General features: G+C 45.3%; 439 protein-coding genes, 3 tRNA genes, 3 rRNA genes, 12 pseudogenes and 4 other annotated features (2 of these 461 cut by a window edge). Of the genes and pseudogenes, 279 read left to right on the top strand and 178 right to left on the bottom strand.

The genetic code is table 11. The annotated features are described in order from the left end of the window. The 18 genes from GKZ87_11805 to GKZ87_11720 form a co-directional block, all read left to right on the top strand. Window positions 1-133: the final stretch of a helix-turn-helix domain-containing protein gene (locus GKZ87_11805; protein ID QSI26121.1), read on the top strand. Its footprint begins 812 nt before the window's first position; only the last 133 of its 945 coding nucleotides appear in the window; its start codon lies off the left edge, out of view; the stop codon is at window positions 131-133. Further along, entirely contained in the window at window positions 102-707 is a 606-nt protein-coding gene (gene pgsA, locus GKZ87_11800) for a CDP-diacylglycerol--glycerol-3-phosphate 3-phosphatidyltransferase (GenBank protein QSI26120.1), read from the top strand. Before GKZ87_11805 ends, pgsA begins: the two co-directional genes overlap by 32 nt. 2 nt (window positions 708-709) lie before the next feature. Further along, entirely contained in the window at window positions 710-1,171 is a 462-nt protein-coding gene (locus GKZ87_11795) for a nicotinamide-nucleotide amidohydrolase family protein (GenBank protein QSI26119.1), read from the top strand. A 34-nt stretch (window positions 1,172-1,205) separates the two neighbouring features. Then, the gene (gene recA / locus GKZ87_11790; protein QSI26118.1) at window positions 1,206-2,258 is read left to right on the top strand and encodes a recombinase RecA; all 1,053 of its coding nucleotides are present in this window, start codon (window positions 1,206-1,208) and stop codon (window positions 2,256-2,258) included. 475 nt (window positions 2,259-2,733) lie between these two features. Then, window positions 2,734-4,287 (top strand): ribonuclease Y, encoded by a 1,554-nt coding sequence (gene rny / locus GKZ87_11785; GenBank protein ID QSI26117.1) that lies wholly within the window; start codon window positions 2,734-2,736, stop codon window positions 4,285-4,287. Between the two features lies 1 nt (window position 4,288). Then, window positions 4,289-5,074, top strand: a complete 786-nt coding sequence (locus GKZ87_11780; protein QSI26116.1) for a TIGR00282 family metallophosphoesterase — start codon at window positions 4,289-4,291, stop codon at window positions 5,072-5,074. Window positions 5,075-5,223: 149 nt separating this feature from the next. Beyond that, window positions 5,224-5,397: a 4Fe-4S dicluster domain-containing protein gene (locus GKZ87_11775; protein QSI26115.1), complete on the top strand. Its 174-nt coding sequence runs from the start codon at window positions 5,224-5,226 to the stop codon at window positions 5,395-5,397. A gap of 87 nt (window positions 5,398-5,484) precedes the next feature. Then, on the top strand, window positions 5,485-6,921 hold the full coding sequence (miaB, locus tag GKZ87_11770; protein ID QSI26114.1) for a tRNA (N6-isopentenyl adenosine(37)-C2)-methylthiotransferase MiaB: 1,437 nt from the start codon (window positions 5,485-5,487) through the stop codon (window positions 6,919-6,921). Between the two features lie 497 nt (window positions 6,922-7,418). Then, entirely contained in the window at window positions 7,419-7,580 is a 162-nt protein-coding gene (locus GKZ87_11765; GenBank protein ID QSI26113.1) for a hypothetical protein, read from the top strand. A 409-nt stretch (window positions 7,581-7,989) separates the two neighbouring features. After that, a complete protein-coding gene (locus GKZ87_11760) occupies window positions 7,990-9,648 on the top strand; it encodes an RNase J family beta-CASP ribonuclease (protein QSI26112.1) in 1,659 nt (552 codons plus the stop codon). Window positions 9,649-9,679: 31 nt separating this feature from the next. Then, the gene (locus GKZ87_11755) at window positions 9,680-12,046 is read left to right on the top strand and encodes a DNA translocase FtsK (protein QSI26111.1); all 2,367 of its coding nucleotides are present in this window, start codon (window positions 9,680-9,682) and stop codon (window positions 12,044-12,046) included. 139 nt (window positions 12,047-12,185) lie between these two features. Beyond that, on the top strand, window positions 12,186-13,289 hold the full coding sequence (locus GKZ87_11750; protein QSI26110.1) for a BMP family ABC transporter substrate-binding protein: 1,104 nt from the start codon (window positions 12,186-12,188) through the stop codon (window positions 13,287-13,289). A 204-nt stretch (window positions 13,290-13,493) separates the two neighbouring features. After that, window positions 13,494-15,035: an ATP-binding cassette domain-containing protein gene (locus GKZ87_11745; protein ID QSI27948.1), complete on the top strand. Its 1,542-nt coding sequence runs from the start codon at window positions 13,494-13,496 to the stop codon at window positions 15,033-15,035. Next, window positions 15,013-16,110: an ABC transporter permease gene (locus GKZ87_11740; protein QSI26109.1), complete on the top strand. Its 1,098-nt coding sequence runs from the start codon at window positions 15,013-15,015 to the stop codon at window positions 16,108-16,110. Before GKZ87_11745 ends, GKZ87_11740 begins: the two co-directional genes overlap by 23 nt. 3 nt (window positions 16,111-16,113) lie before the next feature. Then, on the top strand, window positions 16,114-17,067 hold the full coding sequence (locus GKZ87_11735; GenBank protein ID QSI26108.1) for an ABC transporter permease: 954 nt from the start codon (window positions 16,114-16,116) through the stop codon (window positions 17,065-17,067). Window positions 17,068-17,465: 398 nt separating this feature from the next. Then, a complete protein-coding gene (locus GKZ87_11730) occupies window positions 17,466-18,722 on the top strand; it encodes an insulinase family protein (GenBank protein QSI26107.1) in 1,257 nt (418 codons plus the stop codon). Then, window positions 18,703-19,980 carry an insulinase family protein gene (locus GKZ87_11725; protein QSI26106.1) on the top strand — a complete coding sequence of 426 codons (1,278 nt, stop codon included), beginning with the start codon at window positions 18,703-18,705 and terminating at the stop codon, window positions 19,978-19,980. The genes GKZ87_11730 and GKZ87_11725 overlap by 20 nt, the downstream gene beginning before the upstream one ends. A gap of 211 nt (window positions 19,981-20,191) precedes the next feature. Then, entirely contained in the window at window positions 20,192-20,512 is a 321-nt protein-coding gene (locus GKZ87_11720) for a single-stranded DNA-binding protein (protein ID QSI26105.1), read from the top strand. 88 nt (window positions 20,513-20,600) lie between these two features. Here GKZ87_11720 and rpsD read toward each other — a convergent pair whose 3' ends face one another. Continuing rightward, window positions 20,601-21,203, bottom strand: a complete 603-nt coding sequence (rpsD, locus tag GKZ87_11715; protein ID QSI26104.1) for a 30S ribosomal protein S4 — start codon at window positions 21,201-21,203, stop codon at window positions 20,601-20,603. 511 nt (window positions 21,204-21,714) lie between these two features. Between rpsD and GKZ87_11710 the strand changes: the two are divergent. From GKZ87_11710 to GKZ87_11690, 5 genes and pseudogenes are all read left to right on the top strand, one after another. Then, window positions 21,715-22,668, top strand: a pseudogene (locus GKZ87_11710) (Rpn family recombination-promoting nuclease/putative transposase). 1,320 nt (window positions 22,669-23,988) lie between these two features. Next, window positions 23,989-25,743 carry a septation ring formation regulator EzrA gene (locus GKZ87_11705; GenBank protein ID QSI26103.1) on the top strand — a complete coding sequence of 585 codons (1,755 nt, stop codon included), beginning with the start codon at window positions 23,989-23,991 and terminating at the stop codon, window positions 25,741-25,743. A gap of 1 nt (window position 25,744) precedes the next feature. Next, window positions 25,745-26,875 carry an aminotransferase class V-fold PLP-dependent enzyme gene (locus GKZ87_11700; GenBank protein ID QSI26102.1) on the top strand — a complete coding sequence of 377 codons (1,131 nt, stop codon included), beginning with the start codon at window positions 25,745-25,747 and terminating at the stop codon, window positions 26,873-26,875. Further along, window positions 26,856-28,064, top strand: a complete 1,209-nt coding sequence (gene thiI, locus GKZ87_11695) for a tRNA 4-thiouridine(8) synthase ThiI (protein QSI26101.1) — start codon at window positions 26,856-26,858, stop codon at window positions 28,062-28,064. The genes GKZ87_11700 and thiI overlap by 20 nt, the downstream gene beginning before the upstream one ends. A 47-nt stretch (window positions 28,065-28,111) precedes the next feature. Beyond that, window positions 28,112-28,345 carry a hypothetical protein gene (locus GKZ87_11690; GenBank protein QSI26100.1) on the top strand — a complete coding sequence of 78 codons (234 nt, stop codon included), beginning with the start codon at window positions 28,112-28,114 and terminating at the stop codon, window positions 28,343-28,345. A gap of 68 nt (window positions 28,346-28,413) precedes the next feature. Here the strand turns inward: GKZ87_11690 and GKZ87_11685 are convergent, their stop codons facing one another. Further along, a complete protein-coding gene (locus GKZ87_11685) occupies window positions 28,414-28,950 on the bottom strand; it encodes a nitroreductase (GenBank protein ID QSI26099.1) in 537 nt (178 codons plus the stop codon). A 112-nt stretch (window positions 28,951-29,062) separates the two neighbouring features. On the opposite strand from GKZ87_11685, the gene GKZ87_11680 reads away from it, so the two are divergent. The 32 genes and pseudogenes from GKZ87_11680 to rseP all read left to right on the top strand — a co-directional run bounded on the left by GKZ87_11680 (window position 29,063) and on the right by rseP (window position 56,267). After that, complete coding sequence (locus GKZ87_11680) at window positions 29,063-29,869, top strand: methyltransferase domain-containing protein (protein QSI26098.1); 807 nt, start codon at window positions 29,063-29,065, stop codon at window positions 29,867-29,869. Between the two features lie 48 nt (window positions 29,870-29,917). Next, window positions 29,918-31,333, top strand: a complete 1,416-nt coding sequence (locus tag GKZ87_11675; protein ID QSI26097.1) for a signal recognition particle protein — start codon at window positions 29,918-29,920, stop codon at window positions 31,331-31,333. Window positions 31,334-31,378: 45 nt separating this feature from the next. After that, complete coding sequence (locus tag GKZ87_11670; protein ID QSI26096.1) at window positions 31,379-32,359, top strand: lactate dehydrogenase; 981 nt, start codon at window positions 31,379-31,381, stop codon at window positions 32,357-32,359. An 87-nt stretch (window positions 32,360-32,446) separates the two neighbouring features. Beyond that, complete coding sequence (locus GKZ87_11665; protein ID QSI26095.1) at window positions 32,447-32,932, top strand: sigma-70 family RNA polymerase sigma factor; 486 nt, start codon at window positions 32,447-32,449, stop codon at window positions 32,930-32,932. 130 nt (window positions 32,933-33,062) lie between these two features. After that, window positions 33,063-34,223, top strand: coding sequence for a hypothetical protein (locus GKZ87_11660; protein QSI27947.1), 1,161 nt, complete (start codon window positions 33,063-33,065; stop codon window positions 34,221-34,223). 228 nt (window positions 34,224-34,451) lie between these two features. Beyond that, on the top strand, window positions 34,452-35,321 hold the full coding sequence (locus GKZ87_11655) for a GNAT family N-acetyltransferase (GenBank protein ID QSI26094.1): 870 nt from the start codon (window positions 34,452-34,454) through the stop codon (window positions 35,319-35,321). Window positions 35,322-35,547: 226 nt separating this feature from the next. Further along, window positions 35,548-35,820 (top strand): 30S ribosomal protein S16, encoded by a 273-nt coding sequence (rpsP, locus tag GKZ87_11650; GenBank protein ID QSI26093.1) that lies wholly within the window; start codon window positions 35,548-35,550, stop codon window positions 35,818-35,820. A gap of 6 nt (window positions 35,821-35,826) precedes the next feature. Next, on the top strand, window positions 35,827-36,075 hold the full coding sequence (locus tag GKZ87_11645) for a KH domain-containing protein (protein ID QSI26092.1): 249 nt from the start codon (window positions 35,827-35,829) through the stop codon (window positions 36,073-36,075). Between the two features lie 36 nt (window positions 36,076-36,111). Further along, entirely contained in the window at window positions 36,112-36,615 is a 504-nt protein-coding gene (gene rimM / locus GKZ87_11640; GenBank protein ID QSI26091.1) for a ribosome maturation factor RimM, read from the top strand. Further along, window positions 36,612-37,349: a tRNA (guanosine(37)-N1)-methyltransferase TrmD gene (trmD, locus tag GKZ87_11635; GenBank protein ID QSI26090.1), complete on the top strand. Its 738-nt coding sequence runs from the start codon at window positions 36,612-36,614 to the stop codon at window positions 37,347-37,349. Before rimM ends, trmD begins: the two co-directional genes overlap by 4 nt. Before the next feature lie 295 nt (window positions 37,350-37,644). Then, window positions 37,645-38,227, top strand: a pseudogene (locus GKZ87_11630) (hypothetical protein). A 271-nt stretch (window positions 38,228-38,498) separates the two neighbouring features. After that, window positions 38,499-38,846 carry a 50S ribosomal protein L19 gene (gene rplS, locus GKZ87_11625; GenBank protein QSI26089.1) on the top strand — a complete coding sequence of 116 codons (348 nt, stop codon included), beginning with the start codon at window positions 38,499-38,501 and terminating at the stop codon, window positions 38,844-38,846. A gap of 56 nt (window positions 38,847-38,902) precedes the next feature. Continuing rightward, window positions 38,903-39,505 (top strand): signal peptidase I, encoded by a 603-nt coding sequence (gene lepB / locus GKZ87_11620; GenBank protein ID QSI26088.1) that lies wholly within the window; start codon window positions 38,903-38,905, stop codon window positions 39,503-39,505. A 3-nt stretch (window positions 39,506-39,508) separates the two neighbouring features. After that, window positions 39,509-40,102 carry a signal peptidase I gene (gene lepB, locus GKZ87_11615; GenBank protein QSI26087.1) on the top strand — a complete coding sequence of 198 codons (594 nt, stop codon included), beginning with the start codon at window positions 39,509-39,511 and terminating at the stop codon, window positions 40,100-40,102. Beyond that, complete coding sequence (gene ylqF / locus GKZ87_11610; GenBank protein ID QSI26086.1) at window positions 40,092-40,958, top strand: ribosome biogenesis GTPase YlqF; 867 nt, start codon at window positions 40,092-40,094, stop codon at window positions 40,956-40,958. The genes lepB (GKZ87_11615) and ylqF overlap by 11 nt, the downstream gene beginning before the upstream one ends. After that, window positions 40,942-41,565 carry a ribonuclease HII gene (locus GKZ87_11605; protein ID QSI26085.1) on the top strand — a complete coding sequence of 208 codons (624 nt, stop codon included), beginning with the start codon at window positions 40,942-40,944 and terminating at the stop codon, window positions 41,563-41,565. Before ylqF ends, GKZ87_11605 begins: the two co-directional genes overlap by 17 nt. Window positions 41,566-41,694: 129 nt before the next feature. After that, on the top strand, window positions 41,695-42,072 hold the full coding sequence (locus tag GKZ87_11600) for a hypothetical protein (GenBank protein ID QSI26084.1): 378 nt from the start codon (window positions 41,695-41,697) through the stop codon (window positions 42,070-42,072). Window positions 42,073-42,079: 7 nt separating this feature from the next. Beyond that, window positions 42,080-42,511 carry an NfeD family protein gene (locus GKZ87_11595; protein ID QSI26083.1) on the top strand — a complete coding sequence of 144 codons (432 nt, stop codon included), beginning with the start codon at window positions 42,080-42,082 and terminating at the stop codon, window positions 42,509-42,511. A 22-nt stretch (window positions 42,512-42,533) separates the two neighbouring features. Continuing rightward, window positions 42,534-43,481: a peptidase gene (locus tag GKZ87_11590; GenBank protein ID QSI27946.1), complete on the top strand. Its 948-nt coding sequence runs from the start codon at window positions 42,534-42,536 to the stop codon at window positions 43,479-43,481. Between the two features lie 99 nt (window positions 43,482-43,580). Next, the gene (gene dprA / locus GKZ87_11585; protein ID QSI26082.1) at window positions 43,581-44,312 is read left to right on the top strand and encodes a DNA-protecting protein DprA; all 732 of its coding nucleotides are present in this window, start codon (window positions 43,581-43,583) and stop codon (window positions 44,310-44,312) included. A gap of 70 nt (window positions 44,313-44,382) precedes the next feature. Further along, the gene (topA, locus tag GKZ87_11580; GenBank protein QSI26081.1) at window positions 44,383-46,623 is read left to right on the top strand and encodes a type I DNA topoisomerase; all 2,241 of its coding nucleotides are present in this window, start codon (window positions 44,383-44,385) and stop codon (window positions 46,621-46,623) included. Window positions 46,624-46,625: 2 nt separating this feature from the next. Next, complete coding sequence (locus tag GKZ87_11575; GenBank protein QSI26080.1) at window positions 46,626-47,921, top strand: methylenetetrahydrofolate--tRNA-(uracil(54)-C(5))-methyltransferase (FADH(2)-oxidizing) TrmFO; 1,296 nt, start codon at window positions 46,626-46,628, stop codon at window positions 47,919-47,921. After that, on the top strand, window positions 47,921-48,835 hold the full coding sequence (gene xerC / locus GKZ87_11570; protein QSI26079.1) for a tyrosine recombinase XerC: 915 nt from the start codon (window positions 47,921-47,923) through the stop codon (window positions 48,833-48,835). The genes GKZ87_11575 and xerC overlap by 1 nt, the downstream gene beginning before the upstream one ends. Beyond that, window positions 48,807-49,016: a hypothetical protein gene (locus tag GKZ87_11565; protein ID QSI26078.1), complete on the top strand. Its 210-nt coding sequence runs from the start codon at window positions 48,807-48,809 to the stop codon at window positions 49,014-49,016. Before xerC ends, GKZ87_11565 begins: the two co-directional genes overlap by 29 nt. Then, the gene (gene rpsB / locus GKZ87_11560; protein ID QSI26077.1) at window positions 49,007-49,960 is read left to right on the top strand and encodes a 30S ribosomal protein S2; all 954 of its coding nucleotides are present in this window, start codon (window positions 49,007-49,009) and stop codon (window positions 49,958-49,960) included. The genes GKZ87_11565 and rpsB overlap by 10 nt, the downstream gene beginning before the upstream one ends. A 36-nt stretch (window positions 49,961-49,996) precedes the next feature. Continuing rightward, complete coding sequence (locus GKZ87_11555) at window positions 49,997-50,884, top strand: elongation factor Ts (protein ID QSI26076.1); 888 nt, start codon at window positions 49,997-49,999, stop codon at window positions 50,882-50,884. 261 nt (window positions 50,885-51,145) lie between these two features. Beyond that, a complete protein-coding gene (locus GKZ87_11550; protein QSI26075.1) occupies window positions 51,146-51,859 on the top strand; it encodes a UMP kinase in 714 nt (237 codons plus the stop codon). A 4-nt stretch (window positions 51,860-51,863) separates the two neighbouring features. Further along, on the top strand, window positions 51,864-52,406 hold the full coding sequence (locus tag GKZ87_11545; protein QSI26074.1) for a ribosome recycling factor: 543 nt from the start codon (window positions 51,864-51,866) through the stop codon (window positions 52,404-52,406). 169 nt (window positions 52,407-52,575) lie between these two features. Further along, window positions 52,576-53,280 (top strand): isoprenyl transferase, encoded by a 705-nt coding sequence (locus GKZ87_11540; protein ID QSI26073.1) that lies wholly within the window; start codon window positions 52,576-52,578, stop codon window positions 53,278-53,280. A 1-nt stretch (window position 53,281) separates the two neighbouring features. Then, window positions 53,282-54,055, top strand: coding sequence for a phosphatidate cytidylyltransferase (locus tag GKZ87_11535; protein ID QSI26072.1), 774 nt, complete (start codon window positions 53,282-53,284; stop codon window positions 54,053-54,055). Beyond that, a complete protein-coding gene (locus GKZ87_11530; protein QSI26071.1) occupies window positions 54,052-55,212 on the top strand; it encodes a 1-deoxy-D-xylulose-5-phosphate reductoisomerase in 1,161 nt (386 codons plus the stop codon). The genes GKZ87_11535 and GKZ87_11530 overlap by 4 nt, the downstream gene beginning before the upstream one ends. Continuing rightward, a complete protein-coding gene (rseP, locus tag GKZ87_11525; protein ID QSI26070.1) occupies window positions 55,209-56,267 on the top strand; it encodes an RIP metalloprotease RseP in 1,059 nt (352 codons plus the stop codon). The genes GKZ87_11530 and rseP overlap by 4 nt, the downstream gene beginning before the upstream one ends. Before the next feature lie 60 nt (window positions 56,268-56,327). On the opposite strand, the gene GKZ87_11520 is transcribed toward rseP, so the two are convergent. Together GKZ87_11520 and rpsT are read right to left on the bottom strand one after the other, a co-directional pair. Further along, window positions 56,328-57,455: a transglutaminase gene (locus GKZ87_11520; protein QSI26069.1), complete on the bottom strand. Its 1,128-nt coding sequence runs from the start codon at window positions 57,453-57,455 to the stop codon at window positions 56,328-56,330. 70 nt (window positions 57,456-57,525) lie between these two features. Beyond that, window positions 57,526-57,792 (bottom strand): 30S ribosomal protein S20, encoded by a 267-nt coding sequence (rpsT, locus tag GKZ87_11515; protein ID QSI26068.1) that lies wholly within the window; start codon window positions 57,790-57,792, stop codon window positions 57,526-57,528. A gap of 104 nt (window positions 57,793-57,896) precedes the next feature. On the opposite strand from rpsT, the gene GKZ87_11510 reads away from it, so the two are divergent. The 4 genes from GKZ87_11510 (at window position 57,897) to GKZ87_11495 (ending at window position 61,141) form a co-directional block, all read left to right on the top strand. After that, the gene (locus GKZ87_11510; GenBank protein QSI26067.1) at window positions 57,897-58,772 is read left to right on the top strand and encodes a GPR endopeptidase; all 876 of its coding nucleotides are present in this window, start codon (window positions 57,897-57,899) and stop codon (window positions 58,770-58,772) included. Between the two features lie 80 nt (window positions 58,773-58,852). Further along, entirely contained in the window at window positions 58,853-59,803 is a 951-nt protein-coding gene (locus GKZ87_11505) for a stage II sporulation protein P (GenBank protein ID QSI26066.1), read from the top strand. A 4-nt stretch (window positions 59,804-59,807) separates the two neighbouring features. Beyond that, complete coding sequence (locus GKZ87_11500; protein QSI26065.1) at window positions 59,808-60,104, top strand: hypothetical protein; 297 nt, start codon at window positions 59,808-59,810, stop codon at window positions 60,102-60,104. Between the two features lie 95 nt (window positions 60,105-60,199). Beyond that, a complete protein-coding gene (locus GKZ87_11495) occupies window positions 60,200-61,141 on the top strand; it encodes a methionyl-tRNA formyltransferase (GenBank protein ID QSI26064.1) in 942 nt (313 codons plus the stop codon). Window positions 61,142-61,433: 292 nt separating this feature from the next. Here the strand turns inward: GKZ87_11495 and GKZ87_11490 are convergent, their stop codons facing one another. Then, a complete protein-coding gene (locus GKZ87_11490) occupies window positions 61,434-61,646 on the bottom strand; it encodes a helix-turn-helix domain-containing protein (GenBank protein ID QSI26063.1) in 213 nt (70 codons plus the stop codon). Between the two features lie 628 nt (window positions 61,647-62,274). On the opposite strand from GKZ87_11490, the gene lepA reads away from it, so the two are divergent. The 21 genes and pseudogenes from lepA (at window position 62,275) to GKZ87_11385 (ending at window position 81,630) form a co-directional block, all read left to right on the top strand. Continuing rightward, window positions 62,275-64,083, top strand: a complete 1,809-nt coding sequence (gene lepA / locus GKZ87_11485; GenBank protein ID QSI26062.1) for an elongation factor 4 — start codon at window positions 62,275-62,277, stop codon at window positions 64,081-64,083. Window positions 64,084-64,580: 497 nt separating this feature from the next. Continuing rightward, window positions 64,581-64,700: pseudogene (locus tag GKZ87_11480) on the top strand (LPXTG cell wall anchor domain-containing protein). 276 nt (window positions 64,701-64,976) lie between these two features. Continuing rightward, window positions 64,977-65,819 carry a hypothetical protein gene (locus tag GKZ87_11475; GenBank protein ID QSI26061.1) on the top strand — a complete coding sequence of 281 codons (843 nt, stop codon included), beginning with the start codon at window positions 64,977-64,979 and terminating at the stop codon, window positions 65,817-65,819. A gap of 9 nt (window positions 65,820-65,828) precedes the next feature. Next, window positions 65,829-66,932 carry a radical SAM family heme chaperone HemW gene (gene hemW / locus GKZ87_11470; GenBank protein QSI26060.1) on the top strand — a complete coding sequence of 368 codons (1,104 nt, stop codon included), beginning with the start codon at window positions 65,829-65,831 and terminating at the stop codon, window positions 66,930-66,932. Next, entirely contained in the window at window positions 66,929-67,993 is a 1,065-nt protein-coding gene (locus GKZ87_11465; protein QSI26059.1) for a hypothetical protein, read from the top strand. The genes hemW and GKZ87_11465 overlap by 4 nt, the downstream gene beginning before the upstream one ends. An 87-nt stretch (window positions 67,994-68,080) precedes the next feature. After that, window positions 68,081-68,347 carry a 30S ribosomal protein S15 gene (gene rpsO, locus GKZ87_11460; GenBank protein ID QSI26058.1) on the top strand — a complete coding sequence of 89 codons (267 nt, stop codon included), beginning with the start codon at window positions 68,081-68,083 and terminating at the stop codon, window positions 68,345-68,347. An 88-nt stretch (window positions 68,348-68,435) separates the two neighbouring features. Beyond that, on the top strand, window positions 68,436-70,625 hold the full coding sequence (gene pnp, locus GKZ87_11455; GenBank protein ID QSI26057.1) for a polyribonucleotide nucleotidyltransferase: 2,190 nt from the start codon (window positions 68,436-68,438) through the stop codon (window positions 70,623-70,625). A gap of 183 nt (window positions 70,626-70,808) precedes the next feature. Then, on the top strand, window positions 70,809-72,200 hold the full coding sequence (pepV, locus tag GKZ87_11450; protein ID QSI26056.1) for a dipeptidase PepV: 1,392 nt from the start codon (window positions 70,809-70,811) through the stop codon (window positions 72,198-72,200). A gap of 20 nt (window positions 72,201-72,220) precedes the next feature. Next, complete coding sequence (trmB, locus tag GKZ87_11445; protein QSI26055.1) at window positions 72,221-72,859, top strand: tRNA (guanosine(46)-N7)-methyltransferase TrmB; 639 nt, start codon at window positions 72,221-72,223, stop codon at window positions 72,857-72,859. 67 nt (window positions 72,860-72,926) lie between these two features. Continuing rightward, a complete protein-coding gene (locus GKZ87_11440) occupies window positions 72,927-73,256 on the top strand; it encodes a thioredoxin (protein QSI26054.1) in 330 nt (109 codons plus the stop codon). A 17-nt stretch (window positions 73,257-73,273) separates the two neighbouring features. Next, the gene (locus tag GKZ87_11435) at window positions 73,274-73,993 is read left to right on the top strand and encodes an internalin (GenBank protein QSI26053.1); all 720 of its coding nucleotides are present in this window, start codon (window positions 73,274-73,276) and stop codon (window positions 73,991-73,993) included. 14 nt (window positions 73,994-74,007) lie between these two features. Beyond that, the gene (murC, locus tag GKZ87_11430; GenBank protein QSI26052.1) at window positions 74,008-75,312 is read left to right on the top strand and encodes a UDP-N-acetylmuramate--L-alanine ligase; all 1,305 of its coding nucleotides are present in this window, start codon (window positions 74,008-74,010) and stop codon (window positions 75,310-75,312) included. A 50-nt stretch (window positions 75,313-75,362) separates the two neighbouring features. Further along, complete coding sequence (locus tag GKZ87_11425; protein ID QSI26051.1) at window positions 75,363-75,740, top strand: histidine kinase; 378 nt, start codon at window positions 75,363-75,365, stop codon at window positions 75,738-75,740. A gap of 2 nt (window positions 75,741-75,742) precedes the next feature. After that, the gene (locus tag GKZ87_11420) at window positions 75,743-76,291 is read left to right on the top strand and encodes a hypothetical protein (protein QSI26050.1); all 549 of its coding nucleotides are present in this window, start codon (window positions 75,743-75,745) and stop codon (window positions 76,289-76,291) included. A gap of 6 nt (window positions 76,292-76,297) precedes the next feature. Further along, window positions 76,298-77,293 (top strand): LacI family DNA-binding transcriptional regulator, encoded by a 996-nt coding sequence (locus GKZ87_11415; GenBank protein ID QSI26049.1) that lies wholly within the window; start codon window positions 76,298-76,300, stop codon window positions 77,291-77,293. Between the two features lie 36 nt (window positions 77,294-77,329). Continuing rightward, window positions 77,330-77,525 (top strand) — a binding site (T-box leader). 37 nt (window positions 77,526-77,562) lie between these two features. Beyond that, on the top strand, window positions 77,563-78,795 hold the full coding sequence (locus GKZ87_11410; GenBank protein ID QSI26048.1) for a tyrosine--tRNA ligase: 1,233 nt from the start codon (window positions 77,563-77,565) through the stop codon (window positions 78,793-78,795). A 207-nt stretch (window positions 78,796-79,002) separates the two neighbouring features. After that, window positions 79,003-79,776 carry a hypothetical protein gene (locus tag GKZ87_11405; protein ID QSI26047.1) on the top strand — a complete coding sequence of 258 codons (774 nt, stop codon included), beginning with the start codon at window positions 79,003-79,005 and terminating at the stop codon, window positions 79,774-79,776. Beyond that, window positions 79,766-80,344, top strand: a complete 579-nt coding sequence (locus GKZ87_11400) for a dipicolinate synthase subunit B (GenBank protein ID QSI26046.1) — start codon at window positions 79,766-79,768, stop codon at window positions 80,342-80,344. Before GKZ87_11405 ends, GKZ87_11400 begins: the two co-directional genes overlap by 11 nt. Window positions 80,345-80,348: 4 nt before the next feature. Continuing rightward, on the top strand, window positions 80,349-81,203 hold the full coding sequence (dapA, locus tag GKZ87_11395; protein ID QSI26045.1) for a 4-hydroxy-tetrahydrodipicolinate synthase: 855 nt from the start codon (window positions 80,349-80,351) through the stop codon (window positions 81,201-81,203). Between the two features lie 39 nt (window positions 81,204-81,242). After that, the gene (locus GKZ87_11390; GenBank protein QSI27945.1) at window positions 81,243-81,422 is read left to right on the top strand and encodes a sporulation protein Cse60; all 180 of its coding nucleotides are present in this window, start codon (window positions 81,243-81,245) and stop codon (window positions 81,420-81,422) included. A gap of 43 nt (window positions 81,423-81,465) precedes the next feature. Beyond that, window positions 81,466-81,630: a DUF1540 domain-containing protein gene (locus GKZ87_11385; protein ID QSI26044.1), complete on the top strand. Its 165-nt coding sequence runs from the start codon at window positions 81,466-81,468 to the stop codon at window positions 81,628-81,630. A 120-nt stretch (window positions 81,631-81,750) separates the two neighbouring features. Here GKZ87_11385 and GKZ87_11380 read toward each other — a convergent pair whose 3' ends face one another. Further along, entirely contained in the window at window positions 81,751-82,749 is a 999-nt protein-coding gene (locus GKZ87_11380) for a helix-turn-helix domain-containing protein (protein QSI26043.1), read from the bottom strand. A gap of 169 nt (window positions 82,750-82,918) precedes the next feature. On the opposite strand from GKZ87_11380, the gene GKZ87_11375 reads away from it, so the two are divergent. The 10 genes from GKZ87_11375 to GKZ87_11330 all read left to right on the top strand — a co-directional run bounded on the left by GKZ87_11375 (window position 82,919) and on the right by GKZ87_11330 (window position 91,854). Beyond that, the gene (locus tag GKZ87_11375; GenBank protein QSI26042.1) at window positions 82,919-83,851 is read left to right on the top strand and encodes an ABC transporter substrate-binding protein; all 933 of its coding nucleotides are present in this window, start codon (window positions 82,919-82,921) and stop codon (window positions 83,849-83,851) included. Between the two features lies 1 nt (window position 83,852). Then, window positions 83,853-84,833, top strand: coding sequence for an iron chelate uptake ABC transporter family permease subunit (locus tag GKZ87_11370; protein ID QSI26041.1), 981 nt, complete (start codon window positions 83,853-83,855; stop codon window positions 84,831-84,833). Further along, entirely contained in the window at window positions 84,833-85,846 is a 1,014-nt protein-coding gene (locus GKZ87_11365) for an iron chelate uptake ABC transporter family permease subunit (protein QSI26040.1), read from the top strand. The genes GKZ87_11370 and GKZ87_11365 overlap by 1 nt, the downstream gene beginning before the upstream one ends. 1 nt (window position 85,847) lies before the next feature. Beyond that, entirely contained in the window at window positions 85,848-86,651 is an 804-nt protein-coding gene (locus GKZ87_11360) for an ATP-binding cassette domain-containing protein (GenBank protein ID QSI26039.1), read from the top strand. 138 nt (window positions 86,652-86,789) lie between these two features. Beyond that, window positions 86,790-87,314, top strand: coding sequence for a hypothetical protein (locus GKZ87_11355; GenBank protein ID QSI26038.1), 525 nt, complete (start codon window positions 86,790-86,792; stop codon window positions 87,312-87,314). 24 nt (window positions 87,315-87,338) lie between these two features. Beyond that, a complete protein-coding gene (locus tag GKZ87_11350; protein ID QSI26037.1) occupies window positions 87,339-88,991 on the top strand; it encodes an oligosaccharide flippase family protein in 1,653 nt (550 codons plus the stop codon). Between the two features lie 3 nt (window positions 88,992-88,994). Continuing rightward, complete coding sequence (locus GKZ87_11345; GenBank protein QSI26036.1) at window positions 88,995-89,696, top strand: pseudouridine synthase; 702 nt, start codon at window positions 88,995-88,997, stop codon at window positions 89,694-89,696. Beyond that, window positions 89,693-90,154, top strand: a complete 462-nt coding sequence (locus GKZ87_11340; protein QSI26035.1) for a dihydrofolate reductase — start codon at window positions 89,693-89,695, stop codon at window positions 90,152-90,154. The genes GKZ87_11345 and GKZ87_11340 overlap by 4 nt, the downstream gene beginning before the upstream one ends. A 20-nt stretch (window positions 90,155-90,174) precedes the next feature. Beyond that, a complete protein-coding gene (locus GKZ87_11335) occupies window positions 90,175-91,476 on the top strand; it encodes a pyrimidine-nucleoside phosphorylase (protein QSI26034.1) in 1,302 nt (433 codons plus the stop codon). Between the two features lie 93 nt (window positions 91,477-91,569). Continuing rightward, window positions 91,570-91,854 (top strand): hypothetical protein, encoded by a 285-nt coding sequence (locus GKZ87_11330; GenBank protein ID QSI27944.1) that lies wholly within the window; start codon window positions 91,570-91,572, stop codon window positions 91,852-91,854. 148 nt (window positions 91,855-92,002) lie between these two features. Here GKZ87_11330 and GKZ87_11325 read toward each other — a convergent pair whose 3' ends face one another. The 3 genes from GKZ87_11325 to GKZ87_11315 all read right to left on the bottom strand — a co-directional run bounded on the left by GKZ87_11325 (window position 92,003) and on the right by GKZ87_11315 (window position 93,782). Continuing rightward, window positions 92,003-92,683 (bottom strand): deaminase, encoded by a 681-nt coding sequence (locus GKZ87_11325; GenBank protein ID QSI26033.1) that lies wholly within the window; start codon window positions 92,681-92,683, stop codon window positions 92,003-92,005. 177 nt (window positions 92,684-92,860) lie between these two features. After that, window positions 92,861-93,193 (bottom strand): cupin domain-containing protein, encoded by a 333-nt coding sequence (locus GKZ87_11320; GenBank protein QSI26032.1) that lies wholly within the window; start codon window positions 93,191-93,193, stop codon window positions 92,861-92,863. Then, window positions 93,177-93,782: a TetR family transcriptional regulator gene (locus GKZ87_11315; protein ID QSI26031.1), complete on the bottom strand. Its 606-nt coding sequence runs from the start codon at window positions 93,780-93,782 to the stop codon at window positions 93,177-93,179. The genes GKZ87_11320 and GKZ87_11315 overlap by 17 nt, the downstream gene beginning before the upstream one ends. Before the next feature lie 109 nt (window positions 93,783-93,891). Between GKZ87_11315 and GKZ87_11310 the strand changes: the two genes are divergently transcribed. From GKZ87_11310 to GKZ87_11295, 4 genes are all read left to right on the top strand, one after another. Then, window positions 93,892-95,058, top strand: a complete 1,167-nt coding sequence (locus GKZ87_11310; protein ID QSI27943.1) for an MFS transporter — start codon at window positions 93,892-93,894, stop codon at window positions 95,056-95,058. 301 nt (window positions 95,059-95,359) lie between these two features. Then, window positions 95,360-95,881: a hypothetical protein gene (locus tag GKZ87_11305; protein ID QSI26030.1), complete on the top strand. Its 522-nt coding sequence runs from the start codon at window positions 95,360-95,362 to the stop codon at window positions 95,879-95,881. Further along, on the top strand, window positions 95,859-96,632 hold the full coding sequence (locus GKZ87_11300; GenBank protein ID QSI27942.1) for an HAD-IIA family hydrolase: 774 nt from the start codon (window positions 95,859-95,861) through the stop codon (window positions 96,630-96,632). Before GKZ87_11305 ends, GKZ87_11300 begins: the two co-directional genes overlap by 23 nt. A 38-nt stretch (window positions 96,633-96,670) precedes the next feature. Then, a complete protein-coding gene (locus GKZ87_11295; GenBank protein QSI26029.1) occupies window positions 96,671-97,237 on the top strand; it encodes a DedA family protein in 567 nt (188 codons plus the stop codon). Here GKZ87_11295 and GKZ87_11290 read toward each other — a convergent pair. Together GKZ87_11290 and GKZ87_11285 are read right to left on the bottom strand one after the other, a co-directional pair. Beyond that, a complete protein-coding gene (locus GKZ87_11290; protein ID QSI26028.1) occupies window positions 97,210-97,857 on the bottom strand; it encodes a gamma-glutamyl-gamma-aminobutyrate hydrolase family protein in 648 nt (215 codons plus the stop codon). The genes GKZ87_11295 and GKZ87_11290 overlap by 28 nt on opposite strands. Window positions 97,858-97,902: 45 nt before the next feature. Further along, a complete protein-coding gene (locus tag GKZ87_11285) occupies window positions 97,903-98,847 on the bottom strand; it encodes a TIGR01212 family radical SAM protein (GenBank protein QSI26027.1) in 945 nt (314 codons plus the stop codon). A 185-nt stretch (window positions 98,848-99,032) separates the two neighbouring features. On the opposite strand from GKZ87_11285, the gene GKZ87_11280 reads away from it, so the two are divergent. From GKZ87_11280 to GKZ87_11260, 5 genes are read left to right on the top strand one after another with little or no spacing between them, the layout of a single operon-like run. Continuing rightward, window positions 99,033-99,716 carry a DUF45 domain-containing protein gene (locus GKZ87_11280; GenBank protein QSI26026.1) on the top strand — a complete coding sequence of 228 codons (684 nt, stop codon included), beginning with the start codon at window positions 99,033-99,035 and terminating at the stop codon, window positions 99,714-99,716. Between the two features lie 17 nt (window positions 99,717-99,733). Continuing rightward, window positions 99,734-100,567, top strand: coding sequence for a DegV family EDD domain-containing protein (locus GKZ87_11275; GenBank protein ID QSI26025.1), 834 nt, complete (start codon window positions 99,734-99,736; stop codon window positions 100,565-100,567). A 37-nt stretch (window positions 100,568-100,604) separates the two neighbouring features. Then, window positions 100,605-101,009 carry a DUF2809 domain-containing protein gene (locus GKZ87_11270; GenBank protein QSI26024.1) on the top strand — a complete coding sequence of 135 codons (405 nt, stop codon included), beginning with the start codon at window positions 100,605-100,607 and terminating at the stop codon, window positions 101,007-101,009. Then, window positions 101,002-102,042 (top strand): M42 family peptidase, encoded by a 1,041-nt coding sequence (locus GKZ87_11265; protein ID QSI26023.1) that lies wholly within the window; start codon window positions 101,002-101,004, stop codon window positions 102,040-102,042. The genes GKZ87_11270 and GKZ87_11265 overlap by 8 nt, the downstream gene beginning before the upstream one ends. A 17-nt stretch (window positions 102,043-102,059) precedes the next feature. Then, entirely contained in the window at window positions 102,060-102,833 is a 774-nt protein-coding gene (locus GKZ87_11260) for a Nif3-like dinuclear metal center hexameric protein (GenBank protein ID QSI26022.1), read from the top strand. A gap of 115 nt (window positions 102,834-102,948) precedes the next feature. On the opposite strand, the pseudogene GKZ87_11255 reads toward GKZ87_11260, so the two are convergent. Beyond that, window positions 102,949-103,664, bottom strand: a pseudogene (locus GKZ87_11255) (hypothetical protein). A gap of 303 nt (window positions 103,665-103,967) precedes the next feature. Between GKZ87_11255 and GKZ87_11250 the strand changes: the two are divergent. Beyond that, window positions 103,968-104,963, top strand: coding sequence for a pyruvate kinase (locus GKZ87_11250; protein QSI26021.1), 996 nt, complete (start codon window positions 103,968-103,970; stop codon window positions 104,961-104,963). Window positions 104,964-105,212: 249 nt separating this feature from the next. Here the strand turns inward: GKZ87_11250 and aroF are convergent, their stop codons facing one another. From aroF to GKZ87_11235, 3 genes are all read right to left on the bottom strand, one after another. Next, window positions 105,213-106,229: a 3-deoxy-7-phosphoheptulonate synthase gene (aroF, locus tag GKZ87_11245; GenBank protein QSI26020.1), complete on the bottom strand. Its 1,017-nt coding sequence runs from the start codon at window positions 106,227-106,229 to the stop codon at window positions 105,213-105,215. Between the two features lie 18 nt (window positions 106,230-106,247). Beyond that, window positions 106,248-107,513 carry a shikimate dehydrogenase gene (locus GKZ87_11240; protein ID QSI26019.1) on the bottom strand — a complete coding sequence of 422 codons (1,266 nt, stop codon included), beginning with the start codon at window positions 107,511-107,513 and terminating at the stop codon, window positions 106,248-106,250. Between the two features lie 302 nt (window positions 107,514-107,815). Next, the gene (locus GKZ87_11235; GenBank protein QSI26018.1) at window positions 107,816-108,721 is read right to left on the bottom strand and encodes a LysR family transcriptional regulator; all 906 of its coding nucleotides are present in this window, start codon (window positions 108,719-108,721) and stop codon (window positions 107,816-107,818) included. 161 nt (window positions 108,722-108,882) lie between these two features. Here GKZ87_11235 and GKZ87_11230 point away from each other — a divergent pair, with 161 nt between their 5' ends. From GKZ87_11230 to aspS, 16 genes are all read left to right on the top strand, one after another. Continuing rightward, on the top strand, window positions 108,883-110,877 hold the full coding sequence (locus GKZ87_11230; protein ID QSI26017.1) for an FAD-dependent oxidoreductase: 1,995 nt from the start codon (window positions 108,883-108,885) through the stop codon (window positions 110,875-110,877). Between the two features lie 39 nt (window positions 110,878-110,916). Continuing rightward, on the top strand, window positions 110,917-111,789 hold the full coding sequence (locus GKZ87_11225; protein QSI26016.1) for a shikimate dehydrogenase: 873 nt from the start codon (window positions 110,917-110,919) through the stop codon (window positions 111,787-111,789). Between the two features lie 24 nt (window positions 111,790-111,813). Further along, the gene (locus GKZ87_11220) at window positions 111,814-112,995 is read left to right on the top strand and encodes an MFS transporter (GenBank protein QSI26015.1); all 1,182 of its coding nucleotides are present in this window, start codon (window positions 111,814-111,816) and stop codon (window positions 112,993-112,995) included. Window positions 112,996-113,076: 81 nt separating this feature from the next. After that, complete coding sequence (locus GKZ87_11215; GenBank protein ID QSI26014.1) at window positions 113,077-113,589, top strand: TRAP transporter small permease subunit; 513 nt, start codon at window positions 113,077-113,079, stop codon at window positions 113,587-113,589. A gap of 3 nt (window positions 113,590-113,592) precedes the next feature. Continuing rightward, on the top strand, window positions 113,593-114,885 hold the full coding sequence (locus GKZ87_11210; GenBank protein ID QSI26013.1) for a TRAP transporter large permease subunit: 1,293 nt from the start codon (window positions 113,593-113,595) through the stop codon (window positions 114,883-114,885). Window positions 114,886-114,900: 15 nt separating this feature from the next. Beyond that, on the top strand, window positions 114,901-115,905 hold the full coding sequence (locus GKZ87_11205) for a DctP family TRAP transporter solute-binding subunit (GenBank protein ID QSI26012.1): 1,005 nt from the start codon (window positions 114,901-114,903) through the stop codon (window positions 115,903-115,905). An 8-nt stretch (window positions 115,906-115,913) separates the two neighbouring features. Then, the gene (locus GKZ87_11200; GenBank protein QSI26011.1) at window positions 115,914-116,675 is read left to right on the top strand and encodes a type I 3-dehydroquinate dehydratase; all 762 of its coding nucleotides are present in this window, start codon (window positions 115,914-115,916) and stop codon (window positions 116,673-116,675) included. Between the two features lie 476 nt (window positions 116,676-117,151). Continuing rightward, window positions 117,152-117,994, top strand: a complete 843-nt coding sequence (locus tag GKZ87_11195; GenBank protein QSI26010.1) for a sulfide/dihydroorotate dehydrogenase-like FAD/NAD-binding protein — start codon at window positions 117,152-117,154, stop codon at window positions 117,992-117,994. Between the two features lies 1 nt (window position 117,995). Further along, window positions 117,996-119,381 carry an NADPH-dependent glutamate synthase gene (gltA, locus tag GKZ87_11190; GenBank protein ID QSI26009.1) on the top strand — a complete coding sequence of 462 codons (1,386 nt, stop codon included), beginning with the start codon at window positions 117,996-117,998 and terminating at the stop codon, window positions 119,379-119,381. 461 nt (window positions 119,382-119,842) lie between these two features. Further along, a complete protein-coding gene (locus GKZ87_11185) occupies window positions 119,843-120,085 on the top strand; it encodes a hypothetical protein (GenBank protein ID QSI26008.1) in 243 nt (80 codons plus the stop codon). 55 nt (window positions 120,086-120,140) lie between these two features. Continuing rightward, window positions 120,141-120,338 (top strand) — a binding site (T-box leader). A gap of 43 nt (window positions 120,339-120,381) precedes the next feature. Continuing rightward, window positions 120,382-122,781 carry a leucine--tRNA ligase gene (locus GKZ87_11180; protein ID QSI26007.1) on the top strand — a complete coding sequence of 800 codons (2,400 nt, stop codon included), beginning with the start codon at window positions 120,382-120,384 and terminating at the stop codon, window positions 122,779-122,781. Window positions 122,782-123,177: 396 nt separating this feature from the next. Continuing rightward, on the top strand, window positions 123,178-124,044 hold the full coding sequence (locus GKZ87_11175; protein ID QSI26006.1) for a DUF2179 domain-containing protein: 867 nt from the start codon (window positions 123,178-123,180) through the stop codon (window positions 124,042-124,044). A 147-nt stretch (window positions 124,045-124,191) separates the two neighbouring features. Beyond that, window positions 124,192-125,433 carry an acyltransferase family protein gene (locus tag GKZ87_11170; GenBank protein QSI26005.1) on the top strand — a complete coding sequence of 414 codons (1,242 nt, stop codon included), beginning with the start codon at window positions 124,192-124,194 and terminating at the stop codon, window positions 125,431-125,433. Window positions 125,434-125,856: 423 nt separating this feature from the next. Beyond that, complete coding sequence (locus GKZ87_11165; GenBank protein QSI26004.1) at window positions 125,857-126,594, top strand: YebC/PmpR family DNA-binding transcriptional regulator; 738 nt, start codon at window positions 125,857-125,859, stop codon at window positions 126,592-126,594. 599 nt (window positions 126,595-127,193) lie between these two features. After that, window positions 127,194-128,531 (top strand): histidine--tRNA ligase, encoded by a 1,338-nt coding sequence (locus tag GKZ87_11160; GenBank protein QSI26003.1) that lies wholly within the window; start codon window positions 127,194-127,196, stop codon window positions 128,529-128,531. Between the two features lie 10 nt (window positions 128,532-128,541). Further along, window positions 128,542-130,287, top strand: coding sequence for an aspartate--tRNA ligase (gene aspS / locus GKZ87_11155; protein ID QSI26002.1), 1,746 nt, complete (start codon window positions 128,542-128,544; stop codon window positions 130,285-130,287). A 148-nt stretch (window positions 130,288-130,435) separates the two neighbouring features. Here aspS and GKZ87_11150 read toward each other — a convergent pair whose 3' ends face one another. The 6 genes from GKZ87_11150 to GKZ87_11125 form a co-directional block, all read right to left on the bottom strand. Next, window positions 130,436-130,867: a DUF3021 family protein gene (locus tag GKZ87_11150; protein QSI26001.1), complete on the bottom strand. Its 432-nt coding sequence runs from the start codon at window positions 130,865-130,867 to the stop codon at window positions 130,436-130,438. A gap of 14 nt (window positions 130,868-130,881) precedes the next feature. After that, window positions 130,882-131,322: a LytTR family transcriptional regulator gene (locus GKZ87_11145; GenBank protein QSI26000.1), complete on the bottom strand. Its 441-nt coding sequence runs from the start codon at window positions 131,320-131,322 to the stop codon at window positions 130,882-130,884. A gap of 11 nt (window positions 131,323-131,333) precedes the next feature. Beyond that, the gene (locus GKZ87_11140) at window positions 131,334-132,236 is read right to left on the bottom strand and encodes an ABC transporter permease (protein QSI25999.1); all 903 of its coding nucleotides are present in this window, start codon (window positions 132,234-132,236) and stop codon (window positions 131,334-131,336) included. Continuing rightward, the gene (locus GKZ87_11135) at window positions 132,233-133,156 is read right to left on the bottom strand and encodes an ATP-binding cassette domain-containing protein (protein QSI25998.1); all 924 of its coding nucleotides are present in this window, start codon (window positions 133,154-133,156) and stop codon (window positions 132,233-132,235) included. Before GKZ87_11135 ends, GKZ87_11140 begins: the two co-directional genes overlap by 4 nt. 183 nt (window positions 133,157-133,339) lie before the next feature. Further along, on the bottom strand, window positions 133,340-134,275 hold the full coding sequence (locus GKZ87_11130) for a DNA ligase (protein QSI25997.1): 936 nt from the start codon (window positions 134,273-134,275) through the stop codon (window positions 133,340-133,342). Continuing rightward, complete coding sequence (locus tag GKZ87_11125; GenBank protein ID QSI25996.1) at window positions 134,275-135,069, bottom strand: Ku protein; 795 nt, start codon at window positions 135,067-135,069, stop codon at window positions 134,275-134,277. The genes GKZ87_11130 and GKZ87_11125 overlap by 1 nt, the downstream gene beginning before the upstream one ends. A gap of 463 nt (window positions 135,070-135,532) precedes the next feature. Here GKZ87_11125 and GKZ87_11120 point away from each other — a divergent pair, with 463 nt between their 5' ends. Next, window positions 135,533-136,111: an HD domain-containing protein gene (locus tag GKZ87_11120; GenBank protein QSI25995.1), complete on the top strand. Its 579-nt coding sequence runs from the start codon at window positions 135,533-135,535 to the stop codon at window positions 136,109-136,111. Between the two features lie 218 nt (window positions 136,112-136,329). Here the strand turns inward: GKZ87_11120 and GKZ87_11115 are convergent, their stop codons facing one another. Together GKZ87_11115 and GKZ87_11110 are read right to left on the bottom strand one after the other, a co-directional pair. Continuing rightward, window positions 136,330-136,854 (bottom strand): NUDIX domain-containing protein, encoded by a 525-nt coding sequence (locus GKZ87_11115; GenBank protein QSI25994.1) that lies wholly within the window; start codon window positions 136,852-136,854, stop codon window positions 136,330-136,332. Window positions 136,855-136,900: 46 nt separating this feature from the next. Continuing rightward, window positions 136,901-137,611 carry an N-acetylmuramoyl-L-alanine amidase gene (locus GKZ87_11110; GenBank protein ID QSI25993.1) on the bottom strand — a complete coding sequence of 237 codons (711 nt, stop codon included), beginning with the start codon at window positions 137,609-137,611 and terminating at the stop codon, window positions 136,901-136,903. Between the two features lie 135 nt (window positions 137,612-137,746). Here GKZ87_11110 and GKZ87_11105 point away from each other — a divergent pair, with 135 nt between their 5' ends. The 24 genes from GKZ87_11105 to GKZ87_10990 all read left to right on the top strand — a co-directional run bounded on the left by GKZ87_11105 (window position 137,747) and on the right by GKZ87_10990 (window position 158,510). Further along, window positions 137,747-138,187, top strand: coding sequence for a SpoVA/SpoVAEb family sporulation membrane protein (locus GKZ87_11105; GenBank protein QSI25992.1), 441 nt, complete (start codon window positions 137,747-137,749; stop codon window positions 138,185-138,187). A gap of 2 nt (window positions 138,188-138,189) precedes the next feature. After that, window positions 138,190-139,188: a stage V sporulation protein AD gene (gene spoVAD, locus GKZ87_11100; protein QSI25991.1), complete on the top strand. Its 999-nt coding sequence runs from the start codon at window positions 138,190-138,192 to the stop codon at window positions 139,186-139,188. Further along, a complete protein-coding gene (gene spoVAE, locus GKZ87_11095; protein ID QSI25990.1) occupies window positions 139,185-139,538 on the top strand; it encodes a stage V sporulation protein AE in 354 nt (117 codons plus the stop codon). Before spoVAD ends, spoVAE begins: the two co-directional genes overlap by 4 nt. After that, on the top strand, window positions 139,538-140,926 hold the full coding sequence (locus GKZ87_11090; GenBank protein QSI25989.1) for a spore germination protein: 1,389 nt from the start codon (window positions 139,538-139,540) through the stop codon (window positions 140,924-140,926). Before spoVAE ends, GKZ87_11090 begins: the two co-directional genes overlap by 1 nt. A gap of 367 nt (window positions 140,927-141,293) precedes the next feature. Beyond that, window positions 141,294-141,716 (top strand): GNAT family N-acetyltransferase, encoded by a 423-nt coding sequence (locus GKZ87_11085; protein QSI25988.1) that lies wholly within the window; start codon window positions 141,294-141,296, stop codon window positions 141,714-141,716. 130 nt (window positions 141,717-141,846) lie between these two features. Beyond that, entirely contained in the window at window positions 141,847-142,584 is a 738-nt protein-coding gene (locus tag GKZ87_11080; protein QSI25987.1) for a chromosome segregation protein ScpA, read from the top strand. Next, a complete protein-coding gene (gene scpB / locus GKZ87_11075) occupies window positions 142,577-143,125 on the top strand; it encodes an SMC-Scp complex subunit ScpB (protein ID QSI25986.1) in 549 nt (182 codons plus the stop codon). Before GKZ87_11080 ends, scpB begins: the two co-directional genes overlap by 8 nt. Window positions 143,126-143,774: 649 nt before the next feature. Beyond that, window positions 143,775-144,758 carry a D-alanyl-D-alanine carboxypeptidase gene (locus GKZ87_11070; GenBank protein QSI25985.1) on the top strand — a complete coding sequence of 328 codons (984 nt, stop codon included), beginning with the start codon at window positions 143,775-143,777 and terminating at the stop codon, window positions 144,756-144,758. After that, window positions 144,755-145,327 (top strand): spore maturation protein A, encoded by a 573-nt coding sequence (locus tag GKZ87_11065; protein QSI25984.1) that lies wholly within the window; start codon window positions 144,755-144,757, stop codon window positions 145,325-145,327. The genes GKZ87_11070 and GKZ87_11065 overlap by 4 nt, the downstream gene beginning before the upstream one ends. Beyond that, the gene (locus GKZ87_11060; GenBank protein ID QSI25983.1) at window positions 145,320-145,832 is read left to right on the top strand and encodes a spore maturation protein; all 513 of its coding nucleotides are present in this window, start codon (window positions 145,320-145,322) and stop codon (window positions 145,830-145,832) included. Before GKZ87_11065 ends, GKZ87_11060 begins: the two co-directional genes overlap by 8 nt. A 36-nt stretch (window positions 145,833-145,868) precedes the next feature. Beyond that, window positions 145,869-146,198: a DUF552 domain-containing protein gene (locus tag GKZ87_11055; GenBank protein ID QSI25982.1), complete on the top strand. Its 330-nt coding sequence runs from the start codon at window positions 145,869-145,871 to the stop codon at window positions 146,196-146,198. A gap of 61 nt (window positions 146,199-146,259) precedes the next feature. Next, window positions 146,260-146,997: a pseudouridine synthase gene (locus GKZ87_11050; protein QSI25981.1), complete on the top strand. Its 738-nt coding sequence runs from the start codon at window positions 146,260-146,262 to the stop codon at window positions 146,995-146,997. 562 nt (window positions 146,998-147,559) lie between these two features. After that, window positions 147,560-148,303, top strand: coding sequence for a 16S rRNA (uracil(1498)-N(3))-methyltransferase (locus tag GKZ87_11045; protein QSI25980.1), 744 nt, complete (start codon window positions 147,560-147,562; stop codon window positions 148,301-148,303). Beyond that, the gene (locus GKZ87_11040) at window positions 148,303-149,088 is read left to right on the top strand and encodes an RNA polymerase subunit sigma (protein ID QSI25979.1); all 786 of its coding nucleotides are present in this window, start codon (window positions 148,303-148,305) and stop codon (window positions 149,086-149,088) included. The genes GKZ87_11045 and GKZ87_11040 overlap by 1 nt, the downstream gene beginning before the upstream one ends. Before the next feature lie 4 nt (window positions 149,089-149,092). Then, window positions 149,093-150,385 carry a tRNA (N(6)-L-threonylcarbamoyladenosine(37)-C(2))-methylthiotransferase MtaB gene (gene mtaB, locus GKZ87_11035; GenBank protein QSI25978.1) on the top strand — a complete coding sequence of 431 codons (1,293 nt, stop codon included), beginning with the start codon at window positions 149,093-149,095 and terminating at the stop codon, window positions 150,383-150,385. 12 nt (window positions 150,386-150,397) lie between these two features. Next, window positions 150,398-151,858, top strand: coding sequence for a UDP-N-acetylmuramoyl-L-alanyl-D-glutamate--2,6-diaminopimelate ligase (locus GKZ87_11030; GenBank protein ID QSI25977.1), 1,461 nt, complete (start codon window positions 150,398-150,400; stop codon window positions 151,856-151,858). A gap of 125 nt (window positions 151,859-151,983) precedes the next feature. Next, window positions 151,984-152,163 carry a 30S ribosomal protein S21 gene (locus tag GKZ87_11025; protein ID QSI25976.1) on the top strand — a complete coding sequence of 60 codons (180 nt, stop codon included), beginning with the start codon at window positions 151,984-151,986 and terminating at the stop codon, window positions 152,161-152,163. A 380-nt stretch (window positions 152,164-152,543) separates the two neighbouring features. Further along, a complete protein-coding gene (locus GKZ87_11020) occupies window positions 152,544-153,440 on the top strand; it encodes an ATP-binding cassette domain-containing protein (protein ID QSI25975.1) in 897 nt (298 codons plus the stop codon). Continuing rightward, complete coding sequence (locus GKZ87_11015; protein QSI25974.1) at window positions 153,433-154,230, top strand: ABC transporter permease subunit; 798 nt, start codon at window positions 153,433-153,435, stop codon at window positions 154,228-154,230. Before GKZ87_11020 ends, GKZ87_11015 begins: the two co-directional genes overlap by 8 nt. 296 nt (window positions 154,231-154,526) lie before the next feature. Continuing rightward, window positions 154,527-154,727: a sporulation protein gene (locus tag GKZ87_11010; GenBank protein ID QSI25973.1), complete on the top strand. Its 201-nt coding sequence runs from the start codon at window positions 154,527-154,529 to the stop codon at window positions 154,725-154,727. Next, window positions 154,717-155,643 (top strand): sporulation protein, encoded by a 927-nt coding sequence (locus GKZ87_11005; protein ID QSI25972.1) that lies wholly within the window; start codon window positions 154,717-154,719, stop codon window positions 155,641-155,643. The genes GKZ87_11010 and GKZ87_11005 overlap by 11 nt, the downstream gene beginning before the upstream one ends. A gap of 15 nt (window positions 155,644-155,658) precedes the next feature. After that, window positions 155,659-156,645: an AAA family ATPase gene (locus GKZ87_11000; GenBank protein QSI25971.1), complete on the top strand. Its 987-nt coding sequence runs from the start codon at window positions 155,659-155,661 to the stop codon at window positions 156,643-156,645. After that, a complete protein-coding gene (locus GKZ87_10995; GenBank protein QSI25970.1) occupies window positions 156,623-157,303 on the top strand; it encodes a response regulator in 681 nt (226 codons plus the stop codon). Before GKZ87_11000 ends, GKZ87_10995 begins: the two co-directional genes overlap by 23 nt. Continuing rightward, window positions 157,290-158,510: a GHKL domain-containing protein gene (locus tag GKZ87_10990; protein ID QSI25969.1), complete on the top strand. Its 1,221-nt coding sequence runs from the start codon at window positions 157,290-157,292 to the stop codon at window positions 158,508-158,510. Before GKZ87_10995 ends, GKZ87_10990 begins: the two co-directional genes overlap by 14 nt. Before the next feature lie 162 nt (window positions 158,511-158,672). Here GKZ87_10990 and GKZ87_10985 read toward each other — a convergent pair. Beyond that, window positions 158,673-158,747 (bottom strand) — tRNA-Glu (locus tag GKZ87_10985). 518 nt (window positions 158,748-159,265) lie between these two features. On the opposite strand from GKZ87_10985, the gene GKZ87_10980 reads away from it, so the two are divergent. Further along, complete coding sequence (locus GKZ87_10980; GenBank protein QSI25968.1) at window positions 159,266-159,763, top strand: hypothetical protein; 498 nt, start codon at window positions 159,266-159,268, stop codon at window positions 159,761-159,763. A gap of 54 nt (window positions 159,764-159,817) precedes the next feature. On the opposite strand, the gene GKZ87_10975 is transcribed toward GKZ87_10980, so the two are convergent. Next, window positions 159,818-160,108, bottom strand: coding sequence for a hypothetical protein (locus GKZ87_10975; protein ID QSI25967.1), 291 nt, complete (start codon window positions 160,106-160,108; stop codon window positions 159,818-159,820). A 494-nt stretch (window positions 160,109-160,602) separates the two neighbouring features. Next, window positions 160,603-161,193, bottom strand: a complete 591-nt coding sequence (locus GKZ87_10970; protein ID QSI25966.1) for a hypothetical protein — start codon at window positions 161,191-161,193, stop codon at window positions 160,603-160,605. A 120-nt stretch (window positions 161,194-161,313) separates the two neighbouring features. Between GKZ87_10970 and GKZ87_10965 the strand changes: the two genes are divergently transcribed. The 5 genes from GKZ87_10965 to phoU all read left to right on the top strand — a co-directional run bounded on the left by GKZ87_10965 (window position 161,314) and on the right by phoU (window position 165,952). Beyond that, a complete protein-coding gene (locus GKZ87_10965; protein ID QSI25965.1) occupies window positions 161,314-162,264 on the top strand; it encodes a hypothetical protein in 951 nt (316 codons plus the stop codon). Between the two features lie 74 nt (window positions 162,265-162,338). Beyond that, window positions 162,339-163,280 carry a phosphate ABC transporter permease subunit PstC gene (pstC, locus tag GKZ87_10960; GenBank protein ID QSI25964.1) on the top strand — a complete coding sequence of 314 codons (942 nt, stop codon included), beginning with the start codon at window positions 162,339-162,341 and terminating at the stop codon, window positions 163,278-163,280. Further along, a complete protein-coding gene (pstA, locus tag GKZ87_10955; GenBank protein QSI25963.1) occupies window positions 163,277-164,524 on the top strand; it encodes a phosphate ABC transporter permease PstA in 1,248 nt (415 codons plus the stop codon). Before pstC ends, pstA begins: the two co-directional genes overlap by 4 nt. 15 nt (window positions 164,525-164,539) lie before the next feature. Then, a complete protein-coding gene (pstB, locus tag GKZ87_10950) occupies window positions 164,540-165,301 on the top strand; it encodes a phosphate ABC transporter ATP-binding protein (protein QSI25962.1) in 762 nt (253 codons plus the stop codon). A gap of 12 nt (window positions 165,302-165,313) precedes the next feature. Further along, window positions 165,314-165,952 carry a phosphate signaling complex protein PhoU gene (phoU, locus tag GKZ87_10945; protein QSI25961.1) on the top strand — a complete coding sequence of 213 codons (639 nt, stop codon included), beginning with the start codon at window positions 165,314-165,316 and terminating at the stop codon, window positions 165,950-165,952. Window positions 165,953-166,166: 214 nt separating this feature from the next. On the opposite strand, the gene GKZ87_10940 is transcribed toward phoU, so the two are convergent. Continuing rightward, window positions 166,167-167,855, bottom strand: a complete 1,689-nt coding sequence (locus tag GKZ87_10940) for a Na/Pi cotransporter family protein (GenBank protein QSI25960.1) — start codon at window positions 167,853-167,855, stop codon at window positions 166,167-166,169. A gap of 289 nt (window positions 167,856-168,144) precedes the next feature. Here GKZ87_10940 and ybeY point away from each other — a divergent pair, with 289 nt between their 5' ends. The 10 genes from ybeY to GKZ87_10890 all read left to right on the top strand — a co-directional run bounded on the left by ybeY (window position 168,145) and on the right by GKZ87_10890 (window position 177,439). Further along, the gene (ybeY, locus tag GKZ87_10935) at window positions 168,145-168,612 is read left to right on the top strand and encodes an rRNA maturation RNase YbeY (GenBank protein ID QSI25959.1); all 468 of its coding nucleotides are present in this window, start codon (window positions 168,145-168,147) and stop codon (window positions 168,610-168,612) included. Next, a complete protein-coding gene (locus GKZ87_10930; GenBank protein ID QSI25958.1) occupies window positions 168,581-168,943 on the top strand; it encodes a diacylglycerol kinase in 363 nt (120 codons plus the stop codon). The genes ybeY and GKZ87_10930 overlap by 32 nt, the downstream gene beginning before the upstream one ends. After that, on the top strand, window positions 168,940-169,344 hold the full coding sequence (cdd, locus tag GKZ87_10925; GenBank protein ID QSI25957.1) for a cytidine deaminase: 405 nt from the start codon (window positions 168,940-168,942) through the stop codon (window positions 169,342-169,344). The genes GKZ87_10930 and cdd overlap by 4 nt, the downstream gene beginning before the upstream one ends. After that, on the top strand, window positions 169,341-170,240 hold the full coding sequence (locus GKZ87_10920; GenBank protein ID QSI25956.1) for a GTPase Era: 900 nt from the start codon (window positions 169,341-169,343) through the stop codon (window positions 170,238-170,240). Before cdd ends, GKZ87_10920 begins: the two co-directional genes overlap by 4 nt. Then, window positions 170,240-170,980 (top strand): DNA repair protein RecO, encoded by a 741-nt coding sequence (recO, locus tag GKZ87_10915; GenBank protein QSI25955.1) that lies wholly within the window; start codon window positions 170,240-170,242, stop codon window positions 170,978-170,980. The genes GKZ87_10920 and recO overlap by 1 nt, the downstream gene beginning before the upstream one ends. Window positions 170,981-171,543: 563 nt before the next feature. Next, complete coding sequence (locus GKZ87_10910) at window positions 171,544-172,926, top strand: glycine--tRNA ligase (GenBank protein QSI25954.1); 1,383 nt, start codon at window positions 171,544-171,546, stop codon at window positions 172,924-172,926. Between the two features lie 20 nt (window positions 172,927-172,946). Beyond that, window positions 172,947-174,713 (top strand): DNA primase, encoded by a 1,767-nt coding sequence (dnaG, locus tag GKZ87_10905; GenBank protein ID QSI25953.1) that lies wholly within the window; start codon window positions 172,947-172,949, stop codon window positions 174,711-174,713. 4 nt (window positions 174,714-174,717) lie between these two features. Continuing rightward, the gene (rpoD, locus tag GKZ87_10900) at window positions 174,718-175,911 is read left to right on the top strand and encodes an RNA polymerase sigma factor RpoD (protein QSI25952.1); all 1,194 of its coding nucleotides are present in this window, start codon (window positions 174,718-174,720) and stop codon (window positions 175,909-175,911) included. Further along, window positions 175,911-176,573, top strand: coding sequence for an SAM-dependent methyltransferase (locus GKZ87_10895; protein ID QSI25951.1), 663 nt, complete (start codon window positions 175,911-175,913; stop codon window positions 176,571-176,573). Before rpoD ends, GKZ87_10895 begins: the two co-directional genes overlap by 1 nt. Before the next feature lie 356 nt (window positions 176,574-176,929). Beyond that, the gene (locus GKZ87_10890) at window positions 176,930-177,439 is read left to right on the top strand and encodes an NUDIX domain-containing protein (protein QSI25950.1); all 510 of its coding nucleotides are present in this window, start codon (window positions 176,930-176,932) and stop codon (window positions 177,437-177,439) included. Window positions 177,440-177,509: 70 nt separating this feature from the next. On the opposite strand, the gene GKZ87_10885 is transcribed toward GKZ87_10890, so the two are convergent. Next, window positions 177,510-178,418 (bottom strand): 4-hydroxy-3-methylbut-2-enyl diphosphate reductase, encoded by a 909-nt coding sequence (locus GKZ87_10885; GenBank protein QSI25949.1) that lies wholly within the window; start codon window positions 178,416-178,418, stop codon window positions 177,510-177,512. Window positions 178,419-178,618: 200 nt separating this feature from the next. Here GKZ87_10885 and GKZ87_10880 point away from each other — a divergent pair, with 200 nt between their 5' ends. Genes GKZ87_10880 through GKZ87_10870 form a run of 3 tightly spaced genes read left to right on the top strand, consistent with a single transcriptional unit; the run spans window position 178,619 to window position 181,394 of the window. Beyond that, window positions 178,619-179,983 (top strand): DEAD/DEAH box helicase, encoded by a 1,365-nt coding sequence (locus GKZ87_10880; protein ID QSI25948.1) that lies wholly within the window; start codon window positions 178,619-178,621, stop codon window positions 179,981-179,983. Then, entirely contained in the window at window positions 179,980-180,861 is an 882-nt protein-coding gene (locus tag GKZ87_10875; GenBank protein ID QSI25947.1) for a deoxyribonuclease IV, read from the top strand. Before GKZ87_10880 ends, GKZ87_10875 begins: the two co-directional genes overlap by 4 nt. 2 nt (window positions 180,862-180,863) lie before the next feature. Further along, window positions 180,864-181,394, top strand: coding sequence for a GNAT family N-acetyltransferase (locus GKZ87_10870; GenBank protein QSI25946.1), 531 nt, complete (start codon window positions 180,864-180,866; stop codon window positions 181,392-181,394). A 391-nt stretch (window positions 181,395-181,785) separates the two neighbouring features. Here GKZ87_10870 and ispG read toward each other — a convergent pair whose 3' ends face one another. Further along, window positions 181,786-182,862, bottom strand: coding sequence for a flavodoxin-dependent (E)-4-hydroxy-3-methylbut-2-enyl-diphosphate synthase (gene ispG / locus GKZ87_10865; GenBank protein QSI25945.1), 1,077 nt, complete (start codon window positions 182,860-182,862; stop codon window positions 181,786-181,788). 304 nt (window positions 182,863-183,166) lie between these two features. Here ispG and GKZ87_10860 point away from each other — a divergent pair, with 304 nt between their 5' ends. The 21 genes from GKZ87_10860 to GKZ87_10760 all read left to right on the top strand — a co-directional run bounded on the left by GKZ87_10860 (window position 183,167) and on the right by GKZ87_10760 (window position 200,431). Next, window positions 183,167-185,239: a penicillin-binding protein 2 gene (locus GKZ87_10860; GenBank protein ID QSI25944.1), complete on the top strand. Its 2,073-nt coding sequence runs from the start codon at window positions 183,167-183,169 to the stop codon at window positions 185,237-185,239. Between the two features lie 53 nt (window positions 185,240-185,292). Then, window positions 185,293-185,442, top strand: coding sequence for a 50S ribosomal protein L33 (gene rpmG, locus GKZ87_10855; protein QSI25943.1), 150 nt, complete (start codon window positions 185,293-185,295; stop codon window positions 185,440-185,442). A 38-nt stretch (window positions 185,443-185,480) separates the two neighbouring features. Then, window positions 185,481-186,092 (top strand): MBL fold metallo-hydrolase, encoded by a 612-nt coding sequence (locus GKZ87_10850; GenBank protein QSI25942.1) that lies wholly within the window; start codon window positions 185,481-185,483, stop codon window positions 186,090-186,092. 2 nt (window positions 186,093-186,094) lie between these two features. Then, window positions 186,095-186,559 carry a GNAT family N-acetyltransferase gene (locus GKZ87_10845; GenBank protein QSI25941.1) on the top strand — a complete coding sequence of 155 codons (465 nt, stop codon included), beginning with the start codon at window positions 186,095-186,097 and terminating at the stop codon, window positions 186,557-186,559. A gap of 116 nt (window positions 186,560-186,675) precedes the next feature. After that, window positions 186,676-187,671, top strand: a complete 996-nt coding sequence (locus GKZ87_10840; GenBank protein QSI25940.1) for a competence protein ComG — start codon at window positions 186,676-186,678, stop codon at window positions 187,669-187,671. Continuing rightward, window positions 187,661-188,614: a type II secretion protein F gene (locus tag GKZ87_10835; GenBank protein ID QSI27941.1), complete on the top strand. Its 954-nt coding sequence runs from the start codon at window positions 187,661-187,663 to the stop codon at window positions 188,612-188,614. Before GKZ87_10840 ends, GKZ87_10835 begins: the two co-directional genes overlap by 11 nt. An 11-nt stretch (window positions 188,615-188,625) precedes the next feature. Continuing rightward, on the top strand, window positions 188,626-188,925 hold the full coding sequence (locus GKZ87_10830; GenBank protein QSI25939.1) for a prepilin-type N-terminal cleavage/methylation domain-containing protein: 300 nt from the start codon (window positions 188,626-188,628) through the stop codon (window positions 188,923-188,925). After that, window positions 188,891-189,298, top strand: a complete 408-nt coding sequence (locus GKZ87_10825; GenBank protein QSI27940.1) for a prepilin-type N-terminal cleavage/methylation domain-containing protein — start codon at window positions 188,891-188,893, stop codon at window positions 189,296-189,298. Before GKZ87_10830 ends, GKZ87_10825 begins: the two co-directional genes overlap by 35 nt. Before the next feature lie 116 nt (window positions 189,299-189,414). Continuing rightward, a complete protein-coding gene (locus tag GKZ87_10820) occupies window positions 189,415-189,834 on the top strand; it encodes a type II secretion system protein (GenBank protein QSI25938.1) in 420 nt (139 codons plus the stop codon). Beyond that, window positions 189,821-190,255, top strand: a complete 435-nt coding sequence (locus tag GKZ87_10815) for a hypothetical protein (GenBank protein QSI25937.1) — start codon at window positions 189,821-189,823, stop codon at window positions 190,253-190,255. The genes GKZ87_10820 and GKZ87_10815 overlap by 14 nt, the downstream gene beginning before the upstream one ends. Window positions 190,256-190,272: 17 nt before the next feature. After that, entirely contained in the window at window positions 190,273-190,602 is a 330-nt protein-coding gene (locus tag GKZ87_10810; GenBank protein ID QSI25936.1) for a hypothetical protein, read from the top strand. A gap of 100 nt (window positions 190,603-190,702) precedes the next feature. Next, on the top strand, window positions 190,703-191,266 hold the full coding sequence (gene efp / locus GKZ87_10805) for an elongation factor P (protein ID QSI25935.1): 564 nt from the start codon (window positions 190,703-190,705) through the stop codon (window positions 191,264-191,266). A gap of 121 nt (window positions 191,267-191,387) precedes the next feature. Next, window positions 191,388-192,368, top strand: coding sequence for a hypothetical protein (locus GKZ87_10800; GenBank protein QSI25934.1), 981 nt, complete (start codon window positions 191,388-191,390; stop codon window positions 192,366-192,368). A gap of 1 nt (window position 192,369) precedes the next feature. Next, window positions 192,370-193,026 (top strand): (d)CMP kinase, encoded by a 657-nt coding sequence (locus GKZ87_10795; GenBank protein QSI25933.1) that lies wholly within the window; start codon window positions 192,370-192,372, stop codon window positions 193,024-193,026. Between the two features lie 35 nt (window positions 193,027-193,061). Beyond that, a complete protein-coding gene (locus GKZ87_10790) occupies window positions 193,062-194,372 on the top strand; it encodes a ribosome biogenesis GTPase Der (GenBank protein ID QSI25932.1) in 1,311 nt (436 codons plus the stop codon). 5 nt (window positions 194,373-194,377) lie between these two features. Beyond that, a complete protein-coding gene (locus GKZ87_10785) occupies window positions 194,378-195,379 on the top strand; it encodes an NAD(P)H-dependent glycerol-3-phosphate dehydrogenase (protein QSI25931.1) in 1,002 nt (333 codons plus the stop codon). A gap of 172 nt (window positions 195,380-195,551) precedes the next feature. Then, complete coding sequence (locus GKZ87_10780; GenBank protein ID QSI25930.1) at window positions 195,552-197,144, top strand: peptide chain release factor 3; 1,593 nt, start codon at window positions 195,552-195,554, stop codon at window positions 197,142-197,144. Between the two features lie 256 nt (window positions 197,145-197,400). Then, a complete protein-coding gene (locus tag GKZ87_10775; protein ID QSI25929.1) occupies window positions 197,401-197,583 on the top strand; it encodes a (2Fe-2S)-binding protein in 183 nt (60 codons plus the stop codon). 93 nt (window positions 197,584-197,676) lie between these two features. Then, a complete protein-coding gene (gene spoIVA, locus GKZ87_10770) occupies window positions 197,677-199,155 on the top strand; it encodes a stage IV sporulation protein A (protein QSI25928.1) in 1,479 nt (492 codons plus the stop codon). A 120-nt stretch (window positions 199,156-199,275) separates the two neighbouring features. Next, a complete protein-coding gene (locus GKZ87_10765; GenBank protein ID QSI25927.1) occupies window positions 199,276-199,560 on the top strand; it encodes an HU family DNA-binding protein in 285 nt (94 codons plus the stop codon). Between the two features lie 166 nt (window positions 199,561-199,726). Next, window positions 199,727-200,431 (top strand): peptidase, encoded by a 705-nt coding sequence (locus tag GKZ87_10760; protein QSI25926.1) that lies wholly within the window; start codon window positions 199,727-199,729, stop codon window positions 200,429-200,431. Window positions 200,432-201,103: 672 nt separating this feature from the next. Here the strand turns inward: GKZ87_10760 and GKZ87_10755 are convergent. Then, window positions 201,104-201,844 (bottom strand): glutamine amidotransferase, encoded by a 741-nt coding sequence (locus GKZ87_10755; protein ID QSI25925.1) that lies wholly within the window; start codon window positions 201,842-201,844, stop codon window positions 201,104-201,106. 1 nt (window position 201,845) lies between these two features. Beyond that, complete coding sequence (locus tag GKZ87_10750; protein QSI25924.1) at window positions 201,846-203,180, bottom strand: DUF1727 domain-containing protein; 1,335 nt, start codon at window positions 203,178-203,180, stop codon at window positions 201,846-201,848. A 283-nt stretch (window positions 203,181-203,463) separates the two neighbouring features. Between GKZ87_10750 and GKZ87_10745 the strand changes: the two genes are divergently transcribed. After that, entirely contained in the window at window positions 203,464-204,168 is a 705-nt protein-coding gene (locus GKZ87_10745) for a phosphoribosylaminoimidazolesuccinocarboxamide synthase (protein QSI25923.1), read from the top strand. 39 nt (window positions 204,169-204,207) lie between these two features. After that, window positions 204,208-205,638 (top strand): adenylosuccinate lyase, encoded by a 1,431-nt coding sequence (locus tag GKZ87_10740; GenBank protein ID QSI25922.1) that lies wholly within the window; start codon window positions 204,208-204,210, stop codon window positions 205,636-205,638. 528 nt (window positions 205,639-206,166) lie between these two features. Here GKZ87_10740 and GKZ87_10735 read toward each other — a convergent pair. The 25 genes from GKZ87_10735 to truB form a co-directional block, all read right to left on the bottom strand. Next, window positions 206,167-207,576, bottom strand: coding sequence for an amidophosphoribosyltransferase (locus GKZ87_10735; GenBank protein QSI25921.1), 1,410 nt, complete (start codon window positions 207,574-207,576; stop codon window positions 206,167-206,169). Window positions 207,577-207,719: 143 nt separating this feature from the next. Then, window positions 207,720-209,324: a CTP synthase gene (locus GKZ87_10730; GenBank protein QSI25920.1), complete on the bottom strand. Its 1,605-nt coding sequence runs from the start codon at window positions 209,322-209,324 to the stop codon at window positions 207,720-207,722. A gap of 34 nt (window positions 209,325-209,358) precedes the next feature. After that, on the bottom strand, window positions 209,359-209,934 hold the full coding sequence (locus tag GKZ87_10725; GenBank protein QSI25919.1) for an ANTAR domain-containing protein: 576 nt from the start codon (window positions 209,932-209,934) through the stop codon (window positions 209,359-209,361). A 50-nt stretch (window positions 209,935-209,984) separates the two neighbouring features. Then, the gene (locus GKZ87_10720) at window positions 209,985-211,256 is read right to left on the bottom strand and encodes a type I glutamate--ammonia ligase (protein ID QSI25918.1); all 1,272 of its coding nucleotides are present in this window, start codon (window positions 211,254-211,256) and stop codon (window positions 209,985-209,987) included. Between the two features lie 149 nt (window positions 211,257-211,405). Continuing rightward, window positions 211,406-212,707 (bottom strand): adenylosuccinate synthase, encoded by a 1,302-nt coding sequence (locus GKZ87_10715; protein ID QSI25917.1) that lies wholly within the window; start codon window positions 212,705-212,707, stop codon window positions 211,406-211,408. A 390-nt stretch (window positions 212,708-213,097) separates the two neighbouring features. Next, window positions 213,098-213,934, bottom strand: coding sequence for a P-loop NTPase (locus GKZ87_10710; protein ID QSI25916.1), 837 nt, complete (start codon window positions 213,932-213,934; stop codon window positions 213,098-213,100). Window positions 213,935-214,012: 78 nt separating this feature from the next. Beyond that, window positions 214,013-214,939 (bottom strand): tyrosine recombinase, encoded by a 927-nt coding sequence (locus tag GKZ87_10705; protein QSI25915.1) that lies wholly within the window; start codon window positions 214,937-214,939, stop codon window positions 214,013-214,015. After that, a complete protein-coding gene (locus GKZ87_10700) occupies window positions 214,936-215,598 on the bottom strand; it encodes a methyltransferase domain-containing protein (protein ID QSI25914.1) in 663 nt (220 codons plus the stop codon). Before GKZ87_10700 ends, GKZ87_10705 begins: the two co-directional genes overlap by 4 nt. A 36-nt stretch (window positions 215,599-215,634) precedes the next feature. Continuing rightward, a complete protein-coding gene (locus tag GKZ87_10695; GenBank protein QSI25913.1) occupies window positions 215,635-216,258 on the bottom strand; it encodes a stage II sporulation protein M in 624 nt (207 codons plus the stop codon). A 105-nt stretch (window positions 216,259-216,363) separates the two neighbouring features. Then, on the bottom strand, window positions 216,364-217,545 hold the full coding sequence (gene dinB, locus GKZ87_10690; GenBank protein ID QSI25912.1) for a DNA polymerase IV: 1,182 nt from the start codon (window positions 217,543-217,545) through the stop codon (window positions 216,364-216,366). A gap of 51 nt (window positions 217,546-217,596) precedes the next feature. Continuing rightward, on the bottom strand, window positions 217,597-218,430 hold the full coding sequence (gene spo0A, locus GKZ87_10685) for a sporulation transcription factor Spo0A (GenBank protein QSI25911.1): 834 nt from the start codon (window positions 218,428-218,430) through the stop codon (window positions 217,597-217,599). 182 nt (window positions 218,431-218,612) lie between these two features. After that, entirely contained in the window at window positions 218,613-219,614 is a 1,002-nt protein-coding gene (locus GKZ87_10680; GenBank protein ID QSI25910.1) for a stage IV sporulation protein B, read from the bottom strand. Window positions 219,615-219,665: 51 nt separating this feature from the next. After that, window positions 219,666-221,327: a DNA repair protein RecN gene (gene recN, locus GKZ87_10675; protein QSI25909.1), complete on the bottom strand. Its 1,662-nt coding sequence runs from the start codon at window positions 221,325-221,327 to the stop codon at window positions 219,666-219,668. Between the two features lie 4 nt (window positions 221,328-221,331). Continuing rightward, a complete protein-coding gene (locus GKZ87_10670; protein QSI25908.1) occupies window positions 221,332-222,111 on the bottom strand; it encodes a TlyA family rRNA (cytidine-2'-O)-methyltransferase in 780 nt (259 codons plus the stop codon). Further along, the gene (gene dxs, locus GKZ87_10665; GenBank protein ID QSI25907.1) at window positions 222,108-223,985 is read right to left on the bottom strand and encodes a 1-deoxy-D-xylulose-5-phosphate synthase; all 1,878 of its coding nucleotides are present in this window, start codon (window positions 223,983-223,985) and stop codon (window positions 222,108-222,110) included. The genes GKZ87_10670 and dxs overlap by 4 nt, the downstream gene beginning before the upstream one ends. A 13-nt stretch (window positions 223,986-223,998) precedes the next feature. Next, window positions 223,999-224,841, bottom strand: a complete 843-nt coding sequence (locus GKZ87_10660; protein ID QSI25906.1) for a polyprenyl synthetase family protein — start codon at window positions 224,839-224,841, stop codon at window positions 223,999-224,001. Then, window positions 224,834-225,046, bottom strand: a complete 213-nt coding sequence (xseB, locus tag GKZ87_10655) for an exodeoxyribonuclease VII small subunit (protein QSI25905.1) — start codon at window positions 225,044-225,046, stop codon at window positions 224,834-224,836. The genes GKZ87_10660 and xseB overlap by 8 nt, the downstream gene beginning before the upstream one ends. Next, on the bottom strand, window positions 225,046-226,374 hold the full coding sequence (gene xseA / locus GKZ87_10650) for an exodeoxyribonuclease VII large subunit (GenBank protein ID QSI25904.1): 1,329 nt from the start codon (window positions 226,372-226,374) through the stop codon (window positions 225,046-225,048). Before xseA ends, xseB begins: the two co-directional genes overlap by 1 nt. After that, window positions 226,371-226,748, bottom strand: a complete 378-nt coding sequence (gene nusB, locus GKZ87_10645) for a transcription antitermination factor NusB (protein ID QSI25903.1) — start codon at window positions 226,746-226,748, stop codon at window positions 226,371-226,373. The genes xseA and nusB overlap by 4 nt, the downstream gene beginning before the upstream one ends. An 82-nt stretch (window positions 226,749-226,830) precedes the next feature. Beyond that, a complete protein-coding gene (locus tag GKZ87_10640) occupies window positions 226,831-227,727 on the bottom strand; it encodes a 5'-nucleotidase (protein QSI25902.1) in 897 nt (298 codons plus the stop codon). Window positions 227,728-227,777: 50 nt separating this feature from the next. Continuing rightward, on the bottom strand, window positions 227,778-228,107 hold the full coding sequence (locus GKZ87_10635; GenBank protein QSI25901.1) for an Asp23/Gls24 family envelope stress response protein: 330 nt from the start codon (window positions 228,105-228,107) through the stop codon (window positions 227,778-227,780). 39 nt (window positions 228,108-228,146) lie between these two features. Continuing rightward, window positions 228,147-228,713 (bottom strand): stage III sporulation protein AH, encoded by a 567-nt coding sequence (locus tag GKZ87_10630; GenBank protein QSI25900.1) that lies wholly within the window; start codon window positions 228,711-228,713, stop codon window positions 228,147-228,149. Window positions 228,714-228,774: 61 nt separating this feature from the next. Beyond that, on the bottom strand, window positions 228,775-230,151 hold the full coding sequence (locus GKZ87_10625; protein ID QSI25899.1) for a RelA/spoT family protein: 1,377 nt from the start codon (window positions 230,149-230,151) through the stop codon (window positions 228,775-228,777). Next, complete coding sequence (locus GKZ87_10620) at window positions 230,142-231,086, bottom strand: bifunctional riboflavin kinase/FAD synthetase (protein QSI25898.1); 945 nt, start codon at window positions 231,084-231,086, stop codon at window positions 230,142-230,144. The genes GKZ87_10625 and GKZ87_10620 overlap by 10 nt, the downstream gene beginning before the upstream one ends. An 8-nt stretch (window positions 231,087-231,094) precedes the next feature. Continuing rightward, complete coding sequence (gene truB / locus GKZ87_10615; GenBank protein ID QSI25897.1) at window positions 231,095-231,925, bottom strand: tRNA pseudouridine(55) synthase TruB; 831 nt, start codon at window positions 231,923-231,925, stop codon at window positions 231,095-231,097. Between the two features lie 110 nt (window positions 231,926-232,035). Between truB and GKZ87_10610 the strand changes: the two genes are divergently transcribed. Further along, window positions 232,036-232,989, top strand: a complete 954-nt coding sequence (locus tag GKZ87_10610) for a tRNA 2-thiocytidine(32) synthetase TtcA (GenBank protein QSI25896.1) — start codon at window positions 232,036-232,038, stop codon at window positions 232,987-232,989. Between the two features lie 224 nt (window positions 232,990-233,213). Here GKZ87_10610 and GKZ87_10605 read toward each other — a convergent pair whose 3' ends face one another. From GKZ87_10605 to GKZ87_10580, 6 genes are all read right to left on the bottom strand, one after another. Next, on the bottom strand, window positions 233,214-235,394 hold the full coding sequence (locus tag GKZ87_10605) for a hypothetical protein (GenBank protein ID QSI25895.1): 2,181 nt from the start codon (window positions 235,392-235,394) through the stop codon (window positions 233,214-233,216). Between the two features lie 752 nt (window positions 235,395-236,146). After that, complete coding sequence (locus GKZ87_10600; protein ID QSI25894.1) at window positions 236,147-237,613, bottom strand: hypothetical protein; 1,467 nt, start codon at window positions 237,611-237,613, stop codon at window positions 236,147-236,149. Next, window positions 237,610-238,224 carry a TetR family transcriptional regulator gene (locus tag GKZ87_10595; protein ID QSI25893.1) on the bottom strand — a complete coding sequence of 205 codons (615 nt, stop codon included), beginning with the start codon at window positions 238,222-238,224 and terminating at the stop codon, window positions 237,610-237,612. Before GKZ87_10595 ends, GKZ87_10600 begins: the two co-directional genes overlap by 4 nt. 425 nt (window positions 238,225-238,649) lie before the next feature. Next, window positions 238,650-239,078 carry a VOC family protein gene (locus GKZ87_10590; protein ID QSI25892.1) on the bottom strand — a complete coding sequence of 143 codons (429 nt, stop codon included), beginning with the start codon at window positions 239,076-239,078 and terminating at the stop codon, window positions 238,650-238,652. Window positions 239,079-239,082: 4 nt separating this feature from the next. Then, window positions 239,083-241,263 carry a DNA topoisomerase III gene (gene topB, locus GKZ87_10585; GenBank protein QSI25891.1) on the bottom strand — a complete coding sequence of 727 codons (2,181 nt, stop codon included), beginning with the start codon at window positions 241,261-241,263 and terminating at the stop codon, window positions 239,083-239,085. Beyond that, complete coding sequence (locus tag GKZ87_10580; protein QSI25890.1) at window positions 241,260-243,050, bottom strand: DNA mismatch repair protein; 1,791 nt, start codon at window positions 243,048-243,050, stop codon at window positions 241,260-241,262. The genes topB and GKZ87_10580 overlap by 4 nt, the downstream gene beginning before the upstream one ends. Window positions 243,051-243,170: 120 nt before the next feature. Between GKZ87_10580 and rpoN the strand changes: the two genes are divergently transcribed. After that, window positions 243,171-244,433, top strand: coding sequence for an RNA polymerase factor sigma-54 (gene rpoN, locus GKZ87_10575; GenBank protein QSI25889.1), 1,263 nt, complete (start codon window positions 243,171-243,173; stop codon window positions 244,431-244,433). A 610-nt stretch (window positions 244,434-245,043) separates the two neighbouring features. Here rpoN and parC read toward each other — a convergent pair. Continuing rightward, entirely contained in the window at window positions 245,044-247,542 is a 2,499-nt protein-coding gene (gene parC / locus GKZ87_10570) for a DNA topoisomerase IV subunit A (GenBank protein ID QSI25888.1), read from the bottom strand. Beyond that, window positions 247,539-249,470 carry a DNA topoisomerase IV subunit B gene (gene parE / locus GKZ87_10565; protein ID QSI25887.1) on the bottom strand — a complete coding sequence of 644 codons (1,932 nt, stop codon included), beginning with the start codon at window positions 249,468-249,470 and terminating at the stop codon, window positions 247,539-247,541. The genes parC and parE overlap by 4 nt, the downstream gene beginning before the upstream one ends. Before the next feature lie 222 nt (window positions 249,471-249,692). Here parE and plsY point away from each other — a divergent pair, with 222 nt between their 5' ends. Further along, a complete protein-coding gene (gene plsY / locus GKZ87_10560) occupies window positions 249,693-250,304 on the top strand; it encodes a glycerol-3-phosphate 1-O-acyltransferase PlsY (GenBank protein QSI25886.1) in 612 nt (203 codons plus the stop codon). 133 nt (window positions 250,305-250,437) lie between these two features. Here the strand turns inward: plsY and GKZ87_10555 are convergent, their stop codons facing one another. Together GKZ87_10555 and GKZ87_10550 are read right to left on the bottom strand one after the other, a co-directional pair. After that, the gene (locus GKZ87_10555) at window positions 250,438-251,295 is read right to left on the bottom strand and encodes a DUF4299 family protein (GenBank protein QSI25885.1); all 858 of its coding nucleotides are present in this window, start codon (window positions 251,293-251,295) and stop codon (window positions 250,438-250,440) included. Beyond that, window positions 251,292-251,963, bottom strand: a complete 672-nt coding sequence (locus tag GKZ87_10550) for a cyclic nucleotide-binding domain-containing protein (GenBank protein QSI25884.1) — start codon at window positions 251,961-251,963, stop codon at window positions 251,292-251,294. The genes GKZ87_10555 and GKZ87_10550 overlap by 4 nt, the downstream gene beginning before the upstream one ends. 128 nt (window positions 251,964-252,091) lie before the next feature. Between GKZ87_10550 and GKZ87_10545 the strand changes: the two genes are divergently transcribed. Further along, the gene (locus tag GKZ87_10545; GenBank protein ID QSI25883.1) at window positions 252,092-252,511 is read left to right on the top strand and encodes an EamA-like transporter family protein; all 420 of its coding nucleotides are present in this window, start codon (window positions 252,092-252,094) and stop codon (window positions 252,509-252,511) included. Further along, the gene (locus GKZ87_10540) at window positions 252,508-252,981 is read left to right on the top strand and encodes a hypothetical protein (protein ID QSI25882.1); all 474 of its coding nucleotides are present in this window, start codon (window positions 252,508-252,510) and stop codon (window positions 252,979-252,981) included. Before GKZ87_10545 ends, GKZ87_10540 begins: the two co-directional genes overlap by 4 nt. Window positions 252,982-253,232: 251 nt before the next feature. Here GKZ87_10540 and gltD read toward each other — a convergent pair whose 3' ends face one another. The 3 genes from gltD to GKZ87_10525 form a co-directional block, all read right to left on the bottom strand. Continuing rightward, window positions 253,233-254,696, bottom strand: coding sequence for a glutamate synthase small subunit (gltD, locus tag GKZ87_10535; GenBank protein ID QSI25881.1), 1,464 nt, complete (start codon window positions 254,694-254,696; stop codon window positions 253,233-253,235). An 11-nt stretch (window positions 254,697-254,707) separates the two neighbouring features. Then, window positions 254,708-259,210, bottom strand: a complete 4,503-nt coding sequence (gene gltB, locus GKZ87_10530) for a glutamate synthase large subunit (protein QSI25880.1) — start codon at window positions 259,208-259,210, stop codon at window positions 254,708-254,710. 137 nt (window positions 259,211-259,347) lie between these two features. Next, window positions 259,348-259,524, bottom strand: a complete 177-nt coding sequence (locus GKZ87_10525; GenBank protein ID QSI25879.1) for a hypothetical protein — start codon at window positions 259,522-259,524, stop codon at window positions 259,348-259,350. Window positions 259,525-259,667: 143 nt separating this feature from the next. Here GKZ87_10525 and GKZ87_10520 point away from each other — a divergent pair, with 143 nt between their 5' ends. Continuing rightward, window positions 259,668-261,755: a glutamine synthetase type III gene (locus GKZ87_10520; protein QSI25878.1), complete on the top strand. Its 2,088-nt coding sequence runs from the start codon at window positions 259,668-259,670 to the stop codon at window positions 261,753-261,755. Between the two features lie 150 nt (window positions 261,756-261,905). Here GKZ87_10520 and GKZ87_10515 read toward each other — a convergent pair whose 3' ends face one another. Next, window positions 261,906-263,459: an ATP-binding cassette domain-containing protein gene (locus tag GKZ87_10515; GenBank protein ID QSI25877.1), complete on the bottom strand. Its 1,554-nt coding sequence runs from the start codon at window positions 263,457-263,459 to the stop codon at window positions 261,906-261,908. A 261-nt stretch (window positions 263,460-263,720) separates the two neighbouring features. On the opposite strand from GKZ87_10515, the gene GKZ87_10510 reads away from it, so the two are divergent. Further along, complete coding sequence (locus GKZ87_10510) at window positions 263,721-266,084, top strand: HAD-IC family P-type ATPase (GenBank protein ID QSI25876.1); 2,364 nt, start codon at window positions 263,721-263,723, stop codon at window positions 266,082-266,084. Between the two features lie 282 nt (window positions 266,085-266,366). Here the strand turns inward: GKZ87_10510 and GKZ87_10505 are convergent, their stop codons facing one another. Genes GKZ87_10505 through GKZ87_10495 form a run of 3 tightly spaced genes read right to left on the bottom strand, consistent with a single transcriptional unit; the run spans window position 266,367 to window position 269,643 of the window. Then, window positions 266,367-267,569, bottom strand: coding sequence for an ABC transporter permease (locus GKZ87_10505; protein ID QSI25875.1), 1,203 nt, complete (start codon window positions 267,567-267,569; stop codon window positions 266,367-266,369). Then, on the bottom strand, window positions 267,570-268,697 hold the full coding sequence (locus GKZ87_10500; GenBank protein ID QSI25874.1) for an ABC transporter permease: 1,128 nt from the start codon (window positions 268,695-268,697) through the stop codon (window positions 267,570-267,572). Between the two features lie 13 nt (window positions 268,698-268,710). Next, window positions 268,711-269,643, bottom strand: coding sequence for an ATP-binding cassette domain-containing protein (locus GKZ87_10495; GenBank protein ID QSI25873.1), 933 nt, complete (start codon window positions 269,641-269,643; stop codon window positions 268,711-268,713). A gap of 162 nt (window positions 269,644-269,805) precedes the next feature. Here GKZ87_10495 and GKZ87_10490 point away from each other — a divergent pair, with 162 nt between their 5' ends. After that, a complete protein-coding gene (locus tag GKZ87_10490) occupies window positions 269,806-270,903 on the top strand; it encodes a two-component sensor histidine kinase (GenBank protein ID QSI25872.1) in 1,098 nt (365 codons plus the stop codon). Next, entirely contained in the window at window positions 270,881-271,510 is a 630-nt protein-coding gene (locus GKZ87_10485) for a response regulator (GenBank protein QSI25871.1), read from the top strand. The genes GKZ87_10490 and GKZ87_10485 overlap by 23 nt, the downstream gene beginning before the upstream one ends. A 575-nt stretch (window positions 271,511-272,085) precedes the next feature. Here the strand turns inward: GKZ87_10485 and rbfA are convergent. From rbfA to GKZ87_10440, 9 genes are all read right to left on the bottom strand, one after another. Then, window positions 272,086-272,424, bottom strand: a complete 339-nt coding sequence (gene rbfA, locus GKZ87_10480) for a 30S ribosome-binding factor RbfA (protein QSI25870.1) — start codon at window positions 272,422-272,424, stop codon at window positions 272,086-272,088. A gap of 15 nt (window positions 272,425-272,439) precedes the next feature. Then, window positions 272,440-274,305, bottom strand: coding sequence for a translation initiation factor IF-2 (infB, locus tag GKZ87_10475; protein ID QSI25869.1), 1,866 nt, complete (start codon window positions 274,303-274,305; stop codon window positions 272,440-272,442). An 8-nt stretch (window positions 274,306-274,313) separates the two neighbouring features. Continuing rightward, window positions 274,314-274,607, bottom strand: coding sequence for a 50S ribosomal protein L7 (locus tag GKZ87_10470; protein QSI25868.1), 294 nt, complete (start codon window positions 274,605-274,607; stop codon window positions 274,314-274,316). Continuing rightward, entirely contained in the window at window positions 274,607-274,861 is a 255-nt protein-coding gene (locus GKZ87_10465) for a DUF448 domain-containing protein (GenBank protein QSI25867.1), read from the bottom strand. The genes GKZ87_10470 and GKZ87_10465 overlap by 1 nt, the downstream gene beginning before the upstream one ends. A gap of 23 nt (window positions 274,862-274,884) precedes the next feature. Continuing rightward, window positions 274,885-276,567 carry a transcription termination/antitermination protein NusA gene (gene nusA / locus GKZ87_10460; GenBank protein QSI25866.1) on the bottom strand — a complete coding sequence of 561 codons (1,683 nt, stop codon included), beginning with the start codon at window positions 276,565-276,567 and terminating at the stop codon, window positions 274,885-274,887. Between the two features lie 18 nt (window positions 276,568-276,585). Beyond that, the gene (locus GKZ87_10455; protein ID QSI27939.1) at window positions 276,586-277,146 is read right to left on the bottom strand and encodes a ribosome maturation factor RimP; all 561 of its coding nucleotides are present in this window, start codon (window positions 277,144-277,146) and stop codon (window positions 276,586-276,588) included. Between the two features lie 50 nt (window positions 277,147-277,196). Continuing rightward, window positions 277,197-277,367, bottom strand: a complete 171-nt coding sequence (gene rpmF / locus GKZ87_10450) for a 50S ribosomal protein L32 (GenBank protein ID QSI25865.1) — start codon at window positions 277,365-277,367, stop codon at window positions 277,197-277,199. 15 nt (window positions 277,368-277,382) lie between these two features. Continuing rightward, the gene (locus GKZ87_10445; protein QSI25864.1) at window positions 277,383-277,892 is read right to left on the bottom strand and encodes a hypothetical protein; all 510 of its coding nucleotides are present in this window, start codon (window positions 277,890-277,892) and stop codon (window positions 277,383-277,385) included. Window positions 277,893-278,046: 154 nt separating this feature from the next. Beyond that, entirely contained in the window at window positions 278,047-278,985 is a 939-nt protein-coding gene (locus GKZ87_10440) for an alpha/beta fold hydrolase (protein ID QSI27938.1), read from the bottom strand. Window positions 278,986-279,144: 159 nt separating this feature from the next. Between GKZ87_10440 and GKZ87_10435 the strand changes: the two genes are divergently transcribed. Both GKZ87_10435 and GKZ87_10430 read left to right on the top strand, forming a co-directional pair. Beyond that, the gene (locus tag GKZ87_10435) at window positions 279,145-280,260 is read left to right on the top strand and encodes a hypothetical protein (GenBank protein ID QSI25863.1); all 1,116 of its coding nucleotides are present in this window, start codon (window positions 279,145-279,147) and stop codon (window positions 280,258-280,260) included. Beyond that, window positions 280,248-280,829, top strand: coding sequence for a YdcF family protein (locus tag GKZ87_10430; GenBank protein ID QSI25862.1), 582 nt, complete (start codon window positions 280,248-280,250; stop codon window positions 280,827-280,829). The genes GKZ87_10435 and GKZ87_10430 overlap by 13 nt, the downstream gene beginning before the upstream one ends. A gap of 210 nt (window positions 280,830-281,039) precedes the next feature. Here the strand turns inward: GKZ87_10430 and GKZ87_10425 are convergent, their stop codons facing one another. The 6 genes from GKZ87_10425 to GKZ87_10400 all read right to left on the bottom strand — a co-directional run bounded on the left by GKZ87_10425 (window position 281,040) and on the right by GKZ87_10400 (window position 288,684). Then, a complete protein-coding gene (locus GKZ87_10425; GenBank protein ID QSI25861.1) occupies window positions 281,040-281,540 on the bottom strand; it encodes a GNAT family N-acetyltransferase in 501 nt (166 codons plus the stop codon). Window positions 281,541-281,578: 38 nt separating this feature from the next. Next, the gene (locus GKZ87_10420) at window positions 281,579-283,780 is read right to left on the bottom strand and encodes a RelA/SpoT family protein (GenBank protein ID QSI25860.1); all 2,202 of its coding nucleotides are present in this window, start codon (window positions 283,778-283,780) and stop codon (window positions 281,579-281,581) included. 46 nt (window positions 283,781-283,826) lie between these two features. Beyond that, window positions 283,827-284,342: an adenine phosphoribosyltransferase gene (locus GKZ87_10415; protein QSI25859.1), complete on the bottom strand. Its 516-nt coding sequence runs from the start codon at window positions 284,340-284,342 to the stop codon at window positions 283,827-283,829. Between the two features lie 62 nt (window positions 284,343-284,404). After that, a complete protein-coding gene (locus GKZ87_10410; GenBank protein ID QSI25858.1) occupies window positions 284,405-286,012 on the bottom strand; it encodes a recombinase RecJ in 1,608 nt (535 codons plus the stop codon). A gap of 93 nt (window positions 286,013-286,105) precedes the next feature. Beyond that, window positions 286,106-288,397: a protein translocase subunit SecD gene (gene secD, locus GKZ87_10405; protein ID QSI25857.1), complete on the bottom strand. Its 2,292-nt coding sequence runs from the start codon at window positions 288,395-288,397 to the stop codon at window positions 286,106-286,108. Further along, window positions 288,394-288,684, bottom strand: coding sequence for a hypothetical protein (locus tag GKZ87_10400; protein QSI25856.1), 291 nt, complete (start codon window positions 288,682-288,684; stop codon window positions 288,394-288,396). Before GKZ87_10400 ends, secD begins: the two co-directional genes overlap by 4 nt. A gap of 150 nt (window positions 288,685-288,834) precedes the next feature. Here GKZ87_10400 and GKZ87_10395 point away from each other — a divergent pair, with 150 nt between their 5' ends. Further along, window positions 288,835-290,130 carry an oligosaccharide flippase family protein gene (locus GKZ87_10395; protein ID QSI25855.1) on the top strand — a complete coding sequence of 432 codons (1,296 nt, stop codon included), beginning with the start codon at window positions 288,835-288,837 and terminating at the stop codon, window positions 290,128-290,130. On the opposite strand, the gene GKZ87_10390 is transcribed toward GKZ87_10395, so the two are convergent. Further along, window positions 290,127-290,789, bottom strand: coding sequence for a DUF421 domain-containing protein (locus GKZ87_10390; GenBank protein QSI25854.1), 663 nt, complete (start codon window positions 290,787-290,789; stop codon window positions 290,127-290,129). The two genes, GKZ87_10395 and GKZ87_10390, sit on opposite strands and share 4 nt — an antisense overlap. A 63-nt stretch (window positions 290,790-290,852) precedes the next feature. On the opposite strand from GKZ87_10390, the gene GKZ87_10385 reads away from it, so the two are divergent. After that, window positions 290,853-291,206 (top strand): DUF3792 family protein, encoded by a 354-nt coding sequence (locus tag GKZ87_10385; GenBank protein ID QSI25853.1) that lies wholly within the window; start codon window positions 290,853-290,855, stop codon window positions 291,204-291,206. On the opposite strand, the gene ruvB is transcribed toward GKZ87_10385, so the two are convergent. From ruvB to GKZ87_10345, 8 genes are all read right to left on the bottom strand, one after another. After that, window positions 291,207-292,220 carry a Holliday junction branch migration DNA helicase RuvB gene (ruvB, locus tag GKZ87_10380; GenBank protein QSI25852.1) on the bottom strand — a complete coding sequence of 338 codons (1,014 nt, stop codon included), beginning with the start codon at window positions 292,218-292,220 and terminating at the stop codon, window positions 291,207-291,209. Between the two features lie 3 nt (window positions 292,221-292,223). Further along, entirely contained in the window at window positions 292,224-292,805 is a 582-nt protein-coding gene (gene ruvA, locus GKZ87_10375; GenBank protein ID QSI25851.1) for a Holliday junction branch migration protein RuvA, read from the bottom strand. A 69-nt stretch (window positions 292,806-292,874) separates the two neighbouring features. After that, window positions 292,875-294,251 carry an MATE family efflux transporter gene (locus GKZ87_10370; GenBank protein QSI25850.1) on the bottom strand — a complete coding sequence of 459 codons (1,377 nt, stop codon included), beginning with the start codon at window positions 294,249-294,251 and terminating at the stop codon, window positions 292,875-292,877. A gap of 68 nt (window positions 294,252-294,319) precedes the next feature. After that, window positions 294,320-294,907 (bottom strand): hypothetical protein, encoded by a 588-nt coding sequence (locus GKZ87_10365; protein QSI25849.1) that lies wholly within the window; start codon window positions 294,905-294,907, stop codon window positions 294,320-294,322. Between the two features lie 373 nt (window positions 294,908-295,280). Further along, window positions 295,281-296,045, bottom strand: coding sequence for an exodeoxyribonuclease III (gene xth / locus GKZ87_10360; protein ID QSI25848.1), 765 nt, complete (start codon window positions 296,043-296,045; stop codon window positions 295,281-295,283). 322 nt (window positions 296,046-296,367) lie between these two features. Then, window positions 296,368-296,925, bottom strand: coding sequence for a DUF4352 domain-containing protein (locus GKZ87_10355; protein QSI25847.1), 558 nt, complete (start codon window positions 296,923-296,925; stop codon window positions 296,368-296,370). 55 nt (window positions 296,926-296,980) lie between these two features. After that, window positions 296,981-297,721 carry a protein kinase gene (locus tag GKZ87_10350; protein ID QSI25846.1) on the bottom strand — a complete coding sequence of 247 codons (741 nt, stop codon included), beginning with the start codon at window positions 297,719-297,721 and terminating at the stop codon, window positions 296,981-296,983. A gap of 63 nt (window positions 297,722-297,784) precedes the next feature. Beyond that, window positions 297,785-298,864: a protein kinase gene (locus tag GKZ87_10345; GenBank protein QSI25845.1), complete on the bottom strand. Its 1,080-nt coding sequence runs from the start codon at window positions 298,862-298,864 to the stop codon at window positions 297,785-297,787. A gap of 60 nt (window positions 298,865-298,924) precedes the next feature. On the opposite strand from GKZ87_10345, the gene GKZ87_10340 reads away from it, so the two are divergent. Beyond that, window positions 298,925-299,353 (top strand): hypothetical protein, encoded by a 429-nt coding sequence (locus GKZ87_10340; protein QSI25844.1) that lies wholly within the window; start codon window positions 298,925-298,927, stop codon window positions 299,351-299,353. A 167-nt stretch (window positions 299,354-299,520) separates the two neighbouring features. Here GKZ87_10340 and obgE read toward each other — a convergent pair whose 3' ends face one another. The 13 genes from obgE to GKZ87_10275 all read right to left on the bottom strand — a co-directional run bounded on the left by obgE (window position 299,521) and on the right by GKZ87_10275 (window position 316,050). Further along, window positions 299,521-300,810 carry a GTPase ObgE gene (gene obgE / locus GKZ87_10335; protein ID QSI25843.1) on the bottom strand — a complete coding sequence of 430 codons (1,290 nt, stop codon included), beginning with the start codon at window positions 300,808-300,810 and terminating at the stop codon, window positions 299,521-299,523. Window positions 300,811-300,878: 68 nt separating this feature from the next. After that, window positions 300,879-301,163: a 50S ribosomal protein L27 gene (gene rpmA / locus GKZ87_10330; protein QSI25842.1), complete on the bottom strand. Its 285-nt coding sequence runs from the start codon at window positions 301,161-301,163 to the stop codon at window positions 300,879-300,881. A 2-nt stretch (window positions 301,164-301,165) separates the two neighbouring features. Then, entirely contained in the window at window positions 301,166-301,480 is a 315-nt protein-coding gene (locus tag GKZ87_10325; GenBank protein ID QSI25841.1) for a ribosomal-processing cysteine protease Prp, read from the bottom strand. A gap of 3 nt (window positions 301,481-301,483) precedes the next feature. Then, window positions 301,484-301,795, bottom strand: a complete 312-nt coding sequence (rplU, locus tag GKZ87_10320) for a 50S ribosomal protein L21 (protein ID QSI25840.1) — start codon at window positions 301,793-301,795, stop codon at window positions 301,484-301,486. A 17-nt stretch (window positions 301,796-301,812) separates the two neighbouring features. Further along, window positions 301,813-301,885 (bottom strand) — a sequence feature (ribosomal protein L21 leader region). Window positions 301,886-302,140: 255 nt separating this feature from the next. After that, the gene (locus tag GKZ87_10315) at window positions 302,141-302,629 is read right to left on the bottom strand and encodes a GNAT family N-acetyltransferase (protein ID QSI25839.1); all 489 of its coding nucleotides are present in this window, start codon (window positions 302,627-302,629) and stop codon (window positions 302,141-302,143) included. A gap of 14 nt (window positions 302,630-302,643) precedes the next feature. After that, the gene (gene dnaE, locus GKZ87_10310) at window positions 302,644-305,724 is read right to left on the bottom strand and encodes a DNA polymerase III subunit alpha (GenBank protein ID QSI25838.1); all 3,081 of its coding nucleotides are present in this window, start codon (window positions 305,722-305,724) and stop codon (window positions 302,644-302,646) included. A gap of 203 nt (window positions 305,725-305,927) precedes the next feature. Then, window positions 305,928-307,346: a hypothetical protein gene (locus tag GKZ87_10305; GenBank protein QSI25837.1), complete on the bottom strand. Its 1,419-nt coding sequence runs from the start codon at window positions 307,344-307,346 to the stop codon at window positions 305,928-305,930. Window positions 307,347-307,357: 11 nt separating this feature from the next. Further along, on the bottom strand, window positions 307,358-309,052 hold the full coding sequence (locus GKZ87_10300) for an Hsp70 family protein (GenBank protein ID QSI25836.1): 1,695 nt from the start codon (window positions 309,050-309,052) through the stop codon (window positions 307,358-307,360). 621 nt (window positions 309,053-309,673) lie between these two features. Then, entirely contained in the window at window positions 309,674-310,630 is a 957-nt protein-coding gene (locus GKZ87_10295) for a bifunctional oligoribonuclease/PAP phosphatase NrnA (GenBank protein ID QSI25835.1), read from the bottom strand. A gap of 2 nt (window positions 310,631-310,632) precedes the next feature. Continuing rightward, a complete protein-coding gene (locus GKZ87_10290) occupies window positions 310,633-311,826 on the bottom strand; it encodes an acetate/propionate family kinase (GenBank protein ID QSI25834.1) in 1,194 nt (397 codons plus the stop codon). A 15-nt stretch (window positions 311,827-311,841) separates the two neighbouring features. Next, window positions 311,842-312,156: a winged helix-turn-helix transcriptional regulator gene (locus GKZ87_10285; protein ID QSI25833.1), complete on the bottom strand. Its 315-nt coding sequence runs from the start codon at window positions 312,154-312,156 to the stop codon at window positions 311,842-311,844. Continuing rightward, window positions 312,149-313,120: a signal recognition particle-docking protein FtsY gene (gene ftsY, locus GKZ87_10280; protein ID QSI25832.1), complete on the bottom strand. Its 972-nt coding sequence runs from the start codon at window positions 313,118-313,120 to the stop codon at window positions 312,149-312,151. Before ftsY ends, GKZ87_10285 begins: the two co-directional genes overlap by 8 nt. Next, window positions 313,120-316,050, bottom strand: a complete 2,931-nt coding sequence (locus GKZ87_10275) for an AAA family ATPase (protein ID QSI25831.1) — start codon at window positions 316,048-316,050, stop codon at window positions 313,120-313,122. Before GKZ87_10275 ends, ftsY begins: the two co-directional genes overlap by 1 nt. A 431-nt stretch (window positions 316,051-316,481) precedes the next feature. On the opposite strand from GKZ87_10275, the gene GKZ87_10270 reads away from it, so the two are divergent. Next, a complete protein-coding gene (locus GKZ87_10270) occupies window positions 316,482-317,135 on the top strand; it encodes a hemolysin III family protein (protein ID QSI25830.1) in 654 nt (217 codons plus the stop codon). A gap of 222 nt (window positions 317,136-317,357) precedes the next feature. On the opposite strand, the gene GKZ87_10265 is transcribed toward GKZ87_10270, so the two are convergent. From GKZ87_10265 to GKZ87_10150, 24 genes and pseudogenes are all read right to left on the bottom strand, one after another. After that, window positions 317,358-317,654, bottom strand: coding sequence for a GIY-YIG nuclease family protein (locus tag GKZ87_10265; GenBank protein ID QSI25829.1), 297 nt, complete (start codon window positions 317,652-317,654; stop codon window positions 317,358-317,360). Next, the gene (locus tag GKZ87_10260) at window positions 317,623-318,123 is read right to left on the bottom strand and encodes a flavodoxin (GenBank protein ID QSI25828.1); all 501 of its coding nucleotides are present in this window, start codon (window positions 318,121-318,123) and stop codon (window positions 317,623-317,625) included. Before GKZ87_10260 ends, GKZ87_10265 begins: the two co-directional genes overlap by 32 nt. Before the next feature lie 16 nt (window positions 318,124-318,139). Then, window positions 318,140-319,342 carry an L-serine ammonia-lyase gene (locus GKZ87_10255; GenBank protein QSI25827.1) on the bottom strand — a complete coding sequence of 401 codons (1,203 nt, stop codon included), beginning with the start codon at window positions 319,340-319,342 and terminating at the stop codon, window positions 318,140-318,142. Beyond that, on the bottom strand, window positions 319,339-320,298 hold the full coding sequence (gene holA / locus GKZ87_10250; protein QSI25826.1) for a DNA polymerase III subunit delta: 960 nt from the start codon (window positions 320,296-320,298) through the stop codon (window positions 319,339-319,341). The genes GKZ87_10255 and holA overlap by 4 nt, the downstream gene beginning before the upstream one ends. Window positions 320,299-320,420: 122 nt before the next feature. Further along, window positions 320,421-322,391: an MBL fold metallo-hydrolase gene (locus tag GKZ87_10245; protein ID QSI25825.1), complete on the bottom strand. Its 1,971-nt coding sequence runs from the start codon at window positions 322,389-322,391 to the stop codon at window positions 320,421-320,423. Then, window positions 322,388-322,852 (bottom strand): DUF655 domain-containing protein, encoded by a 465-nt coding sequence (locus tag GKZ87_10240; GenBank protein ID QSI25824.1) that lies wholly within the window; start codon window positions 322,850-322,852, stop codon window positions 322,388-322,390. Before GKZ87_10240 ends, GKZ87_10245 begins: the two co-directional genes overlap by 4 nt. A gap of 82 nt (window positions 322,853-322,934) precedes the next feature. Then, window positions 322,935-323,414 carry a transcription elongation factor GreA gene (greA, locus tag GKZ87_10235; GenBank protein QSI25823.1) on the bottom strand — a complete coding sequence of 160 codons (480 nt, stop codon included), beginning with the start codon at window positions 323,412-323,414 and terminating at the stop codon, window positions 322,935-322,937. A gap of 37 nt (window positions 323,415-323,451) precedes the next feature. Then, window positions 323,452-324,072 (bottom strand): uridine kinase, encoded by a 621-nt coding sequence (locus tag GKZ87_10230; GenBank protein QSI25822.1) that lies wholly within the window; start codon window positions 324,070-324,072, stop codon window positions 323,452-323,454. 8 nt (window positions 324,073-324,080) lie between these two features. Continuing rightward, window positions 324,081-325,148 (bottom strand): endolytic transglycosylase MltG, encoded by a 1,068-nt coding sequence (gene mltG, locus GKZ87_10225; protein QSI25821.1) that lies wholly within the window; start codon window positions 325,146-325,148, stop codon window positions 324,081-324,083. After that, window positions 325,126-325,386: a DUF1292 domain-containing protein gene (locus GKZ87_10220; protein ID QSI25820.1), complete on the bottom strand. Its 261-nt coding sequence runs from the start codon at window positions 325,384-325,386 to the stop codon at window positions 325,126-325,128. Before GKZ87_10220 ends, mltG begins: the two co-directional genes overlap by 23 nt. 36 nt (window positions 325,387-325,422) lie before the next feature. Then, on the bottom strand, window positions 325,423-325,836 hold the full coding sequence (gene ruvX, locus GKZ87_10215; protein ID QSI25819.1) for a Holliday junction resolvase RuvX: 414 nt from the start codon (window positions 325,834-325,836) through the stop codon (window positions 325,423-325,425). Next, on the bottom strand, window positions 325,836-326,093 hold the full coding sequence (locus tag GKZ87_10210) for an IreB family regulatory phosphoprotein (GenBank protein QSI25818.1): 258 nt from the start codon (window positions 326,091-326,093) through the stop codon (window positions 325,836-325,838). The genes ruvX and GKZ87_10210 overlap by 1 nt, the downstream gene beginning before the upstream one ends. A gap of 61 nt (window positions 326,094-326,154) precedes the next feature. Further along, window positions 326,155-328,782: an alanine--tRNA ligase gene (gene alaS / locus GKZ87_10205; GenBank protein QSI25817.1), complete on the bottom strand. Its 2,628-nt coding sequence runs from the start codon at window positions 328,780-328,782 to the stop codon at window positions 326,155-326,157. A gap of 40 nt (window positions 328,783-328,822) precedes the next feature. Further along, window positions 328,823-329,019 (bottom strand) — a binding site (T-box leader). Between the two features lie 44 nt (window positions 329,020-329,063). Beyond that, window positions 329,064-330,161 carry an AI-2E family transporter gene (locus tag GKZ87_10200; GenBank protein ID QSI25816.1) on the bottom strand — a complete coding sequence of 366 codons (1,098 nt, stop codon included), beginning with the start codon at window positions 330,159-330,161 and terminating at the stop codon, window positions 329,064-329,066. Between the two features lie 242 nt (window positions 330,162-330,403). Then, a complete protein-coding gene (locus GKZ87_10195) occupies window positions 330,404-332,575 on the bottom strand; it encodes an ATP-dependent RecD-like DNA helicase (GenBank protein QSI25815.1) in 2,172 nt (723 codons plus the stop codon). 21 nt (window positions 332,576-332,596) lie between these two features. After that, complete coding sequence (locus tag GKZ87_10190) at window positions 332,597-333,298, bottom strand: CPBP family intramembrane metalloprotease (protein ID QSI25814.1); 702 nt, start codon at window positions 333,296-333,298, stop codon at window positions 332,597-332,599. Next, window positions 333,288-334,448: a tRNA 2-thiouridine(34) synthase MnmA gene (gene mnmA, locus GKZ87_10185; GenBank protein ID QSI25813.1), complete on the bottom strand. Its 1,161-nt coding sequence runs from the start codon at window positions 334,446-334,448 to the stop codon at window positions 333,288-333,290. The genes GKZ87_10190 and mnmA overlap by 11 nt, the downstream gene beginning before the upstream one ends. A 330-nt stretch (window positions 334,449-334,778) precedes the next feature. Continuing rightward, a 5S ribosomal RNA gene (rrf, locus tag GKZ87_10180) occupies window positions 334,779-334,892 on the bottom strand. A gap of 49 nt (window positions 334,893-334,941) precedes the next feature. After that, window positions 334,942-337,850 (bottom strand): 23S ribosomal RNA (locus tag GKZ87_10175). A gap of 235 nt (window positions 337,851-338,085) precedes the next feature. After that, window positions 338,086-339,627 (bottom strand): 16S ribosomal RNA (locus GKZ87_10170). Together the 16S, 23S and 5S rRNA genes form the textbook arrangement of a ribosomal RNA operon. Window positions 339,628-340,424: 797 nt before the next feature. Next, window positions 340,425-341,774, bottom strand: a pseudogene (locus GKZ87_10165) (MATE family efflux transporter). Further along, window positions 341,774-342,247, bottom strand: coding sequence for a MarR family transcriptional regulator (locus GKZ87_10160; protein QSI25812.1), 474 nt, complete (start codon window positions 342,245-342,247; stop codon window positions 341,774-341,776). The pseudogene GKZ87_10165 and the gene GKZ87_10160 overlap by 1 nt, the downstream one beginning before the upstream one ends. Before the next feature lie 371 nt (window positions 342,248-342,618). Then, entirely contained in the window at window positions 342,619-344,190 is a 1,572-nt protein-coding gene (locus GKZ87_10155) for an ABC transporter permease subunit (GenBank protein ID QSI25811.1), read from the bottom strand. Continuing rightward, window positions 344,187-345,320 carry a betaine/proline/choline family ABC transporter ATP-binding protein gene (locus GKZ87_10150; protein QSI25810.1) on the bottom strand — a complete coding sequence of 378 codons (1,134 nt, stop codon included), beginning with the start codon at window positions 345,318-345,320 and terminating at the stop codon, window positions 344,187-344,189. Before GKZ87_10150 ends, GKZ87_10155 begins: the two co-directional genes overlap by 4 nt. A gap of 310 nt (window positions 345,321-345,630) precedes the next feature. On the opposite strand from GKZ87_10150, the gene GKZ87_10145 reads away from it, so the two are divergent. Beyond that, window positions 345,631-345,717, top strand: a tRNA-Leu gene (locus tag GKZ87_10145). Between the two features lie 612 nt (window positions 345,718-346,329). Here GKZ87_10145 and GKZ87_10140 read toward each other — a convergent pair. From GKZ87_10140 to GKZ87_10120, 5 genes are all read right to left on the bottom strand, one after another. Further along, window positions 346,330-347,037, bottom strand: a complete 708-nt coding sequence (locus tag GKZ87_10140) for a penicillin-binding protein (protein QSI25809.1) — start codon at window positions 347,035-347,037, stop codon at window positions 346,330-346,332. A gap of 146 nt (window positions 347,038-347,183) precedes the next feature. Continuing rightward, complete coding sequence (locus GKZ87_10135) at window positions 347,184-347,399, bottom strand: LPXTG cell wall anchor domain-containing protein (protein QSI25808.1); 216 nt, start codon at window positions 347,397-347,399, stop codon at window positions 347,184-347,186. Between the two features lie 65 nt (window positions 347,400-347,464). Continuing rightward, complete coding sequence (locus GKZ87_10130) at window positions 347,465-347,800, bottom strand: hypothetical protein (protein ID QSI25807.1); 336 nt, start codon at window positions 347,798-347,800, stop codon at window positions 347,465-347,467. Window positions 347,801-348,032: 232 nt separating this feature from the next. Beyond that, on the bottom strand, window positions 348,033-349,481 hold the full coding sequence (locus GKZ87_10125; GenBank protein ID QSI25806.1) for a 4Fe-4S dicluster domain-containing protein: 1,449 nt from the start codon (window positions 349,479-349,481) through the stop codon (window positions 348,033-348,035). Between the two features lie 133 nt (window positions 349,482-349,614). Continuing rightward, window positions 349,615-350,499, bottom strand: coding sequence for an EamA family transporter (locus tag GKZ87_10120; GenBank protein ID QSI25805.1), 885 nt, complete (start codon window positions 350,497-350,499; stop codon window positions 349,615-349,617). Window positions 350,500-350,722: 223 nt separating this feature from the next. Between GKZ87_10120 and GKZ87_10115 the strand changes: the two genes are divergently transcribed. Further along, a complete protein-coding gene (locus GKZ87_10115) occupies window positions 350,723-351,313 on the top strand; it encodes a xanthine phosphoribosyltransferase (protein ID QSI25804.1) in 591 nt (196 codons plus the stop codon). Between the two features lie 295 nt (window positions 351,314-351,608). Here the strand turns inward: GKZ87_10115 and GKZ87_10110 are convergent, their stop codons facing one another. The 9 genes from GKZ87_10110 to GKZ87_10070 form a co-directional block, all read right to left on the bottom strand. Then, complete coding sequence (locus GKZ87_10110; GenBank protein ID QSI25803.1) at window positions 351,609-352,130, bottom strand: ECF transporter S component; 522 nt, start codon at window positions 352,128-352,130, stop codon at window positions 351,609-351,611. 13 nt (window positions 352,131-352,143) lie between these two features. Continuing rightward, window positions 352,144-352,761 carry a transporter accessory protein gene (locus GKZ87_10105; GenBank protein QSI25802.1) on the bottom strand — a complete coding sequence of 206 codons (618 nt, stop codon included), beginning with the start codon at window positions 352,759-352,761 and terminating at the stop codon, window positions 352,144-352,146. Between the two features lie 127 nt (window positions 352,762-352,888). Then, entirely contained in the window at window positions 352,889-353,797 is a 909-nt protein-coding gene (argF, locus tag GKZ87_10100) for an ornithine carbamoyltransferase (protein QSI25801.1), read from the bottom strand. Window positions 353,798-353,808: 11 nt separating this feature from the next. Then, a complete protein-coding gene (locus GKZ87_10095; GenBank protein ID QSI25800.1) occupies window positions 353,809-354,978 on the bottom strand; it encodes an acetylornithine/succinylornithine family transaminase in 1,170 nt (389 codons plus the stop codon). A 4-nt stretch (window positions 354,979-354,982) separates the two neighbouring features. Then, the gene (gene argB / locus GKZ87_10090) at window positions 354,983-355,855 is read right to left on the bottom strand and encodes an acetylglutamate kinase (GenBank protein ID QSI25799.1); all 873 of its coding nucleotides are present in this window, start codon (window positions 355,853-355,855) and stop codon (window positions 354,983-354,985) included. Between the two features lie 12 nt (window positions 355,856-355,867). After that, on the bottom strand, window positions 355,868-357,085 hold the full coding sequence (argJ, locus tag GKZ87_10085; GenBank protein QSI25798.1) for a bifunctional glutamate N-acetyltransferase/amino-acid acetyltransferase ArgJ: 1,218 nt from the start codon (window positions 357,083-357,085) through the stop codon (window positions 355,868-355,870). Between the two features lie 16 nt (window positions 357,086-357,101). Further along, window positions 357,102-358,142, bottom strand: a complete 1,041-nt coding sequence (locus GKZ87_10080; GenBank protein ID QSI25797.1) for an N-acetyl-gamma-glutamyl-phosphate reductase — start codon at window positions 358,140-358,142, stop codon at window positions 357,102-357,104. Next, a complete protein-coding gene (gene argH, locus GKZ87_10075) occupies window positions 358,129-359,523 on the bottom strand; it encodes an argininosuccinate lyase (protein ID QSI25796.1) in 1,395 nt (464 codons plus the stop codon). Before argH ends, GKZ87_10080 begins: the two co-directional genes overlap by 14 nt. A gap of 19 nt (window positions 359,524-359,542) precedes the next feature. Then, window positions 359,543-360,766, bottom strand: coding sequence for an argininosuccinate synthase (locus GKZ87_10070; protein QSI25795.1), 1,224 nt, complete (start codon window positions 360,764-360,766; stop codon window positions 359,543-359,545). Between the two features lie 538 nt (window positions 360,767-361,304). Here GKZ87_10070 and GKZ87_10065 point away from each other — a divergent pair. Continuing rightward, entirely contained in the window at window positions 361,305-362,483 is a 1,179-nt protein-coding gene (locus tag GKZ87_10065; GenBank protein QSI25794.1) for an ATP-grasp domain-containing protein, read from the top strand. A gap of 162 nt (window positions 362,484-362,645) precedes the next feature. Here the strand turns inward: GKZ87_10065 and GKZ87_10060 are convergent, their stop codons facing one another. Both GKZ87_10060 and GKZ87_10055 read right to left on the bottom strand, forming a co-directional pair. Next, a complete protein-coding gene (locus GKZ87_10060) occupies window positions 362,646-362,903 on the bottom strand; it encodes a thiol reductase thioredoxin (protein QSI25793.1) in 258 nt (85 codons plus the stop codon). Between the two features lie 59 nt (window positions 362,904-362,962). Next, window positions 362,963-363,628 carry a lysoplasmalogenase gene (locus GKZ87_10055; protein QSI25792.1) on the bottom strand — a complete coding sequence of 222 codons (666 nt, stop codon included), beginning with the start codon at window positions 363,626-363,628 and terminating at the stop codon, window positions 362,963-362,965. Between the two features lie 91 nt (window positions 363,629-363,719). Here GKZ87_10055 and GKZ87_10050 point away from each other — a divergent pair, with 91 nt between their 5' ends. Beyond that, window positions 363,720-364,490 carry an alpha/beta hydrolase gene (locus tag GKZ87_10050; GenBank protein ID QSI25791.1) on the top strand — a complete coding sequence of 257 codons (771 nt, stop codon included), beginning with the start codon at window positions 363,720-363,722 and terminating at the stop codon, window positions 364,488-364,490. 756 nt (window positions 364,491-365,246) lie between these two features. On the opposite strand, the gene GKZ87_10045 is transcribed toward GKZ87_10050, so the two are convergent. The 5 genes from GKZ87_10045 to GKZ87_10025 form a co-directional block, all read right to left on the bottom strand. Next, window positions 365,247-365,732, bottom strand: a complete 486-nt coding sequence (locus tag GKZ87_10045) for a GNAT family N-acetyltransferase (protein QSI25790.1) — start codon at window positions 365,730-365,732, stop codon at window positions 365,247-365,249. Further along, on the bottom strand, window positions 365,722-366,318 hold the full coding sequence (locus tag GKZ87_10040) for a nitroreductase (GenBank protein QSI25789.1): 597 nt from the start codon (window positions 366,316-366,318) through the stop codon (window positions 365,722-365,724). Before GKZ87_10040 ends, GKZ87_10045 begins: the two co-directional genes overlap by 11 nt. Window positions 366,319-366,363: 45 nt before the next feature. Continuing rightward, window positions 366,364-367,584: an MFS transporter gene (locus tag GKZ87_10035; GenBank protein QSI25788.1), complete on the bottom strand. Its 1,221-nt coding sequence runs from the start codon at window positions 367,582-367,584 to the stop codon at window positions 366,364-366,366. Window positions 367,585-367,753: 169 nt separating this feature from the next. Next, complete coding sequence (locus tag GKZ87_10030; GenBank protein ID QSI27937.1) at window positions 367,754-367,855, bottom strand: hypothetical protein; 102 nt, start codon at window positions 367,853-367,855, stop codon at window positions 367,754-367,756. A 1,125-nt stretch (window positions 367,856-368,980) separates the two neighbouring features. Further along, window positions 368,981-369,760 (bottom strand): HAD hydrolase family protein, encoded by a 780-nt coding sequence (locus GKZ87_10025; protein QSI25787.1) that lies wholly within the window; start codon window positions 369,758-369,760, stop codon window positions 368,981-368,983. Between the two features lie 113 nt (window positions 369,761-369,873). On the opposite strand from GKZ87_10025, the gene GKZ87_10020 reads away from it, so the two are divergent. Further along, window positions 369,874-370,998, top strand: a complete 1,125-nt coding sequence (locus tag GKZ87_10020) for a serine/threonine protein phosphatase (GenBank protein QSI25786.1) — start codon at window positions 369,874-369,876, stop codon at window positions 370,996-370,998. 76 nt (window positions 370,999-371,074) lie between these two features. On the opposite strand, the gene GKZ87_10015 is transcribed toward GKZ87_10020, so the two are convergent. From GKZ87_10015 to GKZ87_09985, 7 genes are all read right to left on the bottom strand, one after another. After that, window positions 371,075-372,118: an aminotransferase class V-fold PLP-dependent enzyme gene (locus GKZ87_10015; GenBank protein QSI25785.1), complete on the bottom strand. Its 1,044-nt coding sequence runs from the start codon at window positions 372,116-372,118 to the stop codon at window positions 371,075-371,077. 426 nt (window positions 372,119-372,544) lie between these two features. Next, window positions 372,545-374,092, bottom strand: coding sequence for an acyl CoA:acetate/3-ketoacid CoA transferase (locus GKZ87_10010; protein ID QSI25784.1), 1,548 nt, complete (start codon window positions 374,090-374,092; stop codon window positions 372,545-372,547). Between the two features lie 90 nt (window positions 374,093-374,182). Next, the gene (locus GKZ87_10005) at window positions 374,183-374,962 is read right to left on the bottom strand and encodes a short-chain-enoyl-CoA hydratase (protein QSI25783.1); all 780 of its coding nucleotides are present in this window, start codon (window positions 374,960-374,962) and stop codon (window positions 374,183-374,185) included. A 99-nt stretch (window positions 374,963-375,061) separates the two neighbouring features. Further along, window positions 375,062-375,901: a 3-hydroxybutyryl-CoA dehydrogenase gene (locus tag GKZ87_10000; protein QSI25782.1), complete on the bottom strand. Its 840-nt coding sequence runs from the start codon at window positions 375,899-375,901 to the stop codon at window positions 375,062-375,064. Window positions 375,902-375,975: 74 nt separating this feature from the next. Beyond that, window positions 375,976-377,004 (bottom strand): electron transfer flavoprotein subunit alpha/FixB family protein, encoded by a 1,029-nt coding sequence (locus tag GKZ87_09995; GenBank protein QSI25781.1) that lies wholly within the window; start codon window positions 377,002-377,004, stop codon window positions 375,976-375,978. Between the two features lie 14 nt (window positions 377,005-377,018). Then, complete coding sequence (locus GKZ87_09990) at window positions 377,019-377,807, bottom strand: electron transfer flavoprotein subunit beta (GenBank protein ID QSI25780.1); 789 nt, start codon at window positions 377,805-377,807, stop codon at window positions 377,019-377,021. 30 nt (window positions 377,808-377,837) lie between these two features. After that, complete coding sequence (locus tag GKZ87_09985) at window positions 377,838-378,977, bottom strand: acyl-CoA dehydrogenase (GenBank protein QSI25779.1); 1,140 nt, start codon at window positions 378,975-378,977, stop codon at window positions 377,838-377,840. Window positions 378,978-379,319: 342 nt separating this feature from the next. Here GKZ87_09985 and GKZ87_09980 point away from each other — a divergent pair, with 342 nt between their 5' ends. Next, window positions 379,320-380,528, top strand: a complete 1,209-nt coding sequence (locus GKZ87_09980) for an acetyl-CoA C-acyltransferase (protein ID QSI25778.1) — start codon at window positions 379,320-379,322, stop codon at window positions 380,526-380,528. Window positions 380,529-380,868: 340 nt separating this feature from the next. Next, complete coding sequence (locus tag GKZ87_09975; GenBank protein ID QSI25777.1) at window positions 380,869-382,074, top strand: acetyl-CoA C-acyltransferase; 1,206 nt, start codon at window positions 380,869-380,871, stop codon at window positions 382,072-382,074. A 287-nt stretch (window positions 382,075-382,361) separates the two neighbouring features. On the opposite strand, the gene feoB is transcribed toward GKZ87_09975, so the two are convergent. The 6 genes from feoB to GKZ87_09945 form a co-directional block, all read right to left on the bottom strand. Next, complete coding sequence (gene feoB / locus GKZ87_09970) at window positions 382,362-384,476, bottom strand: ferrous iron transport protein B (GenBank protein ID QSI25776.1); 2,115 nt, start codon at window positions 384,474-384,476, stop codon at window positions 382,362-382,364. Beyond that, on the bottom strand, window positions 384,466-384,711 hold the full coding sequence (locus tag GKZ87_09965; GenBank protein QSI25775.1) for a ferrous iron transport protein A: 246 nt from the start codon (window positions 384,709-384,711) through the stop codon (window positions 384,466-384,468). Before GKZ87_09965 ends, feoB begins: the two co-directional genes overlap by 11 nt. A gap of 192 nt (window positions 384,712-384,903) precedes the next feature. Further along, complete coding sequence (locus GKZ87_09960) at window positions 384,904-386,040, bottom strand: aldo/keto reductase (protein QSI25774.1); 1,137 nt, start codon at window positions 386,038-386,040, stop codon at window positions 384,904-384,906. A gap of 645 nt (window positions 386,041-386,685) precedes the next feature. After that, window positions 386,686-387,609 (bottom strand): homoserine O-succinyltransferase, encoded by a 924-nt coding sequence (locus GKZ87_09955; GenBank protein ID QSI25773.1) that lies wholly within the window; start codon window positions 387,607-387,609, stop codon window positions 386,686-386,688. A gap of 13 nt (window positions 387,610-387,622) precedes the next feature. Continuing rightward, window positions 387,623-388,888, bottom strand: a complete 1,266-nt coding sequence (locus GKZ87_09950) for an aminotransferase class V-fold PLP-dependent enzyme (GenBank protein ID QSI25772.1) — start codon at window positions 388,886-388,888, stop codon at window positions 387,623-387,625. A gap of 85 nt (window positions 388,889-388,973) precedes the next feature. Next, window positions 388,974-389,924: a gfo/Idh/MocA family oxidoreductase gene (locus GKZ87_09945; GenBank protein QSI25771.1), complete on the bottom strand. Its 951-nt coding sequence runs from the start codon at window positions 389,922-389,924 to the stop codon at window positions 388,974-388,976. Between the two features lie 109 nt (window positions 389,925-390,033). Between GKZ87_09945 and GKZ87_09940 the strand changes: the two genes are divergently transcribed. The 33 genes and pseudogenes from GKZ87_09940 to GKZ87_09780 all read left to right on the top strand — a co-directional run bounded on the left by GKZ87_09940 (window position 390,034) and on the right by GKZ87_09780 (window position 417,410). Next, window positions 390,034-390,711: a TIGR00266 family protein gene (locus tag GKZ87_09940; protein ID QSI25770.1), complete on the top strand. Its 678-nt coding sequence runs from the start codon at window positions 390,034-390,036 to the stop codon at window positions 390,709-390,711. Window positions 390,712-391,340: 629 nt separating this feature from the next. Next, window positions 391,341-391,414 (top strand) — tRNA-Gly (locus GKZ87_09935). Window positions 391,415-391,987: 573 nt separating this feature from the next. Then, on the top strand, window positions 391,988-392,257 hold the full coding sequence (locus GKZ87_09930) for a cold shock domain-containing protein (protein ID QSI27936.1): 270 nt from the start codon (window positions 391,988-391,990) through the stop codon (window positions 392,255-392,257). 57 nt (window positions 392,258-392,314) lie between these two features. Beyond that, a complete protein-coding gene (locus GKZ87_09925; protein QSI25769.1) occupies window positions 392,315-393,157 on the top strand; it encodes an AAA family ATPase in 843 nt (280 codons plus the stop codon). Then, window positions 393,150-393,848, top strand: a complete 699-nt coding sequence (locus tag GKZ87_09920) for a sporulation protein SpoOM (GenBank protein ID QSI25768.1) — start codon at window positions 393,150-393,152, stop codon at window positions 393,846-393,848. The genes GKZ87_09925 and GKZ87_09920 overlap by 8 nt, the downstream gene beginning before the upstream one ends. Window positions 393,849-393,887: 39 nt before the next feature. Continuing rightward, window positions 393,888-394,166, top strand: coding sequence for a helix-turn-helix domain-containing protein (locus GKZ87_09915; GenBank protein QSI25767.1), 279 nt, complete (start codon window positions 393,888-393,890; stop codon window positions 394,164-394,166). Next, window positions 394,163-395,248 (top strand): peptidoglycan DD-metalloendopeptidase family protein, encoded by a 1,086-nt coding sequence (locus GKZ87_09910; GenBank protein ID QSI25766.1) that lies wholly within the window; start codon window positions 394,163-394,165, stop codon window positions 395,246-395,248. Before GKZ87_09915 ends, GKZ87_09910 begins: the two co-directional genes overlap by 4 nt. A 21-nt stretch (window positions 395,249-395,269) precedes the next feature. Then, on the top strand, window positions 395,270-395,881 hold the full coding sequence (locus tag GKZ87_09905; protein ID QSI25765.1) for a hypothetical protein: 612 nt from the start codon (window positions 395,270-395,272) through the stop codon (window positions 395,879-395,881). A 51-nt stretch (window positions 395,882-395,932) separates the two neighbouring features. Further along, window positions 395,933-396,253, top strand: coding sequence for a hypothetical protein (locus tag GKZ87_09900; protein QSI25764.1), 321 nt, complete (start codon window positions 395,933-395,935; stop codon window positions 396,251-396,253). Window positions 396,254-396,586: 333 nt separating this feature from the next. Further along, entirely contained in the window at window positions 396,587-397,723 is a 1,137-nt protein-coding gene (locus tag GKZ87_09895) for a hypothetical protein (GenBank protein QSI25763.1), read from the top strand. Between the two features lie 19 nt (window positions 397,724-397,742). Further along, window positions 397,743-398,093, top strand: a complete 351-nt coding sequence (locus GKZ87_09890) for a hypothetical protein (GenBank protein QSI25762.1) — start codon at window positions 397,743-397,745, stop codon at window positions 398,091-398,093. A gap of 339 nt (window positions 398,094-398,432) precedes the next feature. Beyond that, window positions 398,433-399,287, top strand: a pseudogene (locus tag GKZ87_09885) (hypothetical protein). A gap of 5 nt (window positions 399,288-399,292) precedes the next feature. After that, complete coding sequence (locus GKZ87_09880; GenBank protein QSI25761.1) at window positions 399,293-399,493, top strand: hypothetical protein; 201 nt, start codon at window positions 399,293-399,295, stop codon at window positions 399,491-399,493. Beyond that, entirely contained in the window at window positions 399,468-399,953 is a 486-nt protein-coding gene (locus GKZ87_09875) for a methyltransferase domain-containing protein (protein QSI25760.1), read from the top strand. Before GKZ87_09880 ends, GKZ87_09875 begins: the two co-directional genes overlap by 26 nt. Continuing rightward, complete coding sequence (locus GKZ87_09870) at window positions 399,937-400,164, top strand: hypothetical protein (protein QSI25759.1); 228 nt, start codon at window positions 399,937-399,939, stop codon at window positions 400,162-400,164. The genes GKZ87_09875 and GKZ87_09870 overlap by 17 nt, the downstream gene beginning before the upstream one ends. A 59-nt stretch (window positions 400,165-400,223) precedes the next feature. Next, window positions 400,224-400,685 carry a single-stranded DNA-binding protein gene (gene ssb / locus GKZ87_09865; GenBank protein QSI25758.1) on the top strand — a complete coding sequence of 154 codons (462 nt, stop codon included), beginning with the start codon at window positions 400,224-400,226 and terminating at the stop codon, window positions 400,683-400,685. Window positions 400,686-400,838: 153 nt separating this feature from the next. Continuing rightward, complete coding sequence (locus tag GKZ87_09860; protein ID QSI25757.1) at window positions 400,839-401,012, top strand: hypothetical protein; 174 nt, start codon at window positions 400,839-400,841, stop codon at window positions 401,010-401,012. Window positions 401,013-401,062: 50 nt separating this feature from the next. After that, on the top strand, window positions 401,063-401,737 hold the full coding sequence (locus GKZ87_09855) for a hypothetical protein (protein QSI25756.1): 675 nt from the start codon (window positions 401,063-401,065) through the stop codon (window positions 401,735-401,737). Window positions 401,738-401,823: 86 nt separating this feature from the next. Beyond that, a complete protein-coding gene (locus GKZ87_09850; protein QSI25755.1) occupies window positions 401,824-402,195 on the top strand; it encodes a hypothetical protein in 372 nt (123 codons plus the stop codon). Between the two features lie 84 nt (window positions 402,196-402,279). Continuing rightward, a complete protein-coding gene (locus GKZ87_09845) occupies window positions 402,280-402,507 on the top strand; it encodes a hypothetical protein (protein ID QSI25754.1) in 228 nt (75 codons plus the stop codon). Window positions 402,508-402,510: 3 nt separating this feature from the next. Further along, window positions 402,511-402,765, top strand: a complete 255-nt coding sequence (locus GKZ87_09840) for a hypothetical protein (protein ID QSI25753.1) — start codon at window positions 402,511-402,513, stop codon at window positions 402,763-402,765. Beyond that, window positions 402,762-403,742 (top strand): hypothetical protein, encoded by a 981-nt coding sequence (locus GKZ87_09835; protein ID QSI25752.1) that lies wholly within the window; start codon window positions 402,762-402,764, stop codon window positions 403,740-403,742. Before GKZ87_09840 ends, GKZ87_09835 begins: the two co-directional genes overlap by 4 nt. 11 nt (window positions 403,743-403,753) lie before the next feature. Continuing rightward, a complete protein-coding gene (locus tag GKZ87_09830) occupies window positions 403,754-403,957 on the top strand; it encodes a hypothetical protein (GenBank protein QSI25751.1) in 204 nt (67 codons plus the stop codon). Window positions 403,958-404,141: 184 nt separating this feature from the next. Further along, the gene (locus GKZ87_09825; protein ID QSI25750.1) at window positions 404,142-404,768 is read left to right on the top strand and encodes a hypothetical protein; all 627 of its coding nucleotides are present in this window, start codon (window positions 404,142-404,144) and stop codon (window positions 404,766-404,768) included. Between the two features lie 374 nt (window positions 404,769-405,142). Next, window positions 405,143-406,129, top strand: coding sequence for a hypothetical protein (locus GKZ87_09820; GenBank protein QSI25749.1), 987 nt, complete (start codon window positions 405,143-405,145; stop codon window positions 406,127-406,129). Beyond that, the gene (locus GKZ87_09815) at window positions 406,119-406,418 is read left to right on the top strand and encodes a hypothetical protein (protein ID QSI25748.1); all 300 of its coding nucleotides are present in this window, start codon (window positions 406,119-406,121) and stop codon (window positions 406,416-406,418) included. Before GKZ87_09820 ends, GKZ87_09815 begins: the two co-directional genes overlap by 11 nt. 100 nt (window positions 406,419-406,518) lie before the next feature. After that, entirely contained in the window at window positions 406,519-407,385 is an 867-nt protein-coding gene (locus GKZ87_09810) for a hypothetical protein (GenBank protein QSI25747.1), read from the top strand. A 20-nt stretch (window positions 407,386-407,405) separates the two neighbouring features. Continuing rightward, on the top strand, window positions 407,406-407,645 hold the full coding sequence (locus tag GKZ87_09805; GenBank protein QSI25746.1) for a hypothetical protein: 240 nt from the start codon (window positions 407,406-407,408) through the stop codon (window positions 407,643-407,645). Window positions 407,646-407,736: 91 nt separating this feature from the next. After that, window positions 407,737-409,449, top strand: a complete 1,713-nt coding sequence (locus tag GKZ87_09800; protein ID QSI25745.1) for an AAA family ATPase — start codon at window positions 407,737-407,739, stop codon at window positions 409,447-409,449. Between the two features lie 201 nt (window positions 409,450-409,650). Beyond that, complete coding sequence (locus GKZ87_09795) at window positions 409,651-410,625, top strand: flagellar biosynthesis protein FlgM (GenBank protein ID QSI25744.1); 975 nt, start codon at window positions 409,651-409,653, stop codon at window positions 410,623-410,625. A 482-nt stretch (window positions 410,626-411,107) separates the two neighbouring features. Beyond that, window positions 411,108-414,488 (top strand): annotated as a pseudogene (locus GKZ87_09790) (head-tail adaptor protein). Between the two features lie 1,987 nt (window positions 414,489-416,475). After that, window positions 416,476-416,808, top strand: coding sequence for a hypothetical protein (locus tag GKZ87_09785; GenBank protein QSI27935.1), 333 nt, complete (start codon window positions 416,476-416,478; stop codon window positions 416,806-416,808). A gap of 173 nt (window positions 416,809-416,981) precedes the next feature. Next, entirely contained in the window at window positions 416,982-417,410 is a 429-nt protein-coding gene (locus GKZ87_09780) for a hypothetical protein (protein ID QSI25743.1), read from the top strand. A gap of 384 nt (window positions 417,411-417,794) precedes the next feature. Here GKZ87_09780 and GKZ87_09775 read toward each other — a convergent pair. After that, window positions 417,795-418,028, bottom strand: a pseudogene (locus GKZ87_09775) (hypothetical protein). A gap of 227 nt (window positions 418,029-418,255) precedes the next feature. On the opposite strand from GKZ87_09775, the gene GKZ87_09770 reads away from it, so the two are divergent. The 27 genes and pseudogenes from GKZ87_09770 to GKZ87_09640 all read left to right on the top strand — a co-directional run bounded on the left by GKZ87_09770 (window position 418,256) and on the right by GKZ87_09640 (window position 439,435). Beyond that, window positions 418,256-418,588, top strand: coding sequence for a hypothetical protein (locus GKZ87_09770; GenBank protein ID QSI25742.1), 333 nt, complete (start codon window positions 418,256-418,258; stop codon window positions 418,586-418,588). A 14-nt stretch (window positions 418,589-418,602) separates the two neighbouring features. Next, window positions 418,603-420,573 carry a hypothetical protein gene (locus GKZ87_09765; GenBank protein QSI25741.1) on the top strand — a complete coding sequence of 657 codons (1,971 nt, stop codon included), beginning with the start codon at window positions 418,603-418,605 and terminating at the stop codon, window positions 420,571-420,573. Next, entirely contained in the window at window positions 420,570-420,890 is a 321-nt protein-coding gene (locus GKZ87_09760) for a hypothetical protein (GenBank protein QSI25740.1), read from the top strand. The genes GKZ87_09765 and GKZ87_09760 overlap by 4 nt, the downstream gene beginning before the upstream one ends. Further along, window positions 420,871-421,599 (top strand): hypothetical protein, encoded by a 729-nt coding sequence (locus tag GKZ87_09755; protein QSI25739.1) that lies wholly within the window; start codon window positions 420,871-420,873, stop codon window positions 421,597-421,599. Before GKZ87_09760 ends, GKZ87_09755 begins: the two co-directional genes overlap by 20 nt. Further along, window positions 421,589-423,418 carry a hypothetical protein gene (locus GKZ87_09750; protein QSI25738.1) on the top strand — a complete coding sequence of 610 codons (1,830 nt, stop codon included), beginning with the start codon at window positions 421,589-421,591 and terminating at the stop codon, window positions 423,416-423,418. The genes GKZ87_09755 and GKZ87_09750 overlap by 11 nt, the downstream gene beginning before the upstream one ends. A gap of 166 nt (window positions 423,419-423,584) precedes the next feature. Then, a complete protein-coding gene (locus GKZ87_09745) occupies window positions 423,585-424,583 on the top strand; it encodes a hypothetical protein (GenBank protein QSI25737.1) in 999 nt (332 codons plus the stop codon). Window positions 424,584-424,828: 245 nt separating this feature from the next. Continuing rightward, on the top strand, window positions 424,829-425,263 hold the full coding sequence (locus tag GKZ87_09740) for a hypothetical protein (GenBank protein ID QSI25736.1): 435 nt from the start codon (window positions 424,829-424,831) through the stop codon (window positions 425,261-425,263). A gap of 29 nt (window positions 425,264-425,292) precedes the next feature. Continuing rightward, window positions 425,293-425,625 (top strand): hypothetical protein, encoded by a 333-nt coding sequence (locus GKZ87_09735; GenBank protein ID QSI25735.1) that lies wholly within the window; start codon window positions 425,293-425,295, stop codon window positions 425,623-425,625. A gap of 60 nt (window positions 425,626-425,685) precedes the next feature. Then, window positions 425,686-426,087, top strand: a complete 402-nt coding sequence (locus tag GKZ87_09730) for a signal peptidase I (GenBank protein QSI25734.1) — start codon at window positions 425,686-425,688, stop codon at window positions 426,085-426,087. 7 nt (window positions 426,088-426,094) lie between these two features. Further along, entirely contained in the window at window positions 426,095-426,820 is a 726-nt protein-coding gene (locus GKZ87_09725; GenBank protein QSI25733.1) for a signal peptide protein, read from the top strand. Further along, window positions 426,817-427,317, top strand: coding sequence for a hypothetical protein (locus tag GKZ87_09720; protein QSI25732.1), 501 nt, complete (start codon window positions 426,817-426,819; stop codon window positions 427,315-427,317). The genes GKZ87_09725 and GKZ87_09720 overlap by 4 nt, the downstream gene beginning before the upstream one ends. A gap of 17 nt (window positions 427,318-427,334) precedes the next feature. Further along, a complete protein-coding gene (locus GKZ87_09715) occupies window positions 427,335-427,895 on the top strand; it encodes a hypothetical protein (GenBank protein QSI25731.1) in 561 nt (186 codons plus the stop codon). Then, the gene (locus GKZ87_09710; protein ID QSI25730.1) at window positions 427,888-428,478 is read left to right on the top strand and encodes a hypothetical protein; all 591 of its coding nucleotides are present in this window, start codon (window positions 427,888-427,890) and stop codon (window positions 428,476-428,478) included. The genes GKZ87_09715 and GKZ87_09710 overlap by 8 nt, the downstream gene beginning before the upstream one ends. Beyond that, window positions 428,462-430,618, top strand: coding sequence for an isopeptide-forming domain-containing fimbrial protein (locus tag GKZ87_09705; protein ID QSI25729.1), 2,157 nt, complete (start codon window positions 428,462-428,464; stop codon window positions 430,616-430,618). The genes GKZ87_09710 and GKZ87_09705 overlap by 17 nt, the downstream gene beginning before the upstream one ends. Window positions 430,619-430,904: 286 nt before the next feature. Next, window positions 430,905-431,282 carry a recombinase family protein gene (locus GKZ87_09700; protein ID QSI25728.1) on the top strand — a complete coding sequence of 126 codons (378 nt, stop codon included), beginning with the start codon at window positions 430,905-430,907 and terminating at the stop codon, window positions 431,280-431,282. Between the two features lie 26 nt (window positions 431,283-431,308). Beyond that, window positions 431,309-431,788: a hypothetical protein gene (locus GKZ87_09695; protein ID QSI25727.1), complete on the top strand. Its 480-nt coding sequence runs from the start codon at window positions 431,309-431,311 to the stop codon at window positions 431,786-431,788. A 396-nt stretch (window positions 431,789-432,184) separates the two neighbouring features. After that, the gene (locus GKZ87_09690) at window positions 432,185-432,652 is read left to right on the top strand and encodes a hypothetical protein (GenBank protein QSI25726.1); all 468 of its coding nucleotides are present in this window, start codon (window positions 432,185-432,187) and stop codon (window positions 432,650-432,652) included. Window positions 432,653-432,917: 265 nt separating this feature from the next. Next, the gene (locus tag GKZ87_09685; protein QSI25725.1) at window positions 432,918-433,277 is read left to right on the top strand and encodes a hypothetical protein; all 360 of its coding nucleotides are present in this window, start codon (window positions 432,918-432,920) and stop codon (window positions 433,275-433,277) included. A gap of 268 nt (window positions 433,278-433,545) precedes the next feature. Continuing rightward, window positions 433,546-433,989, top strand: a complete 444-nt coding sequence (locus tag GKZ87_09680) for a hypothetical protein (protein QSI25724.1) — start codon at window positions 433,546-433,548, stop codon at window positions 433,987-433,989. Between the two features lie 262 nt (window positions 433,990-434,251). After that, a complete protein-coding gene (locus GKZ87_09675; protein ID QSI25723.1) occupies window positions 434,252-435,187 on the top strand; it encodes a hypothetical protein in 936 nt (311 codons plus the stop codon). Next, window positions 435,184-435,456, top strand: a complete 273-nt coding sequence (locus GKZ87_09670) for a single-stranded DNA-binding protein (GenBank protein ID QSI25722.1) — start codon at window positions 435,184-435,186, stop codon at window positions 435,454-435,456. The genes GKZ87_09675 and GKZ87_09670 overlap by 4 nt, the downstream gene beginning before the upstream one ends. Window positions 435,457-435,527: 71 nt before the next feature. After that, complete coding sequence (locus GKZ87_09665) at window positions 435,528-435,779, top strand: hypothetical protein (protein ID QSI25721.1); 252 nt, start codon at window positions 435,528-435,530, stop codon at window positions 435,777-435,779. 201 nt (window positions 435,780-435,980) lie between these two features. After that, window positions 435,981-436,277 carry a hypothetical protein gene (locus GKZ87_09660; protein QSI25720.1) on the top strand — a complete coding sequence of 99 codons (297 nt, stop codon included), beginning with the start codon at window positions 435,981-435,983 and terminating at the stop codon, window positions 436,275-436,277. Beyond that, window positions 436,274-436,786 carry a hypothetical protein gene (locus GKZ87_09655; GenBank protein ID QSI25719.1) on the top strand — a complete coding sequence of 171 codons (513 nt, stop codon included), beginning with the start codon at window positions 436,274-436,276 and terminating at the stop codon, window positions 436,784-436,786. Before GKZ87_09660 ends, GKZ87_09655 begins: the two co-directional genes overlap by 4 nt. 343 nt (window positions 436,787-437,129) lie before the next feature. Continuing rightward, window positions 437,130-438,145 (top strand): annotated as a pseudogene (locus GKZ87_09650) (hypothetical protein). A 347-nt stretch (window positions 438,146-438,492) separates the two neighbouring features. Beyond that, window positions 438,493-439,005 carry a hypothetical protein gene (locus GKZ87_09645; GenBank protein ID QSI25718.1) on the top strand — a complete coding sequence of 171 codons (513 nt, stop codon included), beginning with the start codon at window positions 438,493-438,495 and terminating at the stop codon, window positions 439,003-439,005. A 109-nt stretch (window positions 439,006-439,114) separates the two neighbouring features. Next, on the top strand, window positions 439,115-439,435 hold the full coding sequence (locus GKZ87_09640) for a hypothetical protein (GenBank protein QSI25717.1): 321 nt from the start codon (window positions 439,115-439,117) through the stop codon (window positions 439,433-439,435). A gap of 25 nt (window positions 439,436-439,460) precedes the next feature. On the opposite strand, the gene GKZ87_09635 is transcribed toward GKZ87_09640, so the two are convergent. Next, a complete protein-coding gene (locus tag GKZ87_09635; GenBank protein ID QSI25716.1) occupies window positions 439,461-439,616 on the bottom strand; it encodes a hypothetical protein in 156 nt (51 codons plus the stop codon). A gap of 106 nt (window positions 439,617-439,722) precedes the next feature. Between GKZ87_09635 and GKZ87_09630 the strand changes: the two genes are divergently transcribed. Continuing rightward, a complete protein-coding gene (locus GKZ87_09630) occupies window positions 439,723-440,313 on the top strand; it encodes a hypothetical protein (GenBank protein ID QSI25715.1) in 591 nt (196 codons plus the stop codon). 33 nt (window positions 440,314-440,346) lie between these two features. Here GKZ87_09630 and GKZ87_09625 read toward each other — a convergent pair whose 3' ends face one another. Next, entirely contained in the window at window positions 440,347-440,556 is a 210-nt protein-coding gene (locus GKZ87_09625; GenBank protein QSI25714.1) for a hypothetical protein, read from the bottom strand. 142 nt (window positions 440,557-440,698) lie between these two features. On the opposite strand from GKZ87_09625, the gene GKZ87_09620 reads away from it, so the two are divergent. The 13 genes and pseudogenes from GKZ87_09620 to GKZ87_09560 all read left to right on the top strand — a co-directional run bounded on the left by GKZ87_09620 (window position 440,699) and on the right by GKZ87_09560 (window position 453,621). After that, window positions 440,699-441,190 (top strand): hypothetical protein, encoded by a 492-nt coding sequence (locus GKZ87_09620; GenBank protein QSI25713.1) that lies wholly within the window; start codon window positions 440,699-440,701, stop codon window positions 441,188-441,190. 27 nt (window positions 441,191-441,217) lie between these two features. Beyond that, entirely contained in the window at window positions 441,218-441,409 is a 192-nt protein-coding gene (locus GKZ87_09615; GenBank protein ID QSI25712.1) for a hypothetical protein, read from the top strand. A gap of 84 nt (window positions 441,410-441,493) precedes the next feature. Then, a complete protein-coding gene (locus GKZ87_09610; GenBank protein ID QSI25711.1) occupies window positions 441,494-441,715 on the top strand; it encodes a hypothetical protein in 222 nt (73 codons plus the stop codon). A gap of 179 nt (window positions 441,716-441,894) precedes the next feature. Continuing rightward, a complete protein-coding gene (locus tag GKZ87_09605; GenBank protein ID QSI25710.1) occupies window positions 441,895-442,341 on the top strand; it encodes a hypothetical protein in 447 nt (148 codons plus the stop codon). A gap of 3 nt (window positions 442,342-442,344) precedes the next feature. Continuing rightward, window positions 442,345-443,211 (top strand): hypothetical protein, encoded by an 867-nt coding sequence (locus GKZ87_09600; GenBank protein QSI25709.1) that lies wholly within the window; start codon window positions 442,345-442,347, stop codon window positions 443,209-443,211. Window positions 443,212-443,246: 35 nt separating this feature from the next. Further along, on the top strand, window positions 443,247-444,878 hold the full coding sequence (locus GKZ87_09595) for a hypothetical protein (protein QSI25708.1): 1,632 nt from the start codon (window positions 443,247-443,249) through the stop codon (window positions 444,876-444,878). Continuing rightward, the gene (locus GKZ87_09590; protein ID QSI25707.1) at window positions 444,875-446,896 is read left to right on the top strand and encodes a type IV secretion system DNA-binding domain-containing protein; all 2,022 of its coding nucleotides are present in this window, start codon (window positions 444,875-444,877) and stop codon (window positions 446,894-446,896) included. The genes GKZ87_09595 and GKZ87_09590 overlap by 4 nt, the downstream gene beginning before the upstream one ends. Window positions 446,897-446,979: 83 nt before the next feature. Beyond that, window positions 446,980-448,119, top strand: coding sequence for a hypothetical protein (locus tag GKZ87_09585; protein ID QSI25706.1), 1,140 nt, complete (start codon window positions 446,980-446,982; stop codon window positions 448,117-448,119). Further along, window positions 448,119-449,225: a hypothetical protein gene (locus tag GKZ87_09580; GenBank protein QSI25705.1), complete on the top strand. Its 1,107-nt coding sequence runs from the start codon at window positions 448,119-448,121 to the stop codon at window positions 449,223-449,225. The genes GKZ87_09585 and GKZ87_09580 overlap by 1 nt, the downstream gene beginning before the upstream one ends. A gap of 46 nt (window positions 449,226-449,271) precedes the next feature. Further along, window positions 449,272-450,558, top strand: a complete 1,287-nt coding sequence (locus tag GKZ87_09575; protein ID QSI25704.1) for a DUF3991 domain-containing protein — start codon at window positions 449,272-449,274, stop codon at window positions 450,556-450,558. Between the two features lie 791 nt (window positions 450,559-451,349). After that, window positions 451,350-451,583 carry a hypothetical protein gene (locus GKZ87_09570; protein ID QSI25703.1) on the top strand — a complete coding sequence of 78 codons (234 nt, stop codon included), beginning with the start codon at window positions 451,350-451,352 and terminating at the stop codon, window positions 451,581-451,583. Window positions 451,584-451,859: 276 nt separating this feature from the next. Then, window positions 451,860-452,701 (top strand): annotated as a pseudogene (locus tag GKZ87_09565) (DUF3440 domain-containing protein). 276 nt (window positions 452,702-452,977) lie between these two features. Further along, window positions 452,978-453,621, top strand: a pseudogene (locus GKZ87_09560) (hypothetical protein). A gap of 418 nt (window positions 453,622-454,039) precedes the next feature. On the opposite strand, the gene GKZ87_09555 reads toward GKZ87_09560, so the two are convergent. The 7 genes and pseudogenes from GKZ87_09555 to GKZ87_09525 form a co-directional block, all read right to left on the bottom strand. Beyond that, window positions 454,040-454,498 carry a hypothetical protein gene (locus GKZ87_09555; protein ID QSI25702.1) on the bottom strand — a complete coding sequence of 153 codons (459 nt, stop codon included), beginning with the start codon at window positions 454,496-454,498 and terminating at the stop codon, window positions 454,040-454,042. Between the two features lie 443 nt (window positions 454,499-454,941). Further along, complete coding sequence (gene mscL / locus GKZ87_09550; protein ID QSI25701.1) at window positions 454,942-455,325, bottom strand: large conductance mechanosensitive channel protein MscL; 384 nt, start codon at window positions 455,323-455,325, stop codon at window positions 454,942-454,944. A gap of 111 nt (window positions 455,326-455,436) precedes the next feature. Next, window positions 455,437-455,568: pseudogene (locus GKZ87_09545) on the bottom strand (DNA-binding protein). Window positions 455,569-455,571: 3 nt separating this feature from the next. After that, complete coding sequence (locus GKZ87_09540; GenBank protein QSI25700.1) at window positions 455,572-455,733, bottom strand: hypothetical protein; 162 nt, start codon at window positions 455,731-455,733, stop codon at window positions 455,572-455,574. Between the two features lie 124 nt (window positions 455,734-455,857). Beyond that, a complete protein-coding gene (locus GKZ87_09535; protein QSI25699.1) occupies window positions 455,858-459,754 on the bottom strand; it encodes a YSIRK-type signal peptide-containing protein in 3,897 nt (1,298 codons plus the stop codon). A gap of 71 nt (window positions 459,755-459,825) precedes the next feature. After that, entirely contained in the window at window positions 459,826-460,230 is a 405-nt protein-coding gene (locus GKZ87_09530; GenBank protein QSI25698.1) for an Rrf2 family transcriptional regulator, read from the bottom strand. Between the two features lie 594 nt (window positions 460,231-460,824). Beyond that, window positions 460,825-461,373, bottom strand: partial view of a YSIRK-targeted surface antigen transcriptional regulator gene (locus GKZ87_09525; protein QSI27934.1) — the end only. The gene runs 696 nt beyond the window's last position; 549 of the gene's 1,245 nt are visible here — the last part of the coding sequence; its start codon lies off the right edge, out of view — the gene reads right to left on this strand; the stop codon is at window positions 460,825-460,827.

The following is a 461,373-nucleotide window of genomic DNA, read 5'->3' as shown; positions in this document are numbered from 1 at the left end:
TGGCTATATGTACAATACACAGTTGAAAATCAACGATAAAAATGTGAAGCTGGATGATTCCATTGTGAATTCCAGCGGTGCAATCACACTGGAGTTTACGATTGCAGGTGACAGCGATGAATCTTCCAAATAAGCTGTCATTGTTCCGCATCATTCTGGTACCGGTGATTGCCTGTATCTATCTGTTTACCGATATGCGGGAAGCCTTTGGCGTGGATGTGAACGGTCAGCATATCGCTGTCAGTATGACGGCATTGCTTGTTCTGGTTTTGTTTGCACTTGCCAGCTTTACGGACTATCTGGACGGACATATTGCAAGAAAGTACAATCTGATTACCTCCTTTGGAAAATTTATCGATCCGATTGCGGATAAGCTGCTGGTAAATACGATGTTTATCCTGTTTGCGGTTGATGGTGTGGTACCTGCCTTATTCGTGCTGCTTATGATCTGGCGCGATATGATTGTGGACGGTCTTCGTATGAATGCCAGTGCGAAGGGCAAGGTTGTGGCTGCCGGAATGATGGGAAAGGCCAAGACTGTGCTGCAGATGTTTGCCATTATCTTTCTGCTGTTGAATAATCTGCCATTTGCGCTTGTATCACTTCCGGTTGCGGATCTTCTGTTTTATGCAGCCGTAGCGGTTTCGGTGGCGAGCGGTGTTGATTATTTCCTGAAGCTGAAGGATATCGTTATGGAGACGATGTAGATATGAAAGCGTTAATTGAACGGTTGAAGCGCGACGGACTGACGATAGGAAGCTGTGAAAGTCTGACAGCCGGTCTGTTTGCGAGCACAATAGCAGAAGTCAGTGGTGCTTCTGCTGTTTTAAAAGGCGGCATTATTACCTATTGGACGGAATGCAAGGTCAATGTTGTACATGTCAGTGAGGAAGTTGTACGGCAATACGGTGTTGTGAGTGCTCAATGTGCCAGAGAAATGGCGGAAAAGGCGAGAGTGCTGCTGGATGTGGATGTGTGCGTTTCCTTTACCGGAAATGCCGGCCCGGATACCATGGAGGGAAAACCGGCCGGATTGGTGTATTGCGCGATTGCAGATCATACCCATACAAAGGTATATGAATTCCAGCTCGCACAAAAACGCAACGCACTGCGAAAAGAGTTAGTGGAAGAAATGGGCAGACAGGTCATCCGTTTTCTGGATGATGCGTAAGTAGCCCTTATGACATAAAAATAAGGAGAGACGAATGGAAAAAGAGAAAAAGTCCCAGGATAAGGACACAAAGAAAAAGGATCTGCTGGATGATACGCTGAAGCAGATTGAGAAGCAGTTTGGAAAAGGCTCCATTATGAAGCTGGGAGATCGTGCGGCAGTGGAAATCGATGCGATATCCTCTGGCTCGATCAAGGTGGATGAGGCACTGGGAATCGGCGGATATCCAAAAGGAAGAATCGTGGAAATCTATGGCCCGGAATCAAGCGGTAAGACAACGCTGGCACTGCATGCCATTGCCGAGGTACAGAAAAAGGGCGGCCGTGCTGCATTCATCGATGCTGAGAACGCCATTGATCCGACCTATGCAAAGAATCTGGGAGTCAATATTGATGATTTGATACTTTCTCAGCCGGACAGTGGTGAGCAGGCGCTGGATATTACGGAAATGCTGATCAAAAGCGGTGCGATCGATCTGGTGGTTGTCGATTCCGTGGCGGCTCTGGTTCCGCAGGCAGAGCTGGACGGTGAGATGGGGGATGCCAACGTTGGTCTGCAGGCACGTATGATGTCCAAGGCAATGCGGAAGCTGAGCGGTATCATGAACCGCAGCGAATGTACGGCGATTTTTATTAACCAGCTGCGTGAAAAGGTTGGTATCATGTTTGGTAATCCGGAAACCACACCGGGTGGTCGAGCATTGAAGTTTTATTCCTCTGTGCGTCTGGATATCCGACGCAGTGAGGCAATCAAAAACGGTACCGATATCATCGGAAACAAGGTCAACGTCAAGGTGGTTAAAAATAAGGTGGCCCCTCCATTTAAGGTGGCACAAATCGAAATCATGTACGGTGAGGGTATTTCCTATGTGGCAGAGCTGCTTGATTTATGCGTGGATCATGATATCGTTATGAAAAGCGGCGCATGGTTCTCCTATAATGGTGAAAAAATTGGACAGGGGAAGGAAGCAGCAAAAACCTTTATTAAGAACAACCCTGCATTGATGGCAGAGCTGGGAGAAAAGCTGAAGGAAAAGACGGCCCCGCAGAAGGCTGAGGCTGTTGAGGATAAAAAGGAAGCGGCATAGCAAACAGCACGTATGTGTAAAAAAGCAGAATCCATAGCATGAACGATAGGGATGAACGGATGGAAAAGCTCATGACTCATCCTTTTGATTATGAAATACCCTGCAAGGTAAGAAGCTGGTGTTGTCATACTCCTTTGAAACAGGGGTTCGTAAGTCCGTATGTTCAGTCCTTCGTATATTAAGCGGCTGCTGAACGGAGCGGCAAATCGAAGCTGCGTAAGTCAGAGCTTGCTTGATCAAAGTGCAGGATATCTGCTTTCTTTCTATGAATAAAACGTAGGCGATGGTTAAAATCGCCTACGTTTTCAGCAGTTTCAGATAGAAGCTTCTTTTTTATCCAAATATGGAAACACTTACATAAATTCACGCATTTTTGTGAAAAGTGCGCTTTTTTGTTGAGAAAAGTGTGAAAATTATGTACAATATAATACAGAAGAGAAAACTCTTCAAGAAAGACGAATGGAGGAATTGTGGTATGGATAATCCACTTATCATCTTTTTGTCTGTGTTGACAGGTCTTGTCGTTGGAATTGTAATCATGGTGATTATATCCAAGGCGGGTTTAAATAAAGATCAGCAAAAGGCATCCATGCTGCTGAAGGAAGCGGAATCAAAAGCCGATTCCGTTGTTAAGCAGGCAGTGCTGGATGGTCGTACACAAGCTCATGAACTAAAGATTGCGGCTGAAAAGGAAATTAAGGAACGCAAGCAGGAAGTTACCGATATGGAAAACAAACTGCTGCGCAGAGAGGATAACCTCAATTTCCGTGATGAGACATTGACCAGCAAGGAAAAGCAGATTGATGTTAAGAGCGCGCAGTTAGCTGACAAAATGGCAATGCTAGATAAAAAAGATAAAGAATTACAGGAAAAAATCGATGTGCAGGTGGAGGAGCTGGAGCGTGTGGCTTCCCTGACAACTGCCGAGGCGAGAGAAGAACTGATGGCCATCACAGAGAAGCGTATGGAAAAAGAAACGATGGCGTATATTAAAGAAAAAGAAGAAGAAGCAAAATCCATTGCGGATGAAAAGGCACGCAATATCGTTGCCCTCAGTATTCAGCGGATTTCCTCTGATGAGGCAGTGGATCGCACGGTTTCCGTTGTTTCCCTGCCAAGTGAGGAAATGAAGGGCAGAATCATCGGACGTGAGGGTAGAAACATCAAGGCGATTGAACAGGCGACTGGTGTTGATCTGATTATTGATGATACGCCGGAAACGATTACTGTTTCCTGCTTTGATCCTATCCGCAGAGAGGTGGCACGACTTGCTCTGGAGCATCTGATTAAGGATGGACGTATCCAGCCGGGACGTATTGAAGAAGTTGTGCACAAAATCAAGAAGGAAATGGATACCAGCATCATGAAGACCGGAGAGGATACGGTATTCAAGCTGGGAATTGGTAGAATCGACCGCGAAATCATCCGTTTGATTGGACGCTTGAAATATCGCTTCTCCTATGGGCAGAATGCATTGCAGCACAGTATGGAGGTTGCGCATCTGGCTGGGATGATGGCAGCGGAGCTGGGATTAAACCAGCAGCTGGCAAAGCGTGCAGGACTACTGCATGATATTGGAAAGGCTCTGGACTTTGAAGTGGAAGGAAGCCATATTGAGCTCGGCTACAAGTTTTGTAAAAAGCATGGCGAGCGCGAGGTAGTGCTGAACGCCATCCAGTCTCACCATGGTGAAGTGGAACCGCAGTTTTTGATTTCCAATCTGGTAATCGCAGCGGATACGATTTCCGCAGCACGTCCGGGTGCCCGCTATGAAGCACTGCAGAACTATATTAACCGTCTGGAGGAGCTTGAGAAAATCACGAAATCCTTTGACGGTGTAGACAGTGCCTATGCAATTCAGGCAGGACGTGAGGTTCGTGTCATGGCAGTACCGGAAAAGATGGATGATCTGGGATGTCACAAGCTGGCACGCGATATCAAGGATAAGATCGAAGCAGAGCTTACATATCCGGGACAGATCAAGGTGACAGTCATTCGTGAAACAAGAGCCTGCGAACTGGCGAAGTAATATGAATATACTGTTTCTCGGCGATATCGTCGGCTCTGTAGGAAGAGAGAGTGTGAAGGAGCATCTGCCGCAGCTGAAGGAACGCTACAATATTGATCTTGTTGTTGCCAATGCTGAAAATTCGGCACATGGCAAGGGAATTACCAGAAAAATCTATCATCAGCTCCTTGCTATGGGGGTTGATGTATGCACGATGGGAAATCATACATTTTCCAAGAATGATATTTACCAGTTTATCGAAGAGGCGGACCGTATGGTGCGCCCTGCCAATATGGAGCCGCTGGAATATGGCCAGCATACCGTGGTGGTCAAGGTCAACGGCATGCGGGTTTCCATTTCCAATCTGTGCGGAGAGGTCTGGATGAACAATGTTGTTGATTCACCATTCTTCTGTATGGAGGATATCCTGAATGATATCGATGCTGATGTTTATCTGGTAGATTTGCATGCGGAAACGACAAGTGAAAAAATCGCCTTCACATATCATTTTGCCGGCAGGGTACAGGCTGTTGTGGGAACACATACGCATGTACAAACCGCAGATGAGCGCCTGGTATATGGAACAGCGGCGATTACCGATTTGGGTATGTGCGGTGCCTATACGAGTGTGCTGGGGCGTGATGTAAATGAGATACTGACACGCTTTACAACCGAAGAAAAAACGAAGTTTAAAATTGCAGAGGGCCCTGGAATTCTGTGCGGTGCTGTGGTACAAATTGATGAAGCCACAAGAAAAGCAGTGCATATTGAGCGTATCCAGATTCGCCCTGCGGATGTAGAATGCTGAAAGCCGTGAATACACGGCTTTTTCTTACCCCAAACAGCAGTATTTCACTGTGAAGAATGTAGAAAAATTCACATCTTTTTCATAGTGAAATGCTTGCACTGCGTCGGGTATATGGTATAATAGAAGAGGTTGTAAAGGAGGAATAAACAATGGCAGTTAAAGTAGATGTAGATACTTGCATCGGTTGTGGTGCATGTGTAGGTGTTTGCCCAGTTGGTGCTCTGAGCATGAATGATGAGGGTAAATCCGTATGTGATGAAGGAACTTGTATTGACTGTGGTTCATGCGTAAGCGCATGTCCAGTTTCTGCAATCTCTCAGTAAACCAAGCCAATCAGCTTGGTTTTTTTAGGTATATCCGCCATCAAGGAATGGCGTTTTATAAATAGAAGAAAGATAGGAGCAGTAGTTATGAAAAAACAACCGGGATGGGCACTTCCCAATCTGAAGGATGCTCAGGTGAGAACAACAAAAGAGGCTGTCATTGAGAAATCGCTGTTTCAGATGCCGGAACAAATTCGCATGCTGGGACAGGGGAAAAAATATTATTTGCGTACATATGGCTGTCAGGCGAATGAACGTGACAGTGAAACCCTGGCAGGAATTTTGGAGGAAATGAATTTTACTGCTGTGGAGCATCCGCAGGATGCCGATCTGATACTGATGAACACCTGTGCAATCCGTAAAAATGCAGAGGATAAGGTGCTTGGAGAAATCGGCTCCTTAAAGCGGTTAAAAAGAAATAAGCCGGATTTACTATTTGGCTTATGTGGCTGCATGGCACAGGAAGAGGATGTCGTGGCTACATTGCTGGAGAAATACCGCCATGTAAATCTGATTTTCGGCACACACAACATTCATCGTCTGCCGGAGCTTCTCTATGATGTTATGGTTCATGGAAAGCGCAGTGTTGAGGTATTGTCCAAGGAAGGTGATGTCATAGAAAATCTTCCGGTACGCCGCTTTGGCAGGCATAAGGCATGGGTAAATATCATGTACGGCTGCGATAAATTCTGTACCTACTGTATCGTTCCATATACCAGAGGAAAAGAGCGTTCCCGTCTGATGGAGGATATTTTGGAAGAGGTTCGTGTTTTGAAGCAGGACGGCTTCAAGGAGATTACATTGCTGGGGCAAAATGTCAATTCCTATGGTAAGGATCTGCATATGGAAGGCGGTTTTGCGAAGCTTCTGGAGGAGACGGCAAAAACAGGAATCGAACGAATTCGCTTTACAACGAGTCATCCTTGGGATTTTAGTGATGAAATGATTGATGTGATTGCCCGTTATGACAACATCATGCCGTTTATCCATCTCCCTGTACAAAGCGGTGACAGTGATATTTTAAAGATTATGGGCAGGCGCTATACAAGGGAACAGTACCTGACGCTCTTTCATAAGATCAAGGAGCGTGTTGCGGGCTGTGCAATTTCCACTGATATTATCGTGGGCTTTCCCAATGAGACGGAGGAGCAGTTCCAGAATACGCTATCGCTGGTGGATGAATGCCAGTTTGACAATGCATTTACCTTTATTTATTCACCTAGAGAGGGAACACCGGCAGCTGCAATGGAAGACAATATCCCGCTTGCTGTCAAACAGCGCCGCCTGCAGGAGCTGAATGAACGCTGGAATCTGTATGCCCATGAAAAAAACGAGGCCTACCTTGGAAGCATCGTAAAGGTGCTGGTGGATGGTGCAAGCAAAAAGAATAAAGAGGTTTACAGCGGCTATACGGAAACAAACAAGCTGGTAAACTTTCAGCGTACCGACGCAAAACCGGGTGATATCGTTTCTGTGAAAATTACAGCGTGTAAGACATTTTCACTGGACGGAGAACAAATATAAAACGTAACTAGCACGCTAGTGAAAACGAAGTTAAAGTAATAGAACAAGGAGTTGGGAAATCGGTGGTAAAGATACCACAATCGATTTTTCAACTTTTTTTATGGAAAGTATAGGAGTGGTGAAATCAGAGGACTCCTTAACTAGGAAGTAAATTAAGAAACGCAACATAATCATATCGATATATGTGAGGGAATACCTGTACGTGCTATATGCGAACAGAGAAATGCAGTCACATAGTTTGCATACAATATACAGTGAAATACAGTGAAAGAATGCTTGTAACTGCCTACAGATTTTTTCGTAGCGTATGAGCTTTGCCAATTCTACGCTTTCCCCTGATGCTCATTCTCATTCACTGCTTCTCCTTGTACTGAAAAACGCCAGGAAAGCATTGACAGATCGCTATGAATAAAATACAATTTAATTAGATATAGCAGACAGTAAGTATTCCTATCTATATGTGATTCATAATCGATTGTGAAAGAAAGGAGAAACTTATGGAACAGGATAAAAAAAAGAAGGATATGAAAAAGAATGTAGACGCCTATAATCGTATGTATGGAAGCTTTCTGGAATCGATGGATTCTGTACAGAAATTCTTTTTGGGCTTTTCTATCATCGTTATCATACTTCTAGTACTCTATTTTATTTTTAGATAATGAAAGGTGTCCTATGCTTGCTATCCAGTAAATGTAGGAGGCTGCTCACCGCTATGTTTGATCATATGAGCTTTTCAATCGAAAACAGATAGCTTGTGCTTGGTTAAAAGTTTTCTATCCCCTATATAATGGGGTCGTATAGGGGGATTGTATTCGTCTGTATGTTCTAATGCATGGGTTCAGCGATTTACTTTGCTGCTGAAAAAGTGAGAAATCACTTTTTTTCTTGCGAAAATATGATAAAATAGGTCGTATGGGCGTAAATTTCTTAACAGAAGGGCATATTTTTGTTTTTTTTCCAGGAACTGATGGTATAATAGGATTAGTTTATCATGGGGTTCTATATATTCCTTATTGAATAGAAATACGATCATCATAATAACAATAGAAAAACGGAGGTATTTAGATTATGGATCAAGTACGCATTTTTGCGCTTGGCGGACTTGACGAAAACGGAAAGAATATGTACGTTGTCGAAGTCAATGAAGCCATATTTATTATTGAAGCCGGATTGAAGTATCCGGAATCCGATCAGCTGGGAGTGGAATTCATCATACCGGATTTTTCCTATCTGATCCAAAACAAGGAACGTGTTAAGGGTATTTTCATCACGCATGCGCATGATGATGTTGTAGCGGCCCTGCCATATCTGTTGAAGCAGATCAACGTTCCTGTGTATACCGGAAACCTGACAGCAAATATCATTCACGATATGCTGAAAAAGGAAGGTATCAAGAATGTGAAAATTCACCGTATGAAACGTGCCAGCAAGCAGACCATCGGTGGTGTAAAGGTAAGAACCTTCCCGATGACGCATGCCTTCCCGGATAATTTCGGTCTGGCGATTGCAACGGATCAGGGCTATATCGTCTATACAGGTGAATTTATCATTGATTACGATATGCTGCAGCAGGAGTATCTGTGCGATCTGAATGAGCTGAGCGATATCGGGAAACGCGGCGTTTTGTGTCTGCTGAGTGAATCGCAGTCCGCAGACCGTGTCGGGCATACGGCGCCAAAGCATCGCATCACCAATCTGATTGAGCCGATTTTTGAAGCGAGTCACAGCCGCATTCTGATTTCATCCTATTCCCAGAGTCTGTTTCGCATCATAGAAATCATTGAGCTGGCTAAGAAATACAACCGGAAGATTTTCTTCCATGATAAGGGAATGCGTGAGCTGCTGCATCAGCTGGAGCTTGTGAAATACTATCAGGTTCCAAGAGAGATGGAGGTCAAGGAAAAGGATTTTCGTGACGATATGGAGGATGTTGTCGTACTGATCACCGGAAACGGTAAAAATTTGTTCCGAACGATGTCCAATATCGCCAACCATGAGGATAAGTTTGTCAGCTTTCGAACGACAGATACAATTATCGTTGCATCCCCGATTGTCAGTGGTACAGAGCTGGATGCCAACAGCATGGAGAATGAAATCTATAAGGAAGGCGGAAGAATTTTTACGCTGGATTCCAAAACAGTTCTGTCCATGCATCCAAGCAGTGAGGACCTAAAAATGATGCTGTATCTGTTCCAGCCGAAATATTATATTCCAGTCAAGGGAGAATACCGCCATCTATTTGTAAATGCCAATCTGGCAAGTAAGATGGGCTACTCACCGGACCGCATCCTGATTCTGGAAAACGGACAGGTTGCCCAGTTCGAGGATAAAATTTTAAAAAGTGTCGCAGAGCATCTGGAGCTTGAGGATACGCTGATTGACGGAAAAGAAAACTGGGATGTTACCGGTGTCGTTTTGAAGGATCGTGAGGTGCTGTCAACGGATGGCGTCATGATCATCGGTGTCGGTGTCAGTCATAAGACGAAGGAAGTTATTAACGGTCCAGATGTACAGACACGCGGTCTGATCTATTTGAAGGATGCGGACTACATTATCAAGGAAGTAGGAAACATCATGGAAAAATGCATTGAAACGGCAGTTAAGGAAAAACGCTATGACAATCTGACTGTGCGTGGAGAGGCTCGTGAGAAAATAAGCAAGTATCTTTCCAAGGAAACCGGAAAGCGTCCGATGGTGCTGCCGGTCATTCTGGAAATCAATATGTAGAAAGGATAAAAGAAAGGGATAGGAGGCGCTTATGGCGAAATCGAAAACAAGAAAATCGCAGAAACAGAAGCAGATGGTAGAAAATGAAGTTCTGGTCTACATATATTCTCTTGTCCTGATTACCTTGTCGATTATCGGAGGTTTACAGATTGGATTTATCGGAGAGCTGACGACGAGTATGATCAAATATGTGTTTGGGAATCTGTATGGTGTGATTTACGGTGTGATTATTGTACTGTGTATTATGATGATGCTGAAAAAATCCATACGGGATGTTCCAATGAAGTATTTGATCGGCATCGGTGTCCTGCTGTGTGCGTGGATCATCGCTGCCAGTATACCCCAAAATGAAACATTGAAGGGAATGGATATTCTCTCCCGGTATCTGCAGGATTCCATGCTTGTATTCCGGGGAGAAATTGCAGCCAAGGGAGGCCTGATCGGTGCCTTCCTGGTTTCTTTATGTACGTTTCTTTTTGATTACAAGGGAACCTGGATCATTGTCATTGCATTGCTTGTTTTAGCACTGATATTACTGCTGAGCGGTTCCGGCTTTGCCCGGCTGAAAACTGCGGCAGCTTCTATTGTGACGCCATTTGCTTCGATGCGGAAATCACGCGCCGCGAAGGGTGCACAGCGAAGAGAGCAAAGGCAGCAGGCAAAGCAGACAAGAAAAGAGCAGGAGGCACAGCAGCAGGAAAGCAGGAGTATGCTTGGTAAAATCAATATTGAGGAGCGGATAAAGCCCGGGCAGGTGTCCTTTCTGGATATCGATGATGATTTTGATATACAAAGCGATAAGAGAAGTACAGGATTTCTTGCGGATAAGGAGCACGTGCAGGAAGACGATGTGATTGGGGATGCGCTGGATAAGAACGCTCAGAAGGCAGCGGAAAATAAGCGTATCATTGAGGATACCATCGGTGGTGAGGATACCTTTGTATCCAGCTTTCAGGAGGACTGGAGCAGATATAAGCTGCCACGGCTGACTCTGTTAAAGGAAGTCGGAAAGAAAAGCCGTTCCACGGCCAATGTCAGTGCTGCAAATGATGCAGGACGCCAGCTCATTGAAATTCTGGATCAGTTCGGTGTCAAGGCTACGCTTGTCGCGACGCATATCGGCCCGGCGGTTACTAAGTTTGAGGTGAAGCCGGATCTCGGGGTACGGGTGAATAAAATTAGTAATTTACAATACGATATCAAGATGGCATTGGCGGCCAAGGATATCCGCATTGAAGCTCCGATTCCGGGTAAGTCTGCCGTCGGTATCGAAATTCCGAATGTAGAAAAGACGAGTGTCAGTATGAAGGAGCTCATGAAGAATATACCTGACAAGCTTGCGGAGAGCAGGATGCTGTTCGCGCTTGGTAAGGATCTGATGGGGAATTGTGTTTACGGTGAGCTGAACCGGATGCCGCATCTTCTGATTGCAGGTGCAACCGGAAGCGGAAAGTCTGTGTGTGTCAATTCCATCATAACCTCCATTTTAATGCGTGCAAAGCCGGATGAGGTAAAGCTGCTGCTGGTGGATCCGAAAAAGGTGGAGTTTACTCCGTATAAGGAAATACCACATCTATTGGGGCCTGTTATCACGGATGGTGAGGAGGCCAACCGGGCGTTAAAGGTCATCGTCACGATGATGGATAATCGTTATGAGCTGTTTTCTATGGCCGGTGTCCGCAATATTGCAGGCTATAATTCCTACATAGAGGCGCATCCTGAGGAGGGACTGTCTCCGCTTCCGTGGATCGTCGTAATCATTGATGAGCTTGCGGATCTGATGCTGGTTGCTGCTAAGGAAGTAGAGGGCAGCATTCAGCGCATTACACAGCTTGCCCGTGCAGCCGGTATTCATTTGATCGTTGCGACACAGCGTCCAAGTGTGGATGTAATCACCGGTGTTATCAAGGCGAACATTCCCTCACGGATTGCCTTTGCCGTCAGCAGTGCCGTTGACTCTCGGACGATACTGGATCAGATGGGGGCGGAAAAGCTGCTTGGAAACGGCGATATGCTGTATGTCCCGGTAGGGGAAACGGTGGCAACCCGTGTACAGGGCGTCTTTGTCAGTGATGATGAGGTCGCAGATATTTGCGAGTTTGTATCCCGGCAGGGAAAACCAAAATTCGATGATGCCTTTTTACGCCTGGAGCTGCTGGATGGCGGTGTGGGGCCGACAACGAGTGAAACAGGGGATCCGCTTTATGATGAGGTAAAGGAGTTTATCATATCCACCCGCAAAGCGAGTACCTCCTTGATTCAGCGAAAATTCAGCATCGGCTATGCCCGTGCTGCCCGTTTGATCGACACACTGGAGGATAACGGTGTGATTGGTCCAGCAAGAGGCAGCAAGCCGCGTGAGGTGTATGCAAAGAGTGAACAGACAGAGGAAGAATAAGGATGGTTACATTATGTAACCGTTTTTATTTTTGTGAATTTCGTTCAAAATTGTGATAATTCCATTTACAAACGCAGGGAAAAACGCTAAAATAAATATGTAATGAAGAAGCTTCATTCAATAAGGAGGAAATGCAAAAATGAAAAAGTTTTTATGCGTTGCCGCTTCGTTCATGATGGCAGTATCTCTGACTGCCTGCGGAAGCAAGGACGAAGGGAAGAAGGACGATGGGAAAGGTTCTGATTCCAAGGCTGAAGTTGTTATGATTACCGATGTTGGTACCATTGATGACAAATCATTCAATCAGGGTACATGGGAAGGTGTCAAAGCGTACGGCGAAGAAACAGGTAAGAAGGTTGAATATATCAAACCGACAGAAAAATCTGACAATGCGTACAAGGAGGCAATCGATCAGGCTGTCAACAAATATGGCGCAAAGGTCATCGTAACTCCTGGTTATCTGTTTGAACCATCTATTTATGAAAAACAGGATACATATCCGGATGTTAAATTTATTCTGATTGACGGTTATCCAAATGACGGTGCTCAGGAAAATGCAAAATTCAAAACTGCAAAGAATACCGTAGGTATCAAGTATTCTGAGAACGAAGCAGGCTATATGGCTGGTTATGCAATCGTTAAGGAAGGTAAGACTAAGCTTGGCTTCATGGGTGGAATCGCAGTTCCTGCAGTTGTAAACTTCGGTTACGGCTTCATTCAGGGTGCAAACGATGCTGCTAAGGAAATGGATGTAAAAATCGAAATGAAATACAAATATACCGGAACCTTTAATCCAAGTGCTGAAATTCAGTCAGAAGCAGCTTCCTGGTATAAGAATGATACTGAGGTTATCTTCTCCTGCGGTGGAGGTATCGGAAACTCTGTTATGGCTGCTGCAGAAGCAAACAAGGGACTTGTAATCGGTGTCGATGTTGACCAGTCCAATGAAAGCAGTACAGTTATTACATCTGCATACAAGCAGCTGGCTGTATCTGTAACAAAGGAACTGAAAGCAATTGATGATGGAACCTTCCCAGGTGGAGAAAACATCGTTCTTGGCGCAAAGGATGACTCTGTAGGTCTGCCAATGAAGACCAGCAAGTTTGAAAAATTCACACAGAAGGAATACGATGCTCTGTATGCAAAGATCAAAGAAGGCGAAATCACAATCAAAAAGAATGAAGACTTCAAGGATCCTACACAGATCAAGGCTCCTCAGGTAAAACTGGATTATATCAAATAATACGAGAAACAGGCTGTCTGCATACTGTGGACAGCTTTTCTGATTTTTTACAACTTCCTGTTTACGAACGGGTAGAAAAAAAGGTATAATAATATAGAACAAAAGCTTGAAAAGAGTATCGTGAAATAATTCTACGCATAGATGCGGTATCCGTACAGATACTATTTTCACAATGCTCTGCAGGCATATGATTGGAGTGAAACCATGGAATACATCATTGAAATGTGTAATATCACAAAAGAGTTTCCGGGCATTATTGCCAATGACGATATTACACTGCAGTTGAAAAAAGGAGAAATCCATGCATTGCTGGGAGAGAACGGTGCCGGCAAATCCACCCTCATGAGCGTTCTGTTCGGTATGTATCAGCCGGAAAAGGGATGCATTAAAATGAATGGGGAAATCGTCAGCATCAACAATCCCAATGACGCCAACCGACTTGGCATCGGTATGGTGCATCAGCATTTTAAGCTGGTTCACAATTTTACCGTACTGGAGAATATCATCCTCGGAGCAGAGGATGTAAAAAACGGTCTGCTGACGATGAGTGAGGCAAGAAAAAAGGTTATGGGCCTGAGCGAAAAGTATCATTTGAATGTGGATGTGGATGCCATTACCAGCGAGATCACAGTCGGTATGCAGCAGCGTGTGGAAATTCTGAAAATGCTGTACCGTGACAACGAAATTCTGATCTTTGATGAGCCTACGGCAGTGCTGACACCACAGGAAATCGATGAGCTGATGGGCATAATGAAGGATTTGACAAAAGAGGGAAAATCCATTCTCTTTATCACGCACAAGCTGAATGAAATCAAGGCAGTAGCCGATCGCTGCAGCGTTTTGCGCAAGGGGAAATATATCGGAACCATCGATGTGAAGGATACCAGCAAGGAAGAAATGTCGGAAATGATGGTCGGCCGCAAGGTAAATTTCAATGTGGATAAAAAGCCCGCACAGCCAAAGGGTGTCATGCTGGATGTCCAAAATCTGAGTGTTGCCAAAAAGGGTCATCAGGATGTTGTGAAGAAGGTCAGCTTTCAGGTGCATGAGGGTGAAATTGTCTGTGTTGCCGGGATTGACGGTAACGGACAGTCTGAGCTAGTATATGCGCTCAGCGGCCTGCTGGATGTTAAGGAAGGCAGTATCCGTCTTGGAGATAAGGATATTACAAAGGCCAGCATCCGTAAACGGAATCTGGACGGACTGGGACACATACCGGAGGATCGTCATAAGTATGGTCTCGTTCTGGATTATCCACTGTCCTTTAATATGGTTTTAAAGTCTTATTTCACAAAGAAATTCAGCAATCGCGGGTTTCTGAAATTTGCGGATATTACCACGTATTCTGATCAGCTGATTGAAAAATACGACGTCCGCAGCGGACAGGGAAGTCGGACACCGGCCAGAAGCATGAGCGGTGGAAATCAGCAGAAGGCGATCATCGCACGGGAAATCGAAAATGATCCAAAGCTGCTGCTGGCGGTACAGCCAACCCGTGGTCTGGATGTCGGGGCCATTGAATACATACATTCCCAGCTGGTCAAGGAACGGGATGAAGGCCGTGCCATCCTTTTGATATCCCTGGAGCTGGATGAGGTCATGAACCTTGCGGATCGCATCCTTGTCATGTATGAGGGTGAAATCGTTGCGGAGCTGGATCCGCAGCAGACAACGATCCAGGAGCTTGGATTATATATGGCAGGATCAAAGAGAGGGGCAGAATATGAAAAAGCTGATACAGAGTGATGCATTTAAAAACTTCGGCTCTTCCGTCATTGCGATCCTGATCGGATTGTTGATTGGAGCTGTCGTTATCTTTATATCGAATTCCGGAGAGGCACTGAACGGGCTTCGTACTCTGCTTGCCGGCCCAATTGAGGATGGTATGCTGGGAATCGGACGTGTCCTGTACTATGCAGTGCCGATTATCATGACCGGATTATCGGTAGGGTTTGCTTTTAAAACCGGATTATTCAATATTGGAACACCGGGACAATTCATCGTAGGAGCATTTGCGGCTGTCTATATCGGTGTGAAGTGGACCTTCCTGCCTGGCAGTATTCACTGGCTAGTTGCCATTCTCGGTGCTTTTGTGGCAGGTGGTCTGTGGGCTGTTATTCCGGGTGTTATGAAGGCGTATCTGAATGTGAATGAGGTTATTTCCTCTATTATGATGAATTATATCGGTATGTACCTGGTTAACTACTCTGTTAGTCTTGTGCTGTTTGATGCTTTGCGAAATCAGTCACTGCCGGTAGCTTCCACGGCGGTCATACCGAAGATGGGCTTTGATAAGCTTTTTACCGGTTCTCCGGCAAATGGCGGCTTCATTATTGCAATTCTCTTTGTGATATTGATCTATATCGTATTGAACAAGACGACGTTCGGTTATGAAATGAAGGCATGCGGCTTCAATAAGGATGCCAGTAGATATGCGGGTATCAATGAAAAGCGCAACATAATCCTTTCCATGGTAATTGCCGGTGCACTGGCCGGTGTCGGCGGCGGTCTGCTGTATTTAAGCGGGTCCGGAAAATTCATTGAGGTTGTGGATGTGCTTCCGGCAGAGGGCTTCAATGGTATCCCGGTTGCCCTGCTTGGTCTTTCCAATCCAATCGGTGTTCTGTTTGCGGGACTATTTATCGCCTATCTGAATGTCGGCGGTAATTCTATGCAGCAATTCGGCTTTATTCCGCAGATTGTTGATATTATCATTTCCTGCATTATTTACTGCTCTGCGTTATCCCTGATGATTAAGGTATGGCTGTCAAAGCGCAGGAAAACAAAAGAGCTGGGCGCAGTAAAAAAGGAAGGGGAGTAAGCGATGGATACAATATTCTTTCTGGTTCAGCAGACCTGGTTTTTCGCCATTCCACTACTTGTTGTAGCACTTGGCGGTCTGTTCTCTGAGCGAAGCGGTGTTATCAATATCGCGCTTGAGGGTATCATGCTGATCGGGGCATTGTGCGGTATCGGTTTCATTCATATCTTTAACCATTCCATGCCGCCGCAGCTGCTGCTTCTCTGTGCAGTTCTGGTTGCGGGTGCGGCAGGTATCGTGTTTTCCCTGTTCCATGCCTTTGCGGCAATACATATGAAGGCAGATCAGGTAATCAGTGGTACTGCACTGAATACCTTTGCCCCTGCATTCTGTATTTTTATCGCAAGAACCTTCCAGCAGACACAACAGATTCAGTTTGAAAATGTATTCCGTATTGAATCTGTACCGGTACTAGGCTCCATTCCAATCATAGGTGATTTACTGTTTAAAAACACATATATCACTACCTATATTGGCTTGCTGTTTCTTGTGCTTGCCTGGGTGATCATTTACAAAACGCGCTTTGGTCTGCGTCTTCGTGCCTGTGGTGAGCTTCCTCAGGCGGCGGATTCCGCAGGTATCAGCGTATACAAAATGCGCTATGCGGGTACGCTAATTTCCGGCTTTCTGGCTGGTATTGGCGGATTGATCTTTGTTGTTCCGACAAGCAACGTGTTTAATGCTGATGTTGCAGGCTATGGATTTTTGGCGTTGGCTGTTCTGATTTTCGGTCAGTGGAAGCCATTCCGTATCTTCTTTGCGGCGCTGTTCTTCGGCTTTATGAAAACCGTCGCAGCAACCTCCAGCGGTATACCATTTCTGGCAGGACTCAACATTCCTCCATACATCTATAAAATGGTACCATATATCGCAACGCTGATCGTGCTTGCCTTTGTATCCAAAAATTCGGCGGCACCTGCTGCGGAAGGAGAGCCGTTTGACAAAGGAAAACGGTAAGGCTTACGATCGGTAAGCTGCTGGACAGATCATGCAAAAGGCAGACGTTATCTGAAAAAAGTATAAGGGCATCGTGCTTTTCTGGCAGGATGTCCTTTTTCCATACTAAAAAGCTCCTTTATATAGAAGAAAAGAATAACAAAATGTTGCCATGAGAATCCTTTGCTTATTGATTACTAGGCTTTCCATGCGAAAGAAAAAGAGATAAATACTTTGATTACTAAGGAATGCTTTTGGAAAAAGAGAAGGACAAGCTATCATAGGAAGTGAAACAGCTCTGTACGAATCAAGCACAATGCGTTCTTTTTCATCATCAGATGTGGTACAATTAGAATCATGATGCACATATGCATGGTAAATGATTGAAATATGCGCATACTAACACTGGAGGTATGAAAATGCAGATAACAAAAGGAGTACAGCTCCATTTTATGAAAACTGAAAAGTTTAAAGATATCGGTATCAGTATCCGTTTCCGCAGTGAGCTGGAGCCAAAGCTTGCGGCATCGAGATCATTGCTCGCATTGATGCTGTGCGATCGCTGTGAAACATATGATACGAAAAAGAAAATGAGTGATTATCTCGACCTGCTTTACGGCGCAACCCTGAATGCACAGACAGCGGGCTACGGCAGTGCACAGATCGTGGAAATTCGCAGTAAGGTGATTAACCCGCGCTATGTGAAGGGAGAGGAAGGGCTTTTAAAATCCTTGTTTTCCTTTTTACATGAGGTGCTGTTTCAGCCGCTGTTAAAGGAACATGTACTCGAGGAATCACGCAGTATATTAAAGGCAAAAATTGAACGCATGGAGGATGATCCTGCGCAATATGCCATCTCTCAGGGGCTGAAGCTGGCTGGAGAAGGTGACTATCTGGGAATTTCTGCTCTTGGTGATGTCGAAACGCTGATGCAGCTGACACTGGACGACATAAAGCAGGCTTATGAGCGAATGCTGAAAAAGGATATAGTGGATGTTCTTGTATGCGGGGATTTTGATGATGCACAGATGGAACAGCTGGTTAAGCAGTATCTGCCTTTTGTATCCCGTGATGGACAGGTAAAAACCTTTTATACCGTGCAAAATGATTTGCATGATGAGACAAAAACAGAATACCGTAACATTACGCAGAGCAGCATCATGGTGGTATGGTTCACAAATACCGCGATAACGGATGCGGACTATTATCCGCTGCGTGTCGCAAATGCGATGTTTGGTCAGTACTCCACATCTCTGCTGTTTCAGGAGGTGCGTGAGAAGAACAGTCTCTGCTATTCCATCTATTCCAATCTGATATCTTATGATGCAGCCCTTGGTGTAACCACTGGTGTGGAAAAGGAAAATATTGAAAAGACGGTCGCCTTGATCCGCAAGCAGTTTCAACGCGTATGCGAAGGGGATTTTGAAGATGATCTGCTGCAGGTTTCCAAGCAGATGATTATCAATTCCCTGAAGGCAAGCAAGGATTCCATGAATTCACTCATCGCTTTGCAATATCAGAATGTATTGCTGGATCGCGAGTGGGATACAGAGGATATCATAGAAAAAATCACACAGGTAGAGCGTGCGGATATCCTGCGTGCAATGAAGGCCTGTGAATTGAAAATGACATTTATACTCACAAAGGAGGATGCGGATGAAAACAATCACGAATAAGCGCTATGGTGAAAGCTATGTAGAGGAAACCCTGGAAAATGGTCTGCATGTTGTTTTATGGCAGAAGCCGGAGTACGAAAAGTCCTTGTTCATGATGGCTACTCCATTGGGGGCAATGGATATGAAGCAGGTGAATGAGCAGGGGAAAGAGCTTCATTTCCCTGCGGGAATCGCGCATTTTCTGGAGCATAAAATGTTTGAAATGGGCGATACCGATGTCATGGATCTGTTTTCGCGCATGGGGGCAAGTGTGAATGCCTTCACCTCCTATACGGAGACAGCTTATTATTTTTCTACTACATCCGATGTGGCAGAGCCCTTGAATCTGCTGCTGGATTTTGTACAGGAGCTGGATATCAGTGAGGAATCCGTTGAAAAGGAAAAGGGTATCATCATTCAGGAGCTGCACATGTATAAGGAAATGAGTGATTCCAGATTGCTGATGGAAACCTTCTCCTCCTTGTATCAGCAGCATCCTCTGCGCTATGATATCGGCGGGGATGATGAAAGTGTGAACAGCATCACCCTGCAGCAGCTGCAGGACTGCTATCAGCTGAACTATCATCCAGGCTCTATGATTTTGGTCGGGGTCAGTAAAGAAGATCCAAAGAAGTTGTTAGAGCTGATCAAAGAAAATCAGCGAAAAAAGAGCTTTGCTCCGATTTCCAGTGTAAAACGTCTGGCATATACAGAGCCTGAAGAGCCTGCCAGAGAATCCTTTTCCTTCACGATGGATGTCAGTGTACCAAAGCTTTCCTATGCCTGCAAGCTGCAGGGAGTGGAGGATGTGTATGAGCGTACCAAAGCGGAATGGTGTATTAAGATTATGCTGGATGCTGTATTCAGCTCTTTAAATCCAAAATTTCAGCATTGGCTGGATAAAGGTATTATCAATGACTACGTTGGCAGTGAGGTTGATCTTGGTAAGGACTATGGCATGGTGATGTTCTATGCGGAAACAAAGAAAAAAGAGGAATTTCTTGCCATTGTTAAAGAATCGCTGCATCGTATCGCTGCGGCAGATATTTCACAGGAGCTGCTGGATCAGTTGAAAAACCGGTATTTTGGTCAGTCTGTCCGCAGCTTGAATAGCTTTGATGATATTGCTATTACCTATGTCCGCAGCTATTTTGATCATGCAGATTTCTTCCGTATTCTGGATACACTCTATGAGATCACCCTGGAGGATATCCAAACGGTATGCGCAGCCTTGAAGGATGCACATACGACACTGGTGGAGCTTCTGCCGGAAAAATGAGTGTAAAAAATACTCTATTTGTCAGAAAAAGCGATGAATACTCCCGAGAAGGAGCTGTCATCGCTTTTTTTATAATTTCAGTAAGGGAAAAAGCAAATAGTGCGGTTTGCGCAAAATGATAGAAGCGGCGATAATAGAGAGGTCTTAGGAGGGATGTCCATGCGGTGATAAATAAACAAGGTACATAAATAGAAAGGACAGGTAAGCAAATATGAACGTGATAGCTTTTGTAGGCGAATTAAGCGAATTATCCGATATTCGTACATCTGCTGCAGGAAATCGTTTTGCGACGATGACAATTCGTGTTCAACGCCCCTTTGCAAACAGTGAGGGTGTGTATGAATATGATCATCTGAGTATCATGCTTTGGAAGGGGATTGCGGAAACGGCGATGGCCGCTGCACAGATCGGTGACCATGTATCCGTGAAGGGCCGTCTGCAGTCTCATACCTTTGAGGGGCAGGACGGCAAACTGCATCGCAGCTATGATTTGATTGCAGAGCATGTTTCTTTTATCAAAAAGGAACGCTAAAAAGGGAAGGGGGATCATTCCCTCTTCACTGCAATAGCTGTCATGACAATATTATAAAAAAAATCCGGATAACCGGATTTTTTTAACATTATCTGTTGTAGAATTCTACTACCAGCAGCTCGTTGAATTCAGCGTTCAGCTCACTGCGCTCTGGCAGACGAAGGTAAGTACCCTTCTTAGCATCCTTGTCAACATCAACGAATGCTACAGTGTTCAGTGTTGCTTCCTGAGCCTCGTTAATTGCTTTCATGCTTTTAGATTTTTCTTTTACTTCCACAACCATACCAGGCTTTGCGATAAAGCTTGGGATATCAACCTTCTTACCGTTTACCAGAATGTGTCCGTGGTTAACCAGCTGGCGAGCAGCACGGCGGGTACGGGCAAATCCCATACGATAAACCAGGTTATCCAGACGGGATTCCAGCAGACCTAAGAAGTTGTCGCCGGTAACACCCTTCATTTTACTTGCTTTCATAAAGGTGTTGTAGAACTGACGCTCGTTCAGTCCGTACATGAAACGGATTTTCTGCTTTTCACGCAGCTGCTGTCCGTAGTTTGTTAATTTTACACGTTTCGTAGGCCCGTGCTGACCTGGTGCATAAGCACGCTTCTGAAGCTCTTCTCCGGTTTCCAGAATTGAGAAACCAAGACGGCGGGATGTTTTCCAAACCGGTCCATTGATTCTTGACATGAAATATCCTCCTTATTGTTTTATGGCTATAAAACAATAACAGGTACAAACCATTTCTACATGGTGTTCATACTCACGGTATCTTCGCTCAGCAGTAAGTTACACAATACCCCGCAGCAAGCTGCGTCATGAACGCTGTATGTAAAGCATTTGCATTCTGCTATCCATTTTACGCCACTTTACTATAACAGAACGTGTTTCGGATGTCAAATAGAAAATTTCTTTTCTTGTACAATTCATGTTATTGTTCACCGATGCATAAGAAACAGCTTTAATTTCATAATACATAAATGAATGACTTGGTTAACAGTCTGGTAAAAGAATCGAGCAGATGTATTTTTAATGGCCAATAACATCACTTGAAAATATAAATTATGAAATATATAAAGAATTTTTCTAATTTTTTAGGAGTTTTATATTTTCTTTACGTATGTAGTAGTGTAAAGCATAAGACTGTATACGAAAGGATGTGAAGAATATGCTTACAAAAGATGTAATAGAGAATAAAGAAATGAAGGTAGAGGTGCAGGAACGACTGAAATATGATAACGATATTTTTTTTAAGTTCGCTCTTGGCACAGAGGATGAAGATGCTGCGTTTATCCGTAACACCATTATTGAACGAGTGACAGGAATCCATCCTAAGGAAAGCACCGTATTAAATCCAAATCTGGATCCTGCCATCCTCAAAAAGAAAAAAATGGTGTTGGATATCCGTGTGAAGGACAGTGAAGGAAGAGAATACGGTATTGAGATGCAGACTACCTATCCAAAGCAATCAGAGTTGAAACGCTTTGAACTGTATGGAGCCAGAATGTTATCGAATCAGCTTGATAATGGAGAAAGGTATTATGATCTTCTTCCTGTTTATCAAATCATCTTTCTTGATTCCTATGCGGAACACACGAAGAAGTTAATTGATGCCTATCAGATGAGAAATGAGGAAGGCGAAGTAGAAAGTAAGCGCAGTTTAATGAAGAGGATTTACATCTATCTGCCGGAGATAAATGCAATCGTCAAGCGCAAAGGATTTGAGAAGCTGAATGACTTTGAACAACTGTGCTTCCTGTTTAAAAATAATGATGAAGATGGTATACTAAAAACAGAGGAAAGGCTGGTGAAGAAGGTAATGGAAAAGTACAGAAAATTTCAAGATGCAGAAGACCTCTGGTCGATAGCGATGGCAACGCAGATACAGGAACAGCGCGAAAAAAATGCCATTTTGGATAGTTTCAAGGATGGTGTTGAACAAGGGATCGAGCAGGGAATTGAATAGGGTATTAAACAGGGGCAAAAAGAGGGTGAAAGAATGCTGTTAAATAGACAAATGGTAAAGAAATATCATGAAGACTGCTCAACATGGCTATGTTCTTTGACAACAGAACAGATCGATCTTGTATCCAATTTGTTATTCACCTGTGATACCTTACAGGAACTAAAGAATCAGCTTACGGGCAACAAATAATACATATAAAGCTACATAAAAAAACTGTTTTATGTGAACGAAAACAGTTTTTTTAATGCGGATTTTATACGAGATGTTTATGAAACAGAGCCTCAGAATATGCAGATTTTATCAGGGAATACAGTATAGTATAAATAAGAGCAGGTAATCATGCTCTTTAGATTCATTTGTTATCCATTCTATATAGGTGATTCATAACATTAAGATAAGATAATGTAACTATTCACCGAAAAACCTGGCTAGTGTTAACGAAGTATCAGAATCCGTGAAAAGGAGCATAGAAATACTACAGCAGGTCTTTCTCTAAGGCGCTTTTCATAACGCTCTTTCTAAATTCTATCTTTTATGAGTGAATAGCAACCAATTTATAAGACCACTGTGCAATGACATGAAACGGCAGGTACAAATCGATACAAAGATATTACTAGAGATACCGGCTTTAAGTATTACAGGGTTTTGTAATTATGAAGCGCTTTGTTTTTTTTGGTAATGGTAACGCACTTTAATCACAATATCACTGTCGATCGCGAGCGCATATGAAAAGTTCACTGGCTCTTTATTATTTCTCAAATCCTTATAAAAAGCTGTGAAAGCCTGCAGGAATACGTGTTGTGCTAAATAATACTTTGATATGGTTAGGGAGGAAAGCAAGGTAAGAAAGGTATATCTTATAAAGCGGCACACTGCTTTTAATAATAAAGATGGATTGCAATACAAGGCTGATAAAAAGCAGACTACCTGCTATTGTACATCTGCAGCTATGAACATGCTTTCTTTTCCTTTATTATATTATAATCTAGATTATAAGTTTGCCTGCTTATGAGCTGTTGAGCGTAGGATACCATAATTGTAAAAAATGCTGTAAATCACATAACTGCTTCCGGCACACTTTATAAAAGGATACAGCATTATGAAAGCTTCAACCTATTACCGGTATCTAACTGCGGTTCACTTAAATGTAGCACTTCTATGTCCATATGATGGCATAGAGCAATTATACATCACTATGCAGCCCAGATCATCGTATAAATTGCAGAAGCAAAGAGGAAGGATATGAAAGTCGTACGGTATACACAGGGAATATAAAAATCATACAAATCACCTACGGCAGGAAAAGTCCTTGCGTAAGCGGAGAAGAAAACCGGAAGCAGTCCTTTTACCTCTGTGAAATAGCAAGGTGATGATTCTGTGATTTCCGTATTCCTGAAAGAAAAAACACATCCACATCATTTCTTGCAGAATAAGCATAATTTCTGATTTCTTAATCGTATAAATTATGATACAATATAGCTAGTGAATTTGAATGGAAGAGGTGTCTGTATGGAGAATTTTATCAACAATGTCAAAAATGTAGTTTCCCTTGATGTTTTGATCTATATAGTGATTGCACTGGTTGCCATCGTCATACTTACAATCATCATGATGGTGCTGCGTCAGAAGCAGGCAAGAAAGCAATTGGATGAACTGGAACTGAGCTACAACTCGTTGAAGGGGATTCCACTTGCTTTTAAATTGAATAAGGCTGTCGCACTATCAAGGGTCAATGAGGAAATGAGTCAGCGTGTGGAAAGCTGCCGCACGGATTTTGACAATATTCAGGAACAGTTAAAGGAATGCAGCGTCTCGCTGGCAGAGGTCGATGACCTGATCTATGTTCACAAGGCAAAGGCTGCCAAGCGCCGTATGGAAAAGCTGAGAGATCAGATGACTGCGCTGGAGGGCATCGCCGGGGAAGTTAATCAGGCACTGGACAGCATACTGGAACAGGAAAATGAGCAGCGTGTACATATCAATAAGCTGAAGGATGATTTCCGTATCATCAAGCGCAGTATAAATGAAAACCGTGCTTCCTTTTCACAGAGCTATGAATATCTGGAAATGGAAATCGCAGGGATTGAAAAAATGTTCTCTGCCTTTGAGGAATGGATGTTTGCTTCCGAATTTAACAAGGCAGCTGATCAGCAAAAGGAAATCCGTGAATCTGTTGCCCATTTGAAAGAGCTGGTGGAGGTTCTGCCATCCATGTACGAGCGTGCAAGGGGTGTTCTGCCAAGAGCCATCGACGAGGTGGGCTATCAGTATGCACAGGCGAAGAATAAAGGCGTGTATACAGAGCATTTAGAGGTACGTAAGAATCTGGATATCATCAGCGATATGCTGAAAAATGATTTGAATAAGCTGCGTAACGGCAATCCTAAGGATGTGCATGAGGATCTTAATGATTGTGAGAAACGCATCGCACAGCTGGCGGAACAACTGAATCGTGAAGAACATGCATTTGATGAGGTCAGTGATAACGTAGATATCCTCTTTGATACGATTCGCAGCATCAATGCGGATGTCGAAGCAATCGAGGAGCTGTATAATCGTGTATATGAGCGCTTCGGCTTTGAAAACTGGACACAGCGTCTGATGGAGGTGCATGACAGGCTTTCTGTATTGAATGATATGCAGCGTAAGCTGGAAGCAGTCATCGCACAAAACAGGGTGCCGTATTCCACAATTTTAATTGCTTATAAAGAGCTGGAGCAGAGCGCTGCGGTATTTACGAATGAAGTCAGTGAGATGAAGCAGAAGCTGGACAATGCCTGCAGTGATGAAGAACGGGCTAAAAAGCAGCTGATCAAGCTGCAGCTCATCGTAAATGAAATCCGGGTGAAGATGTCCAAGCACAGACTGCCAAGTGTTTCCCAGAAGTATGAGGATGATTTACATAAGGGGGAAATCATGATTAAGGATATTCAGGTGATTCTGGATAATTCACCACTTGATGTCAAACGCCTGAATGCGGAGCTGCGCAGTGCTATTGATTATATTTATACCCTGTATAACAGCGTGAACAATCTGGTGGGAATGGCAATCATGGTGGAAAATACGATTGTATTTGGAAACCGGTATCGTTCCTCCTTTCCGGATATTGACAGTGAGCTGACAAGAGCAGAGCTGTGCTTCCGGAACGGACAGTATACAAAGGCTTTGAAAATCGGTATTCAATGTATTGAAAAGATGCATCCGGGAGCCTATGAAAAGCTCATTAACAAAAAGGATCCAAGCATCCTGAATACGGGGGAGTAGTATGATTTATCTGGATTATGCATCTACCACCCCTATTCGTCCGGAGATTTTAAAAACATATTATAAGCTGCTGCAGGACTATTACGGCAACAGCGATTCTCTGCATGATTTGGGCAGAGAATCAGGAAAGCTTATGGAACAAAGCCGTGCACAGATTGCACAGCTTTTGCATGTTTACAGGGAGGAGATTTTATTTACCTCCTGTGCCAGTGAATCAAACAATGCAGCAATCAAGGGAGCTGCATGGCAGTATGCAGGGCGTGGTAAGCATCTGATTACCACCTGTGTTGAGCATTCCAGCATTCACAATGCGATGGAGCAGCTAAAGGAATATTTCGGCTATGAGGTAACCTATCTGCCAGTAAATGCATCAGGTAGTGTGGATGTGGAAGCACTGAAGCAGGCTTTGCGAAAGGATACGATTCTGGTATCCATGATGCTCGTAAACAATGAGACAGGCGCAATCAATCCGATTCGTGCCTGTGCAGACTACGTGCATGCCAATTCCAGAGCCCTTTTTCATGTGGATGGCGTACAGGCCCTGGGTAAGGTGGAGGTTGATTTATCCTGTGTCGATCTGGCAACCTTTTCGGCGCATAAAATCTATGGCCTGAAGGGAAGCGCCATCTTGTATAAAAAGAAGCATGTGGAGCTGGTACCTCTCATCAGTGGCGGACAGCAGGAAAACGGCATGCGTGCGGGCACCAGCAATACTCCTGTCAATATCGTTTTTGCCAAAACGCTGCGTCTTGCGCTGGAACAGCAGAAGGAAGCCTATGCGCATGTGAAAGCGTTGAATGCGCATTTGCGGAAAGAAGTATCTGTCATGGAGGATATCGTAATCAATTCTCCACAGGATGGCAGTCCGTTCATACTCAATATATCAAATCTGCGCATTGGCAGTGAAATCATGCTGAATGCATTGAATGCAAAAGGCTTTGCGGTATCTGCACAGAGCACCTGTTCCTCACACAGCAAGGCTGTCTCAGCAGTGCTTCTGGCAATGGGCCTGGGGGAACAAAGAGCTACCCATGCCATACGTATATCCCTGTCGCATCTGACAACCAGACAGGAGGTCGATGCCTTTTTACAGGCTTTAAAGGAGATCAATCATGACTATCGAACAAAATAAGATTGTATATAACCATATTCTTGTGCGCTTTGGGGAGCTGTCCACCAAGGGAAAGAATAAAAAAGATTTTATCAAACGGCTGTTAACAAATGTAAAGAATGCGCTGCGTGATTATGACAAACTGAGCTATGAGCGTACGCATGACCGTTTGTATATCCTGCTGAACGGCGAGGATCCTCACGCTATCAGTGAGCATTTGCAGAAGGTATTTGGTATTTCCTCCTTTTCCTTTGCGATTCGTGTGGATACCGATATTGAGGCAATGAAGCAGACGGCGCTGCAGGTGGCGAAGGAAAGTGATGCATCCACCTTTAAAATTGAATCCCGCAGAAGTCATAAGCTGTTTCCTATGATTTCTGATGAAATCAACCGTGCGGTTGCCGGCGAAATTTTGCGCAACACCGAGCTGAAGGTCAATGTCAGAGAGCCGCAGCTGCGTATTCAGATTGAGGTGCATCAGGACGATACATATATCATGACCGGACGGATTCAGGGAGCCGGCGGATATCCGGTTGGTGTGGGCGGAAAGGCGATGGTTATGCTGTCTGGTGGAATTGATTCCCCGGTTGCCTCCTATCTGACCATGAAGCGTGGTGTCGCTATTGAATGTGTACACTATGCATCCCCTCCCTATACGAGTCAGGCAGCACAGGATAAGGTGCTGGAGCTGGCGCGCCAGATTGCCCCATATCAGGGACATATCCGAGTTCATGTGGTTCCATTTACGGATTTGCAGCTTGCCATATACAAAAATTGTGATGAAAGCTATGCCATTACGATCATGCGCCGTATGATGTACCGTATTGCACAGCGTCTTTGTGAACAGCAGCACTGCCTTGCGATCGTGAACGGGGAAAGCATTGGGCAGGTTGCGAGCCAGACATTGGAAAGTATGCAGACGATCAACTGTGTTACAACCCTGCCGGTTATCCGTCCGGTTGCCTGCATGGATAAGGTGGAAATCATCGATGTTGCCAGAAATATTGATACCTATGATATTTCCATACAGCCTTTCGAGGACTGCTGTACAATATTCACACCGAAGAATCCCGTCACGAAACCGACGATTCAGCGAGCGGAGCGTCTGGAAAGCCGCTTTGATTATGAAGCCCTGCTGCAGGAATGCATAGCAAAGACGGAGCATGTGGATGTGTATCCAAAAGCGAAGCTTGACGAAGAAATTTTTTAGTATAGATTAGAAAAACTCACGCATACTAACAGTGTGAGGTGAGAAAAATGGAAAGAAGAAAACAGTACAACGAAAAACAGGTTGAACAGGACTTATATCAATACGAAATGGGTATTGAATTAGGTGCTGACGTTGAGGCTGAAAAAAGAAATCATCAGAGCGAATACGATAAAGAGCATTCTTCTCAGGATTTCAAAAACAGCTACAACAACAACCAGAGCAACTCCCAGAGAAACAACCAGAATCAGCGTAACCAGAACAACCAGAATCAGTATCGTTAAGGATATGCTGAAAAAAACGCTCCTCTTCCGATTGGAAAACAGGAGCGTTTTTTTATAGCTCTTTTATTCTAATAATAGGTGACAATTTCCTCCAGAGCTTTACGCTTTGGCTTTTCAGGCTGTATTGCCCGGTAACCCACACTGATAACACTAACGATGATTTCCTGCTCTGGTATATGGAGCATACTGCGTATAGCGTCTGCATCCCGAATTCCCATCACAAGTGTATCCAGGCCGAGATCACGCGCCTTTAACAGCAGGTTTTCATTATGCAGTCCCAGATCGTAGGCACCCCATAAATTTCCCAGCTCATTGCTTGGTGTGCCGTCCTTATCGTAGCCGGAGCGATCCCTGACAAATGTCGTGATAATCAAAACAGGCGCATCCTTCGAGTTCTCTGCATTGAAAGGGGCAAGCCCCTCCGTCTTCATTTTGTTCAGCATATCGCTGGATGTAATAATATGATAGCGTGCTGTCTGTGAGTTTTTCCAGCTAGGAGCCTCCATAGCACATTGAATCATCGCCTCGATATCCTCCTGTGCAACCGGCCTTGCTTCATACCTTCGTATGCTTCTTCTTGTTGTGACAACCTCATTAAATTCCATTCCAATCACCTCTTTGTCTTTATTCTACAACAATTTTCCTGAAATTTCCGCAATTAGGCAAACTTTTCCTATTTTGGCTGTGGTATACTTAGATAGGAAATGAGGTAGGTATATGCTGTTATGTCCAAAATGTGGAAGTGAATTGGTCAAACAAGAGCGCGTTTGGCGCTGTAAAAATAATCACTCATACGATATCTCCAAACGGGGATACGTTCATCTGGCTCTGCATCATCCTTCAGGCAGCGGGGATGATAAGGAAATGGTGAAAGCACGTACGCGCTTTCTGACACATGGATATTATGAGCCGCTGCAGCAGGCCCTGGTACAAATTGTTCAGCGCTATCAGCCGAAAACAATCGTGGATGCAGGATGTGGGGAAGGCTATTATACAAACCGGCTAAAGCAGGAAGCAACAAACGTCATCGGCTTTGATTTATCCAAGCATGCCGTAGATGAGGCCTGCAAGGCAAAAAGCGGGGCAGTGTATGCGGTGGCAAGCGTATTTCATATGCCGCTTAATGATGCCTGTGCCGATATGGTGCTGTCAGTGTTTGCACCGTTTCAGGCAGAGGAATTTTTACGGGTATTAAAGCCAGGAGGCAGATTTGTGAAGGTAGGCCCCGGTGCGCAGCATCTTATGGGTCTGAAGCAGGTGCTCTATGATGAGCCGTATGAAAACCATAGTGAGCCGGAAAGCTATGCCGGCTTTACGCTTGAGGAAACCGGCTGTGTAGAGGCGGATCTATGCATACAGGATGCGATGGATATTCAGGCTCTGTTTCATATGACGCCTTATTACTGGAAAACACCAAGGGATGCGGCAAAGCGGCTGGCATCATGTACAAAGCTGCATACTAAGATACAGTTTCAGATTGAAATCTATCGCAAAGATGAAAACGTGCTTAACAAAAGCAATTAGGCTATGCTATAATGGGGTACAGGAATATGAGAAAGGCGGTAAACAGGTATGGCATTTGAATCACTAAGCGAACGTCTGGGGAAGGCGTTTAAAAATATAACCGGGAAGGGAAAGTTAAGCGAAAAAAATATGAACGACATGCTGCGCGAGGTGCGTATGTCGCTGCTGGAGGCCGATGTAAATTACGGCGTCGTTAAGGATTTCATCGCCCGTGTAAAGGAGCAGGCACTGGGTACAGAGGTTATGAATTCTCTGAATCCCGGACAGATGGTCGTTAAAATTGTACATGATGAAATCGTGGCATTACTGGGAAGCGAGGATGCCCCGGTAAACTATAAGAGCAACGGAATAACAACCGTCATGATGGTGGGTCTACAGGGTACCGGTAAAACAACGGCATCCGCAAAAATCGCCAATGTGATGAAAAAGAAGCAGAATCGCAAGCCGCTGCTGGTTGCCTGTGACGTCATTCGTCCGGCTGCTATCGAACAGCTGAAAACGCTGGGAGAGAGCATCGGTGTTGAGGTTTTTTCTCTCGGTGTTGAAACAAAGGCGCTGGAAACGGCAAAGCAGGCAATGGAGTATGCCAAGGAAAACGGCTATGATACGGTACTGTTTGATACGGCCGGGCGTCTGCACATCGATGAAGAGCTGATGCAGGAGCTGTCTGATATCAAGGCTTATGTTCATCCGGATGATATTCTGCTGACCGTGGATGCAATGACCGGACAGGATATCGTCAATGTCGCAAGCAGCTTCCATGAGCAGCTGGATGTCACTGGTCTTGTTCTGACCAAGCTGGACGGCGATTCCCGCGGCGGTGGTATTCTTTCTGTGCGTTCTATTACACAGGTACCGGTAAAATTTGTCGGTCTCGGTGAAAAAATCGATGATCTGGATGTGTTCCATCCGGATCGTATGGCTGATCGTATCCTGGGTATGGGGGATATCATGTCCCTGGTAGAGCAGGCACAGGAAAAAATGGATATAGAAGCAAGCACAAAATCCGCAAACCGTATGATGAGCGGACAGTTTACGCTGACGGATATGCTGGTGCAGTTTCAGCAGCTGGAAAAGATGGGCTCTCTGGGCGGCATGATGAAGCTGATTCCGGGTATGAACCAGCTGGCCGGACAGATTGATGAAGCCAAAGCCGGAAATAAAATGAAAAAAAGTACGGCAATCATTCAGAGTATGACGATGGAGGAACGTGAGAATCCGAATATCTTACGTGCATCCAGAAAAAACCGTATTGCCAAGGGAAGCGGGACTACAGTCGCAGATGTGAACCGTCTGTTGAATGAATACGAAAAAATGAAGCAGGTTATGAAGCAGATGGGCTCCATGACAAAATCCGGTAAAATGCCGAACATGGGCGGTATGGGAGCTATGGGGGCCATGAAAAACATGCGCAATATGAATAAAGCGATGCGTCAGGGCGGCAAGCGCGGAAGAAAATTCTAAACAAGGCATACACTGCCTTGTTTTTATTAAAGAAGGAGGAGGCTTATGAAAGTATTTGTATATGGATACCGGCCGGAAGAAGCGGCATATTTTGATGCCTGCGCGAAAGCGATGGAGCTGGACATTGAGACGTGTGCGCAGCGTCCGACTCTGGAAAACGCGCAGCTGTGCCAGGGCTGTGAATGTATCAGTGTCTTATCAACACCGATCGATGCCGCTTTGCTGCAGAAGCTGCAGGAGGTAGGCGTGCGCTTTTTATCTACCCGCACCATCGGCTACGATCATATCGATTTGGAATACGCAAGGAACATCGGCATCCATGTCGGGAATGCAACCTATGCCAGTGAAAGTGTGGCTGATTATACAATCATGCTGATCCTGATGGCGCTTCGTAAAATGAAGCTGGTGCTGCAGAGTGCTGTAAGCCAGGATTATTCCTTCGATGCGGTGCTAGGCAGTAACCTGAAGGGGAAAACGCTGGGGGTTATTGGAACCGGAGCTATCGGGCAAACACTGATTCGTCATATCGCAGGCTTTGGCTGCAAGATCATCGCCTATAATGCACATCCCAAGAAAGAGATGGAAGCATATGTAACCTATGTGGATCTGCAGACGCTGTATCAAAACAGCGATATCATCACACTCCATGTACCCCTGAATGAGGACACCCAACACCTTATAAATGCGGACGCCTTTTCTATGATGAAGGAGGGGGTCATTCTTGTGAATACAGCAAGAGGAGGATTGATTGACAACAAGGCGCTGATTGACGCAATCGAAGCCGGAACGATAGGGGCTGCTGCGCTGGATGTCGTGGAAGGGGAAACCGGGATCTATTACAACCGCCGAAAGGGAAAGATACTTAAACAGCGGGACATGGCAGTTTTAAATTCCTTTCCCAATGTGCTTTTAACGCCGCATCTGGCATTTCTTACCGATGATTCCTATCGGGATATGGTGACAAATTCCATGAGAAGCTGTTACCTGTTTATGCATGGGGAAGAAAATCCATGGCTGATACAATAACGATTAAAATATCGTTATTTTTCTTTTTGTGCAACCTTTTGATCAGCTGAAACGTGTTTATAATAGAAGAGGAGAGGGGATAGCGTCATGAGAATGTATGCGGATATGACATTTGAAGATGTAATGTGTACCTATGCGGATACCGTCACACGGCTTGCGCTGCTGCGCATGGGCAATAGACAGGATGCACAGGATATTTTTCAGAATGTCTTTTTAAAGCTGTACACGCAGAAGATGGAATTTCGGGATGCACAGCATATCAAGGCGTGGCTGATTCAGACCACGATACATACCTGCATTGATGAACAGCGAAAATTCTGGAGACGGCATCGGACACGTCTGGATGAAGCATTTTGCCAGGTGGAGAATCCTGTGGAACGAAACGAGCTGTACGAGCTGATGGAGCTTCCCGCAAACCATCGCAATGCGCTGTATCTGTATTATTATGAAGGCTTTTCCATACGGGAAATCAGTGTATGTATGAAGGTGCGGGAAAACACGGTGAAGTCCTGGATGAGACGCGGCAGGGAAGAGCTTCGCCAGCTGCTGGGAGGTGAACAGTATGGAGAATAAAAAATTCAGAGGCTTCGACGATATCCATTGTCCGGATGCTTGGATTAAGCAACTGCTGCAGGAGACAAAGGTCAGTAAACGAAAAAAAGCTGCGCTCGTGTGGAAGCTGGCTGCCCTGCTGCTATTTGCAATGCTCTCTTTTGCGACGGCAGCTGCATGCAGTGATACCGTGCGTGACTGGCTGACCTCCTTATTTTCAAATGGTGAACAGGTGCAGGTACAGGAAGATCCCATACGTGTTCAAAACCTCGGGGACATCACATATCTGGATGCAGACTATCGGTATTATGTGAAGCAGAAGGAGGAACAGGTTTATCAAACAGATACATTTACAATATATGAAAAGGGACGCATAATTGCCAGGGAGCTGCCGCGGAAAAGCAAAGCTCTGCGTCTAAAGACAGAGGCAGGGAGTGTTTCTGTCAAGCTGTTTTATGTCGTTCTTGATCAGCAGGTGCTGCCGCTCTATCTGCAGGGCAGGGAAGCGGATGGAATGCCGAGTCCATCTGTCAAGGTACTGAAAAACGGTAAGCTGGTGATTGAATATGACGAGGAGAATTTCCGAAATGCATATCTGGTGGATTTGAAAACGGAGGAAGTACAGTCCATTGGAGATTTGTCCTATTCATCTGCCGTGCATGCTGAACGGGTGCATGCCTATGCGTATGATGTGCATAACAGTGCATCCGGGCGTTTTCTGCTGTATCGTACCTATGCATTACAGCAGGGATGGGCAAAGGATAAGCAGGAATGCCAATGGGTACTGCTGGATACCGATACGAACCAACGGCGGTACATGGATGCAGAAAGGCTGCCTGGATATCTGCTTGGTAATGAATTGTTTATGGCTGGTGACAGCCGCATCCTGACAACGCAAAGCTATGCGGTTGAGGAAGCTGTATTTGATAGTTATCCACTTGTTTATGACTATCGAATGGATACCTGGACAACATATCGGGAATATTCCTGTGCTACACCTTTTACAGGCAGTCTTTTATACCGTATAACAGATACAAAAGTGGAGCTGCTGGATGTAGCGAACAGGAAAAGGAGCACGGTGGCACTGCCTGAACATGTACAGGCAAAGGATATGAGTCTTCAGCCGTATAACGGCTTCTATATCAGCGAAAGCAATACCTCCGATACTTTGGATATTTACGTAGCTTCTCAAAAGCGCTGGGTACATCTGGATAGTGCAAGGCTGGATGGTGCAGGCATACTCTTTGCATATCCGCTGGATGAGCATACCTTATCAATCAATCAACAATATCTGGTTGAATTTCAAAAATAGCTTTAAAAATTGAGAATTATATGGTATATTTATGTCGTACCCAAAGGGTATACGATAACATAAGAAAGGCAGGTGGTCTGTATGAAAACAGTTCAAAATTACGTACTGAGGAAGGATACAGACTGCCTGGTTTATAACTAGTGCATGTTCTGGGCATCCCTTGGGATGCCTTTTTCTTTCCCGATAACACAGATTTACAGTAGCAATATAAGGAAAGGACGAAACAACATGAAAACAGAAATTTGTAAAGAGAAGTATGCAGCCTCCATGTGCTCCATGGCTGCCAGCAGCGAGGAACAAAACCGCTCACTGCAAAGAGATTTAAAAAATCAGATGCTGTCATTGAAGCAGTGCTATGTGATGCTTCATGATGAACAGGTGATAGCCAGAGCTGTTATTGATACCGAAAGATCTTATATCGCCTATCTTACACTGGAGGCGATGTCGCAAAAGGAAGCGGATGCCTTTGTGGAGGATATTGTCGATCGTCTGGATCGCAGCAGGGAGTGGAGAGTGGATCTGTATACCGATAAGCAGCATCATGCACTTGTCTATCATGCTTTAAAACGATGGTTTCCATTGGAATTTAAACGGGAGAGCTATACCGTAAAAACAAGGGAACAAGCACAAGCATATCGCTTTATACCGGCAAAGCAGCTTGCGCACAGGGACTTGCTGGAGCTGATGGCAAAAGCGAGTGCGACAACGCTGGACGCCAATCTGCAAAGAGAGCAGAAATCGCTGGGGCTGTATCCGGCAGTGGAGCAGCAGGCAGAGGAGCTGCTGGAGGATGCAGAAAGTGATATACTGTTTCAGGTGCTGCTGATTGCGGGAAAGGCGGCAGGCTTTATCAGCGTTACCAGATTGCTGGATGAAGTAGGCGGTATCGGATATATCGGTGTTCATCCGGATGTACAGGGCAGGCAGTATGGGACAGTTCTGCTGAAAAAAGCGATGGATATGGCATGGCGTCATAATATACATAAGCTGATTGGGGATATTGATGTTCATAATTTTGCGATTCGGGAAAACCTGCTGCGTGCCGGCTTCTTGCTGGATTGCGGACAGAGCATCTTCCTGCTGGAAAAGCAAATATGAAAATTACGTTCGTAAATGAAATAACGACAGGAATGAAAGGGTGAGTATCCGTTTCAATATCAACGGATGTTGGAAGCATACTGGATTTTCTGTATAAGGGATTACAGAAAAATACTGGGGCGCAAAAAAATCGCAGGGTGTAAAGTAAAAAACCTTGACAGGTGGAAAAACTGTGATATACTTATCAAGGTAATGAAAAAGAAAATAACCAATAGGAGGAAATTATATGGCTGTAAAATTAAGATTAAAGAGAATGGGCTCCAAGAGAAAGCCTTTCTACAGAATTGTCGCTGCGGATTCCCGCGCACCTAGAGATGGACGTTTTATCGAGATTATCGGTACCTATAACCCAACAACAAATCCTGCAAGTGTCGTGCTGAACGAAGAACTGGCTACTAAGTGGCTGAAGGAAGGAGCACAGCCTTCTGATACTGTTCGCAACATTCTTTCTAAAGAAGGAATCATGAAACGTCTGCACGAAGAAAAAAACGCTAAGTAAAAGAGTATGATCGATTACGAAAAAGTATTGTTGGATCTTGTAACACCGATGGTTGAAGATAAGACCAATGTTTCTGTCAAAATGATGCCGACACTGGAGGATAACGAAATTCTGCTGTATGTGTATGCAAACAGTGATGATGTTGCCCGCCTGATCGGTCGTCGCGGAATGATGGCTTCTTCTATTCGTCAGATGATGTCTGTAGCATCAAGAAAAGAAGATAAGAGAGTTACCATCAAGTTTGAATCATATTAGGATGCCTTTCGCATCCTTTTTTTGGAGGTACGCTATATGAAAAATATCAATATCGGTATGCTTGTTAATACACACGGTCTGCGTGGTGAAGTAAAAATCAAGGTTTTAACGGATTTTCCCCAGCTGCGTTTTCACAAGGGGGCCACTGTGCATCTGCAGCTGCCAACAGGTGAACTGGATTTGTGCGTCACTGGCGTTCGGGAAAGCAAGGGACAGCTGCTTGTAAAGTTTGAGGGCTACGACGATATCAATCAGGTAGAAGCCTGGAAGGGCAGTATGCTGACAATTCGGGAGGACGAGCTGCAGGAGCTGGATGCATATGAGGCATACTATTATGAGCTGCAGGATGCTGCTGTATATACGATGGATGGAGCACTCCTGGGCACTGTTACGGAAATCATTGAAACCGGGGCAAATGCAGTGCTGCGTGTAAAGACTGCGGATAAGGATATCCTGATTCCCTTTGTCAGAGCCTTTGTAAAGGAATTTGACCGTAAGGCCAAGGTGATGAAGGTGGAGCTGTTGGAGGGACTGCTATGAAAATAACAGTGCTGACACTGTTTCCTGAATTTTTTGACAGCTTTCGCACAACATCTATTATCAAGCGTGCACTGGAACAGCAGCTGGTGGATTTTGAAACGATTGATTTTCGTTCCTTTACTACAGATAAACATAATCATGTGGATGATACACCATGCGGTGGCGGGCAGGGGATGGTTTTATCGTGTCAGCCAATCGTGGACTGTCTGAAAACTGTGCGCAGTGAGGATTCCTTTGTTATCATGATGACACCGCAGGGAAAACGCTTTGATCAGCAGCTCGCTCACCAATTCGCTTCTGAAATCAAGCATCTGATTATTCTTTGCGGACATTATGAGGGCTTCGATGAGAGAATCCGTTCCTTTGTGGATATGGAGGTATCCCTCGGGGATTTCGTGCTGACAGGAGGGGAAGGTGCTGCTCTGGTTATTTCCGATGCCGTCATACGATTGCTGGATCATGTGATTAAGGAAGAAAGTCACAGTGATGATTCCTTTGAAAACGGTTTGCTGGAATATCCGCAGTATACACGTCCGATTGAATACGAAGGCATGAGAGTGCCGGATGTACTCCTGAGCGGACATCATGCGAATATTCGTAAATGGCGGCTGAAGGAATCATTAAAACGCACGATGGAAAAGCGTCCAGATCTGCTGGAAAATCGTGTATATACAAAAGAGGAAGTAAAGCTTATGGAGGAAATCAGGCTGGAAAAAACCGGACAGGATAAATAAATATGGAAAGTCCTACTGGGCTTTTATGAGGATGCTTTTTGCATGTGAAATAAGGACATCATCGTGTGAATGCGCAGCTGTTACATACCAGATTTCTGTTCCATTAAATTAGTATGTGGAATAAGCGGATATAGCGCTTATGAGAAGCAGCCGGATACAAATGCTGCACCTGTTTATGATAAGACCAATCGTATATATGGATCATACAGGCAGTGAAATCGCATTGTAAGCTGTAATATGACAATACGGTGTCCAAATGGTGTGGTATGCTGTTTTCAAAAAGGAGAGATATACCATGCATATAAAAGCATATCTGGAGCAGCACTGTCATACATCCCTGTATATGGACACAGTTGAGGTGAATCCGGACAGCATTCAGGTGGTCATGATCAACGAATGTGCCCCACATGGGGTAACGGACAATTTCTATGGTGACATGGATGGGGAATATGCTGTTGCATTGTCACTGCTGTTTCCTGGTACTACCCCTGTCCAGCTGCTTGAGCAGGGCATTTATATCACCAATGCCTGCAAGCTGCCAAAGCCGGATACAGGCTTTACCAGCTTGCAGCTGCAGGACATCTGTTGTTTTGGAGGAGGAGCTGAAGCTGTTTAAAAAGCTGCGTGTAATCATGCTGATGGGGGATGTTGCCATACATCTGCATACGATGATAGCAAAGCGCAAGCATACGGCACGCATTCCTGCCGGCTCCACCTACAAGCTGCGAAAAAGCATCTGGATGGATGGGGAAATCCGTCTGTTTCCTTCCTATATCATGACGGGCAGAAACCTGCAGATCGAACGCAGTAAGCGGACGATGATTGAAGAGGATATTTCGCAAATGCTCACCTATTTGGAAACACAAAAGAACGGTTAATAGGAAAGCGGAAGAAGTGTCGGGATTTTCTTTGTAAAATTCGGCATTCTTCTTTTTTTTAGTTGATGAAAATGGTATGATAATAACAGAAAGGGCCCGACCTTTCAAAAAACGACTTCTTCTTTATTACTGTAAAAAAATGGATGAAAAAGTATTTACAAATATCCCTGATCTGTGATATCATATATAAGCCTTTATGGCACGCGGTTCCGCTGAACAGTATGATTCAAGAGCCTCTACGTTATATGAATAGAAAAGGAGCGCCATGATTATGAACATGCAGTTAGTAAATGAAGTAACAAAATCACAATTGAAGAAAGATGTTCCATTCTTTAAATCCGGAAGTACCGTTCGTGTACACGTTAAGATCAAAGAGGGTGACAAATCCCGTATCCAGGTATTCGAGGGATTGGTTATCGCAAAGCAGGGTGGAGGAATCAACGAAGTTTTCACTGTTCGTAAAATCTCAAACCAGATCGGTGTAGAAAGAACATTCCCGATTCATTCTCCAATTGTTGAAAAAATCGAAGTTGTACGTAACGGTAAGGTTAGAAGAAATAAATTATTCTACTTACGCGGACGTTCTGGTAAGGCTTCTCGTATCAAAGAAGTTCGTTAAGCTGGAAAAAAGTCGGGTCTTGCTCGACTTTTTATTTTTAGGCTGGAGGGTATACGATGCGGAAGCTGGAGAAGGACAGACACAGAGCGGACGAAAAAGAATCACTGTCAGGTGTGATTTTTTCCAATCTGTTTTCTCTGCTGAAAATATTTCTTGTCTGTTTCATTCTCGTATATCTGACAGCCAATTATCTTGTACGGCCCATGCGCGTGCAGGGAGGCAGCATGTATCCTACGCTGAAGACTGGTGAATTTGGGTTTGGCAATGCGTTTTCCGGTCATTTTCAGGAGATCAAGCGTGGAGATATCGTTATTGTATATGAGAAAGAAAAAACGCATACGTATTGGATCAAGCGTGTCATCGGTCTGCCGGGGGAACGAATCCGTGCCAGTGGAGATACGATTTATATCAATGATAATGCATTGAAGGAGCCCTATCTGGAAAATGATTATGCTGAAAGCATCCGGCTGACGGAAAATTATAAATTCACAGATGATTTTGATGAAGTGCAGTTGGGTGATGATGAATATTTTCTGATGGGCGATAATCGCTATGCAAGCAAGGATTCCCGTGTCATGGGCCCTTTTCAGCGAAGCGATATTAAGGCAGTGGACTTTTTTATCGTACTGCCGTTTACGAAAATGAGAGTGGCGGAATAATATATGAACAAACGTAAAAGAACCAGAAGCAGGCTGGATATCGTTTATACCATCCTTGACTTTCTCCGGTTGATTCTGATTACCGTGGTAGCGGCCGTCGTCATTCTAGTCTTTGTGGCGCGCAAGGAGGAGGTAAAGGGAACCTCCATGTATCCGACCCTGCAGGAAGGGGAATCGGTCATAATCAATATGGCAGCCAATTATGTCGGTGATATCAAACGCTTTGATGTGGTGGTGGCCAGAGAGTATCGAAGTGATGATCTGTGGGTCAAGCGTGTCATCGGCTTACCGGGAGAGACGATCAGCTACCGTGAGGGTGTGCTGTATGTCGATGGAAATAAGGTAGCGGAGCCGTTTCTGGATAAAAGCTATGTAGAGCAGGTAAAAAGCAGGACGAATACAAAGTATTTTACACAGGATTATACATCGGAAAAGCTGGGCAGGGATGAATATCTGTTAGTTGGCGATAATCGCAATGAATCACTGGATTCGAGAAATGAAGCTGTCGGGCCGTTTAAACGGGAACAGATCATTGCCAGAGGTGTATTCGTGTATAAGCCGTTTTCGAAAGCGAGGTATGTAGGCAATGGCGGATGATAAAATACGCATTCAGTGGTTTCCCGGTCATATGACCAAGGCGAAGCGGGAAATGCAGGAAAAGCTGAGCATGGTGGATATGGTGATTGAGCTGCGGGATGCCCGGATACCCAACGCCAGTAAAAACCCGATGATTGAAGAGCTTTGCCAAAACAAGCCGAGGCTGATCGTGCTGTCGAAAAAGGATAAGGCAGATGCAGCGGCAACGGCTTTGTGGTGCAAACAGCTGCGCAATGAAACTACGCGGGTGGTGGCTCTTGATATACTGAAAGAAAACATCATACCGAAAATTGTTGAACAAAGCCAGCTGCTTATGCAGGCGAAGATTGAGCGTATGAAGCGCAGAGGCATTCGTCCGCGCGCCATTCGCGCCATGGTTGTCGGAGTGCCGAATGTGGGGAAATCCACCTTTATCAACCGGATTTCCAAAAAGAAGGTGGCAGTGACGGGAGATCGTCCGGGCGTAACCAGAGCCCTGCAGTGGTCAAAGGTGAATCAAAGCCTGGAGCTGCTGGATACTCCGGGTGTCCTGTGGCCGAAGTTCGAGGATGAAACCGTTGGTGTGCTGCTGGCAATCACCGGAGCGATACGGGATGAAATCCTGCCGCTGGAGGAGATTGCGGCATGGGCGATGCGGTATTTGATTGCACAGCATCCGGACGCATTGCAGAAACGCTATGAGCTTGCAGTTTGTGATGATCCGTATGAAATGCTGGAGCGGATTGCGAGAAAGCGCGGCTTTATGCGTAAGGATGAAATGGATGAGAAGCGGACGATTGAAACCTTCCTGCGGGAATTGCGGGATGATAAGCTCGGCGCGATTACATGGGAGATGCCGGATGCAGACAGCGAATGAGTATGAGCAGGCCTGGTGGCAGCAGGGAAAAACGTGTATCGTCGGAATCGATGAAGCAGGCAGAGGGCCTATTGCCGGGCCGCTGGTCGTTGCGGCAGTTGCCTTTCCACCCGGCTATTTCCATGAGGAAATCTACGACTCCAAGAAGCTGAGTGATAAGAAGCGAAGAGCTCTTTTTCAGGATGTGATTCATCAGGCACAGGAATACCATATTGCCATCATTGAGCCGGCTATCATAGATGAGCTGAATATTTACCGTGCCACGCAGAATGCGATGCAAACGCTGAGTGAGCAGTTTTCCATGGCAGATGGGGTATTAACCGATGCCATGCCACTGCCTGGCAATACAAAGGATGTGATTTCACTTGTCAAGGGGGATCAGAAAAGCGTCAGTATTGCGGCGGCCAGCATTCTGGCCAAGGTGACAAGGGACTGTATCATGGAGGCGTATGATAAGCAGTATCCCCAATACGGCTTTGCTCGGCATAAGGGGTATCCGACAAAGGCGCATATCGAGGCGCTGCATACGTATGGTGTGGTTAAGGGCTTGTACCGTGAAAGCTATGGCCCGGTGGCAGCGATGCGGCAGCTGGTACTGGATATTTAAGCAGTGAAGACTGCTTTTTTTAAAGCTTTGTTAAAATAATAAGAAAAATAAGAATTGTATAAAATTATATTGCAAAATAAGAAAAACCGTACTATACTATGGATAAGGAACAGGAAAGGCGGTGGCAGGATGTTTACGTGGGTAAAGGGCAATGTATATACGCTTGTATTGACGCTGTATCCGAATAACATTACCTTGAACAGCAGTGCTGCCTCTTATTTTGAGGATGTGCGCTGGGCCATGATCGGACTGGATAAGGATCATCTCAAATTGGGAATCCGTCCCGTGTCGAAGCGGGAAATCGATCTTCATCTGGTGTCTATGGATCAGCTGCATAAGGTGTCTGTTGGAAAAGGGTATGCCAGAATCAGCAATAAAATGATCATCGAGGAGATTTCCGGAATGATCCAGCAGCCCATCAACGGGCTGAAAATCAACGCGGCTTATGATGACAAGGAGAATATGCTGATTGCAGATCTCCACGAACTGGCTGCAGATAAGGGGTGAATGGACTATGGTACTGATCTGGATTGCCATTTGCGTAGGTGCGGTTCTTGTAGAGCTGCTGACACCTACTGCATTGATTTCCATATGGTTTGCCGTGGGTGGTGTGATTGGAGCCCTGACAGCTTTGATCAATCTTCCGCTATGGGTGCAGATCGTATGCTTTGTTGTTGTATCACTTGTCAGTATGCTGATTGTGCGTCCAATCGCCTCGCGTTATCTCAGAGGTAATACGATACCTACCAACGCCGATCGTTTCATCGGTGAAATTGCACAGGTAACCAAGGCTGTGACGAAGGATGAATGGGGCGAGGTAAAGGTCAATGGCACGATGTGGCATGCGGTTCCGGTGGAGGATGAACCCATACAGGAAGGCGCAAAGGTCAAGGTTGTCGCTATTGAAGGCGCCAAGCTGCTTGTAAAAAGAGTAAGCGAAAGATAGAAAAAGAAAGAAGGTAATGATGATGAGTGTATTTCAGATTATACTGCTTGTAGTTGTTGTACTGATTCTGGTCGGGCTGTTTGCCTACCTCATCCGTATCGTGCCGCAGGCAAAGGCATATGTTGTGGAGCGGCTGGGTGCCTATCATACGACATGGAATACCGGAATTCATATTCTGGTTCCGTTTGTGGATCGTGTTTCCAATAAGGTAACACTGAAAGAGGTTGTGAAGGATTTTGCCCCGCAGCCGGTTATCACTAAGGATAATGTAACGATGCAGATTGACACGGTTGTGTATTTTCAGATAACCGATCCAAAGCTGTATACGTATGGAGTTGTCGGGCCAATTACAGCAATTGAAAATCTGACAGCTACTACACTGCGTAATATTATCGGTGATCTGGAGCTGGATGAAACGCTGACCTCCCGTGATATTATCAATACGAAGATGCGTGCGATTCTGGATGAGGCAACAGATCCATGGGGTATTAAGGTAAACCGTGTAGAGGTGAAAAACATCATTCCGCCACGCGATATCCAGGAAGCCATGGAAAAGCAGATGCGTGCAGAGCGTGAACGCCGTGAATCCATCCTGCGTGCAGAGGGTGAAAAACGAAGCAACATTCTGACTGCTGAGGGTGAAAAAGAGGCGATGGTTCTTCGTGCTAACGCAAAGAAGGAAGCGATGATTGCGGAAGCAGAAGGGCAGGCACGTGCTATGGAGCGTATTTATGAAGCACAGGCCCGTGGTATTGAAATGATTAAGGATGCCAATCCGACGAAGGAATATCTGAGCTTGAAGAGTCTGGAAACCTATGAGAAAATGGCAGATGGCAGAGCTACAAAGATTGTAGTACCAAGCGAAATGCAGAATATGGCCTCCTTCCTGACAAGTGCCAGAGAGATTCTGGTGGATGATGCAGCGAAGGATGCACTGGATGAGGTTATAAACCCGAAAAAAGGAAAATAACATATTCCATCATAGAGGATTTTATAAAAAACAGGAAAATCTCCTGTTTTTTTTAGGAGTTTTCCCAGTTCATTTCGTATATACATATGAGGTGATATTATGAGAGAACAGCTATTATGCTATGCCGTTCGTTATAACGGTGACTGGAACAAAATGAAACAGGCCTTGAACAGGCAGGAGGCATGGGAGTGTCTGCCCTATGCGGGAAGCTATGTGACGATTGCGGATGCGGAGTATCCACAGAAGCTGCGCAGACTTGCCTGTCCGCCATGGATACTATTTTATGAGGGGGATATCGGACTGCTGAACAAAGCGGGCTGCGGTATCGTGGGAAGCCGTGAGGCAAGTGCTGCAGGCTTGCGCAACTGTGCACAGATTACAACTATTTTAAAGGAACGCTTCGTCATTATTTCCGGGCTGGCGAAGGGAATCGATGGACAGGCGCATCGCAGTGCGCTGGATCGTGCAACCATCGGTGTGATCGGCTGCGGTCTGGATGTGGTGTATCCAAGGGAGCATGCCCAGCTTTACGCCGTGATGAAAAAAAAGCAGCTCGTGATCAGTGAGTACCCGAAGGGCTCTCGACCCTATGCGTATCATTTCCCCTGGCGCAACCGTCTGATTGCGGCGCTGAGCGATGCTGTCATCGTTGTGGAGGCACGAAAGCGCAGCGGCTCTCTGCTTACTGTCAATGAGGCTTTAGAGCTGGATATTCCTGTGTACTGTGTCCCGCATGCCTATCAGGATGAAGCAGGAGTTGGCTGTAATCTATTGATATCCCAGGGGGCAAATATCCTTGTGGATGAGGAGGACGTGCGGCTTATTTTTTAAAAAATGTTTGACAAAATGGAAATTTATGCGAATAATAGGAGACGTATATTTAATTGCTAGGAGGCATAACATGAAAAATCTGGTTATTGTGGAATCCCCTTCCAAATCCAAAACCATAGAAAAATACCTGGGTGGCGACTATCATGTTGTTTCATCCAAAGGACATATACGTGATCTTGCGACAAGCGGAAAAGGCGGTCTGGGCATCGATGTCGATCATGACTTTGAACCGACCTATAAGATCAGCAGCGACAAACGAGCAGTCGTTAAGGAGCTGAAGGATCTCGCAAAGAAAAGCGATCATGTGTATCTGGCAAGTGACCCCGACCGTGAGGGAGAGGCGATTGCCTGGCATCTGGCAAATGTGCTGGATCTGAATATGGAAGAAGAAAACCGTATTATCTTCAATGAAATTACAAAAAACGCAGTCATTGCGGCCTTTGAGCATCCGCGTACGATTGATCAGGATCTGGTGAAGTCTCAGGAAGCCAGAAGAATGCTGGATCGTATTATCGGCTTCAAGCTGTCCAAGCTTTTACAGAGCAAAATAAAAAGCAAGTCCGCAGGACGCGTGCAGTCTGTGGCACTGCGCTTGATCGTGGAACGTGAAAATGAGATACGCGCGTTTAAGAGTGAAGAATACTGGACACTGGCAGCCAACATTGAAAAGGATGGCAAGACGTTCAGTGCTTCGTTAAATAAGATTGATGGCAAAAAAGCAGAATTGAAAACGCAGGAAGAAGTAAATGCAATTATCGAACGCTGCTGCAAAGAGTTTGTAGTCAGCAGCATCGAAAAGAAGGTACGTAAGAAAGAGGCGAGGATGCCATTTATCACCTCCACGCTGCAGCAGGAGGCAAGCACTAAGCTGGGCTTTGGGGCAAAAAAGACGATGCAGATCGCACAGAAGCTGTATGAAGGACTTCCTCTTGCAGGAGGCGTCAGCGAGGGTCTGATTTCCTATATGCGTACCGATTCCACACGTCTGAGCGAGCAGTTCGTAAAGGATGCGGAAAGCTATATAGAGGATACCTATGGGAAGGACTATCGCGGACGTGCCCGTCAGAAAAACAGTGAAAATGCACAGGATGCGCATGAGGCAATCCGTCCGACCAGCATTTTGAATACACCTCAGCGTGTAAAGGAATATCTTACAAATGATCAGTACAAGCTGTACAAGCTGATTTATGCCAGAACCCTTGCTTCCCTGATGGCGCCAAGCAAAAGCAATGTCGTGAATGTACAGATCGTATCCGATGGCTGTGAGTTCAGCGCCAACGGTTCCATTCTGACCTTTGACGGATATTTGAAAATCTACAGTGATTATGAAACTGTTAAGGATGAAATGCTGCCGGTGATGGAAGAACAGGAAGTCTTAAAGGATGTTGAGTTGGAAGGAAAGCAGCACTTTACAGAGCCGCCGTTACGCTACAGTGAGGCGCGTTTGATCAAGGATCTGGAGGAAAAAGGCATTGGCCGTCCTTCCACGTATGCAATTATCATCGATACACTGCAGGCCCGTGGCTATGTTTCTTTGGAGCGTCCAAGTGAAGGCAGCAAGACCAAGGTGTTCATACCGAGTGAGCAGGGGGAATTGACCGATACCAAGCTGCAGGAGTTTTTCAGCGGCATTATCAACGTATCCTATACTGCTAACATGGAGCATCATCTGGATGAGATTGCGGCAGGTGAACGAAACAATATTGAGGAGGTTCGTACCTTCTACAATGAATTTGAACCGCTGCTGCAAAATGCCTATGAAAATATGGAAAAGAAGGAGCTGGAGCGTACCGGTGATAAATGTCCGGATTGCGGAAACGACCTCGTATATCGTATCGGACGTTTCGGTAAATTTATTTCCTGTATCAACTTCCCGGAATGCCGTTATACCAAGGGAGAGGATGAGGATGAAAACGCTGTAGAGGAGGTCTGCCCGAAATGCGGAAGCAAGATGGTGACAAAGAAAGGGCGTTACGGTTCCTTTCTGGCCTGCAGCAATTATCCTGAGTGTAAATATATCAAGAGCAACAAAACCAAAGAAGAACCGGAGCCTACCGGAGAGCTGTGTCCAGAGTGCGGACATGAGCTGGTGAGAAGAAAATCCCGTTTTGGTACGACCTTTGTGGGCTGCAGCAATTATCCGAAGTGCCGCTATATTAAAAAAGAGCCGAAAAAGGAAAAGGCGGAGCAGGAGGATGGAAGCACTGCAAAGAAGACAACCGCAAAAAAGACAACCAAGAAGGTTGTGAAAAAGGCAGTGAAGAAAACCGTAAAAAAAGAAGCAGCTGATGAAGAAAAGGATAATGGATAAGTATGGAGAGGGTTAGCATTGTAGGAGCCGGACTGGCGGGCTGTGAGGCAGCCTGGCAGCTGGTGAAGCGTAATATTCCGGTGCGGCTGATAGAAATGCGTCCGCAAAAAGCATCCCCTGCGCATCACAGTAAAGATTTTGCGGAGCTGGTGTGCTCCAATTCACTGCGCTCGGATTCCTTGCAAAATGCTGTCGGTATCCTGAAGGAGGAAATGCGGCATCTGGATTCACTCATCATGGCATGTGCCGATGCGACGCGTGTTCCGGCAGGAAGTGCATTGGCAGTCGATCGTCAGGCGTTTTCGCGGCTGGTGAGCGATACGCTGCAGCAGCATCCTCTTGTTGAAGTCGTACGGGAAGAGGTCACTCACATTCCCCAGGGGCCTGTGATTATTGCCAGCGGGCCGCTGACCAGTGATGCGCTAAGCAAGGCGATTCAGGAGTATACGCATGCGGACTATTTTCATTTCTATGATGCGGCGGCTCCAATCATTGAAAGAGACAGTATTGATTTTACCAAGGCGTATATCAAATCCCGCTATGACAAGGGGGAGGCTGCTTATATCAACTGTCCGATGAGCAAAGAGGAATTCGATGCGTTTTATGAGGAGCTGATTCATGCGGAAACAGCCCAACTGCATGACTTTGAGGATGAAACCTATTTTGAAGGCTGTATGCCGTTTGAAGAAATGGCACGCCGCGGCCGGCAGACATTGCTGTTTGGCCCGATGAAGCCGGTGGGTCTGGAACGTCCGGATGGAACTCTGCCATATGCGGTGGTTCAGCTTCGTCAGGATAATGCTGTGGCAAGTTTGTACAATATCGTCGGCTTTCAAACCCATTTGAAGTGGGGGGAACAAAAGCGTTTATTGTCTATGATTCCGGGACTGGAGAAGGTGTCCATCGTGCGTTACGGTGTCATGCACCGCAATTCTTATCTGTGTGCACCCAAGGTGCTGCGTGCCACCTACCAGCATATCGAGCGGGATGATCTGTTTTTTGCCGGGCAGCTGTGCGGCGTTGAGGGCTATGTCGAAAGTGCTGCCAGCGGCTTGCTTGCCGGCTTGAATATGGCTAATCTCATGCGTGAAAAACGCTGTATCGAGCTGCCGGATACGTGTGTCATCGGCTCTATGGCACACTATATCACACATGCCAGTGAGCGTTATTTCCAGCCGATGAATGCCAATTTCGGCATCATGCGTCTTTTGGAAAAGGTAAAGAAAAAGGAGCGCAAGGAGGCCTTTGCACGACAGGCTCTTTCTGTGATCGATACATACAAAGGGGAATTTGACTGATGGAGGAGCTGCTTGCACGCTTTCTGCAGTATATGGATTCCCTCAACAGCGGCAGTGTGCATACACGGGATGCCTATCAAAGAGATATTCGAGAGTTTATCTCTTTTTTGCAGGCAGAGGGTGTTGAGGAGCTGCAGGATGCAGACCGCATTCTGGTTATGAATTACATCGCCTCGCTGCGGGAAAAAAGCGGCGTCAGCGGAGAAATGAAAAATTCCACGATTGCCCGCAAGCTTTCCTCACTGCGTTCCTTTTACCGCTATCTCAATGAATATGTCGGAATTTCACAAAATCCGTTTCTGTATTTTAAGACACCGAAGCGCTCCAAGCGGATTCCAGAATTTCTGTTTTACGATGAAATGGATACCTTTCTGTCCTCCTTTGTGCTGGATACACCGGATGGTCTGCGGGATCGTGCCATGTTTGAGCTGATGTATGCATGCGGCCTGCGTGTGAGCGAGGCGGCATCCCTTCGTCTGCGCGATATCGATTTACAGGAGCGTATCCTCACCATAACAGGAAAGGGAAACAAGCAGCGAATCGTTCCCTTTTATACACTGGCGGGAGAGCTTGTGGAGCGCTATCTGCAGCAGGTTCGCCCGCTGTGGATGCAGCCGTCGCAGGAGCATGATATCGTATTCATCAATCAGCGGGGAAAGGGACTGACTACGCGGGGGATACAGTATCGTATGCAGGTTGCGGCAGCCGGCTGTAAGCTGCAGGTGCATGTCCATCCGCATATGTTTCGGCACAGCTTTGCGACCCATCTGCTGGATAACGGCGCCGATCTGCGTGTCGTACAGGAGCTGCTCGGGCATTCCTCCCTATCCACCACGCAGGTTTATGTCCATGTGACACAGGAGCGGCTGAAAAAAGCCTATACCCATGCACACCCGCGTGCACAAGAAAAGTAAAAAAACTGTTGAAAAGAACAACAGATGTGATATAATAAACAACGGTGCGAACACGCACACTACACACATCATGGATTCGGCAGCCCGTGCTTTGAGGCACAGTGAATGCGCCGGTGATAAGTTGCTGCCGCGCAGAAGTGATGGAGGCGTAACGGAAAGTGAGGATATATCATGTCAGTAGTAACAATGAGAAAATTATTGGAATCTGGTGTACATTTCGGTCATCAGACACGCAGATGGAACCCAAAAATGAAACCAAACATCTATGCAAGCAGAAACGGTGTTTACATTATCAATCTGGAGAAAACTCTGGAACAGCTGGACACTGCATATGCTGCAATGAAAGATATCGCTGAAAAGGGCGGAAAGGTACTGTTCGTCGGTACAAAGAAACAGGCACAGGCTGTTGTTGTTGAGGAAGCGCTTCGTTCCGGAAGCTTCTTCGTTAACCAGAGATGGCTGGGTGGTCTGTTGACAAACTACCGTACCATTCAGAAACGTGTAAAGCGTCTTGTTGAAATCGAAGAGATGGAAGCAAACGGAACACTGGATCTGTACCCTAAGAAGGAAATCGCACAGGTTAAGAAGCAGAAGGCTCGTCTGGAAAACTTCCTGGGCGGAATCAAGGAAATGAAGAAGCTGCCAAACGCTATCTTCGTTATCGATCCAAAAGAAGAACACAATGCAGTTGCAGAGGCTAAAAAGCTGGGAATCCCTGTATTTGCAATGGTAGATACAAACTGTGACCCGGAAACAGTTGATTACCCAATCGCTTCCAACGATGATGCAATCCGTTCCGTTAAGCTGATTACAACACTGATGGCAGATGCAATCGTAGAGGCTAAGGGCGGACTGTTAAGTGTTGCTCACAACATCGATGAGAACGAAAACGATGTAACGATGAAGGATGTTATCATCAACGTTGAGGAACAGATCGCTGAAAACGAAAGACGTCGCCGTCAGAGAAATGAGGAACGTCGTAACCGCCGTCCTTATGACCGCAACCGTGGCGGACGCAATGCAAAGGCTCCTTACCAGAGACGTGAAAATGTCCGTCCTGCTGCAGAAAACAGAACGGCTAACAGCGAGGCTGCAAAGAGCGAAGCACCTAAAGCTGCTGAATAATCAGATAGAACTACTTAGATAAATGGAGGAAAGATCATGATCACTGCTGCATTAGTAAAAGAATTACGTGAAAAAACAGGCGCAGGAATGATGGACTGCAAAAAGGCTCTGACCGAGTGTGACGGAGACATTGCAAAGTCTATCGACTGGCTGCGTGAAAAAGGTATCGCAAAGGCTGCCAAGAAAAATGACCGTATCGCTGCAGAAGGTCTGACACGCGTTGGTGTGGAAGGCAATACCGGAGTTATTTTCGAGGTTAACTCTGAAACTGACTTCGTTGCAAAGAACGAGCAGTTCCTGGAGCTGCTGGAAACAATCAAAAACGCTCTAATCGCTAACAAGCCTGCTGATTTAGATGCTGCACTGGCTTGCACGGTAAACGGAGAAACCATTGCGGATCTGGTAACAACTGCAACTGCTACGATCGGAGAAAAAATCTCTCTGCGTCGTATGGCTGTCGTTGAGAAGGCAGACGATGAAGTATTCGCTTCCTACATGCACATGGGCGGAAAGATTTCTGCACTTGCTGTACTGAAGGGTGCGGATGAAAAAGTCGCAAAGGATATGGCTATGCAGATTGCCAGCATGAATCCGCAGTATGTATCTCGTGACGATATGCCTGCAGAGGTTGTTGAGCACGAGCGCAAGGTACAGACAGAAATCGTGAAAAACGATGAAAAGCTGGCAAGCAAACCGGAGAAGGTACTGGCTGGTATCATCGAAGGAAAGGTTTCCAAGAATCTGAAAGACGCTTGTCTGGTTGAACAGGAATTCTTCCTGAACCCTGACCAGAAGGTTGGACAGTATCTGAAGGAGCATGCTTCCACTGTCGCAAGCTTTATTCGTTACGCAGTAGGTGAGGGTATCGAAAAACGTGAAGATAACTTTGCTGAAGAAGTAATGAGCCAGGCATTTGGTAAATAGGACACTCTTTGTGTCCTTTTTTTAAGGCATGTAGACTGCCTGAACGCGGGAAAGAAAAGCAACGGGAGCCCTTGTGCAGGGAAGGAGTCTTACTGTATAACAATCCCTTCTGCCCTATGGTTCTGCAGTCTGCATGCAGGAAGAGGAAAATGGAAAAAACAACAGAATCCTCTTCCTTTTTGAAAGCTTTTTCTTTATAATAAGAACGGAAGGATTTTATAAATCCGTACATACGAAAAAATGATAAAGGTGGACGTAATTATGTACAAACGAGTATTGCTGAAATTAAGCGGAGAAGCATTGTCCTCTCCCGGAAATTCCTTTGATCCCAAAATTCTTGCTTCTCTGGCAAAGGAACTGAAACAGGTGCATGAGCTGGGAGTTGATCTGGCTATCGTTGTGGGCGGAGGAAACTTCATTCGTGGCAAGATGGCGGAAACGATGGGAATTGAGCGTGTACAGGCAGACTATATGGGGATGCTGGCAACCGTGATCAATGCCCTGGCAGTGCAGAGTGCGCTGGAGCAGGAGGGTGTGCCGACACGTGTGCAGACCGCAATCGAAATGCAGAAGGTAGCGGAGCCGTTTATCGTACGGCGTGCAAACCGTCATCTGGAAAAGAGCCGTGTGGTCATCTTTGGTGCAGGAACCGGAAACCCGTACTTCTCCACGGATACCACGGCAGCATTACGTGCGAGTGAAATCGGCGCAGATGTGATTCTGATGGCGAAAAACGGCGTGGACGGCGTATACAATGCAGACCCGAAAACCAATCCGGATGCTGTGAAATACGACACGCTTACCTATATGGATCTGATTCAGGAGGGACTGGCTGTCATGGATACGACAGCAACCAGCATGTGCATGGACAATGACATTGATCTGGTCGTGTTTAATATGAACGAGCAGGGCAACATCCTGAAGGCAGTACAGGGAGATATTACAGGAACCGTTATCACAAAGGAAAGGAAGTAATACTATGGAAATCTTAAATCATGCAGAAGAAAAAATGAAAAAGGCAGTCACTGTACTGGAGGAGGATTTAAAAACGATCCGTACCGGTATCGCACATGCATCCCTGCTTGATCATGTTCAGTTTGAGTACTATGGAAGTCCTACACCAATCAATCAGGTGGCATCTGTAAAGGTGGTAGAAGGTCGTCAGCTTGTCATCAAGCCGTATGACCGCGGTACGCTGAAGGATATCGAACGTGCTATTCAGACCAGTGATACCGGTCTGGTACCGCAGAGCGATGGCGAAGTGATTCGTCTAAATGTTCCTTCCTTAACGGAAGAACGCCGTAAGGAGCTGGCAAAAGCTGCACACAAAATGGGAGAGGATGCGAAAATTGCCATCCGTAACATCCGCCGTGATGCAAATGATGCAGTCAAAAAGGATAAGGAGCTGACTGAGGATCTGAAAAAGGATGCACAGGAAAAAATCCAGAAGCTGACTGATAAAATCGGTAAGACCATTGATCAGGCTGTAGAAAACAAAGCAAAGGAAATCATGAAGGTATAAGCATAAGGGGAGGTGTCGCAGTACGGCATCTCTTTTCTTATGGAATGCTGTAAAAAAGCATTGTAAATTCATCTGTATGCTCGTAAAAGTATGGTAGTTCATGGAAAGTATGGTATAATAATTCTGTTCTGATGAACAAGCGATAATGATTGTAGGAGGATGGATCCTTATGGATACAAGAATCATACCGCAGCACATTGCCATCATCATGGATGGAAATGGACGCTGGGCAAAGAAACGAGGACTGCCGAGAACTGCCGGTCATAAGCAGGGAGCGGAAAATATACGAAGGATTGCCATAGCATGTAATGATCTCGGGGTGAAAGCATTGACCTGCTATGCGTTTTCCACGGAAAACTGGAAACGTCCGCAGGATGAGGTTGACTATCTGTGCAAGCTTCCAAAGCTTTTTTTTAATCGCTACCTGGCAGAGCTGAAGAAAAATAATATCCGTGTTACCTTCCTTGGAGAAATTGAACGGTTTCCGGAAGAAACACGCAAGGTGATAACGAGTGCGGTAGCGGAAACTAAACAGAATACCGGGCTGATTCTCTGTCTGGCAGTAAATTACGGTGCCCGCAGGGAAATCACACTGGCGGCTCAAAAATACGCACAGGACGTGCTGGAGGGGAAGGCGTCTGCCACGATTGACGAGGAAGCCTTTGGCAGCTATATGATGACTGCCGATATGCCGGAGCTGGATCTGATGATTCGCACAAGCGGCGAGCTGCGTATCAGTAATTTTCTGCTCTGGCAGCTGGCCTATGCAGAGCTGATCTTCACACCGGTAGCCTGGCCGGAATTTACAAAAGAAGAATTGAACCGGGCGATTGATGAATTCAATCACAGAAACCGCAGATTTGGAGGGTTGTAGGATGAAAACCAGAATTATCACAGCACTTCTGATCATTGTCTGCGTGATCCCGCCGCTGGTATATGGCGGCTGGCTGATCGATCTGCTGATTGCTTTTATCATTGTCGCAGGCGGTATAGAGCTGTTGAATCTGAAGGAACAGGATACAGCGTGGCCTATAATCATCAAGCCGCTGGCAATCGCTGCTGTATTCGTACTGGTGCTGAGTGATGAACGGCTGCATACGGCTCTTTTGGGCATCTGTGCGCTTGTATTTCTATCCATTCCGGTGTTTACTGAGCGCTTTCATGCGAAGGACGGCTTTCTATGCATTGCCTACATCACTTTCTTTTTTGCCATTGCACGCTGCTTCCTCCATATATATGAAACCAATCGCATGTATGTGTGGTTCATCATTATTGCCACCTATGCATGTGATACCGCTGCCTATTTCTGTGGGCGGTTTCTCGGCAGACACAAGCTCAATGTGCGGATTTCTCCCAAAAAGACTTGGGAGGGCTCTATCGGGGGCTGGTTCTTCGGTGCTGTACTTTCCTTTGTTTTTGCGTGGTTTATGGTGGATACGATGACACCGGCACAGATGGTACTGGCAGCTGCGGTTTTGACTGTTACTGGACAAATCGGCGATCTTGCCTTCAGCGCCATTAAGCGCAATTTTGGTATTAAGGATTTTTCCGATCTGCTGCCGGGACATGGCGGTGTACTGGATCGGGTGGATTCTCTTGTTTTTAACTTTATTTGTTTTGATTTGATACTGGTGGTGTTGATGTTATGAAAAAAATAATGCTGCTTGGTGCCAGCGGAAGTATCGGCACCCAGACGCTGGATGTGGTAAAGCATCATAGTTCTGAATTTGAAATCATAGGATTAAGTGTTGGCTATAATAAGGAAAAGCTAATAGAAATACTCGATAGCTTTTCTTCTGTCCGCATGGTCTGCATGGCAAAAGAGGAAGATATGGAAGAAATGCAGAAGCGCTATCCTACGCTTCACTTCTGCTTTGGAGATGCCGGGCTAAAGCAGCTGGCAGCTATGGATGGATACGATGTACTGGTCAATGCGGTTGTTGGCTTTCGCGGTCTGGTGCCGACGCTGACTGCCATTGAGCATGATAAAATGGTGGCGCTAGCGAATAAGGAGAGCCTTGTCGCAGGCGGCCCTCTAATAAAGCGTGCCCTAAAGGAGCACCGCGTTTCTCTGTATCCGATTGATTCTGAGCATTCCGCTATTTTTCAGTGCCTGCAGGGCAATGCGATGCGTGAGGTGGACAAGCTGATCATTACGGCCAGCGGGGGAAGTTTTCGTGACCGCAGCCGTGAGGAGCTTGTAAATGTTACTGTCAGGGAGGCTTTGCATCATCCCAACTGGAATATGGGCGGGCGCATTACGATTGATTCCGCAACCATGATGAACAAGGGCTTTGAGGTAATCGAAGCACACTACCTGTTTGATATGCCATATGATGATATCGAGGTTGTAATTCACCGGGAAAGCATTATTCATTCCATGGTACAGTATCGTGATCATGCCATAATTGCACAGCTGGGAACGGCTGATATGCGGCTGCCAATTCAGTACGCGCTTTCCTATCCCTCCCGTTTGGAAATGAAAAATGCAGAACCGTTTGATTTTCAGCGCAGTTTTGCTTTGCATTTTGAACCGGCAAGCGAACAGCGCTATCCGCTCTTGAAGCTGGCATTTACAGTTGGCCGAAGGGAAGGGAACCTCGGTGCAATCATGAATGGTGCGGATGAGGAAGCAGTCGATTTGTTCCTGCATGAGAAGATCGGTTTTCTGGATATCGAACGTTATATTATGATGGCAGTGGAACAGGCTGCATATATTACAGAGCCGACACTGGATGAAATTATAGAGAGTGATGCCTGGGCACGGGAATTCGTGCGCAAGGCATGGAAAGGAGGCGTGGAATGAGTAATATATTGAATATTATTTATTTTATACTAATACTCAGTGTCATCATCATTGTCCATGAGCTGGGACATCTGATTGCCGCTAAGCGCTTTGGTGTGTATTGCAAGGAATTTTCCATCGGCATGGGTCCAGTCGTTTATCAAAAGCAGGTCGGAGAAACCGCATGGTCGCTTCGTGCGCTTCCCATCGGCGGCTTTGTAGCGATGGCAGGGGAAGAGGATGACGATGAAGCGGATGAGCTGAATATCCCATATGAACGAACCTTGAACGGCATCCGTCCATGGAAGCAGATCGTTGTCATGGCTGCCGGCGCAATCATGAATGTATTGCTGGCATGGGTGCTGTTTATCGGAATAACAGCCTACCAGGGAGCAGTCAGTATTCCCGGAAAGGCGCTGGTTGCTTCCGTACAGGAAAACTCCGCTGCGCAAAAAGGCGGGATGAAGGCCGGTGATGAAATTATCCGTGTACAAAACGGAAAAGAGGTTGTGGAGCCAAAGACCTTTAATGATGTTGTTGAGTTTATCCAGTATTATAACGGAGATACCACCTTTACCGTACTGCGTGACGGCAAAGAGGTTACTCTGCATTTTACTCCAACCTATGTGAAGGATGAAAGCAAGTATGTCATGGGTGTCCTGCAGCAAAATGAGATCAAAAAGATCACACTGCTGGAATCTATTCCGTATGGAACGCAGAAGATGGTAGACTCCGTTACAACCATATTCGACTCCTTAGGCAAGCTCGTACAGGGGGTTGGTCTGAACAACCTGAGCGGCCCGGTAGGAATCTATCAGGTGACGGCGCAGATTACACAGACAGGTCTGTTATCAACGATTGCCTTGATTGGCCTGCTGTCTGTCAATGTCGGTATCTTTAATCTATTGCCGATTCCGATACTGGATGGTGGAAGAATCTTTATCGTCCTGATTGAAACACTGATCGGTCGGAAGCTGAATGAGCGGATGCAGAGTGCAATCATGATGGCAGGACTTCTGATGATCGTCGGTATTATGGTGCTGGCGACCTGGAACGATATAACGCGTCTGTTTTAATCCTGTAGTAAAAAAAGGAACATGTTCAGCCATACGGCAATTCATGTTCCTTTTCTTATCTTACCAGTAATTCAGAAAGAAGCAGTAATTTTCATCCAGACTGTAATATTCAAACTCCTGCGGATTGTAGCCGGCATTCTCGAAAAGATCGAAGATATGCTGAGAGCGAAGCAGCTGCTTGACATGCTCATATGTCTGTCTGCTATTACACTTGATTGCCAGACAGGGATTGGGATTGTTGATATTCGAAGCGATAATGGCTGTGATCTGATCTTCATCATAGCCCTTGAGATACGCTCCCTCATGATAGAAGAAGCTGTCCTTTACAGCTGTTGTTTTTTTGATTTCCTGCTGTGGTGTATAGATGTTTTCCATTTCCTCACTGGTCATTCCAAAATAAGCATAGCGGTAGTTTGCATAGCTTTTTTCAATTTTGATATCGCCGAAGGTTGGATCAAGATAATACCAGGCTTTATCCATCTGCACCATATTGACGACATGGTATTCATCCGGATTCTCGATAACCTGTACGAGAATAACCGCATTGGGGATATCCAGCTGATCCAGCAGATACTTAAAGCTTTTGGAATAGCCTGCACAGACGGCCTCCTGATCCAGAAGGACACTCAGCATATTCTGATTATTTTCTTCCTTGTTTACATAATCTGTATGATCTATGATCCAGTCATACAGAAACTTGACCTTTTCATAATCTCCCTGCTTTTCGCGTGCCTTTTGCAGGAGGGGACTTGCCACAGCATCCACCTGCTTTTGCAAAGCGGCGCTTTCCTTTTTATCATAGGCATAGGACGGATACAGGGTTACGCTTTTTTTGTCCTCGGATTCCTTGTAATTATATTCATAATTTGACCAGAACAGCTCGGGATGATCAAAGGTAACAGCATCAAAGAGGGTCATCACATAGGGCACACTGCAATCCAGCAGCACAGAGGCTTCATGATGCAGCAGGGCACCATACAGCCGGTCATAATCATCCTGCAGGTTTTCATGCAGCAAAGAACGCTGGTATTTATAGCAGGTATCATCATCAATGGCAGTACTGTTGCGAATCGAGGTCTGCTTCAGCTCCACAGATGGATCCCTTAGGTCTTGCTTTGCTTCCTTCTGTGTAGCACTGCAGCCAAACAAAAGGAGTGAGGTCAGCAATATCCCGACATAGGGTTTCATACGATCCTTCCTTTCCCATCTATACTATCATAGCATGAAACGAAAAAAAACAGAACCTCTGTCCTGTTTCTTATGCAGCAATAGCGTTGATTGCTTTAGCCAAACGTGATTTCTGTCTTGTTGCGTAGTTTTTGTGGTGAATACCCTTCGCAACAGCTTTATCTAATTTAGAACTTGCTTCGTTGTAAGCAGCAGCAGCGGCAGCAGCGTCTTTCGCATCAACAGCAGCCAGAACTTTTTTGATAGAAGTTCTCAATGCAGATTTCTGAGCACTTACAGCCAGGTTTCTTTTGTTGTTGGTTTTTACACGTTTTTTCTGTGATTGGATCTGTGGCATGTTGCACCTCCTAGTTTTCAATTGCCAATAAATTATATCAAAAAGAATATAAAAAAGCAATAATAAGGTGAAAAAAAACCATACTATGGAAGAGGTGTATAAAAATGGCAGAAGTATATCAGATACGCAGTGATTTTGCGGATGAAATCATATCCGCAGATATCCAGTCAAAAACCTATGAGCATATTGAAAAAAAGAATGATTTTATACGCAGCAATTATATCAAGGTTCTATGTGATGAAAATGAGCTAGGAAAAAGCAAGGGCGACTATGTTTCCATAGAATGCCATGATTTGGGGGATCATATCGTACGGGAAAATATGATCGACGCAATACAGGAAAACCTGCAGCATATGAGTGACAATATGCATATACAGCTGCAGAAAATTCTTGTTGTCGGACTGGGAAACCGCTTTATTACATCGGATGCCCTCGGCCCGCAGGCGGCGAATGAAATACTGGTAACCGCGCATCTGTATGCAAATGAAAATCCCAAATACTTAAAAGGAACACGGAATGTTGCAGTGCTGCAGCCGGGTGTTATGGGACAGACCGGATTGGAATCACTATCCATCGTGCAAAGTGTTGCGCAAAGCTATCAGCCCGATCTGGTAATTGCCATTGATGCCCTGGCTACCCGCAATATTGCCCGGATCAACCGCGTTGTCCAAATCAACAATACAGGGATTCAGCCGGGCAGCGGTGTCGGAAACCACCGTATGTCACTCTGTGAAAAAAGTCTGCACATTCCGGTGATTGCAATCGGTGTCGCAACCGTAACAAGCATCGGTGCCATTCTGCAGGAAACCCTGGAGGTCAGCGGTGAGGAAAAGCAGGCCATTCTACAGAAAATCCATGACAGTGATTATCTGAATCTGGTCGTCACACCGAAATCCATGGATGATGAGCTGAAGCATCTGGTTTATATCGTTTCCGAAAGCCTGAATCGCTTCCTGCATCCCGATTATCAACAGCTCTAATGTCGTTTTTTGTCCTGCATTGTTTAACATGAAAGCACGCCCTATCACATATGGTGGTAGAGAAGGGAGTGCTTTTTTCTATGAAATCTACATGCAAGCTTCTCGTTAAGGTCTTCGTACTGATTGCTTTTCTCTATCTGACACCCTTTACCAGCGGATTAAAAAACTGCTTTAACAGTGCGGATGATCTTTTGAATAATTTTGTATACAAGCAGAAAACAATCAACAGCTCCCTCTCCCTGAAGGATTCGCTGAACGTGCTTTCGTATAACTCCAATCTGACCATTCCCAAGGAAGAAATAACAGTAGAAACCACACAGGATAATCCCACCGTTGTTCCCAAAACCACAGAGGAACAAAATACCCCGCAGGATAAGGGGGAGGAAAAGGATAATGGTAAAGAGAATGCCAATACGCAAAAGGAGGATGCGTCCAAGGATAAAAAGGCAGAGAGTACCGGAAAGCGCGTATATATTTATGACACGCATCAGGATGAAAGCTACAAGGGTGGAAAGACCGTTCTGGATGCGGCCGCTATACTTGCGCAGAAGCTGGAGGATCGTGGAATCAAGGTCGTTTTGGAAACCAATGACTTTATACGCTACCGTGATACGCACGGGCTTACCTATAATGAATCCTATGTAGTTTCCTATAAATATCTTAATGAGGCGCTTGTGAATTACGGCGGCTTTGATATGTGTCTGGATCTGCATCGTGACAGTATTCCAAGGGAAGCCAGCTATATCAATATCGATGGAAAGAATTACGCCAAGGGGATGTTTGTCGTCGGCGGACTGGGAAAGAATGCCAAGACGGCAACCAGGCTGTCCACGACATTAACTGACACAATCAATGCGAAAAAGAATGGTATCATGAAGGGGGTCATGACTAGGGAGGCATATTATAATCAGGAGGTTGCCAAGAACATAATACTGATGGAGCTTGGCGGTGATGTGAATACCTTTGAGGAGGTATCGAATTCCCTGGATGTTATCGCAGACGGCATTTATGACGTATTGACAAAGGAGTGATTGTATGAAACGGTTTCTTGCGGACGCTATTCTGATTTGTATTCTTGTATCCATCGGCTCCTATATCAATCAGCAGGGGTCGGATGATACGCGAAATCTGGTGCAGGAGCAGGTGGAGAGCTTTGAATCGGATGTCGCGCAAAATCATGTTGTGAAGGCGCCCAATGACCCGGTCGCATTGAAGGATATTGAGGAGAACCGGGCATCCCAGCTTGCGAAAAGCAGCAGTGAGGCTATCGTATCCACGATGAAGGGCTGCGTACAGATGTTTTCGGATGTGTTTGACGGTCTGTTACATTAGCGTCTATCATAAAATCGCTGAATGACTTGCTGTGCTTCAGGAAATAGATGCAATCGGCTGCACATCATGGTATAATGCCTACTGAGGTGAATAGCATGGATAATAAACAAATACGAATCCTGTTCATGGGCACGCCAGAGATCGCCGTGTCGATGCTAAAACGGCTGTGGAGCGACGGCTATCAAATCATTGGCGTTGTCAGCCAGCCGGATAAAAAGGTGGGAAGAAAGCAGGTGCTGCAGATGCCGCCGGTGAAGCAGGAAGCCTTAAAGCATGAGATACCGGTTTATCAGCCAATTCGTATCCGAGATGATTATGAGGAGCTGATGCAGCTGGATATCGATCTGATTGTCACCTGTGCGTATGGTCAGTTTATTCCGTCAAGACTGCTGGAATATCCAACCTATGGCAGTATCAATGTACATGCCTCCCTGCTGCCAAAGCTGAGAGGCGGCGCACCGATTCATAAAGCCATTATGGAAGGACATGCACAAAGCGGTGTTTCGATTATGCGTATGGTTAAGAAAATGGATGCCGGTGCTGTTATGGCGCAGAGTCATGTGGCGATTTCGGATGAGGATACGATGGGTTCTTTGTATGATAAGCTGGCCGTTTCCGGTGCACAGCTGCTGAGTGAAAGCATTCCGAAGATTATCGACGGAAGTGCTGTCTTTGTGGAACAAAACGAAGCGGAGGCAACGTTTGCCTATACGATTCAAAAGGATGAGGAGCATGTCGATTTCAGCAGGGATGTGAAAAGCGTATACAATCATATCCGCGGTCTGATTCCTGCACCGTGTGCCTATGTATTGGTAGACGGTAAAAAGCTGAAGTTTCATAAGGTGCGCAGAATACCTGAAAAGGGAGCTGCAGCCTGCGGTGAAATCATCGGTATGGTGGATGGCGGTTTTGCGATTGCCTGTGCAGATGGTCTTATTCTTGCGGATGAGCTGCAGCTGGAAGGAAAAGCAAAGATGGCGGCGAAGGTTTTCTTCAATGGCAGTGGAAAGAATCTGATTGGAAAAATTGTAGCATAATAGAATAGAAAAAGAAGGTGTCCGTAAGGATGCCTTCTTTACATATAGCCAGAAAAGTGTAATGCTGTCATACTTGCTCACAACGTATGTACTAGAGTGAGGTCTGCTGTGTATGAAATTTAATACGATTCGAAAAGTAAAGGCAATGATGAAGTGATATAAGCATTTTCAGTAGCTGTGAATATTTTGATTCTGCTTTACTGTTTCGTGGCATTTATAGCAATATCATCATGCTTGGTGTCGTAAGGATATTTCCTTTTAATTCACACAATAGCTTGTCATCAACTAATGATTACTTATCTGCTTTCTTTTCTTCCCATTCCATAATCTGAAAGGGCTGTACTTTCAAAAAGGAGCATACCTTATCGATTGTTTCTGTAGTGACGATTTGATTGTTATTTAATTTACTGATTGTGGCATTGGAAATCCCTGCTCCTTCTTTCAATTCCGATTTATTGATGTCTTTTCTATTACAATAATCCCATAATTTATAAAACGTTATCATATATGCTCCTCCATTTCGGGAATATCATAATATGATATGCTGATAACAGTTGTATTTTCTCTGTTATCACGATAAAATATATGTGAAAGCGAAATGAGGCAAGAGAATGATAAAGCATTGTAAACGGAATATTGAGGAAATAAATCAGGAATATAGGAATAAAATGGAGCTCCTGAATTTCTATGATGGATTAACAAAGGATCAGATTGAAAGCTTTATGCTATTGGTGGATACCTTGAAATGCCTCTCTGATAAACAAGAACACAAGGATGATCCAATTTGTAGGAAGAGATAAGCTGCACGAAATGTTAACATATATGAGAGAGCCTGCATTTTCATTAAGAAGCGCATCTCCATCATGTCTGCGCAGCTTTCAACATTTATTAAATCCATGGAATTTGCAGGAAAACATAACAGTATAAAGAAAGGATCCGCCTCCTACAGCGAATCCTCCTTTGTTAGAATGCTTCTAACGTAAAAAGGCTCTCTCATCCTTTTCCACTAAACTTTAGCACTACTCGCTGAAAAGGTCAAGAGGAATTGCTTTTACACAGGCAAATACCGTCGAAAATTGCTTTTCATACCGCAGGTTTCCTGTTATAATAGTCCTTGCGTTAGGAGTGAGAATATGGATCAGAAATATATAAGAAACTTTTCAATCATCGCCCATATTGATCATGGGAAATCAACTCTGGCCGATCGTATTCTTGAAATTACAGATACTGTTGAACAGCGTGAAATGAAGGAACAGCTGCTGGATACCATGGATCTGGAACGGGAACGTGGCATTACGATCAAGCTGAATGCTGTTCAGTTGAAATATAAAGCAAAGGATGGACAGGATTATATCTTCCATCTGATTGATACACCGGGACATGTCGATTTCACCTACGAGGTATCCCGTTCCCTGGCAGCCTGTGAGGGGGCGGTTCTGGTCGTTGATGCGGCTCAGGGAATTGAGGCACAGACACTGGCCAATGTATATCTGGCTTTGGATAACGATTTGGAAATCATTCCGGTTATCAATAAAATCGATCTTCCCAGTGCACAGCCGGATGTTGTGCGTAAGGAGATTGAGGATGTAATCGGTTTGGATGCCAGTGATGCCCCACTGATATCCGCTAAAAACGGTTTGAATATCCAAGATGTACTGGAAGCAGTCGTTCAGCATGTACCCGCACCATCTGGTGATCCGCAGGCGCCATTACAGGCTCTGGTGTTTGACTCCCTGTATGATGCCTATCGTGGTGTTATTGCCTATGTACGTGTCAAGGAAGGAACCATTCGTGTTGGTGATCATATCCGGTTCATGGCAAGCGGTGCGGAATATGAGGTGCTTGAGGTAGGAATACGGACGCCGAAGGAAATTAAGAAGGATGTACTGGAATGCGGTGAGGTAGGCTGGATCTGCGGTTCTATCAAATCGATTAAGGATGTACGTGTCGGCGATACGATTACGCATGCACAGCGTTCAGCAGCAGAGCCGTTGCACGGATATCGTGAAATGAATCCGATGGTATACTGCGGGCTGTATCCGATTGATTCCAGTAAATACAATGATTTGCGAGATGCGTTGGAAAAGCTGCAGCTAAATGATGCATCCCTGCAGTTTGAGGCGGAAACCTCACAGGCGCTGGGCTTTGGCTTTCGATGTGGGTTTCTTGGACTTCTGCACATGGATGTTGTTCAGGAACGAATCGAGCGGGAATACCGCATTGATCTGATTGCGACAGCACCCTCTGTTGTCTATCATGCATATCTGACAGATGGCTCTGTATTATCCATTGATAATCCATCCCTGCTTCCGGATGTACAGAAAATTGATCATATCGAGGAACCGTTCGTCCGTGCCAGCATCATGACACCGAATGATTATGTCGGGCCGATCATGGAGCTGTGTCAGCATAAGCGTGGAAACTATAAGGATATGGTTTATATTGACGAAGGACGTATGAATGTGATCTATGAGCTTCCCTTAGGAGAAATCGTGTTTGATTTTTTCGATAAGCTGAAATCCTGTACCAAGGGATACGCCTCCCTGGATTATGAGCTGATCGGCTATCAGACCAATAAGCTTGCCAAGATGGATATCCTGCTGAATGGAGAAATCGTTGATGCTTTAAGCAGTATCGTACATAGAGAGTTTGCTTATCCAAGAGGGCGTGCCATCTGTGAAAAGCTGAAAAAGCTGATACCGAAGCAGCAGTTTGAAATACCGATTCAGGCTGCAATCAATGGTAAGATCGTCGCGCGTGCGGATATCAAATCCCTGCGTAAAAACGTATTGGCGAAATGCTACGGAGGGGATATCTCCCGTAAGAAAAAGCTTCTGGAGAAACAGAAGGAAGGAAAGAAGCGTATGAAATCCGTCGGCAGTGTGGAGGTGCCGCAGGAAGCCTTCATGGCTGTGCTTTCCATGGATGACGACGATAAATAAATTTATATATAAGAACCGGCTGTGTCCGGTTTTTTTCTTGCTGTCGTTTTTGTTAAGAATGTCTATTTCACGGTTAAGAATTCAGTTTTGTGTGAAGAAGTAAGGTAATTCATAAGGGGTGGAGAAAAACAGCGGGGATATGGAATCACTGAAATACAGGATGTATTTGCAGAACATAAAGGAGATATGCAAAAGAGATCATAAATAAAACAAAGCAGGTGATTTGTTTTTGCAGGGGATGAAGGAAGCTGCCGGGAAATAACAGATATCCTTTTGATTGAAATCGTATTGAAAAAGACCTTTATAATGGGATACAGAATGCTCGAAGACGAGGTGAGTTTGTAAAAGTAACCTTTCTAAATCACGAATTTTCTATAAAAGTCATTTATGGAAAAAATATGCAAAAATATCGATAAAAAGGGAGTTTTTCAGTTGCGGCAGCTTTAAGAAAACGGTTCTGTTATGGTTATCAGAGTGATACACAAAATGGAACAAGGGTGGATACCGGAGATCACACACAGGCACAGCTCTATGCATTGTGTATGCTGGGGGCAATGGCTGCAGGTGGTATTCTGCTTGTTATGAAAAAGAAAAAGCAGCTTCACAATAAGGGCTAAACAGTCCAAAACAACAGTAGCAAGTATAGTTTTATATAGGAAAAGCAGTGGATATCCGTTTGCAAAATCGGATGCCACTGTTTTTTTATGAGTGTATGAGGTAGGCAGGCAGAAATATTTTGTCAGCTATACTGAAATGCTGGCAGAATAGCTACTAATGCTTATCGTTTGTTAGATGCTGAATCGCCTTGTCATATGGTGTAAGCTTCTGTGTTGTTTTGTCGAATGTGACCAGCTTGCTGCAAAAGCATGCTACACTGATGCTGAGGTGACCTTATGTTTGAGGAGACAAGAAAGTATACAGAAGAAACGTACAGAACAAAGGATGAGCTGGCTGAAGAGCTGGAGCTGGAGGGTGTTGTACTGGAGGCGGTCTGGAAGCAGATTGAGGAGTATCGCTCCTTGTTTCGCCGTGAATTTAACTTTTCCATTTTTTCCGGAAGTCTTGTCCTGACAGCCACCTGCTGCAGAAAGCTGCAACATACAAGTGAGCTGCTGTTTCGCTGTCATAAAGAGCAGGGGACAGCTTCCGCTCTGCAAAAGGTGATGCTGCTTGTACAGGGGCAGAAGCACTGGCTGCAAAGGGCGATGGAATTGTTAAGCCTGTCACCCCTTGCATGCGATGTTACTGCATTTCTTGAGGATGAGGAAGAACCGCTGCTTCTTCGCTGTTTCTTTTTATCTGTTCTGCATGCAGACACACAGATATGCGCCTGCATTCTCTTACATGCCGCATGTCCTGTGAATCCCAAACTTATTTGTGAACAGAAGGTGTATCAAAAGACAGCAAGCGATCTGACTCCGCGCTTTTTGGCTTTTCTGGATGGGATCCGCTTGCAAATTTCAAGATCCATGCTATCATTAACAGAAACGGATATCACAGCCAGTCAGACGATGCAGCTGCAGGAGCTGCAGGAGCGTTTTCCTGAGCTTCGTGAGCAGCAGCTTTTGTTTTATGTCGATCATCGTAAGCCGTATTGCTATTATACGATCCGGCAATTTATGGAATATGCCGGCGTATGCAATGAGACAGCCCGCTGCGCAATGGAACAGCTCGTGCAGCGGCAATGCTATCAGCGCCGCAGGGTTGGAAAAAAATACGTATATTACACCGTTTAGGAGGAAGCTATGAAAGCATGCTATGTTCATGTGCCCTTTTGCAGGGATATTTGTGCCTATTGTGATTTTACCCGCTGCCGCTATCATGCAGGGCTGGCTGAACAATGGCTTATTGCCGTTGAAAAGGAGCTGCATGAGAAGCTTGCGGAGTCAGCTTTGGAAACTATGTATATCGGCGGAGGAACACCAAGCGCATTGCAGCTAGAGCAGCTGAACCGCCTGCTGCAGCTGCTTTCACCATATACTGCCCGGGTGCAGGAGTATACGGTGGAGGCAAACGTGGAATCTCTGGATGAGGAGAAAATGGAGCTGCTGCACAGCTATGGCGTCAATCGCATTTCACTGGGAGTACAGAGCCTGCAGCCACAGCTGTTATCCATCATCAACAGACAGCACAGCAAAGCGGAGGTAGTGCAGCGCATCCACCAGCTGCATGCACACGGTATTCATAATATATCCATCGACCTGATTTACGGGCTACCCCAACAGAGCATGGCTATGTGGAAGCAGGATTTACAGGAAATCGTACAGCAGTTTCCTATTTCGCATATCTCCTTGTATGCCTTAACGATAGAGGAGCATTCCCAGTTTGGACGGGACGGTGTAAAAAATATCGATGCGGATATGGAGGCGGATATGTATGTATATGCTGTCGAATATTTGCAAAAGCATGGATTTGAACAATATGAAATCAGTAATTTCGCCAAGCCGGGCTGTGCGTCTATGCATAATCAGATGTATTGGAGATATGAGGATTTTTGCGGAATCGGCTGCGGGGCCAGCGGGAAGAGCAGGCATATCCGCTATGATAATACCTGCAATCTGCACACCTATCTGCAAAAGGGGAGCTGTCCGGATATCGTTGAACTGAGCCGTGAGGATGAAATGTTTGAAATGCTGATGATGTCCCTGCGCATGAAGCAGGGAGTATCGTTATCCCGATTTAAGGAAGTCTTTCATGCTGACTTTGAAACGGTGTATCATAAGGCATTGCAGAAAAATATCGAACGCGGTATGCTGCAGATAGCAAACGGCCATGTGCGAACCACCTGGGAGGGGCTGCTGCTGCTTCACGATGTGCTGATTGATTTTCTGCCGGAGGAAGCATTATGAAGGAAGCACTGCGAAAACGAAAAATACTCTATCACCAGCATTTGACCTCCCGCTGTGATGCGAGAACAGCTGCCCGGGATGTTCTGGCGCTGCAGGCACAGTTTCTGCGCCATGCCCAGATGTCTTTGCGGCTTCGAAGTGAGGATGCTTCCTGGGAGCAATGGGTAAAGCAAAATGTGAAAACACGCGCCTTTCGCGGAACCCTGCATCTGCTGGATGCAAAGGACCGTCTGCTGATCACCTCGGCGCTGTGGAAGGACTATGAGCATCGCAGCTACTACATGGCACGCTATTACACACCACAGGAGGAACAGCTTTTCTGCAACGCTATCATAGAGCTGCTGCAGCAGGGAATTTGTGGACGCAGGGAAATCTATACTAGGCTGATAGCAATGGGGCTGGATGAGAAGCTGTGCGAGCTGGCCTGTTCCAGCTGGGATGGTTTGTTTGCCGTTTTGAATATTCAGGGAAAGGTGATCTTCCAGCATGCGGCATCACGGGAATTCACCTATGCTCCCATATCGCTTCGAACGGATTTGGATGCCTGTCGAAAGGAGCTTGTATACCGCTATGTGAAGGGGTACGGGCCTGTAACCCTGCGGGATGCCTGCTATTTCTTCGGTTGGAAAAAGAAGGAGCTGGAGGGTATTTTGCAGGATCTGTGCGATGTTGAAATCAGCGAATGCAAAGGGCATACAGTGTATGAGCTACACGAGGAAATGGATACCTATCCCCGTATCCCTACTGTTGTATTTCTCAGCGGCTTCGATCCGCTCATGCTGGGCTATGAAAAGAAGGAGAATCCGTTTCTGCCACAGTGCCATTTGCGAAAGGTATTCAATCTGCAGGGAATCGTATATCCCTGCTTCCTGTATAAGGGAACTGTCGCCGGACGATGGAAGCTGGAGAAGCAAACACTGCAGCTTTTTCCGTTTGAAGACTTTGACGCCGTTCAGCGGCGGCAGCTTGAACAAGCAGCACAGCGTCAGTTCCAGCCTGCGCGCGTGGAATGGCTGCCTTCTGAAAAAGAGGCTTGCATTGAAAGAAAAACTGTGCTATGATATCGAAGGTTTTATACTTGGTCTACACGCGATATTCCTCAGCGGTTCACTCAGTATAGAACGAATAAGAAAACAGGAGGAAACAACATGTTATTAAAAAGCGAAAAACAGGCAATTATGAAAGAGTATGCACGTTTCGAAGGAGACACAGGTTCTCCAGAAGTACAGGTAGCTGTATTGACCTACAGAATCAACCAGCTGACAGAGCACTTCAAGGAGCACAAGCATGATTACCATTCTCAGCGCGGTCTGATGAAGATGGTTGGTCGTCGTAGAAACCTGCTGGCATACCTAAAGAATAAGGATCTGAACCGTTACAAGGAACTGATTTCTCGTTTAGGACTGCGTAAGTAGTAAAAAAGCTCGAAAAGAGCTTTTTTTCTTTTATTGGCTTTTAAAATATGATATCATGATAAGGATAAGAAAAATAGAGGTGAAGAACGTGGCGAAACAGGTATTTCGTTTAGATTTCTGTGGGCGTGGGCTCACAGTCGAAACTGGTGAAGTGGCAAAACAGGCAGGTGGAGCTGTCCTGGTCAGATATGATGACACCGTTGTATTATCTACAGCTACAGCCAGCAAGCAGGCGAAGGAGGGCATTGACTTCTTTCCGCTGACCGTTTTATTTGAAGAAAAGCTGTATTCTGTTGGTAAGATTCCCGGTGGATTTTTACGCAGAGAGGGAAGACCGAGCGAGCATGCGACGCTGACGGCCCGTATGATTGACCGTCCGATCCGTCCATTGTTTGCGGATGGCTTCCGCAATGAGGTACAGGTTGTGAATACGGTATTATCCGTAGATCAGGACTGTACGCCGGAAATGACGGCAATGTTTGGGGCATCCCTGGCACTGTGTGTTTCCGATATCCCGTTCAACGGGCCGATTGCCGGTGTTATGGTCGGACGCGTGGATGGGGAATACATCATCAACCCGACTCCGGAGCAGCTGGAGAAAAGTGATATTAACCTGACGGTTGCCGGAACAAAATATGCCGTGAATATGGTAGAGTCCGGTGCGAAGGAAGTAAGCGAGGAGGCAATGCTGGGTGCCATCATGTTCGGTCATGAGCACATCAAGCAGCTTGTAGCCTTCCAGGAAGAAATCGCAGCAGCCGTAGGAAAAGAAAAGATGGAGGTAAAGCTGTATACCGTGGACGAGGACATCGACCGCGAGGTACGTGCGCAGTTTGAACAGGCGATACGTGATGCAGTATCCATCGAAAAGAAGCTGGAACGCTATGGAAAAATCGATGAGCTGACAGAGGAAGCTGTCGCTGTATTCGATGCAAAGGAATATGAAAATGAAGCCGCTAAGGCAAAGGCGCTCAAGCAGGTAAAACAAATCTGCCACAGTATTGAGGCAGATGAGGTGCGTCGCTTGATCATTGAAGATAAGGTGCGTCCGGACGGCCGTAAAATTGATGAAATTCGTCCGCTGGACTCTCAGGTTGACATTCTGCCAAGAGCACACGGCAGTGCGCTGTTCACCCGTGGCGAAACGCAGGTATTAAGCGTTACAACGCTGGGGCCGATGAATGACAATCAGATTATTGACGATTTGACAGAGGTGGAGACGAAGCGCTTCATGCATCACTATAACTTCCCGCCGTATTCCGTAGGGGAAACAGGGCGTATGGGAAGTCCTGGCCGTCGTGAGATCGGTCATGGTGCATTAGGAGAGCGTGCACTATCTCAGGTACTGCCAAGTGTTGAGGATTTCCCTTACACGATCCGTACCGTTGCCGAGGTAACGGAATCCAACGGTTCCTCCTCTCAGGCATCCATCTGTGCCGGAACGATGTCGTTAATGGCAGCCGGTGTACCAATTAAGGCGCCGGTGGCTGGTATTGCGATGGGTCTGATCATGGATGAGGAAAACGGAAAATACACCGTACTGACCGATATCCAGGGTATGGAGGATCACTTCGGTGATATGGACTTCAAGGTTGCCGGAACAAGCGAGGGTATCACGGCACTGCAGATGGATATCAAGGTGACGGGAATCACAAAGGAAGTATTTGAAGAGGCTCTTGCACAGGCGAAGATCGCACGTGCACAGATTCTGGAAAACATGATGACGGCAATCAGTGAACCGCGTGAGGATGTCGGCAAATACGCTCCGAAGATTGAGCAGTTCTATATCGATCCGGAAAAGATTCGTGAGGTTATCGGGCCAAATGGTAAGATGATCAATAAAATCATCGAGGCAAGCGATGATGTCAAGATTGATATCGAGGATGACGGACATGTGGTAATCTATCATATGGATCGCGCGGCTATCAATCACGCAGCGGATATGATCCGTGATATCGTACGCGAAGCCAAGGTTGGAGATATTTACGAGGGCAAGGTTGTCCGTATTGAAAAATTCGGAGCATTTGTCAATCTGTTCCCGGGTACAGACGGACTGCTGCACATTTCCAAAATCAATCATGAGCGTGTCAACAAGGTTGAGGATGTATTGAACATTGGTGATACGGTTCGTGTCAAGGTTACGGAAATCGATGACCGCGGCCGCGTGAATGTCAGTGCGAAGGCACTGCTTCCTAGACCAAGACCGGAAAAGAAGGAAGAAACAAAGGCGGAGACTGCAAGTCCTGCACCTGCTGCGGAAGATAACAAGGAAGCATAAGGAATACACAGAGGCAATCCACACGGACTGCCTCTTTTTATACTGCTGTTTTCTCATATCTGACTTTTATAAACGAATGGAATCGTTACGAATGCGGCGTCAGAAACTTTTATGAAAATTTATGAAAATAATCATAGGTATTCACATTCCTTTGTGGTAGAATATATGCATGAGGTGAATCGAATGAACTGGTTAACGGAATTGGAAACGTACAAGGATGCGTTTATCCAAGACCTGAGAGGTCTGATTGCCATCCCGTCAGTGAGGGATGACAAAACAAAGGCTGCGAATGCGCCATTCGGGGCAGGCTGCAGAAAAGCACTGGATTATATGCTGGAACTTGGAAAAAGAGAAGGCTTTCAGATAAAGGATTACGACGGCTATGCCGGAGTCATCGCATATGGCGAGGGTGAGGAAAGTGTCGGTGTTCTGGCACATCTGGATATCGTGCCAATCGGTGAAGGCTGGAGCAGGGATCCCTTTGGCGGTGAAATTGTGGACGGCTATATGTTTGGCCGTGGAACGCTGGATGACAAGGGGCCTGCCATGGCCGGCTTTTATGCGCTCAAAATGCTGAAGGATAAGGGGATCAGGCTGAACCGCAAGGTCATGCTGATTCTGGGCTGTGATGAGGAAAGCGGTATGGAGTGCATGGAATATTATAAACAGCATGGAGAAATCCCGACACTTGGCTTTACACCGGATGCGGACTTTCCTGTAATCTATGGAGAAAAGGGCGGTCTGCATGTTGAAATGAGCGGAAGCTGTGATACAGTGATAGCAAGCATGCGTGCTGGAGAGCGCAGCAATATCGTAATCGGACAGGCGAGTGCCCAGGTTAAGGATTGGAAGAATGAATACCTGGATGCCTTTCTGTTTTATCTGCGTGCCTTTGGTTTGAAGGGAAGCGTAGAGACGCTTGACGAGAATATGGCGACGCTGCATATGGAGGGCGTTTTTGCACATGCTGCCATGCCATACAACGGTGTGAACGCGGCGCTGCATCTGTTAAACTTTATCGGCTGTACCTATGGCGATAAGTTCGCACATGATACGTATGCGATGCTGAAGGACTGGCAGGGAAAACCGCTTGGAATTGATATGGACGGGGCCTATATGGGATTTTTAACCATGAATACAGGAATCGTAAATATAGAAAACAATGTAGCAAGCATTACCATTGATATCCGTTATCCTAACGATGCGGATCCTGAATGTATTATGCAGGGCTTTCACGAAACAGCGAAAGCATTGGACTACCCACTGGATATACAAATAAAGAAAAACACAAAGCCGTTGTTTGTTGATCCAAAGTCAGAGCTGGTACAGACACTGAGCGGTGTATATCAGGACTATACAAAGGATACCTTTACGCCAAATATGACAATCGGCGGCGGAACCTATGCAAAGAAATTTGAAAATTTTGTGGCTTTTGGTCCAGAATTACCAAATAGGAAGCAGCCGGAGCACCTGTTCATCGGCGGCTGTCACCAAAAGGATGAGGCGGTCCTGGTCGATGACCTGATGCGTGCTGTGGCCATCTATACGGCTGCGGTAGAGCAGCTCGCCAAGTAAAAACAAGGAGTAAACATACTATGAGAATGCGAAAACTGCCCTGGGCGGAAGATTTTCTGAAAGAGCAGGAAGTCGTTTTGAAGGATGCCGCAGAGCTTGCCGGCAGTTGGAAACAGAAGCTGAAGCGCGAAGAGCTTCATGTGGAAATTGGAACTGGCAAAGGAGATTACTGGGTGAACATGGCCCAGAAATATCCGGATATCGCCTGGGTTGGAATTGAAAAGAATATCAATGTGGCTGCTCTGGCAGTACGCAAATATACCAAGCTGGAGCAGAAGCCGGATAATATGCTGTATATCCAAGGGGATGCCGAGGAGATCGACACCTGGTTTGCCCAGGGGGAAGTGGATGTGATTCACTTGAACTTTTCCGATCCCTGGCCGAAAAAGCGTGCCCACAAAAAGCGTTTATCCAATCATGCCTTTATTGCACGATATGCGAAAATCCTGAAGGCGGATGGAGAAATTCAGATGAAGACGGATAACAGCTCTCTGTTTGAATATTCTCTGATTGAATTTCAGGAGGAAGGCTGGAAGCTGAAGGAAGTCAGTGTCGATTACCGCCGGGAGCCGCATGATGAGGATGTCGTAACGGAATATGAGCATCGCTTTATGGAAAAGGGACAGCCAATCTATCGGGCGGTCTTTGTGAAAAAATAAAGGAAAGGGCTGCACCCTTTCCTGCCAAACAGGATAGACTATTGCATAAGAAAAAAGGAGCGATACAATGAAAGAATATATGACTGCATTACATTCCATGGAGGAATTCAAAGAAGCTGCCGCAAAGGAAGGCGTTCATATTTTTACGTTTTCTGCCAACTGGTGTCCGGACTGCCGCTTCATTGAGCCGTTTATGCCGAAGCTGGTAGAGGCCTACAGCGATTACAAATTTTACTACGTCGACCGCGATGAAAATATCGATATCTGTCAGGCGCTTATGGTAATGGGAATCCCAAGCTTTGTAGCCTATAAGGATGGACAGGAATCCGGCCGCTTTGTTTCCAAGCTGAGAAAAACTGAAAAAGAGATCAACGACTTTCTGGCTGCCCAGAAATAGCGAAAGGACGATGATGTATGTCAGTATTAAAAAAACTTGCCGGTCTTTTGTTTGAAGAAACAGAGGCTGAGGTTCTGGCTGAGGATGAGCTGGAGCCTATCGAAATCAGGGAAAAACCGAAAAAGACTGTAACGCAGCCGGTAACAGAGGAAAACACGCATACGCAGATGGAATCTTATTTCAATCCGCATGCGGCTTCCATGCTTAAGGAAGCGAAAAAAGAGGAAAAGAAATTTGTGACCATTGATCTGGAGGAAAAGCCAAAGGAGAAGGAAAAGGAAGCAATCGTCCTCAGTGAAGAACCGCTGCGTGTCAAAAAGCCGGTAAAACGGGAAGAAAAGAAGGAATTTGAATTTTCTCCTGTCATTTCTCCAATCTTTGGATCCAGTGAAGAGGAAAACAAGCCGAAGAAGAAAAGCGCAGCGCCGCTTCCGCAGCGGTCAAAGAAAAAAAATCCGCTGGGTACCATTATTTCTCCTTACTACGGAATCAATGAGCTGGAGGAGTTTGAGGCAAAGGCGCAGGAGAAAATCGAAGAAAAGGAAAAGCTGAAAAAAGAGGAGCTTCCAGAACAGGAAATAGAGAAATATGACCTGGAGGAAGAAATCCGCAGTGTACCGCTGGAGGATATGATAGAAAAGACGCCGAGCGGTGACAGCGATGATCTGATGCAGATTTCTCTGTTTGGAGAATCCACACCGATCCGCAGTGCTGATGATGCAATCGATAAAGAGTAAAAGAGGTGTTGTACATGCATTATCATTTCATTGGAATTAAAGGCAGCGGAATGGCTTCTCTTGCCACAATCGTAAGCGATCGCGGGGATGAGGTTAGCGGTTCCGACATCGAAAAGTATATATTCACACAAAAGCCGCTGGAGGAACGACATATTCCTATTACGACCTTTTCCGAGGATCATATTCATGAAGGAGATATCGTTATCATTGGCAATGCCTTTGATAAATCCAACCCGGAGGTAAAAAAGGCCCTGTCCATGGACTCGGTAAAAACCTACTGGTATCATGAGTTTCTCGGGAAGCTGGCAAAGGAATACACCTCGGTGTCTGTGGCAGGAACCCATGGCAAGACGACTACGACAGGGATGCTGTCCCATGTGATGAGTCTGGCAGCCCCAACCGGTTATCTGATTGGTGATGGAACCGGGGAAATGCCGAAGGACTGCCGCTATTTTGTGCTGGAATCCTGTGAATACCAGCGTCATTTTCTGGCGTATACACCGGAATATGCAATCATTACAAATATCGAGCTGGATCATGTGGACTATTATAAGGATATGGAAGATTACTGCAATGCGTTTGAAACCTTTGCCAATCAGATTCAAAAGGGCGTTGTCCTGTTTGGGGATGATGCAGCGGTACGTTTACTGCATGTCAAAACGCCGCATTTATATTACGGCTTACAGGATGATAACGACGTACAGGCAGTGCATATTCAGCAAAACGAAAACGGCATGCAGTTTGATGTGCTGTATCATAAGGAGCTGTTTGGACATTTTGAGCTACCCTTTGTCGGTAAGCCGCTATTGTGGAACAGCCTGGGCGTGATCGCTGTCGGTATTATGGAGGGACTCAGCGCACAGCTGCTGCAGGAGGGACTGCAGAGCTTTCCTGGTGTAAAACGCAGGTTTACCGTTGAAGAAAATGGGGATAATGTATATATCGATGATTATGCCCATCATCCTACCGCAGTGAAATATATGATTGAAGCAGCGCGTATCAAATATCCGGGAAAGAAGGTTATCGCCCTTTTTAAGCCGGATCGTTATTCCCGCATCTATTATTTTATGGATCGCTTTGCACAGGAGCTGGATCAGGCGGATGAGGTATATCTCTGTCATTTTCCGGAAAATGCGGCAAAGGAGGATGGAATCGATATCACGATATACGATCTTGCGGATAAATGCAAAAAAGCAGAGGTTATCAACGAGGATGAGGCTGCGGCGAAGCTGCTTGCACAGCGGGGTCCGGCCGTATATCTGTTCATGAGCAGCAAGGATATATACAAATTAAAGAATATTGTAAAAACTTTTCAATAGATATTGAAAAAACTTACAAATTGTTTTAGAATAAATAAAGAGGTGTTTCTATGGGTTTAGATCAATTATTGGAATTAACGAGCAGTGTCGCCGGCAAGGCATTGCCAATTTGCGGCGTCGTTGTGCTGATTTTCCTTGCAATATTTGTCAAGCATCTGATTGTATTACTGAAAAATGCAAATGATGCCGTGGTGAAGCTGTCAAAGACGCTGGAGACGACGAACCGGCAATTAGAAACACTGGACAAGCCGTTAAATACGCTGAATGAGCTGAGTGAAACGGTAGACTGTGTTCACGAGGCGAGCAAGCATGCGGTACGTTCCACTCTGGTAGCTGTCATAGAGAATTTTTCTTCCATCAAGGACTGGATATTTGCCAGTATGAAGAAGGAAGACGATCATGATGAAGAGGATGGAGTGAGTGAATAATCATGGATAATGAACGAGAAAAAGAAGTCGAAAATCTGGAACAGGAAGCGAAGTTCAAAATCATTACGATGGAATGTGATGATGAGGAGCAGGAAGGCTCAAGGAAGATTCTGGATGATGCTGCGAAACAGCTGCAGCGCCTTTTTCAGGAAATGCGTGACTGGCTGAGTGGGCATGCGGATTCCATGGAAGTGAACGAGCGAATGGAACGTTTGAAGCAGGAGACACAGAAGCTTCTGACAGCAACACAGGATCGTCTGCAGCGTTTTTCACAGCGCGAGGATGTCCAGGCGGGCAGTAAAAAGGCTGTGGCTGCGGCAGATAAGCTGGCGGGCTATGTGCAGGATGGTATACAAGAGGTTCGTCAAAATGAATATGTGCGACGCTCTGTACATGCTGTAACGGATACCGTGGACACCATACGCAATGACGAGCAAGTGAAAACAGGTGTAAGGAAGCTGAAAAAAGGAACCTTGAAGGTGGCTGAGGCTGCATTCAACGGACTGAAACGTGTCTTGGACACAGATGAAGACGACAGTCGGAAGGGATAACAGGTTATGAAAAGAATTACGATTTATGATGTAGCAAAAGAAGCCGATGTATCTCTGGCAACAGTATCCCGTGTAATCAACGGTTCAGAGGTCGTACGTGAGGATACCCGCATCAAGGTGCAGGAAGCCATTGAAAAGCTGGGGTATAAGCCAAATGCGATCGCACAGGGACTGGCATTGCAGAAAACCACGACCATTGCCCTGATTGTGCCGGAAGCAAGCTATTTCTATACCGGACAGATCATCAACGGGTTGATTGACGTGGCAAAAATATATAAATACAACATCATGCTGCATACCACAACTGAGGGTATCACGGAAATGAATGATATCATTGAAAATATCATCAAATCCCGTGTGGACGGTGTTGTGATTTTCAATGACAAGCTGAATAAGGAAGAGCTGAATCAGCTGACACGGTATCAGGTTCCAATCGTTGTCATCGGTAATAAAATGAGCGATGATACTGTGGGCAGTGTCTATGTTGATTATGCAAATCTTGTATATGAATATGCAAGCGGCTGCATTAAGCAGGGAAAGAAAAACATTGCTCTGGTAGAGGATAGAAAGAATCCGCAAATGATTGAGCAGCTATTGGAAGGATTAAATCGCGCGTTTGATGAAGCGGGTATGAAATTTGAAAATTTCATTGAAATTCCAAAGGAATACCGTTCTTCTTATCTGTTCTTGAAAGAATATATGAAGCAGGGAATTCGTCATGATGTAGTCATTACCTACCGTGATTCCCAGGCGATGGCGGTTATGAATACAGCAAAGGAAGCCGGCATCAGCATTCCGGATGAAATGGAGCTGATTTGTATTCTGGACAGCAAGTACAATGCGATGGCACGTCCGCAGATTTCCGGATTTAAGATTCCGGATTATGATCTGGGTGCTGTGGCTATGCGACTGTTGACAAAGATGCTGCATGATGAAAATGAAGTGACAGACAAGGAAATCGAGCTGAGCTATATTTTCACACCGAGAAAATCTACAAAATAGGATTGACAAAATCCAAAGTTACTTATATCCTGAATAAGGAAAGCGTTGATAAGAAAAGAGCTTGAGAAAATCCCTTCAGAGAGCAGCTGGCTGGTGAAAAGCTGCGGGTGACCTTGAGAAATACACCTTGGAGCTGTCTATTGCAAAGATAGACCGGTCTGCCCCGTTATGGCATAGAGTGCTTCTGTCATGGAAGAACTAAGGTGGTACCACGCATATAAGCGTCCTTGGAGCAAGGGCGTTTTTTTATTTAAGAGAGGAAGACGATTATGAAATTATTTGATGAACTGAAATACCGCGGACTGATCAATGATGTGACCAGTCCGGAGCTGGAGGAGAAGCTGAACAACGGAGGGCTGACCTTCTACATCGGAACTGATCCGACCGGAGATTCCTTGCATATCGGACATTATTCATCCCTGCTGTGTGCAAAGCGGTTAAAGGAGCACGGCCATCATCCGATTATGCTGGTTGGCGGAGCGACCGGCTTTATCGGGGATCCGAAGGCAAGCGGAGAGCGCAATATGCTGACAAAGGAAGTGCTGGAGCATAACTACCAGAGCCTCAGCAAGCAGATTGAGGAGCTGTTCGGCTTTGAAATGGTTAATAATCTGGATTGGACGAAGGATATTTCAGTAATTGATTTTTTAAGAGACTATGGAAAATATTTCAATGTCAGCTACATGATCAATAAGGAAACCGTAAAGCGCCGTCTGGATGCCGGTATCAGCTACACGGAATTCTCCTATATGATTTTACAGGCACTGGACTTTCTGCATCTGTATGAGGATAAGGGCTGTACCCTGCAGCTGGGCGGCCAGGATCAGTGGGGCAATATCACCAGTGGTCTGGAGCTGATTCGTAAAAAGCATGGTGCTGAGGTGGAGTGCTATGGCCTGACGATGCCGCTGATTACCAAGGCGGATGGTACGAAGTTTGGAAAGAGTGAATCCGGTACGGTATGGCTGGATAAAAAGAAAACAAGCGCTTATGAAATGTATCAGTTTCTGGTTAATTCCGAGGATGAAAAGGTCATTGACTACCTGAAAAAGCTGACCTTCCTGAGCAAGGAGGAAATCGATGCACTGGAAGAAAAGGTCAAAACAGAACCGCATTTCAGAGAAGCACAGAAAACGCTGGCGAAGGAGGTTGTAACCTTCCTGCATGGGGAGGAGGAATACAACAAGGCATTGAAAATCACCAACGCCCTGTTTAAAGGAAACATCAAGGATTTGGATGCAGGAGAGCTGCACGATGCATTAAAGGGCTTTGAAGCTGCCAAAATCGATGATGCGCTGACCTTGACGGACACACTGGTGCAGGCAGGCATCGCTAGCAGTAAGCGGGAAGCCAGAGAGTGGATCAATCAGGGCTCTATTCAGGTGAATGGAGATAAGGTCAAGGATGTGGAATTCATCGTTTCTTCTGCGAATGCCATTTCAGAAGGACGCACACTGATCAAAAAGGGAAAACGGAATTACTTTGTGATATCACAGAAGTAACAGCGAAAAGCCTGTAGAATATGCCGCTGTAAACCAAATGAATATGAGGAAGTAGGAATTCATTGCATAAGGATGAAATTCGTACTTCCTTTTTTTTGTGGTATACCGGTATAAGAAACGCATACAGGGCTTCACTGCTTCTGTACGTAGTTCTTTTCGGATGGCAAATGAGCGGCTTCTACATACAATGGCGTAAGGAGGGATAGTGTGAAAATTGCAGTAATATGCAGTGATGAAAGAATGATCCAGGTCTATGACAACCTGTCCAGGGATTTTGCGGTAGACCGTTTGGATGAGTATACGGATTTTTTGAATCTGCCACAGTATCAGGCTGTCGTCTTTCCGGTTCGGGGAGTCGATGAATTCGGCTATGTGAAAATACAAAAGGAAACGATTCATATACCGCATGCATTTTATGAAATGCAGGGAAAGGACTGTGTGCTGTTCAGCGGGATGCGCAACAAGGTGCTGGACGCACTTCCGCAAAGAAAGATTTACTATATGCTTGAGGAAAGTGTGATCCATGAAAATGCAGTTCTTACAGCTGAGGGTGTTTTAAATGAGCTAATCAGCTGTATTTGTAAAAGTATTTACGATATTCAGGTTGATATCGTCGGCTATGGTCATTGCGGACAGGTGATATATGAGCTGTTGAAAAATCTGCATGTGAATGTACGAATCATACGCAGAAGCTGTCAGAAGGAAGGGGATTTTCTGCCGGTGCGTGACTGGGATAGCTGTGGTGATGTGATTATCCATACAGCAACGGGTGTTATGATTGACCCGCAGCGGATGCATTCCTGGAAGCGCAAGCCAATTATTATTGATATCTCCACACCGGACTTAATAGACCTGCATACCGCGCATGAGGAGGGAATAACCGTAATCAAGGCACACAATCTGCCGGGACGCTTTGCCTGTATCAGTGCAGGGAATATAATTGCGGAATGTATAAGGGGGAAACTGAACAATGGAAAATAAACGGATTCTGTTTGGCATCTGCGGCTCGTTTTGTAATCATGCGGCAGTTCTTGAACAGCTGACAGCTCTGTGTGAGCGCAATGACGTTACGGCTGTCGTGAGTGAAAATGTCTATCGCTGCTCCACGCGTTTCTTTGACAGGGAGGTATTCCTGGGAAAAGTAAAGGATGTGACAAAACATGACATCATCCATACGATTGTAGAAGCAGAGAAAGTTGGCCCGTCCAATGCATATGATATAATGGTGATCGCTCCCATGACAGCCACGGTGGCAGCAAAGATGGCGCATGGTATTTACGATCATCCGGTTACACTGTCTGCAAAGGCGATGATCCGCAACCAGCGCAATGTCGTATTCGGTATTGCGACAAATGACGGACTGGGAATCAGTGGAGCGAATATATTTTCACTGCTTAATATGAAGCACTTTTATGTGATTCCGTTCCGACAGGATGCGCCCTTCAATAAGGAGCGCAGCATCGTGTCTGACTGGAAGCTACTGGAGCCCGCGATGGATCAGGCACTGGAACACAGACAGCTGCAGCCAATCTTACTGGGAGGCAGATAGACTTATGAAACAACTGATGGTTGCTTTGGTGACACCGTTTACCGAAGAGAACAAGGTGGATTACAAGGCATTGGATCGTATTGTGCACAGGCTCATGAAGGAGGGCTGTGACGGCTTTATCGTATGTGGTACAACAGCGGAAACACCAACGCTTTCACACAATGAAAAGCTTTCCATCCTTCGTCATGTCATACGGAAGGTGAAGCATCGTGCACAGATTTGGTATGGCTGCGGCAGCAATGATACAGCGGCAACGATTCTTGCCTGCAAGCAGGCAGAAAAAGAGGATATTGATGGTGTATTGCTTGTGACGCCCTACTACAGCAAGCCGAATGCTGCCGGTCTGTATGCGCATTATGATGCAATCGCTTCTGCAGTGCATACAAATATCATGCTGTATAATGTACCCTCACGAACCGGTGTGGAGCTGACACAGGAAACCATCCATGATCTTTTGAATACCCATGACAACATAACCGCTTTGAAGCAGGCATGCTCCAATCTGGATACCGTAAAAAGGCTGAAGGCACAGCATCCTGCTTTTCAGATTTACAGCGGAGAGGACGGCTTCTTCGATGAGGGCTTTGATGCCGGGATGGACGGCCTTATTTCCGTTATGGGACATGTCTGTATGCGAAAACTGCGCAGCTTTTGTGATGAGGGCAGAGTTGACAACAAATTGCGGAAGCAGCTGTATGAGCTTGCATCCCTGACCTTTTGTGAGGCATCCCCGGCACCTGTGAAATACATGCTGCATACACTGGATGAATGTGAAAATATTCTGCGCCTGCCGCTGGTAGCGGTTAGTGCAGCGGCACAAGAAAAAATACAGAGCTGCGCTGCGCTATATCGACAGTGATTGCGTATGTGATATGCTAGTATAAATGCGGTGAAGCAGATGGTACAGATCAAGGTGTTTGACGAGGAGCATGAGGATGATCTTACAGAAGCAGTGAATGCCTATTTGAGCGAGCATGCGGATATCCGCTTGCTGGATATTAAATTCTCCACTGCGGTAAGTGATTTTGCGGAGGAACAGATTTACTGTTTCAGTGCAATGGTGATTTTCAGCACATAGAGTTTTAAAAAGGGTTCATACTAACTGTGTGGAGGTGTGAGCCATGCAGAAAAAAACAGAAATCCTGTGCAGCGTGCACAATTGTGTTTACAACAAGGATGCATTATGTAATGCAGAGACGATCAGCGTTTGCTGTGATAACTGTGTTCATCCTAGCGATTGTCACGAAACGGAATGTAAATCCTTCCGCTGCAGATGTACAAAATAAAACAGTCCGCGGACTGTTTTATTTTGTGTCATATAAGGAATGCTTTTGAAGAAGATAAAGAAAAAGCAAATGACTCCTTTTGATAGGGAGTTCGCTTTATTAAGACTTATTTGTATGTATTTATCTGCTTTTTTCACGCTGACGAAACTGGAGGGGAGTACAGTGATAGAGCTTTGAAAAGGTCTGAATAAAGCTGGAGGGATAGCGGTATCCGACACGCTCTGCAATTTCCTGCACAGATAATTCACTTGTACATAATAGGGCAGCGGCATGTGTCATTTTGACGGAGATGGAAAATTCGCGTATGCTCATATGATAATAATACCGGAACCCGGCCTTTAGCTTTTGTTCATCAATCAGCAACGTCCTGCTGAGCGCATGGATCGTCGGAGGGTCACTGATTTGTTCCTGCAGCAGTCTGTGTGCATGCTGTATGGCTTTGTAATCATGCTCCTGCAGTCGGATCGTGCGCTCACCAAGCCGGATAACGCCATAATCCATCTGCTTTAGGCATAAGCCTTCCTGCTGTACATATTCCTTTTCCAGCACACTGAGACATTGCAGGAGTGCCCCTTCCGTATACAGAGCTGTCAGCGTTCGCTGCTCATGCAGCCGCTTTAGCTCATACAAAAGTGGGTAGAGCTGTGCAGGCAGATAGTGATAGGTGTGATTGACAATCAGCTGCTCCTGAAGCGATATAGAATAACCACGCTGATGAAGCTGGTTCAAAAAGGCAGGGTAAAGTGTAAATTCCATGCCCTGCAGGTGCTCGTTTGGCTCCCATGTCTGTATACCGCAGGGCTGCTCCTCCCGGATTAGGAAGGCGGCTGGCTGCTGTGTACAGGGCAGCTTATCCTGCAGCTGCACGCTGGTGGAGCCGTTTTGGACAAGACCGAAGCGCAGCAGACGTTCCTCGTGATCAAAGCGTATGGAAAAGTGATGGGGAATGGTGTAGTCTGCTATCGTGAATACATATAAGCCAGGAATGCCATACTGATAAATACCCTGCTTTGTATTTCTCTGCTGCAGAAACCGGATCCCATCGCGCTGTGTTATGTGCAGATCAAGCTCCTGAGTGAACAGGTCAAGAAACTGTGTAGAGCTGGTGGATGTATACATAAAAAACCTCCCGGCTAGTATTATAGCAGAGTGCGGCAGCGGATACGATTATAATGCTACTGGGTGATGAAATAAGGATATCAGGTGAAATGCTTGCACGGAATCATGGGGTTTGTTATAATGGCACACGTAAGTTAGAATAAGCTAACAGATAAAGGAGGAAGCACATATGAAAAAGCGTATAGGAATACTCTTTGTATGCATGCTTATGCTGGGCTTTACAGCGGGCTGTCAGAATACAAAGGAGATATCCTCAAAGGATAAAACCGTTACTGTACAGGATGCAAGGGGAAAGGTGGAAATCCCTGCACAGCCAAAGCGGATCGTGGATTTGAGCGGAAACAGCGATATTTTATCTCTGCTTGGCTATTCCGTGGTTGGAACTGCAAATTCAGATGCCTATGATTACACAGTGTTTCCGGCATACCTGAAGGATACATTACAGGGGGCAAAAATCCTGGGATACAGCATGCAGGATGCCATGGATATAGAAGGAATTTTAAACCTGGATCCGGATCTTATCATCATATCCAACGTACAGGAAAAAATGTATGAGCAGTTAAAGGAAATTGCGCCAACCATCATGGTACAGCTGGCGCAGACAGACTGGCGGCAGGATGTAAAAACGTTTGCAAGCATGATGCAGAAGGAGGAGGCAGCGGATGCGTGGCTGAAAAGCTATGATGAAAAGGCAAAGCAGAAGGGTATTGCAGTACAAAAGGCCAATGGCAGCGATGCAACCTATCTGGCCTTGCTGGCAAGTGGAGGACAGCTGTTTGTATTTGATGCTGCCGGAATCGGAAGTGTGCTGTATGAGGATATGGGATTGAAAAAGCCTGCCAATATGCCAAAGCAGGATTCCATCAGTCTGCCGGTCATATCCTATGAGGGACTGGCAGAGCTGGATGCGGATTATCTGGTCGTCGTCGGGACGGATTCGGATCGAAAGGCATTAGAAAAGAACCGTGTATATAAACAGATGCGTGCAGTGAAAAATAAGCAGGTTATCAACCTTCCTTCCAGCCCGTACTTCAACATCGGATACAGCAGTATCGGCAGGGATGTATTTCTGGATGAGGTTCAGGAGCTGCTGGTAAAGTAAGATGCAGCGCAGGATTCTCATAACAACAGCAATGGGTGTTACGCTGTTGTTTCTTGGCATTATGTGTTCCATCATGATGGGGGCGAAGGAAATTCCCGTTTCCGGTATCTCACATGCCTTGTTTGATTATCAGGGGACATTAAACGATCAGCTGGTGCGTGATGTACGCCTGCCGCGTGCGTTGAGTGCCCTGCTAAGCGGGGGTCTGCTGGCTTCCAGCGGGGTGATGATGCAGGGGATTCTGCGCAATCCCATCGCAGAGCCCTCTGTTTTAGGAATCACACAGGGCTCAGTAATGTTTGTCGCACTGGCCGGGCTGTTTCCCGTCTTACAGACGGCGGGCAGCTTCTGGATGGCGCTGCTGGGGGCCGGAGTCAGCGGGGCGCTGCTGTTTCTGTTTACCGTAGCGTATGCCCGGCATCCCGATGTATCGCGCATTCTATTGGCCGGAACAGCGTTGAGTATCTTTTTCCTTTCCGTTGCATCCCTTACTGCTTTACTACAAAACCGCTCCCAGGAGCTTGCCTTCTGGATAGCAGGCGGATTCCGTCAGGCACAGTGGAGCTCTGTTTGGGGTCTTTTGGCAGTGACACTGCTTTGCATACCTGCATTTGCATTTCTGAGTGATAAGGTCGCCTTGCTGGCACTCGGTGATGAAGCGGCAATCACGCTGGGTGTGAATGCTGGCAGCTTGAAAAAAAAGGTCATCCTTCTTATGATCCCCCTGTGTGCAATGTGTGTTGCGGTTGCCGGGAATATCGGCTTTGTCGGTCTATTCATCCCGCATATTTTGCGCCGAATCATCAAACGCAATATGCGCTGTATGCTAATGCTCAGCTTTTTGTATGGCGGGGTGCTGCTGGTCTTTGCGGATATCGCCGCAAGAACCATAAGTGCGCCCTATGAGCTGCCCATCGGTTTGTTTACTGCCTTGCTGGGAATTCCGGTATTTTTATGGCTTGTCAGAAAGGAGTGCAGCTGATGACTCACAAAAACAGAAACAGGCTGTGGCTGTGTCTGCTGGTATTACTGGCGGTCATACTGATTTCGCTCATGGCTGGCAGCTATTCTATCCATCCTTTAGAGCTTGCGGCAACGCTGCTGGGAAAGGGAAGCCGGGCCCAGCAGTTTGCAATCTTCCAGGTACGGTTGCCTCGTATCGTATTAGCTCTTCTGGTTGGCAGCGCGCTTGGCGTGTCCGGTGCAATTTTACAGGGGATTACGAGAAATCCGCTGGCAGAGCCAGGCATGATCGGTATCAATGCCGGTAGTGCCTTGTTTGTGGTGCTGTGGATATCCGCGGGAACTACTGCGTATTACAGTCGTCTGTCCGCTGGAACAATCTTCCTGATGCCACTGCTGGCAATCGCCGGTGCCCTGTGTGTGACTGCCTTTGTCTGTGTCTATTCCTGGCGCGGCGGTATCCGTCCCATCCGCTTTCTTTTAAGCGGTGTCGGTGTCAATGCCGGAATCACAGCACTCATCAGCTTTTATCAGCTGCAGATGAGCAAGGGGGATTTTAATCAGGTGCTGATGTGGACAAACGGTTCTTTGTGGGGAAGCAGCTGGCGCTATATTCTTATCAGTGCACCGCTGATCGTCGTACTGCTTATATGGGTATGGTGCAACAGCCGGACGCTGGATATCCTCTCTCTGGGAGAGGAGGGTGCACAGGCCTTGGGTGTTGCAGTCCAGAAACAGCGGATTCTGTTTCTTGCGGCCTCGGCAGCCCTGGCAGCCCTGGCAACAGCGTTTGCCGGAAACATTGCATTTCTGGGATTGCTGGGGCCGCAGATCGCATTGCGCATGACAGGCATGCGGCACCGTCTGCTGTTCCCGCTTGCGGCAGCTATCAGCTCCATTTTGCTGATTGTCGCAGACATGCTGGCAAGAAATCTGTTTTCGCCGCTGGAGGTACCGGTGGGAATCCTCGTTTCCATGATTGGGATTCCGTATTTTATTTATCTGATGATGAAGCTCGACAGGAGGAGTTAATATGACACTGGAGGTACATAATCTATACACCGGCTATGATGGCAGGGATGTCGTACAGGATGTGAGTCTGAACATACCCATCGGCAGGATCACGATGCTGATCGGCCCCAACGGCTGCGGGAAATCCACGCTGTTAAAGGCGATGGCGGGAATTCTTCCGGCACGAAAGGGAGAAATTCTGTTGAATGGGGAATCCTTAAGGGATAAAAAGCGCAGCGATGTGGCAAAGCAGCTGGCGCTGCTGCCGCAGTCACCGCTCGTTCCTGAAGGCATTACCGTAAGGGAGCTTGTGCAGTATGGACGCTATCCGTATCATAAGGCGATGCGCTCATTAACGAGCAAGGATCATGAGCTTGTACAGTGGGCAATGGAAAAGACCGGGGTTGAGACTCTGGCAGATGCATATGTGCAACAGCTTTCCGGCGGCCAGCGGCAGCGGGTGTGGATTGCTATGGCCCTGGCACAGAAAACCGAAATCCTGTTGCTGGATGAGCCGACTACCTACCTGGACATCGCGCATCAGCTGGAAATACTGGAGCTGCTCAAAAAGCTGAATGCAAAGGAGCATACGACCATCGTTCTGGTGATCCATGAGCTGAATCAGGCCGCAAAATTTGCAGATCATATCTTCGGCTTAAAGCAGGGGCGTCTGTTGTGCAGCGGCAGTGCAAGGGAGGTTATCTGCGAAGAACAGCTGCTGCAGTTATATGATATTCATGCCGAAATCGTACATAAGGATGTATACGGCTATCCAATCTGTATGGATTACACGCTGCGAAGGAATAGTGAACTGCAAGATTTATGAATCATACATATACAGGGAAGAGGTTTCTTCCTTTTTTTATTAAAAAGTATCCTTTGTGGACAGTTCCACAGGCTTGCGGATTCATAAAATGTGGCTTAAACACTACCTTTATGTTATAATATCTCGAGAGGTGATTCCATGCGAAAATTCCCCCTTTGGTGTCTGATCTGCCTCCTGCTGTTTTCCGGCTGCAGCGATGCACGCAAAGAAGAACAGGAGAGCATTAAAAACTATGAAAGCTATATTGATGCTGTGTTAAATAATAAGGGTAATGAATCAAAAATCATACCCTTTGATTATAAGCTAACGGTTTTCAAGCAGAAGGACAACAGCTATCAGTATGAAATTATTATATCCAATCCGCGTGTGGCGATGTACAACATACAGGCGATTGCAGTCGATCCGGCGCTTGACAGCAACAGCAACATTTATCCGTGTCTGGGACTACTGGGAGACGATGCGAAAACCTCCTTCAACATGATTCCGTATCAGGCAAACGGTGCCCGCAACTTTGTCAGCAAGATTTTTCTGGATGGTATTTCAGAGCATGACCAGTTTACCCTGCAGGTCATGGTTACCTGGAAGGATTCCAAGCTGGTAAATACAAGCCGTGTCTTTTTTACAAGCAACTATGCGCAAAAGGACACTGAGACGAACGGATAAAGGGAACGAGAAAGGATACGTTATATGAGTAAGAACATGGATGTTTCCAAACGGAAGCAGTCAATTATAGCGGGAGGGCTGATCAGTTCTGCCGGCATCTTTTTTGCGAAATTCATCGGGCTGTTTTATGCAGTCCCTTATAATTCCATGCTGGGAACAGCGGATAATCTGGCCTATTACGGGGTGGCGTTTAATATTTATTCCTATCTACTGAATATTTGTACAGCAGGCTTTCCCTTTGCGATTGCTACGCTGATTGCAAAATATTCCACAAGAGGGGACTATCAGACCTCTTTGCTGATTAAAAAGCTCTCTGCCTCACTGATGGCCTGCTTTGGCTTTGGCATGATGATTTTTGTCATTCTGTTTTCTTCACCGCTTGCCTCCCTCGTCATTCCGGATGAAGGAAAAAGCGTTGAAACAATGCAGATGGTGCTGATTCTGATTTCCTTCGCCTTGTTTTTTGTACCGCTGCTTTCAAGTGTCCGTGGATTTTATCAGGGATTAAAGCACATGGAGGTCTATGCATTATCACAGGTTCTGGAACAGGTTGCCCGGGTAGCCTTTCTGCTGAGTGCCAGTGCGATTGCGGTATATGCGCTGCATAAAGATAATGTCTGGGCATTGTATTTCGGTGTCATTTCCACAAGCATATCCGCTATACTGGCAATCATGCATCTGAAGCTGTATGATAAAAAGCAAATGAAAGAGCTGAAGCGGCTTGCGAAAAGCCAGGAACTTGCCGGAAACAATGACCGTAAGGAAATATTGAGAGAGCTTGTTTTTATCGCATTTCCGTATCTGCTTGTAGCAGTGCTGGGGTATAGTGATACCATTGTCAATACGCTGTTTCTAAAAAACGGATTAACGGCGTATGGCAATACGGATTCAGAAATTCTCCTCATCAGCGGCTCTATCAATTACGGTGTGCTGAAGCTGATGTCCATTCCGATGATTTTGGCACCCGGCTTCTCCTCTGCCATCATACCGCATATTACGACGGCACTTACCAATCATGATTTGAAGCTGGTTCGGAAAAACATCCGGGACTGTGTGGATATCGTATTGTATATCGGTCTGCCGATTTCCTTCTGTCTGTTTGTCTATGCGAAGCCTTTGTATGCCATTTTATTTCCACCTGCCGATCCAAAGAATCTGGAGCTGCTTGCACAGATTTTGTCATGGTTCTCCATTGAGGCTTTCCTGAATACGATTGGCCCGATTTTCACGTCGCTGCTTATGGCGGCAGGCTTGCGAAGACTGAATATCCGCAACCTCGCCATCATGGTAGTGGTGAAATTTTCAATCGCATACCCGCTGCTGAAATATTTCGGTTATCGGGGAATCGTTCTGTCCAGCATCGTAGCCATGGGTCTGTTGATTTTTATGGATATGTATGCATTGACGACACGCTATAAGATTCGCTGGAAGTATACAATGCATAAGCTGCTGGTCATACTGCTTGCGATGGCTGCTTTGTTTGCGGTTGCCAGAGGCTGTGATTTCATCGGCTTAAAGGGCTATGGCGCAGGTCGCATGATGAGTCTTCTACAGCTTGCGGTCAATGGCTCTCTTGCCATGCTTGTCTATTTCGCGATTACCTACTGTTTTTCAATTCCGCAGACCATTTTGCATCTGGATCTGTCCAGAGTTTGGAAGCGCATGAAAAGGAGATAATGTATGAGACTCGATAAATACCTGGCACATGCCGGATATGGCAGCCGCAAGGAGGTTAAGCAGGCGATTCGCAAAGGACTTGTACGAATCAATGATGTGGAATGCCGCAAGGATGATACAAGGATTCAGGAGGGAATCGATGTAGTCTGTGTGAATGGCGAAGAAGTAGTTTATGAAGCCGTTGTTTATATCATGTTAAACAAGCCGCAGGATGTGGTCAGTGCTACCAGTGATCCAACACATGAGACGGTGCTGGATTGCATTGATGCAATTCTTCCCAGAGACTGCTTTCCGGTAGGAAGGCTGGATATCGATACCGAGGGACTGCTGCTGATTACGAATGACGGTAAGCTGGCACATCGGCTGCTTTCACCAAAGCACCATGTGGTCAAGACATATTTTGTACAGCTTGCAAAGCCTTTGCAGGAAGCGGATAAGAAAAGGCTGGAGGATGGCAGTATCGTTCTGGATGAGGAACCCGTTCAATGTGCAAGAGTGGAGCTGCTTGAAGAAACGCAGATACTGCTGCATATCCAGGAGGGACGTTTTCATCAGGTCAAGCGTATGCTGCATGCTGTCGGCAATGAGGTTGTTTACCTTCGCCGTATTGCGATGGGGCCGCTGCAGCTGGATGAACAGCTTGCGCCGGGAGACTGGCGGTACCTGTATGAGGAGGAGCTTGCGGCTCTGCAGGAAATCGCATGATCAGCATCGTTGCCGCGATGGATCCCAACCGTCTGATTGGAAGAAATCACAACATGCCCTGGAGCTGTCCGGCTGATCTTGCACATTTTCGCCAGCTGACACTGCATCACCACTTGCTCATGGGAAGAAGAACCTATGAGCATCTGCCAAAGCCTTTAGATCAAAGGATTCTGCACATTGCAAGCCGCACACCAGTACAGGATCCTCATATACAGTCCTGTACGGATGCAGATGCTTTGCTGCAGGAGTGGAAAGCAAAAGAGGATACGCTGTATGTATGTGGGGGTGCCATGATCTATGCCTGTGCGCTGCCCTATGCGGATGAACTCTGGATTACGGAAATCGAACAGACTTATGAAGGAGATACCTGGTTTCCGGCATTTGATAAGGAAGCTTTCCTAGTGGTTTCAAAAGAACAAAAAGAAGGGTGTATTGTTATTCATTATCGAAAACGATAAGCAGGAAGGAAGGTAACATTATGCGTTTTGTTGATATCATCGAAAAAAAGAAGCAGAAGCATTCTCTCAGCGAGGAGGAAATTCATTTTTTCATCACCGGCTATGTCCGTGGTGATATTCCTGATTATCAGGTCAGTGCGCTGCTTATGGCAATTTATTTTAATGGCATGACGCCGCAGGAAACAGCCTGGCTGACACAGGAAATGCTGTACAGCGGAGATGTGATCGATCTCTCTGCAATTTCCGGGATGAAATGTGACAAGCATTCTACCGGAGGAGTAGGGGATAAAACAAGTCTTTCTCTTGCCCCGATGGTGGCAGCCTGCGGGGCTAAGGTCGCAAAAATGAGCGGCCGCGGTCTGGGGCATACCGGCGGTACGCTGGATAAGGTGGAATCCATTGACGGCTTTCAGGTGATGCGTACTCAGGAGCAGTTCATTTCTCAGGTAAATGAAATCGGACTTGCTTTGATTGGGCAGACGGCAACGCTGGTACCAGCCGATAAAAAGCTGTATGCTTTACGGGATGTAACGGCAACGGTCAATTCTATTCCGCTGATTGCATCCAGCATCATGTCAAAGAAGCTTGCGGCAGGCTCGGATACCATCCTTCTGGATGTGAAATTCGGAGAAGGGGCCTTCATGGAAACAAGTGAAAAGGCCAAGGAGCTGGCGGAAGCGATGATCGCAATCGGCCGTCATTTCGGTAAGGATGTGAAGGCTTTGATCAGTAACATGAATCAGCCTTTGGGCAATGCCATCGGAAATGCGCTGGAGGTAAAGGAAGCGATTGCAACCCTGCAGGGAAAAGGCCCTGAGGATTTCACACAGCTGTGTCTGGAGGCCGGCAGTGTGATGCTGCAGCAAACAGGGCTGGCAGAAAATGAAGAAGCAGCCAAAAAGCAGCTCTTGGAGGTTATCCATAATGGGAAGGCGCTGGAGAAGCTTGCTGCTATGGTGCGCGCCCAGGAAGGTAATGTAGAACAGATACTGCATCCGGAGCTGCTGCCACAGGCCAAAGAAATCATAGAAGTTACATCCCGTGAGGAAGGCTATGTGAAGGAGCTGCATGCACTGGAGCTTGGCACGCTTGCGATGAAGCTGGGGGCAGGCCGTATGGTAAAGGAGGATCCGGTGGATCCGGCCGTGGGTATCGTGTTAAATAAAAAGGATGGAGATTATGTCGCAAAGGGGGATATTCTTGCTTATGTACACGTAAATCATCCATTGCCTGAGCACTGGCTGGAGGATTTCTATCATACATATGTATTCACACAGGAAGCGGTGGTTAAGCAGAAGCTGATCCACGATATCATTCGGTAAATGCATAAAAAGGTTTATCTGACAGCAGGCCTACTCCTTATTGTCATTAGCTTACTGCTCTATATGCTGCATGCGGTGAATGGAAGTATCGCCATGCTGAAATGTCTGACACTTGCCTATGGTGTAATGCTGCTAAGCAGAGGCTGTATGGAAGTGCTTCACGTACGAAAAAGAAACTATGCATGGCTGTATGGTACAGGTGTGCTCCTGATGGGATGCTATACGCTGCTGGCGGCCGATACCTATCTGTTTCATGTGCTTCACTGGTTTCCGGGCATCATTCGTTACCCGATCTTTTCCTTATACGGAATCAGCTATCTGCTTTTTATACTTCCGGGTGTGCTGCTGCATATCGGGAGTGATTCCAATGAAATATGAGGAGCTGGAACAGCGAATTCGTCTTAGAATAAAAACACGCATAAGAAAAGGCGTGTTTTTTGGTATACCTTACAGGCACATGATGATTTAGGTATGCGAATCACTATCTTTAGCTGAATACTGAAGCATGAATACCCATACCTCATGCTTATGAAATAACCCTGTAACGAAGCCGCAGATAGGATGCCTTTAATGGTGTAATGCTTTCCAATTCCAGAATACCAAGCCTGGAAAGCTCTGATACAGAGGTAATTGCTTCCCCGTCTATCACGGAAGCAGTCTGTTTCCCACCAATCAGCACGGGAGCTACAACAAGATCCACATAATCAAGCAGCTTTTCTCTTAGAAAAATACTGTTCAGTGTGCCGCCGGTCTGTATGGTTATCCGCTCACAGCCAAAGTCTGTATGAAGCTGACTTAAAACATCAGCTAATTTTATAGTGTCATAATATAAAATATGCAGATTATCTTCCTGTATCTGAAACGCGGGATGTCTGTTGTTTGCGGTCACAAGGATACACTGCTTTGCCCGTGCACAAAAATAGGTGATTCCATGCTCTGTAAGATGATGGTTATCCAGTAAAACAAAGGAAACCGGTGTTTTCTCAGGCAGCCGCTTTTCATTTACGCCTACTTTTGCCTGGACTCTTCCGGATGTAAGCGACCAAAGATCTGTTGTCTGCTCAATATCGTAATATTGCTGCAGCCCTTCCTGCAAGCCTTTGATATGCGGAAAATCCTTGTCAAAATCCAGCTCATCAGATGCCCCTGTACTGATTTTTCCATCGACGGATATCAGCATAAATAATGTGGTGATCAGGTTGTTCATTTCGTATCCTCCTGCTTCTATGTCTGCGCATAGTATAGCACGGCTTTTCTTCCTTTGTATTGTCATTTTGTGCCTGTTTTTGTCCATTGTCCGTATTGATAAAGGAAACGCAGGAGTTTTCTTCTGAATATGGAATGGTAGCATATCTGTATAAGAAAAAAGAAGGCAAGCAGCCTTCTATGCTTTTATAATCAATGCCATAAATACCAGCGGCTCATCACCGATATTTGCAATGCCGTGTGAGCTGCCATCCGGTGTAAAGGTGACATCCCCTGGATGCAGCTCACGCTTAACACCGTTATCATCATAGAGTGCTGTACCCTGCAGAATATAATAAGCCTCACCATCACCGTTATGCTGGTGTACACCTAAGGATGAATTGACATCGATGGTTACCTTTGCATACATCGTAACATGCTCTCCCATTTCCTCCGGCTGCAGCAGACGTTCGATATGCATAGTTCCTGTGCCGCCGCTTCGTTTCTCATAATGCTCAATTTCGCTTTTCATGTTCTTCCTCCTCGCTTGTAATTTTGGTAAATGCTTCCCGATAGCGGGAATATGCCAGCTTTTCACTGTCCTGTGCCAGAGACTTCAGATTCGCGCTGACACGCTCTGCTCGTTCTTTCATATCACTTTTTACCCAGCTGATAATGACGCCGGTGATACCGAAGCTGTAAAACTCAGAATAAAAATTCATTTCCACCTCATTGATCTGATGATGCTGATCGAGGCTTTCAATCGCCATATGAAAAATGGATTTTGTAAGCTCAAAGAGAAACTGCTGAAAGCAGTTTTCATCACTGCGTATGGTATTGATATAAAATTCCTTTTCACTGCGCATGTGATTCAGCAGTGCAGAGATATATTTCGGCCAGTTTTCAAAGCTGAGATGCTCATCAAATACCTGTTGTGCATCATCGGTATAGATCCAGTACAGCAATTCATATTTATCGCGGAAATGATAGTAAAAGGTTTGGCGGTTATAGCCGCTTTGCTGTGTAATATCCGCAATCGTAATCTTATCAAAGCTCTTTCTGCCGGTGAGCTGCTTTAAAGCAGCCGCCAGTATTCTTTTGGTATCAAGATGCTCCTGCATATAGTCACCACCGTTTCAATAGCTATATTATACAATATGTGAAAAGAAAAGGGAAAAGATTTTTAGGTCGTAAATGTAGGGACATACTATATCTGAGGATGTGATTACGATTACAAAACAAATGCGATGGCTTTTATATGCCATGAACTTTCTTGCGTTTTTCGCCATTTCCATGGTTAATACCCAAATGATTCCCTTTCTGAGTAAGCTGGGGTATACTGTCGTACAAAGAGGATATATTCTAGCCGCAAATGCAGTCGTTGCGATAGTAGGGCAGTTTCTATTTGGCTATCTGTGCGATCGTTTTCAAAGGGTAAAGGTGTTCTTTCTGGCAGCCTATCTGCTTTTGACCGCCAGCAGCTTTGCGATGTTTCTGGTTGAGCATCAGACCTTCTGGTACCATCTGTTCACCGTTGCACTGATGGGTGGCATGGTTAAGGTGATCATGGGGCTGGATGAAACATGGATGCTGGAGGTTGATCAGGAAAACTATGGCCGGCTGCGGGCAAGCGGAGCACTAGGATTGACGATTGGTTCTCCGATTGCCGGGTTTCTTGTTCACCGGTTTCACTATACCAGTATACTGATATCTTTGGGTATTGTGAGTGTGATTTTATGCTGGCTGATTATCAAAGCAAAGGATGCAGATAAAAAGAAGGGCGAGCGGATCAAGATGGAGAGCGTGCAGCAGCTTTTGAAAAACAGAGGATATCTGCTGCTGGTGTTCATTTATCTGCTTGTGTATATGATCGGGACTGCGGATCAGTATGTGGTCATTGATAAAATGCTGGATATTGGAGGAAACAGCACGGCTGTTGGTATTAAATGGGCGCTGCAGTCCTTTATGGAGGTACCGCTGTTTCTGTTTTCCGCTAAAATACTCGCACGCTTTCAGACGAAGACCCTGCTGTATTTTGGTACTCTAATGTATGGCATCAAATTTCTGCTGTACGGGATTTCCTTTCAGCCGTGGATGATTATATTGACAGCCGCATTGCAGCTGGTAACCCTTCCGATCATCATGCTGACAAGTAAGGTGCTCATAAAAGAAATCACGCCGGAAAAGCTGTTCAGCAGTGCACAGATGTTTGCCATGGCTGTATTTATCGGTGTCAGCGGACTGATCACACCACTGATCACCTCATATCTTTCCAAGGCATTCGGCTATGACTGGACACTGTATATCGTCGCCGCCTTTTCCATAATACCGCTGCTGCTTATTTTTTACTATGTGCATCATTTTCAGAAACAGAAGACGGAGAAGAAAGCAGGATAGTCCCTGGTTTATAAGGCTGTAGCTAAAGAAGAAATAGGGATGTCAGGTATATGCTACTGCAACTGCAGGAAATGGAAATTCAATAAGTACAGCCATATTGTCGATTATTCCCTTTTTTACATAGCGCAGGGGACTGTATTGAAAAAATAATGCAGGCACACGTGTCCCACATCTTGAAAAAAAAGAAAAATTCGCCTATAATAAGGGTGACATATGAAAGACTGTGTAACCCTACGATAGTGGGTTAGGATAAAAAGCTCTTGTGCTATCAAGAGCTTTTTCATGAAAGGACGTGAGGACAATGGAATTTACGATGCGAAAGGACATTGACGAATACAGGATTGAGGAGCAGGGACGCTGTGTATTTCGTGCATCCTATGAAAAGGAGGACGGACTGCTGTCGGTTTATTTGAAAAACATGTTTGGTGACGATATTATGGGATTTTATCAGATTCGCAAATGGTATTCCAAATTTCATCCATGCATGAATTTTACTGTATACGAGGGTGATCAGCAGATTGGAGAGCTGAAAAAGAGCAGGGATGGCTATGAATTGCTCTATCATGATGTATATTACCGCTTCTATTGCGGTATGCATGCGGGAAAACGCGTTGTTATCTGTTTTGACCGTGATCATCAGATTGCAGAATTTGTACTGGATGAGGTTAGTATTGTAAGATTCAAAAGTACAACACAGCAGGCCTTGCTTTCCCTGCTATGCGTACTCATGAAAGCATTCCTTGATCAGGAACAGTTTTCACAGGAGGCTTTTCTACATCATTACATAGGAGTATACGATGATGCATCCGCTGCTGCAGCATAAAACGCTGTTTCTCGATCTTGACGGTACGATGTATCGCGGGGATGAGGTCATTGCGGGTGCTGTTGCATTTGTGGATGCGTTAAATCATCTCAGGCTGCCTTATTATTTTTTAACGAACAATGCTATGCGTACGCATGCACAGAATCGTGAAAAGATGGAAGCCATGGGCTTTAACGGCATACGGGATGAGCAGTTTATCACTAGTGCTATGGCGGCCGCTTCCTATGTACGTCATGAAAGGCCATGGAAGCGAGTATATTACATCGGTGAGCAGGGCATGGAGGAAGCGCTTTTAGAGCAGGGCTTTACTTTATGCGATGAAGATGTGGAGGCTGTGTTTGCCGGGCTGGATTCCCATGTGACCTATGAAAAGCTGTGCCGCGGCTTTTATCATTTGCAAAAGGGCGCCAGGCTGATCGGTACCAATCCGGATCGAAGGCTGCCCCATGGTGATTATTTTCATATCGGAAACGGGGCAATGGTACATATGCTGGAATACTGCAGCGAACAGCAGGCACTGATGATCGGCAAGCCGCATACACCGATGCTGCAGGAAGCACTGCGGTATGCTGGCATTGAAAAAGAAGCTGCACTGATGATTGGAGATAATCTGGAAACCGATGTAGCATTCGGTTTAAATAACGGCTGTTCCACCATCTTTGTGACAACCGGGGTGCATACGCGTCAGGATTGTGAGAATTCGGGACTGCGGCCGGATTTGGTGATTGATAATCTGCTGGAGCTGGTATAAAAACAGAGCCTGTACGTATAATGAAATGAGGGGATTTCATGAACGTACAGGATTTTTTTATCGTATGGCAGGATATCGGTCTGATACTGTATTCTGTTTTAAAGGCATTTCTTCCACTTCCTTCCCTGGAAGTCATACTCGTACCGCTGGTACTGCATACACCTGAAAAATGGCTGCTATATTCGCTGGAGGGTGCAATCGGTACCTGTATTGGCGGTGCCATCGGCTATGGAATTGCCCGGATGCTGGGCAAAAAGGTGCTATACAACATCGCGGCAAAAGAGGATGTGGCACATGGCGAGGAACTGATGGAGCGCTATGGCCTGCTGGCTGTTTTCATTGGCGGTATTACGCCGATTCCGGATTTTCTGCTTGCCTACCTTGCCGGCTTTACCAGTATGCGATTAGTTCCGTTTCTGCTGTGTGATGGGTTTGCCAGATTGCTGCGCAGTCTGCTTGTAACCCTGTCTCTGCGATATCTGGGTACAGTAATGAATGTCGATGCCTTTGGAACCTGGTTTTCTTTGGCTATCATGCTGTGGCTTGTCTGGAAATGGTGGAAAAGCAGACGCAAGCTTCAGGCGCAGACAACATCCAGAAAATAAGGGAAGATCTGATCGTCTTCCAATAGCTCCGGATGCCATTGGACAGCGAGAATGCGGCCGTTCTCATGCTCCATGGCTTCTACATAGTTTTCTTCACTGAAGGCAGAGGTAAAAAAGCCTTCCCCCAACCGTCCGACTACCTGATGATGATAGCTGTTTACAGAAAAGCTGTGCGGATACAGCTGCTTCAGCATACTGCGCGAGCTGCTGTGTACCATATGCCTGTGCTGGGGAGCATGTGTCTGTGTATCGATATGCTGTAATAAAGAGCCTTTGGCATACACATTCAGTGTCTGCATTCCCCGGCAAATGCCCAGTATGGGCTTTTCATGCTTCATGAATGCGTCGATTACCTGAAATTCCAGATGATCCATCGGCTGCTCGTAGGTAGTGCAATGCTCGTTGCGTGCTTCCTTCAGATAATAGCCGGATATATCATAGCCGCCTGGCAGAAGCAGGGCATCACATACGGTAAGCGCTGCGCTCAGACAGGATGTGCTGCAGATGGGATATATGGTCCAGCCCAGAGCCTCAACACAGTGAATATACGGCTTGTTGATAAACCATTTCCAGGCGTTATCCAGCCTTTCAATTCGCATAAGTACAGCCAGAATCTTCATTGCTTGTCACCTCTAGCCTTATTGTATGCGAAAAAAAAGGGAAGGTTACGTATTGTACTTTCCCTGCCAGGTATTACGCTGCTTCATTTCCTTATCAATATCATTGAGAATCGTTACTTTTTTGAGAGTCCACTGCGGCGCAAGCAGCGCTTCCCTTACGCCATCACCGGTTAAGCGCTGAATGATGATTTCTGCAGGCAGCAGCTCCAGCTGGCGAATGACGATATCGATGTATTCCTCTCTGCTCAGCATGGGAAAGGGCTGCTTTTTATACTCGATTCCCATGCGGGTGCCTTCCATGATGTGCAGCATATGAATCTTGACGGCATGAATAGGCAGACTTGCGAGTGCTGCAGCAGTTTGCAGCATTTGCCCGCTAGTTTCTCCCGGAAGGGAATTCATCAGATGTACGGCAATTTTTAAATCAGTGCTTTTCAGCCGCTCGATACAATCCAGAAACTGCGCATAGGTGTGGCCGCGGTTAATACGCTGTGCGGTATCATCATGGATGCTCTGCAAACCAAGCTCCACCCAGATTTCCTTTTTTTTGGTCAGCGATTGCAGATAGGCGATTTTATCATCCTCCAGGCAATCGGCACGTGTGGCAATGCTGATGGCAGCAATATCCTTTCGCCGTACAAAGGGATCAAAGGTATGCTGTAATGTATCCAGGGAAGCATAGGTGTTTGTGTATGCCTGAAAATAAGCCATCCCGATACCCTGCGGCCATTTTCTTTGCATCATTCGCATACCGGACTCATATTGCTGAAACAGATCATCCTGTATATTGCCTGCATAATCCCCGCTGCCAAGAGCACTGCAAAAGGTACAGCCGCCAACACCGCAGGTACCGTCCCGATTGGGACAAGAAAAATTGGCATTCAAGGGAACCTTAAACACCTTGCTGTGAAAGCGGTGCTTCAGATAATAATTCCAGGTGTGGTAACGCTTGTTGTCATCACTATAGGGGAACGGATTGTTATAGCTCATAAATATCACCGCAGGTATTGTAACATAAATTGATGCAGAATGTTAAAAACAATGTGAAAACAGATGCATTTCTGTCTCTTTTTAGGATTGTAAAAAATTCCAGAATTCAATATGAAAAAACTGTTTATTTTTTTAATCAAGTATGAGATAATTAAATGCGCACTAGAGATTGGGGTAGTAGTTAAATGGATGTAAATAAAAAGGTTGTTCAGTGTAGAAAATATCCGATTACCTATACACTGGTTACAAAACAGGTAAAAAATATCAACATGAGGATCTCTTCCAAGGGAGAGGTCGTGGTCAGTGCGAATCCGTTTGTGCCCATGGACAAAATCGACGACTTTGTCTCCAGTAAGGTTTCCTGGATCGTTAAGCATCAGAAATCCATGCAGGAAAGAAGTCAGCGTACCATGATCGACGACAAGCATATTGTGCTGTTTGGAAATTCTCTGAAAATCCGCAGGACGACAGGGAAATACAACCACGTAAGCTATGACAAGGACACTCTGTATGTACAATGCAGAGAACAGGCAGATCCGGAAAAGGTCGTCCGGCAGTTTCTCGATAAGCTGTGCAAGGATGTATTCCTGGATGTTGCCACATTGACATTTCGCTCGCTGAGCGATTACCATCTGGAATTTCCGGAAGTGAAAATACGGGATATGAAAAGCAGATGGGGAAGCTGTACACCGGCTAAGAACTCTATTACACTGAACCGGAAGCTGATTCATTATCCGTTTGAGTTCATCGAATATGTAGTGCTGCATGAGTTTGTACATTTCATTCAGCCGAATCACTCCAAGGCGTTCTACAATATTATAGAGAACTACATGCCCGATTATAAAACGCGCATGGAAATGGTCAATTAAGAAAAGGAAAAGATAGCATGGTACATATCATTACAGACACATCTGCACTCTTCACAATCACGGAAGGAAAGGACATGGATGTTCATGTAATTCCTCTCTGTGTCAGTATTCAGGATGAGCATTACCGGGATCTCTGCTTCGACACGTCCGCTTTTTTAGAAAAGGTTAAAGAGGGTGGGATACCGACGACATCACAGCCGCCGATTGGCGATGTGCTGGCTGCCTATGAGGAGCAGGGGGATGAGGAAATTCTCAATATCTGTATGGCAGATGGTCTGTCAGGTACGTATCAGACGGCATGCATGGCGAAGGAACAGGCGATGCATGCGGATAACATCACCGTTTTAAATTCCCAGACGCTGTGCGGGCCGCACCGTTACCTTGTGGAAAAAGCGGTAAAGCTGCGTGATGAGGGAAAAACGGCTGCGGAAATCGTAGCAGCGCTGAAAGACAGTATGGCACATGAGCATTCCTTTCTGATACCGCAGGATTTCAGCTTTCTAAAACGCGGCGGCAGATTAAAGCCGGCAGCCGCAAGCATAGGCGGACTGCTGAAGCTGAAGCCTGTGATGCATGCGGTGGAGAATGGAAGCCGGTTGGATAAATTTACGATTACCCGTACCTTGTCCAAGGCAGCGGATGCCATCATCGAGTATTTTCGTGAGCATGGTGTTGATGCGGCCTACCGCATTTATGTAGCGCATGCAGATGCACTTGCGGATGCCCGTTTCTTTATCGACCGTTTAAAACAGGCCTTTCCGGATACTGAGCTGGAGCTGTTAAAGCTCTCTCCGGCATTTATCACACAGGGCGGACCGCAATGTGTCGCAATTCAGTATATTCGTAAATAGAGTGGGAACACTCTATTTTTATTAGGAGGAGTCGTATATGATAAAACAAAAACAGCGAAGCCGCATAAGCTGTGCCGTGTTTGTAGCTCTTATGATTTTTGCAGGACTGGCATCACGAAGCTCGCTTCCTCTTCCTGACTGGTTTCAAAAATATGGAGGTGATACGCTGTGGTCAATGATGATGTATGGAATTTTTGCCTGGCTGTTTCCAAAGGCAAAAGCAAATGCAGTTTTTCTTGGAACACTGCTGTTCTCCTTTGCCATCGAATGTTCACAGCTTCTGCAATACGACTGGCTGAATGCACTGCGTGCAACACCACTTCGCTATCTTCTCGGTCAGGGCTTTGTATGGAGTGATCTTGTATGCTACAGCATCGGCTGTATGCTGGCGTTTTTATTGGATATGATATATATGAAATGGAGGATAAAGAAAAATGGATAAGAAATTTTTATATGAAATGCTGAAGACAGCAAGTGTCAGCGGACATGAAATTGCATTGCAGAAAAAGGTTATACAGCATATGAATAAGCATTGTGATGAAATCCTGACGGATGCAACCGGGGATGTGATCTGTGCACTGAATCCGCAAGCAAAACCCAGGGTACTGCTTTGCGGTCATATTGATGAAATCGGATTTCTGGTAACACATATTACAGAAAACGGAATGCTGAAGGTAACAAAGGCCGGAGGTATTCATCCAATTCTGTATCTAGGTACGCATGTGCAGGTCATTTGTGCATCCAAAATCCTTCCTGGTGTCGTTGTGACGAACAGTGAGCTGGAAAACAAGGAGCAGGTCAAGGCTGAGGATTTGTTTATTGATCTGGGCTTTGACAGCAGGGAAGCATGTGAGAAAGTCGTTTCTATCGGTGATCCTGTGTGTGCTGCCACGGATATGGTGGAGCTGGCAGAGGGAAAGCTTGCCGGGCGTGCACTGGATGATCGCATCGGGGCCTTTATCATCATGGAGGCTTTGAAGAAGGCAAAGGAAAAACAAGCAGCCTGCGCAATCTTTGCGGCAGCTACCTGTGGAGAGGAAACAACCATGCGTGGTGCATATCATACGGCATGCCGTGTTCAGCCGGATTGTGCATTGATTGTCGATGTGACCTTTGCCAGTGACTATCCGGGAGTAAATGCAGATGCGAGCGGTATGGTGGAGCTTGGAAAGGGAGCTGTTCTGTGCTCCAACAGCATGATCAACAAGCCTTTGAATAAGGCGCTGGCAACGATTGCCAGGGAATGTCATTTGGATGTGCAGTGGGAGGTATTTGCCGGTAAGGCCGGAACAGATGGCGATGTTGTCCATTTTACAAACGGTGGTGTGCCGGTTGCCCTTATTTCCATACCGCTTCGCTATATGCATTCCTCTATTGAGACTGCCTGCTATCGGGATTTGGAAACGATCATTGAACTGATCAGTGAATTTCTTGTGCGCTTTGATGCGAGCTTTTCATTTGATCCGTTTCAGTAACAAAAGGAGGTAAGCATATGCGCTGTGCTGATATTTTAAATATACTTGAGGAACGCTGTCCAAAAGCCTATGCATTGGACTGGGATAACTGCGGGCTGCAGACAGGCCGCTATGATAAGGAAGTAAACACGATATATATTGCACTCGATGCCACGGATGAGGTGATTGCGGCTGCGGCTGCACAGCATGCAGAGCTTTTGATTACCCATCATCCGTTGCTGTTTAACGGAATTAAACAGATTCACGATCAGGATTTTATCGGCAGAAGGCTTTTAACGCTGATACAAGCAGATATGTGCTGCTATGCGATGCATACCAATTACGATGTTTCCTGTATGGGAGAGCTATCTGCATGTCTTTTGCATCTGAACAACGCACGGGTTCTGGAAGTCACAAGTGAGGATGAAAAGGGCATCGGGCAATATGGAAGCCTGGATACTGCAATACCGCTTTCTACGCTTGCCGAACAGCTCAAGCAGATCTTTGAGCTGCAGGGCGTGCAGGTTTATGGTGATGTAAACAAACCGGTACAGCGTATTGCCATATCGCCAGGAGCTGGAAACAGTATGCTTTCACATGCACTTGACAAGCAGTGTGAGGTATTGATTACAGGAGATATATCCCATCATACGGGCATAGATGCCGTTGCGCAGGGTCTTGCCGTGATTGACGCCGGTCATTATGGAATTGAGCATATCTTTATCCAGGATATGGCGGCATATTTGTCAACAAAGCTGCAGGGAGTCAAAATCATAGCTGCGCCGCTGTGCCATCCGTTTACGTTTGTGTAAGACTTCCTATGAATACAAAAAAGGATGCAGTTCTATAAATCTATAGACTGCATTCTTTCTTTTGGAATTGCTCCGCCGGTTTGTAAGCCGCGTATGCACAGGGAGCGCAAGTCACTTAGCTGTCCTTTTTATACAAATTGACTTCTTTAGCGCCGTTAATACGTATGACAGGCTTTTTTGTGCCGGATATCAGCCTGCATCGGTAAGGATATGCTGCGGATCGTGAAGGGAGCCCTTTTGAGTGGGGCTTATCTCCATGCATATATTTGTAGGCAGTGTATCCAGATAAACCGAGATACTGCTAAAGGCAGCTGCTTCTGTTCCATCCAGCAGGATATCATGCTTCAGCTGTGCAGCCGTTACATTCAGAACTACTACAGATGAATTGGCATGTACAATAATATCGGACTGGATTGTGTTGATATGCGTCTGTTTAAAATCACCTGCTGTTTCTATCGAATCAAATTCTTTTTGTGGCAGATACAGCAGAAATGAACCAAGCACATCATGATCCGCTTCGCCATGCTCCATGGTAATGATAATATCAAGAGTATCATCCTTTTTTGTGCTATGTACCTCATACGTATGAGCAGTATTCAAATCGGCATTCTGAAAATGAAAAGCTGTATCCGTACCCTGCTTTATGATAATTGATCTTGCATTCCCACTGATGTTGACATGACGAATATCATTAGCTGCGATTGGCTCATATACGGTTTCCTTGGACTCTCTATTTTCCGGCTCAGAAGCCTTATTCACATCCTTACAGGACGTAAGGAGCAGCAAACAAAGGATACTTACCCGGTAAAGATTTGTTCTCTTTTCTTTCATTCTGCTTGCCTCCTGTCTATACTTTATGCTCATTATACAAGATACACGTTAATTCATACAGAAAACCTGTATAGAATTTGCAATTTCTGTTCCTGTTCACAACAGGACTGAAATACAGCTTATGGAAGACAGAATATTCTTATACTGTAGAACGGTGACGATCAGCCATACAGTTTTAGTTACAGCTTGTATTCATCTAATGATCTTATTATGAATAGCAAGCATGATTCCGCATGAATTTTCAGGATACTGCTGGCTTTTCACACATCCTCTGTTATAATGGAAAAAGCGAGGTACAAAATTATGAAAACAATCGATATTTATGGAACACTGGGGCCGTCCCTGCATACCCGGGAGGCTCTGTATAAAATGCTTTGTATGGGTATGAACGGAGTGCGGTTGAATCTATCCCATGTGGATTTACCGGATTGCAGGGAATGGCTGGATGCCTTTCACCAGGCACAGGAACAGGCTGGCATACAGGCGAAGCTGCTTATTGAGATGAAGGGGCCGGAGCTGCGAATCGGTAAGCTGAAGGAGCCTGTGCTGCTAAAGGAAGGGCAGAAGATTGAGCTGGGAAAGGAAATTCCGGTTCCTGTACAGCTTTTGTCGCATGTAAAGGAACAGGAACAGCTGCTGCTGGATGACGGCCGTCTTCTTTTGGAGGTAGCGCAGGTCAGGGAAGACACCTTATTGTGTACTGTGCTGCATGGGGGTGTACTGAAATCCGGAAAAAGTGTGGCTCTGGTTAACGGTCATATTGCATTGCCAACACTTACTGAAAGTGATATCCGCAATTTGAAGGTGGCGAAGCAATACGGTGTTACCGGAATAATGCAGCCCTTTGTAAGACATGCACAGGATTTGATCACGGTGAAGGGAACGCTGAGCAGCATTGGATGTCCGCAGCTGCAGGTATATGCGAAGATTGAAAATATGGAGGGGGTCACACATCTAAAGGAGCTGCTTCCTCATTGTGACCAGATTGTCATAGCCAGAGGGGATTTGGGAAATGCAATGCCGCTGTGGGAGCTGCCGGCTGTGCAGAAAAGCATACAGGATATATGCAAAGAATATTCCATGCCGTATATGGTCGTCACGCAGATGCTGGATTCTATGATGGAGCATCCGATACCGACTAGAGCAGAGGTCAGTGATGTTTTTCACGCCGTTTACCATGGTGCTTCCAGTATTATGCTGACTGGGGAAACAGCTGCCGGTAAGTATCCGTTGCAGGCGATGGAATATTTCTGTGAAACGGCAAAATCCGCACTGAGCTGCAAAGAGGAAGCGCTGTAAGCCACAGGGAAAAGGAATCCTCTTGTAAGAGCCTCCTATGTCAGGAACAAAGACTTGACTGGAGCAGGTATTTCTACGCAAATGAAAAAAGGAAGATGGTACAGCGTAATTGCTTACTCATCTTCCTTTTCGTACTTCTTCGATTATGGCTAAGAATTCGAAAAGACTTACTATAAATCCATATATGAAGTTTATACATCGGGACGCTTTTTATGTCTGTGCTTCCTTGAAATTGACAGTTTTTTGTAGTTACATACTACGTCCAATGACCTCGGCAATTTTTCTTCCCTTGCGAATCACCTCGGCAAAGCGTTCCGGCTTCAGGGATTGCGCACCATCGCTCCATGCATTTTCCGGATCGTTGTGCACCTCAATAATCAAACCATCAGCACCTGCTGCGATTGCGGCCAGAGAAGCGGACTCCACCAGTCTCCAGTCACCGGTCGCATGACTCGGGTCGATGATGATTGGCAGATGTGTCTTTTCCTTAATAATAGGAACAACACTGAGATCAAGGGTATTACGCGTATATGTTTCAAAGGTACGGATACCGCGCTCGCAGAAAATGACATTTTCATTTCCTTCTGACATGATATATTCCGCAGCCATGATCCACTCTTCAATCGTATTGGCAAGACCGCGCTTCAGCAGCACCGGCTTGTTAACACGGCCAACAGCCTTCAGCAAATCAAAATTCTGCATATTTCTGGCGCCGATCTGAATCAGATCCACATGCTTGACAAACTCATCAATTTTATCAGCGCTCATCAATTCACTGACAATCGGCAGTCCATAGGTTTCCCTGGCATGCACCATGCAGGCAACCCCCTCGCTTCCCATTCCCTGAAAAGCATACGGGCTCGTTCTCGGCTTATAGGCACCCCCGCGCAGCATATCGCCGCCGGCTGCCTTTACCTGCTTTGCGATATCCATGATTTGGGTATCTCCCTCCACCGAGCAGGGGCCTCCGATGATTGCAATTTTTTCATTGCCGCCGACCTTTACACCGGCTACATCGACAATCGTATCCGCCGGATGAAACAGGCGGTTTGCTTTTTTATAGGGAGCGGCAATACGTGTGACATTTTCTACAAACGGATGTGCCTTTACCAGCTTTTCATCAATTTTGGAGGTATCGCCGACCAGTCCGAAGACATTGTAGCTGTCTCCCTGAATCATGGTTACGGATAAACCCTTGTTTTCAAAATTGTGAATCAGCTTCTGAACCTCTGCCTTTGGGGCATCTTTTTTCAATGTGATAATCATACAGTTTCCTCTTTTCCTCTAATCGCTGACAGCATCAATTAAAATGCTGTGATAGGCTTCTTCTATTTCTTTGACGGTTGATTCGATGTCACTGTTGTTTACGGCAACGTAGGCTGCATATTTCTGGTACAGCGGCAGACGCTCGGCATGCATCTTCTGCAGGGCATCACTGCTTTTGGATAAGGGACGATTTGGATCAGAGCTGATCAGCTTGTCCACATCACGGTCGATGAAGATCGTGATACCGTTTTGACGCAGGTAATCCATATTCACCTTATGCTTGATCGTACCGCCTCCAGTTGCGATGATTTTGTTATTCAGCTTACTGACCTCAATGGCTGCCTCAGTTTCAATGGCACGAAAGCCTGCTTCACCGCTCTCCTCAAAAATTTCCGGAATGGATTTTCCTGCCTTTTCAATGATGACATCATCCAGATCAATAAACTCCTTCTGCATACGGTCTTCCAGCATTTTGCCGATCGTCGTCTTGCCGGCGGACGGCATACCGATAAGGACGATATTGCAGTGCTCCTTTAACATATCCTGGTAAATATCATCAATGATCTGGTCATCGATTTGCTTATCCAGGAAGAACTCCACAGACTGCTTTGCCTGCGCAATCAGCATTTCCAGACCGTTTACACGCTTGATATCCATCTCCTGTGCCTCAAAGCATAATCTAGTCAAAATCGGGTTGTAGATTACATCCATCACAGCCTCGCATTTATGAAACATGCTGATATCGATTGGAGCATTGCCAATGCGCGGATACATTCCGATCGGGGACGTATTGATGATGATTTCCGCATCCAGATGGCTGGAGAACATCTCATCATAGCTGATAGCACCATTTCCTGTCACAACATCCACAACGACCATTTGTCCTGCCTTTTCATGACGAACAACTGCCTGGATGGCAGCGCTGGCACCACCGTTTCCAATAATCAGCACCTTTTTTCCTTCCATGTGTACGTTATGCTTTTTCACCATGTACAGAAAACCGGTAAAATCCGTGTTGTAGCCCTTCAGCTTCCCATTTTGATTGACAATCGTGTTCACTGCACCGATTGCTTTTGCATGCTCGTCCATTTCATCCAGGTAGGGGATGACATCCTTTTTGTAGGGAATCGTCACATTGATTGCGGCAAATTCCTTTTTCTCCATAAACTCCTTGAATTCCTCTTTGCTTAACGGAATCAGATCAAAGGTATAATCTGCTATCCGCTCATGAATATCCTTTGAAAAGCTATGTCCCAGTTTCTCACCAATTAGTCCGTATCTCATTTGTTTTCTTCCTCTCTTTTCTCTCATGTTCTATCATAGAAGCTGTTATATCCATCACAAGCAATAAAAAAAGCATCAACGTCTGCTTCGTTCATGCTTTTTTTATGCCCTGATACGCGAAAATAACCACGATGATCTCAATGGTTCGGTTCAGGGCTATCTAAAGTAAAAATAATATGCTGCTGAATGAATGGATTTGTTCACGGGTATCACTCCTATTGCCATTAGAATACAACACTCTTACGGAAAATGCAAGTATAAATTTTCATATTCTTTGAAAATTTATGAAAATAAATGGAAAATCATTCACGCACATGCGGATTTTTAATCGAGGTGTGATGAACGATGAAGTTACAGAAGGTATGAACAGCAGGGGGGAGATAGCGGTTTTTAACGGTCGCCAGATAAATATAGCGCTCATGCGGAGGGTTGGTAATTTTCAGCTTTTTGACAGGAAACTGATCCAGCATGGCGATATCAGGGACCAGAGCGATACCGTAATTGATGGCAACAAGACCGATTACGGCACTGTCCTCCTCCACCTCGCATATGATATTCGGTCGAATTTGCACCTTTTCAAACAGGGAATCCAACAACGGACGGATGCCGCTTTGCTTATCATAATACACAAAGGTTTCCTCCTTTAACTGGGCAAGGTCAACGCTGTCATGCAGTGCCAGAGGATGGCTATGGGATACGATGGCAACCACCTCCTCCTGTGCAATCGGCAAAAAGTTAATATCCGGCTGATGCTCAACATAGGAACAAAAGGCTATATCGTATTTTTCCTCCTTCAGGCCCTGCAGGATTTCCGTCGTATTGCCCTGCTTTAAAGAAAATTTTACATTGCGGTTTTGTGACTGTGCCAGAAAGCTCTGCAAGAGATGGGGGACATAGTGGCTGCCCAGGGTATAGATGAATGCCAGATCGATCCAGCCGTTTTCCTGTGAGGTAAGATCACGCAGACGGCGTTCTCCAAGATCGATTTCCTGCAGACCCTTTTCTATATATTCATAGAAAATCCGGCCGTATTTGGTCAGCTTGATATTTCGTCCCTGCTTTTCAAACAGATAGCAGCCAAGCTCCTTTTCCAGCAGAGCGATGGCATGGGAGAGGGAGGGCTGTGTGATGTCCAGCAGATTTGCGGCCTGCGTATAGTGCTCGGTTTGGGCAAGCACGCGAAAATATTGTAAATGATTCAGATTCATAGGCTACCTCCAAATATTACCATAGGAATAGTATACCTGATTTATAGATAAAATCTATAGATTTTGTAAAAATTATGAATTGTTTACATAGGATGAAATCTATATAATATGCTTGTAATGTTTGTGAATAAGATAACATTCACAATCGAGGAGGCTAAGTAATGGGAAAGTATTCTTCAATCTTTGAACCGTTGACAGTCAAGCAGATGACGATTCCAAACCGTATCGTCATGACGCCGATGGGAACAAACTTTGGTGAGCAGAACGGAGAAATGAGTTTTCTGCACATCAATTACTACGAACAGCGTGCCATGGGTGGTACCGGACTGATCATCGTGGAAAATGCCTGTGTGGATTATCCGTGCGGATCCAATGGAACCACGCAGCTGCGCATTGACCATGACAACTACATTCCACGTCTGTACAAGCTGGTGGAAACGATACATAAGCACAATACGAAAATCGCTATTCAGCTGAATCATGCCGGAGCGAGTGCTGTGGAAGAACGCATCGGAATGCAGCCGGTGAGTGCGAGTGCTGTCGCAAATAAAAAGGGCGGTGCATTGCCGCGTGCTTTGGAAAAGGAAGAAATCCTGAAAATTGTACAAAGCTATGCAAAAGCCGCAAAGCGTGCGCAGATCATCGGTTTTGATGCTGTTGAAATCCATGCGGGACATTCCTATCTGATCAATCAGTTTTTATCTCCGCTGACCAATAAGCGCGAGGATGAATTTGGCGGCAGCTATGAGAACCGTGCCCGTTTTGCGAAGCTGGTGCTGGAGGCTGTGCGCAAAGAGGTCGGGCCGCAGTTTCCGATTCTGGTGCGTATCAGTGCCGATGAATTCCTCGAGGGTGGAAATACGCTGGAGGATACATTGAAGCTGTTGGAATATTTCCAGCAGGAGGCGGATATCATTGATGTTTCCTGTGGCTTGGTAGATTCTATTCAATATCAGATTGATGCAAATTATCTGGAGGACGGCTGGCGTTCTTATATGGCAAAGGCGGTAAAGGAAGCGTTTGATAAGCCGGTAATCACAACCGGAAATATCCGTGATCCAAAGGTCGCAGAGGATATCCTGAAGCGCGGTGATGCGGATCTGATCGGTATGGGACGACAGATGATTGCCGATCCAAACTGGACAAACAAGGTGCATTACGGCAAAGAGGATACCATTCGCAAATGCATTTCCTGTAACATTGGCTGCTCCGGTCACCGGATCGGCTTGAACCGTCCGATTCGCTGTACGGTAAATCCAAGCGTCAATGAGGGCGAGGACTATCGCAGCTGGAAGGTGAAAAAGCCATGCAATGTTGTTGTTATCGGCGGCGGTACTGCCGGTCTGGAGGCAGCATGTACGGCTGCGGAAGTCGGCTGCACCACATTCCTGATTGAAAAGGAAGATCATGTTGGCGGATTGAGCGTTGCGATTTCCAAAATACCGGACAAACGTCGTCTGCGTGATTTTCCGGATTATCTGATTCACCGGGCACAGTCTCTGCGCAATCTGATTACCTTTACGGAAACAACAGCAACACCTGCCTTTGTGAAAATGCTGAAACCGGACTTCATCATCAATGCGACAGGCTCTACACCGCTGCTTCCGCCAATCAGCGGACTGCGGGAAAACATCGATGCAGAAGGAAGCCGCGTCAGTGGTATCCTGGGCATGATTCAAAATATTGAGCACTATCCAAACGAGCTGGACGGCAAAAAGGTTTGCGTTGTCGGCGGCGGTGCGGTAGGATTAGATGTAGTGGAATTTTTCGCAAAACGCGGCGCAGCAGTCAGCATCGTTGAAATGCTGCCGGTTGTCGGCAAGGATCTGGATACGGTGACCAAGGTGGGAACCTATGATATGCTGGAAAAGCACCAGGTACAGGTACTGACATCCACTGCTTTGCAAGAGGTGCATAAGGATCACTTCGTGGTAAAGCGCGGTGATGCGATGGAAACCCTGGATTTTGATTACGGCTTTGTCTGTCTGGGGATGCGTGCATACTCTCCGGTAATGGAGGATATGAAGCAGGCATTTGCGGATGAAGATGTAGAGCTGCTCAATATCGGGGACAGCGTACGTGCAAGAAGAATTATTGATGGCGTTGCTGAGGGACGAAATATCCTGAACGCCTTGAAGAAAAGAGAGTTTCTATAAATAAAAAGAACGTAAGGCTACGTTAAGGAGGAAATTGCTATGGCTGAAAGAATTAGCGGACACACAGAACTGATCGGATTGATTGCGACACCGATTCGTCATTCAAAATCACCAAAGATGCACAATGAGGCTTTCGCGAAGCTTGGTCTTGATTATGCTTATCTGGCATTTGAGGTTGGAAATGAGGAGCTGGAGGATGCTGTAAAGGGCTTCAAGGCATTGAAGGTACGCGGTTATAACGTATCCATGCCGAATAAAACCGTCATTGGACAGTACCTGGATCATTTATCTCCGGCTGCCGAGCTGTGCGGTGCAGTCAATACAGTCGTTAATGACAATGGGGAGCTGACCGGACATATTACGGATGGTATCGGGTATATGCGTTCCTTAAAGGATGCCGGAATTGATGTAGTGGGCAAGAAGGTAACGATTGTCGGAGCCGGGGGAGCTGCAACAGCGATTGAAATTCAGATGGCACTGGACGGTGTTAAGGAGCTGTCAATCTTCAACCGCCGTGATGAATTCTGGGAGCGTGCCGAGCAGAATGTGAAGAATATCAATGAAAAAACAAGCTGTAAGGCTACGCTGTATGATTTGGCAGATACTGCCGCATTAAAACAGGAAATCGAAGACAGCTATCTGTTTGCGAATGCGACAGGTGTCGGTATGAAGCCGCTGGAAGGACAGATGGTGATTCCGGATGCCAGCTTCCTGCGTAAGGAGCTGATCGTTACCGATGTGGTATATATGCCTACAGAAACCGAGCTGCTGCGTGTGGCAAAGGAAGTCGGCTGTAAGACAATGAACGGTCTTGGCATGATGCTGTACCAGGGAGCTGCCGCATTTGAATTATGGACTGGCAAGGAAATGCCAATCGATTATATGAAAGAAATCCTGGACATTCATTTTTAAGAACAATTAACATAAGGAGAAGCTATGAATAAAAAATATTATCCAAGTGCGTTTATTCTGTACTTGAATTACTTTATCCACGGGATCGGCTGTTCCATACTGGGGCAGGCCGTAATCAAGGAAATGCTGGTTGCTCAGTGGGGACAGGGAATGGATGCTATCGGTCAGGTGACCATGGTTGCCGCTGCACTGGGGCTGGGGCGTCTGATTTCACTGCCGATTGCCGGACCGCTGTCTGATAAAATGGGAAGAAAGCTTTCCTCCCTGATCGGTATCGCATCCTATGCAATCTTTTTCATCGGTGTCGCAATGTCACCAAACATGTGGGTTGCCTATGCAGCCGCTATTCTGGGAGGAATTGCGAATTCCTTCCTGGATACCGGAGTCATTCCTGCCTGTGTGGAAATTTTGGAGCCACGCTCCTCTCTGGCAACCATGCTGACAAAGTTCTTCATCTCTGCGGCACAGCTGCTGCTGCCGTTTATGCTGGGGGCATTGGCTGGTGCCAGTCTGTCTTATAACGTTCTGCTGTATATCAGTGGAATCGCCATCATCGTGATTGGTGTACTCGTAGTATTTGCACCGCTTCCAAAGGCGGAAAAAAAGGCAGGGGAAAAAGCTCCGGGTCTTCTGGAAAACATCCGCAATTCACATTTTACGGCTGAAAGCATTGCCCTGATCGTGATCGGGTTTACGTGTACGGCAACCTTCCAGCTGTGGCTGAACTGTGCACAGACATTTGCCAAGGAGCTGGCCGGTGTCAGTGATCCAAGCATGATGCAGACCTGCTATTCCTTTGGCTCTTTGGCAGCCATCATCGTCACCGCCGGGCTGGTTTCCCGTATTAAGGGTGTACGCTTTCTGTTTGTTTATCCGCTGGTTACCTTACTTACTCTGCTGCTTGTTTATGTGGTACGCAGTGAAACGATGTGCTATATCGGGGCGGCACTTGTCGGCTATAGTGCCGGAGGTGTTATCCTGCAGCTTGTAACCGCAACAGCAAACGATCTGTTTCCGCATATCAAGGGAACGATCACCAGTATTGTAATGATTATGTCCAGTCTTTCCAATTACACGATTCTCTCCGTAGCTGGAACGATGGACTCTGCTCAGATTTTGATGATGAACATCTTAATCACGTTGATTGGTGTGTTATTGGCGCTGTTTGTCAATCTGCGTTTTCAAAAATTGACAGGGGATAAGTAAAATAAATATAAAAATATCGTACAGCACGCCCGTGCTGTATGATATAATAACGGCAAATTCGAATGGTGAGGAGGAAAGCGCATGAAAATTTTACGATGGCTGGATGATAATCTGGAGGAAACACTGCTGATCGCATTGCTTGTAGTGATGACCCTTCTGATGGGACTGCAGGTGTTCAGCCGCTATATTCTAAACGCTTCTTTGAGCTGGTCGGAGGAGCTGACACGCTATCTGTTTATCTGGAGCGGGTTTCTAAGCATCAGCTACTGTATCAAAAAATGGATTTCCATTAAAATTGACCAGATCATTTTACTGTTTCCCAAACCGGTGTATGTCGTTGCACAATTGATTTTGAATGTGATTCTGTTCGCGCTGTTTGCTTATCTGGCATGGCATGCGCTCACTTATCTGCAAATGAGCATTGCCAGCGGACAGAAATCACCTGCACTGGGATTGCCGATGCCTTTTGTTCAGGCAGCGCCGCTTGTCGGCTTTTCACTGGCAAGTGTACGCGCCCTGCAGCAGATTGTGCTGGAAATCGGTAATATTCGGCATTTTATGACCTGCGGGGAAATCCGTACGAGGGGGGAGTAGCATATGATGGCAATAGGTATAATGCTTCTGTTTGTTCTGCTTCTGCTTGTTTCCGTACCGATTTCTGCGACGTTATCGGCGGTATCGCTGGCGCCATCGCTCATGGATCCCAATTTCCATATATCCGCTGAGTACATCATTCGTGCCATGCTGGGAGGAATTGACTCCTTTCCGCTGCTGGCCGTTCCCATGTTTGTCTTATCCGGTATACTGATGGCCAAGGGGGGCGTCAGTAAAAAGCTGTTTGATGTCTTCTCTTATTTTCTCGGAGAGCATACTGCCGGGATGCCCTGTGCTGTCATTGTGACCTGTTTGTTTTACGGCGCTATTTCCGGCAGTGCACCGGCAACTGTGGCCGCAGTGGGAAGCATGACGATTCCACTGCTGATCCGCATTGGCTATGATAAGGTGTTTGTGACTGCCATCGTTGCGGTGGCAGGCGGTCTCGGTGTGATTATTCCACCAAGTATTCCCTTTATATTATATGGCATGGCCAGCGGAGCCAGCGTTGGAAAAATGTTTATGGCAGGTATTATACCAGGTATTCTGATTGCGCTTCTGCTCATGCTTTATGCCGTATATCACTGCCGTAAGTATGGGGAGGACAAGGAAAAGATTTCTGCGGAGGTATCTGTCTTACATAATAAGGGCTTTTGCAGAGTCTTTATGGACAGCTTCTGGGCACTTCTGACACCGGTGATTATTCTTGGCTGTATCTACACGGGTATCGCTTCACCGACGGAGGCTGCCGTTATCTCGGTATTTTATGCGCTGCTGATTTCCATGCTTGTTTACCGCACACTGAAATTCAGGGATTTAAAGGGTGTACTGGTTGAGGCAATCCGTACCTTTGCGCCCATTCTGTTTATATTGAGTGCCGCTGTGGCCTTTTCCCGTATCATCACCCTGCTGCAGATTCCGGATATGGCAGGGGAATTCATTCTGTCCACCTTCAGCGGCAAGGTAGCGGTTCTGCTCGTTATCAATGCATTGCTGCTGATTGTCGGCATGGTGATGGATACATCGCCGGCGATTCTGATTCTGACGCCGATTCTGATTCCTATTACAAACAGTATCGGTGTGGATCCGATTCAATTCGGTATCATTATGGTTGTCAATCTCGCCATCGGCTTTGTGACACCGCCAATCGGTATCAATCTGTTTGTCGCAAGCTCTCTGACGGATGTTCCGGTCATGAAGATTGCGAAGAAGGCAATGCCGCTGATCGTGTTCTTTCTGCTTGCATTGCTGGCCATTACCTTTATTCCGCAGATTTCACTGCTGCTGGTATCGTAAGGAGGCGCGCAAGATATGAAAAAAATAACAGGTATGCTTATCATCGTATCCCTGCTGCTGTGCGGGTGTGTGCAGAAGATTGAGGATCCGGCTGAGGCATCTGCGAAATATCCGTGGATCATCGCGACGGATTCGCCAAAGGATACGGTAACCGGTCTGTTTGCCCATAAATTTGCTGAGGAGGTAGAGAGCTTAAGCAACGGCTCTATCCATATGGAGGTTTATGAGAACGGAACACTGGGAAGTGATCGGGAGCTCATTGAGAGCTGCATGGGACAGGATATTCCCTTTGTTTTACAAAACACGGCACCCCAGACCAACTTTATGTCCAGACTGGCTATTTTCGATCTGCCAGTTGCGTATACAGAAATCGACAAGCTGCGGGAAACGCTGGATGACCCCACGTTCATGGATATGATCAATGCGGTGTATCAAGAAAACGGCTTTCGACTGCTGGCGATGGGAGATCAGAGCTTTCGGGTCATGACGACGAATAAAAGCATTACAAATATTCAGGATTTTCAGGGACAGAAAATCCGAACGATGGAAAATCCATATCATATCGCCTTCTGGCAGTCCATCGGTGCCAATCCCACCCCGATGACCTTTTCCGAGGTTTATATCGGATTACAACAGGGGACGATTGATGCACAGGAAAATCCGTACGAGGTCATTGTGTCCGGTAAAATTTACGAGCAGCAGGACTACATCGTGCAGACCAACCATCTGCCGCATCTGCTTTCCTTGATTGTGAACGATGACTTTTATCGCTCCTTGAACAGTGAGCAACAGAAAATTGTTGATACGGCGGCTGAGAATGCAAGAAATTATGCAAGAAAACAGGCGGATCAGCGCGTGAGCGACCGTCTGGATATCATCACAGGCAGCGGTACGAAAATTATAGAGCTGGATGCGGCTATGATTGCCAAGCTGCGCAAGCAGGCAGAACCTGTATATGAAGAAATCCGAAAACAGGCAGGGGATGCGCTGTATGAAGCATATACAAAACGTATGCGTTAGGAGGAAACATGAATACGGTAAACGTTAGAAATATAGTAATCGGTGAGGGGATTCCTAAAATCTGTGTGCCGATTGTCGGAAAAACAAAAGAGGAGCTGCTTTCTGAAGTGGCTGTACTGAAGGGAAGCGCAGTAGATGTAGTGGAGTGGCGCATGGACTGGTTTGAAGCTGTGGAAACAGTTCAGGCTGCTGTAGATATGCTGCAGGTTCTTCGTGAAGCACTGCCAGACCTGCCGATTCTGGCAACCTTCCGCAGTAAGAAGGAAGGCGGAGAGCGTGAGGTAAGCACTGCATATTATGTGGAGCTGAATAAGGCAATTATCGACTGCAAAGCTGCGGATCTGATTGATGTGGAGCTGTTCACAGGAGAGAAGGAGGTCAAAGAGCTGATCGCCTATGCTCATGCCGCAGGTGTACGCGTTATCATGTCCAATCATGACTTTGATAAAACGCCATCCTATCATGAAATTCTCACACGTCTGCAGGCGATGCAGAAGCTGGATGCGGATATTCCAAAAATTGCTGTTATGCCGACATGCAAGGCAGATGTACTTACTCTGCTGCAGGCAACAAACGATATGCATGAAAAATTTGCGGATCGTCCCATCATCACGATGTCTATGGCAGGAACCGGTGTCCTGTCCAGATTGTGCGGAGAGGTCTTTGGTTCTGCGCTGACCTTTGGCGCTGCAAAAAAAGCGAGTGCACCGGGACAGATGGGAGTCGAGGATCTGAAAACCGTACTTACCCTGCTACACAAAAGTCTGTAATGGATGCATGAAAAAGCCGGCTGTTCACAATGCCGGTTTTTCTATGTGCGTTTTTTTGTATTAAAGAAGTATTTATAAAATGCTTTATTTAAAAAATGGCTTCATCTTTGTCGTTACTCTGATAAAATTTAAGCCTTCTTCACTATCGAGAACGTCACGCTTTGATAAAGAATACGTCTGATATGGATACGTCTGTCTTGCACGCCCATTTCCAATAACGATTTTCTTCGCAGCCGCATAGAGGCTATAAACGAAACGCCTGTTTTGCACGTACGAAAAGCAGAAGAGCATTGCACCAAGTGTTCAAAAATAATAGACCTGTTTTTCCATCTGTATACAGCGTGCGGATTCGATAAGAAAAGTCTGGAGAAATGTGTTTTTTAAATATTGCATATCCAAACGAAAAAAGGTAAAATAAAGTTATGCATTATGGAACTTTTTCAGAATATTGAAAAAGTTTTCAGAAAGGAGAAGCAATGTACAAGGTTATAGAGAAAGAAATTCTAAATCCAACCGTTACCAAAATGGTTGTAGAAGCACCCGCAGTAGCTAAAAAGGCGCTGGCAGGACAGTTCATTATTCTGCGCGTACATGAAAATGGAGAACGTATTCCATTGACCATAGCAGATTATGACAGAGAACGAGGAACGATTACGATCATTTTCCAAATTGTTGGAAAAACGACCATGCTGCTGAATCAGCTGAATGAGGGAGACAGCATTCTGGATTTTGTAGGGCCGCTGGGCAAGCCTTCGCATGTGGACGGCTACAAAAAGGTTTGTGTCATCGGTGGAGGCGTCGGCTGTGCCATTGCTTATCCGACTGCCAAGGCTTTACATGAGAATGGTACAGAGGTTACGGTCATCACCGGCTTCCGTAATAAGGATCTGGTCATTCTGGAGGAGGAATTTAAACAGGTCAGCACACATGCCTATCTGGTAAGTGATGATGGAAGCACCGGTGTTAAGGGACTGGTAACCAATGTGCTGGAGGATTTGATCAATAAAGGGGAGAGCTTTGACGAGGTGATTGCGATCGGACCGCTGATCATGATGAAATTTGTATGTCAGCTGACGAAGAAATACGGTATTAAAACAGTGGTATCCATGAATCCGATCATGATTGACGGTACTGGAATGTGCGGCGGCTGCCGGTTGAGTGTCGGCGGCGAAACGAAATTTGCTTGTGTGGACGGGCCGGACTTTGACGGACATCTGGTTGATTTTGACGAGGCGATGTCCCGTGGGGCAACCTATCGTGAATTTGAGGCACATGCCAGGGAAGAAGCCTGTAATCTGATGAACAAGGAGGTGCGCTGATATGCCGAATATGTCATTAAAAAAAGTGGAAATGCCTGTTCAGGACGGACAGGTAAGAAGAAATAATTTTGATGAGGTAGCACTGGGCTATACAAAGGAAATGGCAATGGAGGAAGCGCAGCGCTGTCTGCATTGCCCTACCAAGCCATGCATCAGCGGCTGTCCGGTTGCTGTTAATATTCCAGACTTTATCGAACAGGTAAAGGAAGGTAACTTTGAAGAAGCCTATCGGATCATCCATGAAACAAGCTCTCTGCCTGCTGTCTGCGGCCGTGTATGTCCGCAGGAGAAGCAATGTGAGGCAAAGTGTGTGCGCGGTGTCAAGGGTGAAGCGGTCGCAATCGGACGCCTGGAGCGTTTTGTGGCTGACTGGTACAGAGAAAATGTCAAGGATGAGGTGCACAAGCCGGAAAGCAACGGGCATAAGGTTGCCGTAGTCGGTGCCGGGCCTGCCGGACTGACATGTGCAGGGGATCTTGCGAAAAAGGGATATCAGGTATCTGTATTTGAAGCCCTGCATGTTGCAGGTGGTGTATTGATGTATGGTATTCCGGAATTCCGTCTGCCGAAAACGGTTGTTCAGCACGAAATCGAAGGTCTCAAGCAGATGGGTGTGGATATTCAGACGAATATGGTCATTGGGCGCAGTGAATCTGTAGATGATTTGTTTGATGCTGGATATGAGTCTGTCTTTATCGGAAGTGGTGCCGGACTGCCAAGCTTTATGAATATGCCGGGTGAAAACCTGAAGGGTGTGTATTCTGCAAACGAATTTCTAACCCGCTGTAATCTGATGAAGGCTTATAAAGAGGGTGTGGATACACCGATTCAGCATCCAAAACGTGCTGTCATTGTCGGTGGCGGCAATGTCGCAATGGATGCGGCCCGCTGTGCAAAGCGACTTGGTGTGGAAGAGGTCACTATCGTATACCGCAGAAGCATGGAGGAGCTTCCTGCCCGTAAGGAGGAAGTGGAGCATGCCATGGAGGAAGGCATTATCTTCAAGCTGCTGACTAACCCGGTACGTGTGCTGGGGAATGAGGATGGCTGGGTATGCGGTATGGAATGCGTATCCATGGAACTGGGAGAGCCAGATGAGAGTGGAAGAAGGCGTCCTGTGGAGATCAAGGACAGCAATTTTGTGTTAGATGTTGACTGTATGATCATGGCCATCGGTACATCACCGAATCCGCTGATCCGTTCAACCACAAAGGGTTTGGAAACCAACCGTAAGGGCTGCCTTGTTGCGGATGATAATGGAGCAACCACGCGCGAGGGTGTGTTTGCCGGAGGAGATGCTGTCACTGGTGCGGCAACAGTTATCCTTGCCATGGGTGCAGGAAAAACGGCAGCTGCAGCTATCGACGAGTATATTCAGAAAAAATAGAAAGCATAAAACAGACAGGGCATAGTTACCAACATACTATTTCGGACATGTAAGGATACCATCACAGAGTAAGGGAAGGGTTGTCCTTTCTGCCTTGATGAAGCATGCGATTCGCTTATTTGGACAGACAGCCCTGTCTTTCTTACAAACTTTTGAGGAAAGCGAAAGAAAATTTGTGGAAGGGTTTACAATCGGCACAAAAAATGTTATTATATAGGCAGGAAATAAGTACCTTATTTCTGTTATCATGATACTGGCTCTATTGTGATAACCTTGAAAGTTGTGTATTCTTTACATTCCTTCCTTTTATTGTAAACTACACGATTTCAATTACTTTTATTCATATCGATTTCCTTTCGATAACCTAATGAAAAGGGACGTGGTGATGCGCGTCCTTTTTCGTTGTCCATAAACAATTGCATTTATTTCCGATTTCTGCTATTCTAATTTCAGGTGATGCTATGAAATCCAAAAGAAGTAAACTCATAATCGGCGGTGTGGCAGGAATCGTTATCATGTTTGTGCTGTCCTTGCTAGTGCCTGCACTGCAGCTGTTTGCAAAGGCCGGGGCACTGCTTATTTATGCACTGGTCAATTATATTCAGATCAGGGAAATGAAAAAGAACGGACAGGATATCGAAAAACCTGCACTTTTCACTGCGGCTGTCCTGATTATCATCGGCTATCTGCTGTTTTTTACCTAGAAAATGGCAGAGAATGATTGACAAAGGATAGCGGAATTGGATATACTTATATGGTATAAAAGCTGAGAATTAAAGTAGTACCTTGTGGAAGTGTCACAGAGAGTCGATGTTGCTGAGAATCGATACATGAAAGCATGCGGAACTTGTTAAGGAGCTGATAGGCAACTATCCGTAAACTTCGCGTTAAGAAGAAATGAAGGGCACTTGTACAAGTGAACTAAGGTGGTACCGCGTTAATTATGACGTCCTTAGAAATAAGGGCGTTTTTTATTTGATACGTAAAGGAGAATGCAGTTATGAATTACAACCATCAGGAAGTAGAAAAAAAGTGGCAGAGCTACTGGCTGAACAATAAAACCTTTGCATGTGATGCATGGGATTTTGATAAGCCGAAGTGCTATGTGCTGGATATGTTCCCATATCCAAGCGGCAACGGACTTCATGTCGGACACCCGGAGGGGTATACCGCAACCGATATTGTCTGCCGTATGAAGCGTATGCAGGGGCACAATGTCCTGCATCCAATGGGCTGGGATGCGTTTGGTCTGCCGGCCGAGCAGTTTGCTATCACTACGGGAAATCATCCTGCACAGTTTACAAAAATGAACATTGATCATTTCCGTGAACAGATTCGTGCACTTGGCTTTTCCTATGACTGGGATCGCGAGATTTCCACGACAGATCCGAATTATTATAAATGGACACAGTGGATATTCCTGAAGCTGTATGATAAAGGGCTGGCCTATGTGGATGAAATCCCTGTCAACTGGTGTCCGGAGCTTGGTACCGTACTTGCCAATGAGGAAGTGATTGACGGTAAGAGTGAGCGTGGAGGCTTTCCGGTTATACGTAAGCCGATGCGTCAGTGGGTATTGAAAATCACGGAGTATGCGGAGCGTCTGCTGGAGGATTTGGAGCTTTGTGACTGGCCGACTTCCACAAAGGAAATGCAGATCAACTGGATTGGAAAATCCAAGGGTGCAAATGTCATCTTCAAAATCAAGGATACCAGTAAGGAATTTACCGTGTTTACCACGCGCTGCGATACGCTGTTTGGGGCTACCTACTGCGTTATGGCACCGGAGCATCCTTATGTGGATGAAATCACAACAAAGGAACAGAAGGAAGCTGTTGAGGCTTATAAGAAGTCCTGTGCGACAAAATCCGATCTGGAGCGTACAGAGCTGAATAAGGAGAAGACCGGTGTATTCACGGGAGCCTATGCGATCAATCCGGTAAACGGAAAAGAGGTACCAATCTGGATTTCCGATTATGTATTGGCAAGCTATGGTACCGGAGCAATCATGGCCGTACCGGCACATGACACCCGTGACTGGGAATTTGCCAAAAAATTTGACATTGCCATCATTCCGGTGTTGGAAGGCGGCGATGTAACAAAGGAAGCCTATACAGAAGACGGTGTACATATCAATTCCGAATTCCTGGACGGTATGGGAAAGCAGGAGGCAATCGATACGATGATCGCCTGGCTACAGGAGCATAACTGCGGCTGTGCGAAAACGACATACAAGCTGAGAGACTGGCTGTTCTCCAGACAGCGTTACTGGGGGGAGCCGATTCCGATTATCCATATGGAGGATGGAACCACACGTACGGTGGATATTGATGAGCTGCCGCTGGAGCTGCCGGAGACAAAAAATTTCAAGCCGAGCGGTTCCGGAGAATCTCCGCTTGCACACTGTGAGGACTGGCTGAATGTCGAAATAGACGGTGTGAAGGGAAAGCGTGAAACGAATACGATGCCGCAGTGGGCAGGCTCCTGCTGGTATTACCTGCGCTATATTGATCCGAAAAACAATGATGCAATCGCGGCAGAGGAGCTGTTAAAGCACTGGCTGCCGGTTGATCTGTATGTCGGTGGTGCAGAGCATGCCGTATTGCATCTGCTGTACGCGCGCTTCTGGCACAAGGTGCTATATGACTGCGGTGTTGTACCTACAAAGGAGCCGTTCCAGAGACTGTTCCACCAGGGAATGATTCTGGGTGAAAATAATGAAAAAATGTCCAAATCCAGAGGAAATGTGGTAAATCCGGATGATATCGTGGAAAGCCACGGGGCAGATGCACTGCGAGTTTATGAAATGTTCATGGGACCGCTGGAAGCAGCACTGCCTTGGAGTACAACGGGGCTGGACGGGGCCAGAAGATGGCTGGATCGTGTATGGAGATTGTACACGGAGTATGATAAGTTCACGGAAACAAACGACGGAAAGCTGGACAAGGTATACCATGCGACGGTCAAAAAGGTAACCAATGATGTGGAAACACTGAATCTGAATACTGCGATTTCACAAATGATGATTTTTATCAATGAATGCTATAAGGCAGAAAGCATTTATGTGGAATATGCAAAGGGCTTTGCCAAGATGTTTGCCTGCTTCGCACCGCATATGGGAGAAGAAATCTGGAGCCGTGTGTTTGGCGGAAACGGAACGATCACCTATGAGCCTTGGCCGGTATATGATGAATCCAAGCTAATTGAGGATGAAATTGAGGTTATCGTACAGGTTAATGGCAAGCTGCGCGGGAAATTTACGACAGCAGCAGCCAGCGATGAGGAAGCATTGAAAAAGCAGGCTCTGGAAATCAGTGCGGTTGCGGCACAGATCGAGGGAAAAACAGTACGCAAGATTATTGTCGTAAAGGGCAAGGTTGTCAATATCGTTGCCAATTAAAACAGGCTTTATAACATACAACCACGCATTAAAAGCGTTAAGGGAAAAGTGTTTTAGCATAGTTTATTTATATTTCATACAGTCATAAAAGCCGAAATGTATTCATCAGGGAATGCGCTTCGGCTTTTCTTTTATCCAGCGGACGCAAATTTTCATTGATCCTGTTTATTTCAAATCGTGTAACATATGAAAAGAAAATACCTGTGAGCTTTTCCTTACCAGGAAGAAGCAGGATTTTATAGAACAGTGATTGGTGTTTAAAGAACAGGAGAATAGGTGTTTTCATATGATGGCATTGCTGTTTTGGAATCAGAAAACGACCATATCCCACATAGAAGCATGATACACAGGGATACTAGAGAGGAGAACTGCTTCGCAGATATGGGAGGTATTGCTATGCAAAAACTGAAAACGCCGCATTCACAAGCCCTGGTAACAATCGGCAGCGTACTGCTATCCGCTCTTTTACAAACCTATGTCATTCAGACCATGATGCAGCCGACAGGACTGCTGTCCGGCGGGTTTACCGGTCTGGCTATTCTGCTGGACCGCATCGCCGGTGTTATCGGCTTTCCTTTTTCTGTTTCAGCAGGAATCCTTATGCTGAATATCCCACTGGCACTGCTTTGCTATCGGCGTCTCAGCAAGCGTTTCACATTATATTCCAGCATCCAGTTTCTTTCATCCAGTATATTTTTACAGCTTTTTCATTTTCAGCCGCTCGTTCATGATCTTTTTCTGCAGGTAATTTTTGGAGGCTTTCTATACGGCTTCAGTGCAGTTATTGCACTACGTGGCAATGCGTCCACCGGGGGCACTGATTTCATTGCGTTATATGTATCCAACCGCCTGGGAAAATCTATCTGGGGCTATGTATTCTTTGGAAACACACTGCTTCTTTGTGTATCCGGCCTGCTGTTTGGCTGGCTGTATGCAGGCTATTCCATTTTGTTTCAGTATATTACAACGAGGACGATTGAAATGTTTTATCACCGCTATGAACGTTTGACAATAGAAATTATGACGAGAAACAGAAGGGCGGTAAGCGATGCCTATATACACCGGTATAAGCATGGCATCACCATCATTCCTGCATATGGCGGCTATCATCATAACCGCATCTATCTACTGCAGACAGTGGTATCCTCTTATGAGGTATATGATATCGTCCAGCTGGTGAGGAAAACAGATCCGGAGGCTCTTATAAATGTTATGAAAACAGAGCAATTTTACGGCACCTTTTATCAACAGCCGTTGGAATAGTAGCCTTTTCTGCATATAAATACAGGTTTCTCTTGACAGTTTTCATATTCTTATGTATTATTGTACTAGTTAACTAATACAATAAGCAATACAGTGTTATATAAGGGTATGTAAATAGGAAACGATGTAGAAAGAAGGAGGAACACTATGACCTGGATGAAAAGAAACATCATTATCGGCTGTATGAGCATGATGATCCTGCTGTTATACATGACGAATATCTTACAAAACAAAAATTATATGGTACAGCCACTGCTTCTTATTCTGCTTGCCGGTGCTGGTTCGCTGTTTATCATGCGGGCGGAAACACATATGACATACAATGCAGGACTGCAGAAGCTGCAATATGAGAATCTCGATGTATTTCGTTTTTTGTCCTCGATCATTATCATTATTTTGCATGTGCGCCCATTCTTTAACATTTCGGCGCAGGCGGATATAGCAATCAATAACATCATCGGCAGAATTTGTGTTCCTTTTTTCTTTCTGGTCAGCGGATTTTTTGCCGCAAGACAGGAGCAGAAGAAGCCGGATTACATACGTTCCTATATTCGTTCCATGATACCGGTATATCTGGTATGGAGTGCAGTGTATCTGCCTAGCTCCTTTTCACTGGCAGCCCCTTATATTGAACAGGGCTTGCAGGTGCTAAAGGGAATGGGAATACCCGGTGTCATTCAGATATTGCTGCTGTTTCTGCTCATCCCTTTGGTGATTTTGATCGCCTTGCTGTATTCCGGCGTATATTATCATCTCTGGTATTTTCCGGCGCTTCTGCTGTCAATGCTCGTCTTGCAATACTGGAAAAAAAAGCATACCCTGAAGGTACTGCTTGCCGTGTCATTTGTTCTTTTGCTGTTTGGTGCTACGGAAACCTACTACGGCTTCTGTGGGAACTTCTTTCAAAGTCTGCTTCATTATTATTACGCAATCTTTTTCACAACACGTAATTTTCTATTCTTTGCTTTATTTTATGTCACACTGGGCTATTGGATCGGTACAAAGGAGCAGCCGGTTTCTTCCTTATGCTTTTTGAAGCTGCTGCTCAGCATTGTGGCACTGATCGCAGAGGGTCTGCTGCTGCAGACAACCCAGCGCCTTGATAGCAATATTCTGCTAGCCTGTGTACCACTGGTCTATTATCTGTTTTCCTGTCTGCTATATACAAATATTGATGTATCCAGACTGCACAAGATACCCTTACGGGCAGTATCAAAATATTATTATCTCATTCATCCGCTGATGATCCTGTTTGTAGAGCTCTGGTTTCCGCACATTGATTCTCTGTTCCTGGCTATTGGAAAGGTGCTATGTGTGCTGTGCTTTACACACGCTGCCTCTCTTGCTGTACTGCATATAAAGAAAAGGTATCCTGTTCTTCCCCTGTAAAAGCAGACGAGCTTCAAGACAGGACACAATCCTAAATACTGCTTTTTCTGAACAGATAGCTAAAGCAGGCGAAAAGCAGGAGATATATGTGTTGGGACACCCTCCTATATTACTTCCTGATATATCATTTATTTTGAAGCATGGATAAAAACTGGATATCTATAGCTTTCACAATACTTGTGCTTTACTTTACATACCAGTAGGGGAAGGATGGAGCTGATCAAAGCTATCAGTTACTTTCATTTGTATAGCTGATATGCAATGTCATAACCGCTATTCCCTCATGATGAGCCATAATGTCCCTGCTTTCTCTGAACAAAAACATTTTAAAAAGGCTTCAATCCTGCATCTTTTTGATATTTTATTGTCACGATATATAAATTCTGATATAATGGTAAAGGAAATTTGGAAGGTGATTAAACAATGGGTAGACATTTTGAAGTGCGTGCCGCTTCCATGGCAAAAACTGCAGCGGTAAAAGCAAAACTATATTCCCGTTATGGAAAAGAAATACTGATGGCTGCAAAAGCCGGTGTACCTGACCCTGACATGAATGCTTCTTTGAAAAAAGTAATTGAACGTGCCAAGGCGAACCAGGTTCCTGCGGATGTCATCAAGCGTGCGATTGACAAGGCCAAGGGTGGTACCAATGAAAACTACTCTGCGGCTACATATGAAGGCTTTGGTGCCGGCGGACAGGCAACGATTATCATCGACTGTCTGACAGATAATGCAAACCGTACTATCGCTGATCTGCGTGGATGCTTTAATAAATCTCATGCAAAAATCGGTGTCAGCGGCTGTGTTTCCTTTAACTACGAGCATGTCGGACTGATTTCTATTAAGTTTGATGATGAAGAAGCAATGATGGATGCATTGATCATGGCAGAAGTAGATCTGAAGGACATTGAGGTTGAAGATGGTCAAATGACGATTACGGTTGAGCCAACAGAACTAAACAAGGCAAAGGATGCCATTGAAGAACTGATTCCTGAGGTAACATTCGATATTCTGGAGGATACCATGCTTCCAAACGAATATGTTGAACTGCAAGGGGAAGAGCTGATGCTGTTTCAGCGTCTTGTAAATCTGTTGAATGAGGTTGATGATGTACAGCAGGTATATCACAATGTCCGTAATATCAACGACAGTGCAGAATAGAAAAAGAAAACGGTAATGCGCAGGCATTGCCTTTTTTTGATTCCCGGTATATAAAAACTGGAAATCCGCATTTGTACTGCATGCCTTGTAGCCGGTATCGGAACTATTGCAGGTTCTGCCAGGCACAAGCAGATATAAAATGTTATATTACCTTGTGTGCACGATAGCAATAACTCGGCTGTTGCTGTCATACTATAAGGAAACGCTTCTTTGATAAAGTACGTCTTTCCATAAGCCCCTTTATATTCCTTGTGAAGTATACGTTAATGCGAGCACCTTTTTAAGAACGTGAATTTCCTATTGACAAAAAAAGATGAAATGAGTACACTATAAGTACATCCGATGAAAAAGAGAGATTTTGTGAAATGTAGTGCAGAGAGGAAACGTCTGGTGAAAGTTTCTACTATAAGTAGCATAATTGGACACTTTGGAGGAATTATCAGGAAATGGATAATCGTAACCTGCGTTAAAGGATAAGCTGCACTCTGTAGGAGTGAAATAAGGTGGTACCGCGTTCCCGACGTCCTTTGTTGGTGACGCGTTTTTATTTTATTCCAGCCCGATGCGGGTGGAAGCATACATGTATAGGAGGAAACGAAATGAACTATCAGGTACCAAGAGGAACACAGGATATTCTGCCGGAGGAAATCGGCAAATGGCATCGTCTGGAGGAGCTGATTCGACAGTTTACATACGTTTATAATTATCAGGAAATCCGTACGCCGATTTTTGAGCATACCAATGTATTCAAAAGAGGAAATGACTCCAGTGATATGGTAAATAAGGAAATGTATACCTTTCAGCTGGAAAACAGCTCTACCTCACTGACGCTGCGTCCGGAATGTACAGCGGGTGTTGCCAGAGCATTTGTAGAGCATAAGATGTACGGCTATGCCGATCTTCCCATAAAAATGTATTATGTCGGGCCGCAGTGCCGTCATGAGCGTCCGCAGAAGGGAAGAATGCGTATTTTTAATCAGTTCGGTGTTGAGGTGATTGGCGCAAAGAGTCCGTTGCTGGATGTGGAAACAATCGCTTTGGGCTGGTCTTTTATTTCCGCGCTGGGCTTAAAGGATATGAAGGTGCTGATCAATACACTGGGGGATGATGATTCGCGCGCAGCATATCGAAAGGCTTTGAAGGAGCATTTTAAAAACGATATCAGTCATATGTGTGCCGATTGTCAGCGCCGTTATGAACAGAATCCTCTGCGTATTCTGGACTGTAAGGTGGATCATGAGCTGCCAATCATGAAGAATGTTCCAAAAATGGCGGATTATCTGAATGAGGAAAGCAAGGCATATTTTAAGCAGGTGCTGGAGGGTCTGGATGCGCTCGGTATTCCATATGAGGTGGATGATAAGCTGGTGCGTGGTTTGGATTACTATACACATACCGTATTTGAGGTTGTATCCGTCAATAAGGAAATGGGCGCACAGTCCACAGTATTTGCAGGTGGGCGCTATGATGGTCTGGTGGAATACTTCGGCGGGCCGCAGGGTATGAGCGGTATTGGCTGGGCTATGGGTCTGGAACGACTGCTGATTGCTTTGGAGGCAGAAGGAATTTCCCTGGCGGATGAGGAGGGTCTGGATGCCTATGTCCTTTGCCTGTCCCCTGAGGCCGCAACAACTGCTTTGCAGGTTGTCACAGAGCTTCGTGCAGCCGGCTATCGTTCGGATATGGATTATCTGAATCGTTCCTTTAAGGCGCAGTTTAAGACGGTTGATCGTAAAAAGGCAAAGGTTGCCATCATGATCGGTGAAACGGAAGTACAAAACGAGACTGTGAATATGAAGGAAATCGAAACACAGGAAAAATTAACAGTGGCACTCGATGCAGTGGTTGATACAATGGATGCCATGTTTCATGAAACAGAGGATGCGCATGTGTGTACGTGTGGAGAAGAACACTGCACCTGCAACCATGAGGAATAGGAGTACGAATATGAATAGAACACATACAAATGGAGAGCTGCGTGTAAGTGATGCAGGCAAAGAGGTAACGCTGATCGGCTGGGTCGCAAAAAGAAGAAACTTCGGAGCGCTTGTATTTATTGATCTGCGTGACCGCACGGGTATTACACAGCTCGTTTTTGATGAACAGCTTTCCGATGCGATACGGGATGTACGAAACGAATATATCCTGGAGGCAAAGGGAATCGTTATGGAGCGTAAGGATAAGAATCCTAAGCTGGCAACCGGAGATATTGAAATTCAGGTACAGCAGGTGACGATCATCAACCGCGCGGAAACGACACCGATCATTGTGGCGGATGAGACAGATGCCCTTGAAGATACCCGTTTGAAATACCGCTATCTGGATTTGCGCAGACCACAGATGCAGCAGAAGCTGATCCTGCGTCATAAAATCACACACAGTATGCGTGAATATCTGGACAGCAAGGCATTCATAGAGATAGAAACACCAATGCTGGGAAGAAGCACACCGGAGGGCGCACGGGATTATCTGGTGCCAAGCCGTGTACATCCGGGAAGCTTTTATGCGTTGCCACAGTCTCCGCAGCTGTATAAGCAGCTGTTGATGGTATCCGGATTTGAGCGCTATTACCAGTTTGCCCGCTGCTTCCGCGATGAGGATTTGCGTGCTGACCGCCAGACGGATTTTACACAGGTCGATCTGGAAACCAGCTTTTTAAGCGATGTGGAGATTCAGACCATGATGGAAGAAATGCTGCAAAAGCTGATGAAGGATGTCAAGGGAATGGATATCAGCATTCCGTTTCCGCGTTTAACCTGGAAAGAGGCAATGAACCGCTATGGCAGCGATAAGCCGGATAACCGTTTTGATCTGGGGCTGCAGGATATCACGGAGCTGTTTGAACATTGCGGCTTCAAGGTGTTTGCGGACTGTATTGCCGCTAAGGGCAGTATAAAGGCAGTTGTCGTGCCTGGAAAAGCAGGCATGACCAGAAAGGAAATTGATAAAATCACGGATCTGGCTAAGAAAAACGGTGCTAAGGGTCTTGTGACATTGAAATATCTGGAGGGAACGCTGAGCGGGCCAATCGTGAAATTTCTTTCCGAGGAGGAAATACATTCCCTTACACAGCGTCTGGAATTAAAGGATCATGATCTTGTGCTGATTGTTTCGGACGCATGGAGAACGACGTGTGAGGTTCTTGGTGTGCTGCGAAATCATTTCGGTGCTGAGCTTGGTTTAAAGAAAACGAATGAATTTTCTTATCTGTGGGTAACGGATTTCCCTATGTTTGAATATAGCGAGGAGGATGGTCGCTGGTATGCGATGCATCATCCGTTCACACGTCCAAGAGATGAGGATATGCAATATATTGATACCGATCCGGGCAAGGTTCATGCCATCGCATATGATGTCGTATTGAACGGTTATGAGCTTGGCGGAGGCTCCTTGCGTATTTATGATGGAGCTATGCAGGATAAAATGTTTGAGGTTCTCGGCTTTACAGAGGAAAAGATTCAGGAAAACTTTGGCTGGTTTGTGGATGCCCTGAAATATGGAACACCGCCGCATGGCGGACTGGCCTTTGGGCTTGACCGTATCGCTATGATCCTTTCAGAGAGTGATTCTATTCGTGATGTGATTGCTTTCCCGAAAAATGCAAATGCAAAATGCCCGATGAGTGATGCTCCAACACCGGTTGATGGTGCACAGCTGGAAGAGCTGCACATTGCCGTTAGGGAAGAAGAATAAGAAAAACAACGCCCATGATCTATGATGATCGGAGGCGTTGTTTTATGTTTCTGAATCGTAAGCATACAAAGCGTATCCCTGTTTCACAAGGAAAGAGTGCTTGTATAGGTATCACAGCTTTCATAAAAGGCTGTCACAATGCTTTTCATCAATCTACATTTCTTTTTTTGATATATGCCTTCAACCGTTCATTCATCACAGCAGCATCGCGCTTTGAGCGGATTTGAAGCATGATGTAAACAAATGAAAAGACGATTGCGATAATCGTAATCATGGTGAGCACCATAACGGGATTATCTGCATAAAACCATCGAAAGAACAGACCGCTGAGCAGTACAACGGCATTGATATACAAATAATGCAATACGAGCAGAGCATAAAACTGCTGCTTGCTTTTTTCTTCTTTTGTATACAGAAGATTTCCAAGCGTGCAAAAGAAGCTGCAAACCAGAATCTGCCAGAGAATTGACGTATCAATCGTTGTTTCTTTCCAGAAGATGCTGATGAACACCGTGGCCGCTATGATTGTGCAGGTGGTAATCGTAGAGAAGGTAAAAGCCAGTTCCTTTAATTTGCGCATGATTGATCGCCTCCCTAAATGCTGAGCAGCGCCTTCAAAGCTGCAACATACTGTCTTGAAATCATGATTTTCTCATCGTTGTGCAAGGTGGCCTCCATCCGGCTGCCAAGTACAGGGGAAAGATAACGAATCTTACGCAGGTTGATGATCGTGGATTTTGACGAGCGAAAGAAGTCAAAGCCTGCATAGTGATCTTCAATCTCATAGAGCTTCTGTCGTATTTCAAACACCTCTGTTTCTGTATAGAGAAACGTTTTACTATCGACCGATTCAAAATAATAAACATCATCCGGCCTAATTCTGGCAATTTTTCCATTTTGCGTACAGGTGATACATTCATCACCGCTCTTTAGCTGGCGAAGCAGTTTGAGTAGAGAATCATTCAGCGTGCCACATCGGACGATGATGGTATCCTCTTCCTCCTTTGATACTTTGTCTTCGATGATGATTTTCAAGTGCAACCCTCCTATTTGTCAAATGCGGTATGCCGGTTCAGCAGATAAACGGTTAAGCTTAACGTTATTATACCACAAAGCAACAGCGTAAGAATCTGGAATTCTGATGAAAGGGCTTGCTTGTTTACTGTGATGGTAATTCCCATTACCTCACGATACGTATCGGTAAGGGAGGCAGGCAGACCGTCAAACAGCTGTGTCAGCGAAGATGAGGTAAGTATATTGCGCATAAGGGCTGCTTCATGGAGAAACGGAAGTCCCTTCAAAACGCCCTGTACTGCTGCTGGCAGCATTCCCACCGGCAGGTAGATGCCTCCCAGAAAACCAATCAGTGTTCCGGCAAGAGTGGAAAAGGCGCCCCATGCGTGCTCACTGTTCACCCAGTGGGCAATCAGCGCTGTTAAAGAGCTTGAAACAAAGGTGCAAAGCAGAAGAAGAAAAGACGCCTGCAGAAATTGAAAGAGTGTCAGGAAGGCAAAGCCGCTTAAGCTCACATAACAGTAAGAAAGCAGCATAAGCAGCATACACATCGCAAATCCCATCAGTACTGCGGACAGCAGATAGGATAGCATCAGAATATGGCGGGGAACACAGGAGCAGTAAAAGCTTTCCAGCCGTTTCTGTTCCTTGTCCTGTATGAGCATACCGATCATCGTGATGGGAACGGTAAACGCATTGACAACAAGAATTCCGGCAATCGTCCACATCGTGATCAGGTGGCTTGCGTCTTGTTGGTTAATGGTGCCGTTCGCATTCTGAATAAGCTGTATCAGCTCATCCCTGTTCATATCCTTCAGAAAGACAAGCATCATAAGCAAAACGATGAGAACGGACAGCATGGAAAAGAAAATTGCGGAACGATCACGGATATACAACAGGATATGCCGCTTGGTTAAGGTTACTAAGGCTGTCATTTTGTTTCCTCCTCAGGCAGTGCTTTGCCGGTGATATTTAAAAACACATCATCCATGGTTCCCTGCAGCACTTCAAAGCCCTCCACATAGGGCTGCACCGTGTTTAGAATAGGAAGCGCCTGCAGCGTGTTATCCAATGCAATCTGAAAATGCTGTCGCTGCTGATGATAGGATATGTGCAGGCTGTTTAACAGCGCTTGCACTTGTTCATGATCCTTCGCGAGCAGAAGCAGGCGATCCTTGGCATGCCGCTCCTTTAGCTGATAGGGGGTTCCATACTCCATCAGTCTGCCCTGATCTATGACAGCGATATGGGCAGCCTTGGCGGCTTCCTCCATATAATGGGTCGTAAGAAATACCGTCATATTTCGATCCCTTTGCAAATGTTCAATGCATTTCCATACCGTCTGGCGTGTAGCCGGATCAAGGCCGGTTGTCGGCTCGTCCAAAAACAGGATGTCCGGCTCATGCATCAGGGCAGCCGCTATCTCACAACGCCGCTTCTGTCCACCGGATAAATGCGCATAGCGTTTGGCTTCCATATCCTTCAGACCGAGAAGTTCACTCACATGTGCTAGCTGCTGCTGCAGGGCTGTACGGGAATGCTCGTATAAGGCGCCGCGGACAAGCAGATTTTCCTTTACTGTCAGCTTGTCATCCAGACTGTTGGACTGCTGAACGACACCGATGCATTTTCTGATATCCTGATTTTGCCGGCCCAGTGTATGTCCGCATATTGTTACAGAGCCTGCATTCGGCGGAAATAGTGTTGTCAACATATGAATGGTGGTAGATTTACCAGCGCCGTTGATTCCCAGATAACCGAATATTTCACCCTTCTCCACGTGAAAGCTGATATCATCAACAGCGTTAAAGGCTCCATACGTTTTTTTCAGATGTGATACCTCAATAATATGCATAATAAAATCCTCCTCGCTTCATAACCTTACAATATTCTTACATAGTCAGCAAGAGGGCAGCGGGTAAGCGGCATAAAGTCGGGGCTAAGTGGCAGAAATCCGTATTTAAGCTGCATAGTGAACCTGCATACAAAAAAATCAGTCGTCTGAAACAACTGATTGTAAGTAGGTCAGGAATAGACCTTACAGGCTTTTGCATCTGCATTCTTCTGGTGTCTTATCCTCGCGAAAGCCTTTGAATACCGGCTGCCGCAATCCACCCTGCTCTGTATACTGCATGAATTTCACCGTTCCCACAAGCGGCGGTGTGATCCATACAGCTTCTTCATTCCCGGCAGGGATAGTGGGGAACAGGCTAGTATCTGTTTTATCACTATGCTCCATGAGATACGGCAGGGAGGCCCCCATCGTAACATGCCCCTTATACACGATACGGTTTTGTTCATCGTACTGTGCCAGAACAAGAGAGATAATTCCTTTTTCCTTTACGATATAGCCACAGACGATAAAATCATCATCCAGCAGATTCTTACATTTGATCCAGTCCTTTGTCCGCTTTCCGCAAGCATACCGGCTGTCCTTGCGCTTGGCGACGATTCCCTCCAGACCCCGCTCCTTGGTCAATGCAAATAATTCGATACCGTTTGTTTCGATATAGCGAGATATGGAAAGTCTGTCATTTTCCTTTACAGCTTTGCTTAACAGCTTCTTTCGTTTCATCAGCGGCTGATCCGTGACAAAGGCATCCTTGTAATAAAGAATATCAAAGGCAGTAAAGCTGGCAGGCAGCTGTCGGGAATGCAGACGGATTTTAAAGGGATCGGATGTCAAAGTGCGTCTTTGTACCTGGAAAAAATCCGGCTCCCCATCATGAAAGATATACAGCTCACCATCCAGTATACAGCGAACTCTTGCCTGCCTGTGCAGCTGTGTGAGCTCCGGAAACTTATCATTGAGCTTCAGATTCCGTTTATTTCTTAGCTCTGTATATTCTGTATCGAGATACATCAGACAGCGGACACCATCCAGCTTCCACTCATATATATAGTGTTCATCATTGAATGGTGCATCTTCAATACCGATGAGCATTGGGGAAGCGTCCCGTGCAAAGAAATCCATCAGTGCTTTACACTCCTGCGTCTGCCCTTAGGCTTCATTTCTGACAAAGACTGCTGCAGTGCTTCCATCAGATCCACAGGTGTTGCATTATCCTGTTTGCGGTCGCTTGCATGGACGATGTGCTGTCCGCTGATTTTTTCCTCTATGGCACTGCGCAGGCGCTCCTGAAATTCATCGTGATAATCTGCCGGATCAAAGGGCTTTGTCATGGACTGAATGAGCTGCTTTGCCATATCGCTTTCCGCCTTTACCAGCTTGGGATGTGCAAAGGCTTTGGGATTATCCGCTATCTCCTCCGCATAAAATAGTGTCTTCACCAAAATACCATCATCGCTGGGACACAGAGCCAGCAGTGTTTCCTTTGTACCGATTACCGTTTTAGCAACAGCTACAACGTGCAGTTTCGCCATGGCATCCCGCAGCAGCTCATATGCCTTTTCCGCATGCTTTTCCGGAACGGCATAGTAATTCTTTTCATAATAGATGTCATCGATTTCATCCAGCTCCGTGAATTGCAGAATGGTGATGGTACGATCTTTTTCTGCTTTCAAAGCATCAATTTCCTCATTATCCATAATAACGTATTTATCCTTTTCATACTGATAGCCCTTGACAATATCGGCTGCTTTTAATTCCTTATCGCAATGTCCGCAGTATTTTTTATAATGGACGCGCTCATGCGTTTTCCTGCAAAGCTGATTAAAGGAAATATCCACATCTCTGGTTGTACGGTACATCTGAATCGGGATATGTACCAGTCCGAAGGATATCGCTCCCTTATGTGCAACTGCCATATTGATCACCTCACTCTTAGATTGTGAATAACCGATAAAAGCTATACATGAAATAAGGAAAACCAAGGATTTGCATTTTGTACGCAATTTTGATAAAATAGCCGATTAAAAAGGGCTGCAGGTTATAGAGGAGCGCATTGGAAAATGGAACAACAAAAAAAATAAAGTCAAGAGTATTATTTTCATGTATCCATGATATACTATAGATGTCCAGTGAGGTATAAATTTTTCCTACACTTAGAGATAAGGGACTCCGGATGTTGTATTTTGGTGTTGAACACCTGTACATCCTAGGTAAGACTACAGGGATCCTAAAAAATTACACAGGAGACCCACCTGTATTTACAGGGAAAGATCTCTCCTCCTGGACACTGAAAAGCAGATGATGGCAATCATCTGTTTTTTTATTTTCACACCCTGCTATTCCTGTTATAATAGTATCAGAATGATGGAGGATAGTATTATGGATAACAAGGAACGGTTTTTATCAATTTACAGGGAGCATATCCATCGGGAGGGCAGTGAGAAGCTGCTGGAATATCTGCTGTCGGAGCATAGTGATTTTTTTCGGGCACCTGCCAGTACGCGGTTTCACGGTTCCCATGCACAGGGTCTGCTGGAGCATAGTCTCAATGTATATGACTGCTTAAAGGATTACCTGGATCGTACGCGTGTAAAGGAATGCTATCATATGAATTACAATGAGGAAACGATTGCAATCGTAGCGCTATTGCACGATATTTGTAAAATCAACTGTTATAAGGAAAGTATGCGGAATCAGAAGGTAAACGGACAATGGGTACAGGTTCCTTTTTATGAGTTTGATGACAGACTGCCATACGGTCATGGGGAAAAGAGTGTTTATATCATTACAGGCTTTATGCGTCTGAGCAGGGAGGAAGCATTTGCCATCCGTTATCATATGGGATTTAGCGGCAGTGAAGAGGTGCGCAATGTCGGCGCAGCCTTTGAAATGTATCCGCTTGCGTTTGCCTTGAGTACAGCGGATATGGAAGCAACCTATTATCTGGAAGAAAAGTAAAGTGAGGAAGGAAATAAAAGCTGATGATAACAGCGAATACGATATAGATATCCAATAATATTATAGATTTGTAGCATCCTGTCGTTAAAAGCATGCATATACCGCTTATCCTGCACAGGTGTTCGGACACAGAATAAATATTAAAAAAATAACTTTTTTTCATATATATAAATAGCCTGTCGGTTTCATTGTATAGAATACCGGCAGGCTGTTTTTAATTAAATTAGGTACAGATTTGCATATTGAACGGCGATAATCGTCTTTGCATCCTCAATGGTTCCATCATTGACCATTGCAGCTGCCTTACGAATATCCACCCAGAGAGTTTCAATTTCCTCATCCTCATCCATGGGACGTGGATGCTCGACCGGCTGCAGCTTCTTTGTCCAGTACAGATAGATTTTCTCACTGCAAAAGCCCGGCGTGGAGTACATGGAACACAGGGTTTCCAGCTTCTCACTTGTATAACCGCTTTCTTCCTCCAGCTCACGCAGTCCGCAAAGATAAGGGTCTTCACCCTTTTCCAGCTTTCCGGCAGGCACTTCCAGCGTTTCCTTCTGTATCGCATAGCGGTATTGCTTTACCAGCAAAATTTTGCCATTCTTTATGGCAAGAACACCGACACCGCCATCATGATGGATGACATCACGGGGATAAATCGATCCCTTGATTTCCACTTCATCTCTGGTCATATGAAATATGGTTCCTTCATATACCTGCTTTGAAGATATTTTTTTCTGCATGTTATTCACCTCGTGCCCTTATTATAGCGGAATCGGAAGGTAATTGCTATAGGTGCTCCATGATTCCCTGTGCAATGCTTTGTGCGATGGCATTCTGTCCGTCCTCACTGCTCATATAGGCGGCATCCGCACTGTCTGTGATAAAGCCAAGCTCCAGCAGCATAGCAGGAACGCTGTTGCTGTCAATCACATACAAAGAGGTATCCTCTGTGCTTTTCAAGCCGCGGCTTTGTGTATACTGCAGCTCCATCAGATTGCTTTCAATAGAGGATGCCATGGCAGCTATCGTTTCATTTTCATAATTGAGATAGGCTTCAAAGCCGCTGGCACCATCTCCGTATTCACTGGCATTGGTATGTATGGAAATATAATAATCCGCAGCTGCTTCCTCTGCGATAGCAACACGGGTGCGCAGATCATCCTTATTGTCATCTGACCAGCTGACCTCATCATCATTTCGTGTATACACAACGCTGTAGCCTGCCTCCTGCAGCAGCTCTCCAGTTTTCTGCGTAATGGCAAGCGTGATATCCTTTTCATAAACTCCGTCATAGGAAACGCTGCCGGTATCATAGCCCCCATGTCCTGCATCCAGTACGATGATTGGTGTTGTCTCATAGGATGCTGCCTCTACTTGTAAAGTACTGGTTGCTGTTTTATCACTGATCCATTCATATGCATGAATACCAGCTGCGGATAATGCACCAATCACGGCAAACAGGATAAGCAGCCGCAGCCATCTTCGTATTGTTCTCATTTCACCACTTCCTTTTACACGTCCTATTATCAGGGAAGCATCTGTTTCGCATTTGTTTGTTTTGTGATGTTTTTCTGAACTCGTTTTATAACTCCTTAAAACATGTGCATACTAGCCATGAAGGAGTGATTTTAGATGGATAAGAAAACATTGCAGGATACTGCAAAGAAGCATGTACCTGCTCAGCACAAGGGCAGAAATGCATTGATTGCATTCATCAGCGGGGGAGCTCTTGCTGTTGTAGCACAGCTGTTTATGATGCTATGCATGGATATGTTTGGATGGAAGCAGGATACAGCGGTATCGGTAACGGTCGTCACTGTGATTCTGATCACGGCGCTGTTGACCGGCTTTGGTATTTATGACAAGGCAGCACAGAAGTGCGGTGCCGGATTATTTATACCAATCAGCGGATTTGCGAACTGTCTGACATCGTGTGCGATGGAAGGCAGAACGGAGGGGCCGATATTCGGGATAGGAAGCAATATGTTTAAGCTGGCAGGCTCTGTACTGACCTATGGTATCGCAGCAGCGTTTGTATTCGGTACAATTCGCTACCTGCTGTTTGGAGCCTGATTATGCGTACGATTACATTTAAAAATGTCTATGTACAGGCACGTGCTGCGGTTGTTGGTCCATTGGAAAAGGAAGGACCGCTGGGCAGTCTGTTCGATAAGAGCTATACGGATAATTACTGCGGGGAATCCAGCTTTGAAAAGGCAGAGCGCGTATTGCTGGGGGATGCCGTGGATCTGACACTGCGCAAAGCAGGCAAGGGGGTAAAGGATATCGATCTTCTAATCGGCGGTGACCTAATCAATCAGCTTACCAGCTCGCATTACTTCGCAAAGGATTTGGAGGTTCCGTTTCTTGGAATGTATGGTGCCTGCTCGACGTCCTCTCTGGTTATTGGAACCGGAGCGGTATGGGTGGAGCATCAGCTTGCGGATACGGTACTGGCATTTACCAGCTCCCATGTGGCAACAGCCGAGCGACAGTTTCGCTTTCCCAATGAATACGGTATTCAGAAGAAGGAAACGACTACCTCAACGGTAACCGGAGCAGGTGCTGCGCTGCTTTCCAGAAAGAAGAGCCGTATCCGGGTAAGTGCCTTTACACCGGGTAGAATCGTTGACTGGGATCATAAGGATGCCAATGATATGGGGCTGGCAATGGCGCCGGCTGCCTATGATACCATTACGCAGAATCTGTCGGATCTGCATCGTAAGATAAGCGATTATGACATGATCGTTACCGGAGATTTATCAAAAATCGGTTTCTCGTTTCTGGTTGATCTGATGAATCAGGAGGGGCATACCATTGATCACCGGCTGCATGATTGCGGACTAATGATTTATGATTTTGAGCATCAGGATATTTTCTGCGGAGGCAGTGGCTGTGCGTGCAGTATGTGTGTATCCATGGCGAAGCTGTTGAAAAAGCTGGAGGATGGAGAGTGCAAAAGGATCATGGTTGTAGCGACCGGTGCGCTGCTGTCACCGGTGGCAGTGGCACAAAAGGGTACGATTCCATGTATCGCCCATGCCATCGTATACGAAAGGAGTGATGCAGAATGATGACGTTTGTGAGCGCCTTTGTGGTGTGTGGAGGCATCTGTTTGGCAGGTCAGCTGATTTATGATAACACCAAGCTGACAGCGGGACATATCACGTCAATCTTTGTCGTTATCGGTGCAGCACTGGATACCTTTGGCTGGTATGACAGGCTTTTGGATATCGCTGGAATGGGAGCGTCCCTTCCCATCACCAGCTTTGGACATTCCCTGATCCATGGTGCTCTTGCGAAGGCGCAGAGTGAGGGCATTCTGGGAATTCTGCTGGGGATGTTTGATCTGACTGCGGCAGGCATTACCAGTGCGATTCTGTTTGCCTTTCTGGCAGCGCTTGTATTTCGGGCAAAATCCTGATGGAAGATTTAACAAAGCGTCTTGAGGATATCCGCAGTGTCCTTTCCTCATCCTTTGATATCGTATACCGCCATGTCATCATACAGGATACCCAGGCATGGCTGATTTTTCTTTCCTCTTTGTCGGACAGTGAATTGATTGCCTCCTTGGTAGAGGGCTTTGTCATTACTGCCGGTAATGATCTCCACATCACCTTTTATCCAGGTGCGGTTGATAAGGTAACTGATCAGAAAAAGGCTGTCACGAATATGCTCAGCGGGCAGTGTCTAGTGCTGATGGATAACAGTGATGCATATTACTGTATAGAAACACGCCATTATCCGGCAAGATCAACAGCGGAACCGAATGTTGAGAAAAGTGTTCGCGGGGCGCATGACGGCTTCGTGGAGAACGTGATTCTCAATGTTGGCCTCATAAGGCGCAGAATCCGTGATCCGCGTCTGGTTGTCACTATGAACAAGGAAGGGATTAAAACGCGTACCGATGTTGCCTACTTGTATATAGACGGTCTGGTGGATGTGGATGTCCTGGACGATTTTGAAAGCCGTATGCGTACGCTGCCGGAGGCTGAAATTCTGAGCGAGCGAAATCTGGTGGAGCTGCTGTATGGAAAGACATGGAATCCCTATCCGCATGTGCGTTATTGTGAGCGTCCGGATATTTGTGCAATCCATCTGCTGCAGGGGTATCTGATTGCCCTGGTTGATAATTCACCGACAGGGGTCATACTGCCGACGACCTTTTTTGAACAGACCAAGCAGATCGAGGAGTATACGCAGACGACACTGGTTGCGACCTTTACCCGTGTGCTGCGGCTGATCGGCATCGTGTTTTCCCTGTATCTGCTTCCGCTTTGGATTGCGCTTGTCATTGATCAGAATCCGACACTGCTCAATATTCCGATTCAGCATGTCAATGTATACCAGTTTGGCTTTCAGGTAATTCTTGCTGACATCATCGTGGAATGGATTCGGCAGTCACTTATCCATACGCCAACCATCCTTTCCAGCATCATGAGCTTTGTGGCGGTATTCCTGCTGGGGGATATGGCAATCGAGCTGGGAGCCTATACAAAGGAGGTTCTCATCATGGTGGCACTGGTCAATATCGGCAATCTTCTGACACCAAGCTATGAGCTGTCCCTTGCGAATAAGGTATTTCGTATCTTTATCGGACTGTTAGCACTGCTATTTGGAATGAGCGGCTTTTGTGCAGGTGTTTTACTGCATGTCGTTGTGCTGTTATCTACCAGAACGATTAAATTTCCATACCTGTATCCGCTCATACCGTTTTCCTATAAGGAATGCAGACGGATTTTATTTGGAGCACCAATCAGAGTCGGTGGAAAGACTTCTGAAAAGGCGCAGGGCGCATCAGACAATCAATAAAAGGATAAAGTCATATCGGTTATGTCGTTATGGGCAAGCAGAAACGTAACCTCGTCATAACCGCAAAGCGTCTCTATCTCATGCAAAGAACAGATGAAAATTGCTGTTCTTTTTTCATTTATCGCAGAATCGCTACCATGGATAATAATATTAAACAAACAGGGAGCTTATCGCTATACTCTGTACTATCACGAGAGGAAGCATACTATTTTCGACGTCTTTCAAAACTGTTTCCTGTACTGTACAGGATTATATGACAGGGAGCTTGACCGTGGCATTTTCTTCTTGTATTTCTATACGTTTTAATATAAGCTGATGGGTAGGAGCTTAGAGATATCAACTGATATAATAGTTAAAGGAGGATACTATGATAAGAAACGCAGATACACAGGATACATCCTTTGTATACGCCTGTCTATGTAATCTGGAGGATTGCACACTGGATCGCAAGGTCTTTGAAGCAGGCTATAAACAGCAGCTTGCGGATGCTTCCTTATCCATGCATGTACTGGAGCATGAGAAGCAGCCATGCGGCTATATGAGTATCCGGACGCTGTATCATTTGCATCACTGTGCCCGTATTGCCGTCATTGAGGAGCTTTATATATGCAGAAATGCAAGAGGAAACGGATGGGGGAGAGCGATGATGGACTACGCTGTTCAATATGCACAGGCGCAGGGCTGTGTGCAGCTGGAGTTGTCCAGCAGCTGCGCAAGGAAAGATGCGCATGCCTTTTATAAACGGGTGGGGATGAGCTGTTCCCATTACAAATTCACGCGGAATATTTGAATATATGAAGAAATCTTTAAAAAAATTCGTGGAATCTGTAACAAATTGGCTGAAAATAAAGCATGCATGAAAATTTTTCTACATTATCCGGCGTTTTTTTGCTATAATAAGAAAATGCGAGGTGATTTCAATGGCATTTACAGTGACGATTGATCAATTTGAGGGGCCGCTTGATTTGATGCTGCATCTGATCAAGGATAATAAGCTGGAGCTGTTTGAGCTGGATATGGATGTGCTGACGGATCAGTATTTGCAGTATTTGAATGCCATGGAATCCATGCATCTGGAAATAGCAAGCGAGTATCTGGCAGAGCTGGCAGGTCTGATTGAATATAAGAGCAGAAAGCTGCTGCCAAGAGAAAAGGTTGTAATTGAGGAAGAATATGAGGAAGATCAGCGGGAAAAGCTGGTTCGCAGATTGCTGGAGTATCAGCGCTATAAGGAAGTCAGTGAGCAGTTTGAACAGAAATATGAGGAACGTCAGCTGCTGATGAGTAAGCCGATGAGTGAGGAAACACAGAAATGGCTGAATACAACAGTGGAAGGGGAGTTTGTCGGAAATCCCTATGATCTCATTAAGGCGATGAACCGGGTGCTGCGCAGAGCGGCGCTGACACATCCTTATGAAACCAGAATGACGGTCAAGGAGCTATCCCTCGATGAGCGTGTTATACAAATAAAAAACCGCCTGAAAAACTGGGTAGGGAAGATGAGCTTTGAGGAGCTTTGCAGTGACTGCGTGGATCTTCATATGATTATTGTGACCTTCCTTTCCGTTCTGGATTTGATCAAGCATAAGGAAATTACTTTCCACATAGATGAAGAAGAAACCATATGGATCATTCGAGGTGAACAGATATATGCATGAGGTAGAAAAAAGGGTTTTGGAGGGGCTGCTGTTTCTGAGCGGTGATGAAGGACTGAGCGTCGAGCAGCTGAACGGCTGTGTTGAAGAGCTGAACAAAAAGGAAATTGAGACAGTACTGGATGAGCTGATGCAGGATTATCTTGCGGATGTACATGGAATTGAGCTGGTTCGCTTTGGAGGCATTTATAAGTTTGTTTCCAAGGAGAGCATTCATCCATATGCGCAGAAGCTGTTCAGCTCCACAAAGGTGGCAACGCTGTCCAATGCGGCTTTGGAAACCCTGGCCATTGTCGCTTACAAGCAGCCGATCACACGCGGGGAGATTGAGGAAATCCGTGGTGTCAGCTGTGATATGATGGTGCGCAAGCTGCTTGCCAGAAATCTGATTAAGGAATGCGGACGAAGCGATGCACCGGGCAGACCGTTTCTCTACGAGGTGACAGAGGAATTTATGGACACCTTCAAGCTGGTAAGCCTGAAGGAGCTGCCGGAGCTGCCGGAGTTTAAGGATACGATGGAAGAGGAGCTGTTTGAGGAATAGCTCTTTTTTTGTTTTGTGGAAAAGTATGGGGAATTCCACAGTATAATGCATAAAAATGTGGAAAACTTCCAACTTTTCCATTTATCGGCATATTTTTCCACAACGCTTTACGCATCGCTGTGGAGAAGCTATACTATAGGTGTACCAAGGAAAGGTACTTAAAACAGCTTATATACAGGATGGTACTACAGAACACTGGATAGATACGGGAACGATATAATAAGAACAACGTGAATCCGTGCACAGGTCAGCAAGTAGGTAGACACCTGTAAAGGCCATGAGAATCCAAACAGAAGAAAACTGATGAAACTTATAAATACGAAGAACGTATGAGAGTTAAGGAAGTCAGGAAAAAGGTATTCTGAAAGGATGCTTGGAAATGGGAACGAAAGCATGCAGAAATCGAAAAAGTGCGAGGAACGCCGGAACGACGAATGCTGTGAAGGTAGGGAACATGAAAGAGTAAGCTCATGGTTGTGGATCCCAGATTACGAAACTGATGAGACTTATAAGTACGAACAGCGTATGAGAATTAAGGAAGTCAGGAAACGGGTAGTATCTGGAGATTCACGTATATAGAAAAGGGAGAACGCAGGAAAAGGCGTTCTCTTTTTTTGCGTGTGTACATATACTTTCGTAGGTGATGTGAATGAAACGAAGTCTTTGTATCCTGCTGTGTATTCTATCACAGCTGAGCTGGATTCATGCGGAAAGCTATGTCGTTATGAGCGGAGCGGACAATACGATCGTAGAAGAAAAAAATAAGGATGATAAGCAGAGTGTAGCCTCCATATCCAAGATTATGACAGCCGTGATTGCCATAGAGCATGGGAAGCTGGATGAAGCGTTTACGGTTGACGAGGAAATCAACAAGGCCTATGGAAGCAGTGTTTATCTGAAGCAGGGGCAAACGGTAACGCTGCGCGATCTGCTGTATGCGTTAATGCTGCGCAGTGGAAACGATGCGGCGGTGGAAATCGCGAAGCATGTGTCCGGCTCACAGGAAGCCTTTGTGGAAGCGATGAACCAAAAGGCTGCCGAGATCGGTATGAGCAACACTACCTTTTCCAATCCGAGCGGACTGGATGAGGAGGATGGCGGGAATATTTCCACGGCCAATGATATGGCAATTCTTATGAGCTATGCGATGAAGAACAAGGAATTTCGTACCATTACTGGAAGTAAATATTATACGACGGACTGGAATATGCGCTGGAAAAATAAAAACCGCCTGCTGTTTGATTATCCCTTTACCATTGGAGGGAAAACCGGATTTACAAAAAAAGCAGGGCGGACGCTGGTAACGGCGGCGGAGCATGACGGGGTGGAAAGCATTGTCGTAACACTGCGCGAGGGGGATGATTTTGCCTTCCATGAACAAAAGCATACCGAGGTGTTTCAGAAGCTGGATGTGGTTACGATTATGAAAAAGGGATCCTACACGGTAAATGGCAGAACCTTCCAGGTACCGGAAACGGTGAAGGTGACCCTGCATAAGGATGGCAGTGACAAGCTGCGTGTGAAAACGCATTATGATCATAAGGATTTTGTCGTTGAGGTGCAGAAGAACAAGGATGTAAGTGTATACAGCTTCGCAAGCAAAAGGGCAAGGGGAGGAGGTCTGTTCTCGTGAATATTGTATGGCTGATTATTGTATTTGTCACCATTGTATATTGTCTGATAACCGGAAACGTGACCATTATCAACGACGTGTTTTTAAATGTCGGCAAGGAAACGCTTGATTTTGTTATACCGCTGCTGTGTGTCACCTGCTTCTGGAATGGTATTCTTTACATCGCACGGGATGCTGGCATCATTCATGCACTGGAGCGGCTGTTTCATCCGATACTGAAGCGGCTGTTTCCTGATCTGAAGGATGATGAGGAAACCCTTGGCTATGTTGCCACCAATGTGGTTGTGAATATGGTCGGACTGGGCTCTGCGGCCACACCGGTGGGGCTGCAGGCGATGAAGGGGATGCAGCGGCACAATCCCGACAAACAGACAGCCTCCCGTTCCATGATTACCTTTCTTGTGCTGAATACGGCGGGGGTAACGCTGCTATCCACGACTCTGATTGCTTTGCGGGCCTCCTTTCATTCCCTAAACGTGACCGGCTTCATGCCCTATGCGATCGTCTCGACACTGTTTGCCTCCATTGTCGGACTGAGCATAGACCGCTGGTGGAATTACCGTGATTAATACAGAATATATCCTGCCCGTACTGGTGCTCATCATTGTGGGAGTTGCCCTGCTTCGCCGTGTCAATGCCTATCATTCCTTTACCACCGGGGTGAAGGATGGAATGCAGCTGTTTCTGGATATTTATCCTGCGCTGCTTGCCATGATGTGCGCTATTGCTCTGCTTCGTCAAAGCGGTCTGATGGATATCCTGTGCAGTGGACTGGCACGCCATATCGCGCATATTCCAAAGGAAATCTGGCCAATGGTGATTTTCCGCCCGATTTCTGGGAGTGCCTCGCTGGCAGTGCTGGTCGATATCTTCCAGGTGTGCGGCGTGGATTCCCTGGCGGGAAATATGGCGAGCATCATTCAGGGGTCTACGGATACAACGGTGTATGTTATCACGCTGTATTTTTCCAGTGTCGGAATTCGGAAAATAAAAAACGCACTGGCGATTGGATTGCTGGCGGATGTGGCAGGAATCACCATGGCAATTTTGCTGGCACTGTATGTGTTTGCGTAACGGTCTTGAAACAAAAAATAACAGGAGGAGCTACTTATGGCAGATATGAACGATGTAAAAAACAGATTGAAGACAATGCTGGCAGTGAATGAGGAAAAGCCGCATGTGGAAGCAGAAAAAGACGGTCATGTGGTCTGTGTGTTTCGTCTTGACAGCTTCGATGATGTGGAAGCCGTCGGGGAGGCATTGAAAAAGAATTTTCTTGTTTTGCTCGATATTACGGCATGCGATGAGGAATGTGCCCGCAGAATCCGTGACTTCATGAAGGGTGTTGCATATCCGATGCAGGTATGGATTCAGGAGATGAGTGAAAACATTCTCGTCTATCTGCCGGACGGCTATCAGATTCAGGAATTTCAGAATTAGTCGATTTTGCTTTTCAAAGCGGTGTATTTCATGTACAATACCCATGTGAGGTGTATAGTATATGGAACGATTACAAAAGGTGATTGCGGCTGCCGGAATCACGTCAAGAAGAAAGGCTGAGGTTCTGATCAGCGAAGGAAGAGTCGCTGTGAACGGGAAAACCGTTACAGAGCTTGGATATAAGGTGAAGCGCGGGGATCTGATCGAGGTGGATGGAAAGCCGATCGCAAAGGAAGACAAGGTGTACTTTCTGATGAATAAGCCGAAACGCACCATGTGTACCAGTGAGGATGAGTTTGGACGGCAGACTGTTGTGGATCTGATTGATTGCGAACAGCGGATTTTTACTGTAGGACGTTTGGATTATGATACCAGCGGTCTTATTATTCTTACCAATGACGGGGATTTTGCGAATGAGATCATTCATCCGCGCTATCATATCCCCAAGGTATACAATCTGACGATCAACGGTATTCTCACCAGTGAGGATATGAAGAAAATCAAATCAGGTATTGTACTGGATGATGGTATCAAAACGCTGCCTGCAAAGTATCGTATCACAGAAAAGGATCCGCAGAAAAATCAGTGCAGCTTTGATTTGACGATTGTCGAGGGAAGAAACCGCCAGATCAAGCGTATGATGGAAGCACTGGGCTATGAGGTGCGCCGTCTGCACAGAAGCAAGCTTGCCTTTTTGCATTGCAGTGATCTGCGGCAGGGGGAATACAGGGTGCTGAAGCCCTTTGAAGTAAAACAGCTGCGCAGTCTGGCCCAGAAGGGTGAAATGAAGCAGCGCTAGCTCACTACCGTATAGAAACAGGGAGATGGAATTCATGAACCGATCATGATACCTTCTTCCTATTTTTATGTTATTTAACAAAAAGCGCCGTACAGCTGTAAGGCGAATGGTAGAGATATTTATGCCTTTAAATGGTATGTGTTAAACTGTCCTACGACTCCTCTGTGCGGGCCTGCAGGTATGTGATATATAGGGTCAATGCAGGGAAGTCGGTATGAGCAATGTTTAGGTGCGAAACAATGCTAAACGGTGCATGAATCAAAAAAAATCAATCAACAGGATATTTACGGATAAATCGGATGAGGAGGGCAACGTTTACGTACATGGTACAGCTTAAACCCTATGGCATTCAGGTTAGGACTATATACGCTTTGTGTTTTCTGTAAGGATACAGCAAGGAGGGCGAAGGAATCCGAAAGGATGGCAGTTCATGGAATGCATAACATAAGCGAAAGGGTATTTGCAATGCATGCGGCACTGCTGCAGCGCTTCGCAGCCTCAAGGATGCAATCTTTTGTTGAAGAAACAGCAAAAATGATGTATGATTAACGCGGTGATTTTTATGCAGCAATATTTTGTGAATACACTGGCACAGCCAGGAGAGACAATAGCAATGACGAGTGAACAGGCACATCACATCCGCCGGGTAATGCGTATGCAGCAGGGGGATGTCATTCGTGTGGCTGATAACAGCGGACAGATTATGCTGGCTGAGGTTGAATTTCAAAAAGACGGTGTACAGGCGCATATCCTGAAAGAGCTGTGTGACCATTCCAAAACCAGTGTGGAGCTGGTTCTCGCCCAGGGCATGATAAAGGGAGAGAAATGGGATTATCTGCTGCAGAAAAGTGCAGAGCTGGGTGCTGCGGAAATTATTCCCTTTGTATCCAGCCGCTGCGTTGTAAAAATAAAGGATGACAAAACAGTAAAGAAAACAGCCCGTTGGAATAAAATTTTATGTGAAGCCTGTGAGCAGTGCAAGCGCTCCACGCTGGTGCAGCTAAAGGAGCCCTGCGCGTTCTCTGACTTAAAAGAGATACCGGCCGATCTGCGGCTGATTGCCTATGAGGATGCGGATCAATGCAGTGAAAGGCTATGTGATGTATTACGTGCACATCCTTCCATACGGCGTGTACTAATGGTGGTGGGAAGTGAAGGCGGCTTTTCTGCAGAGGAGGTCGCAGAGCTTGTTTCCTGTGGGTTTCACCGGGTGTCTTTGGGGGGACGCATCCTGCGTGCGGAAACGGCAGCACTGTCGCTGTTGAATTCGATCGAGTTTTACTATGACATGGCGGGTGAAAAATAATGAAAACAGTTTATGATATACTCAACAAGGCCTACGATAAAACACTGCTCGACCTCAAGGAGGTCAGACAGCATCACCGTAAGGTTTGTGAGCTGCTGGAGGAATATCAGGTTCCCCATGATGGAAAGCGTGATGATGATGTCATCCAGTGTGAAATTCTGTATGAGTCACTCATGGTGAAACGGCAGTTTGAGGATGTGTTTTTTGATACGTATGTGAAAATGTATGATTACTGGTATGATTTGAATTATCTGGAGCGTAAGGCACAGATGAATGTGGATATCGACCGCTTTGTATCAGAGCTGCGACATTTTGAGGCAGAGGGTGAGACCATTTATATGCCGGCCTTTGCGCCCGGCTTTAATCATTTGTATCATACGGAAATCGTGTTGCTGGATTTGAAGCAGTATCACCGCTTTATCCGTGAATGTGCCGATCAGATGCAGCGTTCACGCTATGGCGCACTGCCGTTTCAGCATGGCTTTTCCAGCTGTGAGCTGGTTGCGGAAGCAGAGGCAGGCTATGTTGTCTATCATGCGGCGATGCACCGCTGGTATCTGTATGACGAATCTGGGTTAAAAAATACCGTATCTGTGGATCAAAAGCAGGAGGTACAGGAGGATTGTAAGAAGGAAATCGCACTGCATCTGCTGAGCGGTGAGGATGAGGCGCTGACAGCCTGTCTGCTAGAGCATGCTCTAGTGAAAAAACGGGTAGGCAGAAAGCTGGAAAAGGTGCTGAGAAAAAGAAAGAAAAAGCAGGAAAAGAATGCGAACAAGGAGTGAGGGCATGACAACTTTTGCAATAGCAACACTGGGCTGTAAGGTTAATACATATGAATCACAGGGCTATGAGAGCGCTCTGCTGGAAAAGGGCTATGAGCAGGTATCCTTTAAGGAGCGTGCGGATGTTTATATTATCAATACATGTGCCGTGACCAATACGGCAGGCAGCAAATCACGTCAGAAGATTCATGCGGCTGCCGCATTGAATCCGGATGCCCTGATTGCGGTTGTCGGCTGTTATGCGCAGACCTACAGCGAGCAGCTGGAACAGGATCCATCCATCGACATTCTGCTGGGAAGTGATGGGAAAAGCCGACTTGCGGATATGATCGAGGAGGGGCTGAAGCAGAAGCGGCCGCAGAAGCTCATTCACGATGTACGCAAGGTCAATGTATTTGAGGCATTGCCGATCCAGCGCTTTGCACATCAGACCAGAGCCTTTCTGAAAATTCAGGATGGCTGTAATCAGTTTTGCAGCTACTGTATCATTCCCTATGCACGCGGAGCGGAGCGTTCTCTGTCAGAGGATGAGGTGCTTGCTATCGCACGGAATCTGACCGCTGGGGGTCATCGGGAAATCGTATTGAGCGGTATTCACACCGGACGCTATGGAAACGGCATCAACAGCTCTTTGTGCCAGCTGATGAAGCGTATGGTGAACGAGCTTCCCGCATTGAAAAGGATTCGGATTTCCTCTATAGAGATGAATGAAATCACGGATGAATTGCTGGAATTTATGCAGGGGGAAGAAAAAATAGCGCGCCATCTGCATATTCCGGTGCAGTCTGCCAATACTACGGTATTGAAGAATATGCGCCGTCCTTATACCGTTGCCTGGTTCATGGAACGCCTGGACTATATCCGCTCCCTGATGCCGGATATTTCCATTTCCACGGATGTCATTACCGGCTTTCCGCAGGAGCGTGAGGAGGAGTTTCAGGATACGATGCACAATCTAAAACAGATGCAGTTCAGCTTCCTGCACGTGTTTCCCTATTCGCGCAGAGATCATACCGTTGCTGCTGACATGAGCGGACATCTGGACAATAAAATTAAGAAAGAACGCGCCGCAAGACTTGCGCATCTTTCCAAACAGTTATATACTGCTTATAAACAAAAGTTTATCGGAAAGGAAGTTTCTGTCATTTTTGAGAAGGAAAAGGATGGAAAGCTGATCGGACACAGCAGTGAATATCTTGAAGTGGAGGCTGCGGTGCCAGCTTGCTGGCTGCACGAAATGCATACCGTACGTATCACTTCACTAAAGGGGGATGTGCTGTGTGGAGTTCCGTTATAAAGGAGGAGTCTTATGAAGCTGTCCCAAATATTTGAAAATGCCCCGGATATCGAGATAGCAGGGCTGTGCATCGATTCCCGCTGTGCGAAGGCGAATGACATGTATTTCTGCATGGAGGGGATGGTACATGACGGACATGAATTTATTGAGGATGTCATAGCGAAGGGGGCTAAATGCATCGTGCATTCCAAGCCTGTTGAGCATATGAAAAAGGGGATTGCCTATATTCAGGTAGAAAATGTCAATCGCACACTGAATCGGGTCGCTTCCTTGTTTTATGGACATCCGAGCCGGAACATGAAGGTGTTCGGTGTAACCGGAACCAATGGGAAAAGTACCATTACCAGCATTATCAAGGATGTGTATTCCCATTTTGCGCCATGCGGCTATATCGGTACAATTTCCATCAGCTATGGAGAGGTGACCCTGCCGCCGTCTTTAACGACCCCGGATGCTATTCTTATTCACAAAACGATGAAGGATATGGTGGATGCCGGAATGCAGGCGGTAGCCCTAGAGGTCAGTTCCCATGGCTTGGAGCTGGGACGCGTGCAGAGCGTGGATTTTGATGTTGCGGTTTTCAGTAACCTTACGTATGACCATCTGGATTTTCATGGAACGATCGAGCATTATTTTGAAGCGAAGAAAAAGCTGTTCACCAATCTGAAAAAGGACGGGGTTGCGGTTTTGAATGCGGATGATGCCTATGTGGATCAACTGGCAGATGCAACCGATGCCAGGGTGGTGACCTATGGCATAGATCATCATGCGAGCTATCAGGCGGAAAATATCCGGATTGAGAAAACAGGCTCCCGCTTTACCCTGGTACATGATGGGGAACACTATGAGGTCGTGACCAATCTGGTTGCGCTGTATAACATCTATAACCTTCTGGGGGCGGTCGCGGCAATGGCAGAAAGTGGGATTCCGATTGCCAAACAGCTGCCGTATCTGAATGAAATCCGGCAGATTGAAGGACGCATGGAACGAATTGATGAGGGACAGCTGTTCAATGTCATTGTTGATTTTGCCCATACACCGGATGGTATGGAAAAGGTTTTTGAGTATGCCAAGGATATTACCGAGGAAGGACACAGCATCATTGCCGTGTTTGGCTCTGCCGGAAAGCGCGATACGAAAAAGCGGAAGGTGTTCGGTGAAATCGCCAGCCGCTATTGTGACAGCATTATTCTGACGGAGGATGATCCCCGGGATGAGGATCCCCGTGAAATCGCCAATGAGATCAAAAGCGGTATCAGCGATACGAACAACATCTTTATCGAGGATCGCTATGCGGCAATACGACAGGCTATCGAAAGCGCCAATATGAAGGACACCGTGCTGATTCTCGGCAAGGGGGATGAGGTTTTCATGTATCGTGAATTCGGCCGGGAGCCGTGGATGGGGGATCATAACGTCGCCCGTCACTGTATCCGCAAATACAGTCTTGGAATGGAAGACGAAGAACATTAGACTTGTATAAAATATCCATTAAAAAAATTTCTGTATGAATTTATAGAAAATGATCATATTTATGTTGCATTTTCATATGTTTTTCAGTATAATAATATTGCTTGCATCAGAAGGGAGGGTAAATCATGCCGAAAGTAGTACTTAAAGAAAACGAAGTTCTTGATGATGCTTTACGTAGATTCAAACGTCAAGTGTCAAGAAATGGAACCCTTGCTGAAGCTCGCAAAAGAGAGTTTTACGTAAAACCTGGCGTTCGTCGTAAATTAAAGTCAGAAGCTGCGCGTAAAGCACGTCGTGGAAAATAGAAGAGGCCCTCTGGCTTCTTTTTTTATTTATTGGCTGATATAGATTGTGTGCATGGGAATAGGATGGAACATGTAACATCAGGGTATACGTTAAATATATACCGATTCTCAGAATCATAATGTTATAAACTGTAGGGTGCGTGTCATACAAAATGGTGTTTCTATAGCATAGAGCAGATAGAGTCTTACAAGCTGCGCTGATAGCAGAAGGTGGAGCTATATGATACAATACACCCTTCTGTTTGCCGGTGCCGTGTCCCTGTATAATAATTGGCTGATCAAAACAAAAAAAACGCTGAGCCGGGGTTGTGCAAACGAGTCAATCTGTTATAATCAGCATGAAAGATGGAGAAATCCATGTTTCAATGGAGGTATATAGTATGCAAATCATTGAAATAGAGCGTCTCAGCCGCGATTATGGAGAGGGTAGGGGAATCTTCGATATTTCCTTTTCCATCGCTGAGGGCGAGGTTTTCGGCTTCCTGGGGCCAAATGGAGCAGGGAAGACAACGACAATCCGACATCTGCTTGGCTTTCTGAAGGCAAAGCAGGGAGAGGCCCGTATATTTGGCAGGGATTGCTGGAAGCAGGCAGATGTGATTACGAAGGAGCTTGGCTATATTCCCGGTGAAATCAATCTGTTGAATGAAATGAGCGGAGATGAATTTCTGAAATTTATGGCACGCTACCGGAATATGAAGGGCAGTGGACGAACACAGGAGCTGCTGGAGCGCTTTGAGCTGACACCAACTGGCTCTATACGGCGCATGTCCAAGGGAATGAAGCAGAAGCTGGGCATTGTGGCTGCCTTTATGCACGATCCCAAGGTGCTGATTCTGGATGAGCCTACCAGCGGACTGGATCCACTGATGCAAAATGCATTTGTGGAGCTGATTCAGGAGGAGAAGAAAAGAGGAAAAACGATTCTGATGTCTTCACATATGTTTGAAGAGGTGGAAAAGACCTGTGATCGTATCGGTATCATACGGCAGGGACACATGGCTGCCATTGAAGATACCGCCACGTTGCAGAAAAATAAGACAAAGACCTATATTCTCACCTTTGCAAATCCATCCCAGACAAAGCGCTTTTTGAAGGAAAAGCTGCAAATGAAGCAGGTCAGTGAGCTGTGTGTGCATGTCTATGTGCGTGATGATCTCATGCACCTGCTGCATGCTTTGGCATCCTATGAGCTTCAGGATCTGAATGTGGCAACCCAAAGCCTGGAGGATATCTTCCTGCAGTATTACGGAGAGAAAGGAGAGCATCATGAATAAAACCCTGTTTCGTATGGAATGGAAATACACATGGAAGCTGCTTTTGATCTTTCTTGCGATCCTGACCATGTATTTTACGATTATGCTGACGATGTTTGATCCTGCACTCGGTTCTGCGCTGGCAGAGTTTGAAAAGCTCATGCCCGAGATGATGGCTGCGGTTGGAATGAGTGGCTCTGGTGCGACGCTTGTGGACTTTTTCTCCACCTATCTGTATGGAATGATCATGATTATGTTTCCGTTTCTGTTCTCTGTCATTCTCTCGCTGCGGCTGCTTGTGAAAAAGGTGGATAACGGCAGTATGGCATATCTGCTATGCAGTGGAGAAAAGCGAAGCCGCGTATGGCTGAGCCAGCTGTGTGTACTGCTGAGTGCCCTGTTTCTGCTGATTGCATATTGCGTTGTGCTCGGTATTGTATGTAGCGCCATCATGTTTCCAGGTGATCTGGACATCACTGCCTTTCTCCGTTTGAATCTGGGCTGTCTGCTGCTGCAGACGGCGCTTGCTGCTATCTGCTTTCTGGCATCCTCCATGTTAAATGAATACCGGCATGCCGCATTAGCCGGTGCTGGCATCGGTATTGTCTTTATCCTGATTCAGATGCTTGCCAATATGAAGGGTGATCTGGAGATTCTGCAATATGCAACGATTTTAACGCTCTTTGATACAGCGGGACTGATTGCCAATGAGGCGCAGGCATGGGGGCGTTTAGGTGCCTTGCTGCTTATCGCTGTTATCTGTCTGATCGCTGCCAGACAGAGCTTTCTGCGCAGGGATCTGTCTTTATAATTGTAATTTGTTTATTACAGGATATTTTGATGCTGCGGTATCGGATATCCTTTTTTTTGCATGTAGTCGCTTCTTTTATTCATCCAGAAGGAAGGAGTTAGCAAAAAAGTGAACAGAAGAATATCCAAAGCTTTACATGAAAGTGCATACAAGCAAAGAAAACTATACAATTTCTTTACTTTTAACAAAATTATAACAATTCGGACTGCTCTTTTCTTTATAATGAAAGCGAAGGAGGATAGCATTCACAGGCATAAAACCCCGCCTACAAACGTATTTTGTATAGAGGTGAGAGTATGCTTTCCATAGATAAGAATCAGGTCATGATAGAACATTACAGGGAGCTGACCCTGGTAAGTGAAACGAGAATACAGGTGACGATGAAGGCCTACCGTATTACGATTGACGGGGAGCAGCTGCATGTGCTGGCACTGGGAAAGGATGAGATCCTGCTGGAGGGCAGCGTGCAGAATCTGGCGTTCGCATATGAAAAATAGAAAAGGGATTGGTCTTGATCGATGGAAAGTACAGACCTCTTGCGAGGAGTTTTTATGGATAACAAAGAAAAATCAACTGGAACTATATGATATTACCCTACATCGAAACTATATTCAGTTTTATGCCTCCATCCTGCAGCGCCCGAAAATTTATCGCTGCTTTGAAGCTGTCGATCTTGTCACAACCACGGGGATGCTGGGCTATGCGCTGCGCAGTTTAAAAAAGCCTTCCCGCATCATTGCTATTGTGCTGTCAATGCTTTTGTGGTATTTACTTTCCTCCATGGTGTTTGATATTGAAATCAGAGGGGAAAAGGACGAAAGCCGGAAGCTGATTTCGGATACCTTAAAGAAGATGGATATCGTCCCGCCCTTTAAAAGCCATGATGTCGTACAGCTGAAGGCGCAGCTGAAAAAGAAGCTGGAAAACGATATTGCCTGGCTGGAAATAGAAAAGCTGGGAAGCCGGTATCTGATCACCTATACACCAAAGGAATTTGCCTCACTATCCCAGCTGGGCCATACGGAGCTAATAGCGAGGGAGGATGGAATGATCGAGCGCTTTGACATACAGCATGGAAACAAGCTGCATAAGGTCAATGAGTTTGTGCATAAGGGGGATGTTCTGGTCAGCAATGTGCTGGATGATTCCAAGGGCGGCAAGCAGGAGGTCTATGTCAAGGGACGTGTTTTTGCCTATGTATGGAAGGATATCACTGTGACGATGGATAAGACAAAGGAGCCGAAGGCCTTTCAATATTTTCAGCTGCTGTTTGATGCCAGACGCAAGGTTAGTGAGGATTTTCATAAGGACGATCGCATTTACAAGGAAAATATTTTGCAATTCTCTACGGATATGGGTAAAATAAAGATGGTGATTCATTACACCCTGATCAAGGATATCACCACACCATAACGATAAGGAGCGCCTATGAGTGAACAATTTCGTATTGCATTAGAAGATTACCCGATGGAATGGATCGTAAAATTATGCGGGGCACAGGATAAGCATCTGGAGCTGATAAGAAATGCCTTTTCCTGTGATATTATCATGCGGGATAATGAATTGCGCATTCTCAGCGAGGATGCCGTTACCTTTCACAGCATCGAACAGGTGGTAAAGGCACTGTTTGATATGATGGAGGCACATATCGATGTCAGCGGACGCGATATTGAATACGCCTGCCGTCTGGCAAAGCTGAACCGCCTGCAGGAGCTTTCCACTACCTATCAGAAAGCGATTGGCAAAACAGTGAACGGAAAGCTGATCTATCCGAAAACGATCGGACAGCGGCATCTGTTTAAATGCATGTGCAACAGTGAAATCGTCTTTGCGACCGGAGTTGCCGGTACGGGGAAGACCTACCTGGCCGTTGTATACGCCGCCGATCTGTTGAAAAAGGGGGATATCCGCAAGATTATTTTGACCCGGCCCGCTGTGGAGGCCGGAGAGAATCTGGGCTTTTTGCCGGGCGATTTAAAGGAAAAGGTGGATCCGTATCTGCGGCCGCTGTATGATGCCCTGTATGATACGCTGGGACAAGAGCAGGTGGAGAAACTGTTGGAAAAGGAAGTCATTGAAATTGCACCGCTGGCTTACATGCGCGGACGTACGCTGGATAATGCGTTTATTATCCTGGATGAGGCGCAGAATACAACAAGGGCACAGATGAAGATGTTTTTAACGAGGATGGGATTTCATTCCCGTATCGTCATTACCGGGGATGTGACGCAGATCGATCTGATCAAAAAACGGGATTCCGGTCTGTTGAATGCCAAACATCTGCTGTCCGGTATAGAGGGAATCTCCTTTGTGGAGCTGACCAGTCTCGATGTAGTTCGTAATCCGTTGGTTCAAAAGATCATTGAACGATATGAGCAGGAGGAAGAACGATATGGCAAGGATTTTATTGATTGAAGATGAAGACAACATACGCAAGATCATTGCATATGATCTGAAAAAAGCCGATTTTGATATCGTGGAGTGTGCCGATGGAAAAACAGCTGTGGAGCTGGCAATGAAGGAAGACTTTGATGTTTTGATCATTGACTGGATGCTGCCGCATGTCAGCGGGATCGATATCGTGAAGAAGCTGCGCAGTGAGCATATTGACGCTATTTTTATCATGCTGACGGCACGGGATGATGAAACGGATATCCTGTATGCCTTTGAGCAGGGCGTGGATGATTATATTACAAAGCCGTTTTCTCCAAGAGAGCTGCTTGCCCGGGTAAACGCCCATTTGAAGCGGCAGAGCCGTAAGCAGGAAAAGCGCCTTGCAGTCGGTGATCTGTCCATGGATATGAAGCGCAGAGAGGCATATATCGGAGATCATATGATGACGCTGACGAAGAAGGAATTTGATCTGCTGGAATATTTTATACAGAACAAGGATATCGTGCTGTCCCGTGACAGTATCCTGAATGATATCTGGGGCTTTGATTATGACGGAGATACCAGAATCGTGGATGTTCATGTGTTCAAGCTGAGAAATAAGCTGAACGCTTCCCGTGTGCATATCAAATCATCCCGCGGTGTCGGCTATCTGCTGGAGGAAGTGCATGAAGCGCAATAAATATATTTATCTGGGACTGATTCTGACCTGCATTGCGGTAATACAGTACAACTACCATTTGAATGAGTATGTTCTGTTGCTGCTTGTCGTGGTCGCAATCGCACTGCTCTGGGAGTTTCTGGACCAGAAAAATCTCAATCTGCACCGCCGGGAGAATATAGAGCTGCAGGAGGAAATCAAATCCACTGCCAAGGATGCTCATTTAAAAAACAAACAGCTGCTGACGGTCGTTACCAGCATACCGTTTCCGATGCTGCTGGTGGATCAGTTTGGGAATATCGTCATGCATAACAATGTCAGTGAGCTGTGCGAGGATGGATCGATCGGTGAGCATATGACCTATATGAGCAACGCCTATCTGCATCCGGTACGGGAATTTATCAAGGATGCCTTTATTCTGGAAAAGCCGATGGATAAAATTATTGATATCAATGGTGTGGAATATCAGTCCATCAGTGTACCGGTAACGGCAAAGAAAAAATATAGCGGCTGTCTGGTACTGTTTCAGGATATTTCCAAAACCCTGGAGGGGGAGAAGATGCAGAAGCGTTTTATTGCCGATGCATCGCATGAATTAAAGACACCGATCGCCGTGATCAAGGGCATGGTGGAAATTCTCAACCGCGAGGATTTCGATGATGAGGAAACACGCAGCGAATTTATGGAACAAATCGAGCAGGAAATCAACCGGCTGGATATTCTGGTGAAGGATTTGCTGCAGCTGTCTCGGCTCAGTCTGTCTACGGTATTGCTGGAACGGGAGAAAACCGATTTGTGTCAGGTTATCGACAAGGCGGTGAAATCGCTGGAGAAAAAAGCGGAGAAAAAGGGGCTTTTCATTGTGAAGGAATATCAGAGCCATGACCTGGTGTTCTGCGATCCTTTGAAAATGAGCCAGGTGGTGTTGAATCTGCTGTCAAATGCTATTAAATACAGTGATACCGGAACAATTACGCTGCGGACAAGGCAGGAGGGCTCCTGGTATGTGCTGGAGGTTGCGGATGAGGGACATGGTATTTCCAAGCCGGATCTGGAAAAGATATTCGAGCGCTTTTACCGGGTGGATGATGATCGTGCACGCAGCAGCGGAGGCTCCGGACTTGGGCTTTCTATCGTGAAGTCTATCGTGGAGGCACATCATGGAGAGCTGAAGGTAGACAGTGAATTTAACAAGGGTACGACATTTACGGTCAGACTGAAGAATTGATACATTCAGCTGAGCGTGGATGTCGTTTGTTTATTTATGTGATATGACAGTGACTGCAGATTCGTGTTTCCTGTGTAGGAGAGGTCAATAACGAAGACTGCAGAGCATACTTTCTGTTTCCGAAAAAGAAAAAAGCCCTCTTACGAGAGCTGTATCTTTCTATGGTATCGCGTACGGGATTCGAACCCGTGATACAGCCTTGAGAGGGCTGTGGCTTGACCGCTTGCCGAACGCGACATGTTTTGTTTGCTCGGTTATTATAGCATTATTTTTTTTAAAACGCAATAGAAAAAATGTATATTTCATAAAAAAATCATCCATTGTAACGGGAGGTTCAAGGCATGACTGCTGAGGTGATAAAGGGGTGCTGTATACACTGTCCCCTTTGCATAAGGCAGCAATAAAAAATTCGTATTGCAGTAAAACAGTCGCGGATCTGCTTTCTTTTTAGCGATAACGCATGATCCGCAATTCCTTCCATGTACCTGTGCTTGTGCGAAATATTGCATAGCTGTTCGGTTCCCTGGCTTGCGCGTCCGTCAAAAGAAATACGGCAAATCAGGGAGCTCTGCCATTGATTTTGGCTGTTAAACAAATGATTTTCCTGCTCATAACAATAATACCATATGACAAATTCCGAGAAATTTCTAAGATATCGCATCGCATTCGACAAAATATCACAAAATCCGCATATTCGACATAGTAAGATACAGATGGGAAGAAAAAACAAGGGGAAATCGTAAGGAGGTAATAGAATGGAATTAACACACAACACAAGGCGATTTCTCAAAACGGCAGCTCCTGTTATCGGAAGTGCCGGCATGCTTTTTGCCGTTTATCGATGGATGGTAAACAGAAGGGGAAAAGCGGTTGAGGAACAGACGTCCGTCCAGACACAAGAGCAGGGGATTCTTGAAAACCTGTGGAGGTACTATGACGTATATCATTGCGTTTATCAGATTTGTGATGATTATCTGGAAAATAATAGTATGATAACCTCACAGCTGATTGACACAGTGAATGAGCGGCTTACAGAATGTCAGTCGTATTTCCGGCAGAACAAACCATTTATAGAAAAGGCTGCATGTGCGGCATTTGAAAAGCTTTTAGATGCACATGAACAGTTTGTTCAAGTCATTATGTGGGATATGTGCGAACCGGAAGGACTGCATGCCTTCCTGCGTGAAAGCCGCAACGAGCTTTACGAACGTGAGACTGCACTGATTGAGCTGCTGCAAAGCAAGCTTACATAGAAAAGAGCATTGTTTCATGGAACGGGAGTACCGGCTCTGTGAAGCAATGCTCTTTCAATTAAAATCAATAACAGTCTTCGGATCCTGTTCTCTTAACAGCTGCATCATTTCATTACGCTTTTCCTCAAAGCAATCCTTCTGCGTCTTAAAGCAGGTACAATGATGCTCGAAGATATCAAGCAGCTGTTCCACCGTGATGGTTTTGTTGATACAGTTGGTATTCTGGGAATTGATATTGATATTCCAGGTTCCGATATCATTCAGATAGGCAAAGCCAAGCTCCGTGATTGACAGCGGATCGGCTCCGGCAATAATCGCCTTTTTGAATAATTCCTTTAATGTCATGGCGTTCCTCCGTTATTTTCTTTCAGCTCCTGCACATAATCATACCGCGAAATAATTCGAAATGCAATCGGGACGGACATGATTTTTTACTGGTAGGTATCGTGTGATGCAGCTGTCATTTTACGCAGGCAGTTACAGGGCAGGATAGTAATAATTCGCTATAGCTGTGATTACTATGAAGTATAAGCTGCCTATACATCAGCCTATGCAAAATCATTTGCGTTCTTTCTGGGAATTGAATAAGCTAAGATAAAAGTGGTTAGCTGCTGATTTCAATATCCTTAATATGTAGGGCGCGTTTTTTTTACAGCCATGTACAGCCAGCAGCCAGTAAAAAAACGGATATCATCAGCTGCAGGTGCTTTCCCGTCTTAGGATACATGAGAAACGTGAAATACAAAAGCATTGATGGGCATCCATCCTTTTGTATCCCTTCCTTGTACCTTTAAGCGAGTAGCGCCCAGAAGCGAAAATATCTGGCTTTTACTATGTATTTAACTGCCGTTTGGCATGAATTTCTCTAGGCGTGTTATTAGATCAAGATTGATCAAAGCTACATTTTTGTTATCCTGCAAATACCGCTGCCCGTAGGAGAATGCTTCCTGCGGGGTGATTCCATAAGCGGCAAGACGTTTTCTGATTTCTTTTTCATAGGTCTTTGCCTCCTTCAGAGAATCTCCGCTGCAGAATTTGTTGGACTGAAAGGCACCAATGGAATCCTCCATCATAACATCACAGTCTTTGTTTTCGATTTTCTTTAAGGTAGCATTATGGTAAGCATCCGCCTGTATCCATTTGAATGCTATAGGATCATGTTCTTTGATTGTAATCTCCATAAGATAATATCTGCCGGCTTCCTTTTTGCTGTCTGTCTCCATTAGAAAATCAAACCATAAATCCTTACTCTCAACCGTAAGATAATACGAGCTGTCATCAAGTGCGGAAATGCGGTATGTGACATCCTTGTCCTGTAAGGCTTTGCTCATCGCCTCATCCGCTGGCGGTATTCCTGTACATCCACTTCCCAGCAGCAAAAAGCCTGCCATAAGAATACAGCCTTTTAACCCTTTTTTCATATTCATCATCCCTTTATGTATAGTATAGCATAAAATTTTTTATATTTTAACGCACGCTTAACAAACTTTTCATTATCCGTTAACAAAGGTGTCGTATGATAGAGCCGTATTCAAGGAGGAATATGAAAAATGAATATGTGGAAAAAAACTATGACGGCGACAGTGGCCTGCCTGATGACATTCTCATTGGCAGCCTGCGGATCCAGCGATGAGAGTAAAACAGCGAGTGTCAGCGGTGACATCAAGGTATATACGCGCGATTCATCGAGCGGCACAAGGGAAGCCTTTGAAAAGGGGGTTGACTTTGAAGGGAGCCTGACAAAAAATGCCATTGAGGTATCAAGCAATGATGATATGGCAGCTAAGGTCGGAGCTGATAAAAACGGAATTGGTTACACATCACTGTCTACTGATTTTGAGAAAAACGGTGTAACAGCACTGCAGTATGAAGGGGTTGCGGCAAGCAGTGAAACAGTACTCGATGGAAGCTACAAGCTGCAGCGTCCGTTCATGTATGTGACCCGGGCAGCGGGGGATTACGGAAGTGATGACAAGGAACAGCTGGTTCAGGCATTTTTGGACTTCATGCAGAATTCAACCGAGGGTATGGCAATCGTTAAGAAAAACGGCGGTGAGGTAGATGAAAGCAAGGCAACGCCATGGGATGAGCTTTCCAAGAAATACGAAGCAGTATTAGGAAAGGATAATTCTAGCATTACAATTACAACCTGTGGTTCTACCTCAGTAGAAAAAACATTAAAGGCTTCCCTGGAGGCATTCTCTCCTATGGCAGGAAACTTTAAATTTACGATGAACCAGTCCGGCAGCGGGGATGCTGTACCAAGAGTTCTTGGAAAAGAAAAGGACGGACCGAATAAAGGGGATATCGGATTTGCTTCCCGTGCATTTAAGGATGACGGCTCTGAGGATATTTCCAAAGCGATGGAAAGCGGTCAGTACTGCATCGATGCCGTAGTGGCAGTTGTCAACAAGGACAATACCGGTGTAACAAATCTGACACAGGCGCAACTCAAAAGTATCTTTACCGGAGAAACGCTGAAATGGGAAGATATCAAATAAGCGAAAAGCAATAGAAAGCACATACGGCAGCCTGGGAATCCGGGCTGCTTGCTGATGATAAGGATTGGTGAAGAATGAAACGTTATGTACGAGACAGTATCAGTACAGAGAAAAATCGAAAAAAGCTGAAAAAAGATCAGAGGATGAAGGCAGTCTTTCTACTGGCGGCACTGTTATCCTCCAGTGCGATTGCTATTATCATTGTTTTTATCAGCATTAAGGGAATATCCCCCTTTCTGAGCGGCTATACCTATGGACAGCAGGATATTGTTTCCTTTCTGACCGGTACGCTGTGGCGTAAGGATCAGGGAGTCTATGGAGTCGGCTTTATCATTATCAATACACTGGTGTCCGCATTTGGAGCGCTGCTGATTTCCTTTCCGCTGTCGGTACTGACTGCATTGTTTATTGCGAAAATTGCACCGAAGCATGTGGCAGAGGTCATGACGACGGTTGTGGAGCTGCTGGCCAGTATTCCATCGGTTGTCTATGGTGTATTTGCCTCCGGTACGATTACTGTGCTGGTCAGCTCGCTTGCGGCATCTCTTGGTTTTGTAACTGCAGGAGGAAGCTCCTTATTAGCGGTTATCCTGCTGCTGGCAATCATGATATTTCCAACCATCACATCGTTGTCCATAACAGCGATCCGCTCTGTGGACAAGGAGGTGGAGCTTGGCAGTCTTGCACTTGGCGCCACGCGAACACAGACGAATTTTAAGGTGATCCTGACCAGCGCCAAATCCGGAATCTTTGCCGGCGCGATTCTTGGAATCGGCCGTGCCTTCGGGGAAGCGACTGCGGTTGCTATGGTTGCTGGAAATAAAATGTTTGGACCGACCTTCAACATATTCGATACAACCAGGACGCTGACGACAACGATGCTGGCCGGATTAAAGGAAACGACCGGACTGGATTATGATATACGATTCTCCGCAGGTCTGGTGCTGATGGCGGTCATTCTGCTATCCAATCTGTTACTGAACCTGATGAAGAAGAAAGTGGGGAATATGAAATGATACAGACACCCTCCAATCAAAAGAAAAAACGCCGTTTGTTTGACGGACTGTGCAACGGTGTTACCTATCTGTCCAGCGGATTGAGTGTGGTCGTCCTGCTGGCAATCTTCCTCTTTATCTTTTCGAAAGGATTTTCCTCATTGGGAATCGATCTGTTGAAGGGGAATTATTGGTCGAAGAATTATCTGACCAGTGTGGAGGTCTCAAAAAATCATCCGGGAAGCTTTGAACGGCCAGCGTCTCTGTCTGAGGAAGCAGCCTTCTCTGAAAAATGGGGAATTGCCTTTGTGGATACCAGGGACCAAAACGGGGATGATATCGTTCTGGTGGAATATATTGATGAAGCATCACCCTTTGCCTATCTGAAGGATGAAAGTGTAAAGGACAGGGAAGCAGCTCTGTCTACCGAGGTTGGCTTTCAGGTGGAAAATCTGGGCTATAAAACAAGCAGCGGAGCCTCCATGATTGCTGGAAATATCATGTCACAGAATGCGGCAGAGGTGGCACAGGCGCTGGATTCCTCTGCACAGAGCATTACGAAGGTTTACTATAAAACACCGGGAGGCGGTATCCGCGGTTCTATTATATCCACCCTGTATCTGATACTGATATCTTTGCTGATTGCCTTGCCGCTGGGAATTGCTTCAGCAATCTATCTGCATGAATATGCAAAGTCAAATCGTCTGACCTCACTGATTCGCAGCGCCATCGAAATGCTGACAGGAGTACCGAGCATCATCTTCGGTCTGATGGGCGTTGCCGTTTTGTTTCCCATCACGCAGATGTTCGGGGCAACCACGACCAACATTTTACTTGGCAGCTTCACGATGTCCATCATCCTGCTGCCAACGATCATCCGTTCCACAGAGGAGGCACTGATCGTGGTACCGCAGTCACTGCGGGATGCATCGCTATCAGTAGGCGCAAATCAGTCACAGACGATTTTCAAAATTGTACTGCCCTGTGCGGTGCCGGGTATCCTAACCGGGGTTCTGTTAAGCATCGGCCGCGTGATCGGGGAAAGTGCAGCACTGATTTATACTATGGGAACCTATGTTAACGATACACCAACGCTCATGTCACAGGGAACCAGCCTTGCAGTGCATATCTATAATATCATGAGCAGTGAACAGCCAAACTTTGAGCTTGCAAGTGCAATTTCCATTGTCATTCTGGTGTTTGTACTGATATTAAACATCTGTGTAAAGCTGTTGAGCAAAAGGCTCAATAAATCCTGGTATTAGAGGAGGAATAAGAATATGAAAAAGGAACCCGTTTTCCATGTAGAGCATCTGAATCTGTTTTATGGTGATAAGCATGCCCTGAAGGATGTCGGTATGGATATCGAACAGAATAAGATAACAGCTCTGATCGGGCCCAGCGGCTGCGGTAAGTCTACCTTTCTGCGCTGTTTAAACCGGATGAATGATCTGATTGAAGGTTGCCGTATTGACGGTATGATTCAATTAAACGGTGTGGACGCCTATGGTTCCGCCATGAACGTTGTCGATTTGCGCACACAGGTTGGCATGGTATTTCAAAAACCGAATCCGTTTCCGATGTCCATTTATGACAATATCACCTATGGTCCCAAGTGTCAGGGCATTAAACAGCGTAAGACGCTGGATGCAATCGTGGAACAGTCTTTAAAGAAAGCGGCGCTTTGGGATGAGGTGAAGGATCGTCTGAACGATTCTGCATTCGGCTTGTCCGGAGGACAGCAGCAGCGCTTGTGCATAGCAAGGGCGATCGCCATGGAGCCGGAGGTCATATTGATGGATGAGCCGACCAGTGCACTGGATCCGATTGCGACCAATAAAATCGAGGATCTGATGGAGGAGCTGAAAAAGGACTATACGATTGTTATCGTTACGCATTCCATGCAGCAGGCATCCCGTGTGAGCGATTATACCGCCTTCTTTCTTTTGGGAGAGGTTGTGGAATTCAATAAGACAAGCAAGGTTTTCCAGCAGCCCATGGACAAGCGGACGGAAGATTATATAACAGGCAGATTCGGATAGGAGGAAACTACGATGATCAAAATTGATAAGGAGCTGGATGGCATTGAGGAAAATGTGCTGAAGATGGGACAGAAGGTCGTTCGTATGCATGAAAAGGTCGTACGGGCATTGAATGCACCAAACAAGGAAATTGAGCTTGATATAGTACAGTCGGATGATATCATCAATCATCTGGAGGAAGAAATCAATGACCAGGCAGTACGCTCCCTTGCGTTGTTATCTCCGGTAGCGAGTGATCTGCGCAAGGTGGTCGCTGATATAAAGATCGCTTCCGAGCTGGAGCGTATTGGCGATTATGCGAAGAATATTTCCATTTTTCTAATCAAGCATGATGATATGGATGCTTCTATACTGGAGTATGCACAGGCGATGGAAAAGGGCTTTATCACCATGCTGCAGGAAACCATGGAATGCTACGAACACCGCGACATTGATACAGCATTTGAAATACCCGAAAAGGATAAGGAAATCAATGTGCTGTATAAGGAGCTGAAGGAAAAAATCAAACGGGATGATTCCAGCTATCTTGTGGAGCATATCTTTGAAATATCCTCCATGCTGCGCAACATTGAACGGGCAGGGGATCATACAAAAAACATATGTGAGCATATCATATACATGATCAAGGGACAGCATTATGATTTTGGATAAGCAGACTGCCCTAAATAATGATATCTGCGTATAAATATACACGAAGCAGCAGGCTGCTGTAAGGTTATAAGGGATGATTTGGAATTATCCCTGCAATATATATGCAGGAAGCAGCTTCCCGCTAGCTTTCATGAGGCTTTATCACACTTGACATACTGTGTCAGTGAGCACGAATAAAAAAAGCTCTGCACGTTAATTGCAGGGCTTTGTTATGTTAATCATCCGTTTCATTTGCACGAAGATCCATTGTCATGGCTTCTTCATTACCTTCTTTTACAATATTCCAGATATGGTCACCGATACGCTCCAATGTACCGAGGATATCCACAAAGATACTTGCTGCGACACCACTTCCGCAGACCTCTCCTGCCATTCGCTTAAAATGGCGCTGTCTGGCTTTTTCCTCTACCAAATCCAGATAATTCTCTTTGTCATTGATCATTTGAATATAATGTTCTTCACGTGTTGAGAAGTAATTCAATGCAATCTCGTTCATTTCCAGAACGGTTTCGTACATTTCATTGACATCCTGAATGGCTTCATCCGTAAAGGCACCCTTATCTTCATAGGTCAGCTCGTAGAACTCATTCAGATTCATCGTCAAATCACCGACACGCTCAATGTTTTTGATGATCTGCAGATTGTTGATGAATTCATCCGTATCATGCTCACTCAGACTGTTATGGGCAATCGTCATCAGATACTCCGTAATTTTGGAATCCAGAGAATTGATCGCATCCTCATACTGACTGGACATTCCCCGGTATTTGCCGCTTTTCTTGTTGAAATATTCCTTGCTGGCACGGATGCAGTCAGAGGCAAGCTCCCCCATTTTTACCGTAACCTGCTTGGAAACACCCAGGGCACCGGCAGGAAGGGATGCAGCCAGCTTTGGATCCAGACCTTCCAAATCCACCTCGATACGTTCCTCTTCTCCCGGTATGATTTTTTTAATCACGCTGACCATCAGATTGATGCAAGGGTAGGCAAGGATGGAAATAACGATCGTTCTGAGAATGTGTGCCATCGCAATCTGCATCATTGGTGAAATCGCATATTTGTCTGACAGGAATGTGATAAAATCCACATACGGCGTCAGCAGGAACATGAAAATGACAGAACCGATGACATTGAATAAAACGTTGACGGCGGCGGCCCGCTTGGCGGAGGTGCTTCCACCGATGGATGCAAATACAGCAGTAACGGTGGTTCCGATATTGGAGCCGAAAACAAACGGCAGTGCGGCTGTCAGTGTCATGGCACCGGAATCATAAATTTTCTGAATGATGCCGACAACGGCAGAGCTGGACTGCACGACGGCGGTCATCAGGGTGCCGCAGACAAAGCCTAAAATCGGCTGATTCTGCATGGTGGTTGCCAGGGTCGTAAAGAAATCCATCTGTCCCAGCTTGCTGAGCTCATCGCCCATCAGTCTTAGACCGAAGAACAATAGACCAAAGCCAAGTACGATCTGTCCCATATAGGTCTGCTTCTTGCGCTTGGCAAACAGAGTGATCAGCACACCGAGGAATACAAAATACAGGGCCAGCGTCTCCACCTTCAAACCAATCAGAAAGGCGGTGACTGTGGTACCGATGTTGGCGCCGATGATGATACCGATGGATTGCTCCAGACTCATCAGTCCGGCACGAACAAAGCCGATGGCAATGGCGCTGGTGGCGCTGCTTGATTGAATAAATACGGTAATGATACTCCCTACAAGGATACCTTTCCAGGGCTTGTTGGTGTAACGGTCGATATACTCTCTTAATTTTTCTCCCGCAATGCTCTTGAGACCATCTCCCATGAACTGGATTCCGAACAAAAAGAGTGCCAGACCTCCAATGATGAAGTCCCAGCTGATATTTGCCGGTGTCATGGCGGAAGCTGCAATATGTAACATAAGATTCCTCCCAAAAAAGCTCAAAAATTACATGGTAGCAAGATAATTTTAACAGAATTTTTACATTCTGTATATAAATTGAAAGTCGTTTTTATAAATTCCATGCAGAAAACCCTTCCAGAGCACTGCATCCATCATTTGACACATCCGCCTTTTTTTTCGTATCCAAGGATTGCTCCTCATGTTATAATAATACATGTTGAGGTATATCGTAAAACCGTCATCGTTCCCGTACCTTGTTATATGCCATGGGAATATGGGGATATACTGTAAAAGACAGAGGTGACTTATGGAAATCAGTGTATTTAATCAAAGCAATGAAAAGCGCTGGTCACGCTATAAAAAAGACTTTGTTACGATCAGTGAGAAAGTGAACGAGGTTTTGAAGCTGGAGCAGGAGCACAGTGCATCCGTGATATTTGTGACAAAGGATGCCATCCATGAAATCAACCGGGAGTATCGTAAAATCGACCGCCCTACGGACGTAATCAGCTTTGCGCTCAAGGATAGTGAGGACAGCTATGAGGTTATGGAAGGCGGGGAGGAGCTGGGTGATATTTTCATCAATACAGAAGCGGTGGTCTCACAGGCTGCGGACTATGGACATACGCTGCGGCGCGAGGTCTGCTTTCTGTTTACTCACGGTCTTTTGCATCTTTTGGGCTATGACCATATGACACCGGAAGAAGAAGCTGTGATGTTTCAGCTGCAGGATGTGATACTGGATGATATCGTTCCTAAAAAAATACGTAAATAAATTCAGGTATGCATTCGCCGGTCTTGCACATGGATTGTGCCATGATCACAGCATCGCCCTGCAGGCGGCACTTGGCGCCCTTGTGCTTGCTGTGTGTATCGCTTTACAGCTAACAGCGATGGAATGGTGCTGCATACTGATTGTAATCGGTGCGGTAATCGCATTGGAATATATCAATTCCGCTCTGGAAACGCTTGTGGATATGGTGTCTCCCCAGTACAGTGAAGGAGCAAAAAAAGCAAAGGATTATGCTGCTGCGGCAGTGCTTGTCATGTCACTGGCAGCGGCAGCGGTAGGAATTATTATTATAGGAGGTAAGCTGTTTTTATGAACGAACAATATCAGGAAATATTAGATGTGGCATTTGATGCCATGAAGCATGCATATGCACCATACTCCCGTTATCATGTAGGAGCATGTGTGAAGACAAAGGACGGAAAGCTGATTCCGGGTGTAAATATTGAAAATGCTTCCTTCGGTCTGACGAATTGTGCCGAGCGGAGTGCGGTGTTTGCGGCGTATTCCTTAGGATACCGGAAAGAGGATATTGAAGCGATTGCGATTGTCAGCGACGGTGAGAAGCTGGCTGCTCCCTGCGGTGCGTGCCGTCAGGTGCTGGTGGAGCTGCTGCTGCAGAATACACCGATCATATTAAGCAATGGACGGGAAAGCAAACTTACCAATATCGCAGAGCTTTTGCCGATGTCCTTTACAAGTGAGGATGTATTATGAGTTATAAATCCGGATTTATATCAATTATCGGACGCCCGAATGCCGGGAAAAGTACATTGTTAAATGCAATCTTACAGGAAAAGGTGGCAATAACAACGCCAAAGCCGCAAACGACGCGAAATAACATTTCCGGTATTCTTACAAGAGAGGATGCACAGTTTGTCTTTGTGGACACGCCGGGAATTCACAAGCCGAAGCATGAGCTGGGAAGAACACTGAATCGGAATGCTTATACGGCGATTGCCGAAGCAGATGTGAATTACTGGATGGTGGATGCCACGCAGCCCTTTGGCAGCGGGGATGAATTCATTCTTGAGAAAATGAAGGGGGCACACATTCCAGTGTTTCTGATTCTTAACAAAATTGATTTACTGGATAAGGAGGCTGTGCTGACGACCCTCACCAAATGGCAGAGCCGTATGCAGTTTGCGGAAATTTTTCCTGTATCTGCATTAAAACGTGAAAACGTAGAGCATCTGCTGGAGGTAACAAAGCAGTATCTGCAGGAGGGTGTGAAATATTTTCCGGATGATATGATCAGCGATCACGGGGAGAATTTCCAGATTGCGGAAATCATTCGGGAAAAGGTGCTGTATAAAACAAATGAGGAGGTACCGCATTCTGTTGCTGTCATCGTTGAAAAAAAGGAAGAAAGCGATGCGCGGATAGATTTATCTGCCCTGATTGTTGTGGAGCGGTCTTCCCAGAAAAGCATTCTGATCGGTAAGCAGGGAGCGATGATTCGCGGAATCCGCTTGGCTGCACAGAAGGAGCTGAAGGAGAAGTTTAATAAAAAGGTGGAACTGGAGCTGTATGTGCGCGTTGAGAAAAACTGGCGTAATCGCAGCAGCAAGCTGCATCAGCTTGGCTATCTGGAGCTGGAAGAAGGTAAATAATGCAGGAGGAGGTGTGCGGCATTTTAGTGGATGTGCGGGAATATCGGGAACATGATGCACTGCTGAAGGTGCTGTGCGAGGATGGCTCCCTTATGAGTCTGAGCGCCCGCGGTGTACGCAAGGTCACCAGTAAGAATGCCCCTGCGGTACAGCTCTTTACACTGGCCCGTCTGCAGCTCAATTATCAGGAGACTTCTTCTATGCAATCCTTGCGACGGGCAGAAATCATAAACAGCTATCGAAAAATCCGTGAGGATTTGATGAAGCAGAGCATTGCCACTTATTTTTGCGAATGCATTCACAGAAGTGGATTCGAGGATAATGTATATGAACTGTTAAAGCAAAGTCTGGATATTTTGCAGGATGCAGAACATCCGCTGCAGCTTCTGTGCCTGTTTCAGGCTATTATGAATCGTATGCATGGTATTGAACCGTATGTAGATGGCTGTGTCCGGTGTCAGAATATGCAGGATATTCAAGCAGTATCCCGCAGAGATGGCGGGTTTGTATGCAAGCATTGTCTGCGCAGTGGGGATCATATAATCAGCCGTAATGATTTAAAAACATTTCGCTTACTATGTAAGGCGGAGCTGAAGCATTATGAGCTGCTGGAAAGGCTGGAGCCGTTCACAAGTGAGAATTTTGAAGAATTATATGGTTTTTTTGAGGATTACGGAGGTATCGGATTAAAGAGTATCCGGTTTCTACGAACGCTGTTTGCTATGGAGGAGAGTTCTTAATGGATTCTCCTTTTTCATAGGCGATTATCAAATAGTACGTTTCAGCTGCTTGCTTTCTCACCTATGGTATTGTTACAGCTTATGTGGGCATCATCAGCCTGCGGATAGCTGCACGATTATGCAAGGGTATAAAAGCTATTGTGTGTATCATCGGCAGCACTATTTATACACATATGAAATAAAGAGGAATAATTACTAAAACAAATTAAAATAACTATTAAAATACTATGGATAACGATCACCGTATATATAATATACGTTGGGACTTCTGGCACAGATCAGTACCATACATACTGACGCCTTAAATGCTATGAAGGCAGTATATAAAAGCTGTTGATGTACGGATAAATGAAGAAATCACCGTTCTGAAAAGCTTTTTGCTTTCTTCCTTTTTCTCATTGTCCGGTGTTCTGAAATTTATTTTTTACTTTGTTATTCTAAATGGGGAAAACGCATTGACATTTCCTTTAAAAAAGTGTTATATTATAGTGTATTCTTGTAACTATTTTCATAGTTTCATGAGCATCACCGGCGGGTGAATTTTTTTTGAAAGGGGCATAAACATGAACAACGAGAAATTATTTGATACAGTAGTAGCCCATGCGAAAAACAGTGGTTTTGTGTTTCAGGGATCTGAAATTTACGGCGGTCTATCCAATACGTGGGATTTTGGCCCTTTGGGAGTTGAACTGAAAGAGAATGTAAAAAAAGCCTGGTGGCGTAAATTTATTCAGGAATCTCCATATAATACAGGAATCCAGTCTGCAATTCTGATGAATCCGGCAGTTTGGGTTGCCAGCGGACATGTCGGCGGCTTTTCCGACCCGCTGATGGACTGTAAGGAATGTAAGTCAAGATTTCGTGCCGACCAGCTGATTGAGGATGCCACAAACGGCGAGGTCAGTGTTGAGGGCTGGAGTAATGAAGCGATGATGAGCTATATCGAAGAGCATCAGCTCAAATGTCCAAAATGCGGCGCACACAATTTTACAGATATCCGTCAGTTTAATCTGATGTTCAAAACCTTCCAGGGGGTTGTGGAGGATGCCAAGAGTGCAATCTATCTGCGTCCGGAAACAGCACAGGGAATGTTTGTCAACTTTAAAAACGTACAGCGCTCCATGCGTAAGAAGCTGCCTTTTGGAATCGGACAGATTGGTAAGAGCTTCCGAAATGAAATCACACCAGGAAACTTTATTTTCCGTACCAGAGAGTTTGAGCAGATGGAGCTGGAATTTTTCTGTCAGCCGGGTACGGATATGGAATGGTACCAGTATTATAAGGATTTCTGTATGAGCTTTTTGACGAATCTGGGGATTAACAGTGAGCATCTGCGCTTCCGTGATCACACACCGGAGGAGCTTGCCTTCTATTCCAAGGGAACCTGTGATATCGAATATAATTTCCATTCCCAGATTGGCTGGGGTGAGCTTTGGGGAATTGCGGACCGTACCGATTATGACCTGAAGCAGCATCAGGAGGCCAGCAAGAAGTCGCTGGAATACCTGGATCCGGCAACGAATGAAAAATATCTAGCATACTGTGTGGAACCGGCAGTCGGCGTGGAACGTCTGATGCTGGCGTTTATGTGTGATGCCTATGATGAGGAGGAATTGGAAAACGATACCCGTATCGTCATGCATCTGCATCCGTTCCTGGCTCCAATCAAGGCATGCGTCATGCCGCTTTCTAAGAAGCTGAGCAGCAAGGCAATGGAGGTCTTCTCCATGGTTGCACCGATTGGAAACTGTGACTACGATGAGGCGGGAAGTATCGGTAAACGGTATCGCCGTCAGGATGCTGTAGGAACACCGTTCTGCATCACCGTCGATTTTGAAACAGAGAACGATAACTGTGTAACTGTGCGTCATCGTGACAGCATGGAACAGGAGCGTGTCAGTCTGGATGAGCTGAGCGCTTATATTGAAGAACGTATCAAGCTGTAAAGCAGCAGGGAGTGATGCTCTTGGCTCGATTGAGTGAGCAGGAAATCAGCCAGATTCGCGCAAAGGCTGATATTGTAGATGTTATCGGCCGCTATGTGCCACTGACCAGAAAGGGAAAAAGCTATAAATGCGTTTGCCCGTTTCATGACGATCATGATCCGTCCATGTCCATAGCTGCAGATAAACAGATTTACAAATGCTTTGTATGCGGAGCTGGCGGCAATGTATTCACGTTTGTACAGAATTATGAAAAAATATCCTTTATTGAGGCTGTTTACAAGGTTGCCGAGTATGCCGGAGTCACTTTGGAGCATACTCTTGATATCGCCCCCCGTATAAAGGATCCTCATTTACTGGCACTGCATAAGGCGTGTCGGGAGGCTATTGAATTTACACATTATCAGCTGGATACGCTGGATGCGAAAAACGTCAAGGAATATCTTCTGAAACGCAATATCACGGAAGAAATCATCAGGCGCTTTGAAATCGGATATAATCCTATGGATGATGCCTTGTATCGGTTTCTGCATGCCAAGAAGCATACGGATGAGGATATTGTGGCGGCAGGTCTGGCACGGGTAACCTCAATCGGTATGAAGGATGTGTTCGCCCACCGTATCATGATTCCCATTCACGATGCCTATGGTGAACCGGTTGGCTTTACCGCCCGGCGTGTTGCGGAGAATGAGGAAGCGAAATACATCAACACGACAGAGACAGATATCTATAAAAAGGGAGATCTGATCTTCAATTATCATAGAGCCAAGCCGGAAGCCAGAAAGGCGAAGAAGGCCTATCTGGTGGAGGGTGCTATGGATGTGCTGGCTCTGGAAAAGGTGGAGCTGCACAATGCGGTTGCCACGCTGGGAACTGCCATGACAAAGGAACAGCTGCGGCTGCTGCAGCTGCTGCATGTGCCGATCGTTGTTTGCTATGACGGAGATAAGGCCGGACGCAATGCAACCTATAAATTCGGGAAAATGGCCAGAGAAGCACAGCTTCCCTTTGAAATCGTAGATAACAAATACGGTCTGGATCCGGATGAGGTTATCGATGTATACGGGAAGGATGAGCTGAAGGCACTGGTTGAAAAAACCATATCCTGGATTGATTTTCTCTTTGTATATCTGCTTGGCAGATACAATTTGGAGAATTATTCCCAGAAGAAGGAATTTGCACAGGAAATGGCACAGGAAATTCAGGCCTTGCAGGATGATTATGAAAAGCAGAGCTATTTCATTCGGCTGCGGGAGCTGACAGAATTTGATATGCAGGTGGAGCAGCCCAAGGAAGAACGAAGGACTGTACAGCAGCAACAGCCGATGCGGCAGAGCTTTCTGACATTTCCAAAAAGCGGCAGAAGCCATGCCGAGCATGAAATTCTGTCACAGATGCTGTGCGGCATTGCGGCCAGTAATCTGTTTAAGGAAGAGCTGGGTTTTTTGAAGGATGATATCAGCAATAAGCTTGCAATGTATATCATTGATTATTATCGAACACACACCACACTTGCAGTGGCAGAGCTGCTGGATGTGATTCGCGAGGAGGATGTGAAATCCCTTCTGCTGGAAATCGCAAACTGGGAGCTTGCCCGTGAGGATGTGGATATGGCTGTACTGCAGGAAGCAATCGCCAAGGAAAAATCCTGCTTTCTGGATGATAAGATACAGCTGTTGAATAAAAAAATACGATCCGTGAATGATCCTATGGAAAAAGCCAGACTTGCCATGGAGAAAAATCAGTTGATCAAAGAGCGTGAGGAATGGCGCAGCGCGGGAAGGAAGTAAGGATATGAAGAACACCAAGAAAAAAGCTGTTTTGCAGGAATACAAGACACTGGATGATATCAAGCAGGAGTTCCTGGAGGAATACAAGCAAAATGATGCCCTTTACCAGAAGGATGTTATGGATGCCGTGGAACACCTGGCGATGACGGATACCGATTTTGATGATCTGTTCCAATGGTTTGCCGATAATGATATTGAAGTAAAGAACGAGGATGATGACGTCGATCTGCTGGATGATGATGCGCTTGCCACAGCGGACGATGACGATATTGATTTTCTGGATGATGATACGGATGAAGAGGATACTCTGGCAGCCGATATTGAAAATCTGGAGCAGTCCTTTGCAAATTCTTCCCATACCAAAATTAACGATCCTGTAAAAATGTATCTGAAGGAAATCGGACGCGTAGAGCTGCTGGATCCAAAGGAGGAACCAGAGATTGCGCAGCGCATTCAGGATGGGGATGAGGAAGCCAAGAAAAAGCTGATTTCCGCCAACCTGCGACTGGTTGTTTCCATTGCGAAGAAGTACGTCGGACGTGGAATGCTGTTCCTGGATTTGATTCAGGAAGGAAATATGGGTCTGGTAAAGGCAGTGGAAAAATTCGATTACACGAAGGGCTTTAAATTTTCCACCTATGCGACATGGTGGATTCGTCAGGCTATTACGCGTGCGATTGCGGATCAGGCAAGAACGATTCGTATTCCGGTACATATGGTGGAAACCATCAATAAGCTGACACGTATTCAGCGTCAGCTTGTACAGGATCTGGGCAGGGATCCATCTGCTGAGGAAATTGCAGCGAAAATGGAAAATATCTCTCCGGAAAAGGTGCGTGAGATTCAAAAAATTGCGCTGGAGCCTGTTTCTTTGGAAACACCGATCGGGGAAGAGGATGATTCCCATCTGGGAGATTTCATCGAAGACAAGGAAGCATTGTCACCGGATGAATATGCCAATAATCAGCTGTTAAAGGATGAAATCAATACTGTGCTGCAGGGACTTACCGAGCGTGAGGAAAAGGTTTTGCGTCTGCGTTTTGGACTATATGACGGCAGAACCCGCACACTGGAGGAAGTTGGCAAGGAATTTAATGTAACCCGTGAGCGTATCCGTCAGATTGAAGCGAAGGCACTGCGTAAGCTGAAGCATCCTACCCGCTCCAAAAGACTGAAGGATTTTGTTGATAAACCGTAATGAAGCTGAGCACCCGTTTACATACGATTTTTGATATGGTGCAGGATAACTGCATCGCGGCGGATATCGGCTGCGATCACGGTCTGTTGCCGGTTGCTCTTATACAGGCAGGAAAGTGTTCGCATGTCTATGCCTGTGATGTTCGTAAGGGTCCTTTGTCCCGTGCACAGGAGGCGATAGCTCAATGCGGTCTGCAGGATGCTATCACGACAAGGCTGTGCGACGGTCTGCAGGGACTTGGCGATGATGTGGAGGTTGTGATTATTGCCGGCATGGGCTTTGATACGATATGTCATATTCTGACACAGGGGATGGACAAGGTGGAACATTATAAGCAAATCATCCTGCAATGCAACTCCCGTATGGAGGATATGCGGCGCTGGCTGCATGAAAACGGTTTTACGATTGATGCTGAGGAGCTGGTAAAGGATCATCATTATTACCAGCTGCTGTCGGTACATAAGGCACCCTGCATAATGCGTGAGGAACAATATCTGTTCGGTATACATCTGGACCAGCATCCACTGTTTAAAGAATACTGGACATATATTCTGGATAAGCAGAAAAAAATTATAGCCGGAACAAAGCCGTATCATGAAGGCTATGCATCCGCTGCCGGGAAAATAAAAAAAATCGAAAAAAAGCTGAAGGAACTGGACTGATTAACCGTTCCTTTTTCTTTTCTCAGCTTATACAAAAACGCTATAGTCGCACAGGCTTCTTTGAGAGCAGGGGTACTATTCATTATAGAAAGAAAACGCAATGCAATCAAAAGTAAGTAAGGGGAAGTATATCATTTCAATATAACAAGAAGCCATATCTTGTCATTGATTTGCCATATTGAATGACCATATTTCAATTTTAAAGTGGGATATAGAAAAGCACTTAACAATCTTGTGGCTGCTTGCTGCGTACTGCTTTGCCTTTGCGATATACTTTATGAATTTAACCATACAGATCAGGACTGTCATATCTGTATACTTTCTGGTATAATACTAACTGGAAAGAAGTGATGATTATGGAGCTTTGGGATTTGTATGATGCACAGGAGCAGCCCGTTAATAAATTGCAAATACGAGGGAAACCAATTCCGGAGGGCTTGTATCATATCGTTGTATTTATTTGGACCTTTACCTTTGATGGCAGATTGCTGCTGACAAAGCGCGATGCCTGTAAGCCAGGTGGACTCTTATGGGAGGTCACCGGCGGCTCTGTTTTGCATGGGGAAAGCTCGATCGAAGGTGCACAGCGTGAGCTGTATGAGGAAACCGGTATTGAATGTACACTGGATCAGCTGCACAAATTCAAAAGAAAACGCAAGGGACAGGGGATTTATGATCATTATCTGCTGCAATATCCTGTGGAGCTTGACAAGCTGCAGCTGCAGGAACAAGAAACCATAGACGCCATGCTTGTTGATCAGTTGACATTTGAGGAAATGATGCGGCTGCATCTTATCACACATCCGATTCAGCTCTGGTATCATGAAATAAAGAATCAGCTTGCTCAGTATTTTGAAAAGAGCTGATGCATAAAAGAGCCAGTGATCTCTGCTGCAGTTACATCTGCGGGGAATCACTGGCTTTTCTACAATATGCCTACAATATTTCAGATAGTCGGATTTCCGGCTTCGGTTTGCCGGGGATATAAGCTTCCAGATACTCAATCACCTGTGCTGTCAGATAGGTTGGTGTACTGGCACCGGAAGTAACTGCCACACGCTGTACATCCTGTAAATGTTCCTCTCGTACATCCTGAACATCATCGATGAGATATACCTGCTGTATGCCCTGATCACGGGCAATTTGGGCAAGGCGGTTGGAATTGTTGGAATATTTATCACCGACAACATAAAGAACATCAATCTGCTTATCCTTCAAATCCGCAACTGCCTGCTGCCGAATCCGTGTGGCATTGCAGATTTCCTCACAGAATACCGCATTGGGATAGCGTTTGCGGATGGCTTCAAACAGCGCTTCTATATCAAAAATTGACATAGTTGTCTGATTTGTAACAAATACAGGCTCCATAGCAGGCAGCTGCTCTACATCCTTTTCTGTGCTGATCAGATGCACCTTCGCACTCAGAGAAACAACGGCCTCTGCCTCCGGATGATGCGGCTTTCCAATATACAATACATCACAGCCCTTTTTCAGCTGCTCTGTCACAATGTCCTGTGTTTTCATTACATCAGGACAGCTGGCATCCACACATTGCAGTCCCTTTTGTGCTGCCTTTTCCTTAACTGCAGGCGATATGCCATGCGCTGTGAAAATAACGATACCTTCGTCGATTTCATCCAGCAGCTCCAGTCTTGTTTTTGCTTTATCATCAACGGGATAAATATGCAGCTCCTTCAATGCCCGCATAACATAGGAATTATGCACCAGCATACCCAGTACATAAATCGGTGTATCCGGATGCAGCTGCGCTGTTTTTTTCGCTAGCTGGATGGCATTGATAACACCCTTGCAATATCCACGGGGAACGACCTTTATAACTTCCATTATCTTCACCTCCTCTCCATTATACAGGAAAAGAAACGCAGATGCATAGAATTTTGCCGCTGATTATGCCATAATAAGCATATATGTGATAAGCGCTGTATCAGAATTGTAGGTAAATAGCAGGGAAAAAGAAATTGTTTTACAACTTTGAGATTTCCTGTATAATAAAGAGGCTGCTTATTCGTATAAGGAGGTATTTTATGAGCAAATATACAGATTACAACTTTCGTGAAGCCACGAAAAAATTTATAAACCTGGAGGGCTTCAAAGAGCCAACTCCTATTCAGCAGGCTGTAATTCCACTTGCCTGTAAGGGGAGAGATATCATCGGAATCTCAGATACAGGTACCGGAAAAACACATTCCTTTCTGATTCCGATTATGGAAAAGGTGGATAGCAGTCAATCAGGGATTCAGGCGGTGATTACTGCGCCAACCAGAGAGCTGGCCCTGCAGATTTTCAATCGCTGTGACAAAATGAGTGAGGCAGATCCAATGCTTAGAATCCGTTTGATTACGGGCGGTATGGAAAAATCAAGAATGAATGAGCAATTAAAGGTACAGCCGCATATCGTTGTAGGAACGCCGGGACGTATCAGGGATTTGTTCCTGAAGGAACAGACGCTGCGCGTGGATACTGCGGATATCATGGTTGTCGATGAGGCAGATATGACGCTGGAATTCGGTTTTCTGGAGGATGTGGATGCCATTGCCGGAAAAATGAAAAAGAATTTACAGATGATGAGCTTCTCCGCTACAATTCCGGTCGCTCTGCAGCAGTTTTTAAAGAAATATATGGATAATCCGAGTACCGTACATATTCAGGAACAAAGCGATTTTCATCCAAAAATCGAGCATGTGCTGATTCCGTGTCAGGAAAAGAGCTATGAGGAAAAGCTGTTAGAGCTGTTACCGACCTTTACGCCTTATGTATGTCTGATTTTCGCAAATACAAGAACCCAGGCCGCAAGTGTAGCCGCTATGATGCGGGATACGGGATATGGCATCATTGAGCTGCATGGGGATTTGACACCAAGAGAGCGTACAAAGGCTATGAAGGATTTGGTGAATATTCAGAAATCCTATGTCGTGGCAACGGATATCGCAGCGCGCGGTATTGATATCGAAGGAATTTCTCACGTTATTTCTCTGGGCTTTCCAAGAGAGCTGGATTATTATATTCATCGCAGCGGGCGTACCGGACGTGCCGGCAGGGATGGAATCTGTTATGCCCTGTATAAGAAGCAGGATGATGCGATGATCCGCTCTCTGGAGATAAAGGGAATCGGCTTTAAGCATCGCAATTTAAAAAACGGTACCTGGAGCGATTTGGAGCCGCTGCACCGCAAAAAGGTGAAAAAGGATGATCCGCTGGAAAAGGAGATTTCTAAAATCGTCTCAAAGAAAAAGAAAAAAGTAAAGCCGGGATATAAGGTGAAACGGAAGCAGGAAGTGGAAAAGCTGAAACGCAAGGCACGCCGTCAGATGATTCAGGAGGATATCCAGCGTCAGAAAAAGGAGCGTGCAAAGCAGAAGGTTATGGAAAAACGGGGAGGTCAGGAATGAAGCTAGGATGTCATGTTTCCATGTCTGCACCGGATTATGTGCTGGGGTCGGTAAAGGAAGCAATCAGCTATGGTGCCAATGCGTTTATGCTGTATACCGGAGCACCGCAAAATACACGGCGCAAGGCAATGAGCGAGTTGAAAATTGAAGAAGCACACACGCTTATGAAGGAGCACGGGATCGAAGAAAGCAGTATGATCGTTCATGCACCATATATCATCAATCTGGCTAACTGTGTTCGTGAGGAAACCTTTACGCTGGGTGTGGAGTTTTTACAAAAGGAGATTGCCCGTGTACAGGCATTGCGTGCAACCGTACTGGTTCTGCATCCGGGCAGTCATGTAAAGGCCGGAGAAGAGGAAGGTCTGAAAAAGATTGTCGAGGGTCTGAATCAGGCGATGACGGACGTTCAGGATGTACAGATTGCAATCGAAACAATGGCCGGAAAGGGCAGTGAAATCGGATATTCCTTTGCCCATATCCGGTATCTGATGGATCATGCAGTCTATGGTGACCGTCTGCGTGTATGTCTGGATACGTGCCATATCCATGATGCTGGATATGATTTATCAGATTTTGATCAAATCCTGGATGAATTTGACAAAGTGATTGGTCTTGACCGTCTGGTCTGCATGCATATCAATGATTCTAAAAATGTACAGGGGGCACGTAAGGATCGGCATGCGAATATCGGCTTTGGAGAAATCGGCTTTGATAAGCTGAATGCCATTGTGCATAATGAGCGTGTGAAGGATGTTGTGAAAATTCTGGAAACGCCGTATGTGGAGGATCATCCGCCATACCGCCAGGAAATCGCCATGCTGCGAAGCGGTGTGTTTGATGAGCAGATCATGGAAAAAATCAAGGCGGGTGTTTAACGATGGAGCTATGCAGGCTGGACATTGCGGACTATAAGGAGAAGGCGTTACAAGTCAGATATGTTACTTCCTATATTTATGAAGCAATTTCCAAACAGGGTGATGACTGCTTCGGTGTGATGTTTAAACGCACAAAGCTTATCGAGCCGCTAGCGTGCGGTTTTGATGATGTGTGGTGCAGTGAATGGCTGGAAAATCCTGAGCTGTTTGCTGTTCGTGAGGCTGGACAGGTCATCGCTCTTATGGAAATTTGTATGGAAAGCTGGACGCAGAGACTGCGCATTTCCAATATATATGTAACGCCTGCATATCGCGGCAGAGGCTGTGCAACGCTTTTGTTACAGCATGTCAAGGAGTTGGCGAAGGAGCGCAGGATTCGCTGTATTGTACTGGAAACACAGTCCTGCAACGACCCTGCAATACAGTGCTATCTGCGAAACGGCTTCGTATTCCTGGGCTGCGATCTTTCTTTCAAAAGCAACCAGGATATAGAAAATCATGCCGTCCGCATTGAAATGGGCTATTATTTGTAATCATACTGGATGTAATGCAGAAGAACTGCAAGGGTAATAAAGGAATTAAAGCTAATTCTGAAAACAAAGGAAAAAGACCGGATATGTAGCGGGTCTTACTCAGAAATGCACAGAATGATTGGCCGTCAATTACAGCATTATGCAAAGCGAGTAAGAATGAAGTGAACCACCAAAGTTTGGACAACCAAATGAAAGGAGTCGTTTCAAAGCCCGTAAAACAGGCGGTCTTTTTTTTATTTTCCAGTAAAATCCATCAGCATATAGAAAAATCAAACAAAAAAACAAAGGCACCACGGTGAGCAGTGCCTTTAAAAGCTATGAGACTATAAAATCATGATGGAGCTTATACAGGATATGTGTGTATAACATTATTAAGCAACGGAGTCCTTATTTAAAGGGTACTCTTGCAATGCTCCTTTTCAAATGCCAGAATTTCTTCCTTTAACCGTGCAACGATTTGTTCCTGTGGCAGCTTTTCGATGATAGTACCCTTTTTTATAAGCAGCCCCTCATTGCGCCCTCCTGCTATAGCAATATCCGCATGCTTTGCTTCTCCCGGCCCGTTTACTGCACAGCCCATAATGGCGACATTTACATCACAGTTAATCGTCTGCAGGAACGCCTCCATTTCATCTACAACCGGCTGCATATCCCATGCGGTTCTGCCACAGGTCGGACAGGCTATCAGATTCGGCGTATTTTTTAAGAGTCCGCAGCATTTCAGCAGCTGCTTTACGATCGTGATTTCATTTACCGGATCCCCGTTAACGCTGATTCGAATCGTATCACCGATGCCTTCATTTAACAACGTACCCAGTGCCATGCTGCTTTTGATTGCACTGCCTATAAAGGTGCCTGCCTCTGTTACGCCAAGATGGAGCGGATAGGGGAAGGTGGTAGCTGCTAAGCGATAGGCATCTATACAAAGCAGTGGATCGCTAGATTTAAAGGACAGACAGATATCGTGGAAATCAAGCTCCTCCAGAATCTGAACATGGCGGCGGGCACTTTCCATCATTCCCTCGGCTGTCGGTCTGCCATATTTTTCATGAATATCCTTTTCCAGAGAACCGCTGTTTATCCCGATGCGGATTGGAATGTGATGCTCTTTGCATACCTTGACAACAGCCTCTACATTTTCTTTTCCTCCGATGTTTCCCGGATTTAAACGAATCTTATCAATACCCGCCTTCACGGCTGCAATAGCAATACGGTAATCGTAATGAATATCCGCAACGAGCGGGATATGTGTACGCCTTTTGATTTCTGTAATAGCGGCTGCATCCTTCTCATCTATCACGGCCATGCGTACCAGCTCACAGCCAATCTGCTCCAGCTGTAAAATCTGTGCTACCGTAGCTTCTATATCACTTGTCCGTGTGTTGCACATGGACTGTATAACAACTCTGTTTTGCCCGCCAATCTGTAAATCGCGAACCTGTATGCTTCTTGTATTTGTTCTTTTCATATTGGTTTCACCTCATGTTTTCATTATAGCAGAAGTTCCTTAGGAAAAGCAATCCAAGCCTTTCTGGAACAGGCTCAAATGGGATGTGTAAGATAGCTTATTGTAGCGGTATTGTATAAGATATATATGCTTGATTTTTATAGGATATATGCAGCAGGGAACATATCAGGGTATTCGATAAAGCCTGTGCTTATGTATTGCTTTCCATGCGTAAGTCAGCGTGCATTACAAAAATCTTACAAATCTTTAAATGTATGGAATCACTATTTTGTTTATGGTATACTAATGGGCAGGAGGTGTGCGTATGATACGAAATCCTTTTCGAGATCTGGATCAAAAGAAATTAAGCAGAAGCTCCGATGTTTTGAAGACGCAGAACGATTATTTCAAAATTGTAAACAGGCGCATCTTTATTTTCGGTATTATAATATGTCTTATATTTTCAGTTGTATCGGTACGTCTGGTATTTTTGCAGATAAGAAGCCAGGAGGATTATGCCGCCAAGCTGGAAAATTATTCTTCCCAGAAGCAGACGGACAGTACTGCTCGCGGAGAAATGCTGGATCGTAACGGCAAGGTGATCGCAAAAACCGTTTCCTCTCATAATATTGTTTATTTTCCTCCAAAGGATGCGACAAGTGAGGAGCAGTGGAAGCTGGCACAGACGTTTGCCAAGGACTTCAAGGTGGATCATAAGGGCATGACAAATTCCGATTATCAGGATTTGTATATGTTTTTACATACGGATGATAAAGGAAACAAGGATTCCGGGCAAAATCTGCTGAGTGCCAAGGAAAAGGAAACACTGACAGTTGAGGAACAGGAAAAGAAAATCAGAAGCCGGATCACGATGAAAATGGTGGATGAGCTTGCTGATGATGACACCAAGGATGCATTTTATGTGTATCTTGCCATGCGCAAGCTGCCGAATAACCAGAATAAGGTGATTCTGGAGGATGTGGATAGTGACAGTGTCGCAAAGCTGATGGAGAACAAGGATAAATACCGCGGCTTTGATGTGAATCTGGGCTCCTGGAAACGGGAGTACCCATATAAAGATACCTTGCGTGATGTGTTGGGAAGCATAACCTCATCCAAGCAGGGAGTGCCCTCCGAGCTTCGTTCCTATTATGAGGCGATGGGATATTCCTTAACCGATCGCGTCGGGCAGAGCGGTTTGGAAAAGCAGTATGAGGACTTGCTCAGCGGTACACCGAGGGTCAGTGACATATCTTATGATTCCGATGGTACGGCGATTATGAATGAAACCAGCAGCGGGAAAAACGGATATGATCTGCATTTGACCATTGATGTGGAATTACAAAAAAAGGTGGATGCTATACTGGAGGATACACTGAAAAAGTATGCGGGGACAACAGGGCGTGAAAAGTTCAAAAAGGCGATTGTTGTGTTAATGAATCCGCAAACCGGTGAAATCTATGCAATGAGCGGCAAATATCTGGATGAGGATGGAAAAATTCAGAATTACTCCAGTGGTGCGTATCTGGATGCCTTTGCGTCCGGTTCTGTTGTAAAGGGTGCGACGGTTTATATGATGCTGGATCAGGGTGTACAAACCCGTTACAGTACCGAGGTGGATGAGCCAATGAAAATTGCTGGTACAAACACCAAAGGATCATTTGACCGTTATGGTGCAGTAAATTCGATTCGTGCCCTGGCGGTATCCAGTAATGTCTATATGTTTAAGTCGGTCATCAAACTGGCCGGAGGAACATATGCCTACGATCAGCCATTGGGAATCACAGATGCCATGGCTCAGAAAACCTTTAAGCTTATGCGGAATTACTATTCCATGTTTGGTCTTGGTACGAAAACTGGTCTGGATGTACCCAATGAGGCACAGGGCTTTACAGGTAACACACAGGCGGCAGGTTTGCTTATGGACTATGCCATCGGTCAGTATGACAGCTACACACCGATTCAGCTTGTGCAGTATGCGGCTACTATTGCCAATGGCGGTAAAAAGGTGCAGCCGAAGCTGGTCAATACGGCTACGGAGGTAAATACAGATTACACTGTTTATGAGAATAAAACAAACGTATTATCCGCTCTGCCGGGAAGTAAAGAGGATCTGGAAACGATTCAGATGGGCTTTCGTCAGATTGTTTCCGGAGAGCATGCGATAGATCCAATCAACAGATTAAATGTACAGGTGGCAGCCAAAACCGGTACTGCCGAGGTCGGTAATTATACCAATGCTTCACTCATTGGCTATGCGCCATACGATAAAAAAGCGAAGGTTGCATTTGCCTGTTCCGTGCCGGAATCTGCGACGAATGATCAAAGTGTTGCAGGTAACCTTTGCGCCTATAATATCATGCCAGAAGTTTTAGAAGAGTTTTTCAAAAAGTATTAGCTTTTTTGTAAAGAGTATGATATAATTTTCAAGCAAGTACGAGGAGGGACAACATGAGAGATAGAATCACGTTCAAATGTTCAGAATGTGGCGAAGAAAACTACATCGGGACACGTAATAAACGTAAAAATCCAGAACGTATGCAAATTCAGAAATATTGCCCACGTTGTAACAAGAAAACTTTACATAAGGAGAAAAAATAAGAAGGGCCGACTACGGTCTTTTTTATTCGGTGACTGACATGAAAAAGATGGATATATTTGTTTTAGGTATGGTACAGGTAAATACCTATCTGCTTTGGGAAGATCATCATGTACTGATCATTGATCCGGGCAGCAAATCGGCTAAGCTGCAGGAAACGATTGATTCCCAGGATGGTATTGTTGATGCAATCGTGCTGACACACGGTCATTTTGATCATATTGCCGGAGTGGATGCACTTGTAAAAAAATATCATTGTCCGGTGTATATCAATGAGCTGGATATGGCGATGCTGCAGGATCCGATGCTGAACTTCTCCTATCAGGCGCCTGTTGTTGTCAACAGTCCAGTAACCAAGCTGAAGCCTGGAAAAAATGAAATCGGAGCTTTTACGCTTCGTGCCATTGATGCACCGGGGCACAGTGAGGGAAGCACCATGCTGCTATGGGATGATAAGCTGATTTGCGGAGATGTGATTTTTCAGGGAAGCATCGGCCGTACAGATTTGCCTACCGGCAGCAATACCAAAATGATGCAGACATTGCGCATGATCCGGGAAACCCTGTCTCCTGATTTGAAAGTGTTTCCGGGACACGGGCCTGATACAACGCTGGATATGGAGTTTCGCTACAACCCATATCTGCAGCTCTGATTATGACCATCATTACGGCGACGCAGTCTCATATACAGGAAATTCTGAGACTGTATGAGGTTTTATATGCGGACATGGCGCGGCTGCAGCCCTTCAGTTACTGCAGAGGAATGCAGGATGAGGAATTTTTAAAGACCATGATCCGGCTTCCGGATTGTGATATTCTGCTGGCTATGGAAAATTCCTGTATTTTCGGATTGGCACTGGTGATGAAGCAGCTGACTCCGGCGGATTCCTATGTGATTCCGCATGCCTATGCCACCTTAATGGATCTTGTTGTCAGCAGGGAAGCCAGAGGACTTGGAATCGGTAATCGGCTGTTACAGGAGGTTGAGCACTGGGCCAGGGTACGCGAGCTGGAATATGTAGAATTAAACGTATTGCAGGAAAACCGCAGTGCGCAAAAGCTTTATGAAAAGCATGGCTATAAAACCGCAGTAAAAACAATGAAAAAGAAGTTAAAATGATACATTTTTAATGAAAACGGATATATTTCCGTTTTTTTTTACTTTTTTCGGGATATTTTAGGATTTTGGGTGTTTTAAAACGTATAGAAGTATGTATAAAGAAAGAAGGTGAGAGTATGAAGGAAAAGCTTGAACAGATGCTGCACATGGTGGAGCGCAAACGAGTGACGGATGTGCATCTGACGCTGATGCATCATAAGCTGCATGTACAGGTGCGCGGATGGAATGGTCTGGAAACCATTCAAAACGGGGCATTTGATGAGGGTCTGTTCTGTTATCTGAAGTATATCAGCAATCTGGATCTTGGAAATACCCTACAGCCGCAGAGTGGTAATTTTCAATACGAATTTCGCGGAAATCTGTTGTATTTTCGTTTCTCGCTGCTGCCGACGCTGGAAAAACAGACGGCAGTTCTGCGTGTGCTGAACAATCATGAAGAAATCCGGCTTGAGGAGCTGAGCATGAACCAGAAACAGACAGACAGCTTTTTGAACTGGACAAGAACAAGAAGCGGAATGATTGTCCTCAGCGGGCCTACAGGCAGTGGGAAGACAACGACCTTGCATGCGATTTTAAAGCGGATTGCTTTGGAAAATAAGCTGCATGTCGTTTCTTTGGAGGATCCAATCGAAATCTTCGATGACAGCTATCTGCAGCTTCAGATCAATGAAGCAGGAGGCTTTACCTATGAAGAAGGAATCAAGGAACTGCTGCGTCATGATCCCGATGTCATCATGATTGGTGAAATACGTGATCCCGTTACTGCACGCATGCTGCTGCGCTGTGCATTGAGCGGCCATTTGATTTTTACGACGATTCATGCGAAATGCTGCACGGAAGCAATCAAGCGACTAAATGAGTTTGGATTGCACAATGAGGAGCTGTACCATACATTGAGTGCTGTATGTGCACAGCGTCTGTACAAGAAGAACGGCACGGATGAAAGGGTGTGTATTTATGAAATTCTGGAACAAAGAGAGCTGGATGCCTATTTCCATGAAGGACAGGTGCCTAAGGAGCATCACGATATCTTTGAAGAAATTCAAGCTGCTGTTTCAAAAGGAATCATTTCACAGAAGGAAGCCGTCATCGACCTTCCGTATGCGCAATGACGACTGGCGTTATTTGCATGATCTGCTGCTCAACGGCTATCCGTATCTGGAAGCGTTGCAGCTGCTTGGCAAGGATAGCACACAAATAAGAAAAGAGCTGGAGCAGGGCTGCAGTATAGAAGAAATTTTAAGCAGGCAGGGAAGCGGGCGCTTTTATGAGCATCTCAGCTTCTTTTTGCAGATCACCTCCTTGAGCAAGGCAATAGAAAGTGCCCTGTGTCTGTATGATTTCGAACATACATTACTTTCCAAATTTCTGAAAAAGACAGCCTATCCCTTTGCGATTTTTCTGTTTGCGTATGTGATGCTGCTGGTTTTCACTACATCGATCATTCCCCAGATGCTGCAAAGCTTTGAACAGGGAGAAGATTTTGGGGGACTGCTGTTTGGCGTCGCACTCTTACAAAACGGCTGCCGCATGCTTGCGCTGTGCAGTGTCTGCTTCGCCATACTGCTGTTGTATCTGAAGCATAAGCCAAGGATACGCAATGCCCTGATTCTAAGGAACAAGCATCTGTGTGCACTGGCGTCCCATGTGGAATCCTATCTGTTTAGCGGATATATGATCGAGCTGCTCAAGCAGGGGATTCCGACCAGAATTGCCCTGCAGTATCTGGAACAGCTTTGCAAGGAAACGCTGTTTTGTGAATTGCACAGGCACTTGATGCTGCGGCTGCAGAATGGGGAGGATATGCTGTGTGTCATCGAGCAGGAGCCGCTGTTGAATGACACCTTCAAAACGTCCTTTCGCATTGGCAGCTCTACCGGCTCTTTGTGCACTATGCTGCAAAGTGGACTGCAGCAGCAGGAAAGAGCCTGGGAGCGGCTGCTGAAGCGCTTTGCGGTCATTGTACAATGCATTGCCTATGGCTTTGTAGGCGTAGTTGTTTTACTTGTTTATCAAATCATGCTGATTCCGCTATCCATGCTGGAACAGCTGTAGAAAGGAGCTTTATGAAAAATAACAAGGGCTTTACCATTCTGGAAATGATGATCGTATTGTCCATCATCGCACTTATATTTCTGCTGACTCTGCCAAACATCCAGCAGAAGGAAAAAATCATTCGCAGTAAGGGCTGTGAGGCATTGATTGAGGTTGCCAACGCGCAAATTGTACTGTATGAGGTGGAAAATCTGAGCCCGCCCAAAAGCATGTCTGATTTAATCAGCAGGGGATATTTGAAGGAGACACAGCGCCGCTGTCCGAATGGAGATACAATTGAAATCAGCAATGGACAGGCAGCTGTGCGATAGGGGGTTCACGCTGGTGGAAATGCTGCTTGTTTTGCTTTTGCTATCCGTTATCCTACTGGTGACACCGCTGTTAAACCGACAGCAGGGAATCCTTTTGCGTATGGATGCTCAGCAGATACGAGAGCTCTGTATACAGGCGCAGGCAGAGGCGATGAAGCTTCATAAAAATGTTACGATACAGCTTCGCGGCAGCAATGTGTATAAGGATGATAAACAATATCCCCTGCAGAAAACCACAAGCTGTGATACGCTTCGCTTTCACTACACCCCACACGGCACGATATCCCAGGCATTTACACTGCACTGCCGCAATGCCTCCTCCTCGATACAACTGGTGGCACAGCTGGGAAGTGGGCGTCTCGATGTACGATAGACGCGGAATTGTGCTGAGTGAAGCACTCTTTCTGTTGATGATTCTCGGTATACTGGCATTGATCTGCCTGCAGTGTGCGCTGATGACTCATACGATGGAACAGAATGCAGGGGAGTTTGAAAATGATGCAGTGGAAGAAGTCTATCAGGAATAAGCAAGGCTTCACCCTGGTGGAGGTGCTTGTGGCCTTCAGCTGTGTCGGCATTTCCTGTCTGCTTCTGGTTCCCCTTGCTTCCACCCTGCAGCGCCTGCAGAAACCGCTGTATTACAATGAGGACCGTATTGCCATAGCACAGCTGCGCGTTCTGCTGGTACAAAGCAGAGCACTGTCCATACAGGAGGAGGCACTTCTCTTTACATACCGTAAAAAAGAGCAGCGTCTGGTTTTTGATCGAAGGCGTCTGGTACGAAAGGATGGGTATGAGATTTTCTTACAGGATGTGGACAGCCTGCAGTTTCAAAAGCGAAAGGAATGCATGTATGTTATATGGACACGGAACAAGCACCGCCAGGAGGCGCTGCTTGCATGTGAATAATAAGGGCTTTATCAGCCTGTATGCCCTGCTGCTTCTCTTGATCTTTTTATGCTTTTTAGCTTTCTTCCTGCAGCGCGTTGCGGCCTTTTCCAGTGTGCATGAGCTGCAGGAAAGCTATGATCTGTACGCCATTCGCTCCTGCAGCAGGTATCTGGATAAGCTGCAGCAAGAGCAGGAGGCGGAAAAAGAGATAAGCACGGAGGAGTTGGAGCAGGAGGAGGATATACAGGAAGCAAAAAAGCTGCCAACACAATGGGAACAGCTGTTTCGCAATGCCGTCTTTCAGTTTACAAGGCACGAAAATCAAATCGATGTTGCTTACACTCATCCCAAGGGGCAGGTACATATGCGGGTGGTCTTTGACAGCGAGGATGGAAGCATACTGGATGTTGTATATTTAGGCTCTGATGAACCAGACTAGGAAAGAGGTGGTTTTACATGCTGACAATCCTATTGAGTACCCTTATGTTTCTGGCATTTGCAGGCCTTGGCAATCTGCTGCTGATTGTAAATGAATCAGCCTATCTGCTGGTACCGCTGTATGCTGTATTGCTCCTGCCTGCCCGGCTGTTTTACCGAAGTGCAAATTGCAGGGCACTGGAAGTCAGAGATTTCCTCATAGCCCTTGGTTTCGTTGTTGTCTTTCTTGGCTGCTATGAAGTAAGGCAGGAGCTGTTTGACCTGGCAACCTTCTGGTATTTGTATCTTGCGGTCTTTTTATCCCTGATGCTATATGCGGACAGTATTCGTTTCAAAAGCCTGATGTGAAAAAAATCAGACTTTTTTTCATAAAAAATTTGACAAATGCGTTAAATCCTATAAAATAGAATAGGACATAAAAAAATAATAAAGGAAAGGTGAATATCGTATGATCAGTTCCAATGATTTAAAACCTGGTATGACAATTCAGCAGGATGGAGAAATCTTCGTTGTGCTGGAACAGAGTCAGAATAAAACAGCTCGTTCTGCAATGGTGGTAAAGGCTAAGGTCAGAAACCTGAGAACGGGATCCAATGTAGAATTATCATGGGGCGGTGGAGATAAAATCACACCTGCTCATATCGAAAAAAAGGAAATGCAGTATCTGTATGATACGGATGATGCTCTGGTATTCATGGACAATGAAACCTATGAACAGATTGAAATCCCAAAGGATCGTCTGAAATGGGAAATGAACTTCATGAAGCCAAACGATAACGTCAATATCTCCATGTTTGAAAGTGAGATTCTCGGTGTAATTCTGCCGGACAAGGTGGCGCTGCAGATCGTGGAATGCGAGCCTGCTGTCAAGGGTGATACAGCTACCTCCGCCAGCAAGAATGCAACCCTGGAATCCGGCCTGGAAATCAAGGTGCCGCTGTTCATCAATCAGGATGAAATGGTGCTTGTAAACACATCGGATGGAAAATATTCCGGAAGAGCAAAAGACTAAAAAGCTGCCAGTGCAGCTTTTCTTTTGTGAAACGGCTTAAAAAGTATGATTTCTTAAAGAATATGCATATCCAAGAACCTTTATTTTTGTTATAATGGTTGTTAGATTGGGAGGTAATCAGATGGAAAAGCTATCAAGAGTGAAAAAATATGCGGAATTGAGAAAATCCATTGAAACTGATAATAATATAGATAAAACCCTGCACACAGAGGAAGGCGTCGTGCAGGAGCAGGAGGAAACGCTGAAGAAATTTGACTCGTCTATTTTTAAAAGGGTCAATATCAGCAGTGATGAAGAATATACTCCTGTACGGGAAAAGAAAGAACAGGATTCGATCGAGCGTCCGCCTGTGGATGATACCTTTACCAATGAATATCTGGATGATTTCATTAAGGAAGTGCGGGAATATAATATACGCAAGGGTACCAGAGAAAGCGATAATACGCAGGCTGATATTCTGTATCAGCTGAATGCCGCAAATCGGGCGAAGCGTTCGCATTACATACAGGAAATCCAGGAAGAGCCGGAAGCGGAAGAACCAAAGAAAACCATTCTGAGCCGGGACGATATCGCAATGCAGGTACAGAATCTTCTAAAGGAGGAGGAAGCCCCTGTAATGGCAGCTGCACCGGCAGAAGAAGAAACAGACACGCAGGTTCCTGCATATACGGAGGAAACGACAGACACATCCTATGCGAAGTATGCAAGTGTACAGGAGGAGCCAATCGTTGAAGCCTTTGCGCCGCAGCAGACAACCGAAGCGAAGGAAGTACAGGAAATCCAAAAGGAACAGCCTCCTGTACGTAACGCAAAAAAGGTTATTCAGCCGGTGATGATGGAGGATGCTGTGGATGAGGAGGAAGCCCCTGCAGCTGTGAAAAAGGATGCGCCGCAGCAGGCTGTCTTACATAAGAAGCTGTTAGAGGAAACACAACAGCTCCGTGTACAGATGGATGAATATGAGGATGAGCTGACTGATCTTTCTGACGGTGTGGAAAAGACGAATAAGCTGTTGAATTTCGTATTATGCTTTTTGATTCTGGTGCTGCTTGTCATTATTGGCTTTATTGCCTATTCATTATGGAAAGCAGGAGGAATCTAAAATGAAAATAAATATCGCGATTGATGGCCCGAGTGCGGCCGGAAAGAGTACGATTGCCAAAATATTAGCCAAGGAGCTGGGGTATTCTCATTTGGATACCGGAGCGATGTATCGCTGTACGGCGCTTGCTTCTCAAAAGCGCGGTATTGCTGCAGGCGATGAAGCCGCTTTGGTCGCTATGCTGGAGGATATCAAAATCAGCTTCGATTCTGCAGGAGCTGTATATATTAACGGCGAGGATGTTTCCAAACAAATTCGTGAAAATGAGATTTCCATGCTTGCGAGCAGTGTTTCTGCACATCCTAAGGTGAGAGAACGTCTGGTTGCTTTACAGCAGCAGATGGCAAAGGATAAGGGCTATATCATGGATGGACGCGATATCGGCACGGTTGTTCTTCCGGATGCAGAACTGAAAATCTATATGGTCGCAAGTGTAAAGGCACGGGCTGAGCGTAGATATAGGGAATATCTGGAAAAAAATGTAAAAGCAGATTATGATGAAATCTACCGTGATATAGAACAGCGGGACTATCAGGATATGAACCGCGAAGCCTCGCCGCTGCGTAAGGCGGAGGATGCAATTCAAATCGATACGTCCGATATGAGTATCGAGGAGGTTGTAAAAGAAATACGCAGGAATATTCCTACCCTTTCATGATAGGAGGTGAATTCAGCGCAAGCTGAAGTTCAAATATGATAAATGGAATTGTAGCCATTGTTGGTCGCCCGAATGTCGGCAAATCAACGATTTTTAACCGAATCATCGGTGAACGAAAAAGTATTGTAGAGGATACGCCGGGAGTAACCCGTGATCGTATCTATGGAAAAGCTGAATGGCTGACCAGGGAATTCCGCGTAATTGATACCGGTGGAATTCAGCTGGCTAACCAGGATTTTCAAACGGAAATCAATATGCAGGTGGAAATCGCAATCGATGAGGCTGACTGCATTGTGTTTGTCGTCAGCGGCAAAGATGGTTTGACGCACGATGATGAATATGTCGCACGCCTGCTGCATCGTACGAAAAAGCCTGTGATTCTGGCAGTGAACAAGGTGGATGATTTTGCACAGAATGATGCAATCTATGAATTTTACAGTCTGGGTCTCGGTGATCCGCTGGCTGTTTCCGGTGCGCATGGAATCGGTATCGGGGATGTTCTGGATGCCATTATTCATGCACTGCCAAAAAAAGAAAAGGACGAATACGACGGAATGACGAAATTCTGCGTCATCGGTCGTCCAAATGTAGGAAAAAGCTCTCTTGTCAATGCGGTTTTGAACCAGGAGCGTGTCATTGTTTCCAATATTGAAGGAACGACACGGGATGCCATAGACACGCCGTTTAAGCGTGAGGGCAAGGAATATGTCGTAATAGATACCGCCGGAATCCGCAAACGGGGCAAGGTATATGAAAGCATTGAAAAATACTCCGTGCTGCGTGCGATGAGTGCGATTGAGCGCAGCGATGTTGTTCTGGTTGTTATCGATGGAGAAAAAGGAATCCGTGAACAGGACAAGCATGTCGCAGGCTATGCACATGAGGCCGGCAAGGGTGTTATTATCGTATATAACAAGTGGGATACTGTGGAAAAGGACGAGCAGACCATGCATACGATTGAAAAGGAAATCCGGGCACAGTTCTTGTATCTGTCCTATGCACCGATTCTGTTTGTATCCGCTTTAAAGAAGCAGCGGATCCACACCATTTTACCGGTCATCGACGAGGTACATGATTATTCCGTGCTTCGTATACAGACCAACGTGCTGAATGAGGTCATTATGGATGCACAGCTTATGACACCGCCGCCCACACACAAGGGACAGCGGCTGAAAATCTATTATGCCTCTCAGGTGTCAGTGGCACCGCCAACCTTTGTTCTGTTTGTGAATGATCCCGAGCTGCTGCATTTCAGCTACAAGCGTTATCTGGAAAACAGATTGCGGGAAGCATTTGGCTTTAACGGTACAACATTGAGAATTCTGGCTAGAGAAAGAAGCAGGTGATCAACTTGAAAACGGTAGTAATCGGAAGCGGAAGCTGGGGAACTGCACTTGCACAGGTACTTGTTGATAATGCAAGAGATGTGATCCTTTGGGGTAAGAATCCAGCGGAAATTGACGATATCAATCTTCATCATCAAAACTCCCGTTTTTTTCCCAAGGTGACGCTGCATGAGCAACTGAAGGCAACAACAGACCTTACGGCTGTTCGGGATGCGGATCTGATTGTATTATCCGTACCAACCATAGCAGTGGAAGAAATGTGTGTGAAAATCGGTGCGCTGGTAGAAAAGCCGGTGATTGTCGTCAATACCTCAAAGGGCTTTCATCCGGATACGAACGAGCGTATGTCCAATGTCATTCGACGCTTTCTCCCTGCCAATAAGCTGAAAAGTGTCGTATCCTTAATCGGACCCAGCCATGCGGAGGAGGTTGTTTTGCGGATGCTGACAACCATCTGTGCGGTATCTCTGTCGGAAGCGGCTGCAGGTATTGTGCAGGAGCTGTTTTCCAATGAATACCTACGTGTATATCGGCAGGATGATGAAATCGGAAGCGAGATTGGCGTGGCATTAAAAAATGCAATCGCTGTTGCGAGCGGTGTTCTAAGCGGCGTCGGTTATGGTGATAATACCAAGGCTGCCCTTATAACACGGGGTCTTGCGGAAATGATCCGCTATGGTGTCGCAATGGGTGGACGAAGGGAGACCTTTATGGGGCTGACCGGAATCGGTGATCTTATTGTCACCTGCACCAGTGTACACTCCCGCAACTTTCAGGCCGGTTATGAAATCGGCACTCATAACAGTGCACGCTATTTCTGGGAAAATAACACCAGGACAGTAGAAGGTGTACGAACGGCAAAGGTAGTTTACGAGGTCGCAAAAGAAAAGCAGATCGACATGCCGATTATTGAGGAAATCTACCGGGTATTATATGAGGATAAAAATCCACAGCAATCCGCAAGAGATCTGATGCTGCGTGATTTAAAACATGAAATGAAGGAATGATGCTGAAAAGGCGTCATTTTTTTTGGTTTTATGGATTTTAAGCAGGGGGTATGCTATAATAAAAAACGCTAGTCATCTAACCGTATTGGAGGAATCACCATGTAGATGAGGATGTTTTATATAAAAATGATACGAGTATATTTACAAATATAGAACCATAGGAGGAAGCTGTATGACGAATTATGTCAATGAAATACAAAGGCGGAGAACCTTCGCCATCATATCACATCCGGATGCCGGAAAAACCACGCTGACGGAAAAGCTGCTGCTGTATGGAGGTGCAATTCTTTCCGCAGGAAGTGTAAAGGGAAAGAAAGCAAACAAGCATGCGGTCAGCGACTGGATGGAAATCGAAAAGCAAAGAGGGATCTCAGTTACCAGCTCGGTACTGCAGTTTGAATACAAGGATTTCTGTATCAATATTCTGGATACTCCGGGCCATCAGGATTTTTCCGAGGATACCTATCGAACTCTGATGGCTGCGGATTCTGCCGTTATGGTGATTGATGCATCCAAGGGTGTCGAGGCACAGACGAAGAAGCTGTTCAAGGTTTGCCTGCTGCGTAAGATTCCGGTATTTACGTTTATCAATAAAATGGATCGTGCTGCCATGAACCCCTTTGAGCTGCTGGAGCATATTGAAAGTGAATTGGGTATTTCCACCTATGCTATGAACTGGCCCATCGGTTCCGGTAAGGAATTCAAGGGTGTTTATGAACGGGATCATCACCGTATCATCGCCTTTCATGGCGGGGATCACGGACAAAAGGCTGCGGAGGTAAGCGAGGGGACATTGCAGGATGAAACCTTCCGTACGGTTTTGGGAGATCATTTTTTTGAACAGCTGCGTGAGGATAGTGAGCTGCTCGATATTGCCAGTACGGAATTTGATCAGGAGCTGGTTTCAAAGGGAGAGCTGACACCGGTATTCTTTGGAAGTGCTTTAACCAATTTCGGTGTAGAGCCGTTCCTCTCTCATTTTCTTGATATGACAACCTCACCGCTGCCAAGAGAATCCTCACAGGGGGAAATCAATCCGATGGATGAGCGCTTCTCTGCCTTTGTCTTTAAAATCCAGGCAAACATGAACAAGGCGCATCGTGACCGTATCGCCTTCATGCGTATTTGTTCCGGACGCTTTGAGAAGGGGATGGAAGTGATGCATATGCAGCAAAACCGCAAAATCAAGCTTTCACAGCCCCAGCAGTTCATGGCACAGGATCGCGAAATCGTCGAGGAGGCATATGCCGGTGATGTCATTGGTGTTTTTGATCCCGGTATCTTCTCGATCGGTGATACCCTGTGTGATCCTACAATGAAATTTGAATTCAAAAAAATACCAACCTTTGCCCCGGAGCATTTTGCCAGAGTTACACAACGAGACACAATGAAGCGCAAGCAGTTCACAAAGGGAATCACCCAGATAGCACAGGAGGGTGCGATTCAGGTATTTCAGGAAATCAATATCGGTATGGAGGAAATTATCGTCGGCGGTGTCGGTGTCCTGCAGTTTGATGTACTGGAGCAACGCCTGAAGAGTGAATACAATGTAGACATCAAGCTGGAAATTCTGCCGTTTCAATGTGTCCGCTGGATAGATGATCAAAGCATTGATCCTAATACGCTCAATCTAACCAGTGATTCCAAGCGGGTACGTGATCTGAAGGGAAGAAATCTGATTATATTCATGAATAACTGGGGAATTAAATGGGCGCTGGAACAGAATAAGGGACTGACCCTGAGTGATGTGGGAACTGCAGAATAACTGCTGTAGCACAAAGCATAAAAGCTGAAAATCATATTGGAGGAACAACTGCCTTTACAGGAAGCGGTTCTTCCTTTTATTATGCGATATTATTATGCGATAATTCTGTTCTGTATCCTCTGGTTTGTGTTTAGCTGTCGTATTTTTTTTGTAAAGCATCCTCATCCGAGCTCGTATATGGAATACACCTGCTTTTAAAAGAATGTATAACCCCTTATACATCGGGGTATGCTATGTTACAGTGAGGTGTAACTATATGCATGATGAAGATATCGTATGTACCTGTATGAGTGTTTCTGTACGGGACATTAAAACAGCGATTGAGGCAGGGGCGAACAGCTTTCAGGAGGTGCAGGATGCAACCGGAGCAGGAACTGTTTGCGGAGCCTGTAATGATGTATTGGAATCCGTTGTTGATCAATTACTGAGAAACAGATGAAATCGTCTGTTTTTTCTTTTTCTTCTTTTGTCTGTTTAGTCATAAAGTGCTTCTTTTTATCATAAGTTTAGAATGACTAAGGGAGGACAAACAATGAATACCACAGAGATTTTAAAGAATATAGCACAAAGATGCGGTGGCGATATATACTTAGGGATCGTGGGTCCTGTACGCGTCGGCAAATCAACGTTCATCAAGGAGTTTATGGAAAAGGCTGTTATTCCATATGTCAGTGATGAATTTGAAAAATCACGCATGATTGACGAACTGCCGCAGGCAGGAGTCGGTAAAACAATTATGACCACCGAACCGAAATTTGTGCCGAATAATGCCGCAACCATCGAATTTGATGACGGGTTTACCGTCAATGTCCGTCTGGTGGACTGTGTAGGCTACGTCATTCCGGAGGCAAAGGGCTATAAGGATGAAGATGGTATCCGTATGGTACGCACACCATGGAATGATGAGCCTGTACCTTTTAATGAAGCTGCCAAGACAGGAACACAGAAGGTTATTCAGGATCATTCCACGATCGGTATTGTCGTTACGACAGATGGAACGATATCCGATCTTTCCAGAGAGGCATATATCGAAGCAGAGGCGGAGGTCATTGATGAATTAAAGGCTATTGGAAAGCCGTTTATCGTTGTCGTCAACAGCGCCGATGTAAATGCCCCTGCCTGTAAGGCGGTAGTGGATAAGCTGAAGGAAAAATATGAGGTACCGGTTCTGGCTATTGCCGTCAACCATATGAGTGAAGAAGATGTGCACGATATTTTAAGAGAGGCATTATATGAATTCCCGGTATCTGAAATCAATATCAATATGCCGCAGTGGATCGCCGTATTAAGTGATGATCACTGGCTGAAGAAAAGTTTTCATGATACGATTCAGGAAAGCATGTCCAGTGTGGATCGGCTTCGTGAGGTTGAAAATATCACAGATGTATTAAATGAAAATGAATATATCGATGGCAGCAATCTGGCGACAATCGATACCGGACAGGGCATCGTAAATGTTGATATCACGGTGAAGCCGGGACTATATAACGAAATTCTCAAGGAAATTATCGGTCATGAGATCAAGGATAAAGCCGAGCTGATTTCCCTGATGCAGGATTACACTAAAGCAAAGCGGGAGTATGATGCTGTGGAAAGTGCATTAAAGATGGTAAAGCAGACGGGATATGGCTTTGCGAGTGCATCCCTGCAGGATATTCAGCTGAGCAAGCCAGAGGTCGTCAAGCAGGGCAGTCGGTATGGTGTGAAGCTGAAAGCTATAGCACCAAGCATCCATATGATCAAGGTGGATGTTGAAAGCACCTTTGAGCCGATTATCGGAAGTAAGGAGCAAAGTGAGGAGCTAATCCGCTATCTGCTGCGCGATGACGGCAGTGATGACCAGAGCATCTGGGATAGTGATATCTTCGGGCGAAAGCTGTCGGATCTGATTCGCGACGGTCTCAATGCCAAGCTGTCCATGATACCAGAAGCCGCAAGAGCAAGACTTCAGGACATCCTGACGAAGCTGGTAAACAAGGGAAAAGGCAACGTCATTGCTATTGTTCTCTAGTTTTACCGACATTTGAAAAACCGCAAAAACAAAGGGTATTTAAAACTATCTTTTTTTGAGAAAAATGTTGAAATATGAGCTTCCAGATGGTATCATATAGCTATGTTGGAGGTAATGAACATGAGTGAAATTTTAAATAAAAAAGCTTTAGTAGAAGTCGTTGCTGAGAAATTAGAAATGACAAAGAAAGATGCAACTGTAGCAGTTGAAACCGTTTTTGATGAAATCGCAAAGACTTTATCTGAAGGCGGAAAAGTTGATATCTCTGGTTTTGGAAAATTTGAAATCAGCGAACGTCCTGCACGTATGGGAATCAACCCTGCAACTAAGGAACCTCTTGAAATCGCCGCTTCAAAAGCGCCAAAATTCAAAGCTGCAAAAGCATTGAAGGAAGCAGTAAAATAGTAGGCTCAAAACGGATATCTGGAATCATCATACAGGTATCCTTTTTTTCTTACCATGCGTAAGGCTCATGTATGCATATCAGAAAACTTTCTGCAATCCTGCTGATAATTCCTGTATAGATGTGATATAATAACTAACACATATATGTAGAAAAGGAAGGATACTTATGTTTAATAACTCCTATATGTCTCAGTATATTTTGTATATATTAGCGTTTGCCGTTGTCATGCTTGCACAATCCCGTGTACAGGCAGCCTATCATAAATATAAACAGATTCCCAATGAACACGGGCTTACCGGAGAAACGGTTGCACGCAGAATCCTGGATATGAATAATCTTCAAAACATTCATGTGGAGGTTGCCAAGGGCGGTATGCTTTCCGATCATTATGATCCTGTGCATCATGTTGTACGGCTTTCTCCAGATATCTACTACAATACTTCCATCGCTTCGATCAGTGTGGCGGCGCATGAGGTTGGCCATGCCATTCAGCATAAGGAGCATTATGGTGCTATCGGACTCAGAAACCGTCTGTTACCAATGGCGAATATTGCATCACAGCTTGGATGGGTTGTTCTTGTTCTGGGATTGTTCCTGTTCGCAAGCACACCGGTGATTCTCTATGCAGGAATCGCTATGATCTGCATTATACTGCTGTTTCAAATCGTCACACTGCCTGTGGAATTCAATGCAAGCACCCGAGCCGTTAAACAGCTTGCCATGTATGGAATGATAAGCGATCGTGAGCGTTACGATGTAAAGGGGATGCTGCGGGCTGCAGCCTTCACATATGTTGCTGCTGTGCTTTCTACACTCGTACAGATACTGCGTATACTGCTGATTGTGCTTGGAAGAAGAAATGATGATTAGTTGATGAAAGAATCCTGGAGGATTCTTTTTTAATGAACGGATGAAATATTGACAGAACAATAATATCTTATATATCATATCTAAATTAACTAAGTCAGGTAGTATGCTCTTTGAGGAACCACCTAAAAATGGATGAAGAAAGGAGAGAATGAAAAACGAATGATTGGTAAAATAAGCCAATGTATGTTATGGTTAGATTGTAAAGATAACATAGTTTATCATGAAAAGGAGAGATTGCAATGGAAGCAATAAAGACAAGAACAATAAGTGTTTGTGGAGTACAATGCGATTTATGTGAGCATTATCCTGAGACCTGTGGCGGATGCAATTACGTGAAGGGGATGCCGTATTGGATACAATACGTTGATGGTATAGATGTATGCGATATTTATATGTGTTGTAAGCAGCGCAAAAAATTAAGGCATTAAGTGCGGAGGATAACCAAAAGGATTTTTTACTGCAAATGAAAAATCTTAGTGAAAGTGAAATAGATATTTAGTAAAAATGAAAGAAACCTATGCCGATCATGATCTGAAGATTAAATGCAATGATTGTTATTACTTCGCATAATGTATATTATGTAATGTTTTGCGTGAAGGTCTGATTGGTCATTGAAGAAAAGAAAACAGCCAACTTCCGTGAGAATTGACTGTTCTTCGTTAAATGAAACTATCATTGCACCTGAAGACGTTTCAGCATTGTTTCTTTCGCTTTATGCTCCAGTGTATCATCCAGCTCTGCTAAATCCTCCAGACGGATATCCGGATGATTTTTTTTCAAGCTTTTATAAATCACAAAATCTACTATTTCCGGATTTTTTGGAAACAGAGGGCCATGCATATAGGTTCCCAGCACACTTCCGTTATAGAAGCCCTCCTGTCCGCCCTCAAAGCTGTTTCCATAGCCACTGATTACAGAACCCAGCGGAGCAGTGACATTACATGTCTGTCCACCATGATTTTCAAAACCAACCGCTGTAAACTCATAACCATCCAAGTTACAGCGAATAGCTATATTACCGATACAGCGTGTACCGTTGCTGCCGGTTGCTGTATAATAATCAAAGAACTTCAAGCCTTCAATTTTTTCATTATCCGCACTGATATAGTATTGACCGAAAAGCTGATAGCCTCCGCAGATCAGCAGTACAAAGGTCCCCTGCTCCATCGCCCTTTGGATATTCTCTTTTCTGGAAAGCAGATCATCTATCAGCATCATTTGTTCCTTATCCGCACCTCCGCCTAAAAAGAGGAGATCATATGCACAAAGGTCTTTCTTATCACCGATGGTTAGGGTGTCAATCGTTATTGAAATACCACGGTCCTCACAGCGCTTTTGCAGAACCATCATATTTCCCTTATCACCATATAGATCCATAATATCATGATACATCCAGCATACGTTCAGCTTCATATTACACACCTTCCTTGCTTTCCTGCACACCGAGACTCAGCAATATATTACGTATCGGCTGTAGCGCGGTATAGGTCGCAATGACATATTTTGTTTCTTTAGCTTCCATAAGAGCTGCTGCAGCCTCCTTCATTTGTTCCTGCACTTCCATATGCTGTGTATACCCGCCATACTTCAAACGCAGTGCCATATCATAGCAACGGCTTCCAGACACAATAATACGTTTTGTGGTATCCTTCATCAGCTTTTCAAAAAAGGTGTCATAAATCCAGGATACATCTGTACCATCCTGTGCATTGTCATTCAGTATGATTAGAATACTTTTTTCATCCTCATCCTCTTCAATTACCTTCATGACCTCATTTGCCCCTGTTGGATTTTTCACCAGATTCAGTATGCAGCTGCTTCCTTTATATGTAAAGGTCTCATTGCGTCCATCCGGAACCTTGATATGTGAGAAGGCCGCTGCCGCATATGCTGTATCTACAGACAGCAGCTTGGCGACCGCAAGAACTGCCATACAGTTATACATTGTGTACAGACCACCCTGCGGTGCATTAAATTCCTTTCCGTCATAAACAAATGTTCGCTCTGGAATACTAATTACACAACCGGCAGCATCCAGCTTCGGTGTCTGAAAATCACAGCCGCTGCAATGAAATACACCGATATGTGAATACTGATAGAAATCATAGTCCAGGCGGCTTCCGCAGCGCGGACAGAATTTTCCTTCACTTGCTTCCTTTGTAGTCTCACTGCTGGAAGAACAGCGTTCCATACCAAAGCTCAGCATGCTTGCCTTATGTGCAGCATCCTTCAATCGTACAACATTAGGATCATTGCCATTCAAAATCAGGGTTCCCTCAAAATTAGATATCGCCTGTTCAATTTTTACAATAAGCTGCTCCATTTCTCTGGCACGATCCAGCTGGTCACGGAAGAAATTTGTCACCACCAGTGCATCCGCTTTCAGATTTTTCATAATGAATGGAATATTCAACTCGTCAACTTCCAATACGATTGCATCAGCCTGTACTCTTTTTCCCAATGTGGTGTTCAGTAACAGTGCGGTTGTGATTCCCTCCTTCAGGTTGTCTCCCTTACGATTGTTTACAACCCTTCTGCCCTCCTGCTCCAGCATCGCCGCGATCATGTTGCTGGTGGAAGTTTTTCCGTTGGTCCCGGTAACCAGAATCAGCGGACAATCAATACGCAGTCTTTTTACTATATCCGGACACAGCTTCAGTCCGATCTGTCCAGGGAGCGATCCGCCACGGTGAATCAGATGCAGCAGTGCCCCGGCCAGCTTTGTTATCAGTATTGCAAACGTCGTCATAAATCAGCCTCCTGTATATACCTTACTCATAGGATGTCCATCCCTTCAAATATTAAAACACTTCTCTATTATACAGGAAAAAAAGATGTTTTGGTGAAGTTTTTCCCTGGTTATGCCGTTTTTCATAAACTTATCCTTTGTAAATGAAAAATGTTTTCAAATATCCGGCGCATTCTTGACTTGCATGAGGGGCTGACCTATAATAATATGGTAAGAAAAAAGGGCAGAAAAACCCATTCTTGCACTGAAGTTAACTTTTAACTAGCAGGAGGAAAAGAACAGAATGAAAGAGTTAGAAATGCTGTACGAAGGAAAAGCTAAGAAAGTATTCGCGACAGAGAATCCGGATCAGGTCATTGTTGACTATAAGGATGATGCTACGGCTTTCAACGGTCAGAAAAAAGGTACAATTCTTGGAAAGGGTGCTGTCAACAACAAAATGACGAACTTCTTATTCAAGAAGCTGGAGGAAAAAGGAATCCCTACGCATCTGGTGGAGGAGCTAGATGACAGAAGAACGCTTGTAAAGAAAGTGGAAATCGTTCCTTTGGAGGTCATTATACGTAATAAGGTTGCCGGAAGCTTCGCTAAACGTATGGGACTGCAGGAAGGTATGGAGCTGAAGTGTCCGATTCTGGAATTCAGCTATAAGGATGACGATTTAGGAGATCCTATGATCAACGATTACATGGCACTTGCTGTCGGTATTTCCACACAGGAGGAAATCGACGAGATTACAAGGCTGGCATTTGCTGTAAATGAGGAGCTGAAAAGCATCTTTGCCGCTGTGGATATCGAACTGATAGACTTTAAGCTGGAGTTTGGACGCTATAAGGGCGGCATCGTTTTAGCTGATGAGATTTCTCCGGATACCTGCCGTTTCTGGGATATTCACACACATGATCACCTGGATAAGGATCGCTTCAGAAGAGATCTTGGCAATGTAGAGGACGCATACCAGGAAGTATATCGCAGACTGGGAATTTAATATACAGATTATAGAATTACATAGAAAGGATGTTTTCGGATGAACGACAGATATGTAAGTCCTCTGGGACAGCGCTATGCCAGTGAAGAAATGCAGCGTATTTTCTCCAACGATAAGAAGTTTCGTACATGGAGAAAGCTATGGATCGCACTTGCGGAAAGCGAAAAGGAACTGGGTCTTGATATTACACAGGAACAGATTGAGGAATTAAAGGCACATGCAGAGGATATCAATTATGATGTCGCAAAAGAACGGGAAAAAATCGTCCGTCATGATGTAATGAGCCATGTATATGCTTATGGTCAGCAATGTCCAAATGCCAAGGGAATCATTCATTTGGGTGCAACCTCCTGCTTTGTCGGTGACAATACTGATTTGATTGTCATGTATGAAGCGTTGGAGCTGATTAAGAAAAAGCTGGTGAATGTGCTTGCCGAGTTAGAAAAATTTGCATTGGCGCATAAGGATTTGCCTGTGCTTGCCTTCACCCACTTTCAGCCGGCACAGCCGACAACGCTTGGAAAACGTGCGGCAATCTGGGCACAGGATCTGCTGCTGGATTATGAGGAGCTTTGCTTTCTTCTGGAAAACAAAAAGCTGCGCGGCTGTAAAGGCACTACCGGTACCCAGGCAAGCTTTATGGAGCTATTCGACAATGATGAGGCAAAGGTAAAGCAGCTGGATCAGATGGTAGCGCAGAAAATGGGCTATGAGAAATCCTTCCCTGTTTCTACGCAGACATATTCCCGTAAGGTGGATTCCCGTATATTGAATGCCCTTGGCTCTATTGCACAGAGCGCGCACAAATTTTCAAATGATATTCGATTGCTTCAGAATTTGAAGGAAGTGGAGGAACCGTTTGAAAAGGGACAAATCGGCTCCAGTGCGATGGCATATAAGCGAAATCCGATGCGCAGTGAGCGTATGGCTTCCCTTGCGAATTATGTAATAGCGGATACCTTAAATCCGGCAATTACAGCAGCTACCCAGTGGTTTGAGCGTACACTGGATGATTCCGCAAATAAGCGAATCAGTATTCCGGAGGCCTTTTTGGCAGTTGACGGTATTCTGGATCTTTATCTGAATATTACAGATGGTCTGGTGGTGTACCCGAAGGTCATCGAAGCCCACCTGATGAAGGAGCTGCCGTTCATGGCAACAGAAATGATTCTTATGGATGCAGTGAAGGCAGGCGGTGATCGTCAGGAGCTGCATGAGAGAATCCGTGTTCATTCCATGGCTGCCGGCAAGGTGGTGAAGGAGGAAGGGCTGGACAATGATTTGCTGGAGCGTATTGCAGCGGATGACATGTTCCCGATGAATATGGAGCAGCTAAAAGCAATCATGTCTCCAATCAATTTTGTTGGACGTGCACCAAGTCAGACAGCAGAATTTTTCAATGAATGCATTGATCCAATCCTGGAGGCTGAAAAGGATGCATTGGGCCTTCATGCGGAAATCAATGTATAAGCATATCCTGCTTAGTTCTATCATTCCACATAGATAACATAGATAGATTAAAGAGCTTTGCATTTTATATACAGAGCTCTTTTTTTATGCCTATGTAAAAATGGATGAATGAAAATCAGCAGCCTTACATATATGTGCAAAACAGCATCCAGCAAGCTTGACCTCCTTTCTTCTTTTTAACTTTAAAGCTACAAGGAGGAAACATGAGATACAAAAGGATCAATGGTTGATTCTTTTATAGCAAGAATTAGAAAGAGTCTTCCCCCTTCCCTTTTCTGCTTTATCAAGTGTTAAAGACGGGATGATAGCAAACACAAGATGAGTACGCAAACTAGAATGCCACTTGATTTACGCTGGAGCTGCTCTTTATAAGAGATTGGGCAAATAGGAACACTCCTGTATAACTGCCTGCTATTTGATGATAATACAAGAAAAGATCTGACCCTGAGCTATCTGCCCAAAATCAGACCTTCAACATTATTTATATAGATTCAGCTTATACAAATACTAAGCAGGCTTACAGCTGCCTTATCGTTCCTTTTTGTCAGCTTGTTCATAATCATACAGCGGTGTTGCATAGCTGCCGTTAAAGCATGCGCAGCATAAATGTGTAGTTTGAAAAGCTGTATACAAATCTTCTATCGCAAGGAATTTCAGGGAGTCCGCATGCAGATAGGCGCATAGCTCGTCTACATTCTTTCGTGCGGAGATCAGCTCCTCTCTGGATGAGGTATCCACACCGTAAAAGCATGGATATTGTATGGCAGGGCTGGCGATACGCACATGCACCTCCCTTGCGCCTGCATCCTTTAACAACCGGACGATTCTTCTACTTGTTGTACCACGGACAATACTATCGTCAATCATTACGATGCGTCTGTCCTTCACAATAGCCTGAATAGCAGAAAGCTTCATTTTCACACCGCGTTCCCTCTGTGCCTGTGTTGGCTGTATGAAGGTGCGTCCCACGTAGCGGTTTTTAATAAGACCGATTTCATACGGAAGTCCGCTTTCCTGTGCATAGCCGATTGCCGCAGAGATCGAGGAATCCGGTACACCAACAACAATATCAGCTTCCAGTGCGGTATCCTTTTGCGCCATGACCACGCCGCTTCTTCTTCTGGCATCATGCACATTGATTCCCTCAACATCGCTGTCCGGTCTGGAAAAATAAACATATTCCATGGCGCACATATGTCTGCTTTTTTCTTCATGATAGCGTGTTTTATGAATTCCTTGCGGTGTAAAGGCCACAATTTCTCCGGGCTGTACATCATCCAGCAGCGTTGCATTCATCACGGAAAAGGCACAGGTTTCCGAGCTGATGCAATAGCCGTCCTGCAAAGCCGCATACGATAATGGTCTTAACCCATGGGGATCCCGTATGGCATAGATGGTATCCGAACACAAAATCAAAACGGCAAACGCCCCTTCCAATCGGGCAAAGGCTTTTTGAATACGTTCGATAAAGGTGCCGCTTTCCCGCTGAATCAGATGCAGGATGATCTCACTATCACTGGTGCCCTGAAAGATACTGCCCTGCTTCTCCAGCTCCAGCTTCAAGCGCTGTGCATTGACAATCTGTCCGTTATGACACACAGCGAAGGGATTGTTAGTCAGCTTGGCGAGCAATGGTTGTATGTTTTCCGTCTCATTTCCACCTGCTGTAGAATAGCGTACGTGCGCGATCGCATGATGGCCGTTCAGCTTTTGGATATCCTCCTCATGGAATACATCGCGAACCAATCCATGCCCCTTTTTCAGCTGCAGCAGCGTATCATCCGAACATGCAATACCACAGCCCTCCTGTCCTCTGTGCTGCAGAGCATGAAGACCATAATAACACAGTGCTGCAGCCTCTTCCTGGTGATATACCCCGCATACGCCGCATTCCTCATGCAGATCATCTGCCTGCATCCAATCCTCTGTTTTCAACATAATCTCATCCTTTCTTTTTTGCGTTTGAAATAATCTGAACTGCTGGTATTTCATATTATACATTTTATTTTACAGTGTCATGTTTCAAAACAGCTCTTTCATACGTCTTTCCCTTTTTTATCCACGAAAAAAGCAGCAGTCAGCTACTGCTTTTTATTTGCCTTTGCATAGGCGATAAAATCCGTAAACAATGGATGCGGACGGTTGGGTCTGCTTTTGAATTCCGGATGAAACTGCACACCGACATAAAACGGATGTGCGCTGATTTCCACAGCCTCCACTAATGAGCCATCCTTCGAGGTAGCTGTGATATCCATTCCATGCTGAATAAATTGTTCACGATACTGATTATTAAATTCATAGCGGTGCCGGTGGCGCTCGGAAATTTCCGTTGTCCCATAGGCGCGGTACAGCTGTGTACCCGGATGGATGCTGGACGGATATGCGCCCAGACGCATTGTGCCGCCCAGATCCTGCTCATCACTCTGATCTGCCATATAATGGATTATCAAATGCTCACTATTCGGGTTAAATTCATAGGAATTGGCATCCTCAAAGCCCAGCACTGTACGTGCAAAGGCAATCGCTGCAATCTGCATACCGAGACAGATTCCCAGATATGGGATTTTATGCTCTCTGGCATAGGTGGCAGCCAGTATTTTACCTTCAATGCCACGCGTTCCAAATCCTCCGGGTATCAGAATGCCGTTACAAGCCTGCAGCAGCCCTTCTATACTTTCAGGGGTAATTTTTTCAGAATCGATCCATTTGATATGTACCTTTACCCTGTTTTTCAAGCCGGCATGATACAGTGATTCCACAACGGAGAGATATGCATCATGGAGACGGACATATTTCCCGATGAGTGCTATTGTCACATCCTCTTTACATTCAGATGCCTGTGCAATCAGCGTGCTCCAGGAGCTTAAATCGGCTTTTGGTGCCGTAATATGGAATCTTTTGCAGACGATATCATCCAGCCCCTGCTTTTGCAGCATATATGGCACCTCATATAAGGAAGGCATTGTCCGGTTTTCAAAGACACACTCCTTTGGAATATTACAGAACAGTGAAATCTTATCCCGTATTCCCTCCTCCAGCGGATGATTACAGCGGGCGACAATAATATCAGGGAAAATTCCATAGGACTGCAGCTGATTGACAGAATGCTGTGTCGGCTTGGATTTATGCTCCTGACTGCTTTCCAGATAAGGAATGAGCGTCACGTGAAGAAACAAACAGTTTTCCCTTCCTTTATCCTGTGCAACCTGACGGATCGCTTCCAGAAAAGGAAGACTTTCAATATCCCCGGTTGTACCTCCGACCTCACAGATCATGATATCAGCATCGCTTTCCTGCTGTGCTTTATAAATGAAATCCTTGATTTCATTGGTAATATGCGGAATAACCTGTACAGTTTCCCCCAGGTATTTTCCTTCCCGCTCTTTATTCAGGACATTCCAGTATACCTTTCCCGTTGTCACATTTGAGTAGCGGTTCAGATTTTCGTCAATAAAGCGTTCGTAGTGTCCAAGATCCAGATCGGTTTCACTGCCATCCTCAGTCACAAACACTTCCCCATGCTGATAAGGACTCATTGTTCCCGGATCGATATTGATATACGGATCCAGCTTCATAGCTGTTACCTTCAATCCTCTTGACTTCAACAGTCTTCCCAGGGATGCAGCGCTGATGCCCTTTCCCAGACCGGAGACAACACCACCGGTTACAAATATAAATTTACTCATATATGACCTTCCTTTATATATTCCTTCATCCTGATTACTCACTTATTTGATATTTATCCAGCAGCTGCTGTGCCACCTGCAGGCGGCTGTGCTGGGTATCCATGGCACGCTTTTCCAAATAGCGGTGTGCCTGTGCCTCACTCAGCTGCTCCTGCTCCATCAGCAGACATTTAGCCCGGTCGATGATTTTGATTTCCGAAAGCTTATCCTTTAAAGAGCGGTTTTTTACACGGATGCTGCGCAGACGCTTCTGTGTCAGAATCGCAAAACGCAGCACGGAGAGAAGCACCGTTTTATTGACAGGCTTTAAAAATACATAGACACCCGCTTTTTCCATTTTATCGCAGATATTGTCAAAGGTTTCTGCAGATACCATGATCATGATAGACGCATCGCTTTTTTCTGCCAGATCCTGCGGCAGCGCATAGTCTGTTTCATCCATAAGCGGATAATTGATTATGATCATATCGAAGGCAGCTTCCAGTGCGGTTCTGCGTGCTTTGGAAGCTGTTTTGCAGGTTGTGATATTCATTGCATCTTCCATATTCAGAAAATCCTTCAGAAAGCCCGTTGTCTTATCACTTGCACTCACCAGCATGACATTCAACATGACCATCTCCCCTTTCCTGTTTCAACCCTAACGCTGTATCAATAATTTTGCTATATGTTATTGTCTGTACAGCAGGAGCCTGCCTCTTTGATCTTCAGAAATTCCTGAAGCAGGTGCTCTCCCAGTACCTTTTTAATAAAGCTGCTGTTTCTGGCAAGCTCAATGGCTTCCTTTAGGGATACCGGCAGCTTTTGCAGTCCCTCGTGATGAAAATATACATTTTCATCGACAGCAGATACATGCAGCTGTTCCTCCATGCCCTCCAGACCTGCGCATAGCAGCAGGGCAAGTGCCAGATACGGATTGCAGGAAGGATCCGGGCTGCGCACCTCAATCCGTGTACGGCGTTCTTCTGCCGCCGGAATGCGGATCAGTGCGGAGCGGTTGCTGCAGGAATAACAGATATAGCGGGGAGCCTTATCCTCTCCCAGGCGCAGATAGGATTCCTTTTCCGGGTTAAGGAATATTGTGATTTCACGAATACGCCGCAGAATACCCGCTGTGAATGCCTCCATATATCTGCCGTTATCCTGTGCAAACAGATTGCTTCCATTTTTAAACAGGGACAGATTGATATGCAGACCGTTTCCCGGCTTCTGCTGCAGTGGCTTTGGCTGGAAATTGGCTTTTAAACCGTTTGACAGAGCGACCATATCCACGACATTGCGAAAGCTCATCAGATTATCGGCACATGTGACAACCTCGTCGAACCGAAAGTCAATTTCATTTTGTCCGGGCCCCTGCTCATGATGGGAGCGTTCCGGGAGGATTCCCATTTCCTCCAAATCCAGGCAGATTTCTCTGCGGACATTTTCTCCTTTGTCCAGGGGGGCGATATCGCAATATCCTGCTTCATCATAGGGAATCAGCGTCGGCCTTCCATTTTCATCACGTTCAAACAGATAAAATTCGCATTCCGTACCGGCCATGATCTGATATCCCTGTTTTCTGACCTGTTTCATTAAACGGTTCAGCAATGAACGTGCATCCAGTTCAAATATGCTGCCATCAGGATAGCGGATTTCACAATACATACGAACAACACGTCCAATCTGCGGACGCCATGGAAGAATTGTCAGTGTTGAAATATCCGGAAACAGAAACAAATCCGATGTATAGCTGCCCGCAGTTGCAGAGCAAAGAGTAAAGCCGCTGATCGCACTGGCGTCAAAACTCAGACCGTGCGCAAACACCTGTTCCAGCTCCTGTGGCATGATCGAGATATTTTTCTGATTACCAAGCAGATCAAAAAAGGCAAGGCGTATAAATTTCACATCGTATTCCTCAATAAATTCCATAATCTCACGTTCACTTGTTACCATATGCATCCTCCTTACTATCCTGTGTGGCATCTGGTTACTTATACGAAAAAGGCGTCTACAAATCCGGAAAAGCCATGTTTTCCACCTGTAGAACGCCTTTGTTCCTATAACAGTAATATATTACAAAAATGCAGTGCAGTTGTCAATTCCTATTTCAGCATTTCATGAAGATAAATATTGCAGTTACGCTCTGGGCCAACGGAAATCATCGAGATTCTCGTATGGCACAGCTCCTCAATACGGCGCAGATAGGTCTTGCAGTTCTCAGGCAGCTCCTCGTAGGTTTTCATTGTGGAAATGTCTTCCTCCCAACCGTCAAACTCCTCATAGACCGGCTTTGCCTTATATAAATCCTCAATATTGCTCGGGATATAATCATAGCGTACGCCGTCTACATCATAGGCAACACACATTTTGATGTTCTTTAATCCGCTTAGTATGTCGAGCTTGGTAATGACCAAATCTGTTAACCCGTTGATCATAGCCGCATGGCGTACAACATTGACATCCAGCCAGCCGCAGCGTCTTGGCCGTCCGGTGGTTGCGCCAAACTCATGTCCCTGATTACGCAGCCATTCTCCCATATCATCAAACAGCTCGGTCACAAACGGGCCTTCTCCGACACGCGTGGAGTATGCCTTGGCAATACCGATGATAACATCCAGCTTTTTCGGTGAAACACCTGCCCCGGTACAAACACCAGCTGAGGTTGGTGAGGAGCTGGTCACATACGGATAGTTTCCGTAATTGATATCCAGCATCGCCGCCTGCGCGCCCTCGAACAATACCTGTTTATTTGCATCCAGTGCCTGATTGACTTCAATCTGAGCATTGATGATGCGAGGCAGCAGCGCCTCTCTTATTTGTGCAAACTGCTGAACCAGCTCCTCATAGGAAAAGCCCGGATCATCATATACCCTCTGGAAGGTGACATTTTTCATATCGACTGCAATTTTCAGCTTTTTCTTAAAGCTTTCAAAATCAAGCAGATCTCCCATACGCAGTCCCTGACGGGAATATTTATCCGCATAGCATGGACCGATTCCCCGTTTCGTTGTACCGATTTTATGATCCTTCAGACTTGCTTCAATCAGGGCATCCAGACGTACATGGTATGGCATAATGATGTGGGAACAGTCACTGATTTTTACATGATCGGTTTGTAAACCGCGATCCTCCAGCTGTTTGATTTCTTCAAGAAAGACGAAGGGATCAACGACGACTCCGGGGCCGATGATGCAGGCAGCCTTTTGAAGCACACCGCTGGGCAGTAAATGCAGCACCACCTTGTGGTTTTGGCCCATAGGTACATCTTCAACGACAACCGTATGACCTGCATTATTCCCTCCCTGAAAGCGTACCACCGCATCCATCCGGGACCCCAGATAATCAACAACCTTGCCTTTTCCTTCATCCCCCCACTGGGTTCCGACGACTACATATCCTGGCATAAAAATTCCTCCTCACGGGTATTTTCAAAGCAGCTTGATACTTTTAAAAAAATCCTTTACTAATATAGCACACTTCATGTAAAAAATAAACATCTTTTTTTGAAAGTTGTTTCATCTGTGATTTATGAAAGCATTTCCGCTGGATATTTCAGAATATGCAGACGACTGTTATGGCTTCCAGCTACCATGAAGAAAAAATCTCAGCGCTTATACGAACGTTCATCGTCCATGCTTGACACCACCCTGTCTCTTATATATTGCAATCTGCAAGAAGTTGAGTTAGCACGACCATGATATAGCAATCTGGCTTAGAATCATTTGCATAGAAAAAAAGGAAGCTGACATATGCTGGTGTACAGCATATCAGGACTTCCCTGTTGTATAAGCTTTTTATTTTTCCATCGTTTCCATCAGCTTATCGGCAGCCGGCTTGATCCAGGAATACATTTTCTCTGCTGTTGCCGTGTCAAAGTCATCATCCTTGTAAATTCTGGAAATGCTGTCCATCATCGGAAGCTCTGCCCATAACGGCACTTCGTTTTCCTTTACAAATTCCTCGACATTGCGGTGCTGGAAAATTTCTATCCGTTTTCCGCAGTCCGGACATTCAACATAGCTCATGTTTTCAATGATACCAAGTACCGGTATCTTGACCTGCTTGCACATATTGATCGCCTTAGAAACAATCATAGATACCATCGGCTGCGGTGTAGATACCATAATGACTCCGCTGACAGGCAGACTCTGCAATACGGTCAGTGCGACATCTCCTGTTCCCGGCGGCATGTCAATAAACAGATAATCCAGCTCTTCCCAGACCACATCCGTCCAAAACTGCTTGACAGCATTTGCCACGATTGGCCCGCGCCAGACAACCGGCTGGTTTTCATCCTCCATTAAGAAGTTTAAAGACATGACCTTAATACCGTCCTTATCGACAACCGGCTCAATGGCATCGTTGGTACCGAATGCCTGTGCATGCTCAAGTCCCATCAGACGGGGAATGCTTGGCCCGGTGATATCGGCATCCATGATACCGACCTTATATCCTCTTCTGGCCATTTCCTTTGCCATCAGTACGCTCATACTGGATTTTCCAACACCGCCCTTGCCGCTCATCACACCGATGACATGACGGATTTTATTGCGTTCATTATTCTGGATACCACAGCTATCCGCCTGCTTACCACAGGTTCCCTTGCTGGGGCATGAATTACAATTGCTCATAGTAACAGTCTCCTTATCCTTTACAATATAACCTATCTTATTTTACAACTTTTTGTGTTGTTTTCCAATGCTTTCGCCTCATCCTTTTTGTTTTTCTTTTTTATCCGACCGCGGGTGATAGCTCTCAATGGCTTCCTTTAACCGGCGGTTTTGTACATGGGTATAAATCTGGGTGGTCGCAATATCACGATGTCCCAGCAGTTCCTGTACAACACGCAGATCTGCACCGCCATCTAAAAGGTGTGTCGCGAAGCTGTGCCGGAAGCTGTGTGCAGAAAGCCGCTCATCCAGATTCAGCATGTGCAGGCGCTGCTTGATCAATGTATGTACGTATTGACGGGTCAATACATTTCCTCTGCTGTTTATAAATACGCGGGTAGACTTGCGTTTCTCCCATCCGGGACGGATTTGTGTTACATAGACCCGTAAGGCAAGAACACAGCGCTTATGCATCGGCACCATGCGCTCCTTATCCCCTTTTCCAATCACACGCAGATAACCCTGCTCCAGGTGAACCTGATTTAGACGAAGCTCACATACCTCGCTGACCCGCAGTCCGCAGCCGTACAACAGCTCTAAAATCGCCTTCTGATACAAGCTGCGCTCATCCTCACCAAAGCTGTCCAGCAGCCTCTCGATATCGTGCGGGTTAAAATACAGCGGAAGCTGCTGTTCCTTCTTTCCCCCGCGCAGATGGATGGAAGGATCGAGAATAGTGGGATGCTGCATGGAAATATAGCGGTGAAACATATGAATGCTTGTCAGCATATGATTTACGCTGCTGCGCTTACGTCCGTCCTCCCCCTTTTGACCTTCCTCCAGCTCGGATAAAAAGCTTTGAATATCCTGCGGCAGAATATCCTCCATCACCTGCTTATGCTTGCCAATGAGCCAGGCCTCATATTCCTGCAGATCCTGCTGATAGGAGTGAATGGTTGCCAGCGCCTTTTGATCAACTGCCTGTATGTAATGCAGATAATCCTGCAGTGCCTCATGGATATTCATCGTTTGATCATCTGCGGCAGAAGCACATGGGCGTTGACCTTCCCATCCTTCACCGCCTCCACCAATACGCTGACCGCTTCCTCCTTATTCACGTCGTAGACAAACTGCAGCGTGCGGATTTCCAGACGGTACTGCTTCAAAGTATAGGCAATTTCTGCTATTCTGGAAGCCCGGTGTACCATGTAAAAGCGTCCCTTTTCATCCAGCAGCTCCTGCACCCTGCGACACAGCGTATCCAGTGTCAGAAACCGTTCATGGCGGGCCATCTGCAGACTTTGCGATTCATTGAGGTTGGAGGTTTCATGAACCTTAAAATATGGTGGATTACAGACGATAACATCCATCTTTTCCAGCTGTGCATCATGGATGGAAGCTGCAAACAGTGTTACATTTGTTATATTGTGATGGCGCATATTCATGTCTGCGACCTGAATCGCTTCCTTTTGAATATCGACCCCATACATATGCTTTGGTTCATAGCGCTGTGCCGCCAGCAGCAATGCCCCGTTATTCGTACCGATATCCAGTACGCGCTCCCCTTTTTTTACGGTCATAAACTGCGCCAGCAGTGCAGTATCGGTATTGATACGAAACATCTTCTTGTGCTGATACAAGTAGATATCTGTCCCGTTGATATAATCATAGGTATATTCTTCCATACGCTACCTCCCTGACCCTATTATTATAGCGGAAGTTTACATTAAATTAAACAGTTTTATAAATTCAATGACAAGCGTGGATTTGAGATAGCTGCCCACAAGAATAATCAGAAAGCAGATAAAGATATCATTCAGGACATTGTTTCCCAGCTGCTTGAAGTTCAGACGTTCCCGATTGGTCGTGGAATAGATAATATACATGGAAAGCTGAATAGCACTGGCAGAGATCAGAAAGGTCGCAATCAAATCCATCGCCACCTGCGGAAGCAGTGTCATGATGATACCCGCAATCCCCTTCAAATGATACGTATAAACAAACAGGGCACAGGAGAAGCCGATCTGCATCCCCTTTGTAAAGGCGATAAAGCTGATCACAGGTATACCGATGAGCGAGGTTCCCAGCAGAAAGACGAACAGGATAAAAACGATACCGCTGAAAAACTGAGATACAAAGTAATCATATTTATTCACACTGGAATCAATGGTCGTCAGATAGCTGGATAGACTTTTGATATCCGATACATCAATATAATTGGAAACGATGATGCCCATCAGAATGCCGCAGCCGACAAGAATAGCAATAAACAGATATACATTATGATATTTTTTTAGAAATCCGTGATAGACCTGCTTCTTTCTTACGGGTATTTTACTTTTCATATAGTCACCTCACTTCACTATATGAAAAAAAGAAGGCAGACTTGCTGCCAACACATCGACAAATACCGCGTGATATCCGATATCCTTTGTAAATATACGTCGGAATCACTCCCTGTTTTTTGCTTTTTGTATATCACTTGCCCGCATCAGATGCGCTCCGGGAATCTGTGCATTCAGCTCCTTTAACACATCCTCGACAGTATTGGTCGGTTTGACCTCATGCTGAAACAGATCGATTTGATCAATGGTGTTTTCTGCGGAATATAGAGAACCAAGTCCGATACCCAAATGACGGATTTCCCTGCCGCTGTAATTACGGTCAAACAGCAGTAAGGCATGCTCCAGCAGAACATTGGCATCATCCGTATAGTTGTGAATATTGACAGAGCGCACTGCATTGGAAAAATCGAAATACCGGATACTGAGCGAAATCAGAGAGCCCTTGATATGATCCTCCTTTGCCCGTCTGCTCAATGCAGCGGCAAGCCGTTTCAGTACAGTTTTGACCTCGTCGTAATCGGTGATATCCCTATCCAGAGTCGTTGACTGTGAGATGGACTGTACACTCGTATTAAAGGAAAGCTGGGCAGAGCCGTTTCCACGAGCATGCTGAATATATGTATATGCATGCTTCCCCAGTAATGTCATGATTTTTGATTCATTGTCAGGATCTGCCAGATCGCCGATGGTGGTAATGCCGTTTTGTATCAGTAAGGGTACCGTCTTTTTCCCAATCCCCCACATATCATGGATTGGCAGCGGCCACAGCTTTTTGGGAACCTCCTGCTTCCGCAGAATCGTGATCCCCATCGGCTTGCGCATGTCACTTGCCATTTTGGCAAGAAATTTATTCGGCGCTACACCTATACTGCAGGGAAGCTTCAAATCATGCAAGACGCTTTTTTGAATCTGCCAGGCTAAATCGAGCGGTCGCTTGTAATCTTTAATGACATCGGTCACATCCATATAGCATTCATCAATGCTGGCAGGCTCAATCAGATTGGAAAACCTGCGCAGGTATTTAAAAAAACGATTACTCAATTCCTCATACCAGCCGTAATCGCCCTGTACTACTACAAGATTTGGACATTTTTCCATCGCCATATGCAATGGCATAGCACTATGCACCCCATATTTGCGGGCCTCATAGCTTGCTGTCGATACCACACTTCGCCGGTGCAGCCCTGCCACAACGACCGGCTGCCCTTCCAGTGCAGAGTTTTTCAGAACCTCCGCACTTGCAAAGTAGGAATTCAGATCAATATGTAAAATAACTCTTCCTGCCATACACTACTCCCTTATCATCCAGTATAGTATACTGGATTTTTACCGGAAAAGCTAGCGGAATGTTTTGATCACATTGTTTTTGTTGCGCAGTCGGTGCTCCAGGCGCAGCTTATCAGAAATCATGGCAATAAACTCAGAATTGGTCGGCTTCGCCTTGCTGGCGGATATCGTATAGCCGAAGATATCATCAATCGCATCAATATTGCCTCTGTTCCATGCAACCTCGATTGCGTGTCGAATGGCTCTTTCCACACGGGATGCCGTGGTCGCATATTTCTTGGCAATTTCCGGATACAGCACCTTGGTGATCTGACCCAGAAAATCCACGTTCAGATAGGTTTCCAGAATGGCTGTTCGCAGATACATATACCCCTTAATGTGTGCAGGGATACCAATTTCATGCAGCAGCTCGGTGATTTCACTTTCCAGCTCCAGCTTCTGCAGGCGCTCCTTCTCATCATCGTCCAGATTAACCTTGACCATATTTCTGGATAAATGCTCCTTGTGCGTATAGCCGACAATAAAATTCAGCTTATCGCATAGCTGCTCGATTTCAAAGGGCTTCATCAGAATATAATCAATGCTGTAATTCTGTACACCTGCCACAATGAGGTCGTTTACAAACGGTGTTGTACATATGATGTAATCCACCTGAATATGATTCTTCTTTAAATCATGCAGGACACTGATGCCGTCCTTCTTCGGCATAATCAGATCCAGCACAAGCACATCGAGATGCTTTCCGCGCAGCTCGTTGACACACTGCTCGCCATTGGTGGCACTTCCAATGACCTGATACCCATCACTCTTTGTGAGCGCTTCCTTCATGCTATGGATCATTTCCATGCTGTCATCCACCAGATATACATTTATTTTGTTATTCATACGTTTCCTCTCTCCTTACTGATATCAATTATACGGAGAATGGATGCAGAAATTCGGTGAAAATGTCGAATGAAGAAAAGAATTTCACAAATATTTCTAAAAAATGAAAAGAGCGACGAAAACGCCGTTCCTTTTGTTTCAAAGCATAACAACCTATCAAAATATGTCGGTTTTTGCGGATTTTAAGCTATATTTCTGGATTTCTGAAGCATCCATTCAATGAAGACACCATACCCGTTGGAAGGGTGGGAAGTGATGACATGGGTGACAGCACCGATGATTTTTCCATCCTGTACAATCGGTGATCCACTCATTCCCTGTACGATTCCATTGGAAGCAGACGCCAGCTTTTCATCATCAATCTTAAACTCAATTCCCTTTACATCCGCTGTATTCTGCCGATGCACCTTCGTAATATGAATCGTAAATGCCTCTACTGTTTTACCCTGCAGCACGGTATACATCACAGCATCACCCGTATGCACTTCATCATGCTTCGCCCAGGGGAGAGCCTCCACATTGCGCAGCAGCTGATCGTAATGGCCGTAAATACCGATATTCGTATTCGCGAGGACATTGGCGAAGGAGGAGCTGAAGTCAATCTCCGCATGCTTTTCCCCCGGAATGTTATCCTGTGCCTTTGTAATTGAGACCACATTAGCCGGATACAGACTGCCTGATGGCACCTCAGCGACCTGCTTCAGGTCAGAGTCCATGATTTCATGCCCCAGGGCACCATAGGTGTTGTTTGAGGGATCATAATAGGTCAGCGTACCGACACCGACAATTTTATCCTTCACATATAAGCCGCTTTTAAACGAACGTGTGGAGGCATCATAGGTTGTTTTCAGTGTTATGGGAAGTTTAGAAGCTCCCCGCTGTATTTCCACCGGTATCTCATTGACTTCCTTCTGGTATGCGGAAAGCTGCTGATACAACTCATCCATAGAGGAAATCGGCACTTGATTCACACTTACCAGAATATCCCCAGGCTGAATCTGAGCGGAAGGATCATAGGTTTCTTTATCGACGATAAACGGATAGGTTCCGGTGATCATGACACCATTGTAATTCAGCTGTATGCCGATGCTGTCTCCGCCAAGATACAATTCATCACTGGCATATATACACGTTGGCAGCATAAGAGCTGCAGCGCATAAAAAAGCAACTATTTTTTTGTACAAAACGCTCACCTCCTGGAGTTAGTGTGGTACTTCAGGAGATACTCATGTCAGTTAATTATTACCTGTTTCCTGTCTTGCCTTATCGTACAGCTCCTGAGAGGCGCGCAATGCGGTATCACTGACACTGCCGCCGGCGATAATTGCCATTTCTTCCACACGTTCCTGCTCATCAAGCAGACGGATGGTCGTTGTTGTATGCTCCCTGTCCTGATGCTTCTCAACGACATAGTGCTGAGCTGCACAGGCAGCTACACTTGCCAGATGGGTTACACAGAATACCTGTGTATGCTGTGCCAGCTGCCGCATTTTCTTTCCAATAGCGAAGGCAACACTGCCGCTGACACCGGTATCAATCTCATCAAAGATAATCGTATCAATGCCGGTTAATCCTGTAAACACCGTTTTTAAGCCAAGCATGAAGCGGGAAAGCTCTCCTCCGCTTGCGGCTGCCTGCAAGGGACGCAGACGTTCACCGGCATTCATGGATACCAGAAATGTGATTTTATCATTACCTGCCGCATTGCCCTCAAAGGCTTCCAGCTCTACATGAAAGCGGGCATTGGGTAGCTGCAAATCCTTCAGCTGGATCAGGATGAGCTTTTCCAGCTCCTGCGCCTTCTTCACCCGCAAGGCATGCAGCCTTGTACAGTCTGCCTCATATTGCTTGCGGGCCTTGGCCAGTCGCTGCTCCTGCTTGGTGATAAAATCCTGACGGTGCAGGATACTGTCAATTTTCTGTTCCAGAAACGCACGCTTTTCCATGACGGCTGCATAGCTGCCGCCGTATTTGCGCTGTATTTTGTGAATCAGAAATATGCGCTCCTGAATTTCATGAAAATGCGCCTCATCAAATTCCATCTCCTCCAGGTGGGTGCGGATACGGGAGCATTGTTCATCCAGTGCATAATACAGATCCAGTAGCTGTGCTGCCGCATCCGGAAAGACGGTATCCTCCTGCAATGGATGCAAAAGACGATAGCATTCATAAATTGAAGCCACACTGTCTCCATCCAGCAGCTCCACAGCCTGGGATGCCGCACTGCTCAGCTTTTCATATGCCATCATCTGCTTCTGTTCCTGTTCCAGCTCCTCGAGTTCATCCTCTTGCAGCTGTGCATCGTCAATTTCATTCAGCTGAAAGGTCAGAAATTCCAGATCATCCTCATTATAGTCATTATGCAGAGCCTCCTCTAGCTCCTTTTTTATGGAACGGTAGGTCTGCCAGCTCGCCTTTGTGCTTTGTAACAGCTCCTCATCCTGTGCAAAGCGATCCAGCAGCATCTGGTGGGAAGCGGCATTACGCAGATATTGTGTATCATGCTGCGAATGAATGTCGATCAGCTGGGAAACCACCTGCTTCAAAAATGAAACCGTCGTCGTCCGCTGATTGATCCGGGCTGTGCTTCTTCCCTCCCGGGTCACCTCCCGGGTGACGATTAAAAGACCATCCTCTGTATCAAAGCCTGCCTCCTGCAGCTGTGGCCATACCATATGATCGTTGGCAATTTCAAAAACACCTTCAATGACCGCCTTACTCTGGCCCTCCTTGATCATATCACTGTTGACACGATCTCCCTTTAGGATGCCGATCGCATCCATTAACAGAGACTTTCCGGCTCCGGTTTCACCGGTGAAGGCCGACATGTTGTCATGCAGCTCCAGCTGCACCTCATCCATCAGAATGAAATTTTTCACATAGATCTGTGTAAGCATATTCTCACCTCTTTACCTGATAATTTTTTACGATTTCCTTAATGGGGAATACACGGTGGCATTCCTCATGCTTCAAGTGCATGACAAATTCTTTATTTCCATCCCTGCCCAGCACACTGCTGGCACACAAGTGATGAACATACAGTCCAAGCGTATTCACAAACGTACACATGGATTGCAGGACTTCGATATGCACCTTTTCATTTTTAACGATGCCGTGCTTGCCGACATTCGCTTTTCCTGCTTCAAACTGCGGCTTCACCAGCGCCACGATTTCCAAATTGTCAAACTGGGATGCCAGTGCAGGCAGGATTTGGCGAATGGATATAAACGAGACATCCATACACGCAAAATCGGGCTGGAGGTCAAACATTTCCCGCTGCAGATAGCGGCAGTTCACACCCTCCATATTCACAACGCGCGGATCCTCTTTCAAGCGCTTCAGCAGCTGATCTCTGCCGACATCCACAGCATACACCAAACGTGCTCCGGATTGCAGACAGACATCACTAAAGCCACCGGTACTTGCCCCTACATCCAGACAGATACGGTTATGTAAATCAATGCGGAAGGGTTCCAGCACATCATACAGCTTAAAGCCTGCACGGGAGGCAAACGCTGTTTCCGGCGCTTCCACATGAATCTCCATGGCTTCCTCTACCGGCATACTGCTTTTTTTTACGATTACTCCATCAACGCTTACCCTGCCCTCCTGTATGGCATCCTGCGCCTTGGCGCGGCTTTCACACAAACCGCATTTGCTCAGGTATACATCCAGTCTCATGTCTGATCCAGCTCCAGATAGCTTGCGATGATTTCAAACAGCGTATTCATATCCAGATGCTCCAGCTTGCGCAGCTGCGGCAAGGAGCCGTGCTCCACAAAATGATCATCTATGCCCATGCGGACAAAATGCGTCGTATACCGGTGATCATTCGCAAATTCTGTAATCGCACTGGATAAGCCGCCGCACAGTATATCCGGCTCATATATGATCACCGGCTTGTTTTCCTCACAGACAGCTGCCATAAGCTCCTCGTCGATCGGTTTGAAAAAGCGCGCATTGATCACACGGATCGGCAGCTGATTGACCCTTGCCTTGGAAATGATGCGGTCTACATCCGGCCCATAGGTGATGATATTCAGTGCATAATCCTCACGAATCGCCGTCTGCGTCCAGCTTCCTGTTGGAATCAGCTCATACTGTTCCACCGCCTGATAGCTTACATTTCCTCTGGGATAACGGATTGCATAAGGGTGATCTCCTTGTGCAAAGGCGGAATATAACAAATTCTGTGCTTCCCTTGCATCCTTTGGCTGTGCCAGGATCATATTGGGAATCGGGCGCAGCATGGCGATGTCAAATACCCCGTGATGCGTTTCTCCATCCTCACCGACCAGTGAGCAGCGGTCAATTCCAATCACGACCGGAAGCTGCATCCGGGCAACATCGTGACTGATCTGATCATAGGCTCTCTGCAGAAAAGAGGAATATACAGAAATAAACGGCCGTACATCTGCCGTGCATAGGCCTGCCGCAAACGTCATGGCATGCTCCTCGGCAATTCCACAGTCAAAGGAACGCTTTGGAAAACGCTCAAAGAACGCAGACAGCTTGCTTCCGGATTTCATGGCCGGTGTAATGGCAACAATGCGCTCATCACGCTGTGCCAGATCCATCAGTGTGGTACTCATAACCTCACTCCAGCTTTTGTGTCCGGCAGGCAGCTTCGCTAAGGATTCTCCGGTTTCCGGATCAAACTGACTGACACCGTGCCATTTTCCTTCCCGGTCCTCCTCCGCATAGCGATAGCCCTTCCCCTTCTTTGTCATGACGTGAACCACGATTGGCCCTTCATGCTGCCGGGCGATTTTCAAAACCTTGATCAGCATCTTTAAATCATGACCATCCACCGGGCCGATGTAATCCAGATTGAAATCTCCGAATATGGAGGTATCCACCACATTCTCCTTTACTGCATTTTTCATATGCTTCATGGTATGCAATAACGAATTTCCCATTCTGGTTGTGGACAGTGCCCCCTTTAAATCCTCCTTTAAGGTCGTATACGGCTTACTCGTTCTCAGCTTTGTAAAGGCCTCATCCATCGCTCCCACATTTTGTGAGATCGACATGTTGTTGTCATTAAATATGATGACCATGTTGCGCTGCTCGCTGCCAATCTGGTTTAGGGCTTCCATGGCCATGCCGCCGCTTAAAGCTCCATCCCCGATAACCGGCACCACCTGATAGGTATCGTTATGCAGATCGCGTGCAACCGCCATACCAAGTGCTGCGGATAAAGAGGTTGAGGAATGTCCGGCCTCCCAGACATCGTGATCGCTTTCCTTACGCTTCTGAAAGCCTGCGATCCCCTTATACTGCCGAAGCGTTGGAAACTGACTGCTGCGGCCTGTCAGAATCTTATGTACATAGGACTGGTGACCGACATCAAAAATAAATTTATCCGAAGGAGAATCAAAGACATAATGCATCGCAATGGTCAGCTCAACGACCCCCAGATTACTGGACAGATGGCCGCCAGTTTTGGCTATGCTCTGAATCAGAAACACACGAATCTGCTGAGCCAAATCCTGCAGCTGTGCAAGCGAGCATTCCTTGATGTCCGCAGGCTGTTTGATATCGTAGATGTTCATACAACCGCTCCTCTCAGTTTTTTCGTTTCATCAGCTGATCAAACAGCTTTTTTACCGGCTCTGTGTCCAGCTTCAGGGAATCAAGCTGTGTGATTGCACGCCGATAATAGAAATCCGCATCCTGCTTTGCTTTTTCGATTCCCTGCAGCGTTACATATGTGCTTTTTTCATTTTCCGCATCGCTGTTGATATTTTTTCCAAGCTCCTCCACCGTGCTTGTCACATCCAGAATATCATCCTGAATCTGAAAGGACAATCCGATATCCGCACCGATCGTTTCCCATACCGGCAAATCTGCCTTATGTCCGGCAAGCAGTGCGCCGCATAGCAGCGGAAGTGTAAGCAGCTTGCCTGTTTTGTAGAAATGGATATCCTGCAGAGACTGTAAATCAATATGCGGATTGGCTTCCCCCTCCAAATCCTTGATTTGTCCCAGAATCATACCTCCTGCCCCGCTGTAATCAGACAGCAAACGACAAATTTCAACAAGCTCATCCGCAGGGCAAGCTGTTTTCATCGCCTGTGCAAATGCATAGGTCAACAGGCCGTCCCCTGCCAATATCGCCACATCCTCACCATATTTTACATGGCAGGTAGCCATGCCACGGCGCAGTGTGTCATTATCCATCGCCGGAAGATCATCATGAATCAGGGAATAGGTATGTATCATTTCAATCGCAGCTGCCAGCGGATAGCCGATGGTTTCCTCCTGAGCGTATGCGTTCAGCACAGCCAGCAGCAGCTTCGGACGCACCCGCTTACCGCCTGCCATCAGGGAATACTGCATAGCATCCCGTACCCTGCTTGCAGGCACGCTATCCAGACAATGGGTCAGATAATCTTCAAAATCAGGCATTTTCATTTCCCTCCTGATATGTATTCAGCAGCTCCTGTACGCGGTTTTCAAAGTTCTTTAGCTGAGAATCACAGGAGTTTACCAGCTGCAGTCCTTCTTCAAACAGAGCAATCGCATCCTCCAGCTCAATTTCATTTTTCTCCAATGCGGCGATAATATCCTCCAGCCGGCTCATGGATTGTTTAAAAGGCAGTTTCTGTTCCATTATAAGTTCTCCTTCTTCTCAATGATGGTATCAATATATCCATCCTGCAGCCGAAGCCGCAGGGTATCGTTTACTTCTACATCCTCTATACTGGAAATCACCGCATCCTCATGGTAGGCAATCGCATATCCGCGCGAAAGACTTTTCAATGGGGAATACGCATCCAGCAGAGCACTGACATTGCGCATCTGACGCTTGCGCTGCATATCGTAATTTTGCAGGGCATTTTGCAGCCTCAGCCTGCTTTGTTCCACGTTTCGCGCATTGATCTGATACAAGCGTTCACTGTGGATTGCCAGCTGCTGTGAATTCTGCTTCAGCCGCATGGCAAACGCAGCTACCTGCGCTTCCACAACACCAAGGCGGCGCACATGCATGGCAAGCTTCATTTCCTCTTCGCGTATATAGCTTTGCGGATCCTTCATATACCGGTGCTGCTTTACTGGCTCCAATGCCTGTCTGGCAAGCTGCAGCCGGGTTTCCATATCCTTGATCATACGGCGGCGAAGCAGTGCCACATGCATACGCACCTCTTCCAGATCCGGTGTAATCAGCTCCGCAGCTGCCGTCGGCGTCGGTGCACGGGCATCCGATACATAATCGACAAGCGTCGTATCCGTTTCATGTCCGACTCCGGTTACAATTACGGAAGACATCGCATATACCGCCCTGGCAACCGTTTCCTCATTAAAGCACCATAAATCCTCAATAGCTCCCCCTCCACGGGCAAGCAATACGACATCATGATTTCCACAATCTGCGAGTGCAAGATTTTTTACAATGGCCTCACTTGCCTGAATGCCCTGTACAAGGCTGGGGTATACCTTTACCTCTGCCAGCGGCCAGCGCCGGGAAATCGTCGTCAGGATATCTTGCACGGCAGCTCCGCTTTTCGCAGTGATAACACCGATACTCATCGGATACTGCGGCAGTGCCTTTTTCTTATTGGGATCAAAGAGTCCCTCCGCAGCCAGCTTTCTTTTTACTTCCTCCAGCTGCAGAAACAAATCTCCAAGACCATCCGCCTGTACACCGGTCACATACAGCTGCACGCTTCCCCCTGCCTCATACATGGAAACGGAAGCCGTCACGATGACCTTCATTCCTTCTTTCAACACAATGCGGCAGCGGCGTGCATGTGAGGAAAACATCACACAGCTGATTTTGGCACGGGCATCCTTTAGTGTAAAATACCAGTGTCCGCTGCGATGATTGGTGAAATTACTGATTTCCCCCTTGATGAGAATGGATTGTATCCGGATATCATTGTCCAGCGACTGCTTGATATAGTGAACCAGTGAGGAAACACTATACACACTCTGACTCATAGACGATCCAGTACTCCGTTAATCAGACGATATGTTTCATCGTCACAGTATTTTTTCGCAAGTGTGACTGCTTCATCGATAACGATAGCCTTTGGCGCCGTTTCCAGGTCAAGCTCACAGGCGGCCATAAGCAAAATCGCCTGCTCGACAAACCCCAGACGGTCAAATGTCCAGTCCTGGCGCAGAGCCTCATTGATCTTGTCGATATATACATCACGATACGCCACGGCATCAATCGTTACCGTATATAGAAACGGGTCAATTTCATTTGTCTCACAGTTATCGTATACACACTGCTTAATGTCCTTTTGTAATAAAAAATGCTGATACAGGCTGGTCATTGCCAGCTCCCGTAATTTATGTCTGCTGTTCATAGAAATCCTCCATTCATCCTTTTTATTTTATCATATTTCCCTGCCGGTTGGCAGTCTTTGCTTCTGCTAATTTTTTCACGAATTATTTACCATACACAACCTGCGCACTCGGCACCACACTGCTGGCAGGGCTGGTATGGCTTGTTTGATCATCGAAGAAGATATGCGCACCAAATGCTTTTAATACATCCTTCTTTGTAATGCCTCCCAGAAAGAAGGCCTCATCAATTCGGATATCCCATGCTCTCAGCGTACGGATCACCCGTTCATGTGCCGGTGCATTGCGGGCAGTCACCAGGGCTGTGCGAATCGGAGAACAGTCCGCAAACTCCTTCTGCAGCGTAGCTATCGTTTTCAGAAAATGCGCAAACGGCCCCTCCGGCAGCGCCTGTCTGGCACAGCTTTTCTCATGCTGGGCAAATGCCTCCAGACCATCCCTTTGATAAATCTGTTCACTGGCATCGGAAAACAGCACGGCATCCCCGTCAAAGGCAATGCGAATCTGTTCAATTTCCTGCAGCGGGTCATAGTCCGCAATCGCATTGGTATAAATGCGCCCGGCCGCAAAGCCTGCCTGCAGGGCAGAGCGCACATCATCCTCATGCGCACTGAGAAACAAATCCACGCCAAATGCCTCCAGATACCCGGTTAGGGAGCCTCCCCCACTCAATACCGCCCGTGTGATATCCAGACCATAATGCTCGATGGAAGAAAAGATTCGTAAGGAGGTATCTGCACTGTTGCGTGACATAATCAATACCTCCACACGACGCTGATCTGAAAGCTCATTAAGCTTTAATAGCGCCTTTACCAGCGCAAACCCGCTGCCCGGCTTCAATATTTCGTTTTCATGTGCAAGCTGGTAATCACTGTATGCCTGCAGCCCTTTTGTTTCATATATGTAATTTTCATCGTCCAGATCAAACAGTGCCCGGCTCGATATCCCGATCACCAGGCAGTTTTCAAGACTTACCGCCATATGCTCACATCCTTTCTGTTCATGAAAAAAAGAAATCCGTAAGGATTTCTTTAAAAGATAAAGCCAACGACATGGATATCGATGATATCCGGTGTATACCCGGTCATATGTTCAATATTTTCAAAGATCTTACTCTGTACTTTGCTTGATTCTTCATTTACGTTTACGCTGTACTTTACTTTTATGTCGATGGACAAAATCAGCTGATCGTTTACGATTTTGCAGCTGATCGGATATTTAAACGGCGCAGCACTCTCTGCCAACGCGATGTTTTCATCCTCTTCGACAACGATTTTCGCAATCGTCTGAAATGCTGATTTGCTTAATGCAATCACACCAGCATTGTTTCGTTCCTTTAATGCAATATATTCCTGAGCCATTTTCATCACCTTCTAGGTTTATTATACCAAAAAGAAATCCTATTTGAAAGTAACTTCCATCAAATATTTATGATTTGTGGCCTCCTGTGCCTTCTGCATAATGGTTTTCGCAGCATTTTTATCATCCTTCTGTTCAAATACCGTGATAATACAGGTATTCTCACTGATTTCCACCGCCGTCTGATAGCCCTCCTTTTTCAGGATATCCGCAACACTTTTCTGCAGGGCTTTTTCATCCTTCAGCTCGTCAATGGCAGCCAGTGCCTCCTTCTTCGCGGCATCATCGCTTTTGGTATCCGCAACAACGCTGGAATTGCGATTGATTTCCTCTTCCTTTTTCTGATTGATACTGTCCTGCAGCTTGCTGCTATCTGCTGATTCTGATGTATCCTTCTTCTGTTCCTGTGCTTCCTCTGTCTTGCTCTGATCCTGCTTTTCATTCTCTGACGGTGTGGAAGTCGCTGTTTCCTGTTTGGCCTCCTCCTTCGTCTGTGTGGACTGCTCCTCCATGACACTGGTAGAATCCGCCGGCAGTGTCACATAATAGACGGACAGCATCAGAATCAGAGAGAACATGGTCAGAAATGCAAGTGCTTGTTTATTCATAAAAAGTGCCCTCCTTGCTATTACACCCTATGCAGGAAGGACACCTCTTATACCAGTTTTTTTACTTTTGAAATATATTGTTCATGCGCTGCATCCAGTCCTCGTAATAGGCGCTTTGGTACTGCATGAAATCCGAATAGGAAATCACACGATTCTCCAGCTCCTCGATAAAGCGGACAAAGGCTTTGTTAATGGCAACCATTTTATCATCATGAATGATATCAATCGTACCGATTTCACACAATGAGTTTGCCAGAATACGAGCACATTCCTCATGCAGAAGATCACTTTGATCCATCGGCAGCCGCACAAAGCTGGTATTCAGCCAGTAGTTATCCACCAGATAGTTTTTGATAACATTCAAAAACAGACAGAAATCCTCCATGTTGTTCCCCGGTTCAATGGCAAACAGCATCTTGAAGAAAACAAACCAGTCATAATCACGGTTCAATACGGATATCAGATGATTTCCCAGAATATGGACAAAAACATCCTTGGAATAGAAATCCTGTTCCATTTCTATTTCATTTTCAAAATCCATCTGTATAGAGTTCAGCTTCTTAAAGGTGCGAAACAGTGTGGAAATACGGTCGTTGTTGCCACCGTCAAAGCGGATATCCTTAATGAAAATATAATGTCCCAGAATGGTAGAAACACTCTTCAGGTTCATGGTAAACCCGATGGATTCATTCATTTTCAACGCAAACAGGTCGTTGATTGCCTTGGATATCTGCTTTTCAAAGCTGGTTTCCGTAATGCTGGAATCACTCAGCGAGGTTTCCTGCATCTGATTGTAAATAATATTCAGCTGCCGGTCGGTAATCGTCAGATTGGCCTTAATACTGGCAAGCAGATCCTTCATGAAATCATCATAAACATAATAGTTTGTATTTTTATATACAAGCTTATGCTCAATTTCTCCCCAAAAGGAATGTACCAGTGCCTTGATTTGCAGCTCGACATTGACCTTTTGATCTCCCTTGCGGTAATAGCCGTCTATACGATAGATAGCAAAGCCGTTTTTTTGAATCTGCGGCTGCCGTGAGGCACAGTCCAGAAAAAAGTTCGGATTGATTTCATTATAGTAAAAGCCATCCTCCGCATTGCGGACATTCAGTGTTTCCCGTATTTTGTTAAGCACATTATATTCATCCTCGATAAACCGGCATTCAATAATAAAGCCGATCAGATCGCTTAGATTATCCAGAATCCCCTGTGCACTGTCATTTTCCACATAGAAGCGGTTGCGTATGATTTTTTCACGCAGGCTTTCCCTGGATTTCACACGGGAGTTGATATCCACGATCATCTCACTGGATTCCTTGAATACTACCGTCAGATACTGCTCGATTTCACGCTCAATCTCATGGTAAAATGCATTGTTTTCATCCAGCAGGGATAGCGCTTCATCTATTGTGTCAAATACCTTTAATCGCATAGGGCTGACTCCTTTCCCTCCATAAAGTAGGAATGTGTCGCTGCCAGGTCTTTTTTCAGTTGTTCATGCAATGCATCCGCATCGTGGAATTTCTGTTCTTCCCGAATATAGGACAAAAAGCGGAAGGTAACCGGCTCATCGTAGATATCCCGGTCAAAGTCCAGCAGATGCGCTTCAATGGAAAGCTGTTCCTGGTAATTGTAGGTTGGATTGTTGCCGACGTTGATCATCGCCTTGTGCCATGTCCCCTGCACCTTGACAGCCCCCACATAGACACCCTTTTTTGGCATGACATACAATTCATAAAGGTGCAGATTAGCCGTTGGAAAGCCATGCTTTCTCCCTACGCGGCTGCCTCCCTTGACACTTCCCTCCATGTCATACCAGCGCCCCATAAAACGCGCAGCCTTTTCCATGCTGCCTTCTTTAATCAGCTCCTCAATGCGGGTGGAGCTGATTTTTTTATGCTCACTGCTGACCTCTTCAATAATATGCACCTCAAAATCCTGCTGACTTTGCAGCTGCCGGGCATCCCCTTCCCCTTTTCTTCCATAATGGAAATCATATCCGCATACCAGCGTATCCAGATGCAAAGGCTTCAGCACCCGCTCATGAAAGTCCTGTGGCGTCAAATCCGCCATTTCCTTGGAAAAGTCAAGGATGATCCAGTATTCTATGCCCATCGCTTCTGCAATCCGCATCCGCTGCTTCATCGGCGTAATGTGGGCAATTTCCCGCAGCCCCTTGATCACACACCAGGGATCGGGTTCAAAGGTAATCAAAGCACTTCGCGTATTGCGCTTTTCCGCTACCTGCTTCACCTCTTCAATCAGCTTCTGATGTCCCAGATGCAGACCGTCAAAATATCCGATACAGGCTGTCAGCGGTTCCTCTACCACAGGAGTCTGCTTCAGGCTTATATGTATTTCCTTCATATTTTCACCTACCATAATCCGCGGACGCAATGAAATACATCCGCTTCCTCACGCTGATAAATGGCCACAATTTCTCCGTTGTGCGTAACCGCGATAGCATCCGCCTCACAGGACAGCCGAATCCGCTTTCCGTTATAAATATCCGCAGGCTGTTCATACTCCACACATTCATAATGAGAAAGCACCTCCCGCAGAGAATGCAGCTGAAAGCATCCTTCCTCGACCTCCTGCAGAGTAACGCACTGCTCCAGAGAGAACCGCCCGACCTTTGTCCGTACCAGAGAGGACATACATCCCAGATTACCGGTTTTCTTGGCAATATCATGACACAGAGAACGTACATAGGTTCCCGAGCTGCAGCTTACTCTGAATTTCAGCTTCTCCACATCCAGTGCTTCAATGTCATAAATTGTGACCTTACGCACAGGACGCTCCACCTCTTTCCCCTCTCTTGCATATTCATATAGCTTTTTTCCATTTACACGAACACTGGAAATCATCGGCGGCACTTGTTCCTGTACCCCGCGAAAGGTATCTAGCACAGCCGCAAAATCCGTAATCGGCTGAATGGGTGCCTGGGCGAGCGGCGGTGTCCATATATCATCACTGATGGTTCGCATTCCAAGCTGCAGCGTCGCAACATACTCCTTATCTGTATCCTCCAGAAAGGGCAATGCCTTGCATGCCCTGCCAATCAGTACCATCAGGACACCGGTTGCATTCGGATCCAGTGTTCCGCTGTGTCCGATTTTCTTTGTATGTAATATTCTTCTCAGACGAGCTACGACATCATGAGAAGTCATATTTTGTTCCTTATTGATTAGTAAAATACCGTCCATCTTATCACCGTCACTAATTATATCATATATTTTTCACAAATCATGAGAGGAATATGTGAAAGTGAAAAAAAGCATGGTATAATGAAACAGTTTTTAAAGGATGTGAAAAAATGGAACTACATACGATATTAGGTGACATACGAAAGGCTGACCAGGATTATCATCTCATCGAAGACGGTGACCGCATTGCAGTAGGCGTGAGCGGCGGTAAGGACAGCATGGTGCTTCTGACAGCGCTGCATATGTATTCAAAATTTGCGGACCGCAACTTTGAGGTAGTTGGAATCCATATCAAGCTCGGTTTTCCAAATATGGATTTTTCTGAGGTGGAAGCCTTTTGCAAGGAACAGGGCATTACATTTCATCAGTTTGATTCCAAGGTGTATGAGATTTTAAAGCGCAATCCCGACAAGGAAGGCAGGATCAAATGCAGCCTGTGCTCCAAGTTTAAAAAGGCCACGGTGATCGATGCCGCAAAAAAGCTCAGCTGTACAAAGGTTGCGTTCGGACACCATAGCGATGATGCTGTGGAAACTCTGTTGATGAATGCAATTCACGGCGGGAAGCTGGCAACCTTTTTACCAAAGATGTACATGTCAAGAACGGATACAACCTTTATCCGTCCGCTGGTGTATTCCTATGAGAGTGAAATATTATCTGCACTCACCAGAAATAACATACCGTTTGTAAAAAGCACGTGCCCGAATGACGGCTATACGGAACGACAGGCGATGAAGGATATGCTGCAGGATTTCTATAACAAATATCCGATGGCGCAAAAGAATTTCATTCACATGCTGTACAATGAAGATCAGGTAGAGCTGTGGCACCGGGAGGGCGATCATAAGGCGGAAAAGGCGAAATCCATGTCTGTTCTTCTGAAGGAGGAAGGAAGTCTGCAGCTAGCAAGGCATGGAGCTGCATATTTTATTATCTATTCGGCGCAGGAGCATCCCAATCAGCGCCGCCATCTGAAAATCAGTGAGGAAGAAAGCAATCGTATCATGGAAGGCACTCCGATAGAAGAAATCTTTCTTGCATATTCAGGTACAATGAAAGCATAACAAGAAACGTCACATGGCGTTTTTTTGTTTTACATTGCATAAACATTTGGATCGATAATGACCTGCATACTTAATTATACAAGGAAAAGTGATATAAAGTATTCTCCAGCCCTCAATATTTTTATGTAAAAAAAACGCCCTCAGACGTTTTTTTCTATGACTATATTAGATAAGCAACTTATGAATACCTGAAAGAAAACAATTTGTTTTCTACCTGTCTACAATCATTTATCAGTTCTTTTACGCTTTAGATATGATAACAGCAAAATTGCAAGCATTCCAGTTATAAGAGAAGCTGTCAACCAGCTCATACGCATCGTATCATCACCGGTAGCAGGTAATTGCTGCTGCTTTTGCTTGTTTTTTGGTAAATATTTCTGTGTTTTATCAACATTTTTATTGTTGTTTGTATTGGTATTGGTTGTCGTATTTGCAATGAGGTCCCCCTCAGCAGGTATATCACGATATGCAATCGCATAATTGGAAAAACGATCTGTTTCAATCGTAATGGTATTTGCATCCGTATCCAGGTCATTTAGAATCACTGCTAACCCATCATGCATCCGAAGAATGACAAACTCCCTGTTCCCTGTATTATCTTTGTTTTTCAAGCTGTCCGGTATATCAATCGTGATTTTTATGCTTCCTGATGTTTTTGTCAGCCTGCTCTGTTCCCCATCAATGATCTTTAGCAGACTGATATCTAGGTATTGTCCGATGGAATAGTGATCCAATGCCTTCTCCATAATTGTCTTATCTTTTGCACTTATACTATCCGCAGCATCCGTAACCGTTAGAAGTATCGTAATGTCAATTCCATGTTCGATAGACCTTATTTCTTCCTGCGTAAGTACAGCATTTGTCAATTCCTGATTGGACATAGGTATTTGTACACCGGGAGCATTGTTTTCCCTTTTTATTTTCTTTTCAATACTTCCAGCTTCTTCAGCTTTCATCATTGGAATAATTTCCGTTTGCATCACATATCCGCAGATAATGCATTCTTTATGCTTGCTTCCGGAAGTTGAGATGGTAGCTTCTTTATCCAGAATCCACTCACTTGCTATATGTGCCGCTTGATCCAGCTTTTCATTGTCGTCTGCCGTACAATTATGCCAGTGTACGGTATCGTTCTTAGACCAGACATCGGATGGAATATGTATATGCAGCATCGGGATATCCGCAGTTTCCATAATCTGACCGCAAATAGTGCATTCCTTGTGCTTTTTCCCAACTGCTGTAATGGTAGCTTCTCTGTCAATGATCCAATTACTTGCCGTATGTGCTGCTTCGTCCAGCCTTTTACCGTCATTTGCTGTACAGCCATGCCAGTGTGTGGCATCATCCTTAGACCATGTGCCTACTGCGGTATGCGTATGTGAATAGCTGTGAAAATAAGGATTCGTTTTTATGCCTGCCAAATTTGTTTTCTGTGAAAAGGGCGAACCCTCCATTGCTGTTGCAATATCTTCATCCACTCCGGTATAGACCTCTACACGTTCACCAGTCACAGGTGTAATGGAAGCTGAAGATATAGCACCCAGACATCCACCAGTTCCTTTACAAATGACATCGGATTTTCCTTCGATAGAGAGTGTATCCCTTGACCAAATTCCGAGATCGTTACTCGATGTCGCATATACCTTACTATTGGAAATTGTCATATCGCTTTCACTGAACAATGCGGGATTGAAGCTGGATGCAGTAACATCCGAGTTATCGGAAATCATCAGCTTATTATTTGTAAATATTGCATTACTCTGTTCAGATACAGCAGCTACGGAAGAATTTTTTATCGTAATACCAAGTCCTCCCCAGATAGTTGTATTTGTAGAAGCAAGGGTAATATTGGCGTTTTCGATTTTTACAAGACCGCCGCTCACATTAAAACCATCGGTAGTATTCTTTGCAGTATCATGGAAAACATAGGTACCGCCATTTATTGACACATTCTCTACATCATAAGCTGCATATATCCCATTTCCACCTCTATTTATATAACAGATCAGTTTTGCATCAATATCCCCATACACCTCAATCGGCCGGCTGGCATATATACCACTCTTAGTCTTACCTAGAGGCTTGTCTTCTGTACCAAAATAATTTTCACCCTTCAGATAAATTCTAACCGGCCCGTCATTATTGATTCCGGTAATAACAGAAGGAATATAAAGCCCATGTCCTCCATCATCTACTTTTACATTTTCTAAAATAATGGTGTTGTTTTCCGGTTCATAAGTTACTGTTCCACCGAAATAACTGTTCGTCCCCTCCTGTAAGTGTTGTCTCCCTAACGTAATCGGATTGGATGCCAGAGCGCGTATTCCATTTTCTGGCATTTGTGAAAGAACAACCATGAAGATTAAAGCTAGACCTATCACTTTCATGAATTTTGGTTTTCTCATTTACACCTATCTCCTTTCATATGGTAAGCTGTTGATTATATCCATACTAGAATCAGTAATATGGTTATCGTGTTAATCTGACGCTTTTATTACCTTCTTTCCAACTATGCTTTATAAGAATAGAATCTATATATGTATACGATTATGTATATAGTAAAAAAAAGACAAATCCCTCTAAAATGTAAGAAAAGCACAAAAAAAAGACAGCATATTTTCACAAAAATAAGCTATCTAATATCGTATACATTTTTACACGGACCACGATGATTCATCATATAATGGGATAATGACACCTTTGTATTAGGAATAATGCTTTTTTTAAAATCTGTATTTCCTGCACATGATAAAGGCATCCACCTGTCACAATGAGTGTATCATTTCTTCTATAAGCTACACAATCGCGGTCCGTCCGCTGACGCTACTATTGTAAAAATACAGGCAAATCTTATATATAAAATTTATGATTTACATAAAAATACGATTTCAACGCAAAATCACTATTTTAAATAATGGAAAAACTAAAGCTGTACACTTTCTCCTACTTGCAGACATGTAATCACCCGCTATTCTGCATAAAATAAAAACCAAACACTGATACTCTGCAAAAGTATTGGACATATCAACAATAATTAAGCAATAAAGCATTGATTGAACCGCTAATTTAGCACTTTCGAATCAGCCTTTATACAACAATGCCAAAAAAAGAGAAGCCTTATAATCAGTAAGATTATTGCTTCTCTTATTCGTAATGCTCATAACAATCGTTTAATCTTGGGGATTATGAATTTTCCTAACAAATAAATGTTACACAGATATACAAACAGGTTTCCAATATACGAATAAAGAGTAAAACGCCCCTTCATCATAACCTGTGCAGATAATGTCTTTGTATCAGACTGAAAGTAATTGGTGTATGCAAGTACATTTCCCTTAAAATCTGATGCAATCGAAATTCCTTTATTTGTATGTCTGATTATATTACTTCCATTTTCAACACCACGTACTATTGCTGTCTTTGTAGCTATCAATGTCATTTCTTTCCAATCCGAAGCTGGAACAATCAATATATCTACATTATGTTTACCTGCTTGCTGTATCTTAGAAGAAACAGCCATATCAGAACATATGAATGGTGCAATTCTTCCGTATTCTGTATCAAAACTTTTCAACCTTCCATCGCCTTTTTGACACAATTCTCCAATAGAACGTCCATGTTTAAAATACTCAGATATTTGTTCCCCTTGAGGATTGAATGCTATTGTTTTATTTTCTTTTAAATCCTCATAAGGTACTTTAACCAATAATGAAACAATCAGATAAATTTTTTCTTCTTTTGCTACATCTGATGCTTTTTGTAGTAATACACCTTCATCTTGTTTTAAAACTGCTCCATTTAGTTCAGACCAAAAAACAATCTTTGCTCCTGCTTGTGCTTCCTGCTTCGTTTTTATGAAAAGTTTCTCAACTAGTGATGCCAGTTTATTTCTTGTATTAGTGATATTTTCATCAGTGAATGTATCTGTATAAAATGTAGCATATACATCCTTATCATTATTAAGTAGATTTGAAACTGGAACTGTCACGCCAGAAATACGAACACTTTTATCTGAATCTCCTACAAAGTGAAACATAACAACACCATAAACAAATACGAATCCAATTACAGAACTGTATATAGTAATATATTTTTTGATATATTCCAGTTTGCTTTTATTGTTCCAAACCCATATGATCATTACTGCCGTCCAATACATCAAAAAGGTAATTCCATACACTCCAGTTACTGTTACGATCTGCAGCAAATACGGATTTTTGAATTGCGTATAAGCATCAGACAAACCACCTAAAATAGGATATATTAAATATATGATATACTCTATTGAAACCATCATACTTGCAAATATAATTGTATCTTGAAATTTCATTTTTGATTTCTTCCAATAGATATATGGTAAAACTTTCAAGAAAGACAGCATAACAGCTACCACTATACATATTTTTATATCCATTCCAATGGCTCTTCCAAATTGAATAATAAAACCAATCGCATAAATAGAGATAATTATAATATATACTTTTCGAGTATTATTAGAGTTGATCATACATAGAAACAAAATTGGATAAAGCCATGCGAAAATTGGAATATTCCATTCTCCATTAGACATTACATAGATTAAAAAACTAAATATTATGAAGACTATAGAGCTTTTATTTTTCATTGTGAAGCACCTTCTGTAGTCCTAATACTATCGACTTTGTTCCATTCAGGCATCAATGATTGTATTCCTGCAATTAGAATTTCTATCGAAATTTCAAAACTATCAGATAGTGGCAAAGAATGTCCAAATGAACCATTGTTCACTAAAAGAAAATAACCTTCTAAAAAGCTTCTGAATGTCCTTATCAGATGAAAACAATAGTCTTCTGGAATATTTAAAGAATTCGTTATTTTAAAAATAATTGTGAGAAGTTGAGCAGTAGCTTTTTCCATTTCTCCACTTTCAAATTTGTTATACCATAACATCACATTGAATACACCCGGATTTTCTATTACATAGTCATAAAAGGCATAACACATAGCTCTAATTGCATCAAACCCACTTAATCCTATTACAGCCTGCGTAATACGTTCTTCCGCTTGTTTCCATCCATACATCATTAACTGCATTTTTAAATCATCAACTCCATCTATGTGATTATATAACGATGGTGATTTTATCCCTAAATTTTCTGCAAGCATTTTCAATGTAACTTTATCGATTCCTACGCTATTCACTAATTCAACCGCTTTGTTTATTATTGATTCTTTATCGATATTTCCTTTTGTCATATTTATCACCCTTTAGCCTTTAACTAATTATATTAGTATTTTAACTAATTTAATTAGTTATGTCAATACTACAAGAAAATGACGCTATTGCTCATACCTCTAGTGATGGTGTAAAAAATGAAATAACAAGCCTAATAGCATAAACTATATCACTCTGTTTGCTACTATTAAAAGCAATTATATATGTATTTATACGAGGAGAAATGCAAAGTATTAACCGTATAAGAAAAGTCAGGAAAGACTACAACCAAGCCATACTGACATATAAAAAGATGATTAGTTTTTGATTTTTTGTATATCAACAATAAAAAAGCCATGGAGCGGTATTCTCCATAGCCTTATCTGTAGCTTTCTTCTATTCACACTTTTTTACACATATATATAATGAACACTGCACAGTATCTTCTTGAATATGAAACTATGCCTCACGAAGAACAAACGCGTGCCATCATGGGATGATCGTCTGTAAACTGCACCAGATCCCACAGATTACCATATAAATCTTCGAAGACAGCAACAGTACCATAATCTGCATTCTTTGGTTCACGGATAAAGGTTATGCCATTGTTCTTCATATCTTCATAATCCCTCCAGAAATCATCCGTACCCAAAAACAGGAAAACACGACCCCCTGCCTGATTACCGATAAATGCCTCCTGGCGCTGTTTTGATGCTTTAGCAAGCAGAATGGTTGTACCATTGCTTCCTGGAGGCGATACAACGACCCAGCGCTTATCCTGCAAAGGCTGATAGGTATCCTCGATGAGCGTGAAATGCAGCTTTTCTGTATAGAATGCAATAGCCTCATCATAATCTTTTACGACAAGTGCAATATGAACGATGGTTTGCTTCATTGGCTCACTCCTTCGCTTTTTGCGCGGCTTCCCATGCAAGCTGGAACGCACTCTTTTCCTGCTTCTTCTCCGCCTCCTGCTTTTTGTTGAAATCACGCAGCTCCTGCTTACCGGCTACATTGCGCTTTTCCTTCAGCTTTTCATTATAACGGTCAAATTTCTCACGGAAGCCGCATACACAGGTGTACAGGCGCTTTTCCTTCTCCCCAACCACATTCATTTTCTTATGGCAGTTTGGACAGCGGGCATTGCTGATGAAGGAGAGATTTTGCTTGTATTTACAGGCAGGATTGCTGCAGGCCAGTAATTTTCCGCGCTTCCCGTTGATTTCCAGCAAATTGCTTCCACACTCCGGACATTTCTTCTGTGTCATATTGTCATGGCGGTAGTTTGCTTCACTGTTCTTTACCTTCTCAACAAGGTCACTCGCATATCTGCGCATTTCCTTCTTAAATTCACGATCCTTTAAGGTTCCCTTGCTGATGGCGGTGAGCTTTTCTTCCCACTTCGCTGTAAGCAGCGGTGAGCGCAGCTCCTCTGGTACAAGGGATACAAGCTGAATGCCCTTGCTTAACGGATAAATGGAATTTCCACGTTTTTCAATATAATTGGTTTTAAACAGCTTTTCAATGATATCTGCCCGCGTTGCCACTGTGCCGATTCCGTTTGCATCCTCCAAAACAGCTTTCATCCGATTATTCTGAATGAATTTGGATGGATGCTCCATCGCTGACAGCAGGGTTGCTTCTGTATAGCGTGCAGGTGCCTTCGTAAAGTGTGATGTGATACGGACATCCTTTACCGGATACGTCTGTCCTTTTGAAAGTGCCGGCAGCTTTTGATCATCCTCGACCTCATCCTCATCATCAAAGCGCTCGTTTTTCTGATATAGGGCACGCCAACCATCTGTTTTCATAACCTTTCCGCTTGCATAGAAATCCATGTTTTCAAATACGGCATAAATTTTTGTTTTTTCATACTCGCTCGGCTTTGATAATACTGCCAGAAAACGGCGTACAACCAGATCATATATTTTCTTTTCATTCGGGCTCAGCCGCTGAAGCTCCACATATTCCTCTGTTGGAATGATGGCATGGTGGTCGGAAACCTTCGTATCGTCAACAAAACGCCGGCTTACCTTATAGCCGTTTTGCAGCAGTTCTCTGGCGTATGGCTCATATACATCTATGCTTATAGCCTGAAGCCGTTCCTTCAGAGTTGCTACGATATCCTGGCTCAGATAACGAGAATCGGTTCGCGGATAGGTCAGCAGCTTGTGTGTTTCGTACAAATTCTGCATATAGTTCAGTGTTTCCTTTGCACTGAATCCAAAGCGCTTATTCGCATCCCTTTGCAGCTCGGTAAGGTCATAAAGCTGCGGCGGCTGTTCCTTCTGCAGCTTTCGCTCTACCTCTTTGATCGTGAGCTGCTTCTGCTTTAACCGCCTTGCAAGCTCCTCTGCCTGTTTCCGCTCCGGTATGGACGCATTGCTGTTTTTGCGGTAATCCAGTGTGAAATAGCCCGTGTCCACACGCAGGGTAAAATATTCCTTTGGTATGAATTTGCGAATTTCTTCTTCTCTGTCCACAATCATTGCAAGCGTTGGAGTCTGCACGCGTCCTGCAGACAGCTGGGCATTAAATTTACAGGTCAGCGCTCTGGTCGTATTCAGCCCCACCAGCCAGTCAGCTTCTGCCCGACATACAGCACTGCGGTACAGCGGCTCGTATTCCTTTGCATCCTTTAGGTGAGCAAAGCCGTCTTTGATTGCCTTATCTGTCTGTGAAGAAATCCACAGCCGCTTCATCGGCTTGTGAATATTCGCCTTTTCTATGATCCAGCGGGCAACCAGCTCCCCCTCCCGTCCGGCATCGGTGGCGATTACGATATCCCGGATATCCGAGCGATTTAATAGACTCTTAACCAGCTTATACTGACGGGCAGTCTGTCCAATCACCTTTAGGTTCATCTTTTCCGGAAGCATTGGTAAATCCTGCATATCCCAGGTTTCTAAGCGCTTGTCATAATCCTGCGGGTCTGCCAGCTCCACCAGATGACCCAGTGCCCATGATACGACATACTGCTTTCCTTCCATATAGCCATCCTTTTTGATTGGACAGCCCAATACTCTGCCAAGCTCTCTGCCTACACTTGGCTTTTCAGCCAGAACAAATGTCTTACTCATACTTCCTCCTTAAATCCTGCCAGCCGCATCAGCTCTCTGGCATTCGTTGTTGTACACTTACCCTCTTTCAACCGATAATCAAAGCATATTTTATCATTCTCATAATATTCCGAGAAGTGATAATTCTGTGCATATATCCGCGGGTCATCACACAGCTCGCAAAGCTCAAAATCATGAGTTGAGATCATCGTGATGATCCATGGCTGGTGAAGATGGTGAATAGCACTAGTGGCACAATAGATACGGTCTGCACTATTGGTTCCCTTGAAAATCTCATCGATCAGAACCAGCATGGGAATGCGTTCCTTACTGGCTTCATTCATTTTCTGTATCCGCAAAATTTCTGCATAAAACGTGGAGATTCCCTCACTTACATTATCATGTACTCGCATGGAGGTAAACAGGCTCATGCTGGCTGCCGCAAAGGATGCTGCACATACACTGGCACCGGCATGCATCAGTACCAGATTGATACCGATGGTCCTTAAAAATGTTGTCTTACCGGACATATTTGAGCCGGTTATGATGTAGGTGCCATTTTTGAGGGTGATGGAATTAGCTACAGCACTTCCCTCCTCCAGCAGCGGATGCATGATGTTTTCCGCCTTTATATACGGAGAGCCTGTCATATAGTCCGGTGGACTGGTGATTTCCTTTGCCAGCGTCAGCTGTGCCAAAGAAGCATATGCCTCCAGCTCACCGATATCCGACAGCCATGTCCGTAAGGCTTTCCCATAGGTTTGCTTCCAGCTTTGCAAAGCGATCACACATTGAAAATCAAGCAATGCAAATGCATTTACGACAAAAAACAGAATACTGTTCGATCTGAGCTGTACCATCGTCAGTATCGTTTTCAGCTTAGAAATCGCCAAACGGGCATCCTGTACATCATAACGAATCCGGCACAGGGCTTCGCTTTGGAAGGTGGTTTCCTCAATCAGGCGAAAAATACGCTCATAATCCGCAGCTAAATGAGCCAGCGGTTGCACCCTGGACAGCGCCTGTGCATGCTTCATAAAAAACAGCAGACTCAGACACAACGAAAGCATAGCCAGAATCAGTACAGATGCATAATTGATAATATTAGAAAGAAAAAGTAGCAGGGATAAAACAGTAGCTGCCGATAACAGCAGGCATCCCAGTCTTACCCCATGGGAATAGCCCTTTTCATCCTCTTCCATATAGGTAAGTATATCCTCCATAGAAGAGCGTTTTTTTCGCTGTCCATGGCGCTCATACAGCTTCAGCAGTTGTGTTAACGAATTGGTGAAATCCGTCTGTCTGCTGCATTCCTGTACAGCAGCATTCCGTTCTTTCATAGCTGTTTGCTTTTGTTGCATGGGAGTGAGCAGTTCAGCTAAATGCTGTCTTCCAAACGCTGTCTTTGCGACGCACAGATACTGATACAGACTGGCATCACCCAAAAGATCCAAATCATATGCCTGTGTCTTATCATCCTTTAAAAATTCCGAGCCGGTATCCGCAAAGCTCTTCCACCCGCTTTTTTTCCGCTGTATGATGTCCTTTAGAACCTCTGCCATCACCTCATCATCCTCAAGCTGCTGCTTGAGAGCTCTGTGCCTGGCTGCAACATACAAGAACAATGAAAATGACAGCAGACAAACAATATAGAAAAGCTGTTCATAATAATATCCGCGAAACAAGGAAAACAGTGCAAGCAGTATCAGAGCTCCACGTTGCATAGCATAAGCGGAGGAACGCTTTTTCCCGGCTGCAATCTGTTTCTTTTGTTCATCAATTTTTTTCTGTATAACTCGTATCTCCATATCTTCCCTCCTAACATGGAGTCTATTATATCACACCTTTTCGTGATTCTTATGTGAGAAACAATATTTCCCAGATGAAAACTCTTTCAAATTCATGTATAATAATACTGGTGATGCAAAATGAAATTAGAAACCCGTGTCCTGCAAAATCTGACACAGCAGCAAAAGCTGTCCCAGCGCCAGCAGCAGGATCTGAAAATACTGGAAATGAATAATCAGGATTTGGAATCCTGGATAGAAGAGGAACTAGAAAAAAATCCGTTGCTGGAATTCGACGAGGCTTATGAAACAGGTGCCGCCTCTTGTTCTCAGGGAGATTTTGATCTGCTTCTGAATTTTGTGACGAATGAACAAACCCTCACCGATGTACTTCAGGAACAGATTGATACCTGCTTGCATCCGCTGCCGAAGGAGCTTGCGGAATTTATTATCAATTCCCTGGATGGTAATGGATATCTTCCTCTAACGGATGAAGAAATTCATAAGCTGATGCCACGCTACAATCTGGATGAAATCGAGGACACCATCAATGAAATCCAAACCTTTGAGCCTGCCGGCGTCTGTGCCAGAAATCTGCAGGAATGTCTGCTGATCCAGCTCTGCTTTGAAGATATTCCCTATTCCCAGATTGCCATTATGATTGTCAATTTTTATTTAAAGGAGGTAAGTGAAAACAAGCTGCCGCAGATTGCCGAAGCATTGCAGATTTCGCTTGCGGATGTACAGCATGCCATCACGCTGATCCGTTCTCTGGATCCAAAGCCAGGCTCCCGCTATGCGCATACAAGCGCTTATGTAAATCCGGATATGCAGGTAGATGTGGAGGACGGTGAAATCCACATTCAGATGTTTCGCAAGAATTATGGCTTGCGTATTCAGACGCCCGTGGATACAGGTGCCGATGCCGAAGCCGCAAGGTATCTGAACCAGCAGAAAAAGCAGGCGGAGTCACTGCTTGGTAGTATTGAAAAGCGCAATTCAACGATAGCAAGGATCATGGAGGTCATAGCAATCGTGCAACAGGATTTTTTCCTGCACCACGGGCAGCTAAAGCCTTTGAATATGAAGGATATCGCCGCAAGGCTAACGCTTCATGAGTCCACTATCTCCCGGGCTGTATCCGGTAAATCCATCCTGTTTGAACAGCAGATCATCCCCTTGAAGTTTTTCTTTCCATCCAGAGTTAGTGAAGATGCCAGTGCAAATGAAATTCATCTGCGATTGCGAACGCTGATTGACCAGGAGGATAAGAAAAAGCCGTATAGTGATCAAAAGCTTTGTGATTTACTGAAGGAGGATGGTCTGGATGTATCCCGCAGAACGATTGCCAAATACCGGGATCAGTTGAAAATTCCGGCAGCTTCCAAAAGAAAGCAGTTTTAAAACAATTTATAAAAGTGATAGCACAGAAAAACAATCTCTTGATTTATAAGAATATTATAAGGGAGATTGTTTTTTTATATTCCTGTAGATGGCTTGTGTGCCCTGTCTGTATGTCTGCCTCACTTCATTTACTATGTCAGGGAGCCACTGCTTCGCAAGCAGGTTTCCTGCTTGCTGTAATTCACTGACCTAGAAAGGTACAAAAAAGGGGGTAAACGATACACGTTCAATATAATGAGCGATATAATGAACGATTCCAAACGGTACCATTCTCTGCAATTTAAAATATCACATAAACCTGAAGACTGTAAATCGCACGTAGGGTATCCTTCCCTGAATAAGAAGATCACATACATCTGCAGAGACTGTAAAACGTACAAAAGGATACTGCATACTGTTATGCTTCATAATGAATGCATGAAATTTCTTTTATGTATACGATAACATCCACTAGCCAGCATTCACCACCCTGCGAATATGAAACCCTTGATATTACCATTTCAATATGTAGGTTTATGTACGTGTGCACATTATGAAAATTCCATGGCACGCAGTATGCCATGGTTTATAACAATATATGAAATTATGAGAACTCATAGGAAAACGACTGCTAATCGTCAAACAATTCGATTTCCTCAAACTCCTGCGTTGTATCCGGTACAGCCTGGGCTGTTAATGCACGCTGTTCCACTGTAACGAGTGTACGCAGGAAATAATACTCCTGTGTGGCATGCAGTAAAGAGGAGAAGGTCGCATCCTTACTCATTAAGCTGATATCCTTCGCAAGGATTTTCTGCGTTTCCTCATTGATGATTACCAGCTCATCATTTAGCTCATGCAAGGCGATATGTGCAATCTGGTACGGCTTGGATTTCACCTTCTTGCAAATCATAGCGCCACGCGCAGGACGTCCTGTAACATCGATATCGCTCAGTTTGATACGCTTCACCTGACACTGATCCGTAAACACAACCAGCTGGGAAGCGTCCGCGTGATGAATGCAGGCACTGACAAGCTCATCCATAACCAGATTCATTGCCTTAACCCCCTTGGAGCGCGGGGATGTCTCCGGGATCAGGGAAACCGGATAACGGCTCACATACCCATTCTTTGAAGCAATCAGAATTTCATCATAATCGTAGGCTGCCATCGTGGTAATGACTTCATCCCCCTCCAGCAGCTTCATGTTGCTCATGGTTTTGTTATTACGGGAAACCTCATATTCACGAACGGCCGTCTTTTTCACAAGACCGTTTTTTGTCACGGAAATCATATAGGCATTGGTCGCAAAGCTGCGTATGACAAAGGCATCCGTGATTTTCTCTTCCCCGCTGATACGTATCGTGGAATTGATATGACTTCCGATTTCCTTCCAGCGAGATTCCTCCACCTCATAGACCGGTGTATATCCATAGGTACCCTGTGTTGTAAAAAACAGCACATGATCCAGCGTATTCACCTCGCCATAGCCAACCAGATGATCGCCCTCCTTCAAGCCGGTCATATCCTCTTTGCCCGCATTGTAGCTGCGCATGGATACCCGCTTGAAATACCCGTCTCTTGATATGGTAAACATTACCTGCTCACTGTTGATCATTGCCACCTTATCAATCACAATTTCTTCGATTTCATGTTCAATTCGTGTCAGACGCGGAGTCTTAAATGCCTTTTTCACCTCATGCAGCTCCCTGATCATCACCTTTTTCAGCATCCTTGGATTTTCCAGAATATCGTGCAGCTCCTCGATTTCATTCAGCAGCGTCGCATATTCCTCACGCAGCTGTGTGATATCCGTAGAGGACAGACGATACAGACGCATGGTCACAATAGCCTCTGCCTGTGCATCGCTAAAGGCAAAGGCATCCATGATGCGGCGCTTGGAGTCCGCCTTATCCTTGCTCGCACGAATCAGTGCAATGATTTCATCCAGAATAGAAACCGCTTTGATCAGACCCTCTAATATATGACAGCGGTCTTCCTTCTTCTTTAAATCATACCGGCTGCGCCGCTCAATTACCTCACGGCGGTGTTCAATAAAGGCATCCAGCATCTGTGCCAGCCCCATTTGCACAGGACGCTTGTCCACGATCGCTACCACATTGTAATTATAGGAGACCTGTAAATCGGTGTTCTTATATAAATAATTTAAAATCACATCGCCGTTGGCATCCTTTTTCATGTCCACGACAACACGCAATCCGTTTCGGTCACTCTCATCACGAACATCGAGAATTCCTTCGATTTTCTTATTCAGACGGATATCGTCAATTTTCTTGACCATATTGCTTTTGACAACCTCATACGGGATTTCCGTGATAACGATCTGCTGTACGGTTTTCTTCTGCTCGATCACTGCCTTGCCGCGGACGATGATACGGCCTTTTCCGGTTTCAAAGGCTTCTCTGATACCATCCAGACCCTGAACGATACCGCCGGTTGGAAAATCCGGCCCCTGTATGTATTCCATCAGTTCCTCTAAGGAACAGTCCGCATGCTGAATACGATAAACGGCTGCATCGATTGCCTCACTCAGATTGTGCGGCGGAATATTGGTTGCATACCCGGCAGCGATACCCGTTATGCCATTGACCAGCAGATTGGGATAGCGGGCAGGAAGCACAGTCGGCTCCATCGCGGTATCATCGAAGTTTGGTGCCCATAAAACGGTTTCCTTTTCAATATCCTTTAACAGGTGCTCACTGATTTTACCAAGTCTTGCCTCGGTATAACGCATTGCTGCTGCAGGATCATCATCGATGGAACCATTGTTTCCCTGCATATCGATCTGCGGTGTACGGATTTTCCATTCCTGCGACATACGCACCATCGCATTGTATACGGAGGAATCCCCGTGCGGATGATAGTTACCGATTACCAGACCGACAGTTTTGGCAGATTTTCGATAGCCCTTATCCCAGGTGTTGCCATCCTCATACATCGCATACAAAATTCTTCGCTGCACCGGCTTCAAGCCGTCTCTGGCATCCGGCAGTGCACGATCCTGAATAATATATTTGGAATAGCGCCCAAAGCGGTCGCCCATGATTTCTTCCAGCGGAGAGGAAATGACACTGCTGTGATGCTCGAGCTGCTGCTCTTTCTTCTTCATCGTCTCGCCTCCACTTCATAATCATCCTCCAGCGTGAAGGATACGTTTTCCTCAATCCAGTCACGGCGCAGATTGGCCTTATCCCCCATCAGCACGGAGACACGCTTTTCTGCCACGACTGCATCATCTATCGTCACCTGAATCAGCGTACGGGTTTCCGGACACATCGTCGTATCCCACAGCTGATCCGCATTCATTTCACCAAGTCCCTTGTAGCGCTGCAGACTGAAGCCCTTCGGGAATGTTTTACGCAGCTCATCCAGCTCCTCATCCGTCCATGCATATTGAATATCCTTACCCTTTTGCAGCTTATACAGCGGTGGCAGAGCGATATATACCATCCCCTGCTCGATCAGCTCGCGCATGTAGCGGTAAAAGAACGTCAATAACAATATCTGGATATGCGCTCCATCGGTATCGGCATCGGTCATGATGATAACTTTATGGTAATTGGAATCCTCCGCATGAAAGTTCGCCCCCACACCGGCACCCAATGCGTGAATGATGGTGTTCAGCTCTTCATTCTTTTCGATGTTGGTAATGCTTGCCTTTTCGGTGTTCAGTACCTTTCCGCGCAATGGCAGAATGGCCTGATATTTACTGTCTCTGCCCTGCTTGGCACTGCCTCCGGCGGAATCTCCCTCGACCAAATACAGCTCCTTCTTGCGGGCATCCTTGCTTTGTGCACTTGCCAGCTTTCCTGACAGGATTTTTTCGGTTTTTCCTTTGGATTTTCCCTTGCGGGCATCCTCACGGGCCTTGCGGGCTGCCTCTCTGGCGGTTGACGCACGCTGCATCTTCTTAATCAGCGTAATCGCAAGCTCCTTGTTTTCCTCCAGGAAATAGCTCAGCTTCTCACTCACGATGCTGTCCACTGCAGCCTTGGCCTCCGCTGTTCCCAGCTTGCCCTTGGTCTGTCCTTCAAACTGTAAAAGATTTTCCGGAATACCCAGTGACAGGATAATCGTCAGTCCCTCGCGGACATCGCTTCCCTCAAAATTTTTATCCTTATCCTTCAGCAGGCCGTTTTTTCTTGCATATTCGTTAAATACCTTGGTGAAGGCATTCTTCGCACCGGTTTCATGTGTTCCGCCATCCTTGGTACGAACGATATTAACAAAAGAAAAGATATTTTCCTGATATTCATCCGTATACTGAAACGCACAGTCCACCTTGATTTCATTCGCCATACCGCTGAAGGCTACCGGCTTATGAAAGACCTGCTTATCCTCATGCAGATACTCCATGAAGGCAACCAGTCCCTGCTCATAATGATAGACCTCCTCGCGCTCCTTGCCTTCCCGCTCATCGCGGACAACCAGCTTCAGGCCTTCGAGAAGGAAAGCATCCTCCTGGGCACGCTCGGCAATCTGATGAAAGGAATACTTTGTCGTTGAAAACATCGTCTTATCCGCTTTAAAGCGCACCTTGCTTCCGGTCTTGCTCGTTTTGCCAATGACTTCCAGCTTGGATACCTTACTACCCCCGTCAGAGAAATTCATGCGGTAGACGCTGCCGTTTCGATACACTGTAACCTCTACCCATTCACTTAAAGCGTTTACCACACTGGCACCGACGCCATGCAGTCCTCCGCTTGTCTTATAGCCGCCCTCGGTACTGAACTTTCCTCCGGCATGCAGCACCGTATAAATGACCTGCACAGCAGGAACTCCGCTGGCATGCATATCCACAGGCATACCGCGCCCTTCATCCTCTACACAGATCACGTTATCTTTTTCTATCGTTATGCGGATCGTATCCCCATGTCCGTTCAATGCCTCGTCAATCGAATTGTCAACGATTTCCCAAACCAGATGGTGCAACCCTCTGGAATCCGTGGAACCGATATACATCCCCGGTCTTTTCCGTACAGCATCAAGGCCGTCAAGAATTTGTATACTGCTTCCATCATATGCATTTTCTGCCATACCATCACCTCTTTCTATTACACTTCTAAGGCTGCTTCACAGCCCGCTTTGTTCAGTTTATCAAATTTAAAACCTTCCTGCAATCGATTTTTCTTTAAAATCGATAAATAGAGCCTAATCATTATATACTAAATACGTGAAAATAAGAAGATTTGTTTCTTTTTTCTTTTCCTTATGTGGTTAAGGTGTTAAAATATAGTCGATAATGAATGAGGTGAAGCTATGAATATCAACTGGATCTGGTATCTGGGGCTGGGGTATCTGCTTGGTTCTATACCGTTTGCCCTCGTCATCGGAAAGTTTTTCTATAAAACGGATGTCCGTAACTTTGGAAGCGGCAATCTCGGCGGGACGAATGCCGGACGTGTATTAGGAAAAAAAGCTGGAATATCCGTTATTGCCTGTGATGTCTTAAAGGTCGTGCTTGCGGTAGGTGTGGTTTCCTGCTTTGATAAGGAAGCGAGCATCTGGGCAGGCTTTGCGGCAGCCTTCGGTCACTGTTATCCAATCTTTGCGGGCTTTCGCGGAGGAAAAGCTGTTGCGACCATGTTTGGGTTTCTGTTGTCCACATCGATTTTTACATTTCAGAGCGCATGGTATCTGATTGTGCCGTTTGCTGTATTTCTGGTTGTCCTGTATGCTGGGAAAATGGTGTCTCTGGCAAGCATGTGTGCTGCGCTGACAAGCAGCATCTATATTACCGTGATGCAGCTGTCGATCAGTTTGGAAATCGTTGTTGCCAGCTGGCTGCTGACCATTCTGGTCATTTACCGGCACCGCGCAAATATTGTGAAAATTAAAAACGGTACAGAAAATAAAATTTCCTGGCTGTAATACAAAAAGAGAAAATAGGAAGTGCAGAAAACAAGCTGTACTTCCTTTTTCTATTCGCACTGATAGTATGTTACAGCCAAAACCTAATATAAAATATGCATCAAGATTTTTTTCTATTCAAGCTCATACTAGATTACAGCTCCACACGAAAAGCCTCCAGCAGCTGTCGCTGCCGCTTTGCGCTCATTCCCGGCAGAAGCCGCATCTTTGCATCATAGCGCATACGATTTTCTAGCTGTTCTTCCTGCACAAATATCTCATAAGGAAGCTGCCCCAGAAAGCACTCCTCATCCAGATCATAAAATGCCACATACCATTCCTCAACCTGTATATCCCTGCCGCTTACTGGATCCTTCATGCCAAAGGGAGCCTCCGGCTGCAGGGGCAGCAGACTGTCCACACCTGAGGTGATCGTATATACACCGAACAAGCCGTGATCTGATTGATAGATGCGCGGTGCCGCATAATAAAAATCCTGTTTCTGATGTGCATGCAGCCAGGCGCCAAAATCCTTCTGCATGTCCTCATGATCTACTGCATCAAACCAGAGCGGGTGCATGGCAGAAAAGAAGCAGCCCTCTGTATGCTCACGTAGAAAATTGTCAAGACATTCCCTGCTGAAATCACAAAGCTGTTCCTGCAGCATATCCAGCTTGCGCAGCTCCTGTGTTTCCCCATCCTGTTCAAATGCACTTGTTTTCCAAAGCCTGCACAGATGGCGAATGAGTTCATAAAAGGCATGGATTTCCTGCTTGCAGGTTGGCAGCAACAAATACAATTCTACTTCATATTGCTTCCACACCACCTGAATACCTCTGGCGATACAGTGGGGATCATATAGCAGAAACTCATCCGGATGCTCATTTTCCAGCGGCTGCATGCGCCATGCATCATCCATAACGCCTGCCACAAGTCCCGTATCAAGAAAATTCTGCAGCTGCAGCTTCTTTTTAAAAATACCTTTATTTATTATTTTTACATCTACACTCATCGTTTGATTCCTCCATATACATCCTCGCCAAGCCGCGTTAATTCATTCCGATTTAAAATCCGATAGCTGCCCTTCCCTGTTTTTCTTAACAGCCTTTGTTCACAAAATTGTGCCAGACAACGCTGCAGCTGACGATAGCTGCAGCCTATCATACTGCTGACCTCCCCATGATCCTCCTGAAATTCATCCTGCTCACAAACCGCCAGTAAATAGGAAGCCAGACGGTTTTCTACCGGATAGGCTAGGGATATGGAGGCATTCCGGTTACTGTTTTTCAGCTTTTCCGATAATTCTGATACAAGGTATCGAAGAAAACGGACATCCTGCTTCAGAGTATGTTCACATTGCACAAGCGGCAGGCGCAGGACCTTGACCTCACTTAATGCTTCAACCTCATTCAGTACGGGTATCCCCTTCCACAGCTCTACCTCTCCCACAATGCTGAGCGGATACAGAAAGGAATGCAGGGTCGCAAAACCGTTCGCGTTGATATAGCTGGTTTTTGCCTTACCCTCCACAAGAAACAGCAGATAAGGCAAATCGGAATTCGCATGCAATAGAATATCATTACGCTTCCAGGCTTTCAATTCCAGCAGTAAAAGATGGTGTTCCTCGAGAAGCTGATCAAGGTGAAACTTACGAATATACGATAGCACTTCCTCTTCCATTGCTGTCACCGCCCTATTCTGTATATGCATCATGCCGCTTTCCAACATATATGCTTTCTGCTTCCATTATGACATATGTCCTATCCTTATACAAGAAAAAACCGTATCCTTATATCTGAGGTGATATTATGGCAATCTGGATGGCTATTCTCAGCGGTATAATCGTTAGTATCATGATGGTCTTCAATGGTCAGCTATCGGATGTGACCGGGCTGTATGTGGCAACCGTTCTCATTCATGTCAGTGGTCTGATAACCATGTGTTTCGTAGTAAAGGTAAAGCATATTTCTCTTGCGTCGCTTCCTTGTGCCTCGTGGTATTTATATGCCGGAGGTGTTGTCGGGGTACTGACCGTGTTCTTTCAAAGCATGACCATTACTGTTCTGGGAGCATCTTTAGTTACTGCATTGGGATTATGCGGGCAAATTCTGGCTTCGGTTGTACTGGAGGCTACCGGAGCCTTTCATACCAAAAAACAGAGCTTACAGCCAATGAAGGTGGTTTCTTTGCTCATTATTCTGATAGGGATCGGGGTGATGCTGAAATGACAGTGGTGTTATCAGTTCTGCTTGCTCTTCTGGCAGGGATCAGTATCGTCATCAGCCGCAGCATCAATGCACTGCTCGCTGAAAAAACGAATGCCTTAACAAGCAGCTTTTTCAATTACGTGACCGGCTGTGTGACAAGCATGCTTTTTCTGCTGCTGTTTGGCATATCCTCATTGTCCAAGCTTTCACAGCTGCAGGATAACGGTAATCTCTTTCTGCTTCTGGGTGGTGTGATTGGCGTTTTGAACATTATACTGTTAAATCGTATCGTACCCCGCATTCCTCCTGTACAGCTGACACTGCTTGTATTTATCGCACAGCTGCTCAGCGGTATGCTGCTAGATTCCTTTCTGCTCAATTTATTTTCTTTACAAAAGCTGGCAGGATGCTTTCTTGTCGTGATTGGAATGCTGCTATACACCCATGTGTCACATCCAAGAAACACAAAGGACGATTCCCATTTCCGTTAGCGAAACAGATCATATTGCATACAGAGTTCCTGCTGCAATGCGCGAATGACCTGTGGCAATACGCTGGTAAAGACCGCTGTATAAGGTAAATCCCCTGAGAGCTTTACAATATCCATCCTGATAAAAAGACCGGTACGCTATGGATTCCGGTCTTTTTTGTTTTAAACGCATAAGCAATCCTACGATAGCCTTACTACCCGCAGGTAGGCAATCCTGATTTTGCATACGCTGAGCGCATCTGTAGTCTTTCCTTATAAATTTGTATAGCCCATCAAATAGGCATCTATTTCTCTGGCACACTCTCTGCCTTCGACAATACCCCATACAACCAGCGACTGACCCCTTCGCATATCTCCCAGGGAAAACACCTTTTCCTGAGATGTCCGATACCCGTTTGTTAGCACCCGTCCGCGTTCGCTTTGGATTCCAAACGCATCCATCACCGCATCCTCACAGCCTATAAAGCCTGCCGCAATCAGAACCAGATCCACATCGATGCTTCGCTTTGTTTCCTGTTTCTCCTGCATAATGCGCTGGCCTGTCGCATCCTCGTGAAATGCAAGCTCTATCAGCTCCACCTGTGTCAGCTGTCCCTGTGCATCCGTAAGGAATTGCTTTACTGTTGTCTGAAAGAGGCGCGGATCTTTATGAAACACCTCTATGCATTCCTGCTGACCATAGTCGGTTTTCAATACGCGGGGCCATTGCGGCCATTCATTACCTGCCGGGCGTTCCACTGGCGGCTTCGGCATCATTTCCAGCTGCACAACATCACTGCAGCCCTGCCTTATCGCTGTCGCAATGCAATCATTTCCGGTATCACCGCCGCCTATGATCAATACCCGTTTCCCTTGTGCGGAAATCGCTGTTTCACGCTGTTCGAGCAGCGCATGGGTCTGTTCACTCAGATAATCCACAGCAAAATAAATCCCCTTCGCTTCCCTGCCAGGTACCTGGATATCCCTTGGTTTTCGTGCTCCACAGGCAAGCGCTACAGCATCATAAGCCATCAGCAGCTTGTCCGCCCTTTTCTTTTCTGCGATTTCTTCACAAAAGCGGAAGCTCACGCCCTCCTTTTTCATAAGGGAAATACGGCGTTCGATAATGCCTTTATCCAGCTTCATATTGGGGATTCCATACATCAGAAGTCCCCCGGCCCGGTCTGCACGTTCATATACCGTTACCGCATGCCCTCTGTGATTCAGCTGATCAGCCAGTGCAAGTCCGCTGGGACCGCTGCCGATCACAGCAACCCGTTTGCCGCTGCGAACAATGCGTTCCTGCGCCTTCATGAGTCCGTTTTCGTAGGCATATTCCGAAATGGCATATTCGTTATCCCGTATGCTCACGGCATCCGCATGAAGCGAACAGGTACAGGCCTTTTCACAGGGGGCAGGACAGACGCGGGAGGTGAATTCCGGAAAATTATTTGTTTTCTGCAGGCGCTGAAATGCGATGTCCAGATGATCGCGATATACCATATCATTCCATTCCGGTATCAGATTGTGCAGCGGACAGCCGGTAACCATACCGGAAAGCACCATACCGCTTTGACAAAAGGGTACTCCGCAATCCATACAGCGTGCTGCCTGCTGCTGCCGCAAGGCATGCGGCAGGGGCGTATGAAATTCATGATAGCCTTTGATCCGTGCATTTACATCCAGCTCCTGATTATCCTGCCGCTTATATTCCATAAATCCTGTTTTCTTTCCCATAAGACACACTCCTATCTGCATACCGCATGAAATGCCTTTAGCTCTGCTTCATCCTTTGACAATCCATCGCTTTGATACTTCCTGATCGTTTCCACCATGATGCGGTAATCATGCGGAATGATTTTATAAAAGAGTGGCTTCCACTCGGCAAATCCGTTTAAAATCCGCTGTGCCTTGCTTGAGCCGGTATGCTGTACGTGCTGTTCCAGCATGCTTTTTACCTGTTGGATATCCGCATCCTGTTGTAATGCACTGACCTCTACAAGCTCTGTATTCAGGCAGTCATACAGACACTTGTGTTCATCCAGAACATAGGCGACACCGCCGCTCATACCGGCAGCCAGATTTTTTCCAAAGCTTCCCAATATAACAACACAGCCTCCAGTCATATATTCCAGGGCATGATCTCCCACACCCTCCACAACGGCACAGGCACCGGAATTACGCACCGCAAAGCGCTCTCCTGCCATACCGCTGATATATGCTTCTCCACTCGTTGCCCCATACAGGGCTACATTACCGATGATGATATTCTCATCCGGCTGAAAGGGACTGTTTTTTGGAACCTGCACACTCAGCGTTCCTCCGGACAAGCCCTTTCCAAGGTAATCATTGGCATCTCCTGTCAATGCGAGGGTGATCCCCTTGGGAAGAAACGCTCCAAAGCTCTGCCCTGCGCTTCCATTTGCCTGAATGCGATACGTATCTGCTGGAACAGCGTGCTGGCTTCTTGTGATTCTGGAGCCAAACAGGGTTGCGAACGCACGGTCCTGATTATCCACTGCCACCTGCATTGTATGCGGGATTCCCTGCTCCACATACGGCTGCATTTCCTTCCATATAACAGCCTCATCCTTTGTTGCTTTTGGATCAAATACTGTTTTTGCGACATCTGTGTGCTCTGTAAGCGGGGCAGACAAAATACTGTTAAAATCCAGCTTGGCGGCAAGCGGTGTATCCTGTACCTGGATCAGCTCCCTGTGCCCTGCCATTTCCGCAACGCTGGAAAATCCTAAAGCGGCCATATATTCCCGCATTTCCTGTGCGATAAACCGCATGAAATTCACGACATATTCCGGCTTTCCGCGGAAGCATTTGCGCAGCTGCGGATTCTGCGTGGCAACACCCACCGGACACGTATCCAGATTGCATACACGCATCATGACACAGCCCATAGTAATCAATGGGGCAGTCGCAAAGCCGTATTCCTGTGCACCAAGCAGGGCGGCTATGATCACATCCCGGCCGCACATCAGCTTCCCGTCTGTTTCAAGTATTACCTGTTCCCGCAGCTCATTCAGCTGCAGCGTCTGGTGTGTTTCCGCAAGGCCCAGCTCCCAGGGCAGCCCGGCATGATAGACAGAATTGCGTGGGGCCGCTCCGGTCCCGCCGTCATGTCCGCTGATTAAAATCACATCCGCTCCGGCCTTGGCAACGCCTGCCGCAACTGTTCCTACACCTGCCTCACTGACCAGCTTAACAGAGATACGCGCATCCTTATTGGCACATTTTAAATCATAGATCAGCTGTGCCAGATCCTCGATAGAATAGATATCGTGATGCGGCGGCGGAGAAATCAGCTGCACGCCCGGTGTGGAATGCCGTGTTTTCGCAATCCAAGGATATACCTTACCGGCAGGAAGCTGACCGCCCTCTCCCGGCTTTGCACCCTGTGCCATCTTGATTTGAATTTCAACAGCATGATTCAAATAGGCGGAGGTAACACCAAAGCGTCCGCTTGCGACCTGCTTGATTGCCGAGCAGCGGTTGATACCGTCTTTGACAACAAAGCGCTCCGCATCCTCTCCGCCTTCTCCGGTATTGCTTTTCCCATGCAGCATATTCATCGCAATAGCTAAGGTTTCATGTGCCTCTTTGGAAATGGAGCCATAGCTCATCGCTCCGGTTTTGAATCGCTTTACAATACTGTCCACACTCTCCACTGCATCCAGTGCTATAGGCTTGCGCTGTGTGTAATCCAGCTTCCATAAGCCCCGGATATGCGTTGGAGCCAGCTCCTCACAAATTAGCCTTGTATATTCCTTAAAGGTGGCATAGCTCCCCTCCCGTGTGGCACTTTGCAATAATGCTATGCTTTTTGGATGATAAAGATGCTGTTCTTTTCCGGTACGCAGCTGATGAACCCCTTGTACATCCAGCGTCGTATCCGTTGCCAGACCCAGCGGATCAAAAACCTTACTGTGATGCTGTATCACTGCCTGCTCGATATCCTGCAGTGTGATACCACCGATACGGGATATTGTATTGGTAAAGTATTCATCAATCACACTGGATGCGATGCCGATGGCTTCAAAAATCTGAGCGCCCTGATAGGACTGCATCGTGGAAATTCCCATTTTGCTTGCGATTTTCACGATTCCATGCAAAATACCGTTGTTGTAATCCTCTACTGCGTCTTCATACTGCTTCTGCAGCAACCCCTGATTGATCAGCTCCTGAATGCTGTCCTGTGCAATATACGGATTTACTGCACTTGCGCCATATCCCAAAAGGGTTGCGAAATGATGTACCTCTCTTGGCTCCCCGCTTTCCAGAATGATTGCCACATGCATACGCTTTTTCGTACGGATCAGATGCTGCTGCATGGCACTGACGGCAAGCAGAGACGGTATCGCTACATGGTTTTCATCTATGCCGCGATCACTTAAAATCAAAATATTGCAGCTCTCATTGATTGCCTTGTCGGCATCCGTAAACAGATGCTCAATGGCCTCCTTTAAGGCGATATTCTTATAATACGTAATCGGCAGGACACGCACCTTAAAGCCTTCCTCATCCATGCATTTAATTTTTAGAAGATCCTGCTTGGAAAGGATCGGGTTGCGTATTTTCAGCAGGCGGCAGTTGCCCTCCTCAGGCTTTAACAGATTGCCCTCACTTCCCAGATATACACTGGTACTTGTTACGATTTCTTCCCGTAAAGCGTCGATAGGCGGATTGGTAACCTGAGCAAACAGCTGCTTGAAATAATCAAACAGCGGATGAACCTGTGTGGATAAAACAGCCAGCGGGGTATCATTTCCCATAGCAATCACTGGCTCAATACCATCCCTTGCCAGTACGAGAATATACTTCATCAAATCCTCATATGTGTAATGAAACGCCTTCTGCAGCCGTGTAAGCTGTGAACCTGCATAGGCTACAGGCATCTTTTCCGTTACACGGATATCCTTCATATGGAGAAGCTGATTCTTCAGCCAGGTGCTGTATGGATGCTCGCTTGCATAATGAAGCTTCAGCTCCTCATCTTTGATCAGCCGTCCTTTCCGGGTATCCACCAGCAGCATTTTCCCAGGACGCAGGCGATCCTTTTTGACAACCCGTTCTGGCTGAATATCCAATACGCCGACCTCACTGGATAAGATAAGCATATCATCCTTTGTTATATAATAGCGGCTTGGACGCAGACCATTTCGATCCAATACAGCCCCCACCACATCGCCGTCACTAAACAGAATAGAAGCAGGGCCGTCCCACGGCTCCATCCCACAGGCATAATACTGATAAAAGGCTTTTTTACGTTCCTCCATCTGTACATCATGCTCAAATGGTTCGGGAATACACAGCATGACCGCCTTGGGTAAATCCATACCTGCCATCGTCAGAAATTCCAGCGTGTTGTCCAGCATCGCAGAATCGCTGCCATTGGGATCAATGACGGGAGTTATTTTCTTCATATCTTGTGCGAGCGTACTGCACTGTAACAGCTCCTCCCTGCTCAGCATCTTATTCGCATTCCCGCGTATTGTATTGATTTCACCGTTGTGTACGATCATCCGGTTGGGATGCGCACGCCGCCAGCTTGGAAAGGTGTTTGTAGAGAAGCGAGAGTGAACGAGTGCGATTGCCGATATGAAATCGGAATCCTGCAAATCCTTATAAAAAGCACGCAGCTGATGTACCAGAAACATTCCCTTATATACAATCGTTCGTCCGGACAGGGAGCATACATAGGTCTGCGCATTGCTTTTCTCAAAAATACGGCGGATCACATAGAGCCTGCGATCAAACTCCAGATCAGACTTCATCGTATCCTCACGCTGAACGAATCCCTGCCAGATCTGCGGCAGAGAATCCAACGCCCGGCTGCCCAGAACCTCGGTATGGACAGGAACCTGTCTCCAGCCCAGAAACTTCAATCCTTCCTGTTCTACGACGATTTCAAACATCTTCTTTGCCTTACGGCATTCCAGCTCCTCCTGTGGAAAGAAGAACATCCCGACTCCAAACTGCTTTTCCAGCTGCATATGGCTGCATTGCTTCTGAAAAAAGCTGTGCGGAAGCTGCATCAGAATCCCGACACCGTCTCCAATCTCCCCTCTGGCATCCTTTCCCGCGCGATGCTCCAGGCGTTCCACGATCGTCAGTGCATCACTGACTACCTTATGGCTTTTTGTTCCCTTTATATGAACGACAGCTCCGATCCCGCATGCATCATGCTCCAGTGAAGGATCATATAATCCCTGTCGTTTTATAGTACATTCATTTCTCATACGACTTCCTCCTCATTTTAACAACAAAAAAAAGACGCAATAAGGACCAGCCTTATAAACGTCTTTGTTTATGTGATGCTTATTTTATCGTATTCGTGAGCTGTCGTCAAGAGCTTTCCTGTTTTTTTACATTATTTTCAAGAAACTATTTTCAAACAGCTGCTTTCCCTTGCTTCATTCTTTGTGGTTGTGTGCAAAACGGATTCTGCGATCGCTGCTTCTGAAGGTGTTTTTATTTCAGAAAAATTTCGTTTGCTTTTGGGTATTTTTTTATAATGTCTTTGAATATTTTTACATTTTGAATGTTTTTTCATTTTGTGTCAACCATTTTTTTCATTTTTCCATTGACAAATCAAAAGTCAGCGCATATACTACTTGCATACAGACAGCAAAGGCGCTGCAGGAACATTTCCCGCGGTGCCTTTTTCTTTTGTTTTGTATGAAAAGGAGGACTTGTATGAATAACGTATCTGACTACTTCGGCTCTATGGTATTTGATGATTTCACCATGAAGGAAAAGCTGCCGAAGGCAACCTACAAGGAATATCACCAATGCCTGTATGACAATAAAAGCCTGTCACCGGAATGTGCAGATGTCATTGCGAATTCCATGAAGGACTGGGCCCTGTTGAAGGGTGCCACCCACTACACACACTGGTTTCAGCCAATGACCGGCATTACAGCAGAAAAGCATGAGGCTTTTATATCTCCGAATAAGGATGCCCGTGTGATTATGGAATTCAGCGGTAAGGAGCTGATTCAGGGGGAACCGGATGCATCCAGCTTCCCAAGCGGAGGTCTGCGTGCCACCTTTGAGGCACGGGGCTATACAGCCTGGGATCCTACCAGCTTTGCTTTTATCAAGGACGGCGTCCTGTGCATTCCAACGATATTCTGTTCCTATAACGGAGAATCTCTGGATAAGAAAACACCGCTTTTAAAATCCCAGGAAGTGATTGACCGTCAGGCACGCCGTGTTTTAAAGCTGTTTGGCCATGATGTGCACCGTGTAAATACCACCGTCGGGCCGGAACAGGAATATTTTTTAATTGAACGTGAGCTGTATTTCAAGCGCAAGGATCTGGTGTATACCGGACGTACACTGTTTGGCAATAAGCCCGCGAAAACACAGGAGCTGGATGATCATTACTTCGGTGTGGTAAAGCCTCGTGTGCTTGCGTTTATGAAGGATCTCAATGAGGAATTATGGAAGCTTGGTGTACTGGCAAAAACACAGCACAATGAGGTGGCGCCCGCACAGCACGAGCTGGCACCTATCTTTTCCCTAGTCAATGTTGCCGCAGACCACAACCAGCTAACAATGGAAATTCTAAAAAAGACAGCCAGTAAGCACGGCTTTGCGTGTCTGCTGCATGAGAAGCCGTTTGACGGTGTAAATGGCAGCGGAAAGCATAACAACTGGTCGATTGCCACCGATTCCGGTATGAATCTTCTGGCACCCGGGAAAACACCGTCTGAAAATGCACAGTTTCTTTTATTCCTGTGTGCGGTAATCAAGGCAGTGGATGAATATCAGGATCTGTTGAGGATTTCGGTATCCAGTGCCGGGAATGATCATCGTTTGGGAGCGAATGAAGCACCGCCGGCCATTCTCTCTGTATTCCTGGGAGATGAATTAAATGCCATCTTGGAAGCTATTGAACAGGGTACCCCTTACGATGAACGAAAGCAGGAAACCATGAAAATCGGTATCCATACCCTGCCGAAATTCAAACAGGATACAACGGATCGAAACCGCACCTCCCCATTTGCCTTTACCGGTAATAAATTTGAATTCCGCATGCTGGGAAGTGCCAAGGATATCGCCTGTACGAATGTCATGCTAAATACTGCTGTTGCAGAGGAATTATGCCAGTTCGCAGATAAGCTGGAGGCAACTTCTGATTTCAACAGCGCACTGCATACCCTGATTAAGCAGACCATTCATGAGCATAAGCGTATCATTTTCAACGGTGACGGCTATACACAGGAATGGGTAAAGGAAGCACAGCACAGAGGATTGCTCAATCTGCGTACCACGGCAGATGCTCTCCCCTGCTATATCAAAGAAAAAAATATTGCGCTGTTTGAAAAGCACAAAGTATACACCCGCGTGGAAATTCAGGCCCGCTATGAAATTGGTCTTTCCAATTACAATCAGGTTATCAGCATTGAATCACAGACGATGTCCCGCTTGGCAAAAACACAGATTTTACCAGCTGTAATGCGATATACAAAGGATATCAGTGATGCCGTTCTGCAAAAAAAGGCAGTCTGTGCCGAGCTGGATACAAGTGGTGAGGAACAGCTGATCAGGGAATTATCCGAATATACAAGCGAGCTGATCAAAGGCTATCACACGCTGGACGAGAAGATCGAAGCCATCCATACCATACAGGACTCACAAAAAATGGCAGACTTTAACCGGGATGAAATACTTCCGGCGATGGCTCAGCTACGCAAGGCTGCGGACAAGCTGGAATGCATAGTAGCAAAAGCCTACTGGCCGTATCCAACCTATGGTGATTTGCTGTACAGCTTCTGATTGCTCTATCCTATAGGTTACCGCCACCTTTCCTTAGAGCGGCAGCCTCTCAATCATTGAATAATAACGATCTGCTCCTAAAAAAGAGCCTGTCAATGCGGCAGGCTCTTTACTATCACCTACACTATATTAGCAGGTTCTTCATTTATATTATAAAATTTTGGTTGTCCATTCCTCCAGATTCCAAACCTCATCCACGATTTCACCATAGAAGTCCGGGTCATGGGAAACAAGGAGAATCGTCCCCTTATATGCCTTCAGAGCCCGCTTCAGCTCCTCCTTTGCATCTACATCCAGATGGTTGGTCGGCTCATCCAGTACCAGCACATTATGCTTGCGGTTCATAAGCACACACAAGCGTACCTTTGCCTGCTCTCCACCGGATAGTACACACATGCCCGATTCGATGTGATCGGTTGTCAAACCGCACTTTGCCAGCGCTGAGCGCACCTCTCCATTTGTCAGTGCCGGATACTCTTTCCAGAAATAATCCAGCGCACTCTGTGTATCACCTGCTTCCTCCTGCTCAAAGAACCCAATCGTTGCATAAGGATCAACCTCTACCTGCCCGCTGACACCCGGCAGCATCCCCATCAGTGTTTTCAGCAGGGTTGTTTTTCCTAATCCGTTAACACCCTTTATCGCCACGCGGGCATTTCGCTCCAATTCAAGCCGTATCGGTTTCGTCAGCGGCTCATCATATCCGATCACCAGCTCCTGCGCATCAAAAATCACACGGCCCGGTGCACGGTCTGAAAGAAAGGAAAAGCTCGGCTTCACCTTCTCCTTAACCTTTTCGATCCGTTCCATCTTATCCAGCTTTTTCTGACGGGAATGCGCCATATTCCGGGTAGCGACTCGCGCCTTGTTGCGGGCGATGAAATCCTCCAGATTGGCAATTTCCTTCTGCTGCTTTTCATAAGCAGCCTCTATCTGGCGTTTCTTCAATGCATGCTGCTCCAGGAAATAATCGTAATCTCCGACATAGCGTGTCAGCTCGCAGTTTTCAACATGATAAATGATGTTGACAACACTGTTTAAAAATGCAATATCATGTGATACCAGAATGAAGGCATGCTCATAGGATGTCAGAAAGCTCTTTAGCCATGCAATGTGTCCCTCGTCCAGATAGTTGGTAGGCTCATCCAGAATCAGAATCATCGGATTTTCCAGCAGCAGCTTGCACAGCAGCACCTTGGAACGCTGTCCGCCGCTCAGCATCGTGACATCCTTTTCCAATCCGATGTCCATCAGACCAAGCCCCTGCGCCACCTCCTGGATTTTGGCATCGATCATATAAAAGCCGCCGTGCTCCAGAATATCCTGAATCTCACCGACATCCTGCAGCAGCTCATTCATGCGGTCTTCACTGCAATCCCCCATTTCCTCATATTTCTGCAGCATTTCCGCCTCCAGATCAAACAGATGTGAAAAAGCATCCTGCAATACCTCGCGGATCGACTTTCCCTTTTCCAGAACCGTGTGCTGATCCAGATAGCCACGTGTAATTCTGCGGCACCAGGATACGCGTCCCTCCTCTGGTACCAGCTTACCTGTCAGTATATTCAGAAAGGTGGATTTCCCTTCCCCGTTGGCCCCGACTAGACCAACATGCTCCCCACTCAGCAGACGAAAGGATACATTTTCCAGAATCTGTCTTCCGCCGAAGCTGTGTGAAACGTTTTCTACCGTAACAATACTCATACCTACCTCCACAATTTCTACCTGACAAGTATACCATGCTAAGAAAGCTGCTGTAAACATATCCTGTTCAATCCATTATGTAAAATAGCTGTCAAATAGGGATTGCAGGCTTTACTAAACAGGGCTACATAATTTATGTCCTTCTTCATATACTAAGGAAAGATGTTTAGAAATATTTAAGAAAGAATAAGAGAAAATTACAAAAGCGTAAGGCCCAAAGTTAAAAGGATTTGCTATAATATACATATACGAGGTGATTTCATGCACAACAAGGACGACTTACAAGAATGGATCGATCCTGCACAGGGTCTGAGCGATGCTCAGGTTCAGGAGCGTATGGATGCAGGCTGTGTCAATACGCAGGAGGAACGCATTACTAAAAGCTATGAGGAAATATTCAGGGATAACGTATTTACCCTGTTTAATTTAATCAATGCCATTCTGGCAGGGCTGATTATCTTTATCGGCTCCTTTAAGAATCTGCTGTTTCTGGGCGTTGTGCTTTCCAATCTGATTATCGGTATCTTTCAGGAAATCCGGGCAAAGCGTGTTCTGGATAAGCTGTCTCTGATCACCCAGCCCTATCTGAACGTATTGCGAAATGGAAACGTTACCGAGCTGCATATGGATGATATTGTTCTGGATGATATTATATGTCTTACCAGCGGCTCTCAGGTATGTGCGGATGCCATCGTTGTAGAGGGACGTCTGGAGGTCAATGAATCCCTGGTTACCGGGGAATCCGATATCATTGTGAAGCGCAGACATGACACCCTGTATTCCGGAAGCTTTGTCGTTAGTGGTCAGGCAAAGGTACAGGTACAGCATGTTGGCAAGGATAATTATGCTGCTACAATTATGAAGGATGCGAAAACCTTTAAAAAGCACAAATCACAGCTGCGCGATTCTATTAACTTTATCATAAAAACGATCGGTATCATTATCATTCCAGTTGGTATCCTTCTGTTTTCCAAACAGTTTTTCCTCACCGAAAGCACCCTTCCCCAGGCCATCGTATCTACGGTAGCGGCACTGCTGGGCATGATTCCGGAGGGACTTGTTTTATTAACTAGTGTTGCACTGGCAGTCGGCTCTATCAATCTGGCTAAACGAAAAACGCTTGTACAGGAGCTGTACTGTATTGAAACACTGGCAAGAGTGGATACCCTGTGTCTGGATAAGACCGGGACGATCACCGAGGGCAATATGCAGGTGGAAAGCATTCTGCCTATTTCTGGTAATAAAGAGGATACCCTGCTGATTCTGGCAAATATGATGGACGCTTTACAGGACGATAATGCAACCGCACAGGCAATCCGCAAGTATACACCTGAGGAATATGAAGCATTTTTGGTTGTACATACCCTGCCCTTCTCCAGTGCGCGAAAGCTGAGTGCTGTCAGCTTTGCAAATAAGGGAACCTATATCATGGGAGCTTATGAATTTGTGAACGGAAGTGAAAATCCTAAGCTGCAAAGCATGATTGAAAAACAGGCAAGCCTGGGAAACCGTGTGCTGGTTCTGGCACACAGTGATGAAATGTTAACGGATGCTCCATCCACAGACAATACCATTCTGGCCCTGATCCTGCTCAGTGATCCCATCCGCAAGGAAGCTCCAAAGACGCTGGATTACTTTTTGTCACAGGGAGTCGATGTTAAAATCATCAGCGGAGATGATCCCCGCACGGTTCATGAAATCGCGCACAAGGCGAATTTGAAAAACTATGAGCGGTATGTGGATGCCAGTACCTTGCAGGATGAGGACATTCCGGAGGCAGTAAAAGCCTATACGGTATTCGGGCGCGTTTCCCCTATGCAGAAAAAGCTCATGATCCGCGCGTTAAAGGAACAGGGGCATATTACGGCAATGATCGGCGATGGGGTCAACGATGGCATGGCGTTAAAGGAAGCAGATTGCAGTATTTCGGTTGCGGAAGGAAGTGAAGCTGCCAAGAATATCGCCAATCTGGTCTTACTGGATAACAATTTTGCAAATATGCCGCATATCGTGGATGAGGGACGAAGAGTTATTAACAATATTCAGCGTGCCGCTTCCCTGTTTCTGGTGAAGACAACCTTTTCTACCATCCTGAGTATTCTGACGCTTTTCTTTATGAGCCGTTATCCATTTGAACCAATTCAGCTGACACTCATATCCTCCTGTACGATTGGAATTCCCTCCTTCTTCCTGGCACTGGAAGCAAATCATGCCCGTGTGGAGGGGAACTTTTTGATCAATGTATTGGGCCGTGCCCTGCCGGGTGCATTGTGTGTTGTGCTCAGTATTCTATATGTCAACATCGCTTCGCTGTTTTTCAAAATAACACCGGCTGCTATGTCTACCATGTGCGTGCTGCTTACAGGTACCAGCTCGTTGATTGTCCTGTATCGCGTATGTACACCGTTTACCAAAAAGCGGTTTCTGATTTTTACCATCATGACCGCATTGTTTGTCACATGTATCGTCTTTTTACCAGGCATCTTCTCATTGGTACGACTAAGCTATATGCAATTTGTCTTGACCGGTGCCGGTATGGCTGCGATACCGTTCGTTATGGATTTCTTCTACCGCTTCGGCAACCGCTTCAAGCTGAAGGAACGGCTGATTAAGGTTGGAAAATAGTTAACGCAAAAAAAAGGTACTGCATGATTGGATGCTTATGGAAAATCAATGCGTTTGTAAATATAGAAAGTAGAAATGAAATTCCTAAATTATAAAAGGGAGCTGATTGGCATAACACACCTTTCCACTCCCTTTTGTTTACTCATATTTCATTTTTCTCGTTACTATCAAACTCTTTTCCCTGGTACTTAAGCTCCTTCATTCTAATAAGAATTTCACTGTTCCTTTTTATTATTTCTATTTGTACTCTAGGGTTAGGAAGATTCGCTGTCTTCTCTTTTTTTATTGTTGTATACTTGTATCCTCCAGCACATCCTGTGTGCGGCGGCTTTTCATTATGACAAGCGCAATGCACAGGAAGGCGGCAGCATACAGCAGAAGGATGCCATAGGTCATCAGGGCCTCCTTAAACAAAGAATCTGTGACATGGACTGCTGAAGTCAGTGCATCGTTCAGCTTTACATACCAGTAGCTAGGCAGAAATCTGGATATCACAAGAATATTTTCTCCAATCATATCCAGAGGAACAAAGGCACCGCATAGGAAGCTGGAGCCAAGACCGACAATGTTGCTGATTCCATTCAGCATGTCATCTGGATGTCTGCTTTTCGTAGAAATCACACAGAACATAAAGGACATGGCAACACACATCAGCATAAAGACAAATGCGTTTATCATTTCCAGTACTCCACCTATGGACAGCATGGACTCCCGTGCAGCTCCCAGAATCATCAGCATCATGACGCCCCATAAGGCGATACCAACAGACAGGTTACAGAATACAAGCTTCAAATTCATACGGTTCTGAGAAACAGGTGCCACCAGATTGCGCTTCATGATTTCCTGATTGAAAATGGAATGCATCGTCAAGCCAATGAGGAGAATGCTGACAACAAGCATAATATAAGACGCATAATTAAAGTAGGAGCCACGCAGCATGGTGGAGGTTGCGATTTCCTTGGAATCCGACATCGTTACCTCGGCGACTGTATCCAGATTTTTTTGTACCATCGCATGCAGGTCTGCCACCGATTCCTTTGGATACAGTGCTGCATAGGAATGCATTGTATCCAGATACTTATCAATCATCTGCTGAAGCAGAACACCGTTCATATCATCCGGCCGCTGCTGCATCGTTATCGCTGCTTTATCCGATGCGTAGTCCTGTGCAAAGCCCTTCGGTATTGTAATAATCGCAGATATATCCCCATAGAACAAGGCATCCTGTGCCTCGCTATAGGCTACATCATCGTGCTTGATGTTCGTCTGGGTATTGAGATAGGATTTCAAATATGCACTAAGCTCACTGTGGTCTTTATCCACGAAAGCGATACTGGGCTTTGCGCCCTCATACATTTTGATATCACTGCGCTGTGTTGCGGCAACTCCAAAGGCAATAAATATGGTAAAGAATATGGAAAGATAGATTGCCAGCGTGAGCCAGTGAGACTTCATGATTTTATAATATACCTTAAATACGCTCATTTAACGCACCCCCAGACTGTCATAGCTTTTTCTGCTCAATGCGCGGAAGCTGATTAGGTAACAGATTATTGTAAATGCCGCAAGCAGTGCAAGATTGAGATAATAGCGCTCACCGATACCGTAATAATACAGAGAATACAAGCCGTCAGTTATCATATTCACAGGATTGATATAGGCCAGAACAGGCGCATATTCCTGTACATAGTATTTCATTTGAACCATCATCATGCCAGCCAGTGCACTGCAGATCAGGGTAACTGCTGTCATGATTCCTGTCTTTCCATCCGGCGGTATTTTGGAGCTGATACTGCCAAGCAGGATTCCAAAGGCATTTCCGGCGAATGCCCCCATGACCATCATGAGGAAAACATAGCCAAGCTGTGCACCGAAGGATACATCCAGTATGAAATACATATATGAGAATTGTATCATCAGAAACAGCAGCTGCATACCGATATCAATCAGGAAATCCGCAAGCAGAGCCTTTCCCTTATGCATTGGTGAAACAGAGACTCTTGCCGCACGCTCGCTTTGGTTCGCCTGCAGCTCATACATGGAATTGATTGCCCAGTAGCCCCCAAACATCGCATTCATCGCAAGCACGGTATAGAAGAATACGGCCGAAATATCCGTATGATCCACCTCTGCATCCTCCACGTGGGAAGCCGTCTGTGGAAACAGTGTCTTTAGGGCAGAGCCATCCGGATGCAGCTTCATCGCTTCCTCAATCAGACTGGTCTTTTGTGCGTATTCATCAAAGAAGGTTTTGGTAATCGTCTGATTTAACCCGTTTTGATTGATTGTAATCTGAATCGGATCCTGCATACTCACAACTGCGCTTACCTTATTATCCTTCAACAGCTGCTTTGCCTGCTTTTCTGTTGTATAGCTGACATCGAACAAAGGCGTATCCTTTTGCTTTACTTCCTTTAAAACACTTTTTACATCACGCAGATTCCCCTGCTCCACAACCGCAATCGGTACAGTCTGAAAGGTATCGACAGTATAGGCATCCTTCAGCACCATTCCAAAGAAGGTTGTCAGCAGCATGGGGAACAAGAGCGTCCAGAACAGGAGCACCTTGTTTCGCAGCATCAGGCGGAACCTGTATTTTAATAAATGCAGCATATTCATTCCTCCTTTAATCCCGTAGCTGCTTGCCTGTGATTTCCAGGAATACGTCATTCAATGTCGGCTGTTGGGAATACACCTTACCATAGGTGATGTTCTCCTCAGTAAAGTAATCCAGCAGATTCGCAAGATTTCGTTTTCCCTCTGTGAATTTGACCTGCAGGACATTGGCGTTATACTGAACAGCAAACACATTGGCAATATCCTGAATATCCTTTACCTGCGCCTCCTGCAGATGTACCTGTTCAACCTCGATTTTTTCCTTCATCATAATGCCGGCCTTCAGCTCCTCCTTGGAGCCTGCCGCAATGGTCTTACCTTTATCAAGGATTATGATACGGCTGCAGATTTCCTCTACCTCCTCCATATAATGCGACGTATACACGATGGTTGCCCCCTGTGCATTTAATCGGCGGATTCCCTCCAGAATTGCATTACGGCTTTGCGGATCGACCGCCACCGTCGGCTCATCCATAAAAATCAGCTTTGGCTGATGGGCAATCCCACAGGCGATATTTAACCGTCTCAGCAGACCGCCGCTCAGCTTGCCGGGACGAAACTTACGAAAATCCTCCAGAGAAACAAAACGGATTGCCTCCTCTACCAGCGTTTTGCGTTTTGCTTTATCCGATACATACAGACCGCAGAAATAATCGATGTTATCCTCAACGCTCAATTCATGAAATACCGCGACATTTTGCGGCACTACACCGATCTGCTGCTTCAGGTCATAGCTATCCGCCTTCATTTGCTTTCCAAATATACGGATTTCTCCCTTATCATATTTCAGCAGCGAGAGTATACAGTTGATTGCCGTTGTCTTACCGCTTCCGTTTGGCCCTAACAGACCAAGAATTTCTCCCTGCTCAACCTCCAGTTGAAAATGATCCAGTGCAATCAGCTCCTTGTATCTCTTCACCAGATTGTTTACCTCAATAATCATGATGATACCTCCTCTTTTGTTACCTTTATTATAGAAGAAGCAAGCTGTCCGCGGTAGTGTATATGTTCACAATCCGATGTGACAGATGTCATATTCGCACATGACAAATTGTAACAAACCGAAAACAATGGTAAAATAAGAATGGAAAAAGGAGGAGAGGCCATGAAGCAGCTTGTTAATTATCTGTTATTTCTATGCATCGGCTGTTCCTTCAGCTTTTTTTATGACATCCAGCTGTACCGGCTGCTGGCACTTCTGGCAGCTATCATCTTGGCATCCCTCTCCTATCTGTTCATGCGGCACAGCTATATGCTGTATGTCTATGTGCTGTTTGGTGTATTGGCTGCTATGCAGCAGAGCTTTTTATGCTATTTGCCGCTGCTGCTCTATTGTGTCAGCCGGCAGCATTTTTCTATAAAAGGTCTCCTGTTTTTTCTTCCGCTGCTGTTTCATCTGCGAATGGAGACTCTGTTTCTTTGCAGCATCACTGCCGTATTCTCTTTGTTTGCCGTACTGCTTCGCCAGCAATGGGAGGACAATGAGGAAATAAAGCTGTCCTTCATCCGGCAGCGGGATACCACCAAGGAGCTTGCGGATATGCTATCTAATAAAAACAGAAATCTACTGATCCAGCAGGAACAGGAAATCCGCATCGCAATTCTGGATGAGCGAAACCGCATTGCCAGAGAAATTCACGATCATGTCGGACATTTGCTGAGCAGCTCTCTGCTGCAGATCGGAGCCATACAGGCGATTCAGAAGGATGAAATGCTGAAGGAGCCACTGCAAAATCTCAGAGATACCCTTTCTCAGGGAATGGATAATGTCCGCAACAGCGTCCATGATTTGCATGATGATGCGGTTGACCTGCATCTGACACTGGAACGGCTGTTAAAGGAATATACCTTCTGTAAGGCCACCCTGGAATACGATGTGCTGCATCCTTTGACACAGCAGACAATCTATCACATTTTAGCCATTGTGAAAGAAAGTATGAACAATACAATGAAGCATTCCAATGCGACACTGTATGCGATCACCCTGAGGGAACAGCCGGCCTTTTACCAGCTGATACTTGCAGATAATGGTACAAGGCAAAGCAGTATCCCCTTGTCTGCGAAGGGCATTGGGCTAAACAATATGCGGGAGCGTGTAGAGGATATGCATGGATATTTGAATATAACACAGACACAGGGGTTTCAAATTTACATCACCCTTCCAAAGGAGGACATAAAGCATGAGAATATTGATCGTAGATGATGACAGACTTGTATGCAGCTCTTTGAAAACAATATTGGAAGCACAGGGGCAGACCATTGCCGGGATCGGCTGTAACGGACAGGAGGCTGTTGCGCTTTATAAAGAAACGAAGCCGGATGTTCTCCTGATGGATATCCGCATGGAGGGAATGAACGGTGTGGATGCCAGTGAGGAAATTCTTAACAGCTATCCGGATGCCCGCATTCTGTTTCTGACAACCTTTTCCGATGATGAATACATCATACGTGCACTGAAGCTCGGTGTAAAGGGCTATATATTAAAGCAGAACTTCGATTCCATCATCCCTGCTCTCGAGGCTGTATACATGGGGCAAAATGTATTTAATACGGAAATCATCGCAAAGCTTCCCGATTTACTAAAGCAGGGGGTAGCGGATGAAACAGGATGCTATGATTTGAATGAACGCGAGCTGCATTTCATTCAGCTTGTCGCAAAGGGCTTAAACAACAAAGAGCTGGCACAAACGCTGTTTCTCAGTGAAGGTACCGTCCGCAATTACCTTAGCAGTCTGCTGGAAAAGCTGCAGCTGCGAGATCGTACCCAGCTGGCTATCTTTTATTATCAAAACTTAAATCAAAAAAGTTAACGAAGCCATATACACAAACAGGCAGGTTATTCTGTACTCTTCCAGGATTGGAACAGCGCAAATAGGAGCAGTTAAGGCTGTATACCAGATTGTGTTATCTGGTACTGTGTCGTAGGCAAATAAATAATTGTTAAATACAGAAATTGTGAATGTCATGCTCGTACTCATTATCTGCTATTTATCATGCAAAGGCATTCAGAAGTATACACGCAGCTGTACAATAGCCGTTTGTTTCAAAGTATGCATAGTGTCTGAAAGGCATGAAATAAGACGCCGTATTTAGCGGCTGTCAATAAAAATAGCTAAGAAATCATGACCATCTGTAATATAAAAGAAATGGACAAGCAACGGGCTTCACATGGATAAGTAGCTTCACAAGGCTTTCCTTCACGCTCAGGTATGACGAAAACAGAGACCTCCAAATCCCTTGCTCTAAACGATGGATTTAGAAAGCTCTGTTTTTTTTCATACTGTGAAAGCAGGCACATGTGAACAGCTTTCTTTTGTGTGCATATACCTCAATGTATATGAAAAAGAAGCCCTCAGCTTTATGCCTGTGGCTTCTTTTCCTTGTCTTACTTATTGATTTCGCTTATAATGCGTTCAATTTTATTACCGCGTTCCAGGGAATCATCCAGCTTGAATATTAGCTCCGGTACCTTGCGGATTGTCATCCGCTTGGCAAGCTCGCTGCGCAGATATCCCTTACTGCGTTCCAGTGCCTTCATTCCGGCTTCCTCTCTAGGCTTCTGCCCCAGGAAGGAAACATAAATCTTGGCAATGGATAAATCATTCGTCACCGTTACATCGGTAATCGTGATGAATCCTATTTTTGGATCCTTCAGAGAAAACTGGATAATCTCCGAGATTTCCTTCTGAATGATGCCTGCTATTTTTTCAGCCTTTAATGTCATGCTATCACCTTATTCTTATTCTGGCTCAACCTGCTGATCTTCATACGCCTCGATCACATCGTCCACCTTGATATCATTGAAGTTTTCAATCGTCAGACCGCACTCATATCCACTGGCAACTTCCTTGGCGTCGTTCTGGAAACGTTTTAAAGAGCCCAGCTTACCAGTGTAAACGACCACGCCTTCACGGATCAGACGGACACCGCACTCCTTGCGCAGACAGCCATCGGTAACCATACAGCCGGCAATCGTTCCGACCTTGGAAACCTTGTAGATCTGACGTACTTCTGCCTGTCCGATAACGACTTCCTCATATACAGGGGCCAGCATACCTTTCATGGCATTTTCCATTTCTTCCAATGCCTTATAAATAATGTTATGCAGACGGATTTCAATGCCTTCCTCTTCTGCTTTTTTACGTACCAGTGCATTTGGACGTACGTTGAAGCCGTAAATCACGGCATGAGATGCACTTGCCAGCAGAATATCAGATTCTGTGATGGCTCCTGCCTGGGAGCGGATGACATTGACACGTACTCCCTGTACATCAATTTTTTCCATGCTTGCACGGACTGCTTCCGCACTACCCTGAACATCCGCCTTGATAATCAGGTTAACCTCCTGCACTTCTCCCTCTTCAATCTGGCGTGCCAGATCATCCAGAGACATCGCAGCTCCGGTCGCATTGCGCTCGGAAGCAATTTTATTGTTCAGACGCGTTTCCGCAATCTGACGTGCCTTCTTTTCATTATCGAAAGCCTTGAAGATATCACCGGCAATCGGTACATCGTTCAGACCGATAATTTCCACAGGTGTGGAAGGCAGTGCCTTTTTGATTTCACGGCCGTGATCATCTGTCATTTTACGAACCTTACCAAATGCCGTACCAACAACGAGAGCATCTCCGGTATGCAGGGTTCCTCCCTGTACGAGCAGCGTGGTTACCGGGCCTCTTCCCTTGTCCAGCTTTGCCTCGATTACTGTTCCGGTTGCCAGCTTGTTTGGATTTGCACGGAAGTTATAAACCTCGGATACGACAAGGATGGTTTCCAGCAGATCACTCACACCGGTACCTAATTTTGCAGAGATATCCGCATAAATCGTATCACCGCCCCATTCCTCAGGCATCAGTCCAAGCTCACTCATTTCCGAAACGATGCGGTCACGGTTTGCCCCGGCCTTATCAATTTTATTAACGGCTACGATAACCGGCACACCGGCTGCCTTGGCATGGTCAACAGCTTCCTTCGTCTGCGGCATAACACCGTCATCGGCAGCTACGACGATAATAACCAGGTCTGTAACCTTGGCACCCCGGGCACGCATAGCGGTAAAGGCTTCATGCCCCGGCGTATCCAGGAAGGTAACCTTCTTGCCCTTGACGTTTACCTGATAGGCACCGATATGCTGGGTAATACCACCGAATTCCCCTTCTGTAACATGGGTTTTCCGGATGGTATCCAGCAGTGTAGTTTTACCATGGTCAACGTGTCCCATGATTGTAACAACCGGCGGACGGTTTTCCAGAAGCGCCTCGTCCTCTTCTTCCTCCAGCTGTTCCTCAAAATCACTTTCTTCGATGATGATTTCCTTATGAACATCCACATTCCACTCCATGCAGACAAGCTCGATCGTTTCATCATCCAGTGTGGAGTTGATCGTTACCATTGTTCCCATCATGAACAGCAGCTTAATAATCTCACTTGCATTACGATTCAGCTTTTCTGCCAAATCCCCTACACTCAGCGGGCCGCTGTATGTGATTTCCTTTACCTCCACACGCTCCTTCTTTGGTGTGAAGGAATTGTTGTTTCTTGATCGGTTGTTGTTATTCCCCTTCCGATTATTGTTATTTCCTCTTCTATGCTGTTGTCTTGCCATATAATCACCTAGCCTTTCAAGCAAGCTGCAATCTTCTCTGCAAATCCCTTGTCCAGAATTGCGATTGCTTTCCTGTTGCGATCACCGATCGCCATATTCATCAGGGCTCCGTCCATGTAAACACAGGGAACCTTGTAGAAATTGCATTTATCGCTCAGCTTCTTTTTTGCATTGTCACCGATGTCCTCTGCCAGTATAAGCAGATGAACATGCCGGGCACGCAGCTGTACGTAGACAGTTTCCCCGCTGGCTGTTTTTCTTGCACGCGCCGCAAGTCCCAGCAGTCCTGCCGCATCCTTCATCAGCTGAACATCTCCTTCAGCTTCTCATAGACCTCATCGGGAATTTCGCATTCCAGAGAACGTACGAGCGATTTTCTTTTCATCGCAACCTCCACGGCTTCCACACTGCGTTTCAGATAGGCTCCACGGCCGTTGCGCTTTCCGCTTTCATCGATTTCCACCGTACCCTCAGGTGTACGAACGATACGGATCAGTTCTTTTTTAGGAAGGCTTTCATTGGTCGCCACACATTTACGCATCGGTATTTTTTTCATGTCGCATCTACCTCCTTACTGTTTTATTCCTCGTAATATTTATCGTATTCATCGAAGTCGATCTCATCATGGATCCAGTCGTTTTCTTCAATCTCGCGCTGTTCGCGTTCGATTTCCGCAAGCTCCTCCTCAGAGTAAATCGGCTTCATTTCATAATCCTTTTTATTCAGATCGAATGTTGGCTTACGGCGTTCATCCTTCTCCTCATGCTTATCATATTTCTTGTATCGCGGTTTTGCGGCAGCCTTCTCCTCCTGCTTCGCGGATGCATCTGCCAATGTTTCAAACTTGGAGCGATATTCCTGTTTTTCCTTCAGGTTCAGCCCCTCCTGCTTCTGCTTTTCTCTTGCGATACGGGCAGCCTTTTCCAGATCAGTTTCTTCTCTTTCTTCCGGCTCCTCGCTCTGTACCTCCTCTGCTTGTGCAGGGTCGATTTCTTCCACCACTTCTGCAACGGCATCTACAGCTGTCTGCGGCTCGCTTACTTCCTCTTCTGTTACGACTTCCTGGAAGTTTACGCCTGCATCATCCAGACTGACAGCCTCCTGCGGCTGTGCGTTTTCTTCAAAGCGCTCCATCTGTGCAGCCTCTTTTGCCTCCTGCTGGCGAGCCAGGAATTCCTCGCGCTGTTTCATTGCGATTTCCTTCCAGTTGATACCTGCCGCATTTACATCGGTTTCCGCCTTGATATCAATTTTATTGCCTGTCAGCTTAACGGCAAGACGTGCATTTTTCCCACGCTTTCCGATTGCCAGTGACAGCTGGTTATCCGGCACTACGACAAGCAGACCGCCTTTGCGTTCTTCACTTGGAATAACAGCCAGCACCTCTGCCGGAGATAATGCATTTTTAATCAGCTCGGTTACATCCTCACTCCATTCGAAGATGTCAATTTTCTCTCCGCCCAGCTCATCGATGATAACCTGAACACGCTGTCCTCTTGGCCCAATGCAGGCACCGATAGGATCGATGTTTTCATTGTGAGAATAAACAGCCATTTTCGTACGCTCACCGGCTTCACGCGCAATCGCCTTGATTTCGATGATTCCCTGGAAAATCTCCGGAACCTCTTTTTCAAACAGACGCTTTACCAGTGTTGCATCCCCACGGGATACGAGCACCTGTGCACCCTTGGTTTCCTTGTTTACTTCCGTAATGACCACGCGGATCATTTCACCCTCGCGATAGCGTTCATTAGGAATCTGCTGATTCTTTGGCATCAGAGCCAGTGTCTTACCGATGTTGACAACACAGAATTTCTCCTCGACGGATTCAATGGTACCCATGACCATTTCCTCCACCTTATCACAATATTCCTCATATACAACCAGCTTCTCCGCTTCACGGATTTTCTGCTTCATAACATTTTTAGCAAGAATGACAGCAGCACGGCCAAGGTCCGCAATGCTGACCTCCTCCTCTACTACGCCGCCAAGCTCCAACTCCTGGTTGACGCGCTTTGCGTCCTCCAAAGAGATTTCCAGCTCATCATCCTCTACGTTTTCAACAATCAGACGCTGCTGATAAACCTTGATATCACCGGACTTCTCGTTGACATCCACGCGTACCAGCGCATCCGGAATTTCGATATGCTTACGGAATGCCTTTGCCAGTGCTTCCTGCAGGGCATCGACGACAACTTCCTTGGAAAGCTTTCTATCCGTTTCAATTGCCTGCATCGCAGCCATAAAATCTTTCAGTTTCATTTCTTATATCTTTCCTTTCTAAATTTTCACAGACAGGCGGATCAAGGTGATGTTGTCCATCTCAATCTCTGCCTTCTTTTTTACGGCCTTCGCCATGTAATCCAGATATACCGTATGGTTTTCAAAAGCCGTCAGTGTACCCTTGATATCATCCATGCCGGCCTTTGGATTTTTCAGTTTCACATATACAAACTCGCCGATGGCATCTATAATCTGGTCTTCGCTTTTCAGCTCACGCTCTGCCCCGGGGGAACAGACCTCCAGAAAATACTCACTGGAAATCAAATCCAGTTCATCCAGCATCGCACTGATTTTTTCGGACTGCGCAGCACAGGTATCTATATCCATACTGCCGTCCTTATGCATAATCGACACCTGCAGAATGCGCATCTTGCCTTCGGTATGCCAGGCAACATCGTACAGTACAATGCCATCCTCTGCCACAAGCGGAGTGATCAGTTTTTTCAGCTTTTCAATTTGATCCATAACATTCTCCTTTACAAACATAATGAAGGAGTGGGTTTTCCCCACTCCGGTTGAAGTATCTGTACATAATATACCACGAATCACAGGAAACATCAACCTTTTTTCCAAAAGGCAGAAAAAAAGCCGTTATTACGGCCTTAACTCTATTTTTCTACGATGGTTTTTCCGTTGTATTCCCCACAAGAACACATTTTGTGCGGCACTTTGTACTCACCGCAAGCTGGACATTTAACCAATGTCGGTGCAGCTAATTTATAATGAGTTCTACGTTTTGCTTTTCTTGTTTTTGAATTACGTCTCTGTTGAACAGCCATGTTAGCACCTCCTACTTAATCTTCCAATTTGAATTCTTTCAACTTTGCTAAACGAGGATCGATTTCCTTGGATTTCTCTTTTATGTAATCTTCCTCTTTGACAACTTCCCAACCGTCACCTTTAGGATACTGTGTAAGTCCTTCCTTGACAATTTTCAGAGGAACCTCCATCACTATCAATTGAAAGATCACCGGCAATAGCTCTACGACATCACCTTTAACCTCGTGAACATCTTCGTCATCTGTCTTTTCGAAAGAGAACACTTCTAAAGATTTTGTATGGAAATCATATTCTACATCCTCCAGGGTTATAGAACACGGTACTATCATCACGCCTTCAATATCCAGATCCGCAAATACCCGCTCACTGGAGCTATCGTAATGAACATTTCCTGATACCGTAACATCCTGCAATCCTCTGATCTGATGCATCTTAGAAAATACCTCAGGCTCAAATTGGATCCTCTCGTCAAATTCGATCGTTGCATCCTTTGCCTGCAGCAGTTCCATTCTGGACCATTTCAAAAGAATCACCTCGTTGTCTGACCTATCCTATTATAAGGAAAATCTGTGATAAAGTCAACAGAATCTTCTCATCCATAGGCTGGCTTATATATTAAACCACAAAACTGCGGGAATGAAAAGTATTTTTTTCATTTTTCTTTTCATTTCTCCCAAATTACGTACGTTTCTTTCCTGCCTTTGTCAGAAAGCAGAGAATATCCTCATAGACCAGCTCATGCAGCGGTTCGTTCAGTATTTCATGGCGCATTCCCTCAAACAGCCGGGCACTCACTGCTGTATACCCCAGCGTTCGCAAAAGACCTGCAGCTTCCTGAAATTTATCAGGACTGATAATGCAGGGATCCTCCTTCCCGGCAATAAAGCGAATTGGCAGATGCTTATTGCGAAGTGTCCAGTGCTTTTTATCATAGACAGTCTGCATCAGGGAAAAGAGATTCTCAAAGCCGTTCAAGGTAAAGGTATAGCCGCACAGCGGATCCGCATCATAGGCACGCACAACATCCATATCGGAGCACAGCCAGACATTCTCGCTGCATTCCTCAATAAAGCCGTCGCAGTTTTTTCCAAATGCCATTTTCTGAAGGAGCGGGCTGCGGTAATGAGCACCCTTGATTCCCATCATCAGCCTTGCCAGAAGCCGCCCGGCACCGGCTGCTGGATTTTTGCTTGGACTGCCGCAGACGATCAGTGCATCTATGGTATCATCATAGCGCTTCAGATAGGCTCTCACCGCCAATGAGCCCATACTGTGTCCGAACATATAAACTGGCATTGTTGGGTATTCCTGATGAAGCTGTGCATTCAGCTGCCGTATATCATCAATGAGATATGCACCGCCGCTGTTGTACATATATCCCAGATCAGCTTCCTCTTTTACGCTTTTCCCATGTCCCCGATGATCGTGAAGCACGCTCACATAGCCGTGCTCCGCAAGAAAACGCATAAAGTCCTCATAGCGCTCCTTATGCTCCGCCATCCCATGCACCAGCTGAACGATGCCCTGCGGCTGACCTGCCGGCTCACAGCGCAGCACCGATATGTTTAATCCGTCAGCGTCGCTGATAAAGCTGTATTCCTGTAATGCTGTTGTCATCATCATCACTTCCTTATTCCTGCATTGTACCATATTCCGCGTGCTTTCGATATGGCTCTGTTCATCATTTTGACAAAGTGGTTACTATGTCAAAATTTTATATGCGTATGGTTACCAGCAGACAGCTGTGGTATACTGAAAGGCACAGGAGGTGATTTGATGCGATGCTGTGGTATCGTAACAGAATACAACCCGTTTCATAACGGTCATGCCTATCATATCAGGCAGGCCCGCAAAGTCTCCGGCTGTGAGGTGCTGATTGCCGTCATGTCGGGAAATTTTGTACAGCGCGGGGAATGTGCCATCGTTGATAAATGGACACGGGCAAAGGCGGCAATTCAGGCTGGCTGTGATCTGGTAATTGAGCTTCCCTATCCTTATGTGGTACAGCGTTCGGATATCTTCGCACAGCAGGCAGGCAGTCTGCTGCAGCTGGCAGGTGTTACTTCACTGGTGTTTGGCAGCGAAACAACGGATATGGAGCAGCTTTCCAGACTTGCGGATATCCCCTATGAGGACTATGTTCAGCAGCGCAAAAATGGGATTTCAATGGCAAAAACACTGGAGGTAATGCATGGCCGGGTAGCCAGCAATGATATTCTGGGGATGGCGTATGTCCGTGCAGTAAAAGGAACTGCTATTACCCCCATAGCCATACAGCGTACCAACGGCTATCATGATGAGGATATCGTACAAAAAATCAGCTCTGCCACCGCCATACGAAAGGCGGCAAAGGAAGGCATCTGCGTTACACACACAACCCCTATGGCAGAGGAGCTAAAGCATGCTGTGTATATGGAGGATTATTATCCCTATCTGCAGACGCTGCTGCAAAGCACTCCCGCTAAGGATTTGAATAAGCGGTTTTTGGTAGATGAGGGCATGGAGCATATGCTGCAGCAAAATGCCCGTACCTACATGACCTATTCAGATTTTCTGCAGGCTTGTATCAGCCGGCGGTACCCAAGAAGCAGCATTCAGCGCAGTCTGACGCACATTCTGACACATACCGATAAGCAGGAAATCGACGCACTTCCACCCTGTGACTTTCTGCGGATTCTGGCCTTTAACGATACAGGAAGAGCCTGTCTGCGTGAGCTGAAGCAAAAAGGAATTCAGATAATTTCCACCTTCCATCAGATACCAAAGGCACATCGAAAGATTTTTTTACGAACGACAAGTGCCTACGCCTATGCATTTCCGTTATCAAAAAGAAAGGATATCCTGGACCGTGAGCTGCAGCGTCCTGTCTATTTGCCATCATGCGGGAGCTAGCAGCCATCCTCATCGTATTCCTTATAACGGCCAACCTTATCCTGTATCATTATTTTCCTAAGCCGAAAAAGCCAAAAGCAGGCAGAGTATATGATGCAGCCATCGTTCTGGGCAGCCCTGCAAAGGAAGACGGCAGTCTTTCCCGGATGCAGAAAACAAGGATGGATGCGGCTATACGGTTATACAAACAACACACGGTACAGCGAATCATAATTAGTGGAGGCAGTGTGCGAAACGATTATGCAGAGGCTGAAATCATGGCGGCATATGCAATAACGTGCGGTATTGCAAAAGAGGTTCTCCTACTTGAACAAAAGGCCAGAAACACCTATGAAAATTTAAAATATGCAAAGGAAATCTGCAATGCTCATGACTGGCACAGCGTAGTCGTTGTGACCAGCAGCTTCCATGTGCGCAGGGCAAGCTATATGGTGCGAAAGTTTTTCGATGATTTCGCCATGCAGAAGACTACGGACAAGGAGCCATACAGGCATTATGTGTCAGAATATTTCCGCATGTGGAACAGCTTGCGCTGTGAAATCATGCTGAACAGAAAAAACAGGCGGTAACCACCTGTAATTTATAAATCAAAAAAAGGATTCTAGCAGTTGTCAGTGCTTTCACATAAAACGATATTTCATATTACACGCTCACTCATACTGTATGTCGTGCTTACAAAGAAATATCGAAATAGAGATAGCATCCAATTAACAGAATCCTTTTTATATTCCTTTTCCTGCGATTTTGAAACACGCGCGCTGTCAGTAAGCGCGCATTTCTTACACTTCCTTAGAAAAGGGATAGATGTACAGCGCTGTTGTGAATGCAGGAAGAAACCTGCCGGTTTTGTATAGCTGAAATCCGTTTCGTTCGTACATACGGCGCAGCTTATCCTTATGCTCGCGAACATCCAGACGCACATCCGGATAACCTTCCCTTCTTCCCTTATCAATGAAGTACTGAATCATCGCATCCGCATAGCCCTTTCCAGCGAAGGCCGGATCCACACAGATTTTATGCAGATACAAGGAGGCTCCCTTTTTCATGTCCGGCCAGTACAGTGCATCCTCATCCACAATGAACAGTCCGCAGACAACTCTGTCCTCCTCTACACCGACATAATAATCCGAAATGGTGTACAGTTGGGAAAAGGCTTCCCAGTTCACCTCGTTTAGATCCCACTGGTGAATACCGTGTGCATCATTATACCGTACTCTTTTTTCATACATGGCTTCGATTGCCTGCTTATCCGCTTCCACTGCCTGTCGTATCTGCAGCATACTATTCCTCCCTTTCAAAAAGACCTTCTCAGAAGGTCTTACTGAATAACACGTTCGACGGATTTTACACTGTTCACCTTCTGCAAATTCGCCATCAGGCTGCGCAGGTGCTCTGAATTTTCTACAACCACCGTCATTTTTGTTGTAGCGGAAATCTTATCCTCTTCAACCGTGGAGTCCACATGCTGCAGTCCCGCCTTACACTGGGATACCACAGTCACGATATCACTCAGCAGGAAATTACGGTCTGTGGATTTGATGACCAGCTTGACCTCATAGGTCTTCTGCTCGATATTCTCATCCCATTCCACCGGAATCAGCCGCTGCTTTTCATTTATAATGTTCGGGCAGTCTGCACGGTGTACCTTCACACCGGCACCCTTGGTGATATAGCCGATGATTTCATCGCCTGGCACCGGTGCACAGCAGGCCGCAAGTGTAATTTTCATAGATTCAATACCGGCAACGCGGATTCCTGTTGCAGACGGCTTCTTCTTGCGCTCCTGCCGGTTAAACATTTTCGCAAGCTCCTCATTATCCAGCGGTACGCTTGTCTTATGCTTCACCAGACGATCAATTACCGAGGGCAGAGATACCTGCTTTACACCGATGGCATACATCAGATCCTGATAGGAATTAAAGCTCAAAGATCCGGCAATGCTTTCCAGCTTTTTCTGCTCCGTATACGTGTCGGCATCCAGATTCCGCCGTTTCAACTCCTCAACGAGCAGCTCCTCCCCCTTTTTCACATCCAGGGAACGGCGTTCACTTTCTTGCTTTTGAAAGAACGAACGTATTTTATTTCGTGCATGAGCGGATTTAACAACCTTGATCCAGTCCTCACTCGGCCCGGGAGATTGCTTGGAGGTTCGGATATTGACAACATCCCCGGTTTTCAGCTTGGTATTCAGCGGCATGAGTACGCCGTTGATTGTTGCACCGACGGTATGATGTCCGACCTCGGTATGTACACGATAAGCAAAATCAATCGGTGTAGAGCCGTTTGGTAAGGCAATCACCTTCCCCTTTGGCGTCATTACATACACATTGGCTTCAAAAATATCCTTTTGCAGTAAATTCATGTATTCCATTGCATCGTCATTGACCTCATCGCTCATGACACTGAAATCCTTGAACCAGTGCAGCTGCTCCTCAATTTCCTTCTGATGCACCTCACGGCCGCCGTTCAGGTTTTCCTTATAGCGCCAGTGCGCCGCAATACCCTGCTCGGCAACAGCATCCATGGCTTCGGTACGAATCTGTACCTCAAAGATATTGCCGTCCTCTGCCACGATCGTCGTATGCAGCGACTGATACATATTGACCTTCGGCATAGCGATGTAATCCTTAAAGCGCCCAGGAATCGGCCGGTATTTCGCATGGATATACCCCAGTGTTTCATAACAGGCGGTATCGCTATCCGTTATGATACGAATTGCCAGCAGATCGAGAATTTCCTCAAACCGCTTATTCTTGGTTATCATCTTCTTGTAAATGCTGTACAAGTGCTTGCTTCTTCCAAAAATCCGATAGCCGATATGATGCGCATCCAGCAAAGAGCTGATATCCGCAATCATGCGCTGTACCTGCTCATCACGCTCTGTTTTACGCTTCTCTACAAGCTTTGCAATCTCATAATATTTTTCATTGTTCAAATACTGAAAGCACAGATCCTCCAGCTCATTCTTTATATCGCTGATACCGAGACGGTGCGCAATCGGTGCGTAAACCTCCAGTGTCTCCGAGGCGATTTTCTTCTGCTTTTCAGGTGTCATATACTGCAGAGTACGCATATTATGCAGACGGTCTGCCAGCTTAATCAGAATGACTCTAACATCCTTTGCCATAGCAATAAATATCTTACGATGATTGCTGGCCAGATATTCCTTTTCATCCTTGAATTTCAAAGCGCCGATCTTCGTGACGGATTCCACCAGAGAGGCAACTTCCTCTCCGAACATATCGCTCATTTCCTGTATGGTAACGTCGCAGTCCTCCACAACATCATGCAGAAAGCCTGCTGCAATCGTTTTCGGCCCTGTTCGTAGCATGGTCAGTATATAGCCCACCTGTATCGCATGAATAATATACGGCTCTCCGCTCTTGCGGTACTGTCCCGTATGATTTTTCTCTGCACACAGATACGCCCTTGTGATCAGATCGATATTTTCTTCCTTTTTGATATACTTTCTGACCTCGACCATCATTTCATCAAAGGTCACGACATTCTTACTTACCATAGTATCACCCGCATTCAAGAAAAGGGGAAGCTCCCCTTTGTTTTCATTATTCGTAAGACATTAAAGAGAATACATTGAAATCCTTCAGATGCTCACGTCCCTGTAAGCCCTCCAGCTCAATCAGAAACGCACACCCGGCAACCTCGCCGCCCAGCTCCTGCACGATTTGAATCGTCGCATCCACTGTACCTCCGGTCGCCAGCAGATCATCCACGATGAGAACCTTCTGCCCTTTTTTAATACCGTCCTTATGCACATGCAGCTCATTGCTTCCGTATTCCAGATCATAGGACACACTAACGGTCTCTCTTGGCAGCTTGCCCGGCTTTCTTACCGGTACAAAGCCGATTCCCAGCTCATAGGCAACCGGACAGCCAAAAATAAAGCCTCTGGATTCCGGCCCGACGATGACCTGCGCCCCTACGGATTTAGCAAATGCAATGACCTCATTGCAGGCCTCCTTGAACGCCTTTCCATCTGCCATCAGCGGCGTTATATCGCGAAACAAAACCCCTTCCTGAGGAAAATCAGGAATGCTGGCTATATAATCTTTAAAATTCATGTATGTCTGCCTCCTAGCACTTATGCCTGTATTATATCAAATTCTTTCTGAAAAAGCATTAACTAAAACGCTTCTGTTACAAAAATATTCACTTTTTTTCTTCCCATAAAGGAATTGATTCGCAGATTTCCAATAAAATTTACATTGTTTTTTTCGTGCAGACGCTCATACGTGCTTCCACAGCGGAAATACATCGCTTCAAAGCTGTCATTCAGCGTCCATTTTGCATGCTCCCCGTTTCCTAACAGCCGACAGCTTTTGACAGCCGCCTCCTCCAGATAAAACAGTGGTTCTTCAAAGCCGCAGCCAAAAGGGGCAAGTACGGAAAGACTTTCCACCTCCTGCAGGGATGCCTCCTGTACACGGATGGGGATTACCTCATAGCAGGACTCCTGCTGAAAGCGGATATGCTCCATACGAGTGTTGACATAGTCCTGTATGATTTGCTTGTTCTCATACGGAAAGCCGATTCCGGCTGCCGCCCTGTGCCCGCCATAGGCAGAAAGCGAAGGGCGCAGATCATTGAAAAAGGTCGTCAGATCAAGGAGATCAAGCGAGCGGATGCTTCCCTTGAACATCTGTTCCCGCTGTGCCGCAACCATAACCGGCAGCTGCAGCTCCTCACTCAGTTTACCCGCCACAAGGCCTGCCATACCTTCATGGAAGGAATCATGAAACAGCAGTTGAAACCGGTATTCCGAGCGTACCAGCGTCCGGGCCACCTTTACCATGTCATCGCTCATCGTCTTACGGCGATCATTCAATTCCCGAATCTGCTTTGCCATATGCTGTATCTGTTCCAGCTTTGTACTGAGCAGATACCGTACGGTGTTGTTGGCATTTGCAAGATCGGCAAGCCGTCCGGTCGTGTTCAGCTTTGGTACGATCTGAAAGGCAATCAATGTTTCATCCCATTTTGGATAGCGGTCATTGGCCAGCAGCTGAATCGGCTGACAGACACCCTGTCGCAAATACTGAAGTCCAAGCTGTACGATTGCTCTTGTTTCCTTACGCAGCGGCATCACATCAGCAATGGCAGCTACACAGGCCAGTACGACATGCTCCTTCACCTCACCTAAAAGAGCACGCGACAGCTCTAATGCGACCCCGGCACCCGAGAGCGTTTCAAACTGCTCTCCCATACAGACGGGATGCAGCAGATACAAACAGGGAAATTCCTCATCCATGGAATGATGGTCGGTAACGATTACATCCACCCCTCTGTTTTTCGCCTCCTGTAGGGCATCCAAAGCCTTGACACCGTTATCCACTGTAATCAGCAGGCGGTAGCCCTTTTCATGTGCCTGCTGTACCGTGTGCTTCTGCAGACCATAGCCCTCCGCAAAACGATTGGGTATATAAAACCCCGCCTGAATGCCATAACGGCGCAGGGCATCCACCAGTATCGCCGTGGAACAGATGCCGTCCGCATCATAATCTCCGCACACCATTACCTGCTCCTTATTCTGCCTCGCCTGATAAATCCGCTGTGCGACCTCCTGCATTCCTTTGGCGGAAAAGGGATCCGCCAGCTGCGGTTTTTTTAAAAGCTCTGTGATCTGTTCATCTGTAAGCTCCTTCGCTGCCAGCACTCTGGCACACAGCGAGGTCAGCTGAAATGTATCCTGTATCTGTTTTGAGCGTTCGCTCTGTAATTTTTTTATCTGCATGTTTATCACCGCTGAATATCATACCATACTTTCCCTCTTTTTGCCTTAACAATGCAAGAAAAGAGGCATCCGCATATGCAGATACCTCTGTGTTTAATAATCGTTCATTCCTGGAATGATCATTTCCTCCAGCTCGTTCTTTTTCTTTTTGTGCTTCTTCTTCACATGCTTTTTCGGATTCTCATGGATGCGAATCTGATACCAGAGCTGTGCCGCAACAAACAGCGAGCTTCCTGCACCGCAGGCAATACCGATAAACAGTGCCAGACAGAATACACGAATTGCACTGCTTCCGAAGAACAGCAGGCATACAACCGGCAGAATCGTCGTCAGCGTGGAGAGAATGGATCTGGTTGCCGTTCTCTGCAGCGCCTCATTGATAATTGCACGGTAATCCTCTTTTGTTGTAGTCGCAAGCTTGCGTCCCTTCATCTCATCACGGATACGGTCAAAAACAACGATCGAGTTATTGATGGAATAACCGATAACCGTCAGTAATACGGCGATGATTTCCGTATTGACCTCCAGACGGAAGATGGCGCAGGCCGCCAGTACAAAGAAGACATCATGAATCAAGCCGACAATACCGCTGACGGCATAATCCCATTTGAATCGGATGGATATATAAATTAGGACACCAATCCATGCCAGAATGGAAATCAGAATCGCACTGCGCACCAGCTCCTGTCCGATGATTGGTGTTACCACGTTGTCATTGACATCATGCTGATACGTTTTCTTCAGACTGTCCTTGACCTTATCCATCGCATTCTCATCAATGGCATCCTTCACAAAGACATTGGCGATATTATCCTTTTCTCCATTGATTTTAATGCTGCTGGCATTGATACCTAAGCTCTTTAGCTGATCATTGAGCTGATCCTTGGAGATAGCCTTATCACTTTGCACTGTCAGCTTGGTACCACTGGTGAAGTCAATTCCCCAGTTTAAAATACCATTGCCCTTGACACCCTGGAACGTCATACAGCCAACACCGATGGCAAGCACGGTTACGGAAGCGATGATGAAATATTTTGCATTCTTGACAAAATCAAAATTCTTAAAGAATCCAAAATAGAAGCGCTCCTGTCCCTTGCTCACATCCGGAACCTGATTCTTTTTAACACCGAACCAGCTCAGCTTATCGTTCAGCAGGCCGCTTTTTACAAGCAGGGACAGTAAAAACTTAGTCACAAAGACAATCAGTACGATGGTGGAAATCGTAGATACGATCAGCATCGTCGCAAAGCCCTTGACACTTCCGGTTCCCATCATGTATAAGATCAGGGCACAGATAAAGGTTGTCACCTGTGCATCGAAAATGGTGATGAAGGATTTTGAGCTTCCCTCATAGAACGCCGTTTTCACACTTCTTCCCGAATACAAAGCATCCTTGATGCGCTCAAATGTCAGAATATTGGAATCGGCCGCCATTCCGACGCCAAGCACCAGGGCTGCAATACCTGACAGCGTGAATACCGCACCCATGGCATTGTAAATCAAAAATACGATAAAGACATACGTTGCCAGTGTAACTGCGGAAATCAATCCCGGCAGACGATAATACAAAATCATAAACAGCATGATGAGCGCGATACCGATACCGCCTGCCAGCATCGTCTCACTGAAGGCATTGATACCGTAATCGGCAGTTACCGCATTGCTGTATTTCTCACTCATTTTTACCGGCAGCGAACCGGAGTTGATCAAATCCTTCAGCTCGGTTGCTTCCTCCTTGGTAAAGCTTCCGCTGATCTGGGCACTGGTGGAATTGATTCCCTCACTGACCGTCGCAGCAGATATAAATTTCGGATTTTCCGAATTTTTTTCCTTGGCGTAGGAATCGGTATTTGCATCGAAATCCAGCCAGGCTACCATCAGATTATTGCCGCTTCCCATCTGGGAAACCTTCTGTGTTACCTCATAAAACTTTTTCTGGTCAGACAGCTTCAGGCTGACAATCGGTTTCCCGTAATTGTCATACATGACGCTTGCTCCGCCCTCCTGCAAAACGGTGGAATCCATTAACAGATTGTCGTTTACATCACGGAATGTCAGATTGGCCGTGGATGAAATGACTCTTCTTGCCTGATCCGCATTTTTTACACCGGCAAGCTGTACACGGATCCGGTTGTCGCCTTCCACTGTGATTTCCGGTTCATTGACACCCAGGACATCGACACGCTTTTCCACGGATTTCGCAACGGCTGTCATGGAAGGAAGCTTTTTGCCTTCCAGCGGACTTACTTCATACAGGATTTCAAAGCCCCCCTGCAAATCCAGCCCCAGCTTCATATTCTTACGAATAGAAGGGGTACAGGTCACGATCAGTGTCAATATGGTCAACACGGATATCACAAAGACGACGAGACGTGATTTCTTCATTGTTTATCTCCTCCAAATAAATCATCAAAGTCGTTGAGGTTCATGCGGGAGCCCAGAATCACTGCCTGTGCTGACAGATAGGCAACCACATCACTTGCACTAAGCTGCTGGATATCCTCCACCGCCTCATGGATACTGGCCGGCTTACGGAAACGCCAGTGCTCCTGCAACGAGCTTTCTACATGCTGATATGTCAAGGAAGAGAGTTCTTCTCGTTTCAACTGATTTGTTTTCAAAGCAATAGCAAGTTTTATGTATTTATCTTCGATTTCACTTTGACCACTCATAAGCTCCTCCTTAATATCATAAACATTATTATAGCTTCAATTATGAATGAAAGCAATGTATTTTTTTATACGGCATCTGCACTTTGTTTCTGAAAATCATTACATCGCCAATTTTTTTCATGATCTGCAAGCTGGATTGGAGTGATTTATTTGAAGAAAACCGTACTGCGTTCAACCCTGCTACTGGTGATTGTCTCCATCATCGCCAAGGCGCTATCCTTCATCGTGCGCATCATGCTCGCCAGAACCCTGAGCCCTGCCGGCATGAACTATTATACCCTTGCTGCACCGACCATGGTCTTTTTCATCACCCTGGCACAGATGGGGATCCCGGGAGCCTTATCCAAGGTTATCGCACAGAGCGAGCATCCGCATCAGCCGCTAAAGGCCAGTGTGATTTTATCCCTGTTGAACAATGTCGTCATCATCCTTGCCTTTTTGCTGGTGCTTCCCTTTCTCGCTCAGTATATACTCAAGCAGAAGGAAATCCTGCCGGTGCTGTACGCCATCATCCCCCTCATTCCACTGGTGTCTTTGTCCGGCATTTTAAAGGGCTATTTATTCGGTCTGCAGCATCATATCCAGGCAACCTCCTCACAGCTGTTTGAGGAATCCAGCCGGATTGCATTTCTATTTATCGTATTTTATCTGCATCCCTATACCGATGCCATCGCCATGGCCCGTATCGCAATGCTGTCCGTAAGTGTGGGAGAAGCCTGCAGTGCCTTATATATGCTGCTTTCCCTGCGCCGAAAAAAAAGAACCCTTTCCAGGATTCCCCGTCTGTTTACCGATTTAAACCGTGCACAGTTTGATGAGGTGCTCATGGTATCCATTCCGATGACCGGCAGTCGGCTGATCGGCTCCCTCACCTATTTTTTAGAGCCGATCGTCATGGTGCTGGGACTGGGGACAGCTGCTTCCGCCACCATGGTAGCTGCCTATGGCCAATTGAACGGCTATGTGTTACCCATCATCACGATGCCAAGCTTTATCACGGTAACCTTGAGTAATTTTCTGCTGCCATCCTTTACGTATTCCTATACCAGAGGCTATTACGACCATGCCCGGCGCCTGTTCACCATGATTATCGGCTGCTGCTTTCTGGTAGGGCTTGGCTGCAGTGCAATCTGCTATCTGTTCCCCGAACAGCTTTTGTATCTGTTTTATCACAATACACACGGCGCATTGCTGCTGAAGCAGCTGGCAATTCCCTTTGCCCTGTATTCCCTGCAGCCGCCGTTATCCAGCATGCTGCACGCGCTTTCACTCAGTAAGCAGACCGTATCCGATACACTGAGCGGATCACTGGTACGGATTTTATGTGTACTATTTCTTACCAGAGGATTCATGGAGGCATCGTTGCCGATCGCATTGACTGCCGGCATGCTCATCACCACCATCATGCATGCCATACGCCTGCTGTACGCCTTTCGCAATCACTAGAAAAACGTATCCCTGGAATTCATTTCCTTTTTGATAACAAACATGCCGTTATTCTGATACAGACATAAAAACACATCATCCACACTCTCCACGCCCTCGCTTTTCAGGGCGTTTTTCAGCCACTGCTCATCGCGTGAAAGATCCTGCAATGCCTTGGTATTGATCGTCCCGTCACTGATCAGCGGATCGGGATGCTTAACCTTGCATTTATTTTTCGGCAAAATGGAAAGCTGCCCGTTATTTTCCAGTACCGCAAAGGCAACCTCATCGGGAGAGCACAAATCCTTACTGCGAATCTGAGACATCAGATCATCGATATTATAGCGCTCCTTTTTCATAATTTTCTGATTGATATGCCCGTTATGAATCAGAATGGCATTTTTTCCATCAAATACATCGCGTGTCTTTTTACTTTTCAAAAGAATCCATGAAATCACAATCTGTAAAAACGCCAGTGTGAAAATCGGCACCAGAGATTTCAAAATGCTCTCATGCGCATCCGTAATCGAGATTGCCAGCAGTTCACTCATAACCAGATAAATAACGATGTCAAAAACCGACAGCTCCCCCACTTCCCGCTTTCCCATGACCCGCAGTGCAAATATAATAACAAAGTAAACGATAAAGCACTTGACCATCAGGTTGATATATTCCTGCATTAAACCATCCTTTCCTGCATAGTTTGTACGTGGATTTCATACAGTAGACTGAGGTGACTTCTTATGAAATCAAAACTACAGACCTATGTGCGCTCCATAGCCGTACTGCTTGCGCTCACATTGTTATTCTCTCTTGTATTTGCAGCTTTATACTATTTTCATGCAGTATCGACCTCTGTTTTTCACATCGCGAACTGGATTGGCGGTATATTAGCCTATGGTGCAGGCGGTGTGCTGCTGGGAATCGGCGTAAATAAAAAAGCGCTGTTTCATGCGCTTCCTGTTGCTGTATTCTTCTTTGTACTGTCTCTGGTGCTATCCGGCTTTTCACTTACCGTTCTGCTGGAAAATGCAAGCAAGGCACTGATTTATTGTATCGCAACGCTGCTTGCCTTCTCCCGCACCCATAAGGGATAATCATTCCGTATGCAGAAACAGCCCTTCTCGCAGGTCGTAGCCGAGATGGCGGTAGGCCTTCTCGGTTACCACACGTCCGCGCGGTGTACGGTTGATAAAGCCGATCTGTAAAAGATATGGCTCATACACATCCTCCAGCGTCATCGTTTCTTCACCGATGCTGCTGGCCAGCGCTTCCAGGCCAACCGGCCCTCCGCGAAAGCGTTCAATGATTCCCTTCAGATACTTATGGTCGACATTATCTAAGCCAAGATGGTCGACCTTTAATTTATCAAGGGCCATTTCCGCAATCTGCTTACTGATGATACCGTCATTCATAACCGTCGCAAAATCCCGCACCCGGCGAAACAGTCGATTCGCAATACGCGGGGTACCACGGGAGCGCAGGGCGATTTCCAATACAGCCTCCTCCTCGATTTCCGTATCCATGACGCGGGAGGTTCTGGAAATGATCTGCTGCAGCTCCTGCAGCTCGTAAAATTCAAGCTGGGAGACAATACCGAAGCGGTCCCGCAGCGGTGCAGTAAGATCTCCGGCGCGTGTGGTAGCACCGACAAGGGTAAAGGGAGGCAGCTCTAAGCGAATGCTTCTGGTTGTCGCACTGTCCTTTCCCACTACGATATCTATGCAGTAATCCTCCATGGCAGGATACAGAATTTCCTCAACCTGCTTGGGCAGACGGTGTATTTCGTCAATAAACAAAACATCTCCCGGCTCCAGTGTTGACAGGATTGCAGCCAGATCACCACCCTTTTCGATGGACGGCCCGCTCGTCGTCTTGATATTGCCGCCCATCTCATTTGCCAGAATATACGACAGCGTCGTTTTCCCCAGACCGGGCGGCCCGTATAACAGGACATGATCGAGCGCCTCATTGCGCTGCTTGGCTGCTTCGATAAAGACTGAAAGATTCTCCTTCAGTTGTCGCTGCCCGATATATTCACGCAGACTCTGCGGACGCAGGGATGCCTCCTCGTCCATACTCTGCGATTCATTCGATAAAATTCTCTCCATGTATTAGACTCCTTTTCTCTTTGCCAGAATGCCCAGCCCCTTTCGGATATACTGATCACTCGTCATAGGCTCCTGCGTGCTCAGCTCCTTTTTAATGCTGTTCAGCTCTGCATTCTTATAGCCAAGTGCCTTTAATGCCTCTAACGCATCCAGCAGCTGCTCGTTTTCCTTGATTTCCAGCTCTGTTACCTCTTCCACGAGCTTACCCTTTAGATCGAGTACGATCTGACTGGCTGTCTTGGCACCGATCCCCGGCAGTCCCTTCAATACCTTCACATCATTGTTTTCGATTGCCGCAATCATGTTTTTGGCAGGACATACCCCAAGCATCCCCAAAGCTGTTTTCGGCCCGACCCCCTTCACACTGATCAGCTGCAGGAACAGATCATGCTCCTCCATCGTTGGAAACCCAAACAGTGTAATGGCGTCCTCGCGTACGTGCTGGTAGGTATATAAAATAACTTCGGCATTAAGCCGGACTGCCATGGGATTGGATACATACACCCGGTAGCCGATGCCGTTGTTCTCGATAATCAGAGAATCGTTGCTGTAGCTATGTATAATTCCTTTAATAAATGCTATCATTTTTATCACCGCACTTATTTTATCATGACTGAACAAAGAAAAACAGTGGGAATTCCACTGTTTGCTGTATCACGCACTCGATGAGGCGGCTTCCTTTGTCTTCAGCCTGCGTCCCACACGCAGCAGCATGGTCAGATAACAAATGCCGCCGCCGATGAAATTGGAAATCGGCTCTGCCAGAAAAACACCGTATACCCCCAGTCCATAGACCTGCGGCAAAAGCAGTGTCAACGGCACGACAATGATCGCCTTGCGAAACAGTGAGAAGAAGATAGCATAGCCTGAGCAATTCAGCGCCACGAAGGTAGACTGTCCGCTGAACTGGAAGGCCATCATAAAATAGCCGAAAAAATATACCTGTATAGCAGGAATACCGATTGTAAGCAGCGAGCTGTCTGCGCTGAAGATCCGTATGAAAAAGGACGGTGTGAGAACGATAACGATCCACATAACAAGCATGTACAGCACACAGACGATACTCATAAAGCGAATACAGCTGCGCACCCGCCCGTATTCCCTGGCACCGTAATTATAGCCCATAACCGGCTGAGAGCCATTGGTAATGCCGCTGACCGGAAGTGTGATGACCTCCCGCAGGGAATTGATGATCGTCATAACGCTGATATATAAATCGCCTCCCACCATCTGCAGGGTTGCATTGCAGACGATTTGTACGAGTCCATTGGTCACTGACATGACGAAGCCGGACAAGCCAAGCGTCAGAATACGGCGTACCAGAGACAGCTTTAAACGCATATGGGAAAGCTTAAGCGTCAGCGGACTGCTCTTTGTCAGAAACAGCAGCACCCATACAGCGGATACGAGCTGGGAAAGCACGGTAGCCACAGCCGCTCCCTGTACCCCCATATCCAGCGTGAAGATAAGGATTGGATCCAGCACGATATTGACAAGCGCTCCGAGTGCGACAGTCAGCATACCCGTCTTTGCAAAGCCCTGTGCATTGATAAAGCTGTTCATGCCAAGCGATATCATGACAAAGACAGATCCGGACAGATAGATGGATATATAGGCATCCGCATACGGATAAATCGTATCACTGGCACCGAACAGATAGAGTAGATCATGACGAAACAGCAGAATGAGAATTGGAAGCGTGATGCCAAACAGCAGCAGTAACGTAAAGCTGTTGCCCATAATGGTTCTGGCATACACATGATCCTTTCTTCCCCGCGCAATGGAAAACAGCGGTGCCCCGCCCATCCCGGCTAGATTAGCAAAGGCGATAACGATCGTGATGATGGGAAAGGTGATGCCAACACCGGCGAGTGCGTGTGAGGCCACATGCGGCAGCCGCCCGATGTACATCCGATCGACAATGTTGTACAGCACATTGATCAGCTGCGCAAGCGTCATAGGCAGGGCAAGGCGCAGAATGGTGTGGGATATCCGCCCCTTTGTAAAATCCTGTTCCTGTTTTCCCTGCATGCTATCACCTCCATCATTTCTGGTATTATAGCACGAAAAAAAAGAAATGAGAAATGCACTGGCAGCTCTCATCCGAAAAAATCAAGAAATTCAAATACGGCGCCGAAGGGAATCACCCGCTTACGTATGCCGTATATAATCGTAAGCATGAGGATTTCCGCAGGAAGCAGACAGCATATAAAAGCGATGCCGCCATCCTGCATCCATTGCGGCAGGCGGTTCAGGAAAAGGAAATATAACAGAAAATATAACACACATACGATACAAATTCCGGAAACGACCTTTTTTCGCTTCCTTTCACACTCCTGCTTTTCCTGTAGGATCTGTTTCATCCCCCGATGATTTTGAAGCTGTACCACCTCTACCCCCTCCACGTTTTGTTGGGAAGCTGTAAATAGCAGGATATGCTTTGCGTTTCCTGGTGTTCGTTTCACACTGTCCTTTGCAAGCACAGCATTCAGATCCGTTTCATATACCGTCCGGCATATATACGCATAGGCAGGCAGCTTTTTTAAGGCTTCCTCCTCCCACACATCCCGTACATACAAAATCAACTGGCAATAATGCTCAGCCAGAGTCTCCATCAGGTGCACTGCCCCTGGATCACGCAGGGAGGCAGCATCGAAATATATATACAGCTTATTTGAGAAATCCATACTTTCCCCTCTTTTCTTATAATTCTTATTTTTCTTATATTATCACATCCTGCTCTACATTACAATATGAATTGTTGAATCCTTCCACGCTCAATGAAAGTCATTATTTCTCTTTAAAGTATTTCAGCTAAGCATATGCAATAGCAAGTTCATTTATCTGCCTGTATCATCCGCATGCTCTAAGCACTGCAGCTTTGCAAACACGCAAGTACTATGGTTTTTATATTCCTATCCAAAAAAACAGCACTCTATTGCGTAACGCCACAAGAAAAGACGGGCCGAAAGCATTTGCTTCTCACCCGTCTGTTTAAAGTCTAATTGACAGCTATCCGAATCTAGCTTGCCATTTGATTCTGTTGTATGTTCAGCTTTCTTACACAGTCTTTGTTTCAAACTCCAGCGATACCGGACAGTGATCACTTCCATATATATCCGTATGAATCTTTGCTTCCCGTATGCCGTCCTTCGCATCCTCGGAAACAAGAAAATAATCAATCCGCCATCCGGCGTTTTTTTCACGCGCCTTAAAGCGATAGCTCCACCAGGAATAGACTTCTTCCTGCTCAGGATACAAATACCGGTAGGAATCAATAAACCCGCTATCCAGCAAGACGCTCATCTTATTGCGCTCCTCATCTGTAAAGCCCGCATTTCTGCGATTTGTCTTAGGATTTTTTAAATCGATCTCCTTATGCGCTACATTGAGATCCCCGCATACAAGAACGCTTTTTGTTTCATTCAGCTTATGCAGATATGTACGAAATGCATCCTCCCACTCCATACGGTAATCCAGCCGCAGCAGACCGTCCTTTGAATTCGGCGTATAGACGCATACCAGATAGAAATCTTCATATTCACAGGTAATCACACGACCCTCATGATCGTGCTCCTCAATCCCAAGACCATAGCTGACATGAAGCGGCTCCTGCTTGGAAAACACCATTGTTCCACTATACCCTTTTTTCTCTGCGCTATTCATATACTGATGATAAAGCGGCGTCTCAATTTCCAGCTGCCCCGGCTGCATTTTTGTTTCCTGAATGCAGAAAATATCCGCATCTATTTCATTAAAGAAATCCATAAACCCTTTTTGCATACAGGCACGGATTCCATTTACATTCCATGATACCAATCGCATATACATAACCTCCCGAATATGGTTCTATCATACCGTATCTGTCTGAAAAAAGCCAGTCAAACAACCACTTGGGAAATGATTTATAAATGAATCTTTTATATTACTATTTACAACAGCCTCTAAAAGGGAGATTGGATAAAAAATGATTATTGCCCTGTAACTAGCTCTTTTATTCTTTATTACTTATTTAGCATACCACAATATTTGTACCTGACTGTGAATCAAATCCTTTTATAAGTATCACAGAATTTGGAAGTATTCAAATAATAAAAACAGGAATCGCAGCATTCCTGTGGTTCCTGTTTTATCTGAATGTTTCTGTTTAATGCAGATTGATTAGCCCCTTTTCCGTACCCCATGAACCAGTCTGCACCTGCAACTGCAGGCTTGCATCATCAATCGTATCCTTTGTTACATCGAAAGCGATTTTCCCTTTTAAAGAAGCATCCGGATTGATTTCCTTTGCAAAGATGCTGTCATCGCCAAGATACATTATAGAAGAGGAATCTGTATTGTAGGTCTTATCCCCTTTCTTCAGTTTGAAAAAGCTGTCTAACACAGTCAAAGCCTCATCACCATTATTTTTTACAGTAATAGAGATAATCAGATAAGTCTCCTGTGCCTTTTGGTTCAAATACTCATTACCGATGGTATCCGTTGTTTCAATTTTATTAACGGTATATTCTACATCACCAACCCTCAGCGTATCCTTGATGCCGTATGTCTTCTCTTCTTCTTTCGGTTTTTCTTTCTCAGCGGTTTTTTCAACTGCCGACTCGCTCTTTTTTTCTTCGTCGCCGCCTCCGCCTGCCAGAGCTCCAATAACTCCAAGCGCAAGAATCACAATCAGCACAATCTGCCATTTCTTTAATTTTTTCATAAGTCCCTCCGGTTTCTCATCCTGTTTTTATGGAATGATTATATTATACCGACTGTCACCTTTTGGTTGGTATGCTTTCAGCATACTTTGCAAGTGTTTTGCATTTATAGCATTCAATCAGAAAATCATTCCGCATCTGTGATACCTTCAAGTAGCGTTTCTCCTGCTGCCTAACAGTACTTCTCCGTATAATATCCTGAAATACAAATTGTTCAACATTCTGCCATGCCGTACAATAACACAACTCCTTCAATAAGATTCCCATGGAATAAATATCACTTTGTTCATCTGATAACCCGTAATATTGTTCTGGAGCGGCATAACCAACACTCCCTGTACGTAGAATATCCTTTCGTGTTGTCATCAATTTGGCGATTTCAAAATCAATCAGAACAACATAGCCTTTGTCAATCAAAATATTGTCAGGCTTAATATCCCGATGAATGACTGGCGGTGTCAATGCATGAAGATGTTCTACAACCGCAAACAGCTGAAGCATAATACCAATAAGCTCTTCGATACAAAGTTTTCTTTGACTGAGCTTATATTCCAGAGTACAGCCATTTACAAATTCCTCAATCAATATGGTTTTCTCATAGCTGCAGCTGAAATCAATTACATTAGCAAGGTGTTCACACGGATGATTCTGCAGCAGCTGATACAAAGAAAGATCGAGCTTCATTCGCACAATTTTCTTAACAAAGAATAAATTTTCAATCATGTGCTGTACGAGCAGAATATCCTTTTCTTCACTATGAAACAGCATGGCAACATCATCATATACTTCTAATCTCATTTGCACGCTTCCCTCTTTATCACAGATAAAATTATATAAAAAAACTGAAAAGCTTTGGTATGCTTACAGCAGACTTTCCAGTATTGTAGCCAGAATAACGAACAGACTTATGATGATAAATGCACAGAGAAACCATAGAATAACACCTTTGATGAAGCGGATATCCTTTCGCCCATAATCCCGAAAACTAAGAAGTTCCAAAACATTTCCTGCATTGATAGCGATTGCAGGAATAACAGCGAAGCATAAGCCGAACGAAATTCTCTGACAAAACAGCATATACAAGGATGGTGGAGGCGTTATGGTCAGTGTGGAGGCAAGGATGGCGCAAAAAACATAATACCCAAGGAACAGCAGCCGTTTGCCAATTACATCGCCATGGAAACCCGGTAGTTGTTGAAACAAAAGATGAATCGAAAACCGCTTTCGCTGTGATTCAGTCGCACAGCCATATCCTAGAGCCTCTGAAAGCTCTGAAATATCTTGATATCGTCTTTCCGGATCTAACTGCATACATTTTTCAATAATTGCTTTAAACGAACTATCGATATCTTCCACATTAACATCCATTTGCACCATTGTTTTCAAAACAGCTCCCAGTGCATAGATATCACTGCGGCAGTCGCTTTGATGAAAACCATACTGCTCCGGAGAAGCATATCCTGCACTCCCCATAACACGGGTATCCCGATTTTTGTCAAGCTTAAATTCACGGGCAATTTCAAAATCAATCAATTTAATCTCCAGATGATCCAACACCATTATATTTCCCGGTTTGATATCACGATGGATAATAGGCGGCCGCAGATGATGTAGATGGTTGACAGCGGAAAGTAGCTGTCGCATGATATGATGAATATCCTCATTACCTAGAGTGCGCTCACTCAGAACATATTCTAACGTTTTCCCATTGATAAATTCTTCTATAAGAATACATGCATCTCCTCGATAAGCTGCATCATACAATATAGGAATCCGGGGATGAGGATGCTGGATCAGCTGGCGATAGATTGCCCGATCCGTACAATCCTTTATGATTTTTTTGATGTAAAATTTCTGTTCAAGACAGTTTTTAACAAGCAGAACTGTTTTTTCTTCCGTTTGGGACAGCGTATATATTTCTTCTAACAAATCCAGACGCATAATTTCTCCTTTAGCTTGCAATAATTTTGATTTGATTATATCATAATATCTGGTGATTGTATGCAAAAACAAAAAACGAAGGACTTAGAAGATATTCTAAAGAAAGCCAGCGCGCTGGATAAAGACCGTATTTTGAAGGAAATTAGAGATGTTTCCTTTGTAGATTATATCAATGAAATCATGTTGGAAAAAAATTTAGAAAAATCTGATATCATTCGGGATGCTCAGATACCGAGAACCTATGCATATCAGATATTTCAAGGCAGCAAACAAGCTGGAAGAGACAAGATTCTTCAGCTTTCGATAGCCATGAAACTTAATCTAGAAGAAACAAACCGATTGCTGACAGTAGCGCATCATAACCATCTGTATGCCAAACAGCAGCGGGATGCCATTCTTATATTCGGCATCAGCAAGCAGTATTCGCTGATGGAAATCAATGAGTTGCTGGATGAATTTCATCATGAATTGCTTGGTGATTTCCGTTGATTGAAGTAAAAAATAACATAGTCTTGCTTTAGAATAAATACAAAAAAGAGATTTCTCATATTACTTTATCATTAAAATAGTAATAAGTGAAAATCTCTTATTTTTTAATAATATCGAGTAAGACCTGCTTGCACAAGCCTCGATTTTTTTTAAAGCTTTCTTCTGCTTTATTCTACAAATTCAAACTGAATATCGCAGATGGTAACCACATCGCCGTCCTTACAGCCGGCAGCACGCAGTGCCTCATCAATTCCCATCTTCCGCATTTTACGGGCGAATCGCATGAAGTCCTCTTCATTATCCAGCTTACTCATCTTAAAGCTGCGCTCCAACTCTTCTCCGCTCAGCTCCCAGTTTCCATTCCCCATGTTATGCACCTCAAAGGCAGGCTGCTCCGGCTCAAATTTATAAAGCACACCTTCTGCCTCATCATCATTTGCATCATCGTTATATAATGGGAACTGCGGTGTTGTTTCCAGCAAATCGGCAGCACGATATAAGACAGGCTCCAGCCCCTCCGCAATGATGGTCGTAGTTTCAAATACCTCCACCTCAGGGTAGGCCTCCTTAAAGCGCTTCAGATTTTCCTGAGCGTTGTCCAAATCCATTTTATTCGCAAGAACGATCTGCGGCCGCTCCATCAGACGGTATTCATAATGTGCTAATTCATCATTGATGATTCGAAAGTCCTCAACAGGATCCCGTCCGTCATTTGCGCCCATGTCCACAACATGGATGATGACACGGCAGCGTTCAATATGACGCAGAAACTGATGTCCCAGTCCCTTGCCGTCACTCGCTCCTTCAATCAGTCCCGGTAAATCCGCCATAACGAAGCTTCTGCCATCGGGAACCTGTACCATGCCCAGATTCGGTGCCAGCGTCGTAAAATGATATTCCGCAATTTCCGGCTTTGCCTTGGAAACAACGGATAACAGCGTAGACTTTCCAACGGATGGAAAACCGACCAAACCGACATCTGCCAGTACCTTCAGCTCCACCATGATATCCCGTTCTTCTCCCGGTGCGCCAAGCTCGCTATACTGAGGTGCTGTGTTCTTACTGGATTTGAAGTGGAAATTACCGCGGCCGCCCTTTCCACCCTTGGCGATGACTTCCTTTTGTCCCTTGCGGGTGAGGTCTGCCAGAATTCTTCCGGTTTTCTCATCCTTAACGATGGTCCCTTGCGGCACCTTGATCACGCAGTCTGCGCCATCGGCACCATGCATCTTCTTTGTCTTTCCCTTTCCTCCCGGTTCTGCCGCCATTTTACGGTTATAGCGCAAATCCAGCAGCGTCGTCTTTCCTTCGTCTACCATAAAAACGACATCGCCGCCAGCTCCGCCGTCTCCCCCGCTGGGGCCGCCGTAGGCAACATATTTTTCACGCCGGAAGGCAACAATTCCATCGCCGCCCTTTCCAGCCTTCACATGTACTTTGACACGATCAATAAACATTCAGGCACCTCCTGTCTCTTTCTTTTATCCTGCTCAAAAATAAAATCCCCATACCGGGGATTTTTTCATTACGCCTGTGGGTAAACGGACACTTTTTTCTTGTCTTTACCTAAACGTTCGTATTTTACAACACCATTCACTTTTGCGAATAATGTGTCGTCTCCACCTTTTCCAACGTTTGTTCCCGGGTGAATTTTCGTACCACGCTGACGGTAAATGATACTTCCTGCATGGCAGAACTGTCCATCAGCCAGTTTTGCTCCAAGACGTTTGGATTCAGAGTCACGGCCGTTCTTTGTAGAACCAACACCCTTTTTGGATGCGAACAGCTGAATATCTAATACAAATTTCATAATCACACCTCCTGATCGTTTATTGTAATATAGTCTGCATAGCTTTCCTGCATGGTTGACAGCTGATAATACATTCCCTTTAACAGGATACCTGCTGTTTCATCCTGCAGAATTGTTTCAATTTTGATGTATGCTTCCTTCAAAACGAAGTCGCATGCTTCAGGCACCATCTCATCTAAAGCATTCATCATTCCTACAGCTATGGAACTCACTCCGGCGCATACCAGATCCTGACCTGCATCGCCATAGCCTGCATGATCTCTGATTTCCACTTCCTGTATGTTACCCTGATGCCGCTTTACATGGACTCTTACCATAAATTAAGCCTCGATAGATTCGATTGTCAGTTTTGTGTAAGGCTGACGGTGTCCCTGCTTGCGGTGTGAGCTACCTTTTTTAGCCTTGTATTTGTAGACGATGATCTTCTTTGCTTTTCCCTGCTTTTCAACCTTTGCGTTGACCTTAACTCCCTTTACATATGGAGTACCAACACGAAGGGAACGGTTGCAGTAAGCGACTACCTTGTCAAATACAACAGCTTCGCCTTCCTGAACGTCCAGCTTTTCTACGAAGATTGTGGAACCTTCTTCTACACGGATTTGTTTTCCGCCTGTTTCAATGATTGCGTACATAAATCGCACCTCCTTCTAAAAAATTTAAGACTCGCCATGCAAGGTGATGTTTCCATACTTAAACCCTGTTCTGAGCGGTTGTAAATCCGGGAGGACATACAACGTAGTTATGTTATCATAAACAGCCCTTGAAAGCAATACTTTTTTCATTTTTTTACATAGCAGCATCCCATCCTTCCCTTGCATCCATCAAGAAAGACAAGACAGGAACTTACGCGAATAGGAAATGTTCTCCCCTGCTATGTATGCAGATCAGAAAATACAGCTGCTGCGGATTTCTCCTACTCTTTATACCCTGCAGTGAACCTTACGATTCACAACTCCAAATTAGCATAGCCGCCATGCTCATGCAAGCTTTAAAAGCATATCATACCAGACAGCACCGCCGTGAACTGAGGCGCTCACTCCCATATTCTGAAAGCCAAATTGCTCATAGAAGGATACGAGCTGCTCCTTACAGGTGAGGACAAGACCCGCTCGGTTTGCCTGTTTCGCCCTTTCGATCAATGCATGCATCAGCATTTGTGCATAGCCCCGATGCTGAACATCAGGATGCACATCCAATCCGAATACCGTCTGATAGCGCCCCTCTGGCTCATGCAGGGCTGCATCCGCATACATCTCATCATGAATCACACTCGCATTGCTTACACAGCCATTGATCATACCGATGACAGCACCATCTCTTTTCATCACCAGAAAGCTATCCGGGAATGCACAGGCACGCTGCCGCAGCGCTTGCTCATCTGCAGCCTCCTCCTTTGGAAAGCAGCAGGCCTCCAGTGCCGCAAGCTCCTTTATATCCTTCATTTCCACTGGTTGTATCGTTATCAAATCATCCACATCCTTTATTCCCTTTCTATTTTCGTCAGCTTTTTCACCAGGCAGCTTGTTTCCTTATCCACGATTCCCTCTACATACAGATACGTCCCCTTCACAAGATCATCCGCATGCTGGCGGTATATATTCGGCATACAAACAAGGTCGAATTTTCCTGTTTCATCACTGCCGACCACAAACATCATCATATCTCCGTTTTTCGTGCGATACTGGCGGCAGCGGTCAATTAGACATACAAACTTCACATAGCGTCCCTTATGCTTTGGAAGGGAAACAAGTACAGGCAGCTCTCTCCCCATTTTGCTTCGCACATCGGCAATCGGATGTCGGGAAAGATAAAAGCCGATTGCTTCCTTTTCCTTTTCTGCACGTATGACCGCATTGTCCTTCACCACCGTCATTGCCGGCTTGGATACCAGATCAAAGTCGAACAGCACCTGATCCACATCCTCAATTTTCACCAGATCTGCATAACGCAGCGCATCATCCAGTGATGCCATCAGACTTGCACGGGCAAATTTAAAGCAGTCAAGTGCTCCTGCATATATCAAAATCTCAATCGTTTTCTTTCCAATCTTATTCCCATTCATGCGGGCGGTAAAATCAAAGAAATCACGAAACTGTCCTTTCTTTTTCCGTTCCTCTACAATCTGTGACGATACGGCACTGCCGATTCCCTTGATACCGACAAACGGGAAGCGCAAAGCATTCTCCTCAATAACATACTGATTACAGGAGCGATTAACGTCCGGAAGCAGAATCTGTATGCGGCGCTTGCGTGCCTCAAACACATATTCACTCGTTTTGGTTTCCGAGCCGATGACACTGTTCAACAGACTGTTGAAAAAATACAGCGGTGCATTGGCCTTCAGATAGGCAAGCTGATAGGCAATCATACCATAGGCTACAGAATGGGAGCGGTTAAAGCCGTAATTCGCAAATTTCATAATCAATGCATACACCCTTTGCGCCAGTGCCTCCGTATATCCCTTTTGTAAAGCCCCCTGAATGAACTCCTCCCGCATTTTTTGCAGCTCATCGCCTTTTTTCTTACTGATAGCCTTACGCAGATTATCCGCCTTTCCGAGTGTGAAGCCGGCCATCGTCTGCGCCACCTGCATGATCTGCTCCTGATAAATCATAATGCCGTATGTATTTTGTAAAATCGGCTGCAGGCTTGGATGAATATAATCAACCTTTTCCGGATGTGCACGCCGATCCAGATATTCCGGGATATTTTCCATCGGCCCGGGTCGAAACAGCGCAATCGTCGCCACGATATCCTCAAAGCTTTTTGGCTGCATCTTGCGGATCAGATTTTTCATTCCTTCACTCTCCAGCTGAAACACTCCCACGGTATCCACAGCACGAATAAGCGCATAGGTTTTAGGATCATCCAGCGGTATGTGCATAATATCCAGCTTCTGATCGGAGGCCGCATTGATATGCTGAACGATTTCGTCAATGATGGTCAGATTGCGCAGACCGAGAAAATCCATCTTAATCAGTCCAAGCTCCTCCAGATATTCCATGGTGAACTGTGTTGCACATACCCCTTCATCCACATCGATGAGCGGACATACCTGTTCAATATCCTCATTGGAAAAAACAATACCGGCCGCATGCAGCGATGCATGCCGCGGCAAGCCCTCCAGCTTTCTGGCAACGGCATACAGCCGTCCCATTGTTTCCCCATTGTTTATAATCTCCTTAAAGCGCGGTTCATTGTGGTAAGCAAAATCAAGGGTTGCCTTTAACACATTGGGTACCAGCTTGCACAACCGGTCAATCTGACGCGGATTGATTTCCATCGCCTTACCGACATCCCGCAGCACCTGCTTGGCAGCCAGCGTATTAAAGGTGATGATATGGGATACCCGATGCTTCCCATACAGCTCCTCCACATAGCGGATCACCTCATCACGGCGGTTATCCGGAAAATCGGTATCGATATCTGGCATGGAAATACGTTCCGGATTCAAAAAGCGTTCAAACAGCAGATGATAGCGAATCGGATCAACGTGTGTGATGCCAAGACAATAGGCAACCAGAGAACCGGCAGCACTTCCCCTGCCCGGTCCGATGTAAATATGCTGTGTCTTTGCGAATCGGATAAAGTCCCAGACAATGAGAAAGTAATCTGCATACTGCATACGGATGATGACATCCAGCTCGTAATCCAGTCGTTGCTGATAGACATCGGAAATCGTCTGAAACTGCATACGCTTCTGCAGTCCCTTCTGACAGAGACTGCGCAAAAACTCTTCACTGCTGACACCGTATTTATTATGAAATTTCGGCAGTACCGCTTTTGGAAAGCTCATTTCCACATTGCACATCGCCGCAATATGATCGCTCATTGCCAGCTCCGCATCCTCATACAGCTCCTGCATTTCCGCAGGGCTGCGGAAATAACGACGCGGACTGTAATTCAGCATCTTATCCTGAAGGGATACCCCCTGGTCAATAGCACACAGGGTCTTGTAGCTTTCCTCATCCTCGGCATACTCAAAATATACGCGGGAGAGCGCGGTATAGGGAATGCCCAGCTCCTTGCACAGCTGCTTTAAGACCGGATTTTTCTTTTGCATCAGGCCGGAATCATTGCGGGAAACCGCTACATAAAAATCCGCAAACTGCGCTTGACACACCTTTAACCAGTGGCGCAATAAATCCAGCTCTTCCTTCACGATCAGCGTCTCCATCTGATTCTGATCTCCGTTTGTAATCACGATGCAGTCCTTTGCATAAAAGGCAAGGGTATCCAAATCCAGGGTTCTGGTTTCCTCCCCTGTATTCAGCCAGGTGGATAATTTCATCAGATTCTGGTAGCCGTGATCATTTTTAGCCAGCAGCACAAAGCCGTACACATCATCCTTCTCCAGCACGTCCACTTCCATTCCGAAGATCGGTTTGATCTGTTCTTTTTTACAAGCATGATAAAATGCCATGGCCCCATGCATGACATGCTTATCCGTCAGTGCGACAGCTGTATAGCCGCAGCGTTTGGCCGCAGCCGCTATTTTCGCTACCGTCAGGGTGCTTTGCAGCAGGGTATAGCAGCTGCGCACATGTAAGTGGACACTCATTCACAACACCTCATTTCTTCTTATTATTTTATCATAGATTCCCCATTCTTAATACACGCGTGACCATGGTTTCTTTATATTTTTCATTTATTGTGTATGCTGTACTCCTGCCTTTTTCCAACGCAAGCAGTTTTTCGCAAATACAGGGAAGCCGGCTTTGCTGTAGCGGCTTCCCTGTATGTCTATAAATGAAACAGAACAGATTATTCTTTATCTTTCATTTCCGCTTTGGCAGCTCCCTCCAGCATCTTTTTCATCTGTTCCTGCTCCTTTTTTTCTAACTCTTCCATAGCTTTTTTCTGTATTTCCCGCAGTTCTTCTTGTTCCTGTTCCTTTTTCACCCGTTGCTGCCTTGAATAATTCATAAAAGATGGGATCAGGAAGGTAAGAAGCAGCATGATTAGCAAAAGCAGAGTCAATGTTCTGCGCTTTTTCATATAGGCTTGGGGCTGTGCTTGAATTGCCTCTTTAAATTCCTGTTGAACCGGCAGCAAATTATCTTTTAATTTAAAATAGGAAAAAAGCAGCTTCTGTGTAGCCTTTACATAGTGATAATTTTTAGCCTGTCTGCCAAGATGAACCAACAGCTCCAGATCCTCTGGATTCATGTTCTGTTTTTTTAGCCACTTTTTCCATTCTTCCGGTGGTCTGTTCCGGCTGGAAATCGCTGCAAATTGATGTACCTGCCCATAGATTTCCCTTTTCCAGCTTATGAAATCCTGCTCGGAAAAGGAGGCATCTTTACTAAGCAGAAGCTTCAGCCTTGCGTAGGTTTGCTTTTCATCCGTGAGAAGATGCTCCCGGATATGAAGAAAGGAATAAATCTTCCCGGCTACTGCACTGCTATGGGCGTACATTTTTCTCATTTCCAATTCCACGATTTTCTCAGCCATCTGTGCATCCGGATCATCATCCTCCCAGTTCCTTTGATTCAAAAATTCAAGCCATGCCTCTGTATCTTCCTGAGGCTGAGAACACAATTCCTCCCACGTTTGCAACAGATATTCCTGGTCCCTTTTACACGAAAACCGATAGCTTTGAAATACAGGAATCCCTTTTTGAATACTGTCTAACAGTTCCTCCTGCACAGGGCGTAATTCGGAGGTCTTTAAATGAAAAGCCTGTTGCAGCTGTTGCCTTATGGTAAAGGGTATTTCGTTATCAGATTTACGTAGTTCTCTGCCTAATGCATTTAAAAATATATCTTCTTGAAACAGCATGCATTTTTCGCATTCCTGTAACAGCTCTTGCAGCTGATGATGATCCTGCAGCCTCACTGCTTCAGCGATAGCCTGGGGAAGTCGTTCATGATTTACTGCAGTGTCATCCTCCAGCGTTTCAGTTGCCTGTGCTGCTTGCAGGAAGGACTTTTTTTCAATTTTTGTAAAAGCTTCTTCGCCAGTTGTTTCTTCCCTTGCAGGTATGGATTCCTGAACAAGTACAGACTGCTGTGCGCGGGCATAGCGGATTGCCTCATGATATGCCTGCTGCAGCTCCTGGAAAGCGATTGGATCTTCCTCTGGATGATACAGCTTTACCTGCTTTGCATATGCTTTTTTTACAGCATGGATATCATGGATTTCATCAATATCCAAACGTTTTAAAATTTCTTCTACTGTCACGCTATGTACTCCTAACTAAAGAATATCGGTGTATCCTTTTCCAATTCGTCAAAAGCAGCTTTGACTTTTTTGTAAGATTCATGAATCTGATGCATGTTTTCTCGCTGTAAGGCCTGCTCAAATTCGTCCAGTAAATCAGAAATATTTCTTCTTCGCTCCCCAACACTTTCATAAAACAACCGTTCCCCGCGCTCCAGCAAATTTCGGAAAACTTCCTTTTCATGAGAAGGCAGTTTAAATTCCTGCAGCTCCTTCAAACGGAGTTTAACTTCCTCCTCCTTCATACGATTCATTTTGTTTTGAATCACGATGCGCTGTTCACTCTTTGTCTCATAGGTATTGGTTTCCACTTCCAGTAATCCGTTTATATCATACGTGAAACGAACGGAAATCGGCTGATATTCCTCTCTGGTCTTGGGAACCTTGATTTCAACTGTACGCATAAGAAGATTCGCCTCTGCCTGTCGATGCTCTCCCTGTAAAACTCTGATTTCCAATTTTCCATTTTTTGAACGGTAGGTAAACAGACGAAGCACACTGCACGGCAATGTAGAATTCCGTTCTATGATAGGCGCCAGAGCATAGCTTTCTGTTGCATCATCATAAACAGCTATCCCCAATGTAAAAGGACAGATATCACTTAACAGAAGATCTCGAACATCACGATTACGCTCCTTAATTCCTCCGGCCACCCCGCATCCGATGGCAATGGCCTGATCAGGCTCATGTGACAATGTTACATTGCGTTGTAACAGGTACTCTAAAAACTGTATGACCACCGGCATACGGCAGGTACCTCCCACCAGAATAATTTCCTGAATATCTTGAAGATGTAGCCCGCTGTCCTTTAATACCCTCTCCATGGGGATGCGGATGCGTTGCAGCAGGGGCATACAAACAGATGTCAATTTCCCACGATTCCATTTCATTTCGCATTTTTGTTCATGCAGCATGACCTGAAGAGTACAATCCGTTTGTACACTGAGCTGCTTTTTTGCTTTTTCCACTTCATTCTTGAGAAGACCCAGCTCCTGTGCCTGCAGCTCCTGCTTTTTCATTCCCTGTTCCTGTAAAAAGCTTTCCAGTATCGCTTCATCAAAATCACTGCCGCCAAGATGATTATCCCCACTGATTGCACGGATTTCCACTACATTGTCAAAAGCTTCCACAATGGATATATCCAGTGTACCTCCACCAAAATCCACGACCAGAGCAAGCATATCCTCCTCTAAATTCACCATATGGTGTGATAATGCTGCAGCACTGGGTTCGTTGATAATTCGATCTACGCGAATACCAGCTAATTGTCCTGCGATTTTTGTGGCCCATCGCTGGTCATCATTAAAATAAGCAGGGACACTAATGACTGCTTCCTCGATATCCTCATGCAAAAACACACTTGCATCCTCTACCAGCTTACGAATGACCAAGGCACTTAAATCTTGGGGCTGATAAGCTTTACCATATGCCATATAGGTTTTATCCGTTCCCATATAACGTTTAAATTCAGCGAATGTCGTAGAGGGATGTGTTACTAAACGCTGCCTTGCAGCTTCTCCTACCAATATTTCCCCGTTTTCCAGGAAGCTTACAACTGACGGTGTAAGAAATGCTCCAAATGCATTCGGAATCAGTACGTATTTATGATTATCCCATATACAGGCTAATGAATTTGTTGTACCTAAATCTATTCCTAAAATTGCCATACACACACCTTCTTTCCTTTATTCATCCAGTTTGATTGCTTTATCCACAACAGGCTGGATATAGCCATACTCCACATCATAGATACCTCCTTCTGCATACGTTCAACACAGCATGAAGAGCATACAGCGCCAATAAGCAGCCGCAATCTGAGCTGTAGCCACATTCGCGTGATATATGTGTTCTGCATATAAAACAGGTAACTTAAAGCAGCGAAACCAATTTGGAACAGGAGTCATTGTTCCATACCGCATGAGCATTCTTCAGAAATCGGATAAGCTTCTAAAGCATTGTATATTTTATGGATTTCCATTATGAGAGGTGTATTTCTTTATAGCCTGTAATAAAACGCAGTTCATCTGATTTTCCACCTTTTGCATAAAGCTTATCATAGATTGTTTGTCTCCACAACCTTGCATTATAAAAAGTTTATATTTGCAGTAATCTCTGCATTAGCTTTGCTTGGTACTGCCAGGGTTATTATATTCATCTTCTATTATATGATAGTTTATGCAAAACATATGCCCTTCATTTTGTTGCGTAATCATCGAAATAATCATTGCTGCCTGACACCAGCTCATGCAGTGTGTAAAAAAGAACAGCATATACTGGATATACTGTCCTTATTTTTCATCCTTTACACGCTCGCATAAATCCTGCAGCAGGCTCTGAATCGTTTCCTCATACAAGCCCTTCACGCCACAGGCAAAGCGATGTCCCCCGCCCTGATATTTATTCGCTATATCATTGATGGTACGGTTTTTGGAACGCAGACTGCCGTTATACACACGTCTGCCGTTTTCATCCCGCTCTTTTTCTGTAAATAGCGCCCATGCTTCAAATTCATCGACACCACCCATTACAAACACCTTTTCCTTTGCTTCATTGAAGGTCAGCCCAAAGCGTTCGTAATCCTCGCGGTTGATAATCATATAGGCAACATGCCCCTCCATCAGCTGGCAGCTGCTGCGGATGTAGTTTTCAAAGCAATACAGCCGGTAGGAGGTTGAAAAATTATCCTCATTTGCTTTTTTTACATCAACGCCCATCTCCAGCAGATACGCTGCTGTACGCAAAGTGCGCGGCTTTATGGTCGCTATGGAAAAGCGCAGGGTATCCGCAATGATCCCGCCATACAGATACTGTGCACAGCGCGCAGACAGCACCAGCTTTTTCTGTTCAAACATATACGCCAGCATTTCACAGGTAGCTCCAAACAGATCCTCAACGACCTCCACATCCGCAAAGCGTTCGACAATGATGTGGTGATCGATTTTCAAGGTATATGCAGCCGTACTCCAGCGCTCATCATCCACACGGGCACCGTTTGCAGTATCCAGAATGATAGCGAGTGATACAGCAACCGTTTCATCGTCTGCGATATCCATATCGGGAAACAGGGACTGCTTGCTGCCGGCATCCCTGCCAAGCGCATATACCTGCTTATCCGGATAGGTCTCCTGTATCCACTGCTTTAATCCAAACTGCGAACCGAGAGCGTCTGCATCGGGAGATACATGTCGGTAAATCGTGATGATATCATATTGTTCGACAAGCTCAAATAGAATATCGGTATTCATGATTACGCAATCAGACGGTATGTATCACGGGCAATCATGAGTTCCTCGTTCGTTGGAATCAGCCATACCGCTACCTTACTTTCCGGAGTGGACAGCAGAACCTCCTTGCCTCTTGTCTTTCCATTCAATTCTTCATCCAACTGCACACCGAATGCCGCAGACAGACGATCACAAATCATCTTACGCATATTGGTGTCGTTTTCACCGATTCCTCCGGTAAATACGATGGCATCTGCACCACCAAGCTGTGCATAATAGCCGCCGACAACATTGATTACACGGTTTACATATACTTCCGCAGTCAGTAGAGCTGCTGGATTTCCTTCCTTGCAGCCATCCTCGATGTCACGCGCATCGGAGCTGATGCCGCTGACACCCAGCATACCGGACTGCTTGTTCATGATATCATCCATTTCATCCGGTGTTGCGCCGGTTTTCTTCATGATGTAGGTTACGATTGCAGGGTCGATATCTCCACAGCGGGTACCCATCATAACTCCGGCAAGCGGGGTAAAGCCCATGGAGGTGTTAATGGATTTACCGCCGTCCACAGCAGTAATGCTTGCGCCGTTTCCTAAATGACAGGTAATGATTTTGGTATCCTTTACATCCTTGTTCATCAGCTCTGCACAGCGCAGAGAAACATATTTGTGGCTGGTACCGTGGAAGCCGTAGCGGCGAATCTTATATTCATCGTAATACTTCATCGGTAAAGCATAGATATAGGATTCCTTCGGCATTGTGGAATGAAACGCCGTATCAAATACAAATACGTGCTTGCAGCTTGGCAGATTCTCCTTAAACGCACGGTATCCGACAAGTCCCGCTGGATTGTGCAGCGGTGCCAGCTCATTTAAGGATGCGAATTTTTCAACGACATCCTCAGTTACCGGAACGCTTTCCTTGAAGATTTCCCCACCGTGTACCGCACGGTGTCCGGCACCGGTAATTTCATCCAGACTGCTTACAATCTTATATTCCACCAGCGCCTCCAGCAGCATGCTGACAGCCTTGGTATGATCTGGAATCGGCAGCACTTTTTTTATTTTCTCGCCGTTTACCTTAATGGTGAAGATTGCATCCTCAAAGCCGATTTTCTCAACGATTCCGCTTGTCAGAACCTCCTCGCTCGGCATTTCAAATAACTGAAACTTTAATGATGAACTCCCTGCGTTCACTGAAATAATTTTTGACATATTCTCCTCCTAAAGTCATTCTAAATTTTCTAGCTGTTCTACCAGTTGTTGTATTTCATCGTTTCCGACTGTTTTCATTTTATCATAAATCCTGCTTCTTGTTTCATAATTTTGCACAAGATGCAGCTTTTTTTCGTATTCTGTGAGAATATGCGTACTGCGCTTAATGTGATCATTGACCGCTGCACGGCTGATTCCCAGATTTTCCGCGATTTCAGAAAATGAAAAATCCTCCTTGTAATACAGATTCAGGATTTCCTGCTGCTTCTCTGTCAACAGCCCTTCATAGGCATCGAGCAGTGCATTCATCCGTTCCATCTGATCAATCATGCTGTAAGATGTCCTCACACAGACCGTACAGATAGGAATCAATATCAAATGGACGAAGATCGTCCTCCTTCTCTCCCAGACCGATATATTTTACCGGCAGACCAAGCAGATCACGTATGGCAATGACAATGCCGCCCTTTGCCGTACCGTCCATCTTTGTCAAAATGATTCCCGTCACCTTGGTCGTTTCCAGAAAAATCTGCGCCTGTGAAATACCGTTTTGCCCTGTTGTGGCATCCAGCACCAGCCACACCTCATGCGGTGCTCCCGGAATTTCCCGTTCGATGACTCTGCGCATCTTGCTGAGCTCCTGCATCAGATTCGCCTTGTTCTGCAGACGTCCAGCAGTATCACCAATCAGATAATCCATGCCGTTATCCTTGGCATATCGACAGGCATCCACCAGAGCTGCACTAGGGTCACCGCCTTCTCTTCCCTTGATACAGGCAACACCCAGACGGTCTGCCCATTTCGCCAGCTGGTCGATTGCCCCAGCACGAAACGTATCCGCTGCCGCTAAAACGACACTGCTTCCTTCATTCTGAAACAGCTTAGTCAGCTTCGCCGTGGTCGTCGTCTTCCCGCTGCCGTTGACACCAACCATCAGAATTACCGTAGGGCCATCCTCATTTTTATGAAAATCCGCATCCTCATAGCTGGTATACAGCTCATGCATAACCGCAATCAGACATTCACTGATTTCATCAAAGCTTTTCAGCTTTTCATCCATCGCACGGTTCTCCACCTCATCGACGATTTTCTGTGCTGTTTTGATCCCGATATCAGCCTCCAGCAGCACAACCATCAAATCCTCTAAAAATTCTTCATTGACTCCGGTAAATCCAAGCGCCAGTCTGCGTATACGCTCGGAAAATGATTTTTTTGATTTATCCAGACCGCTCAGATAACGATCTCCATCCTTTTTGGAGGAGAAGGTCTGCTTTAATTTGGAAAAAATACCCATTATGCTTTCACCTCTTCTTTATCTATCATGTTGATGGCATCCTGCAGCTTCACCTTCAGCAGCTGGGACACACCGTTTTGCTGCATAGTTACACCATACAGGGCATCACACTGTGCCATGGTTCCCGGACGGTGTGTGACGACGATGAACTGACTTTCTCCGCGAAACTGGGCGATATACTTAGCAAAGCGCTCCACATTTGCCTGATCCAGCGCTGCCTCCACCTCATCGAAGATACACAGCGGCATCGTTCTCGCCTTCAAAATGGAGAATAATACACAGATTGCGATCAGACTCTTTTCCCCACCGCTGAACAACCGGATATTCTGCACGGTTTTTCCCGGCGGCTGTACATCAATGTCAATTCCGGTATTCAGCACATCCTGGGGATCCACCATAAACAAGCGTGCCTTTCCGCCGCCGAACAATGCCCGAAACACATCGTTCAGCTGTGCATTGATCTTATCAAACATTTCCTGAAACTGCTTCACCATGATATCATCCATCTCATCGATGGCTTCCAGAATCTTATCCTTTGCGGCTATCAGATCATCGCGCTGCTTACTCAAAAACTCAAAGCGCTCGCTGACCTCTTTATATTCCTGCGGTGCATCCAGATTTACATTTCCCAGGGAGGAAATCTCCTGACGCAGGACAACCACCTGCTTGCGCGCCTCCACGATATCGATATCCGCTTTCTGGCTCTGCGCATATTCAAAGGTCATTTCATAGGTGGAGCTTAAACGCTCCAGCGTTGTTTCCAGCTTGGTTTCCGCCTTTGCCTGAGAAACCTCCACTTCACGCTGCTCATTCTGCAAAATGTTCAAATCCCTGCGAAGCTGGCGGATCTGCGCATCCTTGCGCTCCACCTCACTGCCTGCCTTCATACGGCGTTCCCGTTTGCTTTTCATCGAGGAGCTGACCTCGTCAATACGGGAATGCACATTACTGAGCTTGACAACGATATCATCCTGTAAAAGCTCGGTTTTATCCAGCTCCTCATCCGGTGCAATTTCTTCATAATCGCTTTTCAAACGATCATATTTTGCCCATTTCGCCTTTACGATCGGATCCAGCTGCGCACTGGAAATCTGCATCTGCACCAAATTGGAGCTGGTCTGCTCTTTTTTCGCCTGCAGGGCATAGAGCTGATTTTTCAGCCCCTCCACCTTCATCTGCTGACCTTCCAGACTTTGCAGCACCTGATGCAATTCCTTCTGTATGGTTAACGGTGTCGAATTGTTACGGTTTTTTCCACCGGTCATACTACCGCCGCGATTGACGATATCCCCCTCCAGCGTAACAATCTTATACTGGAAGCGAAGCAGCTTGGCAAGTGCATTGGCATTGATCAGATTATCCGTAATGACCACATTGCCAAACAGCGCATCCCGCAGGATATCAAAGCGGCTGTCATTCTCTACAAATTCACTTGCCACGCCAAGAAAGCCGACGCTGTTCTCCGCAAGCATGCGGTGCTCCTTCTGCATCCCTCTTGGCTTCATAACCGTCAGTGGCAAAAAGGTAGCCCGCCCGGACTGATTCTTTTTTAAGAAGGTGATGGCATGGCGCGCTGCTGCCTCATCCTCGGTAACGATATGGTATAAAGCCCCGCCCAGAGCATTGGATATAGCAGTTTCGTAATTCATCAGCGGCTTGAATAGCTGGGAAACAACTCCCAGGATGCCCTGCAATCCGGCATCCAGAACAGACTTGACAGCCAGCTGGTGATTAAAGGGCTGCTTTGCCAGATTTTCCAATACAGCCTTGCGGTTTTCCAGACGGTTCAGTATCGAGGTAGCCTGTGCATTCTCCTGGTTACAATAGGAGAGATCATGCTCCAGCTTAGCTGCTGTCTCCTTCTGCAAAGCGATATCCGCTTCCAGGTTTTTTAAACGCCGTGAGCGGTCCTCATATTCATAATGCGCTTCCTCCATCATCGCTTTCAGCTCTTTGGCCTTTTCCGCATTGCTGGCATATTCCAGCGCATATTTTCTTTTTTCATCCATTTCAATTTTACGGGTTTCCAGCATCCTGGACTCCTCGCTCAGCTTGGCATACTGCTCCTGCAGCTTGTTGATTTCACGATCCAGCTGATACATCTCATTGCGCAATTCACTGTTTTTAAGATCCTCCACCTGAATCGTGGTTTCATGCATTGCCTTCTGGCTGTCAAGATCAAATGCCTTTTTCTTCAGCATGTCGATTTGTTCACTCAGCTTTTCGATTTCATCAACCAGTACGCTGACCTCGATCACCTCAAGCTGCTTTTTCTTTTCCAGATAGACCTCGGCTTTTTTAGCCTGCCGTTTCAGCGGATTCACCTGGCGTTCCAGCTCTGTTATAATATCCTCCAGACGGCTCAGGTTATCCTGTGTCCGGTTCAGCTTGGATAAGGATTCATTCTTGCGCTTTTTATACTTTGCCACACCGGCCGCTTCTTCAAATAATGCACGGCGATCCTCCGGCTTCGCATCCGCAAAGGCAGAAATGTTTCCCTGCGATATGATAGACAGAGAATCCCTTCCCAGACCAGTATCCATGACCAAATTGATAATATCCTTTAAACGGCAGGGAGCCTTGTTGATAAAGTATTCCCCTTCCCCGCTTTGTCTGTGTAAACGGCGTGTTACCTCCACTTCCTCAAATTCCACGTTCATAATATGCCGGGAATTATCAAAGACAAGCGTAACCTCCGCCATATTGACTGCCTTGCGCGCTGTGGAACCGCTGAAGATGACATCGCTCATATTATTTCCTCGCAGGGACTTTACGCTCTGTTCTCCAAGCACCCAGCGGATTGCGTCATTGATATTGCTTTTTCCGCAGCCATTGGGACCTACGATACCGATCACATCGGAATCAAAGGTGATAATGGACTTATCCGCAAAGGACTTAAAGCCCTGCAGTTCTATACGTTTTAAAAACATAGATGCCTCCATTCATTTACAGAAAATAAGTCTGTAAATATCAATGGATATTATAGCATAAGTTTATGACGTGCGCATTAAAACTTGTGAAGAATTCGGTCTTTTTTAACTTTTGCCGGTACGATTTACAAAACAGTTCTGCTTCTGCACTGACTGGGAAGGTGATCGTTTCCATACGATAGAGAACAGACGGTTGCACCGCAGTATTCACACAGCATTGCCTTTCTATACTCATAAGCATATGTAAGCTCAACGAACTGCGATAGCACAATCATATTCTATATCAAATTACGCATATTATAATATAAAGTATTTAATACTATATCATTGAGTTATCATCACAAAATGATGCATATTGAATAAAAAGCATTGCATTCCGTTTGCGATTGTATTATACTGACCACAGGCATAAGAATCTGGAGGTGATACTCATGGAGGAAAAATCTATGCGGGATATGTTCCGGCTGGGCTTTGGAGAAGAGGTTGCCAACTGTGTAACACACGGGATTATGGCGATACTGTGCATATGCGCTCTCCCGGCAGCGGCCATATATTCCTATAACAAGGGTGGAAGTGAACTGGCGGCAGGAGTATCGGTGTTCATCCTGTGTCTGTTTCTGATGTTTCTGGTATCCACATTGTATCATTGCATGCCCTTTGGTACTACGCATAAATATGTGTTCCGTAAGCTGGATCACATTTGTATCTATTTTGCAATCGCGGGAAGCTACACCCCAATTGCACTGACGCTCATTGGCGGATGGCAGGGGTATTTGATTCTGGCAATCGAATGGATTGCAGTGCTTGGCGGTGTTTTATTAAAAGCAATCAGCTCCAAAAGCTATCCCAAGCTTTCTATGACCATCTATATGATTATGGGATGGACGGCAGTCTTCTTCCTGCCGGCATTGTTATCCAAGGCAACGCCGTTATTTCTGGGACTGATCGTCGGTGGCGGTGTGATGTATACGATTGGTGCTTTCTTTTATGGAAAGCCGCAAAACAAATACTTTCATTCCATATGGCATATATGCATCAATCTGGCAAGCATTCTGCATTTCATTGCCATTGTATTCGTTATGTAACAAAAAGCGCTTCTCTGCTAGATACAGAAAAGCGCTTTTTTTATGTCGTTACACAATTTGCAGGACGCCCTGTTTTAGCATCGCTTTCTGTTTGCCAACGCTTGTAATTTTACGGAATGAAATGCCATTAGGATACCGCCGCATATTTGAAGCTGATCTTTTATGTATACGAAGCATTATGAAAAACAAATTCCTATATGGATTCGTTTGCAGGCATTTCTCTTACAGACCTCCCTTTTCACACAGCTTCATTTTTTCAGCACGGGTAAGCCTTTTGATTTCATATTCCCGGCGCATAGCTGATCGTTTATCTGCAAAGCTTTCATAGTAGAAAAGCTCAATAGGGAGATGTGCGCGGGTATAGCGGGCACCTTTGCCAATGGCATGCTGGTGAAACCGATGGCGAAGATCCGTCGTCCATCCGGTATATAAGGAATCATCACTGCAGCGCAGGATGTAGATGTAAAAGCCTGTCTCGTAGGGAATCTCAGCCAATCGCTTTGGCAAATGCTCTTGCATTGGCAAGATCCTGTTCATCCGGATGTGATTTTCCATTCTCATAATTGGCAAGCTGCTGCCTCCTATGCTCATCCTCGGGATGCTCAGCAGCCATTCTCCGGTAACGCTCAATCACTGCCTCACTCACAGCACCCTGACATAAAAAGTGACCCAGGATATGACAGTGTGCGGCATGAGCTTCAACACTTGCCTTAACCCTGTCATAATAGTCTGTACATTCGGCAGCACCAAGCGTACCGAACAAGACGATTTTACAATCCTTTAATTGTTCCAGCACATGCAGACTGGCCGCATCACAATCCCCTTTATCCACCCAGTAACCGACATAAAACAGATCAAAATTTGCGCGCATGGAAGGCTGAAATTCCTTAACGGAAATCAGTTCTCCATCCTCTGCCACCTCTGCGATTGCTTCTGCAACCTTCCTTGTATTTCCACTCAGCGAGGAATATACAATCAGACCCTTCATGACTTGCACTTCCTTTCTACTTTAAAGGCACAACGCTTGCCAGTCCTCCCAGAGATGTTTCCCTGAGCTCGATCGGTATTTTTCTGCCTGTATAATTCATGGTGTTAACCACCATGTCAAAGCTGACCTTGTGTTTTCGCAGGTCGCTGATTCCCTCCGCCAGAATTGCTGCATCTATGGAGCGCAGCACACCGACGGCATTGCGTTCAATACAGGGAATCATAACATAGCCACCAACCGGATCACACGTAAGTCCCAGATGGTGCTCGATTCCGATTTCTGCAGCATATTCAATCTGGTGTGTTGTCTGTCCGCGCAGATAAGCAGCCATTGCGGCTCCCATAGCAACTGCGGCACCGATTTCAGCCTGACAGCCTCCCTGGGCGCCGGATATCGTTGCATTTTCCTTGATCAGATTTCCAAACAGCCCGGCCACCTTTAAACCGTTACGCAGCTGTTCTCTGGAATAGCCCAGGATGCGGTGATAATAGCATACCAGTGCAGGAAGGATTCCACTGCTTCCTAGTGTCGGCGCAGTTACCGTGGTACTTCCGGATGCATTCTCCTCACTGGCACTGTAGGCATAGGCACATAAAAGCAGCTTTTCCTGCTCCGCGGCACTGCGGCACACATCTGCCTTTTCCTTTAACTCCCTTGCAATACGCTTCAGCTTCAAATCACCTGGAAGCACTCCCTCTTTTTCAAGACCGCCATCAACCGTAGCCATCATCTGATTCATGATGGTAGCCATATAGTCATCCAGTGGATCAAAGTGATTGACATACTCCCACAATTCCATGGAATGAGCCTCACAATAGGCCTCAATCTCCTTCATGGAATGATGCGGATAAACATCTGCCCCCTCCTTGCTTTCCTCTCCTTCAATCTGTATGGCTCCTCCGCCAATGGAATACACCGTCCATTCACCAAGCAGCTTATGCTGCTCATCCATTGCCATCAGATGCATAGTATTGGGATGCTTTAAATCCCTGCGGTTTTTAAACAGGACAACGCAATCCTTCGGTTTCATCGTCTTTATGATAATATAATCCGTTAAATGTCCCTTTCCTGTCAGTGCCAGCGATCCAAACAGCTCCACCTCAAAATGATGCGCCATGGGATAGCGTTCCTTAAACAGACTGGCAGCGCGCTGCGGCCCCAGTGTATGTGATGAGGACGGCCCCGGGCCAATCCTGTAAAGCTCCTTTAGTGATTTCATTGTCGTACTCCTTGTATTCCCAGCAAAAACATTTCAAAGCCCAGCTTCTTATCCAGTCGCCCGGCCTTTAAATTCTGATCCAGTGTCGCCAGCTGTTCCAGTATTTCCATCAGATAGCCAATACTCAAACGCTGTGCTGTTTTCATTGTCAGCTGCACACGGTAGGGATGCGCCTTCAGCTCATCCTTGATGGCGTCCTTGCCCTTTCCCTGCAGCATCAGTGCCTTGACCTCATACAGAAAGCGAAACTGTGAAGCCAGCAGCGCAATCAGGTAAATAGCGTCCTTATTCAATACGCATAAGTCCTGCCACATATGAAAGGACTTCTTCAAATCACGCTCCACTACGGCATTCACCAGCTGAAAGACATCCTCCTCCAGCGGGCGGGTAACCAGCTTTTCTACAACATCAGCACTGATCATGCCACCATACAGCTCCAGCTTTTCTAGCTCAGTCTGTATCGTTCGTATATCCAGCGGCAGACGGTTCAGCAACACCTGCATGGCGGATGGCTCCACCTGAAGTCCACGCTTTTTTATCTGCTCCTGTACATAGCTGTACTTCCCCTGCTCATCCAGCTTGCGGTATTGCAGCACTCGGCAAGTCTTTTGTACCTTTTTTACGATTTTCTTTCTGGCATCCAGCTTTTCAAAATCACCGATCAATACCATGACCGTGGATTCCATCGGCTGATCAAGATAGCGTTCCAGTGCTGCTGTATCCACAGCATGCTCATTCGCTGTCCCAAGAAAATTCGCATGATAGACAAGAATGATTTTACAAGCTGAGAAAAAGGGAATCGTTGTTGCATCCTCCAGAATGGTTTCCATATCTGTGATGTCCGCATCATAGACGATTTTATTCAACTCGTTGGCATCCGGCACATGCTCTTTGACAATTCTTGTCAGCGATTCCTGCAGCAGATACTGTTCTTCTCCATATAGCACATAATTCATTCTTATCACCTACCGAATATTATAAACGAAACGCGTATAGAATGCCATGCCTTTTCTTCATATCGAATCAAAAAATAAGCAATCCATTCCGTATGTAAAAGTTTACCAGCTGATCACAAGGCTCACCTCCAGACAGCATCCAGAATACCAAGTGTTCCCTCTGCACTCACATAATAGCTGAACCAGGGTGTAAAGCGAATGCTGACGACTCCATCCCAAGCACTGACAAGAGGATGGATTCGCTCCTGCTGCATACGCTGTAACACTTCGGAACTGGGATGATGATAACGATTATTTCTGCCCGCAGAAATCAGTGCCAGCTGCGGCTGCAGTGCATGCAGAAATGCTGGCGAGCTGGAGGTGCTGCTGCCATGATGACCGGCCTTCAGCACATGCACATCCTGCAGCTCATAGCGCTGCAGCAGTGCTTCCTCTGCATCGCTTCCCGCATCTCCCATGAACAAAGCATTCAGCGTTTCTGTCTGCATATAAGTAATAATGCTATTATCATTTGTATCCGTGCCCTGATAATCCGTTAATAAAAACGCAAGCGGAAATCCCTTCAGCGGTACTGCCGTTTCCTTGGTATCAATAATACGGGCAACCGCAAGCTCCTGTAACAGCTGCTCCTTTCCTCCGCTGTGATCAAAATCATCATGCGTAAGAATCAAAGCATCCAGCTTCTGATAGCCCTTGGCCTTGACGATAGGAGCAACGACCTCCTTTGGTATGTTGCGGTAGCGGCTTCCCATGATGTCAATCATGACAGCACCCTGATGAAATGGCAGCGTGATCAATGTACAATCTCCCTGCCCCACATCGATCATCAGCACTTCACCAAAGGGATTCAAATAAGAGGAAAATGGTGCATATACAAACAGCACCAGCAGGGTGAAAACAGGCTTTCTGTGCACGTAGCTGATGAGCTTCGCACTGCTTTGTATCCAGAGATAAAGCCAGAGCAGCTGCGGCGTATAGTACAATGTTATTCCCCATTGCTGGACAGCCTCCAGCACCTGCGCAGCAGGTACGATTACGGAGGAAAAGCCAATATACGGCAGCAGTAAGGATGCAAGGCAGCACGCATACAGGAAGGTATAGGCATAGTGGAATAAGGGAAACAAAAGCAGCTGGAAGGGATTGCAGGAGGTAAAGAAGAGAAACTGCATGGGAATCAGCAGGAGCAAACTCTGTACGTATCGGCCTCGCTTCTGCACATTGAATATCGCCAGCATGCGAAATCCAAACGGCAGCAGAAAAGCCAGCTCCCATGCCATATAGGGAAATAAAAGCAATAGCACTGTCATGCTGATACCAAGACGATCCTGCACGTTCCATTTGTAACAGCAGATGCTGACGCTGCGAAAGATTAGAATACGGATCAGTGAGGAAGAAAACACAGTGACATGGCCGCATACTCCCAACAGCACAAGAATCAGAAGGGATGCATTCATCTGGGAAACAAACAGCTGTAAAATTTTGGAAAGCAGCATGGCAAGCGTTGCAATATGCAGACCGCTCGCAGTAAGAAAATACGAAGCCTCCTCATCCCGTATCCCATACAGCATAGTGCTGAGCCATGTACGCTGTTCCTTGTCCTCCATCGCTTGGATATGCGCATATAAATCATGACGCAAGCCACTTCCTTTTTGTATGAACTTATAGGATTCTGCCTGCAGCTGATAATGGATTCTACGCTTTTTCAGCCAGTCGGGAAAATAGAACTGATGAAAATTATGCAGTGAAGCTGTTTTCGCATACGTGCCCTTGATCTGCAGGACATCATTGTAGCCTGCCTGTGTCAGCCCGTATACCAGAACATCCTGTCCATCAACCCGTGCAATCACATACCCTGTTTTGATTTCTCTCACCTGTACAATGGTATCCTGTGGCATGGAGGGCGCACGCAAAAGCAGTCCCATGCGCACCTGAACAAGCATCAGAATCACAATAAACAAAGGCTGTATGACAAAATGCCTGCGATAGTATACAAACATAAGCAAACAAAGGAACAGGGAAAACCAGAACGAAATCCAGTGTGCCCAAAGCAAAATTAAACAGCACCATCCGCAGGGCAGCCAGCTCTGCCTCACAGGGTGATCAGCTCCCTGATTTTAGCGAACAGCTTCTCCTTGATTCTCTTCACCTTCATAATATCCTCCAGGGTATGAAAGGGCTGCTGCTTTCGATATTCTATGATACGCTGCGCCATGGATGGGCCAATGCCAGGCAATGTCTGTAGCTGCTCAGAGGTTGCGCTGTTTATCGATATCCTCTGCTTTTCTTCTTTTTTTCCTATAACCAGGACACTGTGATCCGGTAGATCCTGTGTTTTGTTCAGTGCGGAGTCATCCGCCCCCTTTTTCAAGCCGCCTGCCAGCTGCAGCACCGCTGCCGTATCCGCATGGATATCCACGGTATACACTCCGGGCTGCATCACTTCTCCTTTTACCTCAATCTGTTTTGTCTTACGCTCGACCCTGGAAAGATCAACCAGCTCATAGCGTCCGTAAAACAATATGAGCAGACAAAATACAAGTATTACCTTTTTCATATAGACACCTCCACTTATCTATACGAAAAAAAGGTATAAAATTCCTAAAAAAAGAACAGAAAATTTTTTCTGTTCCTTCTCCTTATTTTAAATCGATGACTTTTACCTGGTAAGGCTCTTCTGCCAGCTCAATTTCAACAACATCTCCAACCTTGTGATCCATCAATGAGGTTGCCAGCGGTGTGATATTGGAAAGCTTCCCATTCAGCGGATCTGCTTCTATGGAACCGACGATTGTGTAGGTTTCCTCTTCATTCGTAGACAAATCCTGAATGGTAACGGTAGATCCCAGTGAGATTGTTTTCTTGTTTGTAGACTTCTTATCTCCGGAAATGATTTCCGCATTCGCAATCATAGCTTCCAGATCGCGGATTCTGGCTTCTACACGTGCCTGACGGTCACGGGCAGCATCATAATCAGCGTTCTCACTAAGGTCACCCTGAGCACGGGCTTCCTGCAGCTCGCGGATGACCTCATCACGTACAACATGAATCAGATTATCCTGCTCCTTAAGCAGTTCGTCCAAGCCCTCCTTGGTTACTAAAAATTTCTCATCAGCCATGGTTTCAACTCCTATTCGTTCGCTATTATAGCACGTTTTATGAAATAATACTACTGATTTTCGTAATCAGCAAATCAATGGCAACCACGTTGTGGCCGCCTTCGGGAATGATCACATCCGCATAGCGCTTGCTTGGTTCAATAAACAGGTTATGCATATCACGTACGGTAGAGGTGTACTGCTCAACAACCGATTCCAGTGTTCTGCCCCGCTCATTCACATCCCGCAGCAGCCTGCGGATAAAGCGGATATCCGCATCGGTATCCACGAATATTTTAATATCACACAGGTTGCGCAGCTCCTCATTCTCCAGCACAAACAGCCCTTCAATCACAACGACATCACTGGGCTCGATGGTTTCAATCTTATCGCTTCTTGTATGATGGACAAAATCATAGGTCGGCTTACAGATGACCTGCCGATTCAGCAGCTTCTTCAGCTGTGCCGCCATAAGCGCATTGTCAAAAGCGAAGGGATGATCGTAATTCGTTTTTATGCGTTCCTCCATCGACTTATCACTTTGATCCTTGTAATAATCATCCTGCCGTATGATAACGACCGAATTGGTATCCTCATAATGCTCCTTCAGCCGCGCAGAGATGGAAGTCTTTCCGGAAGCGCTTCCCCCTGCTATGCCGATCAGTATTGTTTTCTTCATAGCTCCACCTATTTTCGCAGATTGTACTTATCGATATTTGCTTCCTGCTCCTGCAGCGTCTTTGCATAGTATACCTTGCCATCACCATAAATATCCGCTACAAAATACAAATAGTCATTATCCTTGGGATGCAAAACGGCATCGATTGCAGCCGCCCCCGGATTTAGAATCGGCCCGATGGGAAGCCCGGCATTCTTGTAGGTATTGTAAGGAGAATCGATATGGGTATTGACCTCACAATCCTCACCGGATGTCATATCATCATACAGCACATAGCAAACGGTCACACTGCTGTCCAAGGACATTCCCAGCTTCATACGGTTTTGAAAAACGCCGGCGATCATTTCCATGTCCGTCTTTGTGCTTGCCTCATACTGTACAATCGATGCAAAGGTGATCAGCTCCTGCATGCTCATATTGCTCTTTTTGATATCCGCTTCATACGGCTTGATCGCTGCTTCAAATTGATTCAGAAAGGTTTCCGTGATTTCCTTCGCTGTCGCATCCTTATGAAAGCTGTAGGTTTCCGGATACAGATATCCCTCCAGCTTCACCCTATACTGAGCATTCAAAATATCCTCGTTCAAAAATGAATATTTTTTTATCAATGTTTTCAAATAGGCATCATCGTTCCATAAAGCAAGCAGCTCTTTTTTACTGACACCTGTTTTCTGCTCGATCAGTGCCGCAACATCCTTTGCCCACATGCCCTCCTTAAACGTGATTTTGATATCGCCGGCATCCGCCTGCTTCACATCATTTAAGGCTTCCAGAATCTGCGGTGTATCCCAATCCGCCTCCAGCTTGAAATTTCCTGCCTTAATGTCATTCAATCCATGAAATTTCATATACAGCTTGGCCACCGTCTTGTTTCGTATCAGCTTTTGTTCCTGCAGCCTGCTCAGCACGATATCACTGTTTTCCCCCTGCTCCACGGTAAAGGTTACCGCTGTTTTTGAGCCTGCTGCCTTCAAGCCGGTTTTGTAATATACGAAAACAGAAAGGGCAGCGGCTACGATAATACATACGCTGACGAGTGCAATCAGCACCTTTTTATTCTTCAACTGCGTCTTCATCTTCCTGGAAGGCTCCTATCACTTCTTCAATCATCTGCCATTCCGCATCCGTTTCTACCGGAATAAGATTTCCGTCATCGTCATAAGCGGAAGCGTATACTTCCCCCTCCTCCTCTTCAGGATCCAGGAACACCACATATTTCTTACCGTGATCCTCATCCTCAAAGGTGAATAAAATCTCCATCCGTTTTTCGTTTCCATTTTCATCATTTACATACAGACTGCTTGAATCCAACATCGTTTTTTCCTCCTATAAAGGGGCTCTTTCAAGCCCCTAGTTCTTACTGTCAAGATAGCTCTGCAAAATTTGTACAGCCGCCATCTGATCAATGATCTTCTTACGTTTCTTCCGTGATACATCTGCAGAGATCAGTATCTTCTCTGCCGCAACCGTAGTCAGACGTTCATCCCAAAGGACTACCTCCAGACCGAGAGTCTCCAGCTTTTCCTTAAACATGACAGAAATCTCCCCGCGTATGCCAACATCGCCGTTCATATGCTTCGGAAGACCAAGCACTGCGGTTGTTACCTGAAATTCTTTTATGTATTTCTGCACCTGTTCAAATGCGGCGTCATAATCATCGCTTTCAAAGCGGATCGTCTCCACCGGCCGTGCAATCATGCCAAGTGCATCGCTGACACTGACGCCCAGTGTCTTGCTGCCCAGATCCAGTCCCAATATGCGCATTACTTATCCTCTTCCAGGTAAGCTCTTACCAGTTCCTCAATGATCTCATAGCGTTCCACACTCTGAATGATCGTACGTGCATTGTTGTGAGATGAAATATATGCCGGATCATTGCTGATCAGATAGCCTGCCAGCTGGTTCACCGAATTATACCCTCTTTCATCCAATGCCTCTTTGACTAAGCGTAATACATGCTTGATATTGTCTCTTTTTAAATCATCCGATTTAAAAGACATCGTTTCCGTGATATCTCTCATAGTATTACCTCCTTTTGTTTTCTTCCTTTATTTTATCCTACTTTATGCAAAATTGAAAGCCTTATGACAGCATATTTTTGATTAAATGCAGGGCTTCCTCCACCTTGGAAGCATCTTTTCCTCCAGACTGCGCCATATCCGGGCGTCCGCCGCCCTTTCCACCGCAGATAACAGCAGCCTCACGCACCAGATCGCCACACTTAATACCGCTTTGTACTGCAAGTGCATCCGCACCAGCGACAAAGGTAACCCTGTCATCCTTGACAGCTGCCAGGAATACGATACAGTTTTCCTTTTGTGAGCGGATATTGGAAACAATATCCTTCAACGCTTTCGCATCCGCTCCATCCACACGCTCGATCAGCACCTGGCGGTTGTTGAGCGGCTGCATCTTATGAACAAGATCATTGGCCTTCAATGCGAACATGGAAGCCTGTAAAGCTGCCAGCTCCTTTTTCAGCTGAGCAGCTTCATCCAGCAGCTGCACTACCTTTTCCTCCACCTTGGAAATTCCCTTCAGCTTCAGATCAGCTGCTATACTGTGCAGCGTAGCATCCTCCTTCGCAAATTCATAATAGGCATCATAGCCTGTCTTTGCAGTGATACGGCGGATACCGGAGCCGATGCTTTCTTCGCTGATGATTTTGCAGACACCGATTTCCTGCGTATTGTTCACATGACAGCCGCCGCAGAATTCCTTGGATACATCCCCCATCGTAACAACCCGGACGACATCCCCGTATTTTTCATCGAATAAAGCTGTTGCCCCGCTTTTCTTTGCTTCCTCAATCGGCATTTCCACCTTACTTACTGTATAATGAGCACTGATATACTGATTCACAAGCTGCTCGATTTCCTTCAGCTGTTCCTCATTCACCTTTTCATAATGTGTAAAGTCAAAGCGCAGATATTCCTCGCTGACAAAGCTTCCTGCCTGCTGGATATGCGTTCCCACAACCTGCTTCAGCGCACTCTGCAGCAGATGCGTACAGGAGTGATTGCTCGTAATGATATCGCGTTTGCGCTCATCCACCTGCAGAGTAACTGTATCCTTCACACGCAGTTCCCCCTCTGTGATAACCACATGGGACAGGTGCTGCTTATGCGGAGCCTTGGTTGTATTGTTCACAACAGCCTGCACACCCTCTGCACGAAGTGTACCGCTGTCACCTACCTGACCACCGCTTTCCGCATAGAATACGGTCGTATCAAAGATTACATCCCCCTCATCGCTGATGGCATCCACCCTGACACCGTCCTTAAACAGAGCGATTACCATAGCTGAGGTATGCCGGACATCATATCCGATAAAGGTGCTCTCCCTGGTGAATTCCATCAGATCAATGGACTGACTTCCCATGGATTCTGCAGCCTCACGCGCTGCACGTGCGCGCTCTCTTTGCTGCTGCATCTCTGCATCAAAGCCATCCTTATCAATACTGTATCCACTCTCCTGAGCAATCTCCACCGTCAGCTCCAGCGGAAAGCCATAAGTATCATACAGCTTAAATGCTGTCTTTCCGTCGATTACATGACTGTCCTTTTTCTCCTCCATCACCTGCAGCAGCAACTTTTCACCATCTGCCAGCGTCGCATGGAAGCGTTCCTCTTCCGCCTTTACCAGCCGTGCGATATAGTCCAGCTTTTCTTCCAGATACGGATAATAATCCTTCATGATATCATAGACCACCGGAACCAGTTTGTACATAAATGCGCCCTGAATATTCAGCTTCTTCGCAAAACGCACACCGCGGCGCAGCACACGGCGCAGCACATACCCTCTACCCTCATTGGAGAACAGCGCACCATCCGCCAAAGCAAAGGTTACCGTACGGATATGGTCTGCAATAACACGAAATGCCATCTTATTTTCGGCATCCGCATAGCGCAGGCTTGTATACTGCTCCGTCGCATGAATAATCGGTAAAAACAGATCCGTGTCGAAATTGGTTTCTCCACCCTGTACCAGACAAACCAGACGCTCCAGTCCCATTCCGGTATCGATGTTTTTCTGTGGAAGCTCCTTATATTCTTTACGGTCAAGCTCCGGCTTGCAATCAAACTGGGAGAATACAACATTCCAGACCTCAATGTAGCGATCATTCTCCAGCTCCTCAAAAAACAGACGCTCACCCAGGCCCTGCGGGTCATACGCTTCTCCACGGTCATAGAAGATTTCACTGTCCGGTCCGCCCGGCCCTTCACCGATTTCCCAGAAATTATCGTCCGTTTTTAAAATGTGAGAAGGATCTACCTTACACACCTCTGTCCAGATACGATACGCATCCGCATCATCCGTATATACAGAAACATACAGCTTCTCCTTTGGAAAACCAATCCATTCAGGACTTGTCAAAAACTCCCAGGCAAACGGTATTGCCTCCTCCTTGAAATAATCACCGATAGAAAAATTACCAAGCATTTCAAAGAACGTATGGTGACGCGCTGTCTTTCCTACATTCTCAATATCATTGGTACGAATGGACTTTTGTGCATTCGCAATCCGGTTATTCTTCGGCTTTTCACTTCCGTCAAAATACTTTTTCAAAGCCGCAACACCGGCATTGATCCAAAGCAGCGTTGGATCGTTGTGAGGCACCAGGCTTGCTCCTGGCTCAATCATATGTCCCTGGCTTTTAAAGTAATCCAGAAACATCTGACGAATCTGACTTCCAGTTAATTGTTTCATGTTTGTATCCTCCTTATAAGCATAAAAAAACGCTCCCGAATCCAGGAACGTATAGTATACGCGGTACCATCCCAGTTCACCCGTGTATATATCCACAGGCACACTCACTTACTCTTTTAACGCCAGATACGCGCAGAACTCCAAAGCAGCTTCCACCGTTCACCATGAAAGCTTTCACCCGCCGCTTTCTCTCTGCAATGGCTACCCTGATGTACTCCTCTTTTTCATCGTCCTGATGAACGTAATCATTATAACAAAAACCAAAACACAGTGCAAATATTTTATTCATATTCTTCCTGCTGCATCGCTTCATCAAAATCCTGCCAGATATCCTCCCATTCACCAACCCTGTCACTTGTTTTTGCATGCAGCCAGCTGCGAAACGCAATCTGGGCAATGGCGGCAAATATAGGAGAGAGAATCACCCCGACAACACCGAAAAAGGCTTCCGAGATAAAGATGAAAACAAAGGTGAGGATCGGGCGGACATTCATCGTCCGGTTAAAAATCATCGGCTGTATGAAATTGGATTCTACCTGCTGGATCGTCCACACGATGGCAAAGGCCAGAAAAGGAAACACCGGATAGCTCAATGCTCCTACAATCGCAATCAGAATCAGTCCGAAGGTTGCCCCCACATAGGGAAATAAATTCAGTAAGGCAAGTATGACAGCATACAGCAAGGCGTTGGGAAAGGCTAAGAGATACAGTGTAATTCCAACACTCACCACAATAAACAGCATATCCAGAAAGGTGCCTACCAGATACTGATAAACGATGTTGCTCATCGTCAGATAAAAGGTGGAAAACTGATGAAGATTCGGTATTACCTTTTTTGCGGTCCGCTTCCAGAAATCCAGATCAATCGATATAAAGAAGGCTGTTATATATGCAATTCCGTAATTAGTTGCCGTGCTCATCGTATTACGCAGGGAATCGATTACGATAATATACCCCTCCTGTAAATATTTTTCCTTCAGGGTATCCAGATTGCCGATAGCGATATGATACCGGTCAAGAAAGGCCTCCAGGTGCTTCATCCATACCGGAAGCACTGCAGCGAAATCCATAACCTGCCGGTAGATAATGGGAATCATACCGATCACAAACACTGCCAGAAGAAGTGCGATGCCAATATATACAAGCATAACCGCCATTTTTTTGGAAGTATGCTGCTGCAGACGGTCAATCAAGGGCTGAAGCAGAAATGCAATGACCACACCCATAAAAACCGGCAGACAGCTGTTGTATATATCCACCAGCCAGTCATAAAGCTGCATCTGTTTCAGCAGTAAAACAAGGAGTAATGCAAAAGCCAGGGGAACAAGCAGCTTCCGGCATAGCTGGGTCAGAGAATCCAGATAATGCATCAGTCTCATAAAAGAAAAACCCGCAACGGGGTTAATCCAGATCCATACAATCACATAAATGATCGTAGGTCTTATGCATTTTCTTCATAACCTTTTTCTTTTTCCTTCTAGATTCACGGCAGAGATCCTCAATGCCTTCCTCCTGACTGTATCCGATATACATACCGACAGCCAGTCCCATCAGGGCTGCAACGACACACTTGTTCATAGTATCACTCCTATCACTGATAGTATGGATACTCACAGGCTTCTTATCCCATCATTTCCTTTATTTTCTCCTGCAGTGTGCTTTTTCGTATATGGCGGTCCTCCACCTGCAACGCATGCAGGAAAACCTCTTTTTCCCCCAGCAGCACCAGACTTTTTTTCGCACGCGTTACACCGGTATAGATCAGACGCTTCTGCAGCATATAGCGGTAATCCTTTACAATTGGCATGATCACGATTGCGTATTCACTGCCCTGTGCCTTATGAATCGAAGTCGCATAGGCATGTGTGATATTATAAATCTGTTCACCGCTGTACTCTACAAATATACCGTCAAAATCCGCTGTAATACAGTTTTTCTGATGTACATTGTCGTCACGGAAGCTGATTTCTACGATTTCTCCGATATCTCCGTTATACACCTCATCCTCCGGCTGGTTTTTCAGCTGAAGTATTTTATCATGCTCACGAAAGAGGCGGTATCCGACCTTCAGCTCTTTTTTATACGGATCTGAGGGATTCATCATTTTCTGCAATGCATTATTTAACGCATCGATACCCGCCACTCCACCATACATCGGCGCCAGCACCTGGATTTCCTTCGGATCATAGCCTTTATCCAGCGCATTGGATACGACACTTAAAATTAAGTCACGAACTTCATAATTCTGACATTCAAAAAAAGCGATATCCTTAGCATGCTCCAGTATGTCCGCATGTCCTTCTCGAATCTGATGCGCCAGTGTCACGACATCACTTCCCTCACTCTGGCGGAAAATCTTATTCAGACGCACCAGGGGAAAGCACGCGCTTTCAATCAGATCCTTCAGCACACAGCCGCAGCCTACACTTGGCAGCTGATCCTCATCTCCGATTACAACGATTTTCTTTACCAGACGGCATGCTCTGAGCAGATGGTAGAACAGCCACTGATCCACCATGGAAAACTCATCAATAATTAACAGATCAGCCTGTATCGGCTCCTTATCATTTACCAGAAAGGTATTCGTTTCCAAATCCCATTTGAGAAGGGAATGGATTGTCGTTGCGGCAGTGGAGCTCAGCTCGCTCAGACGCTTTGCAGCTCTTCCGGTCGGTGCACAAAGCGCAATCGTATCGGACGGATAATAGCGCTGATATAAATCCAGAATCCCCTTTACGATCGTTGTCTTTCCTGTACCCGGGCCTCCTGTCAGAATCAGAAAGGGCTCCCTGAAAAAGGTGGCAATAGCCTCCTTCTGCTTTTCTTCATAGCGGATATGAAGCTTTTGTTCCATCAACTCAATATCCTCTGGATCAAAGCTGATTTCTTCCTCTGCATCACGGTAAGGAAAGCCCGCCAGAAAGGAGGCGATTCCATTTTGTGCATCGTACTGGGTATGATGATAGATACGGCCGTCCTCCATCATGATCAGACGATCCATCTGCAGCTCCTCCAGATAAGCATCTATATCGACAGAGCCGTCATATTCCTTGCGAAACCGCTTCTGAATCTGTTCCAGACCGGTATACGTATCCCCACTTGCCATACACAAATCCAGTACGCAGGATAAAATCACTGCTTTGATACGGTAAGGATGATCATCCGCAAACTGCAGCTCCTTTGCCAGCTTATCCGCTGTCTTGAATCCAATCCCGTCAATTTCCTCAATCAGTCGATAAGGATTTTCCTTCACCAGTGAAATCATTTCATTTCCATATGCAGCCTCCATCTTCATGATGGTTTTCACACTGATTCCCATACGTGTAAAAAATACGACGGAATCATCCGCCTCCTCATGCTCCATGATCCCCTGAATAATAGAAGCGCGCTTTCTTGCATTCAAGGCGCCTACCTGCTTCAGCACCTCATGATCTGCCTTGATGATTTCGATTGCGTCCTCACCCAGACAATCGACAATCGCTTTGGCCGTCTGTCTGCCGATTCCTGGAAACAGAGAGCTGGAAAAATAACGGATCAGTGTGCTTTCATCATTAGGCATCATTTTTTCATACGCCGTCACCTGAAACTGCATACCGTAGCGTGGATGATCCACATAATCACCGTGCAGCTTATATAGTACATCCTCATTCAGCTCCCCAAAATATCCGGTAGCTGTAAAATCCTCTTCATTGGCATCATATGTAACAAATTTCGCAACGGTATATCCATTGGAATCGTTGCGAAAAATCGTATGCAGATGCTTTGCCTTTAAAATGATATCTTCTTCGTCCATTTGCTTACCTCTGCAATCGTATTATAAAAGCATAAAAAGCATGGATATGATATTGTTTGCGGCATGTACCACACAGGGTACCATGCAGGAAGAGCTTTTCTCATATCCATAAGCCAGTACCATGCCGATTCCGGCATATACCAGCAGATAGCTTACATCCACCAGGTTTCCTGCCAGAAGCGAATCCACGATATGGATGGAGCCAAACAGAATGCTGCTGATCAGCGCTGCTATCCAAAAGCCCATCTTGCCCCGCAGACAGGAAAATGCGCCGGCACGAAACACTGTTTCCTCAATAATCGGCGCAAACACACACGTCGATAATATCGTCATCAGCGGAAGCACTGTGCTTGCATTGCGGATTTCCTCCTGATTGACACTGTTACCGGTCTGTGTCAGAAGTCCGATCAACAAAGAAAGCACCATGTTGACGGCTAAAATCACAACAACCAGATAGGCACTCATTTTCAGGTTGGACTGTGTGTGCTCCCGAAACCGCACCCAGGAATTTTGCAGGCTTGGCCAGGCCAGAGCCATCGCCACACTAGCAGTAAACAGATAAATGGCAAGCTGTACGGAGGGCAGTAAAATCGTTGCGTCAGGGTCTACAGCCAGCGTAATTTTCGTTGCTATGATACGGTATACATACAGATAGCCTACAAAATAATGAACCAGCAGCATCAGCATACGCCATACAGCTAAATGCTTCATGTTATTTTTCATGCTCCACTCTCCTGTTGATTCGATGCTGCAGACTGATTCCTTCCTTGAACACATCCTCTATCACACCCCCGCCCAGACATTCCTCGTTTAGGTAAAATACCGCCTCTTGTCCTGCTGTTACAGAGCTAACCAGCTGCGGATAGCGTACATATACGGTCATATTGTCGATAAAACGTAAAATGACATCATTATCGGGCTGCCGGTAACGAAATTTTGCTGTACAGACAAGCTCACCCTGCGGTTTATTCTCTGAAAACCAATTTACACCGGAAACGATACAGCTGTCGGAATATAGCCAGTCACTTTCACTGCCGTTTGTGACATACAAAATATTCTTTTGCACATTCTTACCAACCACAAACCACGGTCCCCGGTTACCACCGATTCCAAGACCCTTTCGTTGTCCGATCGTATAGTATAAGACACCGCCGTGACGACCGATCGTTTCCAGTGTTTCAATATCCACAATATTCCCGTCCTGGCTCGGCAGATAATTTTTAAGAAATTCCTTAAAATTCCGTTCGCCTATAAAGCAGATTCCGGTGGAGTCCTTTTTCTTTGAAACACTGTTCAGCTCCATCCGTTCGGCAATTTCCCGCACCTCATGCTTTTCCATATGTCCTATAGGAAACATAGAGTGCCGCAGTGCATCCTGCGATACCTGACACAGAAAATAAGTCTGATCCTTATTGCTGTCTGCACCTCTCAGCATACGGGATTCTTTCCCGCTGTGATCAACCTGTGCATAATGTCCGGTAGCCAGCACATCAAAGCCCAGCTTTCTTGCATAATTCATGAATGCATCGAATTTAATATATTTATTACAGAGAATATCCGGATTCGGCGTCCTTCCCTTGCGGTATTCATCAAGGAAATAGGTAAATACATGATCCCAGTATTCCTTAACGAAATCCACACGCAGCAGCGGCAGCCCCAGCCTATCCGCAACCTCCTTTGCATCCAGATAGTCCTGCTCCTGAGGACACACATCATCCTGAATGGTCGGATTTCCCATAATATCGTTATTAGCGAAGGAATCCCAGTTTCGCATGAATGCACAGGTAACATCGTATCCCTGTTCTTTCAAAAGATAAGCAGCTACCGCTGAATCCACACCGCCTGATAATCCCAATAATACCTTCTGACTCATATTCATCACCTGTCTTTTCTAACATTCCAGCCATGTTATTTGTTTATATCCGTAGTCAAAAACGATATCTCCTATTATAGCATGGAATTCTTCCATTGTTTGTGTATACCTGCAATTTCTGCGTATTTTTTTATAATTATACGTGTGCGTTTTTATAAATATACATAGAAACCTTTAGCAATCATTTGCTTATATATGGCGAATTTCAATATACAGAATCATATAGGATACTAAAGCCTTTCATAATCTGTTGAAAAAAGACCCAATCATATAGAATAGTGGATCTGTCTTAATCTTTAAAAAAAGACCCATCCAAGGATGAGTCACTTTACCTGGCAGCGTGCTATCTTCACTGGAGCAAGTCCAGATATTGTCGCCGCTGATATGCTTAACTTCTGTGTTCGGGATGAGTACAGGTGTGTCCACATCGCTATCGCCACCAGATCTCTTTGAGGTCGTTCCCTCAAAACTGAATAACAGTTGACAGTTTCTTTGTGATTAAGTCCTCGACCTATTAGTATCAGTCAACTCCATGTATCGCTACACTTCCATCTCTGACCTATCTACCTCGTCGTCTTCAAGGGGTCTTACTTCGTTTGACGAATGGGAGATCTCATCTTGGAGTAGGCTTCGCGCTTAGATGCTTTCAGCGCTTATCCCTTCCCTACTTAGCTACCCAGCTATGCTCCTGGCGGAACAACTGGTGCACCAGCGGTAGGTCCATCCCGGTCCTCTCGTACTAAGGACAGCTCTCCTCAGATCTCCAACGCCCACAACAGATAGGGACCGAACTGTCTCACGACGTTCTGAACCCAGCTCGCGTACCGCTTTAATGGGCGGACAGCCCAACCCTTGGAACCGAATTCAGCTCCAGGATGCGATGAGCCGACATCGAGGTGCCAAACCTCGCCGTCGATGTGAACTCTTGGGCGAGATCAGCCTGTTATCCCCAGGGTAGCTTTTATCCGTTGAGCGACGGCCCTTCCATTCGGCACCGCCGGATCACTAATCCCGACTTTCGTCCCTGTTCGACTTGTCTGTCTCACAGTCAAGCACGCTTCTGCATTTGCACTCGTCGATTGATTTCCATCCAATCTGAGCGTACCTTTGGGCGCCTCCGTTACTCTTTAGGAGGCGACCGCCCCAGTCAAACTGCCCACCTGACACGGTCCCTCACCCAGCTTATGGGTGCAGGTTAGAACTTCAATCAAACAAGAGTGGTATCCCAACATCGGCTCCTCGTATACTGGCGTACACGTCTCTTCGCCTCCCACCTATCCTGTACATCTTTGATCAAAATTCAATATCAGGCTACAGTAAAGCTCCATGGGGTCTTTCCGTCTAGTTGCGGGTAACCTGCATTTTCACAGGTACTAAGATTTCACCGAGTCTGCTGCCGAGACAGCGCCCAAATCGTTACGCCTTTCGTGCGGGTCAGAACTTACCTGACAAGGAATTTCGCTACCTTAGGACCGTTATAGTTACGGCCGCCGTTCACTGGGGCTTCAATTCATTGCTTCTCCTTTCGGATGACAAATCCTCTTAACCTTCCAGCACCGGGCAGGCGTCACCCCCTATACTTCGTCTTGCGACTTTGCAGAGAGCTGTGTTTTAGTTAAACAGTCGCTTGGGCCTCTTCACTGCGGCTCTCTTTTACAAGAGCACTCCTTATCGCTAACTTACGGAGTCATTTTGCCGAGTTCCTTGGCAACAGTTCTCTCGCTCACCTCAGGATTCTCTCCTTGCCCACCTGTGTCGGTTTTGGTACGGGCCGCTATGGAATTATCACTAGAAACTTTTCTTGGAAGCTGGCATCATGTGCTTCAGTACTTGCCCGAAGGCGTTCCCTTACCTGTCACATCTTACATCCCGCTGACGCATTTCACTGTCAGCCTGCTATATGCTTCGACCACAATCCATTTAGTGGCTCACACTAGCCTTCTCCGTCATTCCTTCATTTCCATCGCGGGTACAGGAATATCTGCCTGTTTTCCATCCACTACGCCTTTCGGCCTCGCGTTAGGTCCCGACTTACCCAGGGCGGACGAACCTTCCCCTGGAATCCTTGGGCTATCGGTGTGTAGGATTCTCACCTACATCTCGCTACTCACACCGGCATTCTCTCTTCCATGCTCTCCACCACTCCTTACGGTATGGCTTCTACGTGCATGCAACGCTCCCCTACCACTCAACTCTGAAGTTGAATCCGCAGCTTCGGTAGTATGCTTAGCCCCGGTACATTTTCGGCGCAGGGTCACTCGACTAGTGAGCTGTTACGCACTCTTTCAAGGATGGCTGCTTCTGAGCCAACCTCCTAGTTGTCTGTGCATCCCCACATCCTTTTCCACTTAGCATACATTTTGGGACCTTAACTGGCGGTCTGGGCTGTTTCCCTTTTGACCATGGACCTTATCACCCACAGTCTGACTGCCGAGTATATCTGTATGGCATTCGGAGTTTGATTATACTCAGTACCCCGGGATGGGGCCATCGTACATTCAGTGCTCTACCTCCATACGACTCTTCCTCGACGCTAGCCCTAAAGCTATTTCGGGGAGAACCAGCTATATCCGTGTTCGATTGGAATTTCTCCCCTAGCCACAACTCATCCGCCAACTTTTCAACGGGGGTCGGTTCGGTCCTCCATTCAGTTTCACCTGAACTTCAACCTGGTCATGGCTAGATCACACGGTTTCGGGTCTACATCATCGTACTGCCGCCCTATTAAGACTCGCTTTCGCTTCGGCTCCGTATCTTCTACTTAACCTCGCACGATAACGTAACTCGCCGGTTCATTCTACAAAAGGCACGCCATCACCCTTTAACGGGCTCTGACTTCTTGTAAGCATACGGTTTCAGGTTCTATTTCACTCCGCTCCCGCGGTTCTTTTCACCTTTCCCTCACGGTACTGGTCCACTATCGGTCACTTGGGTATATTTAGCCTTGACGGATGGTCCCGCCTGCTTCCGACAAGATTTCTCGTGTCTCGCCGTACTCAGGATACCACTAGGCTTCGCTAGACTTTCAGATACGGGACTTGCACCCTCTCCGGTCGGCCTTTCAATGCCGTTCTCTTAGCCATGCTCTTGCCATATCGTGGTCCTACAACCCCAGATCAAGATCTGGTTTGGGCTCCTCCGCGTTCGCTCGCCGCTACTTACGGAATCATTCTTATTTTCTTTTCCTCCGGATACTTAGATGTTTCAGTTCTCCGGGTACCTCCCGCATGAGCTATGTATTCACTCATCGGTGACAGCTCACTACTGCTGCCGGGTTTCCCCATTCGGATATCGACGGATCTTTGTGTACGTACCACTCCCCGTCGCGTTTCGCCGTTTGTTGCGTCCTTCTTCAGTTCCAAGTGCCTAGGCATCCACCGTACGCCCTTATTCACTTAATCACGATTAAGTTTAAGCGTTCTTTTCTTGCTTAGGTTTTTGCTTGAGTTTTCTGTTTTGTTTAACTTTCTACTCGTGAATATCTATGTTCGTTTACAACTTTCGTTATAGACCTTCATATGTCTTCTGTTATTCAGTTTTCAAAGATCGACTTCTTTTTCGTTTGGAAAGTCTCAGCCTTCCAAAACTGAACAGGAAATGTTCCTTAACCATCTTACTTCTTTTGTACTTTCTCCTTAGAAAGGAGGTGATCCATCCCCACGTTCCCGTAGGGATACCTTGTTACGACTTAACCCCAGTCATCGGTCCTACCTTCGACGGCTCACTCCTTACGGTTATGCCACCGGCTTCGGGTATTACTGACTCCCATGGTTTGACGGGCGGTGTGTACAAGGCCCGAGAACGTATTCACCGCAGCATGCTGATCTGCGATTACTAGCGATTCCGACTTCATGAAGTCGAGTTGCAGACTTCAATCCGAACTGAGACGACCTTTATGAGATTCGCTTCTTGTCACCAAGTCGCTGCTCTTTGTGGTCGCCATTGTAGTACGTGTGTAGCCCAGGCCATAAGGGGCATGATGATTTGACGTCATCCCCACCTTCCTCCGGTTTGTCACCGGCAGTCTCGCATGAGTCCCCAACTTGATGCTGGTAACATGCGACAAGGGTTGCGCTCGTTGCGGGACTTAACCCAACATCTCACGACACGAGCTGACGACAACCATGCACCACCTGTGTGATCCATATTTATCTCTCTATCTCTAGAGCCTTTGCATCCATGTCAAGGCCTGGTAAGGTTCTTCGCGTTGCTTCGAATTAAACCACATACTCCACCGCTTGTGCGGGCCCCCGTCAATTCCTTTGAGTTTCACACTTGCGTGCATACTCCCCAGGCGGAGAACTTATTGCGTTAACTGCAGCACTGAATTCCTCCAACACTTAGTTCTCATCGTTTACGGCGTGGACTACTAGGGTATCTAATCCTATTTGCTCCCCACGCTTTCGTGCCTCAGTGTCAGTTACAGACCAGGCGACCGCCTTCGCCACTGGTGTTCCTCCATATATCTACGCATTTTACCGCTACACATGGAATTCCATCGCCCTCTTCTGCACTCTAGCCTACCAGTTTCCATAGCTTACAATGGTTGAGCCATTGCCTTTTACTACAGACTTAGTACGCCACCTACGCACCCTTTACGCCCAATGATTCCGGATAACGCTTGCCACCTACGTATTACCGCGGCTGCTGGCACGTAGTTAGCCGTGGCTTTCTGGTAAGCTACCGTCACTCCCATAGCATTTCCTCTATGAGCCGTTCTTCACTTACAACAGAGCTTTACGATCCGAAGACCTTCTTCACTCACGCGGCATTGCTCGTTCAGGGTTCCCCCCATTGACGAAAATTCCCTACTGCTGCCTCCCGTAGGAGTTTGGGCCGTGTCTCAGTCCCAATGTGGCCGTTTACCCTCTCAGGCCGGCTACGCATCATCGCCTTGGTGGGCCGTTACCTCACCAACTAGCTAATGCGCCGCAGGTCCATCCATGTTCACACCTTGAGGGGTGCTTTAATATACAGAGCATGCGCTCCGTATACCTATCCGGTTTTAGCTACCGTTTCCAGCAGTTATCCCAGACACATGGGCAGGTTACCTACGTGTTACTCACCCGTTCGCCACTAAGTCTCTTTGGAAGCAAGCTTCCTAGAGACTTCGTTCGACTTGCATGTATTAGGCATGCCGCCAGCGTTCATCCTGAGCCAGGATCAAACTCTCCATTTGATTTAGCTCTAACGCATGACTTGCGTTTGAATTTCATTTTAGTTATCGTTATTCCGAGAATATTGTTTTCTCAAATAATTGACGTTTCCTGTTCAGTTTTCAAAGACCGAAATTTCTATTTCGTGCGCCGCTGTTTCTCATCAGCGCTCGTATATAATACAACGAATCATTCCTTGTGTCAACTGCTTTTTTAACTTTTTTTACTTTTTTGTCGAATTATAGTTACTATTCATTATCCTGTGAAGAATTGACAAATAACAGAGCATGAGATAAACCACTATTATATGGCCTATTCCTGCAGCTGTTCATCCCGAATAGTCACAAGTCAAATCGCATATATATGGCTTTGTTATGAATAATTACGTATTTTAACATCATATGTAAATGGCTGTAGCTTGATTGCTATCTACTATCGTGATGCAAACATACCTCTTTCTTATATATGATATGAATCCATTCTATCAAATACACTCTATCGTATATCGTTCTATGTTCTATATCCTTTACGCTATAGAAGGATTTTCTCTATATTCCCTCTATATAAAAACATTATCTATATAAAGATATTAAAGAATATAAGAAATAAGGAAGAAAGAAGTCAAAGAAGAAGTAAAAGCTGCAAATGGATATAACAAAGATCTCCAGAGCGATTGCCAATTATATCTGCCATAGTCAGCAGCTATTCCTGTCATGAAAAAGACACTCTATGTGAGTGCCAGTATTTATGATTTCTGAACATCCGGTTGTGAACGCTGACTAACTGCAGAATCTGCCATCTGATCAACGTCCTGCATACCGCGCAGCAGCTTTTTAAAGAATAGGATGAACATAGTTACCGTTGTAAGAACTGCCAGAGTATCAGCAATCGGTTCTGCTAGAAAAACTGCCATGACCTTATCCTCCAGAAACATCGGTAGAATATATATTAGCGGAATCAGCACGATAATTTTCCGAAACATGGCAAGAAATGCTGAAATCTTTGCGTTGCCAAGCGCGATGAAGGTTTGTTGACATGCAATCTGTGCTCCAAACAGCAGGCAGCCACCCATATATATGCGTAAAGCCCATACCGTAATTTCTGTCAGTGCAGGATCACTGGTAAAAATAGCTGCAAACAGATCAGGCACCACCATGGCAAGCAGCCAGAGTATTGCTGAATACGTCAGACAGCTAATCAGCAGCAGACGAAACGCCTTTTTAACACGACCGGCATTGTTTGCGCCATAATTATAGCTGATAATCGGCTGAGCTCCTTGTGTAAATCCGGATAATGGCAGCATAGCAAACTGCATCACACTTGACAGAATGGTCATGGCACCGACAGCCAGATCACCACCATACTGCAGTAAAGAGGAATTAAAGCATAGCACAAGGATACTTTCTGTTGACTGCATAATGAAGGGAGCAACTCCCAGAGCAAGGGATGGGAGCAGCACATTTGCTTTTAATTTGAAATTTTCTAACCGCAGCTTCAGCAGGGTCTGCTTTCCCATCAGAAACCGCATGACCCAAACAGAGGAAATCCCCTGTGATATCACTGTTGCCAGTGCTGCTCCCTGCACACCCATATCAAAAACAAAGATTAAAATTGGATCCAACAAAATATTGGTAATTGCCCCAATCACGACAGTCAGCATGCTAATCCGGCTAAACCCCTGCGCAGAAATAAAAGCATTCATTCCTAGTGTCAGCTGAACGAAAATGGTTCCGGCGGCATAAATGATCATATAGGACTGTGCATATTCAATCGTATTTTCACTGGCGCCAAACATATACAACAGAGGTGTATGAAAGCTGATAACCACAACCGTCAGTACAAGGGCCGTAATCAGCAAAGCACAGCAGCAATTCCCAAGAATTTTTTCTGCGCCCTTTACATCCTGCTGTCCCATCAGTATAGACGCACGCGGTGCGCCTCCCATTGCCACCAATGCCGCAAAGGCGGATATGATCATAATAATAGGAAAGCTGATGCCGACACCGGTTAGTGCTGTCGCTCCAACCTCTGGAATGTGCCCGATGTACATGCGATCCACCATATTATATAGGGCGTTTACCAGCTGAGACAGAATAGCCGGTACTGCCAGCATAAAGAACAATTTACCAATCCGTTCCCTGCCTAAATCTACTTCATTTGACATTTTCATTACCTGTTTCTCTCCTCTACATGTTCCTTTGTATTACTGATTTGTTCAACATTCTCATTGATACGGTCAAACGTCTGAACCACGATATCCAAATGCTCCTGCGGAATCCCATTTAATATGTATTGCTCAACCTCTTTTCGTTTTTCCAGTAATACGCTGATAATCTCTTGTACTTCCTCTGTAAGATACAGATGTTGTATGCGATGATCTTCGTTATCTATTTCTATATATAGATATTGCTTCATTAACAAAGCCTCAATGCCGCGGGCTACCAGTCCTTTGGATATCCCGAGAAAAGCACTCAGCTCCTTCGCTGTATTGATTGTCCGGTTATTTGATAGAAAAATCAGAATATCCACCTCGCTGGGAGATAGCTGATACCGTTTCAAATCAGGTGCACTAATTCGTGCATATACCTTACGAAAGGCGGCACAGCGCTTTACCAGCGTTTCCAGATTTGCATGATCAAGCATCTTATATCACTCCTTTAATTTACTTGTAAACAATTATAGTATAGCACGTATTTCAGAACTTGCAATATGAAGTGGCCCTTATGTCCTATGCTGCCCTTTATTTTCCCTTGATCTAAAGTGTCCCACCTGCCCTTAAAGGGCTCATAAAACATGCTGCTTCAAGCTCTGTGTATATTACATAAAAAGATAAGGTTGATCGGAATCTATTATGGAAACGCAGACTAAATGCAAATTTTGAATGAAATAGCAGGTAGCTACAGCTTAGACGATATAGGGCAGCTAAACACACTGGATAAAAAAGAATCCCGGTATTATAAACACACAGGATTCCTCATGAATATTATTTACTTTTTTATAACAGCATGCGTCTATTATGCTTGAAGAAGCCCTTCCTGCACTAGAAATTCATGTGCAACCTCAGCAGGCTCACGCTTCTTTACATCCACCTCATAATTCAGCTTACGCATCCCTTCACTGCTGAGATGTGTACTGAGTTCATTGATAACAGGAATGGCATCCGGATATTCCTCCAACAAATGCTCACTCACCATCGGTACCCCGTAATATGGAAGGAAATACTGCTTATCATCCTCCAGCACAACCAGATCGTAATAGGAAATCAAGCCATCTGTGGAATATGCATCAATGACATCACTTTCCTTGTTTGCTAAAGCAACATAACGAGTTGCTCCATCCATAGCGATATTATCCTTAAACCTCATATTTGGATATTTGCTTTTAATGCCGGGCAATGCCTCCTTGCGGTTATTAAACGCCAGTGTCGGTGTGATAACCAGGCGGTCGGATACCTTTTCCAGATCACTAACAGTTTTTAAGTTGTATTTCTTCGCAGTATCCTTACGCACGGTAAATGTATACGTATCATTAAACGGAGTCTGATCAAGCAGTGTGAGATTATACTTCTCTTTGATTTTCTCCTTTGCTACCTGATACACCTCCTTTGCATCACTGTTGGATTCCATTTTCAAAATATCTCCATACAGCGTACCGGTATAATCGACATACATATCGATCTGTCCACTCTGCAGGGCACTGAAGCAAATTTGCACACCGCCTAAAGAAAGATCCCGTTGCACCTTGTAGTCGGTTTTTGCCTCAATCATATCTGCATACATATTTCCCAAAATCAGCTGTTCACTCATATCCGAGCTGCCGATATGCAGAGCTTCCTTATTGCTGCCCGCCATGAGTCTACTACCGATGGATGCCAGAAGCAGGCAGGCACAAAGGATAGATACAATGATTTTGGTTGATTTCTTGACGGGACGCGTACTCTGAGAATTGCCAATCGTAAGTCCCTCAGGTACAACTACACGTTCCAATATGCCCATAAAGGCATCAATAACGAGCGCAAGGATACAGGCAGGAATCGCTCCGGCAAGAATCTGCATGGTATTGGAGGTTCGGATACCGGAATATACCAGATAGCCCAAACCGCCTGCACCGATGAAGGCGGCAATCGTCATAAGTCCCACGGCTGTAACAGCAGAAATCCGCACGCCTGCCATAATAATAGGCAGAGCCATAGGGATTTGCACCTTTAACAGGATCTGTGCTTTGGTCATGCCGATTCCCTTTGCGGCTTCCAGAGTCTGCTCCGGTATGCTCTGGATTCCGGTATACGTGTTTTTGATAATCGGCAGCAGTGAGTACAGGATTACCATAAAAATTGCCGGTTTTGATCCAATGCCTAAAAACGGAATAGCAAACCCAAGCAAAGCAAGGCTTGGAATTGCCTGTACGATATTTGCTATGCCCAGGACAGGCTTTGTCAGTTTTTTCATATAGGATATCAGGATTCCAAGAGGAACACCGATTGCGATTGCAAGGATAACAGAAAACAAGGTAAGCTCTACATGCTCCCAGCTTAGAGACAGTATCTGCCCCTGAATAGACTGTACATATTCCAGAAATTCACTCATGCCTGTTCACCTTCTTCCAGATCGAACTGCTTGGAGAAGGTCGTTACCAGCGAGCTTCGTGTAATAAGACCGCATAGTGTTCCCTGCTCATCCAGAACAGGCACATTATAGAAATCATGCTGTTTTGTTTTCTGCATGACATCCACAAGATTGTCCTCCTCCTTTGCACAGTATGCGGGCTCAATCATGATATCTTTGACGAGCAGATGGTTATCCCGAGGCTGCCGCCGGATCATGCTGGCTGTAATCATCCCCTGCAGGGAATGCCTGTGATCAACCACCATAAGCGTATCTACCTTGTTGTAGCGCATATATTCATATGCACGCACCAAAGAGACGCCGGGATATGTTGTAATGACATGCCGTATCATAATATCACTGGCACGAATCAGCTCCGGGGAGTCCCATATACGGTTTTTACCGACAAAATTGCTGACAAATTCATTTACCGGATGCTTCAATATTTCCTCCGGTGTATCAAATTGTACAATATGACCGTCATGCATAATACAGATACGGTCTGCAATTTTGATCGCCTCGTCCATATCATGCGTTACAAAGACAATGGTTTTTCTGACATTCTCCTGGATTTGCAGAAGCTGATCCTGCAAAGAAGAACGCGTAATCGGATCAAGTGCTGAAAAGGGTTCATCCATGAGAATAATATCAGGATTCAGGGCAAAGGCTCTGGCAACACCGATTCTTTGCTGCTGTCCCCCACTGAGCTCCTGTGGATAGCGGTGAGAAAATTCATCATAGTCCAAACCGACCATTTCCATCAGCTCTCTGGTTCTTGCCTTTCGCTGTGCCGGCTCCACATGCTCCAGTCTGGCAATCACCTCCATATTATCCTCGATATTCATATGAGGGAACAGCCCTGTCTGCTGTATGACATAGCCCATATTTCTTCTCAGGCGTATCACATCCTCACTGCGTATATCCTTTCCATTTAAAAGTATCTGACCACCTGTAGGTGAAATCAGACGATTGATCATTTTCAGAGTTGTCGTTTTCCCACAGCCACTGGGGCCGATCAGTACAACAAATTCTCCATCGTGAATCTCCATGCTAATATCATGAAGCACCTCTTGACTTTTAAAAGTTTTGGAAACATGCTGAAATTCCAACATTCATATTCCTCCTCTCTTTTCTCAACAGAAAAAACTGTCTGTCGACAGCAAACCGGCGACTTAAACAGGAAATATCGTTTTGTCATAGCCCTGCCATAAACGAATCCCATCCTTATCACCATGTGTAGTTATAAGTATAACACAGTTTGAAAGAAATGTAAAATCGCTGACAAACGATGTGGCTTTTTTCATTCTTTTTCAGTTCACCACTTTTTCTTACATCCTTGAAGGATTTCGTTCTTATTCTATGCATTTTCATAAAAAAAAGATTGCAAAGCATAAAAAAATAAGCTATAATAATTAAGCAATCGCCCGAGTGGTGAAACTGGTAGACGCAACGGACTCAAAATCCGTCGGTAGCAATACCATGCCGGTTCGAGTCCGGCCTCGGGCACCAGAAAAAAAGATGGCAGATACAAGGTATCTGCTTTTTTTCTATATATGATGCTTTTCCATATTGTACTCTTTCCTTCATAAAAGAGCTGATTTGCAGTAATCCTATGCTTTTATTCCTAGACTTAAAATGCGGCAATCTACTTTCATACGGAAATCTGCACTCTGCCTGTTTCCTGCTACTCATGCAAGAAACTGTTATTACGATTATAACTTGCTGCTACAAGCATTCAATCATCAAAGCATGAGGACAATGACATCATTTTTTTATAGTCGTCATTCCCATTATATTTTATCAAAAGAAGAACGCCAGGAATCAACACTTCCTGGCGTTGTGTATAGAGGATAACAATAGGTCATAGGCATTCCTAGAGAAATACCTTTTCTTACATGTGATTGCTTTCATGTTTATTTGTAAGCAGGTTGATTTTCTTTCTGCTTATATGATATGAAAAGTAAAAGCTTTATCCCTGCTCCTGATTCTTTTAGCGTTCATGATATTCCATTCCATCTGTTCACAGAAAATTTATGCAGGCATTCTCCATTTTTCTTTTCTGGATAAAGGAGCAATGTGTTATCAATCATCATACGTTTATTTCATCCTGCTGGAGTATCCTTATCTGTCAGACTCTGCCTGCTTTATCACTGCCATTTTTTCATCCTCGTTGATCATTGACTCTCGAACCATTGCATTCAACACCTGAATCTGCCGTCTTCTTGCCACATCCTCATGATTGCTTAGCTGATAATTGGCAGGAGATTGCGGAAGTCCCGCAAGTAAGGTTGCTTCATCCAGTGTCAAATCCTTTGGTTTCTTATGGAAATAGCCTTCACTAGCTTCCCGGATGCCGATATGATTGTCCCCATAGTTGATCACATTCACATACAGCTCCAGTATTTCCTTTTTGCTCAGCTCCTTTTCCAAATCATACGCCGTGAAAATCTCACTGACCTTGCGTAGATAGGAGGGCTGATAGGTATAGTACATATTCTTTGCCAGCTGCTGCGTAATCGTACTGCCTCCACCGCGGATTTCCCGTGCAACCACATTCTGATAGAGGGCTCTTGCCATGGAACGATATTCCACACCATGATGCTCATAAAAACGCCGATCCTCTATCGCAACCGTTGCCTTTAACAGATTCTCATTGATTTCATCATAGGATACGTAGGAATCCCTGCTCTTTATTTCTTTTACCTTTTCCTGTATGCTGACATCATTGGTCGCCTTGACATAATTCACAAAGCCGAGTCCTATAAAAAGCGTAAGAAGGATTACAATGATCAGCAGGAAAATCAGGAACAGCTTTCTTATAATCTTCACTTTATCACCACTGTTATTATAACATACTTATTTCGTTGTACACTTAACTTACACATTCGTTAGGAAATTGTCAGAATAAAGAAAGCTGTAAAATATTTCTACAAAGGATAGATTTAGATAAAATAAAACACGGCCATCACCGTGTATTATCTGTTTGCGTTCACTGACTTCATTATCTGTTTAATCTGAGCCTCAGATGGTTTTCTTCCCATTTGTAAAAACATCGCACGAATCATTTTCTCGTTGATAGGCGGGTTTTCTCTAAGTTCTTTCTCGAATTTCTTTTTTGTGAAATAGAAACCGAGGAATCCCCCAATCGCCAATCCTACAAGGGTAAATAACACAGAGCTTAAAAAATCCATATGTAATCCTCCTTACAATAAGGATATTTTACTATTTTTAACGAGATTTTACAATACTTTTCGCCCTATTTATCCACTTCTTGAACGATAAGACAGCGATATTTTCTTTTCAGCAGCTGATAAAACGGATTCGTACAATCATTCAGACATGCTACACCATCCTGAATCTCTACTTCATAAATGCAGGATTTTAAAAAATGATCGTAATACAGACAGTTTCCGCTTCGCTGAATTTCCTTTTGAAAGAAAGCCTCCGCACTTTTCTGCAGCGATGCCACATCAATAGCGATCAGAATTTTGTTTCTCTGCTGCTCCTGCATCTCATGAAAAAGGACAGTAATATCCCCTGCTTTGCTGAATGTCTGATAGAAGCCCGGCTGCAGTGCATAACACATTTTCATATCCATCACCTGCCTGAATTATACAGCTGTATATGGTATGAGATTTGTAGAATTTTGTAAAACGTTCTTCCTTTATGACAAAAAACAGCCGGGATAGCACTATTCTGTATTATGATATCCTTTTCCATCACCTTGCTGTGCGTTGTGATTTTCCGATATAAAAATACGGTTCTCTTTGTCAGCGATAGAAGTACCACTGTTTTAGAGAACCGTATTGCTTCCGTAATTTTATTTATCTGTGAAGATCAATATCAGAGAAATCATATTTCTCCAGCGTTGACGCAATCGTCTTATCCTTGATTGCCATATTTTCCTTTGTCATGCGTGCTTTTGCCTTTGGCATATTTTCAATGGTAGCCGGACCGCAGATACAGCCCCCCTGACACGCCATACCTTCCAAAATATCCGCCTGGAAACGATTTACCTTCATCATCAGCAATGCCTTCTTGCATGCATCACTTCCATCCGCATATTCCGCTGTCACAGCTTCATCGTTATTTTCCTGCAGTGCAACTGCCACAGCCTTGGAAACACCGCCGCCCACAGAGAAGAAGCGTCCGTATGCAGATGCAGTGTCCTCATCCTTTGCGACTACATCCTCCGGAGAGATATGCTTAGATACAAACATTGCCCCAAGCTCCTCAAACGTGATGCAGAAATCAACTTCACTATCCTGCACCTCCTGCTTTTTCGCAACACATGGGCCGACGAATACCACCTTGCATCCCGGATGATGCTTTTTCAGATAACGTGTTGTCGCAACCATCGGGCTGACCATATGGGATACACTGCTTTCATAAACTGTCGGGAAGTGCTGCTTTGCCATGTTGACAAATGCCGGACAGCAGGAGGTGGTGATTTTTTGACCCTCTGCCTTATGCTTTTTCGCATCTTCTTTTTCATACCATGCAACAGCATCTGCTCCGATTGCCGCTTCATATACCTCATGAAAACCAAGCTCACGCATTGCCTGCATGATCTGTGGCAGCGTCGCACTGTCAAACTGTCCCTGAATCGCAGGGGCAAATACAGCATATACCTCTTCACCGCTTTTCAGTAATTCAATGACATCCAGCATCCAGGACATATCCTCAATCGCCCCAAACGGACATTTTGCCTGACAGGCACCGCAGTTAATGCATTTCGCTTCGTCTATTTTCGCAAGACCGTCCTCTCCCATACGAATTGCGTCCACCGGACAGCTTTTCATACAAGGACGCTGTGTTTCAACAATAGCATTGAACGGACATGCATTTTTACAGGCACCGCATTCCTTACATTTATCATAATCGATGAAGGCATGATCCTCTCCCATGTGGATTGCATCAAATTTACAGGCGGAAAGACACGCCTTCGCCATACATTTCCGGCAGTTATCCGTGACCTGGATCTTATGAATGCTGCAGCCGTCACAGGCCGCTTCGATCACACGGACGATCTGTCGCTTGTTATCGTTCTCTACCGGTACCGGTGGTTTTCCCAGCGCCATTCTGGTTCTCTGCCGAATAATTTCCTTTTCCTTATAAATACAGCAGCGAAATTCTGCATGTTTCCCCGGAATCAACAGATTCGCTACCTCATCACAGACGTCATCGTTCAGTCTTCCATCAAACGCACGTTTACTAACCTCTCTCAATACGTCGAATTTAAACTGTCTGGCTTCGTGATCAAATAATGACATAATATCCTCCTCTATACAAAAGCAGCTTTCCTAACTTGTGCTTTTTTTAACATGTTAATTATATCACAAAGCATAGGCAGAAAAAAAGCGGTAAATAGAAAATTTACAGCTTTTTATGTATTTATATTTTTTTTCAGCAGGTTTTTGGTCCTTCCTCTTTTTTTCTGCGCTTTGGCTTGTATTCAATATAAAGAATGGAGGAAAAAATCAGACAGGCACCGATAATCATCGGCAGACTCATCACCTCACCGAGCAGCAGAAACGAGAAAATGGATGCAAACAGAGCCTCCATAGACAGAATCAAGGATGCACTGTTGGCTGTTGTGTACTTCTGTGCAAAGGTCTGCAAGAGATAAGCGAGGAGCGTGGATACAAAAATCAGATATGCTACATTCCCAGCAGCATGCCAGTCAAAAGAGACAGGCGGCTGTTCCATGGTCAGCGCACAGATGGTGGATATCACCCCTGCTGTCAGCATTTGCAAAGCAGTCATACATACTGTGTCCACATGGGCGGAGTAGCGTTCCAGCGCAATGATGTGCAAGGCAAAAAACAAAGCGCATATAAGTGAGAGTATATCACCGATTCCCAGCATAAGGGCATCCTTTTTCAGTGTCAGCAGCGCAATGCCTGCTATGCACAGCAAAGAGGCAATCAGCTCTTTTCGGGATGGACGCCGGTGCAGAAACAGCCAGAGCAGATATGGCACAAAGACCACATTTGTCGCTGTTAGAAAGGCATTTTTGCTCGGGGTGGAGTACTTCAACCCAAAGGTTTGAAAGGCAAAGGCCAGAAACAGAAAAATCCCGGTTATAATGCCATGACCTATGGTTGTCCGATCCAGATTGCGCAGCTTTTTCCAGCAAATCAGCAATGGAAAAACAGCAGCCCCCACAAAACGTATCATCATGATATAAAACGGAGAGAGCGCGTCCAAAGCCCCGTCCGTGGCAATAAAGCCGCCTCCCCAGACAACGGTAACAATCACCAGTATCATATTTGCGTATATTTTTTTCATAATTCACCTCATTGTTCAACATCATACCACAGGCATTCTTCAGCCGCAAGTATTCCCGCATGGAAACTGGCTGCTTTTTCCAGAATCTTTGCTTCCGGTACTCCGTTCTTATGTAATTAAAAAAGGATTGCTATTTCCCTTTGTGCATATTATAATTATACCCATGAGTATCAATCTCGTTTTTTTATACAGTTTAGTACATAGGGAGAGAGGAAGCGTTTGTATGAGATTACTGGAAGAATATATAGAAAAATACGGCAATGCTTTGAATGAGGACGTTTTAAAGGTCGATGCCTTCTTAAATCATCAAATTGATGCTCAGCTGATGATGGAGCTTGCGAAGGATTTTCAGGAGCATTTCAAGGATAAGCATATCACAAAGATAGCAACGATAGAAACAAGTGGGATTGCACCGGCAGTCATGCTGGGCTATCTGCTTCAGGTTCCTGTTGTATACTTTAAGAAGGATACCTCACGCATCATGAAGGATGATTTGTATACGTGTCAGATTCATTCCTTTACAAAGAACAAGGATTACGATATCATTTGCAGTAAAAAATATCTTTCTGCCGAGGATCATGTTTTATTTCTGGATGACTTTATGGCAAACGGAGAGGCATGTCTTGGCGGCATTGAGATTTTAAAGCAGGCCGGAGCAATCATTGAGGGAATCGGTATCGTTATTGAAAAAGCCTTTCAGCCGGGTCGCTCCAAGGTGGAGGCACTGGGATATCCTGTATATTCACAGGCTCGCATCGCTTCTCTATCACAGGGAAGAATCACCTTTGTCAGTGAGGAATATCAAACAGTATAAGCAGAATATTATAAAAGCCGGACACATCAGCTGTTCGGCTTTTTTCATTGCTTTTAGTATATGGATTATTTGAATATCGTGATCCGTACCATACGAACTGAAGCCTTTGGAATCCGATGAATCACTTACCTCCATAAGGTCTGATATACAGCCTAAGGTGCAGTTATATGATAGCTTCTTACCTTACTAAAAGGCAGCTTCAGATTCACTTGCATACGCTTTCCACACATCACCGGTTACCCTGCTCTTTTTATGCAGAACCGCCAACGATAAAGCTGCAGGAACCTTGCGTACATCAATCCTCCGCTTTTCTGACCTCTACCTTTTTTACAACGCTTACCAGCAGCGGTACGATTACCAGCTGCAGTAAAATGCCCGGTATCGCAGTTATGAAAGCTGCGGTCAGAAAAATATGCAGTGTATAGGCCTTCCCCGCCATACTCAGCAGCACCAGATTTGCCAGTCCGCTGACTGCTCTTCCGGCAAGCATGGTGATAATTAAAGAAGGATACAGCGGTAGCTTTTTTGTCATGAATCCGCTTAACAAGCCATAGGCTGCCAGCTCCAGACACATGGCAATCCCTGTCGGCATCAATGGCGGCATACCGGTCAATGCACTGGAAAGTAGCGGTGTTACGACACCTACCAGCGCTCCGTAGGCCGGCCCACAGACAAACCCGCACAGCAGCACAGGAATATGCATCGGCAGAAATACAGCTCCTGCCTGCGGCCCAAAGGAATGAAAAGCAAAGGGCAGAACCAGTCCCAATGCCAGAAAGAAGGCCGACAGTGTCAGCCGTTTAACCTGATTACTCATACAGCGTACCTCCCTATTTACTTACTGCGGAAAACATATCCTCATACAGCTTTTTCAGCTCCTGTTTTTCCTTATCCGTCATGCTGCGCTCATGTGCATCATGACCATCCACTGTCCCGATATGTCCGGATACAGCTTTCCCATCCTTTACTACAACAACAAAGGGTACATATAACTGATACTCCCCTTCATCGTCCTTTTCCATAAACTGCTTCGTATAGGAAATCATTTCTTTTTTCTGATCCTGTGTATACAGCAGCTCCTTTTTGTCATCTCTTGTTTGTATGTATAAGATATGCTGCTTATCTGCCTTTGCGACCTCATTCATGATGGGCAATGCTTCCACACACCATGGACAGCCTGGATAGCCGAAATACAGAATTGCACTTTCCTTTTTCTGGAATACGGAAAGCGCCTCCTTCATATCGGATTCCACAAACTGATTTTTGGTATCCTTGAAATCCTGATAGCCACTCATATCTGCACTTTCATCAATGCCGCAGGCACTGCTTTTATCTGACTCATCCGTACAGTAGGAATCCTTTGTGTTTGTTTTTGTTTGCTCTTTTTTTGTATTTGCACTGCAGGCGCAGAGCAGGCTAACCATCAGCAGCAGAACGATTTTTTTCATATGTTCACCTCATTTGTCTGTGTTGATTATATCATAATTCCCTGTATTACACACGAAAAACCATAGAAAATACAGGCTGCTACTTCCTAAAAAAAGCGGATGATATCCTTCATCATCCGTTTTCTCATCAATCCTTCATCAGTGTCACAAGGACTGCCTTTTGTGCATGCAGACGGTTTTCCGCTTCATCGAAAATTTCATCCGCATGTGCTTCAAACACCTTTTCGGTGATTTCCTCTTCTCTGTGTGCAGGCAGACAGTGCAGCACCATAGCATCCGCTTTCGCCGCTGCCATAACTGCATCATTGATCTGATAGATGCCCTCAAATATTTTTCTGCGCTGTGCTGCTTCTTGTTCCTCTCCCATGCTTGCCCATACATCGGTTACCAGCACATCCGCATCCTTCGCAGCCTCCAGTACATCCTGTGTCAGTGTAAAACGCCCGCTTGCATTCGCACGCTTCACGATATCCGCATCCGGCAGATATTCCAGCGGACAGGCACATGCCACCTCCATGCCGGCCAGAATACCACCGTTGATCAGGGAATTGGCCATATTGTTTCCGGCACCGATGAAGCACATCTTCAAGCCCTCCAGAGTCCCCTTATGCTCGCGTATCGTCTGCAGATCCGCCAGCACCTGACAGGGATGCACATAATCCGTCAAGCCGTTGATAATAGGAATGCTGCCATACTCGGCAAGCTCCTCTAAATCCGATTGCTTGTACGTACGAATCATAATGCCGTCAAGATAACGGGATAATACCCGGGCAGTATCCTTGATTGGCTCCCCGCGCCCCAGCTGCATATCATTGGCATTCAGATAGAGCGCCGTACCGCCCAGCTGTGCCATTCCGGTTTCAAAGGATACACGGGTTCTTGTGGATGATTTGGTAAAAATCATCCCCAGCGTCTTATTGCGCAGATAAGGTGTGAATACTCCCTTTTTTACTTCCTTTTTCAGACTGTCCGCCAAATCCAGCAGACCGTACAGCTCTTCCTTGGTGAGATCTGCAAGTGTCAGTAAATGTTTCATAGCCTTCCTCCTTACGCCATATGCGTCAGTACATCCTCTATTATATCCATCGCTTCCTTCAGCTCGTCCATCGTTATGGTCAAAGGAGGCAGCAGCCGTAGCTTGTCCTTTGCCGTCAGAAGCAATACACCCTTTTCAATACATGCAAGTACAACATCCCTTGCCGTTAGTCCATCCAGGACGACACCACGCATCAGTCCCAGACCGTTGACCTGTACCACATGCGGCATTTTGTTCAGCCGCTGCTCGACATATGCACCCTTTTTGGTTACATCCGCAAGAAACTGAGCATTGATCCGATTCAGCACAACACGTGCACCGGCACAGGCAATCGGATTGCCGCCGAATGTCGTACCATGATCACCCGGACCAAACACATTTGCTGTTTTTTCAGATAACAGGACACCGCCGATGGGAAGTCCGTTTCCCAGACCCTTTGCGGTTGTCACGATATCCGGTCGGATTCCATATTGCTCATATGCATAAAAGGTTCCGCACCGTCCAACACCGGTCTGCACCTCATCGACGATTAACAAAATATCCTTTTCCTTACACTGCTGTGCGAGCGCATTCACAAATGCATGCTCCAGAGGAAGAACACCGCCCTCTCCCTGAATCATTTCCATCATAACAGCACAGGTACGATCACTGATTTTGCTTATCAGGTCATTGATATCATTCGCAATCACATGGACAAAGCCCGGTGTAAACGGATCGAAGTGCTGATGAAAGTGATCCTGTCCGGTAGCGCTCAGCGCTGTTATCGTACGGCCGTGAAAGGAGTTGACGAGTGTAATAATTTCATGGCGTCCTGTTCCATAGCGGTCACTGGAATACTTGCGGGCAACCTTGATAGCACCCTCATTGGCTTCCGCGCCGGAATTCGCAAAAAACATATTGGAAAAGCCGCAGCGCTCACACAGCAGCTTTGCTACATCACTATCCGGCTGTGAATAATACAGATTGGATACATGCGGAAGGGTTTTGGCCTGCTGTGCTACAGCCGCTGTCCATTCCTCATCCGCAAAGCCCAGGGCATTTACCCCGATCCCTGCTGTTAAATCCAGGTATTCCTTTTCCTTTTCGTCATATACTCTGCACCCCTTGCCATGCGTCAGCACAACATCAAAGCGTGCATACGTATGGGCGATATAGCGCTGATCATTTTCTTTTATACCCATCTTTTCACTCCTCTACCATCGTTCCGATTCCTTCTTCACTGAACATTTCAATGAGAATGGAATGCGGTACACGTCCGTCGATAATCACCGCACGCTGTACCGAGCCCTGTACTGCTGTTGCCAGACAATCCACCTTGGGAATCATACCGCCCCCGATGACACCGGCTTCCTTCAGCTGTTCAATTTCCGACAGGGTAACACTTGGAATCAGTGAATTTTCATCCTTCGGATCACGCAGCAACCCAGGGATGTCACTAACCAGAATCATATTTTCCGCATGCAGCTTAGCCGCAATGCTGGCGGCTGCCGTATCAGCATTGATATTATAGGCATGTCCGTTTGTATCACAGCCGACGCTGGCTATAACCGGAATATATCCCTTTTCTATCACATCGAGAATCAGCTCCTCATGAATGTCCTCGATTTCACCGACATAGCCCAAATCTCCCTCATCCACGGTATACTGCTTTGCCTGAATGATATTGGCATCCATACCGCTGATGCCGACCGCTCTGGCTCCCTTCTGATTGATCAGAGCAACCAAATCCTTATTTGTTTTTCCTGCCAGCACCATTTGTACAACATCCATCGTTTCCTCATCTGTATAGCGAAGCCCTGCTACAAAGCGTGACTGCTTGCCGACCTTTTCCAGCATCCCGTTGATTTCCGGGCCGCCGCCATGCACAAGGACGACATGTACACCGATTTCTGACAGAAGCACGATATCCGTCATGACATTCTGCTTCAGTGTTTCGTTCTTCATAGCGTTTCCGCCGTATTTGATAACCACAATTTTGCCGTTGTACTTTTGGATATACGGAAGTGCTTTCGACAGTATGGTTGCTTTTTGTATGGCATCTATTTTCAATGTACTCACATCTCCCTTACTTTATGTGCGATAATCCCCGTTGATTTTCACATAATCATAGGTCAGGTCACAGCCCCAGGCAATCGCCTGTGCAGCTCCCTGCTTCATATCGATTAAAATATCGATTTCACTCTCACTCAGGATGTTTACTGCTTCATCCTCATCGAAGCCGCACCCGGCTCCATCCCGGCATACCTGCATACTGCCTGCTTTACTGGCAAGCGTTACATCGACACGGGTAATGTCAAAATCACCCTCCGTATAGCCGATAGCACACAGAATACGACCCCAGTTGGCATCGCGGCCAAACATGGCTGCCTTAAACAAAGAGCTTGTCACAACAGACTTGGCGATTGCCTTTGCAATTGCAGTTTCCTTTGCACAGGATACGGTGCAGGTCAACAGCTTGGTTGCTCCTTCCCCATCCTTGGCGATATTCCGGCTGATTTCTACACAGATTTCCATCAGCGCCTGCTTGAACACGTCATAATCCTCTCCACGTTCACAGATTTCCGGATTGCCTGCTAATCCGTTTGCCAGGATACTCAGCATGTCATTGGTAGAGGTGTCACCATCCACACTTACCATATTGAAGGTGTCCGCTACCACCTCGTGCACGACCATATCCAGCATGTGGGAGGATATTGCTGCATCGGTGGTTAGAAATGCCAGCATGGTTGCCATGTTGGGATGGATCATACCGCTTCCCTTTGCCATACCTCCGATATGACACTGCTTTCCATGCAGGGTAAATGTAACAGCAAACTGCTTTTTAAAGGTATCGGTTGTCATGATTCCCTCACAGGCATCACTGCCGCCCTTTACATCCAGTGCCGCAACAAGCTCACGCATATGCTGTTCAAACGGGGTGATGCTCAGGGGTTCACCAATTACCCCGGTAGAGGCAACGATGATATCCTCACTACGCAGGTTCAATTCCTGTGCACAGAGCTCGCACATGCGCTTTGCAATTTCAACACCGTTGGCATTGCATGTATTGGCATTACCGGAATTACAGAGAATTGCCTGGGCGTGTCCGTCCTGCAGATGCTCCTTCGTAACACCGATCGGCGCTCCCTTCACCTTGTTTAATGTATATGTGCTGGCAGCCGTACACATGACACTGCTGTAAATAAGAGCCAGATCCTTTTTGGAACGGTTCTTGCGTATCCCGCAGTGAATGCCTGCGGCCTGAAAGCCAAGCGGTGCACAGATGCCGTTTTCCATCCAAGTAACCATAATCAATTTCCTTTCCCTAGAAGGAGGCAGGCACATACTTCAGCCCGCTGTCCTCGTCGTATCCAAACAAAAGATTCATATTTTGTATCGCCTGTCCGGCTGCCCCCTTGACCATATTATCGATTGCGGACACCAGAATCAAACGATTATTTCGTGTATCCATATGCAGCGATACATCACAGTAATTAGAATATTTAATATATTTCAGATCTGCCGTCTGTCCCAGCGGCAGAACACGGACAAAGTGTTCATCCTGATAGAACAGCTTGTACATCGTCCAAAGCTCCTCCAGATCTGCCTCATCCTGCAAATCCACATAGATCGTGGAAATGATACCGCGGTTGATTGGCAGCAGATGCGGCGTAAAGGTAATGCTTGCTTTATGACCACACAGTTCGGATAATGTCTGCTCGATTTCCGGTGTATGCCGGTGTGCTGCAACCTTATACGGTGCAAAGGCTTCATTGCAGCGTGCAAAATGCGTATTGTCGCTCAATCCCTTGCCGGCTCCTGTCGTCCCGGATTTCGCATCAATGATGATGTGCTGTTCATTCACCAGCCCCAGCTTCATAATAGGTGCCATGGCTAACGCGATGCTGGTTGGATAGCAGCCCGGATTTCCTATGATATCCGCCTGCTTGATCTGTTCACGGTACAGCTCCGGCAAACCATAGACCGCCAGCTCATGAAGCTTTTGGTCATGATAGTCCAGCTTGTACCATTCCTGATAATCAGCTTCCTCACGCAGCCGGAAATCAGCACCCAGATCGATAAACTTCACATGCGCATTATAGCATTTACGTGCCAGTGGTTCGCTCAGACCATGCGGCAGAGAAGCAAATACGATATCAGAAGCGGCAATCACCGCATCCTCATCACTGAAGGTCATATCACAAAGCTGATAAAAGCCGGGATACAGTTCACTGATGCTTTTTCCGGTATAGCTTTTGGAGCTGATGGCGCATAGCTGTGCATACGGATGCATCAACAGCAGCCGTACCAGCTCTGCACCGGCATATCCGCTGGCTCCGATTACTCCTGCCTTAATCTGTTTCATTTGTTTCCATCTCCTTCAGCTTTGCTTTCACAGCCGCTATATGAGCCGCAACGACTTCCGGTGCCGGGCCTCCGATCACCTTACGCTGCTTCACACAGGTATCCAGTGAAATGGCCTCGTATATGTCTTCTTCAAACAATGCACTATAGGCTTTGTATTCCTCCAGAGTCAGTGTCTCCAGTGTTTTTCCTTCATCCTGTGCATAGCTGACAAGCCTTCCCAGCACACGATAGGCGTCCCGGAAGGCCATCCCCTTTTTGGTCAGATAATCAGCACAGTCAGTCGCATTGATAAAGCCCTTCGCGGCGGCATTGCGCATCGCATCTTTGTGGACAGCTGCCGTTTGCAGCATCGGTGTAAAGGTCGTCAGACACAGCTGTACGGTGTGCAGTGCATCGAATACTGCCTCCTTATCCTCCTGCATATCCTTATTATAAGCAAGCGGGAGTCCCTTCATCATCGTTAAAAGGGTCTGCAGATTTCCAAAAACACGGCCACTCTTACCGCGAATTAGCTCTGCAACATCCGGATTTTTCTTCTGCGGCATTATACTGCTGCCGGTCGCAAAGGCATCATCCAGCTCCAGAAATTTGAATTCCCAGGAGCACCACAGGATGATCTCCTCGCTGAAGCGTGACAAATGCATCATGATCATGGACATATCCGAAGCGATTTCAATACAGAAATCACGGTCGCTGACACCATCCAGAGAATTCATGCTGATGCTGTCAAAATGCAGCTGCTCCTTTACAAAGCTTCGGTCGATTGGATAGGTTGTGGCAGCCAGAGCACCGCTTCCCAGGGGAAGCGTGCGAATGCGCTTCTGTGCTTCCTGCAGGCGCTGTAAATCCCGCAGAAACATTTCTGTATACGCCATCAGGTGATGGGCGAAGGTAATCGGCTGTGCACGCTGCAAATGCGTATAGCCGGGCATGATCGTTTCCGTATGCTCACTCGCCTTCTCACAGAGAACCGCAATCAGCTCCTTCAGCTGTGTACAAACTGTTTTCACCTCATCACTGCAATACATCCGTGTATCCAAAGCGACCTGGTCATTGCGCGAGCGCGCTGTATGCAGACGCTTTCCTGCATCACCGATCCGCTTTGTCAGCTCCCCCTCCATAAACATATGAATATCCTCTGCTGTTGGATCGATTACCAGTATGCCGGCTTCGATATCCCTGTGGATTTCATCCAGTCCCTGCTGGATTGCTGCACCGTCTGCCTGTGTTATGATGCCCTGCTTTGCCAGCATGGCAGCGTGCGCCTTTGAGCCTGCGATATCCTGTGCAACCATGAAATGGTCAATGGAAATACTGGAATTAAAATCATTCAGCCGCTGATCCGCTTCCTTTTTAAAACGTGCGTCCCATAAATTCATATGTCGTTTCCTCTCTTTTCTATTTTTTCACTTTCTCATCCATCATCGCCTTTACCTTAATTGGCAGTCCATACAGATTGATAAAGCCGGCAGAATCATTCTGATCATAGGAATCATCCTCTCCAAAGCTTGCAATCTGCTCAGAATATAAGGTATATGGCGAGGAAATGCTGGCCGGTGTCAGATTTCCCTTATACAGCTTGATTTTCACCTCACCGCTTACCGTTTCACTTGTCTTATCCACAAAGGCACTCAATGCCTCACGTAACGGTGTAAACCACTGCCCGTTATACAAAATCTCACCAAACTTAATGCCAACTCCCTGCTTGTAATGCATGGTTTCCTTATCCAGACAGATGGATTCCAGCCACTGATGTGCCTTATACAAAATCGTTCCACCCGGTGTTTCATACACCCCGCGGCTCTTCATTCCGACCAGACGGTTCTCTACCATATCGATGATACCGATGCCGTTTGTTCCACCGATTTCATTCAGCTTTGTAACCATGGCCTGTCCGCCCAGCTTTTCACCATTTAAGGCAGTTGGAATTCCCTTTTCAAAGGTCAGGGTAATATAGGTCGGTGTATCCGGTGCCTGCTCCGGCGTAACCCCCATCTCCAGAATATCATCGTACTGCGGCTCATTCATCGGATCCTCCAGATCCAGTCCCTCATGACTTAAATGCCACAGGTTCTTATCCTTGGAATAATTGGTTTCTCTGGAAATTTTCAGAGGAATGTTATGTGCTTCCGCATAATCTATTTCATCATCTCTAGATTTCAGCTCCCATGTTCTCCATGGCGCGATAATCGGCATATCCGGCGCAAATGCCTTGATTGCCAGCTCGAAGCGAACCTGATCATTCCCCTTACCGGTACAGCCGTGGCAGATGGCATCCGCACCCTCCTGCTTGGCGATTTCCACCAGCTTCTGTCCAATCAGCGGACGTGCAAAGGCGGTTCCCAGCAGATAGACATCCTCATACACTGCATTTGCCTTTAGACATGGATAAATATAATCCTCGACAAATTCATCCTTTAAATCCAGAATATACAGCTTGCTGGCACCGGTCTTGATTGCTTTTTCCTCCAGACCGTCCAGCTCCGTTCCCTGTCCGACATCGGCAGATACGGCAACAACCTCACAGTTGTTATAGTTTTCCTTCAGCCACGGGATGATGATGGAGGTATCCAGCCCTCCGGAATATGCGAGCACTACTTTTTTAATATCCTTTGTTTCCATGTTTTTCTCCTCTACTTTCTCTTGTTCTTTTCCTATACCTTCATTGTAACACTTTTTCAAATTTCATCATCAGTTTCATCGTCGTTTCACAAATTTTCTCATATTTCACCTCATGTACAAAAAAAGCGTCGTTCGATTTACTCGAAAGACGCTTGCACGCGGTACCACTTCCGTTGCTCTGCCAATGGCAGAACCCCTTATTTCATAACGCAGAAAGATCGCGTCCCGTGATACTTGATTCCCACAGGCTCTAGCAGGTGCGCTTCCTCATACCCTTCACAACAGCCTTCCACCAACGCTGTCTCGCTTTTGATTCACGGTATGACTACTCTCCTGCATCATCGATTTGTTGAATACATCATACTACTGTGAAACCGCAATGTCAACTATAAATTTCATAATTTTACATTATTTATCATTTCTTTCATTTTTATTACAATGCATTTTCTTTCATTTCCGCTTTCCCGCAAACAAGGCTTTGACATTCCCCCTGGAATACAGTAAAATTTACTTATATGTATGGTATGGAGGGATTCTTATGAACTTTATCTTTATTTCCCCGCATTTTCCGGAAAGCTACTGGCTGTTCTGTCAGGGATTGAAAAACAACGGTGTAAATGTACTGGCAATTGCGGACACTCCCTACAACTCGCTGAGTACGAATCTGAAAAATTCCATCAATGATTTCTATCAGGTTTCCAATTTGGAAAATTATGATGAAATGCTCAAAGCGGTGGCATGGTTCACCTACAAGCATGGTAAAATTGACTGGATCGAGTCGAACAATGAATACTGGCTGCGCCAGGATGCACGGCTGCGTAGAGATTTCCATGTGGTGAACGGGTTTCCCTGCGAGGCACTTGACAACTGTCAGAGCAAACACCGCATGAAGGAGTTTTTTGCGGCAGCAGGGTTACAGACAGCCCGCTGGCAGCTGGCAACCACATTGGAGGATGCACTGCATTTTATCGAACAGGTCGGCTATCCCATTGTCATGAAACCGGATATCGGTGTCGGCGCCAGTGACACACATAAGATCCGCAATGAGGAGGAGCTGCAAAACGCCTTTGCGGCCGGCTTTAAGGAAGCGATGATTATGGAGGAGTACATAAACGGAAGCTGCTTTTCCTTTGATGGCATCACCAATAGTAAAAAGGAGCTGCTGTTTGTGACCTCGCATCAGTATACGGACAGCATCATGGATGCCGTTAATGAGCAGAAAAACATCGGCTGTTATTCGTATAAGCATATCCCGGATGACATTATGGAAGCCGGAAAACGAACAGTAGAGGCCTTTGATACACGCAGCAGATTCTTTCACTTTGAGTTTTTCCGCCTAAATGAGGATCAGGCAGTCGGCAAAAAAGGTGACATCATCGGCTTAGAGGTCAACATGCGCCCGCCTGGCGGCTTTCTGCCAGATATGATCAATTATGCCAATGACAGCAATGTATATCAGCTATGGGCAGATATGATCGTCCATGATACGATTCATTACCAGCAGGAGCGCAAATATTCCTCCGGCTTTATCGGACGAAGAGACCGTTTGCAGTATGCACATACCACTCAGGATATACAGGATACCTATCGGGACAGTATTCTGATGATTCGCCGTCTGCCTGCAGCACTTGCAACAGCGATGGGTGATGAGGTCATTGTCGCACGCTTTCAAACAGAAGAGGAAATTCTGGATTTCTTCCGCTACGTTCAGGAATAAAAAAAGCTCTGACACACTAGCTGACAGAGCTTTCTTTTTATTGTACAGAGCTATTACAGCGCCTTCCTACAGGCAACCGCTTAAATGTCAGAACCCTGCACAGGAAATAACCCTTACATCTATCTGCACTTCCTCCTGCTTTACAATACTCAAACGGGTTCTTTACAGTGCTGCGCGCAGCACCCTTTCGATTTGATCAACGGAAGGAACACCCTCCAGCAGCTTTTCACCATCTACAAAATAGGTGGGAACATACCAGTAATCCAAAGAATCCGCAAGCTCCTTGTGTTCCTGTTCCTCAATTGTTTCAATATGAATATCCCGTAACTCGGGGTATGCTTCCTGCAGCTGCTTTACCATGGCAAATGCCGCCTTGCAATGCGGACAGCCCTTTAAATACATCATACGTACATGCTTCATAACGACCATCTCCTTTGTACTTACTATAACACAGCTTTCCCCAAAACCACAGCTATATGCTACCGCAATAGCATACTCAGTGCCAGCAGCAGCTGCGCCGTATAATACAGACTCAGATTACAGCGCGTCATAGCAGAGGTGTTTTTATCCCCAAACAGCATAAAGGCCAGAATGACATCACTGAGAACAAAGCACAGTGCCGCAATATTCAAAACACCGCCATACAGCCACCCGTCCTGCAGATGCCAGAGCGCACAGGCTTCCATAAAGAGAATGACAGAAGCATACAGGGTACTCGGTGCACGCATCCTTTTAAAATCAATGTGCTGCTTCTGCAAGAGTGCAATTACTACAACAGCCAGCACAAGGGAACCGATTGCAGTTATCACACCTATATTCCAAGGCATGGCATACAGCGTCATTGCATACGCCAGATGTCCAAACAGAAAGGCAGATAATCCACCAAGAAAAAAATAATCCTCATATCGCGGATAACAGAATGGCAGCGCAAGCAGTACATCACCTGCTGCACCAAGTACAAGACCTGCCAGCATGAATCCGCCATAGGATGTATTATTGCTTTGCATATACGCACAAAAGCCGACAAGCACAAAACACGCAGAGGATGCGCTTTTCCAGGCAAGCGATACAAATGGTGAGGCATGCTCCTTAAAAATATAATAGAGAACAACCGCCAGAAACAGTATACAAGTCATCCAGATCATAAGTCATCCTCCCTTCTTTCTCTCATTATAACAAACCTTAGCGCCATTTGACATTATTTTTGTGCTATAATACTGTGCATGAGGTGATGGTATGATTGAAAAAAGAGAGATTTATATCCCCTGCTTTCAGACGATGCGGATGCTGCACATTTATCTTCCGCAGGATTATGAGCAAGGGAATAAGCGATATCCTGTTTTATATATGTTTGACGGTCATAATCTATTCTATGATGAGGATGCGACCTTTGGCAAAAGCTGGGGCTTATCGCGCTGGTTGGATGAACAGGAAGCCTCGCTCATCGTTGTCGGCATCGAGTGCAATCATGAGGGCAACCGCCGTTTGGAGGAATTTTCCCCCTATGATTTCACGGATACACAGGTTGGATTTATCCATGGTCAGGGTAAGGAGCTCATGGAGTGGATGAGCACAGATTTGAAGCAGTGGATCAATCATACATACCGCACCCTGCCCCATAAACGCCATACCGCAATCGGGGGCAGCTCCATGGGCGGTCTGATGGCGTTGTATGCAATCGTACATCATGAGGATGTCTACAGCAAGGCTGCCATATTATCTCCCTTCATCTATTCTTTAAAGGAGGAGCTTCTTGCGGAAATAGAGGCCTGCACCAGCCTGCGCTCGCATCAGCTTTATATCTCCTGGGGAAGTGATGAATATCGCAGCAAACAGCAGCTCGCACTTGCCAGCGGCAGAATCCTTGCCATCATACGAAAGCTGCTGGATAAAGAGGCAGCAGTATACCCTAACCTTGTTTACAAGGGAAAACACAATGAAGCAAGCTGGGAGCAGGAGCTTGATACACTCATCCCCTGGCTGTTTCAAAAGCAAAGTACAAAATAAAAAGGCTTGTGCAAAAAGGAATAAGACAAACAGGCTTTTTGGATATCGTAGGCACTGGCTCACCTTATGAAGAAGATAAAAAACGTAAAAATATGATAAAAAGCTCTATGCTGTTGTTCCTGCGTTAGGTACAGGTATGATATAAAACGAAGAAATAAATTCCAATGCCTTTGGAAATCTTATTTCTTCTATTTTTTTTACAGCGCAATCACATATCCGTTATTGACGAAGAGCCTCTTTGCGATCAGGTGTATGTTCACTTCTTTTATATTTATAAATATATCCTTTTGCATTCTTGTTTATATCCCCATCATTCAAGCCTGACACTTTTCGTGCTTACGTTTGATCCTATTTAAAAGCAAGCTCATCCATTAAGCTGACTTTCTATTCTCTGAAAAGGCCAGAAAGGAAACGGCAGCACCACAGTATACGTGAATGTTACCATTTCCCTGTTTTTTTCAGTATGAGTTGAGTATGTGATAAAAAGCCGCTGTTCACAATGCAGATGTATGGCAGACAGAATGCATTTTAAAACATATGGCAGCGATCAGAATCAGAATGATGTTGTCCTGTGGATTCGTATTTCTGCATGGAAGCGATGCTTGCACAGTCGTACGCAGCCGCTTTCCAATACGCTTTTTCTTTCATTCTTCACTTTTGCTTCCTGCTCTCCTGTATACTTGGATATCAGAGGTTTTCAGGTCATACGTGTATTTCCATATGTTCATCAGTAAGCTGTATCTTTGATAGGAAGCATTACGGTATTAAGGTGATGTAATACGGCACGATATTTGCATACCTGCCATCCAATTGACGAAAGCCTTTGGGTATCATTCCCAATGCAGTAAAGCCAAGACTTTCATACAGATGACGGGCAGCAGTATTGCTTTCAACGACTGCATTGAATTGCAGGATGCGAAATCCGAGCGCCTTCGCTGTTTCCATACAATCCTCTACCAGCCTTCTGCCAAGCTGTTTCCCCCGCTGATTGGCATCCACCGCAAAGCTGGCATTGCAAATATGCGAACAGCGTCCTACATTGTTGGGATGCAAGATATACAAACCGCACACCGTGGTATCTTCAAGAATACAGACACGCGTTTTACTTTGTGCAGAAAAGAATGTTTCTGCCTCAGCCTCATCCAGCAACTCCTCCTGTGGAAAGGCCATCCCTTGCGCTACGATTGCATTCCAGATGGCACACATCTGCGGTAAATCCTGGTTCTGATAATCACGCAGCATCCTTCTTCTCCTTGGAAAGTATCAATTCCTCAAGAGTGCGCTTTGGCACATGGTGAACATCCTGTGCATCCCGATAATATGTGGTATCTCCCTGCTCATTCACATCCTCAATCACGATGGTTTCATCCGGCTTACCAAGTGCGACTACCAGCAGCGGACGGATATGCTCCTCCATATGCAAAGCCTCATGCAGCGCATCCTTTTGAAAGCTGCCAATCATGCAGCCGCCCAGTCCCATCTCAACAGCACGCAGCAGCATTGTCTGTGCAACGATCCCGACATCCCTCTGATATGCCTCTAATGCATTTGATATATGGGTATCCTGACAGATTATAACAAATGCCCTGGGACAATGATGCTTATACGGCACTTCCTTTTTTAATGCTCTAGCCCAGGCAGTCAGTGGCTGTATCTTATCTGTTTCTTCTCTTGTACAGGCCAGGTAATACTTTAATGCCTGCATATTGACGCTAGATGGTGTCAGTCTGGCACACGCCACCAGATCCTTCAACTCCTCCATCGTCACTTCTCTTGTTTCATCATATCCCCGATAGCTTCTGTTTTTCAATAACAAATCCTTTAACATAAACATCCCTCCTTGCTACTCATTATAGCACTGCTTCCACTCAACTCATAGCTCCTGGTTGTAAATTTGTGAAACACTCCTTCTGTTACGGACAATCAACAGGAAAATGGAAAGCATGGCAATGGATGCAAACAGCAGGGCCGTCATCGGATATGACAGGTACTGTGCAATCACACCGGCGCTAAATCTGGAGGCCATCATAATCAGGGCAACCAGTACCTGAAACAAAGCATTTACTCTGGCGCGCATATGCGAGGGGATATAGTTTTGTGTACTGGACTCCCGGATATTCAGGGAATTGATACCCAGAAACCCACAGGTGAAGCGATTGACAACCATCAGGGGATACGGAAGAAACAGAAAAGCCATATCCAGAGCTTCATAGATGGCATATACGCCAAGAGCTACCCGATAGCGTTTATGCGCAGGGATATGCAGCACATAATGCACAACACCGCCAACCATACGTCCCAGGGTATCTGCTGTTGTCAAAAAGGCATACATGGTTGTCGTAAGGATGAACGATGATTGAAACATCGCCATCGTTACCAGACTGATTCCCTCTGCGGATGCATTGGTTACCGCCATATAGCCGTAAATGGAACGGATCCCCTTTTCCTTTTTCAGATACCGGAATCCATAGAGCAAATCCTCCTTGTATTTCTGAAATGAGAATACACTGCTCCCCCCTTTTTCCCGATACCGGATATTCGCCTCAAACAGTGCCGCAAGAAGAAGCAGAACCCCCTCCATCATACAAATCCAGGCGATTCCAAGATATACATACAGCAGGGATGCTATCGGAGTGAATAGGGCTGTTACACTAGGATAGATCAGGGAGGATACCGAGTACCCCTTTTGCGCAAAGCCTGCAGGGATCAGATCCGGATACAAGGACGTATATGCCAGTGAATAAATCGCGCCGATGGATGCGGTGATCAAAGAGAACAGCAAATATCCGATATAGGAAAATCCATTCAAAAACAGAAATACAGCAAACAGCAGATACAGAATCCCATTTCCTCCATCCAGCAAAACAATCAGACGCTTTCTGTTGCCTCCATCGACAAGCGGAGCGGCCAGGATAGGAATGAGAATCGTAGGCAGCAGGGAGATAGCAGAGAAAACACCGGTCATAAAGGTAGATGCAGTGTAATCAAACACCACCAGAGATAACGCAAAATTCATCGCAGTGGAGCCGACAGCACTGATCAGCGTGCCAACTGTTATAATCGTAAAATCATGTGTCCATAAAGTCTTTTTCATATACATCCCCTCCTGCAAACAGTATACTGTATCTATTCAAACAAAAAAATCCCCTGTATTTGGGAAAATCACCCAACAAATACAGGGTTTAAGTGTCATAATGTATCTATTTCAGGAAAATGCTGTTCCTCCATCAGCTGCAGTGCCTCCTTGTAGCGCCGCTTCCTTTTCAAAGCATCAATGAGATAGGGCAAATGAAACTGCCGTAAGCCGTGAAAATATTGGCTGCTGGCACAGAGATGCTGTAGACAGTCGATATAAGCATCCTCATCTACTGCCTGTTCATAGCGGTATTTTACAAATCTTAGAATTTCTTCACCATTCGCAAATGGGTGCTCCTGCAGCTGGTTTTCCATCTCTTTCACATAACGCTGTCCCTCTTCCCTTCTTTGAAGCTGCTCATATACAAGTGCCAGCTTATGACAGCATAGAAAGGTATCATTCAGAACAGCATAAGCCTTTAACAGCAGTGGCAGTGCCTTTTCATATGCGTTCCACTGCTGATAGGTCGAGCCGATATTATACCATACATAGGCCTGCATCTGCTTATTATGGGAGCTGCGGCACAAATGCTCACAGCGTTCATAATATTTCAGCATGACCCCTTCCGCATGCATGCCGGAATAACAGTTTGCAATATGCATGGATGCATCGATCATACAAGGGAGAAAGCCTTCCTCACACGCCAGATCATAGGCCTTCACATGATGATACAGAGCCTGGGAATAATCACCGAGTCTGGCATATGCAATGCCCTTTTCCTGATACACAATGCTGTAATCTCCGTATTTCTGTGCCTCCTGCAGTTCAGCAAGCATATGTACAAATGCATCCTTTTCTTTCGATGCATACTGCTGCCGGGCACAGAGAAAGTGATATAGGAAGCGTTGTTCATTATTCATATAGTCCAGAAAGACCGCCAGCTCCTGCAGCAGCTTTTCCGCTTCCTGCTTCTCATATAGCGCTTTGAGCAGCAGGGCATCCACACACAGGGGAGAATGCAGCAATTCTTCCATATGCTCCCGCAGCTCACAAGCATCACATCGTTCCTCATAAAACCAGCTCTCTGCCAGCTCCTGCAGCATCCCCCTTGCCTGTGCAATCCAGAGTCCATCTGCTTGAAAGCTAATGCCCAGTGCCTGAAACAAGGCTTGATAAATTTCATCCGCTGCCACTACCCTGCCCTGTTCGATTTTACTCAGATAGGATACTGCACAGATGCCATGGCACAATCCCTCCTGTGAAAAATTTTTCTGCAGGCGGTAATAGCGAATCAGAAAACCACGCAAGTCCTTCATAATTGCCTCCCCTCTCTTACTACACTTGAATACAAATATTGTGTGAATGTTATTTCAAATTTATTGATTTACTATATTTTTAGTATTCGCACACGTCCTCATATCCACCCAAAATGATACAGAGCTTCACGAATGCCATCTTCCGCTGCACAGGCTGTCACATAATCCGCCTCCTGCTTCAGTTCCGCAACAGCGTTCCCCATCGCAATCGAAAATGCTGCCTGCTGAAACATCTTTACATCATTTAAGCCATCCCCGAATACCACTACATCCTGCAGATTTCCCCGCCAATGACGCATCATCGTTTCGATACCGTGAAATTTATCATCCGGCTCCACAACTACATAGGTTTCGTGATAGCGCATGGGAACCAGACTGTGATAATCGCGGATCATCGTTTCCTCCCCCGGCTTCAGGGCAATCAGTATACGATGAATCTCAGGAATTTTTGTATAATTCAGATTGGGCAGAATTTTCAGTGTACCGCGAAATATGCAGGGCTGTACAGCCTCCAGAAAGCCCTCCTCATGAGAATAAAAGGCAAAGGTATCATCGCAGGAAACACAAAACGGTATATGCGCAGCTCTGCATTCCTGTATGACGTGCAGGCAGTCCTTTTTATCAAGACCACGGGATTCCAGACAGATATCCTGCTCATAGCAGGCATACCCTCCATTGCATACCATACAATCTATGCCAACCAGCTCCGCCATAGGCTTGGCTTTTTCATACGGCCGTCCAGTTGCGATTGCGACCTGATGGCCGTTTTCCTTCAAACGCTGAATTGCTGTTACGGCACTATCCGGAATACCGCCATAGAAATCCGATCCATCCGTTAACGTTCCGTCAATATCAAAAAAGAAATATTTTTGTTTCATAAGCCGCTCCTCTATTAGTTATAGGATACCGCAGGATTTACAAGTTTACAACGTTTTTCTTGCATGGCGAAGGGAAATTCACTATAATTGAGCCAGAGACAAGGAGGCCGTCTATGTTTGATCGATCCATTCATTCCTATTCTGTATATGCAAAGGACAGACGTATCATCGCCATCAGTGATATTCACGGCAACCTGCCGGTGTTGAAAAAGCTGCTGAAAAAGATTGCCTTCACAACGGCAAAGGATGAATTATTTCTTGTTGGTGATCTGCTTGAAAAAGGGCCGTACAATCTGGAAACCCTACATTATATCATGAAGCTATCAAACAGTCCCCACGTACATCCGATGATTGGAAACTGTGATGTAGTCTGTCGCAATGTGCTGCATGACACACGACTGGAATTTCTGCGTGAAATTCTTCTCGAACGAAAAAACAGCGTCATTCACGAAATGGCACAGCGCATCGGAATGAGTATTCATAAGGACACTGATATGAAGCTTCTCAGTGAACGCATTCGTAATGTATTTCTCAGGGAATTGACGTTTATCGACAGCCTTCCCCATGTGATTGAAACCGAGCGCTTTATATTCGCACATGCCGGGATTCGGGATGAAGCCTCCTATGGCAGAGATATGCGTGATATCATGGTACAGGATTTATTTATGAAAGAGGATGTACACTTCCATAAATATGTTGTTGTCGGTCATCTTCCTGTCAGCGAATACAGAAAGCAGATTTGCTGCTTCAACCCTATCATAGATGCTCATAGACACATCATATCCATTGACGGGGGGAATGAGGTAAAAGCCGCCGGTCAACTGAATGCCCTGCTTTATGAACGCGGACGGTTTCAGTTCGCCTGCAGTGATCATTTAAGAAAAGCACGCATCCTACGAGATATCCTTCCCTTAAATACCTCCCCTTTTTTCATAACCTGGCATGAGGGAAGAGTTCGTGTCCTTCAGGAAACGGATACGGCCTGCTTCTGCCAGCACGAGGCCAGTGGAAGAACCTTCTGGATTGCTAAGAAATTCCTGTTTTATAAAGGCAACGAGCTTCACGCATGTGACTTTACCAACTATCATATTCCTGCAAAAGCCGGAGATTTTGTCAAGGTTGTTTCTCTGAACGGTGATATGGCTCTTGTGAAACGCCAGGGACTCATGGGCTGGATTCCACGTGATGCCTTCACATTTCTCCATCCGAATCAGGAATGTACAGCTTTGAAAGTCTGAGACTTGAGCATAAAAAGAAAAGCTTATCGAGCACTGCAAATTCTGTTTTGCAAAGTGCAGGATAAGCTTTTTTGTTCTATATCTTTCGCAGCCGATTGCTCACCACGTTGAGATGTGCAATAAAGCGGTCCACTTCCTCCTCCCTTGTTGCCCATGAGGTCACAAAGCGCATCGCAGTATGCTCTTCATCCATCACTTCCCATACCTGAAATGCATAGTCCTTTTGTAATTCCTCAATCAGCACATTAGATAGTATCGGAAAAATCTGATTGGTGGTCGTTTTTATAAAGAGTGGTATATGCAATGCTTCCATCGCCTCCTGCATTCGCTGTGCCATCCGGTTCGCATGCGCTGCAATTTCCAGATACCGGTTTCCCTCAAACAGCACGGCAAACTGCGCACCCAGCAGCCAGCCCTTGGCAAGCATTCCGCCACGCTGCTTAATCATATACCGAAAGTCTTTTTTTAATTCCTCCCGGACAATGACAACCGCTTCTCCAAACAATGCACCGTTTTTGGTACCGCCAAGGTAAAAAACATCACAATAGCGACACAGGTCCGCATAGTCCAGATCATTGTCGGCTGCTGCAAGCGCCGCTCCCATACGGGCACCATCCATGAACAGATAAAGGTTTAGCTCCCTGCATACGGCTGCAATTTCCTTCAGCTCCTCTTTATGATAAATCGTTCCGATTTCCGTCGCATTGGATATATACACCATGGCCGGCTTTACCATATGCTCATCCTCATGACGCAGCACCGTTTTCCGGATTCCCTCCGGTGTAATTTTTCCATCAATGCCCTCTGCTATCAGCACCTTGTGGCCGCTCGCTTCCACAGCACCTGTTTCATGGACATTGATATGCCCGCTGTCTACGGCAATCACTGCCTCATACGGACGCAGAGCGGAAGCAATTACGGTCAGATTTGCCTGGGTTCCACCGACCAGAAAATGAATGTCACAATGCTCACACTGCAGCTTTTCCCGCAGCAGCTTTTTTGCCTGCTCGCAAAGTGTATCCTCTCCATAACCAATATTCTGTTTTTGATTCATTTCCTGCAGACACTCCAAAATCTGCGGATGTGCCCCTTCACTGTAATCATTACGAAAGCTGTACATATTCATTCCTCATTTCTTTTCACCCTATCATTATAATACAGCAAGAGCGAAAAGGAAACGAAAAGGCGGCCGGAAACTCTTTGTCCGCTACCGCCTATCGTTTGCCCTGTATTGCCTGTGATTATTTCTACTACCATTGAGACTTTTACATGCTAATGCTACTCACTACAAGTTACCTTATCATTTCCAACACAATGCTATGCCAGACAATACATGGCTGAGACAGCTTCCGAAACAATCTCCAGGACCAACGGTCTCCACTGTTTCCTTCCGCAATCTCTATATCATCACTTTCATCAAGTGTGATAATCCTTGCTACACCTTTATTATATAAATACCACTAGAAATGTAAAGCGTTTTGGAATTATGTGCGCAAAAATGGAAAAATGGGATGCTTCCATCCCATTTCTTCTATATGCTATACAATTATGCTTTTAATCCCATCAGCTCATCACGGAACAGACGTTCATCCATTGTTTTCAGATGCTCTGCGACAGCAGGCTTAAATTCCATCTGCCCCAGTACATCCTGTTCCAAATCAACACCCGGAGCGATTTCTGTCAGTGTCAGTTTACCGTCCAGCAGCTCGAACACTGCACGCTCTGTTACATACAGAACCTTTTGTCCGGTTTCCGTTGCAAATTCTGCAGAGAAGGTGATCTGTTCAACTTCCTTCTTGAACTTTTTAATTCTTCCTTCCTGTAAAATATGCAGCTTTCCATCCCTGACTTCCACCTTCAGACCACCTGCGGTAAAGGTTCCGCAGTACACAACGACCGGTGAGGTCTGTGTAATATTGATAAAGCCTCCGCAGCCGGCAATCTTTGGCCCGAAACGGCTGACATTGATATTACCGGAGCAGTCGCATTCGGCAAGTCCGAGGAACGCCTGATCCAATCCGCCGCCGTCATAGAAGTCAAACTGATATGGCTGGTCGATAATTGCATCCGGATTTGTACAGGTACCAAACGCAGTCCCTGCATTCGGAACACCGCCGATACCGCCGGCTTCCACTGTCAGCTTTAATCCTGGCAAGCCTTCTTCGTTTGCCACGTTAGCAATTCCCTCCGGCATACCGATACCAAGATTGATAATTGCAGCAGGATCAAGCTCCATCGCAGCACGACGGCAGATCACCTTGCGCTCATTCAGCTTCATTGGAGCAATGGAATTAACCGGAACCTTTACTTCCCCGCTCAATGCAGGATCATACGGATTCGCATATGTCTGCCAGTGATTTTCCGGACGTGCGACAACAATGCCATCAACATAGATACCAGGTATTTTTACTTTTCTTGGATCCAGGGTACCGTTCTGTACCACCTTTTCCACCTGCAGCAATACGATACCGCCGGAATTTTTCGCAGCCTGGGCAATGGAGAGAGAATCCAGTGTAGCGGCTTCCTTCTCCATTGTTGCGTTACCATCCTCATCGCAATACGTAGCACGAATCAGCGCCACGTTTAGCGGGAAGGATTTATAGCGCAGCCACTCCTCGCCATCGATGTGCATCAGCTCTACCAAATCTTCCTTGGAGCGCTCATTCATCTTAGCACCCTCAATACGCGGATCGACAAAGGTTTTCAGACCAACCTTTGTAATCGTTCCTGGCCGATGTCCTGCAATATCACGGAACATCAGGGAAATGGTACCGAGAGGAAGATTGTAGCCCTCTACCTTGTTTTCAAATACCAGCTTTTGCAGCTTTGGAATCAGACCCCAGTGACCGCCGATAATACGCTTCAGCAGCCCCTCATGTCCCAGCTTATTCAGACCGAGACGGTCAGTTCCATCTCCGATCCCCGCAGAAAACATGATGGTCAGATCCTTTGGATGTCCGCTCTTGAGAAAGGATTCCTCGATACCTACAGAAAATTCCTGCGGATGACCGGATCCGATAAAACCGCCAATTCCTATTGCAGCACCATCCGGAATCATGGATACTGCCTGTTCAATACTTATTACTTTACTCAAATCGATTACCTCCTTTGTATTATTTCCTGCTTTCAGTGTACCATAAGTGAAAGCGTTTACGGAAATAATAAGCCCAAGAATCCATCTTGCTTATTTGTTAGAGAATTTTTTATCCTTTGTTTTTTCCAGGAAGCATGTCATACCATAGGTCTGATCCTCCGTAGCGAAGCAGTTGGAGAATTCTTCCACCTCGATTGCAATACCGCCGTCGATATCTGTCTGCAGTCCGTTGTTGATAGCTTTTTTCGAATATGCTACTGCAAGCGGTGCATTTTTCGCAATACCGTTTGCCATTTTCATAACTGCTGCCATCAGCTCATCTGCAGGAACAACACTGTTTACCAAGCCGATTGCATAAGCGCGGTCTGCCTTGATATTTCTTGCTGTATAGATCATTTCCTTCGCAATGCCTGTACCTACAAGACGAGCCAGACGCTGGGTTCCACCAAAGCCTGGCGTAATTCCCAAGCCTACCTCTGGCTGTCCGAAAACAGCATTTTCACTTGCCACACGAATATCGCAGCTCATTGCCAGCTCGCAGCCTCCACCTAATGCAAAGCCGTTTACTGCAGCGATAACCGGACAGCGGAAGGTCTCAATTTTACGGAATACTTCATTACCGAATTTTCCATAGGTAGCAGCCTCTTCCACGCTCTTATCCTTCATTTCTGCAATATCTGCACCTGCAACAAAGGATTTTTCTCCAGCTCCAGTAATTACCAGTGCATAGACATCCTTGTTCGCTGCAACCTCATCCAGTGCCTGGTTCAGCTCTGTTAACACCTGTGTGCTTAATGCATTTAGTGCTTTTGGACGGTTGATTGTAATCGTTGCTACATGTCCTTCATAGTTTACTAAAATAGTTTCCATTGTATTCATCTTCCTTTCCGTTTTTAAAAAGTGAATCCACAATTTCAATGGGTTTCATGTGAAATTACAGATTCACTCGTCATATTTTCTATGCGTGAATTATTTAGCGTAGTCGTAGAAGCCAACACCGGATTTCTGACCCAGCTTACCACCGCGAACCATTTTGCGGATCAGTGTACAGCAACGGTATTTAGAGTCCTTAGTTTCATTGTAAAGAACATCCATGATTGCCTCAACGATATCCAGACCGATCAGATCGCCCAATGCCAGAGGCCCCATCGGATGGTTGGCACCCAGCTTCATTGCTGTGTCAATATCCTCAACAGAAGCAATTCCTTCCTGCAGGATGAATGCAGCCTCGTTGATCATAGGAACCAAGATACGGTTTACTACAAATCCAGGACCTTCTGCAACCTCAACCGGAGTCTTTCCTAAGGATTTAGAGATTTCCAGAATTGCTTCCTTCGTTTCAACAGGTGTGTTGATTCCGGAAATAACCTCAACCAGCTTCATACGGTCAGCCGGATTGAAGAAATGCATACCGATCACATTGTGTTTGATTCCGGTAGCGATTTCTGTAATGGATAAAGAAGATGTGTTAGATCCAAAGATACAGGAATCCTTACAGATTTCATCCAATGTTGTAAACAGCTCTTTTTTAACTTCCATTTTTTCAAGAACAGCCTCTACGATCAAATCGCAGTCAGCTAAATCCTTGTATTCTCCAGCCTTCAGGTTACCCTTTACTTCAGCAGCCTTGTCAGCAGTCATTTTTTCTCTGGAAACCAGCTTGTCCAGTTTTTTTGCGATTTTGTCAATTCCGCCCTGTGCCCATTCAATTTTAATGTCACATACGGTTACATCATAACCATTGGAAGCAAATGCATTTGCAATACCCTGGCCCATTGTTCCGGCACCAATTACACCAACTTTTTTCATAGATTTATCTCCTTTACTTTTTCTTTTTATATACCAAGAGGGGCAGTTTCCCACCCTCTTGTATATTCATGTTATTATCCTTTTTTTGCAGCGATGATTTCATCCTTCAGCAGAGGAAGAACTTCCTTTACATCACCGATGAAGCCCATATTTGCAATGCTGAAGATTTCAGCCTGCGGATCGCGGTTGATCGCGATGATCATATCGGATTTTTCCATACCGGCAACATGCTGGCAGGCACCGGAAATACCGCATGCGATGTACAGACTCGGACGTACAGTTTTACCAGTCTGTCCTACCTGAATTGCCTTGTCAGCAAATCCATCATCAATTACTGCACGGGATGCGCACATTTCGCCGCCCAGCTCTTCAGCAACAGCCTGCACCATATCCAGGCAGTCCTCAGCACCACGGCCTGCACCTACCAGGATTTCAGCCTTTGTGATGTCAACACCTTCCACAACCTTAGCGATGACTTCCTTAACGATTACCTTTGGATCAGTATCTGTCCATGCCGGAGCAAATTCGATAACTTCTCCTGTTCTGGAAGCATCAACAGCATCCATGGAGAATACATTTGGACGAATTGTAGCCATCTGTGGACGAGTATCCGGGCATACGATCGTACCAAACAGGTTTCCACCGAAGGTAGGACGAGTAACCAGCAGCAGTGCTTCTCCGTCCTTTGCTTTTTCCTGATCGATTTCAATCTTAGTAGCATCTGCAGTCAGACCTGCATTCAGACGTGCAGCAACACGTGGTGCAAGGTCACGACCAAGCACAGTAGCTCCTGTCAGGAAGCTGTCCGGCTTGAAGTTGTTGATAACCTGTGTCAGGGCATCCGCATAGAACTGAGTGGAATATCCTTCCAGCAGCGCATCGTCCACAACGATTACCTTATCAGCACCGTGAGCGATCACATCGTTTGCCTTATCTTTGATGTTGTGTCCAAGCAGTACGCCGACAACCTGGAAGTTCATCTGAGGAATGGATGCAACCAGTTTTCTAGCTTCGGAAATCAGCTCGTATCCAACGTTGGCAACTTCGCCGTTTTTTTGTTCTACGAATACGTAAATGTCTTTATATCCTTCAAATTTAGCCATTGTTCCTTCTCCTCCTATTTCGTAATGATCTGCTTGTCTTTCAGTGTCTTTGCAATCAGTTTGGCAGCTTCTGCAGCCGGCAGATCGAATGTTTCTGTTTCAGCAGATACTTCTTTGGTGAATGTAGCGTGAACCTTTGTCGGAGAACCTGCAAGACCAACGATGCTCTCATCGATTCCCAGATCATCAAATGTCATAACTTTCACTTCTTTTGAGAAGGAGTCAACGATATCGTTACAGTTCATGTAACGTGGCTCGTTCATTCCACTTAAGGTAGTCAGAACGCAAGGCAGCTTTGCCTCGATGATTTCTTCACTGTCTTCCAGTGATTTTCTAACAGTAACAGCAGTATCACTAAGTTCAATAATGTCGTCTACATAGGTAACCTGCGGAATTCCCAGACGTTCAGCAGTCTGCGGACCAACCTGTGCAGTATCCCCATCAATTGCCTGACGTCCTGCAATGATCAGGTCATAGCCTGTCTTGTTCAATGCAGCAGCCAGTGTACTGGAGGTTGCGCATGTATCTGCACCTGCAAATTTGCGGTCCGTGATCAGGATACATTCGTCAACTCCACGAGCGTATAATTCTTTCAGCATTCCCGTAGCCTGAGGAGGCCCCATAGAAATGATAGTAACAGTTGCCCCGTATTTTTCTTTCAGCTGCAGCGCAGCTTCCACACCAGCCAGATCATCTGGATTGATGATACTAGGAACTCCGGCACGAATCAATGTACCAGTAACTTTGTCAACACGGATTTCAGTAGAATCCGGTACCTGTTTTACAAGAACGATAATTTTCATAATCTTCGTATCCTTTCTTTTCTCTCTGTATTACTTCAGCATTGCGCCACTGATAACCATACGCTGTACTTCGGAAGTACCCTCATAGATTTCAGTGATCTTCGCATCACGGAACATTCTTTCAACTGGATAGTCACGAGTATAACCGTATCCACCCATCAGCTGAATCGCCTTGGTTGTAACCTCCATAGCGACCTCTGCTGCAAACAGCTTTGCCTTCGCAGCTTCCACAGAGTAAGGAAGACCCTTTTCTTTCTTCATTGCTGCATCGTATACCAGCCATCTAGCTGCATCTGTTTTTACCTGCATATCAGCCAGCTGGAACTGTGTGTTCTGGAATTTTGCAATAGAACGTCCAAACTGCTTACGAGCCTTTACATAAGGAACAGTTTCATCGATTGCACCCTGTGCAATACCAAGTGCCTGTGCAGCGATACCGATACGTCCGCCATCCAGTGTCATCATGGCAATCTTGAAGCCTTTTCCTTCCTGACCAAGCAGGTGCTCCTTGCCTAAGCGTACATTGTTGAAAATCAGCTCACTGGTAGCACTACCGCGGATACCCAGCTTCTTCTCATGCTGACCAACGGTGAACCCTGGCATTCCCTTCTCTACGATAAATGCAGAGATACCATGTGTTCCCTTTGTCTTGTCTGTCATTGCGAAGATTACATATACATCAGCTTCACCAGCATTGGTGATAAAAATCTTCGTACCATTCAGGATGTAGCCGTCTCCGTCTTTGACTGCAGTGGTCTGCTGTCCGGCAGCATCTGTACCAGCATTTGGCTCTGTTAAGCCGAAAGCAGCCAGCTTCTTACCTGTACATAAGTCAGGCAAATATTTGTTTTTCTGTTCTTCTGTACCGAAGTGCTCGATTGGCCATGTACCAAGAGATGTGTGGGCAGATAATACAACACCTGTTGTACCGCATTTCTTGCTCAGCTCTTCCACTGCCAGAATATAGCTCAGGTAGTCAGCCCCTGCTCCACCGTATTCTCTGCTGAACGGAATCCCCATCATTTTGCAGGCTTTCATTTTTTCGACGTTTTCTCTAGGGAAACGTTCCTCTTCGTCTACTTCTGCTGCAAGAGGTTTTACTTCTTTTTCAGCAAACTCAGCGAAAAGTTTCTTCATCATCTGTTGTTGTTCTGTTAACATGAAGTCCATAAGTGATCTCCTCTCCTTGATTTACTTGAACTTAGGATTGCTTGCATGCGCCTATATAAATATAGTATAAGCAGCGTATTCTTCGTGTTGTCGAGAATACATAATCCATCTACATTTTAGACCTCTTTTTTATTCTCGTCAATATGTTTGTTAAAGTTTTAACAAGTTTTTGTTACAAAATTAACAAGTTGACATTTGTTCCGAATATATTTCTACATTCGCATTTGTTAATTTTTTAACAAGTTTCTTGACAAACGTTTTTTCTTCCGTTACCATAGCCTTGTCAAAGGGTTCTCTTCCCCTTCCCCAAGAAAGACCAGCAAAGAAAGCGGAGGTTATTACATGAGAAAAGCATATGTCGTAGCAGCAAAGCGAAGCGCTATCGGAAGCTTCATGGGCGGGCTTACCAACCTGCCCCTGGTAGATCTGGGCGCTGCAGTTTTAAGCAAAACCATTGAGGAAGCAGGCATTGATCCTGCAAATATTGACGAGGTGATCGTCGGTAACGTAATCGCGGCAGGCCTTGGTCAAAACATCGGCCGTCAGGTCAGCATTAAGGCAGGCGTTCCGGTTGAGGTGTGCGCACAGTCCCTGAATATGCTGTGCGGCTCCGGGTTAAAGGCAGTTATGGAAGCAACTATGCGCATCCAGTGCGGCTTTGGTGATATTTTTGTAGCCGGCGGTGTGGAGTCTATGACCAATGCACCGTACCTGGTACCGAGCAAGGTGCGCAACGGTGTGAAAATGGGCGATATGAAAATGGTGGATTCTATGCTGCATGATGGTTTGACAGATGGTATGTACGGTATTCACATGGGTGTTACCGCAGATAATATTGCGAAAAAGTATTCCATTTCCCGTGAGGATCAGGATGCCTTTGCCTACGCATCCCAGCAGAAGGCAATCGCTGCCATCGACTCCGGCCGTTTCCAGGATGAAATCATTCCGGTTGAGGTGCCGGGACGCAAGGGCAGCGTGACGGTATTTGATACCGATGAGCATCCAAACCGCGCATCCACTCCGGAAAAGCTGGCAAAGCTGCGTCCGGCATTCACAAAGGATGGCACAGTTACAGCCGGAAATGCATCCGGTATCAATGATGGTGCCAGCTTCACGATCATCGCCAGTGAGGATGCTGTCAAGAAATACAATCTGACACCGCTGGCTGAGGTAATCGGCATTGGTCAGGGTGGTGTGGATCCACGCGTCATGGGTCTTGGCCCTACCCCGGCAATTCTGCATGCATTGAAATATGCGGATTTAAAAATTAAGGATATGGAGCTGGTTGAACTGAACGAGGCATTCGCTGCACAGGCTCTGGGTGTAATCCATGAGCTAAAGGAAGCTACCGGCATGGATCGCAGCGCCTTTATGGAAAAAACCAATGTCAACGGTGGAGCAATCGCCCTGGGACATCCAGTCGGTGCATCCGGAAACCGTATTCTGGTCAGCCTGCTTCACGAAATGCAGAAGCGCGATGTAAGCATCGGTCTGGCTTCCCTGTGCATTGGCGGCGGACAGGGTGCTGCTGTCATCATTAAGCGCGTATAAACAAAGAAACAAGCTCAAAAGGGCTTGTTTTCCTCTGCTTTCTCAGACATGACGGGAATTTGAAATATCTGTTTCCCGATAAACCGTGCAAAAAAGCAGAGATACGCTTTATTGCAGTATTGCTTTTACCCGACGGTACTCTAATCAAGAAATATCTGAGATAGCGATTTTCACAATGTTTCCCTTTCCCGATATTCTGGTTATTGACAAACGGAATACATTTCACTTATGAATTTTTTCACAAGTTATTGACAAATGCTTAGATTTTAGGTACTATGTTGATGTATTGAGTGTCGTAAGAGACACATATGAATTTTGAAAGAAAGACAGGTAGAGAAAAATGAGAAAAACTTATGTTGTTAGCGCAAAACGTAGTGCAATCGGTAGTTTCTTAGGTTCTTTAACTACCGTAAAACCAGTTGATTTAGGGGCTACAGTAGTGAAGGCACTGCTGGAAGATGGAAAGGTTGCTCCTGATCAGGTAGACGAGCTGCTGTGCGGAAACGTACTGAGTGCTGGTCTGGGACAGAACATCGGACGTCAGGTTGCATTGGCTGCAGGTATTCCTGAAAGCGTATGTGCACATTCTGTAAACATGGTATGCGGTTCCGGACTTCGTACCGTTATGGAGGGTGTTATGTCCATTCAGACAGGCTTCAATGATATCGTTGTTGCCGGTGGTGTGGAATCCATGTCCGGTGCTCCTTATCTGATTCCTGCAAATACGCGTACAGGAAACAAAATGGGAGACTTCAAATGTGTAGACCACATGATCTACGATGCCCTGACAGATGCTATGAACGGTATCCATATGGGTGTTACGGCTGAAAATATTGCCAAGAAATACAACATTACACGTGAAATGCAGGATGCATTCGGTTATGCTTCCCAGCAGAAGGCAATCGCTGCTGTTGATTCCGGACGTTTCAAGGATGAAATCGTTCCGGTAGAAGTGAAGCTGAGAAAAGAAACCATCGTGTTTGATACAGACGAGCATCCAAACCGCAAATCCACTCCTGAAAAAATGGCAAAGCTGCGTCCAGCCTTCATTAAGGATGGAAGTGTAACGGCTGCCAACGCATCCGGTATCAATGATGGTGCTTCCTTCGTTCTGCTGGCTAGTGAAGAGGCTGTAGAAAAATACAACCTGACTCCGCTGTGTGAAGTAGTCGGTATCGGTCAGGGCGGTGTTGATCCACTGACGATGGGTCTTGGCCCTACGCCTGCAATCCGTCATGCCTTGAAGTATGCAGATATGAAGCTGGATGATGTGGAATTGGTTGAGTTGAATGAAGCATTTGCTGCTCAGTCTTTAGGTGTTGTACACGAACTGGTTGAGGAACACGGCATTGACCGTGAGGCTTTCCTGGAAAAGACAAACGTAAACGGTGGCGCAATCGCTCTGGGTCACCCGGTTGGTGCTTCCGGAAACCGTATTCTGGTTACCTTGATCCATGAAATGATCAAGCGTGACGCAAAAACAGGTCTTGCATCTCTGTGCATCGGTGGTGGACAGGGTACTGCTGTTATCGTTAAACGCCCATAATTTAAAAATTGAAGAGGAACCGTTCAGGTTCCCCTTTTTTATATTCTGCAGGGCTTTTGCTTTACGGCTTTTCCTTACAGATGCTATATGATTTCCACAGATGAAGCAGCTTTCTTAAAATGCTTATCCCCTGTTGACTGCCTGTATTTAAACGTTTTTATATATTTTTATACCTTTTTCTTTATATTTTTATTCCTGATACAACCTCGAATTATAGCTGCCTGCTACTGAATTTTAACCATCCCTGCATTTTCTGCAGCTGAAGGAAAGAATACGGCGGTTTTCTTTTATATCAGCAGAAACAGATGCGCAAGCAGATTGATCAACATACACAGCAGGATGCCCAGTATGGTAGGCAATAGGAAGCTTACTGCTGTCCATTTCCAGCTTTGTGTCTCTTTGCGAATGGTAAGCAGCGTTGTCGCACATGGAAAATGCACCAGAGAGAACATAAGGGTACATATAGCTGTTACCCATGTCCAGCCATTGCTGACAAACAATTCCTTTAAGACGGCAAGATCAGAGATGTCTGTCATGGAGCCATTTGCCAGATAAGCCATGATCATAATTGGTACAACGATTTCATTTGCTGGAAAGCCCAGGATAAAGGCCAGCAGGATTACACCATCCAATCCCATTAAATGCGCAAACGGATCCAGAAACATGGAAATATGCTGTAACACACTGATATCCTGTATCTGAATATTGGCCAGCAGCCAGATAATCGCTCCGGCAGGAATTGCCACACTTACTGCCCTGCCCAGTACGAACAGCGTACGGTCAAAAATGGAGCGGACAATCACCTTGCCAAACTGCGGACGCCGGTATGGCGGTAATTCCAGGGTAAAGCTGGAAGGCACTCCCTTCAGCAGCGTTTTTGACAGAAACCGCGAGGTCAGAAAGGTGAGAAAGACGCCAAATACGATGACTCCAGTTAACAGCAGAGTGGAGAACAAGCCGTTCCATGGTGCAGCAGCAACACCCGCAAAGAACATGGTAATGATGCTGATCAGCGTTGGAAAGCGTCCATTACAGGGAACGAAGGTATTCGTGATAATCGCAATCAGCCGTTCTCTGGGACTGTCGATGATCCGTGCCCCGCTGACACCTACCGCATTGCAGCCAAACCCCATGCACATGGTCAGCGCCTGCTTTCCGCACGTACATGCCTTCTGGAAAAAACCATCCAGATTGAATGCGATGCGCGGCAGATAACCAAAATCCTCCAGAAGTGTAAACATTGGAAAGAAGATCGCCATCGGCGGCAGCATAACGGAAATGACCCAGCCGCAGGTCTTGACGACACCATCTACAATAAAGCTGGTAATAGCTGGATTCATACTCCAGGACGCAAACAGCTGATGCAGCCATGCCTGCAAATCCTCAAACATCCCCGACAGCATTTCGCTTGGAACATTCGCTCCGGAAATGGTAATCCAAAATATTACAGATAACAATACGACCATCCACACCAGACCCCAGCCCTTGCTGGTAACGATATGATCAATGCGCATATCCCGCTGCTGGTAGGATGCATTGTTAAATATAATACATTCTTCACTGATTTCCCTTGCTCGTTGATGCAGGGCATGTACAACGATATCCTCAAAGCGTTCATACAGATCCTTATCCTTTAGGATGCGAATCTGTTTCTCCACCTCAGCAGCTACATCCTCTCGATTTTCAATATCCTCATAAAACAGAGTATTGTCAACCTCGGGATCAAGCAGCTTCAAGGCAGTAAATCTTCGGTCAAGACGGCGTGTTTTCATAACCTCTGTTATGCTTACGATCGCCTGCTCCAGATCATCCATATAGTGAACAACCGCAGCCTTATTCTCACTGCGCTGCTCACCGACCTCCTCGATTGCCTCCTTCAATTCCTCAAAGCCCTCATGATTTCGCGCACTCATACCCACGACACGGACATTCAGCAGCTTCTGCAGCTTATCTGTATCAATGGTGATATTTTTCTTTTTCGCCTCATCCATCAGATTCAAAACGAGTACCACGTGGTCGGTAATTTCCATAGTCTGTAATACCAGGTTCAGATTACGCTCCAGCACTGTGGCATCACAGATTACCAGACATACATCGCATGCTTCAAAGCATACGTAATTGCGGGTGACCTCCTCCTCACTGGAATGTGCCAGCAAGGAATACGTTCCCGGCAGATCAATCATCTGATTTTGCCGGTATTTGTGTGTATAGTGTCCTCTGGCTAGCTCTACGGTTTTCCCCGGCCAGTTTCCGGTATGCTGATTCATACCCGTGAGTTCGTTGAACACTGTACTCTTTCCTACGTTGGGGTTTCCCAGCAATGCAATGGTATAGCCCTTTCGCTCTTTCATATACATTTCATTGATATTGTCATTCGCCTGTATCAGCTTCTCAAACAGCATATGCTTCCTCCCTCCCCTGAACCAGAATCCGCGCACTATCTTCACTGCGTAATGCAATCTTACAGCCCTTGATCAGATAAGCACGCATATCCCGACTGGGACTTTCCAAAACCGGAATTACTCCTGTCCCTGGCACAAAGCCAAGATCCATTAGCCTGCGCTTCATCAGAGCCGTATGTTCAATATCGACAACGTAAACCTCTTCGTTGAGCTCAGCATTTTTTAAACAGTTCATTTCTACCCTCCTGCACCTATACTATCAAATCATGGTCAAACAAGCATCCACAAACGCCTACAGCTATCTCTGCATGATACTTTTACGATTATGTCCTTTGCGCATTCCAGCTGTGAATATACCGGTAAGTGCCGTATGAAAACATAAAAAAATGCATAAAAAAAGGAGAAATTCAGCATTCCTCCGTTTTCTTTATTTTACACCGTTTTTTAATAGCTCCATATCCTTACTCATTCGTGCAAGATCATCACGTATCGCGATATGCTGCGGACATAGTGTTTCACATTTTCCGCACTTTTTACAGAAGCTGCTTCTTTCCTCATCCTTCATTTCTTCAAAATAACGTTTCCTTGCAACCTCTGTATTTCCGTACTTCGCATGTTCATTCCAGATGCGGAAATTTTTTGGAATATCCAGTCCAAACGGACAAGGCATACAATAAGCACAGCCGGTACAGCCGTTCATGGTTCTTTTGTTAATCGCATCCGCAATCTCCTTTACCAGACCCTGCTCCGCTTCGCTTAAGGGCTGAAAATCCCCCAACGTAGAAAGATTATCGCGTACCTGCTCCATCGTGGACATACCGCTCAGCACCACCTTGACGTTTGGCTTGCTGGCTACCCAGCGCAGTGCCCATGAGGAAATACTGCGCTGTGGATCTGCCTCCTTTAGACGCGCCGCAAGATCCTGCGGCAGCTGTGATAAGGAACCGCCCTTGATTGGCTCCATGATAACCATCGGAATGCCCAGGCGTTCCGCCAAAGCGTACCCGCGATCTCCGGTCTGAACGTGTGTATCCACATAATTATATTGAATCTGACAGAAATCCCATTTGCGATAGGTCAAAATTTCTTCAAAAACCTCATATTCATCATGGAAGGAAAAGCCGAAATTCCGGATTCTCCCCTGTGCCTTTAATTCTTCACAATAGCTGACAATACCAAGCTTTCTTGCTTTATCCCATTTTTCCTTATCCAGAGCGTGCAGCAGATAAAAGTCCACATAATCAGCCCCCAGGCGCTGTAGCTGCTTTTCAAACATTTCCTTAGCATCATCCAGCGTCTTTATATCCCATAACGGTAATTTGGTAGTCAGATAATAGCTGCTGCGGTCATACTTTTTCAATACACGTCCAACAAACGGCTCGCTGTCTCCGTGATGATACGGAAAAGCTGTATCGATATAGTTCACACCGCTGGCGATAGCTGTATCTAGCATTCTTTCCGCTTCTGCCTCATCAATATTCCCCTGTGCATCCAACGGAAAACGCATACACCCAAAGCCCAGCAGGGATGGCTGATAGCTCTCATTTAACTTTCTGTATTCCATATTCCTTACTCCTCCTCTAATCTTTTGCTGATTCTATTTATATTATAAACGCTGAGGAAGAAAAAGGAAATAAAGCATCGCTGAAAATTACGTTTATTTTAAAGATACACAATATCCTTCACATGTCGCCAGTATACTTGCACTATGAATTTCTTTATAACAATAATTATAATGCTACAGGATACTCATGAAAGATACATCCTCATTTAAAAATCAGCACTTGCTTTAAGAGTTACAGCAGCGTGTTTTCATGATACAGCAGATGCCTGGAAAATTTGAAGGACAATACGGCCTTATCATTCAGTTATATGCTTATACTATTTATACAATCATCACAGATGCGGTTAAAGGTATAAACGCTATCCCCATAAAGGTAGACAGGCCGCTTATATGATTGCCAGCATAGCGCTTGCAGTAGCTTTATCAGGAATGATACAGCATCCTTTAAGCACACAAAATTTTTAAAAAGCTGCAGCAGGAAGCCTTCTGGTATGCATTACATTTACAGTATATGCGTTCTATAAACGACAAACAGGAAGCACGCAAGTCATGGCACCCCATGCTTTGCATACCTCCTGTTTATTTCTATATTCGTAATTCAGAAGCTCTTTCCTATTTACTATTATGCCGTAATACAAAAGCTCTTTATTGATACGTGCTGAGTTCATTTAGATCAAACGGTGTCATTTGATATACATAATTCAGCCAGTTGCGGTATAACAGATTCGCATGAGAGCGCCATTTCAGCACCGGCTCCTGGTCTGGATCATCCTGCGGAAAATAGTTGAAGGGTATCTGAATCTCTTTCCCCTGCTTCAAATCCCGGAAATATTCCTGTGCCAGGGTTTTCTTACCATATTCCAGATGTCCCAGGATGTAAATTTCACGGAAATCCTTTGTCGCAACAATATTGGAGCCTGTTTCATCCGAGCGTGACAGGATTTCCAGTGTGTCCTGCGCTGCCAGCGCTTTCTCATCAATAGCAGTGTGGCGGGAGTGCGGTGTATAATGTATTTCATCGAAGCCGTTTGTCAGAAAATTATATTCATCGCATAATATCTGTGGATAGATTCCAAACACCTTCTGCTTCATGAGATGCTTTTGGATATGATAATGATAATACAGACCGGCCTGCGCTCCCCAACAGATATGCAGTGTGGAATAGACGTGGGTCTTGCTCCATTCCATGATATCGCACAACTCCTCCCAGTAGTCCACATCCTCAAACTCCAGATGCTCTACAGGTGCCCCGGTGATAATCAGACAGTCATAGCGGTTGCTTTTCAGAGTGGAAAAATCATCATAAAATTTCAATAAATGATCGGCACTCGTATTTTTAGATACATGATTGCTGACCATCATAAAATCAATATCCACCTGCAGCGGAGATTTGGATATCAGACGCAAAATCTGTGTTTCCGTTTCAATTTTTTTCGGCATCAGATTCAAAATAACAACCTTAAGCGGACGAATATCCTGCTTTCTGGCGACATCCTCCTCCAATGCAAATATCTTCTCACTCTCCAGTATTTCCTTGGCAGGCAGACCATTTGGTATATTGATCGGCATACTGTTTCATCTCCTATATCTGTGCAAACGCCTGCTTTAAATCTTCTATTATATCATCGATATGCTCGATTCCGCAGGATAGCCGGATCAGACCAGGTGTAATTCCGCAGTTCACCAGCTGTTCATCAGTAAGCTGTCGGTGTGTGGAGCTTGCCGGATGCAAAATACAGGTACGGATATCCGCAACATGCACCTCGAGAGACACCATGTTTAAATGATCGATGAAGGCAGCAGCACGCTCTCTTCCTCCCTTGATGGAAAAGGAAATGACACCACAGCAGCCCTTTGGCAGATATTTCTGTGCAAGCTCATGATATGGATCCTTCTTTAGACCCGGATAGTTAACAAACTCCACTGCCTCCTGCGTTTGCAAAAATTCCGCTGTTTTTAAGGCATTTTCACAATGGCGTTCCATACGGACAGCCAGTGTTTCCAATCCCAGGTTGAGCAAAAAGGCCGCATGGGCAGATGGATAACAGCCCAGATCACGCATCAACTGCACCCGTGCCTTGGTGATATAGGCAGCATTCTGAAAGGTATCTGTATATACGATTCCATGATAGGAAGCATCCGGTGTGCTCAGTCCCGGGAATTTTCCGTTCGCCCAGTTGAAGCTTCCCCCATCGATGATAACACCGCCAACCTGCAGCGCATGTCCATCCATATATTTGGTCGTACTGTGAATTACAATATCCGCGCCAAATGTAAATGGCTGGCACAGCACCGGTGTCGCAAAGGTATTATCCACAAACAACGGGATATCATGTGCATGGGCAGCGCTCGCAAACTTTTCAATATCCAGCACATTCATTGCGGGATTCGCCATAATTTCTCCAAACACCGCTTTCGTATTTGGACGAATCAGCGCTTCAATTTCTGCTTGGGAAGCATCCGGATCCACATAGGATACCTCAATTCCGAATTTCTGGAAGGTGATGGATAAAAGATTCACCGTTCCTCCGTAAATTGTTGACGAGGCCACCAGGTGATCTCCGCTTTCCAATACATTCATCAGCGCGATAAAGGTAGCGGACTGTCCTGAGGTTGTGCATAACGCACCGACACCGCCCTCCAGCGCTGCAATTTTCTTTTCCACCGCATCTACCGTCGGATTGGAGATTCTGGAATACATATGTCCCTCTGCTGTTAAATCAAACAGCTGTCCGACAAATTCTGTAGAGTCATATTTATAGGTCGTGCTCTGATAGATGGGAAGAACACGCGGTTCTCCGTTTTTCGGTTCATAGCCTGCATGCAAACATTTCGATTCAATTTTCATTACAATTACCTCACCTTTCACTGCGTATTATTTTACTATCTTTATGAAAAATATTCAATGTGTTGTGAAAGCTTTTTCAACTAAATCAAAGAGATTTCACATATTCCAGCACCTTCATGATTTCCAGACTCTGCCGTTCACCTAAAACAGGGCTTTCCAGAAGTCCTTTTTCAATGCATTGCACCGCATGCTCGACTTCTCCTGTGAAGTCGGATTGCATTTCTACCTCGATCGGTGTAATGCTGCCATTCTTTTTTAACACTGCTCTGGTATTTTTCCAAAAATTTTCTGTTTCGATTACGCCTTCACTGCCATACAGAACACCGCGATTATCCATCCATTGCTTCCAGCCGCTGCGCACACTGGCAAATACGCCATTGTCATAGGTGATCAGTGCCTGCGTAAACACATCATAGCCTTTTGGTGCACATTCCTTAACTGCCTGTACTGACTGAATATGCCCCTGTGAAAACCAGTTTGCATAGCAGATGGGATAGACGCCTACATCATAGACACTGCCGCCATCCTCTTTCGAAAAGCACCAGTGATCCTCATTCATTCCAGCAGCATCCATCGGATAGGAATAGCTTCCTTCGATATAATTCAGTGTTCCGATAGCCCCCTCCTTCAGCAGCTGCAACAGCTTTTGATTCAAGGGGGTGAACAGCGTTTTTTCCGCTTCCATTAAAAACCGCTTCTGTGTCCGGGCAAGCTGAAAGCATTCCTTTACCTGTTCACTGTTGGCTACCAGCGGCTTTTCACATAGCACATGCTTGCCATGCAGCAATGCCGCCTTGATATGTTCAAAATGGAAGGAATTCGGTGTACATATATAAATCATATCCACATCTGTATCCTGTAAAAGCTCCTCATAATCTCCATATGCCTTTACCGCATGATATGTTTTCTGAAATTCCTCTGCTTTTTCGATAGTACGGGAGCCTACAGCATATAGCTGTGCATGTTTCGCATGTTGAATCCCCTTTGCCACACGATGGGCAATTTGTCCTAGTCCCATGATTCCTACACGTATCATAATTGTCCTCACTTTCTGTCCTCATTTTAACGCACTTTTATCGAATAGAAAAGGTAAATCTTTTCCGATTATGGTAAAATAGAGATAGAAACGGCAAAGGAGGAGCTTTATGAAATACGAAATAATCGGCGGTCAGCTGCCGGCAGTTGTCTGCAAGCTGGATCGCGGAGAAAAGATGTTTACGGAATCCGGTGGAATGTGCTGGATGGAGGAAGGCTTTTCAATGGATAGCAACACACGGGGCGGACTGCTCAAGGGACTGGGAAGAGCCATGTCAGGAGAGTCTATTTTTCTGACAACATACACAAGCAGTCAGGATGATGCGGAAATCGCTTTCGGCTCCAGCTTTCCTGGAAAGATTCTACCGGTAGCACTGGAACCAGGAAAAACACTGATTGTACAAAAGCATGCATTTCTTGCGGCAGAGGATGGTGTGAATTTACAGGCACATTTCCGCAAAAAGCTTGGTACCGGATTTTTCGGCGGAGAGGGCTTCGTCTTACAAAAGTTGACCGGAAATGGTATGGCTTTTTTAGAAATAGATGGTGATATCATTGAGAAAACACTGGCGCCTGGAGAAACTCTGCAGGTAGATCAGGGATATATTGCAGGCTTTGAAGAATCCGTGCAGTTTGATATCACAACGGTAAAGGGATTGAAAAATAAGTTTTTCAGCGGAGAGGGCTTATTTCTGGCTACACTGAGCGGCCCGGGAAAGATTTGGCTGCAGACTATGCCTTTTAGTGTACTTGCAGACCGTATCATATCTTTGGTTCCAAAAGGCTAAGAGCTATATAGAAAGCAGGCTGAAAACGAGTCTGCAGGAAAGAATAGATGTTCTTGAAAAAACAGACATAACAAAATGCACCTCATAATTTGTCCAAATTATGGGGTGCACTTCAATTTTATACCGGCTGTTTTTTATGACCGCAGGATTATGAACTGCGGGAAACATAAGATCTTCATTTCCTCCACCTTTTTAACAGACCGCTTGCTTTTATGAGGTGCACTTTTCATAATGTTCCTTATGCAGCAGCCTTTCTAAAAGCCTGCTATTTCGCTTTGTATTGTATGGTAAACAACCCGACGAATAGCTTAAAAAAGTTTTATGTTTAATCATAAGCAACAGTTACTGCATTTTCCAGTTTCTTTTATCAGATCTGAGTGCAGCAGCTGAAAAACAGAAAATAGTTACTATTTATAGCCAGACCATAATTATGTGAATTAGCTATGAACTGCCAGAATAGGATGTTAGCAAAACAGGGCCTATCGTATCATTCCCTCTCATATGCTGATGCTTTTCTGTAATCCAAAGAACTGTGTATAGGAACAAAATTTAAAAAAATCATAAAATTTAAAAAAAAGGTCTTGTCAATCAACAGAAAATAGTGTATATTATTAGAGCAAACGAAAGATGCGGGTGTAGTTCAATGGTAGAACTTCAGCCTTCCAAGCTGACTACGTGAGTTCGATTCTCATCACCCGCTCCATTATGAGCAAGATTTATGCTCAGAGCCTATGGCTCTGGGCATTTTTGTTAAATCTTACGAAAAATCGGAAGCGAGTTCGTTTGATATATACACGGGATGTGTAAGGAATATTACTCCTTATGCATCCCTTTTTTCTTTTCCTCCTCCGCTGGTTATGATCTTTGAAAATAAAATAGCGAGTACTAAAACAAGAAGTGAGCGACATCTGATGATACGCCAAGACGGTATTTTTAAAATCGCAAAGAAATAAATAATACAAGAGCGATCCATATCAGGCAGAAAAAGCGGTCTCGAAAACCGATTTGCCATGACCTTCGTATAATGATACTTATAAATAAAATGCCCCGTGGAGGGGTTGGTGTGAATCCAATGAATGCTAGCGATAGCTGTTTAGTGCTGCCCCTGCCGAGGGATACGAAAGATATCGGTGATTTATCAGATACCATAGCTTACAGCGGATCCATGATTCGTTGTTACATAGAACTGCTGAGACTTTTTTGCTTTCGGCAGTTTTCTTGTACCAACAAGTCAAGATATGGCTTTGTAGATACAATATGGAAAGGAGGATCGCAAATGCCGCATGAAGATGAAGACCGATGTGTCCATGGTACCTGTGTCTGGTTCAACGACGAAAGAGGCTATGGTTTCCTATTATCTGACGGTGGTGTTTCCAGTATGGTACATTACACGAACATAAAGGAACCCGGCTTCAAGAGACTCTATAGAGGTCAACGCGTGGTCTATGAGGAACTTGATACAGAAAAGGGAAAATCAGCTCATCGGGTAAAATATGAAAAAGATTTCACTTATATAGCCGATCATCGCGACGATCCGGCTGCTTGAGAAATAAAAGAAGATCAGAAGAAGATAGCGGAAGAAACCGCACGGAGGAAAAATATTATGAAAACGATCGCGATCTATAACATCAAAGGCGGAGACGGAAAAACGACCACCGCAAAACACCTGGCTGTCGGACTGGCCAAAAAAGGTATCCGTATATTACTTGCTGATGCTGACGGCCAAGCCAACTGTTCAAAGTCTTTCATCGACAAAAAATTAAAACGAGACCCTGCGTATTATGAAAGCAGTCCCGATGGAGATAAAGAAGCAGCTTTCATCCGTCGTTATATGAATCAGGATCATGGCGCAACGATCTCTACGATTTTCGAAAGTCCGAAAGCAGTAAGCTCTTGTATCCAACATACATCCTATGCGAATCTGGATATCATCCCCAGTGATCTAACGCTCTACCTGGCTGATACGAAACTCCGTCTTAGTGATGGTACCAGAGAGAATAAGTTGAAGAGAGCTACGAATTTCATCAAGAACGATTATGACTATATGATCTTCGACTGCTCCCCTGTCAAATCTCTCGTATCGGTCAATGTCCTATATACGGAGCCTTTGGTCATCATCCCAGTCAGCCCTGCAGATGACTCCATGCAAGGCCTGGCATTGACGCTCAATGAGATCAACGCTTTGAAAGATCTGTATGAAGACTTGGATATCGATTACAGAATCTTGATCGTCAAACGGAAAGACAATATCGAATATCGTGAGAATATCGCAGAGATACGCTCTGCCTTCGGAGGCAAGGTATTCCAAACGATGATCCGTGATCAAAGCAAGCCGGTAGAAAAAGCAGTCAGAGAAAGAAAAACCGTACTGGATCTCCCATCGTCATCCATCGCAGATGACTACCGAAACTTTCTTGATGAACTGGAGGTGATGTTACATGACTGATGTCATCGGAGAAATGCTGAACGATACCTCGAAGGATATGCGTTATAAGCGGATCTTTATCTACGACATCGACCCCTGTGAGTATAATATGTATCCGATGCAGGAGATCGAACAGCTCGCACAGAACATAAGCGAATGCGGACTGCTCCACCCTATCACCCTATACCGCAAAGCAGATGGGCGCTATATGATACTGAGTGGAGAACGACGGTATCGCGCGATGCTGCTAAATTATGAAAAAGGCGATGAGCGTTGGGAAGAGATCCAGGCCATCGTCAAAATGCAGGAGCTTACGATGCGTGAGATCCGAAGATTCGTCCGCAGAGGGAATGCGAACCGGGAAACCTTACCAAAAGAGCTGAAATTGCAGATCGTAAGAGAAGCATTGCTGGACTACCAACAAACGAAAGAGGAAGGGCTCATACCTACCGGAACACTCAAAAGAGAGTGGATCGCAATGGATACCGGATTTAGTGCACGTTCCGTTCAGGACTATCTCAATTTATTGGAGGAGCATCCGAACAAGGAGAAAAAGGAATCGCGATCTTCAAAATACGAAGATATACAGAATACGATGCATGATGTACTCAAGCTTCCGGTGAAGATCACGGACAAGCAGATCAGTATCAAGATAAAGGATGATCTCGATCTTGCGCGCGTCCTCGAGTTGCTGGGAGTAGAGAACTTATAACGAGAAGCGGCTATCTACGCTTATAGAAGGAGGGAGAGAATGACATCCAAAAAGAAAAGAAAGAAGAGAAAAGGACCAAGCCCACAAAAAGGGATAACGAACGAAAGATTAGCCGATAATCTGAAACACATACTGTGGAAGAAGAAGATATCGAAAGAAGAATTTGCCAGAAAGCTGGATGAACCATTACCTTATATCCTGGAGGTATTGAAAGGCAGGAGGAGTATCCAGCTTCCTACTCTGATACGGATGTGTAAGGTATTGGACGTACCTATCTTACATTTTGAAGATTGTATTCGAAAGGATGACGCTGCATGATCTCCGGATCAGCGAAGAAGGTGATGCTCATAGGAGTAGTCTTCTTTCTCGTGATCATGATGTTTGTGGCGGTCGGTATCGGAGGTGGCAGTACCGAAGATGATATCGATCTTTCGACTTCCCTATTGAGTGAAGCAGTCGAAAGATATCGTCCCTATGTAACGAAAAGAGCAGAGGTCTATGACATGGCGGATCATGTCGAATTGATCCTCTGTGTGATGGAAGTGGAATCTCATGGTGAAGGTATGGACCCGATGCAGGCTGCAGAGGGTCCTTTCAACAAGAAATATCCAAAGGTACCCAATGGCATCCGTGATCCTGAATATTCCATAGATTGCGGGATACAGGAGCTGCGCTCCGTATTGAAGAAAGCAGGAGTGAAATCCGGAGAAGATAAGGAAAGGATAAAGGTGGCTTTGGCCGGATATAATTTTGGAAGTGGCTATATCGAATGGGTCGATGCGAACAAAGGTGGAAAATGGACATTAGAGAATGCGAAAGAATTTTCTGCAATGATGGCAGCCAAAATGGGATGGTCTGTTTATGGCGATCCGAACTATGTCGATAAGGTCATGGAATATTACGAAACAGCTGCTATCGGGATCGAAGGAAAAGATGCTTTTTTAGTACCGATGAAGAGTTATACACTGACGAGCAGTGTAGGACAACGAAGTCTCGGAGATTATCACTATGGAACGGATATCGATGGAGGCTATGGCGCAAATATCTATGCACCTGCCGCAGGGATTGTCTATGAGGTATCTAACGATTGTCCGCCAAGCGATGGTTATTTGGGGAATTCCTGTCCCTATAGCGGAGGCTATATCGGTGGTGGAAATTACGTCATGCTGAAGGTCACCAACAAGAAAGAAGATTATTATATCTTCTTATGCCATATGAAAAGGACCCTAGTCAGCAAGGGACAGAAAGTAAAGAAAGGCCAAAAGATCGGCGAACAGGGACATAGCGGTAACAGCACGGCATCGCATCTACATATCGAGATCCACAAAGGGACTGCGCATATTGCAACGAAGGATGGACTCGTCGATCCTGAGAAGATCATGAACTTTAAAAAACGATGAGGAAATGGAAGGTGATCCGATTTGATTGAGAAAAAAAATATCATCCTACCAGCCATATGCATCTGTCTGGGTGCAGGAATAGGGTTTGGTACTAAAAGTATGCTTATGGAAGAAAAAGAACAGGAGCCTGCAGCTTCAGAGGTCCAAAAGCAGAGGAACTCTGCGAAGGATGATAGTGAAGAAAAGACAAAGCTAGTAGATGCAGAGCAGAAGGAAGCTCCTGAGCGTTATACAGAACCGGCAGTACGATATATCAAGGTGATGAAGAGCGGAAGCTCAACAGATATCTATTACGAGCGTCTGGATAAAGTAAAGGATATACTGAGTGACAGCATGTATGAGACATTGTCCCCTGAGATGAGCAAGGAGGAAATACAAGCCGAAAAAGAACAGGCTGCAAAGGTAGATAAGGATTCTATCACGAAAACGAAGATCACAGATACACGATACAGTTATCGATGGAAGAAAGAAGGAAGCTACGAAGTCTCTGTGATCTATACACAGCGCGTCACACGAGGAGATTTCAGCGATCAAGAACGATATCTGTGCCGTATGGAGGTTACGAAAAAAGATAAACGATATATCATCACGAACATATATGAAGACAGCGCTCTGTCTGATGGTCTATATTGAATATGACATTTTGATGAATATCAATATATAGAGTGACAGGAGGTGGTTCAGTTGTTTATCAAGATCTGTGAGTATATCTATGAGAATATCGTAATGATATTTATGATAAATAACGGTATATGGCTTTGCCTTCTCTTTGATGATCAGCCAGAGTGGAATCTCGGCCTCGGTCCCCGCATAAACAATCTATCTTTTAAAATAGAATACGAAACGAGACGTCTGATCACATATATCTATTCATTCATACGTTTTTTCTATATTTTGATCGTTGTAGTTTGGTTTTTGTATATCGTGTTTAGTATTCTAATCTATATCATAGGTTTGATTTTCTTTTTTCAAGTAATGATGTCAAACGACTATACTTTATCTTAGAACTGAGAATAAAGTTTTTTAGTATATTCATCACTTTATAAATTCCGCCCTCGAAGAAAAAGTGTCTCAAACGAAAATACTCGCTACAACGACCGGAAAAGCCTTGTAGAAGGCTTTTCTCATTTTTAGATAAAGATTTATATATATCATGACAAAACGATGCTCTGAAGCTTTGAAATAAAGTTTGAAATTAAAATTAAACTATGAATAAAGGTCTATATAAACAAGTCGCGTACGAGCTTGTGTATAGATAAGAGAGCGCTGCTCTGATAGCGTATGGCAATCTATCAGTGCTATCTTCAGACATGAAAAAATAAAGAAAGGAATCATAAAATGGAACTCGACCAGATGATATTCGATGATCTCATCAAATGCTATAAGTCGAAGAACTATCGTTTCGACTTCGTATCAGACGAACTCTTCGTAGATGGATATTCCAAGGGTGTTTATATCCACTTCTCCCCTTTGAACAGGGATGCTTTTCTGGAGTATATAGAGGATACTCCTTTTTTCTTCGACATGGAGCTTCCCATGCAGAAAGACACCTTTCTTGATGCCTACCTGGATTTCATGGATCATGCTTGCACGAAGAAACGCAATACCCGTTATGCGGTCTCCATCACAGTCCTGTATCCGAAGAAGCTCCAGACCATTGAGGAACGGAAACGCTTCATACGTCAGTACGTCCTGCAGCTGTGTGGTCTGAAACAGCCGATCCCTTATTTCGTTGAAAATATCACCATGGGATGCGGCACTTATGCTAGAATAACCATGATAGACAGGATCTATATCGCCAGGACACAATGGATGGTTTACAAGAAGGATGGCTGGTTCGACAGCAGGACCGGAAGATTCGCAAGTGCGGATTGTCCGGAAAGATACAAGGTGTTGAAATATAGAGCCGGTGACTATCGACTGGATAAGGATGGTAACCGTATCCCATCGAAGGCCGTCTTCAGCAATTCCCTGCAGAACTTCGTTTACGGGAAAGACATGCAGAGTGGCCGTAATCTGTGGGATGAATTCATTTGGAAGCTGCGTCAAAAGTTCCTGGACACAGTATTGCGAGTGTGTGGTAAGACGGATCATGTCAAGAAAGGAAAACGGCTCCATAAGACGGAATGCAAGCCGGAGTATCATCGCTATGTACGCAGACGCATCGCTGCATTGAATTTCGCAAAACAGACCATCGAATATACGACGAATTATCTATTGAAGAAGTTTTGCGCAGAGGATATCGTATTCACACACTACAATGAAGCGAAAGGCGGACGGACAGAGCATAGCCGGGCTTATAAACAGGTCTTATCGATCTTTCACAAATACAGGACCAGGTTTCGTAACGGAGTCTTCCATGATGAGACAGGGAATGAACATCAGCTGGACTATTATCACCAGAACGTCTATGAATTAGATCGCAGTATCCAATGCCTGCTGGATCAGTTCTTTACTGATATACAGGCATTGTAAGAAGATGAGGAAAGAATACATGAAACAAGCGAAACTATTATTTTTACTACGGAATGACCTGGCATCCACTTCACAAAGGATCATCATCGAGATCAGCGAGGAAGATCATGAATACTGTATCGGACATGGAGATGATGACAGGGAATATGTCCTAAAACAAAACGAGCGATACAGAGTCCTTGAGGATCCGCGTGGGATCCTGGTATTCGGAACGGATGAGGATATCTGTCACTATCTGCTGTTCAAATACTGCAGAGATGTTGCAGCGGATGTAGCATATCCTACAGGATGGCTGAAAGAACTGGAAAAACGATTCGAACAGATCCGCTGTGATGACCTTTCCGTATTCTACAATAAAACAAACGAATAGATATACCTTAACACTGCTTCTCATGCGGTGTTTTATTTTCCTCTCTCAGATTGATCTTTGCTGGGAAAAGGACAAAAACGACCTTTAGCTGGCCCAACAAATACAAAAAGCTGAATCAAAAGACTCTGCCGGCATGAGCGCCGGCGGCTACATGGCAAGTTGCCATGTAGCTATGGAATACCGCATGCGCCTACACCGTCAATGACCGGGTCGTATTTTCCTATCGGAAAATCTCCACCCTACGTTCCGTTCCTTGACTGCTCCGGTTCATCGCGGTTCGTAGAAAGTGTAAGGTACGTAGCTTCACGATAGAAGGAAAATATAAGGAGGACAGAAACTATGTTGACGTTTCATTTCAAAAACAAGGAAGAGTTTTATGAGCAGATCGCAGATGGTTCTCTGCAGAAGATCATGATGGAATATTTTAATAGATCGGCAGACATGGGGCTTCCGGTCGAGGAGGATACCCTGTTCTATAACTTTGAGGTAGAATTTGAATGTGTATTAGAAAATGGAAAGCGTTGTATCACGGATGAGGAAGTAGCACATCTACATGGGGAGATTGCCATAAGACTCTATAATGTGATCCGCAGTGTCTGGAGGAGATATCAGAAAAGTGTCCCTATATCGGGAAAAGATTTCACTCTTACAGAGCTCAGCACGGATATGTAGCGGTTGGTCTGGATAGATTCGGAGATCCCGGAAAAGAAAGCAGAATACCTCTTTTGGAGGCATCAGATCTTCGTATGCAGTGCATTGGGGAATGCCGTCTTCACCTTCCCTCAGAGAGTGAGCTGGAAGGATGTTTGGACCAAGATGGAGACTTCTCAGTTTGCTGATACCCTATCTATTGGGGATTTCATAAGTCATATATGGCTTGGAAGTGCTGCATATGATGACATCATAGAACGTTACCGACAGCGATACCGGAAGGCAGATAAGGAGGGACCGATCTCCCTGATAGAATATGAGCGATATCTGCAGTATGCACAAGAGTCCTCGTGCCATGAAGAATTCCTCCTGAGGATCGAGCTGGATGAGGACCTGCCCTACCGTCATGACCGGGAGGAGCGATGGCTGCGGACAGAATGCGGGATGCGCCTGAACCCAATCGTTGCGTTTTACTTACATGGGCTTCAAGTCTTCTACAAACGTCAGATCGAGGGCAGATATCCGCTAAACGAAGGGAGCTGAATGATATGAAGAAAATATATAACGATGACGCACTACTGAAACGAATCAAAAAACAGATCCGTATATGGGAAGCGTATTACAATGAGACCGGTCATTATCGGGAGGAAACGATCTTTCTGGATTACGGAGAAGAAGCATACCAAGCATGGCTGGAGAACATGAGATCCTATCTAGGCGGTGATGAACTTGGCAAAGAGAATACTTGATGTTTGTTGTGGATCAAAATTATTTTGGTTTCAAAAACACCATCCCGATGTCGTTTATATGGATATCAGGCAAGAACATGGAGATATCCATGGAAAGCATGTCCATGTCGATCCTGATGTGATCGGAGACTTTCGAAATATCCCATATGATGATGGACGATTCGATATGGTCGTATTCGATCCTCCACATCTTCGCTGGGCCGGGCCGAATTCTATCATGAAGGCTCAGTATGGTCAGCTCAGTGAGACATGGTCGCAGGATATCGCTCAAGGGTTCAAAGAATGTATGAGAGTGTTGAAATCAGGAGGCTTCTTGATTTTCAAATGGAACGAATGTCAGATCAGAGTCAATGAGGTCTTGAAGCTCATGGATACGACGCCTTTATTCGGAAACAGACGTGGTGATACCCATTGGCTCGTATTCACAAAAGAGGAATGTCAAAATGAAGAGATATCATAAGTGGAATATATACAAAAACGTCATCATGCTGAGATACCTGTTCCGTGGATGTGATGGTCTCCGGCAGCACGTCCAAATGATGAGATGGATCCATAACAAAGGACTTACCGAGGTCTTCGATTTCATAGAGGAACACTTCGAAGAGACCTGGACGATGCCATATCTGCAAGACGGATCTGATTGCCATCAGACCAGTGACGGCCGGAGATAAAAGCATAGGAGAATACTTGGGATATATACCATATGAATGTGTAGATGGGAGGAACTATCATGATCAATAGAGTTGTATTAGTGGGAAGATTGACGAAGGACCCTGTATTACGGAAGACGACGAATGGCGCATCGGTCGTGTCTTTTACGGTCGCATGTAACCGGCTTTTCAAACAGGAGGGACAGCCAGAAGCTGACTTCATCAACACTGTCATCTGGAACAAGACCGCGGACAGTGTAGCAAAGTATACGCACAAGGGCTCTCTGGTAGGTGTAGAGGGCCGTATCCAAACGCGCAGCTATGATGACAAAGACGGCAAACGTGTATATGTAACAGAGGTGGTCGCGGATAATGTGCGCTTTTTGGATAGTAGGAATGCGGGAGGTACGAACAGTGCCTACGTACCAGGACAGGAAAGCATGCAGAACAGCACTGATACGAGCAACAGCTATCCATCCTTCTCCAATGAGTTCACGAGTATTGCAGCGCTGGATATCTCCGATGACGATCTGCCATTTTAATGAAGGAAACGATACGGATGATCACGCAAAAAGAGATCGATGTGGAGGTGTGGAAGCTGGTCGATACGACGAAGAATCTTCATATCTCCAATATGGGAAGAGTCAAACGTATCTATGCAAACGGAAGAGAGCGGACGAAGAGGGATCTATAAGGTGGATCCGGGAAACAGGAACGTCCTTGCATTTTATAAAAGCTCCAGAGAAGCAGCGGCCAAGGAATACTGCAGCTACCAGACGATCCTGGACAGCTGTAATGGAAAAACGAGAAGAAATGCGACCGGTTATAGCTTCGTATGGTCTGAGGTCGTAGATGATTCTTCAGGGTGAATATAAGAAAAAATCAATACAAAGGGAAAGATGATGAGGAGGATATAGAAATGGAAGAATATAATATCAAGCTAAGACTTACACAAACAGAAGCAGAGCGACTCGTAAAAGCTGCAGCACATCATGACCAGAAGGTTTCCGAGTTGTTGGAATCTTTCATATATGACCTAGTGGCATCCGACGAACACCGCGGAGGTGACGATGAAACAGAGCTTGCCCGACAATGGTATGAGCGATGCAATGAAGCACTCTATCCGCATCATGCGACCCCGTTGACAGAGAGCGAATCTCTAAAGCTGGCAAAGACAGATATACAGAAACGCTGTTTACAGGAAGCCTTCCGGTATACTCCCCTTTACTTCGACTGGATAAAAGCAACGATGAAAGAGGATGGAGTGATCATGGAAGATCAGGATCATGAATGCGTATATGTTGCTATCGATGAGGATGGAGATATCGACTTCGATGATACATACGGAAACAGCTGCGATGATCTGAAGCTCGTTCATGGGTCTGAAAAGGTCACGTGGGAGGAAGTGGAAGCTCGCCTGCGCAGTTATTCGAAAAAACATCAACAGGAGTTACAGTATCACTTGAAAGAATGTCTTCAACGATTGCCAAAACAAGAAGAAGGTATCGACCATGTGCGGATAAAGATAGCAAGCGATATCTATCGTCTGGAGGCGATGCTGCGTGAGATCCTGGAAAGCAGCTGTCATGCATGAAGCTTGTCGAGCGCTCCAAGGTATCATCGGATGAAGTCATACATATATCCGTTTTTTCAGATAAGACCATCGTGAGGAGGGATCATATGAAGAGTGAAACATATACAGGATTATCAGAAGCATTGCAGGCGGTAAAGACGAGATACGTGCAGCTGCCGGAGGAAGGAATCGATCAACAGACGCCGGAACCATTCGCATGCCTGATACGAGCATGTGAAGCTGTCCTTCAAGAGGAACAGATACGCAGAGATCGTCAGTTACGAGAGGTACGGAAAGCACGAAGAGACGGGATCATAGGGCGACCAGTCACCCCCTGCAGGGAAGACTTTCTGAAGCTGACGTATCTGCATGATAAAAAAATGGTGACAGCAATGGAAGCGACGAGAATGGATATAGGAGTTGCCATTTCATGCAGAACGAAAAGGAGATATCAGGAGGACGAGGGATGGAAGATATAAGGAAGCTGATCGTATTCCTGATCATCAACATCTCGGCATTCCTCTGTTATCTGCTGGGAAAAGAAAATCGGAGAAAGAGAGAGGATGGACATGAAGAAGAATAAATATTTAAAAGCGAAACTGACTGCAGATACGGAAGAGGACTGTCTGTACAACACTTTCTGGATCTATGTTGCCGGTATATCGGAGCTGTTACTGATCGTCATGCTGCAGGGAGAGCTGAACTACATCAGTATCCCCTGCCTCATCGCAGCCGGCTTCTCTTTAGGCGTCTGCGCATACAAGATGGGACAAAAAGCAAGGGAGCGATAAAACATGACCTTAGAAGATTACTTACCACAGATACAATTACTTACTTTACAGAATTACAACAATACCATCATCGCTTATGCGGCATATGTGCGTTTCGGGAAAAAAGCGATTGCAGACTATTGCAGGGAGAAGATCGGAAAAGAGGTCAGGGTCATCGTAAAGGATGATGATCCTATCAATGAAGATGGGTCGATCAGTCAAAATCGCTCGAAGCCTTCCAGATCGAGAACAGTGATCCTGGAGGTCATCAGCGAATGACGTACGTGGTCGTCACGATCACGTACTTCCTCCTCATCGGATTCCTTCTATGGAAGAATGAGGCGGGGACCTATATCCGGCATATGACGCCGCATCATTTGGTCTGTATCCTGAAGACCTCCCTTTCCATACTGACCGAAGTGGTATTGACGATGTCCCTGACATTCGCATGCGTCTATACGCTTTGCGGCTTACGCAAAGCGCTCCCTGATGAGAAGGAGATCCTGTTGCTGTGTCGGATGGTCCTGTTGTTCATCGTGCTGGTACGCTACTTGTTTCAGAAAGAGGTGAGCTTCCCGTTCCTCCTCTTCTATATGAATGTGACCATCTTTTCCGACCTCCTCTATCAGGGCGCGGATATCCTACGTTCCCTGCTGTATCTGGTGTTTCTCATACTACATGCACTCTTTTGCGTCTGCGATGAGGGAAGGATGCAGACATACCGCAAAACAGTCGCGATCCTAACAGAGGAAGATATCGATATCATCGCCATCCATGAAGCCGGACATGCCATCATGTCGATGAACGATGGCGTGATACCGATGGAGATCGTCCTCCTGCAGGGGAAGGATGGTCCGGTGGGAGGATATTGCCGCTATGAGAAACAAGAATTGCCTCTGCGCATGATACTGTGCAAGTTACTCGCTGGAGATATCGCAGCGAGAAGATATGGGATGCTTGCACAGAAGATGGTCTATTCCGAGCTATCCTCAGTTGACGACCATAACCGGTGTTTCGAACTCCTGCAGCAGGTGCCGCGACAGGAGCGCTATACGCTGTATGAAGACTGCCGGAAGCATTGTACACAGGTCCTGTATGCGCACTGGGATCTGGTAGCCCTGATCGCACAGAGACTGCTCGAAGAGAAGAAACTTGAACGACAGGAGCTGGAACTGCTCTGGCAGACATACGGGAAGAAAGACGGGATGGACCATGAAGACGATCGGAAAGGAGGTCAGGGTCACAGTGAAACGTAATGCTCTGTTGAGTGTGGAAGAAATGCGAAGCCGGCACTATAAGAACTCTGGCGCTCCACTGTGATCTTGGAAATCGAATGAAGAAAAAGAAATATCTGGTACTGAGAAACAAGGAGAACGGGAATATCGTAACCGTCGACAAGACTTGGTTCTATGGTCTGCCTAGGCATATCCAAGCGCTGTATCATGCAAAATGGCAGATCGTGATAAAGTAAGACATCACCTGGCAAGTTGCCAGATGATCGATCCAAACCATAAGGAAGAACAGAAGGTGTGAAAAAAACATGGAGTCATTCAAAAAAAAGTATGAAAAAATTCACTTTTGTAAATATACAACTACTGATCACATGGATAATCATTTGTGATATACTTCTTTCAAAAAGAAAAGAGGTATCTTCCATGGAAATTATAACGATCATGGTTTCGGCGCTTTTGGGAGCAGTACTTACCTTGATTACATCCACAGTGCTCTACAAAAAACAATCTACGATTGAAATGAGATGGACATTATTTCAATCGATACGTGATGAAATGTATGCATCAAAAAAGCTTATTGCAACCTATTTCAATGAATTAGGCAAAATTGCAGCAGATATGCGCGAGGAAAAAGAGGCCAGCGAACATGTGCATATTGATTTTACAAATCTCTCCTCTATACATCAGGAATATTCTGTTCTGACGAATAAATTTCTGGCTTATATGAAAATGTATGAACCTGATACGATCTGCAAAATAATGTCGCATCTGCCCTTTGTATTCAAAAACTCTGCACGAAAAATGAAATTCTATTTTTATCTGGAAACATGGAGAACTGCAATGTACTGTGATTTGAAATATCTGCTCGATGTAGAAAATAAACTACAGGAGATTTTGATTCCCTACCTTGATAAGACAGCTGCTCCAGATATATATGACGAAATATTAACAGTCATAAGCAATGTCCATGCATCCGACATGCAAACGATAGACCTTGATGAGATTGGACTGTATGACTTTATGGCAGAAAGCTTCAGAAAAATCGTCTGATAAATTTAGCTGCATGGCAATCAGATATTCTAAAGTCAACAGAAGAACTGCTGGACGACTATAAGAAAAGTGTTCATCAAAGATTGTCATAAAGTCTCAATAACAATGAATTACTTAGCAAACTGCTATGTAACACAGGAGGGAGAAGCATGATATCAATACTTTTTATAGGGATGATCGTTTCCCTCTTCATCATATTGTCCTATGCTCTTTGCAGAGCGAGTGATGAAGCTGACAGAATGTTCGGATATAAAACCATGAGCAGAGATCATGAGATGACGTATGAAGATGACCATAAATCTTTAGAATGACAAAGGATCTTGTATCTACCTGGCAAATTGCCAGGTAGATAGAAAAGGAGGTGCTTGAAAGCAATGAATGACTTAAAAAGCAGAAAAGGATATATCAATACGAACTGTGAACGTAAGTATCCGGGAGTCAAAGACTATTATCTACGCTGCGTCAGTGACGAGGTCATAGACAGACTGCGAAAAGAATCTTTAGATGGTGTTTGCTTTCTATCTTTATCAGATCTCAGAGAAGCATATGATCTCACTAAGAGTGAAGGGCTAAAAGTGATGCTGTTGATCGATGATGAACCGGATATACAGCGTAAGGGTTGGCATAAGAATCTGGTCGAATATAGAATACAGGATCCAAAGGAAATGAAAAGCATAACAGTCCGGCTTCAGGACGAAGCTATGGATCTCTATGACGAAAAGGACGACGCACTTCAACTGCTCGGGCATAAGTTGCTGCCGGGACTTGTCTATTCCCTTGCGCAGGCACGAAAGATCGCAACGGATCTGGTCAACATTCTCCAGCATAAGGAGATGCCAAAGAAAGTACAGGAAGGACTATTGGAAGCGTACGTACGTGCACATAAAGGTTACACGCTGACAGAAGAGATCCAGGAAGATGGCACCCATCTTCAGGTCCTCTTATATGATGGTCTTCCGATAGCAAAAGGAAGCGGCACTGAGCTCTTGAAGATGATAGGAATCGAAGGTGTCACAGTTTCTGATCTGAACGTATACACGAAGGAAGATATGGAACCTGTCCTATCCCGCTATCACGAATATGTCCAAAAAGAACAGATCAGCGAGATACTGAAGGATCGCTGTGATGAGTGGTTAGCTTCACAAGACCTGGATGAAAACAGTTTGGAGGGAATCATCGATAAAGACGATCTAACACTGGAGCTATGGGACAAACGAGCAGCACTGGACCCTACTCTCCCTTTCCGCCCTGCTTTGAACACGGAGGACATGCGATGGATGCAGGAGGAAGCGGACATACAGCTAGAGCAGATGCTCATTACAGAACTGGAGAAAGAGAAGGTGTTATCCTATGGATCCTGATAGACTAGAGAAGTTCATGAGGAAGGACCATGCACGAATCTCCGGCTTTCACGGAGCGTCGTATACAAAAAAAATATTACGTCATCTCTTATGGATAACCGTGGGTGTCATCGTACTCATCCTTCTCACGATCATCACACTGCAGTTCCTGTACGATAGTATACGACTTGCGACTCTATCCCTCCTACTGATCATCGTCCTTGCCATAACGTTCCTGCTATATCGAAGGATGAGAAAAGCAAAACAAAGAAAGAAAATGAAAGAAATCGTAGATATGCAGAGCGGGTAAACACTTGTCTTTGAACTTCTACTATAGTAGAATTTAGTTGGAAAAGAGTGTCTGAACCTAACCTGGCAAGTTGCCAGGTACAGAAATGAGGGAAAAGATCATGAATACGATCATCAAATTACTATTGTCTTCCTTGCTCGTCCTTTCATCGACAGGCTGTTCACCGCATAGTACGAAGAACGAACAAGATGTATCATACATCGATATCTCCGAAATTCCAGCTTACTCCGGTACACCGTATGTGGAAATCGACGGCAATATACCGGCTTTCACGGAAGATGAGCTGTCTACGAAATCTTATGAGAGCTACAGTGAGCTGGATGAGCTAGGCCGGTGCGGAGCTGCGATGGCAAACATCGGAAAAGATCTGATGCCTACAGAAGAACGAGGCTCCATCGGAATGATAAAGCCTTCCGGCTGGCATACCGTCAGGTATGATGACCTGATAGATGGGAAATATCTCTATAACCGGTGCCATCTGATCGGATTCCAGCTGACCGGTGAAAATGCCAACGAGAAGAATCTGATAACTGGTACTCGGTATATGAACATGGAAGGTATGCTGCCATTTGAAGATATGGTTGCTGATCATATCCAGGAAACGAATAACCACGTACTGTATCGGGTCACTCCGATATTTGAAGGTGATGACCTCGTAGCATCCGGTGTACAGATGGAAGCGCAGTCGGTGGAAGACCATGGAGAAGGTATCCGGTTCAATGTCTTCGTATACAATGTACAGCCCGGTATTACGATCGACTATATCACCGGAGAGAGTCATTTGGAAAAAGGAGTAGAGAAAGAGCAAAACGATACCGATGTGGAGATACGCGGAAACAAGGATTCGAAGATCTATCACTGTCCCGGCCAACGATCCTATGATGATATGGAGGACTCAAAAAATCTGATCATATTCAACAGTGAAGAAGAGGCACAGGCAGCCGGGTATAGAAGAGCACAGCGGTAGCCAGAAAGAAGGAAGATGCGATGAGTAGAAGAGATGTGCAACTGCAACAGATGCGGGAACAGCAGCTGGTAGAAACGACCAGCAGGATCTATGCATCGACCGTGGCAGAGGTATTATTTGAGGCAGGCATACCAAAGGAAGATATCGAGTATGTGCTTTCTCAAGTCATGGGCAAAGCAGAGAATCTTTCAAAAGGTTATATCGACGTAGATACGTATGTGGAATCAGTAGAAGAAAAAACAGGAATCACTTTAAAGTGACCTGATATAAAGTAAAAAAACAAGCAAGATCAGCTACCTGGCAAGTTGCCATGTAGGAGTAGACAGCGGAGAGACCGCATGGAGAAGAAATATGAACGAAAACAAAAAAATAGTCGAACATGGACCGACAGGTTTGAAACGGATACCGATCGGTATCTCAGATTATCGAAAATTGAAAATAGGAGATTATTATATCGTCGATAAATCCTTATTGATAAAAGAATTTTTGGATAGTGGCGCAGAAGTAACACTGGTGACCCGTCCTCGACGCTTTGGGAAAACATTGAACATGAGTATGATGGCAGAATTCTTCGACATCACAAAGGATTCAAAGGATATCTTCAAGGATACTGCGATCATGGATACGGAATATATTCGTGAGATGAACCAATATCCTACGATCTTTCTGAGCTTTGCGGATGCGAAAGGCAGTCAGATGAGAATCGTAAAATGTATAAAGGAACAGCTACTGACAGCCTACAGATGTAACGCCCACCTATTGAAAGATCCGGATATGTTCGATAAACCAAAGTTCGACTTGATCATGAAAGGATTATCAAGCTTAGATGATGGAAGCTTAGAAACGATCGACCAGGCGATAGCATATCTCATGGAGAAGTGTCATCAATATTACGGAAAGAAAGTGATGCTCATCATAGACGAATATGACACACCGTTTATAGAAGCGCATGTCGGAAATGTTTATAGCGAGATACACTCCGCACTTGCAGGATTGCTCAGCAGTGCACTGAAAGATAATCCGAATTTGCAAAATGCTATGCTTACCGGGATACAGCGGGTCGCAAAGGAAAATATCTTTTCCGGATTGAACAACCCGGAGGTACGGACTGTAAGTGATAAAGCCTATTCCCAACACTTTGGATTCGTGAAGAAAGAAGTGGATATCCTATTGAAGTATTATGGCTTAGAATGCTCTGATGAAGTGAAGGCAATGTATGATGGCTATAATATCGGTGGAACAGAAATCTATAATCCCTGGTCTATCCTCAATTATGCGAAGAATCATAAGCTGATTCCCTATTGGGTGAACGTAAGCTCTAATCAGCTTATAAAAAAAGCAATGGAGGAAATAAGGAAAAAACCAGAATCACACGGTGAACATAAATCCGGATTCGAAACCAAGTATGAAGAATTGATAGAAAAAAAACAGGTAGAGACCGTAATGGATCTTCAAAAATGTTTTTATGAAGAATCAGATGCTGTAAGTCTATGGGGTCTTTTCGTGAATGCAGGATATCTGACAATAAAACAAGAAAAATCGAGCACGTATTTATTGGAGATTCCAAACAATGAGGTCGCAGAGGAGTTTCAGAGACTTACTCTAAATTATTTGAATAAAGACTATGATATTTTCACTATGATGATGAGAGGCTTATACGATAAAGAACCTAATGTGTTCATAGAAAACTACCGAGACTTCCTATTGAATTCTACAAGTTATCATGATCTGATCAGTGAAAACAGTTACCATACTCTTCTATTAGGGATGTGTGCCTGCCTATATGCAGATTATGAGGTAAAGAGTAATCAGGAGGCTGGAAAAGGCAGATACGATATCGTCCTACAAAGCAAGACGAGTAAGTTTCCTTCCTATATCATCGAATTAAAGTATTTAAAGAAAGAAGAATATGACAAGCATCCGAAACTGTTGAAAGAAAAATGTGAGGAAGCTTTACGACAGATCGAAATGAATCGTTATGATATCACATTGAGCGGACAGATCATCCATATCGCATTAACACACAGTGGTAAAGATGTAGAGATGCTTTGGAAAGAGGCTTGACGGACGATGTTTCAAACAACATGGCAACTTGCCATGTTGAAGAAATGCTTGGAGGAAAAAGCAGAAGGCTATCTGCTTTCCAACAGGCATATGAAAAAGAAGAAAAATTCGAACAGAAATTCATAAAAAAATATTTTGCAAAACGAAAGAAAAAATAAATCGATAAAAAAGTCTAAATGGGTGATGAGGAGGATTTAGAAAATGAAAAAGTTATTAAGTATGATAGCAGTGGCAGCATTGATATTGACGGGCTGTGTCAAAGACCTACAGGTCAAAACGCCAGAGAAGCTGACTGTAGAGTACGGTGATAAGCTGGATAACGATAAACTATATGACGCAAAGGAGTCAGACGAGAATGTCAAAGTCGACAAGGTTTCCGGATATGATGCAAAGAAAGTCGGAGACCAGACGCTGAAAGTCACATTTACAGATGGTGATAAATCTACAGAAAAGGAAATCAAGATAACTGTCAAAGATACCAAAAAACCAAAAATCGTACTGAAGAAGGATAAGATCACGATCACAGCCGGAGATAAGCTGACATTGAAGGACAATGTAAAATCTGTAAAGGATCCCGTCGATGGCAGCTTGAAGTACAGTGACAAGGAAATCAAGAAATCCGGATACTATATTGACAAGGGCAAGCTGGATACGAAGAAAGCAGGTACCTATGAAGTAGTTGTCAAAGCGTTCGATGCAAATGGAAATACTACAGATAAAACATTCAAGGTCACTGTGAAGAATAAAGTTGAGAAGAAAGCAACGACAGAACAAAATTCTGAGGCCGCAACTTCTCAGAACAGCAGCACTGGCCAACAGACGCAGGCAGTTTCCCCTTCCTCTCTTGCACAATCCAATCAGAGTTCAGGATCCAGTGGACAAAGTGGTACAACATCAGGAGGATCATCTTCAGGAAATTCTGGAACCTCCACACCAGCAGAACAGCCTAATGCATGTGTTTCTGACGGAAAGTTTGGTGCTATAGGAAATAGCGGACAAGTGTTTTATTCTGAAGCTGCAGCAGATGCATACGCGAATAAAGTGATTGATCAAGACCACAAAGACTATTGGGATGGAAAATTAGACAAAAGTCAAGTAAGGTCAGGATATCATGCATGGACAGTTTATGATAATTGTGGTGAACGTAATGATGTTTGGACAGTAGACTTTTATTAAAAAGAAATTTATTTTAAATATTAACTATAGTATAATTGAAAGCGAAGATAGTGATAGACCTCAATTTATTGGAAGTAGACCCTTTCGGTTCCAATACTGGAGGTGATTACATGAATTTAGACTTGTATATCATTCTTCTTATTGTGCTAACAATAAAGGAAACGATCAAGATACTAAAAAGTAATCGCCCCTTGACTTTTGACCGAGCTCGGGGCGATTACTTTCAAACTATCTCTATCTTCACTGAGATAAGATATCTCATCTATATTATACACAAAAATACCAAAATAGTCACTATTTTGAAAATTTAATAGAGAAATGAAAAGGACAGATTAGAAATCTGTCCTTTATGCGTAGAAAGGAGAAAAGATGAGTTACTATAAGGTTGGTAGATTCAGGGCCGTAAGGCCCTATACGAATATAAGATAGTAAAAGGCCAGTCACTGGCCTTTTTTCGTGTTTACAGAAAGTGAGGAAAGCAAATGATACGAAAAATAAAAAATAGAATAAGAGATGCAGCTATAGGTATCTTAACTGTTTTGACTGTATTAACAAATATGCAGTTACCAATCTATGCCGCAGATCACACGGCCACTAAGACATTTATAGATGGTATTTCCTATCAGGTTACTAAAGGCTCTCAATCAGCTTGGGGACAGGGTTTCACATTAAAGATGGATGGAGATGTGGTTTTCTGTATAGATCCACAGGCAGAAGTAATCGCAGGTGGAGGATATGCTGAAAGTGAATTTAATGCCTCCCTTAGACATGAGCTTTCTGTTATAGCATATGAAGGCTATTATAAAAACAGAAACAAATCAGATGTCACATACTATAAATTTGCAACGAATTTAATGATTTGGGAAAAGATGGGGTGGAGTGTTACTGCTTCCGGTTTCGACTATAGTGGGTATAAATCTAAAATTCAGAAAGCTGTTGATAGTCATTCTGAAAAACCATCATTTGATTTAGATAGTATAACGTTAAATGTTGGAGAGAGTATCACTCTTACTGACACTAAAGGAGTTTTTGAAGAGTTTCATTTCGTTTCTTCCGATGGCTTGAAGGTAAAAAAAGACGGCAATAAACTTACTATAACTGCTACAGAAGACGCGAAGGATGTATCAACTATAACATATAATAAAGTTCCAGATGAATGTGTTGGAACGAGTTTGGTATACCAAAAAGCCGGTTCTCAGGATATGGTCAAGTTTTTTGTAAAAGACCCCTTGAGAACTCAAATACGTGTTAATGTTAATAAGTACGGATCACTGAAAATCACAAAGCAGGACGAAGATGGAGCGGTAGTTCCGAATACTTCCTTCAAAGTGTCTAAAAATGCAGACATGTCCTCTCCTATCGGAACTTACAAAACAGGGGGCGATGGTACTGTAACTGTCAATAACTTGTTACCACAGAAATATTATGTGCAGGAAACTGCAGTCCCTAGTCACCTGGTACTCGACACTACCATCCGTGAAGTAACTGTCGAAGCTAATCAGACGACAACCTATACTGCACGTAATAACTGGGTCAAAGGTAAGGTGCAGCTGCGTAAGATCGACCCTAAATCTGGAAAACAGGTCGCAGGTGCTACCTATGCCATCTACAATGATAAAGGCCAGGAACTAGAACGTCTCGTCACAACTGCCACAGGCTATGTGGAATCCGGATACTTGAGATTCGGAAATTACACCGTGCGTGAGGTCATCGCTCCATCCGGATATATCTTAAACAAGACCTCCTACCCTGTTACGATCGCAACGAATGAACAAAAGATAACAGTGACCGGTGAAGATGAGCGACAGACCGGGCGCTTAGAGCTCACAAAAGAAGACAGCGTCACCGGCTCTGCAGCACAAGGAGAAGCTACCTTAAAAGGCGCAGTATATGAACTGAAGGCAAAAGAAAATATTCTGGATCCTGCAGATCAATCAGTCAAATATGCGAAAGGTGCACTGGTTGCTACACTGACGACTGATGCTAATGCAAAAGCGTCTGTAAGCAATCTTTACTTGGGTAAATATACTCTTAAGGAAAAGACGCCAAGTACCGGCTACACATTAGATCCTATCACCTATGATATCTCCATCGACTACGCAGGACAATCTGTTCAGGTCGTCACGAAGAAACAAACGGTCAAGGAACGTGTCAAGGCGCAGGCATTCCAAATCATCAAGATGTCTGATAATGGTGCCGGTGAAGCAGATAAACTTGCAGGCGTAGAATTTACAGTAAAAGCCCAGAAGGATATCGAAAAATACGGTTCCTGGGAGAAAGCTCCGATTGCCCAAAATGCAAAAGGTCAGACTGCTGCTATCCTGGTAACAGACAAGAATGGATATGCAGTTTCTGAAGAACTTCCTTATGGTATGTATGTAGTCCGCGAGACTAAAGTTCCGGACGATCATTACGCTGTACCGGACTTCACAGTAACGATCACTGAAGACAGCCGTGATCCGCAGCCATGGCGTATCTTTAACGACGAAAAGTTCCGTGCCATCATCAAGATGGTGAAGGAAGATGCAGAGACCGGTAAGACCGTCGCTCTCGCAGGAACGACCTTCAAGATCAAAAACTTGAAAACGAACGAATATGTAGGTTACTGGGAGTGGAATCCTACTCCAGAATATATTACGGAATGGACGACAGATGAGTCCGGTACGGTCATGACGGGCAAAGAGCTCGATCCAGGAGAATATCAGATCGAAGAGCTTACCGCTCCGAATGGCTATGTCCTGAATATCGCCCCTGTCAAATTCAAGGTGACGAGCAACACCGCATATGAAACACTGCCAGATGGTGAAACACCGGTCATCACAGTCGTAAAACAGGATACCTCTGTCAAAGGGAAAGTGAACGTACAGAAGCTCGGTGAGGTGCTGACCTCTGTCAAGACAGATAAAATGGGAAACAAGCACTTTGCCTATACGGAAGCCGGTATCGCCGGTGCCGTATATGAGATCACTGCCGCAGAGGACATCCTGGATCCATCCAATGATGGGACCGTACTCTACAAAAAAGATACAGTCGTAGATACCGTTACGACCGCAAACGATGGCACAGGAGCGTCGAAGCTGCTCCCATTAGGGAAATATAAGGTGACAGAAAAAACAGCTCCAAACGGCTTCGTCTTGAACGAGAGATCGCAGGAAGTAGAGCTGACCTACAAGGATCAGAATACCTCGATCGTATTCGATGATTCCAGCTTCACGAATAAGCGTCAGAAGGTAGAACTGTCTGTCCAGAAGGAAGATGCAGAGACTTCGACTCCTCTCTCCGGTGCACTCTTTGGTCTATATGCAAAAACGGATATCCAAGACGCTGCAGGAAATGTCGTGGTACAAGCAGATGAGCTCATCTATCAGACTGATTCCGGTGAAGATGGTATCGCTGCATTCGATGTAGATTTACCGTTATCTGAATATTATGCCAAAGAGCTGAAAGCACCGATCGGATATGCATCATCTGATGAGATCGTAGAGTTCGATGCGACATATCAGGGCCAGGATAAAGCAGTCATCAAGCTGGAGTCTGCCTTCCGGAATGATATCACACAAGTAGAATTCTCTAAGGTGGATGCTTCCAGTAATGAGGAATTGGAAGGGGCAACACAGATCGTGTACCCTAAAGATGATCGTGGTGAAGTATTCGAAACATGGGTATCCACAAAAGACCCTCACATCATCAAGGGATTGGAAGTCGGAAAAACATACGTTTGGGAAGAAACATCGGCCCCATACGGATTTGCCCTTGCGGAAAAGATCGAATTCACCGTACGAGATACCGGGGAAGTACAAGTCGCAGGTATCATGAAAGATGAACTCGTATATGGCCAGTTAAAATGGAACAAAGCCGGTGAGATTTTCATGAGTACCGACCTAGGACAGACAGAATTCGGTACAGTTCATTCTCCAATCTGGGAAAAATCCAACCTATTAGGCGCAGAGATCACGATCTATGCCGCGGAAGATATCACCATAGGAAATCACACCTATTACAAGGCTGATGAAAAGGTTCAGACATTAGAAAGTGATTGGGACAGCGTACTGAGTAAGAAGCTGCCTGTAGGACGATATTACTATACAGAGTCAAAGGTTCCGCATGGCTATATCGGTGATACGACAAAACACTATTTCGAGGTCAAAGATAATCAGATAAATGAGATCCAGACCATCACCTCTACTCTTGAAAATGAGCGGCCTACTGTCGATATCGATATGACAAAGGTATTGGAAGAACAGAAAATCTTCAAAAACCCGGATGCTTATAAAGATGTGATATTTGGAATCTATGCAAGAGAAGATATCTACAACTACAAAGGTGATGTTGCGATCCCATATGATACGTTAGTATATACAAGCGGTATCGATAAGGACGGACATCTGACATTGGCAGATACGTTCGATCTTCCGAATGGTGTATATTCCCTGAAGGAGCTGTCTACAAATGGACAGTATGTCCTCAATGATAAGGAATATGATTTTGAAATCTCATATCATGGGCCAGATGTTTCTAATTATGTGGTACAGATCGGTGAAGACGGAAAAATCAATAATGAACTGGCGAGAGGAACAATCCAGGTTCAGAAAGCTGATTCAAGCGATGCCGATAAGAAACTGCAAGGCGTCAGATTCGATATCTCTGCCAACGAAGATATGAAGGATGTTATAAAGACAGTGGAGACCGATGAGAACGGAGTCGCAGCCTTCTCTGAATTGGAGCTTGGTGTGTACTATATTCGCGAAACGGAACAGATCGCCGGCTATACTTTGAATGATCATATCTACAAAGCCGAAGTGAAAGCAGACGGTGACTTATTAACAATCACTTGTGATAATACTCCTACGGAAATGGAATTCTCAAAAGTCGGAGAAACCGGCTCAGAAGAACTGGAAGGAGCAAAGCTGCAGGTCATCGATAAGGAGACCGGAAGCATCATCGATGAATGGATATCAGGCAAGGAGCCTCACATGATTCACTATCTAATCGAAGGAAAAGAATATATCATGAAAGAAATCTCTGCACCATATGGATATGAGATCGCAGAAGAGATCACCTTTACCGCAAAAGACGGCCAGAAGGTCACGATGAAAGATAAAATGATCCGCTCCTATATCAAAGTCAATAAGGTCGATTATTATGATCATAAGGACATCCTGAAGGCCGCAGAGTTTACGCTGTATAGTGACGCAGCATGCACGAAGAAAATCCGCAGTGTAAAGACGGATACGAAGAACGGAATCGCACTGTTCGATGATCTGATCTACGGTACGTATTTCATCAAAGAAACGAAAGCACCGGCCGGTTATCAGTTATCCGATGAAGTCGTGAAGGTCACGATCGATGACGAATGGGTCAATGGTGATGACAAGCTGCGCACAATCATCTATGCAGATAAACCGTTATCCGGTGGGGTCGTTACAGGGGATACGACAGCGACTGGGATCCTGCTCAGTGTCGTAACACTGTCAGGTGCAGCACTCATCTTCGTGTCTCATAAACGCAGAAAAACGAAGAAATCAGAACAGTAGTCTGCCTTTTCTCAAGGGAGATGCAGATACCTGCATTTCCCTCTTTCATTTGAAGAAGAGGTGCATCATCATGGAGCGATCCTTATCGATATGAAGGTCAGAAGGAGTATTGAAATGGTCGAAGACATACTTGACGGCTTTTACAAAAAAGCTCCGGGAATCCTTCCTACTAGCTATTTCCTATCAGAATGCTTATGAAGATCCCCGAATATTGGATTCTAACAGATAGTAATTTCACCACAAAATAAGATTTACATGAAGGATGTGATACATACTTCTTATCCCCTGTCTAAGGTATATGGAAAGGAAGAGAAATATGCAGATTTTAGGTATCATCATAGTCAAATTGATAATATTTTACATTTTGATATTTCTGTTATGTGATATAATATTGATATTCAGAAAACATCTGAGAGAAACAAAGATATATTGGAACTGCGTTGTAATCAATGGAGAAGTCATTATCAAAAATAAAGAGTATCTTGAAATTTACAAAAAGAACTTTTCTGATGATTCTGGCTATGATAAAGATTTTTTAGAAAACTATATAGGACAACAGGATCTTGTAATCAAAATATATGATGAACGTGGTAATGGGTATCATAGTTGTTATATGATAAGTGAATTGATATCTGTGGAATATTACTAATTTCCACTTAATAGGAGAATTGTATGGGAAGTGCAAAACAACAGTACTTCCCTTTTTCTATTATCAAGTCAACCGAACTATTGACATCCAACACACGATTCCGCTTACCAGTCTATAAAACCTATATAGCGTGATTTACCCCTTGTTTACCTCATAAAGAAAGTGAGTAAAAAATGATAAATATGAATAGAGATAAGAAAGCACAGAATCTAAGTTTGATAAAAGTTATAGGTATCCCCGCTTCATTAGTATATGGAATGCTTGTTTTTGGTAATCTATATATAGCAATTACTTCCTCTAAATTAGCAAATAAAGCTATAATAAGTGGCATATCTTATTTGGGATCATTAGTATTTATTCTTGGATTCACATATATTGTTGAATATATAAAACGAAATATCCCAAATTGGCTGCTGTGGCTAAGGGAAAAGCTGAAAAAACATCAACGCATTTCCTTATGTCTTGAGAAGATAGATTATTTGTATGAAGTGTATTTTGATGAAGTCCTCTTTTTTGGTGATCTATTTAATATTGTGCTTTGCGGTGTATTAAGTTGGAAATTCTCTAATTGTTTAAGAACTATTTTAGCTGTTTTATTGTAGTTTCCAAGCAAAAAAAAGTGTGAGTCCAAAAGAAAAAACAAATATTGCAGGAATCAAAGCATATTGACTATCTGTGATAGCATTATAAATGCCTAAATCATAAAACAAATATATTATGTATAGTAAAGCGATAAGAGACATTGTTAAAAATAACAAAAAGCATATACGATACAATGTAACGATTATCATTTCTCTTAATAAAGGAAATCTATACCCCATTCTTTTTTGATATTTAACATATAGTTTTTGGATTCTATAAAATAGTGTTGTAGCTCTTTTCTCTGCTTCAGAGGGGTTCTTAGAATCTTTCAAAGCTTGTAAGAGTTTAAGAGTTATATTATCAAAATAATTTACTAAATGGTAATTATTTTCTATTGTTTCATATAACTTTAAAAATATTTCTATACAATTCTTATTTTTCACCTTGGAAATTGGATTTTCAATAACTGCATAGTATATTTCACTATATATCATAAACATCTTCTTATCTATTTCTGAAACCATCGGTCTTCTGTCCAATAGATATTTAATGAAAGTATTTAAAATCTGACCTACTGAGAAAACAGAGAGGACAGCAATAATAAAACTTGAATCTATAAATTTAAAAAAATCTTCTATAAATAACTCCTCATTTCTTTATAAGAGAGATTTTATCACAGGAAAGGAGGCGATACATATAAAATAGAAGATTTTTTTATCCTACGAACTGTTACTCTCAAGTAACAGTCAAGATGTAGTATAAGCTTTTTGCACTGTATGAGTGTTTATACAGCGGCTCTATATCCGAAAGAAGACACATCATGTGTCTTTTTTCACTGTAAGAAAGAAAGGAAACGATATACCCTATGTTCAAGAAAAGATTAAAACCGACTCCTGCGACTGCAGGTATCCTCATCGCCTTCTATTCGACGATGACCCCTATACTGGCCAAACCAAAGCCGAATACTGCAGGAGTGAAAAATGAGGCAAAGCCTTGGTTGGATTCCTTTACGGATATCTGCCTGTGGGCGATACCTCTCGTTGCTGTCATTGCAAGTGCTGCTCACGGTCTATCGTGGATGGTCAAGGACGAAGATGAGAAGAAACAAAAGCCTGTCTTAAAGATGCTCAAGATCATCTGGGGAATCGCAGTCGTCCTCGAGCTGATCCCGACGATCTATAAAATATACAATATGTAAAAAGGAGGTATCGTATGGATCTAGTAATCGATGGTGTCCGCTGGGTCTTGTGGATACTCGTCAAAGGAAGTATGTTCCTCATCGATAGTGTATATAACATCATACGACCGATCCTTTCCTTCGATATCGGCTCAAATTCAACGGTGTGGCAATGGTGGGACATCCTGATGATGTTCCTCCTGATGTTCACCCTGCTCAGAGCCTTCACGATGTTATTGAAAGCGACTATCGATGAAGAATATGTATTGAAGCTGAGCGGATTACGGATGATCTTCCGTATCATCGCAATCGTTTTCGTCGTTGCCATGACTCCGCTGGTGATCAAAGAATTCACCGCTTTTACGAGCGTCGTGATGGACAGTGTTCCGGATTCCTTCGTAGTAGAGAACAATTTCGCGACTACGAAGCCAAAAACAGACAACAAGCTTCAACAGGAGATTGTTGACAAGCTGTATAAGGAATATGAAGGGATGCCTTCCCAGATCTTTATCAGTTCCGCAAGCAATGGTCAATATCCTCCCTACCAGCTGATCGACATCAACGCCACGGAAGGCGGTATGGATCATTGGTTCGACGGCGTACCGATTGTAGGAGGCTTCTTCAATATCACCTCCGCATTGATCGGAGCTGACGGTGATTATATCTATTTTCCGGATACCACCATGCTGATCTTTCTGATCGTAGAAGGGGTATGCGGCGCTTATATGTTCTTACTGATGGCGATACAGATATCACAGAGGATGATCTCCATCGCGGTCAAGATCCTGATATCTCCCTATCCGATTTCCGGGATCATCAATCCGGACGACAGGAGCTTCGGGTTATGGGTGAAGCTGATCAGCGCAGATCTTATCTCGAACGTCCTGCAATATATCATCCTATTGCTCGTCCTGGCTGTCACATCTTCTAAAACGGTACAAAACTTCGGCATCGTCGGCCAGGGGATCTTCTTCCTGGGTGGCATGCTGGCTGTCTTGGTCGGTCCCGGTCAAGTCGCTCAGCTCATCGGCGGGGATGGCATGGGACTCTTCATGACGATGCAGGGCTTCCAGGCGATGAGCGCATTGAAAGGAGTCACACAGGCAATCGGACAAAAAGGAATCGGGATGGCCACCGGTGCAGCAGCTCTGGGGACTTATGGAGCCGGCAGGATGCTGGGCCTGAACTCGCTCGGGAACTATCCGGATGGAGGTGGTATCGGTTCCAACAATCCTATGACAGGCGCATATGATCCGGGAAGCAATCCGGGAAACGGTCCCGGAAGTGGTTCGGGATCCGGAGGTGCAGGAAACATCCCGCCAAGAGCTTTTTCCGAACCACATACGGAGAAACAGGCGTGTGCAGCGAGGAAGTATGGAATCGACATCAGTGATATGAGCAAAGGAGATGCTTCCCTAGCTTTGGACAAAGCAGGTATGGATAAGAGCTACTGGAGAGGTTCGAATCCAGCAGGTGGTGGCGCATCCGGCACGATCAATAAGAGCAATCCAACCTATGGCTTCGGAAATACGCCGACATCAGTCTCTACAGATGGAGGGTATGATAGTGCGATGGAAGATGGCACAGATATAGGCGCATCAAGTAAAGGCATGGATAGTGATGAAGGGATCGATATCGGAACTCCTGCCGAAGGAAATGACGGCAGCTCAGGTGGTGCTTCACAGGATGAAGGAGGCATCCGTCTGAGTCGTGAGGGTACGACCGCAAGGCGTGTCGGTGATTCCTCCACCTTCCGTGCGAGAACCGTCTCCAAAGTAGGAAGAACGGCTTATCTGGCCGCAGGTAATCGACTGATGGGACAGAAGAGCATCGTCCGTGGAGGACGCTATGTAACGAAGAATACGCGTGCACAGAATCTTTCGAACATGCATGCCGGTATCCAGGATCTGATCCATCCGAAGCGGATCGACGAGCTGTCTTCCACGCATGCAGAAAAAAGAGATATGCAGGATATGAGAGAAATGGAGGACTTTGAACGATCATGAGATTCTACTCACCGAAGAATTTTAAGAAAGGAAGACATCTGGGAGGCATGTTCCGATGGATCGACATCGTGCTGTTCGGCACAGCGACCCTGCTCTTCATCCCGGCATTCCTTTTCAATATGACAGGAGATACGGTCAACGTCCCGCTCCTCATGTTGACCTTACTGCTCTATGGGATCGTGATCGTGCTCATCCAGCCATTCCCTCCCATCTATCACAACTTCCTGGTGTTCTTCTACCTACAGTATCTGTATCTCAGACGACAGAAGGAATATATATGGGGAGGTATCGTAAAATATGAAGAAAAAGAAGAATAAAGAAAGAAGAGCGGAAAAGAAGGTCGTGAAGCAGGCAGAGAAACAAAAGAAATATTGCAGCACGGCATTGGAATGGTCAGATATCGAGATGATCGACGGAGACGCGATCCATATAAGAGACGGCAGCACACGAGAGCGTATCATCGGTTTGAAAGTCACCCCCAGGAACATCTTCATCGATACAAGTTATGTACAGGCCCGTATCGTGAACAACCTGCGCATCATCTTCAATAAGATCCGTTTCCCCATCTATTGGGGCTACGTATTCGTGCCGGTACAGATCGACGATCATATCTCGATGCTGTTGCGGGAAGAGACGCAGGAAGAGGATCCGCGCATCCGTGCGATGATCCAAAATGATTTTGAAAAGGTCACTTGGTTCCAGGATACACATCGTGAGCTGGAATTCTTTCTGATGCTGCGCGATGAGGATGAAGCGACTCTGATGAAGAACTATGACGAGCTGGTCGCAGAGCTTCAGTATGCCGGGTTTCGGACGAAGGACCTGAACATGCACGATCTCTACGACTATGTCGCTTATATGTATGAGAATCCGCTGATCAATGATTATTATTTCTCACGAGGTGTCTTCAGCTGTCTGGCAGAGGAGAGTGAAGATATCTTCCTATCGAAAGACAACTATCATGAACCGGATTTCGATTATGATGATTATTACAGACTTCGGAAGGAGGGAGAACATGTGGAATAATGACCTGTTGAAGAAAAAAAGTACGTTCCAGCCGATCGGACTGAAGATCCAAAGAGGCCACTACATCCTGGGAGACCGTTATATCAAATCTCTGCTCGTCACCGAGCTCCCCCGACAATTCGATCTCGGTCTCCTGAGCTCCTACGTTTCGAATCCGGAGATCAAGGTCTTCATGCGTACGGAGCCGTTGGATCTGGACTGCGCCGGTATGCTGAAGAAGGAATACAATGATAAGAGCAGAGAATATCAGAAGAGCGGGAACGACCCTACGAGGAGAGAAATCCTGGAGAATGAACTGATCTCATTGAATACCTACATCAAGGAGATCGTCGACAATCACGATGTGACCTGGAACATCACCATCGTCTTCAGCGTCTATGCTGACACAGAAAAGGAGGTGAACAAACGATGTCAGGATCTCAATCTCCGCTTACGGGCAGAGGGCTTCAAGCTGACCAGTGCTCCCGTCATGCAGGAGAATCTGATGCGGGTCGCTTCCCCATTGTTCGTCGACAGTCTCCTCCCTGCTGAAGTGGAAAAGAATATCGGTATCCCGCTCCCTTCACTAGGTCTGGCCGGTCTCTATCCGTTCGTATTCGAAACACTGAAGGATCGTGACGGCTTCCTGCTGGGACATGAGCTGATGAATAAAGGAGCGATCCTATTCGATCAATTCCAATGGCTCGATGACCCGATGAGTGCCCGGGCACTGAATCGCCTGAGTGGGAATCTCGTCATCGTCGGAGGTACCGGATTCGGTAAGTCTACACTGATGAAGCTGTTGATCCGTTTCTACATCCGTACACACAAAAAGATCATCTGGATAGACCCGGAGAACAAGAACAACTCCCTGACGAAGCGTTATGGAGGTACGTTCATCAACTGGGGGCGGCGAGGCCATATCATCAATGTCTTCGATCTGAAGCCGATCTCCGTGGAAGAGGATGAGGACGCCAGCGTCAAATGGGATACAGAGCTTGCCATATACAACTGTGTCGATGATGTCAAGATTATCCTGCGCTATCTCGTACCCTCTATCAGTGATGACACCCTTTCCATCGTAGGAGATCAGATGGTCATGCTGTATGCCGATCATGGATTGACGCCGGAAACGGATTTCCGTGGACTTCCGGCTTCTGCATATCCGACCTTCTCCGATCTCGACGTACGTCTGCAGAAGAGCATAGAGGAGTGTCAGAAGCAGCTGCATGCCGATACGAAGGAGCTGGAGCTGCTGCGGGATCTGCGGCTGAAGATAAAGCCACTGCTCAAAGAATGGTCGATCTACTTCAATGGACATACATCGCTGGGTCAGGAGGACTTATCGAAGGATATCATCGCGTTCGGTACGAAGACGCTGCTGGAGAAGCCGCTGACATTGATCAATGCGCTGAATCACATCATGTACCAATTTGCCTGGTCGTTGTGTCTGGATGAGTCCGTAGTGTCTGCTTTCGTTCTGGATGAGGCGCATACGCAGATACTGACGCCGATGAGTGCGGAAAGAGTAGCACAGTACACGCGAAGATCCAGAAAGTATCACAATGTCTGTACGATCGCGACGCAGGAGCCGAAGGACTTTGCGGGGAAAGACATCCTCGTACATGGAAAAGCGATCTTCAACAACAGCGTCTATAAGATGATCATGCATCTGGAGCGCGACGGGACCAACGATCTGAGCAAGTTCATCACCGTCAATGAGAATGAGAAAGGACTGATCGAGCAGCTGCGTATGGGTGATGCATTGTTCGTCTGTGGAGACCGTCATATCCCATTGCATGTCCTTGCGACAGAGAACGAGTTGAAGGAGATGGCATGACCAAGGAATTGAAGACCAGGCACATGGATCTATTCCCTATCATTCAAACATCAGTTTTCATGACAGGTAGTCCACGAGCGTGATAGATCCATCAGGAAAAGACAGTACCTGGCAACTTGCCAGGTAGCTTTTCACAAAAGATAGGACAATGATGGGAGGTAAGGTCATGGACTTATTCAAACATATCTTCCATGTGATCCGCATAGTTACTGTGAAAGAATATCCTCTTTCAGAAATAAAGCAACAGATCAGAAATAAGGTCATAGGACCAGGTGATCGGATCAGAGTCAAAGGATATCTGAGCTGTTTTGCGCCCATATGTGAACCTGATACATTCGTTCCTAAAATGATAACATATGATCGTAAACATGATGAAGTACATGTGGTATCCTGTTCGCCGGTCGTAAGGAACCTTCAATCGGAAGAATATGGAGTTGCATTTCTCTATCCGCAACAGGAAGGGCGTTTTGAATATGAGCTAGAAAACAGTGCGGAGAGATTGCAGATCACAGATAAGAACAGGTTCATCCCAGTAGTAATGAGAAAACAGGAATATAGAAAATTTTCAGAAAAACAGGTCGAGATGATCTGTTCCATCGAAGATATATGTGTATGTGATCCAAAAGATGAATTCATATTCAAAACACGTGAGTTCAGAAAAGTGAATGATTGGTTCACAGACCTCTATATTCCCCAATATTCAGCATATTGTCTAAAGGCGCAATCCATACTTCCGGATAACAACGGAGATAGAAAAGATCCTGTCATCGTACCGTATGCCATCGAATATCAGGTATCTTGTAAGGATGAAGAAATAGATCTATTCGAAGAGCTCCACACAGCGCTTGTAAAAGCCTTCGTAAACGAAAATAGCCGATACAAGATATGGCACATGGGAGAAGAAAGTCATGACTTCATACTGGCAGAAGATCCGGGTCTAAAAATCGTTTATAAGTTCGACGGGAAAGTCGGCTTTTATCAAAATATAGATATAACAGATACTTTGATCTATGAGCAGCAAATGATGCTATTGGAAGAACGATTATTACAGTTCAAAGACCATTTACATGCTTCGATACATCTGGATCTAGTGTATCTATCCGATATCGGCATGTCAAGGGTCCTAGATATCGGTCGTTATAAGCCAAAGGAAAATTTAGCCTGAAGTCGATAAGGCCAATCTATTTCATAGTCATTCTATTGAAAGGATGCAGATGGCAGGTGATCTACGAACGAGGTATCCCTATCTTAGAAAGCATTACCTGGCAAGTTGCCAGGTAACTTATAAAATTGGAATGAAGAAAGGCTATACCTTGATCGATGGTATATGACATTTTCAAAATATGCGGGAGATTTCCCGTTTTTTTGCTCGTCGATCGAAGGCTTTCGATATGGAAAGGAGAATCTGATATGGAAAAGCATACAGAACATAAGCTGCTTCATAAAGCAATCTACAGAATAAACTATCGATATCGTCATGAAAAGGCGTTATCTAACTTCAAAGAAAAGAAACTTCGATACCTCTTTATGGACGAGGATGAATTCCTACTGTGCTATATAGAATTCAGTATGAGATGTATATGTAAGAAATGGATACTCTTCTTTTCTTCGATGATCTGGCTGATGATGACGATATCTTTGTCTTTCTATGTGAAGAAGCTGCTTGCTGTCCTTCCCACGATAGCTGATCAGGAATATCGAAGCACGATCCTGCTCATATCTGTCAGTGTACCTGCGATGATCCTCCTGCCGTGGCTCATCTGCCTGATACATGCGTTCATCAAGCAATATCGACGGACGAAAGAAAAAATGATCATGGATGAGGTAAGAAGATATCTGCAATAGCTCATGCGAAAAGAAAGGAAGAAACATACATGGCAAGATGGCTGAAAGGTATCGCTCATTTATCTGCATTCGATGCGATCGAACAGATCAAACATGCCGCAGATGAAGAAGAAAAAAAGTGTTTGATCCAGATGGAAAGGGAAAGAAGAAAGAAAAATCGGTATAGGACAAATGTGATAATAGTTGCTGGCTTGATCATAAACCTAGTTACTATTCCAATGCTGTTTCTTAGGATCAAACAACGAATCTTTGATATCTTAATACTGGACTATGCAGTAAGCGTCACCGTATCCGGCTGTACGATATGCATGACAGCGCTGACAGTATTTTATTTAAAGGGTCTTATAAAATCAAATCGTTGACCTTTTTATCCCCCCCAAAAAAAGGAGCTGATACGAACGAAACGAATAAGCAGCATAGCTTTGACCATCTTATTGGTCTCGATATCCTTATGTTCATGCGGTCATTTCCGAATCTACTGTATTACGAGCGGATCTATGGAGCCGACGATATCCACCGGTAGTCTCATATTGGTCGATACTGACGCTGAACTGCATACGGAGGATATCGTTACCTTTCAAAAACAGGATTCCATCATCACACACAGGATCGTGAGACAGATCGATGATCAAAGAACCGTCACAAAGGGAGACGCCAATGACAGCGATGATCCTACACCGCTCTATAAGACGCAGATCATCGGTAAGGTCATCCTGGTCATCCCTTACATCGGCTATATCGTCTTATTCATCAGACGATATCTCTGGCTGCTGTGCGCGGCCTTTTTGGCATGGCAGATCATACGAAAAAGGAAAAGGAGATAAGAAATTTATGGAAATCAGAAACAAGAAAAAAGTAGGCATCCTCTCGATTGCGGCATTGGCAGGGATCACTGTCATCGGATCCTCTATCGCATATTTCACTTCGACGGATACGAAGGACAATCTCTTTACCGTAGGCTCTGTGAGGACCGTCCTGCATGAGGACAGATGGGACGATCTCGCAGATACCGATCATAATGGTATACCCGATATGGCAGAAGATATCATTCCTAATAAAACGATCCCAAAAGATCCGACGATCGAAAACACCGGCAAGAACCCTGCCTGGGTCTATCTGGAGGTCAGAGTACCGATCGTAAATATCATCACCGCGCAAGAGGATGGCTCACGGAATCCGAAAGCTGATACAGAGCTCTTCCTCTTCGCGCCGGATCTGGATCACTGGCGACAGCTGAGTAAAATCGTCGAAGAGGATACCGATGGCAAGAAAACAGCGGTCTATGTCTTTGGTTATGAGGCTGTATTGAATCCGGGACAGACGACGACAGAGCTATTCTCATCTGTAACCTTCTGTAATGCCATCGAAGAGCAGGGACTGGAGGACAGCGAACAGACGATCACGGTCAAGAGCATAGCTATCCAGCAGGAGACCGGAACGATGGAGGAAGCTTATGGAAGCTTCATCAATCAGGAACATGTCCGAAAGGATACCACAGCACCACAGATGCCGGAAAACAGAGAAGCTGCTGTCGATGATGGAGGCCACGATGAATGAAGCACAGGAAGAAATGGTTCCTCGTCTTCCTGTTGGCAGGGATCATCCTTATAATGGTCCCCTTCAGTATCGCCTATCTGACGCATGTGGAAACGAGAGAGAACCGGATAACGATTGGACAGAACGATGTCATGATAGAAGAGGATTTCACACCTCCCAAGCAGTGGCAGCCGGATACGACGTACGAAAAGGACGTGAAGGTCCGCAATACCGGCAGTGTCCCCTGTTATATCCGCGTCTACGCAGCGCTTTCCGATACGGCCATCCCTGCGCATATGGACTTCGATACGAAGGACTGGACGCAGGCCGATGACGGCTACTGGTATCATAACAGCATCGTGGAGCCGGGAGCTGTCACCTCCAGTCTGTTCACGAAGGTGACGATCGAGGACATCGAAATAGAGCAGCGGAAGACATTCGACATCATCATCTATGCGGAATCTGTACAGGCGGAGGGCTATCGCGATATACGGGATGCCTTCGCCGGTATACGATGAAGGAGGTATGGAATAGCATGAAGAAAAGAAGATCACTCATCTTATCTCTTGTCGTATCCCTGCTCATCTGCGGACTGATCATGGGGGATTCCCTCTCTTCCCTAGTACGTTCCTTCCAGCAGCGTTTCATCGCACAGACGGATACCGTGGAGGTGACATTGATCGATGACCTACAGCGTAGTGAACCGATCGTACCGGGAAGCAGGATCCCCCTGGATATGGATGTGCAGAACCTGGGAGCTGCCTGTCAGGTACGTTTCAAGGTCTGCGTCTATACCGGTGGAGAACTGCTCCGTGAGCTTACAGAGGCGGAGCTGGAGCTGGCGGATGGCTGGGAACGGAAGAAAGACGGATATCTCTACCATACAGGCATTCTGGAAGAGGATGGCATACTGGAGCTGTATGACGCTGTCATCGCGAGCAGTGACATCATCACGAAAGAAGATCAGACGCTGGTACTGGAGACGACGATCCAGGCCGTACAGAGTGAGCATCTTGAGGTCTCTTCGGATGGCTGGGGAGATACCGAGATCCGACAAACGCTCCGTTCAAGGAATGAGGTGAGATCCGATGCGTAGAAAACTGCTGTTACTGACGATACTGCTGTTGCCCTTCCTCCCTGTAAGGATACAGGCAGAAGGATCAGACAGGGACGACATCCACATCCGGATCACGGAAGCAGGGATACAGAAGACATCGGCAGATGATATCGTGCTGTCACGGATGCTTCCGGGAGATGAACAGACCTATACCCTAAGGGTGGATAACCGAAGCAAGGAGGAACAGGAGCTCTATCTCAAGCTTTGCGCAGGAGAAGGACAGCTTACCGAGATACTGGAGCTGCAAGTGATGCAGGATGGCCACCGCCTCTATGAAGGAACTATGCAGGACGCGCAAAGCGGTATAGAGATGGGGCGCTATGCACCACAGGAGATGACGACGATCCGGATCACACTGCGTCTTCCGAAAGAGACAGACAATGCATATTCGATCAGGGAAGCTGCTGTCGATGTCGAGCTCACTGCACTGACGATACAGGAAAGCGTAGCTACAGGAGATCAGACACAGCGGACACTGCTCATATCCAGCACGCTGGCATCCATCTCCTTCCTGATCATCATCGTAAGAAGGAGGCGAAAAGATCATGAAGAAGCACGGTAGACTACTCATATCGATCCTGTTGCTGTTCCTGCTGATCATCCTTCCCCAGGATGGCCATATCACAGCAGCGACCATCCATGAGGTATCCGGAAGCAGCACCATCATCGATTCCTATTACAGCTTCGCACCGAAGTTCACGCCTGGGGTATCCTGGGCGGAATTCTATGGCTGCAGGAGCTATGACGACGGCGCACTGTTCCGCAATGAGGGAGCATCCAGTGGACGACTGCCAACGAACAGTCACCTCGCCCTGTTATCGAGCAATGCGCTCGTGAGAAGTGGCACGATCGGCGTGCGATACAATAACATCGGTCACTATAACGGATCGGCAGTAGATCTAAAGATCATGCTGGTGGACGGAGAGATCCGCACGGCGACTACGACGACGCATCCGGATATTAACATGCCGAGCGTCGCCTTCATGGATAACAGTATCGACATCTACCAGCAATCCTATCAGAGCAGGAATTTCGTTTGGCAGTTCACCTTCTATAGGAGAGGAACGAACACACCGATATCAGTACCCTTCCATGCGAATTTCAAAGATATCGATAACACGGAGATCTTAGGTCATGGCTATAGCGGGATCGATGGCGTCTATGTGATGAGCAGAGGCAGTGGCGGTAATCTGAGCTATAACAGTTCTCAGGTGTATGCACCGTCTGAATTGAGTGGAGATGATGACCGACAGAACTGGGCTACATTGATAGGAGTGGCCTCGAGCTTCCGGCTGGGGTATACGAGAAGACTGGATATCGATGTCGAGACATGGGACAAAGGAAGTGATTATCGAACGTTCTATCACTGGAAATGGTCCAACGATTCCCTCGTGAAGTTCGATACACCGGTCCCGACGAAACGCATCAATGGCAGCACTTCGGTATCTATTTACAATGATACTGCTTTTAACTATACGGTAGACTTTACAGTACCGCCGGAGGATGCGACAACGTATTACACGAGCTTCAAGCTCAATGATACCCTGGCAAGCTGTCTGCAGCTGGCCAATGGAACAAGCAGCATCACCATCCGAGATTCAGCCGGTAACGATGTGACATCGAAATTCGATCGTACCATCAGCGCTCAGTCCATACAGCTGAGCCTTCGTAATGTCGGTGACGCTTCGTTCTATGGAAAAAGCTATACCGTCACGCTGAAGTGTAAAAAGAAAAGCGGTCATGACCTATCCGCCTGGTTCAGCACATCCGGTTCCGGATCTGTCCGCAATACAGCGTCGATAACGACAGATCGAGGGACGAAGACATCGAATGCAGTAACTGTGGGCTTCTATTTCAAGATAACGACATCTGTGATGAACGGGACGATCACGGCGAGCACAGCCTCCCAGCTGCCGAATACGAGCAGGACGATCAGCTACAGTCCCGTGGATAGCAACCATGTATTGGAGAGCGTCACCGTCGATGGGAAAGCAGTCGATATCAAGAAATATCCGAAGAGCTATACCTTCAGCGGGATAAAGGAGGACCATACGGTAAGTGTGAAATATAAACGTGTCTACAAGATCGAGACCGGTGCGAGCGGTGGGACGATCACATCCAAGGTAATCGGCATCGACAAAGGAGAAGAGAGAACGATCACATATACAGCGGATAAGGGATACTATCTGCGTAGACTGCGTATAGACGGAAAGGAAGTAGACGTGAAGCGATACCCTACCTCGTATACCTTCCGTGATATCTCTTCAGACCATGTCATAAAGGCAGAATTCCTGCCAATACCGGAACTGCGGATCACGAAGCGGATCTATGGGGAGGAAATGTATCCAGCGTCGGGAGATCCGACCTTCCTCTTCCATATCGAAGGCACAGACTTCACCGGAGAGAGACAGGAATATACGGAGGTAATCCGATTCACAGCGTCTGACAAGAAAGCGTCCGGAGGCATAGAGAAAACGATCGTCCGGAAGGATATCCCTGCCGGTGAATATGAGATCAGCGAGATCCCGGTATCGAGATATCGTCTGGATAGTATCACGGATGTCATATCCGGCAAAGTAAGTGGCAGTAAGGTGACACTGGATACCGATGGACAGGATGCGAAGGCGACCTTCGTGAATCGCAGGAAGAGCTATCAGGATTACAGCGATAACGATCTGGTGGTCAATACGTTCCATAGATGAGGAAGCTTACCTGGCAAGCTGCCAGGCAGCTACGCCTACCGTCGATACATTGGAAGAGAGCGAAGATGTATAGATATCATCACGTGAGATATCGCAAATTCCTCGATGAGATAGGGATGGATATACCGGAACAGTGAGACAGCCCCTCACTGTTCCATCCCCTTCATATATTCAAGACGATGCCCGTACCATATCTATTGAATGCGACGGGACTTTTGGTGTAAGATATATGTAGCGGATATGAAAAAGCCCAAGCTATCCTTGTGATGTAAAAGAGGTGGTATGAGTGAAAACGGAAGGATTATCGAAGGCATTGGAGAAGGCCAGGGATAATTGCACACAGCTCGCTGATATGGGAGTAGAAAAAGAAATGCTGGAACCGTTTTGGCAGTTGATGAAAGAGTGTGAAGCGATCATCCGACATGAGGCCGATCATAAGAAAAAAATGATGAAGGGGATAAAAGAGGCACAAAAGAACGGCGTCCGCATAGGGCGTCCTGGGATCCCCTGCAGTGATAAGTTTCTGAAGCTGGCTGTCCTGCAATCCCAACATGCGATCACGGCAGTGGATGCGGCAGCGCAGCTCAACATAGGGAGATCGACCTTCTATAAACTGAAGAAGCTCTATCATAAAGAGATCGAGTGGAAGAAACAGGAAGGATGAGCGGTGACCCCGCGAAAGGAGAAAGAATGGAAGCTGATATCGTATTGAAAGAAGATGAGATCGAGAAGGCATTCGAAGCCGCAAGCAGTGATTTTCTATCGTATCTGGACAAGAGCATCGAGCGGCTGGAGGATGAGCAGGAGCTCACAGGGCAGTATAGAGAGGACATGATCGCAGGAAGAGAGGGCATGGTCATCCTGTTACCGATATTCCTCGATATGTTCCGGGCAGCACTGCATGAGCACGTAAAGACGAGAACGCCATTATTAGCTGTCGAACTCTATGAAGAAATGGACGGCGTGGATACGACCTGGGGGATCGGCCTCATGATAGCCGAAGAGCTGTGCAGGAGAGCCGGCGTCGAACATAAGAAGGTCTCACAGGACATGGAAGCGACAATCTTAGAATTTGAAAAGGTATTTACAGAATATTACAGTATGATGGGAAACGATCCCCAGGCGGACGCTGTGGCTTCTGACATCCCCGATGGTAGATATCAGGCTTGATGGGGATATCACTTCAACTGTATACATAAGAACGGACGCGATGTAACGAAGAGGTATGGCCGGATACACACGAGGTACGACATACGAAGACAGGCTGCTGGAATGGCAGCTTTTTCTCTTTCCTCTCCGGCTGCGCCCCTACATGGCAAGTTGCCATGTGAGCGATCTTCTATAAAAAGTGCAGCGGCACATGTGACGGCTTTCTACATGGCAAGTTGCCAGGCAGCTATGGAATACCGCTTCCGGCTCCTCCGTCAAGGACCGGGTCGTATCTTCCTGACGGAAGATCTCCACCCTGCCTGCAGCTCCTTGACTGCTCCACCTATAGCGGTGTGAAGAAAGTGTAAGGTAGCTACACTTACAGTCGATAGCGGCAGAACCGCACAGGAGGAACCTATGAAGCAGGAAATTATCTTAACAGAGGAAGGCATCAAAGAAGTATGCAAGGAAGCACGAACTCGGTTTTTAGGAAATATCGAGCATATCGTCGATCTCATGCCGGAAGAGGATGCGCATCAAAAGCGATTGAAAGAGACGGTCTGTCTTGCCGTAACAGGGATAAAGGAGCTGATGCCACGATATGAGGATGCATTCAAAAGCGCATTGATAGACTATGAAAATAAGATATATCCACTCATCTCGATCACATTGGAAGAACGAGGAGAGGTCTGGCTCCCATCCCTTGGGATATCAAAAGAATTTCTCGATAAGATGGGGACAGACATGACGGGATTTCTAGAATACATGAACGATGTATTAGTAGCGTTCGGCAATGCATTATATGGTATCCACAAAAGATTAGGCGATGCTTCAAAGCTGCAAGCACCCTTCGTAGACGCAGATAAGAAAAGATTCCAGGCATGATTCGATGAAACAGTGAGGAGAGACCCTCACTGTTTTGCACTTCGTACGCCGAAAGCTACAGGAGATATCCCCCTACCTGGCAAGTTGCCAGGTAGCTATGGAATACCTCCTACGGTTCCATCCGTCAAGGACCGGGTCGTATTTTCCTAATGGAAAATCTCCACCCTGCCTACAGCTCCTTGACTGCTCCACCTACGGCGGTATGAAGAAAGTGTAAGGTAACTGACTTACATAGAAAGAGCGGTAGCCCCGCAAGGAGAATGGTATGCAGAGAAATAAAAATGATGTAACAAGTAGATATGGTATCCAAATCGGAGATATATTCATTGCGAAATCCAACGATGACATTATCTGCTTCCAAGTAATGTCCGTATGCGATAGTTTGCATATCGTCGTGCAAGAAGTCTATCCGGAAATCATCGATATCGTACAACGCGACGAGATTACCAGATCATTCAAACTCGATAATAGTAGAAAACGGCTGTTGCCTTTAAAAAAATCTCGCTACATAAAGAACAACAGTCAAGGGATGAAAAAACTGACGGTATTGAAGGGCATCTACATCCCGGCTATCAAATATGATGGATACAATTATGCATATCTATATGAAGATACCTTCATCTGAATAAAAGAACAAGCTGCATGATACTCAGGGCAGCTTTTTTTGTAGCATTGTCACTTTCCTTTTTGGCTGCGCCTCTACATGGCAAGTTGCCATGTAGCTATGGAATACCGCTTCCGGCTCCATCAGTCAATGACCGGGTCGTATTTTCCTAACGGAAAATCTCCACCCTGCCTACGGCTCCTTGACTGCTCCACCTCCAGCGGTGTGAAGAAAGTGTAAGGTAGCTACACTTACAGTTGATAGCGGCAGAACCGCACAGGAGGAAATCATGTATTATTATGAAGTAGAATCACAATCAGTAGTTTTGAATGGTAAAGATGCTTATGTAGCATCCGAACGAGTCTTGCGTGAGTTTGACCTTTTGGTCATCGACAGTAAGGAGCACGGTTTCATTACTGTCTTCATCTCTCGGCAGCTCACAAATTTTGAAGCGATATCGCTCCCATTCGAAATCGGCACCTATCTCATGAAGATGGATATCGAAGGCTATCTGAGAAAGAAGAAGGCAGAGTCAAGCGCGGATATCATCCTGAGGAAAGTAGAGGTCAAAGTCAAAGAAATACAGAATCTAGAGAAGCTGAAGAAGTATGAAAGAGACCCTAAGGTCAAAGCATTGTTAGAAGAATATGAAGCTTTACAGAAGGAAGCACCTATCCAGACAGAAGCTGAGAAGAATGCATATGGTGGATTATCCGTACAGGATATCGACTGATCGGATGGAAACGGGAAAGGACATCCTTTCCCGATCTTTCATCTTCATATATATGTGCGCCCCTACCTGGCAAGTTGCCAGGTAGCTATGGAATACCACTTACGTTTCCTCAGTCAAGGATCGGGTCGTATCTTCCTTTCGGAAGATCTCCACCCTTCCTTACGGCTCCTTGACTGTTCCACCTCCAGCGGTGTGGAGAAAGTGTAAGGTACATATCCTTAAAAGAAGATAATAGATAAAAATACATTTACGGGAGGTAAACATGAATGAGCGTGTCGTATCGAACGGGATACATGACAAAAAAATGAAAAACATATTCATTTTAGGACAGCCAAGGACTGGTAAGAATACAATTGCTAAAAAATTGTTGTCATATGGTGCTTTTAGTATTTTAGCAATGGATGAAGTAAGACATGCGTTTTATGCATGTGGGATACAGGATGTATATGCAAAGGATAATAAGACCGAGGTAGCGGATGCATATTCCACAGCTTTTTCAGAGTTTATAAAAAGCTATATCCAGTCTTTTCGTTATAACAATCCGGATATCCCCCTGATCATCGAAGGAATGGAAATGACCGTACAGGAAGTGGCCAAAGAATTTCCAGAGGATATCATCGTAGTCTTGGGAATCGATACATCGGATACACAGGTATTCTTCGATCTGCTAAGGATGCAGGAACGCACGATCGGATATGCATGGACCAAACATATCACGGACGATGAACTGCATGAATGTATCGAACGTAGTATGCGATATTCTAAAGAAAACGAGAAAGCTGCAAGAAAACTGGGGATCGCATATTTTTCCTGCAATGGTCATCGGACAGAAGATTATGAAAGATCGATCATCGACTATATATTACGATCCATGTCTTCCGATGATATAAGGTCTTACCGTGAACATATGAATTTGATGGATCTATATCTTTTCTTAGATCTTACTGATCGTTTTGAAAACTATAACTATATTAAAAATATTTTGAAAATCGATTATTATCAGATCATCAAGGTAGGTCATCGTGATCTATTAGAGCTTCATGAGCTTCACCTTAGAGTCCCTATCTTATATCATGTCGATGACCTTAGCATATTTGAAAAACAAATATCCAAGCTTAGAGATTTGAGAAATACATCGAAAGATATCGTTATCGATATCTGTGGGAATATCGAAAACTTAGGAGGGATCACGAAATGAAACTGTTTATGATAAGTGGAAGGATAAAGGATATCAGGACAAGGATATCGGCAACCCAGCGAAGCTTTCTCAATATGCATATCTCTTCCAGTGACGGTGCGTCCTATGAAATATCGATATCCTATGAGCACGTATTCGATAACCGCCCTCTGGAGGTTGGCGATAGCGTGATGGCAAAAGGACAGATCATCTCCCATGAGAGTGAGGATGCATCCGGTGAGGTACATCTGTCCTATGAATTCATAGCAGAGCACATCACGAGGTATTAGCCTGCACTACCTGGCAACTTGCCAGGTAGTTCCCCCATGTGCCAGATAGTCGAAAGAGAGGATGTAAAAATATGAAATTACTCATTCTGATACAATCACTGTATATCATCTATTTATTATCACGGATCAAGCACTATAAACAAGAAATCGAAATGTACGAAAACTTACGTTCTATGTATGTCGAAATGATACGATGGATGAATGCTGAGCGTCTAGAAGATAAAAATAAGTATGATGACTCATCACGACTAAGGGAGAAAGACGTAAAAACTCCATGCAATGAGATAGCTTCAGATCTTGCAATATCATCAATTTCCTTTTGACTGCACCTCTACATGGCAAGTTGCCATGTAGCTATGGAATACCGCATCCGACTCCTCAGTCAAGGACCGGGTCGTATTTTCCTGACGGAAAATCTCCACCCTGCCTTGTGGCTCCCTGACTGCTCCACCTCCAGCGGTATGAAGAAAGTGTAAGGTACATATCCTTACGATCGTAAGCGGTGACCCCGCAAGGAGAAAAATATGAAAAATATAGTGAACACGATCATCGGAAGCAACAACATTATAATCAGAAACAGCACGGTATCCCACATCAAGAATGTCGAGACCCTTTCACAAGGTTGGAACTGGGTCGAATCCACAGAGGGCTCAGGCTTCTTACTATCACCTGAGAGAGATAGCGTTGTCGATTATGTCCTGATCATAGGGACAAATGATATCCGTTACCGTTTCCGTGATACAGAGTCATGGATGCTGTTCGTAGGGACGGAAACAGAATTCAAGGATTTCATCATAAAGAAAGTGAGAGATAGGATATGATCTCCATAAATGAAGATAGAAACAAGTTGATACATGATATACTGACACTGCAGCAGAAAGAACTCGAAGGCTGTGATAATCTCCGAGCACTCTATATATCCATGCTCAACCATCACGATCATCACAATGACCATAGCTGTACGGAAAAAGGTGTCAATATCCGTGTAGGAGATATCTGTTATATCGATTTCGGAAATGCATTCATCGAAGAGATAGGCTTCCAACATTTTGGGCTCATCCTGAGCCTATGTAAAAATAAAGCATATGTCGTGCCAATGAGCGGCAATGAGCTGGCTTATGCGCAAGCCTATAGTAAAGACACCCCAAATGGGAAAAAGCATCTGATGCGCCTGGAAAAGGTCGGTAGGATGAAGAAACGTTCTGTCTTATTCATAAACGATTCCAAATGGATAAATACCGCGAGGGTCATAGATGTAAAAGGACATCTGAAAAGAGACAGTCCGGTCTTTCAAGAAATCATGACCAGGGTCAAAGACATGATATCCTAGAGGAGCTATCCTCTAGGATATTTCATATACTACCGAGTAGTAGCTGATCAAGGAAAAAGATGCTGGATAGCTCTGCCGGCTCAAGAGTCGGCCAACTACATGGCAAGTTGCCATGTAGCTATAGAATACCGCACATGGTTCCTCAGTCAAGGATCGGGTCGTATCTTCCTGACGGAAGATCTCCACCCTGCCTATGGCTCCTTGACTGCTCCACCTTGTGCGGTGTGAAGAAAGTGTAAGGTAGTTATCAAAAAGGAAGGAGTGCTTTTGAAAGGGTTGAGGAAAACGCCTTACGAATGTATAATTTTCTTAGATGGTATACAATAAAGAGAGGAGTAAAGAAATGGAAGAGCAGACAGCACTTGCCAATACGCTGGATTAAAACGAAAAGAACAAACAGCAGGCATATGACAGTTATTGCAAGAATATGTTGAGCAATAAGTCGATATTAGCATATATCTTGAAGAACTGTATCAAAGAATTTCAAAATATCCCCTTAGAGGAGATACCAAGCTTCATAGAAAAACAGCCACGGATCGATGAAGTGATGGATGATCGGATCGTTGGAAAGAATGTAGAAGACGCGTCTATCCCCTCTGCAGTCATACGGTATGACATCCTGTTTGAGGCAACACTGCCAAATACAGGAAACACGAAGAAAGAAGAGATCGGTGTCATCATAAATCTTGAGGCACAGAATGAAACAGCGCGTCTGTCATATCCGTTATTGAGCAGAGCGATCTATTACTGCAGCAGGATCTTAGGAAAACAAAAGAACGCAGCGGATGGATTCCAGCATTCTAATTTCGGAGATATGAAAAAAGTATACTCGATATGGTTGTGTTTCCATCATCCAAAGGACATGGACAACGTAATCAACCGATACAGCATGCAGGAAAGCAGCATGATGAACGAGTATAGAGCACCGAAGGAAGATTATGATCTATTGGAAGCCATCATGGTCTACCCTGCCAAAGAATATGACTATGAGGATGACGAGCATGGATTCCTGGAATTGTTGAACCTGTTGTTCATAGCCAAGCTATCGGCAAAAGAGAAACGAAGAAATTAAAGAATGATTACCGCATAAACATGACGAAGGAAATCGAAGAGGAGGTCGAGATCATGTGTAACCTGAGCCAAGGTATCAAAGAAGAAGGCAGAATCGAAGGACTCGCTGAAGGTCGTGTTGAAGGACGTGCTGAAGGACGCGCCGAAGAAAAGCTAACAAGCACGATCATGCATGTCCAGGCCATGTTAGAGAGATTCCCAGATATGACAGCTACAGAGGCGATGGATATCCTCAAGGTAGAAGAAGAACTGCGAGCAAACGTCTTAGAGATATTGAAAAAGGCATAGCATACAAGCGATAAAGGCAGAGGCACGAGCTTCTGCTTTTATTATGCGATCTAGAGCACACTGAGGATATCTTCTATAACATGGCAGATTGCCAGGTATCTTTTAGAATCCGCCTGAAGCCATTAAGCAGCCTGCACACGTGCCGGCTTTCTACATGGCAAGTTGCCATGTAGCTATGGAATACCGCTTGCGGCTCCTCAGTCAAGGATCGGGTCGTATCTTCCTGACAGAAGATCTCCACCCTTCCTTACGGCTCCCTGACTGTTCCACCTCCAGCGGTGCGAAGAAAGTGTAAGGTAAACAGATCTTACCAAGAGAGCGGAAGGACCGCATAGGAGGAAATGTAAATGGAAAAGCAAGAAGTGATCTCGATCGAAGAGCTAAAACAAGGTTTCTGTTCAGAAACGATGAAACAAGGATTCTTATGGTCTGGTCATTCAAAGAATCAGTTAGACGATTATTTAAAAACACGTAAGGAACGTGATCTACTTTATCTTGTATACTCTTTAATGAATCGGTGTGATCTTTATTTTAAAAAAATGGTATGTACTTATGATATGTGGATCGTCAACACCCGTCTTTATGGTGAATCATCATTTTGCCTAGTTTATACCATCTATACCATGAACAATAATCATTTAGATAAAAAAGATTCTATAGTTGCTTACTTAGAACATGAAGATGATACTTATGTCCTTGATTTCAAGGAATATAAAATGACAGTTTGTGAGGAAAGAAAAAGACAGCGTGATCATGATATGGAAGTCGGAAGATTCATATTACAGTGCTATGTCGATCTACTGAACGATCTTTTACAGGAAGTGGAGATATGGGGATCACAAACAGCTTTAGAAACATAATCGTTGTATCCCTACCATATCATGCATCCGATCACGATATAGCACTGCATGATGATCTATGACAGCTACGCTTACAGAAGAAAGTGGTAACCCCGCAAAGGAGGACGGAATGAACTATCATAGGAACGATGAGGAAATGATGAGACAAGCAAAGGGCGATGAGCCGATAACGATCGACAAGCTGAATGACGAATTGGAAAGTCTGCTGGAGGAGCAGGCAGAAATGAGGAAGAGAAATGCATATTACATAAAAAACAAAACGATGATCGGATATGAAGGGCTGAGCGATGATGAGGCGAAAAAGTTAAAAGGCAGACCAGACAGTTACGGCTATTCAGAATTGGTATACTCCAGCCTTGATTTCGCTATCATCAGTGACAAGATAACCAATCTGAGAGTTCATATCAAACATCTGAAATGGACACAGTAGAACTGTGATTCCAAAAGAGAGCGAATCACCTGGCAAGTTGCCAGGTGATCAGATCCTCTATAAAAAGCAGCCGGCACATGAGCCGGCTTTCTACATGGCAAGTTGCCATGTAGCTATGGGATACCGCATCCGGCTCCTCAGTCAAGGAGCGGGTCGTATCTTCCTGACGGAAGATCTCCACCCTGCCTTACGGCTCCCTGACTGCTCCACCTTGTGCGGTGTGGAGAAAGTGTAAGGTAAACAGAGCTTACCAAGAGAGCGGAAAGACCGCATAGGAGGAAATTTAAATGGAAACTTTCAAAATCAACATGAACGAAGAATTGAATGGAGTCGAACTGACATTCTCACAGAAACCGGATATCGGAATCCTAACCACATTGAAGGATGCCGGCTTCCGCTGGCATCGGGTCAAAAAAATATGGTATGCGAAAAGATCAGAAACAACACTGCAGGTCATTGCCGAACTGAAAGAAGGTTCTTCCGGAACAATAATAGGTGATAAGCCAAAACCAACGGATGCAGGATCAGAAAAAGAAAATCTTGATGGTGTGAAGGTCGGTGATCTATACGTTGCTTCCTGGGGATATGAACAGACGAACCTTAGATTCTTCCAAGTCGTGAAGATATCAGCACATAATGCATGGTTCATCGAAGTCGCTCCGGAAATCAAAGAAGAAAGTGATAAAGCGTGGGATTCTCGGACAGTCTCCTTCAGGACAGACGGAGGAATGCTTGCGCCAATCCATAAGCCGACATTCATCAAAGACCAGTTGCATGGAGACCGGAAAAGCACGAAAAACGGAACTATCAAAATGACTGAGTATGCATATGCCCATAAATATAACGGAAGCGAATTATATGAGAGCTGGTATGCATGATCAGTTAGACTCCTGACATATTCACTTTCTTCATTATTCCATAGCTGCCGATGGCAATGCCGGCGGCGGCAGCGCCCATGTGATCCATACCGACAGGAGAAAGATAAATCGAATTCTATATAACCCGGCAAGCTGCCGGGTTATGAGTTCTCTCTGCATAAAGCAAAGCCGGCATATCTGCCGGCAGGCTACATGGCAAGTTGCCATGTAGGTATGGAATACCGCTTCTGCTTCCTCACTCAAGGACCGGGTTGTAATTTCCTAGCGGAAAATCTCCACCCTGCCTTATGGCTCCTTGACTGCTCCGCCTTCAGCGGTGTGAAGAAAGTGTAAGGCAGCTACCTTACATGAAGTGAGTGGTGACCCCACGAGGAGGAATAAAAGCATGACGAATAAAGAATTGAGTATGAAGATAAGAAAATCGCTGAAAGAAGCAGGATACACACAAAAAGATATAAAAGTCTCTGTCCGTTCATCCCGATATGACACAGCCGCAAAAATCACGATCCATAATCCTCATATCGATAGACATCGAATAGAAAAGATCTTACGCCCTGCATATGAAGAGATCGATAGAGATGACATTACCGGAGAGATCCTGCAGGGAGGTAACACGATGCTATTTATCGAATATGAATATGGAATCTTTGAAGAGGTAGCACGGGAATGGATGGCGACTGCGAAAGGACTCATGCAAAGCAAAACGGAGGTGACAAGAATTTTTGATGGTCTGTATCTGCTTGATCCAGGCCACTGCGGAGCGCTGGAGATCCGGCAACAGGATGAGAAGAGCAGTTGCACATATAAAGTGCATAGCATCTCTCATCTGTGTGAATTCCTCTACAAATTCGCAGAATTTAAAACGATCGCAATATGATAAAGCAAGAAAGAAAACAGAAAAGATATGTTTGAAATGAAGTCATCGGAAAGATGGCTTTTTTACTTTCTTCATGATTCCATAGCTGCCGCTGGCAGTGCCAGCGGCAGCAGCGCCGGTATGATCTACGCCGGCGGGAAAAAGAGAAAGACACTTCTCTATGACCTGGCAAGTTGCCAGGTCATAGATTCAAGAAGTGATATACAGGAATCGAAATGATGATAAGGAAGGTAAAAAGATGAGGAAGAACAATATGTATCAGGACTTCGATCATGGTAAAAAACACTTGAAGGAGTACCAGAGATGGCTGGCTCCCTCCCGGGAGCCGCCACTTCACTAAAAACAGCGTTTTTAGTGAAGCAGGATAAGGGATTTTGTCCGACAAAATCCGGCGGGACAAACGGTCAACGACCGTTTTCTAAAAACAAAAAAGATGGGAAAATGCTTTATTTATCAGCTATTTTCGTATTTTCAAATCGTAAAATTATTGTAGGACATCTGTCAGACATTTGTCGGACTTTGTAGGACGATTGTCCGACATGTAAAAACACGATAAATAAAGGAGTTTGGAAAAAACTGTAGGACATACGTCCTACGATAAAATAGGGTTGTCCTACAATCGTCCTACACATTTTTATAAGATCTTTTTCTTCATCAAATAGATACCTGGCAACTTGCCAGGTTATAAAATTGGAGGTAAGAAAGTGAAAGAAAGAAAATCATTCCGCTTTAGCTTGGATACATTTCAAAAGCTGGATACTTTACAAGAATTAGAAAAACAGCAAGCAGAAAAATTCAATATTACGCCTAAATCGATTACCGCAATAGTTGAAGATGCGATTGCAGAGTATTATGTTTTGAAGCTGGATAAAGATACCGGGACAGACTATCTCACCAGAATGAATCTGATGATTCAGGATGCTCTGAAACAACAAAACCACCAAAGAGATATGACCCTCAATCATATCCTCCGCTATGCCATGATGTCTTATGAAGCTGCTGTCACCATGCTCAAAAATTTCAGGCTCTCCGATGAGGAACGTCCAAAGGATTTTGAAGATGCCAAGAATCTCGTTCAAAATCTGGACAGTATCTTTGAAGACAGCATCTTTGAAAAAGTTGCGAAAGAGCTTGGCGAGGAGGTCGATTGATCTATGCTTCTCCTTGATGCTTTTGATAGATTGAGTGATCTGCTGGAAAAGGGATTCTCCTGTTATCGAAGGATGCGTGGTTCCGATCCGAACGGCTTCAATTATGACATGCTCGAGAATTCTCTGGACGTCACCAGACGAGCTTATATGGATTGCCTCGAAGTTCATTTCGATCACACCCTGTTGGAACGTATCGAACGACAGTGTCAGAAAAAAGGCCAACAGGTATTCAGTGCTGACTTCTTGAATGATCTCATGGAAGCCTATATGGAGGAACGATTTGCGAAGCAACGATATTTTTTCGATATGGATGGCGTCCTGTTCAAGTTCGATAACACTCTGACTACGCTTGAGCCACTATATGAGGAAGGCTACTTCAGGAACCTTCCTCCTCATCGTCTCGCTGTCCACTGCCTGCAGGAATTATTGACAGAAGCCCCTGATCAGATCTATATCCTATCTCACTATATCGACTCTCCCTTCGCTGAACGTGAGAAGCGAGAGGTATTGCAGGAACTCTTCCCCTCTCTGGATCCACACAACGTGATCCTGGTCCCTTACGGAGAAAACAAGACAGACCATGTTCCGCTAAGAGTCAAAGAGAATGATTTCCTCATAGATGACTATAACCAAAATCTTGTATGCTGGAGAGATGCCGGTGGATATGCGATCAAATTCGTGAATGATATAAACGACAGACACGGATCCTGGAAAGGAAGCAGAGTCGAATATGATGATCCTGAGCTCATCAATTCCTTGAACCATATATTTGAATACGCTGTCACAAGTGAAGATCTGGCAATGACTCTGGAGCCTTATATGCAACAGAAGCTGGAGGTGCTGCGTTCACATGCTGATATCGGTCTTTGATCACATGGCAACTTGCCAGGTAGGAGATATCCGACATGAGTAAGGCTCACGTCATCAGCAAATTCCGCTTCCTGGAATGTGGGAAAGCTCCACCGAAAGGCTCTCGATTCAAAGGTACGATCTCTACTGCATCACTATTGGATTGGTACGAGTATACCGGCAGAGAAAAAGCAGCGGACGATAAGAAGGAACACAGTATGCATGAAGGTGGACTCTTAGGCTATACGAGCCAGGATGATACGACGCGTACCTTCTCCAGCGATGGCTGGCTGACGAAAGACAAGATGCCGGGATTCAAGAAGAAGATAGCCAAGGCATTCCATAAAGACGGCGATATCTGTTGGGATACTGTCATCTCTCTCAAGGACTATCAGGACTCCTTCCAAAGCAATATGTATGATGTCAACGATTATGCTGCGATCGTCTCCAAATCCCTGCCCGGATATTTCAAAAGCATCGGTCTCGACCCGGACAACATGATCTGGTGGATGAACTATCACAACAATAAGAAGAATCCCCATATGCATATCGTGTTCATGGAAAAGGTCCATACCAGAACGCGTGGTAAGCTGGCGCAGAAATACCTGGACAAATATAAAAGCACCTGGTTGAAGGAATTAGGTCTCCGTCAGGAATTCACCAAGAGATACGAAAGAGCTCCAAAGGATGTCTTCAGGGAAAAGGATGCTTTACGTAAAACGCTGATCTCCGGGATCGACATGAGATTCCATGACCAGCTGCTCCATAGCTTCTACACGACGCTTCCGAAGAAAGGAAGACTCTCCTATAACTCCAAGAACATGAAGCCATACAGAAGACAGCTCAACCTGATCATCCGCTCCTTACTGCAGGATGAAGAGATACGACCGGCGTACGAAGAGTGGCTCGGTAAGGTCGAGATGCTGGATGATCTTCAGAACACGCTTGCGAACGAGAAGATCTCCCACTTCAAAAAAACAGAGCTGGACAAGCTCTATACCAGGATCGGGAATATGATCCTGGGACATGCGAAATATAAAGAGACGGAGCATAGACAAGAACATGAGCTATGGTTCTCAAAACAGAATATCCGTTATCAGGATGAACAGATATATCGTATCAAGCTCCAGGATCGTGCTGCTTGTATCGACCTGCCATCCGATGCAGCCCTGTTCCTGGATGAACGGGGCTTTTATCATGTCGAGATCGAACAAGACAAAAGCTACACGCTCCATCGGTATGCAAAAAATCTCGATGCCTGGAAAGATATCTCTGAAACAGATACATTGCAGATTGATAGAGACACCCTCTTCCGCTATATGCATGCGAAGGACATATCGTTATCCGAAGGTGAGCCTAAGATCTTTGTAGGTCAAGATAGCCGTATATCGCTCATGGATGGGACAGATGAGACCGCTGTGCCGCTTCTTACGGACGATCCAAAAGAGATACCTCCTGATCCACAAAAATCCTTGCACGCTCGATCAGAAGGTCCCCCTGCCCGTATGGGGATGAGGAAGAAATCGAAAGTGATCCATAAGCAAAAACTGAGTGCAGTCCTGAAAAAAGGCTCCAAGCGGATCCTACATCAGGACGCGCAGGAAAAAGAAAGAGATCTGGAAAGATTCATAAGAGAATATGAAGAACAACAGATCCGGAGTGAAGAAAGGGGAAAAGAATATATATGATACGAAAACTCATGATCTCTCTGCTCGGAATAGCTCTCGCAAGGATACTCTTCATCCTTGCGGCCATCAACCTGACCAATATGCTCGTATTCGACAGACTGGAGCCATCCTTCGATCTCAGTCTACTGGATCAGATCCCGCAGACAAGGGCGGTCATCGATATACTGACGGTACTCATCGCAGTCTTCATCCTTCTGGGGATGTTTTCGAAAAGTACCAAGAAGAAGCTGGACGATGACAAGAAGAATTTTACACATCTCTCCTCTATCCATGAAGCGAAGCGCAGTCTGACCAGAGTGCAATTTCATGAAGCAGATAAAGGAAAGTCAACCAAAGAAGATATACGATGGGTATTGAACGAAACATCCTTTCTGACGAAAGCCGATCGTATCCTGAACTATCCGAAGCTTCCTTATAATGCACTCCTGACATTCTTCCGGATCGATGACTGGCACAAGCTCAATACCGTAAGACATTGGGAGATAGATGGTAAGCCTGTCACACAGCGTGCCGGCCTCCCCATCTATATGCCGAGATTCCGGAAGCAGACGATCTTCGTCGATGCAAACGACAATCATTCTATTCTGATCGGTACGACGAATTCCGGTAAGACCTTCTCTGTCATCCTGCAGATGATCGAGCTCGTCTGTATGTCCGGTGAATGTGCCGTCATCAACGATCCCAAAGGAGAGCTCTACGAATATACGGCAAAGCAATTCGAAGAGGCCGGGTATGAGATCATCAAGCTGAATCTCGTCAATGCGAAGGCTTCCGATGCCTGGGCTCCCTTAGAACTGGCATGGGATACATGGAAGAAGGCCTATATGGATCATCAGGAGGCACTGAAGAAATGGAAAGCAGAAGAGACTACCTTCACACCTGCCGAGAAAGCAGAGTGGCTGGCCAGGATACCGGAGCCTGACTACTCTCAGGCGATCGAATTCCTCAAGGATCTTGCAAACAGTCTCACCTATGATCCGAATGTCAAGGATCCGTTCTGGAACGATTCCGCAAGGGACTGCATCATCGGGATGGCTGCTTTCCTGATGGAGGAAGCCGTCCGGAACGGAGATATGACAGATGGGATCATCAACTTCAAAGCGATCAAGCTGGGATTGAACTATGCAGATGTGAAGCTCACGAAGGAACAACAGAAGGCACTGCAGGTGCGCTCCGACAACATCCTGGGCGCAGTGTTGGAAAAATCAAGAAGGCTGGACGATACCAGTCATATGTATCTGATGGATTATTGTAATGCGCCGGAACAGACGCGGCAGAGCATCAAGAAGGTCCTTGCGACGAAGATCGATATCCTGACGATGAACGAACAGATCATGCGGATGACCTCCTATTCTGATTTCGATATGAAGGCTCTCGGACAGAAGAAGATGGTGATCTATCTGATCGTGCATGATGAGAAGAAGACCTACTATCCACTCGTCACGATCTTCCTAAAGCAGCTCTATGAGGTGATCATCAACGAAGCCAGAGGGAATAAAGGAAGACTCCCCATCCCTGTGAATGTCATATTGGATGAATTCGGTAACTGTCCTCCATTAAAGGATATCCAGAGCATGCTGACCGCATCCCGTTCCCGCGGTGTACGTTTCTCACTGGTCGTGCAGGATCTCTCTCAGCTAGGAGAAGTCTATGGAGACAAAGTAGCGACGACGATCCAGAACAACTGCTCCAATACCGTGTATATCTTAGGCTCTCAAATGGATACACTGAAAAGGTTCAGTGAGATGTGTGGTTCCAGACAGATATGGCTGCCATCGAAAAGCTGGTATGAGACGCGTCCTGTCATAAGCATCGATCGTCTACAAAAATTGAATCTTGGTGAAGTCGTCATCCACAGACAGAGGAAATCCCCTTTCATCGCAAGGATGATCCCTTATGACAGATGTAAGTTCTATAGAGGCAAGAATATGGATCCAAACGAAGAGAGATCACCAAAGCCGGCTGTCAGATGGATCGATATGAAGGCTCTATTATCGAATTATGGAGATGTTTTCTAACAACATGGTGATCTGCCATGTGTGTAATGACCATGAACACGATATTACCTGGCAACTTGCCAGGTAATGGAAAGGAGAAGAAAATGGAGGAAGAACAGATAAAGAGATTCGTACAAACGAATAGTGAGATATCATTGATGGATTTTTACAAAAGCTTGGAAAGACAGCAGCGAGAAGCCGGATATAGTATGCAAAAGACCAGTCTGATCTTTCCGCAGCGCCAGATCATCGAACTGGAAGGAAAGAGCTCCTGTAAGATATTCACTTCTTATTTCGAGAACTGTGAATTCATGAACCTGGAGCTAATGGATACGGCCGGATATGACCAAAGGATATTGGAGGGAAATATCTTCAAAGGCTGCACCTTCACGAACTGTAGAAACATCGCATCTATGAATGCATGTACGTTCATCGACTGTAATTTCAATGCCTGTGATCTCAGGCATACCTCATTCGTCCGCTGCAGGTTTGTAGATACGAGCGCAGGAGACTGCGATTTCCGGATGGCGAATTTCTCCCTCGCCGATCATGCAAAGCTGTATATCGCATATGAGACCTGCAAAGTAGAGGATACTCTGCTGCAGCCGCAGGTATCGGAAGAAGAGAGGAAGCAGACCGGCGATCCGATCAGAATGGATATCTTCCTCGATATGCTGGAGTGTTCCCTGAAACTGCTCCGTGATGCGATCCATCTCGACAGTGATGCGCAGATGACACTCGATCCGATCGCTCACGACCTGAATGCCTATATACAGATGACGCGAAAGGCGATGGAATCAGAAGGAATCCGGGAACGTGAGGAAACGGAGATATTGAACGATCTCGACGTGCATGAAGCATGGGCGAATCAGATCTGCCGCAAGACAGAGGAGATGCCTGTCATCGACTGGACGAAGAGCAATTACAGCAGGATGAACCTGAAGAACCGGAATCTGTCCGGTATCGACTTCACCGGTTCCCTCATGAAGAACTGTGACTTTACAGCCTGTAACCTCACCGGAGTCGATTTCACCGGCTGTAATCTCACCGGTGCCATATTTTTGAATGCGATCCTTGCGCAGAATACCTTCGATGGCGCAAAGCTGGAGGACATCAAGATCGATCAGAAGAACCTGCAGCTATTCGAAAATGCCGGCATCGCTGTGAATACGGACCAGACCGGCCCCATGAATATCTCTGTCAATCGCAGCGTCTTATCGAGGAAAGGAAATACGGCCGTCTGATGGAAGACAGATACCAACGCTATCAGAACACTGCCTTCACAAGCCAACAATGGTACATCATAAAAAAGGCGATCGATGAAGATATCGAAGTCAAGGATATCGCAGATCCAAGATTCAGCGTCGAACAGCTGACGCTACTCATAGACGCAAGGAGATCCGGTATCGACTTATCCGGATTGATAGATCCGGATATCAAGGAAGGACAGCTGAAGCAGATATTGGAAAAGATAGCGAATGAGATGGGACTCTATGATGAGCATTATGAAAAGGTCAGGAGGAAGTGGCTCCGGAACATCACCTGGATGCTTCTCATCGGCTCTGTCCTCACGATCATCGTTTCTCTGCTCTATGTCACGAAGGATGAATGGCTGAAATACTTTGAAGAACTGTACCTGTCCTTCGATCGTGAGACCGTACAACTTGAGGCAGGAGAACCGTTCGAGCCAGCCTCCTACATCCGTTCTTATGATCCCGAAGCAGTGATCACCTTTCCGAATCGTGATGAGATCGATACGAAAAAGCCCGGCACCTATTGGGCAGTCTACCATATCAGCAACGGCAAGAAGGAAAAGGATATGAAGCTGCTCGTGGAAGTGAAGGACACCAAATCACCGGTGATCAGCTTGAACAGATCCAGCATAACTGTGTCTGATCGTTCCGAGCTGAAGGCGGAGGAATATATAGATTCTGTCATCGATATCGTCGATGGCGATCTTCGCAGGAAGACGACGTTCGAAATGACAGAAGACCAGATCGTTTATAAAGTGAGCGACGCACATGGGAACGAAGCACGGAAGACCTTGGATATCCATATAGAAAAGCCAAAAAGTAATGAGACAGAGAGCGTTCCAAAGACAGAAGGACCACAACCAGACACTCCACAGCAACAGGAGCAGGGGGATTCACCAATAGAAAAAGATATACCTGTTACGGCACAGGGCAGATCGTTTCCTTTCATAGAAGGCAAGACCTTCGATCAGACGTATCAGGAATGTATGGCAGCCGGTAATGCAGCAGTAAGCGCAGGCCAGGCAAATACGGCATCCTGTACCGTCTATGATGACGAGAATGGAATCCATAAAGGATACGTTTTAAATTTTGACTGATGATACCTGGCAAGTTGCCAGGTATTTTTTTAGGAGGTAAGGACACATGAAAGAGATCATCAACATCAGTATTCCAAAATCACGCTTCAAACAGAAGATCAAACAGGCGAATGGTACGAAGTACAGCCATCGCGTCATCCTTCCGAAGGAAGCAGGAGCTTATAAATATCATGTACTATTGATCAGTGAGGACTTCGTACAAGAGGATATCGACAATATAGACAACAACGTCCTGCATTTTTATGCAGATCGAGAGATCCAGCTGTCGCAGCATCATCGGACGCCGAACGGAGAGGATGTCTATGAGAAGATCAGAGTCATGCCGAAGGAATTGTACAAAAGCTTCTATGGAGAATACAAAGACAACAGCAGGAAGAGATTCACGAATGAAGAAGTAGAATATCTGAAGAAGAACATATCCGTGATGGATTTCCTACAGGATCGTGCAGGCTTCAGCTTCCAAAGACAGGGACAACATTATTATCGCTGTGATCAGCATAGTTCTCTCGTCATCGATACGAGGAACAACGCTATGTTCTGGAACACCGAGCATATCAATGGATCCGCATTGGAATATTTGAGAAAGGCAGAAGGCAAGACGTTTCCAGAGGCGATGAATATCCTGATCGAATATCATAACGGACTTGCGCCTGACAAGAAGCAGTATATCGCACCGAAATATGAGCAGATAGAATTCAAGCTTCCGGATTCACAACAGAATATCTCGAAGATCTATGAGTATCTATGTGACAAGCGAAAGATCGACCGTGACCTCATCAAGCGATTCGTCGATGACGGTAAGATCTATCTGGATGAAAAAGGAAATTGCGTCTTCGCATGTGAGAACTACAAAGGAAAGGTAGATTCCGCCTTCGTACGTTCGACCTATTCAGGCTTTCGGGGAGATGTCGGTGGAGGAAATAAGTTTACCGGATTCTTCATCGAAATGGATCCAAAGGCTACGAAGCTTGTCCTGACAGAAGCCTATATCGATGGGTTGTCTTATATCACGGCCAAGAAGCAAGCCGGTGAGAAGATAGACTTCAATGTGCTCGCATGCGACAGCTGTAATGTCATGAATGAGACGTTCCGCGTAAATTATCTTACCCGCCCTGTCCTGAATCAAAATATCGATACCGTAGTACTTGCATCGGATAACGATAAAGCAGGCAGAGCTGCTGCGGAAGAGTTCAAAGCATTCGTCCGACCATTTCATAGGATACAGAATGTCATCGATGATCTTCCATCCCTTGGTTCTGACTGGAATAAGGACCTGCAGAAGATATATGAGAACCCGGAAGCAGTTCCGGAAAAAGCAATCATGTTGAAATAGCTCTTATTTCTCCTAAGATATTGACCCTTATACAAAGGATCTTCAGCATTATGGCGTCGGCCTGCTTATCGTGGAGCCGCACTGGTGGGAGTTCAAAAGCCTATCTATTGTGATTTACAAATCGAGACGAAGTTCATCTGAAGGTGCAGGATAGGTCATAGGAGAAATCTGGAAGCAGATATCCTGTCGGGTCTGACGGACGGTACGGATCGTTAGAGAATAGTGATGGCTTCATCATGATCTCGTAGTCATCCTATCAAACAACGTACGCATTTTTTAATAATCTAGAATTTATATACATATGGATATGTAATATACTTTTTTTTGTTCTCTACTCCTTTCGGAATATATCCCTACAGAGAGTCAGGTAGGTATATTCCGGCTTTTTATTTGTTGTTTCAAAATGATTGCAAAATATTTTTAATATGATAAAATAGCATAGGCATTGATATGCTACTGCCTAGGTATCGTACAATGCATAGCCATTTGGCAAAGTCCGGGTAAAACCGGATTTTTTATTGCTTATGACACAAAAATGTTCATAATATGTTTACAAATGTTCATATAAGCTATATAATGATTACGTTGCCGCTCATTGAAAAGAAAGGGATACCTAGGCAGTATTTCGCGGCACTTGACCACCTTAATGGTGGTCTTTTAATTAACCGTTATCAAACGTTTAATCTTTTATCAATAAGTATTATAATAAGCCTAAATAGGCATCTAATTCCTCCATATCATATATTGAGATGCGCAGATGTATCTCAATAACACGTAAGGAGGAAATATATATGTGTAACAGATGTGAATGTAATGATTATGACTTTTATGGCTTTAGCGATTATGATTTCGACAGATTCGACTGGAACAGAGGCTATAGTTGCTATAATGACTATGGCAGAAATGCATTGAATGAAGCGGAGCGAGTAGCTCGTTTTGCAATGCGTCGTGACTGTAGAGAAAATCGCTGCGCACGTCAATTTGTACGCTGCATGAGGAATGCTCGATGCGGATCTAATTGGTAACTAATTTATTATTAACTATTCGTTCACCCTCATTTAGCTTTTAACTGTGTATTTGCGATTTCATCAGTAAAATATGAGAATACTTGTAAATGAATTATCCTACTATTGACTCCTGCCATAAGGTGGGAGTCTTTTTATCTTGAACATAAAAGATAGCTGATGTGTAAATGCGAAAATCACACCCTATATAAAGATAGTTTTGTGCTCTCTGATCATTGGGAGCTTATACTATATAAAATTAACATAATCTGACAGAAAGGTGTGAATGAACGAAGCATGAAAAAGATCAATCTAGATAAAAATGTCTATGAAGCGTTGCTAGAACGTCTTCATTTTATCTTTCAGGAATTTGAAAATATCTATATCTCCTTTTCCGGAGAAAAGATAGTGGTCTTTTATTGATATCCTGTTGGATTTTAGAGACCAGTATTAAATAATAGGAGTTTTCATCAGGACTTTGAAGCACAGCACAATGCAACGACTGATTATAGAAGAGGCCTTTCGGATGCTGGAAAAGCGTTCGCATCTCGGACTTTACTGGGTCTGTCTCCCTGTGCAACACGCTCTGCCTTGAGCAGCTATGAAATGTACTGGTACCCATGGGATAATAAGAAGGAAGATATCTGGATCCGTCCAATGCCTCAGCACGATTATATCATCAACCTAGAACAAATATCATGACATCCTAACACTATAAGATGCATCAGGGGGTCTTACTAAGCAATTTTGCAGATGGTACCGGTTGTCTCATGAAAATAGGAAAACGATCTGCCGGTTGGGGATAAGGGCAGATTAATCCTTGCAGCGATACAGTGGTTTCATCAATAAGAAATATAGCTATAAGCAACGATGCTGGATCACGCAGCAAAGCCGCTTCACCGTTTCAGGACTATGCCAAAGAGGCACTCATCTTTACCGAGTCATCTGTCCTGAAATCTAGGTCAAGCTCATCGGATGTGTCAGAGGAGCGTATTTTACTGCTATATATGCTAAGACGAAGGCATTCGGATACCGTCATATAACATTTTCGAAGGGACATACATGCACAGTTCATACTGGCAACGTTGCCACCATAGTTGTGTCGCAACTATATCAAAAAATTTAACAATTCCATCTGATTTCGGCATACAGTCGGAGGTGGGCATGAAGCGAAGTTTGAGAGAAATCAAGAATGTGTTTATGTCTATCCTACGGGACATTAAGAAAGAGATAGACAGCGGCGAACAGCCGGGGGAAACTGTCATTGACACCATGTTTTAAAATACCCAGAACGCCGTACAGAAGCAGAAACAGGAATTACATACCGTTGATGATGTGACAGCGTTGATTACAGAGCAGATAGAAAAGGTCATGCTGCTGGAAAAGGAAACTAGCGAACAATTCCAGCAGTTTTTATGTTAGATTTCCGAATTGTTTCCGAAATATTCTCATTTTATTGCCAATTAAAAATGGTATTTCCGTTTTACGAAACGAGTGGAATTGTAGTCCATGGGCGGAGAATTGGAAAACTGATAGGTTTGCCAACGGCAAATCTGAAAGTTGAAATGGACACGGATTTGCCGGAGCCGGCTGTGTATATTCAAAGGTTTTTCTCAAAGAGAAAACGCTCTATGGAATCACGCATATAGGAGCGCGATCAACAGTTGACGATAGTCAAGAAATATCTTTTGAAACACATTTTGAATTTATTATAAGAAATATACGGACTCAAAATGAAAGTACAGTTGTTTTCCAAAATCCGGATTCCACAAAAATCCGACGAATTATCCTTTCTTATAGAGCAGATCAGAAAAGATTGTTTGATCGTACAGAAATACTGGGGAATAAAACAGCTTGCTTCCGATTTTTTATAGATATTAGGAAACACCAAGTAAAGCTATGCAACCATAAAATAATCTTGTCCGCTAAAGAATTTGATGTCCTGTATTTATCATATTCAAATCTAGATGTTGCATTTATGATAAAACAAATCTATGAAGTAGTCTGGCATGATTCGGCAAATGGTATTTATCATGCAGTAAAAAATACAGTTTTTTAAACAAGAAAACGGATTAAAGCATTTTCAGCGAATCATGATTATATAAAGACAATCGTTGGATATGGTTACAAATATAATGCGTAATAGCAAAGTCAGTCGAGTCAATCAGCACAAGATGAGCAGTGCATAAATGTGCTGCCGTTGACAGTCCTGCCCGCCTTTGCTGACAGGCGATCAAGGCAGGAAAGCCCTTAAAATGGTTTCCAACACATTTCAATTTTATAAGAAAAGTTTAAATTTTTTTCTGGATGCAAAAAACCCGCACAAAACCTGGTGTCTGTACGGGCTTAAAGCCATCTTATATTCAATGATTGAAAGGCAAACGATAAAAGAATCTACTGCTCCTCCTATTCGTTTCCCATCTTTCCTTCTTCACTTCAATGTTCATAAAATGATAATCTTTATCTCAGCTGTCAATTCATCCAGCCTGTTTATTTTCTATCTCGTCAGTATATATATCCTGCTGTTGTCTCTGCTCATCTTTCCACTGTTTTCGGATCGGATATGAATATTTATAAAATGTCGAGAGTGCCATTCCAATATTCATACAATATTCTCCCAGAGGGCGCTTGCTATCCAGACATGCCCTGATATTTACTTCAAAATCTTCCGGAATTTGTACACGTGGTCTACCGTATACACCATTTCCTTCCCGTTTCCTCTTTAGTGCATTCTGGATTCCTATTTTTTGACGCTCTTTTAGGCACTGATAATACCAGTCCATGAATTCTCTGCAGAACTGATATACCAGAACAGCATCTGCACTCTTATTCTCCTTGATAAAAACTACATCTTCCTGTGCATACTGTTTCAGTTTTTCCATGACATTATCCCCTAAGCATGTCATGGACAAAAGTTCCATTTTCCTACCTGCCATCGTTTTTTCTTCCCTCCTACTGCAATCTTTTCATTGCTTCTACGATGTTCATTCTCACAATCATTTCAAAAATTCTTTCAAACATGCTGTTAAAAAATAGAGCTGTTACAGGCGCATGATACTATCTTTGACTGTTTTACTGAGAGGTTTCATCAGCTGATACGAGTACCTTTTTGAAATTCCCTCATGCAAAGATCATGTATCTATTATGAAAGGGAAACACGATACCTTCTTCCAGTATCAAAATAACTGTATAGGGAATTGTTTATTTTGATACGAAGTGAAAGCATTGCATGAGACCTGATATAATATGGAAAACAACATGAGAGCTAACAGACGAACTGTATACCTCCCTTGTTGCTTTGTAAATAATCCTCGATTTCTTAAATGACTGGTACCATTTTTGTGACAAAAGATCAAGTATCGTTTTTTAAGTCGAAATATTATTTTATAGAATGCCATTTCTCATTTCTCGATATCAGGTCGCGTATTTCTCTTAAAAGAACTGCTTCCTCAGACGGCTCAACAGCTGCCGGTTCTGGAATGCTCTCTTCTTTCTTTCGGCAGAATTTGTTGATGATCCGGATGATCGTAAAAATCACCAGTGCAATCAGCAGAAAATTGATGATATTCTGGATGAATCTTCCGTAATAAATGGCTGCTTCCGCCATATCTCCTGATGCCGGAGTGATAACATAGCGCAAACTTGTAAAATCGATTCCTCCAAACAGGATGCCGATAGCAGGCATGACGATGTCATTCACAAGAGAGGTCACGATTGCAGTAAAAGCCCCTCCAATGATAACATCGACTGCTAAATCAATCATACTTCCACGAGAAATGAATTCCCGAAACTCGGTAAAAAATCCTTTTGTCTATTTCAAATCATTTTCCACCTTCCCTACAAAATATCTCGGCATAAATAACACGCTATGGGATTACTGTTGTTCTATTTTTTCTTTTAATGCCTTCCCTGGCTTAAATTTAGGTGAAAAGTGCCCCGGTATGATAGTTTTTTCTCCTGTTTGAGGATTTCGACTGCTTCTCTCACTGACAAATCGCGCCTCAAAAGTTCAAAATCCAGCAATCTGTATTTTTTCTCTTTGTGCCATCTTATCTCCAATGAGTTCGATAAACTGATCTATGATCCCCTTTGTAACTTCTGAAGAAATCCCCTGTTTATATGCGATTTCTCTAATAATTTCATTTTTATTCATAAATACTCCTCTTGACATTATAAAGTGTTTTTCCTATCGTTATCTTCTTTGGCTATGAAGTTTTGAATGAAAACAGCACAGCACCCTCTAAGAAGAGTACTGTGCTGAATCAAGTCGTTATGCTATACAATCGTTGTTTCTTTTACTGTTCCTCGTCAACTTTTCTGCGTTTTCTCGCAAAGAATAGTCCGGCAAGGGTCGCAATAGAGCCAATCGCTGCTGCTGTATGCACACCTAGATTTGTAAAGTCGCCAGTCTTTGGTCCAGAAGTTGTGACCTTCGTCACCTTGTTCGTCTGCGTATTCTGCTGATTGTTAACCGGAGTTACTGTACTTGCAGGTTTTTCCACTGTGACTTTCACGGTTACCGTTTCCTTGCTTCCATCAGGATATTGGATTTCTAATGTTCCCTCATATTCTCCAGGTTTATTTGGATCAATAGTTCCCTCTGGAGTGATATCTTTAATTTGGGTTCCTTCTGGAAGGTCATCAAGATTTGTTACATTATCTGTTAAATCAGGGTTTTCTCCCGGCTTTATGATTTCCGGTTTCGTCTCCGGATCGTATTTATCCGCATCTGTACGCGGATCTGTCACATTGACCTTTACTTCCACTTCTTCTGTTGTTCCATCCGGATAAGTTACTACAATGATGCCCGGTGTTTCCCCTGGCTTATCGGTGTTTACCGGTGTCTTCCATTCGTACTTCGTATCCTCTGGAAGGTCATCTTTATTTCTGATTCCATCCTCTGGATTTGGAGTTTCTCCCTTATTGACATTGACTTCCTGTCCCTCTGGAGTATATTTTTCTGCATCTGTCCGGTTGTCATTTACAATAACATCCACCGTGACCTGATCCGTAGAACCGTCTGGATATGTTACAACTACAGTTCCCGATGTCGTACCCGGTGTACTGGTATCTACTGGTGCAGTCCATCCATAGGTTGTATTTGCTGGCAAGTCTGCTTTGTTGGCAATACCATCTGCTGCATTTGGCTGACTTCCTTTGTCGACTGTGATTGCCTGTCCTGCCGGATCATATGCATCTGTTGCCAAGCCATAGTTGACCGTTACAATGACTGAATCGTTTGATCCATCTGCATAGGTCACTTTCACATTCACTGGCTGATTCTGTCCTGTCGTTGGAATCGCATCTACTGCCACGATCGACTGTATCTTCTCGGCTGGTGCATCTGTCGTTACGACACCTATGACTTCATCATTCGTAGCTGTCTGTCCATATGGTTTGTTTACAACTCCCCCCTGTGCTGTATACAGTTCTGTATTGGTCGCATTCTCATTTACAATAACGTCCACTGTTACCTGATCCGTAGAACCGTCTGGATACGTTACTACGATTGTTCCCGAGGTTGTTCCTGGTGTGCTGGTATCCACTGGTGCAGCCCATCCATAGGTTGTATTTGCTGGCAAGTCTGCTTTGTTGGCAATACCATCTGCTGCATTTGGCTGACTTCCTTTGTCGACTGTGATTGCCTGCCCTGCCGGATCATATGCATCTGTTGCCAAGCCATAGTTGACCGTTACAATGACTGTATCATTGGTTCCATCTACATAAGTCACTTTCACATTCACTGGCTGATTCTGTCCTGTCGTTGGAATCGCATCTACTGCCACGATTGACTGTATCTTCTCGGCTGGTGCATCTGTCGTTACGACACCTATGACTTCATCATTCGTAGCTGTCTGCCCATATGGTTTGTTTACAACTCCCCCCTGCGCCGTATACAGTTCTGTGTCAGTAGCCTGTGGTGTCGTGTCAACGACATTGACTGTAACTTCCACTTCTTCCTTGCTTCCATCTGGATAGGTTACTACAATCGTTCCTATGGTTTCTCCTGGTGTATCCGTGTCCACTGGTGTCTTCCAATCATACATTGTTCCTTCCGGAAGATCGTCTTTGTTCTTGATTCCGGCTTCTGCGCTTGGGTCTTCGCCTTTATTGACATCCACCTTCTGTCCTTCCGGAACATAGGCATCCTTTGCTTCCCCGTAAGCGATCGTTACGGTAGCATCTTCCTTGGTTCCGTCTGCGTAGGTTACTTCCACGGTCACGGTCTGGTCTGCACCATCTGCAGTTGGAGTAGGAATCTCACCTTTGATCGCTTTGGATTTCACTTTCTCTGCTGGTGCCGGAGCCTCTTGGCCATCCTTGGTTTCTGTGACTGTGACTTTGTCCAGAATGGCAGCCTCTTCCGCTTTCTTTCCGTAGTCCTGGTTCAGCGTACCACCCTTTACATTGTATTTGTCCGCATCTGGTGTAGTGAATGTAAATGGGTCTCCCATAATGGGATTGTCTGCATTTGGACTATATGCAACCAGAACAACCTCTGTACCATCTGGCACTACGTTTGCGTTAACATCCAAAGAGAAATTTCCGGCTACCAGATCCTTATATGGAATCTTGACTGTACCATATTCATCAGTGGTGTATGTTTTCGTATTTTTATCATAGCCTTGAAGCTTGACGATTACATTTCCAGCATTTTCATTTGTGATTTGGATCAGTCTTGCCGGGTCTGCTGGATCAGCAATCAATGTCTTTGGAACAGTTCCTTCGATCGTTGTCTTTTTAGTGGAATCGAATGTTGTCGTTGTAGTAGTTGGTTTTGATACTAGATAATCGGCAGCGTTGTTTGGTTCTGTCAGATCTATCATAAATTCCTGTCCATCAGGTACACCATCACCATCTGTATCTACCTTAGTAGTATCGGTACCAATCTTCCATTCAACAAAATCAAATAGACCATCTTTGTCCGTATCATTCGCATCCAGATAAGCATTTGCATACGAATTATTCAACTGCTTTGGAGCATCTCCATTATCATTTGTTGATATACCTTGTTTAGTGTTCAGATAGTCTGCTTCCATCCAGCTATCGAATAAGAAGGATTGTTGATTTTTCTTAATATATTCATTAGCTGCACGTGCAAAATCGGAAAGAGTTACGCTATCTTTTAGTTTATAGGAAATCGTATAGTTACGGCTTTGGCCAAGCGTTCCAAAAAAGATTCGGTCCATATTCTTTCTTGCTGCATCTAACTGCGCCTTTGTATCATTGCCGATGATGCTTAGTTCTGGAACCTGGCTTGTGTCCACTAAGCCTTGGTCGTTAATTGGAACCGTGAATTCTTCATGATTTTTGTTAATCTTTACGCCATCCAGATCAGAGCAATATATTTTAATATTATCTGTATCAATATATGGAAGCAACTCTGGTGCTATCTGTTCTTTCACATACACAACCCAGCTATAATCTGTCTGTAGGAAATTCTCAGCAGGTTTGAAGGTGTGTATAGAACGAATGGTCATATCATCAACATTAAATTTAATTCTTTGATTCGCTTTACCTTTTGTAAACTCTGATTCCTTTTCATTCTCATTCTTCTTATTATTCAGCAAGATATAACCATTAGAAATACTGTTCGAGGCTATAGCTCCTTTATTGGTCGTCAAAACGGAATTAAATCCAATTGGAGTATCTTGTAAATTAAGACTTTCCAATGTCTGTCCATTTTTCAGCGTGATTTTAACAGGCTGGTTACGTGATAAACCTATCAAAGCATAGTTAGGCAGCTTTGTAACTGGCAGAGACCACATTGCGCCATCGTTATGCTTTTCAAGACTTATATCAGCTAAAATAACTTTATCGATCTGTTTATAAAAGGTATTGTTGGTAAAACTCAAAAGATATTTCCCAGCATATTCGTTCGCAGGGTCTGTCTCCCATCCTGTGCTTCCACTAAACCAATATGTAAATGTCATAGATAAACTGTCGTCATCCTCAACTTTATTGAAAACAGTAGAGCTATAACGTAGGTTGGCATTGTTATCAATTCCGGTTGCCGTATAATGTGTTGTAGTATCCAGTCCTCTATTTTCCTGTGCATAGACGGTCCCCAAAGACGGCACCATCAACATGACGCCCAGTAATACAGAGCACACGCCAATACTCAATTTTCGTATCGCCCATCTTTGCTGTCTTTTTGCACAGGAAAGAAAACTCGGCTTATTTTTCTCCATAAACGATTTCTCCTTTCTTTTCGTTTCTTTCTAAAATAATTAGAACCAGTTTGGTACCCTCATATTTCCCTTCATTCCATTTCTAGAAGCTCCTGTATGCTTGTTGATAGCAGCATGTGATCCAGATACGACTGTATCTTTTCATAAAAATGACGGACCTGGCAAAAGGAACCGGCATCTCGACTGCAGTAGCGGTCTTTTTCAAGGCACCGGTTGATCTGCATGGTCGTCTCCATTGCTCGAATCACATCATAGATGGGGATGTCTCTTGGATGCTTTACGAGTCGAAAACCGCCATCGATACCAGTAACTGCTTCCAGGATCTGTGCTTCTTTCAAGATACTGGCAACTTTTAAAACATAGCCCTGTGGAATATGCAGCTGTTCCGATAATTCCTTTGACTGAACAAGCTGCCTTTTTTTCGCAAGATAGAGAACGATTCGTACTGCATAATCGGTCGATATTTTTAAATGCATACATCACCCCCTCCTTTTTTAATTCTGGATAAATCAGGTTTATAGTATGACTGTACCAGAATATGGACTTATCCTTTTCAAGAAACTGCATAACAATATCATCCATAGAAACCTTGACTAGTGCTGCTTTTTTAGATAACGAAGATCTTTTATATTCACGAATTGCAAACGGCACAGCAATTTATGCATTATCCACCTAAATCAGCACATGATGCTTTTTGATAAATATTAAATTCAGTATATAGTCACATTCTTATCTTTGCGCATGACCGAATATCCATTTCCTTTCTCACATAAGGGTACTATCCTGCTGGTTCATAAACAGAATATACGCATTTATAATAGAAGTCTATTGATATTCTATACTGTAATAAAATAAGATTGTTTTATACAAAGATGTGATGTTTTTATACATTATTCTTATTTGTTATATTTCTAAAATCTCCGTATTCATACGATCTTCTCTGTTGGCAATCAAAGATATTCGTAAGCGGAAGACGCTTCCATCCAGCTATGAAAGAAAAGAACTGTGAAAAGTGATGCTTTATCCGCACCATTTTTCACAGTTCTTTTTGTATGTTTTATCAGCTAAGGTCAATAGAGTTCTTTGTCCAGAAGAAAATTTTCATCAAAATCTCTTTGGGTTGTTCTATTCAAGAATTGCTTTGGTGTAATTCCCTCATATTTTTTAAAGGTCCTATAGAAATGCGAACTGTCAAAAAAACCTAAACGTTTTGAACATTCTGCAATCGGCATCCCCGTGGCTAAAAAAAACTTTGAAATGGCTATCTTTCGTTGATTGGCATATTCTGTGATGCTCATATGTACCTCTCTTTTAAAGTGCCGCCGTAACGCACTTTCTGAAAGAAAAAAATGCTTTGCCACATCAGATGTTTTATATGGTCCGTAAATCTTTAGGTTAATATACTGTATCACAGACAGTATGAAAGGTGAATAAGCACTGTTTGCCAGATTGTGCAGTTCTTTTGTGAAATGGATAATCGCACTATCCCTTACCGCCAGGACATCCACCAGTTTTTCTTTCTGTTCCAGTTTCTTTATGTAAAATTCTCGTAACCGGATCGTTTCCAGTACATCCTTTCCCATATGAAGAGCAAGGGAAGACAGTTTTTCCAGAATAAC

Source organism: Erysipelotrichaceae bacterium 66202529 (assembly GCA_017161075.1).
Classification (GTDB): domain Bacteria; phylum Bacillota_I; class Bacilli_A; order Erysipelotrichales; family Erysipelotrichaceae; genus Clostridium_AQ.
The sequence above is the reverse complement of the archived record's forward strand: the minus strand, read 5'-3'. Positions and strand labels throughout refer to the sequence as shown.

Coding starts and splice junctions, on each gene's coding strand:
- GKZ87_09570 (QSI25703.1), top strand. CDS start 451,350: ATGTGTAACAGATGTGAATGTAATGATTATGACTTTTATGGCTTTAGC.
- nusA (QSI25866.1), bottom strand. CDS start 276,567: ATGAAACTGAAAGATTTTATGGCTGCGATGCAGGCAATTGAAACGGAT.
- GKZ87_10790 (QSI25932.1), top strand. CDS start 193,062: ATGATAAATGGAATTGTAGCCATTGTTGGTCGCCCGAATGTCGGCAAA.
- GKZ87_09820 (QSI25749.1), top strand. CDS start 405,143: ATGAATGACTTAAAAAGCAGAAAAGGATATATCAATACGAACTGTGAA.
- ruvA (QSI25851.1), bottom strand. CDS start 292,805: ATGATAGCATTTATTAAAGGAATTATACATAGCTACAGCAACGATTCT.
- GKZ87_10590 (QSI25892.1), bottom strand. CDS start 239,078: ATGAAGCAAACCATCGTTCATATTGCACTTGTCGTAAAAGATTATGAT.
- GKZ87_11315 (QSI26031.1), bottom strand. CDS start 93,782: ATGCAGGAGCATCTTGATACCAAAAGAATACTGGCGGCTGCTTTAAAG.
- obgE (QSI25843.1), bottom strand. CDS start 300,810: ATGTTTATTGATCGTGTCAAAGTACATGTGAAGGCTGGAAAGGGCGGC.
- GKZ87_11070 (QSI25985.1), top strand. CDS start 143,775: ATGAAACGAAGTCTTTGTATCCTGCTGTGTATTCTATCACAGCTGAGC.
- GKZ87_10795 (QSI25933.1), top strand. CDS start 192,370: ATGAAAATAAATATCGCGATTGATGGCCCGAGTGCGGCCGGAAAGAGT.
- GKZ87_09835 (QSI25752.1), top strand. CDS start 402,762: ATGACGTACGTGGTCGTCACGATCACGTACTTCCTCCTCATCGGATTC.
- GKZ87_11260 (QSI26022.1), top strand. CDS start 102,060: ATGCGCTGTGCTGATATTTTAAATATACTTGAGGAACGCTGTCCAAAA.
- GKZ87_10640 (QSI25902.1), bottom strand. CDS start 227,727: ATGGCGGTAAGTCTTGAAAACTGCCTGGTGATCGGGATATCGAGCCGG.
- GKZ87_09875 (QSI25760.1), top strand. CDS start 399,468: ATGAACTTGGCAAAGAGAATACTTGATGTTTGTTGTGGATCAAAATTA.
- GKZ87_10060 (QSI25793.1), bottom strand. CDS start 362,903: ATGAAGCATGTACGTATGATGTATTTAAAGGGCTGTCCGCATTGCAAG.
- GKZ87_11340 (QSI26035.1), top strand. CDS start 89,693: ATGATCAGCATCGTTGCCGCGATGGATCCCAACCGTCTGATTGGAAGA.
- rpsT (QSI26068.1), bottom strand. CDS start 57,792: ATGCCACAGATCCAATCACAGAAAAAACGTGTAAAAACCAACAACAAA.
- GKZ87_11350 (QSI26037.1), top strand. CDS start 87,339: ATGAGTAAGAACATGGATGTTTCCAAACGGAAGCAGTCAATTATAGCG.
- GKZ87_09720 (QSI25732.1), top strand. CDS start 426,817: ATGAAGCACAGGAAGAAATGGTTCCTCGTCTTCCTGTTGGCAGGGATC.
- GKZ87_10740 (QSI25922.1), top strand. CDS start 204,208: ATGAACGACAGATATGTAAGTCCTCTGGGACAGCGCTATGCCAGTGAA.
- GKZ87_11025 (QSI25976.1), top strand. CDS start 151,984: ATGCCGAAAGTAGTACTTAAAGAAAACGAAGTTCTTGATGATGCTTTA.
- GKZ87_10345 (QSI25845.1), bottom strand. CDS start 298,864: ATGCGTCTGGATTTGTTAGAAGAAATATATACGCTGTCCCAAACGGAA.
- rseP (QSI26070.1), top strand. CDS start 55,209: ATGAGTAATATATTGAATATTATTTATTTTATACTAATACTCAGTGTC.
- GKZ87_11495 (QSI26064.1), top strand. CDS start 60,200: ATGGATAATAAACAAATACGAATCCTGTTCATGGGCACGCCAGAGATC.
- GKZ87_10390 (QSI25854.1), bottom strand. CDS start 290,789: ATGCAGGAATATATCAACCTGATGGTCAAGTGCTTTATCGTTTACTTT.
- GKZ87_10425 (QSI25861.1), bottom strand. CDS start 281,540: ATGCTGCAGATACGACAGGCAGTGGAAGCGGATAAGCAGGCAATCGAA.
- lepA (QSI26062.1), top strand. CDS start 62,275: ATGGATCAGAAATATATAAGAAACTTTTCAATCATCGCCCATATTGAT.
- rpsD (QSI26104.1), bottom strand. CDS start 21,203: ATGTCAAGAATCAATGGACCGGTTTGGAAAACATCCCGCCGTCTTGGT.
- infB (QSI25869.1), bottom strand. CDS start 274,305: ATGGCAAGACAACAGCATAGAAGAGGAAATAACAATAATCGGAAGGGG.
- GKZ87_10155 (QSI25811.1), bottom strand. CDS start 344,190: ATGAGTGAATTTCTGGAATATGTACAGTCTATTCAGGGGCAGATACTG.
- GKZ87_10835 (QSI27941.1), top strand. CDS start 187,661: ATGCGCAATGACGACTGGCGTTATTTGCATGATCTGCTGCTCAACGGC.
- GKZ87_09555 (QSI25702.1), bottom strand. CDS start 454,498: ATGGCAGGTAGGAAAATGGAACTTTTGTCCATGACATGCTTAGGGGAT.
- GKZ87_10520 (QSI25878.1), top strand. CDS start 259,668: ATGAATAACGTATCTGACTACTTCGGCTCTATGGTATTTGATGATTTC.
- GKZ87_11160 (QSI26003.1), top strand. CDS start 127,194: ATGAACTATCAGGTACCAAGAGGAACACAGGATATTCTGCCGGAGGAA.
- GKZ87_10500 (QSI25874.1), bottom strand. CDS start 268,697: ATGCTGCATTTATTAAAATACAGGTTCCGCCTGATGCTGCGAAACAAG.
- GKZ87_11535 (QSI26072.1), top strand. CDS start 53,282: ATGAAAACCAGAATTATCACAGCACTTCTGATCATTGTCTGCGTGATC.
- GKZ87_10505 (QSI25875.1), bottom strand. CDS start 267,569: ATGAGCGTATTTAAGGTATATTATAAAATCATGAAGTCTCACTGGCTC.
- GKZ87_10860 (QSI25944.1), top strand. CDS start 183,167: ATGATACGAAATCCTTTTCGAGATCTGGATCAAAAGAAATTAAGCAGA.
- spoIVA (QSI25928.1), top strand. CDS start 197,677: ATGAATACCACAGAGATTTTAAAGAATATAGCACAAAGATGCGGTGGC.
- GKZ87_11690 (QSI26100.1), top strand. CDS start 28,112: ATGGAAAGAAGAAAACAGTACAACGAAAAACAGGTTGAACAGGACTTA.
- GKZ87_10200 (QSI25816.1), bottom strand. CDS start 330,161: ATGAGACTGATGCATTATCTGGATTCTCTGACCCAGCTATGCCGGAAG.
- GKZ87_11020 (QSI25975.1), top strand. CDS start 152,544: ATGCAAATCATTGAAATAGAGCGTCTCAGCCGCGATTATGGAGAGGGT.
- GKZ87_10870 (QSI25946.1), top strand. CDS start 180,864: ATGGAGCTATGCAGGCTGGACATTGCGGACTATAAGGAGAAGGCGTTA.
- GKZ87_10495 (QSI25873.1), bottom strand. CDS start 269,643: ATGATTATTGAGGTAAACAATCTGGTGAAGAGATACAAGGAGCTGATT.
- GKZ87_09850 (QSI25755.1), top strand. CDS start 401,824: ATGAAGAGTGAAACATATACAGGATTATCAGAAGCATTGCAGGCGGTA.
- GKZ87_11080 (QSI25987.1), top strand. CDS start 141,847: ATGGCATTTACAGTGACGATTGATCAATTTGAGGGGCCGCTTGATTTG.
- GKZ87_09910 (QSI25766.1), top strand. CDS start 394,163: ATGATCTCCGGATCAGCGAAGAAGGTGATGCTCATAGGAGTAGTCTTC.
- GKZ87_11555 (QSI26076.1), top strand. CDS start 49,997: ATGATCACTGCTGCATTAGTAAAAGAATTACGTGAAAAAACAGGCGCA.
- secD (QSI25857.1), bottom strand. CDS start 288,397: ATGAAGAAATCACGTCTCGTCGTCTTTGTGATATCCGTGTTGACCATA.
- GKZ87_10070 (QSI25795.1), bottom strand. CDS start 360,766: ATGGAAACAAAGGATATTAAAAAAGTAGTGCTCGCATATTCCGGAGGG.
- GKZ87_10545 (QSI25883.1), top strand. CDS start 252,092: ATGGCAATCTGGATGGCTATTCTCAGCGGTATAATCGTTAGTATCATG.
- GKZ87_10525 (QSI25879.1), bottom strand. CDS start 259,524: ATGAAAAAACATTCAAAATGTAAAAATATTCAAAGACATTATAAAAAA.
- GKZ87_09805 (QSI25746.1), top strand. CDS start 407,406: ATGAGTAGAAGAGATGTGCAACTGCAACAGATGCGGGAACAGCAGCTG.
- GKZ87_10810 (QSI25936.1), top strand. CDS start 190,273: ATGCTGACAATCCTATTGAGTACCCTTATGTTTCTGGCATTTGCAGGC.
- GKZ87_10355 (QSI25847.1), bottom strand. CDS start 296,925: ATGAAAAAATTAAAGAAATGGCAGATTGTGCTGATTGTGATTCTTGCG.
- GKZ87_10930 (QSI25958.1), top strand. CDS start 168,581: ATGATATCGTTCCTAAAAAAATACGTAAATAAATTCAGGTATGCATTC.
- rny (QSI26117.1), top strand. CDS start 2,734: ATGGATAATCCACTTATCATCTTTTTGTCTGTGTTGACAGGTCTTGTC.
- scpB (QSI25986.1), top strand. CDS start 142,577: ATGCATGAGGTAGAAAAAAGGGTTTTGGAGGGGCTGCTGTTTCTGAGC.
- GKZ87_11740 (QSI26109.1), top strand. CDS start 15,013: ATGAAAAAGCTGATACAGAGTGATGCATTTAAAAACTTCGGCTCTTCC.
- GKZ87_11565 (QSI26078.1), top strand. CDS start 48,807: ATGCACACCCGCGTGCACAAGAAAAGTAAAAAAACTGTTGAAAAGAAC.
- pstC (QSI25964.1), top strand. CDS start 162,339: ATGAAACGTTATGTACGAGACAGTATCAGTACAGAGAAAAATCGAAAA.
- GKZ87_09695 (QSI25727.1), top strand. CDS start 431,309: ATGGAAGCTGATATCGTATTGAAAGAAGATGAGATCGAGAAGGCATTC.
- GKZ87_11240 (QSI26019.1), bottom strand. CDS start 107,513: ATGAGATACGGACTAATTGGTGAGAAACTGGGACATAGCTTTTCAAAG.
- GKZ87_10725 (QSI25919.1), bottom strand. CDS start 209,934: ATGTTGAATGTCATGCTGGTGAGTGCAAGTGATAAGACAACGGGCTTT.
- dprA (QSI26082.1), top strand. CDS start 43,581: ATGAGAGAACAGCTATTATGCTATGCCGTTCGTTATAACGGTGACTGG.
- rplU (QSI25840.1), bottom strand. CDS start 301,795: ATGTACGCAATCATTGAAACAGGCGGAAAACAAATCCGTGTAGAAGAA.
- GKZ87_09990 (QSI25780.1), bottom strand. CDS start 377,807: ATGAAAATTATCGTTCTTGTAAAACAGGTACCGGATTCTACTGAAATC.
- GKZ87_11765 (QSI26113.1), top strand. CDS start 7,419: ATGGAACAGGATAAAAAAAAGAAGGATATGAAAAAGAATGTAGACGCC.
- GKZ87_10635 (QSI25901.1), bottom strand. CDS start 228,107: ATGGCTCAGGAATATATTGCATTAAAGGAACGAAACAATGCTGGTGTG.
- GKZ87_11680 (QSI26098.1), top strand. CDS start 29,063: ATGCTGTTATGTCCAAAATGTGGAAGTGAATTGGTCAAACAAGAGCGC.
- rpsB (QSI26077.1), top strand. CDS start 49,007: ATGTCAGTAGTAACAATGAGAAAATTATTGGAATCTGGTGTACATTTC.
- GKZ87_09620 (QSI25713.1), top strand. CDS start 440,699: ATGACGAATAAAGAATTGAGTATGAAGATAAGAAAATCGCTGAAAGAA.
- GKZ87_09980 (QSI25778.1), top strand. CDS start 379,320: ATGAGAAAAGCATATGTCGTAGCAGCAAAGCGAAGCGCTATCGGAAGC.
- GKZ87_10435 (QSI25863.1), top strand. CDS start 279,145: ATGCGATGCTGTGGTATCGTAACAGAATACAACCCGTTTCATAACGGT.
- GKZ87_09710 (QSI25730.1), top strand. CDS start 427,888: ATGCGTAGAAAACTGCTGTTACTGACGATACTGCTGTTGCCCTTCCTC.
- GKZ87_11000 (QSI25971.1), top strand. CDS start 155,659: ATGAGTGAACAATTTCGTATTGCATTAGAAGATTACCCGATGGAATGG.
- GKZ87_10110 (QSI25803.1), bottom strand. CDS start 352,130: ATGAGTAATCAGGTTAAACGGCTGACACTGTCGGCCTTCTTTCTGGCA.
- GKZ87_10550 (QSI25884.1), bottom strand. CDS start 251,963: ATGGAAGAGGAAGTGCTATCGTATATTCGTAAGTTTCACCTTGATCAG.
- GKZ87_10120 (QSI25805.1), bottom strand. CDS start 350,499: ATGAAAAAAATATACGCAAATATGATACTGGTGATTGTTACCGTTGTC.
- rbfA (QSI25870.1), bottom strand. CDS start 272,424: ATGACATTAAAGGCTGAAAAAATAGCAGGCATCATTCAGAAGGAAATC.
- GKZ87_11365 (QSI26040.1), top strand. CDS start 84,833: ATGACTCACAAAAACAGAAACAGGCTGTGGCTGTGTCTGCTGGTATTA.
- GKZ87_11775 (QSI26115.1), top strand. CDS start 5,224: ATGGCAGTTAAAGTAGATGTAGATACTTGCATCGGTTGTGGTGCATGT.
- GKZ87_11220 (QSI26015.1), top strand. CDS start 111,814: ATGAATAAAAAATATTATCCAAGTGCGTTTATTCTGTACTTGAATTAC.
- GKZ87_09670 (QSI25722.1), top strand. CDS start 435,184: ATGAAACTGTTTATGATAAGTGGAAGGATAAAGGATATCAGGACAAGG.
- GKZ87_10620 (QSI25898.1), bottom strand. CDS start 231,086: ATGAAGGAAATACATATAAGCCTGAAGCAGACTCCTGTGGTAGAGGAA.
- GKZ87_09845 (QSI25754.1), top strand. CDS start 402,280: ATGGACATGAAGAAGAATAAATATTTAAAAGCGAAACTGACTGCAGAT.
- GKZ87_11175 (QSI26006.1), top strand. CDS start 123,178: ATGCAAAAACTGAAAACGCCGCATTCACAAGCCCTGGTAACAATCGGC.
- GKZ87_09630 (QSI25715.1), top strand. CDS start 439,723: ATGGAAACTTTCAAAATCAACATGAACGAAGAATTGAATGGAGTCGAA.
- GKZ87_11320 (QSI26032.1), bottom strand. CDS start 93,193: ATGAAAAGCGAAATTGAGCATTATGAGAAACGAAGCGGCGGCACAGGA.
- GKZ87_10995 (QSI25970.1), top strand. CDS start 156,623: ATGGCAAGGATTTTATTGATTGAAGATGAAGACAACATACGCAAGATC.
- GKZ87_10990 (QSI25969.1), top strand. CDS start 157,290: ATGAAGCGCAATAAATATATTTATCTGGGACTGATTCTGACCTGCATT.
- GKZ87_09675 (QSI25723.1), top strand. CDS start 434,252: ATGAATGAGCGTGTCGTATCGAACGGGATACATGACAAAAAAATGAAA.
- GKZ87_10055 (QSI25792.1), bottom strand. CDS start 363,628: ATGATCTGGATGACTTGTATACTGTTTCTGGCGGTTGTTCTCTATTAT.
- GKZ87_10265 (QSI25829.1), bottom strand. CDS start 317,654: ATGCAAGAGCATTTGCCAAAGCGATTGGCTGAGATTCCCTACGAGACA.
- GKZ87_11755 (QSI26111.1), top strand. CDS start 9,680: ATGGCGAAATCGAAAACAAGAAAATCGCAGAAACAGAAGCAGATGGTA.
- rplS (QSI26089.1), top strand. CDS start 38,499: ATGAACATGCAGTTAGTAAATGAAGTAACAAAATCACAATTGAAGAAA.
- GKZ87_09585 (QSI25706.1), top strand. CDS start 446,980: ATGGAGGAAGAACAGATAAAGAGATTCGTACAAACGAATAGTGAGATA.
- GKZ87_11540 (QSI26073.1), top strand. CDS start 52,576: ATGGATACAAGAATCATACCGCAGCACATTGCCATCATCATGGATGGA.
- mnmA (QSI25813.1), bottom strand. CDS start 334,448: ATGAGTCAGAAGGTATTATTGGGATTATCAGGCGGTGTGGATTCAGCG.
- xth (QSI25848.1), bottom strand. CDS start 296,045: ATGCGATTGGTATCATGGAATGTAAATGGAATCCGTGCCTGTATGCAA.
- GKZ87_11665 (QSI26095.1), top strand. CDS start 32,447: ATGAGAATGTATGCGGATATGACATTTGAAGATGTAATGTGTACCTAT.
- GKZ87_10130 (QSI25807.1), bottom strand. CDS start 347,800: ATGAAAATGTGTTATGCACTGCAGCCGGGCTTCTATCAGACATTCAGC.
- GKZ87_09880 (QSI25761.1), top strand. CDS start 399,293: ATGAAGAAAATATATAACGATGACGCACTACTGAAACGAATCAAAAAA.
- rpsO (QSI26058.1), top strand. CDS start 68,081: ATGTTATTAAAAAGCGAAAAACAGGCAATTATGAAAGAGTATGCACGT.
- GKZ87_10625 (QSI25899.1), bottom strand. CDS start 230,151: ATGCGATTAAAGGTATTTGACACAATAGATGAAGCGCTATCCCTGCTG.
- GKZ87_10920 (QSI25956.1), top strand. CDS start 169,341: ATGAGTTATAAATCCGGATTTATATCAATTATCGGACGCCCGAATGCC.
- GKZ87_10490 (QSI25872.1), top strand. CDS start 269,806: ATGAAGCAGCTTGTTAATTATCTGTTATTTCTATGCATCGGCTGTTCC.
- GKZ87_10730 (QSI25920.1), bottom strand. CDS start 209,324: ATGAGTAAATTTATATTTGTAACCGGTGGTGTTGTCTCCGGTCTGGGA.
- recA (QSI26118.1), top strand. CDS start 1,206: ATGGAAAAAGAGAAAAAGTCCCAGGATAAGGACACAAAGAAAAAGGAT.
- GKZ87_09960 (QSI25774.1), bottom strand. CDS start 386,040: ATGGAATACAGAAAGTTAAATGAGAGCTATCAGCCATCCCTGCTGGGC.
- GKZ87_11130 (QSI25997.1), bottom strand. CDS start 134,275: ATGGATTTCTTTGCACGGGACGCTTCCCCAATGCTCATCGGTATTGAA.
- GKZ87_11390 (QSI27945.1), top strand. CDS start 81,243: ATGGTACAGATCAAGGTGTTTGACGAGGAGCATGAGGATGATCTTACA.
- GKZ87_10255 (QSI25827.1), bottom strand. CDS start 319,342: ATGAAATCACTAAAGGAGCTTTACAGGATTGGCCCGGGGCCGTCCTCA.
- GKZ87_09965 (QSI25775.1), bottom strand. CDS start 384,711: ATGAACTGTTTAAAAAATGCTGAGCTCAACGAAGAGGTTTACGTTGTC.
- GKZ87_11050 (QSI25981.1), top strand. CDS start 146,260: ATGGAACGATTACAAAAGGTGATTGCGGCTGCCGGAATCACGTCAAGA.
- GKZ87_09590 (QSI25707.1), top strand. CDS start 444,875: ATGATACGAAAACTCATGATCTCTCTGCTCGGAATAGCTCTCGCAAGG.
- parE (QSI25887.1), bottom strand. CDS start 249,470: ATGGCAGAAAATGCATATGATGGAAGCAGTATACAAATTCTTGACGGC.
- GKZ87_10285 (QSI25833.1), bottom strand. CDS start 312,156: ATGATTGATCAGATGGAACGGATGAATGCACTGCTCGATGCCTATGAA.
- ybeY (QSI25959.1), top strand. CDS start 168,145: ATGGAAATCAGTGTATTTAATCAAAGCAATGAAAAGCGCTGGTCACGC.
- GKZ87_11400 (QSI26046.1), top strand. CDS start 79,766: ATGGAAAATAAACGGATTCTGTTTGGCATCTGCGGCTCGTTTTGTAAT.
- GKZ87_10875 (QSI25947.1), top strand. CDS start 179,980: ATGAAGCTAGGATGTCATGTTTCCATGTCTGCACCGGATTATGTGCTG.
- GKZ87_10385 (QSI25853.1), top strand. CDS start 290,853: ATGAAATCAAAACTACAGACCTATGTGCGCTCCATAGCCGTACTGCTT.
- GKZ87_11110 (QSI25993.1), bottom strand. CDS start 137,611: ATGAGAACAATACGAAGATGGCTGCGGCTGCTTATCCTGTTTGCCGTG.
- GKZ87_10720 (QSI25918.1), bottom strand. CDS start 211,256: ATGGTAACAAGTGAACGTGAGATTATGGAATTTATTGAGGAATACGAT.
- GKZ87_10710 (QSI25916.1), bottom strand. CDS start 213,934: ATGAGCAATTGTAATTCATGCCCCAGCAAGGGAACCTGTGGTAAGCAG.
- trmD (QSI26090.1), top strand. CDS start 36,612: ATGAAAATAACAGTGCTGACACTGTTTCCTGAATTTTTTGACAGCTTT.
- GKZ87_11435 (QSI26053.1), top strand. CDS start 73,274: ATGTCAGTATTAAAAAAACTTGCCGGTCTTTTGTTTGAAGAAACAGAG.
- GKZ87_10800 (QSI25934.1), top strand. CDS start 191,388: ATGGAAAAGCTATCAAGAGTGAAAAAATATGCGGAATTGAGAAAATCC.
- GKZ87_11415 (QSI26049.1), top strand. CDS start 76,298: ATGAAAAGAATTACGATTTATGATGTAGCAAAAGAAGCCGATGTATCT.
- plsY (QSI25886.1), top strand. CDS start 249,693: ATGAATATCAACTGGATCTGGTATCTGGGGCTGGGGTATCTGCTTGGT.
- GKZ87_10700 (QSI25914.1), bottom strand. CDS start 215,598: ATGGAAGAATATACCTATGATTATATCAACGGGACAGATATCTACTTG.
- GKZ87_11225 (QSI26016.1), top strand. CDS start 110,917: ATGGCTGAAAGAATTAGCGGACACACAGAACTGATCGGATTGATTGCG.
- GKZ87_09735 (QSI25735.1), top strand. CDS start 425,293: ATGGCAAGATGGCTGAAAGGTATCGCTCATTTATCTGCATTCGATGCG.
- phoU (QSI25961.1), top strand. CDS start 165,314: ATGATCAAAATTGATAAGGAGCTGGATGGCATTGAGGAAAATGTGCTG.
- GKZ87_11510 (QSI26067.1), top strand. CDS start 57,897: ATGGCAGAAGTATATCAGATACGCAGTGATTTTGCGGATGAAATCATA.
- topB (QSI25891.1), bottom strand. CDS start 241,263: ATGAGTAAGACATTTGTTCTGGCTGAAAAGCCAAGTGTAGGCAGAGAG.
- gltD (QSI25881.1), bottom strand. CDS start 254,696: ATGGGAAAGAAAACAGGATTTATGGAATATAAGCGGCAGGATAATCAG.
- GKZ87_09795 (QSI25744.1), top strand. CDS start 409,651: ATGAAAAAGTTATTAAGTATGATAGCAGTGGCAGCATTGATATTGACG.
- GKZ87_10105 (QSI25802.1), bottom strand. CDS start 352,761: ATGAAAAAAATCGTTCTGCTGCTGATGGTTAGCCTGCTCTGCGCCTGC.
- GKZ87_09975 (QSI25777.1), top strand. CDS start 380,869: ATGAGAAAAACTTATGTTGTTAGCGCAAAACGTAGTGCAATCGGTAGT.
- alaS (QSI25817.1), bottom strand. CDS start 328,782: ATGAAACAATTAACTGGAAGTCAGATTCGTCAGATGTTTCTGGATTAC.
- GKZ87_09760 (QSI25740.1), top strand. CDS start 420,570: ATGAGATTCTACTCACCGAAGAATTTTAAGAAAGGAAGACATCTGGGA.
- GKZ87_10515 (QSI25877.1), bottom strand. CDS start 263,459: ATGAGTATTGTTACGGTAGAAAACGTTTCACACAGCTTCGGCGGAAGA.
- argF (QSI25801.1), bottom strand. CDS start 353,797: ATGAAACATTTACTGACACTTGCAGATCTCACCAAGGAAGAGCTGTAC.
- GKZ87_09785 (QSI27935.1), top strand. CDS start 416,476: ATGCAGATTTTAGGTATCATCATAGTCAAATTGATAATATTTTACATT.
- GKZ87_10670 (QSI25908.1), bottom strand. CDS start 222,111: ATGAGACTGGATGTATACCTGAGCAAATGCGGTTTGTGTGAAAGCCGC.
- GKZ87_10400 (QSI25856.1), bottom strand. CDS start 288,684: ATGAGTGGTCAAAGTGAAATCGAAGATAAATACATAAAACTTGCTATT.
- GKZ87_11125 (QSI25996.1), bottom strand. CDS start 135,069: ATGGCAGTTGCACATAAGGGAGCGATATCCTTCGGACTGGTACATATC.
- GKZ87_11590 (QSI27946.1), top strand. CDS start 42,534: ATGAGTGTATTTCAGATTATACTGCTTGTAGTTGTTGTACTGATTCTG.
- recN (QSI25909.1), bottom strand. CDS start 221,327: ATGCTTACACAGATCTATGTGAAAAATTTCATTCTGATGGATGAGGTG.
- GKZ87_10410 (QSI25858.1), bottom strand. CDS start 286,012: ATGCAGATAAAAAAATTACAGAGCGAACGCTCAAAACAGATACAGGAT.
- GKZ87_10420 (QSI25860.1), bottom strand. CDS start 283,780: ATGGTAAGTAAGAATGTCGTGACCTTTGATGAAATGATGGTCGAGGTC.
- GKZ87_11670 (QSI26096.1), top strand. CDS start 31,379: ATGAAAGTATTTGTATATGGATACCGGCCGGAAGAAGCGGCATATTTT.
- thiI (QSI26101.1), top strand. CDS start 26,856: ATGACTATCGAACAAAATAAGATTGTATATAACCATATTCTTGTGCGC.
- GKZ87_11750 (QSI26110.1), top strand. CDS start 12,186: ATGAAAAAGTTTTTATGCGTTGCCGCTTCGTTCATGATGGCAGTATCT.
- GKZ87_11085 (QSI25988.1), top strand. CDS start 141,294: ATGATAAGAAACGCAGATACACAGGATACATCCTTTGTATACGCCTGT.
- GKZ87_11475 (QSI26061.1), top strand. CDS start 64,977: ATGTTTGAGGAGACAAGAAAGTATACAGAAGAAACGTACAGAACAAAG.
- GKZ87_09890 (QSI25762.1), top strand. CDS start 397,743: ATGAAACAAGCGAAACTATTATTTTTACTACGGAATGACCTGGCATCC.
- GKZ87_10025 (QSI25787.1), bottom strand. CDS start 369,760: ATGAAACAAAAATATTTCTTTTTTGATATTGACGGAACGTTAACGGAT.
- rpmF (QSI25865.1), bottom strand. CDS start 277,367: ATGGCTGTTCAACAGAGACGTAATTCAAAAACAAGAAAAGCAAAACGT.
- GKZ87_11055 (QSI25982.1), top strand. CDS start 145,869: ATGGCAGATATGAACGATGTAAAAAACAGATTGAAGACAATGCTGGCA.
- xseB (QSI25905.1), bottom strand. CDS start 225,046: ATGGAACAGAAACTGCCTTTTAAACAATCCATGAGCCGGCTGGAGGAT.
- GKZ87_10775 (QSI25929.1), top strand. CDS start 197,401: ATGCATGATGAAGATATCGTATGTACCTGTATGAGTGTTTCTGTACGG.
- GKZ87_09755 (QSI25739.1), top strand. CDS start 420,871: ATGAAGAAAAAGAAGAATAAAGAAAGAAGAGCGGAAAAGAAGGTCGTG.
- rpsP (QSI26093.1), top strand. CDS start 35,548: ATGGCTGTAAAATTAAGATTAAAGAGAATGGGCTCCAAGAGAAAGCCT.
- GKZ87_11140 (QSI25999.1), bottom strand. CDS start 132,236: ATGACAGCCTTAGTAACCTTAACCAAGCGGCATATCCTGTTGTATATC.
- GKZ87_09840 (QSI25753.1), top strand. CDS start 402,511: ATGACCTTAGAAGATTACTTACCACAGATACAATTACTTACTTTACAG.
- GKZ87_09985 (QSI25779.1), bottom strand. CDS start 378,977: ATGGACTTCATGTTAACAGAACAACAACAGATGATGAAGAAACTTTTC.
- GKZ87_10780 (QSI25930.1), top strand. CDS start 195,552: ATGACGAATTATGTCAATGAAATACAAAGGCGGAGAACCTTCGCCATC.
- gltB (QSI25880.1), bottom strand. CDS start 259,210: ATGAGAAATGAATGTACTATAAAACGACAGGGATTATATGATCCTTCA.
- pstA (QSI25963.1), top strand. CDS start 163,277: ATGATACAGACACCCTCCAATCAAAAGAAAAAACGCCGTTTGTTTGAC.
- GKZ87_09665 (QSI25721.1), top strand. CDS start 435,528: ATGAAATTACTCATTCTGATACAATCACTGTATATCATCTATTTATTA.
- rpmA (QSI25842.1), bottom strand. CDS start 301,163: ATGAAATTTGTATTAGATATTCAGCTGTTCGCATCCAAAAAGGGTGTT.
- GKZ87_10885 (QSI25949.1), bottom strand. CDS start 178,418: ATGGAAGTTATAAAGGTCGTTCCCCGTGGATATTGCAAGGGTGTTATC.
- GKZ87_11335 (QSI26034.1), top strand. CDS start 90,175: ATGCGTTTTGTTGATATCATCGAAAAAAAGAAGCAGAAGCATTCTCTC.
- GKZ87_10735 (QSI25921.1), bottom strand. CDS start 207,576: ATGTTGAAAACAGAGGATTGGATGCAGGCAGATGATCTGCATGAGGAA.
- GKZ87_09655 (QSI25719.1), top strand. CDS start 436,274: ATGATCTCCATAAATGAAGATAGAAACAAGTTGATACATGATATACTG.
- GKZ87_11735 (QSI26108.1), top strand. CDS start 16,114: ATGGATACAATATTCTTTCTGGTTCAGCAGACCTGGTTTTTCGCCATT.
- GKZ87_10080 (QSI25797.1), bottom strand. CDS start 358,142: ATGAAACAGATTAAGGCAGGAGTAATCGGAGCCAGCGGATATGCCGGT.
- GKZ87_11465 (QSI26059.1), top strand. CDS start 66,929: ATGAAGGAAGCACTGCGAAAACGAAAAATACTCTATCACCAGCATTTG.
- holA (QSI25826.1), bottom strand. CDS start 320,298: ATGAATTATGTGCTATATGGAGAAGAACAGTATCTGCTGCAGGAATCG.
- GKZ87_09600 (QSI25709.1), top strand. CDS start 442,345: ATGCTTCTCCTTGATGCTTTTGATAGATTGAGTGATCTGCTGGAAAAG.
- GKZ87_10840 (QSI25940.1), top strand. CDS start 186,676: ATGAAGGAAAAGCTTGAACAGATGCTGCACATGGTGGAGCGCAAACGA.
- ylqF (QSI26086.1), top strand. CDS start 40,092: ATGGCGGATGATAAAATACGCATTCAGTGGTTTCCCGGTCATATGACC.
- GKZ87_11500 (QSI26065.1), top strand. CDS start 59,808: ATGAAACGGTTTCTTGCGGACGCTATTCTGATTTGTATTCTTGTATCC.
- GKZ87_10065 (QSI25794.1), top strand. CDS start 361,305: ATGAACTTTATCTTTATTTCCCCGCATTTTCCGGAAAGCTACTGGCTG.
- GKZ87_10230 (QSI25822.1), bottom strand. CDS start 324,072: ATGAAGAAAACAATACTGATCGGCATAGCAGGGGGAAGCGCTTCCGGA.
- GKZ87_10715 (QSI25917.1), bottom strand. CDS start 212,707: ATGCCAGGATATGTAGTCGTCGGAACCCAGTGGGGGGATGAAGGAAAA.
- GKZ87_11230 (QSI26017.1), top strand. CDS start 108,883: ATGGGAAAGTATTCTTCAATCTTTGAACCGTTGACAGTCAAGCAGATG.
- GKZ87_09705 (QSI25729.1), top strand. CDS start 428,462: ATGAAGAAGCACGGTAGACTACTCATATCGATCCTGTTGCTGTTCCTG.
- GKZ87_09940 (QSI25770.1), top strand. CDS start 390,034: ATGAAATACGAAATAATCGGCGGTCAGCTGCCGGCAGTTGTCTGCAAG.
- ispG (QSI25945.1), bottom strand. CDS start 182,862: ATGAAAAGAACAAATACAAGAAGCATACAGGTTCGCGATTTACAGATT.
- GKZ87_11045 (QSI25980.1), top strand. CDS start 147,560: ATGCAGCAATATTTTGTGAATACACTGGCACAGCCAGGAGAGACAATA.
- GKZ87_10965 (QSI25965.1), top strand. CDS start 161,314: ATGAATATGTGGAAAAAAACTATGACGGCGACAGTGGCCTGCCTGATG.
- ftsY (QSI25832.1), bottom strand. CDS start 313,120: ATGGGTATTTTTTCCAAATTAAAGCAGACCTTCTCCTCCAAAAAGGAT.
- GKZ87_11675 (QSI26097.1), top strand. CDS start 29,918: ATGGCATTTGAATCACTAAGCGAACGTCTGGGGAAGGCGTTTAAAAAT.
- GKZ87_10275 (QSI25831.1), bottom strand. CDS start 316,050: ATGTTTTTAAAACGTATAGAACTGCAGGGCTTTAAGTCCTTTGCGGAT.
- GKZ87_10260 (QSI25828.1), bottom strand. CDS start 318,123: ATGAAGGGTCTGATTGTATATTCCTCGCTGAGTGGAAATACAAGGAAG.
- GKZ87_09930 (QSI27936.1), top strand. CDS start 391,988: ATGCCGCATGAAGATGAAGACCGATGTGTCCATGGTACCTGTGTCTGG.
- GKZ87_10370 (QSI25850.1), bottom strand. CDS start 294,251: ATGCAGGGAAAACAGGAACAGGATTTTACAAAGGGGCGGATATCCCAC.
- GKZ87_10020 (QSI25786.1), top strand. CDS start 369,874: ATGTTTGATCGATCCATTCATTCCTATTCTGTATATGCAAAGGACAGA.
- GKZ87_10755 (QSI25925.1), bottom strand. CDS start 201,844: ATGAAGCTGAACGTATGCTGGATGTATCATGATATTATGGATCTATAT.
- GKZ87_10220 (QSI25820.1), bottom strand. CDS start 325,386: ATGTTGGATTCAAGCAGTCTGTATGTAAATGATGAAAATGGAAACGAA.
- GKZ87_10030 (QSI27937.1), bottom strand. CDS start 367,855: ATGAGGATGCTTATATCGACTGTCTACAGCATCTCTGTGCCAGCAGCC.
- GKZ87_09925 (QSI25769.1), top strand. CDS start 392,315: ATGAAAACGATCGCGATCTATAACATCAAAGGCGGAGACGGAAAAACG.
- GKZ87_09540 (QSI25700.1), bottom strand. CDS start 455,733: ATGTCAAGAGGAGTATTTATGAATAAAAATGAAATTATTAGAGAAATC.
- GKZ87_10160 (QSI25812.1), bottom strand. CDS start 342,247: ATGCTTGATCATGCAAATCTGGAAACGCTGGTAAAGCGCTGTGCCGCC.
- GKZ87_09615 (QSI25712.1), top strand. CDS start 441,218: ATGTTTGAAATGAAGTCATCGGAAAGATGGCTTTTTTACTTTCTTCAT.
- GKZ87_09825 (QSI25750.1), top strand. CDS start 404,142: ATGGAAATTATAACGATCATGGTTTCGGCGCTTTTGGGAGCAGTACTT.
- GKZ87_10940 (QSI25960.1), bottom strand. CDS start 167,855: ATGTTACATATTGCAGCTTCCGCCATGACACCGGCAAATATCAGCTGG.
- feoB (QSI25776.1), bottom strand. CDS start 384,476: ATGCTGTTTGAGAAGCTGATACAGGCGAATGACAATATCAATGAAATG.
- GKZ87_11595 (QSI26083.1), top strand. CDS start 42,080: ATGGTACTGATCTGGATTGCCATTTGCGTAGGTGCGGTTCTTGTAGAG.
- GKZ87_11030 (QSI25977.1), top strand. CDS start 150,398: ATGAAGCTGTCCCAAATATTTGAAAATGCCCCGGATATCGAGATAGCA.
- GKZ87_11170 (QSI26005.1), top strand. CDS start 124,192: ATGACCTGGATGAAAAGAAACATCATTATCGGCTGTATGAGCATGATG.
- GKZ87_09575 (QSI25704.1), top strand. CDS start 449,272: ATGAAAGAGATCATCAACATCAGTATTCCAAAATCACGCTTCAAACAG.
- GKZ87_10580 (QSI25890.1), bottom strand. CDS start 243,050: ATGGAGATACGAGTTATACAGAAAAAAATTGATGAACAAAAGAAACAG.
- GKZ87_11660 (QSI27947.1), top strand. CDS start 33,063: ATGCTCTCTTTTGCGACGGCAGCTGCATGCAGTGATACCGTGCGTGAC.
- GKZ87_10595 (QSI25893.1), bottom strand. CDS start 238,224: ATGACAAAAGGAAATATCGATAAAGAATCAATAATAAACAAAGCGGTT.
- GKZ87_09740 (QSI25736.1), top strand. CDS start 424,829: ATGGAAAAGCATACAGAACATAAGCTGCTTCATAAAGCAATCTACAGA.
- GKZ87_10750 (QSI25924.1), bottom strand. CDS start 203,180: ATGACGACGTTTGCAATACTGATAACAAAGCTGGCCGGGGCACTGCTG.
- GKZ87_11325 (QSI26033.1), bottom strand. CDS start 92,683: ATGAACAACCTGATCACCACATTATTTATGCTGATATCCGTCGATGGA.
- recO (QSI25955.1), top strand. CDS start 170,240: ATGCAGGAGGAGGTGTGCGGCATTTTAGTGGATGTGCGGGAATATCGG.
- GKZ87_10895 (QSI25951.1), top strand. CDS start 175,911: ATGAAGCTGAGCACCCGTTTACATACGATTTTTGATATGGTGCAGGAT.
- dapA (QSI26045.1), top strand. CDS start 80,349: ATGAAACAACTGATGGTTGCTTTGGTGACACCGTTTACCGAAGAGAAC.
- GKZ87_11010 (QSI25973.1), top strand. CDS start 154,527: ATGCTTTCCATAGATAAGAATCAGGTCATGATAGAACATTACAGGGAG.
- mltG (QSI25821.1), bottom strand. CDS start 325,148: ATGAAGACGCAGTTGAAGAATAAAAAGGTGCTGATTGCACTCGTCAGC.
- GKZ87_11330 (QSI27944.1), top strand. CDS start 91,570: ATGCTGAAATGTCTGACACTTGCCTATGGTGTAATGCTGCTAAGCAGA.
- GKZ87_11420 (QSI26050.1), top strand. CDS start 75,743: ATGGATAATGAACGAGAAAAAGAAGTCGAAAATCTGGAACAGGAAGCG.
- GKZ87_10850 (QSI25942.1), top strand. CDS start 185,481: ATGAAAAAGATGGATATATTTGTTTTAGGTATGGTACAGGTAAATACC.
- GKZ87_09955 (QSI25773.1), bottom strand. CDS start 387,609: ATGCCGATCAATATACCAAATGGTCTGCCTGCCAAGGAAATACTGGAG.
- GKZ87_09580 (QSI25705.1), top strand. CDS start 448,119: ATGGAAGACAGATACCAACGCTATCAGAACACTGCCTTCACAAGCCAA.
- GKZ87_11200 (QSI26011.1), top strand. CDS start 115,914: ATGAATACGGTAAACGTTAGAAATATAGTAATCGGTGAGGGGATTCCT.
- GKZ87_11005 (QSI25972.1), top strand. CDS start 154,717: ATGAAAAATAGAAAAGGGATTGGTCTTGATCGATGGAAAGTACAGACC.
- GKZ87_10095 (QSI25800.1), bottom strand. CDS start 354,978: ATGGGTATAAAAGAAAATGATCAGCGCTATATCGCCCATACGTATGCA.
- GKZ87_09810 (QSI25747.1), top strand. CDS start 406,519: ATGAATACGATCATCAAATTACTATTGTCTTCCTTGCTCGTCCTTTCA.
- GKZ87_11380 (QSI26043.1), bottom strand. CDS start 82,749: ATGTATACATCCACCAGCTCTACACAGTTTCTTGACCTGTTCACTCAG.
- GKZ87_11600 (QSI26084.1), top strand. CDS start 41,695: ATGTTTACGTGGGTAAAGGGCAATGTATATACGCTTGTATTGACGCTG.
- argJ (QSI25798.1), bottom strand. CDS start 357,085: ATGGTTACTTGGATGGAAAACGGCATCTGTGCACCGCTTGGCTTTCAG.
- GKZ87_11720 (QSI26105.1), top strand. CDS start 20,192: ATGAACGTGATAGCTTTTGTAGGCGAATTAAGCGAATTATCCGATATT.
- GKZ87_09770 (QSI25742.1), top strand. CDS start 418,256: ATGTTCAAGAAAAGATTAAAACCGACTCCTGCGACTGCAGGTATCCTC.
- GKZ87_10270 (QSI25830.1), top strand. CDS start 316,482: ATGGAGGAAAAATCTATGCGGGATATGTTCCGGCTGGGCTTTGGAGAA.
- GKZ87_11440 (QSI26054.1), top strand. CDS start 72,927: ATGAAAGAATATATGACTGCATTACATTCCATGGAGGAATTCAAAGAA.
- GKZ87_10190 (QSI25814.1), bottom strand. CDS start 333,298: ATGAAAAATAACATGAAGCATTTAGCTGTATGGCGTATGCTGATGCTG.
- GKZ87_09950 (QSI25772.1), bottom strand. CDS start 388,888: ATGAAAATTGAATCGAAATGTTTGCATGCAGGCTATGAACCGAAAAAC.
- GKZ87_10555 (QSI25885.1), bottom strand. CDS start 251,295: ATGAGTGTAGATGTAAAAATAATAAATAAAGGTATTTTTAAAAAGAAG.
- GKZ87_11285 (QSI26027.1), bottom strand. CDS start 98,847: ATGAGCTATAACAATCCGTTCCCCTATAGTGATGACAACAAGCGTTAC.
- rimM (QSI26091.1), top strand. CDS start 36,112: ATGAAAAATATCAATATCGGTATGCTTGTTAATACACACGGTCTGCGT.
- GKZ87_10910 (QSI25954.1), top strand. CDS start 171,544: ATGAACAACGAGAAATTATTTGATACAGTAGTAGCCCATGCGAAAAAC.
- GKZ87_10125 (QSI25806.1), bottom strand. CDS start 349,481: ATGTCATTATTTGATCACGAAGCCAGACAGTTTAAATTCGACGTATTG.
- GKZ87_10300 (QSI25836.1), bottom strand. CDS start 309,052: ATGGCAATTTTAGGAATAGATTTAGGTACAACAAATTCATTAGCCTGT.
- GKZ87_10465 (QSI25867.1), bottom strand. CDS start 274,861: ATGAAAAAAATACCGATGCGTAAATGTGTGGCGACCAATGAAAGCCTT.
- GKZ87_09685 (QSI25725.1), top strand. CDS start 432,918: ATGCAGAGAAATAAAAATGATGTAACAAGTAGATATGGTATCCAAATC.
- GKZ87_10210 (QSI25818.1), bottom strand. CDS start 326,093: ATGAGAGATATCACGGAAACGATGTCTTTTAAATCGGATGATTTAAAA.
- spo0A (QSI25911.1), bottom strand. CDS start 218,430: ATGAATAACAAAATAAATGTATATCTGGTGGATGACAGCATGGAAATG.
- GKZ87_10765 (QSI25927.1), top strand. CDS start 199,276: ATGAGTGAAATTTTAAATAAAAAAGCTTTAGTAGAAGTCGTTGCTGAG.
- lepB (QSI26087.1), top strand. CDS start 39,509: ATGAACAAACGTAAAAGAACCAGAAGCAGGCTGGATATCGTTTATACC.
- spoVAE (QSI25990.1), top strand. CDS start 139,185: ATGATGACGTTTGTGAGCGCCTTTGTGGTGTGTGGAGGCATCTGTTTG.
- GKZ87_09750 (QSI25738.1), top strand. CDS start 421,589: ATGTGGAATAATGACCTGTTGAAGAAAAAAAGTACGTTCCAGCCGATC.
- GKZ87_10540 (QSI25882.1), top strand. CDS start 252,508: ATGACAGTGGTGTTATCAGTTCTGCTTGCTCTTCTGGCAGGGATCAGT.
- aroF (QSI26020.1), bottom strand. CDS start 106,229: ATGATTATCACATTGAAAAAAGATGCCCCAAAGGCAGAGGTTCAGAAG.
- GKZ87_11730 (QSI26107.1), top strand. CDS start 17,466: ATGCAGATAACAAAAGGAGTACAGCTCCATTTTATGAAAACTGAAAAG.
- GKZ87_11015 (QSI25974.1), top strand. CDS start 153,433: ATGAATAAAACCCTGTTTCGTATGGAATGGAAATACACATGGAAGCTG.
- topA (QSI26081.1), top strand. CDS start 44,383: ATGAAAAATCTGGTTATTGTGGAATCCCCTTCCAAATCCAAAACCATA.
- nusB (QSI25903.1), bottom strand. CDS start 226,748: ATGAACAGCAGACATAAATTACGGGAGCTGGCAATGACCAGCCTGTAT.
- pstB (QSI25962.1), top strand. CDS start 164,540: ATGAAAAAGGAACCCGTTTTCCATGTAGAGCATCTGAATCTGTTTTAT.
- GKZ87_11345 (QSI26036.1), top strand. CDS start 88,995: ATGAGACTCGATAAATACCTGGCACATGCCGGATATGGCAGCCGCAAG.
- GKZ87_10610 (QSI25896.1), top strand. CDS start 232,036: ATGGAACTACATACGATATTAGGTGACATACGAAAGGCTGACCAGGAT.
- GKZ87_11575 (QSI26080.1), top strand. CDS start 46,626: ATGGAGAGGGTTAGCATTGTAGGAGCCGGACTGGCGGGCTGTGAGGCA.
- GKZ87_11370 (QSI26041.1), top strand. CDS start 83,853: ATGCAGCGCAGGATTCTCATAACAACAGCAATGGGTGTTACGCTGTTG.
- dinB (QSI25912.1), bottom strand. CDS start 217,545: ATGGCAGGAAGAGTTATTTTACATATTGATCTGAATTCCTACTTTGCA.
- GKZ87_11090 (QSI25989.1), top strand. CDS start 139,538: ATGGAAGATTTAACAAAGCGTCTTGAGGATATCCGCAGTGTCCTTTCC.
- GKZ87_10005 (QSI25783.1), bottom strand. CDS start 374,962: ATGGAAACTATTTTAGTAAACTATGAAGGACATGTAGCAACGATTACA.
- GKZ87_09995 (QSI25781.1), bottom strand. CDS start 377,004: ATGGCTAAATTTGAAGGATATAAAGACATTTACGTATTCGTAGAACAA.
- GKZ87_11215 (QSI26014.1), top strand. CDS start 113,077: ATGAAAATTTTACGATGGCTGGATGATAATCTGGAGGAAACACTGCTG.
- ruvX (QSI25819.1), bottom strand. CDS start 325,836: ATGCGCATATTGGGACTGGATCTGGGCAGCAAGACACTGGGCGTCAGT.
- GKZ87_11115 (QSI25994.1), bottom strand. CDS start 136,854: ATGCAGAAAAAAATATCTTCAAAGCAGGTATATGAAGGAACCATATTT.
- GKZ87_10510 (QSI25876.1), top strand. CDS start 263,721: ATGCACAACAAGGACGACTTACAAGAATGGATCGATCCTGCACAGGGT.
- GKZ87_10000 (QSI25782.1), bottom strand. CDS start 375,901: ATGAAAAAAGTTGGTGTAATTGGTGCCGGAACAATGGGCCAGGGTATT.
- GKZ87_11205 (QSI26012.1), top strand. CDS start 114,901: ATGAAAAAAATAACAGGTATGCTTATCATCGTATCCCTGCTGCTGTGC.
- GKZ87_11135 (QSI25998.1), bottom strand. CDS start 133,156: ATGCATATTATTGAGGTATCACATCTGAAAAAAACGTATGGAGCCTTT.
- GKZ87_09800 (QSI25745.1), top strand. CDS start 407,737: ATGAACGAAAACAAAAAAATAGTCGAACATGGACCGACAGGTTTGAAA.
- ssb (QSI25758.1), top strand. CDS start 400,224: ATGATCAATAGAGTTGTATTAGTGGGAAGATTGACGAAGGACCCTGTA.
- xerC (QSI26079.1), top strand. CDS start 47,921: ATGGAGGAGCTGCTTGCACGCTTTCTGCAGTATATGGATTCCCTCAAC.
- GKZ87_09945 (QSI25771.1), bottom strand. CDS start 389,924: ATGATACGTGTAGGAATCATGGGACTAGGACAAATTGCCCATCGTGTG.
- GKZ87_09745 (QSI25737.1), top strand. CDS start 423,585: ATGGACTTATTCAAACATATCTTCCATGTGATCCGCATAGTTACTGTG.
- GKZ87_11550 (QSI26075.1), top strand. CDS start 51,146: ATGTACAAACGAGTATTGCTGAAATTAAGCGGAGAAGCATTGTCCTCT.
- GKZ87_10845 (QSI25941.1), top strand. CDS start 186,095: ATGACCATCATTACGGCGACGCAGTCTCATATACAGGAAATTCTGAGA.
- GKZ87_10605 (QSI25895.1), bottom strand. CDS start 235,394: ATGAGAAAACCAAAATTCATGAAAGTGATAGGTCTAGCTTTAATCTTC.
- argH (QSI25796.1), bottom strand. CDS start 359,523: ATGAATTTATGGGACGCACGTTTTAAAAAGGAAGCGGATCAGCGGCTG.
- GKZ87_09690 (QSI25726.1), top strand. CDS start 432,185: ATGAAGCAGGAAATTATCTTAACAGAGGAAGGCATCAAAGAAGTATGC.
- GKZ87_11305 (QSI26030.1), top strand. CDS start 95,360: ATGGAATTTACGATGCGAAAGGACATTGACGAATACAGGATTGAGGAG.
- aspS (QSI26002.1), top strand. CDS start 128,542: ATGAATAGAACACATACAAATGGAGAGCTGCGTGTAAGTGATGCAGGC.
- GKZ87_10115 (QSI25804.1), top strand. CDS start 350,723: ATGAGATTACTGGAAGAATATATAGAAAAATACGGCAATGCTTTGAAT.
- GKZ87_11280 (QSI26026.1), top strand. CDS start 99,033: ATGGATGTAAATAAAAAGGTTGTTCAGTGTAGAAAATATCCGATTACC.
- GKZ87_10135 (QSI25808.1), bottom strand. CDS start 347,399: ATGGATTTTTTAAGCTCTGTGTTATTTACCCTTGTAGGATTGGCGATT.
- GKZ87_11295 (QSI26029.1), top strand. CDS start 96,671: ATGAACGTACAGGATTTTTTTATCGTATGGCAGGATATCGGTCTGATA.
- GKZ87_11530 (QSI26071.1), top strand. CDS start 54,052: ATGAAAAAAATAATGCTGCTTGGTGCCAGCGGAAGTATCGGCACCCAG.
- mscL (QSI25701.1), bottom strand. CDS start 455,325: ATGATTGATTTAGCAGTCGATGTTATCATTGGAGGGGCTTTTACTGCA.
- GKZ87_11210 (QSI26013.1), top strand. CDS start 113,593: ATGATGGCAATAGGTATAATGCTTCTGTTTGTTCTGCTTCTGCTTGTT.
- efp (QSI25935.1), top strand. CDS start 190,703: ATGATCAGTTCCAATGATTTAAAACCTGGTATGACAATTCAGCAGGAT.
- GKZ87_11760 (QSI26112.1), top strand. CDS start 7,990: ATGGATCAAGTACGCATTTTTGCGCTTGGCGGACTTGACGAAAACGGA.
- GKZ87_10630 (QSI25900.1), bottom strand. CDS start 228,713: ATGAATAAACAAGCACTTGCATTTCTGACCATGTTCTCTCTGATTCTG.
- GKZ87_10045 (QSI25790.1), bottom strand. CDS start 365,732: ATGCTGCGTGATTATCAGAACCAGGATTTACCGCAGATGTGTGCCATC.
- ruvB (QSI25852.1), bottom strand. CDS start 292,220: ATGGAGAGAATTTTATCGAATGAATCGCAGAGTATGGACGAGGAGGCA.
- GKZ87_10350 (QSI25846.1), bottom strand. CDS start 297,721: ATGAGATTAGAAGTATATGATGATGTTGCCATGCTGTTTCATAGTGAA.
- GKZ87_09660 (QSI25720.1), top strand. CDS start 435,981: ATGAAAAATATAGTGAACACGATCATCGGAAGCAACAACATTATAATC.
- GKZ87_10600 (QSI25894.1), bottom strand. CDS start 237,613: ATGAAAAATAAAAGCTCTATAGTCTTCATAATATTTAGTTTTTTAATC.
- GKZ87_11250 (QSI26021.1), top strand. CDS start 103,968: ATGAAAACAATCGATATTTATGGAACACTGGGGCCGTCCCTGCATACC.
- GKZ87_09645 (QSI25718.1), top strand. CDS start 438,493: ATGGAAAAGCAAGAAGTGATCTCGATCGAAGAGCTAAAACAAGGTTTC.
- GKZ87_10660 (QSI25906.1), bottom strand. CDS start 224,841: ATGCCTGATTTTGAAGATTATCTGACCCATTGTCTGGATAGCGTGCCT.
- GKZ87_10470 (QSI25868.1), bottom strand. CDS start 274,607: ATGAAGGATGCGGCAGGACTGCTGGGACTTGCGGCGCGTGCAAGAAAA.
- GKZ87_10325 (QSI25841.1), bottom strand. CDS start 301,480: ATGGTAAGAGTCCATGTAAAGCGGCATCAGGGTAACATACAGGAAGTG.
- GKZ87_11195 (QSI26010.1), top strand. CDS start 117,152: ATGTACAAGGTTATAGAGAAAGAAATTCTAAATCCAACCGTTACCAAA.
- GKZ87_10485 (QSI25871.1), top strand. CDS start 270,881: ATGAGAATATTGATCGTAGATGATGACAGACTTGTATGCAGCTCTTTG.
- lepB (QSI26088.1), top strand. CDS start 38,903: ATGCGGAAGCTGGAGAAGGACAGACACAGAGCGGACGAAAAAGAATCA.
- GKZ87_10440 (QSI27938.1), bottom strand. CDS start 278,985: ATGACAACAGCATTACAGGAATACAGCTTTATCAGCGACGCTGACGGA.
- GKZ87_10830 (QSI25939.1), top strand. CDS start 188,626: ATGAAAAATAACAAGGGCTTTACCATTCTGGAAATGATGATCGTATTG.
- GKZ87_11120 (QSI25995.1), top strand. CDS start 135,533: ATGGATAACAAGGAACGGTTTTTATCAATTTACAGGGAGCATATCCAT.
- GKZ87_11265 (QSI26023.1), top strand. CDS start 101,002: ATGGATAAGAAATTTTTATATGAAATGCTGAAGACAGCAAGTGTCAGC.
- GKZ87_09780 (QSI25743.1), top strand. CDS start 416,982: ATGATAAATATGAATAGAGATAAGAAAGCACAGAATCTAAGTTTGATA.
- GKZ87_11375 (QSI26042.1), top strand. CDS start 82,919: ATGAAAAAGCGTATAGGAATACTCTTTGTATGCATGCTTATGCTGGGC.
- GKZ87_10695 (QSI25913.1), bottom strand. CDS start 216,258: ATGAAAAGTAAAATACCCGTAAGAAAGAAGCAGGTCTATCACGGATTT.
- greA (QSI25823.1), bottom strand. CDS start 323,414: ATGGCTGATGAGAAATTTTTAGTAACCAAGGAGGGCTTGGACGAACTG.
- GKZ87_10240 (QSI25824.1), bottom strand. CDS start 322,852: ATGAAAAAGGTAATACTTGTATTTTGTCTGCTCATATTGTTTTACGGA.
- GKZ87_10050 (QSI25791.1), top strand. CDS start 363,720: ATGATTGAAAAAAGAGAGATTTATATCCCCTGCTTTCAGACGATGCGG.
- GKZ87_11360 (QSI26039.1), top strand. CDS start 85,848: ATGACACTGGAGGTACATAATCTATACACCGGCTATGATGGCAGGGAT.
- GKZ87_10880 (QSI25948.1), top strand. CDS start 178,619: ATGAGCAAATATACAGATTACAACTTTCGTGAAGCCACGAAAAAATTT.
- GKZ87_09715 (QSI25731.1), top strand. CDS start 427,335: ATGAAGAAAAGAAGATCACTCATCTTATCTCTTGTCGTATCCCTGCTC.
- GKZ87_11645 (QSI26092.1), top strand. CDS start 35,827: ATGATCGATTACGAAAAAGTATTGTTGGATCTTGTAACACCGATGGTT.
- GKZ87_09915 (QSI25767.1), top strand. CDS start 393,888: ATGACATCCAAAAAGAAAAGAAAGAAGAGAAAAGGACCAAGCCCACAA.
- GKZ87_09725 (QSI25733.1), top strand. CDS start 426,095: ATGGAAATCAGAAACAAGAAAAAAGTAGGCATCCTCTCGATTGCGGCA.
- GKZ87_11105 (QSI25992.1), top strand. CDS start 137,747: ATGGATAAGAAAACATTGCAGGATACTGCAAAGAAGCATGTACCTGCT.
- GKZ87_11705 (QSI26103.1), top strand. CDS start 23,989: ATGGAGAATTTTATCAACAATGTCAAAAATGTAGTTTCCCTTGATGTT.
- miaB (QSI26114.1), top strand. CDS start 5,485: ATGAAAAAACAACCGGGATGGGCACTTCCCAATCTGAAGGATGCTCAG.
- mtaB (QSI25978.1), top strand. CDS start 149,093: ATGACAACTTTTGCAATAGCAACACTGGGCTGTAAGGTTAATACATAT.
- GKZ87_11180 (QSI26007.1), top strand. CDS start 120,382: ATGAATTACAACCATCAGGAAGTAGAAAAAAAGTGGCAGAGCTACTGG.
- GKZ87_10365 (QSI25849.1), bottom strand. CDS start 294,907: ATGGATTTCTCAAATAAGCTGTATATATATTTCGATGCTGCCTCCCTG.
- GKZ87_11780 (QSI26116.1), top strand. CDS start 4,289: ATGAATATACTGTTTCTCGGCGATATCGTCGGCTCTGTAGGAAGAGAG.
- GKZ87_11275 (QSI26025.1), top strand. CDS start 99,734: ATGGTACATATCATTACAGACACATCTGCACTCTTCACAATCACGGAA.
- GKZ87_11425 (QSI26051.1), top strand. CDS start 75,363: ATGGGTTTAGATCAATTATTGGAATTAACGAGCAGTGTCGCCGGCAAG.
- GKZ87_11700 (QSI26102.1), top strand. CDS start 25,745: ATGATTTATCTGGATTATGCATCTACCACCCCTATTCGTCCGGAGATT.
- dxs (QSI25907.1), bottom strand. CDS start 223,985: ATGAACATCTACGATATCAAACAGCCTGCGGACATCAAGGAATGCTCG.
- GKZ87_10430 (QSI25862.1), top strand. CDS start 280,248: ATGCGGGAGCTAGCAGCCATCCTCATCGTATTCCTTATAACGGCCAAC.
- GKZ87_10975 (QSI25967.1), bottom strand. CDS start 160,108: ATGACATTAAAGGAATTATTCAAAAAGGCGATTATTGCCGGAGCCGAT.
- GKZ87_11490 (QSI26063.1), bottom strand. CDS start 61,646: ATGATAACGTTTTATAAATTATGGGATTATTGTAATAGAAAAGACATC.
- GKZ87_10340 (QSI25844.1), top strand. CDS start 298,925: ATGCAAAAACAAAAAACGAAGGACTTAGAAGATATTCTAAAGAAAGCC.
- GKZ87_10015 (QSI25785.1), bottom strand. CDS start 372,118: ATGTACAGCTTTCGTAATGATTACAGTGAAGGGGCACATCCGCAGATT.
- GKZ87_10980 (QSI25968.1), top strand. CDS start 159,266: ATGGAATTAACACACAACACAAGGCGATTTCTCAAAACGGCAGCTCCT.
- GKZ87_11410 (QSI26048.1), top strand. CDS start 77,563: ATGAAATTATTTGATGAACTGAAATACCGCGGACTGATCAATGATGTG.
- GKZ87_09870 (QSI25759.1), top strand. CDS start 399,937: ATGAAGAGATATCATAAGTGGAATATATACAAAAACGTCATCATGCTG.
- GKZ87_10705 (QSI25915.1), bottom strand. CDS start 214,939: ATGAATATCCATGAGGCACTGCAGGATTATCTGCATTACATACAGGCA.
- GKZ87_11185 (QSI26008.1), top strand. CDS start 119,843: ATGAAATCCAAAAGAAGTAAACTCATAATCGGCGGTGTGGCAGGAATC.
- GKZ87_11040 (QSI25979.1), top strand. CDS start 148,303: ATGAAAACAGTTTATGATATACTCAACAAGGCCTACGATAAAACACTG.
- GKZ87_11605 (QSI26085.1), top strand. CDS start 40,942: ATGCAGACAGCGAATGAGTATGAGCAGGCCTGGTGGCAGCAGGGAAAA.
- GKZ87_11150 (QSI26001.1), bottom strand. CDS start 130,867: ATGCGCAAATTAAAGGAACTGGCTTTTACCTTCTCTACGATTACCACC.
- pepV (QSI26056.1), top strand. CDS start 70,809: ATGAACTGGTTAACGGAATTGGAAACGTACAAGGATGCGTTTATCCAA.
- GKZ87_10760 (QSI25926.1), top strand. CDS start 199,727: ATGTTTAATAACTCCTATATGTCTCAGTATATTTTGTATATATTAGCG.
- GKZ87_11235 (QSI26018.1), bottom strand. CDS start 108,721: ATGAATCTGAATCATTTACAATATTTTCGCGTGCTTGCCCAAACCGAG.
- GKZ87_10150 (QSI25810.1), bottom strand. CDS start 345,320: ATGTTGGAATTTCAGCATGTTTCCAAAACTTTTAAAAGTCAAGAGGTG.
- GKZ87_10415 (QSI25859.1), bottom strand. CDS start 284,342: ATGAATTTTAAAGATTATATAGCCAGCATTCCTGATTTTCCTCAGGAA.
- GKZ87_09610 (QSI25711.1), top strand. CDS start 441,494: ATGGCTGGCTCCCTCCCGGGAGCCGCCACTTCACTAAAAACAGCGTTT.
- GKZ87_11795 (QSI26119.1), top strand. CDS start 710: ATGAAAGCGTTAATTGAACGGTTGAAGCGCGACGGACTGACGATAGGA.
- truB (QSI25897.1), bottom strand. CDS start 231,925: ATGGACGGTATTTTACTAATCAATAAGGAACAAAATATGACTTCTCAT.
- GKZ87_09855 (QSI25756.1), top strand. CDS start 401,063: ATGGAAGAATATAATATCAAGCTAAGACTTACACAAACAGAAGCAGAG.
- GKZ87_11545 (QSI26074.1), top strand. CDS start 51,864: ATGGAAATCTTAAATCATGCAGAAGAAAAAATGAAAAAGGCAGTCACT.
- GKZ87_11290 (QSI26028.1), bottom strand. CDS start 97,857: ATGAAGATTCTGGCTGTACTTATGCGAATTGAAAGGCTGGATAACGCC.
- xseA (QSI25904.1), bottom strand. CDS start 226,374: ATGAGTCAGAGTGTGTATAGTGTTTCCTCACTGGTTCACTATATCAAG.
- spoVAD (QSI25991.1), top strand. CDS start 138,190: ATGCGTACGATTACATTTAAAAATGTCTATGTACAGGCACGTGCTGCG.
- GKZ87_11385 (QSI26044.1), top strand. CDS start 81,466: ATGCAGAAAAAAACAGAAATCCTGTGCAGCGTGCACAATTGTGTTTAC.
- cdd (QSI25957.1), top strand. CDS start 168,940: ATGAACGAACAATATCAGGAAATATTAGATGTGGCATTTGATGCCATG.
- GKZ87_09535 (QSI25699.1), bottom strand. CDS start 459,754: ATGGAGAAAAATAAGCCGAGTTTTCTTTCCTGTGCAAAAAGACAGCAA.
- parC (QSI25888.1), bottom strand. CDS start 247,542: ATGAAGAAGAAAGAGCAGCAGCTCGAGCATCACAGCAGTGTCATTTCC.
- rpmG (QSI25943.1), top strand. CDS start 185,293: ATGAGAGATAGAATCACGTTCAAATGTTCAGAATGTGGCGAAGAAAAC.
- GKZ87_10295 (QSI25835.1), bottom strand. CDS start 310,630: ATGAATACCGATATTCTATTTGAGCTTGTCGAACAATATGATATCATC.
- GKZ87_11165 (QSI26004.1), top strand. CDS start 125,857: ATGGGTAGACATTTTGAAGTGCGTGCCGCTTCCATGGCAAAAACTGCA.
- GKZ87_09530 (QSI25698.1), bottom strand. CDS start 460,230: ATGCATTTAAAAATATCGACCGATTATGCAGTACGAATCGTTCTCTAT.
- GKZ87_11725 (QSI26106.1), top strand. CDS start 18,703: ATGAAAACAATCACGAATAAGCGCTATGGTGAAAGCTATGTAGAGGAA.
- GKZ87_10195 (QSI25815.1), bottom strand. CDS start 332,575: ATGGACGAAGAAGATATCATTTTAAAGGCAAAGCATCTGCATACGATT.
- GKZ87_11520 (QSI26069.1), bottom strand. CDS start 57,455: ATGAAACCCTATGTCGGGATATTGCTGACCTCACTCCTTTTGTTTGGC.
- GKZ87_10970 (QSI25966.1), bottom strand. CDS start 161,193: ATGATGAATATGAAAAAAGGGTTAAAAGGCTGTATTCTTATGGCAGGC.
- GKZ87_10040 (QSI25789.1), bottom strand. CDS start 366,318: ATGTTAAAGGATTTGTTATTGAAAAACAGAAGCTATCGGGGATATGAT.
- GKZ87_11505 (QSI26066.1), top strand. CDS start 58,853: ATGAAATCTACATGCAAGCTTCTCGTTAAGGTCTTCGTACTGATTGCT.
- GKZ87_11270 (QSI26024.1), top strand. CDS start 100,605: ATGATAAAACAAAAACAGCGAAGCCGCATAAGCTGTGCCGTGTTTGTA.
- dnaE (QSI25838.1), bottom strand. CDS start 305,724: ATGAGTGTCCACTTACATGTGCGCAGCTGCTATACCCTGCTGCAAAGC.
- GKZ87_11655 (QSI26094.1), top strand. CDS start 34,452: ATGAAAACAGAAATTTGTAAAGAGAAGTATGCAGCCTCCATGTGCTCC.
- GKZ87_10035 (QSI25788.1), bottom strand. CDS start 367,584: ATGAAAAAGACTTTATGGACACATGATTTTACGATTATAACAGTTGGC.
- GKZ87_10290 (QSI25834.1), bottom strand. CDS start 311,826: ATGTCAAAAATTATTTCAGTGAACGCAGGGAGTTCATCATTAAAGTTT.
- GKZ87_09815 (QSI25748.1), top strand. CDS start 406,119: ATGGATCCTGATAGACTAGAGAAGTTCATGAGGAAGGACCATGCACGA.
- GKZ87_10890 (QSI25950.1), top strand. CDS start 176,930: ATGGAGCTTTGGGATTTGTATGATGCACAGGAGCAGCCCGTTAATAAA.
- GKZ87_10745 (QSI25923.1), top strand. CDS start 203,464: ATGAAAGAGTTAGAAATGCTGTACGAAGGAAAAGCTAAGAAAGTATTC.
- murC (QSI26052.1), top strand. CDS start 74,008: ATGCATTATCATTTCATTGGAATTAAAGGCAGCGGAATGGCTTCTCTT.
- GKZ87_09640 (QSI25717.1), top strand. CDS start 439,115: ATGAACTATCATAGGAACGATGAGGAAATGATGAGACAAGCAAAGGGC.
- GKZ87_11300 (QSI27942.1), top strand. CDS start 95,859: ATGCATCCGCTGCTGCAGCATAAAACGCTGTTTCTCGATCTTGACGGT.
- GKZ87_11745 (QSI27948.1), top strand. CDS start 13,494: ATGGAATACATCATTGAAATGTGTAATATCACAAAAGAGTTTCCGGGC.
- gltA (QSI26009.1), top strand. CDS start 117,996: ATGCCGAATATGTCATTAAAAAAAGTGGAAATGCCTGTTCAGGACGGA.
- GKZ87_09595 (QSI25708.1), top strand. CDS start 443,247: ATGAGTAAGGCTCACGTCATCAGCAAATTCCGCTTCCTGGAATGTGGG.
- GKZ87_11685 (QSI26099.1), bottom strand. CDS start 28,950: ATGGAATTTAATGAGGTTGTCACAACAAGAAGAAGCATACGAAGGTAT.
- GKZ87_10455 (QSI27939.1), bottom strand. CDS start 277,146: ATGTTTCCTGTGATTCGTGGTATATTATGTACAGATACTTCAACCGGA.
- GKZ87_09680 (QSI25724.1), top strand. CDS start 433,546: ATGTATTATTATGAAGTAGAATCACAATCAGTAGTTTTGAATGGTAAA.
- GKZ87_09765 (QSI25741.1), top strand. CDS start 418,603: ATGGATCTAGTAATCGATGGTGTCCGCTGGGTCTTGTGGATACTCGTC.
- rpoN (QSI25889.1), top strand. CDS start 243,171: ATGAAATTAGAAACCCGTGTCCTGCAAAATCTGACACAGCAGCAAAAG.
- GKZ87_11355 (QSI26038.1), top strand. CDS start 86,790: ATGCGAAAATTCCCCCTTTGGTGTCTGATCTGCCTCCTGCTGTTTTCC.
- trmB (QSI26055.1), top strand. CDS start 72,221: ATGAGAATGCGAAAACTGCCCTGGGCGGAAGATTTTCTGAAAGAGCAG.
- GKZ87_09920 (QSI25768.1), top strand. CDS start 393,150: ATGACTGATGTCATCGGAGAAATGCTGAACGATACCTCGAAGGATATG.
- GKZ87_09895 (QSI25763.1), top strand. CDS start 396,587: ATGGAACTCGACCAGATGATATTCGATGATCTCATCAAATGCTATAAG.
- hemW (QSI26060.1), top strand. CDS start 65,829: ATGAAAGCATGCTATGTTCATGTGCCCTTTTGCAGGGATATTTGTGCC.
- rpoD (QSI25952.1), top strand. CDS start 174,718: ATGAAGAACACCAAGAAAAAAGCTGTTTTGCAGGAATACAAGACACTG.